This window comes from Arthrobacter sp. TmtSoilC77 (assembly GCF_059739415.1).
This window is the reverse complement of the sequence record NZ_AP046050.1, coordinates 2,696,670-3,158,042: the sequence shown is the minus strand read 5'-3', so window position 1 is coordinate 3,158,042 and position 461,373 is coordinate 2,696,670. Positions and strand designations below refer to the sequence as shown.

Here is a 461,373-nt window from a genome sequence, read left to right as displayed (position 1 = left end):
CAAGTATTTTCGGTAAGCACCGATTTGCCAGCTCCTGGTGGATCCTGCTCGTAGGCCTTCTTGCGGGCGGAGCGGTCGCCGCCGTGTCATGGTTTGTCGGTACTGAGGGCCTCCTGGGCATAAACCAGGACTGGGACATTCCGTGGCACGCAAACATGATCCGGCTTATATCGGTGAATCATGAATGGGATCCCGCCATAGCGGGCAACTTCGCCTACTACGACACCACTATTTCTGATGCCCCCATCAGGAGCTACCCGATTGCGTTCCACGCCGTGCTCGCGCTGTTCTGGCCAATGAGTGCTGTCAGCATCCCGGTGTTCCTGAATGTTTTCGTCCTGGTGATGATGGCTGTTCAGTTGCCCCTGAGCGCCATGGCGTTAACCATGATCCTCACACGCCGGCCGGTTGCCGTCGCCGCCGCGGCTGCAGTCTCGGGATGGTTCACGGTCTACCCGTACGACTTACTGTGGCGTGGCCCGTTGATTCCATTTTTCGCCGGCATGCTGTTGGTGGGTCCCTTCGTCTTCCTGGCAGTCAAAGGTGCCTTGGAGCGGCAAAAGTTCTGGGTCCTGGGCATTGCCTTCGGCGCAGTGGGCCTTATTGCCGTGCACCCCTCCCTGGCATTCGTAGTACTGCCGGTCCTGTTCTTCTGGCTGCTCTCCGCACTGATACGGCGCAGGGGCAGGATCCTGGGCATCACTGTCTATCTGGCGGTGTCAGGGGTTCTGGCGGCGATCATCGGCCTGCCTATCATTGCCCAGATGCTCAAGGAATCCGAGCGCGTTTCCAAGATGATGTGGGCACCGGATACTGATCGCAACGGTGCCATTCAGAACATTGTTTTCCTGAACCATGGCTCCATGGCAATGCCGATCCTGACCACGCTCGTTGCCCTTGGCTGCCTTGCTGTTGCCTTCAGGATCCGCATGTGGTGGTACTTCGGTCCCGTCCTGGCTTTTGCATTTCTGTCGGTATACACCATGGGCAGCGAGAGCCCCCGTTTCCTGAACCTGACAGCACCTTTCTACGACGATCAATGGCGCATTTTCGGCATCCTTGTCATGCTGCTCGTGCCGCTTGCGGGCTTGGGCGTTGCCCAGTCAGGCGAGGCAATCGAGTGGGCTGTCCGGCGGTTCCGCAATCGACGGACAGGATCCCATGAATCCGGGAACAAGGACGGGCGCAGGCCGAACCACGTCATCACGGCCGCGGCCGCCGTCGCCGTTTTGTTGGTATGCGGGGTTGGCGCGATCCCATACTTCAAGCAAAATGCCCAACGCATCAACATCAATACAAAGATTGATGGCCCCACCCTCAGTTCGTCCGAAGTGGACCTGCTGAGCAAAATTGACCAATACGTTCCCCAGGACGCCACAGTGCTCAATGACTCCTGCGATGGCTCCGTATGGATGTATGCACTCGGGAACCGAATGCCCATGATCCGGCACTTCGAAATACTTCCTACGAACCGCCAGCTGCTTGTCCTTCAAAAGCTCCCTGAGTTGGCGACGGATCCCGACGCACGGGCAGCCGCCTCAGAGCTTGGCATCGAATGGGTGTACATAGCCGACGGCCGGATCCGGGCCTGGGATGAGCCCAAGGCGGGTTTGACCCATCCTGATTCCATCCCTTACTTGAAGCTTGTTGTGCGTGATGGAAACGCAGCCCTGTACCAGATCGATTGGTCCCAGTTACCGGGGGGCAAACAAGCCTTCGACGCCGCTTCCAAGGACCGCGTGCAGCTTGACGGAGTCCCGGGAATCCTCGAGAACCGGAAACCCGATGGCATCGCCCCGCTTGGAAGGATCTGCTAACCAATGAAGGCATTCATCAAAAAGTTCCTCTCGTCCAGTTTGTTCAGATTCCTCGTGGTGGGCGGTCTGAGCTTCATTGTGGATCTTGGTCTGCTGGCGCTCTGCTTCCAAGTGTTTGGTTGGCCCCTTTGGTTGGCCACGGGCGCAGGATTCTGGGGTAGTTTCTTCTTCAACTACTTCCTGCAGCGCCACTTTGCCTTCGGGGGAGGCGGAACGGCTCTGGGTGGAGTGCTGCGGTACTCCGGGCTCCTGGCCTTCAACACCGTGGCGGTCATGGGAATCGTGGAGCTCTTCCAGTTCCTGGGTGCCGGATATGTTGCCGGTAAAGTGGTTGCGACGATTGTGACCATGGGATGGAACTACTTCATCTACAAGCACTGGATCTTCCCGCAAAAGAAGCAACCGAAGAGCGCCAGCGGACAGACAGATGGCGCGTCCGGCACTGACGCGCCAGCACAGAAATTCACACCTAACAGCAGCGAAGGATAATCGATGTATCGAGGCGTTCGAATTGCCGCGGTAGTACCGGCCTATAAAGAAGAGAACCACATCGCACAGGTGATCGAAACGATGCCTGATTTCGTCGATGACATTGTCATTGTTGATGACTGCAGCCCGGACGACACGTCCGGGGCTGCCCTTCGGGCGGATGACGGCAGGGTCACCTTGATTCGGCATGAGGTCAACCAAGGTGTGGGTGGCGCCGTCCTGACGGCGCATAAAGCGGCAATGGAGCTGGGCTCCGACATCAACGTCGTGATGGCCGGCGATGCCCAGATGGATCCGGAGTACCTGCCCCAGCTGCTCGATCCCGTGGTGGATGGTTACGGCTTTGCCAAGGCCAACCGCTTCTTTTCAGGTGAGTCTTTTGCCGGTATGCCTGGCTACCGCATCTTTGGCAACATCGTTTTGTCGTTCATGACCAAACTAGCCTCGGGTTACTGGCACATCTTCGACCCCCAGAATGGCTACACGGCGATCCGGACGGAAGTTCTTCGCCGCCTGCCAATGAATAAGGTGGCCGCACGCTACAGCTTTGAAAACGATCTCCTGATTCACCTGAATATCCTCGATGTACCGATTGTGGATGTCCCGATTCCTGCTGTTTACGGCAATGAGGTTTCCAGCATCAAGCTCCGGAAGGTGATCCCCGAGCTGCTGGCCATGCTCTTTGGCGGCTTCTGGCGCCGTGTTTGGTGGAAGTACATGGTTTGGTCCTTCTCAGCCGTGGCTCTTCTGTTGATCGCAGGCATCGCACTTATCGTCATGGGCCTCGTGGCTGGGATATGGGTTCTCGCCGCAAGCGTAGGATCTCCTACCGCAGGATCGGTGATGTTGGCTGTGGTGCCCTTTGTTCTGGGAGTTCAGATGCTGCTGGTATCCCTCCAGCTGGACATACAGGCAAGTCCAAACAGACCAACGATGCATCCCATGAAGGAACGTACGTAGGGAATTCCTGCAACAAAAGGGGGAGGGTCAGGACGCTTGGCGTCCTGGCCCTCCCTTCTCTTTCCTGCCGGGGTCACGTCTGTGCTGCTAGGGGAGCGACGTGAACCCTCCCCAGCCCCATCCGACCTGGCTCCGGGAGAGCCATCCTGATGTTCCGTTGCCGGGGTACAGGAAGAGGTTGCCACCGGAGTCGCGTGCAAGAACATCGTTCTTGCCGTCTCCGTTGAAGTCGCCGGGGCCCAGGATCGCAGTCATCCCGCCCCAGCCGCTTCCCACCTGGACCCTGCTCAGCCAACCGCCTGCACCGTTGCCTGGATAGAGCCATAGGATTCCCGACGTGTCCCTGGCCAGGACATCAGTCCTGGTGTCGCCGTTGAAATCGCCGGTACTCAGGATGGCCGTCATGGAGTTCCAGCCGGTGCCAATCTGGGCGCTGGATGCAAAGCCACCAGTACCGGTTCCGCGGTAGAGCCATAGGACACCAGCCGAATCCCGCGCCAACACATCGGCCTTGCCATCGCCACTGAAGTCCCCTGGCGCGAGGATGAGCGTCATGCCCGCCCAAGCCGTGCCGGCCTGTACCCTGGGCTGGAGCCCGCCGGTCCCGTTTCCGGGATAGAGCCAGAGGACGCCATTGGTATCGCGTGCCAGGACGTCGCTTCGTCCATCACCGTTGAAGTCCTTGGTGGGAACGATCGCGTTCAGCGTGTTCCAACCAGTTCCCATCGAACGTTGCGCCAGCCAACCACCACTGCCATTACCCGGGTAAAGCCATAGCGTGCCGCCATTGTCCCGTGCCACGACATCGTTCTTTGCGTCACCGGTGTAGTCCTTCCATGTGTTGGCCGGTGGTGCCGTCACGGTGTAGGCCTGGCTGATGATTGCCGAACTGTTGTTGGACGGATCCACTGCGAAGTACTTCAGGGTCATCGCGGCTGTCAGCGTGATGGCTGTGGAGTACTTGTTGGCAGTTGTGGCAGTCGGAGTGGTGCCGTTGGTTGTGAAGTATATGCTCGATCCCGCTTCATTCACAGTGAGGGTGATCTGCTGGTTCACCGGGTAACTGCCGCCGGGTGGAGTCGCGGTGACCACCGGTGGGGTGGTGTCCAAGACCGTGTAGGCGTTGGTGGTGACTGCAGAAGAATTTCCATATGCGTCCACAGCAAGGGCCTTGACGGTGGTGTTTGCTGTGAGCGCAAAGGGGCTCGAGTATGCTTTCGTGCTTCCTGTAACTGCGGTAGCGGGCGTCGTGCCATCCGTTGTGTAGAGGATGCTTCCAGGTTCGCTGGAAGTCATGGTGACAAGCTGGCCAGAAGCGTATGCTCCGGCGGCGGGCGTAACCGTCAGAACCGGGGCAGTGTTGTCAAGGACGTACGTCTGCGTCGCTACCGTTGATGAGTTGCCCGCTGTGTCGCGTGCGAAGTACTTCAACGTCATTGAGGACGTCAACGGTATCGGTGCGGAGTAGACAGGACTGGACGTTGTAGGCGTCGTGCCGTCTGTGGTCACGTAGATGGTGGCTGCTTCGTTCGCCGTGAGGCTTATGGTCTTGTTTGCCCCGTACGTTCCTCCGACGGGATCGACAGAGACCACAGGTGGCGTGGTGTCCGCAGCGAAGACAGTGACATTCCTGGTTGCTGTGGAAGTGTTTCCTGCATTGTCCCGCGCTTCCACGACGAATGTGAAAGTGCCACCGGGTACGTTGGTGTACGACTTTGGCGATGTGCACGCCGTGAAGGCGTTTGCGCCCAGCTTGCACCTGAATCCGGCAACATCCGTGGACGTCGAGGCAAAGACGAACGACGGCGAGGTGCCGACTGTTGCGCCTTCTGCAGGAGAACTGATGGACACCTGTGGTGCGGTCAAATCCGTGGTGACACTCACCGATGCCACAGTGCTGATATTGCCTGCCATGTCTGTCGCCCGAACCCGAAGGACGTGCTGGCCCTCGGTGCTGAGGTTGAAGACGTACCCGTTACTGCAGGCTGTGAAAGTCGTCGTGGAATCGACCGAGCAGGACAGGACAGTGCCCGTCTCCGAGGTCACGCCAAGGACGGGCGCACCATTGACCGTTGCTCCAGCCGCGGGTGAGGTGATCACGGGAGCGGCGGGCGCGGTCAGATCAACCGTGAATGCCCGGGACACGGGAAGCCCTGACGGTGCCGCACGAACGGAGAATGTGTAGGCACCGTTGGTCAGAGCGGTGGCAGGCGTAAACGTGCCACCCGTGCACACTTGCCAGACCGGTGTTGCAGTGCTCAATTGGAGACTGCATTCAAGGGCGCCGCCCGGAGGCGTTGAGGCCACTGTGAAAGTAGGAGTGGAGTCGTTGGTGAAGGCCGGGTTGGCTGCCTGGGTTCCGTCTGCCGCCGTCGGGCCGCTCACGATTGAAGGTACGACTCCACCGAGGGTGAGCAATCGTCCCTGCTGGGTTGGCTTGGCAGGATCCAGCTGACCCGGGTCTTCCATGAGCAGGAGCTTGCCGTTGCGCATTGACAGACCACCAATTTTGCTGAAACCGAGGGCCCATTGGTTGTCGACGGCGTTGGTAGCCAGGTCAATACGCGAAACTGTGTCCTTGCCGGCGTCGGCAGTAGTGGTTCCAATACCCGTTCCCGTGTACAGGACCTTTGGTGCCTCCCGGTCGTAGTAGATGGCCGTCGGCTTGCCGACGTTGTAGACCGGCGCTGGTACGAAGTTCGTCAGCTCCGCGTCCTCGGGTGCCGTGAACATGGTCAGTCCTGACGTTTCAGCGACGTAAACCACGACTCTGCCCGCGCTGTTGCGGTACGTGGCAGCAAGGCCCAAGGAGCTTGAGCCAACCGAGGCGATGGATTCGATGCTCGGATGCAGGGCCGTTGGATCCGCGATCTTCACAATCGAGCGGGCATTGCCAAACGACAAATAGATGTTGCCATCGGGGCCGTCACTGACGGCATTCGGACGGAGGTCTCCGTCGAAAATGGTCAGTTGGCTGTCATAGTCGAAGATGCCTGTGCCGGGCTTCCAAACCGCGCGGACTACCTCGGAACTTCCGACGGCGGCATCCGGAATGAACGCGATTTCGTCGCCCGAGCCGCGATTGGCGGGAGACGGATCAATCATGGCAGGAGCTCCGGCCAACGCGGGCCCCTTTTTATGGCCAGTCAGGGTGCCCCCGAGGCAGGTAGCTGATTCGAGGCCGCCTGGTGTAGCGCCCGCAGCTTCGGTCACCCGGCAGAATCCGGCACGCGCGTCCGAGACCCAGATCCTTCCGGCCGGGTCCACCACCGAACCAGCGGCCTTTGTGAGTCCCACGGCGATGGTTTGGCGGGCTTGGTCCGCGTTGGCGGGCCCTGCTGTGAATACACCTGTGAGCGCTGCCGAAGCCAGGCAAGCCGAAGCGATCAATGCGGTGAGTTTATGGCGATGCCATCGGCCAACTATCCCGCTGAGCGCGGAGGGATGGGAGTTTCCATGAGATGTTCTGGAGCTACCGGCGAACGCAAGACACGCCAAACCAAGCTGAAGAACACTGCGATTGCGCGTGTCCACCGAGGGATCCCCACTTCATTCGGATGCTCCCCAGCTCCGCATGCATTGGTTATTCGCCCCACGCCGTTTCCGGCTGCGTCTACGTACATCTTCCCCCAATTTTCACATTTGTCACTAGGTACTTTTTGATGTGGGACGTTTTTTCTTCACCGTCGCCTTTCCCGACGTCTCGACCGCACATGCCTTGACCGCAAATACACTGCCCCGCACGATTGAGGTGGAGGTCAGAATGCGCAGACTGTTTCCGATGGTGGTGCCGCTGGTGATGCTGTTGGTCGCCTGTACTCCATCGCCCCAACCACCCCCGGGAACTGGTACGTCGTCTACAACAACAGCCACCGCAACCACCAGCGCGACGGCGGAGCCCAGCCAGTCGCCGTCGACGGTTCCCAGTAGTGGCACCACAGGTGACGGCGAGCCCTTGGGCGACGGTGATGAACCTGGCCGCTACGCCTATCGATGCACGAGCCTTGACGCCTCCCCGGAAGTCCAGTTGTCGAGTCTCGCCGAGGTCTGGGCTGCCACCAACTACACGCGGATGGGCTCCTGCGAAGTTACTTACACAGGACCGCAGCCATTCGAGCCAACTCCCCGGGAGGCAGAAGCAATTTCGACGGCGGCACCCCAGGGAGCGGGCGACGATGACGGACTTGCAGTGATGTTGGACGTCCTCCGCCTCTGTACGCGGGTCAGTGATGAAAGCGGGCCGGGCGGTTTTGAGGAAGCCGGGCACGGGACGTTGCTTGCAGCGGCCTCACTCTGCCCGGACGCGCCGCAGGGCAAAATCATCGCAGCGTGGGCCGATGGCACACGGATGGCTGATGGCAGCCACGCTGTTGGAGATTCGGTGCAACCCGGCAAATATCAAGTCGTCAAGCAAGGCCCGTCCGCAGCAGATTGCAGGTGGTCCGTAACGGACGCGCGCGGTGCCATTGCCGCCGAGGGAGGACCTCCAGCAGCGGGCGAAGGCGTCGATCTTGCTGCCGGCCAAAACTTTACTAGTGACAAATGCGGAATTTGGGGGAAGATGTACTAAGACGCAGCCGGAGACGGCTTGGGGCGAATAACCAATGCATGCGGAGCTGGGGAGCATCCGAATGAAGTGGGGATCCCTCGGTGGACATGCGCAGGCGCAGTGTTCTTCAGTTCGGCGTGGCAGCTATTGCCTTGGCCGGTTGCTCAGGAACCAATGTAGATACTTCCCAACCAGCCGCACTTGATATGGCGCCTGTGATCGCGAACGACGACAAAATCCGCCGGGAACGTCCGGAACCCCTGACCCGCTACCAGTTCACGTGTACGGCGGCCGATGGCAGCCTCATAGGCAAGTTCTCGAGCCTGGACGAAGTCTGGGCATCCACCCGGTATATGCACGTCACTGACTGCCAGGTCGACTATGTCGGAAAAGGGCCACATATCCTGACTGCGGAGGAGACAGCCGCAGTCAATGCCGCCCTTGCAGCGGGTGCCGCTCCCGGGGATGCCTCTGCTCTCTGTCTGCGCATCATCAAAGCCTGTACCCGGACCAACCCCAGGACACTCGCAGCCTCGCTGGGCGCATATGGGGTTCCTGTTGTGAAAGGTGCCCTGACGCTTGCGCCGCTGGCGCCGCAGGCGGCTGTGCTCACCAAGTGGCTTAAGTCGGAAGTGCCCGGATAGCCGCATAGTCGCCTGGTGCGCAATCAACTTGAAAGTAAAAGGCGCGGACCCCTTGGGGGCCGCGCCTTTATGGTGTCAGTCGCTTCAGGCAAGCAAAGTATTCATCGCATTGATAAGGGTCGTTTCCACGCCATTCGTACCGGCCTTGAAATGGGCAAGGTGCCCATAGACGGTCATTGAACCACCAGCAATTCCCGGGTAATCCGGCTCCCAGCCACCCTCATAGCTGCCGAGTGGCATGTTGGGCGGAAAAAATTCATTGCTTGGTATGTAGCAGCAGGATTCATTGGCATATCCGCCGACGATGATGCCATTGGTTCCGCCGTTGCGATTCCGGAAATACGCCCCATATCCACTGACGAGCTCGCCGCCGATCATGGCGATCTTCAGCTGGGGGCTTCCGTTGAACTTCCACACTTGGAACGGGGAGGGCACGGCGGTCTTGTAGCTATTGCTGTCGATGCGTCCGATCATTACCTGCGCGTGACGCTGGTACCACTGCGGCTGGCCATCGGGGTTCCCCAAACGGGCCACATAGGCGGCACGCACGGCGGCCAGGTTGCTGGCGGTTGCTGTGATGTCCAATGGAAGCTGCACCTCCTGGTACCGCGTCACCATCGGGCCGCTGAGTGCCCGGCCGGCCGACTGCATGTTTGAATTGACCGTGGCGCCGAGGGCGTCTCCATGCTGGTCCCTGAGCTCCCAGCTCCGGACTCCGCCCGGGTCCTGGTCCCCGGCGGGTCCCTGCACAAACATGGCAAAACAATTCGGGTTACGGTTCTCGATGTAATTGCAGGCACCTGCTGCGAAATCTCCGTCAAACAGCGTGCGCAAACCTGCACTGATGGGGTGGCAGCCGTAGCTGAAAATCACAGCTGCAGGTGTGCCGTTGCCGCGCCTGGCCACGAGAATGGGAACGGCCGTTTCTGTATAGGGAAGCCCCACCCTATTCCCGGAAAAATTCTGGGTTGAGACTTTGTAGTCGAAGGTCACCGCAATTTGGTCGGCATCCAGGGCTTCCTGGGCAAGATTCACGACAACGTCTTCCAGGTCGTCACTGTATGAGCGGATCAAACCCAAATCTGCCAGTCCATAGGCCATGAAGGGATGCAAAGTGTCGATCAGTGCGGGACCGTTATGCGTGTGAGTCGCTTGGATCAGGATGTCGCTGCTGGACCAACCCGCGAGTTGAATGATCCTGTCGCGGATCCGTTGATGCATGGCCCGAGGCAGCGCCAGAACGTCCAACGAGATGATGATGTGGGGATGCGTGTCTTCCCAGATGAGGATTGCCCGGGCATAGAGGGGCTCGAACGGCGAACTGCTGGTGGCCTCGCGTCCGCCATCGGTGGTGCCATATCCGGCCATATACGGATTGGTGCTCAGCGAAGGCGTAATGTCAGCGCTTGCAGTTCCAACTCGAAACGCCATAAAAGATCACTCCTTGATTGTGCGCAATGGGTGATCCTTGCCTGCCCCCAAACAAAGTCCATATCCCGAAAGCGCTGAACAGCCAATACGTGAGACCACCTTCATTAGACCATGTGATCCAGCAATTTAGGCCGCTCCCAGGCGATATTTATCGCCGTCGGAACCCCGCAGTCCGCCGGGAACAACGGAGGGCCCGTTCGTGGAAGATTTCCACGAAAGGGCCCCCGGAAGTGGACTTTCTGCGTACTATTTTGCCGCTGGTGCCAGAATCGTCAAGGAATTCCAGCCTGTGCCGATCCGTGTTGGTGTTCCCCACGTACTGTTCGAACCCACAGGGTAGTACCGCAGCTCGCCTATGGTGGTCCGGGCGATGACACCGCTGGAGCCGGCTCCGGCAAATCCGCGGATGGCACCGAAACCAGTGATGACGTTCCAGCCTGTTCCGACCACCGCTGCAGCTTCCTGCACGAAATTGCCGGTGCCGTTGGAACGGTACAGTTTCAGATCGCCAGCTGCGTTTTTCGCCAGGAGATCGGCATTGGAGTCTTTGTCAAAGTCCATTTGAACTATGTCCAAGCCAGTCCAACCGACTCCGATGGCGATACCGGTGGACACCGTCTTTCCGGTGGGGTTGCTGAAGTAGTACAGGCGACCCGTGGAGTCGTACCCTACGATTCCGGGATGTGCATCGGCCTTTTTCCATGTCCCAACGCTGAGCGTCCAGTCCTTCCAGCTACTGCCGAGAGCGATGGGAGCCCCAAAACCGCTGCCTGTCCTGCCCGGGTAGACGTTTAGCCGGCCGTCTGACCACTGCGCCACGATGTCCAGGGCGCCGTCTCCGTTCCAATCCGTGACGAACCCGGCCTTCAGGCCGGCCCACCCTGTTCCGATGAGGTCCTCCGGCAGAAGCGCAGTGGTACCAGTGCCGGGATAGCGGTAGAGGTTGGCATCGGTACGGACCGCGACCACATCCTCCTGGTCGATGCCCAGTGTTGTCTCAACATCCAGTGGAGCGTCGCTGATCCGGACCGCGTCATCCCAGCCCAGTCCGATGAGGCTCCGGTCGCCCCACGAACCCGCGACGGCCGGGTAATAGTAGAGGTCACCATTGGCGGTGCGGGCATGGAGTCCCTGGGAGCCGGCGCCGCTGAAGCCGATCGCTGAACTGACCGACGTCATGCCATTCCATCCGGAACCGATCACCTGGGCGGCCTGGTTGAGGAAGCTGCCCAAGCCATTCGAACGATACAGGCGAAGGGTGCCGTCAGAGGTGCGCGTGACGACGTCCTGACTACCGTCGCCATCGAAGTCGATCTGGTTCAACTGGTGGCCGCTGAAGCCTGTCCCAATTAAGGCGCCACCCCCAAGCGCTCCACCTCCTGTGTTGGGGTACCGGTACAGATTGCCCAGATAGTCCTGTCCAATTACGCCCGGATAGGCATCTTTGGAGTTCCACCAACCCACTGTCAGGGACATCTCCTGCCAGCCGGAGCCGACTTGGATGGGAGCATAGAAGCTGCCGCCGGGAGCACCCCGGAAGACTTTCAATGTTCCGTCGGACCACTGGGAAAGGATGTCCTGGACGCCGTCCTGGTTCCAGTCGACGACGTACAGCGATTTTGCGCCGGTCCACCCCGAACCGATGGCAAATGGACCAGTTATCCGGCCACTTCCATCGGCCGGAAATACATCGAGCCTGCCGGTTGAGCTTGTAGCCAGGAGATCGGCACCGGACTTGATGGATGGGTTGGAGGGGGCTGAGGCGCCGCGGGCGAACGTTCTCAGCTGATCGTAGCTGCCGTTGAAGATGTTGGAATCACCTTCGAACGGCCCGGTGCTGCTGTACTGCCACATGGTGTAGTTGCCCCAGCTGGCGGGCAAGGATCCAGGAGAGTTCGTGGGGTTGTTCCAGTACGAGGCGATCCAGAGCGGGTAACTCCCGAACGTAGAGTTTCCTACACACGTATTCCACCAGTCAGTCGTGCTGTAAATGACGGGAAAGCGCCCCGTGAGGGCTTTGACTGTATTGCCGAAATCGGCAGCCCACTGGCCAAGCTGTGCTTTGGACATGTTGTAGCACGTGTTGCCGAAGTAGAAGCCATTGATGGTCCGTCCGGCGTAGGGGTTGTATTCGATGTCCAGGACAGGAGGAAGTGTGTAACCGTCCGCTGTCCATCCGCCGCCATTTGCCACGAAGTATCTCGCTTGGTCCGCACCCGAAGACCAGTTGGGGATGGCGAAATGATAGGCGCCGCGAACCATGCCGGCGTTGCGGGAGCCGTTGTATTGCTGTGCATAGTTTTCGTTCAGGTAATAGTTGCCCTCGGAGGCCTTTACGTAAGCCCAGCGGGATCCTTCGTTCCATTGGCTCTGCCAGTCGACGTTGCCCTGGTGCGCGCTGACGTCCTGTCCTTGGATACCGATGGTTGGCCTCCAGTGACCTGGATCGGCGTCCATCGGCACCACCTGTCCCACTGTGCGTGCGCCGGCAGGCCCGGAATTTCCGTTGCCTTGCTTTGCCGCCATGACCCTGGGGGAGCGCTGCCCCATTTCTGCCCCGCCAGCCGGAATTGCGGCGCGCATTGCCGCCTTCATGGTCTCGGCGTCCGGAGCATTGCCAGGCATTGCTTTGGCGGTTGGCAGCGCAGCTGGATCGTCCACAGCGGGGCCCACGGCCGGCTGTGGAGCAACAGCAGGTGAAGGTTCGACGGCGCTGGGCGTCTGCGGCTGGTTGGTCACCGTCGGGGCGCTGTTCGAGGGGCCCCCGGAACCGGATGGAACGAGCGAGCCCGCTGCGGGCGGCGTCTGCGCAGCGATGGGCGCGGGAGCAGGGCGCGGGCCGGAGTCCTCCGCCCATGCAGGAATGCCGGGAAAAGTCCCCGCAAGGACGACCAGGCAAATGGCGATTCCAGTCCTTGCAAACGGCATGCGGCGGACCGACTCTACGGGGGTTCTTGTCATATCCAATTCCGGCCCTGTGCCGCGGCTCAGCGGCGCATGGTGTGGCTTGCTGACAAGCTCCGGGGCGGGCGCCTGCGCATGGGACCAAAGGCCAGCTCCTAACGGGCTTTACCCTAACATTCCGAAACTGGAGTGACTAGTGGTACAGGCGATACTGAAGGGACTCTTGTTCCAATAGTTATCCACAACCGCCTAAGCAGGACTTGGCGCCTGGGAGTGGCTCCCATAGCGTAGGTCATTCGAGATACGCCTCTCGGATACGGACGCGAAGGTTTTGGGGGAAATATGGAGGCCGTTGGGATTGTAGAGGGTGAGGTCCGCGAACTTATCAGACGCCGCGGCTTGGACCCCTTCGAACAAACCGCGGAAGTCCGACGCCTGGTTGAGGACGCGGTCAACGATTATGACGAAAGGGCTCTCCTTGGACCGCTTCCGCCATTGGGACGTCTGGACACCGCCCGCAGGCACGTCTTTGACGCCGTAGCGGGATTTGGTCCGTTGCAGCCCTTCCTGGATGATCCTGGAATTGAGGAAATCTGGATCAACGCGCCGCACGAAATCTATGTCGCGCGTAATGGAGAGTCCGAGCTGACGGGAATCACCCTGACCGGGCAGCAAATCCGGGACCTCGTCGAACGGATGCTCAAGAGTTCGGGGCGGCGGCTGGACCTGTCGTCGCCGTTCGTGGATGCGGCCCTGCCGGACGGGTCACGGTTGCATGTCGCCATTCCTGACGTGACCAGGAAGCACTGGGCTGTCAACATCAGAAAGTTCATCGCCAGGGCGAACCGGCTTGAACATCTCGTCGAGTTGGGAAGCCTCACACCCCAATCTGCCAGGTTCCTTGGTGCAGCCGTTGCAAGCGGACTCAACATCCTCGTCTCCGGTGCCACCCAGGCAGGGAAGACCACCATGTTGAACTGCCTTTCAGCAAGCATTGGCTCACGTGAGCGCGTTGTAACCGTTGAAGAGATCTTTGAATTGCAGCTCCCTCTGCGTGACGTCGTGGGTCTCCAATGCAGGCAACCGAACCTGGAAGGTCACGGAGAAATTCCACTGCGAAGGCTCGTTAAGGAAGCCCTTCGCATGAGGCCTGACCGCCTGGTGGTTGGCGAAGTCCGCGAAGCCGAAAGCCTGGACATGCTGATCGCGTTGAATTCCGGCCTTCCCGGCATGTGCACGGTCCATGCAAATTCGGCCCATGACGCCGTCACCAAGATTTGCACCCTGCCTCTACTGGCAGGGGCGAACATTTCCAGCGCGTTCGTCCTGCCCACAGTTGCCTCGTGCATTGACCTGGTGGTGCATTGTGCCCGGCAGGCCAATGGGCACAGGCAGGTCACCGAAATCCTGTCGTTGGGACGCCGTGTGGAAAACGGGGTCATCGAATCCTCGGTGGTGTTCCGCATGCTTGAAGGGCAGTTGCGGCCCAAAGCCAACTCCATGCCGGCGGTCGAAAAGTTTGCCGTGGCTGGTTTCGATGTGGCCGCGCTGCTGGAGCTGAACTGATGGCCCCGCTATTGGGGATCCTTTGCGGCGGTGGAGCCTTACTTATCTGGTGGTCCACCTGGGAGCATCCGCCAGAGGCCCGGGCCAGGGAACCCCGTCCACGACGGCTGGAACTTCTCTTGCTCTCGGCAGGCATAGAAAAGGTCACTAGTGCCGGCCTCCTTCTCAGTTGCGCTGGATGCGGAGTCATCGCCATGCTCCTGTTCTTCGTTGTGACGGCGTCATTGCCCGTCTGCCTTTGTTTCGGAATCTTTGGCGCATGGATCCCTTTTGGACTCGTGCGTCGGCGGGCGCGGAAACGCCGTGCCACCCTGCGCCAGCTGTGGCCCGATGTTGTTGACCATCTCCGATCCGCCATTCGCGCCGGACTGGCTTTGCCGGAGGCCTTGATCCAGCTTGGACACAACGGGCCGGACGAACTGCGGAGCCTGTTCCTGGATTTTGGTGCCGACTATAGGTCGGGCGGGCAGTTCGATGCGGCGGTAAACAAACTCAAGGACCGCCTGGCAGATCCGGTGGCTGACCGGATCATCGAGGCACTTCGCATGACCCGTGAAGTGGGCGGCTCCGACCTCGGGCGCATGTTGGGTACGTTGGCCGGATTTCTTCGGGAAAGCGCCCGGACGCGCAGCGAACTCGAGGCCAGGCAATCGTGGACGGTCAATGGTGCCAGGCTAGCTGTCGCAGCGCCTTGGATAGTCTTGGTGGTCATGGCCGGGAGACCTGAAGCCATGCTTGCCTACAACTCCGGAATCGGGGCTGTTGTGCTGCTCGGCGGTCTTCTTGTCTCGGTTTTGTGTTACACAGTCATGCTGCGCATTGGGGCATTACCCGAAGATGAGCGGGTCCTGCGATGAGCACCTCCACTGCCACCGCCACACTCCTCGGACTACTCCTGGGCGCAGGGACATGGTTGATCCTGGTGCGGCTTCCATTCATGCGTGGCCGGACATTCGCAGAGCGCATCCACCCGCAGCTTAAGTTGCAGAACCTGGAGTCGCGCCTTCTTCGGGCGCCTACGCATAATCTGACACCCTTTGGACCATTGGAACGCATTCTCCGCCCCGTTATCCAGGACGGAATTGGCTACTTGTCCCGCTTTAACAGTGGCGGCCCAGCTTTGCGAAAGAGACTCGCTCGAGCCGGGTCCGCGAAAAGCGTGTTGGATTTCCGGGCGGAGCAACTGGTGTGGGCTTCAGGCGGCTTCCTGCTTGCCGTGATCGGCGTAGGGCTGGGTGCTGCCTCCGGACGATTCAGCCCGCTTCCCTCCTTGGTGTCGGTAATCGGGGCTGCCTTTTGTGGATACGTTCTCCGCGATTTCGTGCTCGGCCAAAAGATCAAGCGCCGCGAATCGGTGATCCTCGCGGAATTTCCCAGCCTTGGCGAACTCATGGCACTGGCAGTCGCCGCCGGAGAGAGCGCAGTTGGTGCGATGGACAGGATCTCCCGTACCTCCACCGGCGAGCTCGCCAAGGAATTCAGTGCGGTTCTGGCCGATACGAGATCGGGAAAGTCACTGGTACAAGCACTCCAGGCGTTCTCTTCCCGAACAGAACTGCCGCCCCTCGTCCGATTCGTTGACGGATTAGTGGTGGCCGTGGAGCGGGGGACTCCTTTGGCCGATGTACTTCGGGCACAAGCTGCCGATGTCCGCGACGCTGCGAAGCGGGAATTGATGGAATCAGCCGGTCGAAAAGAAATCGGCATGATGGTGCCTCTGGTATTCGGAGTCCTTCCACTAACGGTCATTTTCGCAGCGTTTCCGGCACTTGCCGCCTTGCAGTTGAGCCTTTGACGGGACAACGCGGGCGCCTTGACCAACTAGTTCCATCCACTTATCGCTCATTGCCAGCAATACCAACACACATTGGGGAAAAATCATGAAGAAGTATGGACGATCGTTTTCTGCCGGTAACACGACGAGTTGGCCCTTTTTCTCGTGGACCGTCGCTGTGATGGCGCGTAATGCGGCGTCAGGGCTGGAACACCGTGAGCGCGGGGACGTTCCCGGGTGGGTGATGATCACATTAATGTCCGCAATATTGGTCGCGGGGCTCCTGGCGATTGCATCGCCAGCATTGGCCGACCTCTTCACGCAGGCCATGGCCAAGGTGGGCAGCTAGGAGATGGGGCAGGCGTGTTCCCCCAGGCACCTTCACGCGCTCTGCCTGCCCTGCACATTACGACGTGCCTGTGCACCTAAAAGTGCGGAACGAGGTTCCGCCGTTATCGATTTCGTGATGATTGCTGCCCTGTTGACGTTGCTGTTCATGGCGATCATTCAACTCACGCTCGTCCTTCATGTCCGAAACACGATTATTGATGCCGCCGCGTCCGGAGCGCGATATGGAACCCTTGCGGATCGAACGGCAACGGATGCCCAGGCGAGGACGTCCGAACTGATCGAGACGGCGCTTAATGGAGATTTCGCGGCTGATGTGACCACCGCTGAAAGGAATCTGGATGGAATCCGGGCATTGGAAGTGACCGTGAGGGCGCCTATGCCAGTCGTGGGGCTTATCGGACCGCGTGGAGTCATGGAGGTTACCGGACATGCTGCCCTTCCAAACTGATGTCCCGGCTGCGGTTCCGTTTCCTGCTTCTGAAGGGAATCGTTGCAGGCACCGGCTGAACAAGGCTTGGCAGTTGGCGTTCGGACCATATCAAGAGATATCTACGGCGGGTACCGACGTCGAAAGGCAACGTGGCAGTGCCATCGTGGAGTTTACGTTCCTGGCACTGCTGCTCATGGTCCCGGTTGTCTATTTCCTGGTAACCGTGGGCCAGATCCAAGGCGGATCCTTCGCAGTGGTGGGTGCGGCGGATCAGGCGGCCAAGGTCTTTGTTTCCCAAACTGAACCCGCCCTCGCGAGGGCCAGCGCAGAACAGAGCGTCCTCGTGGCGTTGAAGGACTACGGCTACCCGGCGCAAGCCGCCAAAATGGAGATCACGTGCGACCAGGCAGACTGCCTTTCGGCAGGTGCGGCAGTGACAGTTTGGGTTCGACTGACTGTCCCTTTGCCCATGGTTCCGTTTGGCGACTCGCTCCATCTGGACGCTGCCGTGCTCAATGCCTCTGCCACGCAAGTCGTGGGCCGCTTTAAGTGAATCGTCAACGCGAAGAGCGGCCATAAAGATGGCGATGGGGCGGATATCGTGCAAAGAGGAAGAGGGCCAGATGACCGTGCTGATCGTGGGGTTCGTACTTCTGGCACTCCTGTTGGCCGCTGCGGTGATGGCTACTTCGGCGATTTACCTGGAGCACAAAAAACTTCTGTCCTTGGCTGATGGCGCAGCACTTGCTGCTGCAGACTCCTACGTGGTGGGTGACATCGAAGGAAGCATCGCGCCCTCGGCCCCGCTCGTGGACGAGCGGGTGCTGGGCGCGGTTAGTAAGTACCTGGGAGACAGCGAAGCCTTCTCCATGCACGATCACTTGGAAGTTTCTCCTGAAACCGGCAGTTCACCCGGTGGTACAGCGGTGGTGGTCTTAAAAGCCATCGCCCATCCGCCCTTGGTCACCTTCCTGCTGCCTGAGGGAATCCCCGTTGAAGCAAGATCAAGTGCCAGATCCCGGCTGACCCAATAGCGACATGACGCAATCATAGGGACGTAATGACGGGACCCAGTCGGGGGAGTGCGGCTGATAGCGTACGCTGGAAAGACCATGGCTGAGATTGATTTTCCCGCAGAAATCCGCGCGCTTCGCGCCACTTACAGTTCCATCGAGAACGTCACCGATGTTGATGCCTTGAAGGCAGAAATCGCCGAATTGAGTGAGCAGGCTGGCGCGCCGGACCTTTGGGATGACCCCGCATCGGCGCAGGTTGTGACGTCGCGCTTGTCCCACCGGCAAGCCGAAGTGGAGCGCCTGTCCAAACTGGCCTCCCGGATAGACGACCTCGAAGTACTGGTGGAGCTCGGCCAGGACGAGGGCGACGAAGCCTCAATGGCCGAGGCCGCCAAAGAGCTTGATTCGATTCGCAAAGCCCTCGCCGAGCTCGAAATCGTCACCCTGTTGTCCGGCGAGTACGACGAACGGGAAGCCGTAGTGACCATCAGGGCAGGAGCAGGTGGTGTTGACGCTGCCGATTTCGCCGAGATGCTGATGCGTATGTACCTGCGGTGGGCGGAGCGTCACGGTTACCCCACTACCGTGATGGACACTTCCTATGCTGAAGAAGCAGGCCTGAAGTCCGCCACGTTCGAAGTCAAGGCGCCGTACGCATTCGGCACCCTGAGTGTCGAGGCGGGCACACACAGACTGGTCCGTATCAGCCCCTTTGACAACCAGGGCCGCCGGCAGACTTCGTTCGCCGCAGTCGAGGTCATCCCGTTGATTGAACAGACCGACTCGATCGAGATTCCGGACAACGAGATCCGCGTAGACGTCTTCAGGTCTTCAGGACCTGGAGGCCAGTCCGTCAATACGACCGACTCCGCCGTTCGCCTGACACACATTCCCACGGGCATCGTAGTGTCAATGCAAAATGAGAAGTCGCAGCTTCAAAACCGGGCAGCTGCCTTGCGTGTGCTCCAGTCGCGGTTGCTGCTTGTTAAGAAGGAACAGCAGGACGCCGAAAAGAAAGCCTTGGCCGGCGATGTCAAGGCGTCCTGGGGAGACCAGATGCGTTCCTATGTTCTCAATCCGTACCAGATGGTCAAGGATCTGCGCACGGAACACGAAGTAGGCAACACTTCGGCTGTCCTGGACGGCGACATCGATGACTTCATCGACGCCGGTATCCGTTGGCGCACCGGCAACCGTAACGCTGCCAGCTAGGGCCTCAGTCCGCGTACCGGGGCGTCCGATTCCACGACACGCCCCCGAAACCCCCGGAATCCCGGCTGCTGCGTGCGTATAGTCGAGTGGCCGGTGCTCTCACTTCCCCCATCGAAAGCCCGCGCTCCGGCTGTTGGACTGGGCGAGTACGTCATGTCCGGCGGGGTTCTAAAGGGCCATGATCAGATTTGAGAATGTCACCAAGGTCTACGAGCAGAATGCCCGACCGGCGCTCGATTCTGTCAGCCTTGAGATCAACCGTGGTGAATTCACCTTCCTGGTGGGCGCCTCAGGGTCAGGAAAATCCACCTTCCTGAGATTGATCCTCAAGGAAGACAAAGCATCCTCAGGTTCGGTTTACGTTGCCGGCCAGAACGTGGCCAATATTTCGAGCTGGCGGGTGCCCAAGCTTCGCCGGGGCATCGGTGTGGTCTTCCAGGATTTCCGTCTTCTCCCGCAGAAGAATGTCTTCGCGAACGTTGCGTTTGCCATGCAGGTCATCGGCAAAAGCCGCTCCATCATCCGGGAGACGGTTCCTGAGGTATTGAAGACCGTTGGCCTTGAGGGCAAGGAAAAGCGGATGCCCCACGAACTTTCAGGTGGCGAGCAGCAGCGCGTTGCGATTGCCCGCGCCGTCGTCAACCGCCCGGGCATTCTCCTTGCTGACGAACCTACGGGAAACCTTGACCCCATTACGTCCATGGGAATCATGGGAGTCCTGGACAAAATCAACCAGAACGGCACCACTGTGGTCATGGCTACCCACGACGACGACATCGTTAACGAAATGCGCCGCCGCGTGGTGGAACTCAAGAATGGCAAGGTCATCCGCGACGAAGCGAAGGCACTGTACACGTCCATGATTCCGGTTGTCGGTGAATCGCGGCGGCTGAAGGACGCCAGTGGCGAGGAACTAAACCGCGCGCAGGGGGCACAGCTGTGAGGCTCCTTTTCATCCTCGGGGAAATCGGCAGCGGCCTGCGCCGCAACCTGTCCATGGTGATCTCGGTCGTCTTGGTGACCTTTGTTTCCCTGACATTTGTTGGCGCAGCGGGAATGCTCCAGATGCAGATCAACCAGATGAAGGGCTACTGGTACGACAAAGTCCAGGTTGCTGTCTTCCTCTGCAACGATGGCTCGACGGCGGTTGGTTGCGCCTCTGGGCCTGCCACCAAGGAACAGCAGGACAATCTGCAGGCAATGTTGGAGTCTCCGGCAGTCAAGCAGTACATCAACGACTTCCAATTTGAATCCCAAGCCGAGGCCTACAAACACTTCAAGGAGCAGTTCTCCAATTCGCCCATCGTTGATTCTGTATCTGAGGACCAGTTGCCGGCCTCGTTCCGTATCAACATGAAGAACCCCGAGAAGTACCAGATCATCAGCGAAACATTTTCCTCGCAACCCGGCGTTGAGACGGTCAGTGACCAGCGCCAGGTACTGGAGCGGATTTTCTCCTGGATGAACGGCGCTTCTGTGGCCGCCATGGGTGTGGCCGCAGTGATGATCTTCTGCGCGGTGCTTCTGATAACCACGACGATCCGCCTCTCGGCGTTCAGCCGGCGCAGGGAGACGGGGATCATGCGCTTGGTGGGCGCCTCGAAGACAGTCATCCAGTTGCCGTTCATCCTGGAGGGTGTGATCGCCGCTGTTGTCGGCGCCTTGCTGGCTTCCGTGACGCTGTGGCTGATGGCACACTTCTGGCTCAACGGTGATCTGTCCAGGCAATTCCTTAACACTCCCTTCATCTCATCGACGCAGGTCCTGGTGATCGCACCGGTGCTGATTGCGCTCGGCGGTGGCCTGGCCGGGATATCCTCCTTGTTGACCCTCCGGCGTTACTTGAAGGTTTAGTGATGAAGGACGGGCGGCTGCGAATAACTCTGCTGACAAGCGAAAAGGACTCATGATGACCACGTTGGACCAGAACTCGCTGCGTCGGCGCCTTGCGTCCGGACAAGCCAGGATTCTTGGTGGCGTCCTCGCCCTGGGCCTCGCGGTCAGCCTCCTGTCCGGTGTACCTACGGCCCATGCGGACAGCCTGGACGACCAGCAAGCTGCACTCGAGGCCGAATCGGCGCGCGTCCAGGCGTCCCTGGAGTTTGTGGACTCGAAGATCGCCAAGGCCGCGGGCGATCTGGTCATCTACCAAGGTCGACTCCCGGGCGCCCAGCAGGCACTTCTCGAAGCGCAGGGCCGCGTGGCCAGTGCCGTCAAGGAGGTCGAGGCATTGGCGGCCCGGGTGGAGCTCGCCCAACAGAACAAGGCCAAAATCACTGAGCAGCTTGAGAGCGACAAGCAGAAGATCACCGATACCAGGAAACTGATCGGCCAAATCGCCTCACAGGCCTATAAATCCGGTGGCGTGCCCACCAACATCGCCCTGCTCTTCGGATCGAACGAGTCCGGCAGCCTGACAGACTCAATGGACCTCGCTGATCAGGCAATGCGCAGCCAGAACGCAGCAATGACCAAGCTGACGCAACAGAATGCCACCAACGTAAACTCCCAGGCCCGTCTGGCCGCCGTCGAGGCTGAGATCCAGGACCTGAAGGCCAAAGCCGACGCCGCGCTAGAGCGGGAGAAGGCTGCGCGCGACGAGGCTGCCAGCAAGAAAGCCGAAGTCGACAAGCTTATCGAGGACACCACCCGCCTGAATGGGCAACTACAGGCCGCCAAGCCTGGCATTGAAGCCGATCTTGCCCGGGTGAAGGCCGAACAGGATTCTGTTGCAGCCGAAATCGTCGAGAGGGACCGCAAGCTTCGGGAGGCGTGGGAGGCCGAGCAGCGTCGGCTCGCCGCGGAGGCTGCTGCTGCTGCGGCCGCCGCAGCAGCAGCGCAAGGAAGGCCGGCACCTCCCGAGCAACCGTATGTTCCGCCGGTGGGTTCGCCTTCCGCCTTTGGTTTGCGGCACCCCTTCGCCAGCTACGTACCCATCACCTCAGGATTCGGCTGGCGCGCAACTCCGCCCGGAACCATCGATTTCTACGGCACGGGTGGTTACATGCACACCGGCATCGACTTCGGCGCAGCCTGCGGTACTCCTGTTTATGCTGCAGCTGCCGGTACTGTCTTCAACTCTGGTTGGAACTCGGCGGACGGCGGTGGATGGCGCGTGAAGCTGTCCCACGGTGTGGTGCAGGGCAACTCCCTGACGACCATTTACTACCACAACAGCAGCATTGTGGTGGCCAATGGGCAGCAAGTATCGCAGGGACAACTCATTGCGTACTCGGGCAGCACAGGTAACTCGACGGGGTGCCACGCACACTTCGAAACCTGGTTGAACGGCGCCGCAGTGGATCCGATGACCCTCCTCTAGGAGCCGGTCCCTGCATCAGGAGCCAGGGCTTGCGGGCTCTGGCGTACACTAGTTGAAATCCGCATCTAACAAGGAGTTCTACCGTGCCCAAGGAAAGTGGCCGTAAGGTAGTGGCCACCAATCGGAAGGCCCGGCATAACTACCATGTCCTGGATACCTATGAGGCCGGCATTGCGCTGATGGGTACCGAAGTGAAATCCCTCCGTGAAGGCCACGCCTCCATGGTGGACGGCTTTTGTACCTTTTACAACGACGAACTGTGGATGGAGGGCATCCACATCCCTGAGTATCACCAGGGGAGCTGGACCAACCACGCCGCGCGCCGCCGTCGTAAGCTTTTGCTTCACCGTGAAGAACTGGACAAGATCTCCCAGAAGATCCGCGAGTCCGGCTTCACCGTGGTGCCGTTGCAGCTTTACTTCCTGGACGGCCGGGCAAAGGTTGAAATAGCCATAGCACGAGGTAAAAAGGACTACGACAAGCGCCAAACGCTTCGTGAGCAGCAGGATAAGCGTGAATCGTTGCGCGAACTGCGGGAGCGCAACCGCCGCTAGGTTCGGATACCGGTGCCCGCCCTGGGATGGTGTCGCGGGAATGATCTTCCGCGTGAATGCGTTATGATGGATAGTCCGGTAGGGATTTGATCGCCTGATGAATGACTTGCCGGTTTGGTAACAAAATATGGGGATGATCGGTTTCGACGATGTTAGTCGCGACAGGTGAAGCGGGCCGAGGATGCAGAATTATCTCGTAAACGCTGTCTGCAAACCAATAAGTGCCGAATCTAAGCGCACTGACTTCGCTCTCGCTGCCTAAGCAGTAAGACAGTCCGTCAGCCCGGGGTTGCTATCGCCCCGGTTCCTGGCGTCATTTAGATAGCCACTGCTGTTTGCCTTCGTCATTGAGGTAAACGGGACTTTTAGATGACTGGGCCCGGATCAGCCACCTGTTTGCAGGATGGCTGGGGCCGAGAAAATCCGACGCAAACTGCGCCCGGAGAAGCCCTGACAAAACGACATCGGACGGGGGTTCAATTCCCCCCATCTCCACCGGAAAGCCCTCGGATCCTAGTGATCCGGGGGCTTTTTCTCTGTCCGAACAAGATGCCCTCCGAACAAGATGCCCTGGCCGTTCACCCACGGCGTAGGGGAACGAGGACTAGCCGGCCTGTCCTGGCCGTTGTACAGGGTAAGCACCGCGGTAGCAGGAGGCATGTGATGAGTACCGAGCCAGAGTTTGAAATTCCGGATGACGGCCGGGATTCAGAAGCGCCTACGGAGCAGGATGACGACGCGGCCTTGGACGCGTACTCGCAGATCGTCATCCGGGTTGCGGAGTCTGTCACGCCTCATGTCGCCGCTATCGAGATGACGAGTGCGCGCCGGAACGGGCAGCTGCGTGTGGGCAGCGGATCGGCCGTGGTCTTTACCGGTGACGGGTACATGCTCACCAATGCCCATGTCGTGGCCGGTATCCAGTCCGGAAGAGCGGTGTTTGCGAATGGCAAGCAGACTGATGTGGAGCTCGTGGGGGCGGATCCGTTGTCTGACCTGGCGGTGGTACGAGGTCTCAAACCCACTCCGCCACCTGCCATTCTGGGTAACGCCGATTCGTTGAGGGTTGGCCAGCTGGTGATCGCGGTGGGCAATCCGCTGGGTCTTGCCGGATCAGTGACTGCCGGCGTGGTCAGCGGGCTGGGACGATCCATCCCCGTCCGTGCAGGCGAGCACCGGCGTGTGATCGAGGATGTCATACAGACTGACGCGGCCCTAAACCCGGGCAACTCGGGTGGCGCCCTGGCCGACACCCGGGGCCGCATCGTGGGCATCAACACGGCCATTGCTGGTCTGGGCCTTGGACTCGCCGTACCTATTAATAGGACGACCCAACGGATTATCGCCTCCCTGCTCAAGGATGGGAGGGTGCGCCGGGCCTACCTGGGTTTGGTGAGTACGCCTATCCCGCTTGATGCCAGTGCGGTGGTGCGGACTGGCCAAAAGGAGGGCCTCCGTGTGGTGGAGGTCATCGCGGCCTCGCCTGCGGAGTTAGCGGGGCTCCAGCCAGGGGACCTGGTGCTTCGGGCCCAGGGCAGGGCTGTCTCCAGTGCAGAGAGTCTGCAGAAGTTGCTGTTTGCTGAGGCCATAGGCGAACCGTTCCCCTTAACCGTGCTGCGGGACGGCAAAACGGTACAGCTGATAGCCGTTCCCTCGGAGATGAGCCAGCAATGACGAGCCAGCAACAATGAGGCGATGCTAGGCCTGGTCCTCGCGGACGTCCACCACGCCAACAAAGCGGCTGCCGACTCCTTCATATTCGCTGCGCACGTCACCCAGGAACAGTTCCGGCAGTTCACTGTTCTTATGGTGCCCGCAAAAGACGAACGAGAAATCGGGCCACCACTTTTTGGGCCGTACCGCTTCTGAATACCCACACACTGCGCAGGTCAGGTGGACCCAAACAGGCCGTTTGCCCGTGCGGTTGGCACGTGACTGGACCAGCCAGGCCGGTGGATTGTCCTGGAGACTCCGTAGTTCCGCTTCTGAGAGCCGTGAAGGGATGCCGTGGCGCTGTGCCATTTCCATGGAGATATCTAGGGCCAATGCTGCGTCACGTCTACTAATCACTGTTTAACGATACGGGACTTCGCCCTGGCGGAATGCCGCGTAGGCTGTGCACATGACGGATGCTGTGGCTTTGCTGCCGAGAACGCCGCTTCAAAAACGGGTGCTCATTGTGGCAATTGTGGCTTCTTTTATCGCCATCCTGGATGGTTTCGTGGTGAACCTGGCCCTCCCGGCCATTGGACGTGAACTTGGCGGTGGCCTGGTCATCCAGCAATGGGTGGTGGATGCCTATCTATTGACCCTCGGGGCGCTCATCCTCGTGGCTGGTTCACTATCGGACCACTTTGGCCGGGCACGGATCCTCGAATGGGGGCTGGCGGGCTTTGCCCTGACGTCGGTGATGTGCGGCCTGGCCTGGAACGGGGAAGTCCTGGTGGTGTCCCGCGCACTTCAAGGGATTGCCGGCGCGCTCCTGGTGCCCAGCTCATTGGCCATGATCATTACGTCCTTCTCAGGACCTTCCCAGTCCAAAGCGATTGGCCAATGGTCGGGCTGGACGAGTGCTGCCGCAATCGTCGGTCCGCTGATTGGCGGCGTCTCGGTGGACATGTTGTCGTGGCGTGTGATCTTCTTCATCAACGTCATTCCCGCCGTCGCGATTTGGCCTCTGCTCGCGGGGCTTCGGGCGTCGGACGCGGCCAGGGACAAGAGCAAGGGAATCGACTACCTCGGCGCTGTCCTGGCCATGATCGGACTAGGTGGTCCCGTCTACGCCTTCATAGAACAGGGCCGGATGGGATGGATGAGCGTCCAGGTGTGGCTGCCGCTCCTGGCCGGTGTGGCGGCGATGGTGTTGTTCCTGGTCCACGAGGCAAGGACCAGGGAGCCCATGTTGCCGTTGAGGCTCTTTGCCATAAGGAACTTTGGGTGGGGCAACCTTGCCACGCTCGCGATTTACGGTGGGATATCGCTGGGATTCTTCGTCCTGGGTATCTATCTCCAGCAGGTTGGAGGGATGGGGGCTACCATCGCGGGAATTGCTTTGCTCCCGGCGACCGTCATCCTGATGCTGACGGCGTCCTACTTCGGTGGGCTGGCAGGAAAATATGGTCCGCGATGGTTCATGACCGTGGGGCCGCTGCTATGCGCTGTGGGCTTTCTGATGTCCCTCTCCGTCCAGGAGCCACTGAACTACTGGACCCAGGTGCTTCCGGGGCAGATCGTCTTTGGCGTGGGACTCACCACTCTCGTCGCGCCACTCACCGCAGCGATTCTGGGAGCGGTGCCCCAGGAAGAGGCCGGGATTGGTTCGGCCGTCAACAACGCCGTGGCCCGTATTGCAGGCCTCATCTGCATTGCCTTTGCCGGCCTGATCGTTGGTCCGGTGTTCACACGGCAAGGTTTGTACAATGCCTTGATTGTCACCGCGGCATTGTTCGTCATCGGGGCGGTGGCGTCCGCCGTCGGGATCCGCAACCCACAGCCCGAAGCGGCAGCTACCGTTGACAGCGCCACGGATACTGCGTCCGACGACGGCGGCTCGGCCAGCCAGCGTAGCTAGCCCAGGCAGCGCATCGGGTCAGCGCGCGGGAAGCACGCAGCCTTCGTGGACTTCGGCGCTTTGGACCCAAAGTGCCGCTGTAACTTCATCCGCGAGATCGAATTCGCGCCGTTGGGCTCCGCTGCCGATCCGAACCACCAGGGCTCCGCCGAATGGTTTGCGTCCCACCACCTCCACAGGAGCGTCCAAGGTGATCTCTTCCGACGCGAGATACCGAAGAAGATCAGGATTTTCGTCGCTGATCCGAGTGATGCGGCCTGAGTGGCCTTCGTCCAACTCGATCATGCGGTACGCGTGAGGGAGCTCCACGGATCCGTCAGCCGAGGGAATGGGGTCACCGTGAGGATCCCGCAGGGGGTGGCCAAGCTTGGCGGCCATGCGCTCGATGAACGTATCGGACACCGCGTGTTCCAACATCTCAGCTTCATCGTGGACTTCATCCCAGCTGTAACCGAGTTCATCCACGAGGTATGTCTCAATGAGGCGGTGGCGCCGGACCATGGACAGCGCCAGCCGCATACCCTCCGGAGTCAGCCTGATGGCGCTGTAGGGTTGGTGGTCCACCAATCCCTGGTCCTTGAGCTTGCGGACCATTTCAGACACCGAGGAATTGGCAACGCCAAGCCGCAGGGCAAGCTGCGAGGACGTAATTGGTTTGTCCTGCCACTCCGTATAGGAGTAGATGACCTTGACGTAGTCCTCGATCGAGGAGGAGGGCGTACTGGTCTTCACACACCAAGCCTACCGTGGCGGGGCGCCGTGGATCTTGCGGGCCCGCCAGGTAGTCGTCACGTACGGCAATCCCAGTCGTTGGCCAGGGGCATGGCCGAGATGATCGTAGAGGTACCACGCCAGGTTGCCCATGACCTTTGCGCGGGTGGCTTCATTGGCGCGGAGGTAGTAGCTGCGCGATTTCGTGAGCTCCATGATGTCCTCCGGAGACACGGCGTCCTCCCAGCTGGTGAGATGGCTCTCCAAGTCCGTGAATTCCGGTCCGATAACTGGCCGGAAGCCGGGCTTGTGCACATCTCCGGCGTGCATGATGCGTGATAGCCGATGGACCCAGGGCACAGAGGTGTCCAGTTGGTTCCATACCAGGCCAAGAACTCCGTGGGGGCGAAGGATGCGGGCGATCTCCGTGCTGGCCTTGAGCGGGTCACACCAGTGCCAGGCCTGGGCAACGCTGACGACGTCGAATACTGAGTCCGCCAACCCTGTTGCCTCGGCCGTACCCTCCAACGCCTGAACGCAGGGATAGGACTTTCGAAGTTGCTCCAGCATGTCTGTGGAAGGATCGACGGCGGCCACCTGCAGGCCGCGTTCCACGAGCAGTGCCGTGAATTTTCCTGTGCCTGCACCAATATCCGCGGCGGACTTCGCTCCAGGAGGAAGAAGCCAAACCACTGAGTCTGTGGGATAGCCGGGCCGAACTCGATCGTAGTGTTCGCCGCCGTCCTGGAAGCTCTGGCCCAGTTCGTGGCGGCGCGTGGCATGCAGCTTGGGACCACCTGGCCTGGCAGCGCTGCCGGAAACACTTCCGCCGGAAACACTACGGGAAGGCACGGCCACGCACAGACTCCTTTACCGCGAACGCCGGTTACCCTACGAATTTACCGCACAGTACGTGTACATCGGCAACCGTGCTGTTTCAGTCAATAGTGCTGTGTCAGTCAATGGTGCAGGGTGCAGCCCCTGCGGTGCCGGGCGTGTTTGGTGCCCACTCCGGGTAGCTGCGGTGGTCGTTGGCCGGCACCCAGCGGCCTTCGTCCACTACATAGTCCCAGCCGAGACCCGTGCGCTTGAGTTCCTCGATACCAGCCAGCAGCCGTGTGGCATCCTCCAGGCGGGAGCCCACGCCGAAGCTGGCTCGCAGTGAGCCGGACGGCAGGCCCAGCCGCTTGAGGAGGGGATGGGCGCAGAAGCGGCCGTCACGAAGTCCTACACCGTGTTCGGCGGCGAGGTATGCGGCGACCAGTCCGGCGTCGAATCCTTCCACCGAGAAATTAACCACGCCGATGGTGTCCTCGGAGTCGCTGAAGATCCGGTGGACCGTCACACCGTCGATTGCTTCAAGTCCCTGTACGAGGTAGGAGCGGATTCCAGCTTCATGGGCATGCCAGGCATCCTGATCCAAGCCGGCGAGCACCTGCGTCGCGCGGGCCAATGTTGCCGCACCGAGGACGTTGGGGGAGCCGCCCTCGTGGCGGGCGGGACCTGAGGCCCAGCTGACCGAGTCCAGGCGCGCCTCACGAACAGCGCCTCCGCCGGCAAGGTGGGGAGTACCGGCGTCGAGCCAGTCGGGGCGGCCCACAACGACGCCGGCGCCGAACGGCGCATAGAGCTTATGGCCGGAGAACACGATGTAGTCGACGTCTGCGGCGGCGATGTTGATGCGGCGGTGGGGGGCAAGCTGCGCGGCGTCCACCACAATCCTGGCACCGTATTCGTGTGCAAGTGCTGCGAGTTCGGCGATCGGCAGGATTTCACCGGTCACGTTCGAGGCACCGGTGACCGCCAGCAGAGATACGCCGCCTTGGCTGAGTTCCTCGCGGAGCTTGGCCAAGGTAGCGGTCAGTGTCGAAGCAGCTACGACACTGCGGTGGGGGACGCCCTGCCAGGGAAGGAGATTGGCATGGTGCTCGATGTCCAGGTAAAGGACCTCGCCCGTTGGCTTTCCGTCGAGTTGCGGGAGGCAGCCCGCCAGCAGGTTCAGCGAGTCCGTGGTGTTCCGGGTGAAGATGACGGAATCATCCGGACGGCCGCCGACGAATTCACGGACGATGTCGCGGGAGTTCTCGTAGACCGAGGTGCTGATCTGGGAAGCGTAGCCCGCGCCGCGGTGGACACTGGCGTAGTAGGGGAGGATCTCGTTGAGATACGCAGAAACGATGGTCAACGCGGGAGCGGATGCTCCGTAGTCGAGGTTGGCGTAGCGGACGTGGCCACCCTGGATCAGGGGAGCTTGCAGCTCCGCGCCTGTGACGGCGGCCAGGGGCCTGCCCGCAGCGGCTTCGTGCGCTGCTTCTTCGACCGCAAGGGACGGCAGAACGGTGGAGTTGAACGTAGCAGTGCTCATGGGACCTCACTCAAGAGGGACCCCCTATGGGGATCCGCGCTTGCCGTATCCGTTCCGGACCGGCCAGGTCGTCACCCGGGGCACCCCACCGCGAATGGAGGGTTGCCGGCCAGCAAACCGGGGTTTAGCGCTGGCACTCGTGACCTGTAAAGAGGTTAGGCCACGCATCTGGCCTGCTCCAAAGTCGCTTCGCTTTGTTAAGCAGATTGTTACGAAGGGTCCGGAATCCCGGTTTTGGGCGAAGAAAAGACGGCGGATGCCCCGAAAAGGAGGCTTCCGCCGTCGAAAATTCTATGCTCAGCCGGTTGGCCTGTTGGTCCGCCGGGTCAGAGGAGGTCATCCAATGCGGGGTTTAGCCGCTTGAGGACCTCCGAATGGAGGATGGAGTTGGTGGCCAGGGCGTTGCCGCCGAAGGGGCCGTCCTCGCCTTCCAATGAGGTGAAGCGGCCGCCGGCTTCCGTCACGATGGGAACCAGTGCTGCCATGTCGTAAAGATTCAGCTCTGGCTCGCAGGCGATGTCAACAGCCCCCTCGGCTACCAGGCAATAGGACCAAAAGTCGCCATAGGCGCGCGTGCGCCAGATGTCTTCCGTCAACCCCAGGAACTCGTCCAGATTGCCGCGTTCCTTCCAGCCGGAGAGGCTGGAATATGACATTGAAGCATCGGCCAACCGCGAAACGTTGGACACCCTGAGCCGGGTGGCTGATGCCAGGGAGCGGCCCATGTAGGCGCCCATGTCCTTTGCTGCCCACCAACGCTTGCCCAGCGCCGGGGCGCTGACAACTCCAACGACGGGCTCGCCTTCGTCAACGAGCGCGATCAGGGTAGCCCACACGGGAACGCCCCGAACAAAGTTCTTGGTGCCGTCGATGGGGTCGATGATCCAACGCCGGGAGCCGTGGCCGCTGCTGCCGAACTCCTCGCCGAGGACGGCGTCACGGGGGCGCGAGCGTGACAATTGGCCGCGGATGGCTTCTTCCGCAGCCTTGTCGGCATCCGTCACGGGCGTGAGGTCAGGCTTGGTCTCGACCTGCAGATCCAAGGCCTTGAAGCGGTCCATGGTTTGGGCGTCCACGGAATCCGCCAGCACGTGGGCCAGTCGCAGGTCGTCGTTGTAGCTGGAAACGGGTTGGGTCATGCCACCAAACTATCGTGAAACGTTCCCTGCAGTTGGATCGCCTTGCGCCGACACTTAGTTGACCGTACCCAATTCCTTGGTCTCTTTCGCTTCCATACGCGGGTCCGCGCCCAGCAGCCGCCGGAGCGAAGACAAACGGGCCACTCCGGAAGGACCCGCGTGTCCCTCGTTCACCCAGGCATCAAGTCCGCAATTGATGGCGCCGGCATCGTGCTTGCAACCGCGTTCACAAGCTTCTGTGCCCGGTTCCAGGTCGGGGAAGGAATGCAGGATGCGGTCGGGGTCCACGTGCGCCAGTCCGAAGGAGCGGATACCGGGGGTATCGATGATCCAGCTACCCGGTGGGGCGTCTGCCAGCTTCAGGGCCAACGCCGAGGACGACGTGTGCCGGCCCCGCCCGGTGACGGCGTTGACACCACCGGTAGCCCGTTCGGCTCCCGTCAGGGCATTGACCATGGTGGACTTCCCGACGCCCGAATGGCCCAGCATGACAGTCACTTTTCCATCAAGGTGTGCCCGCAATTCGGCAACGGCGCGGCTGTCCAGCCTCGCGGACAGTCCGTCGTCGGAGCGGGCGTCAATACCGGACGCTTCATCATCTGCCGTACGGCTGATGATGATCGGAAAGTCCAGGCTGAGATAGTTGGATAACAGCTCCGCAGGATCCTTGACATCTGCTTTGGTGACAAGCAGCAGCGGCTCGATCCCGGCGTCGTAGGCTGCAACCAAAGCACGGTCAATAAAGCCCGTCCGGGGCTCCGGATTGGCCGCGGCGACCACCACCACAAGTTGGTCTGCGTTGGCCACCACCACTCTTTCGATGGGGTCGGTATCATCAGCGCTGCGCCGCAGCAGCGTCTTGCGCTCCTCTATGCGGACCAGCCGCGCGAGGGTATCCGGCTCTCCCGATACATCCCCCACCAAGGCGACGAAATCGCCGGGGACGACGGGGTTTCGTCGCAGTTCACGCGCGCGTGCAGCGATGATAATACGTTCATCGGAGGAGTCTTCTCCAACGATGGCGGTGTAGCGCCCGCGGTCCACCGTGATGATCCGGCCAATGACCGCGTCATCATGACTGGGGCGGTCTTTGGTGCGGGGCCTTGATCCTTTTTTGTTCGGACGGATCCGGACGTCGGATTCGTCCCAGGAGCGTGCGTCGCGGCCCATGGTCAGTTGCTGGCCTCACTGGTGACGGTTTCGTCCTCGCCCGTGCCCTGCTGCAGCATGGCCTCCCACATCTGCGGAAATTCGGGCACCGTCTTGGAGGTGGTAGCGATATCCTCCACCTGGACGCCCTCAACGGCGAGCCCCAAAATAGCGCCGGCCGTAGCCATGCGGTGGTCGGCGTAGCTGTGTACGACCCCGGGGTGCAGAGTGGCCGGGCGGATTATCAGGCCGTCAGCTGTTTCTTCTGCGTCTCCGCCGAGCCGATTGATTTCAGCGGCCAGCGCGGCGAGCCGATCGGTTTCATGGCCACGGAGGTGCGCGATGCCGGTCAGCCGTGAAGGGCCTGTGGCCAGTGCGCACAGCGCAGCGACCGTGGGCGCGAGCTCACTGGTTTCGTCGAAGTCGGCGCCTTTGATTTCCGGGCCGCCCTTAACCGTGAGAGTGCCGTTTTCGAGTGTCACCGTGGCACCCATCTCAACCAGGATGGACCGCCAAAGATCACCCACCTGGGTGGTCTGGGTGGGCCAGTTGGGGATCCGGACGGTTCCGCGGGTTGCCAGGGCTGCGGCAAGGAACGGGCCGGCGTTGGAAAGGTCCTGTTCGATCCGCTGGTCGAAGGCGTGGATGGGGCCAGGCGCGACCCGCCAGTGGTTGGGTACCGAATCGTCCACCTTGACGCCCACTCCGCGAAGGACGGAAACGGTCATATTGATGTGGTCCAGGCTGGGGACAGGCTTGCCAACGTGTTCCAGGTGCAGGCCTTCGGTGAATCTGGCGCCTACAAGCAGCAAGGCCGAAACGAACTGGGACGATGCGCTGGCATCGATCACCAGGTGGCCGCCCCGAACCTCGCCAGTGCCATCCACAGAGAAGGGAAGGGCCGACGGCGTCCTTCCGCCTTCGGTGGCGACAGGAACTCCGAGGGCGAGCAGCGCTTCGATGATGGTTCCCATGGGCCGCTTACGGGCATGGGGATCGCCGTCGAACGTGGTTGGACCATTGCGTAGCGCAGCTAAAGGTGGAACGAAGCGCATAACCGTACCGGCAAGGCCGCAATCGATGGCAGTCTCCGCACCCGAAGCCGAAGGATCCATGGGCGTGATCTCAAGGTCCGGTCCATAATCACCGTCGCCGGGTACCTCGGTGACGGTGGCACCCAGTTGCCTGAGCGCCTGAATCATAAGGACGGAATCGCGGGAGTGAAGGGGGGCCCGCAGGCGGGAAGGGCCGTCGGCCAATGCTGCGAGGACCAGGAAACGGTTTGTGAGCGATTTTGAGCCCGGCACCGTGACTGTGGCATCCACTGGCCTGGTGGCGTAGGGAGCTGCCCAGAGGGGCAGGGTGTCGACGGAGTTTGAACCCGTGTTTGCTGCGGTGGTACCTGTCATGCTTCCTTATGCTCCAACTGCGTTGTCTACGGCCTTGCGTACTGCTTTGTCTGCCCGCTTGAGCTGCTTGCCCGTGACCTTCCTGGCGTCGGCAGCCAGGTGCTCGGCCCGCCATGCAAGGCTGGGGCGGCCTTCAGTATCGACAGAGGCCAGCAAAACCCCGCCCGTCAGGGAAATGTTCTTCAGGAGTTGGGCCCGTCGTGCGCTGCGGCCGTCCTTGGTGCTGATGTCGGCTGAGCGCCACTCCACATAGGAGTTCAGCGCGGACGTCAACGCCAGAACGGTTGCCGCGAAGCGGGAGAATTTGCCAAGTCCAAGCAGTGCGCCGGCCCCCAGCTGCGCGCCACCGATGACCCGGGCCAGGACCTTCTCGTCGGTTGGGAAGGGCAATGACTCCGCGGCGCGGCGCAGGACCGGTGACAGTTGCCTGGCAGTGTCGTCCGCGTTCTTGAGCTTGTCCAGACCTGCGATGACGAAGCTGGACGCGAGCATCGGCCGGGCGAGAAAACGGATAACAGACATGTCTTGCCTCCTGGATGGCTTGTCACGATGGTTCATGACGTTATTCACTAAGTGCTGTGTTCAAGGGGTGCAGTCTGCTCTAGTCTTGCATCTTTGCGGAATATTTACCCAGCTGCTGCCGTTGTGAACAACAAGCACGGTGAAGGCCGGGCCGCGGCATGGTGTTGCCGCTTCGCTGAACGGAGTTGGTTTTTTGACCTTGGTTAAGGACCGCGTGGGTCTGCTGGAGGCTGGCTATCCTGCACAGCGGGATTCCCGGAAGCTGACAGTAGACTTGGCAACGATGAGCACCATTGAACCGGCCGCAGCGGCCATGTACGAAGCAGCCGATCCGTCCCCGGAGGACGGCGCAGGAGACGCATCGGCACGGGCCGACGTCGATGTCGCGACGGAAACTCCCGAACAGCGGCGGGAGCGATTCGAGCGCGACGCCATGCAGTACGTGGACCAGCTGTATTCAGCGGCGATGAGGATGGCAAGGAATCCCTCCGATGCCGAGGACCTCGTCCAAGAGGCTTACACCAAGGCGTTTTCGGCTTTTCACCAGTACAAGCCGGGGACCAACCTCAAGGCCTGGCTGTACCGGATCCTGACGAATACCTACATCAACCTCTATCGGAAGCGGCAGCGTGAACCGCTGCAGTCCAACTCGGACACGATTGAGGATTGGCAGCTGGCAAAGGCCGAGTCGCACACCTCTTCCGGGTTGCGCTCGGCAGAGGCTGAAGCCTTGGACCACCTGCCGGATTCCGATGTCAAGAGCGCGTTGCAGGCCATCCCGGAGGAATTCCGGTTGGCTGTGTACTTCGCCGACGTCGAAGGATATGCCTACAAGCAGATTTCCGAGATCATGAACACCCCGATCGGCACAGTCATGTCGCGGTTGCACCGCGGCCGGAAGATGCTGCGGGACATGCTGGCGGATTACGCCGCAGAACGGGGCTTCAAGGCCCACACCGAAGACCAGGCCGCGGCCGGGAGCAACAATCAGGAGAAAGAGCAATGAGCGACTGCCAGGGATTGGGCGATTGCGACGACACACGGATGCAGAGGATCTATGAGTACCTCGACGGCGCATTGACCCGCGAGGACCTCACAGAGATCAAGCAGCACTTGGACACCTGCGAGGAATGTGCTGAGCAGTATGACCTTGAGTGCCTTATCCGCACCATGGTCAAGCGTTCGTGCACGGAATCCGCGCCAGAGAACCTCAAGAACTCAATACTTGACCGGATCCACTCCATCAAGCCGGTGGAGGCCTGATCCAACGCCGCTGATCCGTCGCCGCTGACAAGAATGGGCCGGGTCAAGGCCCCGCAAACGCCAAGGGCCCCGGAAACCGTATGGTTTCCGGGGCCCTCGCTGTTAAGCCTTGACGCTAAGCCGATGGCTTAGGTGTTGGGACGCTTGCCGTGGTTCGCGCCGCCGCGCTTACGGTCACGACGCTTACGTGCACGCTTGCTCATAGCTGGCCTCCTTCAATGATTGATACTCAATAGAGCTGCCCTCCAGTTTCGCACATCCGGACGTTCGCTCGCGAACCGGGTGGAGCATTGTCAGCTCCGCAGCGAATTCCTGATTGAGATGCGTGCTTGGTCCAGCACTGCACGCACCGTCTCAAGGGTTACGGGATTGAGCGGGTGGGAGGCGCTGTGTTGACGCAACTCCACGCGGATGTCATCGCGGAATGATTGGACCAGGAGCTCGGCCTCTTTAAGTATTCTGTGGCCTTCAGGGGAAAAGCCCGCCGTCCTGCTTTGGAAGGTGGCGGCCGTCGCAGTGCTGCGCGCGGCCTCCGCAGTAGCGGCGAGATCTGCCTTCAGCCCACGCATGTTGGATCTGATGTCTTCCCGAAGGTTGTCGGCCAGCCGCCGCACGGAGGCTGAGATATTATCCTCGACGTCGGCAAGTTCCTGCCGCCGTCGGTTCAGTTCCGCCAGCCCTGCTTCCGTGACGAAGTACTTGGTGCGGCGGCCCTCAGTCTCGGTAGCTACCAGGCCTTCCTCCTCCAGTTTCCCCAGACGGGGATAGATCGTCCCGGCGCTGGGGGAGTAGGTGCCGCCGAACCGGTCACCCAAGGCCTTGATCAGCTCGTATCCGTGCTTGGGTCCTGACTCAAGCAATGCCAGGAGGTATAAGCGCAGGGCGCCATGCGCAAAAACAGGAGGCATCAGAGACCCGCTTCCCCAGGCACCGGCTGGTCATTTCCCGATGCCGGCGCTGTGCCGTGCATGATGTAGGTCTTGCCGGAGACAGTATTGGTCCGCACCAGCATGAGCCTCTCATCCGGACCGACGATGGTCTGCACCTTGCTTCCCGGCTGGGCATACATCTGGTCATCAATGATGACGGTGCCGCTGGCGGACTTGGCAACGATGTCCAGGCCAACATCGTGCGGCAGCCGGATGGTCAGGTCCCCTGACACCGAATTGGCTCCGAGGTCGTTCGTGTAGTCGTGGAGGTCAAAGCTGAGGTCACCGCTAACTGTGCTTGCCCTGACGTTCTTGAACCTGCCCGAGGCGGTGACTTCACCTGAAACGCTCTTGGCCGTCAGGACGCCGTCGTGGTTTCTGGCGATGACTTCGCCGCTGACGGTGTTGACGTGCAACTCACCGCTGGTCCCGTCGGCCATGACGGAACCCGAAACTGTGTTGAGCCGGATCCGCCCCTCGACGCCGGAGACCATGCCATCGCCGTTGACTGTTCCCGCTTCGACGTCCACTCCGCGCGGAAGCGCGATCCCAACCACTACCGAGTTGGTGCTGGTGTTGTTGACGGTACCCATCAGGTTGCGGAACCAACCTTGTGGTCCTTGGAGCTGGTGGCGTACCTCCAGGCGACCGTTCACCAGCGTGATGGTCAGGGGGTCGCCGCTGATTTCGCTGACCTCGATCCGGACGAAAGGTTCGTCGTGGCTGACGACGTCGAACCTTCCCTTGACTATTCCAAGCTTGAGCGAGTGGACATCGTCCACATCGATGGTTTGTGGGCCCGTCACGGTCCAAAGCTCGTCAGACATGATCCCTCCAAATTGCGATATATCGCGTTGATAAAAACACGATATATCGCGAATGGGGGGAATGCAATGGTCTAACGGGAGGGCTACTCCGGCTGGGCGATGTTAAGCCACTGGAACCAGCCGCGGTGAAGCACGAGCCACGCGATCAATCCGTAGCCGGCCTGTCCTGGTGTCCCGCCATTGGCTGCGAGGTCCGTCCTCCACTGCTCGTGGTTCAGCAAGGGAGAGAAAGTGTCAACGTAGTGGTGGTTGCGGCGGGTGGTGACATCGGCAAATGCTGTATTCAAATCGGCCAGGCGTTTGTTGCGCGCCGGATCAAGAGTGGGTGGGAGGGCCCACCACGAACACCTCAACGCCACTGTGCGAGGCACCATCAAGAATGTTGGCCAGGTTCAACCGGCTGCGCGCCGTGGAAAGCCCGAACTCCAGGTCACGGCCGGAGAGTCCTATGACCAGCCGGTTCTCGTGCGAGTCGCTGAAACGGCGGCCCGCCTCGTCCTGCCACCGTGACGCTAGTCCTTCGGTGCCTTCCATGGGGCAGGGGAGTGAGAAGCTTTCCACCACGACGGTGTCCTGGGGCGTACGGGCCAGCACCCTTCCGAGCCAACCCAAGGCGCGGGGGTCACCCAGGCCGGCGAGCAATTCATCTCCTACAGCCGCGATACGCAGCTTCCTGTCTTCCACGGTTACCTCTTCACACTCGTTACGGTCCTTGCACGGCTTTTGGATCCGGGGCCGGCTTGATGAACCGGGTACCTGTCCCATTAAACAGAACTGCCCGGCCGGAAGTGCATTGACAGCACCTCCGGCCGGGCAGTTTCCTGGCTACTTGCGTTCGAACGCCTGCTTGATCAAGGCATCCTGCTCAGCAGCGTGGCGCTTCATGGAGCCCGCGGCGGTGGACGCAGATGCCGGACGCGACACGAGGCGGAGCTTGCGATCCAGCTCCGGTGCCAGGTTCAGGCCCATGAAAGGCCACGGACCCTGGTTGGCCGGCTCGTCCTGGGCCCAGACGATATCAGCGTTCGGGTACTTGGCGAGCTCTGCATCAATCTCTGCCTTCGGCAGCGGGTACAGCTGTTCCACGCGGATAATCGCAGTCGAGGTGTCTCCGGACTTCTGGCGGTTGGACAGGAGGTCATAGTACAAGCGACCGGAAACCAGGATGACCCGGTCCACGTTGGCAGCCTCTACTTCGGGATCACTGATGACCGGCCTGAAGCCGCCCGTGGTGAAGTCTTCGACGGCGGACGCGGCGCCCTTGAGACGCAGCAACTGCTTCGGCGTGAAGATAATCAACGGCTTGCGGGGACGGCTGTAGGCCTGGCGGCGCAGCAGGTGGAAGTGCGACGCTGCCGTGGTGGGGTTGGCCACGATCATGTTGTCCTCGGCACAGAGCTGCAGGAACCGCTCGATGCGTGCGGATGAGTGGTCAGGCCCCTGGCCTTCGTAGCCGTGCGGCAGCATCAGGACGAGCGAGGAACGCTGGCCCCACTTTTGCTCAGCGGAGGAAATGAACTCATCAATGATGGTCTGGGCGCCGTTGACGAAGTCACCGAACTGGGCTTCCCACAGCACCAGGGCGTCGGGACGCTCCACCGAGTATCCATATTCAAAGCCCATGGCCGCATATTCGGACAACAGCGAGTCATAGATCCACAGTTTGGCCTGGTTGTCCGAGAGGTTGCCCAGGGGCAGCCATTCGTTGCCATTGGCGCGATCGTGGAAGACTGCGTGACGCTGCACGAAGGTACCGCGGCGTGAGTCCTGGCCGGCCAGGCGAACGGGCACGCCCTCCATGATCAGCGAGCCGAAGGCCGCGATCTCGCCAAAGCCCCAGTCAATACCACCTTCACGGGACATTTGCTCACGCTTCTCCAGCAGCTGCTTGAGCTTGGAGTGAACCGTGAAGCCCTCCGGGATCTCCAGGTGGGCCTTGCCGATGCGGGCAAGGGTCTCGGGGGAGATGGCGGTGGAAGCCGGCGAGTTGGTTCCGAAGTCCGCCTGCTGGGCAATTGGACGCTCGATGTCCGAGACAGCAGCAGAGTCAGCCGTAATGATCGGGATGGGGGACGTCTGCGCCGCATGCGTCTCAGCAAAGACCCGCTCAAGGCGTTCCTGGTAGTCACGGAGCAGTTGCTCGGCTTCTTCCTCGGTGATATCGCCACGGCCGATCAGCGATTCCGTATACAGCTTGCGTACCGAGCGCTTGGCCTCGATCAGGTTGTACATCAGGGGCTGCGTCATCGAGGGGTCGTCGCCCTCGTTGTGACCACGGCGGCGGTAGCACACCATGTCGATGACAACGTCCTTGTGGAAGCGCTGGCGGAACTCGTAGGCGAGCTGCGCAACGCGCACCACGGCTTCGGGGTCGTCGCCATTCACGTGGAACACGGGGGCCTGGATCATCTTGGCAACATCCGTGGAGTACGTCGATGAGCGCGAAGAGGACGGCGCCGTGGTGAAGCCAACCTGGTTGTTCACGATCACGTGGATGGTGCCACCCGTGCGGTAACCGCGCAGCTGGGAAAGGTTGAGGGTTTCAGCAACAACACCCTGGCCTGCGAATGCAGCGTCACCGTGAACCATGATGGGCAGGACCGGGAAGGACTCGCCTTGGTCCAGGCGGTCCTGCTTGGCGCGGACGATGCCCTCGAGCACGGAGTCGACTGCCTCGAGGTGGGACGGGTTGGCAGCGAGGTAGACCTTTGTCTGCTTGCCGTTGTCCGAGGTAAAGGTGCCTTCAGTTCCGAGGTGGTACTTCACATCGCCGGACCCCTGGACGGAGCGCGGGTCCTGCGTGCCTTCGAATTCACGGAACACCTGGGCGTAGGTCTTGCCTGCGATGTTGGTGAGCACGTTCAGGCGGCCACGGTGGGCCATGCCGATCGCGACTTCGTCCAGGCCGTCGTCGGCAGCGTCCGAGATGACAGCGTCAAGGAGCGGAATAAGCGACTCGCCGCCTTCGAGGGAGAAGCGCTTCTGCCCGACGAACTTGGTCTGCAGGAAGGTCTCGAAAGCCTCGGCTGCGTTCAGCTTGGAAACGATGCGCAGCTGCTCTTCGCGGCTCGGCTTGGAGTAAGGGTGCTCCAACTGGTCCTGGAACCACTTACGCTCGGCCGGCTCCTGGATGTGCATGTATTCGATGCCCGTGGTGCGGCAGTAGGCATCCCGGAGAACACCCAGGATGTCGCGGAACTTCAGCTGCGGCTTGCCGCCGAAGCCACCCGTAGGCCATTCGCGGTCCAGGTCCCAGAGCGTAAGGCCGTAGGTCAGGACGTCAAGGTCCGGGTGCTTGCGCTGTACGTATTCCAGGGGATCCGTGTCCGCCATGAGGTGGCCACGCACACGGTAGGAGTGGATGAGCTGCTGGATGCGTGCAACCTTGTTGATCTCATCTGCAGGGTCAACCTGAAGGTCAGGGCTCCAGCGGACGGGCTCGTAGGGGATGCGGAGGGCTTCAAAGATTTCGTCGTAGAAGTTCTGCGCACCAAGGAGGAGCTGGTGGACCAGCTTCAGGAACTCTCCGCTGCCTGCGCCCTGGATCACGCGGTGGTCGTAGGTGGAGGTCAGCGTGAGGATCTTGCTGATGGCGTTCTGGGCGATGATCTTCTCGCTGGCACCCTGGAACTCAGCCGGGTAGTCAAGGGCGCCGACGCCGATGATGGCCGCCTGTCCCTTGGACAGACGCGGCACTGAGTGAACGGTGCCAATGCCGCCCGGGTTGGTCAGGGAGACCGTGGTGCCGGCGTGGTCGTCAGCCGTGAGCTTGCCGTTGCGGGCTCGCTTGATGAGGTCCTCATAGGTGTGCCAGAACTCTGCAAAGTCCATGGTCTCGGCCTTCTTGATGTTGGGAACCATCAGGAGGCGGGTGCCATCGGGCTTGGGCATGTCAATGGCGATGCCGAAGTTGACGTGGGCAGGCTGGACGGCGCTCGGCTTGCCATCAATTTCGTCATAGTAGACGTTCATCGACGGGAACTGGGAGAGCGCGCGGACTACTGCGTAGCCGATGAGGTGCGTGAAGGACACCTTGCCGCCGCGGGCACGTGCAAGGTTGGAGTTGATGACGACGCGGTTGTCGATCAGCAGCTTGGCAGGAACTGCGCGGACGCTCGTGGCGGTAGGCACTTCAAGGCTGGTCACCATGTTGGTAGCGATGGCCTTGGCCGGTCCGCGGAGGACGGAAACGACGTCTTCTTCAGGAGCGGTGGGCGCCTTGGTGCTCTTGGGCAGCTGGGCAGGAATCGGTTGTGCGGCGTTGCCGCCGACGGGCTTCTTTGCTCCGTCCTTGGCAACTGTAGCCGGGGCTTTCTTCGCCGGAGCCGCAACCGCCGCTTCACCGGAAGCAGCCGCGGCAGGGGTGGTCGCAGGGGCAGCCTCTGGAGCAGCCGGCGCCGGTGCCGGTGCAGCCTCAGCCGCAGCTACGACGGGAAGTACTTGGGTGGGGGGATTGGCAGCGGCTGGGGCTGCGGAGGTTCCGTTGGAAGAAGTGCCGTCACCGGTATCGAAGGATTCGAAGAGCGGCCACCACTTGGCGTCGACCGAATTCTTGTCCTGCTGGTACCGCTCGTACAGTTCGTCAACGAGCCACTCGTTTCCGCCAAATTCCTCTGGTAGACGGTGGCTGGGCTGCTCTGGCACTTGAAATACGCCTCTTCCATGAGTTTTGATTTCCCGCTGGCCAAGGTTGCTTTTCCGCAACGATGCACCAGGGTCCGGGTCCCGCGAACTCAGACCTTTGTCAGTCTAGTTAGGATCGTTGGTTAACTGCCAATAGTGGTGACCTAAATCATGTTGAAGCCGACGTAATGCCGAGGCACTGGATTTTCCTTCAAGCGCGTGGGCACTGCATGGGCCCGCGGGACCTGCCCTGTAGACTGAAACCCTTATGGACAGTAAATCTAGGTGCCGGCCTGGGAACTGTCGGGGGAGCCGATCAGGCAACTCCGCACAGCGCGCCCCTCGAGCCGGCAACACCCGTTCACATGCCCATCACGCGCCGGCCTTCCGAGCCGGTGGCGCCACGGACCATGCGTCTGCGGCCCCCGATCAGCCTCCGCCGGGGCGAATCTCCCCCTTCAGCGGAACTTCCAAACTGCAAGCGCCTGCCCTTGGAGGGATGCGCTAAGTGGAATGGGTCCTTCTCCTAGCCGGCTTTGCCCTGATTCTTGGCACCGGCTTCTTTGTAGCAGTTGAATTTTCCTTGGTCGCCCTGGACCAGGCAAGCGTTCAGCGCGCAGTCGACAACGGCGACCACGCCGCAGCTCCGCTCCTGAAATGCTTGAAGTCCCTGTCCACCCAGCTTTCCAGCTGCCAACTTGGCATTACGATGACCACCCTCCTGACAGGTTTCGTCATGGAGCCATCTGTGGGACAGCTGCTTGTGGCTCCTCTGGGCCTGCTTGGCCTCAGCCTGGAAGTCGCACACTCCATAGCCCTGGTTGTAGCGATGGCGTTCGCCACCCTGTTGTCGATGCTCCTGGGCGAGCTGGTGCCCAAGAACATGGCCATCGCCCTGGCATTCCCGCTGGGCAAGAGGCTTGCCCGTGCGCAGCTCATTTTCACTGCCGTCTTCAAGCCGGCGATCGTGGTGCTCAATGGCTTCTCCAATAAGGTGCTGAACCTGTTTGGACTGGAAGCGAAAGAGGAAATCTCGGGAGCCCGCACTCCGGCCGAGCTGGCTTCCCTCGTCCGGCGCTCTGCTGAGCTGGGCACGCTCGATGCCGGCACCGCAAACTTCGTGGCGCGAACCCTGAATTTCTCGGGACGCACTGCAGCGGACGTCATGACGCCGCGCATCCGGATGGAAACGATTGATGCCGACCAGCCGGTGAGCGACATCCTCGATGCCGCGCGGCGGACCGGATACTCCCGTTTCCCGGTGATTGGTGATTCGGCCGACGACATCCGCGGCGTGGTCCATATCAAGAAAGCAGTGGCCGTGCCTGCAGATCGTCGGGCGAAGCTTCAGGCCGGGGCGATCATGACGGACGTACTTCGTGTTCCTGAGACCATCCACCTGGATGCCCTCCTCTCCGAACTGCGCGAAGGAAACCTGCAACTGGCCGTCGTTCTTGATGAATATGGTGGCACCGCCGGGATTGCAACCCTCGAGGACCTGGTTGAGGAGATCGTTGGGGAGGTCTCGGACGAACACGACAGGGTCCGCCCCGGACTTTTGCAGAGCGCATCCGGCGACTGGTACTTCCCTGGCCTCCTGAGGCCGGATGAGGTGTCCGAACAAATCCCCAACCTGAGTGTTCCTGATGAGCCTGCCTACGAAACTGTGGGCGGTTATGTGATGAGCAAGCTTGGGCGTATTGCGAAGGTGGGTGATGTGGTGCAGGCCGGTGGCGGCACGCTGACCGTGACCCGCATGGACGGTCGGAGAATTGACCGGATCTGCTTCCACCACATTGAAGAAGATGAAGCGACGCTTGAGGACACGCAGAATGACCGCCACGAAGCAGGTGCCGTATGAGTGACTGGGCAGGAATTGCCTGGCTCGTGGTTCTTTTGATCGGCAATGCTTTTTTCGTGGGTGCGGAATTCGCGGTCATGTCCGCACGCCGCAGCCAGATTGAGCCTCTGGCGCAGGCTGGGTCGAAGCGGGCTCAAACTACGTTGCAGGCCATGGAAAGTGTGTCCTTGATGCTGGCCTGCGCGCAGTTGGGCATCACCGTGTGCTCGCTCTTGATTCTTCAGGTTGCCGAGCCGGCTATCCACCACTTGTTGGCGGAGCCGCTTGAGATGGTTGGCGTCCCGATGGAGCTGGCAGATGTCATCGCCTTTGCCATTGCACTCCTCTTTGTCACGTTCCTGCACGTGACGTTCGGAGAGATGGTCCCCAAGAACATCTCGGTGTCCGTAGCGGACAAGGCGGCACTGCTGTTGGCGCCGCCGCTGGTGTTTATCAGCCGCGTGGTCAAACCGGTGATCTGGACCCTCAACTGGCTTGCGAACCACATCCTCCGATTGATGAAGATCGAACCCAAGGACGAAGTGTCATCGTCATTCACCCTTGAGGAAGTCCAGTCGATTGTGCAGGAATCCACACGGCATGGCCTGGTGGACGATGACGCCGGCTTGCTCAGCGGTGCCCTGGAGTTCTCTGAACACACGGCCTCGCACATCATGGTTCCGTTGGACAAGCTGGTGGTCCTGAGGACAGCGTCGACTCCCGTTGAGTTGGAGAAGGCGGTCAGCCGTACCGGCTTCTCGCGTTTTCCCATGGTGGACGACGACGGCGAACTCGCCGGATACCTGCACGTCAAGGACATCCTCTCCATACCTGAGGAGGGTCGCCGCCATCCGATTGCCGAGGGGCGTATCCGTTCCCTGGCGAACCTCTCGCCGGAGGATGAGATTGAACAGGCGATGTCTGTGATGCAGCGGACCGGCTCGCATCTGGCCCGTGTAGTGGGACCGGGTGGCGCTACACAGGGCGTGTTGTTCCTTGAGGATGTGATCGAGCAGTTGGTGGGCGAGATCCGCGATGCTACCCAAGCGACGGGGATCCGCCGTCTGGGTGGTCCGCAGACCCAGCAATAGCGGGAAATTGTGGCTGGCGCCGACCCGGTTGGTCGATGCCAGCCCTAAATAGGAATCATTCCCATTTAGGGCTAGACTGAAACCACCTAGTAAATGTTTTTGATTCTCATTTGAGTAGATCCGAGGTTTCCGTGCGTCGTTCTGTCGCCCGCATGTCAATGGCCGCTTCAGCCGGCCTCGCCGCCCTGTTGCTTTCATCCTGTGCCGGCAGCGCCGGGGCAGGAGCCCCGTCTTCGTCGTCAGGCGCCATTGAAGTGGTGACCTCCACGAATGTTTACGGAGCCGTCGTGAAGGCCATTGGCGGGGACAAGGTCAACGTGAACGCGATCATCACCAAGACGAGCCAGGACCCGCATTCCTACGAAGCCAGTGCGCAAGACAAGCTGGTCATCTCCAAAGCCAAGCTCGTGGTTGAGAACGGCGGAGGCTATGACGAATTCCTCCACAAAATTGCCGATGAGACCAACGTCGGCCACGAAAATATGATCAGCGCCGTTGAGGTCTCAGGGTTGGCTCCGGAAGAGGAAAGCCACAGCGAAGCGGCGTCCTCCGAAGAGGGCCACAACCATGACCACGGTGAGTTCAACGAGCACGTCTGGTACAGCCTGGACACGATGGGCAAATTCGCTGACGCTGTGGCCAGCAAGCTCAGCAGCCTGGACGCTGCATCTGCTTCGACCTTCACCGCCAACGCCAGCACGTTCAAGGCGAAGCTGACAGAGCTCAACGGGAAGCTTGCAGCCCTGAAGGAAGGCAACGACCACACTCCTGTGGCGATCACTGAACCCGTTCCTTTGTACCTGCTGGCAGCGGCCGGGCTGGAGAACAAGACTCCGGAGGCTTACAGTGCAGCGATTGAAGAAGGAACCGATGTCCCGGCGTCTGTCCTGAAGGAAACGACGGACCTGATGGGCTCCGGCGGTGTCCGGCTGCTGGCGTACAACGAACAGACGGAAGGGCCGCAGACCGAATCCGTAAAGCGGGCTGCCGAGACTGCGGGCGTGCCCGTAGTGAACTTCACCGAAACCTTGCCGGAAGGCAAGGACTACGTGCAGTGGATGACCGACAACGTGGAATCCATCACGGCAGCGCTCAAGAAGTAGATTTCCTGACATCCCATTGCGGTGGGGGCCCCGTCGGCGTCCTAAGATATTCAGGATGGCTGCGGGGCCCTCTGTCTCTCACCAGCACAGAATCCTGCACCAGCACAGGCGCCACTCCAAGGTGCCACCACTAGTTGCGTTCCCCAGCAACGCATGAATCGAGGACAACTTTTGACACCCGTAGTGAGCCTCCGCGGAGCGAGCCTTCAGTTCGGCAAGAGGACACTCTGGCGCGATCTTGATCTCGACATTCATCCGGGGGAGTTCTTTGCCGTCCTCGGGCCCAACGGAAGCGGCAAGACCAGCTTCCTGAAGGTCCTCCTGGGGCTTCAGGAACTGAAGTCAGGAACGGTTGCGTTGGGCGGACATCCGGTGGAGCGGGGCAGCAAACGGATCGGTTACATTCCCCAACAAAAGTCCTTTGCGCCGGATACGCCTTTGCGTGCGCGCGACCTGGTAGGGCTGGGCATTGACGGCCACCGGTGGGGTATGCGGCTGGCTTCAAGGAAAGTAAACCAGCGGATAGATGAACTGCTGGAGCTGGTGGGAGCCTCGGACTATGCGAAAGTGCCCGTGGGGCAGTTGTCAGGTGGAGAGCAACAACGGCTTCGTGTGGCCCAGGCCCTGGCCACGGAACCCCAGGTACTCCTTTGCGATGAACCGTTGCTGTCTTTGGACCTGCATCATCAGCAGGGCGTCAGTTCACTCATCAACGAACAATGCCACGCCCGGAACAGTGCCGTCGTTTTCGTAACCCACGAAATCAATCCTGTGATCGACTACGTTGATCGGGTGCTCTACCTGGCCGGCGGCCATTTCCGCGTCGGGACGCCACAGGAAGTCATGACCACCGAAGTTTTGTCCGAGCTTTACAACAGCCACGTGGAAGTTATCCATACCAACGGAAGGATCGTCGTCGTCGGGCTTCCGGACGCGACCACGCACTTCCACGACGACGCGCACGCCGCGGCTGGGCAGGAGTTCTAAATGGACCTCAACGGAATCCTGCAGACCATCTTCAACTTCGAGAACTATGGCGAATTGTTGGCACTGGTTCAAAACTCCATTTGGGCCGGGGCTGTCCTGGGACTTCTAGGCGGACTCGTCGGCACGTTCGTGATGAAGCGGGACTTGGCGTTCGCCGTCCATGGCATCTCTGAGCTGTCCTTTGCGGGTGCCGCTTTTGCCCTGCTGATCGGTGCCGATATCATTTTCGGCTCGCTGATCGGCTCAGTGGCTGCGGCACTGCTGCTGGGACTCATGGGTGTCAGGGCCCGGGACAAGAACTCGATCATCGGTGTGATCATGCCGTTCGGGCTTGGCCTGGGCATCTTGTTCCTTGCCCTGTACGAGGGCCGCGCCGCAAACAAATTCGGACTGCTCACAGGCCAGATCGTTTCCGTGGATACAGTCCAGCTCCAGGCACTCGCGGGAACGGCTGTCCTGGTGATGATTGCCCTCGGGGCAATCTGGCGCCCGCTCAGTTTTGCCAGCGTGGACCCTGAAATGGCTGAAGCCCGCGGTGTTCCCGTTCGGGGCCTGGCGATCGGCTTCATGGTGCTGCTGGGGGTCAGTGTGGCTTTGTCCATCCAGATTGTCGGCGCACTACTGGTTTTGGCGCTGCTTATCACACCGGCCGCTGCCGCACTGCGGGTTACCACGTCACCACGCCTGGTGGTGCTTTTGAGCGTTGTGTTCGCGACCGCCGCTACTGTCGGTGGAATTCTGCTTGCCCTTGGCAGCCGGATACCGATCAGCCCCTATGTCACCACGTTGTCATTCCTTATTTACGTGGTGTGCCGCGTGATCGGGCGGGTGCGGGCCAACCGTGGCCTCAATGGCCGCGTCTCACGGGAGCAGCCTGCCGGCGCCCTTTAGAGCTTTCCGGCGGCCTTCCTGGCAGTGCATTCAGGGCACAGTCCAAAGATTTCCACGGTGTGCGCCACCTCGGTGAAACCATGCTCAGCGGCTGTTCGGGCCGCCCAGGTCTCAACCGCCGGGGCTTCAACTTCCACAGCCTTGCCACAGTTCCTGCAGAGCAAATGGTGATGGTGTCCAGTGACGGTGCAGCGGCGGTATACGGCTTCGCCCTCCCCGTTGCGCAGGACATCAATGAGTCCGTCGTCGGCAAGTGACTGCAAGATGCGGTAGGCAGTGGCGAGGGAGACTGAGATGCCCTTGTTCTGCAGGAGGCGGTACAGTTCCTGGGTGCTGACGAAGTCGTCCAATTCATCCAGCGCCGCGCTAACGGCCAGGCGCTGCTTGGTGACGCGCTGCTCCTTGACGCCTGTCACCACCGGCGAGGCTGGGCCGCTCGTGACGGAATTGGTGCCTTGTGGCATTGAAAGACTCACTTCCCTGGAAACGCTGGCAAACCCCAATTTTACCAGTAGGGGAGGCTTGGAAACTGTCGGCGGCCGCCCCTAGGCTGTCACCATGAAGCTCACCAAGTTCACGCATGCCTGTATCCGGCTGGAGAAGGACCGGCGGGTCCTGGTCATCGATCCCGGCACGTTCTCCGAGTCCGAAGAAGCGTTGGCAGGTGCGCACGCTGTCCTTGTAACGCATGAGCACAACGACCATATTGATCGGCCGGCCGTGCTGGCGGCCCTGCGCAGCAACTCTTCGCTTGAGGTCTATGCGCCCGCAGGTGTTGCAAAGTCCCTCACTGAGGCCGCAGAGGGCGACGCAACTGGATCCGACGCCGGATCGGACACCGTGGCCAAGCGGATCCATATCGTCGAACCGGGATCCGGTTTCGAGGCTGCGGGGTTCCAGGTGCGAACCTTCGGTGGCCAGCATGCCGTCATCCATGCCCAGATTCCCGTGGTGTCCAACATCGGTTACCTGGTGGATGGGAACGTCTTCCACCCGGGTGACTCATTCGTGGTTCCGGATGGAATCAACGTCCAGACGCTTCTGGTGCCCATCCATGCGCCATGGTCCAAAGTGGGGGAAGTGGTGGACTTTGTCATCTCGGTGCGCGCGCCCAAAGCGTTTCCTGTCCATGATGGCCTGCTTAACGAGCTGGGCCGGGGGATCGTGGAAGGCCACGTCACCCGCATCGGTGCCCGCTACGGAACCGCCTACACGCGACTCGCACCCCTGGAGTCAGTAGAGGTTTAGCCGGTCCACGTCCCGGTTTCGTGGAATTGGTCAAGGACCGCTTCGTACGGCGCGGGGTCCAGCCCTTTGCTGGCCAGCCAAGCGGCGTCGTTATAGCTGCCCGCGTAGCGATCGCCGCCGTCGCACATGAGCGAGACGATGCTTCCCTTCCGCCCTTCCGAGACCATCCGGGCCACGAGTTGCCAGACGCCCCAAAGATTGGTTCCCGTGGAGGGTCCTGCATGCAATCCAGTGAGCTTGTGCAGGTGCCGCATGGCTGCCACAGAGGCTGCGTCCGGGACCTGGATCATGTGATCGATGACAGCCGGGACGAAGCTCGGCTCCGCGCGGGGACGGCCGATGCCTTCGATCCGGGACGGCAATCCCGTGGCGGCGGCAGCATTCCCATCCCGCCAGGCCGGGTAAAAAGCAGAGTTCTCCGGGTCCACCACGGCAAGGCAGGTGCTGTGCCTGTTGTACCGCAGGTAGCGACCTATGGTTGCGCTTGTGCCGCCGGTTCCTGCGCCCACCACAATCCACTCGGGAACCGGATGCTCTTCGAGGGAGAGCTGCTGGAAGATTGATTCGGCGATGTTGTTGTTGCCCCTCCAGTCCGTGGCGCGCTCGGCGAAGGTGAATTGGTCCATGTAGTAGCCGCCGGACGTTTTCGCTGTCTCCTCCGCCACGGCGTATACCTCTGAAGCGTGGTCCACAAGGAGGCAGGCGCCCCCGAATTCCTCGATGAGGGCGATCTTTTCCGGGCTGGTGGTCTTGGTCATGACAGCGATGAACGGCAGGCCAATGAGCCTGGCGAAGTACGCTTCGGAGACCGCCGTGCTGCCACTGGAGGCTTCCACGATAGTGGTGCCCTCCGTGATCCAGCCATTAACCAGGCCGTAGAGGAACAGAGAACGGGCCAGGCGATGTTTGAGGCTGCCTGATCGGTGTGTCGACTCATCCTTGAGGTAGAGCTGGACTCCCCAATGTTCGGGCAGTGGGACTGCGTAGAGGTGCGTATCTGCCGAACGATTGTTCTCAGCTTCGATCTTGCGGATGGCCTCGCTGGCCCAAGCCCTGTCCTGAATGCACGAATTGCTCACCGGACAAGCGTACCGGCGGGGTATGGAAGGCAAGACTAGGCTGGAAGAGTGGCATGGGTAGCAGAGCACCCACGCAGGCTTAGCTGAAGGAGAGCAGATGACCATTCTGATGGACGCGTCCGAAGTACACCGGCGGCTCGCGGCGGGGGAGCACACCGTGCTCCTGGACGTGCGTTGGGTCCTGGGCAGGACGGATGGGCACAGCCAATACTTGGAAGGCCATCTGCCAGGAGCGGTTTTCGTGGACCTGCCCAGTGAACTCGCGGACCACGCACAGCCTGCCCTGGGGCGGCATCCCCTTCCCTCTATTGATCGCTTCCAGCTTGCCGCGCGGCGCTGGGGGATCAACGATGGCGACACCGTGGTCGCCTACGACAACAGCGGCAGTATGGCCGCTGCCCGCGCTTGGTGGATGCTGAGGAATGCAGGCGTGGAAACCGTCTACCTGCTCGACGGCGGACTGGCGGCCTGGCGCGCGGCAGGTCACCCTCTGGAGGCAGGCGAGGTGACGCCCGCCGTCGGGAATGTCACTCTGAACGACGGCAGAATGCCCACGATCACCGAGGAGGAAGCTGCACACTGGCATGAGCAGGGCGTACTGCTGGATGCACGCGCCGGGGAGCGTTACAGGGGCGAAATCGAGCCGATCGACCCCCGCGCCGGACATATTCCTGGCGCGGTCAGCGCACCGACCACCGAGAACCTCACTGCGGAAGGCAAGTTCCTCCCAGCGGAGGAACTGCGCCGGCGCTTCACTGGCTTGGGAGCCGATGGTCCGGGCAACGTCGCCGTCTATTGCGGCTCCGGCGTCACGGCTGCGCACCAGATTGCCGCCCTGGAAATTGCCGGATACACCGCGGCGCTCTTCCCGGGGTCGTTCTCGCAATGGTCGAACAATGCCGCAAATCGCGTGGCCGTTGGCAGTGAACCGTTCGAGGACGAATATGTAGGGGACGCAGGGGATTCGCCTGGCCCGCACGGCCAAAGTGGCACGAGCACCGCTGCCCGGAGTAGCGTCGGATCATGACCCCTGGACGTCCCGTGCCCCCGCCCCTGGCGAAGCCAATTCCATTGGATACAGCTAAGCCAATTCCCGTGGAGACAGTGAAGCCTGCTTATTCGCAGTCGTCGGAACCGGCAGGATCCACGCTAGTGGCCGCGTTTGGCGCCACTTCCCCGGACAGTGGGTTGGTACCTCTGACGGTCGCGCGCCGTGCGCCCAAGGAAGACGATGTGGAGATCGCGATCGATTTTTGCGGTCTTTGCCACTCGGATGTTCATGCAACACGTGGGGAATGGCGTTTGCCGCATTATCCTCTTGTTCCAGGCCATGAAATCGTCGGCCGGGTAACGCGGGTGGGTGCTGCCGTGCAGAATTTCGCACCTGGCGACCGCGTCGGCGTTGGCTGCCTGGTGGATTCCTGCCGCGAGTGCGGGAGCTGCTTGGAGGGACTGGAGCAGTATTGCGAGCGGGGCAATGTTGGCACCTACGGAGTTGCGGACCCACGCAATGGCGGAGCAATAACCCAAGGAGGATATTCGACGTCGGTTGTGGTTGACCGTCGCTTCGTGCTGCGTATCCCTGAAGCCCTGGACGCAGCGGCTGCCGCCCCGCTCTTGTGCGCCGGGATCACCACGTATTCGCCGTTGAGGTATTTCGAGGTTGAAGAGGGGGATTCGGTGGGAGTAGTGGGGCTGGGCGGCTTGGGCCACATGGCCGTCAAGATCGCCAAGGCCATGGGCGCTGAGGTCACGGTGTTCACCACCTCTGAAGCGAAGTTCGGCGCCGCCCGGGATTTGGGAGCGGACCACGTGGTGTTATCCAAGGACGCTGAGGCCATGGCGGGTGCCAACCGCAGCATCGATGTCATCATTGACACCGTTGCCGCACCGCACGATCTCAACCCCTACTTCCGCACGCTGCGGCTTGATGGGGCGCTCTTCCAGCTTGGGCTCCCTGCCGATGACATGCCGCCTGTCAGCCCGGGGCTCCTCATACGCCGACGCCTGGCCTATGCAGGTTCACTGATTGGCGGGATCGGCGAAACCCAGGAAATGCTTGATTTCTGCGCCGCGCATGGAGTTGCCAGCGACATTGAGGTCGTCGGGGCCGAACAACTCAATGAGGCCTATGACCGTATGGTGGCCGGCGACGTGAAGTACCGATTTGTATTGGACACCGCAACACTTCAGGAACCGTCAGAAAGGGCAGATGCATGAGCACGCTGTTCACCAGGATCATCAACGGGGAAATCCCGGGCCGTTTCGTGTGGAAGGACGAGGACGTTGTGGCTTTCCTGACAATCGCTCCGATCACGCCGGGCCACACACTGGTGGTACCTCGTGAGGAAGTGGATTCATGGACGCATGCCAGCCCGGAGCTTTTGGCCAAGGTCATGGATGTTGCCCAGAGGATCGGAAAGGTCCAGGAAGATCTTTTCAGCGCCAAGCGCGTGGGTGTCCTGATGGAAGGCTTCGAGGTGGACCACTTGCACGTGCACATCTGGCCCGCCTACTCGATGGCGGACTTTGAGGTACACAACGTGGACCACAATCCGGATCCTGCCGTCATGGATGCCACGGCTGTGAAGCTCCGCGCGGCCTTGCGGGCTGCCGGCCACGAGAGCTTCGTCCCCGAGGACTAAGCCTTCCAGACAAGTTAAACCGGCGGTGCTGAATCAGCACCGCCGGTTGTTTTTAAGCCGGACCTAGGCTGGCGCCAAGGCCTGGTTAAGCGCCGTTCGGATGCGTTTCTCGGAGACGGAGTAAGCCGTGCCCAACTCGACGGCGAAGAGGCTTACGCGCAGCTCCTCGATCATCCAGCGCACGCGGGTTAATTCCGAGCCTGCCCTGCGTCCGGGGAGCAACGCGGACACGGCGTCGTCGTAGTCATCCTCCAGTGCCTGGACGATGGCCATATTCAGTCCATCGCGCTGCACGTTGCCGGGAAGCTTCTCCAGCCGCTTCTCGATCGCCTGCAGGTACCGCGGAAGCTGGCTCAGCTGCGCGTAGCCCGTCTGTGCCACAAAGCCCGGAAAGACCAACTGTTCCAGCTGGCTTTTTATGTCATTGAGGGCGCTGATGAGCGGCAGGCTGGCACTGGCCTTCAGCTGCTTCTGGATCCGGCGAGTGCTCGCCAGGATGCGTTCGACGACGGCCGTCACCGTAAATACGGTATCGATCAGCTCAGCGCGGACTACTTCATACAACGCATCGAAGGCTTCCTTATCCCACGGCAGGGCCTCCGGCGTCAGCTTGTCGATGGCAGCGAGGGCGCAGTCAGCGATCAGGGCACTGACGGAGCCGTGCGGATTTTGGCTGAAGGTCAGCTTTTCGGTATTGCTGAGGTGCTCCAGCACGTACCGGTCCGGGGCAGGGATTCGAAGAGCCAGGAGCCGGATCACCCCGCCACGCATGGCCGCTTCCTGTTCCTGGCGGGTTTGGAAGACGCGGAAGGCTACAGAGGTACCCTCATCCACGATCGCAGGGAAGCCGGTGACGGCATGGCCCTTGACTGTTCGGGTTACTTGGCGTTGCACGGTCCCGAAGTCCCATTCAGTGATGCCACTGCGTTCGGCCACCGCTCCCTGGGCGGGTTGGGCGCCGGGGTGCGTGCCAGGATGCGCATCAGGACTGCTGACGGTCCCGGCCGCGGAACCGGCGGTCTTGCCGTTTGAGGCGCCGGGCGCTCCGGCTCTTGTGCCAGCCTTGCCGGGTGCCGTCGTCGCTGGTGTAGCACCGAGCGATTCGGCGATTGCCCGACGTGTGGCCGGGGCCAGTTTTTCCTGTAGTTGGGCAAGGTCCTTGCCTTCGTCGAGGACCTTGCCCTTGCTGTCCACCACCTTAAAGCTCACGCGAAGGTGGGGAGGCACTGCTTCCCAGTTCCATGATCCCGGTGGGATGACGTGTCCGCGGAGCCGGCGAAGAACCAGTTCCAGGGAGGGCTCAAGCTCGTCAGTGGCGGGATTGAAGTCTCTTTCCAAGGCCTCCGTAGCCTGCCGGGCGACGTCAGGGGCAGGCACAAAGTTCTTCCGAACCTGCTTGGGGAGGGATTTGATAAGCGCCGTGATCAGTTCTACGCGTTGTCCCGGGATCTGCCACCGGAACGGTGCGTCGTCGAGTTGGTTCAGGAACAACACCGGAACTTCGGCGGTGACACCGTCCGAAGGATTCGGAGCAGACCCAGGAGCCACAGGATGGAACTCGTAGCTCAGTGGAAGTTCGAAGCCCTTGTGCAGCCACGTTTTGGGGTAGGCGGAATCATCGAGGGCCTCGGCGTCCTCGCTCATCAACAGCGACTGGTCGAAGTCCAGCAGCCCAGGATCTGCTTGGCGTGCCTCCTTCCACCACTTATCGAAATGCCGTTCGGACACGACGTCCTGGCCCACTCTGGTGTCATAGAACTCGAACAGGGTTTGGTCATCCACCAGGAGGTCCCGCCGGCGCATCCTGGTTTCAAGCTCCTCGATCTCCTGCAGGAGCGCGCGGTTGCGGTGGAAGAACTTGTGATGGGTCTTCCACTCGCCTTCCACCAGTGCGTGACGGATGAAGAGTTCCCGGGACAATTCCGGATCGATGCGGCCATAGTTGACCCGACGGTTCGGGATGATGGGCACCCCGTACAGCGTGACCTTCTCGTGGGCCATGACGGCCCCTTGCCGGGAAGACCAATGCGGCTCGCTGTAGGAGCGCTTCACGAGGTCCGGGGCTACTTGCTCCACCCACAGGGGATCGAACCTGGCAGCGACCCGTGCCCATAAGCGGCTGGTTTCCACCAGCTCGGCGGCCATGACGAATGCAGGCGATTTCTTGAACAGGGCAGAACCGGGGAAGATCGCGAAGCGGCTGCCGCGGGCGCCGGCGTATTCGCGCTTGCGCTCATCAAGGAGGCCGATGTGGCTCAGCAACCCTGACAACAGGCTGATGTGGATTCCCTCATGGTTGCCTACGGGATCAGCTTCACGCCTATTGTCCAGTGTGATACCCAAGGGCTTGGCAAGTTGGCGGAGTTGCGTAAAAAGGTCCTGCCACTCACGGACGCGAAGATAGTTGATGAATTCGTTGCGGCACAGCCGGCGAAACTGCGTTGAGGACAGCTCGCGTTGCTTTTCCTGAATGTAGTTCCAAAGGTTAAGGAAACCGGTGAAGTCCGAGTTCTCATCGCGGAACCGCGCATGCTTCTCAGCAGCGAGTTGCTGCTTGTCGGTCGGCCGTTCGCGGGGATCCTGGATGGTAAGCGCTGCTGCCAGAATCATCACTTCGCGGACACAACCGCGTTTGCCGGCTTCGACAATCATGCGGCCGAGCCTGGGATCCACCGGCAGCTGGGCCAGTTTCTGCCCGACGGCGGTCAGGCCACTGCCGCTTCGACGGTTGCCGCGGGGATCCTTGGGCCCTGGGCTGCTCGAAGTTGCCGGGCTGAGGGCGCCTAGCTCGCGAAGGAGGGTGACGCCGTCGTTAATCGCGCGTGAATCAGGCGGTTCGACGAACGGGAAGTTCTCAACATCCTTGGGACCACGGGCAACGCCCATGGCCGTCATCTGCAGAATGACGGCGGCAAGGTTGGTCCGCAGGATTTCAGGGTCCGTGAACTGCGGGCGGGACTCAAAGTCTTCTTCGGAGTAAAGACGGATGGCAATACCCTCGGAGACGCGTCCGCAACGCCCGGACCGCTGGTTGGCCGAGGCCTGGGACACACGTTCTATGGGGAGGCGCTGGACCTTGGTCCGGTGCGAGTACCGCGAGATGCGGGCCGTGCCGGTGTCGATCACATACTTGATGCCCGGGACAGTCAGCGAGGTTTCCGCCACGTTGGTGGCGAGGATGATGCGCCGCTTTCCACCGGGATTGAAGACCCGATGCTGCTCCTGCAGGCTCAGCCTGGCAAAGAGGGGCAGGACTTCCGTGCCTGCCAGGCGCCGGTTGCTCTGGATGCGGCCATTGATGGCCTCGGCGGCGTCGCGGATCTCGCGCTCGCCGGAGAAGAAGACAAGGATATCGCCCGGCGCTTCCTTGGCCAGTTCATCCACGGCGTCACAGACGGCATCCAGTGGGTCCCGGTCCTCTTCCAGCTCGTCGTCGGAGCTGTCCTCGTCCGCACCGGCAGGCTGTGACAAGGGCCGATACCGGATCTCCACCGGGTAGGTGCGGCCGGAAACCTCGATGATGGGTGCGGGGGATTCCTCCGTGCCGAAGTGCTTGGCGAAGCGTTCAGGATCGATGGTGGCCGAGGTGATGATAATTTTCAGGTCGGGGCGCTGGGGGAGGACACGCTTCAGGTAGCCCAGGATGAAGTCGATGTTGAGGCTGCGTTCGTGGGCCTCGTCAATGATGATGGTGCTGTATTTGCGCAGGAGTTTGTCCCGTTGGATCTCTGCCAGGAGGATGCCATCGGTCATGAGTTTGATCTTGGTCGATGCACTGACCTCGCCAGTGAACCGGACCTGGAAGCCAACTTCCTGGCCGATCTCGACGTCCAGCTCGGACGCGATGCGCTCTGCTACTGTCCTGGCCGCCAGTCGTCGCGGCTGCGTGTGGCCGATCAGGCCTTTGTCGCCCAGGCCCAGTTCCAAGCACATTTTGGGGATCTGGGTAGTTTTGCCCGAGCCGGTTTCGCCGGCAATGATGGTCACCTGGTTTGCGGCGATCGCCGCCATCAGATCCTCGCGGCGCTCGGATACCGGCAGCTCAGCGGGGTAGGAAATATGAAGTGTCATGGCTGCTGCCAGTCTACTGTGGCTTCCTGTCAACGTCCGCTGTCGCTGTCACATGTCGGGCAGGCCCGGCTGCCGCGCCGCTGTCCTTAAAGGCCGCGGTGGAAGCGGGTCGCATAGAGACGCCCGTCGTTCGGGATCCTGGTGAATTCCCTGAAGGACGGGCGTCGGATGGACAGATCTGGCTCGATGATTCCAGTGGGCTGGGGGGCGGCTAGTAGATGCGGGGGTTCCAGTAGGGAGTACTTGGAGCGTCGAAGGCGCTCCAGGGTTCCTTGGAGTTGATGGGTGGGTTGTGGCCGCGTCCGTCCTTGAGAAGGGCGGTAACGGTGGCTGCGACGGCGGTGATGAGGACGATGAAGAGGATGATTCCGAAGATTTCCATGGCTTCAGTCTTCTCTTGGCGGCACCCAAGAAACAGTGGCAGAAATGCCCCATTTCGACAATTTTCTGCCACACTGGAGATATGTTGAAGTCAGTAGCCGTGATCGTTGTCCCCAACTTCTCGATCTTCGAGTTCGGTACGGCCTTTGAGGTCTTCGGAATCGATAGATCCGACCGTGGCGCAGGCGTACCTGCCTTCGACTTCAGGGTGTGCGCGCCGGAACCGGGGGACATCCGAATGAAGTCCGGCCTCTCCTTGCACGTCAACCTTGGACTGGAGGCTGCTGCTGATGCGGACCTTGTCATCATGGCGCCTTTCGGAAGGGACCAGGAGGTCCCCGTATCTGTCCTGGATGCGCTGCGGGCGGCCCACGCCCGCGGCGCGTGGGTGATGTCCATCTGCTCCGGCGCATACGCCTTGGCACGGGCCGGCCTGCTGGACGGCCGGCGATGCACCACCCATTGGCACTACTCGCAGGACCTGGCGAGTCGATACCCCGCAGTGGTAGTGGATGAGAATGTCCTCTATGTACAGGATGGAACCATCATTACCAGCGCAGGGACCGCCGCCGGAATCGATGCCTGCCTCCATCTTGTCCGTGTGGAGTTGGGAGCAAACGTAGCTGCCGCGATTGCGCGCGACATGGTGGTCCCACCCCATCGCGACGGCGGCCAAGCCCAGTTCATAGACCGGCCCATGCCCCGCTGTGGTTCAGCGCCCATGGAGGAACTCCTGCGGTGGATGGTTGAACACCTCGACGAAGAACACAGTGTCAACGAATTGGCTGCCCGGCTGCATATGTCGCCCAGAACATTCGCACGCCGCTTCAGGGCGGAAACAGGGACAACACCCGCGGCGTGGTTGAATTCCCAGCGGGTGCTCCGCGCCCAGGAACTGCTGGAGTCCACGGAGCTCAACATCGATGAGATCGCGCGCGAAGCAGGGTTCGGGCATTCCGTTTTGCTGCGCCACCACTTCACCAAGGTGCTGGATACGAGCCCGCAGAGCTACCGGAGGGCCTTCCGCGGGCAATTGGCCGAGGCGATTTAGCGGCGGACCCCCAGGCGGCCGCGGGGGCCGCGGGACTCCGAACCTTCAGCCTTGGCACACTCCACAAGTTCCTGCCAAGGCCCAGTGACTGCGCTCTCGGGTAGTGTCGCCCGCCGTTGGCCTGCCCTGATGGAGTACGTGAACCGATCTGGTTCGTCCAGAGTCCTGGCTTCGCTTTTGGCTTCGTCCCAGGGGCAAGCCTCAACGATCGGCATCCAGCGCTCTTTGTCATCATCCGACACTGCCTCCACGCTCCAGACGCGCGTCATCGCGGCTATGCCCCCGCTGCGCTGGACGGTGATTTTCATGACCGGCTACTTCTCGTTTTGACGAACTGGCGGAAAGCCAACGACGGCGGGACTGCCCGGGGCCGGACGGTCCCGCCGGCTGGTCTAAACCTTGACCTTCACAGTCTCCCACGCCTTCAGGACGGCGTCATGCTCTACTGAGCCGACGCCAAAAAGTTCTTCCGCAGTAGCCGCAGTCGCCTTGGCGAACTTGCCAAAGGTGCAGGCTGGCGGCAGGGACCCGCTGGTGAGTGTCCCGTACCAGATCTGCCCTGGCACACCCCATGCATTGCCGCCCAACTCTGTGGCAACAAGGTAGAAAGCCCTGTTGGGGATGCCCGAATTGATGTGTACTCCACCGTTGTCGGCACTGGTCCGAACGTATGTGTCCATCGAGTCAGGCTGCGGGTCCTTGCCCAGGATGTCGTCGTCGTAGGCGGTGCCCGGGGCCTTCATCGAGCGCAAGGCCGCACCTTGGACTTTGTCGGTAAAAAGACCCTCGCCGATCAGCCAGCTGGCTTGCTCCGTGGTTTCCTTCTTCAGGTACTGCTCCACGAGTACACCGAAGACATCTGACATGGACTCGTTCAGGGCACCTGCCTGGTTGCGGTAATTGAGCCCTGCCGTAAATTGCGTGACCCCGTGGGCCAGTTCGTGGCCGATGACGCTCACTGACTTGGTGAAGCGTTGGAAAATCTCCCCGTCGCCATCCCCAAAGACCATCTGATTGCCATCCCAAAAGGCATTGTCGTACAGGTTGCCGTAGTGAACGGTAGCGTCCAGGGCCAGGCCGGCGCCATCGACGGAATCCCGGCCGAAGATCTCTGCATAGAGTCGGTGGGTGCTGCCCAAACCGTCATAGGCCTCATCGGTAGCGGCGTCCCCAACAGGCGCAGCGCCCTCCTTGCGGACTACCCGGCCGGGCAGGTTTTCCGACGTGTCGGCATCGTAGATGGTGCGCTTTGGCGGGCCGGGCTGTGCCGCCACTGCACTGGGCGGAGTAGAGGGTGCCGGGGCGGCACGAACAGCCTGGAGGTCCTTGATGTGCAGGAGTGATTCCTTTGCGGCCCGGGCAACAGCCCAAAGCCGTGGCTCGCTCTGGGCGGCAATCCTTCGAAGCATGTAAGGCGGAACGATTGAACAAATCACAGCAACCCCTTTTGGCTCTTGGCGACTGGCAACTGTGATCAGCCTAGGAGCGGGGGCTGACAATTTTGGCGAGTTCGCCCGGCAAGCCCTGAACTGATAGCGGCGACCCGGGTTGCGGCCCGGAGGCCGAGCTGGGTCTGGGGGCGAGCTGGGGCCGCGAGCTGGAACGCGAAAATACCCCGCCAGTTGGACTGGCGGGGTATTTGTATGTGCCCTCGATAGGATTCGAACCTACGGCCTTCTGCTCCGGAGGCAGACGCTCTATCCCCTGAGCTACGAGGGCATCCGGGGTTCCCTCCGTTGCCGGTGGGACGTCCTAGAGCTTAGCAGCCACCTGGCCCCAAAAGAAAACGCGGCCATGATCTTTAGCGCCCTGCACGCTGCGGCGCTGCGGTACCCATAGTTCAGTACCCGGCAAACGAGTCAACGTGTACGCGCCGCGCCCCTGCACCGTGCGCAGCGGCCCGCAGGGAATCCACGCTCGCCGGGGAACCGGAGACATATACCTCGCGGGCCCCGATGTCCGGTACCAGCTCCTTCAGGCGCTGTGCGTCGATCCTGGAGGTTCCGGCGTCGTGCATGAAATCCGGGGGAGTAGAGCCGTCCGCGAGCCGGGCGACCACCTTTGCCCCGGACGCCTCCAATTGCTCACAGGCGGCGAGTTCATCGCGGCCTTGGGCAAGGTAGAGGACCACCGTGTCGCGGGCTGCGTCGTCGGACGCAAGGTGGGAAAGGAAAGGCGTGATGCCAATACCTGCGGCAATCAGCAGGACCGGCTTGGCGGCGTCGTGCGGGAGCAGGAAGTCTCCGCCAACCGCTGTGGCGGAAATCATGTCACCGGGCTTTAGCGCCAGCAACGTCTTCTTCGCGGTGGACAGGGGCCCGGCCGTTCCAACGCCGAAGGTCACTTCCGGAGCACCCGGGGGGCTGGTGATGCTGAAGACCCGGCGTCGGCCCTTGCCGTCGGACCCCGAATGCGGAAGGTTCAGCTCCATGAATTGCCCGGCCGCATAGCGGACAGGGCGCCGTGGCTCGAAGCGGAACTCCCTGGTCCCCGGTGTCAGGGCCCGGGAACCCTTGAATGTCAGTTCCACGCGGCCCCGTTGGCCCAGGAAAAAGGCGATCAGGTTCCCCACCAGAAGCGCGAGTTCAGGCGAATTGGCCACGAAGCCCAGATTGTACGGAACCGCAAAGACAACGCCGACGACGCCGGCAAGTGCCAATTGCTGCCAACGGCGTGGGGGGAGAGTGAGGGGCTCAGTAAGCATGAAGCCGACGAAAAAAAGCAAGGGGCGCTGGGCCAACGGCTGCCACAGGGCCTGGCCGAAGGTCATGCCGCGGCCCAGCAATTCGACACAGACGATGCTGGTGGCCACCAGCAGGAAAACTGTTGCCATCAGCATTTTCCGTGTGCGGTACAGGACCGCCAGGACACCAGGAACAAGGAGCCACAACATGGCAGGCGTTGCGGCCCACCAGGTGGCTATGTTCAGTCCGGTCAAGCCCGTGATGAAAGCCCCCGCAGCCGCTGGGTTGAAAATGTGGCGCCCACGGAAAGCCAAAGCATATTTCGAAGCGCTGGCCAGGACACAAGCCAGTGCGACACCCAGCATGTCAGTGGCGACGAACGTGGGCCAGAACAGGAAGTACAGGAGCAAGCCGGTAATGAGTGAAGACTCCGAATGGGGCGTGGTCCGGAAAAGCAAGGCCAGCAGGCGATTCGATCCATAGGTGAGCCCAAGGCACACGCACAGGTGAACCAGCATCTGCGGCAGGCCGAACGTCAGCCACCCCAAGACGTTCAGGAGCAGGCTGTAGGCCACCAGGACCCCGAGAACCCACAAAATCAGGCGGTACATGGTGAAGCGGCCCAACCAGGTGTCCAAACGCGACTTCATGGCATTCATGTGAACAGTCTCCCCTCAAAACCAGCCGAAAATGTGGCACTCCCATTCGAAAACACCCGTAGCCAGGAAAAATCGAACTCAGCCTCAAGCGCGGCGGGTTCCACCATGAAGAGTGCCGTGGCCAAGGCATCTGCGACCATCGCGCTCGCGGCCATGGTCCAGGTGGCCACGGTCGTTTCGATGGGTTGCCCTGTGATTCCATCCAGTACATGGTGCAGCCCGTCGCCCCACGCCCGGCGGTTGGACGCGGAGGCGCAGAGGGAGGAATTGTCCAATTCCACGGTGCCGATCGCCTGCTTCGGGTTATAAGGATGCTCCAAGGCCACAGTGACGGGCAGGCTTCCGGAATGCAGCATGTCGCCGCTGCCATCCACCAGGAAGTCCACGTAGCCAGCTGAACGGAGGACTTCGCCGAGCAGGTCCACGAGCTGTCCCTTTCCTGCGGCGCCAACATCCAATACCAGCGGAACCTTGCCCGAAACCGTGGTTCCCGACCATTCCAGGACGTCTTCCCACCTGGCAGCACCTTCAGGGGCGCCTGAAGGAACCAAGGTGTAGCCGGCACTATATCCAAGACGGTTCAAGCTACTGCCGATCAGGGGTGTCATGGAGCCGCCACTGATCCGGTACAGCGCCTCGTAGACGTTGCGGAGGGCCACAGAGTGCCCGGGCAAGGAAATGCTGCCGGGACCGCGCTGCAGAGCGGACACCAGGGAGTCCTGCCTGAACCGTGAATAGGTATGGTCGTAATCCGCTACCGTCGCAAGCAGTTGGCGCTGCACTTCCGGCTCAAGCATCGACGACGACGAAATCTCCCAGTGCGTACCGATCCCCTCGAAGCTAAAGCGGCTCCAACCCGGATGCGGCATGGCTGCTACTTTGCCTGGGACTTGATCTGCTCCACGGCATCGTTGAAGCCGCCTGAGGTCAAAGAAGAACCGGCAACCTTGGAAACGTTGAGGTCGTCGATGTCTTTGCCAACGATCTGCGCCGCGATACCGCTGGCGAACTCGCCCTGGAACTTCCTGGTATTGGGGTTGGAGGGGTGGACGGTAATATTCACTGCCTCCACCTTGTCCCCGGCCAGCTTGAGCTGAACCCCAACAGTCTCCTGGCCGTTCGGCGATGTATATGTTCCATCGGCGCTGTACGTGCCGTCCTTGTACGTGGAGTCACCGTTTCCAGCCGAACCAGAGGAAGAAGGACTGGTGGTCGAAGCCTGGCCACCATTCTGGGTAGCCGGAGTCTGGGTTGACGGGGCTTCCGTTGTGGGGGCACAGGCAGCTGCCGTCCCGATAATGGATACGCTGGCGAACCCGACGTAGAGGCTCTTGCGGAGTGGCGTAGTCATGTTCTGCTCGTTTCAACTGGACAAGATGTGATCAACATGCGGTCAACGGGATGGTGTCGGTCTGTGGATGAGCCTTAAAGCCACCTCTTACGTCTTCACAACGTTGAAATCAGCGTAATGGTTCAGTCTGTGAGCGCCGCCAGCAGTTTATGTATAGGTGCTGTGTCCAAGATTGCTGTGTCCAAGATATCCACATAAACGAGCCTTAATTCCACGAGTTTGCGGGCCCCCGGTAGGCTGGATGGGTGACTCCCGAAGAACTCTCTGCTGCCATATCCACCTGCCTTAAGGACGCCGTTGCTGCCGGCGAAATCGCCTTGGCGGAATCCGCTGTCCCCGGAGACGTCCGGGTGGAGCGACCCAAGAACAGGGACCACGGAGACTGGGCCACCAACATTGCCCTCCAATTGGCTAAGCAGGCCGGCACGAATCCGCGCGAGTTCGCGGGAATCCTCAGCCATCGCCTCCAGGGAATCGCCGGCGTGACCGGAGTCGAAATCGCAGGTCCCGGCTTCCTGAACATCACCGTTGATGCTGCTACGGCAGGCGCGCTTGCCAAGGCAATCGTTGAGGCGGGTTCCACCTACGGGACCAACCAGGCGCTCGCAGGACATGTTGTGAACATGGAATTCGTTTCGGCCAACCCCACGGGACCCCTTCATATTGGCCACACCCGGTGGGCCGCCCTGGGCGACGCGATCGCACGCGTGCTGCGGGCCTCGGGAGCCGACGTCACCGCCGAGTACTACATCAATGACGCCGGTTCGCAGATGAACGTCTTCGCCAACTCAGTCCTTTCCCGGCTCCACGGCCGGGGCGTCCCCGAGGGCGGCTATCCCGGTGACTACATTCGCGAACTCGGCGATGAAGTACTCAAGGCGCACCCGGATATCCGTGAACTCACAGACGAGGCTGCCCTGCCGGTCATTCGTGCTGCTGCCTACGAGGCACAGATGGCGGATATCAAAGCAACGCTGGCAGATTTCGGCGTGGAATTCGACGTCTTCTTCTCCGAGAAGGAACTGCACGACGCCGGTGCCATTGAATCTGCCGTTGCCCGGCTCCGCGAACAGGGCCACGTCTTCGACGACGGCGGCGCCGTTTGGCTGCGCACCACCGACTTCGGCGATGACAAAGACCGCGTCATGATCCGCGCCAATGGCGAACCGACATATTTCGCCGCCGATGCCGCGTACTACCTCTCCAAGAAGGACCGCGGTTTCACCGAGAAGATTTACCTTCTTGGAGCCGACCACCACGGCTATATCAATCGCCTCAAGGCGATTGCAGCGTGCGCTGGCGACGACCCCGAAGTAAACATTGAGGTCCTCATTGGACAGTTGGTGTCCGTCAACGGCGCCAAGTTGTCCAAGCGCGCGGGCAACATTATTGAGCTCAAGGACCTCATTTCCTGGTTGGGCAAGGACGCAGTGCGCTACTCCCTTGCCCGGTTCCCTGCCGACTCGCCGCTGACACTGGACCCGGAACTGCTCAAGAAGAACAGCAACGAAAACCCCGTGTTCTACGTGCAGTACGCCCATGCCCGCTCCAGGGGAACCGCGCGCAATGCCGCCGAGGCCGGGGTGGACCGGTCCGTATTCGACGCATCGCTGCTGGATCATGCCACGGAGAACGAGCTTCTCTCCTATTTGGGGAGCTACCCGTCAATCGTGGCCAAAGCAGCCGAGCTCCGCGAACCGCACCGCGTTGCCCGCCATCTTGAGGTCATCGCCGGTGCCTACCACCGCTGGTACGATGCCTGCCGTGTCTCCCCGCAGGGCGAGGAACCGGTACTGGACGTGAACCGGACCCGTCTGTGGCTGAACGACGCCACCAGCCAGGTGCTGGCCAACGGACTCGGACTGCTAGGCGTTTCCGCGCCGGAACGGATGTAAGGCCATGACCACAAACACCGCACCAGATTCACCCCAGGCCTCTCCGCTTGCTCCTGAATGGCTGGCTGTCCCGGAGGACCTTAACGTCCTCCAGGCACCTATGTGGGCAGCCGGTGTGGAGAAGAACGACGCCGGTGAGGTCACCATTGACGGGATTTCAGTCAGCGACCTCAAGGCGCAATTTGGCACGCCACTCTTTGTGATGAGCGAATCCGACTTCCGTGCGCGTGCCCGTGCTTTCAAGGACGCCTTCGACGACGCTTTCGCTGACATCTGCGGGGGAGTGGATGTCTACTACGCGGGAAAATCCTTCCTGTGTACGGCTGTGGCACAGTGGGTAGCTGAGGAAGGCCTTCGCCTGGACACCTGTTCCGGGGGCGAACTGGCTGTTGCCGCCCGCGCCGGAATCCCGGGGGCCAATTTGGGCCTGCACGGCAACAACAAATCCGACGCCGAGATAAACCGGGCGCTGGACATGAAGGTCGGCCGCATGGTGGTGGACAGCCTCGATGAATTGGAACGCGTAGCCAAGATTGCTTCCAGCCGCGGCGAAACCGCCAAGGTCATGCTGCGCCTCACGCCAGGGGTCCACGCCCACACCCACGAATTCATCGCCACAGCGCACGAAGACCAGAAGTTTGGCCTCTCCATGGCTGAGGACTCCACTGAGGAAGCCGGCCTGTCCGCAGCTGAGGAAGCCGTTGCCGCCGCGACGTCGTACCCGAGTGTGGAGCTCCTGGGGTTGCACTGCCACATCGGTTCCCAGATCTTCGAGGCGGACGGATTCGCGCTGGCCGCGGAAAAACTCCTCGGCTTTCAGGCAGCGATGCAGGCCAAATACTCCGTCGTCCTGCCGGAACTGGACCTCGGGGGCGGCTACGGTATCGCCTATACGCCAGAGGACACTCCCCGCCCTGCAGCTGAAATCGCGCAGGCCATGGCCGCCGTCGTGCGCTCAAAGTGCGCGGAACTCGGTATCGAGGCGCCCCGCGTTTCCATCGAACCCGGACGCGCGATCGTCGGGAGCACCACATTCACTTTGTATGAGGTAGGAACGCTTAAAACTGTTCGCGTGGACGTTCCGGGCACCGAAACAGGCCTTGGGAACGTTACGTATCCGCGTCGGTATGTGTCGGTGGACGGCGGAATGAGCGACAACGCCCGTCCGGTGCTTTACGACGCGGATTATTCGGCGATTTTGGCGTCCCGCGACTCCGATGCAGCTCCGCAACTGTCCCGCGTAGTGGGCAAACATTGCGAGAGCGGCGACATAGTTGTTAGAGATGTATATCTGCCCGCGGATGTGGCAGCCGGTGATTTGCTCGCAGTACCGGGTACCGGCGCCTATTGCTGGGCCCTCTCCAGCAACTACAACTACCTGGCCCGGCCTGGCGTTGTCGCTGTGCGCGACGGAGCCGCCAGGCTCATTGTCCGCGGGGAAACCGAAGAAGATCTCTTGAACCGCGACATGGGAGTGGCGAATGTCTGAAGTGCGAACCCTGAAGGTGGCCCTGCTGGGCTGTGGCAATGTAGGGGCCCAGGTCGCGCGCATTCTTATTGACGACGCCGAGGCACTGGCCGCCCGCAGTGGCGCCCGCCTCGAGCTGTCCGGTATTGCCGTGCGCAACCTCGACTCGCCGCGCGACGTCGAACTGCCGCGTGAACTCTTTACCACGGACGCCGAGACCCTCGTCAAGGACGCGGACCTCGTGATCGAGCTCGTGGGCGGCATCGAACCCGCGCGTACGCTCATCGTCACCGCCATCCAGAATGGCGCCTGCGTTGTCACAGGCAACAAGGCGCTGCTCGCGCAAGATGGCCCCACTCTCTACGAAGAGGCTGACAAGGCCGGCGTTCAGCTGTCCTACGAAGCTGCGGTTGCCGGTGCTATTCCCATCCTGCGCCCGATCCGCGACAGCCTCTCCGGCGATCGCATTACGAGGGTTCTCGGGATCGTGAACGGGACCACCAACTTCATCCTTGACCAGATGGACAGCACTGGCGCACAGTTTGCGGACGCCCTTGCCGAAGCCCAGCGGCTCGGTTATGCCGAAGCAGATCCCACTGCCGACGTCGAGGGCCATGACGCAGCCGCCAAGGCAGCGATCCTGGCGTCGTTGTCCTTCCATACAAGGTTCTCCCTGGACGACGTCTACTGCGAAGGGATCACCAAGGTCAGCGCTGCGGACATCGCTTCGGCCAAGGAAGCCGGCTTCGTCATCAAGCTTTTGGCCATCGCTGAGAAAATCGAAGCCTCAGGGAACGGCAGTGGAATTTCGGTGCGCGTGCACCCCACCCTCCTGCCGCGCGAACACCCGTTGGCAGCAGTCCGTGGCGCATTCAACGCAGTCTTCATCGAAGCCGAAAACGCTGGAGAACTGATGTTCTACGGCCAGGGTGCCGGGGGGACTCCCACTGCCTCTGCTGTGTTGGGCGACCTCGTCTCCGCTGCCCGGCGGTTGGTCCTTGGCGGCCCCGGCCGCACGGAAACAACTACCGGTCATGTTCCGGCGCTGTCCATTGATGCCTCCACTACGAGTTACTACATCGGTCTGGATGTGGCTGACCAGGCAGGTGTGCTGGCTCGCATCGCCCACATTTTTGCGGAGAACGGCGTATCCATCGAGATCATGCGTCAAACGATCCACCGCGATGCCGCCTCGAATGTTGAGTCGGCTGAGCTGAAAATCGTGACGCACCGTGCATCCGAAGCTGCACTCGCAGCAACCGTCGAGGCCGTCAAGGGCCTTGACGTCATCAATTCTGTGACATCCGTACTGCGGGTAGAAGGGGTCTAAGTGGCTCACCAATGGCGCGGAGTAATCCGCGAATACGCTGATCGTTTGCCTGTAACGGAAGCCACGAAGGTCATCACCCTCGGGGAGGGCGGCACCCCGCTCGTCCACGCACAGAAGCTTTCCGAGCTGACCGGCTCGCAGGTGTACCTGAAGGTCGAAGGCATGAACCCCACGGGTTCCTTCAAGGACCGGGGCATGACCATGGCTATGACGGCAGCCGTCGAAGCCGGCGCCAAGGCTGTTGTATGTGCTTCGACCGGCAACACCTCGGCATCGGCCGCGGCTTACGCAACGGCCGCAGGCCTCAAGTGCGCTGTGCTGGTCCCCGAAGGCAAGATCTCCATGGGCAAGCTCAGCCAGGCAATCGCGCACGGCGCCACGCTGCTGCAGGTGGACGGCAACTTCGACAACTGCCTGGACATCGCCCGCAAGCTGGGCGAGTCCTACCCGGTCTTCCTGGTGAACTCGGTCAACCCTGCCCGTATCCAGGGCCAGAAGACCGGTGCCTTCGAAGTTGTGGACTCCCTGGGCGATGCCCCGGATATCCACGTTCTGCCCGTGGGCAATGCCGGCAACATCACTGCCTACTGGAAGGGATACAAGGAGTACGCCGCTCCCTTCGAGACCGCCAACGGCACACTGCCGGCCGTCTCCAGCAAGACACCCATCATGTGGGGTTTCCAGGCTGCGGGTGCAGCGCCGTTCGTTGCAGGGCACCCGATCACTGAACCGGACACCATTGCCACTGCCATCCGCATCGGCAACCCGGCATCATGGGACACGGCTGTCGCCGCCCGTGACGAATCCGGTGGCCTGATTGAAGCTGTCACGGATGAGGAAATCCTGGACGCCCACCGTTGGCTCTCTTCCAAGGAAGGCGTCTTCGTCGAGCCCGGCTCGGCTGCCGGCGTGGCAGGCCTGATCAAGAAACACGCTGCTGGTGAGGTTCCGTCCGGCAAGACCATCGTCATCACCGTTACCGGCCACGGACTGAAGGACCCCCAGTGGGCCCTCCGCACGGAGGACGGTAGCGATGTCCAGCCGGTCAAGGTGTCCAACGACGTCGTAACCGTTGCCGCGGAACTGGGACTGGAAGAAAAATAAGAGTGGAACAAACGCAGCCCACCGCGACCGATCGTAGACTCGTCGCGGCAGGCCAGCGGCTGACCGTCAAGGTCCCCGGTACGAGTGCCAACCTGGGTCCCGGCTACGACAGCCTCGGCTTGGCCCTTTCAATTTATGACACCTTGACGGTGGAAACGCTCACCACCGGAGAGCTCGAGTTCGAGCTCTCCGGTGAGGGCGCCGATACCCTTCCGCGCGACTCCAGCCACTTGGTGGTGCGTGCGATCGACCTTGCCTTGGAACGTTTGGGTTTCCGGCACTCCGGGCTAAGGATCACTGCTGACAACGTCAATCCGCATGGACGCGGGCTCGGTTCCTCAGCTTCCGCAGTTGTAGCCGCCGTTACTGCCGCCAATTCCTTGGTTCCAGAAGAGGCGCAGCAGGATCTTGACTGGATCCTGCAGCTGACCAGCGAAATGGAAGGCCACCCGGACAACGTCGCCCCCGCCATTTTCGGCGGGCTGGCGCTGTCATGGCAGGACAGCGAGCAGTACAGCAGTACGCGTGCTGAAGTGGCCCAATCCGTGGTTCCCGTGGTGGCGGTTCCGGATTATGAACTCTCCACCGAAACCGCCCGCGGACTTTTGCCCGCGTCGGTGGGCCACCATGCTGCGGCGATGAACTCCGGACGTGCAGCGTTGCTGATCCACGCGTTGACCACGCAGCCGGAATTCCTGCTGCCCGGTACCGAAGACTACCTGCACCAGAGCTACCGTGCCGAAGCGATGCGGCCCAGCGCGGACCTACTTGCGGCACTGCGGACGGCCGGTCACGCTGCCGTGGTTTCCGGTGCCGGTCCTACTGTCATGGTCCTGGCCAACGGCCCCGGCGAAGCGGCAACCGTTGTCGAATTCATCGAGGCGTTTACTGCCACCAACACACCCAACGTCGGTTGGCGCGTGATGACGCTGGCTGTGGACGTTGAAGGTGCTAGAGTGGAAGTGCACCGGCGGTAAAGCCGCGGGCAGTTCCCTGATTTTGGATTTCGGCGGTTTCGCTGTTCCTTTCGTCAACTGTGCCAACGTCTGGCGGTGCCGTCTCCTTCCGGCCTGTCTCAGGTGCCGCAGAACTCTCTCTGTTCCCTGAATATTCAGTCGGCTGTCCGGGCAACTGGGTTCAGTGAAGACGATCAGTATCCGGCCCTGTTGGCCACAATCCATCAGGCACGGCCGAAATCACCGGCTGCAGATCTGAACTGCAGCCCAGAACAAATCATCGCGTCCAGCTCTCGCTCTGGACGCCGTCGAGGGGGAAGGATCCTTCGTGACAGAAACCACTGAGCTGGCTTCAGCTGTGGACACAACAACTTCTGCTGCTGAGTCGTCAACAGCAGCAACCACCAAGAGCAGCGGCCTTGCAGGCCTTAAGCTCGCCCAGCTCCAGGCTCTTGCCAGCCAGCTGGGGATTTCCGGTGGGTCCCGTATGCGTAAGGGGGACTTGGTTACAGCCATTTCCGCCCATCGTGCAGGGACTTCTACCGCCAAGGCCCCGGCCAAGGCGTCGACGAAGGCTGCCACCGCGCCCAAGGCAGCCCCGGCTGCCGAGGCCAAGGTTGCGGAGAAGAGCGCTCCTGCCGCTGAAGTGGGCACGGAAGCGCCGGCCCAGGAAGCCCCTCGTGGACGTGGACGTGGCCGTAGCCGCCGCGCCACCAGCGATGGCGTCGTTGCCGCGGCAGAGGCCGCTGCACCTGCTGAAGCGCCGGCCGCGCCGGTGTCAGAGCCCGAGGCAGCACCGGAAGGCAGCGAAGCCGCCACCGAGCGTCGCCAGCCCCGCACCCGTAACCGTCGTCGCACCGAGACTGCTGCAGCTCCGGACGAAACTGCAGAAGCCCCGGCCGCCGAGCAGCATCCCGAGCGCACGGAACAGCGTGCTGACCAGCGTGGCGAGCGGACCGAACAGCGCGAACAGCGCGCCGAGCGGACCGAACAGCGCGAACAGCGCGCCGAGCGGACCGAACAGCGCGAACAGCGCGCCGAGCGTACTGACCAGCGTGAACAGCGTGCCGAACGTACGGAACAGCGCGAACAGGCCGACTCTGGCGATCAGTCGCGTGAACGTCGTGACTCCCGCGGCCGCCGCGAGGACACCAACGACCTCGAAGATACGGGCAATCGCCGCAACCGCAGGAACCGCCGTGATCGCAACGATCAGAACGAGCGCAGCGACCGTCGTGGCGGTCAGGAGAGCCGGGACGGCAACACCCGCAGCGACCGCTTCCGCGACCGCAACGAACGCCGTCGCGGCCGTGCGCAGGGCCCGGATGTTGATGACATCGAGGTTACCGAAGACGACGTCCTGCTCCCCGTAGCAGGCATCCTGGACGTCCTGGAGAACTACGCATTCATCCGGACTTCCGGCTACCTCCCCGGCGCGAACGACGTCTACGTTTCGCTGGCACAGGTCAAGAAGTACAACCTCCGCAAGGGAGACGCCGTCGTGGGCGCCATCCGTGCGCCACGCGAAGGTGAAGACCGCAACCAGCAGTCCTCGCGCCAGAAGTTCAACGCCCTCGTTCGTGTTACTTCGGTCAACGGCAAGACTCCTGAAGAGCTCAAGGACCGCGTCGAGTTCGCCAAACTCGTGCCGCTGTACCCGTCCGAGCGCCTGCGCCTGGAAACCGACCCCAAGAAGATCGGTCCGCGTGTCATCGACCTCGTGGCTCCGATCGGCAAGGGCCAGCGTGGCCTGATCGTCTCCCCGCCCAAGGCCGGAAAGACGCTCATCCTGCAGTCCATTGCGAACGCGATCACCACCAACAATCCTGAGGTCCACCTCATGATGGTGTTGGTTGACGAACGTCCCGAAGAAGTCACGGACATGCAGCGCACCGTCAAGGGTGAGGTCATTGCCTCCACCTTCGACCGTCCCGCAGATGACCACACCACGGTTGCCGAGCTCTCTATCGAACGCGCCAAGCGCCTCGTTGAAATGGGCATGGATGTGGTGGTCCTCCTGGACTCCATGACCCGCCTGGGCCGCGCCTACAACCTGGCAGCACCGGCCTCCGGCCGTATCCTGTCCGGTGGTGTGGACTCCGCAGCGCTCTACCCGCCGAAGCGCTTCTTCGGTGCTGCCCGCAACATCGAAAACGGTGGCTCGCTGACCATCCTGGCAACGGCTCTGGTCGAGACCGGCTCCAAGATGGACGAAGTTATCTTCGAGGAGTTCAAGGGCACCGGCAACATGGAGCTCCGCCTGTCCCGCCAGCTGGCAGACAAGCGAATCTTCCCGGCCGTGGACGTCAACGCGTCCGGCACGCGTCGCGAAGAGAACCTGCTCTCACCGGAAGAAGTCAAGATCATGTGGAAGCTGCGCCGGGTCCTTTCAGGCCTTGAGCAGCAGCAGAGCCTTGAGCTGCTGACGAACAAGATCCGGGAGACGCAAAGCAACGTCGAGTTCCTCATGCAGGTTCAGAAGACGACGCTTGGAGCGAAGTCGGACAACGACAAATAGCTGCCTACTGAGCCGCTGATTCTGCTGCCCCCGCCCCTACGCGTGGTGGCCACGTCCTTACGGACTTGGCCACCACGCTCCGGCAGGCCCGAAGCCACTCCCGGGGCAGCAGAATCGGCGGCTCGTTCCGTTCCCGGCCCACCTTCCCTGGCCGGCATATTTTGAGCGGTCTTTGTTTAAACGGAGATCCTTGGCTCGTCACCACGAGTGCTCAGCACGGCGTGTGTTGGCACAGCCGACGAGGGCTGTACGTAGCCCCTCATCGCAGTTATTAGACTTGTTGAAGTCGAAAGAGGTTTGAAAATGTTTGAGTCCGTTCAGGGATTGCTTGATGAACATGCTGCTATCCAGGCGCAGTTGAGTGATCCTGCTGTTTATGCCGATCAGTCTGCGGCCCGGAAACTGGGGCGGCGTTCTGCCCAGCTCCAGGGCATTGTGGAGGCGTACAACAAGTGGCGCGGAATCAATGACGACCTCGAGGCGGCCAAGGAAATGGCTGCCGAGGATCCCGATTTCGCCGCAGAGGTGGAGGTGCTGCAGGAGCAGATTCCTGCTGCCCAGGAGAAGTTGCGCCGTTTGCTGATTCCCCGTGATCCTGACGATGCCCGCAACGTCATCCTTGAGGTCAAGGGTGGCGAAGGCGGCGACGAAGCTGCGTTGTTCGCCGGTGACCTTCTGCGTATGTACATGCGTTACGCCGAGTCCCGGGGTTGGAAGACCGAGATGATATCCGCCACGGAGTCTGACCTGGGTGGGTACAAGGACGTGTCCGTGGCCATCAAGGGCAACTCGAACGACCCCGCGGAGGGCGTCTTTGCGCGGTTGAAGTTCGAGGGCGGCGTGCACCGGGTACAGCGGGTTCCGGTTACAGAGTCGCAGGGCCGTATCCACACGTCCGCAGCCGGTGTCCTGGTGCTTCCGGAAGTGGATGAACCCGAAGAACTGGAAATCAACCAGAACGACCTCAAGATCGACGTCTACCGTTCCTCCGGTCCCGGCGGCCAGTCCGTCAACACCACCGACTCCGCAGTTCGCATCACCCACTTGCCTACGGGCATCGTGGTGGCCATGCAGAACGAAAAGTCGCAGTTGCAGAACCGTGAAGCCGGTATGCGCGTGCTTCGTGCCCGGCTCCTGGCCCACCAGCAGGAACAGATCGACGCCGCCAACTCCGAACAGCGCAAGTCGCAGATCCGTACGATGGACCGCTCGGAGCGCATCCGCACCTACAACTTCCCGGAAAACCGGATCGCGGACCACCGCACCGGGTATAAGGCCTACAACCTCGACGCCGTGATGAATGGTGATCTGGAACCGGTCATCCAGTCGGCGATTGAAGCCGACGAGCAGTCGCGCCTGGACGCCCTGGGCGAATAGCAGAGCACCGCCAGCTCCCGATTTCCAGCTGTCAGGGCATAGATATGACGATTTTCCCAGGCCAGAGCCTCGCGGACGCCGTTCGCGAGGCCACTGCGGTTTTATCCGACGCCGGAGTCCCCACCCCGCGCGTCGATGCCGAACTTCTTGCGGAGCACCTGTTGGGCGTGGGGCTGGGCCGGTTGCGGGCAATGCTCCTGGGCGATTCGCCCGCACCTGAAGGCTACGCCGAACTGGTGGCTGAGCGTGCCGGGCGCGTCCCGCTTCAGCACATCACCGGCGTCGCGTATTTCCGCCACCTTGAGCTGCGGGTGGGCCCTGGCGTATTCATCCCCAGGCCCGAAACGGAATCCGTTGTCCAGCTTGTCATCGACCACGTGGCCGGAATGTCCCACCCCAAGATCGTGGACCTCGGAACCGGTTCCGGAGCCATTGCCGGTTCAATCGCCCAGGAGGTTCCAGGGGCTGAAGTCCATGCCGTGGAGTTCAGCACTTTTGCCCATGCCTGGGCCAGCAGGAACCTTGAACCGCTGGGCGTCCACCTGGTCCAGGGTGATCTTAGGGATGCCTTGCCCGAACACAACGGCTCCTTTGACGTGGTGGTGTCCAATCCTCCGTACATCCCTGCCGAAGCCATCCCGAACGAGCCGGAAGTTGCGCTGCATGATCCGCCCGAAGCACTGTACGGCGGGGGAGCGGATGGCATGGAACTCCCGACGGCGGCAGCGGCTACCGCGGGCCGCCTCCTGAAAGCCGGCGGTTACTTCGTGATGGAACACGCAGAAGTCCAGGCGGATTGGATCAGCGGCATGTTGCGTCGAGCGGGACGTTGGCAGGACATCACGACGCACTTTGACCTCAATGGCAAGGAACGTGCCACGAGTGCGGTGCTGGCAAACAAGGCTCCTGATGAGTGAAAGAATAGCGCTGTGACCACAACCTACAATTGCACTTCCGATGACCAGCGGGCTGAAGGACTTCAGCACGCGCAGCGTGCCATCAGCGAAAAGAAGTGCATCGTGCTGCCGACGGACACCGTGTACGGCATTGCAGCTGACGCCTTTTCCCCCTTGGCCGTGACAATGTTGTTGGCTTCCAAGGGCCGTAGCCGGCAAATGCCCCCTCCGGTCCTGATTCCGCGCATCAATGCCCTGGACGGACTCGCGAGCGATGTATCCGCCAACGCCAGGGCCTTGGCGCAGGCGTTCTGGCCCGGTGGATTGACGCTCATCCTCCACGCCCAGCCGTCTTTGGATTGGGACCTGGGTGATACCAAGGGCACGGTGGCCCTGCGGATGCCCGACGACGAACTCGCACTGGAGCTCCTGGGCCTTACCGGCCCGCTGGCTGTGTCATCGGCCAACCGCACGGGCCAGGAAGCAGCACAGACCGCCTCAGAGGCGCGGCTCCAGCTCGCAGATTCCGTGGAAGTTTACCTTGAAGGCGGCTTCCGGCCCGTGAAGGGTACTGCTGCACTGCCTTCCACCATCGTGGATGCGACCTCCGAACCCTTCCGGGTGGTACGTCAGGGCGCCATCTCCCTGGAACGCTTGCGTGAAGTTGTTCCTTCCGTCCTCGCCGTTGACGAGCCTGTATCTTATGTTGCTCCGGCGGCAGAAACCGCGGCAGCAGCACAGGAAAAACCCGTCTCCGAAGCGGCCACGGCGCAGGACGCACCTGTCGAAGTAACGGAAGCACCCGTCGTCGAGGATCCGGCGCCTGCTGTATCAGCATCGGCACCCGACGCCCCACGTGAAGCCAAACCCGAATGATTCCGGAACGCCAGCGCGTCCCCGTCCTTGACGTAGACGCGACTCCGCTGCGCGTCAATGAATTGATCGATGCACTGGACGGACTCATCTCCACCGGAACCACCCGCATTGTGCTCGGACACAACCTTCACAGCATTACGCTGTTCCACTCGTGCGCAGATTTCCGTTCACTTTACGATCAAAGCTCGATCGTCCTCCTCGACGGCGCCCCGGTAGCTATGCTTTGGGGCTTGGCCCACAAACGGCAACTGAAGCCACTGGGACAAGGCCCCATGGCCTACCGGCTTGGATCCATGGACTGGATCCCGGCTCTTGGGGGAGTGAAGGGGTTGGAACGGGTGGCCGTGATCGGCGCCGGACGGGCGGCAAATACGCAGGCGGTGGCCCGGCTGCGCACCATCATTCCTGATGCGACGGTAGATGGAATGCCCGGCGAAGAATGGGACGAGGCCTTGGAAATGGCTGTCGTGGAATGGTTGGACCGCTTCCGTCCCCAACTGGTGCTGCTGGGCCTTGGCATGCCGCTCCAGGAGACGGTGCTGCATCGGCGACTCACTCAGTTTCCGCCCGCTGTGTATTGTGCCGTTGGCGGTGCCATTGAACAGGTGGCCGGCGTCCAGAAGCTCGCGCCGCGTTGGCTCGGGCGCCTTGGGCTCGAATGGGCGTGGCGCCTGGTTCTCCATCCGGGCCGTGTTGCCTACAGAGTTTTCGTTGAACCGTGGAAGTTGGCGGGCCTGTTGATTCGGCGCCACTTCCAGCCATCCCAGACCAAAGGCAAGTAAATGACGTCCAAACCCGTTGTGGTCGCCGTTGTGGTGACCTATAACCGGCGTGAACTCCTTGAGACCACCTTGGCCGGCATCACCGCCGGGACCGAGGTGCCGGACGCCGTCGTCGTCGTGGACAACGCCTCCACAGACGAAACTGCGGAGTTCCTCAGGGCCTATCGGGGCCCTGTGCCCACGGACGTTGTTACGCTCAACGCCAACGTGGGCGGCGCCGGGGGATTTGTTGTGGGCATGGAGCGCGCAGTCCTGGACCACGGCGCTGACCACGTCTGGATCATGGACGACGACACCGAACCGCAGCCCGGCGCACTTCGCGAGGCGCTGGATGTGTCTGAGGCTTATGAACAGGAAACCGGGGAAGCTCCCGCGTTCATCGCCAGCCGGGTGGTGTGGACGGATGGTCGCGACCACCCAATGAACCGCATGCGTCCACGCATCGGTGCCAGCGAGGCGGCGCGCAGCACCGCTGCCCGGCTAGGAGCGGTTCAGATCCGCAGCGCATCCTTCGTCTCTGTCCTGATTCGCGCTGACGAGATCCGGCGTCACGGACTGCCCATTGCCGATTACTTCATCTGGAACGATGACCTCGAATACACGGCCAGGGTTTCGCGCCGGGGAACTGCCCTCGCTACCAATGCGTCGGTTGCCAGCCATCACACCAAAGTGTTTGGAGATGCAGGGGCGGACCCCGGCCCCCGGTTCTACTACGAAGTTCGTAACAAGCTCTGGGTCTACACGAGATCCAACGCCCTGGCTCCTTGGGAAAAGGTCCTCTTTACGGGAGCTTCGCTACGCAATTGGGCCAAGACCATTGCTGCGTCGTCAAACCGCAAAATACTGCTTGATGGCTTGTTCAAGGGCCTGCGCCATAGTTTGAAGGCGCCCCGGTCCAACGCCGAAGTGCTCAAGGGGATCTACGCCCTGCGTAACGTCCAGGAGCCTGCCAGGTAGAAGCCGGCCGCGTGGCTACAGCACATCAGCTGTAGTCTTGCGGCTGCGTCACGCCGGTGGCCACGACCATTGGCATTAGTATCGTGACTAGAGTCCACAGAAATCCCAGCATCATTTGGCACAGCCGGTGCAGGCATGGCGACGGAGTAGTTCCATTTATCGACAGACAGAAATCCACACCTTGACCTGCCCGGAACTACACGGCTTTCCAGCGATGCACCGGCTGCATACGTTGGTCCGTGCAGCTGATTCCGGCATTGTGCTGCTTTCCGGAGCCGCGTCATGATTATGTACCTGCTGATGGCGCTCACGGCTGCCTTGGTGTCCTATGCCGGCACGTGGGGAGCCCGCGTACTCGGGAACAAATTACGGCTTTACCGTCCCATCCGCAGCAGGGACATGCACTCCGCACTCATCTCAAAACTGGGCGGGCTTGGCATCTTTGCAGGCTTTTTTGTTGCCCTTGTGGTGGCTAGCAACTCGTTCTTCGTGAAGGACATATTCAGGCATAACGATGCTCCGTGGGGCATCTTGGCCGGAGCAGTCGTGATTGTCGCAGTGGGGGTCGCGGACGACATCCTCGATATCCGCTGGTGGATCAAGCTCCTGGGGCAGGCAGCAGCGGCTTTCATCGTCGCCATTTGGGGTGTGAGGATGTCCGTGGTTCCGTTCATCCCCGAACCGATCCTGATTGAATCCGAGCTCGTCCAGATTGTCCTGACAGCAGGGCTGATTGTTACCACCATGAACGCCGTCAACTTCATTGATGGGTTGGATGGATTGGCTGCAGGTGTAGCCACCATAGGCGGCGGCGCCTTCTTCCTCACTGCGTACTGGGTTCATCGGAACAACCCATCCACTGACAATTCAGACCTTGCGACACTCCTGATGGCGATCCTGGTGGGCGGCTGCATAGGATTCCTGCCGCACAACTGGTTTCCAGCCAAGATCTTCATGGGGGACTCCGGTGCCATGCTCATCGGTCTCCTCATGGCTTCAGCCGGCGTAGTGGCAACGGGGCAAATCGGATCCGGGCTCTATGACCGGGCCAACGGCATCCCGACGATCATCCCGATCCTCCTGCCGTTCGCCGTGCTGTCCCTACCGCTCCTGGATTTCGGAATGGCCGTGGTTCGCAGGACCGCTCGGGGACAGTCTCCTTGGTCCGCAGACCGTGGGCACCTCCACCACAAGCTGGTGGACCTCGGCTACTCGCACCGCACCGCCGTCGTCATGCTTTATGTCTGGACGTGCATCCTGGCGTTCGGCGGGGTGGCGTTCGCAGTGTTCCCGTGGCAGATTGTGTTGATCGTGGTGGTTGTTGCTGCTCTCGTCATGGCCGCTGTTACCGCATGGCCGTACTTCACGCGGAATACCGCGGGCCCGGGGGAGCGCTCATGACTTCCGGTTATGGTCACAGTTCTATCTCATGTAGAATTCTTTCTGCGGACAGTCACTCGCCCGTAACCCCACTTTGAGAATATGGCACCCGTGCCACGAGGATTGGTATCCCCATGACATCCAACGCCGATTCCGGACGCCCGTCCGGTAAACGTGCTGTTGGAGTTTCCAGGGAAACCTCCAACCTGTGGCTGCGCTTGCTGCTCTTGAGCTCCGCTGCTGCTCTGGCCGGATTGCTCGTGACGAGTATCGTCGCAGCGTTCATGAATGGTGGCCAAGGTGCGCTTTCAGCAGCATTCGGTGCCGCGCTGGTCATGCTCTTCTTTGCTATCAGCCTTCTGATCGGTCATTTCGTTGGCCGCAATAATCCTTCCGGCGCCGTCGGCCTGTTCGTGGCGACGTACTTCGTAAAAGTCGTCGGCTTTGCCGTGATCCTCTTTGTGATCGGTACTCCCGCCTGGTTGCACGGCCGATGGTTCGTGATCGGCGCAGTCGTGGCTGTCATCCTTTGGCAGTCTGCAGAGATTTATGGTTTCAGCAAAGCCCGCCTCCAGATCTACAACGATCCTGCGGATGGGAAGGGTGGCACGGATGTCTCTGCGTAAGCGCAAGTCCCAGCTGTCAAGCCACACTCCGTCGCAAGGTTCGGCCAACGATTCTGCCGACGCCGGAAACGATGGTGGATACAACGCCGGCATCGCCGTCTTCAGCTACATCGTTGGCGGGATCATTGTCTGGAGTTTGATAGGCTGGGGTCTGGATAATCTGTGGGGGACCCGCTGGATTGTGCTCCTTGGCGCTCTGCTGGGAGCCGCAGGAGGGTTCTATCTTTCCCATATGCACGGCCTCACCAGGCAAAGCTCTTCTTCTGGCGAGAGCAACGCAGACAGCGGTCCGTCCACGGACGGGGACAGTAATGCCAAATAATTTCACACGGAATATGGATGCGTCGAGCGCGTCCGGCTTCCAACCAATGCCCAATGATGGACACAGCAGAGAGGAAACGCGTTGATCGCGCTTGCGCTCCCCGCCCAGGATTCGGGGTCATTCACCCCACCCGGAATCGACGAAATGCACCTGCCGGCAATCCTGCCTTGGGGTGCGCACGATGGCTTCTCCAAGCAGATGCTGCTGGTGATCCTTTCGGTCGTCATTATCGCTACATTCTTCATCCTCGCTGCACGTAAGCAGCAGCTGGTTCCCGGCAAGCTGCAGTTCGCAGGCGAAATGGCCTATGGCTTCGTCCGCAACAGCATCGCCAAGGACATCATCGGCGGCAAGGACTTCATCAAGTACGTCCCGCTGTTGTTCAGCTTGTTCTTCTTCATTCTGGTGAACAACATCTACGGCGCCATCCCGCTGATCCAGCTCCCGAGCTTCTCGCACGTTGGCGGCGCCTATGTGCTGGCCGGCATCGTGTACTTCACCTGGATTGCCATCGGCATCAAGAAGAACGGGCTGAAGTATTTCAAGCTCGCAACCGTTCCGTCCGGTGTGCCGTGGTACATCCTGCCGATCGTTGTTCCGATCGAAATCATCTCCAACTTCCTGGTCCGCCCCGTTACGCACAGCCTCCGTCTGTTCGCGACCATGCTGGCCGGCCACCTGATCGTCATGCTCGCCGGTTCCGGTATTGAGTTCCTGATCATGCAGGAGAACGTCCTTTTGAAGGGCACGTCGGTTCTCGTCCTTGTTGGCGCTATCGCCATGTACATGCTCGAGGCCCTCATCATGGCCCTGCAGGCCTACGTGTTCACGCTGCTGACCGCGATCTACATTGAAGGCGCCCTGCACGCCGACAGCCACTAGGCTCAAAAACTTCCCCTTGAGGGGATTGAAGTAAACCAAACAACCTGCCACATGGGTGGCATCTTGAAAGGAAAAAAATGGAAGGCAATCTCAACCTCGTAGGTTACGGTCTGTCCGCAATCGGCGGTGGTATCGGTGTGGGTCTCGTATTCGCGGCTTACATCAACGGTGTTGCTCGTCAGCCGGAAGCTCAGCGCGTGCTGCAGCCGATCGCATTCCTTGGTCTGGCACTGACCGAAGCTCTTGCCATCCTCGGCCTCGTCTTCGCTTTCGTTCTCTAGTCTTCGACTTTCGAACAAAGCGAATTCCGCAACCGAGTAGATAGGACGGGTGAAATATGAATCAGCTGATCATCTCAGCCGCCACTGAAGGCGAAGAGGCCGCTAACCCTCTCGTTCCCAATGTTTGGGAAATGGGCGTCGTCCTCGTCGGCTTTGCTGTCCTCCTGTACATCGTGGTCAAGTTCATTGTCCCGATGTTCGAGAAGACCTTCGCAGAGCGCGCCGAAGCGATTGAAGGTGGCATCGCAAAGGCAGAAAAGGCACAGGCCGAAGCTTCTGCAGCTCTTGAAGAGTACAAGCAGCAGCTCACCGACGCCCGCGCCGAAGCCAACCGGATCCGCGAAGAAGCACGCGCTGAAGGCGCCCAGATCCTCGCGGACCTCAAGGCCAAGGCTGCTGCCGAGTCTGCCCGCATCACAGAGCAGGCACACGCTGCCATTGAGTCCGAGCGCCAGGCAGCCGTTGTCTCGCTTCGCTCAGAGGTTGGCACTTTGGCTACCACGTTGGCTGGCCGCATCGTTGGTGAAGCACTCACTGATGATGAGCGTGCCGCACGCGTTGTGGACCGCTTCCTGGCAGATCTGGAGACCCAGAACGCAGGTGCAGCTAAGTAATGGCAGGTATATCGAGCGAATCGCTGACCACGGCGCTGGCGCAGTTGGAAGCCAAGCTTCCTTTTGCCTCGCTGCAGTTGGCAAAGGACCTCTTCGGAATCCTGGGAACGGTGGACAGCTCGGCTGGCTTGCGCCGCGCCCTGACTGACCCGTCCCGTAGTGGAGACGAGAAGTCGGCGCTGGTCAAGCAGCTGGTTAGCGGAAAAGTCTCCGCTGATGCTGCTGAAATCGCGGGCGGACTGGCTGGCTTGCGCTGGGCATCTGCACGCGATATCGGCGATGCACTCGAGACTCTTGCCGCCACGGTTGTCATTGCCGTAGCTGAAAACAAGTCGGCCGTTTCTGCCTCTGGTATTACGGGGCTGGAAGAGCTGGAAAACGATCTGTTTGCTTTCAACCAGGCCGTCGCTTCCAGCCACGAAGTACAACGTGCTCTGTCTGAGCCGCAGGCATCCGCCGCGGCCAAGGTGGTCCTGGCCGAGAAACTTGTTCCTGGCAGCAGCGAGGAAGCAAAGGTTCTCATTGGCCAGGCCGTAACTCAGCCGCGCGGTGTCAAGCCGAGCAAGCTCGTCGAGTCCTTCGCCAAGCTTGCAGCCAAGCGTCAGCAGCGCTGGATTGCAACTGTCAGCGTTACCCGTCCGTTGACGGAAACGCAGGCCAGCCGTCTGCAGGCCGGGCTGAATGCCCTGTACGGCCGCGAGCTGAAGGTCAACGTCAATGTTGACCCCCGCCTGATTGGTGGAATCCGGGTTCAGGTGGGTGATGAAGTGCTTGACGCTTCTGTTATCGGCCGCCTGACCGACCTCCGCCGTCAGCTCGCTGTCTAGCGAAGACAAAGCACAACTTAACTGATATAAAACCCGGTCATCGTGAGCAACGATGATCACGAAAACAGGAGAGCAGGGACTGCAGATGGCCGAATTGACCATCAACGCCGACGACGTCCGTAATGCGTTGAACGAGTTCGCGGCGTCCTACGAACCCGGAAACGCAGAGCGCGTAGAGGTTGGTCGTGTGACCACCGCAAGTGACGGCATCGCCCGTGTTGAGGGTCTTCCCTCGGTCATGGCGAACGAGCTGCTTCGCTTCGAAGATGGCACGCTGGGCCTCGCCCAGAACCTTGACGTCCGCGAGATCGGTGTCATTATCCTCGGTGACTTCACCGGTATCGAAGAAGGCCAGGAAGTTCACCGCACCGGTGAGATCCTGTCCGTTCCGGTTGGCGATGCCTTCCTCGGTCGCGTTGTCGACCCGCTGGGCCAGCCGATCGACGACCTCGGCGAGATCAAGGCCGAGACCACCCGTGCACTGGAACTCCAGGCTCCGGGCGTCACCGAGCGCAAGTCGGTTCACGAGCCGATGCAGACTGGCCTCAAGGCTATCGACGCCATGATTCCGATCGGCCGCGGCCAGCGTCAGCTGATCATTGGTGACCGCCAGACCGGCAAGACCGCAATCGCTGTGGACACCATCATCAACCAGAAGGCCAACTGGGCTTCCGGCGATGTTACCAAGCAGGTACGTTGCGTCTACGTTGGTGTTGGCCAGAAGGCTTCCACCATTGCCGCAGTACGCCAGACCCTGGAGGACCACGGCGCGCTGGAGTACACCACCATCGTGGCCTCCCCGGCCTCGGACCCCGCCGGATTCAAGTACCTGGCACCGTATGCAGGCTCGGCCATCGGCCAGCACTGGATGTACGGTGGCAAGCACGTTCTGGTGATCTTCGATGACCTGTCCAAGCAGGCTGAAGCCTACCGCGCCGTGTCGCTGCTGCTGCGTCGTCCGCCGGGACGCGAAGCTTACCCCGGTGACGTCTTCTACTTGCACTCCCGCTTGCTGGAGCGTTGCGCAAAGCTCTCCGACGAGCTCGGCGCAGGTTCGATGACCGGTCTTCCGATCGTCGAAACCAAGGCAAACGACGTTTCCGCCTACATCCCCACCAACGTGATCTCCATCACGGATGGTCAGATCTTCCTCCAGTCGGACCTCTTCAACGCCAACCAGCGCCCTGCTGTTGACGTTGGTGTGTCCGTCTCCCGCGTTGGTGGCGCTGCCCAGGTCAAGTCCATGAAGAAGGTCTCCGGTACCTTGAAGCTGGACCTGGCCCAGTACCGCGACATGCAGGCATTCGCCATGTTCGCCTCTGACCTGGATGCGGCTTCCCGCCAGCAGCTGACCCGTGGCGCACGCCTGATGGAACTGCTCAAGCAGGGCCAGTACTCACCGTTCCCGGTTGAGGACCAGGTTGTTTCCATCTGGGCCGGCACCAACGGCTACCTGGACGACGTCCCGGTTGAAGACATCAGCCGCTTCGAGTCCGAGTTCCTGGAGCACCTGAAGCACAAGTCCTCCATCCTCACCACGCTGGCTCAGACCAACGTCCTGGATGACGACACCGCCGCAGCCTTGAAGGAAGCAATCGTTTCCTTCAAGAAGGGCTTCTTCGGTGAAGGCGACGACCGTCTGGTTGGCGCCGGCCACGAAGAGCACGAAGCGATTTCCGGCGGCGACGTCGACCAGGAAAAGATCGTCAAGCAGAAGCGCTAGTTTCGATGACCTGTTCTGCCGGGGTCCTCAAGGGCCCCGGCAGGGCAGTACGTCGGGAACTTAGGAAAGGATAAGTATGGGAGCCCAGATTCGGGTCTACCGTCAGAAGATCAGCTCGACGACGTCGATGCGCAAGATCTTCAAGGCGATGGAACTGATCGCTACCTCGCGCATCGGTAAGGCCCGCGCCCGCGTAGCAGCTTCACTGCCTTACGCGAACGCGATTACCCGTGCCGTTTCTGCTGTCGCAAGTCAGAGCGAAATCGACCACCCGCTGACCACTGAGCCGGAGCAGATCCGCCGTGCCGCAGTCCTGATTATCACTTCAGACCGTGGCCTTGCAGGATCCTACTCCGCGAGTGTGCTGAAGCAGGCTGAAGGTCTCACCGAGCTTCTTCACGCAGAAGGCAAGGAAGTCAAGGCGTACCTGGTGGGCCGCAAGGCGCAGGCGTACTTCGATTTCCGCAACCGTGACTACGCCCGCAATTGGACTGGCGGCACGGATGCACCGGAATTCGAAACCGCACAGGAAGTCGGAGCTGCACTCCTCGAAGACTTCGCCACCGACTACGAAGAAGGTGGCGTGGACGAAATCCACGTCGTATACACCCGCTTCAAGTCCATGGTGACGCAGGAGCCGACGGTTATCCGTTTGCTTCCTCTGGAAGTCGTCGAAGAAGAAGCCGCTTCGGAGTCCGACCTGCTGCCGTTGTACGAGTTCGAACCGGAAACGGAGCAGGTCCTTGATGCCCTGCTTCCGCGTTACATCGAATCCCGTATCTTTGCAGCCATGCTGCAGGCCGCAGCTTCCGAGCTCGCAGCCCGCCAGCGTGCCATGAAGTCGGCCGGTGACAACGCTACGGAACTGATCAAGAAGTACACGCGCCTTCGCAACACGGCCCGCCAGGCCGAGATTACGCAGGAGCTTTCCGAAATCGTGGCCGGCGCCGACGCCCTCGCGTCCTAGCCGGTAACGGATTCGGCTCGAAGCCGCACCTGCACCAAACAGATAAACTTAACCCCACGCCATCTACTGAGTGAAGTGAGAGAGATGACTGCCACTGCTACCGAACACGTAGCAACGGCCGGTGCCACCGGCCGCATTGCCCGTGTTATTGGTCCGGTTGTCGACGTCGAATTCCCGGCTGACGCAATCCCCTCGATTTACAACGCTCTGACCACTGAGATCACACTCAATGGCCAGACCAAGACCATCACGTTCGAGACCTCCCAGCACCTGGGTGACAACCTCGTCCGCGCCATCTCCCTGCAGGCTACCGACGGACTCGTCCGCGGTACCACCGTGCAGGACTCGGGTGCTCCGATCTCCGTGCCCGTCGGCGACGGCGTCAAGGGCCACATCTTCAACGTCCTCGGCAAGCCGCTGGACGTCGAAGAATCCGAGATCAAGGCTGACGCCTACTGGCCGATCCACCGCAAGGCTCCGGCCTTCGCTTCCCTCGAGGGCTCCACGGAGATGCTCGAGACCGGCATCAAGGTCATCGACCTCCTCACCCCGTACATCAAGGGTGGAAAGATCGGCCTGTTCGGTGGCGCCGGTGTTGGCAAGACCGTTCTGATCCAGGAAATGATCACCCGTGTTGCCCGCAACTTCGGTGGTACTTCCGTATTCGCCGGTGTTGGCGAGCGTACCCGTGAAGGTAACGACCTCTGGGTTGAAATGGAAGAGGCCGGCGTTCTCAAGGACACCGCCCTTGTCTTCGGCCAGATGGATGAGCCGCCGGGAACGCGTCTGCGCGTGGCCCTGTCCGCACTGACCATGGCGGAGTACTTCCGCGATGTTCAGAACCAGGACGTGTTGCTCTTCATTGACAACATCTTCCGCTTCACGCAGGCAGGTTCGGAAGTTTCCACGCTGCTTGGCCGTATGCCGTCCGCTGTGGGTTACCAGCCGAACCTTGCTGACGAGATGGGCCTCCTCCAGGAGCGCATCACGTCCACCAAGGGCCACTCCATCACGTCGATGCAGGCTATTTACGTGCCTGCTGATGACTACACCGACCCGGCTCCGGCAACGACCTTCGCACACCTCGACGCGACCACGGAACTTTCCCGTGAAATCGCCTCCCGTGGTCTGTACCCGGCCGTTGACCCGCTGACGTCGACTTCCCGCATCCTGGACCCCCAGTACATCGGCAAGGACCACTACAACACGGCTGTCCGTGTCAAGCAGATCCTGCAGAAGAACAAGGAACTCCAGGACATCATCGCCATCCTCGGCGTTGACGAACTGTCTGAAGAAGACAAGATCGTCGTGTCGCGTGCACGCCGTATCCAGCAGTTCCTGTCCCAGAACACCTACACCGCCAAGCAGTTCACCGGCGTTGAAGGCTCCACCGTGTCCATCAAGGACACCGTGGAAGGCTTCACCGCTATCTGCGACGGCGAGCTGGACCACATCGCAGAGCAGGCGTTCTTCAACGTCGGTGGCCTGGATGACGTCGAGCGCAACTGGGCCAAGATCCAGGAACAGACCAAGTAGTATGGCTGAGCTCGAGGTTGAGATTGTCGCAGCGGACCACTTTGTGTGGTCCGGCGCGGCCAAGATGGTGAAGGCCCGCACCAGCGATGGTGAAATCGGAATCCTGCCGGGCCACTCGCCCCTCCTGGCCATCCTGGCCGAGGGTGAGCTGGCAATCCAGCCGGTTTCCGGTGACCGTATTGCGGTAGTTGTTGACGGTGGTTTCTTCTCCGTCGACAACGATCGTGTGGTCATTGTTGCTGACAACGCCCAACTGGGCGAAGCGGCTACAGCGGGGATCCGATAGCACGACCTTGATGGACGATTCCCTTATTCCGTTCATCGCCCTGGCAACGGCGTTTGCGTTGCTGATTTTTTCACTGTGCCTTTTTGGGGTGCGCCGCTTCAATCTGCGGCGCGCCCTGGGCACGGTCGACGCCTCCATTTGCACGGCTGGAAACAGCTGGCAGATGGGGGTTTGTCGTTATCAGGACAATGAACTTGAGTGGTTCCGCTTGATGTCCCTGAGCGTGATCCCAAAACACAGATATAAACGCAGTTCGTTGGAGCTGCTTGGCCGGCGTCAACCCACTGAGGATGAGCTCGTCAAGGTGCAGCCCGGCGTCGTCGTGGTTGAACTCCAATATGAAGGTAAGAAGTTCATGCTTGCCATGAACTTCGATGCCTATGCCGGTCTTTCTTCCTGGCTCGAGGCCGGACCTGTCATCGGCGTCGGAACCTGGCGTTAGGCCCCATGGATTTTCTTCTGGACGTCAGCCTTGTTGATGGACCATTCCTGTGGTTGAGCATTATCGGCGGTGTGGTGGGAGCTGCGTACCTTCTATGGAGGCGTCAGCGTTCCTGGCCACTGGCCGTCGCGGCCTGCGTGGCGGGTGGCGTCGGCGTTGTGGCGCTGGCCCACTGGGTCCTGGTTGATCTGCTGGCCATCTTCTCGGAAAACCTTCCCTTTGAGACCCTGGCGTGGTCGGTTCCGGCTGTCGCGGCCGCTCTGCTGTTTGCGACGCGATTTCCCCGTGCCACGTGGAAAAGTCGTGCCCGCGGCCTGGTCGCGATGCTGGGCGTGGTTCTCTTGAGTGTTGTCCAGGTCAATGCCTACTTCGGACTGAACAACACGGTGGCTGACCTTCTAGGTACTGCCGTCGCCCGTATCCAGCCCTTGGAGGGCAGCCTTCAACGCGCTCCGGACAGCAAGCCTGGACCTGCGCCGTCGGTTTGGAGAGCTCCCGAGTCAATGCCGCGGGGCGGCATCCTTCGAAAGGCCCAAATCCCGGGAAACATATCGGGCTTCACAGCACGGGAGGCCTACATCTACCTGCCTCCGGCCTATCAAACCGCAGCACGGCCAAGCTTGCCTGTGCTGGTGCTTTTTTCAGGCCAACCCGGGGGCCCCGCCGACTGGTTAACAGGGGGCCAACTCCGTGCGCAACTGGACAGGTTTGCTGACGCCCATGGCGGGATCGCCCCCGTCGCGGTCGTGGTGGACCCAAACGGCTCGGCAAGCGCCAACACGTTATGCATGGACAGCCGCATCGCGCAGGCTGACACCTATCTCTCCCAGGACGTACCTGCCTGGATCAGCTCCACCTTGGATGTATCAAACGATCACCGGCTGTGGGCAGTGGGTGGCTTTTCGTATGGCGGTACGTGCGCGGTACAGATGGGGACAAAGCATCCGGAATTGTTTACTTCGGTAGTGGGTTTTTCCGCTGAGCGGGAGCCATCGCTGGCGAAGGACCGGAACAAGACCATCGCAGACTCGTTCGACGGCGACGTGGCCGCTTTCGAGTCAAGGACCCCTTTGTTTTTGATGCAACAGCGGGATTACGCGGGCAGCGGCCTGTACTTGGCAGCGGGCGCCACGGATACCGAGTTCACAGACTATATGCACGTTCTTGCCGACGCTGGAACGGCAGCGGGATTTAGCGTCCAAGCACACTCAATCCAGCACGCCGGCCACTCGTGGGATGCTGTGGTCCGGGGTATGCCTGATGCGCTGGATTTCTTGTCTTCCCTTTGGGGAATAGTCCAGTGAGCCTTGCCCTGAAGGGCGTCGTGCAGCCCGTCTTGAGGCAAGCCGCCAAACATCTCCGTGCTACTCCCTTCACCACGCTCGTGCTTGCGCTGTTCGTGGCCGTGTCCGTTGTGTCCGGCAGCATCCTTGGGGGTCCTGCGGAATCGTTGCTGCCTGTGGCGGGCGTGACCCTGGCTGGGCTGCGGTCGGGGGAGTGGTGGTCTATCTGGACGTCATTGTTCTTTACGACCAACCTGCTGGCGTTTGTCACTGCTGCGCTCATGATCCTGTTCCTGTTGGGGCTTGCAGAGCGGCGATTCGGCTTCTTCCGGACGGCCGGGGTCTTCCTGGGCAGCCAGTTTGCATGCGTTGCGGCATTCCTCCTGGTCACCCAGGTGGCGAGGTACATGGATGATGGTTGGATCTCCAGGATGGTGGATACCCGGCTGATAGGACCCTACGGTGCCTTGATCGCCACAGCGCTTGCCGCCAGCGCCATGTTGCCAACGCTTTGGCAACGACGATTGAGGACCGTGGTCCTCTCCTTGTCCCTGCTGCTCGTGCTGTACATCGGGCACGCCGAGACCTTGATGGGGCTTGTGGGAGCTTTGTTGGGCCTGGGGGCTGCGTGGTGGACCCAGAGCAGTCAAGGGCACCTTCACCTGCACCGCTCCACAGGCCGTGAAGTGCGGAACCTGCTGGCCCTCACCATGGCCATTTTCGCTGCCGGCCCCATACTGACCGCTGCAGCCAAGAGCCCTTCGGGACCTCTGGCCTTGCTGCGGGATGTCATCCTTAACCCGCTCCCCACTCTGAGCCAACTGGAAAGCAATTGCGGCGGCACCATTGACGTGGCTTGCCTCGAGCTGAGCCGTCAGGGCTATACGGGCCCCTTTGGCCTGGCACTTGCGGTTGTGCCCGTGGTCTTGTTGCTGATCTGTGCCGACGGCATGCGGCGTGGGCGGCGCCTGGCGTTGGGGATAGCGATCGGTGTCCAGTTGGTGGTAGTGGCCCTTTCGACTGTCTACTTGAGCCTTTTTGCGGGCATTCCAATGCCCCCGGGACGTCAAGCGGCGATGTTGAACCCGGCAGTTGTGCATCTGATCCCCTTGGTCCTGGTTCCGCTTACCCTGGCGGTCCTGTTGTTTGCTTATCGTGGACACTTCAGGGTCGAATCCTCTGCCCGTTTGCGGCGGCGCGTCTTTTGGCTGGTTGGCCTCACAGGTGCGTCCCTGGCGCTTGCATACACTGCCGTATGGCTGGCTTCGGGCGGCATGACGCGCGACGGCGGCTTGCTGGGTTTGGGTGCAGAGCTCGCCCGGCAGTACCTGCCGGTTCCGTTGCCCAGCGTGTACCGCAAGGTCTTTGCTGAGCGCGACGCTTTTGAAGTCTTTCTGTTCTCCTACTCCGGGACCGTCTTCTGGCTTGTGGCGTTGATTGGAGTCTGGATACTCCTCATCCGAGGCCATCATGCTGCCGGCTTGGACCATCAAGGGCGGGACCGTGCACGCGAGCTGGTGAAAGCCGGTGGTGATTCGTTGTCGTGGATGGCGCTCTGGGAGCCGAACAAATATTGGTTCAATCCTGGCGGTACGGGGGCAGTGGCATACCAGCAGCACGGCCATGTCGCCCTGACCTTGGCAGGTCCCGTGGGCCCGGGGGAGCACCATGTAGAGACTGCTGGAGGATTCCTTGATTTCTGTTCCCAGCATGCCCTGATACCTTGCCTCTACTCATGTACAGATGAGTTGTGGCCCATGCTTCAGGCCCGCGGCTTTCGAAGGGTTGCTGTCGCGCAGGAAACCCGGTTGAGGATCAGGGGTTTGGAGTTCCGCGGCAAGGAATGGCAGAACGTCAGGACGTCCCTCAACCGGGCAGCAAAGATGGGGATCACTGCCACATGGGGCCGGTACGACGGTTTGCCCCATGCGCTGCGTGCACAAGTGGGCGAGGTGTCTGAAGAGTGGGCTGCACAAAAACGCGTACCTGAAATGGGATTTACGTTGGGCGGCCTGGATGAACTTGAGGACCCTGACGTGTTGTGCTGCGTCGCCACTGATGCTGAAGGTTTCGTTTATGGCGTCACCAGCTGGCTTCCTGTCTACCGGAACGGCAGTGTTGTCAGTTGGACCCTGGACTTCATGCGTCGCCGCGGCGATGCCTTCCCGGGAGTGATGGAATTCCTGATTGCCTCCGCCATCCTCCATCTCAGGGAGTCGGTGGAAGTTATCTCGCTCTCCGGTTCGCCCTTGGCGCGGGAGAAGGACGAGATTGATCAGCAGGCCGAGGGACTTGCCGGCATGTTGGACTTGGTTGGCCAGGCCCTGGAACCCGTCTATGGGTTCCGTTCCCTTGCTTCCTTTAAGTCACGGTTCCAACCCGATTACCGAACTTTGTATATGTATTACCAGGAGCCGTTGCACCTGCCCGCAATAGGCAGGGCGCTGAGCCGCGCATACCTTCCGGGATTGTCCGTGCGGCAATCTGCCAGACTGCTGCGGACACTGGTTGCTTGAATTCACGACGTCTTTTCTCTGAGGCCGTTTAGCATTTCTTCACGCTTTGTAACAAGGGTTGTTGAAATATCAGACATTTCATCCGACATTCCGGCTGTTAAACACGTTGATCCCGACTGGAAAGCCGGGACCAACGTGTTTGTTGAAACTCCAACAAACAAAACCAACAGCTAAGACTAGACGACCGTAACGCCGGTTGCCTGGGGGCCCTTGGCGCCCTGACCGATCTCGAACTGAACGCGCTGGTTCTCATCGAGGGTCTTGAAGCCACCGGTCTGGATCTCGGAGTAGTGAACGAAAACATCCCCATCCGAGTCATCCGGGGTGATGAAGCCGAAGCCCTTTTCAGCGTTGAACCACTTGACGGTTCCCAGTGCCATGTATTTCTCCTCATTATGGAACAGCAGTCCGATACACCTCGTACCGGCCCTTGTTACTCCGCGAGAAGATCCGGATTCCGTCCAGGCTTGGCCTGTCCGGTTTCGCAGGAGCTTCACGCTCGCAACTCGTCTTGCGAGCATGAAAACCACCTACACAAAGACTGCTACAACACTTTCATGTGGCGTGCCGGAGGTCAACGGTCTTTAAGGCAATTCGGGAAAATTTTCGGTAAAAAGAAGGTAACGCGGACAACCGCAATTCGCCGCGATCTGATTGTCCTAAGCCAACCACTGTCCGTTACGCATGACCGCAGTAAGGCCGAGTTCCTGATCGGTAGTAACAACGTCAGCGCGAAGGCCGCGTCGCAATCCACCCACCTCGTCAGAGAGTCCAAGAATGGCTGCAGGCACTGCGGTCGCTGAGCAGATGGCGTCCGGAAGGGCGACGCCGGCGGCCACCGTCTTGCGGACCACTTCCAGGAGGGTGGCCGTGCCCCCTGCGATGGAGCCGGTGGAATCCAGGGTTGCCACGCCATTGCTGACGGTCACCGGCGATGGTCCAAGCATGTAGTTTCCGTCCGAAAGCCCAGCAGCGGCCATCGAATCAGTCACCAGGAGAATGTTGGCGGCACCCACCAACTGAAAAACGGTGGCCACGGTACTGGGGTCCAGATGGGTGTCGTCGGCGATGAGTTCCACCACCGCCTTTCCCGCCTGGGCGGCCCGCAAGCAGGCAGCAACAGGGCCTGGCGCGCGGTGATGCATGGGTGGCATCCCGTTGAAAAGGTGCGTCACTGTCGGTAGCGAGCTGACGCCGTCGAACCCTGCCGATTCCAGTCCTTCGCGGGCCGCAGCCAACGATGCAGCGGCAGTGGCGTCGTCACAATCCGTGTGTCCCAACGAGGGCGTCACGCCGTGGAAGGTCATTAAGTCCACCAGGGCAGCGGCCCCGGGCAATTCCGGGGCATACGTCATTGTGGCAAGTTTGCCGGCGGCAGCGCCCACGAGTTCGTTCATGAGGTCCAGGTCCGGCTCCAGCAGGTAATCCGGGTTCTGGGCGCCGCATCGTGCATGGGAGAGGAAAGGACCCTCCAAATGGATGCCGGCCACCAGACCTTCGTCGACGAGCTTCACGTAGAGTTCGATCCCGCGAAGGAGGTCCTCCCGGGGCGCCGTAACCATGCTTGCGAGGAAAGTTGTGGTGCCGGAGCGGTGCAGGAACTCTACTGCTTTACGGGCCGATGCCTCCTCTCCGCCTGGGAAGTCACCGCCATTTCCGCCATGGCAGTGGACGTCCACCAAGCCAGGGAAGATGAAGTGGCCGCTGGGCGCACCAATGCGTATGGCGTGCCCGAATCCTTCAAACGCGTCCGCGTCAAAGCCGTCCGCCGGCCCTGCGTAGGCGATGCGGTCGCCGTCGATGGCCAGGAGGCCGTCTTCCACCACCACACCGTCACTTACGAGCGTTCCCGTGAGGATTTGGTGGCTGGGCGCGGAAGAATGGACGAAATGGTCTGCGGCAGTCATGACTCTGATTCTAGTGGTCTGCGGCACACTCGCTAGAAGAGGCGGGATTCGCTGTCGTCCACACCGCGCATGGCGTCATAGTCCAGCGTTATGCAGTCGATTCCGCGGTCGTTGGCCAGGACTTTGGCCTGGGGCTTGATCTGCTGGGCTGCAAAAATCCCACGGACGGGCGCCAGCAGTGGATCCCGGTTCAACAGCTCCAGGTACCGGGTAAGCTGCTCGACGCCGTCGATGTCGCCGCGCCGCTTCAGCTCAATCGCCACCGTTGCGCCGGTTGCGTCCCGGGCAAGGATGTCTACGGGTCCGATCGCGGTGAAGTATTCCCGCCGGATGAGTGAGTAACCGGTTCCGAGCGTTTCGATCTGTTCTGCCAGGAGGCGTTGCAGGTCAGCTTCCACGCCGTCCTTGATCAGTCCGGGATCGACACCCAGATCATGTGAGGTGTCATGCAGTTGCTCGTAGATGTTGATGATGAGCCGGTCATCGGTCTTGGCCGACTGCACGGTCCACTGCTCAACGACGCCCTCTTCCACTTCGGTTTCCTCGGGGGATGTTACGCGCAGCGTGGCCGGTGGGCTCATCCAGTTCAACGGCTTGTACGAGCCGCCGTCGGAGTGCACCAGCACCGAGCCGTCGGCCTTGACCAGCAGGAGCCTGGTGGCGAGTGGGAGGTGGGCCTTGAGACGGCCAACATAATCAACAGAACAACGGGCTATGACGAGTCGCACCCGCCTTACCTTACCCGGTGGCGGCCGGTCGCTGGGGCAGAATGGAATCATGCCCCGTTCCAACCGCCCTCGTCGCAACGCCGCCAGCACACGTTCGAACAAACCCGCCGGCAAGTGGGCAGACGAGGCCCCGGAACTGGACCTGGAACGGGCAAGGGCGGGGATTGCGCGCAGGGAAAGCGCCCCCGATGGTGACTGGATGGTACGCACCATGACGGCGCGGAAGGCGGAGAAGCAGTACATCTGCCCGGGCTGCTCGACAGCCATCCTCCCCGGTATCGCCCATTTGGTGGTGTGGTCTGACAACCACCTTTTTGGCGAAGCCGCCGGGTTGGCCGAGCGCAGGCATTGGCACACCAACTGCTGGACGTCACGAACCTACCGGTACCGCTGACCAGGTCCCGCCGATTCCCTTAGGCTTGGGAGCATGACTTTCGACCCCGCCTCGTTCGTTTTCACTGCGCAGGATGCTCCCTCGGCGATCCGGGCCTCCACCGTCCTTCCCGCACGTCGGGAGAATGTGGAATTCACCACCGACGACGGAAAACTCCTGCTGGGGGAGCTCGCCGTGCCGGAGTCGGGGGAAATCACCGCAACGTTGATCACCCTTCATCCGCTGCCGACCCATGGCGGCTTCATGGACTCGCATGTCTACCGCAAGGCTTCCTACCGGCTTCCGGCGCTGGCAGGGGTGGCGGTCCTGAGGTTCAATACCCGCGGCACACACTCGCCGCGCGGTACCAGCCAGGGGCAGTTTGAAGAGGGCATCGGTGAGCGTTACGACGTCGAAGCCGCCGTCCGTTTCGCCGTTGAGCGTGGCCTGCCGAACCGGTGGTTGGTGGGTTGGTCGTTCGGGACGGAACTGGCACTGATGTACGGCGCAGTCGAACCTGTGGCGTCACAGATCGAGGGCGCGGTCCTCCTGTCTCCGCCACTCCACCGGGCAACGGACGTCCACCTCAAGGAGTGGGCAGCCTCGGGAAAGCCGCTGACCGTGTTGGTTCCGGAACACGACGATTACCTTCGACCCGCGGAGGCAGCCCAGCGCTTCAGCCTGATACCGCAGGCGCGGCTGGTGGGCGTCGACGGTGCCAAGCACCTGTGGGTGGGGGAGAAGTACGCGGCGCGCGTCCTGGACGAAATCGTCGACGACGTCACTCCGGCAGGTGCCGGTGTGAACGGTCTGCCACGTGAGTGGGCGGGCCCGGTCGCCAACGCGGGATGAGCAGGCCAACGCGGGATGATTAGGCCAGCGCGGGATGATTAGGCCAGCGCGGGACGACTAGGCCAGCGCGGGACGACTGGACGGGGAAATTCAGTGTCTGTCCTGGCGCATGATGAAGACTTCCTTGATCAGCAGCATGATGGCCGCCGCTGTCGGAATGGCAATCAACGCTCCCAGGACACCCAGCAGGCTTCCGCCGGCGATGACTGAGATCACGGCGACGGCACCCGGAACGGCCACAGCCCGCTGCATGATGCGCGGCGAGATGAAGTAGGCCTCGAACTGCAGGTAGGCAAAGTAGGCGATCGCATAGATAACGGCCGTTTGCCATCCGGCTGTCAGCGCCACGAGGATAACCACAACTGCGGCGATCATGCCGCCAACCAGCGGGATGAAGGCCAACAGGGCCACCACGAAGGCAAGCAGGACGCTGAAGGGAATGCCGAGGATGCTCATGACGATGAAGGCAAAGAATGCGTTCAGCAGGGCAACGCAGGCCTGGCCAATCACGTAGTTGCCCACTGAATCGGTAATCGCTTCCGAAAGTGCCTCGACACGGGGGCGGCGCGACCTCGGCGCCAGGCGGTAGGCCCATTTCTTCATGGACGGCAGGGCAGCCAGGAAGTACAGGCTAAGCACCAGGACAATCAGCGTGCCGAACAATCCGTTGGCCACGGTGGAACCGAAGCCCACCACGCCGCCGAAGATGCCACCCATGGCTTCGGGATCCTTGACGAACTTATCCAGTTCGGTAGTGATGCGGTCGCGAATGCCGAACTGGCTGTCCACGGTCCGGAAGAAATCAGAGTCGAGGAAGCCCCGTATCCACTCGGGCGCTTGCCGGACGATCTCGGAAACCTGTTCCACGATGGTGGGAATCAACGTTGCGAAGAACCCGGCAACCGCAAGGACCAGGACGGAGACAGATATCAGGATGCCGCCAGGGCGCGGCACCTTTCGGGTCTCAAGCCATCGGACTACCGGATCCAGCCCGAGGGCGATGAAGAGCGCGGCAACGATCCATAGGATCAGCTGGGTAGTATTGCTCGCGATGTAAAAGACCAGCAGGGCCACGCCGACCCCCGCGGTGCCCATGAAGCCCACATATAACGGGTGCTGGGAGGACATGCGGGGACCGGGAGCGCCGAAGTCATTTTCTTCGTCGGCCTTGATGCCTTCCGCTGCAACAACGGCCTCGTCCTCGGGAGGCATCTCGAACCTGACCCGGGTGCGGGCTCCCGGGATGGGTTGCCTCAGCTTGCGGGCTATCGCGGCCAGGCGTCCGGTGCGGACCGGAACAGTAGCGGAGGTCCCATCCGCGGGGGCATCCACCACAGTTGACCCTGACTCATCGATGGGACGGGGCTCCAAGTGGTCTTTCACGCGGTTCTGCTGCCTTTTCTACGTTGTTTGCACTTTTTGTCTACGTTATTAGCCAAATGCGGTGGTGACGCTGCGATTTCAGGCGCTGGTCGCCTGGATATCATGATCATCGCCACACTATCAGGAGCCCGGAATCCGGCCTTGGCGGCGCCGTTGCAGGGAACCAGGCGTCCCCGGCGGGATGGGCCGATCTGACTCTTTGATAACAAAACGGTTACCCTTGAAGTTCAACGACCGCTGATGATAGGTGATCCTGTGCGTTTGAAGACTGCAGCCTTGCTGGTGCTGCTGGGCCTGCTGACGATGCTGGCCGGCATTGGCCAGCTAACCTTCTGGGCCCCCGCCGAGACCGTGACGGCCTCGGTTCCCAGTGACACAAAAGCTGCCCCGCTGACCGTGATCGACCAAAAGTTGATCGCCCTCCATGACGGGCCGGTGAAGATCAAGATCCAGGGTGAAGGCAACTTCATCGTTGCCACGGGCCGCCCGGACGACGTCGAAGCCTGGGTGGGCAAAACTGCCCACAACACTCTGACGGGAGTCTCCCAGGACCAGAAGTCCCTTGAGGTTGCCTCCACTGACGGGGAAGCAACTGCTCCCTCTCCTGTAGGTTCGGATCTGTGGGTTAACACAGAAGACGCCAGCGGAGAACTGGACTACACCTGGAATCCTCCTGCTGGAGGCGAGTGGTCCCTCCTGGTAGCCAGCGACGGAACCAAGCCTGCGCCGTCGTCAATCTCGATGACCTTCCCCAACAACGCAACCACGCCTTGGGCCGTGCCGCTCATCGTGCTTGGCATTATCATCATGCTTGCCGGAGTAGCCCTCCCGTTCGTTTCCAAAGCCATCAGCAACCGCCGCAAGGGCGATGAGCACCGTAAGGGTGATGACTTCGGTGGACCGCGTGGTGGCGGGGAAACCACCACCCTGCCCGTCCAGGCGCCGCCCGGCAAGGCTGACGGTCGCCGCGGCGCTGGAGCAGAAGGCTCAAGCCTGCGCGTTACTGCCGTTGCCGCTGCACTCGCAACCGCGCTTGTGGGAAGTTCGGCGATCGCTGCCCAGGCAACGTCCACGCCCAAGCCCACCAACTCTTCTTCCGCTTCGACGGAAGGTGACGCGGCACCTGTAATGCTCGAATCCCAACTGCAGCGCATCCTGGAGCAGGTTGCCAGCACTGTGGACGCAGCGGATGCCGCCAAGGATGCGGCCAAGCTCGCGCCGCGCGTGGACAAGATGGAACTCCAGGTCCGCACCCAGAACTACAAGATACGCTCCACGGTGTCTGCTTACGAGCCCCGGATGCCGGTTCGTGCCACCAAGCTCCAGAGCAGCGTCATCAGTACCAAGCGCGACTGGCCGCGTACGGTCTTTGCCCTGACCCAGGGTGAGGGCAACGTCGTGCCCCAGGTCCTGACGTTGGTCCAGCTCTCACCGCGGGAAAACTACAAGCTCTGGGGCAGCGCTCCGTTGCAGCCGGGCACCAACTTCCCGTCGTTCCCCGTTCCCCGTGACGGAACCGCTCCTGCCGCTGCTGATGACAAGACCGGATTGGCTTACAGCGGAAACGAAGCCTTGGGAATCCTTGGCGAGATGCTGACAACTCCTGACTCACCCAACAGGAGCAAGCTCGCTGATGGTCAGTCCTCGCCGTACATCGCCGGTGCCCTTGCCTACCAGGCGGACACCGTGAAGAACGGAACCAGTGCCAACTTCAAGTTCTCCCATACACCGGTGAACAACCAGACCGTGGTGCTGCGCACGGCAGATGGCGGCGCCCTGGTGGTCGGGCGCCTGGACTTCGCTTTTGAAGGAACACCGAAGGCGGCAGGGGACAAACTGATTCTCGAGGACGACTCCGCTGTTTTCGCCGGCGGCAAGGAAACCACCACAGGTATGGTCCTGAACTTCGCCGAATCGGTGGCCGTTTACATTCCGCCGGCAGGTTCTGCTGATCCCATGAAGCTCGTAGCCGCTACCCGCGGACTCGTGGGAGCCAGCTTCAAGTAGGACATGCCCATGGCAAGGCAGCGGCTAGAGTGGACGGTATGAGTTCGCCCGGATACCGACCCACTCCAGCCGCTGCCAGCCAGCTGAACCTGCGCGGCGCCGTCGACCTCTCGTCGTTGCGCCGGCCCGCCGCCCCGCCCCAGTCGCCGCCTGCAGGCGCGCCAACCGATTCCGCCAGCCCGGAATCGGGGGCACCCAGCGGAGCCGAATCGGGACGTGCACCCCTTCGCGTGGACGCTACCGAAACCAATTTCCAGGATCTGGTGCAGTTGTCCGCCCAGATACCTGTCCTCTTCCTTCTCTGGTCTCGCTATGCCGCCGAATCTCCGGCTGTCCTCGACGCAGCCCAGCGCGTCGTCGAAAGCTATGGCGGACGCTTGGTTCTTGCTGCCGCTGACGTTGATGCGTTCCCTCAACTCGCACAGGCCTTCCAGGTCCAGGCAGTGCCCACGGCTGTTGCCGTCGTCAAAGGGCAGCCCGTGCCGTTGTTCCAGGGTCCTGCCGATGACGAGCAGATCCGCAGCCTCGTTGATGAACTGCTCAAGGTTGCAGCCGCCAACGGCGTGACCGGAAGCATCGGTGATGCTGCGCCGGAGGGCGAAGCGGAACCAGCACCGCTGCCTCCCCTCCATCAAGCAGCCATGGATGCAATCGAGGCCGGAGACTACGCCGGAGCGGCGGCTGCCTATAAGCAAGCACTGTTGGAAATGCCCGCCGACGCAGACGCCAAGGCAGGCTTGGCGCAGGTGGAGCTGATGGCCCGGCTTGAGAAGATCTCAGCTGCCGAAGCTGAAAACCTCCGGGAACTGGCAGCACAGGAGCCCGACAATGTGCAGGCCCAGCTGGGCGTGGCCGACCTCGACATCTCCGGTGGGCACATCGAGGATGGATTCAACCGCATCATTGCATTCATCGGCCGGAATTTCGGTCCCGAGCGCGAGACCGCCCGCCTACGCCTGCTTGAACTTTTCGAAGTAGTGGGCACGTCGGATGAGCGGGTGGCCAAAGCCCGTCAAGGACTTGCGAGGGTTCTGTTCTAGTGCCCTCGGCGCTGTTTACGCCCCTGCAGCTGCGTTCGCTCGACATTGCGCATCGTGGGTGGGTTTCACCTATGTGCCAGTACAGTTGCACCCCGGAAACGGGTGAAGGCATACCCAACGACTGGCACTTGATGCACCTGGGATCCTTTGCGGCCGGTGGTGCTGCGTTGATCCTGAGTGAAGCTGCTGCGGTGAATGCCTCAGGCCGGATCAGCCCCAGGGACGCTGGACTGTACTCCGATGAGCAGGCTGCCGGCTGGGAGCGGATTGTCCACTTCGTTCACCAGCACGGCGCCGTCGACTGCAAGATCGGTGCCCAGCTCGCGCACGCCGGGCGTAAGGCGTCGACGTACTGGCCGTTTTCAGACCGGACTGGTTCCGTTCCAGCTTCCGACGGCGGCTGGGTCACTTTTGGTCCTACCCAACAGCCCTACGACGGTTATGCGGCGCCGGAAGCCATGAGCGAAGAAGACATCCAGGGAGTTATTGCCGACTTTGCAGCTGCGGCCGCCCGGGCTGTGGCCGTAGGTTTTGACACCGTGGAAATCCATGGCGCACACGGGTATCTGCTTCACCAGTTCCAAAGCCCCCTTATCAACACCCGTACTGATAAGTGGGGTGGCACTGAGAATGGGCGGAACCGGTTGATGCTCGCGGTCGTAGACGCCGTGCGAGAGGTCATTCCGGATTCCATGCCATTGTTGTTGCGGATTTCCGCAACTGATTGGGCGGAAGGGGGAGTGGATGTCGATGCCTCCGTCCGCCTTGCCAAGGCCGCGTCCGAACTCGGTGTCGACCTCGTGGACGTCTCCAGTGGCGGGGCGGTCGCCGATCAACAAATCCGGCCCGCTCCCGCTTACCAGGCTGGATTCGCCGAACAGGTAAAACGCGACGCCGGTATACCCACCGGCGCAGTGGGCCTGCTCACAAGTGCCACCCAGGCCGAGGATATCGTGGCGAACGGGCGTGCCGATGCGGTCTTCATGGCACGGGCAGCGTTGCGCGATCCGCACTGGTGGCTCAGGGCCGCTTATGAGCTCGGACACGAAATTTCCTGGGTTCCGCAGTACCGCAGAGCCATACCCCGCCACGGCTTCTAGCACGTCCCGACACCACTGTAAGCCGGGGCTAGGCTGGAGCCATGACGGAACCGCGCCATGAACCACCCTCCCAGCCATCCCAGCTTCGCCGGCCTGCACCGCAGGATTCCGCGGTTGAACCCGGACTGTCAGCAGACCCGCACAGGGACCTGCCGGTATCGGCTCTGTCCATCCGCGGCCTGGCCAAGCGGTTCGGCGGAAAGATTGCTGTCGATGGCCTGAGCCTGGAGGTTCCAGTGGGTTCCTTCTATGGAATGGTGGGTCCGAACGGTGCCGGCAAGACCACCACATTGTCTATGGCCACTGGGCTGCTGCGGCCGGACTTTGGCACGGCGTTGGTCCATGGTGTGGACGTTTGGGCCCGGCCGCTGGAGGCCAAGAAGCTCATGGGTGTGTTGCCCGATGGTGTCCGTTTGTTTGACCGGCTGACCGGGGAACAGCTGGTCACTTACGCGGGCCTGCTCCGTGGCATGGACCGGGACGTGGTTCGTCCCCGGGTGACCGAACTGTTGGCCGCCTTGGACCTTGAAGCCGATGCCGGATCCTTGGTGGTTGATTACTCGGCAGGTATGACCAAGAAGATTGCGTTGGCTTCGGCGCTGATCCATGCTCCGCGGCTGCTCGTATTGGACGAGCCCTTTGAATCGGTGGATCCGGTGTCGGCGGCAAACATCAGGGGCATCCTTGAGAGCTACGTATCTTCCGGAGGTACGGTCATCGTCTCCAGCCACGTCATGGACCTCGTGCAGCGCATGTGCAGCCATGTGGCAGTTGTGGCATCAGGACGTGTCCTCGCGGCGGGGTCCGTGGATGAAGTCCGGAACGGTTCCACGCTGGAGGAACGTTTTGTGCAGTTGGTAGGCGGCGGGCACCGGACGGAGGGACTGGAGTGGTTGCGCACCTTCTAAGCCTTAAATGGCGGTTGCTCCTGAACGGCTTCAAGCGCAGCCCCGCGCAGCTCATCGGAATGGGCATCGGGCTGTTGTATGCGCTGGGAATTGTGGCCCTGTTGATTGGAGCCTTGATTGCCTTGCGTTGGGCGGACGCTGAAATCGCCCGGACCGTGGTGGTCTTGGGCGGTGCTGCGGCAATGCTGGGCTGGGCAGTGGTTCCCCTTCTAGCATCCGCAGCCGACATGACGCTGGATCCCGCGCGGTTCACCACATCTGCGATCCCACCCCGCCAGCTTCTCACCGGCCTTGCTTTGGCGGGTTTCATCGGGATTCCGGGCCTTGCCACAGCCCTTGTCGCGCTGGCCACTGTTGGCACGTGGTGGCGCAGTTTTCCATCCGTGGCGGGTGCGTTGCTGGGCGCGATTTTGGGAGCCTTGACCTGCGTGGTGTTGTCCAAAGTGGTGACGACTGCGACTGCCGGCCTGGCATCGTCCCGCCGTTTCAAGGACGTCAGCAGCATCGTCTTTTTCATCCCGCTCATGCTGATGGGTCCCATCATCGTGGGTATCGTCGACGGAGTTCGCGGCACGGCGGATTATCTCCCTGGGCTTGCCCGTACAGTATCTTGGACCCCTCTTGGCGCGGCCTGGTCCATGGGCGGTGACCTCGAGGCTGGCGACGTTGCTTCCGCCGGACTGAAGCTTTTCATTGCTGCTGCAACCCTGTCCGGATTGCTGCTGTGCTGGCACCTGCTGCTGCAACACGCTTTGGTGACGCCGCCGTACGCCGGAGGTTCCGCCAAGAAGGGCGGCAAGCGTGGGCTGTTCGATGTACTGCCAGGTACACCGGCTGGCGCGGTTGCTGCCCGCGCCTTGATTTATTGGATGAAAGACCCTCGATACGCGGGCTCGCTGGTGGTCGTTCCACTGTTTCCGGTGATTTTCTTCTTCAGCGGGAGCCAAAGCGGTGATTACGGAATGCTCATGCTCCTTGGGCCGCTGACGGCGTTTGTCATGGCGTGGTCCATCTGCGCTGATGTTTCCTATGACAACACCGCCTTTGCCCTTCACCTGGCAGCAGGTGTCAGGGGTGTGGATGACCGCCTGGGCCGTGCCATTGCGTGCTTGACCATTGCCCTGCCTCTTGTGCTTCTCTTTTCCATAGGTCCGTTCTTCTTCACCGGTTCCTGGGCGTGGGCTCCGAACGTGGTGGGACTGTCGCTGGGCACGTTGTTCACCGGCTTGGGTTTATCCTCGGTGATCTCTGCGCGATACAACATCGCTGTGCCCTTGCCCGGTGACAGCCCGTTCAAGAAGCCACCTGGCAACGTTGCCCAGACGCTGGCCGTGCAGATGATAGGCATGGGTGTCCTGGTTCTTTTGCTCCTGCCGCAGCTTGCGCTGGTGGGGGCCCAACTGTTTACCGGCAGCGTGGTCCCCGGCTGGATTAACCTTGGGGTGGGTCCACTTTTGGGTATTGGCCTGTTCATTGTCGGAGTGCGCCTGGGCGGTAAATGGTTGGATGCACGGGGCCCGGAGATGTTCGCCCAGGTCAGTGTGAACCGCTGACGCCGTAACAACCATGGCAAGCTCATGGGACATGGGATAACCTCGTGTCAATACCGCGCAATTCCTACACAAGAAAGGCAGTGACGATGGAAGTTGTCATTCTCCCTGGCACCAAACAGATTGGCGCACTGGCGGCAGATGCCATCGAAGCCCTTGTGCGCCGCAAGCCGAACGCGGTCCTGGGTTTGGCCACGGGCTCCTCTCCGCTGCCGATCTACGACGAATTGGCCCGGCGCTACGAAGCCGGGAGCGTGGACTTCAGTGAGGCACATGGATTCGCGCTTGATGAGTACGTTGGACTTGAAGCAGGTCATCCTGAGTCGTACCGCGAGGTGATCCGGCGCGAGTTCACCAACCGGGTAAACATCAAGCCTGAGAATGTGCATGGCCCCGATGGTGCCGCCGAGGACCTGGAAGCAGCCTGCCAGGCCTACGAGGATGCAATTAAGGATGCCGGCGGCGTGGACCTCCAGATCCTGGGCGTCGGCACGGACGGCCACATCGGATTCAATGAACCCGGTTCATCGCTGGCGTCCCGCACCCGGATCAAAACGCTGATCGAGCAGACCCGCAAGGACAACGCACGCTTTTTCAACAGCATCGACGACGTCCCGCACCACGTGGTCACCCAGGGGTTGGGCACCATCATGGATGCCCGCCACGTCATCCTGGTGGCTACGGGTGCGCAAAAAGCCCAGGCAGTGCGGGATTTCGTCGAAGGTCCGGTAGCCGCAATCTGCGCTGCATCCGTCCTTCAGATGCATCCCCACGCCACAATATTGGTGGACGAGGCCGCGGCGTCGTCGCTGAAGCTGGCCGATTACTACCGCCACACCTATGACAACAAGCCGGAGTGGCAGGGTCTGTAGACGGTAAGATGGATGCCATGACTACGCTTCCTCCGGATCCATTCGAAAACGACCCCATGCGCGAGCTTTCCGGAGCCGGAACGTCCACATCCACCATTGAGCGCGAGGAAACGCGCCAGGAAGTGGAGCCCGGCGACCGCGAGCGGTTCGCGCACTATGTGCGCAAGGAAAAGATCATGGAGTCGGCAATGACCGGCGAGCCCGTCATTGCCCTCTGCGGCAAAGTCTGGACGCCGGGGCGCGATCCCCAGAAGTTCCCGGTCTGCCCGGAGTGCAAGGAGATCTATGAGGGCCTCCGTCCCGGCAATGACGGTGGAGACAGCGGCCCGGGCAACTCCAAGTAGTGGGTAGGGAGAGAACACAGGCCCCTTCCCGTAGTGACCGCAATGCGGTCCGTTGCCGCGTGCCCGGAGAACCGGGGCTAATTTTCGCTGCCATCAGGCCGGGGGAGTCCGCATGACAGAAACATTATTTGGTGGTCCATCCCTGCCTCCGGCGTACCCGGAACGCGCCGCATGGGGTACAGCGCCCAAGCTGCGTGCCTGGCAGCAGGAAGCCCTGGACCTCTACATGGCCAGGCATCCAAAGGATTTCCTGGCCGTGGCTACGCCTGGCGCCGGTAAAACTACCTTCGCCTTGCGCATTGCCACCACGCTGCTGGATAGCGGCGTAGTTAACAGGATCACCATCGTGGCTCCCACGGATCACCTGAAGCGGCAGTGGGCTGACGCCGCTGCCCGGGTGGGCGTCGCCATTGACCCCAACTTCAAGAATTCCGATGGCCAGCATGGCCGTGGATTCGTTGGCGTCGCTGTGACGTATGCCCAGGTGGCGAGCAAGCCGATGCTGCACCGTGCCAAGACAGAAGCCGCCCGGACGCTGGTCATCCTGGACGAAATCCACCACGGTGGAGAGGCCCTGTCCTGGGGAGACGGCTTGCGCGAGGCCTTTGACCCAGCGGCAAGGCGCCTTTCACTGACCGGTACGCCGTTCCGTTCCGATACCTCACCCATCCCGTTCGTGGAATACGCCGAGGACCGCGACGGCATTCGCCGCTCCAAAGCCGATTACACGTATGGCTACGGCAATGCCCTCCGGGACCACGTGGTGCGTCCCGTGCTTTTCATGGCCTACTCGGGCCAGATGCGCTGGCGGACCAGTGCGGGTGACGAAATGGCCGCCTCCCTTGGGGAAGCGGCTGTCACCAAGGACATCACGTCACAGGCCTGGCGGACGGCGTTGAACCCGACCGGCGAATGGATTCCGGCTGTCCTTGCCGCCGCGGATAAACGCCTTGGCGAAGTTCGCCGGACGGTCCCGGACGCCGGTGGGCTGGTTATCGCCACGGACCACGACGACGCCCGTGCCTACGCAGGGCAGCTTAAGAAGATCACCGGGCAGTCGCCCACGGTAATTCTCTCTGACGACTCCAAGGCTTCCAGCAAGATCGAGGAATTCTCCGCGGGAGACAAGCGGTGGATGGTCGCCGTCCGGATGGTGTCCGAAGGCGTGGACGTTCCCCGCCTCTCGGTGGGCGTCTACGCCACGTCCACCTCGACGCCGCTGTTTTTTGCCCAGGCCGTAGGCCGTTTTGTGCGTGCCCGCAAAAGGGGCGAGACGGCGTCGGTCTTCCTGCCCTCGGTGCCACCCCTGATGGTGCTGGCCAATACCATGGAGGCCGAGCGCGATCACGCCCTTGACCGCCCGGAAAAGGATGAGGACGGACTCTTCAGCCCTGAAGAGAACCTCATGGCCGAGGCCAACCGCGAGGACAAGGCCTCGGACGAGCTCACCAAGGGCAAGTTCGAAGCCCTCGATTCGCAGGCTTCCTTTGACCGCGTCCTTTTCGACGGCGGTGAATTCGGTACGGGAGCGGACATCGGCTCCGATGAGGAGTTGGACTTCCTCGGCATTCCGGGGCTTCTCGACGCCGAGCAGGTAGGGACGTTGCTGCGTCAGCGGCAGCACGAACAGCAATCGCGCAAAAAGCGCCAGTCGCCTTTGGCTGCCGCAGCTTCTCCGGCCGTACCCGACCACCGCATGCTCATGGACTTGCGCAACGAACTGGCCAAGAACGTAGCCGCGTGGTCCGCTCGGACAGGTACACCGCACGGAGTAGTGCACACGAAACTGCGCGAACTATGCGGTGGACCTGCTGTAGCCCAGGCGAACGAGGAACAACTTCAGGCGCGGTTGCGTAAGTTGCAGGATTGGTTCATCGGGCGAAAGTAGCCGGACCTGGCGGCGTTAAACCCAGCTGCGTTAAACCTGGCTGCGTTCAACCTCGACGCCGGCGGCTTCCATTTCGTCGAAGGTTTCGGTGAGGTCCCCGGCGATTCCCGCTGTCAGGTCCGCAATGACCGTAGTGGCATATCCGGCCTGTACGGCGTCAAGGGCCGTTGCCTTGACGCAGTAGTCCGTGGCGATGCCTACGACTACCACCTCTTCGACGTCGTGGCTTTGCAGCCAGTCATCGAGGCCGATGGCATCTTCATCCAGGACCTCGGAGACGACGGACCCGGCCTTGAGATCCCCGGAAGGGACGTCGTCTTCCGGGGCAAGGACGCCTTCAAAGCCGGAGTAGGCCGCTGTGTACTGTCCTTTACGGAAGTAAGCCTGGATGTATTCCGGGTCCAGGTCCTCGTGGAGTTCAGCTCCTTTGGTCCGGGCCCGGCAGTGCGGCGGCCAGGAATCCACCATGTCCGGCTCATCGGAGAAATGGCTGCCCGGTTCGATGTGCCAATCCTGGGTGGCCACGATGTGGTCAAAATGCTGCTGGTTCGCATCCACGTACTCGGTGATGGCGCCGGCAACTGCGGCGCCTCCTTCGACGGCGAGGCTACCGCCTTCGCAGAAGTCGTTCTGGACATCGACGATGATCAGGGCCCTGGACATCAATTCTCCTCGTAGATGGTGGGGATGGCGGCCTCACCGCGCTGCAGGCGGTTCACTACGGCGGGCAATTCGGCCATGCTGGCGGCGTGCCGTTCTTTGGCGCGGATCACGCCTTCGGGGCCAGTCCAGCCGGGCAGGAGTTCACCATTCTTGATGAACTGGTGCAACAATGAACGGTCGTTTCCGTCGTCTTCCGGCCGGCGACCTATTCCAACGATCTCCTGCGTGGCCCTTCCGTGTTCGTTGAGTTTGCGCAGGGCGTACTTGCGTCCACCTACGCTGGCCTTGTTCTTGGCCGCTTTCGCAACGGAGATGAACTCGCCGGCGTCGTTTGTCCTGCTCACCAGTTTGTACACCATGCTGGCGGTGGGAGCGCCGGAGCCCGTGACCAAGGACGTGCCAACCCCGTAGGAGTCCACGGGGGCGGACTGGAGGGCGGCTATGGCGAATTCGTCCAGGTCCGAGGTAACTACTATCCGGGTGTTCACGTTTCCAAGGTCATCCAACAGTTGCCGGACGCACTGCGCCTGGGCAATCAGGTCGCCCGAGTCCAAGCGGACGGCGCCCAGTTTGTCCCCGGCCAGTTCGACGGCGGTGCGCACCGCTGTCTCGACGTCGTACGTATCTACCAGCAGCGAGGTTCCCGGGCCGAATGCGGCAATCTGTGCCTCGAAGGCCTCGCGTTCGGTGTCGTGGAGGAGCGTGAAGGAGTGCGCCGCGGTGCCAACGGTTTTGATGCCGTAGCGTCGTCCGGCCTCAAGGTTGGAGGTGCTGGCGAAGCCGGCGATTACTGCAGCGCGGGCAGCCGCCGTCGCGGATTCTTCCTGGGTGCGCCGGGAACCCATTTCGATGCATGGCCGGCTGCCGGCCGCTGACGTCATCCTTGATGCGGCAGAGGCGATGGCGCTGTCGTGGTTCAGGACGGAGAGGATGTAGGTTTCCAGGATGCAGGCTTCGGCGAACGTGGACTCAACGATGAGGATGGGGGAGTTGGGGAAGTAGGCGTCGCCTTCCGCGTAGCCCCAGATGTCTCCAGTGAATTTGTAGTTGGCCAGGTAGTCCAGTGTCTCCTGGTTGACCACCTTGTTCCGCTCAAGGAATGCGAGCTCGGCTTCACCAAAGCTGAAGTCGGCAATTCCTTCCAGGAGGCGGCCGGTTCCCCCTACAACGCCGTAGCGGCGACCGTCGGGCAGGCGCCGGGCGAACGCTTCAAACACTGAGCGGCGATGGGCAGCCCCCGAGTGCAGGGCGGCCTGGAGCATCGTCAACTCGTAGTGGTCGGTGTACAAGGAAGTGGCGGGATGGTCCCAAGACGTGGCTCTACTCACGAATTCACTCTAGTGCGAGCCGCCATAGAATGGACAGATGACCCCTAGCGTTGCATTTGGCACGGACATTGATGAGCGGACGGAAGCTGTAGAACAGACGTCCACCGATGTCCTGACTGCCCCGGACATCCCTTGGAATTTGGTGATCTGGAATGATCCCGTCAACCTCATGAGTTACGTCAGCTATGTGTTCCAGAGTTACTTCGGCTACTCCGAGTCCAAAGCACACAAGCTCATGATGGAAGTCCACAGGAAGGGCCGCTCCATCGTGGCGCATGGCAGCAAGGAACAGGTTGAGCAGCACGCAGTAGCCATGCACGGCTTTGGACTGTGGGCCACCGTGGAGAAAGCGGCAAGCGGAAACGAAGCACCCGGGAAGGGCGGCCGCCAGCGTGGCTAAGGCATTCAAATACGGACTCAAGGGAATCACCGGCTACCTTGAGCCTGCCGAACGGGATCTACTACGCGGGCTCCTGGACGACGTCATCTCGATGCTGGAGTCCGATGCCCGGGAGAACGAGGACCCGCTGGCCGCCTTGATCGGCTTGGACATGGACGTGAAGCAACCGAGCGACCGCGCCTTGCTGCGGCTTTTGCCGAATGTCATGAAGGACGACGACGGCGGCTCGCTTGAGTTCCGCCAATTGACCGAACGCTCCGTGCGGGAAAACAAGATTGGCGCGTTGAAGGCCACAGCGATGGGCCTGGACAAGGATGATCTTGTCCTGACCCTGGACGACGCAACGCGCTGGTCCATGGCCTTGAATGATGTTCGCCTGGTTTTGGCCGAACGCCTGGACATCCGCGATGAGGCGGACGCCGAGCATATCCACAGCATGCAGGACTGGAGCCAGGCGGAGGACGTGGAGAGTTACCTGGCGTTGGTCTACAACTTCACCACCTGGCTCCAGGAGTCTCTGGTGCAATCGATGATGTCGGCCAGGCAGGCAAAATCCTGATCCGGGAGGTCATCACCGGGCCTGCCTATGTGACACACCAGACACGAGGCGGAGGCCATAGGTAATGGCCGCAACACAGGGGAAGCCTTATTCTCGAATAATCATGACTTCAGCATCTGGCAGTTCAACGGGCGACAGTTCAAAGGGCGACGATTCAACAGGCGCCGGATCATCAGGCGCCGGATCATTAGACGCCACAGGGGTCGCGGTTGCTGCCTCGCCCGCTGACCTGGTGGTCCCCAATGAGCTCATGGGGTCCCGTCCGATTGGTGTCTTTGATTCCGGCGTGGGTGGGTTGACGGTAGCCCGCTCCATCATCGATCAACTCCCCAACGAATCGATACTGTACGTGGGGGACACCGCCAATGGACCCTATGGGCCCCTGCCCATCGCCGAGGTCCGGGCCAACGCACTGGGTGTGATGGACGAGCTCGTGGATTCGGGTGTGAAGCTGCTGACCATTGCCTGCAACTCTGCTTCGGCCGCAGTTCTCCGGGATGCGCGTGAACGCTATACCGCGCGATATGGGATCCCTGTTATTGAGGTCATCCAACCCGCTGTGCGTAGAGCGGTCGCGGCCACCCGTTCCGGCAGGATCGGCGTCATTGGGACCTCCGCCACCGTGGGCTCGCGCGCCTATGAGGACACGTTCGCGGCAGCCCCCGATCTTGCCATTACCTCTGTGGCTTGTCCGGCTTTCGTGAGCTTCGTTGAAGCCGGCGTCACCACGGGAGCGGACCTTCTGGCAGCGGCGAATGAGTATCTGGAGCCGCTGAAACGCGCTAGTGTGGACACCGTGGTGCTTGGATGCACGCACTACCCCCTCTTGACCGGGGTGATCTCTTTCGTCATGGGCGAGGACGTGACCCTGGTGTCCAGTGCGGAGGAAACTGCAAAGGACGTCTACCGCGCTTTGACCACCCACGGTATCCAGCGAACCGATGCAAGTGCCCCCAGCCATGAGTTCATTGCAACGGGGGATGCTGTCCAATTTGAAACGTTGGCCCGACGGTTCCTCGGCCCCGAGGTCTTGTCCGTCAAGCACGTCGACCACGTGGCTGCGCAATACCCCACCGGAAGCCTGGCGCGCATCACGCCGGAAATGCTGGAAGCGGCCAGGAGCGGCGCGGGACTGTCGCGTCGCTCCTACTTCGTGCAACCGGAAAGGGGACCCAGCCCCGGTTCCAGCGCAACCTTGGGACGTGGCCTGTGAAACTGACCATCGTGGGCTGTACTGGTTCATTTCCGGGTCCCGGCTCGCCGGCGTCGTGCTATCTGGTGACTGCGCATGACGGTGAGCGGGAATGGAAGATCGTGATGGACCTTGGGAGCGGAGCGTTGGGTGCCATCCAGCGTTACACGGATCTTGAGGACATCGACGCCATATTCCTCACGCACCTGCACCCGGACCATTGCATGGACTTGTGTGGCCTCCACGTAGCGGTCCGGTGGAAGCCCGGCGGTTGGGGGCGGGACCGGATTCCCGTGTGGGGGCCGGCAGCAACTGCGGACAGGATGGCAACTGCCTATGGGCTGGACCTGGATCCCGGCATGCATGAGGAGTTCGACTTTACCAATTGGGCCGAACAGAAGCCCGTCACTGTTGGTCCTTTCACGGTGACGCCTTACGGCGTCAACCATCCCGTGGAAGAGGCTTATGCATTGCGTGTGACGGCAACGGAACCAGGCAAGGACGGAACGCCCGTAACCCGCGTACTGACATATTCGGGGGACACCGATTCGTGCCAGGGGCTGGAAGAGGCGGCCAGTGGCGCTGATTTGTTCCTGTGCGAGGCCGCGTTCGAGGAAGGCCGCGATGACGGCATCAAGGATGTGCATCTAACGGGTAAGCGTGCCGGGGAGGCCGCCATGAACGCCGGCGCCAAACGTTTGCTTCTGACCCACATTCCGGTGTGGACTTCGCAGACCAAGGTAATGTCCGAGGCCAAGCCGGTGTTTGCCGGGGACGTTGCTGTTGCCGTCGCCGGGGTCCACTACACGATCTAGCCCCTCCGGATGGTGCCCTGTACGCCTGGGCGGCGTCGGGCGTTGTCCCATCGTCGCTAAGCTTGAAGCATGACTTCTGAAGCTACAGCCACACCCGTTATCCGCGCCGACGGCCGGACCCCCGATCAACTGCGTCCTATCAGCATTACCCGCGGCTGGTCCAAGCAGGCCGAGGGCTCGGCGCTCATCGAGTTCGGAAACACCCGGGTACTGTGCACGGCTTCCCTGACCGAAGGCGTTCCACGCTGGCTTAAGGGCGAGGGCCGCGGCTGGGTTACCGCCGAATACGCCATGCTGCCACGGGCAACGAACACCCGATCCGACCGCGAGTCCGTGAAGGGCAAGATCGGCGGACGCACGCACGAGATCTCCCGCCTCATTGGCCGTTCGCTGCGCTCCATCATCGATACCAAAGCCCTGGGCGAGAACACGATCGTCCTTGACTGCGATGTCCTGCAAGCCGATGGCGGTACCCGCACCGCGGCCATCACCGGCGCCTATGTGGCGCTTGCCGAAGCGATTCGGTTTGCCCGCGAAAACAAGCTCATCGCCCGTAATGCCGAGCCGCTGGTGGACACGATTGCTGCCGTTTCCGTGGGCATCATCGATGGCGTGCCGATGCTGGACCTGCCGTACGTCGAGGATGTCCGGGCCGAAACGGACATGAACGTGGTGGTCACTGGATCCGGCAAGTTCGTGGAGGTCCAGGGAACGGCCGAGGGCGCTCCGTTCGACCGCGATGAGCTCAACGCCCTGTTGGACCTCGCCCTGATCGGCACGGGCCAGCTTGCGGCTATCCAGCGCGAGACGCTGGCGGAAGCTCCGTGACCGGCGACTCCGCCTCCGGTGCTCCGCGGCTGGTTCTGGCAACGCACAACCTTGGCAAGTTAAAGGAACTCCGGGAGCTGCTTCGCGGCCAGGTTCCAGGGCTCGACGTCGATACCCAAGTGGTGGATGCAGCTGCCGTTGGTGCACCGGACGTTGCGGAAACCGGGGTCACCTTTGCTGAGAACTCACTCCTGAAGGCGCGTGCCGTGGCTGAGGCAACGGGTTTGGTGGCCATCGCGGATGACTCGGGGCTTGCCGTTGATGTCCTGGGCGGAGCGCCAGGCATCTTCTCCGCCCGGTGGTCGGGAAAGCACGGGGACGACGCAGCGAACCTGCGCTTGCTGCTCGCGCAACTCTCCGATGTGCCGGACACCTTCCGCGGGGCAGCTTTTGTGTGCGCGGCCGCCCTGGCAGTGCCCGGAGCAGATGGAATTACGCACGAAACCGTTGAGTACGGGCAGCTCGAAGGCACGCTGCTGCGCGAGCCACGTGGTGAGGGTGGGTTCGGGTATGACCCCGTGCTCCAGCCCGCGGGGATGGACCGCAGCTGTGCGGAGCTGACATCCGAGGAAAAGAACGCCATCAGCCATCGAGGCCAGGCTTTCCGGGCTTTGCTCCCCGCGATCGTTGCAGCGCTCTCGGGTGTTCATTCCAGCTAACAATTCCAACCAACACTGGAAACCGGCTTTTTGGAAGTCCAGGTTTAGCCATACAGGAGAAGGCACCCCGCTTTTGCGTCGGTGCCTTCTCCTGTATGGCTAAAAAGTGCGACGGGGCCTACTTCTCCCGGTGCTTTCCGCCTTCGTGCTCCTCGATGAATTCCTCCACGGGGTTGCTGCCTTCCGTGGCAGCTTTGCGCTTGGCGACGACGCCGCGGCTTACCTCGATGATGATGGGAATAACCGAGATCAGGACAATGACGATGAAGATGATGTCCAGGTTGCTGCTGACCCACGGAACCCGGTCGCCCAAAAGGTACCCAAGCAAGGTGACACCGCCGCCCCAGAGGGCGGCGCCAATGACGTTGAAGAGGAAGAATTTGCGTTTGTCCATCTGGGCCACGCCGACGATCACCGGTACGAACGTACGGATGATGGGGACGAACCGGGCCAGAATCAGGGCTTTGCCGCCGTGCTTCTCAAAGAAAGCGTGGGCGCTTTCGACGTTTTCCTTCTTGAAAAGCCTGGAGTCGGGGCGGTTGAAGATTGCAGGGCCGGCCTTTGAGCCAATGAGGTAGCCGGTCTGGTTGCCAATGATCGCCGAAACGATAATGAGGGCGGCCAAGGCCCAGATATTGAACTTGATGGTGTCTGTGGCTACAAGGAGGCCTGCGGTGAACAGCATGGAATCGCCGGGCAGGAAGAAGCCCACCAGCAGACCGGTTTCAGCGAAGACAATGCCGCATACCAGCAGTACTACCCACGGGGCCAAGGCTGGATCAGCCAGGAAGACCTGGGGGTTAAGCCAGTCCGGCAGGAACGAGGCCATGGGTGGACGCACTGGTCCCGCGCCCCCGAAAGTGGATACGGCTAAGTCGTTCATCGCAGTAAAGATCACCTATCAAGCCTACTGGACGGCCGTCGTCGTAACCCTCACCACAATGCGGCCCGGAAACGCCGCCCCGCCGCGGAAACCGGCAAGAACGCACCCTTTCGGCCTGTAACCTTGTCCAGTGGCATTGGACTTTACGGCGATCGACTTTGAAACAGCCAACGGCTTCAGGGGGTCGCCGTGTTCGGTCGGCCTCAGCAAAGTCCGCGGCGGTGTGGTGGTGGAGGAAGCCTCCTGGCTCATGCGCCCGCCGGAGAACCATGACCACTTCGAGTTTCACAACACCCGCATCCACGGCATCCGTGCCGAAGACGTTGCCGGCCGTCCCAGGTTCGGGGACCTCTTCCCTGAAATCGGTGCCTTCATCGGCAACGACGTCCTTGCAGCACACAACGCAGCCTTTGATCTGGGCGTTATCCGATCCGGCTTGGAGGTCTCCGGACTTGCAGGCCCGGCCTACGAGTACGTTTGCACCGTGATGCTGTCCCGCCGCTGCTACTCGTTGGTGTCCAACTCGCTGCCGTACGCAGCGGAGGAAGCCGGAGTACCCCTGGTCAACCACCACGATGCCGCCGAGGACGCACGCGCCTGCGCAGGAATCCTGGTGGACATCGCCCGCCGTAACAACGCCAACAGCATCGCGGAACTCTATCTTTCGCTGGGCCTCACGTTGCCCAGGCAACCTGCCTTCGATCCCATGAATGGCCTCTCCAAGCCCACCCTTGCCGCGCTCGCGGGCAGGAAGGCAAATAGTCCCGCGGAGCAAACCCTGGACGGCGCCCTGAACGGTCCCGGACGTGCATGGTCCGCATGGCCCGAGGAGGGCCCTAATCCGTTGCCGAATCCCGCAGCCGAACCGGGACATCCGCTGTTCGGCCAGACGGTGGTCTTCACCGGCGACCTCATCATGACCCGTCCCGAGGCCAAGTCCCGGGCTGCGGAGATGGGTGCACGCCCCGAAAGCAGGGTGACCGCCCGCACCACTGTGCTTGTGGTGGGCGACGGATTCGTGGCCGGGGACCTGCGCGCCGGGCGGCTGACGGGCAAGGCCAAGCGTGTCTTGGAACTTCACGCGAAAGGCCAGCAGATCGAGGTGGTCTCGGAAGGCGAGTTCCTGCAAATGGTGGGCGGAAACTAACGCCTGCGTCCGGTGGGAAGCTAATCAGCCTGTGGTGACGGCGAGCAGCCGGTCCGCCATGCCACGAATGACCTCTGTGCCTTCCAGCGCCCCGAGCCATTCGGCAGGAAGGCAGGCGTCGCCGTAGTAGGCGCCCAAAATGTTTCCGGCGATGGAACCGGTGGAATCGCTGTCGCCACTGTGGTTGATGGCCACCGCGATGGCTTGGCGGAAGTGCTCAGTGGGCTCGCTGCCTTGGGTGGAGAGAACCGCATAAAGCCCGACGGCGAGTGCCTCCTCGGCGACCCAGCCCTCACCCAGCGCTGTGACCAGCTTTTCAGGACTGAGGGGAGCGGGCTCCGAGGACAACCTCAATGCCGCTTCCAATCGCCCGGGCAGTTCGGGCGCTTTGGTGGGCACGCCGTTGACGTAGTCCAAGGCGCCAATAGCTGCGGTGCGGACGTCACTGCCCGCCACAATATTCTGGATCATCAAGCTGAAGGCAGCCGCGCTCAACCGCGCTGACGGGTGTCCGTGCGTCAACGATGCAGCATCTGAACTGAGTTTGTACACGGCTTCACGGGAGATATGGGGCACGAGTCCAAACGGTGCAGAACGCATGACTGTGCCACACCCCTTGGAATCGGGGTTAACCGGCCTGGCCACGGTGCCCATTTCTCCTGAAGCCAAACCGCTGAGGCAGGTGTTTCCCGGGGCCCGACGACGCCGGAGTACTTCCTGGCCGTCTATCCACCGGGGTTGCGGAACCGGGGCAGAAGGGGAAACGGCAACGTCCTGGGTTGCCAGCCAGCGAAGGTAGGCAAGCCAAAGGCAGGCGATCTCATCTGCCGCCACCCCATCATTGGCCCATTCGAGGGCGTCGACCAGGCCGTCCACCGTGTATAGCGTCATCTGCGTGTCGTCCGAAAACTCGCCCATGGCGTCGAGCTGGTCAAACGACGTGAGCCCGGCGGAACCGTAACGGGCACGAATGGCATCAAGGCGGTCGAACTCCACTGCGTAGCCAAGGGAATCACCCAGGGCCCCTCCCAGCAGTGTCCCGTGGACGCGGGATTCAAACGACGGGGTGGCGGGGGAGGACGCTTCAAAACTCATGCCATCAACTTACCGCGCCCTGCTGTATCCGATGGGGTAAGCAGTTGATGTGGACGGCCGCTGATATGGTTGGGAGGCTGCCCAGCACTAGGAAAACTTGGAGAGATGACGTGCGTGAACCGGCTTGGCGACGGACAGGCAAGACACCTGACTACAGGTTCTCCTTGGCGAACGAACGGACCTTCCTTGCGTGGATCCGGACGTCGTTGGCGTTGCTCGCCGGGGCCATTGCCATCGATCAACTGGCTCCCAATATTGCCCCCCAGCCAGTCAGGATCGTCCTCTGTGTGCTCCTGTCCCTGATCGGCGCCGCCCTGGCCGCACTGTCATACCGCAGGTGGGGGCAAATGGAAGCTGCGATGCGCAACGATGAAGCCTTGCCGTTCTCCTGGGTCATGCTGCTCATGACGATCGTGGTGGCCGTGGCGGCATTCGCTTTCGCCGTGTTGATTTTGGTGGCGCGATGACCGGGGTTTGTACGATGACCGGGTTTGCGCGATGACGAGGTTTCTAGGATGACGAGGTTTGTAGGATGACGAGGCCCGCACGTTGAGCATGGACCTCCGTGATCCCGGTCTACAGCCGGAACGGACCACGCTGGCCTGGCGGCGAACCCTCATTTCGCTGGTGGTGGTGGATCTGTTCATCTGGCGCAGTTGGCTTACCTCCGAGCCCTCAACGGGCCATCTCATTCCGGGCCTTCCCGGGCTGGATTACCAAGGTATCTGCGCCCTCATGGCTGCTGCCGCCACCGTTGTCCTGGCTTCTGTGGTGTGGGTCCGATCACGCCAGCTTCATGCTGGAACCGAGGCAGCTTCGGCACGGCTCATCTTTGTCAGCACCCTGGCCGTGATAGGGCTCGGCCTAACTGCGATCGCGGCCATTGCCTTGGGCGGCTAAGCTCGGATCGGTAGTCAGCCGGGACCCAGCAACCGTCCAGACTCAACTGGCAGGATGCTCAAGGGCTTTGCCCCGCGTCCACACCACCAACCGTAAGGAATCATTCGACATGACCTCTCCTGTGCAAGCCACGACCGGCCACGAACCGGGGCTGTTCGCGCGGCTGTCCGCTGAAGCCGTCGGTTCGATGTTTGTTGTGCTCGTGGCAGTGGGCGTGTCGATCTTCTCGAATCCTTCATCAGCGCCCCTGCCCGCCGCACTTGCGACCGGCCTGACGGTGACGGTGGCCATGCTGGCCTTCGGTCATGTTTCCGGCGGTCACTTCAATCCAATAATCACTCTGGGCAACCTGATCGCCGGCCGCGTCCGGGCGCTGGCAGCTGTTGCCTACCTTGCGGCGCAGATCATCGGCAGCGTGATCGGCGCCGCTTTGGCCTACGTTGTGGTTCTGACGGTTCCGGTCCTGACGGATGCGCGGGCTGCCTTCGGCTCTGTGGCGGCCGGTTATGGAGAGCATGCTGCTGCCCAAACCCAGATGGCAGGGGTTTTGATCGTTGAAGTTGTTGGCTCCGCCTTGCTGGTTGCGGTGTTCCTTGGAGCGACGGCCGGACGCCGTGCCTTTCCTGCCGTGGCCCCCTTTGCCGTGGGCCTTTGCGTCGCTGTGTTGTTGCAGTTTGGCCAGGTCCTTGGCAACCTTCCGTTTAATCCCGCACGCGCAACTGCACTGGCTTTCTTCAGCCCGTCATGGGCCGTCGAAGGATTGTGGCTCTTCTGGGTAGCCCCACTGATGGGCGCCGCGCTGGCCGGACTCGCTTTCCGTGGCTTTGGCTACGCCTCCTCCGCCACCACCCCTGAAGATGACACGGCGTCAGCGACGGCCGGAACCATCGAGGGCGAGCACCTGGACGCCGATGACAATGACGATTTCCAGGCAGAGGCAGAGGCAGAGGCAGAGGCAGCGGCAGAGGCAGCGGCAGTGGAGACCGGGACCGTCCGGAAAGAAGCTGCCGCAGATGACGCGCGCGACTTCTTTGACGGCAAGAAGGGCTAGGAGACTGACAGGATCGACGCCGGACGGCCTGTCTGCGCTTTTTTGTCGGTGCCCACAGTTAGCTTGAAAATATGCGGTTACTCCATACCTCCGATTGGCATCTCGGCCGGTCATTCCACGGCGTTGGCATGCTTGAAGCCCAGCGCGGTTTTGTGGACCAGCTCGTGTCCTTCGTGGAAGCGAAGTCTGTAGACGTTGTCCTCATTGCGGGTGACGTCTATGATCGCGCCCTGCCTGGACTGGATGTCGTCAAACTTCTCGACGACGCCTTGGTGCGCATTACCCAAGCCGGGGCCACCGTAGTGCTCACCAGCGGCAACCACGATTCCGCCATTCGGCTCGGATTCGCGTCACGCTTGCTCGAACGCGGCGGCGTTCACCTCAGGACAAGGGTCGAGGACCTGGATGTTCCCGTGCTTGTTCCCTTCGGAAAAGATGGGGAGAGCAGCGCGACACTTGCTGTCTATGGGATTCCCTATTTGGAACCGCGGCTCGTCGCGGAGCGGCTGGAGGTGGAGACCGCGAGTCATTTCGAGGTCACCCGTGAAGCAACCGAGCGGATTCGGCGCGACCTCCAGGACCGCCGTGCATCGGGCGCAGTGCATCCGGTGGTCCTTGCACACACTTTTGCCAGCGGAGGTATCACTTCGGACAGTGAACGGGACTTGAGCATCGGAGGGCTGGGCGCCGTGCCGTTGGATCTCTTCGAGGACTTTGCGTACGCGGCACTCGGCCACCTGCACGGCAGGCAGGAACTGGCCCCGAATGTCCGCTACTCCGGCTCCCCACTGGCGTATTCGTTCTCCGAAGCCAAACATTGCAAGGGGGCGTGGTTGGTGGACATCGATGCCGATGGAAGCGTTGCTGTCCAGGAAGTACTTTGGGAAGCTGCCAAGAGCCTGGCCGTGTTGAGGGGCAAGCTGAACGATCTCCTTGAATCCAGCGAGCACTCCTGGGCCGAAGCTGCCTATTGCCAAATCACGCTCACGGATGCCGAACGGCCCGTCCAGGCAATGGAGCAGCTCCGAACCCGCTTCCCTGACACCTTGGTCCTGTCCTTTGAACCCGAGGGTGCCGGGACCAAAGAAAAAGCCAGCTACAGCAGCAGGCTGGCAGCAGCCCAGGACGACCTCGAGGTCTGCTGCGGATTCCTGGAACACGTTCGGGAACGCAGTCCTGGATCTGCGGAAGAAGCTGCCCTGCGCGCCGCCCTTGAGGCCGTGCGGCTGGAGGAGGCTGAACTGTGAGAATCCATCGACTCGAAATTGAGGCTTTCGGGCCTTTTGCGACTTCGCAACACATTGATTTCGACCAACTCAGTGCCCAGGGTTTGTTTCTGCTCAACGGCGCCACCGGGGCCGGCAAGACCAGCATCCTGGACGCCATCTGTTTCGCCCTCTATGGTTCCGTTCCGGGTGCACGCCAGGAAGGTAAGCGCCTTCGCAGCGATCATGCAGCGCCGGGTGCTGAACCGCGTGTCGTGTGCGAATTCTCCGCGCGGGGCAGGCGTTTCGAAGTCAGCCGTTCCCCGGCATGGGAACGCCCCAGCGCGCGGGGCCGGAACGGCTTCACCACCCAACAAGCCAAGACCCTGCTGCGGGAGTGGGTTTCCGGAGTCTGGGAGGAAAAATCTTCGCGGAATGACGAAGTCGGCGCCGAGCTTTCCGAGCTTTTGGGTATGGACCGGGACCAGTTCACGCGCGTTGTGATGCTTCCCCAAGGTGACTTTGCGGCTTTCCTGCGCTCCAAAGCCAACGATCGGCTCGAGCTCCTCCAGAAGCTCTTTGGGACGCAGCGCTTCGAGTCCGTGGAGAAGCACATTGCGCGGCAGGCGGCCGAAGCTTCGCGCGCCGTGCAGGACAATGCGGCCGAACTGAAGATGCTGCTTGACAGGGCAGCCGCAGAACGGGAACAGCTTGGCCTTGCCGATGCGCCGGCAAATGTGGAGACGGCTGTCGAGGCGCCAGAGGCATGGTTCGCGGTCTTGGAGATGGAGCTGCTGGAAGAAGCCGGGCGACGTAAAGACGAGGCCACTGCGGCTGATGCACGGGCCGTACGGCTTGCGGAACAACTTCAGGAGGACCAGGAGAAGGCCCAACGGCATGCCAGGCTCGCTGCTGGAATGCAGCGGCGTGTTCTGCATGAATTAGCTGCAGCGCGGGCACTGGAGAACAAGGAAAAGCTGGGAGGACATCGTCGTGCGGCCGTCCTTGGGGGACAACTGGACGCCGTGGAGGCCACGGAACGTAAGTTCCGTTCGGCCTTGGAGGAGAGGGACAGCTCCCGGGAGCAGCTTGAATCCAAAGGTTTGGATGCTGCACATCCTGTTGCTGCGCTTGAGACAGTAAAGACCACCCTCGCCGTCCTCGAAGCCCGGCTTCCAGATGAACGGCGCATGGAAGAGGTGGCCACGCGGCTCGCAGCCAAGCGACAAGAACACTCAAGCCACCTGGCGGCCGCCCAGGCAGCAGCAGAGTCCCTGCAACACCTTCGAGCCGAGGAAGCGGCGGTGAAGACGGGGATGGAAGCACTGGAACCCTCGGCTGCACGGATCGAAGACCTGGAACGGGAGGCGGCCGCTGCGGCCGAACTGGTGTCGGTTGTGTCCCGTCATGAAGCTGCCGCCGCCGGGTTGCAGGACGTCACTGAGCGCCACGCCCGTGCCCGCAACAAAACGCAGGACCTCAGGCAAGCATGGCTTGACATGAGGGAGGCGCGCTTGGCCAATGCGGCCGGTGAACTCGCGGCAGCCCTTGTGCCTGGACAGCCTTGCGCCGTTTGTGGCAGCAACGAGCATCCGAATCCCGCGGCCGCAGCTCGTTCTGCACTTTCCATCGCCCAGGAAGAGGAAGAAGCCAGCAAACTATTTGAAGCCAGCGAGAAAGCTCTGGGACGCATCGCGGAGGAGGTATCAAGAGCCGCGCAGCTGCTGGCGGGCCTGGCTGCCCAGGGTGGCTCCGCAGATCCAGAGGAATCAGCCGCCCGCTTGGTCGCATCCGAAGCTGCGGCGACCGAAGCCCGAAAGGCCTCTGTCGCGTTGGAGAAGCTCCGCAAAGAGCATGAGGGTCTCATCAAACGCATGACCCTCCTGCAAGAGGAACATGCCGCTTCAACGAATGCCGCAGTGCAAGCAAGCTCTGCTGTCGAGTTACTCCAGGAACAGTATCTTGCGCTTGAAAACGAGCTGGCCGGCCTGGGACAGGGCTTCGCCAGCCTTCGTGAGAGGGCAGAAGCTCTCACCTCCCAGGGTTTGTTGCTTCAGGCTGCCGTAGATGCCGCGAACGAACTCGAACGTGCCGCAGCTGCGCGCCTGGAGGCGCTTGCTGCCTTGGAACGGGCACTGCCCGGGTCCGGTTTTTCATCGGTCGAGGATGTGCGTCGCCAGCTCATGCCACCGTCGGATGTTGTGGCATTGGAGAACGCACTCGCGGATTTCGAGGCCGAAGCTGCCCGGCTGGATGAGCTGTTTGCCGCCGAGGAACTCGTCATGGCAGCGAAGGAAGTCAGCATCGGCGAGCTTCCCCTGCCGGAGGACGAGCTCAGCGTCGCCAGGACTGGGGCTGCCCGTGCCATGGACGCGGCAAAGGCACTTGCGCTTTCCGCGGGGCTCGCACATAAAGCAGTCCAGTCTGTGCAGAGGATCCGCGCCGAGTATCAAAAGCTGGCCGAGGCGGGGAGGGAACCGCGCGAGCATGCCATCTTGTTGGGTGGGCTTGCAGACACCCTTCGTGGCGCAGGGGATAACAGTTACCGCATGAGCTTGAACAGCTATGTCCTGGCTGCCCGGCTGGAGCAGGTGGCCATCGCAGCTTCGGAGAGGCTGGTTGCCATGAGCGATGGCCGCTACACGTTGCAACACACCGACGCCCGGGCGGCACGCAACCAGAAATCAGGTCTCGGACTGGAAGTGGTGGATGAATGGACGGGCCAGCGTCGTGACACATCCACGCTCTCAGGCGGAGAATCCTTCATGGCCTCCTTGTCATTGGCCCTGGGCCTGGCTGACGTTGTACAGCAGGAGGCCGGTGGAGTGGATATTGAGACGCTCTTCGTCGATGAAGGGTTCGGAAGCCTGGACGAGCAAGCATTGGAACAGGTCATGGACGCCTTGGAGGGGCTGCGCGACGGCGGCAGGGTTGTCGGGCTGGTCAGCCATGTCGCAGAAATGAAGCAACGCATCAGCAGTCAGCTGCACGTGATCAAGGGCAGGCATGGTTCCTCGGTGGTTGTTGCCGAAGAAATGCCTGCCTGAGCCCGGATCCTATAGACTTGATCCGTTACACCGGGTTGCGCGCATCGGGAGGAGGGACGATGCGCAGACTTTAGCGAACCCGGAACAATGGAAAAATCTTCTTTGGCTTCCAAGCCACTGCCTTCACATCAGACCCCAACGCCGTCCACCAACCGGTCCCGCCTGCCCGGAAGGTTCGCGCGGCTGCCTGAGCTCGCAGGGCCGGGGTTCCTGCCTCTCGGCCTCTTCGCAAGACTTCCGTTGGCAATGCTCACCGTGGGTACATTGACCTTGGTAACAGCGGTGAGTCATTCCTACGCAATTGGCGGCATGGCTGCCGGAGCAGTGGGTATCGGGTCAGCAGTGGGAGCTCCCGTCCTCGGGTCGTTGGCCGATCGTGCCGGCCAGCGCATCGTTTTGCTCGTTGCGGCAGTTGTTAACACTCTGGCCGTCCTCGGCCTTCTTGCCGCCGCCTATATGACCCCAACTTCTGCCTCCGTGCTGGACGCTGCGGGCGTGCTAGTGGCAGGTTTCCTGGCCGGGGCGAGCTGCCCGCAGGTCGGCCCCATGGCCCGTGTTCGCTGGATGGCGCTGACCACCCGGAACCTGTCATCGGTCCGCATGGCCACTGTTTCCACGAAGGATGCTCCTGCAGCAGGAGCGGGAGTGCCGGCGAACGGAGGCCGGAGCGTGGCGGCCAGCCGTGCCGATCTGGACACGGCACTTTCCTACGAGGGCACTGCTGACGAGATTACGTTCGTGCTCGGACCTGCCCTGGTTGGAATTCTGGCCAGCCTCATTGCTCCTTGGCTGCCTTTGGCGTTGGCAGCGCTCATGACCATCACCCTTGTACCCGCCTTCGCCGTCCACCCCAGCCAAAATGCCGTGGTGCCGGCACCCCGTAAGGCTGCTGCCGCCGTCGTGGGTAATTCCCGTGAACGTGCAGCAAAGCGAGGGGGTCGCCGGGCGGGCGCGGTTGTGGCTGTGCCGGTTGTGGCAATGGTGTGCATGGGCACGTTTTTTGGTGCTACGCAGAATGCCCTGAGCGCCTTTTCTGCCCAGTACGCTACGGCGGAAATTGCCGGCCTCCTGTACTCCGTCATGGGCTTGAGCTCAGCCGTGGCGGCGCTGTCCGTTGCGTTCTGGCCGCAGCGTTTCAGCCTTGCCGCCCGATGGGTAGCAGCTGCCTTGGCGATGTCCTTGTTCGCACTGTTGTTGCTGGTTCCTGCAGGCATTTGGCCCATGGTGTTCGTGCTGCTTTTGCTGGGCATCCCGGTGGGACCAGTCATGGTCACGGTGTTCAGCATCGGTGGCGTGGTTGCCCCGGCCGGCCGGATGGCCACGGTGATGACGGCCCTTGCCAGTGGGATCGTGGCCGGTACCGCGCTTGGTTCCTACCTTGCCGGGCAGTTGGCGCAGGCGCAGGGGCCTGGTGCAGCCTTCGTCGTGTCCATGGCTGCCGCAGCGGGCTTGTTCGTGCTTGGAGTTCTGACTTACCTGGTCATGAAGCGTCAGCCTCAGTCGTAGTCCAGTGCTCCGGCGAGGGAGCGGGCCATTAGCTCCACAAGGCGCATTGACCGTTCTTCGTCGGGGTCGGCCAGATGCTGCATGCTGATGCCGTCTATACCGGAGATGAAGAGGCGGGTGACGTCCTCAAGATTGTGGGGGACTGGCTCGCCGGCGGCATCTGCCGCGCCCCGGAACAGTTTCAGGGTTGAACTGACCCAGCCGTCGTACATGGAGCGGTTCATCAGCAGGGCCTGGGGCTGGTCATCGGCCTCGACGCGGAATCGCCGGAGCAAAAGCTCGAAGGTGGTCACCTGCTCATGCGGATTCTCCAGCATGCGCGTCCAGATTCGCCGGGCGTGGGCTCCGATCATATGGCGCAGGCCCAATCCGGGATCAGCCACTGGTTCCAATGCCTTCGCATAATCGCGGCTGAGGAAGTTGTAGACCTCTTCCAGAAGCTCGTCCTTGCTACGGAAACAGTAGTGGAGTGCCGCAAGCGGCGCGTCGGCTTCACTGGCGATCCGGCGCGTTGTAGCCGAGGCGAGCCCATCCTGGGCAATGACCCGTGCCGCAGCCTCAACAAACTGCAGCCGCCTTGCTTCGGCGGGAACCCTGGCCATCCGCGCCCCTTCCTGTCCTTAGTCATATCCGTGATCAGGCACGCTGATCATCGGTCTCATCGATCCTAGGCGTTCTGCGCCCGGGCTGGCTCCTGGCAATGCCGTGGAGCCTTTGGAAAGACCCCTGAAAAGAATTTTACCGGAAAACCTAGTCAAGTGACCCAGTCAGACGACATACTTCTTTCTAGAACGTTGTTGTCTGCATCACATGGGATGCAATGACCTGAGGAGAACCGATGCAAGAACTTGCCGATCTGGTGATCGTCAATGCCTCGGTCCACACGATGGACCCGGCAAAACCGGACCGGATGTCAGACGCCCTGGCCATCAGGGATGGACGCATTCTGGCACTCGGAGGCACGGACACTGCGAGGGCGGTTGGGCCCGGCACCGTGGTTGTGGATGCCGCCGGAGGCGCTCTCATTCCCGCAATCAATGACGCCCACCTGCATTTCGTTTCGGCGGCAATGGCCGCATTTGGCTACGTGCGGCTGGATCCATCAATCGCACCGGATTGGGCGGCCGTGGTGGACATCATCAACAGGGCGCCAGCAGGGGAGGACGGCTGGGTTCGTGCGCATGGTTGGGACGAGGCGCTGCTCGGACCAGCAAGCGGATATTTGCTGGATTGCCGCCCCGGTACACCGGTGGTTGCGTTCGACCGCACAGGCCATCAACTTCTCGCCAATAGTGAAGCGCTGCGTCGGGCGGGCATCACTGCTGCTACGGCAGACATCGACGGTGGCACAGTGGTGCGGGCCGGCGATGGCAGCCCAACTGGCCTTCTCCAGGACGGCGCCATGCAACTGGTTTCAAAGATGATGCCACCGGTGCCGAACGCGACGCTTCGCCCTGCGCTGCTGCAATTGCAGGAACAGTTGCACTCGCTGGGCATTACGTCGCTGACAGATCCGGGTTTGGGCCCTGCCAGTGCCGGACTAATGGACGGTGCGGGCTCGACGGCGGCACTTGAGTTACTCGGCGACCTCGCCGCAGCTGGTGAACTGACACTAAGGATCAATGTCCTGATGCTGTTCGCGGGGACCGGGGGAGCCGATGCGAAGGCCATCGACGAGGGCCTGCGAAGCGGACTGGCCAACACCTACGTGAACAGGGGCATCGATCCGGAGCAGCTGCGGATTGCCGGCGTCAAGATTTTCGCCGACGGCATTCCGCGCAGTGGTACCGCGTGGATGAGCGAACCATATGGAAACGCCTGCACGCATGGCCACCTGGTGATCCAAGGTGCCGATGACGCCCACAGAGTTGCCGAACTCCACCGGATACTTCGGCTTATCAACGACGCGGGACTGCAGGCAGGAGTCCATGCAACGGGCGACGCCGCCACATCCGCGGCCGTGGAAGCGATTGTGGCGGCGGCCGATGGAACCGCTGAAGCCGGCTCCAAAGTGGCAGGAAATCGCCACTACATCATCCATGGCGCCTTCACGGATACCGAAACCCTGGCCACCATGGCTTCCCACCACATCGGCTACAGCACCAACCCGCTGATCCGCGAGGAAGCCGGGGACATGATGCGCCAGGTACTGGGCGAGGAACGGTTCTCCCGCCACCAGCCTCTGCATTCCGCTCTGGAGGCCGGCGTGCACTTCAACCTGGCCTCCGACGCTCCCGTAACCAGTCCCGACTGGCGCCGGACTGTGGCGGCTGCTGTTCGTCGTGCCACCCGCTCCACGCCAGGCAACCCCGGCGATCCTGAACGGATCACCGGACTCCAAGCGCTCACTGCCATGACCATAGGCGCAGCTTGGCAAGACCACGCAGAACATTTCAAAGGAGCACTGATACCGGGAATGGCCGCAGATCTTTGCCTGCTGTCAAACCCTTGGCCGGATGACGAGGAGATCGAGAAGCTCCTCGACGCCGAGGTCAGGCTCACCCTGAGCGGTGGCCGCATAGTCCACCAATCCAACAGCTAGAACAAAACCCCTCCGTTCCAACCATTTCGCGATTCAAGGAGCACCACATGCGACGCAGTTTTCCTTTGGCACTGGCCGCAGTCCTGTCCATGGCACTTGCTGCCTGCGGCGGCGGGTCAGGCCCGGCTTCCACCCCGGCCGCTGACGGGACCACCACACTGAAGGTGGGTACCATCGGTATCGGATCCGATGCCGCGATCCAGCTCGCCATCAACAAGGGCTACTTCAAGGAACAGGGTCTCAACGTCGAGACTTCCGTTATTGCCAACCCTCCCGCCGGTATTGCAGCTGCCCAGAGCGGCCAGATCGATCTCACCTATACACCCTCCATCCCGCTGCTGAATGCGCTGAGCCAGAACGTGCCACTGAAGATCATCGCTGCTGCTGATGGCTATAAAGACGGCGCAGGGAAATCCAGCGACCTCAACAGGGTCGATGACACAGGGCTCCTGGTCCAGCAGGCATCGTCGATCTCCCGGCCAAAAGACCTCGAAGGCAAGAGCGTCAGCGTCCCGGCCCGCAAGGCACAACTGGAAGTCACCGTCAGCAAGCTCGTCAAGGACGACGGCGGCGATCCCGCGAAGGTGAACTGGATGGTCCTGGACCCTTCATCGGCCCTTCAATCCCTGAACTCGGGACGCGTCGATGCAGCGTCGCTCGTTGCACCTTTCACGTCGAAGGCGATGTCCGAGGGCAACAGGCTGCTGGCATCGCCGGGCGTCGAATTCTTTGAACAGGGCGCAATCGGCCTCTGGGTTTCGGGTGCCAACACCGTGAAATCCAAGGAGAAGGCCTTGCAGGGTTTCAAGGCAGCTATCTATAAGGCCAATGCCTACGCCAATGGCCACATCGAAGAGGCACAGCAACTCAGCGCCGAGATCACCAAGACACCGCTGGACGTCGTCAAATCAGGAGCAGTGAACTACTGGCCTGAGGACGTCCGCACGGAGGACATTGAAAGGGCCAACAAGAACCTTGCGGACCTCGGTTTCCTGAGTGCACCCGTGAAGCTGCCGGGCGATCTTGTCTTCGGAAAGTAGGCGCGAACCGAACATGGGAGGCTCATTATGAAAGGGTCCATCCGCCCATTGACCTTCAGTGCGCTGGGCATTGCGGCAGCGCTGGTCATCTGGCAGGTCCTTGCCGAGGCAAAGGTGGCAGGAAATGCCCTGCCGCCAGCCACCACTGTTTTCAGCACCCTGGCAACCATCCTGGGGACGGCTACGTTCTGGTCCTCGTTGGGAGCCACGATCGGGATCGCCCTGCTCGCGCTGGCTTTGTCCGCGGTGGCAGGCGTCATCCTGGGCCTGCTTGTCGGGACTTTTGAGACCGTCAGGTTCGCTACCTTGGCGGTGCTGGAGTTCCTGAAGCCCGTTCCGCCCATCGTCATTCTTCCCTTGGCGGTGCTGGTACTGGGCCCAACCGGAGAGATGTCCTTGTTCCTGGTGGTGTTCGGCTGCCTCCTCCCGATCGTCATGCAGACTGTCGACGGAGTCCAGAGCACCGATCCCGTTGCCAGGGACACTGCCCGCTCCTACGGCATGCGCGAGCCCGAAATCCTGGCCCGCGTGGTCCTGCCCAGCGCCATGCCTTACATCGGAACCGCCATGCGGGTTGCTGCCCCGGCCGCCTTGGTGGTCACTGTGGTAGCGGGTCTGCTCGGCGGTGGCCCGGGCCTGGGCCAAAGCATTTACCAAGCCCAGGCGGCCGGTGATTACGCCAGCCTCTACGGCCTGGTGATCGTCCTGGGCGTTCTGGGCCTCCTGTTCCAAGGTGCCACGCGGCTGGCCGAGCGCCGTGTCCTGCACTGGCATGAGTCCTACCGTGAAGTGGTGCCGTGATGAGAAACCCCACAATGAGAAATTGGTTGATCGGCGCCGGAGCGCCCGTGCTGTTGTTGGTGGCTTGGTGGTTCCTGTCCGAGAGCTCCCTTGACCCCTTCTTCCCGCCGTTGCGCACCATCGTTGGCCGGTTCCAGGAGCTCTGGCTCTTTGAGCACTTCCAGTCAGATGTGCTGCTGAGCCTGGGAAACCTGTTCCTGGGATTTGCCATCGCAGCCTTTGCGGGGATTGCCATCGGGTTCGTGACGGCTCTTGTTCCCCCGGTTCGCTGGATGGTGGATCCGTTGATCCACTTCCTTCGGGGAATACCGCCGGTTGCCCTGGTGCCGATCTTTATTTCCCTCATTGGATTCGGCACCCAGATGCGCGTGACCAGCATCGCGCTGGCGGCGCTGTTCCCAACGATGATCGCCACCGTGGACGGTATCCGTGGGGTGGGCAACGACCTCATGGATGTGGCGAGGGTCTATAGGCTGACCCGGAAGGAGCGCGTCCTGAACGTCCTGCTTCCCGCGGCCGCGCCGCAAATCTTCTCCGGCTTGCAGGTCAGCCTGCAGGTTGCCTTCATCGTGATGATCGCCAGCGAGATGCTGGGCAGTTCCCAAGGCATTGGAGCCATGACGCTGCTCGCGCAGCAGAGCTTCATGACAGCGGACATGTGGGCCGGGATCCTGCTCCTGGGCGTCATCGGATTCCTTGTCAATGTCCTCTTCAGCCTGCTCAGGCGCAAGGTCCTCTCCTGGTACATCGGCTCACGGCGCATGGCGCGTGCAGCATGAGCATCCGACAGGCCCCGAGCCTTTCCACCCGAAACAGAAAGTCCGCCATGGCACAGCAACCAGAAACCCGCATCAACGCGACCACTCCACGGTTGGACGTGGCTCACCTGGCCAAGAGCTACGGGAGTGGCGAAAAATCCCATGCAGTCATCGAAGACCTTACTTTCACCGTGGATGCCGGCGAGGTTGTCTGCATCGTCGGTCCCTCCGGCGTCGGAAAGACGACCCTCCTGAAATGCCTGGCCGGGCTTCATCCGGCCAGCAGCGGACGGGCGGCTATCGATGGCCGTACCATCAGTGGCCCACCGCCGGAAATGGCGCTGGTTTTCCAGGACTACAACCGTTCGCTCATGCCGTGGCTGACGGTCAGGAAGAACCTCGTTCTTCCTTTGCGGCACCTCAAGTTGCCCGCAGCGGAACTGAAAGAACGCTGCGACAGCGCACTGGCCGCCGTCGGGCTTTCCCACGCCGACAACCAATACCCGTGGCAGTTATCCGGCGGCATGCAGCAGCGTGTGGCGATTGCCCGTGCCCTCGCATACCGGCCGGAGATCCTTATCATGGACGAGCCCTTCGCTTCGGTGGACGCACAGACACGCTTCGACCTCGAAGACCTGTGCCTGAAGATCAGGAAGGACTTCAACATGACCATTCTGGTGGTGACCCATGACATCGACGAGGCCGTCTATCTGGCAGACCGCGTTGTGGTCCTGGGCTCCAAGCCGGCCCGCGTCCTGAAGATCGTCGACGTCGACCTGCCGGCTCCGCGCGACCAGATCACCACGCGCTCGCTTCCGGAGTTCGCACGCCAGCGCACGGAAGTGCTGTCCCTCATCAAGAGGCCGGTATGACGCGGGAGCGCGGCAGTGCCGCCAAGGGCAGGCCCAACGTCCTGTTCTTCATCGCGGACCAATTGCGGGCCGACCACTTGGGCTTCGGTGGCAATCATGTCGTCCGGACGCCCAACCTTGATGCGCTCGCAGCCCGGAGCGTGGTATTCGAGAATGCGACGGTGGCGAACCCTACCTGCATGCCCAACAGGGCCAGCTTGATGACTGGCCGGTGGCCTTCGTCGCACGGGACGCGCTGCAATGGAATCACGTTGGATCCGTTGACGCAGACTGTTCCCGGATCTTTGGCAGCCGGCGGTTACCGCACTGTGGGAGTAGGAAAACTGCACCACCAAAACATGGGGTGGGAGTTTGAGCCGCACCAGGCCAAGGAGATCCGGAGTACCGATCCGATGCTCCTGGATCCAACAGTTGGTGACGCCCGCCGGCCCGGCTACGCTCCCGGTTGGGATCAGTGGGAGAACCGGGAGGCGCACGATAAACGCTTCATCGGGCTCCCTGCCGACTACTACGGCTACCAACACGTGGACCTCGTCATTGGTCATGGGGACCGGCCCGGAGGCCACTATGTCCATTGGGCCAGGGAACGTGGCGTCGACCCCGAAACGCTGGGAGGTGCAGGCAACTCCGCCAGCCGGTATGGCGGATGGGACCAGGTGTACCAGACAGCCATTCCCCCTGAAGTGCATCCCACCAGCTATGTGGGCGAGAAGGCAATCGAGCATCTGAAGGACGCGGCGGGCCAGGACCAGCCCTTCTTCATGTTTGTCTCCTTCCCTGATCCCCACCACCCCTTTTCACCCCCGGCAGGCTACTCGGACCTCTACGATCCTGGTGCGTTGCCCCTGCCGCTGGGATTCGACCAGGATCACTCGGCGTCTCCGGCGCATATCCAGGCAATGATGGAACACCGGGGCCATCCGAACCCGGACCCCACCATGACCTGGGCAGCAACGGAGGAACAATACAAGCATGCGGCGGCGGCACAATACGGCCTGATCACCATGATGGACGAGCACATCGGCCGAGTCCTGGACGAGCTTGATCGCCAAGGCCTGGCCGAGGACACCATCATCGTTTTCACCAGTGACCACGGAGACTTGTTTGGCGACCACGGCCTCATGCTCAAGCATTTTGTCCACTACCGTGCGGTGACGAATGTTCCCTTGATCGTGCACGTTCCGGGCATCCCGGCGGCCCGCACCCAGGCCCTCGTTTCCAGTGCCGACCTGGCGCCAACCTTGCTCGAGCTCACCGGCTCGACGCCCTACCGGGGTATCCAGGGCCGTTCCCTGGTTCCTCTGCTGCAAGGATCTGCGCAGAGGCACCGGGATGCTTTGCTGGTGGAGGAAGAGCAGCCATTCGGACTCGATGGACTCCCCGGGCCGGTGAGGATGCGGACGGTCATCACAGCAGAGGGCAGGCTGACGCTTTACTTCGGTACCGACGTCGCCGAACTGTACGATCACCGCACAGACCCCGGCGAACTGCTCAACCGGGCCGGTGATCCTGCCTTCGCCGGGTTGGAGGGGCGCCTGCTGCGGGCAATGCTGAACGAGATGGCTGCCGTGGCAGATGAAGGCACAGCTCCGACGGCGGCAGCCTAGTCATTTGCCCGGCATGCCACCGTTAGTGGCTGTTGCGGTAGCCGGTGGGGGAATTGCCGAACGCAGCCCGGAAGATCCGGCTGAAGTGGGCTGCGTCAGTGAATCCCCACCGCGCCGCAATCGCCGTGACCGGTCGGTCTGCCAAAACAGGGTCCAGGAGGTCGCGCCTGCAGCGTTCGAGCCTGCGCTGCCGGATGGATGAGGCCACGGTGGTGCCGATCTCCTGGAAAAGATCGTGCAAGTGCCTGGTGGAGATGTAGTGGGCGGCGGCTATGGTTCCCGGGGAAAGTTCGGGGTCACCCAGATTGGCCTCGATGTAGTCGTGGATCCGGCCCAGAAGGAGGAGGTGGGGATCGCGGCCGGTCTCGATGAGCTGGTCCAGTTCGCCGTTGAACAGGGTAGTGACGAGATCCAGTGCGTTGTGGACCAAGCGGAGGCCATTGGCCCCTGAAAGGGCTTCGAGGTTATCGGCAAGCCTGACGAGGAAGGGGCTGATGAGCTCGCCAAGGCCTTCATTCCCAGGTATCCGGAGGGCGGTTACGTGGCCCATGGCTTCGGCGGGCAAGTCAAGGAGGACGTGCGGGAACATCAGCACCAAAGTGCGGAAGTCGTCGTCGAACGTTAGTTGGTAAGGGCGGGAGGTGTCATAGATGGCGAGGTCCCCGGGACCGAGCACGGCTTCGCGTTCGTCCTGAACCAGGCGGCCAGAGCCGGAGAGTTGGATGCTGAGCTTGAAGAACCGTCCGGTGGACTTGGCGATCAGCTCAGGCGTTCGCAGGACCGTATGGGGACCAGCCGTAACTTCGACCACGGAAATTTGCCCCAGGACCCTGGCCCGCATGGTCCCGTGGAAGTGGTTGTCTTTGGGATGTTCAGGGCCTTTGGCCAGTAATGGCACGAAGGATGCTGAGATGGCCCGGCTCCATTCCTGGAATGAATCCGCCACCACTGTGTGCACGGTTGCGGGGCCGGTCTCAGCCGCGACGGTCATCAAATTCCCTTTCAATGCCCGCCGTACCTGATGGCGCCGGTACTGAATGCCACCAGCGCGGACGTGAGCTTGCCCACGATTCTACACCGGGGGACTTTACGAGGGCTGTGCTTGCGTGCACTGACAAACACCTTGCCGTGTGAGACAAGTCACGCGGTGCCTTGGCGGAGGAAGATTGCGGAATGACCCACACCGTGCCGCGCAATCTCCGTCCGGCACCGAGGCAGGAGCACAACCAATGAGCGTGGATAACCCCGTTAAGCGCAAGATCGCCGGGCCCGCAGACACCAAGAGGCGTCTGGGCGTCCCGGCCGTGACCTTCATGATTATTGCGGCCTCCGCGCCGCTGACCGTCCTTGCGGGCGGGGTGACCACCACCTTCGCTGTCACCGGGGTGACAGGAGTCCCGCTTTCGTTCCTGATCCTCGGCGGGATCCTGGCACTGTTCGCAGTAGGGTACGCGGCCATGAGCCGTTATGTCACCAACGCCGGCGCCTTCTACGCCTACATTGCCCAAGGCATTTCAAGGCCGGCCGGTGTGGGAGCCTCGCTGGTCGCCTTGATGGCCTACAACCTTATGCAGGTAGGCATCTATGGGCTCTTCGGCTTCACCGTCTCCTCACTGCTCTCGGCAAGGCTGGGCATCAGCGTTCCCTGGTGGATCCCAGTGCTGGTCTGCATCGCAATTGTCGGCTGGCTGGGAGTTAACCGGGTGGATCTCTCGGCAAAAGTGCTGGGCGTCCTGGTGGCCCTGGAATTCCTGGTGGTCATCGCCTATGACGTCATCTGCCTTGCCGTGGCACCTGAAGGAGTGTCTGCAGGCTCGTTCAGCCCCGAAAGCCTGTTCGTCCCCGGCATCGGCGCAGTCCTTTCCTTCGGAATCGCCGCCTTCATGGGCTTTGAATCGGCGGCCATCTATGGCGAAGAGTCAAAAGATCCCCAGCGAACCGTTGCCCGTGCTACCTTCGCAGCGGTTGCCATCATCGCCCTCTTCTATGCCGCCTCCGCTTGGGCAATGACCGTCGGTGCAGGCCCATCTGCAGTCATTGAAACAGCCACCAACAGTGGCCCGGACATGATCTTCGCCTTCCTGGGCACCAACGGAGGCGTGCTGTTGAGTGATATCGCGCAGATCCTGTTCGTGACCAGCCTTTTCGCCGCCTTGGTCAGCTTCCACAACGCAGTGGCGCGATACTTCTTCTCGCTGGGCCGGGAGCGCGTCATCCCACCGTTCTTCGCAGCAGTCCGCACAGGGAGTGGCGCACCCTTTGCGGGGTCGCTGGCGCAAACGGTGATTGCCGTCGTCGTGACTGTTGCCTTCGCCATCGCGGGATCAGGTTCTGAACTTGGTGAACTGTATCCCGTGCTGACCATGTTCACCTGGCTGACAAACAGCGGTGCCATGGGGCTGGTCCTGCTCATGACCGTAGTGTCCGCCGCAGTGATTGGCTTCTTCCGCCGGAACCGGCATGGTGCCAGCCTGTGGGTGCGGGTTGTTGCGCCCGGCCTTGGCTTTGTTTTCCTGGCGGTAGTGTTTGTGCTCATCCTTGCCAACTTCAACGTCCTTCTCGGCCAGACGGAATCGACGGCGGCAACATTCGTCCTGCCGCTGGTAGTGCTTCTGCCGGGCCTGGTGGGAATCGCGTGGGGGCTGCGCCTGCGGCGCTCGCAGCCCGGACTCTATGCCCGGATCGGCCACGGCTCCGAAGACTGAGACTGTTTCGAAGACTGAGACTGTTCCGTACGCGGAAGCACCGCACGAAAGAAAGCCCCGGCGGGTGACCAGTTCAATCTGGTGCCGGGGCTTTCTTTCGTGTCTTGTTGCTGTGATTGATTCGAGCCGGGCCAGCTACACCGAAGGGTCAAGCTCCGGGCTGTGGTGGGTGATGCTGATCAACCGGCCGCGGGCGCCGAACGTGAAATGCACAGGCTTGGTGCCAGCCTCATCCCAGCCGAAAAGGCTGCCATGTGAGCGGATTGCTTTGGGGCTCCGATGATCGGCTATGGTCACGGAGCCGCACGGGATGACCTTTTCGCGCCAGGTAAAGACGAAAATTCCGGGCCGGATTTCGAAGACGGTATTGGAATCGGTGTCTGCGAGGCCCCGCTCCGGTCCGGCGAGGCACTGCCAGGTGTACCAGGTAGGGCTGAGGTAGATGTGTTCGTAGGCGTGGGCATCGCTGTACACCCATTCGACGCGCCGCCCGATCAGGCCTGTGCTCTCCGCGATGGGTGTTCCATTGGCGCTGAAACCTTCGAGGGTGCCGGGGCGGAAATCGTGCTGGACTGCCGTTGAGCCGGGGGATGCGTGTCCCAGAAGAGCGCCGACGTAGAGCGCGCGTCCGTTGGCGAGGTCCAGGATCAAGGAAACGGCGAGGCCTTCCTCCACAGGACTGTGCCATTGGGCGTAGTAGAGCTCATCGGCTACGAGGAAGGCCTCGTAGGATGCCGTCCCGCTGTTTCCGGCCGCAGCCCATTGGACTTCTTCGTCATCAAAGCTGAACGTCATGGGCACGCCATCGCTGCGGACGGCAAATTCCCGTCCCGCCAGGTCCTGGACGGTGGGGGCTTTGTTGGCATCGAAGCCGGGCGCCAAACCGTCCAGGGGCAGCCAGCTGGAGGTATCAAGAAGATTCAGGCTCATGGGTTCCTTCTCAGTGCTCGACGAAACGAAGGACAGGAAAATTCCTGCCCTTCTTCGAGTATTGGGTTCCCGCGGCTGTGGGTCTTGTGCTGTGGGGCAGGGCACTTGACCCAGAAGGAATGCCTGGCCTGCGGAGGAGGGGTTCAGGCCAACTGGCTCTCGATGCGCATGGCGCTGGCAGCCAACTCCTTACCCACGGCGTCGGCGTCCTGGTCGAGGCGGATATAGACGACGGCGATTGCGGCCGGCCGTCCGCCCGGGACGTGGATGGGAGCGGCGATTGATGACAACCCGGCGATCACTTCATCGTGGCTGGTGGCGTAGCCGATGCGTCGGGCTTCGTGCGCCTCGGGGCGGTAGGGGATACCTGCTCCTACCTGACGCCAACGGTCCTCGGTCATGGTCGATTGGATGGCGATGCCGGGTGCGCCAATACCTATAGGGTGGCGGCTTCCGGGATGCTGGGCGAGTGCGGCGCCTGAATGCCGGGGTTCCACGGTGACCAGCGTGACGCATTCCTGGTGGTCCCAAACTGCCAGGAAAGCGGTCATGTGCAGGGTATTCGCCAGCTGGGTGAGCTCTGGAAGGGCAGCTGTTTGCAGGTTGCTGGAGACCCCACGTGCCAGGACGGCCAGTCCGGGGCCGGGCTGGACGCGGCCTGAATCGTCCCTGATCAACAGCGAGTGGTCTTCCAACGTCCGGAGGATGCGGTAGGCAACAGAACGGTGCACTCCCAGGGCTTCGGCGAGTTCAGCAATGCTAAGCGGGCGTTCGGCTTCGGCAAGGATCTCCAGTGCACGGATTCCCCGTGAGAGGGTTTGCGACGGCGGCGCCTGGGTTGCTGCTTCCTGCGGACTTTTGACGTCGCTGCGGGGACTCATGCAAACCATCCTATGTTGGCGGGTGACGGCATGCGGCGGTCAACTCTTGTGTTGCACACCTCATCAAGATATCGTTCCATATACGAATTGACTATTCAACTATAGAACAATTGTGTTCTTGAGCAGCATTTTTCCCGTTGTGGCGGGATAAAGGCTGTGCGCTGGGTCACGGTATGTAGTAGTCTTTCCTAACTGACCGTTCTGTCGGTTAATGCCAGCCATGCACCGACCAGTCACTCTCACCCCTGGAGTTCCAATGACCGCAACTTCCACTGTCGACTCTGCGTCGGGCCCAAGCAGTAAGCGCGAAGAGCGCCGGGTCCTGGCAGGGACTTTGGTCGGCACCACCATTGAGTGGTACGACTTCTTCATCTTTGCCCAGCTCACGGCAACGCTGTTGTCGCCGCTGTTCCTGACTCCCCTGGAAAAATCGAACCCCGGAGTGGCGCAAATTCTGTCCTTCGCCACCATCGGCATCAGCTTTCTCTTCCGGCCATTGGGGGCATTCGTTGCCGGACACCTCGGCGACAGGCTGGGACGCAAGGCAGTCCTGGTCATGACGCTTGTCATGATGGGGGCGGCGACGGCCCTGATCGGCGTGCTGCCCACCTACGGAACAATCGGGCTTTGGGCCCCGATTCTGCTGATCACCCTTCGGGTGGTCCAGGGCTTCTCGGCCGGTGGTGAGTGGGGCGGCGCCGCCCTGATGGCTGTAGAGCATGCTCCGATCAGCAAGCGCGGACTTTTCGGTGCTTACCCGCAGATCGGCGTGCCCATCGGCATGATCCTGGCAACCGGCCTCCTGTTCTTCCTGCAGTCGGGCATGTCAAAGGAAGACTTTGCAGCCTGGGGTTGGCGCGTGCCGTTCCTGCTTTCCGTGGTTCTGATCGTGGTGGGCTACCTCATTCGCCGCGCAGTCGGGGAAAGCCCGGTCTTCAAGGAAATCGCGCAGCGCAAGGCCGAAAGCAAGGCGCCCCTGAGCGAGCTGTTCCGGAATAACAAGAAGGAGGTCATCCTCGCGGCACTGATCTTCATCGCCAACAATGCCGCAGGCTACCTGTTGATCGCCTTCTTTATCTCCTACGCCACCAAGGCGCTGAAGATGCCGGCGCCCCAGGTCCTCCTGGCCACCACGGTTGCCTCCTTCGGGTGGCTCATCTTCACCATGGTGGGAGGCTGGCTTTCGGACAAGATTGGCCGCGTAAAGACGTTCCTGCTCGGTTACGGCCTGGTGTTCGCATGGATGATCCCCATGTTCGCTTTGATCGATTCCAAGGACATCCTGCTCTACGGAATAGCTTTGTTCGTCCTCACCATCGGGCTTGGCTTGTCCTATGGGCCGATGTCAGCCATGTACGCCGAGATGTTCCCTGCCCACGTCCGCTACTCGGGAATCTCCATCGGCTACGCCTTGGGCGCCATTCTCGGCGGGGCCTTCGCCCCTTTGATTGCCCAGGCTTTGTTGGACGCCACCAAGTGGTCCGGATCAGTGGGCCTGTACATCATGGGCCTCTGCATCGTCTCAGCCGTGGGAGTAATTCTGGCCAAGGAGACCAAGGGCCGCCCCCTCGGCTTCAGTGTTCATCACTAGGCCAGCAACAGATCCAATCCCAGCAACAGATCCAATCCCAGCAACACAGTGATTTTCCGGGCGGGCGCGGTTGTAAAACCGGGCCCGCCCGGGGCGTTAAGCAGCTATTTCGCCCTTGGGGCCTCTGCACCTTCCAGCTGCTCCACGACGTCGTGATCCGTCAACTGTTCAAAACGCTCATAAAAGGCCCCAACAGCATGGAATTTGCCCGGCGTGTGCAGTGCCATCACGAAGTCGCACACCCGTGCCAAGGATGTTGCGGCTTCCAGCGAGGCCACGGGAACGGCGGCGACCACTGTGCGGGCACCTGATGCCCGCACAGCCTCCACGGCAGCACGCATGGTGGCGCCGGTAGCCAGGCCATCGTCCACCAGAATGACGGTCTTACCTCGAAGGTCGTTTTCGATTCCAGGGTATTGCCGTGCGCGCCGAAGTAGTTCGGCGCGTTCATGTGCCTCTACTGCATCCAACGCGGCCTGGCTGATGCCATGGGCCAGGACATGTTCCTTCAGCGGCTTATTGACGATGCGGACGACGTCGCCCTGGCACCACGCAAGTGCGCCGTAGGCAGTCTCCTCGCGTCCCGGTATCCCCAGTTTGCGGACCAGGATGGTACCGAAGGGCAGGTACAAGGCGGAGGCGGCCGCCACGGCCAGGGGGACACCTCCGCGGGCCAGGCCAAGGACGATCGTGTCTGGCCGTTCCCTGAACTGGGGGAGTCCTTCGGCCAGGCGCCGGCCGGCTTCCGCCCGGTCCTTGAAACGCATGCCCATTTGCCCCACTTCCACGTAATTTGGCTTCTTCCAGCCTACCGTTCAAAGCTTGCCGGGTGAGGCATCCGCTGGAAGCATGGGCTTGTGAACAAGCCCATTGGATATTGGATCAAAAGGCTCGACGCCGCGCTGGAACTCCAGCTTGATGCCACTCTGGCCCGGGTCAAGCTGAGCCGGCGGCAGTGGCAGGCCCTGGGCACTTTGGCAGAGGGAACGGTCCGTCCTGATGAGCTGGATGATATCCTGCGCCCGTTCTGGGGCAATGACGCGCGCCTGCGGGAGCGGGAGCTTGCCTCGTTGGTGGGCAGGGGCATGATCACGATGATTGATGACCGCCTGGCGCTCAGCGAGCTCGGCCGCGAAAAATACCACGAGGCCCTCCGCTATGTGGAAGCCGCCCGCCAGGACCTTTCCATGGGCATAGGAATCGATGAATATGCCATGGCGTTGAGCGTCCTGGAACGAATGAGCCTTAACGCGGAGCGGTTGAGCCGTTAGCGCCGGCCAGCGCGATCGCTACCCGCCCAGGATCAATACCCGCCCAGGATCACTACACGCCCAGGAACTCGATGGCCGCGTCCTTGAAAGCCCGGCTGGTGATCACGTTGGTGTGCGTGCGTCCCGGGACCACCAGGGTCTCCACCATGGCACCGCGCTTGCCGGCAATGGACGCAAGCTCAGGCATGGTGGCCGCGCGATCGTCTTTCTCGCCGGCAACCAAGAGAATGGGCACGTGCGGGGCGGCTTCGGCAGGATCGAAGGGCTCACCCTTGATGGCTTCGATCAGCGAAAGCATGGCGAACAGGTCATTGCTCGGCAGCAACTGAGCCATCTTCAGCAACCCCGCAGTGGACTGGTCCTCAATAGGTGTGCCATCGGCCAGGTGCCGCTGGGCGGCGGCGAGGTCGAAGGCTGCCAGGGGATCCGCTGAACTCGGTCCGCCCAGGACGATCCGGTGAACCAGGTCAGGCTGTGTCGCGGCGAACTCCCACGCCAGCCGGGATCCCAACGAGTAACCCACGATGTCCAGTCCCGTGGAAGGATCGCCGTCGCGCAGGGGCCGCGCGCCGGCGTCGGTCACGATCTGCAGGAGGTCGGCGCGGATCCGGCTGGGGGTGTACGAATCCAGGTCCTCGGGGGAATGGCTTTGGCCGTGACCGGGAAGATCCACGGTGATGACCCGACGGCCGGCTTCCTGCAGCGTGGTGATCCAGTCACTGTCCGCCCAGTTGAGCTTGCTGGATGAGGAGAAACCGTGGATCAACAGGACGGGTCGTAGTCCGGCATCGGTGGCTGGTTCATGCACTTCAACGAACAATTCGGGGTCGGTGCCCTCAACTGTGTGCCTGTGCTGTTCCACGGTGTGCCTGCCGGTCATCATGTCAGTCCTCATCGAGTACGGCGCTCAGGCGGACCCGGCGCTTGGGTGCTTCGTCCTTTGGAACAGTGCCCACGATCCCGGCGGTGTCATCCGGTACCTCGAACACGATCAGCGGTTCGCCGACGTTGATGGTGTCACCGGGCGCCCCGTGAATACGCACCACTTTACCTGCCTGGGGGCTGGGCAATTCGAGGGCCGACTTGCTTGTTTCGAGCTCGACGAGGGGTTGGTTGCGTTCCACCTGTTGGCCCGGTGAGACCAGCCAGTCCAGCACGGTTGCCTCGATGAGGCCTTCGCCCAGATCGGGGAGCGGGAAGGAAATTTCAGCCACGGCGGTACTCCAGTACGCGTTGGATCCCAAAGAGGATGCGGTCGATGTTCGGAATGTATTCGTCTTCGAGATCACCGGAGGGGTAGGGGACGTCGAAGCCGGTCACGCGCTCCACCGGAGCCTTCAGCGTGTCGAAGCAACGCTGCGTGATGAGTTGGGCGACCTCGGCACCAAGGCCTGAGGTCAGGGGCGCTTCATGGACGACGACGGCGCGTCGCGTCTTACCGACGGACGTCGCCAGGGCTTCGGCGTCGATCGGCTTCAGCCAGCGCAGGTCCAGGACCTCGACGTCGATGCCGTCCTCGGCAGCAAGTTCGGCAACCTGGAGGCAGCGGGCCACCATGGCACCCCATGCGACGAGGGTCAGGTGTCGGCCTTCCCGAACCACGCGGGCTCCGGTGGGACTGCCGCCGTCGGACGCCTCTGTGCCGGGAGTCGCAGAGGTGACGTCCACCGGACCTTTCTGCCAGTAGCGGGACTTGGGCTCCATGAAGATGACGGGATCCGGCCGAGTGGCTGCGTACTTGAGGAGGTGATAGGCGTCGTGCGGGTTGGAGGGAGAAACCACTTTCAGCCCGGGAACGTGCGCAAAGAGTGCTTCGAGGCTTTCGCCGTGGTGTTCGGGGGCGCGGATTCCGCCGAAGCTGGGAACCCTGAGCGTGATGGGCATCGGGAGCGTGCCGCGGCTGCGGTAGTTCATGCGCGCGATCTGGCAGATGATCTGGTTGATGGCCGGGTAGGCGAAGCCGTCGAACTGGACTTCCGGGATGGGGTGGAAGCCGGCCATGGCCAGGCCCACCGACATGCCCAGGATGCCGGACTCGGCCAGTGGAGTGTCAAAGACGCGCTCCTCGCCGTGCTTGGCCTGCAGGCCATCGGTGATGCGGAAGACGCCGCCGAGGCGGCCGCAGTCTTCACCGAAGATGACAGTTTTGGGATAGTCGGCCAGGATTTCGTCCAGTGCGCGGTTGAGGGCCTGCTGCATGGACATCTGCAGAACGGGCGCAGCCGTGTCAGTCGCGGTCCCCGGCGCTTCTGTGATCGTCTCAGACATGTTCGGACTCCTTGCGCCACGCTGTGGCCTGGGATTGAAGGGTGGGTGTTGGTTCCTGGAAGACCAGGCTGAACATTTCGGCTCCCGGTCGTGGGCCAAGGGCCTCGATACCTGAACGAATGGCTTCCTCTTCCTCCTCGGCTCTCCGTTGTGCTTCGGCGAAAAACGCTGCATCCGCTACTCCGTCAGCGAGCAGGCGCTGCCGGAACCGCTCAAGGGGATCCTCGCCCGCGCCGAGCCGTTCCTCATCCAGGGTGCGGTAACGTCCGGGGTCGTCCGCCGTGGAGTGGGGCCCGCGGCGGTAGGTCATCGCTTCAATGACAACCGGCCCGTGACCCGCGCGGCAATGGGCGAAAGCCGAACGGGTGGCCTCGAAGACTGCGACGACGTCGTTGCCGTCCACCTGCAGCGAAGGAATTCCGTATCCAGCCGCGCGCGCAGCGACTGAGCCGCCGGCAACCTGGCGCTCCGTGGGGACGGAGATCGCCCAGCCGTTGTTCTGGATGAAGAAGACCACTGGCGCCTTCATCACAGCGGCAAAGTTCATGGCCTCGTGGACATCGCCCTGGGAGGATGCTCCATCGCCGAAGTACGTCATGGCAACGCCGCGTTCGCCGTCGGGCTTTCCGGAAAGGGTTTGGCCGTGGGCCCAGCCGACAGCATGCAATACGGATCCCGCCACTACAGCCTGGATGGGAGCGAAGCGGGAATCCAGCGGGTTGTACATTCCGCCATGCCACGTGGCTTTGTGCGTGGACATGTAGCCCACCATGTCCAGGCCCATTGCCCGGGCCACGCCCATCTCGCGATATGTGGGGAACACGAAGTCCATGGTCCGGTCAACGGCGTATCCGCTGCCTACCTGCGCGGCTTCCTGGCCCAGCTGGGGCGCATAGCCGGGGATGATGCCCTGGCGCTGCCAGGCGACGGCTGCTGTGTCCAGGTGGCGGACGGAAGCCATCAGGGCGTAGAGCTCACGGAGCTGTTCGTGCGTGAGCGGCGCCGCATCCTCATCGACGGCGGCGAGCAGGTGTTTGGTAGTCATGGCTGTGACCCTAGTCACCGCTAGCGGGTGTGCGCAATCAGCTCAGTTTCAAGGAAACACTTTGTACAATTTGGATACGCAAAGAGGTCCTGCGCAAAACAAATTGCGCAGGACCTCTTGGTTTCAATAGGCAGGTGGCTACTTGATGTGCACGGGCTGCTTACCGGCCTTCGCCTTGGCGTTGAGGAAGCATCCGGCGGCGATAACCAGGATCAGGATGAACGTACCGATCAGCTGGCCGGCGCTCTCAGGGTTGGCAAAACCCACCACGAGGATGATGCCCAGCAGGACGATCCCCACGACCGTAAGCACCGGGAAGCCCTTCATGCGCAGCGGCAGCTCGGTTCCTGCGCGGTCGGCCCTGCGGCGCAGGATGAACTGGGAGACCAGGGCAGTGCCCCACACCACCAGGCATGTGGATCCCACGAGGTTCAGGAGCGCAGGCAGTACGTGCTCGGGGAAGAGCAATTCCAGGACGGTCGCGATGAAGCCGAACGCAACGGAAATCCCGACGGCGGCCACCGGCACCTTGGAGCCGCTCAGCTTGGACAGGAAACCAGGAGCCTCGCCGCGCTCGGACAGGGAGAAGATCATCCTTGAAGCGCCGTAGAGGTTGGCGTTCAGGGCTGACAACAGTGCGACGACAGCGACGAGCGTGATCGCAGCGCCCGCTCCCGGGATACCGGCGAGGTCCAGTACGCCGGCGAACGGGGACTTCAGGCCGTCGGAGCCAACGGGAAGAGCCGCTGCGATGACGAAAACCGAGCCGATGTAGAAGACCAGGATGCGCCAAACCACCGTCCGGATGGCCTTGCCGACGCTGTGCGCGGGGTTCTCTGTTTCAGCAGCGGCGACGCTGACGATTTCCGTTCCGCCGAAGGCGAAGATCACTACGAACAAGGCAGCTGCGATTCCGCCGATTCCGTTGGGGGCGAAGTCTCCGAAGGCCGAGAGGCCCGGCGAGGCAACGTTGGGCAACCAGCCGAACAGCAGGGCTGCCCCGATGAGGAGGAAGATGACGATTGCCGCGACTTTCAGGATCGCGAACCAGAATTCGAACTCGCCAAAATTGCGTACGCCCACGAGGTTGATGCCGGTGAACGCCACCATGAACACCAGTGCGAGCACCCACACCGGGATCACTGGCCAGACGGTAAAGAGCAGGCCTGCCGCGCCAAGGGCTTCGGCTGCGATGACCACCACCAGTTGCAGCCACCAGAGCCAGCCAATGGTGCCGCCGGCGGTCTTGCCCATGGCTTTTTCGGCGTAGACGGAGAATGCTCCGCTGTTGGGGTTTGCGGCAGCCATCTCGCCCAGGGCCCACATGACCAGGATGATCAGGGTACCCGCTACGAGGTAGGAGATCAGGACCGCCGGTCCGGCGGCCTGGATGCCTGCGCCGGAGCCGAGGAAGAGGCCTGCTCCGATGGCGCTTCCGAGCCCCATCATGGTGAGTTGGCGTGGCTTAAGTGAATGGCCAAGGCCGGATGTTGGCGCAGGAGCCGCGATGGACTTCGTTGTCATACGTGTCTACCTTCTATGGATTTCATACTTGGTGTAGCGAGCCGGCCTCTTGGGCTGAGCAAGCTGGGCGTCGACGACGCAGCAAGAGCCGTGGAATAATTCTCGCAGTTTGTAAGATACATCACTTTTTGCTGTGGCGATGTGATGGGTAAGAATCCCCGGGGACAGGAACTTTGATGCTGGTCGATGCGCTTGATGCAAAAATTGTACGTTTCTTCACTGATTCGCCGAGGTCTTCCGTCTTGGAGGCCTCCCGTGTGCTGAGGGTTGCCAGGGCTACGGTGCAATCCCGGATTGACCGAATGATCGAGAACGGAGTGATCGGCTCCTGGGTTCCGCAGCCGGATCCTGCCAACTTCGGCTTTCCCGTGGTGGCATTCTGTTCGGTCACCATCACCCAGGAGATCGGTCACGACGCCATTATCCAGAGCCTGAGCGCCATCCCGGAGATCATCGAAGTGCACACCGTGACAGGCAATTCGGACCTCATGGTGCGTATCGCGGCCCGTTCCAATCCGGACATGCAACGCGTGTTGGATGCCATGATCGCCACTAAATCCGTGGTCCGTTGTTCGTCCGTCATTGTGCTCAACAGCCACATCCAGGGCCGGACCCTGCCGCTGATGGAAGCCGCCGCCAAGTCAGTGTGACGCAAAGCATTTTGCCTAGAGGCTGCGGAGTCGTACCATTAGTTCTAGTCATAGTGACTTTAACTAAGGTTCCAGTGCATGGAGGACGATCTCCAGGCGGCGACAAAGCGAGGTGAACGCCGTGAATCCGATATCAGCCAACGTTGCTGAACGCCGCCTGGCGCCGCCGTCGTTGGCCATTTCGACGGTGATTTTCGCCCTCCGTCCCAGCGAAAAGTCCGGCCGTCCCACGCTGTGGCTTCCGCTGGTCCGTAGGATCCGCGAGCCCTACAAGGACATGTGGGCGCTGCCGGGCGGTCCTTTGGCGCACGACGAGTCCCTTCAGGACGCGGCATCGCGCAACCTCCGGGAGACAACGGGCCTGGCGCCGCAATATCTTGAGCAGCTCTACGCTTTCGGCGGCCTGCACCGATCACCCAGCCAGCGGGTCGTCTCGATCGTCTACTGGGCCCTGGTCCAGCCGACCGAAGCCGCCCTCGCGGACGAATCGGAAAACGTGCGGTGGTTCCGGGCAGACAGGCTCGGCGAACTCGCCTTCGACCACAACGCGATCGTGGACTACGCACTCTGGCGGCTCCGCAACAAAATGGCCTACGGTTCCATCGCCTACCACCTGCTGGGAGAGTTCTTCACGCTCGCGCAGGTCCGCGAAGTCTACGAGGCCGTCCTGGACCGTCAACTGGACCCGGCGAACTTTCGCCGGCACATCAAAGCCACACCGGAAATTGAAGAAACCGGTGAATACCTGCAAGGCGGAAAACACCGTCCGCCACGCCTCTACCGCTTCACCGGCACGCCCGGCCTCGGGCCAGATAACAGGAGTACACCATGAGCAGCGTCAACACTGCCGTCCAGCTGATCACGCGGGAGGAAGCCGAGAAGGGGCTTTCCGCCGCCGGATCCACCTGCAGCCCGGCCCTGGCCAAAGGCCCCTGGGAGTATGACCTTGCCGAGGCACTTGCCGGTGCCCCCGCCTACGGACCAGGAGCCTCCAGCAGCGACGTCGCTCCCAAGGAAACGCCGCGCCAGGGACAGCTCCCGGACGAGTACAAACGGGCAACGGATGCCGAACTGGATGCCCGGATCCGCGCTGCCAAAAAGACGCTCGGGGACCGCGCCGTGATCCTGGGCCACTTCTACCAGCGTGACGAAGTGATTCAGTACGCCGACTTCGTGGGTGACTCTTTCCAGCTGGCCAACGCTGCGCTGACAAAGCCCGACGCCGAAGCCATCATCTTCTGCGGCGTCCACTTCATGGCGGAGACTGCGGACATCCTGTCCACGCCGGAACAGGCCGTCATCCTGCCGAACCTCGCGGCTGGCTGCTCCATGGCGGACATGGCTGATGAGGACTCGGTAGAGGAATGCTGGGAACAGCTCGAAGAAATCTTCGGCACGGACACTGATGCCCAGGGCCGCGTTCCGGTCATCCCCGTCACCTACATGAACTCCTCCGCTGCGCTGAAGGCCTTCTGTGGCCGCAACGGCGGAATTGTCTGCACGTCCTCCAACGCCAAAGTTGTCCTGGAATGGGCCTTCGAACGTGGGCAGCGCGTCCTGTTCTTCCCCGACCAGCACCTGGGCCGCAACACGGCAAAGGCCCTCGGCGTCCCGCTCGAGCAGATGCCCATGTGGAACCCGCGCAAGGAACTGGGTGGCAACGACGAACAGACGCTGCTGGACGCCCGCGTGATCCTCTGGCACGGCTTCTGCTCGGTCCACAAGCGCTTCAACGTAGGCCAGATCGAGAAGGCCCGCGTCGATTTCCCCGGCGTGAACGTAATCGTGCACCCCGAGTGCCCCATGGAGGTCGTGGATGCCGCGGACTCCGCCGGTTCCACCGACTTCATCAAGAAGGCCATCGCTGCCGCCACCGAACCCACCACGTTCGCCATCGGTACGGAAATCAACATGGTGAACCGGCTCGCTGCGGAAAACCCACAGCACACGATCTTCTGCCTGGACCCCGTGATCTGCCCCTGCTCCACCATGTACCGCATCCACCCCGGCTACCTCGCATGGGTGCTGGAGGAACTCGTCGAAGGACGCATCGTCAACCGCATCACCGTGGATGACGCCGTGCAGGAAAACGCCAAAATTGCGCTGGAGCGCATGCTGGCCGCCAAGCCCGCCTAACCCGCTACCCACGCCGGTCTACCGGACGATCCGAATCGAGCCTCACATGACCTCAGGAAGCGTTGCTGAAGGGCCCACGCCCAAGCGGCTGATCGTCGTCGGAAGCGGCATCGCGGGGCTATATTCAGCCTTGCTGGCCGCCGAAGCCGGAGCCGAAGTGGTGCTGCTGACCAAGGGTGCGCTCGCGGACAGCAACACCTACTACGCCCAGGGCGGGATCTCCGCCGTGTTGGACGAGCCAGCTCCCGGTGACACGGTGGCTGCGCACATCGCCGACACCCTCAAGGCAGGGGCAGGCCACTGCAACGAAGAGGCGGTGCGGGTGTTGTGCACTGAGGCGCGGTTGGACATCGCGGGACTGGGACGGTTCGGCGTGCAGTTCGACCTCGACGACGACGGCGACCCCGCCTTGGGCCTCGAGGCCGCCCACTCAGCTCCGCGCATCCTGCACGCCGGCGGCGACGCAACCGGTGCCGGGGTGGCCGCAGCGCTGATCCGCGCCGTGCTGGATGCACAGGCGGCTGGACGGATCACGGTGATCGGACACGCGCAGGTCACCTCGCTTTCGCTGGATGGCGCCCGCGTTATGGGGTGCAGCTTCATCCACGACGGGCAAGAGCTCGGCCTCCAGGCAGACGCCGTACTCCTGGCCACCGGAGGAGCAGGCCAACTGTTTGCGCAGACCACAAATCCCTCCGTGGCCACCGCCGACGGCCTTGCGCTCGCATGGCGTGCCGGAGGCGCCGTTGCAGACCTTGAGTTCTTCCAGTTCCACCCAACATGCATGGTGATACCGGCCGAGGCCAGGGAGGCAGACGGGAACAACGAACCCCTGCTGATCTCCGAAGCAGTGCGGGGGGAAGGGGCCATCCTGGTCGATGCCGGTGGACACCGGTTCATGCCCGGCTATCACCCTGATGCGGAACTCGCGCCCAGGGACGTCGTCTCCCGCAGCATCGCCCTTCACCTGGCCCAACTCGGCGACCCCAACGGCCACGTGTTCCTCGACGCCACCGTGATCGAAGAACAGCGTGGCCAGGGCTTCCTGGCCACGCGCTTCCCCACCCTCAGCAAGCGGACCCGCCAAGCCGGTGTCGACTGGACCCGGCAACTTGTCCCCGTAGCACCCGCGGCCCACTACTGGATGGGTGGTGTGGTGACCGACCTCTACGGCCGCACATCTGTGCCGGGCTTGCTCGCCGCGGGCGAGGTTGCCTGCACCGGAGTCCAAGGCGCCAACAGGCTGGCCAGTAACTCTTTGCTCGAAGGGCTCGTGTTCGGGCGGCGTGCTGTTGAAGCGTTCTTGGGGTCGACTAACGGAGTCCCTCTGCGTGCTAACTCGGCCGCGGGCGGCCTCGCTTTTACGCACGCTGCCGGGTCCCCGCCAGCCGACCAAGAAGACGCCGGCTCCCACGCGACAACGGCGCTGTCGGGGCCTCCGGCCTCGCCTGTCACTTCGGTTTTCGAAATGGATGCTATCCCGGTTCCTATTTCTTGGGAGTTTGAGTCTTTGCCGGGTCCGGGTGCTCGTGAGACGTCCTTTGGGCACGCGGGGGTGTTTTCGCGGCAGGCACTTCGCCGGCTGATGACTGCCAAGGCCGGCGTGCTGCGTACCGGTGGGTTGCTGGCAGAGGCCGCTAGAGTTTTGGGTTCCTGGGAGGGCGAAGTTGTTCCCCTGGAGGTGCCTGATTCCCTTGATCCCCGGGAGCATGAGGACTCCAACTTGCTCCTGGCGGCACAGTTGCTCGTCCATGCGGCCCGGGAGCGGCGGGAATCGCTGGGGGCGCACTACCGCAGTGACGGCGTCAAGGAACCAGCCGCCGTCGAGGATTTTGACAAGCGTTACACCATGAGCCGGAAAGCGAGCCTCGTCAATGACTGACCTGACCTCCATGACCAACCTGACCCTCCCCGCAGCACCTGTACGGGACATCCTGGAGCGGGCCTTCGCGGAGGACGCACCCAGCGGCGACATCACCTCGCAACTGCTGATCCCCGCCGGCGCGCGTGCCACGGCGGTCCTGAACGCCCGCGTCCCGGGCGTCTTCAGCGGTGGAACGGTCTTCCGCGACGCCATGAAGCTCGTTGACCCGGACACCGAAGTGGAATTGCTGCTCGCCGACGGTGAAGCGTTCGACGCCGGAACCCACCTCGCGCGGGTCACCGGCAGTGCACGATCGGTATTGTTGGCAGAACGCGTCGGACTCAACCTGGTGCAGCGCATGAGCGCCATTGCCACCAAGACCGCAGAATTCGTCAGGTTGGTTGAAGGAACGCGCGCCCGGATCACGGACACCCGTAAAACCACGCCCGGTTTGCGTGTCCTGGAACGCTATGCCGTGCGCTGCGGCGGGGGAGCGAACCATCGCTACAGCCTCTCGGATGCCGTCCTGGCAAAGGACAACCACTTGGCTGTCATGACCGGAGGAGACTCCGCGAAACTCACTGAACTGCTCGCAGCCGCCAAAGCCCAGCTGGGACACACAACTCACTTTGAAGTTGAAGTTGACCGGGCAGACCAGATCGAACCCGTCCTGGCCGCGGGAGTGGACACCATCATGCTGGACAACTTTTCCATCGATGAACTCCGGGCAGGCGTCAAACAGGTAGACGGACGGGCAAACGTGGAAGCCAGCGGAAACGTCAACCTCAACACAGTGGCAGAGATCGCCGAGACAGGCGTGGATGTCATCTCGATCGGCGGGCTGACGCACAGTGTTTCGGCACTGGACCTCGGGCTGGACATTGAGCTGCGGACTGATGCAGAGCCGAAAGCAGTCTGACTTCCATGATCTTCCTGGACGCTGCAGCCACCACGCCGGTCCGGCGCGAAGTACTCGAAGCCATGTGGCCGTACCTCAGTGGCGGGTTTGGCAACCCATCCAGCCATCACAGCCTGGGTGAAGCGGCCGCCACTGCGCTCGCAGAGGCGAGGTCCGCCGTCGCGAAGGTGCTTAATTGCCGCGCGGGCGAGGTGACCTTCACCTCGGGCGGCACGGAGGCTGACAACCTGGCTGTCAAGGGAATCGCACTGGCCCGGCATGCAGCCGATCCCTCGCTGAAACGGGTAGTGATAAGCGCAATCGAGCATCCTGCCGTGGAGGAGTCCGCCCGCTACCTCGAACGCGTGCATGGCTTCACGGTGGACGTGGTGCCGGTGGACACGGACGGACTCGTCTCAGTGGACGCGCTCCGGGCCGTCCTCCGGCCGGAGACAGCCTTGGTGAGCATCATGTATGCGAACAACGAGATCGGTACGGTCCAGCCCGTCGCGGACCTCGCTGCCGCAGCCCACGGGATGGGCATCCCCTTCCACACTGATGCCGTCCAAGCGGCCGGCTGGCTGAGCGTGGACGTCAAGGCCCTGGGCGTGGATGCGCTGAGCCTTTCCGGCCACAAGCTGGGCGCGCCCAAGGGATCCGGTGTCCTGTTCACGAAGGGGCGGATGCGCGTGGAGCCGTTGGTTCATGGGGGAGGCCAGGAGCGGGGAAAGAGATCCGGAACGGAGAATGTAGCCGGGGCCGTGGCATTGTCCACGGCACTGACGTTGAGCCTACGCGAGCAGCCGGAGTTGGCGGCCCGGGTTTCAGAGCTGAGGGAGCGGTTCGTCGCGCAGGTCCTCCAAACCGTCCCGGGCGCCATACTGACAGGGCATCGAAGCCGGAGGCTGCCATCGATCGCCTCGTTCTGCTTCCCTGGAACCAGCGGCGAATCAGTCCTGCTTGAGCTGGAACGCCTTGGCGTGGTTTGCTCCAGTGGTTCCGCCTGCGCGGCGGGATCGGACGCCCCGTCGCCAGTACTCTTGGCGTTGGGCATGGTCCCGGAGATAGCACAAACAGCCGTGCGCTTCAGCTTTCCCTCAACTGTTACCGAAGCCGAACTCGAGCAAGCTGCCGGAGCCGTGGAAACCGCCGTCGGGCGTGTCCGGAACCTGGCAACACCGCAACCGGGCTAGTTACACGTGGCGGGCGCGGCGGAAAATCCAATGCCTCAAGAGCGTGAACCGGACGCCTGTGGCAACGAAGCCGGAGAGCGTCGTGGTCCAGAGTTCTTCGCTGACAGCAGCCTCGGGATGGACGAGATGCAGGATGCCCAGGCTCCCTCCAGTGATGACCAAGGCAATGCCTATGACGATCAACCCATGCATGTGGTCCTGGCCGCGTTTCCTGCTGCCGCTGATCTTGAAGGTCAGCCTGCGGTTGAGCGCTGTGTTCATGATCGAGGTCACGATCAACGCCACGGCGTTGGCGAGCTGGGGGTCAATCCAGGGACGCAGCAGCGCGTAGAGGGCAAGCGAACTTGCTGTGCAGAGAATTCCGACGCCGGTGAATCGAAGCAGTTGCCGCACCACGGGGTACTTGAGAAGGCCGCGATGCCTCTTCCTGGGGGCTTTTGTAAGGGAGGCGGGCGCAGTTCGGTGGCGTCTGCGGCTGTCTCCATGAGGTTAAGCCTGACACACTATGCGGGCACACCCTCCCAGGAAGCGGTGGTGACGGGGTTGGCGAGCTCCCCAATTCCTTCCACCCGGCACACCACGGTGTCACCTGGCTGAATGCGCGCGCATTCGGCGGGGAAGCCAGTCAGGACCAGGTCGCCGGGGTGGATGGTCATGAACGAGGTCAGATAGACCATGATTTCGTCCACTTTCCAGCCGAGGTCCGCCGAGCTTGCGGTTTTGAGCGCGGTGCCATTGTGGACGATCCCGATGGAAAGATCTGCGGCGTCGAGGTCGGTGACGATCCACGGACCTGCAGGCGTAAAGGTGTCCTGGCTCTTCGCGCTGATCCAGAGTTCATCGGTCTTTTGGAGGTCGCGTGCGGAGACATCGTTCCCGATGGTGTAGCCGAGGATTGCCGACCCCGCCGTTTCCAGCGTCAGGCCCCGCGCTGTACGTCCGACGACGACCGTCAGTTCGGCTTCCGGGTCAACATGACCAACGTTCGAACTCAGCTGGATCGCTTCGCCGGGGCCGATCACGCTGGAGGCGGCCTTGTGAAATGCCTGTGGTTGAAGGTCCCTGCCAGCCTGCCCGGTGTTGTGGGCCATGCCAAAGACGTTGGCCGGCACTGAGGGTGCGAGGAAAGTGAAAGAACCCTCGTTCACCCCCGTCCCCGGTTCCCAACCGAGCCGCGTGGGGCTACTCGCGTTTGCCCGTGATGCCTCGAAGGGCGAATCGATAACAATCCAGTTCGTCCCCGCTTCGGATTCGAAGTCATGGGCGTCGTTGGCAACGAAGAATTGCTCGTTGGGATCCTGTGAATCCAAGGGGCGGACGCGGGCGATGCGACGGGGAAGGCGGAAAGTCATGATGACATCCTACGTCCTGCAATCTGTTGTGGGGCCCGCTTTACGCCCTAAGACCAGGCGCAGACGTGGCCCGCAACGGGTCAGGCAAGCTGCGCCGATCCGAAAGCGACGCTGAAACGGTCACACCAGAGCACCACCGATGACAGGCCTGAGACGTCCACTCCGGATGGGATGACGTAGTTCTGGTTGCCGTGCGTGGCCTTGATGGGGCCGAGGTCCACATACCGACCCGAGCGGTACTTGTACCAATCGCCTCCTGCTTCAAGGCTGCTAAGCCAGACCTTGACGTCCGGCCCGTCGCTGCTGGCCAGGTTTTCCAACCTCAGCACACGGGAGCCATCGGGCAGTTCCAGGAGCTGTGCAGTACCGGAAGTCTGATGCTCCTGGGATTGGAAATTGCCGAAGCCCAGCACCACAGGTTCCGTCTTGACTGCTGGCGTGGAGGCAGAGGTGTTGGGGGCAGGGGAGCCACTGCCCTGTGCGTCGGAAGTCAGTGCATCGGAAGTCAGTGCATCGGACGTCGGTGCATTAGAAGGAGACGCCGATGTTGATGAAGGAGGATCCCAAGGCAGGGCCTCGTTCACGCTGCTGCTCGTAAACAGCCGCCAGGGCTGGAACAGCGCGGCCCCAACGATGACCAGGACCACGACCGCCACGCCCACCACGGTGGCAAGGCCCCTGTGGCCACGGATCATCCGCCCAATTCTGTTCATGCTCCAAGGCTAGGCTTTTACGGTCCGGCCCACAGTTCCCAAAACTTACGGTTCCGTGACGCTGACCCCGTCCTTCCCAGGCGCTGCAGTGTCGGCCCGCACGGCGGCTGGCTTCGGGAGGCGTTAGCCTTCTCCCAAATACAGTTCACCCACTGGTACCTCCGCTGCGAGCCGGTTGGCCGGTCCGGCAAGGGGGCACGCCCAGGCTTCGTTATAGGCGCAGGACGGGTTGTAGGCGAAGTTTAAGTCCACGATGAACTCCTGCCGTTCATCGATCCGGCGGACACCGTGGTAAGCGCCCTTCACGGTGTCCAAAAGGTATCTTCCGGCGCCGTAGCTTCCACCCTCTTTGCCGGCAGTAGCGTCGCGCAAAGGCACGAAGATGCCGCCCCCATAGCTTCGCAGCCGCCAAACGGCCAGGGACCCGAGCCCTGGCAACTCAAAGGTTCCAATCCTCACAAACGGAACTACGCCGTCGGTCCCTGTCTGAACATTCATTTCCTGTCCCGTTCCCTCCGGCGACAGCGGAACGTACATCCGGAAGGCGGGATCGTAGTCGGCCGTACGCAGCCCGGAGAAGGATGCTTTCATCTCTGCTGTCAGGGCGGATGCGGGATGGGTAGCAAACATCCGGTCCCGCTCCTGGCGCCAATAGTTGTGTGCATCGAACGGATCCGTAGCCGCCAGCTGCCGCACTTGGTCATAGAGGGCGAAGGTCCGAAGCCGCCAGTCCGCAACGTCAACGGCGGACATGGCGGGCATGTTGTCCTCGAATGCGTCGTGCTGATCGGGAGCCATGTCTTCAGCCTAGTACGCCGTCAAATCCCGTGTCGGGCCTTCCCCGCCGATAAGCTGTGCGCATGAACGGCACTCCCCACCCGAACGGCATGACGGCGAAGCTTCGGTTCGGCGCATTGGTACTGGGTGCTGTCCTGCTGACAACTACCGCGGCCTGTTCCACTGAAAACAAGGGGCCACAGGTTTCCCAGACCTCCGGCTCCCATCCCAATGGTTCAGAGTCAGGCCTCCCGTCCCAAGGCTCCGGGTCGAAAAGCACGACGCCGCCAGGAGACGCCGTCTCCAACCCGCCGTCCGCGACACCCGGCTCAAGTGCTGCAACCAGCTCTGACCCGAGCCCGGCAGCCACGGCGTTGACCTGGAAGACCTACACGGATCCCGCCAAAAAAATCAGCTTCGAACTCCCCGGCGATTGGATTGCCCAGTCGGTCACGGCTCAATCCGGCTCATTGCCCGGTGCCCTGAAGGTCGAAGTCAAAGATGGCGGGGGCCGATACATCGCGACCCTGCAGACAGGTCTGCCTCCTGCAGGTCCAATCTCTTGCCCCGCGGGCCAAAGCCATCCCTACGTTGTTATCAGCAGTGTGCCGCTGGATGTTCCGCACTCCGATGGTCCGGACACCATTGATCCCCACGTCGTTTTCCGCGTGATCCAGGGCTACAAATTCTTCGGATCCTATGGCATCACCAACATGGTGGCTGGCGCCGACGGGCATGCCTGCGAACTGAGGAACCGTGTTCAGGGGCCTGCCGGCAAGGGCGACTACTCTTTCGGGGATGTCACGGCGGTCCATGCCTTCGCCGCCGATGAAAAAGTAGCCCCCGCAAAGACTTTTGACACCTTGGACCTGGCCGCGAAGTACGTCGCCCACGATTCTGAATTCGCGAACGTCCAACGGATGCTACTGTCTCTGAAGGTCAATCTGTAGTCCTGCGGTTGGCTGATCCACACAACGGCGACATCGGGGGCTGTCCCGCCGCAACCCACCCCGGAGATCAATGGAACGCAACGTTGCTGCCAAGCTCGTTTTCAAGACTGTAGCCAACACGAAAGTGGCCATGGCCATCGCCGTGGCCAACAATCCGGGGTACGAGTCAGTGACGGAAACACTCTCCATCACTCTGGATGGGAACGAGATTCCTTTCGCTGAACTCAGCGACCATCACGGGGGCCGCTTCCAATATATGGAATTCGCGGAGCCCAGCGAAGTGACGGTTGACTATCAGGCAACGGTCCATGGCTTCGCAGAATGCGACACACCCTCTCCGATGGAACTCATCCGGTACGTCCGGCCGAGCCGCTACGCCGAATCTGATCGGTTGCTGCCCACCTCTTACGCCGAGTTCGGCAGCCTTGGCGGGGCCGAACTGCTCCACGCTGTCCGCGATTGGGTCAACGGAGAGCTGCGGTACGTCAGTGGGTCCTCACGAGGAACCGACGGGGCGGTGGAGACGCTTCTCCACCGCCGGGGTGTATGCCGTGACTTCGCCCATCTGGCCATCGCCCTGTTGAGGTCCAAGGATGTTCCCGCCCGCCTCGCGGCTGTGTACGCGCCTGGTCTGAGCCCCATGGACTTCCACGCTGTGGCAGAGGCCTACATCGAGAATGAATGGCACATCATCGATCCCACGGGGCTGGCGCCCCGCGGGTCCATGCTTCGCATTACGGCAGGACGGGATTCTTCAGACACAGCCTTCTTGTCCACTGTAGGTGGCAGCCTGTCGCTGAAGACCCTCAAAGTCAGCGCATCAGTCAACGGTGAGCTCCCAATGGAGGATCCACGGCAGCTCATCCGCCTGCGCTGAGATAACCTGCGCTGAAATTAACCTGCGCGGGATGGCGGAGGGTGGCAGGCTTACCCGTGCGTCCCCTGGTGTCCTGCCACCGAGGCCCGCAGCTTCTCCGTCAGCCGCAACAGCTCGCGCTGCTCCTCCACAGTCAGCGCCGGCCCCACGAGTTGCGCAATATCACGCACGTGTTCCCGGCCAATTGCTTTTTGCAGCTCGCTGCCTGATTCGGTCAGGGACAGCAGCACTCCACGGCCGTCGTCGGGCGCTGTTGTCCGTTCCACCAAACCGCGCTTCTCCAGACGGTCCACCAAACGGCTCAGGCTGGACTGGCTCAGCAGCACTTTGTCATTGATCTCGTTCAACCGCAGCTGGCCCGAAGGGCATCGCGAGAGCGTGAACAGGACGTCGTACTCCTTGACGGGCAGCGATTTGAACGCCGGACCTGATTGAAGTTTCCGCATCACCGCCACCTGGGAGCGGAACAGCGACTCCCAGGTCTCGGCGGCGAGGCGAACGGCGGATGACGCCGAAGGGCTGGACATCAGGCCTCCTGACCCGGGGCTCCAGCTGGAGCAGACTCGTTGACGCTGGCCTCCATGGCGGCAGCAACGCGGGAAGCATGCGTCGGCGCGTCCGGCACGTTGGCCGGCTTCGAGGCAGCATATTCCTTGCGGAGCACGGGAAGGACTTCCTCGCCGAAGAGGTCAAGCTGCTCCAGTACGGTCTTCAGGGGCAAACCTGCATGATCGATCAGGAACAACTGCCGCTGGTAGTCGCCAAAGAACTCACGGAAGGTGAGCGTCTTCTCGATGACTTCCTGCGGACTGCCCACGGTCAGGGGAGTCTGTGAGGTGAAGTCCTCCAAGGAAGGGCCGTGGCCGTACACCGGTGCGTTGTCGAAGTACGGACGGAACTCCTTGACGGCGTCCTGGGAATTCTTCCTCATGAAGAACTGGCCGCCCAATCCCACGATTGCCTGGTCGGCCGTGCCGTACCCATAGTGCTCGTAGCGCTCGCGGTAGAGGCCGATCAACTGCTGGTAGTGCTCCTTGGGCCAGAAGATGTTGTTGGCGAAGAAGCCGTCGCCATAGTAGGCAGCTACTTCGGCGATCTGCGGCGTGCGGATTGATCCGTGCCACACGAAGGGGGCAACGCCGTCCAAGGGGCGCGGTGTGGACGTGAAGTTCTGCAGTGGTGTGCGGAACTTGCCCGACCAATTGACCGTATCCTCATCCCACAACTTGCGGAGCAGGCTGTAGTTTTCGATCGCGAGCTCGATCCCGTCCTGGATGTTCTTTCCGAACCAGGGGTATACAGGAGCTGTGTTCCCGCGCCCAAGCACCAGATCTACCCGGCCATCGGAGAGATGCTGCAGCATCGCGAAGTCCTCGGCGATCTTGACCGGGTCATTCGTGGTGATCAGGGTTGTGGCCGTGGACAAGGTAATGCGCTCGGTCTGGGCTGCGATGTAGGCCAGGGTGGTGGTGGGGGAGGATGAGAAGAAGGGCCGGTTGTGGTGCTCGCCAATGGCATAGACATCCATGCCGATTTCTTCAACCTTTTTGGCGATGGCAACCGAGGCCTTGATGCGTTCGTTCTCCGTGGGCGTGCGGCCCGTGGTGGGGTCAGTGGTGATGTCACTGACGCTGAATACGCCGATCTGCATGATGTGCCTTTCTCCCTGCCCGTGGTCCCGGGCTCTGTAAACAGTGTATCCCAAACTAGATGCATTTGCATGTATCACTGCCTGTAACAGGACAGGGCCGGGAATTGTTCCCGGCCCTGTTGGCTGTGATGCGGCGCTACTCCGCGGGGTTGTTTGCCGCCCGGCGTCCCGTAACGCGGGGCACCATTCCAGTGGTCCAATCGGCGAAGTCGTCTTTGCCGTTCCCGCCGTTTCCAGGACCGGGTGTGACTTCGGGACGGTGTTGCAATTGCTTCAGGAGTTGTTTTTTCTCCCGGCGTCCCTCCACCAGCTTGTAAAGGACGGGGACCAGGATGAGTGTTAGCGCCGTCGAGGACACCAGGCCACCGATCACGACGATTGCCAGCGGCTGCGAAATGAAACCACCGCCACCAGTGAGGCCCAGGGCCATCGGAGTCAGCGCGAACACCGTCGCCAACGCCGTCATCAGGATGGGACGCAGGCGCTGACGGGCACCGAGGGTAATGGCATCAGCCACGTTCATGCCCGGCGTGCCGTTGTGTGGTTTGCGGTACTGGTTGATGAGGTCGATCAGCACGATTGCGTTGGTGACCACGATGCCAACAAGCATCAGCATGCCAATCAGCGATGGCAACCCCAGCGGAACGCCCGTAGCCAACAGCAAGCCCACAGCGCCTGTCGCGGCGAAGGGGACAGAAACCAGGAGGATCAGCGGCTGCACCAACGATTTGAAGGCAGCCACCATGATCACGTAGACGATCGCGATCGCGGCCAGGAGAGCCAGGCCAAGTTGCCGGAAGGACTCTGCCTGCTGCGTCGTGGCACCACCGATCGCGGCAGTGACGCCGGCAGGCAAGTCAACGGACGCCAACCGCTTCTGAACCTCCGTGCTGACGCTGCCAAGGTTGGACCCCGACGGCGTCACCGTCACCTTCGCGGTCCGCTGGCCGTTGCTGCTGGTGATGGACACCGGCGTATCGACTTGTTCCACGGTCGCGATACTTTCCAGCGCCACAGGACCACGCGGCGTCGGAAGTGGCAGTGCGCGTACCGCCACGATGCTGGTAAAGCGCGTTCCCTTTCCAATCTGGACGGGGTAGTCGTTGGTCTCGATGCGTACCGTACCTGCCGGAACCGGGCTGACGGTCGACGCCAGGAAAGCCCCCACCTGCTCCTCCGTCAGACCGGCGGCCACTGCCTTCGCACGATCCACGCGCACTTGGACCACGGACTGGTTCGCGGCGAGGTTGGTAGACACCTCGGTGCTGCCGGGTACGTCCTGCATCGCCTTGACCATGGTGTCACTTGCAGATTGGAGATCAGCGGAATTGGCGGCCTTGATGGTGATGTCCACCGTCGATGATGTGCCAAATCCGCCCTGCTGGGAACCCACACTGATCTTGCCCGCTGCACCCTGGAGCTTGGAGCGGACATCATCCTGAAGCTTCTTCTGGTTCGCTTTCTCGTCCGTAACGATCGTGAAGGTCGAGTTGGAGGAGCCCGTTGACGTTAGCGCGGCGAAGCCCGACTGGGCGTTACCGGACGTCACCTGGACGTCCTTGATGCCCTCCATGCCCCGGAGCATATCCTCCACCTTGGTGGCTTCAGCGCTGGTGGCCTCCAGGCTCGTTCCTGCGGGAAGGACCTGGCGCACTGTCATGCTGTTCTCGCCGGATCTCCCCAGCAGGTCCGTGGCAAGCAGCGGCGATACCGCGACCGTCGCCACCAGCACCAAGGCCGCCGCGGACAAAGTAAGGACGGGGTGCTTCTGGGTCTTCGCGAGGATAGGCAAGTAACCCCGCTGGAGCCGGCTGCGCTGCTCGGCCTCCCGGGCCTTCGCAGCAGCCTCGTTGCGCGTGATTGATGCTTCGGCATCCTGGCGGGGCGAAGGAAGGAACCAGTAAGCCAGGACTGGAACGATCGTGAGGGAAACCAGCAGGGATGACAACAGGGCGATGGTTACCGTCAGGGCAAAGGGCCGGAACAACTCGCCCGCGAGGTCGCCCACGAAGGCGATGGGCAGGAAGACAGCCACTGTGGTCAGGGTGGACGCAGTGATAGCGCCGGCAACTTCCCGGATGGAGGTCAGGATGGCGGCCAGCTTGTGCTCGCCATAACTTAAGTGCCGCTTGATGTTCTCGATCACCACGATCGAATCATCAACCACACGGCCAATGGCGATGGTAAGCGCACCGAGAGTAAGGATGTTCAACGAGTAGCCCGTGGCGGAAATGCCGATGAACGTAATTAAGAGGGAAAGCGGGATCGACACTGCGGTAACCAGCGTGGACCGCACGGACATGAGGAAGACAAGGATGACAGCGACGGCAAATCCCAGGCCAAGGAGCCCTTCGGTGGTGAGGTCCTTGATGGACTTCTCTATGAAGGGAGCCTGGTCGAAGACTGGCGTGAAGGCAGCGTTGTTCCCCAACTCTGCTTCCATCGGCGCAAGTGCGTCCCGCACCGCGTGCGAAATCGCCACAGTGTCGCCTTCGGGCTTCTTGGTGACTGACAGCGCCAGCGTTGGCTTGCCATTCGTGCGCGTGATGGACGTGGCGGCATCGTCCTCGATGCTGACATCAGCCACTGTTCCGATGGTGGCGGAATCCTTGGCGCCGGATATCGGCAAGCCCTTAATGACGTCAAGGGAATCAACCGGGCTGCCCAGCTGCAGTGACAGGGTTTTGCCCTGGTCCTCTAGGGTGCCCACAGGAACCAGAGCGCCGTTGTTCTTCAGTGCGCTGCTGATCGACTGGATGGACGCACCCTTCGCCGCAAGGTCGGCAGGGCGGGGCTGGATCAGGATGTGCTGCTTGGAGCCGCCAGTCAGATCGGCGCCGCGTACGCCGTCGATTTTTTGCAGTCGGGGAACGCTCAAGCGCTGGAGGTCGGCATTGAGTTCGCTGAGTGGTTTGTCAGAGGAGACAGCCAGGAACACGATCGGAAAGTCACTGATGTTGCCGGCAATGGATTGAGGTTCGACGTCGGCCGGAAGCACGCGTTTGGCGTTGGATATCGCGCGGTCGATCTGGTTCCGTGCACGGTCAAGGTTGGAGCCGTACGTGAACACCATGGTGATCTGCGAAACACCATTGCGGGATGTGGCGGTAGTGGACTCAAGTCCCTCGACGCTGTTCAGGGCCGTCTCAAGGGGCCTGCTCAGCTGCTTGTCCACCACTTCGGGAGAAGCGCCCGGCATGGAGGTAATGACGGTGATCTGCGGGAACTCGATCGACGGAATAAGTTCCTGCTTGAGCGAGCCCATGGTGATCACGCCGAACACCGCCGCAAACACGGTGATCAGCGCGATCAGGGCACGGTTTCCCAGGGACAACGTGGCCAGGCGGAACATTGCATAGTCTCCTGAGATCTACGGAATAATTCGGCTGACGGGAACCCGGCCGCAGCCCCGGCCGGCCTAGCTCTGAAGGGCGTTGGCTACTTCCAGTTGCAGCGACCGTGCAGTGCTTGCCTCAAGCTCGGCGGCAAGCTCCGGGTTCTCGTTAAGCTTCACGCCATAGCCCGGCATCATGTCCTTGAGCTTGGACTGCCAACCCTTGAAGTTCTTGGGGAACGTCTTCTGCAGCAGCTCAATCATGATCGGAACAGCCGTGGAAGCTCCCGGAGACGCACCCAGAAGGGCGCCGATTGAACCATCGCGGGACGCGATGACTTCAGTACCGAACTGCAGTATGCCGCCCTTTTGCGGGTGCTTCTTGATGATCTGGACGCGCTGGCCTGCAGTGATCAGCTCCCAATCAGCGCCAACGGCCTCGGGATAGTACTCACGCAAGGACTCCACCTTCGCCTCGTGGCGCTTGGCTACCTCTTTGATGAGGTAAGCAGTGAGGTCCATATTGTCCTTGGCCACCGCCAGCATCGGAATGATATTCCCCGGGCGGATGGACAGCGGGAGGTCCAGGTAGCTGGAGGTCTTCAGGAAGTTCGTGGAGAAACCAGCGTACGGCCCAAAGAGGAGTGAACGCTTGCCCTCAACAAACCGGGTATCCAGGTGGGGGACGGACATGGGTGGGGCGCCAACGGACGCCTGGCCATATACCTTGGCGCTGTGCTGGGAGGTGATGGACTCGTCCGTGCAGCGGAAGAACTGGCCGGAGACGGGGAATCCGCCATAGCCTTTGCTTTCCGGGATGCCCGAGGCTTGAAGCAGGTGCAGTGCGCCACCACCGGCGCCCACGAAGACGAACTTGGCGTGGATGCGGCCGTGCTCACCAGATTTGGGGTGTTTGAGGGAAAGATCCCAACCGCCGCCTGATGCACGATGGATGTTGGTGACGTCGTGGCCAAAGTTGACCTCAGCCCCGGTGGCCCGCAGGTAGCCGGTCAGTTCACGGGTCAGGGCGCCGAAATCGACGTCGGTGCCTTCCGCCGCGCGGGTGGCTGCAACGCGCTGCTTGCGGTCCCGGCCCTTGACGATCAGGGGTGCCCACTTGGCGATCTTGTCCTGGTCCTCGGTGTATTCCATGCTGCGGAACAGCGTGTTGGGCTTGAGGGCCTCGTACCGGGTCTTCAGGAAGTTCGCGTGATCGTCGCCGATGACGAAGCTCATGTGCGGAACAGTGTTGATGAAGCCCTTGGGGGAGCCAATGACATTGCTGTCCACTAGATGGGACCAGAACTGGCGCGAAAGTTGGAACTGCTCATTGATGTGGATGGCCTTGGAAGGATCCACGGAGCCGTCTTTGGCCGCGGGGGAGTAGTTAAGCTCACACAGCGCAGCATGTCCGGTGCCGGCGTTGTTCCATGGTCCGGAGCTTTCGAGTCCCGCTTCTTCGAGTCGTTCAAAGAGGGAGATGGTCCAGGTGGGTTCGAGTTGCTTGATGAACGCACCAAGGGTGGCACTCATGATTCCGCCGCCAATAAGGACGACGTCGGCATGTTGAGTCTTGGAAATGAAGGTCACGATCAATCTCCGTTAGCGGCGGCACTGGCTGTCACAGAATATCCCCGGGCAGACGCAATACTGAAATTACAGGGAATCGTCAAGGCTTTAAGCGGACGTTTGTGAAAACTTCGTTGAGGACAGGTGAAGCGGGATAGCTTTCCACCTTGTCGGACAGGGCAAGCGCAGAGATGGGGAATGCTATGGGCACGGCCGGTACGGAGGCCGCTATCTCGGCGTTGATGGACTGGTACTGGGTATTGCGCTCATCGCCATCGGGCAGGGCGCGGGCCCGCTCGATCTTGTGGAAAACTTCCGAATCCGTATATCCGAACTCACCCCTGGCCTCTCCGAAAAGCGGGCCCAGGAAGTTGTCAGCGTCCGCATAGGAGCCATTCCAGCCCAGGAGGTGCAGGGCGTGATCGCCAGGGGACTGCACCTTTTGGAGATAGCCATCCTCCCAGTCCACGGGAACCGGCTTGATATTGATGCCTACGGCGACGAGCTGGCGGCTGATCTCGGCGTAGATCTTCTCCGGGGTGGGCATGTAGGCCCGTGTGGCGTTGAGCGGATAGTAGAACTTCAGTTCCTCGCCTTTGTACCCGGCCTTCTCCAGCAGCTCCTTCGCCTTCTCCGGGTTGTATCCCAGCGACGGGGCATTGTTGTTGAAACCGCTGAGCTTCGGGGGAACAAATTGAGAAGCTTGTGCCGTGTTGTCTATGAAGAACCTGCGGATGAGCGATTCCTTGTCAATAGCCATCTCGATGGCTTGGCGGACTTCCAGCTTGTCCAAGGGTGCAACCGCCTGGTTCATGCCGAGGTACATCACCGAGAACGGGTCACGCTGGATGATCTGGACACCCTTTTTGACCAGTTGATCAAAGGTTCCGGATGTCACCAGATCGTAGGCGTCGATCTTGCCGTCCAGGAGCGCTTGCTGGCGCGTTTCGGCGTGGTCGTAAGGAATGAAGTTGATTACGGCGATTTGGCCCCTGTTGCCCCAGTAGCCCTTATAGCTGGTCAACGTGATCTTGTGTTCGTCCCAGGCAGTGAATGCGTAAGGGCCTGTCCCCACCGGATGGCTGGCGTAGGCGGACATCGCCTGGCCATTTTGCGCCTTGTCCAGGACGTTGGCCTTCTGTCCTTCCAAAGCGGCGGGGGAGGATATGGCAAAGGCGGGAAGCGTCAGGGCCTGCAGGAAACCTGTAAAGGGCCGGGTGAGGTTGATCTGGACGTTGCTGGCGGAAACAACCTTGCAGTCCTTGAAGATCGAAAACACGGGCTCGTCCGAATAGGCCTTGAAGACGCCTTGGAATGAGATCCCGGGCGCTTGCTTCCTCAGGTCGGCGGGAAACGTAAACCAGCGGTTGAAGTTGGCGCAAACGGCAGCGGCATCAAACGGCGTTCCATCATGGAAGGTTACTTTTTCACGCAGCTTGAAGTCGTAGCTCAGCCCGTTGTTGCTGTCTTTCCATTCCGTGGCGAGGAGGGCAGTAGTCTGCCCCGTGGTGCCGTCGACGCCTACAAGTCCCTCAAGGACCTGGCGGGTCACGCGGTATGACTCCGAATCTGCTGTCATTGCAGGGTCGAGGCCCAACGGCATGGATGCCGTACCGAAATTAAACGTAGCCGTCGGCTCCGCAGCTGCCGTGCTGCTTGCCGATGACGACGCTGCAGGCCCAGGCGTTCCGGTACATGATGCCAGTCCCAAAATCACGAGGACTGCCGTGAACAGTATTCCCAGCCGCCGTATCTTGCTGCTTGCCACTCTTGTCCCCTCAAGCCGGTCGGAAGTGCTGTGGCCGGCTTCGGCCAGACCGCATTCCAGTCTAGTTGAACGCCCCCGGTGCCGGTTCAGGCGTGTTGCGGGCATGGTCCCCGTCTGCTTGAGGAAAGAACACCCCCGGTCCGAATGAAATGTTCAGCGAACCGGGGGCGTTTCAGAATCCGTGGTTCTTCACCACTGTGTTGCTGTCGTGTTGCTCCAACTGCTGTGTTGTTACCTCTGCTGTGCGCAAGGGGGGACTTGAACCCCCACGCCCGAAGGCACAGGAACCTAAATCCTGCGTGTCTGCCAATTTCACCACTCGCGCTGGCTGGCCACTGGACTGCCCTGTGGGCTGACCGGAGCCTTCTTCCGGCCTCCAGTGTACCCGCTACTTGTCGAGTTTGAGGTCGCGGCGAAGCTTGGCGACGTGCCCTGTGGCTCTGACGTTGTACTGGGCCAGCTGGACCTTTCCGTCCGGATCCACCACGATCGTGGAACGGATGAGGCCCATGTAGGTGCGGCCATAATTCTTTTTCTCGCCCCAGGCGCCGTAGGCATCGGCCACCGAATGCTCTGCGTCCGAGAGTATGCGGAACGTCAGCTGTTCTTCCCCCGCAAACTTGGCCAGTGCTTTCACCGGATCTGGAGAGACTCCCACTACTTCATAACCCGAAGTCTGGAGGGACGCGAGGTTGTCCCGGAAATCACAGGCCTCCTTGGTGCAGCCGGGGGTGGATGCTGCCGGATAAAAGTAGACAATGACTTTCCGTCCACGGAAGTCGGAAAGACTGACGTTGTTGCCATCTTGGTCTTGAAGAGTGAAGTCCGGGGCTACATCACCGGGAATAAGACGTTCCGCCATAATTTGCTCCTTGCTAACGTTCGCGACTCCCCAGCTTAGTGGCCGGAAGCAACGGCGACAGCTTCCACACGCATATACTGGCGGCATGCCAGATATGGAGAGATGGCCCACCACGCGATTGCTTTCAACAGCTGCGCGACTCGTGGAAATCTCATGGAATGAAAAATTGAAGAACATCGGACTGACGCATGCCGGCGTGATCGCCATGGAAGTCCTTGCTGCGAAAGGGCCCATTACGCAGGCTGCTTTGGCTGAAGTTGCCAGGGTCAAGGCGCAGACCATGGGCACTACTCTTGCACGGCTTGAGCTGCACGGGCATGTCAGCCGCCAGCGCAGCGACTCGGATCGCCGCAGCCACGTTGTGACGCTCACGGACGCCGGTTCTGCAGCTTTGGCCGAAGCTGTGCGGCTTGAGCAGGACGTGCTGGCCCTGGTTGAGGTCGACACCGCCAGGCTGCGCGACGAACTCAAGATCGTCGTCCGTGGCCTCGCCGGAATACCCGCGCTTGACCGTTCGGTGGGGGACGCCAACCCGCCGGTTTGAACCCGACCCGCCCGAACGTGACCAGGTCAAGCTGACTCATTCCCCTGAGCCACGCCGGTAAGGAATTTCCCGGCATGGGAAAGCAGGAAAAGCCAAAGCAGGAAAGGCTCCGGATCGTAGCAACGATCCGGAGCCCTTCCTATTCTGTGCACCCCCCGGGACTCGAACCCGGAACCCATTGATTAAGAGTCAATTGCTCTGCCAGTTGAGCTAGAGGTGCAGCTATTGTTTCGGTCAAAACGAAGGAGTCATATTCTCCGTGACGTCCGCAACGACAGATAACTCTACACCACTTTTTGAGGGCTGCTAACCAGAATTACCCCGGCGTGATGCATTCCACGAAGAGTGGTGTTCCAGCACAACAAAGCAACGAAAAAAGGCCTTGGAGTGAATATCACTCCAAGGCCTTCCCTTGGTGCACCCCCCGGGACTCGAACCCGGAACCCATTGATTAAGAGTCAATTGCTCTGCCAGTTGAGCTAGAGGTGCAGCTGTTGATTTCGACCATACCCGGGGGCTTTTGTTCCCTCGGCGATCTCCGCAACGACATGTAACTCTACACGACTTCGGCGGATGAGGGAAATCGGCGGCGCCGGGCGTTGTAGGTTCACGAAGACGCCCTCAAAATCAGCGCAAAATCAGGGTTTCTGTTGTTGCTGAGGACCCACAAGCTCCCGTCGGGAGCCTTGGCGACATCCCTTAGCCGACCATACTGCCCTGTGAAGTAAGCCACAGGTGAACCCGCATTGTCGCCGTTGAGCGGGATGGCCCAAAGCCGTTGGCCGCGAAGGGCGCCCGTGTAGGCCACGCCGTCGGCAATTTCCAATCCGCTGGGCGACGCGTCAGCGGTTGAAGGCCAAACAACTTTGGCATCAATGAACCCGCTGCGGCCCGGGGCTCCCGTCACTGTGGGCCAGCCATAGTTGCCGCCAGGGGTAATCAGGTTCAGTTCGTCGTCCACGTCCGGACCAAACTCACTGGCCCATAACCTCCCCTCACTGTCCCATGCCAAACCCTGCACGTTCCGGTGTCCGTAGCTATAGACGGGGTTGTCTCCGAACGGGTTGCCCGGAGCAGGGTGTCCGTCGACAGTCAGCCGGAGGATCTTCCCGCCCAAGGCGTTTGTATCCTGGGGTTGTTCCCGGCGCTGCGAATCGCCGGTGCCCACATAGAGGAATCCGTCAGGGCCAAAACGGATCCGGCCGCCGTTGTGGGTTGAAGCCTTTGATATGCCTGAAAAGACCACGTCAGGGTCGCCGAGCCTCAAAGTGCCTCCCGGCTCTTCCGACAAGCGCATTCTGGCGATCCGGTTGTCCGTGGCTGACGTGAAATAGGCGTAAAGCCAGCGGTCACTGGCGAATGCGGGAGACAGGGCGAGGCCTAGAAGCCCACCTTCGCCACCAGGATCGACGCCGGCAACCTCACCGATGGTCGTTGTCCTGCCGTCACGAATGCTTTTGACCTGGGCCGAATCGCGTTCTGACACGATGGCTGTGCCGTCCGGCAGGAAGACGACGGACCACGGCAGCTGCAGGCCGGCGTCGAGCTTTTGCTGTACCTCCAATTTTGGTGGAAAAGCAGGTGGCACCAACCCGGAGGTGGAGCCCGTCCCGGGCGACACGGGGACACTGGAACTGATGGAGCCGTCAGGGGTGGCCGCGGAACCTGGCGACGTCGGACTACCCGTGCAAGCCGCCAGCAGGGCCGCCAGTAAAAAAGCGGCCGGAAACAGCACTGCGGCCCGGGTGGGCACCAACGGGCAGAAACCGTTGGCGGGTTGGTCGCCAGCATTTACTGCATATCTGCCCATATCGCTCTCCCACGAACGATTCCCGGAAGTGAGTCCGGTTACCTGCGGAGCACTCAGTGCCTGTTCCGTTCAGTGCCTGTGCCCTTAAGCGACTGTTCCGCTCAGTGCCTGTTCCGCGGAGGAGGGCGGAACCCGGCCGCTTCCGCATGCGCGGCGGATTCGAACCACACATCCGCGGTTGCTTCGGCGTAGCCGGCGGTATCTTCATCGTGATAGGTCATCGTTGTAGCGTTGGCCTTCACCGGGTAGCCCTCGGGGCCAGTGCCGTCTGACGCCGCTCCTGCAGAGCCAACCCCGTAGGGATGCTCGGCGGCGAGATGGCCCGTTGTTGCCGTTGAATCGTCGTCGTCGGTTTCAGCAGCCGCGGTTTCCGCTCCCGCCAGCGTGGCCGAGTGTTGATCCGTGTATTCGTGATGGTGGACCACTGCGCCGCTTGCATCCGTCCACGAGGATTCCCACTCAGCCTTATCGGCTGCGTTGGCGTCTGCGGCGTTGGCAGCTGACCCGTCCACCTTGGGCACGTCGTCGGAGCGCGTCACATCATCCGCGGTTACTCCCTCAGGGGATGCGGAAACGGGGGATTCAGAAACGGATGGTTCGGAAACTGCCGGCTCAGGGGCTACAGGCACAGAAACTGCGGGCTCGTCCGCCCTGGGTACAGATGCCGGCGTTCCGGCAGCCTCCCAGTCATCGACATCCCCGGCAGTGACCTGTGCATCCGTGTCCACCACTGGTTCATCGACTACTGGCTCGTCGAGCTCAGGCGTTTCAACGACAGGTTCGTCCACCGTCTGTCCGGCGTGGGCTTCGGATTCGACGCGCGATTCCATACTGGATTCGACGGGGCCGCTGCCCTCAGCCGCTGCCTTCCCCATATTCGTGACCCCAGCCAGGCCCGCCACGCCAGCCACCGCCGCTGCTGTATCGGGCATCGACATCGTGTCGCTGGGTTCCATTGCGGCGGGTGGGGCAGTGCCTGGCCGTCCGGGAGCCCCGGTTCCAGAGGCAGCGGTTCCAGAGGCAGCGGTTCCAGAGGCAGTGCCCAATGCTGCAGTTGAGGAATTCCTGGCGTTGTTGCGGCTCAGGAGCCACCAAACAATCGCAACGATCAGCACAATAACAATGACCCAAATCAACCAGTCCATGGTGAGGCCCTTCTGCTCACAGGGTGCAGTTAGTGGTATTTCCGACGTTACGTGGCTGCAAATGGGGTGTCCAGCGTTTAGGGGCCTTCCAGCCTCGGTTGTGATGCAGTTGGCGACTTCACGGAAATGGCCGGTTTTCCGCCGGCGGCGAGGAAATATTCTTCTCTTCGTGCTTAATCCGGGTCGAATACGTCGTGGGCCGCTTCCGCTGACACATAGACTTTGGACCATGAGCGACGCCACCCGAATTGCGACAGATACCAAACCGGACATCAAGCCCCGCAGCAGGGTCGTAACCGACGGAATTCACGCCGCACCCGCGCGTGGCATGTTCCGTGCTGTGGGGATGGGGGATGACGACTTCGCCAAACCGCAAATTGGTGTCGCCAGCTCATGGAATGAAATAACCCCCTGCAACCTTTCCCTCAACCGTCTTGCGCAGGGCGCCAAGGAAGGCGTCCACGCCGGTGGTGGATTCCCTATGCAGTTCGGCACCATCTCCGTCTCGGACGGTATTTCCATGGGTCACGAGGGCATGCACTTCTCGCTCGTTTCCCGTGAGGTCATTGCAGACTCCGTCGAAACCGTCATGCAGGCCGAGCGCATTGATGGCTCGGTTCTCCTGGCTGGTTGCGACAAGTCCCTTCCCGGCATGCTCATGGCTGCTGCCCGGCTGGACCTCGCCTCCGTCTTCCTCTATGCCGGATCGATCATGCCCGGATGGGTCAAGCTCGAGGACGGCTCGGAGAAGGAAGTCACGCTTATTGATGCCTTCGAGGCTGTCGGCGCCTGTGCAGCAGGCAAGATGAGCATGGAGGACCTCACCCGCATCGAAAAGGCCATTTGTCCCGGCGAAGGCGCCTGTGGCGGTATGTACACGGCCAATACGATGGCATGCATTGGCGAGGCGCTGGGCATGTCCCTCCCGGGTTCGGCCGCCCCGCCATCGGCAGACCGCCGTCGCGATGACTTTGCACGCAAGTCCGGCGAAGCCGTGGTGAACCTGCTTCGCCTGGGAATCACTGCACGCGACATCATGACCAAGAAGGCGTTCGAAAATGCCATCGCCGTCACCATGGCGTTCGGCGGATCCACCAACGCAGTCCTGCACTTGCTCGCCATTGCCCGCGAAGCCGAGGTTGAACTGACCCTGGATGACTTCAACCGCATCGGCGATAAGATCCCGCACCTCGGGGACCTAAAGCCTTTCGGCCGCTATGTCATGACTGATGTGGACAAGATCGGCGGCGTGCCGGTCATCATGAAAGCGCTTCTCGACGCCGGGCTGCTGCACGGTGACTGCCTTACGGTTACGGGCAAGACGCTCGCCGAGAACCTCGCCTCGATCAACCCGCCGGACCTTGACGGCAAGATCCTTCGGGCACTGGACAACCCCATCCACAAGACCGGTGGGATCACCATCCTGCACGGCACCATGGCTCCGGAAGGGGCTGTGGTGAAGAGCGCCGGCTTCGACGCCGACGTCTTTGAGGGCACGGCACGCGTTTTCGAGCGCGAGCAAGGGGCCCTTAACGCACTGGACAACGGTGAGATCCACAAGGGCGACGTCGTGGTCATCCGCTATGAAGGCCCCAAGGGTGGTCCGGGCATGCGCGAAATGCTTGCGATCACCGGTGCCATCAAGGGCGCCGGACTGGGCAAGGATGTGCTGCTGCTGACCGATGGCCGCTTCTCCGGCGGTACCACCGGTTTGTGCATTGGCCACGTTGCGCCTGAAGCGGTCGACGGCGGTCCCATCGCCTTCGTCCAGGACGGCGACCGCATTCGTGTTGACATTGCGGCACGTTCATTCGACCTCCTGGTGGACGAGGCGGAGCTTGAAGCCCGCAAGGTTGGCTGGGAGCCCCTGCCGGCGAAGTTCACGAAGGGCGTTTTGGCCAAGTATGCAAAGCTGGTCCACAGCGCGTCCACGGGAGCTTACTGCGGCTGATGCCTGTACCGGACTCCCGGCCCTTTGGCGGGGGAGTCCGGTAGGCGGACACCACTGTCCATATGGTGAGATACGATGGTGGTCAATTGACACGTATCTCACTTAGAGGGAACACTGAACGCATGATCTCATTCGTTACCGTCGGCGTCGTCGTACTTACCAAGCGCGTGGCTTAGCCCGACTGGTAACGAACTGTCACGCGCAACCCCTCGAAAAGCCGGAAGGCTGAGGGGTTTTTTTATTCCCCGAAGCAAGACCCATCAATCGAAGATCCACTAAGGAAGAGTCCGATGAGCAAAGGATCGCCGATCAGCCCCTCGCTGATGGCTGCAAAGTCCGCTGGAGCCCCAAAGGCTCCGGATAAGGTCGACCGTACGGCTGAGGCCGTCGTCGTCGACACTGCTGCACCTCTCTCTCCTGTACTTGGGCCGAACAACGTTGTACCCCCAACGGTGATGACCGGCTCGCAAGCAATTGTCCGTTCGCTCGAAGAACTCGGCGTGGACGATATTTTCGGTTTGCCCGGTGGCGCGATCCTGCCCACCTACGACCCCTTGATGGCCTCCAGCATGAATCACATCCTGGTCCGTCACGAACAGGGAGCCGGCCACGCCGCGCAAGGCTACGCCATGGTTACCGGACGGGTTGGCGTTTGCATCGCCACCTCGGGACCCGGTGCCACAAACCTCGTTACCGCCATCATGGACGCCCACATGGATTCCGTGCCGATGGTGGCCATCACCGGCCAGGTTTCCAGCGGAGTCATCGGCACCGATGCCTTCCAGGAAGCGGACATCGTGGGTATCACCATGCCCATCACCAAGCACTCGTTCCTGGTGACCGACCCCAACGACATCCCGCATGTCATGGCAGAAGCTTTCCACCTCGCGTCCACGGGCCGCCCGGGACCCGTCCTGGTTGACATTGCCAAGGACGCCCAGGTAGGCCAGATGACTTTCTCCTGGCCGCCGAAAGTTGACTTGCCGGGCTATCGTCCTGTGGTCCGCGGCCACAGCAAGCAAGTTCGCGAAGCTGCCAAGCTGATCGCTGCCTCCAGCAAGCCTGTTCTCTACGTGGGTGGCGGTGTGGTCAAGGGACACGCCTCTGCAGAACTCATGGAGCTGGCGTTGGCAACCGGAGCGCCGGTAGTCACCACGCTGATGGCCCGCGGCGCCTTCCCTGACTCGCATCCACTCCATGTTGGAATGCCGGGCATGCACGGCTCCGTATCTGCTGTCACCGCCCTGCAGCAGGCAGACCTCCTCATTACCCTCGGTGCCCGGTTCGATGACCGCGTTACAGGTGTGCTGAAGACGTTCGCTCCCTTCGCCAAGGTGATCCACGCGGATATCGATCCCGCGGAAATCTCCAAGAACCGGACGGCCGATGTCCCGATTGTCGGTTCGGTGAAGGAGATCATTCCGGAACTGACCGAGGCCGTGAAGACGCAGTTCGAGCAAAGCGGTGCACCGGACCTGGATGCATGGTGGGCGTTCCTGGGCAACCTGCGCGACACCTACCCCCTGGGCTGGACTGAACCCGAGGACGGACTGACGGCACCGCAGCGCGTGATCAAGCGCATCGGCGAGCTCACAGGTCCGGAGGGTATCTACGTGGCCGGCGTCGGCCAGCACCAGATGTGGGCTGCGCAGTTCATCAAGTACGAGCGCCCCCACGCCTGGCTGAACTCCGGTGGAGCCGGAACCATGGGATACTCGGTTCCGGCAGCCATGGGTGCCAAGGTTGGTGAGCCGGACCGCGTGGTCTGGGCCATTGACGGCGACGGCTGCTTCCAGATGACCAATCAGGAACTGGCCACCTGCGCCATCAACAACATCCCGATCAAGGTCGCCATTATCAACAACTCCTCGCTGGGCATGGTCCGCCAATGGCAGACACTGTTCTACGAAGGCCGTTACTCGAACACGGATCTGAACACCGGCCACGACACCGTCCGCATTCCGGACTTCGTCAAGCTGGCGGACGCCTATGGTTGTGCCGCACTGCGTTGTGAGCGGGACGAAGACATCGATGCCACCATCCAGAAGGCACTTGAAATCAACGACCGCCCGGTCGTGATCGACTTTGTCGTCAGCCCCAACTCGATGGTCTGGCCGATGGTGCCGGCAGGTGTCAGCAATGACCAGATCCAGGTTGCCCGCAATATGACCCCGGAATGGGAAGAGGAGGACTAGGCATGAGCCGCCACACACTGTCCGTTCTGGTCGAAGACAAGCCCGGCGTGCTGACCCGCGTAGCCAGCCTCTTCGCCCGGCGCGCGTTCAACATCAATTCACTGGCTGTGGGACCCACCGAGGTTCCCGGAATGTCCCGCATGACGGTCGTCGTCGATGCCGACGGCGACCTCATCGAGCAGGTCACCAAGCAGCTCAACAAGTTGATCAACGTGATTAAGATCGTTGAGCTGACTTCCGAATCTTCCGTACAACGCGACCACATCCTGGTCAAGGTACGTGCGGATGCCGCGACACGCCTGCAGGTAACCCAAGCTGCAGACCTGTTCCGTGCCGCCGTCGTCGACGTGTCTACAGACTCGTTGGTGATCGAGGCAACCGGTACCCCCGAGAAGCTCGCTGCACTGCTCTCAGTGCTCGAGCCGTTCGGCATCCGTGAAATCGTGCAGTCCGGCACCCTGGCCGTTGGACGGGGATCCCGCTCCATGAGTGACAGGGCGCTCCGCTCCGCGTAGGAAACAGGCATAGGCCGCGTTAGCATGCCATGCCGAGCGTTGCGTCCAGTACCGCAGCACCACATCAATATCCAGAAACCACTCAAGAGGAGTTACGCAAGTGACTGAAATGTTCTACGACGACGACGCAGACCTGTCGATCATCCAGGGCCGCAAGGTTGCCATCGTCGGCTACGGTTCCCAGGGCCACGCGCACGCACTGAACCTGCGCGATTCCGGCGTCGAGGTTGTTATCGCGCTGAAGGAAGGGTCGAAGTCGACCGCCAAGGCAGAAGACGCCGGCTTCACTGTCAAGAACGTTGCCGACGCCGCTGAATGGGCAGACGTCATCATGATCCTCGCGCCGGACCAGCACCAGCGCTCGATCTACAACGACTCCATCAAGGACAAGCTGACCGAAGGCAAGGCACTCGCCTTCGCCCACGGCTTCAACATCCGCTTCGGCTACATCGAGCCCCCTGCAGGCGTTGACGTCATCCTGGTCGCTCCGAAGGCTCCGGGTCACACCGTGCGCCGCGAGTTCGAAGCCGGCCGTGGCATCCCGGACATCATCGCTGTTGAGCAGGACGCATCCGGTTCCGCTTGGGAGCTGGCCAAGTCCTACGCCAAGGCCATCGGTGGCACCCGCGCCGGTGTCATCAAGACCACCTTCACCGAAGAGACCGAAACCGACCTCTTCGGCGAGCAGTCGGTCCTTTGTGGCGGCGTTTCCCAGCTGGTCCAGTACGGCTTCGAAACCCTCACCGAAGCCGGCTACCAGCCGCAGATCGCCTACTTCGAGGTCCTTCACGAGCTCAAGCTCATCGTTGACCTCATGTGGGAAGGTGGCATCGCCAAGCAGCGCTGGAGCGTCTCCGATACCGCAGAGTACGGCGACTACGTTTCCGGCCCCCGCGTGATCACTCCCGAGGTGAAGGAAAACATGAAGGCTGTCCTCGCGGACATCCAGAGCGGCGCCTTCGCCAAGCGCTTCATCGAGGACCAGGACAACGGTGCCGTCGAGTTCAAGGAACTGCGTGCCAAGGCAGAGCAGCACCCGATCGAAGAGGTTGGCCGCGAACTGCGTTCCCTGTTCTCCTGGCAGCAGCAGGACCAGGACTACGTCGAAGGCTCCGCAGCCCGCTGATCCTTTGCCCAGTGCCCTGGGCACTGGAAGCGACGCCCGTCCGGCGAACAAAGCCGGGCGGGCGTCGCTGTTTTGCAGCCGCTCCTCCCAACACAGCGTCCTGTGAATTTCTTCACAACAACCTCAACCGGGCCGTAACATCGTTCACCGGCACCGGAATCCCTGTCCAGGTTCGATATTCTGGGCTGGTCCCGGCGTCGTGTCCGGGCCCGGCGCATCCGCTCCTTGTCCAGTACTGTCCCAAAGTTGTCCAAAGTAAGGTGCCACCCCGTGTCAGCCACCAAACCCGTCGTCCTCCTCGCTGAGGAACTTTCACCCGCCACCGTCGAGGCATTGGGTCCGGACTTTGAAATCCGCCAAACCGACGGCGCCGACCGTTCCCAGCTGCTGTCCGCCATCGCCGACGTCGACGCAATCCTGGTTCGCTCGGCTACCCAGGTTGATGCCGAAGCCATTGCCGCGGCGAAGAACCTTAAGGTCATCGCCCGGGCCGGCGTGGGACTGGACAACGTGGACATCAAGTCCGCAACGCAGGCCGGTGTCATGGTCGTCAACGCACCGACGTCCAACATCGTTTCAGCAGCCGAGTTGACGGTCGGCCACATCCTGAGCCTTGCCCGCCACATTCCCCAGGCTAGCTCCGCGCTGAAGAACGGTGAGTGGAAGCGCTCCAAGTACACGGGCATCGAACTCTTCGAGAAGAAGATCGGCATTATCGGCCTGGGCCGTATCGGCGCCCTTGTCGCAGCCCGCCTTCAGGGATTCGAAACGGAGATCCTGGCGTACGACCCCTACATCACCGCCGCTCGCGCCGCACAGCTCGGGGTCAAGCTGGTCACCCTTGATGAACTCCTGGAAAACTCCGACTTCATCACCATCCACATGCCCAAGACGCCCGAGACGGTGGGCATGCTCGGCGCCGACGCCTTCCGCAAGATGAAGGAAACGGCCTACGTCATCAACGTGGCCCGTGGCGGCCTGGTGGATGAGGAAGCACTCTACATCGCGCTGAAGGAAGGCCAGATTGCCGGTGCCGGCGTGGATGTCTTCGTCAAGGAACCCAGCACGGATCTGCCTTTCTTCGAACTGGACAACGTGGTCGTTACCCCGCACCTCGGCGCATCCACTGACGAAGCCCAGGAAAAGGCCGGCGTCTCGGTGGCCAAGTCCGTACGCCTTGCCCTCGCCGGCGAGCTCGTGCCCGATGCCGTGAACGTCGCAGGCGGTGTGATCGCTCCGGACATCCGTCCGGGCATCCCGCTGATCGAAAAGCTCGGCCGGATCTTCACGGCGCTGACCCATGCGTCGCTGACCCAGATCGACGTCGAGGTTGCCGGCGAGATTGCTGCGCTGGACGTCAAGGTGCTTGAGCTGGCTGCCCTGAAGGGCGTCTTCGCCGATGTCGTCACGGAGCAGGTCTCCTACGTCAACGCCCCTGTCATCGCAGAGCAGCGCGGAATCAATACGCGTCTGATCACCACACCGGACGCCGAGGACTACCGCAACGTCCTCACGATCCGCGGTGCGCTCAGCGACGGTTCCCAGATCTCCGTTGCCGGTACGCTGACGGGACCCAAGCAAGTTGAGAAGCTGGTTGGCGTCAACGGCTACGACGTGGAAATCCCCATCAGTGAGCACTTGGTGGTGGTGGCCTACGCGGACCGTCCCGGTGTCATTGGCACCATCGGCCACATCCTGGGCATGAACAACATCAACATCGGCGGCATGCAGGTTGCACGCCAGACCGAGGGAGGCCAGGTGCTTGCGCTCCTGACCATCGACAGCTCTGTTCCGCAGCAGGTCCTGGAAGCCATCAAGGCGGGCATTGGCGCCGATATGGTCCGCGAGGTGGACCTGGAGGACTAGGACTGCTCCTCATCAGCCAACTTCGCGTGCCGGGGACACACCACTGACACGCAACGGTGGCCGGTCTGCTTACAATGGCTTGGTCCGGGATTCGGACCCGGCAGCAGGCCGGCCACTACTTTTTGCACATAGAGCCCGGGATTCCTTTGTGTTTTTCAAAGATTCACGGAGCATGTGTGCGCGCCCGCAATCAAGGTCTCAGGGAGCCCAATGAACGCCGTCCAAAGGTTCATCAGAAGCCGTGTGCTGCTGCTGACCGCGGCCATTTTGATCGTCGCGATGTGCTTGTCCGTCCTAGTCCAGAGCCAGTCACAGGCCGCTCTGAACAGGACTGTGGATGAGAACTCGCGGGGACTCTACGACATCCTGGTCCAGGCAAAGCCGGACCCCTCACAGGACGGGGACGGCGGTGCACTGATCCAGCCGGAAATCGCCAATGGGCAGGGCGGCATCAGCTTTGAGCAGCTCGAGAAAATCCGCACCATGGGCCAGACGGCGGTCGCTGCTCCCATCAGCCTCGTTTCGCGGGTTTCGCAGAACCTCGAGGCTCCGCGCCTCAATGCCATGGACTACCTTGGGTACAACGCCGGCCTTGCCGGTGGCATAACTGCAGGGGACCCCTCGGCCATGGATTCCAGCAAGTGGCCAGCAGCTGAATCCGTTTTGTCCGACACGCCCAAGAAGTACCGGCTGACGGCCTCCGCCACCAGCTCCGATGGCGTCAACCAGCAAACCCTTTTCAAGACGAGCGCCGAAGGGACCCTGGGCAAGGGCCGTCTGATCCAGGAACAGGCTGCCGGTGGTTCGAATGTCCGGATCGCAGGTCCGGACGGCGAGACCGGAATTAAGTTCCCCGCTCCGGCACTCGGCTCGGAGCACAACCTCTTCAATCTTTCGGTGGCACTTCCATTGGCGCCGGAGGTGACTGAGTCCGTCGTCGCCGTCGACCCTGCCTCAGAGAGGGCGTTGTTGGGCTCCGCAGGTGATTTCCTTGCACCCTTGGAAAAGGCTCCGCCAGCGGACGCGCGCAATGCGGGCGCTATTGGCCGCCATTTCGAAAGTCTCTTCACCAGCGGCCTTAGCATGGACCAGCTTGAAGAAGGACCTGATTTCCTTGGTGTGAAGCTCAAGTACTGGGCTCCCCTGATGACGCAGTACCAGCAGGCAAAGCGCGACGGACTGCTGACCGACGATTCCCAGGCCATTCCGCTGATTGTTCGCTCGGGGACGTCCCTGGACCTGAAGTACTCGGTCAAGATCGAGGAAATAGACAACAACGGCAAAGTGGTCAACGAAGTCGGCACTGTAACGCGGTCCTTGGACAAGGACTACCTGCCGTTCGTTTCCAAAGCCCCGTTTGCCCTTGAATGGCCGGGTTCAACTGACCACAGCCAGCTCCTGGGCAGTACTGCCTCCTTCAGCCAGGGGCTTTACAACCCGGCCACATGGAGTACTGCTTTCGCTGCAGCCCCGAAGTACAAGGAGGGCGACGAAGCCTCCAATGGTGCTTCGGACAAGACAGCAACGCCGGGGGACTGGGTGACAGTCAACCGCCTTCCTGAAAAGTCGTCCTTTGGCGCAGCCGTAGACCAGACCCAGCGCAAGCCTGTGGACGAGCGCTCCTACCGGGAAGACCTGGAAACCGGAAAAAAGCCCGCCACTCCCATGCCGATGGTGTACGGCACGTTTAATCCGGCAGACGTTCAGGCCGCAGCCGGTGACGTTAACAAGCTCCCATTGGGCGGCTATGACCCAGCTCCGATGACACTGAGCAAGGATGCCGAGGGCAAAGACGCCGATGACACTGTCCTGAAGCCATCACTGAGCGCCACAGGTCTGGTCAGCCAGTCGGCCGGCGCCATCACTGACTATTACGGCCTGGCCGCAGCCCGTGGCTATGACACCAACGCCGACGTCATCGACGCCATCCGCGTCCGCGCCAACGCCACTGGAACGTGGAAGCAGGCGCAGCCGGAGGTCGAAAAGCTGGCCGCCCAGATCCGTGAACTGGGCCTTGAAGCGACCGTGGTGGCAGGTTCCGCCCGCGAAGACGCCAATATCTTCGTCCCCGGATACAGCAAGGACGACGCCGGCAAGGAGTCACCGCTGGGCACAGTCCAGCAGTCGTGGGTTCGGCAGGATGCCGCTGACGCCGTTTCGGGTTCGCTGACAGGCACAAACATCACCCTCCTCTTCCTGACGCTTCTGGGCGCCACGCTACTGACTGGTGCCTCGACCGTCAGCTACATCCGGCAGCGCCGGAGCGAAGCAGGCATCCTGAGGGCAATGGGCTGGACGCAGAAGCGCGTCAGGTCCTGGGTGCTGGAAGAGTTTGCCGTGGGCGCGGCTGCCTTGGCCGCCGCGGGGATCATTTTGAGCCTGCTCAGTTGGAACCTTGCCACTGTGATTGTCTCGGTGACCATGCTCATCATCTACAGTGGCGCTGCCTTGCTGGCTGCCCAGCAGTTGCGCCACCGCGTGGTGGTAGACCAGGAACCCCAGCATGATGAACGCCTCGTCACTGTTGATTCGCCCCTGACGTTCGCCAACAGGCAGCTCACCACCAACCGGTTCAATTCTGTCTCGCTGGCCGTGGCTGTGGGCGTTTTCGGTGCCGCAGTGGGGGCCTTGATCGCACTGTTGATCGACATCCCCCGGGCAGCAGGTGCCAGTGCTTTGAGTGGGCTGGCGGCCGCGAGCATTGCTTTGCCAAGCGTGATCCTCGCCGTGTTTGGTGTGGTTGTGGGTCTGCTGCTCACACTCGTGACCGGGCGGTTCGAGCTCCACGCCAAGCGCGAGTATCTGGGCACTTTGCGTGCCATGGGCTGGAACCCGGACATGCTGGGCCAGGTCCGCTTCTTTGAAAATGCACTTGTCGGCACCGTGGCGCTTCCCTTGGGCGTCCTTGGTGCCCTTGGACTGGGGCTGCTCCTTGCTCCGTACGCAGCACTCTGGGCCGGGCTGGCCGGACTGCTGGCCGTAATTTGCTGGATTCCGATTGCAACGAAAGTAGTCAAATGACTGACAACCTCAACCCCGAGCTGACGGCGACCCCGGAATCCACGGACGAGTCGCTGCAGACCCGCGCCAACACCATTGTCCGGGCGTCCGACCACGCGACACCCTTGGAGCTTAGCCGCGTCACCATCCACTACGGCGGAGACAAGGGCGGCGCCGAGGAAGTCGACGTCGTGGATGACTTCAACCTGACCCTGCACGCAGGCGAGATGCACTGCATCGCCGGCCGAAGCGGCTCGGGCAAGACCAGTATCCTGACCGTCAGCGCCGGACTGACCCTGCCGACGTCGGGCACCGTGTTTTGGGAAGGCCAGTCCCTGGCGTCAATGGGCGACGACGAGATCGCCGACAGGCGCCGTGCCTTGATTGGCTACGTCGATCAGGGCGGCGCCTTGATCGACGGCATGAGTGCCCTCGAGAACGTGCTGCTGCCCGCCGTGCCTGATGGAGAAGTGGAACAGCGCACGGAGATGGCCAAGGACCTCCTGGACCTGGTGGGCCTCGGACGCCGCATGCGGCACCGTCCCGCCCAACTGTCCGGCGGTGAGCGCCAGCGTGTGGCAATCGCGAGGGCCCTGATCCTGGGAACCCGCGTACTGGTGGTGGATGAGCCCACCGCCAGCTTGGACCGTGCTGCAGCCAACCGCATCATCGGCATCCTGAAGGACACAACCAACGATGGCATCGCTGTGCTCGTGGCTTCACACGACCACGAACTGGTCCGGCTCAGCGATACGCTGACCGAACTGAACTAGTCCGCAAGACTGCTCCTTCGCCGGGATATCCGGCACAGACCGGACCGGCCGTCATTTGCGGCCGGTTCAGTCATTCCATCCGAAAAAAAGGTAACTTCTTAGAGTGACGTCTGCAGAGAAATCCCCGTTCTACATCACCACGGCCATCAGCTACCCCAATGGCGTGCCTCATATCGGACACGCCTACGAGGTCATCGCGACTGATGCCATGGCGCGGTTCAAGCGCCTCGACGGCCATGAGGTGTTCTTCATGACCGGCACGGACGAGCACGGGCTCAAGATGCAGCAGTCGGCCGAGAAGGAAGGCATTACTGCCAAGCAGCTCGCGGATCGCAACTCGGCGGCGTTCAAGCAGATGAGCCAGGACCTGGGAATCTCCCATGACCGTTTCATCCGCACCACGGACCCGGACCATTACACGGCGTCGCAAGCCATCTGGAAGAAGATGGAAGCGAACGGTGACATCTACTTGTCCAAGTACGAGGGCTGGTACTCGGTCCGCGACGAAGCGTACTACGTCGAGGACGACACCGTTGTGAAGGAAGACGGCCTCCGGTACTCGAAGGAGACGGACACCCTCGTCACCTGGACTGCCGAGGAGAGCTACTTCTTCCGCTTGTCCGCTTACCAGGAGAAACTCCTGGCCCTCTATGAGGCCCAGCCTGAGTTTGGTGCGCCGCAGTCCCGGTTCAACGAGGTCATCAGTTTTGTGAAGCGTGGGCTTGAGGATCTCTCCATCAGCCGCACTACCTTTGACTGGGGTGTCCCTGTTCCGGGCGATGAGAAGCACGTCATGTACGTCTGGGTGGATGCCTTGACCAATTACCTGACCGGTGCCGGGTACCCGGACGTGGAGTCCGAGTCCTTCAGGAAGTTCTGGCCAGCCGATGTCCACGTCATCGGCAAGGACATTTCCCGTTTCCATGCGATCTACTGGCCGGCCTTCCTCATGAGCGCAGGCCTGGCATTGCCCAAGCGCGTCATGATCCACGGCTTCCTGACCAACAACGGCGTGAAGATGTCCAAGTCCCTGGGCAATGTCGTCGCCCCCCAGGACTTCGTGGCGCAGTACGGGCTGGACCAGTGCCGCTTCTTCTTCCTCCGGGAAGTCCCGTTTGGTGCCGATGGCAGCTACAACCACGAGGCTATCGTGGGCCGCATGAATTCGGACCTGGCCAACAACTTCGGCAATCTTGCCCAGCGTTCGTTGTCCATGGTCGCGAAGAACTGTGAGGGCAAGGTTCCTGTCCCCGGAGAGTTCACGGCTGAGGACAATGCCTTGCTTGCCAAGGCCGGAGAATTGCTGGCTACCGCCCGGGGCGCCTTTGACAAGCAGGAGTTCAGCCGGGCCCTGGAGGCTATCTGGACAGTGCTTGGCGACACCAACGCCTACTTCGCCGAGCAGGCCCCGTGGGTGCTGCGGAAGACCGACGTCGAGCGGATGAATACCGTGCTTTACGTCACCCTGGAAGTTGTCCGCATCGTGGCGATCCTCGCCCAGCCGGTGATGCCTTCCTCGTCCGCGAAGCTTCTTGAGGTGCTCGGACAGCCCGAAGGCGAAGCCAGGCAGTTTGCTGCCATCGCAACGCCGATCGTCGCGGGAACTGAACTTCCCGCTCCGACGCCGATCTTCCCCCGCTACGAGGAACCAGCCGAGGCATAACGTTCTCTCACATAACAGCCATTAACGAGAATTGCTCTCTCACTTCCTCCCACTCGGTTGAGGGAAGTGAGAGAGCAATTCTCGTATGGCGTGATGATGTGAGAGAAGAATTAGGCCGTGGCCAGACCCTCCACAGGCGACAGTCGTGCTGCCCGATGGGCGGGAATCACGGAGGCCAGCAAACCAGCCACTACAGCGACGCCGAACACGGCCAGCAGTTGCAGCCACGGTACGGCGGGAACCACATCTGCGACGCCGCCAAGGGTAGCTTGCGCTCCCAGCCAGCCGTAGACAATGCCGATGCCCGCACCGAGGACTGCGGCCACGCCAGCTACGAGGACTGCCTCGATCGCGAGCATTCCCCGGAGTTGGCCCTTCGTCTGGCCCAGTGCCCTCAGCAAGGAGTTCTCCCGCGTTCGCTCAAGTACGGATAGCGACAACGTGTTCGCCACGCCGATGAGTGCAATCACCACTGCCACCCCCAGCAAGCCTGTGACCACCAGCAACAGGACATCGATGATGCTGTTGAAAGTCACGCGCTCGATGGCCGCGCCGCTAACAGTGCGCTCGTGCACGCCGAGGGCGGAGGCAATCTCCTTCTGAATGGCCTGAACCTGTTCGCTGGACACAGAGGCGGCGAGCTTCACCCACACCATGCCTGGCGTTTCCGGGAGGGCACCCGCTGTGATGCTCGAGCTTTCCACGAAGGCCGGGATGTGGCGGGTCCGCAGGACTTTCGCGTCGAGAGACGCTGTGCCGGCCGCCGTCGTGATGGTCGCGCGACCTCCAGCGGAGTCCTCGGGCAGGTAGACCGTGCCTGGGCCCGGCTTCAGGTTGTTGTCGCGGAGGATGGAGGCAGCATCGGCCGACGAGAGCGAATAGACGGTCCTCCCTCCGTCGGGCGTGGACTCGGCGAGGGTCCCAACGGCCGGTAGGAGGACCGCATTGCTGACCCCGTCGAGTGTCTTGATACGCGAGATGGCTTCTGCTGGATCGGCTGAACTGTCTACCGCGGTCATGGCAGCGAGATCCACAGGGTAGTTCTCGGCCAGCGTTGCATTGAACGCTTGCCGTGACGTTGCGGCCCCGGTCATCATCAGCGAAACCAGCGTTACGCCGATCAGCAAGGCAGCGGCAGTCGCCGAGGTACGTGCCGGGTTGCGCGTCGCGTTGACGGCGGCGAGCTTGCCGGGCACCCCTGCGGGGGCGGCCAAACGGCCGGCGAAGGCCACCACTGTGGGAATGAACAATGAGGAGCAGAGCAGAATCCCGACGAAGGAAACCGCGCCGCCAAGCAAAGCAACCAGCAATGAGACCGTGGTGCTGCCGAAAATCAACAGTGATACGCCGCCGATCAGGGCAATCAGGCCCAGCGCCAGCCGCACTTTTCCTCGACGGTTGCCAACAGTCGCGTCTTCGCCGGGCCTCAGCGCAGCCAGTGGAGCGACCGATGTAGCCGCCTTGGCGGGGACGAGGGCCGCGACGACGGTCAGCAGGGTTCCGGCGACCAGCCCGGCGATGATTGCCGACGGCGGTATGGCCAGAGTGGCGAACGCTTGCTCTGGTTGTGTCTTGGCCCAGGCGACCAGCCCGGTCATCAGGCCCATCGCAGCCAGGACACCCAGAATCGATGAGACGAAGCCAACCACGAGGGCCTCCAGCATGACGGAGCCGCGGATCTGCGAGCGGCCTGCACCCAGGCAACGTAGCAACGCCAATTCGCGGGTCCGCTGTGCCACCAGCACGGAGAAGGTGTTCGCCACCACCAAAGTGGAGACGAGGATGGCCACGCCGGCGAAGGCGAGCAGGACGATGGTCAGTTGGTCCTGACCGGCGCTGAGCATGGCGACCGTGGAGGTGACCTTCTCCTGGGCCGTTTCCAGGACAGGCGCGTCGGCACCTGCGGCTTCCATGCGGTGTGCGATGTACTCCTTCGCTGCGGGGACGTCTTCGCCGGGTTGCAGGATGAACTGCAGTCCCGAATATCCTGCTCCGGCATCCTGCACCGCGTCCAGGACAGACTCCGAAGCGACAAGCTGGGCCGCCGAGGACGAGAACGGATCGTTCGTAGCTTGAATCAGGCCGGTAACTGTCACCTTGGCAGTCTTGACGGATCCTCCACCGTGCAGCTCGAGCGTACTTCCAACCGTGAGTCCGAGATGCTCTGCTGTCTTGACGTCGATCACGGCTTCGAAGGGTTGCGACGGCATGGAACCTGAGGACAAGGTCGCGCCCTCCAAGGGTGAGGGCTCCGTATTTCGGAGCCGTCCTACCTGCTCACCGCCACCGGCCACGAACGTCACGTAAGTGGAGCGTTCGGCGTAGTGGTCCTTGACTGCGGGCGCGGACCTCGCGGCATCCACCGCTGCCTGGCTGAAGGCCTCGCCGTTCTTGGATGTAGCAATAAGATCCGCGTTACGGTAGGCCTCGCCGATACTCGCGCCAAGCGAAGCATTGGTGCTCGCGCCCACCATCAGCGTGGCGGAGAGGAACGCAACGGACAGCATCACGGCGAGCCCGATTGCGACGAATCGTCTGAAGTGCGTCGTCAATTGGGAGAGAGCTACGCGCAGCATGCCTTAAGCCCCCAGCTTGCCGAGAGCCGTCAAAACTGATTCGGCTGTGGGCTTCTGGATCTCGCCCACCAGACCGCCGTCGCTCATCAGCACCACGCGGTCGGCAAAGCTTGCGGCGACGGGGTCATGGGTCACCATGATGATGGTCTGCCCCATCTCCTGGCTGCTGCGACGCAGGAGCGCAAGCACTTCGCCGCCGGCTTTGGAGTCCAAGTTGCCGGTGGGCTCGTCACCAAACACGACGTCGGGACGCGTCAGTAGGGCTCGGGCTACGGCGACACGCTGCTGCTGTCCGCCTGACAACTCGTGGGGTCTGTGCTTCAACCGGTCCTAAAACCCGAGGGTGTTGACTACGGTATCCAGCCACCCGGCGTCGGCGGTTGTTCCCGCTAAAGCGAGCGGCAGCGTGATGTTCTGCTCCGCTGTCAGTGTGGGCACCAGATTGAAGGCCTGGAACACGAAGCCAATGCGCTCGCGTCGAAGGGTGGTGAGTTGGCGGTCGTTGAGCCCGGTGAGCTCCGTGCCGCCCAGGACGATCCGTCCGGAGTCCGCCGTATCAAGGCCGGCGAGGCAATGCATGAGCGTGGATTTGCCCGATCCTGAAGGTCCCATGATTGCCGTGAATTTGCCTGCGTCGAAGCCCACCGATACCTCGTTCAGGGCCATGACACGGGTATCGCCGCGTCCATAGGCCTTTGTCAGCGCGAAAGCTTCAACGGCCGTGCGTGGCCTGGCTGCATCGGCTTCAGCGGGGCGACCGTTACCTGCTGGGTGGGGGAGAGGCGTGAAAGTTGTCATATTTTCACGGTATGTGCCGGGGATGCGCCGCTGGATCCGGCCACGGACCCATTCCGGGCAAGTCCAGCTCATACCGTGGTCTGAGGCAGGTGATCACGTGGTGGGGCGGAGCTAGCTTCCTGGGGCGACCACGCCTGTCTCGTAGGCGATGACCACCACCTGCACACGGTCCCGCGCTCCCAGCTTGGCCAGGATATGGCCCACGTGGGTCTTCACGGTTGCCTCGGAAAGGAACAGTCCTGCGGCGATCTCCGGATTCGACTGCCCCTGGGCGATCAGCTGGAAAACCTCGCGTTCACGGGCAGTGAGGCGTTCGACCGCGGCGGCGTGTCCGCTTTGTTCCGGCGTCTGCTTTCTGAGCAGGGGAGCCACATGCTCCAGCAATCTCCGAGTGGTGGATGGGGCGATGACGGCGTCGCCACGGTAGACCGTTCGGATGGCCTCCAGCAGTTCCTCTGGCGGAGCGTCCTTGAGCAGGAACCCGCTGGCGCCGGCCTGGATTGCAGCCAGGGCATATTCGTCGAGGTCGAAGGTGGTGAGGACCACGATTTTGACCTCCGCCCGCTGGGAGCCCGAGGGCTGGGTGGCCGCCTGTTCCAAAATGCGTCTCGTGGCTTCGATGCCGTCCATACCTGGCATGCGGACATCCATGAGGACGACATCTGCTGTGACTGCGTTAAGAGCCTGGATTGCCTCGATTCCGTTGCCTGCCTCTGCCACCACCTGAAGATCGGGTTGGGAATTAATCAGCATGCCGAACCCCGAGCGGACCAACTGTTGGTCATCGACGAGCGCCACCCGGATGGGTGCGGCGAGTGCAGGCATGGCTTAGGCCTCCGAATAGGGAATGAAAGCGGACACACGGAAACCGCCGCCTGGCAAGGGGCCTGCGGTCAAGGAACCATCGTAGAGGGAGATGCGCTCGTTCATGCCCCGCAGCCCGTTTCCCCCACCTGCGGCGGGCGGATCAGCTGCGGCGCCCCGACCGTCGTCGACGATGTTCAGCTCTAGACCGCGACTCTGCCACGTGAGCGTCACGCTCGCTCCGGCGTGGGGTCCTGCGTGCTTCATGATGTTGGTGAGTGCTTCCTGGATGATCCGGTAGGCAGTGAGTTCGGCTCCGGCAGGAAGCGCCCGGCGAGGCATGCCAAGCTCTTCGAAGGAGATCTGCAGCCTTGCTGCGCGGAAACCCAGCAGAAGTTCATCGAGATCGGAAAGCCCCGGTTGGGGCCTTGTCGGTGCTGCCTCATCCGAGCGCAGCACGCCGAGCAGCCTTCGCATCTCACCGAGGGAGTCCCGGCCCGTGGCGGCGATGGTGGCCAGCGCTTCGGTGGCCAGTTCCGGCTTGGCGGCGGCAGCGTACCGGGCACCATCGGCCTGGGTGATGATGACGGACAGAGAATGCGCCACGATGTCGTGCATTTCCCGGGCGATGTGGGAGCGTTCATCAGCTGCGGCCAGCTGGCGCTCCTGTTGCTGTTCGATTTCAAGGCGTCGGGTCCGGTCCTCAAGGGCCTGGAGTTGGAGCCGTCGAACGCGGGTAAGATCGCCGAGCGTCCAACTGACCAGCACCAGCATCCAGATAAGGACTGTGTAGAGGGCCCCAATGGTAAGGCCCATGATGCCGGACTCAGCGGGGCTCGAGTATTCGCGCGTAGTGAGCATGACGCCGCCCAGCAAGCCAAGCAAGAGGACCGTCCGGCTTGCCCATGCCGGCCCGTAGGCGGCCGTAGCGTAGATGACCAGCGGAACTGCAATTTGGCCAGCCACCGGTTCCGCGCCTACGGCCCACTGGATCAGGCACACCAAAACCACGACGGCGGCAGCCACCACGGGACGTGTCCTTCGCCATGCCAGGGGCAACAGCAGGCCGCAGGAGAAGAAAAACAGCAAGGGGCGGTCGGCCATGAGATAGACAGGTCCGAACAAGAGGACCAGCAGGCACGTTGCCGCCATATCTACCTTGAAGCGGTTGATCCGGAACCATTCGTATATCGCGTGCCTTCTATCCACGATACGACTCTATGTGCTGGGTTTGGGCCCGGGCGTCATGCCCTGGTCTGATTCGTGCTGGTGGCCTGTTCGAGGAGTGAGACGATTTTGACCAACATGTGGATTGCTTGGCTAGATAGACCTATGAGTGCATCGTCCATCAATCTCGCTGTCATCCCCGGTGACGGCATTGGCCCCGAGGTCATCGCCGAAGCCATCAAGGTCCTGGAAAAGGCTGTCGCCGCCGATGGCGTTGCCCTTGAGCAGACCCACTACAAGCTCGGTGCGCAGCACTGGCTTGAGACGGGCGAGACCCTTCCGGACGAGGTCCTTGCAGACCTCCGTACCCGCGATGCCATCCTCTTCGGTGCTGTTGGCGCCGCACCCGGCGACACCCGTATTCCTTCGGGCATCATCGAACGCGAGATGCTGCTCAAGCTCCGCTTCAGCCTGGACCACTACGTGAACCTGCGTCCGTCACGCCTCTACGGAACGGTTGGCAGCCCGCTGGCCAACCCCGGCACCATCGACTTCATTGTGGTGCGCGAAGGCACGGAAGGTCCCTATGTGGGCAACGGTGGAACGCTGCGCGGCGGAACTCCGCACGAAGTTGCCACCGAAGTCTCCCTTAACACTGCCCATGGCGTGGAGCGCGTGGTGCGGGATGCATTCCGCCGCGCCAGCGAACGTCCGCGCAAGCACGTCACCCTCGTCCACAAGCACAACGTCCTGGTCTTCGCCGGACACTTGTGGAAGCGCACCGTTGAAGCAGTGGCCAGCGAATTCCCCGAGGTCACGCACGACTACCTTCACATCGATGCTGCAACCATCTTCATGGTCACTGACCCCTCACGCTTCGATGTCATCGTCACTGACAACCTTTTCGGCGACATCCTGACCGACCTCGCAGCTGCCGTTACGGGCGGCATCGGCTTGGCGGCATCGGGCAACATCAACATGGACCGCACAGCACCGTCCATGTTCGAACCCGTCCACGGCTCAGCACCGGATATCGCCGGACAGCAGAAAGCCGATCCCACCGCGGCCATCCTCTCCGCAGTGCTCCTCCTGGACCACCTTGGCTACACCACGGCGGCCCGCAAGATCGAGGCGGCAGTGGTCGCCGACGTCGAAAGCCGCACCGGCGAGCCGCGCTCTACTGCGGCGATCGGCGATGCCATTGCGGCGGCACTTTAGGCCCATTTCTCAGGCGTAAGCTTGTCTTGAATTATTTACCTGCTTCCTTGGTCCACCGCTGAACCGCTTCCTCCGGGACCCGTTTCGCGCTACCAGGTAGCTGACTGTGGAGGAAACATGACTCAGACTGCCCACGGCGTCGAATTCAGCCAGCAGCTTTCGGAAACCCCGAAATCTGCTGAGGAGCGTGCAGCCGTCCTGGCGAACCCAGGCTTTGGCGATTACTTCACCGACCACACCGCCGTCGTTGACTACAAAGTCGACGCCGATGGAAATGGCGGTTGGCAGAACGCCCGGATCGAGCCCTACGGACCAATCTCGCTGGATCCTTCGGCCGCAGTCCTGCACTACGGCCAGGAGATCTTTGAAGGCCTGAAGGCATACCGCCATGCTGACGGTTCGGTGTGGACCTTCCGCCCCGAAGCGAACGCCGCGCGGCTGAACAAATCGGCCCGCCGGCTGGCCCTCCCGGAACTGCCCGAGGAATACTTCCTGGGTGCTATCCGCGAGCTCGTGCAGGCGGATAAGGAATGGGTGCCTTCCGGCGACGGTGAAGCTCTGTACTTGCGCCCCTTCATGATCGCCACCGAGGCCTTCCTCGGTGTGCGGGCCGCCCGAGAGGTATCCTTCCGCGTCATTGCCTCTCCCGCCGGTAACTACTTCGGTGGCGAACTGAAGCCCGTTTCCATCTGGATTTCCCGTGAATATGCACGCGCGGGCCGCGGGGGAACAGGTGCAGCCAAGTGCGGTGGCAACTACGCCGCCTCCCTCATCGCGCAGCAGGAAGCCGAAGCGAACGGTTGCAAGCAGGTACTTTTCCTGGACCAATTCAACGACGACGCCGTGGAAGAACTCGGCGGCATGAACGTCTTCTTCGTCATGAAGGACGGCTCGCTCGTTACCCCCGCACTGACCGGGACCATCCTGGAAGGTGTCACCCGTTCGTCCGTAATCCAGGTTGCCAAGGACATGGGCCGCGAGGTTTCCGAGCGAAAGATCACCCTCGACGAATGGCGCGAGGGAGTTGCTTCAGGCGAAATCGCTGAAGTCTTCGCTTGCGGTACGGCGGCAGTGATCACCCCGATCGGTGTCCTCAAGGACGCCACGGAATTCATCGGATCCGAGGACGCCAAGGCAGGCGAAACCACCATGGCCATCCGCCGGCAACTCCTGGGAATCCAGACCGGTACCGTCGAGGACACCCACGGCTGGCTGACCCGCCTGGTTTAGTCCAGGACGCAACTGAAGCGAACGACGGCGGCCCTTCTGTTTGGTGACAAACGGAAGGGCCGCCGTTGCCATGCCCCCGATGTTCTCTCACATCCTGACCGTTTGGGCGGAATGTTCTCTCACATCCTGACCGTTTGGCGGGAATGTTCTCTCACATCCTGACCGTTTGGCGGGAATGTTCTCTCACATCATGACCGTTTGGCGGGAATGATTTCTCACACGCGGAGTGGTTGGTTGACGTCAACGGTGAGCCCCGCCGTCGAAGTCCAAATGAGCGAGGATCGGTGGAAACGGGACAGGATGTGAGCGAGGATCGGTGGAAACGGGACAGGATGTGAGCGAGGATCGGTGGAAACGGGGCAGGATGTGAGCGAGGATCGGTGGAAACGGGACAGGATGTGAGCGAGCATCGGAAGTGGTGCAAGATGGGACGGTGACTTCAGAATCCATGGGGACTTCCAGCGACTCACCTTCCGGCGATTACACCTCTGCGCTGCAGCAGAGCAGCACCTTCACCCGCTTCCGGCTGGCACCAAACCCGGGCCCGATGAGCCTGGATGGCACCAACTCCTACGTCATCAGCGCGGGGGATTCGGGCCATGTTGCCGTCGTGGATCCCGGTCCGGAAGACGAGGGGCACCTGGCTGAGCTGGCAGCGGCCGGGGTGGTGGACGTCGTGCTTATTACGCACCGGCACGCTGACCACACTGCAGCGTCCGCCAGGTTCCATGAACTGACAGGCGCTCCCGTCAGGGCTGCTGCCGCGGAGTACTGCCACGGTGGCGAGCCTCTCGTGGACGGCGAAGTGCTCCATGCCGGCGGCGTGGAGATCCGTGTCCTGGCAACCCCGGGCCACACGTCGGATTCCTTGTGCTTCCACCTCCCCGAGGACGGTCCCACAGGCTCCGTTCTAACGGGTGACACCATCCTGGGCCGTGGCACCACGGTGCTGGACTACCCCGATGGCCGCTTGGGCGATTACCTTGCCAGTCTGGACAGGCTCGAGTCCCTGGGCCCGGCTACGCTCCTTCCCGCCCACGGACCTGTGCTTGAAGCCCTGGATGTGAAATGCCGCGAGTACCGCGAACATCGCCAGCAGCGGCTCGACCAGATCAGGGCTGCGTTGGCACAGCTCGGCCAGGATGCGCCGATCGCCGCAGTCACTGATGCGGTGTATCCCGACGTCGACCCTTCAGTCAGGTGGGCAGCTGAGACGTCGGTCGCAGCGCAATTGGACTACCTTCGCGGTTAGCGGGCAAACGTCCATGCGCCGGAAGGTAGGCTTGAGCCCATGCGTATCGCCCGGTTTGTAGTTGATTCTGATCCCCTTTATGGCGTTGTTGAAGGCGAGCCCGGTAGTGAGGAAATCACTGTCATCAACGGCGACCCCTTCTTCAATGGCGTCGAACGTACCCACGTGAAGCACAAGCTTGAGGATGTGCGGCTCCTTGCCCCGATCATTCCGCGCAGTAAGGTGATCGGCGTTGGGCGTAACTTTGCCGAGCATGCTGCTGAGCTGGGCAACGAGGTTCCGCAGCATCCATTGCTCTTCCTTAAGCCGAACACCTCCGTCATCGGGCCAAACGATCCGATCATCCTCCCGGAGTTCTCTGACGAAGTCTCCTTCGAAGCGGAGCTTTGCGTCATCATCGGCCGTATTTGCAAGGACGTCCCCGAGGAACGCGCCGACGACGTCATTTTTGGTTACACCTGTGGAAACGACCTCACGGCCCGTGACGTGCAGAAGACCGACCTCCAGTGGGCCCGCGCCAAGGGCTTTGACACCTCCGCTCCGCTCGGCCCGTGGATCGAAACTGAACTTGATCCGGACGACCTCTCCATCCAGGGCCGGCTCAATGGTGAACTTCGTCAGGACGGCAGCACCAACCAGATGATTCGCGGCGTGCGCGAGCTCGTCTCGATCGTCTCCCAGGCCTTTACGCTCCTTCCGGGCGATGTCATCATGACCGGGACGCCTGCCGGCGTGGGCCTGGTCAATGAGGGCGACCGCTTCGAAGTGGAGATTGAAGGCATCGGGCGCTTGTCCAACCCCGTGGTTCGCCGCTAGCGGCCGCACCAGAGCATAGGGCCCGACGACGGCACGCGGCTTTCGTACGAAAGGCGCGTACCGTCGTCGAGCCTTTCCGGCGGGGAACCGGGCCGATATCAAGCGGTAAAGTTGAAGCACTATGACTACTGCTTCTGCGTCCAACGCTGCCTCCAGCGCCATCCCTGCCGTCAACGCCGAGACTCCAGTCCGCGTCCGCTTCTGCCCGTCGCCTACGGGAACGCCGCACGTTGGCCTGATCCGCACCGCCCTGTTCAACTGGGCCTATGCGCGCCATACCGGTGGCAAGTTGATATTCCGCATTGAGGACACTGACTCTGCCCGCGACAGCGAGGAGAGCTACCATCAGCTGCTGGATGCGCTGAAGTGGCTCGGCATCGACTGGGATGAGGGCGTCGAGGTTGGCGGCCCACATGAGCCATACCGCCAGTCACAGCGTGGAGGTATCTACCAGGACGTCATCGCCAAGCTCAAGGCCGGGGGACATGTCTACGAGTCATACTCCACGCCGGAAGAGATCGAAGCCCGCCACAGGGCGGCCGGCCGCGACCCCAAACTGGGCTATGACGGCTTCGACCGCCACCTGACCGAGGAACAGCTTGCCCAGTTCAAGGCCGAAGGCCGGGAAGCCGTGCTGCGCCTTCGCATGCCGGATGAGGATCTGACCTTCAAGGACCTCGTCCGCGGGGAAATCACGTTCAAGGCCGGTTCCGTGCCTGACTTCGCGGTTGTGCGTGCCAATGGTGCTCCGCTGTACACGCTGGTGAACCCGGTGGACGATGCCCTCATGGGCATCACGCACGTCCTTCGCGGGGAGGACCTCCTGAGCTCCACGCCCCGGCAGATCGCACTGTACCGGGCTCTCTACGCCATCGGCGTGGCGGAGTACATGCCGGAATTCGGTCACCTGCCCTACGTCATGGGCCAGGGAAACAAGAAGCTTTCCAAACGGGATCCGGAATCCAGCCTCTTCCTGCACCGCGAGCGTGGCTTCATCCCTGAGGGCCTGCTCAACTACCTTTCCCTGCTGGGCTGGTCGCTGAGCGCGGACGAGGACATCTTCACGGTGGAGCAGCTTGTTGCCAACTTCGACATCCACGATGTCCTGGGTAACCCTGCGCGCTTCGATCTGAAGAAAGCCGAGGCCATCAACGGGACCCATGTGCGCCTGCTCGAGCCGGAGGATTTCAAGCAACGGCTCGTCCCGTACCTCCGGGCTGCAGGTTTCGTGGGGGAGATCCTTACCGCCCGGCAGGAGGAGATCCTCGCCGAGGCGGCTCCGCTGGTTCAGGAACGTATTACCCTGTTGGGCGAAGCCCCTGAAATGTTGGCCTTCCTCTTCAAGGCGGACGACGCGATCGATGTTGCCGATGACGCCCGCAAGGGGCTCCCGGAGAACCTGCAGGAAGTGCTTGACGCGGCACTTGCTGCGTTGGAGCCCATAGAGGATTGGACCGCTGAGAACATTCAGACGGCACTTAAACAGGCTTTGGTCGAGGATCTGGGCATTAAGCCCCGAGCTGCCTTTGGGCCGGTGCGCACCGCTATTTCAGGCCGACGTATTTCTCCGCCGCTTTTCGAGTCAATGGTGATCCTGGGTAAGGATTCTTCATTGGCCCGCGTTCGCGCGTTCCGGGGCTAAGCGGCAACGGTCATGGCTATTGAAAGCTCCTTCGGAACTATCCGCGGTGTTCTGTTCGACATCGATGACACCTTGGTGGACCTTGAGTACGCCATGACAACGGCCCTGCGTGATGTTAGCGAGCATCTCCTGCCCGGCCTTGACCAGGCCGGGTGGGTGAAGTTCGGCCGCATCTTCACGCATGAAACAACGCATTTCTATGACCGCTACCTTGCTGGCGAACTGACCTTCAATGAGCAGCGCCTTTTGAGGGGCCGGGCGGCCCTGGGCCACTTTGGGGTGGAGCTCGGAGACGGTGAGGAATCGCAGTCGTGGGTTGCTGAGTACCATCAGCGGCAGACGGCATACGTGCGCGCTTTCGACGACGTAGCTGGTGTGCTGGATGCGCTCGACGCTGCGGACATTCCCTACGGTGCCGTCAGCAACAACGTTCATGACTACCAACGGGCCAAGTTGGATGGCGCGGGCCTGTCCAGGATCAAGATCCTCGTAGGAACGGATACGGTGGGCGTGCCGAAGCCGCATCCTGCCATTTACCTGGAGGGCGTGCGGCTTCTGGGGACAGAACCAGGCGAGACTCTCTACGTTGGGGACAACCGGCTTCTTGATGCTGACGGCGCAACTGCGGCCGGCCTGATTGGCGTGTGGCTCAACAGGACCGGGGAAGAAGTCGAAGAGTTCGCCGGGCGTCAGGTGGATTCGTTGTCGAGACTGCTGATGAGGGCACCTTCTGCGGCCTGACATCCGTGTGATGCAGGTAACGGCTTCGCGATTTGTGCAGGTGGCAAGACTCCGGTAGAGTCATTACTCGTGCTGAGGGGCACGGAGGGAAAAGCCAAGGGAAACCACGGCGACGAACTCCGGTCCGAAAGTCACTTTGGGATATGGTGTAATTGGCAACACTACGGTTTCTGGTACCGTCATTCTAGGTTCGAGTCCTGGTATCCCAGCTCTGAAATTCCGCGCTATTGCAGCGGAAAATCAGAATTCCAGATCGCTTCGCCGATTTGGAAGAGAGCTGAAAGTATGAAATACTCATTCAGCTTGTTCGCCGGAAACGGTGACAAAAAAGTGCAAGGCCCCATCGTATAGCGGCCTAGTACGCCGCCCTCTCACGGCGGTAACGCGGGTTCGAATCCCGCTGGGGTCACAAACAATTCCCCCGGAACTTTGGTTCCGGGGGAATTTTTGGTTCAAGCGCATTTGTGGTCATGAGCCGGCATTCCGGGGTGGCGCCCCGACATTCCCGCGCTCCTTATAACCCGCGGACAGTCTTTGGGCTGGCATGATGATGCTGTGACCGCACATGAAGAGCCGCCAAGAGCAGGGACCAGCCCTGTCGCCAATAAAGCACAGGCTGATGCTGTCAACACCCTTGAAGCGGCCCGCAACGAACTGGCCGGCATCACCTTGCCACTCGCCCTGCCCGACGCCGAAGCAGGTCGGCGCTTGATCAGGGAGACCCTCGCGCAGCTCGACGACTACGTGATTCCCCGGTACCGCAGCCTGGACGCGCCGCTGTTGGCCGTCGTCGGAGGTTCCACTGGCGCCGGTAAATCGACGCTGGTTAATGCGCTGGTAGGCTACCCGGTCACCCGTGCCGGAGCTATTAGACCGACAACGCGCCAGCCGATCCTCCTCCACCATCCGCAGGATGGCGAGTGGTTTGAGGGCCAGCGCATACTTCCCAACCTGGAGCGAATCAGGGGTAGCGTCCCTGCAGAACCGTTGCCTGCAAATCAAGCCGGGGTCGCATCGGATGCCCAGGCAATCACGTCCCTGGTGCTCGTGGGTTCCGATCATGTACCCCCGGGCGTGGCGATTCTGGATGCGCCGGACGTCGACTCCATTGCCGATAACAATCGCAGGCTGGCAGGTCAGCTCCTCGCCGCAGCGGACCTTTGGGTGTTCGTCACCACGGCAAACAGATACGCCGACGCCGTCCCGTGGCGCCTGCTCCTGGATGCGGCTTCACGGGACATCACGGTCGCCGTGGTGCTGGACCGCGTGCCACCGGCAGCGGAGGAAGAGGTCAGGACGGACCTGAAGGCGATGTTGGATCGTCAGGGCCTGGCTGCTGCAGAACTCTTTGTGGTGCACGAAAGTGGTTTGGATGATTTGGGAATGCTGCCGCCCGAAACTGTTAGTGGGCTGAGACTTTGGCTTGCCGGCCTTGCCGCTGACGCTGCCGGACGAATGGACGTTGCAAGGCGTACGCTCAACGGAGCCATCAAAGCGGTGAGCGCCCGGTTTGAAGCTATTGCAGCTGCGGCTGCGGCCCAGGATGCTGCGGCCCATGAGCTGCGCTCCGTCTGCGTTCACGAATACGACGACGCCCTACGGCGGATACTGGACGCGACCAAGGACGGCGCGCTGCTCCGCGGCGAAGTGCTGGCACGATGGCAGGATTTTGTGGGAACGGGTGAATTCTTCCGGGCTTTGGAGCAGAACATCGGGCGCATGCGGGACCGGATCGGAGCATTCTTCAGGGGTGAACCTGCGCCGGCCGTAAAAGTCGAAACGGCGATCGAAACGGGCCTGCAAGCGGTGATTCTCGATGAGGCCGCCAATGCCGCAGAAAACGTCGACAGGCGCTGGCGCTCGGATGCGGCAGGCCGTCAACTCCTGGGTGCCGCAGATCTTTCAGGAACCAGTCCTGGCTTTGACGCGAAGGCCGCTGCCGCCATCCGCTCCTGGCAGGAAGGACTCATGGAACTGATCCGCACCCAAGGTCAGGAAAAGCGCACGCAGGCCCGTTGGCTCTCCTTCGGCGTGAACGGTCTTGGCGCAGCACTGATGGTGGTGGTTTTCTCCATGACTGCCGGTTTGACCGGATTGGAGATAGGCATTGCCGGGGGAACGGCTGTGGTGGGGCAGAAGCTCCTTGAAGCTGTCTTCGGTGAGGATGCCGTCCGTCGGCTTGCCCAGCAGGCCAGGGCCGATCTTCACACGTCCTGCCAACGCCTCCTCGAGGAAGAGCGGAACAGGTTCCTCAGCAGGCTGGAGGCCACTGGTTTGGAGCCTGGCACCGTTCATGGCGATATGGACCTCGCCCGCCATGCCAAGGCACTCCGTCGCCTGGCAGGGGCGGCATGAGCCGGCACAGCCAAATCCGGGAATCGTCCCAACTCCAGCGGCGGCTCGAAGCGCTCAACACAGCACGGGAACTGGCCGAGGGAGTGCTGCCCGAGCAGGATCTGCAATCCGTGTATGAGGTCCTTGAGCGGGCAACTTCCAGGCGCTCGTTGTCGGCAGGACACACGGTGGTGGGTTTCTTCGGGGCCACAGGAAGTGGCAAGTCTTCCTTGTTCAATGCCGTTTCCAGCAGCAATCTGGCAACCGCGGCGGCCCGTCGACCAACGACGTCCGCGCCGTTGGCGGGAATTTGGGGCGAGGAAGGAAGCGGGCCGCTGCTGGACTGGCTCGGAGTGCAGGAGCGCCACAGCCTGCCTGGGCTCCCAGGCCTGGCCACTGCGGAGAGCGGCCTGATCCTGCTGGACCTTCCCGACTTTGACTCAACGAAAGTGGAGAACCGGGAGGTAGTCCAGCGCATGGTCGGGATGGTGGATGTCCTGGTCTGGGTACTGGACCCGCAGAAGTATGCAGATGCCGCCGTGCACAACGACTTCCTGCGCCCGATGGCCTCCCATGGAGCAGTCACACTTGTTGTCCTGAACCAAATAGACAAGCTCAATGACGCGGACACCGCTGATGTGCTTCATTCCCTGAAAGGAATCCTGGAGCGCGACGGTCTGGCGGACGTTCGCGTCCTGGGCGCCTCGGCACTGTCCGGCGAAGGCATCGACGCCGTCCGTGGTGCCATCCGGGATGTCGTGATCCAGCGGGAGGCAACCACAAAACGCCTGGCTGCCGATGTCTCCAAGGCTGCAGCCGAACTGTCCCTGGCTTCGGGTGCAGGCGAGGCCCGCGGCATCAAGGCAAGCACCAAGGCCAAGCTCGCCAATGAATTGTCGTCGGCGGCCAACGTACCTGTGGTGGTTGATGCGGTAGCGCGATCATTCAAGAGGGAATCGGCGCGGAGGACGGGATGGCCCGTGACGCGATGGTTGCTGCGCTTCCGGCCGGATCCCCTGAGGAGGCTGAATCTGGGCAGGCAGGACACCAGGCCCGAGCTCAACCGGACTTCCTTGCCGGTAGCCGGCGCACCCGAACGTGCGAGGACAGATGCAGCCGTGCGTGATTTTGTGGATGAGGCTTCTGACGGCGCTCCTGGCCCCTGGCGGGCGTCCATCCGTGGTGTGGCCAGGGAAGGCCGCGAGCAACTGCCGGATGCCCTCGACCAAGCCATCGCCGGGACGGATCTCAAAACGTCAAGACGTCCCTTCTGGTGGTTGTTGTTCAACTCACTCCAATGGATCGCGCTTCTCCTGGCAGTTGGTGGCCTTGGATGGCTTGGGGTCCTGGCAGCGCTCGGCTATTTCCAAATGCCCGTTCCGGAGGTGCCGAGGACCGAGGGATGGCCTTGGCCCACGTTGATGGTGGCCTGTGGTGTGGTTCTGGGGATCGTTCTGGCCATCTTCGGCAGAATCATCGGCGGCTGGGCCGCGCGCGTGCGCGCCAAAGGCGTGGCCAAGAGACTGAAAGCGGCAATAGCAGGCGTAGCTGAGCGGCGCATCGTGGAGCCGGTGGAGGTGGAGATTGCCCGTTTGGGTGCCTTCAATGCGGCCTTGAAAGCCGCGCGTAAAGGATAGGGATACCTCTAGAGAGCGGCCGCAGCGTCCTTGACTTTGATCAAGGTCCGAAGGTTCCGCGTTGTGGTGCTGGCCTTGTACCGCGGCTTGGCGGAGAGTTTGCTGAAGGGACTGGCCAAGGTTCCTCCGGCGGGTGCCAACCATGCGGAAGCTTCCGGTCCAAGCCGCACCTGTTCCACGCCACCAAGGGCCTCTCCGGCCTCAAAGAGTTCGTCAAGCATGGCTTTATCGGACGTGAGCGTGATGTAGCTGTGCGTGGCCTTGTCGTCGGCAGGGTACGGGCAGGCATCCACGAGTTCGGCTACCCGCGAAGCAGTGAGGACAACAACCCAGGCGTCGTAGCCGAAGGATTCACGCAGGCACTTTTCGAACTGGACCTTGACATCCTTGATGCTCAAATCACTCTTCAGGACAACGTTTCCACTCGCCAGCAGCGTCTTGACGTCAGAGAATGGGTAGCCCTTAAGTGCTGATTTCAGTTCGGCCATCTTGATGTTGATCCCGCTGACGTTGATGCCCCTAAGGAATACTGCGTAGGTGGTCAAGGACGTCCCCCTTCAATAACGGCAGGTCTAGTCGTTGTTCTTGCGCAAAGCCTCTGTCAGTACCCGGGCGGCATTGCAGACGACCTCGGCGTGCAATCGTCCAGGCTGGCGCGTGAGGCGCTCAATCGGACCGGAAATGGAAACCGCGGCAATGACCCTTCCGGAGGGTCCACGGACCGGAGCGGAAACCGAGGCGACCCCTGGCTCGCGTTCGCCCAGGCTCTGACCCCAGCCCCGGCGTCGTACTCCTGCCAGGACGGTGGGCGTAAAGCGGGCGTTCTGCAATCCTTCCAGCAGGCGGTCGTGATCTTCCCACGCGAGGAGGACCTGTGCGGCCGAGCCGGCTTTCATGGACAGCTGGGTTCCCACCGGAATGGTATCGCGCAGCCCGATCGGACGCTCCGCTGAGGCAACGCATACGCGCCAATCGCCCTGCCTGCGGAAAATCTGGGCGCTCTCGCCGGTAGCGTCCCGCAGCTGGATGAGTACCGGCCCGGCAGAGGCGATGAGCCGGTCTTCGCCAGCCGCGGATGCGAGCTCCACCAGGCGACTGCCCAGAACGAAGCGTCCCTGGATGTCGCGACTGACCAGCCGGTGGTGGACCAAGGCCAGCGCGAGCCGGTGAACGGTGGGCCGGGCGAGGCCCGTGGCCGCTACAAGTTGCGCAAGTGTCGTTGGCCCGGCCTCGAGGGCATCGAGTACTTGAGCCGCTTTATCAATGACCCCGACTCCACTAGAATTGTCCATGTAATGATATTGCCGTCTCAATATCTGAGATGCAAGTTGTTTCACTGGCCTATTTTGCAACCGTGCTGCTTCAGTGGTTGGAAGAGTTCAGTGGTTCGAAGAACAGTTCAGTGGATGAAGAACATCCAACTTCAGTGAAGGGAGCAAGGCCGTGGGAAAGACACTGGCCGAGAAAGTCTGGGACGCGCACGTAGTGCGCAAGGGTGAAGGCGAAGGAGCCAATGCCCAGCCCGACCTTCTTTTCATTGACTTGCACCTGGTCCACGAGGTGACGTCACCGCAGGCTTTCGAGGGGTTGCGCCTTGCCGGCCGCGAGCTGCGACGCACCGACCTCACCATTGCCACGGAGGACCACAACACTCCCACACTGGACATCGACAAGCCCATCGCGGACCTCACCAGCCGCACGCAGATTGAAACGCTGCGCGCCAACTGCAAGGAATTCGGCGTCCGCCTGCACTCGCTCGGCGATAAGGAGCAGGGCATCGTGCACGTCGTGGGTCCGCAGCTGGGCCTGACCCAGCCGGGCATGACCGTGGTGTGTGGCGACTCGCACACCTCCACGCACGGCGCCTTCGGTGCACTTGCCATGGGCATCGGAACCTCTGAAGTCGAACACGTCATGGCAACCCAGACGCTGTCCTTGAAGCCGTTCAAGACCATGGCTATCAACGTCGAGGGGACGCTGCGCCCGGGAGTTACCGCCAAGGACATCATCCTGGCCGTCATCGCCAAGATCGGTACCGGCGGAGGCCAGGGCTACGTCCTGGAATACCGCGGCTCTGCCATCCGGGCCCTGTCGATGGATGCCCGGATGACCATCTGCAACATGTCCATCGAAGCCGGCGCGCGTGCCGGAATGGTGGCTCCGGACCAGATCACCTACGACTACATGCAGGGCCGTCCGCATGCGCCAGAAGGCGCCGACTGGGACGCCGCCGTCGAGTACTGGAACACGCTGCACACTGACGCCGACGCGACGTTCGACGTCGAAGTGGACCTCGATGCGAACACCCTCGAGCCGTTCGTCACCTGGGGCACCAACCCCGGCCAGGGCGTTTCGCTGTCAGCCAAGGTTCCGTCCCCGGAGGACTTCGGCGACGAGAACGCCAAGGCTGCCGCCGAGCGCGCGCTGCAGTACATGGGCCTTGAGGCGGGCACCCCCATGAAAGACATCCGCGTGGATACCGTCTTCCTGGGCTCCTGCACCAATTCCCGCATCGAGGACCTTCGTGCTGCCGCCGACATCATCCGCGGCCGTGAGAAGGACCCGGATATCCGGATGCTCGTGGTGCCGGGTTCGGCCCGTGTCCGGCTCGAAGCCGAAGCCGAGGGCCTGGATAAAGTCTTCAAGGATTTCGGTGCCGAGTGGCGCTTCGCCGGTTGCTCGATGTGCCTGGGTATGAACCCGGACCAACTGGAGCCGGGGGAGCGCTGCGCCTCGACGTCCAACCGCAACTTTGAGGGCCGCCAGGGCAAGGGCGGCCGTACGCACCTTGTCTCTCCCGTGGTGGCTGCCGCGACAGCCGTCCGCGGAACGCTGAGCTCGCCGTCGGACCTTGAGCCGGCTTCTGCAGGCACATTGACCGGAACCGCAGTCTAGGAGGATCCCATGGAAGCATTCACCACCCACACCGGCATCGGTGTTCCGCTGCGCCAGAGCAATGTGGATACCGACCAAATCATTCCGGCGGTCTACCTCAAGCGCATCACGCGCACCGGCTTCGAAGACGCCCTCTTCGCCGCCTGGCGCAAGGACGAGTCGTTCATCCTCAACCAGGCCCCGTTCAAGGCCGGCTCCGTGCTGGTGGCCGGCCCGGACTTTGGGACGGGTTCCTCACGTGAGCACGCTGTCTGGGCATTGAAGGACTACGGCTTCAAAACTGTGCTGTCCTCACGGTTCGCCGATATTTTCCGCGGCAACTCAGGCAAGCAGGGACTGCTGGCAGCCCAGGTGGCACAGGATGACATCGAACTCATCTGGAAGATCCTGGAGAACGCTCCCGGCACTGAGGTCAAGGTGGACCTGGTCTCCAAGACGGTGGAATGCGGCAACGTCGTGGCTCCGTTCGAGATCGACGACTACACGCGGTGGCGGCTCCTGGAAGGGCTCGACGACATCGGCCTCACCCTCCAGCACGAAGAAGACATCACCGCCTACGAGGCCACAAGGCCCTCGTTCAAGCCGAAGACACTTCCGGCGAAAAGCTGACGAATTCCCCGGCGGCTGAATGCTGCGGAACGAGGACCGGTGGGCCCCCAGGGTGGGCTCACCGGTCTTTTTTTCGGAGGATTGGTGGATACAGGATCTGCCCGGCACGGGGCAGCTCCATTTCGGTTAGGTAACCCGAGCTTCTATGCTTAGCTGGAGCCTTTGTAAGTATGGGGGGCGAGTAGTCGTGAGGAAACCGGTATAGATGAGTAGTGTTCTGACAATCCGCGGTGGCGTCCCGTTGACAGGGCGGGTGACCGTTCGCGGTGCCAAGAACCTTGTGCCCAAGGCCATGGTGGCGGCGTTGCTGGGCAGCGAACCATCAGTGCTTCGGAACGTGCCGGAAATCAAGGACGTGGAGGTTGTTACCAGCCTGCTGAAGCTCCACGGGGTGACTGTGGTCAAGGACCCCGATACGGGTGATCTGACACTGAATCCGAAGGATGCCAAAACGGCATCCAGCACCGCCATTGACGCGCATGCCGGCGATTCACGCATCCCGATCCTGCTGTGCGGCCCCCTGATCCATGCGATCGGAGAGGCTTTCATTCCGGACCTTGGCGGCTGCAAGATTGGCGACCGTCCTATCGACTACCATCTGAACGTCCTGCGCCAGTTTGGCGCCGTTGTGGAAAAGCGCCCGGGCGGCATCCACATCTCCGCACCCAACGGACTGCACGGCGCCAAGATCTCCCTTCCCTATCCATCAGTGGGCGCAACCGAGCAGGTGTTGCTGAGCGCTACGCGCGCGGAAGGAATCACGGAACTCAGCGGGGCTGCGACCGAACCGGAGATCATAGATCTCATCGCCGTGCTGCAGAAAATGGGCGCCATCATCAGTGTCCAGACTGACCGGACCATCCGCATCGAGGGTGTCAAGGACCTTGGTGGCTACAACCACCGGGCGCTTCCGGACCGGAACGAGACTGCGTCCTGGGCCTCGGCCGCGTTGGTTACGCGTGGCGACATTTTTGTTGAAGGTGCTTCACAGCGGGACATGATGACCTTCCTAAACACCTACCGCAAGGTGGGGGGCGGCATGGACATTGGTGATGACGGCATCCGTTTTTACCACCCCGGAGGCAAGCTTTCCCCGCTGGTCCTGGAGACGGATGTGCACCCAGGCTTCATGACTGACTGGCAGCAGCCCCTGGTGGTGGCTTTGACCCAGGCGGAGGGCGTGTCGATTGTGCATGAGACGGTCTATGAGAACCGTTTCGGCTTCACCGATGCCCTGGCCCGGATGGGTGCAAACATCCAGGTCCACCGTGAGTGCCTTGGCAGTGTTCCCTGCCGCTTCGGCCAGAGGAACTTCCTGCATTCCGCAGTGATCTCCGGTCCTACGCCGCTGCGGGGGACCGAGATTGACATCCCCGATCTTCGTGGCGGCTTCAGCCACCTCATTGCAGCTTTGGCCGCGACCGGCACCTCCAGGGTCACAGGCATCGATATCATCAACCGTGGATACGAGCGCTTTACGGAGAAGCTCGCTGGCCTGGGCGCCGATTTCGACATCATCACCACCAAGTAGCGGGGGACCCTTTGAAGGAATCGGCCAAGAGCCGGGCTACGTTCATGCTCCTGGCGGGCATTGCGCGTCCGTTGATGAACCTCCTGATGGGCAAGAAGTGGGAGGGCACCGGGAAGCTCCCCGCGGGCGGCTTCATCGCAGCACCGAACCACTGCACCGAAATTGATCCCGTCGTGATCGGGCACATGCTCTACAACCAGAAGCGTCCTCCGCATTTCCTCGCGAAGGCAGGCCTCTTCAAAGCACCTGTGCTGGGAGCCTTGCTGCGGGCGACGAACCAGATTCCGGTTGAACGCTCGACGGCGGGTGCCAACCGCTCGCTGCAAATCGCCAAAGAGGTGGTGGACGCCGGAGGTGCCATCATTATCTACCCCGAGGGAACCCTGACCCGGGACCCTGACCTGTGGCCGATGAAGGGCCACACTGGCGCTGCCCGCCTGGCATTGCAGACAGGTGCACCGGTTGTTCCGATGGCCCACTGGGGCGCCCATGAGGTTTTCCCCCGATATGCCAAGCGTTTCCACGTCTTCCCTCGAAAGACCGTCAGGGTTCTCGTAGGTGAGCCCGTGGACCTGAGCGCTTTCGCGGACCGGCCCATGGACCGGGCCACGCTGTCCGAAGCTACAGACGTCATCATGGAGGCGGTAACCGAGCTCCTGGCAACCCTGCGGGGTGAGGAGCCGCCCGCCGAACGCTGGGATCCGGCCGTTCATAAGCAGGCCAAACATGGCCGGTTCGTGGAGCGTGGTTCAAATACTGCACGCGGCGCAGCGCCTGAAAAGGCTGCAGAACCCGCTGGCAACGATGCATCTCTTGAGAATCCGGAACAGGAGGGCAGCAAATGACGGTTATTGAAAGCCGTGTCCCTGCTCCGGATACCGTAGCTGTACTTGGCGCAGGTTCGTGGGGAACTACGTTCGCCAAGATCCTCGCGGATGCTGCTGCCACTACCGGGGTGGAGCGGAGGATCCGGATTTGGGGGCGGCGCGCAGGGGTGGTTGATCAGATCAATGCTGATCACCGCAATGAGCAGTACTTGAAGGACATCGAACTTCCCCACGCAGTCACCGCATCCACGGATGTTGCAGAGGTCCTGCAGGATGCCGGTCTCGTGGTCCTTGCCGTGCCGGCCCAATCGCTGCGGCCCCAGTTGGGGGAATGGAAGCGCCTGCTCGCCCCGGACGCAATTGTCGTATCGCTGATGAAGGGCCTCGAGCTGGGGACTGACGCACGCATGAGCGAGGTCATCGCCCAGGAGCTAGGCATCCCGGAATCACGTGTGGTGGTGGTCTCCGGACCCAACCTCGCCATGGAGATTGCCAGGGAACAACCCACTGCGTCTGTAGTTGCCTGCAGTGACGCCAATACCGCCGCCGCAATCGCGCTCTGCTGCACCGCACCGTACTTCCGTCCTTATACCAGCACCGATGTTGTGGGCGTGGAGATCGGCGGGATCGTCAAGAATGTGATTGCCCTTGCTGTAGGTATTTGCGAGGGACGCCAAATGGGTGACAACACCAAAGCGTCAGTCATCACGCGAGGCCTCGCTGAGACGTCCCGGCTTGCCTTGGCGCTGGGTGGAGAGGCCCACACCATGGCGGGTCTCGCGGGGCTCGGCGACCTCGTTGCAACGTGCTCCTCTGCCCTCTCCAGGAATCACACAGCTGGAAGGCTACTGGGCGAGGGGCTGAGCCTCGAGCAGGTGGCTGAACAGATGACGCAAACCGCTGAAGGTATTAAGTCCGGCCCTGCAGTGTATGAATTGGCTGGCAAACTGAATGTCGAAATGCCCATTACGGCCGCCGTTGTGGCGGTGCTTGAAGGCAAAATGTCCGTTGATGACCTGGGGCCGCGATTGCTGGCCCGGGCCCTGAAGTCCGAAGGCGACTACTGATTGTGACTGAAGAATCCACCCCCGTGACCGGCCGTCGACCCCGTGTGGCGGTCCTTTTCGGCGGACGTTCCAGCGAACACGCTGTTAGTTGCGTGACGGCGGCAGGCGTCATGGGTGCCATTGATAAGAGCAAGTACGACGTCGTGCCCATTGGTATTGCCAAGTCCGGACAGTGGGTCCTTGCATCGGGGGACACCAGCCAGTGGTCCCTGAGCTCGTCCGCTCTTCCTGAGGTATCGCCGTCGGACCGGACCGTCACCTTGGCAGAGGTGGGCGGCGAGCACCAGCTCATCGTGACCGCGCCAAATGCCATACCCGAGGAACTCGGCTCCGTGGACGTCGTCTTTCCTTTGCTCCATGGCCCTTGGGGCGAGGATGGAACCGTCCAGGGCCTCCTGGAGCTATCCGACACACGTTACGTTGGTGCCGGCGTGCTTGCCTCGGCAGTAGGCATGGACAAGCACTTCATGAAAGTAGTTTTCGAAGCCGCTGGACTGACGGTGGGGCCTTATATCGCCGTCACGGACCGCGAGTGGCTCACGGACGCCGAGGCTGTCCGCAAGCGCGTGGACAAGCTCGGTTTCCCGGTCTTCGTCAAGCCTGCCCGTGCCGGCTCCTCCATGGGAATTTCCAAGGTGGATTCTTTGGAGGGCTTGGACGCTGCCATCGAGGAAGCCCGCCGCCACGACCTGAAATTGGTCATTGAAGCCGGCATTGCGGGGCGTGAAATCGAGTGCGCTGTGCTGCAGGGCAGGGGTACCGATGCGCCCCGTACCTCCATGCCCGGCGAAATTGCGGTGGCTCCCGGCGAACACCAGTTCTATGACTTCGCTGCCAAATATGTCGAAGATGGTGCTGCCGCGTTGAGTTGCCCGGCCGATATGCCGGACGAGGCCATTGCGCGCGTCCGGGAATTGGCCGCTGCCGCCTTCGATGCCGTGGGCGCGGAAGGACTGAGCCGGGTGGACTTCTTCTACACGCCCGCGGGTGAGCTCATTATTAACGAAATCAACACCATGCCCGGCTTCACTCCGAAGAGCATGTACCCGCAGATGTGGGCGGCTTCAGGTTTGCCTTATCCGGAGCTGATCGATGAACTCATCCATCTGGCCCTGACCCGCAAAACGGGCCTGCGTTAACCCAAGCCGGCAGCGGCTGGTGTCGGTAGGCAGGACCGGCGCCAGCTGCCCTTTAGCCGGTTGAGCCCCCGCTATTTGGCGGTCGGGAGGTTCTGCAGGTCTTCCTGGCCCACGCAATGGCGCGTTGCTTTGATCTTCCCGGCAGCGGCTGCGAGTTCGGTGAGGACTGTGGCCGAGCTGATGTTGGCGGCTTCCAATTTGACCGGATCGACGAGGATTTCCGTTGCCGGTTCGCGTCCAAAGGTGGTCAGGGTATAGACGCCATCGCCTTCTTTGATCACCCAGTCGATGTCATTTACGCTGACGCAACGGTCAGTGGTTGGTCCAGGGACGTTGACACCGCAGCGCAGGATGATCTGGGAGGGATCGCCCCACGCAGCAGTGGCCTGGCTGTTGGTCTTGCGGAGTGCGGCATCGCCGATCTTGTCCGGGAGCGCCACCATCATCGGGGCGCAGGCCGGATTGGCGGCGTCGGTTGCCGCCGTGACGTCCACAGTGGGGGCGCAGGCTGAAACTGCGAGCACGGACGCTGCGGCCAAGCTGAAGGCCACGGCAGTCCGCGGAAGGGTCTTTCGGTGCATCATTCAAGCCTATCCCGCCCACGCAGCCGCCTGGCGTGAGGTTGGTGCACCCGTTACGAGGGTCACATTGCCGATGGTGCGCCCGGCGCAGGCTCCGGCGATATTTTGTCGGTGTCCCGCGATAGCGTAGAGCCGTGCCCCCAAAACAGCCATCCGAAGTTCAGCCATCCGAAGAATGTCCAACAGTCGCAGATCTGTCGGAGTCCGAGCTCCTTGCCCTGATCTTCCCCCGACTCAACAGCAGCCCCAGCGTCCTGCTGGGTCCCGGCGACGACGCCGCCCTGGTTGCCGCCACAGACGGCCGCACACTGATTTCCATCGATACCCAGACCCAGGACCAGGACTTCAGGCTGGAGTGGAACAACGGCTATCGAACCACAGGATACGACGTCGGATGGAAGTCCGCGGCACAGAACCTTAGCGATATCAACGCCATGGGCGGAACGGCCACCTCGCTGGTGGTGAGCCTGACCATGCCGCCGGCCACACCAGTTCAATGGGTGAAGGACTTCGCAGACGGCCTCACCGCTGGAATCATCGGGCTGGGAGTTCCTGATTGCTCCGTCGCAGGAGGAGACCTCGGCCGTGGCCGGGAGATTGCGGTGACTGTCGCCGTCGTCGGTACTTTGGCTGGAGAGGATCCCGTATTGCGTTCCGGGGCAAAGCCGGGAGATGTCGTGGCAGTGGCAGGTACCCTTGGGCGTGCTGCCGCAGGTCTGGCGCTGTTGGAAAGCGATGTCACCCTAACAGACCTCTCGGCTGGGCAGCGTGCCCTGTTGGATAGCCAATGCCGGCCCTTGCCGCCGTTGGCTGCCGGGCCGCTTGCCGCACGTTCGGGCGTAACAGCAATGATGGACATTTCAGATGGTCTGCTGCGCGACGGCGGCCGGCTCGCCGCGGCAAGCAACGTCATCCTGGACTTTGACGCTGTTGCGTTGAAGGCCCATGCAGTTCCACTGGAACCAGCTGCCGCCTTGCTGGGCGTGGATGCCATGCCATGGGTGCTGGGCGGGGGAGAGGACCACGGGCTGCTGGCTACCTTCCCAGCCGGAATTCAGCTGCCGGAGGGCTTTACTGCGATAGGCTCAGTTCAGGCCGTTGCCCAGTCTCAAGGCACCGGCGTCCGGATTGCCGGACAAGCTGCTGACACCGTGGGATGGGATCATTTTGCAGACTAAGATCGCCGCGAATGCGCACGCCATGAAACGTTGGCTCGGCAAGACAGAGGTGGTCCTGGGCAACCATAGCGACCGCCTGAACGCGATCAACATCTTTCCCGTCGCAGACGGCGATACCGGGACCAACCTTTACCTGACGGCGCGCGCAGCTGTGGCCGCGGTGGCCGGCACCGCTTCGGACGCTGTAGAGACCGGCAACGACGTCGGTGCTGTGCTGTCACGCGCTGGTCAGGCCGCCATGGAACAGGCAAGGGGTAACTCCGGCACCCTTTTTGCTGTTTTCCTGTGCGCTGCGGCGGAGCCGCTTTCCGGAAAAGCGCGCCTGAGTGCGCCGCTGCTGGCCACAGCCCTTAACAGGGCCCAGATCCGGGCTTGGTCGGCCTTGAGCGAACCAGTGTCCGGAACCATGCTGTCCGTCCTTGAAGCAGCGGCCCATGCAGCCCAGGCGGCGGATTCTTCCCAGAACGGCGATGACAGCAACCACGCGCTGGGCGTTGCCTTGGATGCAGTGGTGGAAGCCGCCTTCCAGGCCGTTGTACGCACAGAGGACGAACTCCCACCCCTGCAGGCGGCGCACGTGGTGGACGCCGGCGGTGTAGGTATGTTGCTGGTGCTGGACTGTCTCCGCTCCGCAGTGCTCGGCGAAGAACTGCAGGATGAGCTCCTCGATGGCCTCCACGGCTACCAGCTGCAGGATCCGCACATCCACCAGCAGATGCCGGCCGACGACGGCGTGGAAGTCATGTGTACCATCAGCCTTTCGCCCTTGGACGCGGCCGTGCTGCGCCAACGCCTGGATGAGATGGGTGATTCCGTCATCATGAGCCAGGTTGGCACTACGGGTCATCCAGACGACGACGAATCCACCGCTGAGGCCAGTTATCGTTGGCGTGTGCATGTCCACGTACCTGATCCCGCGCCAGCCGTGGCGCTCATCAGGTCTCTGGGGGAGCCAACGGAAATTGCCGTCAGCCAGCTTGCCCTGCCCCGGGATTTTGAAGACGGGTCCCGGGATTTTGAAGACGGGTCCCGGGATTTTGAAGCAACACAAACTGCAGAACCCAACAGCATCCCGGGCCAGTCACGGCATGAATACTGAGCTGGAACTGCCCCTGGAACGCAGGATCGGCAAGCGCTCGGCGTCCGTCATTGACAAGCACCTTGGCCTCAAGACGACCGGCGCGCTGCTTAACTACTTTCCGCGCAGGTACTTGAGCAGGGGCGAACTTACTCCCATCAGTAATCTTCCCCTGGACGAGGAAGTCACGCTGATTGCGCGGGTCCTGTCCAACAGCACACGTCAGATGCGTGCCCGAAGAGGTTCCATTACGGACGTCGTGGTGACTGATGAAGCCGGTGGAAGCCACGTTCCTGGCACCTTGAAAGTCAGTTTTTTCAATGGGTTCCGGGCCAAGGCGGAACTCCTTCCGGGCCGCCGTGCAATGTTTTCCGGCAAGGTGACCCGGTATGGGGGCGCCTTGGGGCTGACCAACCCGGACTTCCTGTTGCTGGATGAGGATCCGGATGCTGACGGCTCCATTGACCCTGAAAAGTTGGCAGCGATGCCTATCCCTGTCTATCCCGCAACGGCAAAGCTGACAAGCTGGTCCATTCACAAGGTGATTACGGCGTTGCTGCAAACCCTTGACCTCGATGCCTTGGCGGATCCCCTCCCGGAGTCCATTGTCAGCAGGGACGGACTGCTGAGCGTGGCTGATGCTTATCGCCTGATCCATTCGCCTGAGACTGCCAGAGACTGGCAGCGGGCGCAGGAACGGTTCCGCTACCAGGAGGCGCTGGTGCTGCAGGCGGCTTTGGCGCGACGACGTGCCCAGCTTGCTGCAGAGGAAGCCACTGCCCGGCGTCCAGTCAGCGGCGGCCTGCTGGAAGAGTTCGACCGGAACCTGCCCTTCACGCTCACTGCCGGCCAGACAGCGGTGGGAAAGACGCTTTCAGAAGAACTTGGCCAGGACACCCCCATGAATCGACTCCTGCAGGGTGAGGTCGGCTCGGGCAAGACTATTGTGGCGCTGCGGGCGATGCTGCAGGTGGTTGACGCGGGAGGGCAGGCGGCGCTCCTGGCGCCCACGGAAGTTTTGGCTGCGCAGCATTTCGAGTCCATCCGCAGGACCCTGGGGCCGCTGGCCCGCGATCACCTTTTTGGCGGTACCGGGATGCTCGGAGCCGGCATCGGTGATGAGGCCGGGCGGGCTGGTGTCCAGGTGACCCTGCTGACCGGGTCCATGCCAACGGCGGCGCGAAAACAGGCCATGCTCGATGCCGCTTCAGGAAACGCAGGCATCGTGATCGGAACCCACGCTCTGTTGAGCGACAAAACCAGTTTTCAGGACCTCGGCTTGATCGTGGTGGACGAGCAGCACCGCTTCGGCGTGGAGCAACGTGACGCATTGCGTGCCAAGGCCCAACGTCCGCCGCATCTGCTGGTTATGACTGCCACGCCTATTCCCCGCACAGTGGCGATGACCGTGTTCGGCGATCTTGAAACCTCCATCCTCGATGAACTTCCCGCTGGGCGGGCGCCTATTTCCACCCATGTTGTGGGGCTTGCCGAGAACCCGGGCTGGGCGGATCGAATCTGGAAACGGTCACGGGAAGAAGTCGACGCCGGTCATCAGGTCTACGTTGTATGTCCCAAGATCGGCTCGGACGACGACGGGGACTTCAGCCCGGGGGAAGCGGAACCAAGCGACGCCGAACTCTCGGACGAAGGTCCGGCCCGCGAGCTCGCTTCGGTGACAGCCGTCGTCGAAAGCCTGGTGCAGGAGCCGTCTTTGGCCGGGGTGCCCGTGGCGCCCCTCCATGGTCGTCAGGACCCGCTGCTAAAAACCGAAACCATGGCTTCGTTCGCAGCAAACCAGACCAAAGTGCTGGTCTCCACCACGGTTATCGAGGTGGGTGTCGATGTTCACAATGCCACCCTGATGGTCATCCTGGACGCCGATCGTTTTGGTATTTCCCAACTCCACCAGCTTCGCGGCCGGGTTGGCCGTGGCGGTCTGCCGGGGACGTGCCTGCTGGTCACTACTTTGGAGCCGGGGCACCCGAGCCGTCGAAGACTGGATGCCGTGGCGTCCACCACCGACGGGTTCGAGCTCTCCCAGGAGGACCTGAAACTCCGCCGTGAGGGCGATATCCTTGGCGCCTCACAATCAGGTGGGCGGTCCACGCTTAAGCTGCTGCGTGTCCTGGAGCACGAAGACTTGATTGCCCGTGCACGCTCGGACGCACAGGCCCTTGTTGGCCAGGACCCGGCCCTGCGTCACCAGCCGGTCCTGGCCGCGACCATTGATGAATACTTGAACCCTGAAAAGGAGGCGTTCCTTGAACGCGGTTAGAGAATCCCCGGGTACGCGCAGTGCTAAACGGTCGGGCACCGGCAATGGAGAGGCGCTGTGAGCCGGATCATTGCCGGAGTTGCTGGTGGGAATCCGCTTACGAGCGTGCCCGGGACCGCAACGCGGCCCACTACGGACCGTGTTAAGGAAGCACTGTTTTCCCGGCTCGAGTCTTTGGCTGTCATCGATGATTCCCGGGTGTTGGATCTCTATGCCGGTTCCGGAGCCCTGGGTGTGGAAAGCGCCAGCCGGGGCGCCCGCAGCGTGGACCTGGTGGAATTCGATGCCAAGGCCAGTGATGCCTGCCAACGCAACGCGGATTTGGTCAACCAAATCCTGGGCGGCAAGAAAGTTTCAGTCCATCGGTCCAAGGTGGAGTCTTTCCTGGAGCGCGCCACAGCACGCGATGTGTGGGACCTGGTGTTCCTGGATCCGCCATATCCGCTGGACGAACCAGCGTTGAGTGCCGTGCTGGCCAAGCTGTCGCCCCACTTGGATGAAGGGGCGGTCGTGGTGGTGGAGAGGTCGTCCAGGAGTGCCGAACCGGACTGGCCTGAAGCGCTGGAATGTTTCGCTGACAAGAAGTACGGCGAGACCAAGCTGTGGTTCGCTGAACCCTCCTAGCCTGAAATTCTGTCCAGGTCCACGCCATGGAGGACTGTTGCCGGGTGTGGGCCGCGCGAGAGTAGCGCGCTGGTCCACGCTGCCGGCCATGGCGTTCGGGTGCCCACAAGGATGATGTTGCCGGGGTAGCGCCCCGCGAACATTCCCGTCTCGGCAAATGCGATAACGTCCGCCATGGCTTGCCGGAGGGCTTTTACCTGGCTTCGCACCAGGGTTAGCGCCGGTTCGTCGCCGACGTTCACGATCAGTACGCCGTCTGGCCGCAAGCGGGCAGCGGCCTCTTCGTAGAACTCCCTGCACGCGATGTGGGCTGGTGCTTCCGGCCCGGAGAAGATATCAAGGATGACGACGTCGAACTCCACGTTGGCGGGAAGTTCGGCCAGCGCCTCGCGTGCGTCGCCTATATGGGTGTACAGCCGCGTGCCCGCCGGCATGGGCAGCTTTTGCAGGACGAAGTCCAGCAATTCGCGTTCGAGTTCCACCGCATACTGGTCTGAACCTGGACGCGTTGCCTGGATGTATCGGGCCAAAGTCAGGGCGCCGGCGCCGAGGTGGAGCACGGAGAGTGGCTCTCCAGGCTCTGCGGCCAGATCCACCACATGAGCGATCCGGCGAAGATATTCGTAGAAGATCTCCGCGGGGTTGGCCACGTTCACGTGGGATTGTTCAGCACCACCGATGCTGAGGATGTAACTGCCTTCAATGAGCGTATCGGCATCAACAGTGGCGTGCTGCCCTGTGGTCCGCAGGAAACGCGTGGCGTGATGGCGGCCGGAGTCGTTGCGATTCAGAGCAGGTCCTTAAGTGCGGACAATCGTTCGGCCGCTTCTTCCAGGACGCTGGTTTTCTTGCAGAAGGCGAAACGCAACAGGCTGCGGGTTCGCTGCGCTCCTTCAGGGTGGCAAAAAACAGGAACCGGGATCGCGGCGACACCTACCAGGCCTGGCAACCGGCGTGCCAGGTCCACGGAGTCCTTGATGCCCAGTGGTTCTGTGTCGACGTTGACGAAGTACGTACCGCGTGGCGTGAAGACGTTGAATCCTGCAGCGCGAAGGCCCTCAGAGAGGATGTCGCGTTTGTGGCGAAGCGTTTCGGCTATCCCGGTGTAGAACGTGTCGGGAAGGGCAAGTCCCACCGCGATGGCGCTTTGGAACGGCGTGCCCGAGCTGTATGTCAGGAACTGTTTGACGGTGCGGACGGCGGCAACCAGGTCCTGGGGGCCGCTAAGCCAGCCGATTTTCCACCCGGTGAAGGAGAAGGTCTTTCCTGCAGAGGAGATTGTGAGGGTCCGTTCCGCAGCCCCAGGCAAGGAAGCGACTGGAATATGTGTTACGCCGAAGGTGAGGTGCTCGTAGACTTCGTCGCTGACAATGATGGCGTCGTACTTGATGGCCAGCTCAACCACCTTTTCCAGGACCTCCTGGGGGAAAACGGCGCCGGTGGGATTGTGCGGGTTGTTCAGGAGCACCACCCTGGTCCGGCTGCTGAAGGCCTCTTCCAGCCTGGCGGGGTCCGGAAGGAAATCCGGGGCCGCCAGGGGAGCGGTGACATGTTGTGCCCCCGCCAATCCGATGATGGCTCCATAGGAGTCATAGAACGGTTCGAAGGTGAGGACTTCGTCACCGGGCTGGACGAAAGCCAAAAGCGACGCCGCTATGGCTTCGGTGGCGCCGGTAGTGATGATGATTTCCGTTTGCGGGTCTGGAGTGAGTCCATAGAACCGGAGTTGGTGTTCCGCGACAGCTTCGCGCAACTCCGTGGTGCCCTTGCCGGGTGCGTATTGGTTGGCTCCTGCGGCGATGGCTGCCTGCGCTGCGGCTTTGATCTCCGTGGGCCCGTCCTCGTCGGGGAAGCCCTGTCCGAGGTTGATGGCGCCGGAGGATATTGCCAAGGTGGTCATCTCCTCGAAGATGGTCACTCCGAGGTTTCCGTCAGGCGAAAGCAGGTTGGCGCCGGTGGCGGCCCGCTGCCACGGCGCGGAGGCCTGGCCCGGTGTATGGAGCGGTAAAGTCCTGCCTGCTGATGACATGTCAGCCATGGTATCCCGGCGAAGCTATGGGGTAGGTTCGTGTCATGAGACGTGCGGTATGCCCTGGATCCTTTGACCCTATCCACAACGGACATCTCGAAGTCATCGCGCGGGCAGCGGGCCTGTTTGACGAAGTCATCGTGGCCGTGTCCACCAATTACGCCAAGAAGTACCGCTTCAGCCTCGAAGACCGGATGGAGATGGCCCGCGAGACGCTGGCATCCTTGCGAGGCATTATCGTTGAGCCGATGGGGGAGGGGCTGTTGGCCGAGTACTGCCGCCATCGGGGTGTTTCGGCAATCGTGAAAGGCCTGCGCTCGTCCTCGGACTTTGACTACGAATTGCCGATGGCCACCATGAACCGTCAGCTGACCGGCGTCGAAACCGTCTTCCTGCCGGCAGAAGCGCACTATGTCCACCTTTCGTCCACCTTGATCAAAGAGGTCAACGTATTGGGCGGTGACATTTCGGATTTCGTACCGAAATCTGTGTTGAAGCGGCTCCTCGCTGGCGAGTCTGGAACGTAACCCTCCCGCAAGGGGGTAGTCTTGATAGGTACCTCGCAGCTTCTTGCGGTGGATCCCAGCTGAAACCGTGGCGTTCTTTGCGCGCCCGGCACCGGTTTGAGTCCTCAGGCTTGATCAGGCTAAGATGGTACGTCGGTCATATGTTCTACAGGAGTTCTCATTAAGCGAGATGCAAGTTCGCCCTTGGCGCTGGTAGTCAAGGACCTTGGACGCAGTCCAGGAACCATGCGGACACTCAACGAACATGTACCTGCGCCAAGTGACCTTGGTGTGGCGCTCATTGGCGTGAAGGAAGGCTCGGATGTCGAGTTGGATCTCCGCCTTGAGGCCGTACACGAAGGAATTCTGGTATCAGGATCCGTAATCGTCGAAGTAACCGGCGAATGCGGTCGATGCCTGGATCCCCTTGCGTATGACCTTGAAGTCAATGTGCAAGAACTTTTCTTCTATGAAGGCGTCGAGCTTTCTGACGAAGAAGACGATGAAGAGCAACGTCGAGTCGAGCACGATCTGATCGATCTTGAGCCGGTGTTGCGGGACGCAGTTGTCACTATGCTGCCGTTCCAGCCGGTGTGCCGGGAAGACTGCCAGGGCCTTTGCTCCGAATGTGGAGCACGCCTGGAAGACGAGCCGGGGCACCACCACGAGGTCATTGACCCTCGCTGGGCTGCCCTAGCTGATCTGGCTAAGACTGACCGGCAAACTGATTAGTAAGTGTTGGACTAAGAGAGAAATGAGATAGCCGTGGCTGTTCCCAAGCGGAAAATGTCTCGCGCAAACACACGCGCCCGCCGTGCCCAGTGGAAGGCAACTGCCCCCAACTTGGTCAAGACCATCGAAAACGGTCAGGTTACTTACAGCCTGCCGCACCAGGCAAAGGTCGTCACTGACTCTGCCGGCACCGCGCTGTTCCTTGAATACAAGGGCCGCAAGGTAGCAGACGCCTAATCTGCCCCATAGGCTGACAAAGGATGTCTTCAACTGAAGAGCTTCTGAAGCGTCTCGGTGTCTCCATTGACACCGAGACGCTTCGTCTTGCTCTGACACATCGCTCATACGCGTATGAGAACGGTGGGATTCCCACCAATGAGCGTCTCGAGTTCCTCGGCGACTCCATTCTGGGGTTCTCCGTGACCGATTCGCTCTACCGCGAGAACCCCGCGCTGCCTGAAGGCGAGCTCGCAAAGCGGCGATCCGCCGTAGTGAGCACGCGTGCCCTCGCTGGAATCGGTCGCGAGCTTGGCGTGGGCGAGTTCATTTACCTCGGGCAGGGCGAGAAGCTCACCGACGGCAAGAACAAGGCCTCGATCCTCGCGGATACGATGGAAGCGCTCATTGGTGCGACGTACCTCTCCAACGACATCGAAACGGCACGCCAGCTGGTGATGCGCCTTGTGGGCCCGCTCCTGAAGGACGCCGGCGCCCTTGGAGCGGGTACCGACTGGAAGACGAGCATCCAGGAACTGACCGCCAGCCGCCAACTCGGAGCAATCCACTATGCGGTGGAAGGCTCGGGCCCGGATCATGCGCGTACGTTCGAGGCCGTCCTGAACATTGGTGGGACTCCTTATGGCCGCGGCGCCGGCCATTCAAAGAAGGAAGCCGAGCAGGAGGCTGCCGCCGATGCCTGGCGTGCCCTGACTGCCCTGGACCAAGCTCCTGCCGGACCCGCTTCCGCCTGAAGCCGAGTCCACAGACCCAATGCCTGAACTTCCCGAAGTAGAAGTGGTTCGCCGTGGCCTGGCCCGCTGGGTCCGGGGCCGGACGATCACCGGGGTTGACGTCCTTGACTCCCGCTCCATCCGCCGGCATGCCCTTGGCACAGACGATTTCATCGGCAATCTTGAGCATGCCACGGTGATGGACGTCGTCCGCCGCGGTAAGTTTCTTTGGATGCCGCTCGCCATGGACAGCCTGGGTTCCGTTGGCAGCACCCTGCCCAAGGTAGCGCTCATGGCTCATCTGGGGATGAGCGGACAATTGCTCATGCAGGACCCCCATGTCCCTGACGAGAAGCATCTCAAAGTCAGAATCTCCCTTAGCCCGGTGGAGGGCATGCCGGAGCAACTGCGATTTGTGGACCAGCGCATTTTCGGTGGCCTGTTCGTGACGTCTCTGGTGCCAACTCCCGACGGCGGCCCTGGAGGCTTGGGCGAAACGCCGTTGCCTGAGATCGCTGATGAAGCCTCCCACATTGCCCGGGACCCGCTGGACCCTTACTTTTCCTTCGAGGCGTTCTACCGGAAAGTCAAAAGCCGAAAGACAGGCCTGAAGCGGGCCTTGCTGGACCAGTCGGTCATTTCCGGGATTGGCAACATCTACGCGGATGAGGCCCTCTGGCGCGCGCGCCTCCATTACGCCCGGCCTACCGACACGTTGCGCCGAAGCGATGCTGCCCGGCTTGTGCAGGCTGTGGAAGACGTCATGAACGCGGCACTGGCGGCCGGAGGCACGAGTTTTGATTCTTTGTACGTGAATGTCAATGGCGATTCGGGATACTTCGCCCGATCGCTCAATGCCTACGGACGTGCGGGTGAGTTGTGCAGCCGTTGCGAAGCAGCAGGCCTGCACAGCATCATCAAACGTGAGCAATTCATGAACCGCTCTTCCTACACGTGTCCGGTTTGCCAGCCACGACCACGAAACGGGCGTTGGTAGGGCCAAAACTGTTCCGGAATCCGGATCGCAATGGCAGACTGTCCCCATGAAAAGCTTGGCGGTTCGGATCGCCATCGCACTGGTTTTCAACGCCATCACATTGTGGGTGGCGTCAGTTCTTCCCGGGGTCCGTTTGGGAGCCGGGTTTCTTTGGGCCGTCGTGGTGTTCACGGCGGCCACGCTTTTGGTCAAGCCGTTGATCCTGGCCTTTTTCCATCACCGTCACGTCCAGCGGGCCGAGCGGCGTACGTGGCTGGTCACCAAGGTCCTGACGGTGCTGGCCGGGCTGCTGGCCACTTTCGCCATCCTTGTGGTGACAAGCATCTTTTCCAATGGGTTCACCATCAACGGCATCTTCGGCTGGATCGCGGCGACAGTGGTGATCTGGCTGGCATCCTTCATTTACGATTTCGTCGACGACGGGCTGGAGGCCAAGGCCCATGAGCTCCTTGGCGGCGCGGCAAGTCCGGGCAAACCATGATGGCGCGGCGACTGGTGATTGCGGGCATCTGCCTCGCAGTGCTGATTGCCGCCGTAGCTCTCGTGCTGGACCAGATGGCTTCGAAACCCGGACCTGTTACGGCCCAAAGCCCGGCATCCTCGAGCTCTGGTGCGAACCCCTCGAACGGCTCGGCTTCCGGCAGCGCCAGTGCACCTCCCTCGGGCAGTCCGACGTCGGGCAGTTCCGCAAGTGGCCCGGCGGACGGTGGAGGCGACGGCGGAACAACAGCCAAGCCACTCGAGGTCCTGCCCCCGGTCACATCCACACCCACCGGGCTGCCGGAGCCGTCTGCACCGGCCCCACTTATCACTGGCCCGCTCCCGAAACCCGGCACAGCGAAGGGCTCACTGGTGGAGGGCTGGCCGAGCAGCGTTGTGGCCATGCCGGCCGGGACCACAGTGGGCTCCACCAGCATCTCAACCTCCGGCAACGTCCTGCAGTTGACTGCCGACGGAATCGTGGGCACCCCGCAAGAAGACGTTCTGGCCGCCTTCCGCCAATCCTTGGTCCCTCAAGGCTTCTGGTCCGAGGATGCGCCCGCGCCGGATGGAGCCGTCGCCGCGAGGTTCGTGCGTGGCACGGACACAGTGACGGTGTCGGTTTCGGTGACCGGAACCGGCGTTTCACGCTTCCAGCTTTTGGGCAGCCTGCACACGACGGCGGACTAGGGGCACGCATGTACATCTCACTTTCGGATCGCAGCGGTGGCAAACGGGAAAAGCCCCGCGGAGCCACGACGGCACTATCCAGCGAGGTGCCGTTTCGTTTGTCTCCGGTCATCCTGTGGCTAGGCCTTGTCAGCATGGTGACGGACGTGTCGTCCGAGTCCGTGACGGCAATCCTCCCGCTGTATGTGACAGGATTTCTGGGCCTGTCAACCATCGCTTTCGGATTCATTGACGGCATTAACCAAGGCGCGAGTGCAATTGTCAGGATCGCGGCGGGTTGGGCATCGGACCGCAGCGGACACCCGAAACGGATCGCATTGGCCGGCTATGGGTTGTCCATGCTCGCCAGGATAGGTTTCCTGTTTGCAGGAGGGTTCTGGGCCATTGCAGCCATTGTGACCGGGGACAGGATCGGCAAAGGCATTCGCACGGCTCCACGTGATGCGCTGATCACTGTTTCAGCGCAACCGGAACACTTGGCCCGTTCCTTTGGCGTGCACAGGATGTTGGACAACATTGGAGCGGCCGCAGGGCCAATGATTGCCTTCCTCGTGTTGCTGTTGATCCCCAATGGGTTCAGCACCGTTTTTGTGGTGTCGTTGGCCTTTGCGGTCATCGGCGTAGCAGTTCTCGGTCTGGTGGTGCCGGACCTTCGGGCGGATGGGCTAAAAGGGATTGAAGCGAACAGCGGTGCCGAACAAACAGCCGGCTCCCGGAAGAAAGGCCCCCGGCTCTTCGCGTTCTCGTGGAGCCACTTGCGGGAGCCGGGCCTGGGCAAGCTATTGATTTCTGCGGGTCTCCTTGGGTTGCTGACCATTGGTGATGGTTTCATCTACCTTGTTTTGCAGGATCGGGATTCCTTTGCAGTGCAGTGGTTTCCGTTGCTTTTCGTCGGCACCAACATTGTGTTCCTGGCGTTTGCGATTCCGCTGGGGCGGCTGGCCGACCGGGTGGGCAGGGTACCGGTCTTCGTGGGAGGCCACGTCGCGCTGCTTGCCTGCTACTTCCTGGCGGCGGCGCCTTTCGGTGGAATATGGAGCACCGTGGGCTGCCTGATCCTTCTTGGCGGGTTCTACGCAGCCACTGACGGTGTGCTGGCGGCACTGGCCAGCCAGTTGACTCCATCGGGGAAGCTGGCTACAGGCATCGCCTCTGCACAGACAATGGTTGCGCTGAGCAGGATGACAGCCTCGGCCGGTTTTGGCGTTCTCTGGTACGCAGTAGGAGCCTCCACAGCCATGGTTGCGGCCGGAGCGTTGTTGGCATGCGCCGTGGTGGCGGTCGTCTTCATCCTTCCTGGGGCAAGGCCAAAGCTGGGCAGCGAATGAGCACTACCTTCACTGGCGGGAGGCTGCGGTGGGCCATCCTCCTTGCGGTAACGGCGGTGGTGCTCGCTGCGGCGGGTATTTATGCGGTTGGCGCCTACCAGCGGTTTGAGCAGAGCCGCACTGCCGCGCCGTCCGTAGGGGTCACTGCAGGCCAGCCGTTGCCGGATGTTCCGTTCGTCCTTTTTCGGAACACGGCAGGCGGACAGGGGTACGGTAATGCCGCTACCGTAGCGTTGTCCTCGCCTGACGGAACGCGCGCGGTGAGCGAACAGGCCTGCGACAGGGTCTACGGAACCGTGTCCACGGTAATTTGCCTCAAAACGAACCGTGGCCTCGTAACCGCCTTCGAAGCCGCCGTCCTGGATCGTGACTGGCAACAGCAACGGGCATGGCCTGTGCCGGGGATACCGAGCCGCACGCGGATCAGTGCGGACGGCTCCATGATTGCAACCACTGTCTTCGTCACAGGCCATTCATATGCGACTGCAGGGTTCTCCACCGCTACTGAAATCAACTTCACTGCGGGTGGTTCAGGTGGTTCGGGGAACCTGGAGGACTTCGCACTGATAGTCAACGGCGAGCGCTTGCAGGCCACGGACAGAAACATTTGGGGGGTTACCTTTGCACCTGGGCAAAGCGACGTCTTCTACGCCACTGCGGCTTCCTCCGGGCGTATCTGGCTTGTTCGTGGCAGTTTGTCGGCCAAGACCCTGACTGCGGTCCACGATAACGTCGAGTGCCCGTCCATCTCACCGGATGGCACACGGATTGCCTACAAGAAGAACGACGCCGGGCCGTTGACTGCGCACTGGAAAGTCGCACTGCTTGACTTGGCTACGGGACGGGAAACTGTTCTTTCGGAGAAGCGAAGCGTGGATGACCAAATCGAATGGTTGGACAACCAAAACCTGCTTTACGGATTGGCCGACGAAAATATCCCAGGTGACAGCAATATCTGGAAGCTGGGGACGGATCCGGCGTCACAGCCCAGCCTGTTTATCCCCCATGCGTGGTCGCCCAGCGTAGTTCGATAAACCCAGCGTAGTTCGATAAACCCAGCGTAGTTCGATAAACCCAGCGTAGTTCGATAAACCCAGCGTAGTTCGATAAAGACGTAGCCCGCTGAAGGGCTGCGCTGGGTTGATGCTTAAATGCCGACGTCCGGCCCTGGAGTTCAAGGGGGCCGGACGCCGGCAGATCGGGGCGGGCTTAGCGCATCAGCAGATCCTCAGCAGATTCCAAGGAGGCCGCTCGCCTGGGCTCAGGCCGGAGGGGTCGTAGTGGTGGAGTAGACCACGTCCACAAAGTAGTTCGTGGCATTCCAGGAACTGCTTGGCATTGCTCCAGAGGCACCATAGCGGTACAGGCCGTTGTCCGGTCCGGAAGCCGTGAAGACGCCACTGGTCCACGTTTGGTTGAAGAAGCCGGTGGTGTAGGAGTATCTGCCATTGGGTGCCCGGTAGGACACCACGTATCTCTGACCGGCCACCAGCGCAACTGGTGTGGACAGTGTGGCTGTTTGCCATCCAGTAGCCGTCTCGTTGACGAAGGTCACTTGTGCCAGGCGGGTGCCGGACGCGTTCCACAGCGACCCAACATGGGTCCCGGTATTCCCGGTGCCTTTATAGAAACGAATGCCTGTCACGTTGCCTGCCTGGGAAACGGTGAATGCGGTCCCCAGTTCCACCGCTTTCGTTTCCGAGGCCGAGGCCACTTGCGGTAGCAGCGACCCAAAGATGGTGGACTGTTGCACGGTGGGGCTGGCTGTAGTGAACTGCCAGCTGGTCGGCGGCAGGGTTTGACCCTGTTGCGAAACCACGTTCGTCACGCTGACGGATACCGACGCGCTGCTGGGCAGGGCCGTGGTCGGCGTAAACGTCACCGTCCGGCTGTCTGCGGACAACGCGGTGGTGCCCGCTACGGATGCGCCATTGGCAGTCAATGCCATCGACGCTCCGGACCGGATAGCCGAGGACAGCGTTATCGAGGGTTTGACGTCGGTGGGGATGCCCGTAGCGCCAGGTGCCGGCACCTGGGCCGTGACCGTCAGTGGGGGTTCGGGCACCGTGAGCACCAGGTCCACCAGATAACTTGCTGTGGAAGGCACGTTCGGGAAATCGCTACTGTAAGAGAACGCTCCTGCGTCTGAAGTGGTTCGCAGGGGTCCACTGGTGAGACCTTCACCGAAGCCGTTGGCCGTGTAGGAGTACTTGCCGGTCGGCGACTTGTAGGCCACCACATATTCAGTGTCAGCGGCAATATTGACTGGTTGGCTGAAGGTTGCCGTCTGCCAACCCATGCTCGACTCGTTGGTAAACGTGACCGATGCAAGGAGCTGTCCGGCACCGGAGTAGAGCGAACCCGTATGCGTCCCGGTGTTTCCAGCGGACTTGTAGAAGCGGATGCCCGTGACCTGTCCTGTTGTGTCACTGGAGAAGCGGACGCCCAGCGTCAGCGGTGCACCATCGTCAACCTCGGCAGTCGTCGGCGTGACGCTGTCCTGGTACAGGGTGCAGGGGCACGAGCCCGGTATGCGCGGAGCTGGAACTGTGGTGAAGGTCCAGGTGCCTCCGGTCAATTGCTGCCCGGAGGCAGACGATGTCGCAGCCAGAGTGGCCGTGTATGACGTACCAGTGGCGAGAGGCGAGGCAGGGGTGAATGTCACCTGGCGCGTTGTTTGGTCATAGCTTGTTGTTCCAGCTACGGCGGCGCCACTGGCGGTTTTCACTCCGAGCGTGACGCTTGACGGTGTGGCTGCTTCGGACAGTACGGCGCTGACCTTGCTGTCCAGCGGGACACTGGACGCGCCAGGCAAAGGCGACTGTGCGCTTGCCGTGAAGGCAGGCGGTGGAATCATGGCCACGACGTCAACCAGGTAGCTGGCGGTTGAACGGGAAGCCGGGAAGCCTCCGCTGTACGTGTAGGCACCAGCATCCGAGTCTGTGCGCAAAGGTCCAACACTCATGCCTGAACCGAAGCCGTTGGTGGTTGCGGAGTACGTGCCCGTCAGGGACGTGTAGGACACAATATAGTCCGTGTTGGCAGCGATCTGGACAGGCTGGCCGAAGATCGCTGTTTGCCATCCGGAAGCACTCTCATTGGCGAAAGTGACTGTCGCCAGCTGTTGTCCGGACGCGGTGTACAGCGCCCCGTTGTGGGTGCCGGTGTTGCCGGCCGACTTGTAGAACCTGACGCCCGTGACTTCGCCGGCCCTGATGCTGGAGAAACGCACGCCAAGAGTTAGTGGAACTCCGTCCCGGATCTCGGCAATGCCGGGTGTAACGCTGTCATCGAAGAGACTGCACGGGCAATCCCCGGCGACCGGCAAGGTTGCCGCCGTTGTGAAGGACCAGGTTCCACCGGCAGTTACTGATCCGCCGATCGAATCGGTCCCTGTCAGGGTTGCCGTGTACGTCGTGCTGAAGGCCAAGGCAGATGACGGCGTGAACGTCGCCCTACGCGTGGCGGAGTCGTAAGCCGTGGTGCCCGCCACGGTGCCGGAGGAGGACTTCAACGTCAGCTGGACGCTGGATGCAGTAACCGGTTTGGAGAACACGGCACTGACTTTGGTATTGACGGAAACGCTGGAGGAGGACGGGTAAGGCGTTTGTCCGGAAACCGTCATCGGCGTGGTGTCAACCGTGCTGAAAAGGGCGTCAACGAAGTAGTGGCCGCCGTTGTGGCTGGCGATCGGGAATCCCGAACCGCTGTAGACGCCCGCAGGCTGGGCACCGAAGCCGCCGGCAACTGTCAACGGCGCATCCGTCCAGCCACTGTAGGCCCATTGGTATTCCTTGCTGGCATAGTGGCCGTTCGGGGCCCAGTAAGAAACCGTGTAAGTTTGCCCGGCTGCCACAGGGACGGCCTGGCTGAAGAGGACCTGCTGCCAACCGGACGTTGTTTCGTTGCTGAAAGTGGCCGTGGCCAGGCGCTCGCCTGAGCCGCTCCAGAGCGAGCCGATGTGCGTGCCTGTATTGGCCTGGCTCTTGTAGAACCTCACGCCCGTGACGAAACCATCCACAGTTGGCGAGAACCGCAGTCCCAGTTCATAGGCCCCGGCGTCGCCTGAGTCCTGGATGGCAGGGACAGTCTGGCCGAAGACGCTGTAGGGGCCGGTAATGGTGAGGTTCCGGGTGGAAGCGGCACCAATGTTGGCGCTGTCATCGATGGCCCGGACCTGGACAGTGGCCGCTGAGAGGCCTTTCTGGATGTAGGTGTAGGTCCAGTTCTGCTTGCCTTGGGCCGGGTGCCACGTAGTGCCACCGTCCGTTGACACCTCGACGCCGGCCACGACGCCGCCGCTGTCTGAGGCAGTACCGGAAACGGTAACGCTTGTTCCGTGGGCAATGGAGGCAGCGTTGGCGGGTGCGGCAATGGAGACGGTTGGCCCGGTTCGATCCGTGCTGGCCGTTGCGGCGACGATGCCCGCTGCCCGTGTGGCGGGTTGGGCACCCATGTCTGCCAGCAGGTTCGCTTGGGCCTGCCGCATCCGGGGATCGGCCGCTGCGCCATCGCCGTCGTGTTCCTGGTCCAGGCCCCAGGTCCACTGGACGCTGCCGGCAGAGAACACCAAGGCACCGCTGGGGGCACGGTAGAGAGTCAGATGATGTGTGGTGCGGCCCGGCTTAACGGTATTGCCGAAGTCCTGCAGGTACTGGTCAACGTTCCCAACCGTGGTGGACAGCTGGATGAGGCCCGCTGGCCGGAAGCCATTGTCCAGGTCCTCGTTGGACTCATATCCGATGGTGTGGGGGGCCAAAGCCGCCGAGGAACCTGCCGGCAGCGACGTCAGGGATGTATTACGCCACAGCCTCGTCTTCCCTTCCTCGGCCGAGACGGTCACGGGCAGGTCAGTGTAGTTGGACATGTATAGAGTTCCGGTAAGCCCGTTCTCCGGTAAGCCCGCGCCAGCGCTTTGCGAAGCAAACCGCGGGTCACGCCACGTGCCGGTCCACTGGGTACTGGGGTCGCTCTTGGTGTTGGCCCACGTCTCCTTGTAGCAGGTCAAAGTGCGGCCGGCGCCCCCATCAACCGTGGACGCCTCGAAACGCGTGTGCCAGTACATCTCATTGCCGGAGAGGAACTGCAGGTTTACGCCCGCGTCCCTGGCTGCGGTGACGGCAGCGCGTTGCGGGCCGGACCAGTATTCATCATGGCCCACCGACAGGAAGACCTTGTGATTAAGCAACTGGGCGCCGCTGCGGTCCGTATCCAAGCCACTTATGTAGCTGACGTCGTAGCCATTCTGTTCCAGGAAGCGAACCATCGGATACTCGTTGGCGAAGTAGAAGTCCCGTCCGCCAATCCCGCCACGGGTGTCCATGGGACGGTTGTAACTGAGTTTGTACGCCCTGCCGTTGGCCGCGCCCTGGTAGAAGTTGGAGCCGCCGTAACCGTTGTACGCCTGCCATGTTGTGTCGGAGGTCTGGAAGACGACGTCGGAATGGTTGCCATCGTTTCGGACAATGAACGTGATGTGGCTCTGGTCTCCGTTGTCAGGCCGCGTCAGGAGAGCAATGTAAATGCCCGAGACAGCCGTCGAGGGAACCTGCCAGGTCGCTGAAACAGCCCAGTTGCCACAGTCATAGAGTTCGGTAGTCAGGTCACTGATGCACTGGGGCTGGTTCTGCCGCAGTACCGACGGCGTCACGTTGGCGATCTTCCGGGCTCCATCACCCCCGTACCAACCTGTGCGATAGATGGCAATGGTGTAGTTGGCGGCGTTCGTATCGATCTTGAACTTGATTGGCTGCCCGGCGTTGACACTGATCTCCGTGGAAAATCCCTGTATCCCGGCGTCGCCCGCCCCGGCAATGTCCCACTCCGATGGGGGACTTCCGGGTTTGGAGTTTTCACACACCACAGGATTCATCCCGGGGTCGCAAGGGCCCGCTGCGACGGCCGCCGGTGCAGTTAGAGGCAGCAAAGCTGCAACCATGGCAATCACCAAAGGCAAGAGGAAGCCTTTGAGGACTTGCTGTGGTCGGGTAGCTGAAGGACCGGTCATCAGAACTCCTGGAGTGGTACGCCAATTGCGAATATGGGTCCGCGTCTAGCGCACGGTCCCTGCTTGCCGCTCCCCAGCCAGGGTCAAACCAAGATCTTCAGTTATGGAATACGGGTTCTGCACTTGGCTGATCGTTTCCGAATATCTGGACCGTATCCAGCCTTAACCCGAGGGACCTTCAGGTCAAAGCCGGATCACCGGAGCGAATCCGCCAAGTAACCCTTGGCAGGAGTGTAGGGGCGCGGCATCCCTGCCGCAAGGCTTTCCCGTTACAGATCCATGGATTTCGGCCAAACGGCAGTAGATTTAGGGAGATACAGCCGCCCCCGAGGGCTGACAACAGACCATCCAGGAGAACCGAACCGCCTTGCATTTGAAAAGTCTGACTGTCCGCGGATTCAAGTCGTTTGCGTCGGCCACGACGTTCGACTTCGAGCCCGGCGTCACCGCAGTCGTCGGTCCCAACGGTTCGGGCAAGTCCAACGTCGTGGATGCCTTGGCCTGGGTCATGGGGGAGCAAGGCGCCAAGACACTGCGCGGCGGCAAGATGGAAGATGTCATCTTTGCCGGCACGTCCGGCAGGCCTCCTTTGGGACGCGCCCACGTTTCCCTGACCATCGACAACGCGGACAACGCGCTTCCCATTGAGTACAGCGAAGTCACGATTTCCCGCACACTTTTCCGGACCGGAGGCTCCGAATACGCCATCAACGGTGCGCCCTGCCGGCTCCTGGACATCCAGGAGCTTTTGTCCGATTCCGGACTGGGACGCGAGATGCACGTGATAGTCGGCCAAGGCCAGTTGGACCGCGTACTACACGCGACACCTGAAGACCGCCGCGGTTTCATCGAGGAAGCCTCAGGTATCCTCAAGCACCGGCGCCGCAAGGAAAAAACCGTCCGTAAGCTCGAAGCCATGCAGGCCAACCTGGCCCGTCTTGGCGACCTCACCGCAGAGATCCGACGCCAGCTGACACCCTTGGGCAAGCAGGCAGAAATCGCCCGGCGTGCACAAACAGTCCAGTTCGATGTCAGGGACGCCCGCGCCCGGCTCCTCGCCGACGACCTCGTAGCGCTGACATCGAGCCTGGAGCAGGACGTCGCAGACGAAGCCGCCCTCAAGGAACGCCGCCAGGTGGTCGAGGCAGAACTGGGCCACGGCCGGCAACGCCAAGCCGCATTGGAACAGCAGGCAGCGGAAGCAACCCCCCGGCTCAACGCAGCGCGGGACAACTGGTACCAGCTGTCGGCGGGCCGTGAGCGGCTCCGCTCGCTGGGTTCCCTGGCAGCCGAACGTCGCCGGCTGCTGGGCTCCTCGGAACCTGTACCGGACTCCGGCCGGGACCCCGAACAGCTGGAGCGCCAGGCGGCGAAGGTCCGCGGGGAACAAGCGGCCTTGGAACACGACATCCTCGCCAAGCAGGCCGCCCTCCTGGAAGCAACAGTGGCGAAGGACTCTGCTGAGGCGCTCGCAGCCGCCGAGGACAAACGGCTGACGGCCATGCTAAGGGCAGCTGCCGACCGTCGTGAAGGTCTGGCCAGGCTCGCAGGCCAGGTCGCGGCCGCACGCTCCAGGGCAGAAGCGGCGGAGGCCGAGCGCGGCCGGATCCGCGAATCACTGGCTGCGGGCAACGAGCGACGCCGCCACGCGCAGAGCGAATTCGCTGCACTCGAATCGCAGGTTGCAGGGGTTGAAGATGGCGAAGAGAGCCTGGACGCCGAGTACGAGAATGCCACTGAGGCTCTGGACTCCGTGCTGGCGGAGATCGAAGAGCTGAAGTCCGCGGAACGGGAAGCACTCCGTCAGCGGGATGCCCTGACCGCGCGCCGCGATGCACTTCTTTTGGGACTGAACCGCAAGGACGGCTCGGAGCGTCTGCTCACTGGCGATGTCCAGGGGATCCTCGGGCCGCTGGCCGGGATGCTGGCCATTGAGCCCGGTTATGAGGCCGCGATAGCAGCCGCGTTGGGCTCGGCATCGGACGCGCTCGTGGTAGGGGACTCCACTGTCGCCGTCGCCGCGATCCAACTGTTGAAAGAGGACGACGCCGGCAGGGCCGCGTTGCTCTTGGCCAACGCCGACCGTGGGGCTGGCGAAGCAGCATCCCCCGTGGAGCTGCCGGGTGGCAGCAGATGGGCAGTGGACGTCCTCAAGGTCACCGAACCAGCTGCCCAGGGTGCCTTGGCCCTGCTGGCCGGGACCGCCGTCGTCGACGATCCGGCAGGGGCGGCAGCGCTGATTGGTGAACACCCGGAACTCAAGGTGGTCACCCGTACAGGCGACGTCTTCACCGCGCTGACCGCCCAGGGCGGTTCAGCCACGGCGCCCTCCCTGCTGGAGATCCAGGCAGCAGTGGACGACGCCGTGGCCGGCCTCCAGGAGGTTACGGCACGGTTGGAGCGTGGACGGTTCGCCCTGGCCGGGGCCGAAGCCCGTCGCGCCGAAGCCCAGGACCGGGCGGATGCGGCCTTGGAAAGGCTGCATGAATCCGATGCACGCCTTGCTGCCGTAGCAGAGCGCCTGGGCCACTTGAACTCCCTTCTTCGCAGCGCGGTGGGTGAAAGCGAACGCCTGGAGGCATCACTGGCGCGTGCCGAAGCGAACATTGCAGAAGCCCGGTTGGACCTTGAAGTCGCGGCTGAGCGGCTCGCCGCCGCCCAGGAAGCTCCGGACGAGGAACCCTCCACGGATCGGCGGGACGAACTCGCTGCACAGGCGCGCTTGGCCCGTTCCAACGAAATGGAAGCCCGGCTTGCCCTCCGTACGGCAGAAGAACAAGTAGGCGCTGTCGCTGGCCGGGCGGCCTCACTGGAACGCGCAGCGGCTACGGAGCGGCGGGCCCGTGAAGAGGCGGCCCGGCGGGCGCAAAGGCGGCGCGCCCAGGCCCAACGTGCTGGTGCAGTGGTGTCGGCCGTTGAGCAGGCGCTTCGCTTCATCGATATATCAGTGGATCTCGCCGGCCATGAACGCGACCTTGCCGAGCAAGCGCGCGAGCAACTGGAGAAGGAACTCTCGGGCGTGCGTTCCGGAAACGATTCGCTGGCAAAGGAACTCGCCGAACTTACCGACTCTGTGCACAAGGACGAGATGGCAAGGACCCAACAGCGTCTTCGAATCGAGGCGTTGGAGGCCCGTTCCATCGAGGAACTCGGACTATCGGCTGAACAGCTCGTTGCAGATTACGGACCCGATCAACCTGTCCCACAGCCGGCTGCCGCAACCACGGACAAATGGGCGGAACTCCGTGCGCCGGTGGACGAAACGGGTGCACCGCTCGTGGAGGGAATTCCCTTCGACCGGGCTGAGCAGGAGAAGAGGCTCAAAAAGGCTGAACGGGAACTGGCGGCACTGGGGAAGGTCAACCCCCTGGCCCTGGAAGAGTTTGCCGCGCTTGAGGAGCGCCACCAGTTCCTCAGTTCGCAACTGGAGGACCTCAAGTCCAGCCGTAAGGACTTGCTGGACATCATCAAGGAAGTGGATAACCGCGTACAGCAGGTCTTCACCGAAGCCTTTGCCGATACCTCTGCACAGTTTGACCGCGTCTTCGCACGGCTCTTCCCAGGAGGCGAGGGCAGGCTGGTCCTGACGGATCCAAACGACATGTTGACCACTGGCATCGAGGTGGAAGCCAGGCCGGCAGGCAAGAAGATCAAGAGGTTGTCCCTGCTCTCCGGCGGCGAACGGTCACTGACCGCTGTGGCACTGCTGGTGGCGATCTTTAAAGCCCGGCCGTCGCCGTTTTACGTCATGGACGAAGTGGAAGCGGCCTTGGACGACACCAACCTTGGCCGGCTTATCACGATCTTCGAAGAGCTTCGGGAGTCCAGTCAGTTGATCGTCATCACGCACCAGAAGCGCACCATGGAAGTGGCCGACGCCCTCTACGGCGTCACGATGCGTGGCGACGGGGTGTCCACCGTCATCAGCCAACGGCTCGGTGCCGGGGCATAGCTTTATGAGAAGGTAGGGGAGTGAACGATTTCCTACCCATAATTCTGTCCATTGTCGCTGCGCTCGTCGTGGTCGGCGGGCTGGTGCCGGTACTGATGAAGGCCCGGAAGTCCGGTGCCAACTACCCTGGAACGCGGGACGCCAATGACCCTGTTAAGTCATCGGCTGCAGGCAGCGGAACCCTTGTGGAGGATCGGCCGGATGCCGTAACAGCACCCCCTGCCCCTACCTTCGACGAAAGAGTCGAAGGTGCTGATGTACCGGATGATGCAGCCGGGTTGGAGACCATCGCTGTAGAGACGCCGGCGCCTGTGGAAGGCCGCCTGACCCGCCTTCGCGCCCGTTTGGTGAAATCGAACAATATTCTGGGCAAGGGTCTGCTGGCTCTGCTGTCCGGGGACAAAATCGACGAGAACGTGTGGGACGAGGTTGAGGAGACCCTGCTCTTGGCCGACCTCGGCACCGAGCCCACCATGCAGTTGGTCGATGCCCTCCGGGAACGCGTTAAAGTGCTGGGCACCCGCAGTCCGGAGGATGTCAAAGCCATGCTCCGCGAAGAACTCATCAAGCTCGTGGATCCCACGATGGACCGTTCCCTCAACGTCGAGCGCAAGGGTGACCGACCCGCCGTCGTGCTTGTTGTTGGTGTCAACGGCGTGGGCAAGACCACTACCGTCGGCAAACTGGCGCGCGTGCTCGTGGCCGAGGACAAGGACGTGCTGCTTGGTGCAGCGGACACTTTCCGCGCCGCAGCTGCTGAGCAATTGGCCACGTGGGGCCAGCGTGTAGGCGTACCCACCGTCAAGTCCGACATCGACGGCGCCGACCCCGCCTCGGTTGCCTACGAAGCCGTCAAAGCGGGCATCGACCAGGAGGTGGACGTCGTCATGGTGGATACAGCTGGCCGCCTGCAGAACAAGACCGGCCTCATGGACGAACTCGGCAAGGTCAAGCGCGTGATCGAGAAACTGGCTGAAGTGGACGAGGTCCTGCTGGTCCTTGACGCCACCACTGGTCAGAACGGCCTGAACCAGGCACGGGTTTTTGCCGAGGTGGTCAACATCACAGGTATTGTGCTGACCAAATTGGATGGCACGGCCAAGGGCGGCATTGTGGTCGCCATCCAGAAGTCGCTGGGTGTGCCTGTCAAGCTCATCGGTCTCGGCGAAGGTCCGGACGACCTCGCGCCGTTCGAAGCGGAGGGCTTTGTGGACGCCCTGCTTAACTAGTTCCCGTTCAACCAAAGTCTCCACGCTGGCTGGCCGGCAGCGGTGGTCCTCAGTGAGGGCAATCGCTGCCTGCCGGTCAGTTTTTGCTTTTAAGGGGTTCCCGCGCCACCAGCCACGCAGCGGCGGTGAGCAGCAGAACTCCGCCGGTGACAGCGAAGGCGAGCCCGTAGCCGAAGCGGTCGGCGAGGATCCCGGCTACGACGGGGCCGATGATGGCACCGGTGTCTGCGGCCATCTGGAAGACCGCCAGTACTTTGCCGCCGGAGCGTCCCCGGCCAATGACATCAGCGACAGCAGCCTGCTGCGCCGGGCCCAGCAAGCCGGAACCAAAGCCCGCCACAGCGGAAGCCGCGAAAAATGCGGGAAGGTCTGTGGTTAATCCGATGACACCGGTGGCGAGGCCAGTGATGACAAGACCCGGAACGAGCAGGGGCTTCCTGCCCCACGCATCGGCGAGTCGCCCGGAGAAGGTCAAAGCGGTGGCGTTGCCCACGGCAAAGACGGCCAATGCCCACGCCGCCGTCTCAGGCCGCGACTGAAGCGCCGCGACGGCAAAGAGCGGGATGGTAGCCATCCGGACGCCAAAGGTGACCCAACCATTTCCGAAGCTGGAAAAGACAGCCGCCCGGTACGCTGAGTCGGCCAGCGCCTCCTTCAATGTCATGGGCGGAGAGGGGGTGGCATCCTGACCGGGGTTACCCTCGCCGCTAAGCATGGTGCGGACAACCAGCGCCGCAAGGAGCAAAGCTCCCGCATAGGCAAGGAACGGTACCCGAAGCCCGAAGCCTGCCAGGAGGCCACCGACAACCGGCCCCAGGACGCTGCCTATCAGAAAGGCCGATGCGTACGCACCTGATACGCGTCCCCTGCGTTCCGGCGGTGCCAGACGGATGAGCAGCCCCATGGCGGCGACTGTGAACATTACGGAACCCGCACCCCCAAGGCCCCGGAAAATCAGCAGCTGCCAGTAATTCTGGGCGAACGCACAGGCGGCAGTGGAAACGGCAACGATCAAGAGGCCGGATACGTACACGTTCCGCTCACCGAAGCGTCCGATGAGTGAGCCCCCCGCCGGGGCGAAAACCAATCGCATGAAAGCGAAGATGCTGACAATGACGGCGGCGGCGGTGGCGCCAACGTCGAAGGTGGTGGCGAATTGGGGGAGCACCGGCGCTACAAGCCCGAAGCCCAGCGCAATTAGGAACGCTGCCGCCAACATCACCTTGATGTCGCGGGGCAGCGGTTCCTTCTCCCGCCGGATCCTTGGATCTTCAACGGATCTGGGCGACTCAGTCATGCGGTGCGGGTCCTTCAATTCTGGGTATTTGCGGGGAAGTGTGACGCATGAAACATATCCGTAACAACGGTGATATGCACCATTTACGTTGGGGAGGTTGTTGTAACGAGCCCGCAATGTAAAACCTGCGCAGGCGAAACACGGCGGCACAAAAATCTTAAGCAGGACGCAAAACGGCGTCAGGACGGCGGTTGAACCGCAGATCTAGCAAGAGAGGAACGTGCACCATGGAACTTACCGCAGGTCACGTATGGGTCATGGTGGCGGCGGCACTCGTGCTGTTCATGACTCCCGGTTTGGCATTCTTCTACGGCGGCATGACCCGCGCCAAGGCAGCCCTGAACATGATGATGATGAGCTTCATCTCCATCGGCATCGTGGGTGTGGTCTGGGTGCTGTGGGGCGCATCGATGAGCTCAGGCGAAGGCTTCATGGAGATCGTGGGCAATCCGTTTGCCACCTTCGGCCTTGAAGGTATCACCACACCCGATGGTTTGATCAAGGTCGGCTACGCGGCCACCTTCGCCATCATCACGGTAGCCCTTATCAGCGGCGCCATCGCAGACCGCGCCAAGTTCGGCGCCTGGAGCCTGTTCGTTCCCGTTTGGGTCACCCTGGTCTACTGCCCGCTTGCCTACATGGTCTGGGGCGGCGGCCTGTTCGGCCCCGAAGGCGCGATCGGCAAGGCCCTTGGCCCGGCCATCGACTTCGCAGGCGGCACCGTGGTGCACATCAACGCCGGTGTTGCAGCACTCGTCCTCGTTCTGATCATCGGTAACCGCCGCGGCTTCGGCAAGGACCCGAACCACCGCCCGCACAACATCCCGTTCGTCATGCTCGGTGCAGCCATCCTCTGGTTCGGTTGGTTCGGCTTCAACGGCGGTGCGGCAGCCACTGCTGAGCAGGCCGGCCTGATCTGGATCAACACTCTGGCGGCCCCCGCCGCAGCCATGATCGCCTGGCTCGTCACCGAACGCATCCGCGATGGCCACCCGACCTCATTGGGTGCAGCTTCCGGTGTGGTCGCCGGCCTGGTTGCCATCACTCCCGCTTGCGCCAATGTCAGCCCGGTGGGTGCCCTTGGACTCGGTGTTGTAGCCGGTGTCGCTTCAGCCCTGGCAGTCGGCCTGAAGTTCCGCTGGGGCTTCGATGACTCCCTGGATGTTGTCGGCGTCCACCTCGTGTCGGGCATCATCGGCACCGTGGCTCTTGGTTTCATCGCCCTTCCTGTCGACGGCGTTGGCGGTGGCCTCTTCTACGGTGGCGGCATGACGCAGATGTGGGCACAGCTCGCAGCTGCCGGCGTCGCAATTGCCTTCTCGGCAATCATGACGGCCATCATTGCCTTCGCAATCCACAAGACCATGGGCTTCCGGGTCTCCACCGAGCAGGAGAGCGTGGGTGTCGACCTCAGCCTCCACGCCGAGACTGCCTACGAATTCGGCGTCGGTGGCCACGGCGGAAGCTTCCAGCCGCTGCACGACCTCGTTACGGGCAAGTCTGAAGAGAAAGCTGCCGCCGAAGGCAAGGAGAGTGTCCAGGCATGAAGCTCATTACAGCGATCGTCCGCCCGGAAAAGCTCGAAGCAGTCCGGGAAGGCCTGGAAGCGTACGGGGTCCAGGGTTTGACGGTCAGCGCGGCAAGCGGCTACGGCCGGCAGCGCGGCTACACCGAGGTGTACCGCGGCGCCGAGTACAACGTGGACCTGCTGCCCAAGATCCGCATCGAGGTTCTTGCCACGGACGAGCAGGCAGATGACATCCTGGATGTCCTCATCGCCAGCTCCAACACAGGACGTGCCGGAGACGGCAAGGTCTGGACCGTGGATGTTTACGAAGCAGTTCGGGTTCGGACCGGTGAGCGCGGCTCAGCCGCCATCTAGGTCCTGAAACCAGGTTCATACACAAGGCGGGCCGGGTACCAGTAAAGGTACCCGGCCCGCCTTCTGCGTCCCCGGCCTGCTGAAGCAACGCGGGGTCACTTACGGCCCGTGGTGAGGCCATTTATGGGCCCTAAGTGACCCCGCGTTGCGTTAAGGCGCGACGGCGGTAGGCCAGTCCGCGGGTCCGGCGCTACCGGCGTCGTATTCATCCAACGGGACGGTGTCCCGCTCCCATGCCCGGAGGACCGGCTCTATGATTCGCCAGCAATCCTCGGCGGTGTCGCCCCGGACTGAAAGCAGGGGATCGCCGGTGACGATGCCCTCAAGGACTTCGCCGTATGGCAGCATGCCCGGCTCGTTGAGCTCGGTCACGAGGCTGGCGCGGTCCAAGGTGAAGATGTCCCCGGGGCCGTTCACATCGACGTCGAGTTGGAGGACATCCGGACCGAATCCAATCCGCAGCTGGTTGGGGGAGTCCACGCCGGAGAACCCCGTGGGCAGGTGCGGTACGGGACGGAAAGTGATCACCGCTTCCTTCCGCCGGCGCCCTATGGCTTTGCCGGAACGCAAAAGGAAGGGAACGCCCTTCCAGCGCCAGTTATCGATGTCCACCCGCACCTCGGCAAGCGTCTCGGTATTGCGGGCAGGATCAACGCCTTCCTCGGCGGTGTAGTCCGGCACTGTGCGTTCGCCGAGGGTTCCTGCCGCATAGCGTGCCCGCCGGGTTGACTCGCGGTAGGGGGCCTTGACGCTGCTGGCCCTCAAGACCGTGGCCACGGCATCACGGAGATCACGTTCATCGATGCTGGCTGGTGCATCGATCGCGATAAACGCCATGATGTGCAGCAAATGGCTTTGGATCATGTCACGCAAGGCACCAGCGCCGTCGTAGTAGCGGGCCCGTCCTTCAAGTGCCAGGTCCTCGTCGAAGACGATTTCCACCTTTTCAATGTGGTCGCGGTTCCACACTGGCTCAAGGAACCGGTTGGCAAAGCGCAAGCCAAGAATGTTCAGGACTGTGGCCTTGCCCAGGAAGTGGTCAACGCGGTGGATGTGGTCCTCCGGGACCAGCGTGGCCAGCGTTTGGTTGAGTTCGCGTGCAGATTCACTGCCCGAGCCGAAGGGCTTTTCCAACACCAGGCGCGTGCCGGCTGGCAATTGCCCGCGCCGCAGGACCTCGCATGCCTTCTGGCTAACGTGGGGCGGCAGGGCGAAGTAGATGGCGATGGGTCCCTCCAAGCGTGCCAGGAGGTCTGCCAGCGGGCCGTCGACCGTGACGTCCAACTGGTGGTACTCGGTGGATTCGGCCACGTTTGCCAAGGCATTACGCCCGCCCGCATCGGCTGCCTTTGACGCAGCCGCAAATGCGCCATTGACCCTCTCCTGCCATTGTTCCGGCGACCAGGGGTCCGACCCCGCGCCCACCAGCCGCAAACCGGGCGCCCTGCCCGTGGCGATAAGCCCTGCAAGTCCGGGGAGGAGCAGCCTTCCCGTAAGGTCCCCGGATGCACCGAGGATGAGCAACGTTTTCACAGTTGTTTTGCTGGTCACTGTGCCAGCATGCCATCTTGCAGGTGCGACTTGGTACCCTAGATAGTCGAGTCCCCTGATTGGCGCAGATTTGTTGGGGTTGAGGCAAATTTGTTGGGGCAGGATTAAGTCAAGACTCTGGCGTGCCGCATTGGCCGCCAATCGCAGACCATCGAAAGAAGTGCACGGCGCGTGTTCAATTCACTCTCTGACCGGTTGACAGCAACCTTCAAGAACCTCCGTGGCAAGGGCCGCCTCTCCGAGGCTGATGTCGACGCCACCGTCCGGGAGATCCGCCGCGCCCTGTTGGACGCGGATGTTGCCGTTTCGGTGGTCCGCGAATTTACCTCGCGGATCCGCGAGCGGGCTCTGGGTGCTGAGGTGTCGGGTGCGCTGAACCCGAGCCAGCAGATCGTCAAGATTGTCAACGAGGAACTCGTGGAGATCCTCGGCGGTGAAACCCGGCGTATCCGGATGGCCAAGACCGGCCCCACGATCATCATGCTTGCCGGCCTCCAGGGTGCCGGTAAGACCACCCTTGCCGGCAAGCTCGCCAAGTGGCTGAAGGCCCAAGGCCACAGCCCCATCCTTGTAGCTTGCGACCTCCAACGGCCCAACGCCGTGACGCAGCTCCAGGTTGTCGGCCAGCGGGCAGGCGTTCCTGTCTTTGCGCCTCACCCCGGAGCCACCTCGGAGTTGGAGCACCCGGCCGGTGACCCGGTGGCGGTTGCCAGCGCCGGTGTGGCGGAAGCACGCCAGAAGCTGCACGACGTCGTGATCGTTGACACCGCCGGACGCCTTGGCGTCGACGCCGAGATGATGGATCAGGCACGCCGGATCCGCCAGGCGATCATCCCGAACGAAGTGCTCTTCGTGATCGACTCCATGATCGGCCAGGATGCCGTCAACACGGCCATGGCGTTCGACAACGGCGTTAACTTCACCGGCATCGTGTTGTCCAAGCTCGACGGCGATGCCCGCGGTGGTGCCGCACTTTCGGTTGCGTCCGTCACGGGTAAGCCGGTCATGTTCGCGTCCACCGGTGAAGGTCTGGACGACTTCGAGCTCTTCCACCCGGATCGTATGGCTTCGCGCATCCTGGACATGGGTGACGTCCTGACCTTGATCGAACAGGCTGAAAAGGCCTGGGACAAGGACGAAGCTGCCCGGATGGCGAAGAAGTTCGCCGACCAGGAAGACTTCACCCTGGACGATTTCCTGGCCCAGATGCAGCAGATCCGCAATATGGGTTCCATGAAGAAGATGCTCATGATGATGCCGGGTGCCCAAAACATCCGCCAGCAACTGGAGAACTTCGACGAACGCGAAATCGATCGCGTCGAAGCGATCGTCAGGTCCATGACGCCGCACGAGCGCGTGGCTCCCAAAATCATCAACGGCTCCCGCCGGGCCCGCATAGCAAAGGGTTCAGGTGTGCACGTCTCCGAGGTCAACGGCCTCCTGGAGCGCTTCGCCCAGGCCCAGAAAATGATGAAGAAGATGGCCCAGGGCGGCATGCCGGGCATGCCGGGCATGCCTGGAATGGGTGGCCCCGGTGGCGGCCGCAAGGGTGCCAAGAACGCTCCCAAGAAGAAGGCGCGCTCCGGCAACCCGGCAAAGGCAGCCCAGGAACTCCGGGAGGCCGAAGCCAAACGTGCCAACGCGGCCTCGGCAGCTCCTACAGGAGCGGCGTTCGGTCAGGGCGCTGCGGACTTCGATCCGTCCACGCTGAACCTCCCCAAGGGCTTCGAGAAGTTCCTGGGCAAGTAACCCGGAACCTCCGACTCAACACTGTGACAGTTGGCGCCGTTATGAATGCACATAACGGCGCCAACTGTTTTTGGGCGGCGATGTCAGGGCTCTGGACTAGGGTGAATCCATGCACAAGCAGCGCGTAGTCTTCGTCCACGGACTGGGGAGCTTTGGCGCCTCGGCATGGCCCAGGCAGCACGGCATGGCCCTGTCATATGACGCACTTTTCCTCCGCCGGCACGGCTTCGATCCAGTCGCTGAACCCCTGGAATCGGACGTCGCTGCGGATATCGGCATCGTCGTTGCTTCGCTGGAGGATGCCGGGGGCGGGCACGTCGTGGCGCATGAGCAAGGTGCAATCTCTGCCATGCTCGCAGCAGTTGAACGCCCGGACCTGGTGCACTCCCTGACACTGGTTGAACCGGCCTGTTTATCCTTGACCGCCGAACTGCCTGCCACCACATTCCATCGTTCGCTCATGGAGCCGTTGTTTGACGTGCGGAACCAGGTTGAGGATGCCGACTACGAACGCGAGTACTTCAGGCGTGCATTTTCGGCCGAAGCCAGCGGGCTGGACACGCCCGAAGCCCGCCGTTCCGCACGTCGCCTCCGGCTTCAGGCGCCTCCTTGGGAGGCGCCCCTTCACATCGTTCCCGGCGTGCCTACCCTCGTCCTTACGGGCGGGTGGGAACCCCTGTACGAAGAAATCGCCGGGTACCTGGAGGACACCGGTGCCCTCCGCCGCGTAGCAGCTGGAGGGCACCGGCCCCAGGACTCGGTTGATGGAGACCGGATTATCCGCTCATTTGTGGCCGATGTTGTCCGGACGAGGTCAGTTAAGGTTTCCTGACGCTCCGGCCGCGTGGGTAGAGGGAAGCTGCAGCTCAGGCAGGTACACCTTGCCACCTGAAGCCAGGAATTCTTCGCTCTTTTCCCGCATGCCGTCGTATATCCCCGCAATAGCTGCCTGCGCGTCGGCCGAACCGAACTCGTCCCTGATGTCCTGGCTGATACGCATCGAGCAGAATTTGGGTCCGCACATCGAGCAGAAGTGCGCGGTCTTCGCCGGTTCCGCTGGCAGTGTTTCGTCGTGGAATGCCTCGGCGGTGACCGGGTCCAGGGACAGTGCGAACTGGTCCCGCCAACGGAACTCGAACCTGGCCTTGGACAGAGCATCGTCGCGTTCGTTGGCGCCCGGGTGTCCCTTGGCGAGGTCCGCCGCGTGCGCTGCGATCTTGTACGTGATCACACCGGTCTTGACATCGTCCTTGTTTGGCAGCCCCAGGTGCTCCTTGGGAGTTACGTAGCAGAGCATGGCGGTGCCGTAGCGGGCGATTTCTGTGGCACCGATTGCCGAGGTGATGTGGTCATAGCCGGGAGCAACGTCCGTGACAAGCGGTCCCAAGGTATAGAAGGGGGCACCTTTGCAGAGTTCCTGTTGGCGCTCCACATTCTCGCGGACCAAGTGGAAGGGAATATGCCCGGGTCCTTCAACCATTACCTGGACATCAAATTCCCATGCCCGCTGGGTCAGTTCGGCGAGCGTGTCCAACTCGGCGAACTGTGCGGCGTCATTGGCATCTGCCGTGGCGCCCGGGCGCAGCCCGTCACCGAGGGAGAAGGCGACATCGTACTTGGCGAAGATTTCGCACAGCTCATCGAAGTGCGTGTAGAGGAAGTTTTCCTGGTGGTGCGCCAGGCACCAACCCGCCATGATCGAACCGCCGCGGGACACGATGCCGGTGACGCGGTTGGCTGTCAGCGGCACGTACCGAAGCAGCACGCCGGCGTGGATGGTCATGTAGTCCACACCCTGCTCGCACTGCTCGATCACAGTGTCGCGGAAGATCTCCCACGTGAGTTTATTGGCCTCGCCGTTGACCTTTTCCAGGGCCTGGTAGATCGGGACAGTTCCGATGGGCACGGGGGAGTTGCGGATGATCCACTCACGCGTGGTGTGGATGTCATCGCCGGTGGACAGGTCCATAACGGTGTCGGCACCCCATTGGGTGGCCCACTGCAGCTTGTCTACCTCTTCGGCAATGGAGCTCGTGACGGCGGAGTTGCCGATGTTGGCATTGATCTTGACCAGGAATGCCTTGCCGATGATCATCGGCTCGGATTCCGGGTGGTTGATGTTGTTGGGAATGATGGCCCGGCCTGCGGCGACTTCACTCCTGACGAGTTCAACATCGCAGTTCTCACGCAACGCCACGAACTGCATTTCAGGCGTGATGATGCCCTTCCTGGCGTAGTGCATCTGGGTGACGGTCTTGCCTTCGACGGCGCGGCGGGGCACCGGCTGCGCGCCCTTCCACTCTGCCGACGCTGCGCCTCGGCGGACGGCCGATTTGCCGTCGTCGAGCAGGTTCCGTTCGCGGCCGGAGTAGGCTTCCGTGTCGCCCCGGCCCTCAATCCATGCGGCCCGGAAGGGCTCCAGGCCCACTACGGGATCACTGCCGGGCCCCGCGGTCCGGTACACCTGCAGCGGAGCGTTTGCCTCCCCGTTGGGGGACGGTTCAAGCGCGATTTCCGTGACGGGGACGCGAATGCCGTTGGCGGGGTCTTCCAGCCAGGCCAGCGAATGGGACTTCAGCGACTGCGTGACGGTTTCAGCCGCCTTTTCGCTGCTGTTGGCCTGGTTTTCGGCAGGGCTGTGCTGTGTTTCGGTGGTGCTCAAAGGATTACTCACTTCCTTCGCCGGCATTACCCGGACAGGTTCAACGGTCGCAGACTGCTTCAGTCCGATCTCAGCCCCTGCAGGGGCCCCCGTGTGGTCGTAGACGAAGCTACCACAGCTCCGATCCGGGGCCCAGTCATGATCCAAACGCAGACCCGTCGGTAAACCTGTGTCATGCAGGGCAGATTAGGCTTTTGCCATGGCCAACATCATCGAATTCACCGGTCCTGTGCTTGTTGCAGGAGACGACCAACGGCACGGGCTGTGGTCCGTTGATGGCAACCTGACGTTCGAACGTCCCGTTGCCGCACCCGATTCCATACTGGAGGGATGGGTCCTCCCTGGGTTTGTGGACGCCCATTGCCACATTGGACTTGGCGTCGGCGGGGCAGTTGATGAGCAGACAACCCTTGCCCAGGCCCAAGCCGACCTGAAATCCGGCACGTTGTTGATCCGTGACGCCGGCTCGCCAAGCGATACACGCTGGGTTCAGCGGCGGGAGGATCTCCCGAGGCTGCTTCGTGCCGGGCGCCACATCGCCCGGAGCCGGCGTTACCTGCGTGGATTGGGTCACGAAGTGGAGCCCGGCGAACTCGTGGAGACAGTCCGCAAGGAAGCCCGGGATGGGGACGGTTGGGTGAAACTCGTGGGCGACTGGATCGATCGCGGTGCCGGCGACCTCGCGGTTTCCTTCCCTCGGAACGTGGTGCGGGATGCGATTTCTGCCGCCCACGACGAAGGGGCCAGCGTGACGGCCCACTGCTTCGCTGAAGACACTATTGATGACATGCTCGACGCCGGGATTGACTGCATTGAGCACGCCACCGGCCTTTTGCCCCGGCACATTCCCCGTCTGGTGGAGCAGTCTGTCCCGATTGTTCCTACGTTGGTAAACATCGCGACTTTTCCGGATATCGCCGTCCAGGCCGCACCTAAGTTTCCAGTCTACGCCGAGCACATGACCCGGCTCTGGGAGCGACGCCGTGAACGGGTGCTCGAGGCCTTTGAAGCCGGTGTTCGCATCTACGCGGGAACGGATGCAGGGAGCGTGATCAAGCACGGCAGGATCGCTGATGAAATGCAGGAGCTTTACGACGCCGGCCTGCCAGCCACTGCCGTACTGGACGCCGCCACGTGGGGCGCACGGGAGTGGCTGGGAGCCGAGGCCATCAGCGAAGGGGCAAGTGCCGACGTCGTGCTGTGCCGGGATGATCCCAGGGAGAACCTCGCAACTGTGGCAAGCCTGAACCATGTAGTCCTTCGCGGGAAAGTGGTCTACTAGGAATAAATTGAAGCTTCAAGTGATTTAGATAGGTAGAACGTGCCGAAGGGCGGCCACCTATGAACCGGGAGCTTCACATGACGACGACATCCAACCAGGATCTCCTTCCTGCCGAACTCACGATGGGCACGGTCATGCTCAAGGTCGGCGATATGAAGGTCATGAGTGACTACTATCAGCGGGCCTTGGGCTTGGAGATCGTGGCCGAGCAGGATGGCGGGCTGTACCTGGGACGACTGGGCAAGCCTGTAGTCCACCTCGCTCCCGCGGCCGGCCTGCAGATTCCAGGCCGTGGGGAAGCGGGACTTTTCCATACCGCCATTCTGTTCCAGGACCAGCCTTCCCTGGCAGCCACCATCGCCACGGCGGCACAGTATGAACCGCGCGCCTTTGTGGGCAGCGCCGACCATTTGGTGAGTGAAGCGTTCTACTTCACCGATCCGGAGGGTAACGGTATCGAGCTCTACTACGACAAGCCGCGCGATGTCTGGCAGTGGGATGGCAGGAATGTGGTGATGGACAATGTTGCCTTGCCGCCGCAGCGTTTCCTCCAGCAGCACTTGAGCGAGGCTGCCGTGACTGGCCAGCGGGAAGCCGCTGCCGGCGTCGGGCACGTGCACCTTCAGGTAGGTGACGTGCAGACCGCCCAGGATTTTTATGTGGACACGCTGGGTTTTGAGAGGACAGCGGGCTGGCATGGGCAGGCATTGTTTGTTTCTGCGGGCGGCTACCACCACCATATGGCGATGAACGTATGGAACAGCCGTGGGGCCGGGCCCCGCAGGGATACGCTGGGCCTGGGCGAAGTCCTGATCGAGGTTCCATCTGCCGAGGATGTCGCCGCACTGGCTGACCGGCTGAAAGTTGCGTCCGTGGCGAACCACCATACGGGCCTGGAGTTGCAGTTCGAAGACCCCTGGCGCAACACGCTGCGCGTGGCAGTTCGCTAAGCAACCTCCCACTGCCTTTTCGAGGGCAGGGGCCGGGACTGCACTAGGCTGGGTCTTGACGGTATTCGCCCCCGGGCCCTTGCCGCCGCCCCGTCAGCACGAACGAATGAGAGCACTCTCCATGGGCTTTGCCGAAATTTTTGTAGCCACCCACGATGAAGCCCTCAAGAGGGCGGCTGCCCTGGACCGGGGCGCCGACGTTACCGGCCCCGCCGTCAGGATTGATGGCATCACCGACTTTGAGGTCGAGCAACTGGGTGACCTTGCCGGCAAAGCCGTTCATGCTGCCGGCGCAGACTACGAACTGGCGTTGGTGGACGTCACCAGCGACGCACTCCTTGGTGTTCCAGAGGCGATGGTGAGGGCACTTGCCGAGCTGCTGACGTACGAAAGCGAAGGCGACGGGAACGTTCTTGACGACGTCGCTGCGGCGTGGGCAGCGCAGGAAGACATGCCTTTTGGCGCGGACGAATCGCGTCAGTACGTGCAGCAGTTGGCCTCCTTGGCTACTGACGTGGAAAAAGCGGAGCGGTCAGGGCTCTACGTCTGGTCTGTCTGACCGTTGGGGCCGGGAGTGGCGAAAGTCGTAATTACTTCCCGCATCTGGCACAATGGTCAGGTACTTGATTGGCGCGGCCCCTCTCTCCGTGCCCAAATCTTGTCCTTTCGAACCCCCAAGTATGGCCCGCCCCACGGGTGCAGAACGTCGGGTTCAACCCCGTTTCAGAAACAGGAGTGACCACAAAAGTGGCCGTAAAGATTCGCCTTAAGCGCTTCGGTAAGATGCGCGCACCGTACTACCGCATTGTCGTCATGGATGCCCGCGCCAAGCGCGATGGCCGTGCCATTGAAGAAATCGGCAAGTACCACCCCACCGAAGAGCCGTCGTACATCGAAGTCGCTTCCGAGCGCGCCCAGTACTGGCTTTCCGTTGGCGCCCAGCCGACCGAGCAGGTTGCCGCGATCCTTAAGATCACCGGTGACTGGCAGAAGTTCAAGGGCCTGCCGGGCCAGGAAGGCATCCTGAAGACCAAAGCTCCGAAGGAAGCCTTCGTAGCCCCGGAGAAGGGTTCCGTCATCATTCCGGAAGCCATCACCAAGAAGGCCAAGAAGGACGAAGCCGAAGCTCCGGCCGAGGCTGAAGCAGAGACCACCGAGGCTGAGTAAATTGCTGGCAGAAGCGCTCGAGCACTTGGTCCGTGGGATCGTTGACAGCCCTGAGGATGTCAAGGTCAGTGCCAGGAACAACCGCCGCGGGGAATCCCTTGAGGTGCGTGTTCACCAGGAGGACCTCGGACGGGTGATCGGCCGTCAGGGACGTACCGCACGCGCATTGCGCACTGTGGTTGCAGCCCTGGCAGGTGGCGAGCAGGTCAGGGTCGACGTCGTCGACACCGATCGTCGCCGGTAACGCGCTCAGCAATACTTGTCTTAGATCCGGCCCCTTCACCGAATATGGTGGAGGGGCCGGATTGCTTTATCGATCATTTCACTTCCGCTGCTGCCCGGCAGCGCGGGCACAACGAGAATTCAGAGGAACCCATGCAGCTCCAGGTGGCCCGGATCGGCAAACCCCATGGCATACGCGGCGAGGTGACGGTGCAAGTGCTCACCGACGCCCCCTCCGAGCGCTTCGTCGCTGGAACCGAATTCGTCGTCGAGCCGGCCTCTGCGGGCCCGCTGACCATCCGAAGCGCCAGATGGAACAAAGACATCCTCCTGCTGGGCTTCGAAGAGATTGCAGATCGCAACGCCGCCGAGGCCATCCGTGGTGCGAAGCTTTTCATCGAAACCGAAGAACTCGATGACGAAGACGACGAAGGCTGGTATGAGCACGAACTCGTAGGGTTGGAGGCGCGGGTTGGCTCACAGGTTGTGGGCAAAGTTGCCGCTCTGACCACACTGCCGGTCCAGGACCTGTTGACCATTAAGACGGAGGAAGGGAAGGAAATCCTGGTTCCCTTCGTCGATGAGATCGTGCCTGAGGTCAACATCGAGGACGGCTTCATTCTCATCACACCGCCTGCTGGTCTCTTCGAAATCAACGATGACACGGCCGGGGAGTCCAGGGACGGCGCCGGGGATGATGCCTGAATGAGGATCGATGTCGTCAGCATCTTCCCGGAGTACCTTGCCCCGCTTGAACTTTCGCTGATAGGCAAGGCACGCCAGGATGGGCTCCTGGAACTTAACGTCCACGACCTCCGGACGTTCACCACTGACAAGCACCGGACCGTGGACGACACTCCTTACGGGGGCGGCGCCGGCATGGTGATGAAGCCCGAGCCGTGGGCGCAGGCGCTCGAGTCGGTCGCCGCGGTTCGTGAGGGCACCAAGCCTGTGCTGATCGTGCCTTCGCCGGCAGGGGAAAGGTTCACCCAGGCCCTTGCCTATGAGCTCGCCGAAGAGGAACAGCTGGTCTTTGCCTGCGGGCGGTACGAGGGAATTGACGAGCGCGTCATCGACTGGGCCCACGAGCACTTCACAGTGCGGCCTGTCAGCCTTGGCGACTACGTACTCAATGGCGGCGAAGTTGCTGTCCTGGCCATGGTGGAAGCCATCGGTCGTTTGCTTCCAGGCGTGGTGGGCAATCCCGAATCGCTCGTTGAGGAATCCCACTCGGACGGCCTGCTGGAGTATCCGGTGTATACCAAGCCGTCCTCATGGCGGGACCACGAAGTGCCTCCGGTCCTGCTCAGCGGCAATCACGGAAAAATCGCGCAGTGGCGGCGTCACGAACAGTTCCGTCGCACTGCCGAGCGCCGTCCGGACCTCCTTGACCACTTCGACGCCGGTCAGTTGAGTCGTGCGGACCGCAACGCACTCGCGGACCTGGGTTACGACGTCGTGGATGGTCGCCTGCGCCGCCGCACGGAAAGCAGTGCGACATAGCGGACCCGCTGCCTGCCCCCGGGCATTGCGAGTCAGCATAGTTGGCCCGATGCCGGGGCATGTGGCAGAATTAACCCTTGTGTCTGCTGGGCCAGCACCTGCCACAGGGGGAGCGAAGCCAACAGCCGGACAACCCGGTGCCGCCAATCAGTGGCGGAATCGGACACTAAGAAACTTCGGCGGAGATTTCCGGTGGCTTTGTGCCGCGGGCTTGTCCGCCGTAACCCAAAGTGGATGACCTGTGGCGTTCACCAGGAGTGGATTAATGCATATCCTCGATAGCGTAGATGCAGCCTCGCTGCGTAACGATGTTCCCGAGTTCCGCGCGGGTGACACCCTCAAGGTTCACGTCAACATCATCGAAGGCAAGAACTCCCGTGTCCAGGTATTCCAGGGCTTCGTCCTGGGCCGCCAGGGTGACGGCGTTCGTGAAACCTTCACCGTGCGCAAGGTTTCCTTCGGCGTCGGCGTAGAGCGTACCTTCCCGGTACACTCCCCGATCATCGACAAGATCGAGGTCGTCACCAAGGGTGACGTCCGTCGTGCCAAGCTTTACTACATGCGCGCACTGCGCGGTAAGGCTGCGAAGATCAAGGAAAAGCGCGACTTCGCGAAGTAAGTCCACGACTTACGCAACGGGTCCAGGATCCGTGCCCGGTTTGTTCCGGAGCAATCCGCAACGCAACAGGGATACGAGTCATGGACACATCAGAACGCCAGCCCCGGAAACAGGGCTGGCGTTTTGTTTTGCTGGCATTGGTCCTTGCCGTCGCAATCAGTGGCCTGGTCCGCTCTTTGTGGATCGACGTCTACTACATTCCTTCCGAGTCCATGGAGCCGTTGCTGGGCACGGGGGACAGGATCCTGGTTTCGCGGACGGCGTTCACCGCCGGGCCCATCCAGCGTGGAGACGTGGTTGTCTTTGATGGGCGTGGGTCGTTCGCCCCGCTCAGCAGCGGTAAGGGTCCCCTTGTTGATGCGGCTGCTGCAGCAAGCCAGTGGTTCGGGCTCACGGGAAGCGACACCACATATGTGAAGCGGGTTATTGGGGTTCCGGGTGACCACGTTCAGTGCTGCTCCCCCGACGGCCGCCTCACAGTGAACGGTCAGGTACTTGAGGAACCCTATGTTTATCCCGGAGACGAACCCAGCAAACAGAAGTTCGACGTCGTAGTCCCCGAGGGCCGGCTCTGGCTGATGGGCGACCACCGATCCCGCTCTGCTGATTCCCGCGGACTGCTGGGAGCGCCCGGTGGGGGAATGGTCCCGCTTGACCGGGTGATCGGCAGACCGGTCCAGATTATCTGGCCCCTTGATAGATTTGCAGAGGTGCCTCGCTCCGCGCAGGCCGAACCATCAAAGAACGGACAATAAATGCCGGACAAAGTTCCCGAGAATCCCGAGCGGCACGACGACGACGCGCGGCTCTCGGACGGAACGGCTGGCGTGGCCGGAGTGGCTGAGCCCAGCCCGGTCGCTGACGCTGCTGACGATACCGGCAACGAATCCGAAGAGGGCGAAAAGCCTCACAGGAACCCTGTCCTTGGATGGCTGAAGGAAATCGTCACGGTCGTGGCCATTGCCGTAGTGCTCTCCTTCCTTATCAAGACCTTCCTTTTCCGTGCGTTCTACATTCCTTCTGAATCCATGGAAAGCACCTTGGACGTGAATGACCGCATCTTCATCAATCTGCTGGTGCCGGAGCCCTTCGCCTTGGAACGGGGCGACGTCGTGGTTTTCAAGGATTCGCAAGGTTGGCTGCCCGCAGTTCTGAAGAAACCGGCGGGACCCCTTGATTGGGTAGGCGACACTTTGGAATTCGTCGGGTTGGCAGCCGACGACAATGAGCAGCACCTGGTCAAGCGCGTGATTGGGCTTCCGGGCGATCATGTTTCCTGCTGTGACGCGCAGGGTCGGGTCAGCATCAATGGCAAGCCAGTGGACGAAACATACATCAATCCCGCGGAAGTGCCCCAGCCCAACCCGTTTGACATCGTCGTTCCAGAGGGCAAAGTCTGGGTGATGGGAGACAACCGCAACCACTCGGCCGATTCCCGGGCGCACCAGGAAGTCAATGGTGGTTTCATTAATATCGAGGACGTTGAAGGCAAGGCCACGGTCATCGCCTGGCCCGTCAACCGGTGGACGGTGCTGGACAATTACCCGGATGTCTTCAAGAACGTTCCCGCGGCCACGTCAGGAAAGTAACGGCCATGGGAAGCACCCGGCTGAAAACCAAGACACCGACCGACGTTCCAACCCTGGACGTCGAGCGTTCCTTCCTGTCTCCCCGGGTTCGACTGCTGGCAGGTGTGGACGAGGTTGGCAGGGGAGCCCTGGCTGGCCCCGTGAGTGTGGGAATCGCAGTGGTCAATCTTCAGGACCACGCCCTTCTGGCCGATGTCAGGGACAGCAAATTGCTCAAGCCCGAGGATCGCGACAGGTTGGAGCCTTTGGTCCGTGACTGGGCTGTAGCGTCCGCAGTTGGACATGCGTCCGCCCGCGAAATCGATGAGGTGGGTATCATAGCTGCCCTGCGCCTGGCGGGAACGCGGGCGTGGTGTGAGATTCTGGCCCGTGGCATCACGCCCGACGTCGTGTTGTTGGACGGCAGCCACAACTGGCTTTCTCCGGAAGTTCAAGCTTCACTGTTCGACACCGCACCCACAGGACCCTGGTGTGAAGCTCCGGTCCACACGAAGGTAAAGGCAGACATGAGCTGTCTCAGCGTGGCTGCTGCCAGTGTTTTGGCAAAAGTAGCTCGCGATCGGATCATGGTTGATCTCCACTCTGAAGTACCGGCGTACGGCTGGAACGAAAACAAGGGTTACGCCACCGCAGCCCATCGCGAAGTGATCAGGCTGCAGGGTCCCAGTGCCTATCACCGGACAAGCTGGAACCTCACCGGGCCGGACGTTGTCTGACTGCTTGCTTGGCAGCGTGTGTCCTGCTGATGGCGTCCGGTGCGCGGCAGATGGTGCAAGATGGAACTATGAGCGCCGAGGACCTTGAGAACTATGAAACCGACATGGAGCTGCAGCTCTACCGTGAATACCGGGACGTTGTCGGTTTGTTCAGCTACGTTGTCGAAACTGAGCGGCGTTTCTACCTTGCCAACCATGTTGATTTGCAAGCCCGCAGCGCAGACGGCGAAGTCTATTTCGATCTAACCCTGCAGGATGCGTGGGTTTGGGATGTTTATCGTTCAGCCCGCTTCGTGAAAAATGTCCGGGTAATAACGTTCAAGGACGTCAACGTCGAGGAACTTCCACGCAATGAAGACCTTGCGTTGCCCAAGGATGGCGGCCTGGGAGATCTGGGCGATCTCGGGAATTAGCCCCGCTTCCGCATAACTCTTCCTCCACAAGACGGTGATGTGACGGGTTTACCCACATAGCGCCGGGACTGTCTGTCACCGACCGCTGCCAGCGTGAAAGCTGGGTAGCGGAGGTGGTGCTCATGAGGGCAAAAGACATTCTTGGCCGTAACGGCGAGGCTTTGGCCGCAGGATTCCTGGAAGGCCAGGGCATGCGGATCGTCGATCGAAATTGGCGGTGCGCCGACGGTGAAATCGACATCGTGGCGTTGGAGGGCGACACCCTGGTGGTCGCGGAGGTAAAGACCCGCAGCAGCCTGGATTACGGACATCCGTTTGAAGCCGTGGGTCCAGCCAAGCTGGCACGCCTGCACCGGCTCGCGTCATCGTGGTGCCGGGAGCATGAACTGAATGCTCCGCAAAGACGTGTGGACGTGGTGTCGGTCATCCATGACGGCATCGGAGACCCCCAGCTGGAACACCTGAGGGGTGTTGGCTGATGGGGGTCGGACGCAGCTACTGCATTGCCCTCGTTGGCCTCAACGGCTACATCGTCGAGGTAGAAGCCGACATCGGCCAGACGCTTCCCGCTTTCGTGATCCTGGGCCTCCCGGATGCCGCATTAAACGAAGCCAAAGAACGAATACGCTCCGCGGCACAGAACTCGGGAATTCCTCTGAGCCGGAGGAAGATCACCGCCAATCTCATTCCAGCATCCTTGCCCAAACGTGGTTCGGGCTTTGACCTCGCCATCACCATGGCTGTTCTCCGTGCTGCGGAGGACATTCGTTCGATCGATGGAACAGTCTTCATTGCCGAGCTCGGTTTGGACGGCCGGCTTCGGCCGGTGAGGGGCATCCTCCCGGCCGTGATGGCTGCCGTCCAGGCGGGGTATCCGGAGATTGTCGTAGCAGAAGCAAACGTCGCGGAGGCAACTTTGGTGCCGGGGGCTCGCGTCAGGGGATACCGGACTCTTGCCCGGCTGGCGTACGACTTCGGTGCGGACCCCAAGGAACTCGCCCTGGACTACGACCCGCCCGGTGCTGATCCCGGGGATGAAAATGATGACGCGGAGGGCATCGTGCCCGATCTTTCCGACGTTTCGGGGCAATCGGAGGCCCGGCGCGCCCTGGAAGTCGCAGCGGCAGGTAGCCACCATATGCTCCTGACCGGTCCACCGGGTGCCGGTAAGACGATGCTCGCAGAGCGTTTGCCAGGACTCTTGCCGGACCTGGCGGACAAGGCGGCAATGGAGGTTACTGCCATCCACTCCCTGGCGGCGGTCCGCTCATCAACCGGAACATTGCTCCGGAGGCCGCCGTTTGAGAATCCCCACCACAGTGCTACTTCAGCTGCCATCATCGGCGGAGGCTCGGGGCTTCCCCGTCCGGGCGCTGCCTCGAGGGCACACCGTGGGGTCCTCTTCCTGGACGAGGCTCCCGAGTATGAACGACGCGTCCTGGATGCCCTGCGGCAACCCTTGGAGAGCGGCGAGCTGGTCATTCACCGTTCGGCGGGAACGGCAGCTTACCCCGCTCGGTTTCAACTGGTACTGGCAGCCAATCCTTGCCCCTGCGGCAAAGCCTCGGGCAAGGGGATGGACTGTACCTGCACCGCAATAATGCGGCGGCGGTACTTCGGCCGAATATCTGGTCCTCTCCTGGACCGCGTCGACATACAACTCCAAGTGGAACGCGTGTCCCTTGCCGATTTTGGACAAGCAGGTACCGAAGAGCGAACGGACGCCGTTGCAGGACGGGTACTGGCTGCGAGGCTGAGGCAGGCCGAGCGCCTGGGGGCGTTCGGCATTGAGACCAATTCCCAAGTACCGGGACGCACCCTTCGTGGGGAACTGAGGCTGGCACAGGGCACCACCCGCATCCTGGACACGGCCTTGGAGCGAGGCATTCTCACTGCCCGGGGATACGACCGCGTCCTTCGCTTGGCGTGGACGCTGGCAGACCTGGACCATAGCAGGGTTCCCACTGCAGACCACATCGGACAAGCTCTCGGCCTCCGGCAAGCAACGGCGACGACATGAAGGACAACGTGACGAAGGACGAACTGGCAACGGAACGCACAAGCGCAGTCGTGTTGGGGAAACAGGAAAAGGAAAGGCTTGCACGGGCAGCACTGGCGCGTCTGATGGAACCACAGGATTCCGTGGGGCTCGCCTTGGTTCATGCTGTTGGAGCTGTTGACGCGCTGGGTATCGCGACCGGCGAACTCGCTGTCGGCCCACGCCTGGAACAGGAAATTTCCACCTTACTGACCGAAAGCGGAGGCCCGGCTTCCTGGCCGGGGCTCACGGCCAGCAAGCGACGGTGGGCTCCACGTGTTCCGGACCTTGCACCGGACCGTGACCTGGAGACGATGAAGAGGCTCGGTGGCCGCCTGATCGTTCCCGGCGACGAGCTATGGCCAGGGCAATTGTCGGACCTCGGCCTTCAGGAGCCTTTGTGCCTGTGGTGGCGCGGACACGAGCAACCCCTTCCCTCAACCCGGCAGACCATCGCGCTGGTGGGGTCCAGGGACAGCACCAGCTACGGAGCATCTGTGACGGGGGACCTTGCCTACGGCTTGGCCCAACGTGGATACTGCGTAGTTTCCGGTGGAGCCTATGGCATTGACGCCCACGCCCACCGTGGGGCCCTCCGTGGCGGGGTCGCAAACGTACCGACCATTGCAGTCATGGCTGGGGGAGTGGACCGCTTCTATCCTTCCGGGAACGAGGATCTGCTTCGTGCTGTGGCCAACCAAGGAGCGGTGATTTCCGAGGTGCCACCCGGATCTGCCCCTACAAGGTACCGGTTCCTGCAGCGAAACCGCCTCATCGCTGCGCTGGCGGCTGTCACGGTGGTGGTGGAAGCACGATGGCGCTCAGGCGCACTGAACACGGCCCATCACGCCGAGAGCATAGGGCGGGTAGTGGCAACTGTCCCGGGATCCATTCACAGCGCGAATTCGGCTGGGTGCCACAGGCTGCTCCGCGATGGCGGGGCGATCTGTGTGACGGACGTTGGAGAAATCGCTGAATTGGCCGGTCGGAACGGTGAGGTGATCGGCTCCGAGAAGGATTCGCCTGCCGCGCCTCATGATGGCCTGTCCTTGGAAGACCTGATTCTCCTGGACGCCTTACCGCTTCGATCGGCAAGTTCCGTGGAGAAACTCACAATAGTTGCCGGCCTCAGCCCGGACACTGTTCGCGCGGGCTTGGGGCGATTGGGACTGCTGGGACTCGCGTCCTCGGAACGGGGGGCCTGGAAGCGCACCAAGAATGCGTAGGGCGGACAAGTAGCGAAGCATGTTGATACGCAGCGACGGTCCATGTTGCTGGCAAAGTTGGAAGGGTGGACGCAGAATTATTGCCGGCATCGCTCAAGAGCGCAGCGGAGGGATTCGAACGCTACCTACGCGGTGAACGCGCGAGGTCGGCACATACTGTCCGCGCCTATCTGGCAGATGTGCACAGCCTTCTCGGATTCGCGGTCCAGGAGGGAATACGCGATCTCGATGAATTGGAGTTGGGTTCTCTGCGCCGATGGTTGGGCGCACAAAGCGAAGCCGGCATGGCCCGGTCCACCCTCGCCCGCCGGGCTGCCACGGCCAGGTCGTTCACGAAGTGGGCTTTGAGGGAGGAACTCATCGCCACGGATCCAGCCATTCGGCTGCAGGCTCCTAAACGCGTGAAATCGTTGCCTGGAGTCCTGCAGCAGCAGCAAATTCTCAGGGTCGTGGATAGCCTTGACGCTGCCGCGGCGGATGGAGGTCCTCTGGCCATCCGGGATCGAGCGATGGTGGAGTTGCTGTACGCAACCGGCGTGCGGGTTGGGGAGCTTGCCGGGCTGGACATCGATGACATGGATCCGGATAGACGGACCCTCCGCGTCATTGGCAAGGGAAACAAGGAGCGTACCGTTCCTTTCGGAGTTCCAGCTGCCCTTGCCATCGACGACTGGCTTCGCCGGGGACGCCCGGCGCTGGTGACTGCCACGAGCGGGCCGGCTCTGTTCCTGGGCGTGAGAGGAAACCGCGTTGACCCACGCCAAGTCCGTGCGGTTGTAGCCGTCCTGCTGGAGGCACTTGGCGACACGGCTGCAACGGGGCCCCACGCCTTGAGGCATAGTGCCGCGACCCATCTGCTGGATGGTGGGGCGGATCTTCGCGCCGTGCAGGAAATTCTTGGTCACAGTAGCCTCGCCACAACCCAGATATACACCCACGTTTCCGTGGACAGGCTTCGGAAGAGCTACCAGCAGGCACATCCCCGGGCCTGAACATAACGCCCAAAGAGTCGCACTGGCGGAAAAGGGAAGGGTACGGCAAAATGAAAGCACCACCGCCGAACCTTCAATTTAGGGTTGAGGGTTCGTTTCGTGTCACAATCTAAGAGTCTTAGCTAATTGAATAGCCTGCAGGGTCCATAAGAATGACAGGGCCGGGCAGCAACAGAAAGACATCCGCTGCAGAGGTCGTTGGGGAAGACGTACCTACAGCTATGGAGGATGGAATGTCTGTTGCAACAACCCGCGGTGTCCTTTTCGTGCACTCGGCCCCTACGGCGTTGTGCCCGCACGTTGAGTGGGCCATCGGATCGGTCGTGGACAAGCGGACCGATCTTGAGTGGACCCCTCAGCCAGCTGCGCCCGGAATGTTCCGTGCCGAACTGTCCTGGACAGGTGCGCCCGGCACGGGTGCCCAGTTGGCGTCTGCTCTTCGGGGCTGGGCACATCTGCGGTACGAGGTGACTGAAGAACCCAGCCAAGGCGTGGACGGGGCCCGCTGGTCGCACACTCCGGAATTGGGGATCTTCCATGCTGTCACGGATGTGCACGGCAACATCATGGTCAGCGAGGATCGCATCCGCTATGCCTATGAGTCAGGAGCGGGAGATCCGTCGGCCGTTTACCATGAGTTGTCGTTGGCCCTCGGCGAAGCCTGGGACGAGGAACTGGAGCCCTTCCGCCACGCCGCTGAGGGCGCCCCGGTCCGGTGGCTGCACCAGGTCGGGTAGCAGCAACGCCTGACCGCCACAACATTCCCATAGCAACAGAGAAGGGCCCACCTGATGGTGGGCCCTTCTCGTTAATTCACCTCACGGCATCCGGCGGACGCAGCTCCTAGACGTTGCGGACGGCGATGACAGCGTTGTGTCCGCCAAATCCGAACGAGTTGCTCAGCGCGACGATGTCGCCCGAAGGCAGGTCACGGGCGGAGGTTACGACGTCGAGGGGGATCTCGGGATCCTGGTTCTCAAGGTTGATGGTGACAGGTGCCTTGCGCTCATAGACGGCCAGCACAGTGAGGACAGCCTCCACAGCCCCGGAGGCGCCCAGGAGGTGCCCCATCTGGGATTTGGTGGCAGAGACCGCCACGTTGTCCACGTGGGTCCCCAAGGCGGCACGGAGGGCCGTGTACTCGGGCTTGTCGCCAACCGGTGTGGAGGTGGCGTGGGCATTGACGTGGACTACGTCTTCAGCCTGGATCCTGCCGTCAAACATTGCGGCCTTGAGTGCGCGGGTGGCGCCGAGACCTTCGGGGTCAGGAGCTGTGATGTGGTAGGCGTCAGCTGTGACCGAGGTTCCGGCAAGCTCAGCATAGATGCGGGCGCCGCGGGCGATCGCGTGCTCTTCTGCTTCAAGTACCAGGGCGCCGGCACCCTCACCCATGACAAAGCCGTCACGGTCGACGTCGTACGGACGGGAGGCGCGCTCGGGATCGTCATTGCGGCGTGAGAGTGCCTGCATGGACGAGAAAGCCGCCAAGGGCATGGGGTGAATGGCGGCTTCCGCCCCACCGCACATGACCACATCGGCCTTGCCCGAGCGGATCAGGTCCAAGCCAAGGTGCAGGGCCTCGGTACCGGATGCGCAAGCAGAAACCGGAGTGTGGGCTCCGGCGCGGGCGCCGAGGTCAAGGCTGACGGCAGCGGCTACGCCGTTGGGCATAAGCATGGGAACGGTCATTGGCAGGACCCTACGGGGGCCCTTGTCCCTGAGGGTGTCCCATGCATCAAGGAGCGTCCATACGCCGCCGATACCCGTGGCAAAGGCCACCGCCAGGCGGTCGTGGTCGATGTCTTCGATGCCAGCGTCAGCCCATGCCTCCCGGGCAGCGATGACACCAAACTGCGTGGATGGGTCCATGCGCTTGGCTTCCACCCGGCTCAGGACTTCCAGGGCCGGCGTCGAGCACCGGGCAGCAAAGTGGACGGGGAGGTCGTACTTGGCCACCCACTCGTCTTCGAGCGTGCGGGCCCCTGAGACCCCTTTCAGCGCGTTCTGCCACATTGTGGGGACGTCGCCGCCGATGGGAGTGGTGGCCCCCAGACCGGTTATGACTACTTTGCGTGCCATGCGATCACTCTCTGTCGGATCAGCCATCCCGTCTGCGGTTTTTGCAGGGGACGGCAGGAAAAACTTTGGGCGTTACTGCGGCTGTGCCGGGCACAGGGTCAACCACCCCGGCCCGGCACAGCAGGTACCAGGCTTAGGCCTGGGCGTTTGCGATGAAGCTGACGGCGTCGCCGACGGTCTTGAGGTTCTTGACCTCTTCGTCCGGGATGCGTACGCCGAACTTCTCTTCGGCGTTCACGACGATGGTCATCATGGAGATGGAGTCGATGTCCAGGTCCTCGGTGAAGGACTTGTCCAGCTCGACGGCTTCGGTAGCCAGGCCCGTTTCTTCGTTGACGATTTCAGCCAGGCCGGCCAGGATTTCTTCGTTGCTAGCCATTGTTGGCTCCTTTTCTTGTTGTGCCGGCTATGCCGGAAAGGGGGCAAACCGCGGTTACGGTTTGGGTTTGTAAGTCATATTCAGTTGGCTGGAGGCCGCGGGGCCTGTCCAGGTCTATGGCAGGACGACTACCTGGGCACCGAATACCAATCCAGCGCCGAAGCCGATCTGCAATGCCAATCCACCGCTGAGTCCAGGGTTCTCCTGAAGCAGGCGGTGCGTGGCCAGCGGGATGGAAGCGGCTGACGTATTGCCGGCTTGGGCGATGTCGCGGCCAATGAGGACTGTCTCGGGAAGCTTCAGCTTCTTCACCATCTCATCGATGATGCGCATGTTCGCCTGGTGGGGAACAAACGCGGCGAGGTCGCTGGCTTCGATCCCGGCAGCGTCCAACGCTTGCTGGGCCACCTTGGCCATTTCCCACACGGCCCACCGGAAAACAGTCTGGCCGTCCTGACGCAGCGTAGGCCAAACATCCTGCGTTGCAGAGATGATTGCGAGGTCATCTGTTTCGTCCGAGTGGCGGGCGGATTCACCCAGCTTCTTGACGTCTTCCAAAGAGTGGGTCATTCCGATCGCGTCCCACTTGCTGCCATCCGAGCCCCATACTGAAGGTCCGATGCCGGGAGTGTCGGAGGGGCCCACCACTACTGCGCCGGCACCGTCGCCGAGCAGGAATGAGATGGTGCGTTCGTGGTTGTCGATGACGTCCGAGAGTTTCTCGGCGCCAACCACCAAAACATATTCGGCAGAACCGGAGCGCACCAGCGCGTCCGCCTGGGCAACGCCGTAGCAGTACCCTGCACAGGCGGCGGAGATGTCGAAGGCGGGTGCCGGCGTCGCGCCCAAACGCTCCGTAAGGGCAGCGGCGGCTGACGGTGTTGCGTACGGGTGCGTCACGGTGGAGACGATGACTGCACCCAGCTGGGAAGGTTCGATCCCGGCCTGCTGGATGGCCTCGCGGGCGGCACCTTCGGCCATGTCGATGACGCTGACATCGGCAGCTGCGCGGTGGCGGGTGATGATGCCGGTGCGCTGACGGATCCATTCATCCGAGGAATCGATCCACTGGCAGACGTCGTCGTTGGTGACGATGACATCGGGACGGTATGCGCCGATGCCCAGGATGCGGGCGTTCTCGTTGACCGTAGCTTTCTTGAGTACGGGAGTGCTCACGCCTGTCCCTCCAGTTCAGCGAAAAGTGCCAGCGCCGCAGACAAATCGTCCGGGGTTTTGACAGCAACTGTCTTGACTCCGGGCATTCCACGCTTGGCCAAACCAGCAAGGGTCCCGGCGGGAGCCAGTTCGATCACACCGGTGACTCCGCGGGCGGAGAGGTTCTCCATGCACTGGTCCCATCGGACGGGCCGGGACACTTGTGCAATCATGCTGTCGACGGCGGCAGTACCCGCCGTTACTTCCTTGCCGTCGTAGTTGGACAGAAGGGGGACCGTCGGATCCTGCGGGGACAAGGAAGGCTTCAGGGCTTCCAGCGCGCTGACGGCGGGAGCCATGTGCGAGGTGTGGAAGGCGCCGGCAACCTTCAGGGGAATGACGCGCGCCTTGGCCGGCGGGTTGTCAGCCAAAGCCTTGAGCTGCTCGAACGTTCCTGCGGCCACTGTCTGGCCGGCTCCGTTCACATTGGCGGGAGTGGCGCCCGACGCCTCGATGGCGGCGAGGACCTCCGCGGGGTCACCACCGACCACTGCACTCATGCCCGTGGGGGTTACCGCTGCTGCGGCAGCCATACTGTTGGCCCGCTCGCGGACGAAAGTCATGGCTTCCTTCTCAGTGAGGACGCCGGCAAGGGCTGAAGCCGTGATTTCACCGACGGAGTGCCCTGCAAGCACAACGGGAAGTGTGTTGAGTTCGACGTCGAACAAAGACCTGGCTGCCACCAAGCCCGCGGCCACGATCAGGGGTTGGGCCACTGCGGTGTCTTTGATGGTTTCTTCATCGGACGTGGTTCCGTGGGCCTTGAGGTCGATGCCTGCGATCTCGCTCAGGGTGGCCAATTGGCCTTCGACGGAGGGGAGTTCCAGCCAAGGGGCCAAAAATCCAGGGGTCTGGGAGCCCTGTCCAGGGCAGACGATTGCAAGCACGTATCCAGCTTTCCAAATTGCCACGTGATCCACTGGTGTTTTCGTACACCAAGCTCACTGGGTCAGTTTGTAGGAAGTCTACAACGGTTCAGTTCTGTGAACGCGATGCGTGACGCTCGGGGGCGGCTTTGGGCTGGGCCGAAAGCCGGCCCACCACCAGGGCAGTTTGAAGTACGAAGGCTTCCCTTGGGAGGAGCGGATCCCAGCCTGTCACATCGCAGACACGCTTCAAACGGTAGCGCACAGTGTTGGCATGGACGAACAATTCACGCGCTGTGGCCTCCAATGAATGTCCCAGCTCGAGGTAGGTTCCCAAGGTTTCCACCAAGCCGTTCGAGGCTGCCAGCAGCGGGCGGTAAATATTCTTGATGAGGGACCGCCGGGCCGCATCATCCCCGGAAACAACGCGTTCCGGGAGGAGATCGTCCGCTGCGACAGGTCGAGGCGCCGAGGGCCACGCGCGGGCTGCGGTAAGGCCGGCGAAGGCGGCCTGGGCCGACGTACTGGCCTCCAGTAACGAGCCGGCCTCGGGCCCGTACACGACGGCGCCCGGCGCAAACAGTTCACTGAGCTTCAAGTACGCCGTATCGCGGTCCTGGACCCCGCCGAGGATGAGGATGAGGCGGTCACCCTGGATTCCTACGAGCGCGTCTTCTGCGAAACGGCCGGCAGTCCGGCGTAAATCGCTGACGTAGCTGGCGCTGGGCTCCGATGGCGAGTTGCCCACCATGACGGTGAAGCGCTCCTGCGCCTTCCAACCCAGGGCGGCGATCCTTGACCGCAATGCATCTGTGTTCTCGCCCCGCAGGATTGCGTCCACAATCAGCGCCTCAAGCCGGGTATCCCAGGATCCCCGTGATTCCGCCGCGCGGGCGTAGACATCCGCGGCCGCGAACGCCACTTCCCGGGAGTAGCGGAGCACCGCCTCGCGGAGCGAAGGCTGGTCCGATTCAGGAGCGATCACAGGAACCTGGTCCTCGACGACCTCCACTACGATCCGGATCAACTGCAGGGCCTTCTGCAGGCTGATGGAGCGGGTCAGTTCCGTGGGTGCATTGCCGAAGACGTCGGTCAGGATCCACGACGGCGAACTGGGGCGCTCGTACCAGGTCACGAAAGCGGCAATGCCATTTTGGGCCACGAGCCCCAAAGCGGAGCGTTCATCAGAGCTCAGTCGACTGTACCAAGGCAGCGATTTCTCAAGCTGCCGCATGGTGCTGGTGGACAATTGCCCCACATTTGCACGGAGCTGCCGCAGGGTCTCCGCCTTTTCCGGCGACAATGCCTGGGTTGCTGCTTTGCGCTTTGTAGTGATTTTGCTGGGCTCTGCCATGGAACGAGCATACGGTGCATCACGGGCAAGCTCCATTTGTGCGAAGGCTACAACTTATGTTGTCGCTGGTCACGTCATGTTGAGCGCAGAAAAGCCTTTGTTAAACGCCCGACGGCGGCCCCCACCTTCCGATGGAAGCCGCCGTCGCGGGTACTGCCTGAGTTCGTACAACCTGGACTGGTGCCCTGGTTTTCCGGGTTCCTTCTTAGGCGTCGCCGCCTGCTCCGCCGGTGGTGCCGGCGTTCACATCCAGGAGCCGGTACTTATCGATCGCCTTTTCCAGGGCACCTTCTTCGACTTCACCCTTGGCGGCGAGGAGTTGGAGGGTTTTGGCGACGATGGAGTGGGTGTCGTTTTTGAAGTAGCGGCGGGCGGCTTGGCGGGTGTCGGAGAAGCCGAAGCCGTCTGCTCCGAGGGAGGCGAAGTCGTTGGGGATGAATTGGCGGATTTGGTCGGGGACGGCTTTCATGTAGTCGGACACGGCGATGACGGGTCCGGTGGTGCCGGCGAGTTGTTCGGTGATGAACGGGGTGCGGGCGGGTTGGCCGGGGTTGAGGAAGGCGTGTTCTTCGGCGGCGAGTCCGTCGCGTCGGAGTTCGTTCCAGGACGTCACGGACCAGACTTCGGCGGCGACGCCCCAGTCCTGGGCGAGGATCCGGGCGGCTTCCAGGGCCCAGGGTACGGACACGCCGGAGGCGAGGATGTTCGCGGTGGGCCGGTTGGTACCTGTGTTGGCGGCGCCATTGGTGTTTTCCGGGGCGGGGGCGAGGCGGTAGATGCCCTTGAGCAGGCCGTTGATGTCCAGGTTTTCCGGTTCGGCGGGTTGGGTGATGGGTTCGTTGTAGACGGTGAGGTAGTACATCACGTTTTTGTCGGATGCTGTGCCGGTGCCGTCGTTGTTGGGGCCGTACATTTCTTCGAGGCCGTGGCGGATGATGTGGCCGATTTCGTAGCCGTAGGCGGGGTCGTAGGTTTTCACGGCGGGGTTGGTGGAGGCCAGGAGGGGGGAGTGCCCGTCGGCGTGTTGGAGTCCTTCGCCGGTGAGGGTGGTTCGTCCTGCGGTGGCGCCGATGATGAAGCCGCGGGTCATTTGGTCCGCGGCGGCCCAGAAGGAATCTCCGGTGCGTTGGAAGCCGAACATGGAGTAGAAGACGTAGATCGGGACCAGGGGTTCGCCGTGGGTGGCGTACGCGGTGCCGGCGGCGGTGAATGCTGCGACGGCGCCGGCTTCGTTGATGCCGGGGTGGATCAGTTGCCCGGCGGGGGATTCCTTGTAGGCCAGGACGAGGTCCCGGTCCACGGAGAGGTAGTTCTGGCCCTTGGGGTTGTAGATTTTCGCGGTCGGGAAGAACGCGTCCATGCCGAAGGTGCGTGATTCGTCCGGGACGACGGGCACGAACCGGGCCCCGAAGTTCTTGTCCCGCATGAGGTCTTTCAGGAGCCGGACGAAGGCCATGGTGGTCGCGGCTTGTTGTTTGCCGGAGCCGCGTTTGGCGACCTCGTAGGACTTGGCTTCGGGCAGGGTCACGGGGGTGTGGGTGCGGCGGCGTTCGGGGACGAAACCGCCCAGTTCTGCCCGGCGTTCCATGAGGTATTTGATTTCCGGGGCGTCCATGCCGGGGTGGTAGTACGGGGGCCGGTAGAGGTCCGCGTCGAGCTGGTCATCGCTGATGGGGATGCGCAGGTGGTCACGGAAGGCCTTCAGGTCCTCCATGGTCAGCTTCTTCATCTGGTGGGTCGCGTTGCGGCCTTCGAAGTGCGGGCCCAGGCCGTAGCCCTTGACGGTTTTGGCCAGGATCACGGTGGGTTTGCCCTTGAACTCGACCGCTGCCTTGTACGCGGCGTAGACCTTGCGGTAATCGTGCCCGCCGCGTTTGAGGCCCCAGATCTGGTCATCGGTCAGGTCAGCGACCAGGTCCTTGGTCTGCGGGGACTTGCCGAAGAAGTGGTCCCGGACGAACCCGCCGGACTCGGCCTTGTAGGTCTGGTAGTCACCATCGGGGGTTTCGTTCATGATTTTCACCAACGCCCCGTCCTGGTCCGCTTCCAGCAGCGAGTCCCATTCCCGGCCCCAGACGACCTTGATCACGTTCCAGCCCGCACCGCGGAAGAACGCCTCCAACTCCTGCATGATCTTGCCGTTGCCCCGGACCGGCCCGTCCAGGCGCTGGAGGTTGCAGTTGATCACGAAGTTCAGGTTGTCCAGGTTCTCGTTCGCCGCGAGCTGGAGCAGGCCGCGGGATTCGGGCTCGTCCATTTCCCCGTCGCCCAGGAACGCCCAGACCTGCTGGTCGGAGGTGTCCTTGATGCCGCGGTTATGCAGGTACCGGTTGGACTGGGCCTGGTAGATCGCGTTCATCGGCCCGATACCCATCGACACGGTGGGGAATTCCCAGAAGTCCGGCATCAGGCGCGGGTGCGGGTACGAGGACAGGGCATGGCCCTCACGGGACTTTTCCTGGCGGAACCCGTCCAGGTCCTCCTCCGAGAGCCGGCCTTCCATGAACGCCCTGGCGTACATGCCCGGGGACGCGTGTCCCTGGAAGAACACCTGGTCCCCGCCCGAGGGGTGGTCCTTGCCGCGGAAGAAATGGTTGAACCCGACCTCGTACAGGGTCGCCGCGCCGGCATAGGTGGAAATATGCCCGCCCACCCCGATATCGGCCCGCTGCGCACGATGGACCATGACCGCGGCGTTCCACCGCATGTACGCACGGTACCGGCGCTCGAACTCCTCGTTCCCCGGGAATTCTGCTTCCTGATCCACCGGGATCGTGTTCACATAATCAGTGGTCGTCACCATCGGCACACCCACCGACCGGGCACCGGCACGCTGCAACAACGAACGCATAATGTACTGGGCACGCTCCGTGCCCTGCTCCGCGATCAACGCATCAAGGGACTCAATCCACTCCGCGGTCTCTTCCGGATCACGATCAGGCAGCTGGGCAGTCAACCCGCTGAGGATGTGTGAGGTCTCTTCTCCTGCAGCCACGTCCAACCTTCCTTTAGGCGCATGCATCGGCGCCTCAGGTCTGGCAGGGTAACTGCCCGTCATGAACGCGTCGTGTGCGACATCTCGGTTTCAACAGCCCGGTCGGATGCGCCGGGCAGGTCTTGTGAGCGCATGGCTGCCCAGTAGAATTCCTCGGGGCGATCGCCCTGCAGCCAAAGCGCTCATGGCCACTCTAGCTTTGACAGCGCTGGGATGCGTAGCCGTGGGGCCTCAGGGGCGTTGTATGTCACATCCTGGTGCTCTCCGTGACGGATGCCACGTGATTGTCACAGCTTCGAAACACCCCAGGTAGTGCGGAATATGCGTCATCGCAGGGACAATGGCTTGAAGCACACGCCCAAAGGGTGTTGGCTGTTAGTAATGGAAGTCACTTCAAAAGGAGGAAACGTGAGCGAGGCCGACGCCGCCACATCGGTAAATGTGGCGGAAAGATTGGGTTTCAAAGACGGGGATCTGATTCAGGAACGCGGCTACGACGACGACGTCGATTTCGACTTGCGTGACGACATTGAAGATGTCACGGGCTCTGAGCTGTTGGATGAAGATGATCATGACGTCGTAGACGCTGTTATTTGCTGGTGGCGGGACGGCGATGGTGACCTGGTCGATGCTCTGATGGATTCGCTCACCACCTTGAAAGAGGGCGGCGTGGTGTGGGTTCTGACCCCCAAATCCGGCCGCGACAACTACGTCTCTCCCGCGGACATCCAGGACGCAGCGCCCACTTCGGGGCTGCACCTGACCACTTCTGCCGGGGTATCCAAGGACTGGAGCGCCACCCGTTTGGTGCCGAAGAAGAACAAGTGACGGAAGTCCAGCAAGCGCCGGCCCCCGCACTTGTTCCCGGGATCGGAGAGGTGGCGCCGGACTTTGAACTGCTGAATCAATATGGCGAGCCGGTCCGTTTGTCGGATTTCAGGGGTCGCAACGTTGTGGTGGTGTTCTATCCGTTCGCTTTCTCTGGCATCTGCACGGGAGAACTGTGTGAGATTCGCGACAATATCGCTGCTTTCGAAGACTCGAACGCCACCGTCCTTGCGATCTCCGTAGACAGCAAATTTGCTTTGCGCGCATATGCGGAGCAGGAACGCTATGAGTTCGATCTTTTGGCTGATTTCTGGCCACATGGAGCTGTTGCGCAGGCTTACGGTGTCTTTGATACCCGCAGCGGGATGGCCCTTAGGGGAACGTTCATCATTGATGCCGAAGGATTGATCCGGTACGTGGTGGTCAATCCGCGGGGACAGGCCAGGGACCTCGCAGGCTACCGCCAGGCGCTCTCTGAATTGAGAGTGCAGCAGGGGTGAACCACGTGCGGCCCGGTGTTGGTATGACCGGCTTCGCCAGCATGGAACCGGCTACCGCTGCCACCTTGGGGGCCGGGGAAGAGGCGGCGTTGAAGGAGGTCCTGGACATTCTTGGGGGCAGGCGGCTGGCCATGCTCACCGGCGCCGGACTCAGCACCGATTCGGGTATTCCGGACTACCGGGGACCTGGATCAGCGCCACGGAGCCCCATGACGTATCAGGAATTCATCGGCAGTGCTGCCAATCGACGGCGGTATTGGGCCCGGAACCATATCGGCTGGTCCCACTTGCGGCATGCTGATCCAAATGCCGGCCACGCCGCCGTCGCCCTCATGGAACGGCGGGGCCTGCTGACCGGCCTCATCACCCAAAATGTCGACCGGCTCCACGAGGACGCCGGAAGCACCAACGTTGTGGATCTGCATGGGCGGTTCGATCAGGTGATCTGCCTTGAGAACGGACACGTTTTTTCCAGAAAGCTGCTCGCCGCAATTCTTGAGGAGCTGAATCCGGGGTTCGTAGAAGCCGCGCTCGAGGCAGGCGTGGTGGAGATGGCCCCGGACGCTGATGCCACCGTGGAAGATCCCGAGCTCATTAAGTCATTCGTGGTGGCAGTTTGTCCTGTCTGCGGCGGAACGCTGAAGCCTGACTTCGTCTACTTTGGCGAAAATGTTCCCAAAACCCGGGTCGAACGGGCGTATTCCATGGTGGACGCCGGCGAAGCTCTCCTGGTCGCCGGCTCCTCGCTCACCGTGATGAGTGGGTTGAGGTTCGTTCGCCATGCTGCGAAGGCAGGCAAACCTGTGGTCATCATCAACAGGGGATCCACGCGAGGTGACGAATTTGCCGCCCTGAAACTTGAGGTAGGAGTGAGCGGAGCATTGGATTATCTTGCGCGGAATTTGCCCGACATTTCTGCAGCGAGGGACTCGATTGGTGTTTCGCCCGAATGATCATGTAGAGTCATTGTTCGTTGGTTGAAGCGCTAAGGCACTGAAACTGAACTTTGGGTCCTTAGCTCAGCTGGTAGAGCGCCACGTTTACACCGTGGATGTCATCGGTTCGATCCCGGTAGGACCCACCAAACAGCCCCGCCATCCTGGACCGCAACGGTCGGGATGGCGGGGTTTTTCTTTCCCCAAAAGCGGCTCACGAAAAAAGTCAGTGCCCACGCCTACTGTCTGGCTTATGGAACAGGTATACATCCGCAGTGCAGGGGGCGGCGAGGCAACTACGGTAGTCCGGGGCGGCCGGGAGTGGCAGATTGCGGAAGAACCATTCCGATGGTTCGAGAGGGTGCCGTGGTGGGAGAGTTCCAAGCGAATGCCCCGGGGGCAGGGCCGCGTGGATGTTGAGGTCTTGCAAGTCCAAGTGCGGCTGGGAAGCAACGCGATGTCCAGCCTGGCAACCTGGGAACTGGTGCGGGACGGAAGTGGTGGCGGCTGGTACCTGCGTGGCGAAGAACGCGTGGCTGCCTAGGATTCCCACCGGGAAATGGATGAGCTCTCCACCACGACTATTGGGGGATGCCGCGGTGGAGAGCTCGAAAATGAATATACAGCGAACTTTTCCGTTTGAAAAGTAAAGCCCTCGTTAAGGCCTTGTGTGTCGATAAAGCCCCCATTGCTCCCGACAGGACCGCAAGCAATCACACTATGATGGGTAGTGTTCAGCTGATTGAACACCCGGTTGGACGAGATGTCCGGTTTGAGATGACGAAGGAGAATCATGGCCGATTCCCGCATTACCCGCTCCGAAGGACTGGGCGCATCATCGCCAGCTCCTGCGGTGACCCGCGCAGCGGCCGTTCTGGAAGCATTGGCAGAATCGCCATCGGGCCGCCTCACCCTGAGTGATCTGTCCAGGGAGTTGGGAATCCCTAAATCTTCCACGTCCAATCTGCTGCTGGCACTGGAAGAAGCACGGCTTATTACCAGGCAGGGCGCGGACTTTGGCTTGGGGCGAAAGCTCGTGGAGCTGGGCGCAGCGTACTTGAGCCGTTTGGATGAAGTGCAGGAGTTCTACAAGTACTGTGAACAAGCACCCACCCTGTCTGGAGAAACTGTCCGCATCGCCATGTTGGACGGGGACCACGTCATATACCTGGCGCGCTATGAGGGTCATCCTGCAGTTCGGCTGACCTCGAACATCGGCGACAAGATGCCGGTCTCCCTTTGCAGTGTAGGAAAGGCGCTCCTGGCGCAATTGCATGATCACGACATCGATGCCATGTTCCCGGATGGCATGGAACTTCCGGTCATGACGCCGAACTCGCTGCGCACGGCCGAGGAACTGAAGGCTCAAATCACCACGATCCGCAAGCAGGGTTTTGCCTTCGAGGACGAAGAATCCACGGTAGGCGTGGTGTGCCTTGCCGTTCCCGTGCCCACCCATGGGGCGCATGGTCCCAGCCTGGGGCTTTCTGTTACTGCGCTGAAGGCTACTTATTCAGAGGAGCAGGGTGCGCTCATGGTCAAGGAACTCAAGGAGCTGGCCCGCTCCCTGGGGAATCCGATGGGTTGATGCAGTGCCGCACGTCACAATCATCGGATTTTGAATAAATCTTATTTTAATCTTGGCACCTAGTTCAACAAGCTGTACGCTGTTCACCATAGTGATCTTGGCGGTGATGCCATCACTATCTCGTCGGGCCAACGGGGGCCTGGGGTGATTTTGAGGGAGTGCTTGTGACAACTCGTACTGATGCAAAGCTCGCAGCTGAGGCTGACGATGCAGTGGTTGAGCCGGAACAGCTTCGCAGGGCGACGCTGGCCAGCTCCGTGGGTTCTGCCCTGGAGTACTACGATTTCTACATTTATGGCCTGGCCTCGGCCTTGATCTTTGGGCCTTTGTTCTTTAAGCCTTTGGGTGAGAGCGGGGCTTTGATCGCATCCTTTGCCACCTATGGCGTGGGATTTGCGGCCAGACCGTTCGGCGGTATTTTCTTCGGATTCATCGGAGACAGATTTGGCCGCAAAATGGTCCTCTTGCTGACAATCGGCATGATGGGACTCGCAAGCTTTGCCATCGGCCTGCTCCCCACCTTCGAGCAGGCCGGAATGCTCGGCGCTGTACTCCTGGTGACATTGCGAATCATCCAGGGTTTGGGGGCCGGAGCGGAACAGGCCGGAGCCACAACCCTGATATCGGAAGTGGCGCCGCCGAAGCGCCGGGGGTACTTCGCGTCGCTGCCATTCGTTGGCATTCAGCTCGGCACGCTCCTGGGCGCCGGAACTTTCGCGCTGTTGCAGTTGGCGGACAAGGCTGCTTTCGAGTCGTGGCTCTGGAGGGTGCCATTCCTTGCCAGCTTTGTCCTGATCATTGTTGCTGTCTTCATTCGCCTGAGGTTGAAGGAAACCCCGGTATTTCAGGAACTGGAGAAGCATAAGAATGTGGTCAAGAACCCTGTGGGCCAACTTTGGAAGCATTCCAGAAGGAACGTGCTGGTGGGTATAGGCCTCCGTATGGGGGAGAATGGCAATTCTTCCATCTATTCGGCTCTGCTGATCTCCTTCATGTCGGTCAAGGAAGGTGTCTTCCCTGGGGACAAATTCATTGGTCCTGTGGGGCTTCTGATTGCCGCTGGATTCGCAGCCGTCATGGTGGTGACGTTCGGAGCACTGTCTGACCGCTTTGGCCGCGTCCGGGTTTACCGTTATGGTGCGTTGTTCCAGGCGATATTTGCCATCCCGGCCTTCTATCTGGTGACTCTCGGAAACGTGACCCTCGTGTGGGCAGTCATGGTGGTTGGTATAGCGCTTGGTGTCCAGTCCATGCTGGGCCCGCAGTGCCCGCTGCTACCTGAACTGTTTGGTTCCCAGTACCGCTTCACCGGAGTTGCGCTCAGCCGGGAAATCTCTGCAGTGCTGGCAGGCGGCCTTGTGCCCCTGCTCGGCGCCATTCTCCTGGCGGCTACGCATAACTCCTGGGTTGTTCTCGCGGTCTACTCGCTCGTTTTGGCCCTGATTTCGTTCATCACGACATTCTTTACGCCTGAAACAGCAGGACGGGACCTTCTTGCCCTTGAGGACGCGAAGTAGCGGACCGCCATTTGCCAAGCATTGGCGCAAAAAAGGCTCCGACCCCCTTGGGGTCGGAGCCTTTCGCGTCAGAGCTTGCCGGGTTTAGTAGAAGTGGACCGGATCCACCAGGTGGGGAAGGTCGCCACCGTCCATGAATGTACGGAGGTTGCTGCAAAAACGCTCTGCGATAAGGCGGTTTTCGGCAGAGCTCAGTGCAGACGTGTGCGGTGATACCAGCACCTTGGGGTGGTTCCACAGGGGGCTGTCCTGCGGTAGCGGCTCGATGGCAAAGACGTCCAGGCAGGCATAGGCAACTTGACCACTGTTGAGGGCCTCAAGAAGGGCGTCCTCGTCCACTACTGTGCCGCGGCCGACGTTGACGAACACGCTGCCCGGCTTCATTGCGGAGAAGATGTCAGTGCTGAACAGCTTCTCTGTGTAGGGAGTGCCGGGAAGTGTGTTCACTACGGCGTCGGCGTCGGCAACGAGGCCCGCGAGGCCGTCATTGTTGGTGACTTCGTCGATGCCCTCAATGGCCTCCACGTTGCGTTTGGTGCCGCTGACCTTCATTCCCAGAGCGCGGGCGATACGTGCCGTTTCCATGCCGATCTCGCCAAGCCCTGCAATGACTACCTTGGATCCGTTGGCCAACTTGGTGGGTGTCCGCAACTGGGGCCAAACCTTGGCCGCTTGGTCCTGGGCCATTTCGGCGCTGCGCTTGAAGCCGTTGAGGATGCCAAAGGCGGAGAATTCCGCGAGTGGCAAGGCGTGGACTCCGGCTGAAGTAGTGACGCGGAATTTTCGAAGCGTCTCGGTATCCAGTCCGGAAGCCTTGACGGCTCCGCCGGCCCCGGCGGCCATGGCGTGAATCCATTGAAGGTGGGGATTGCTCTGGGCAATCCGGGCAAGGCCGGCCGGGCTTTCGTTGGGGAAGCCGTACAGGACCTGAGCCTGGTTGAGCATGGCCCAGTAGCGTTCTTCCTGCTCCGGCGTCCGCTTGAAGTCCGGGTCTCCGCTGTGGTCGGCAGGGTAGCGCTCGGGTGGAAGGAGGTCGGGTTCGTACAGAACGGTTACGGAAGGATCTACGGCGCGGATACGCTCCACATGCTCAGCTTCGAGCGGTACAGCGATCGCGATGGTAAGTTCATCAGTCGTCATAGTGTTCATCATACTGAATGGAGGCTAGGATATTGAACAGATTGCGTTTTGATGCACACAAAGAAGTGAGGTTCTTCACGACATGACCAGCAAACGTGTGGGTTTCGTAGGCTTGGGGCTCATGGGGGCTCCCATGGCTGCCAACATCGCTAAAGCAGGATGGCTCGTCAGGGCATGGAACCGTTCCGACACTGTCTTCCAAGGCCTCGCGGGCATCAGCCGCGTAGACACCCTTGCCGAACTCCGTGACGAACCAACAATCATTTTCATGCTTCCCGATTTGCCTTTGATCGAGGCCGCGGCAGAAGGCTTGCTTGATGCATGGCGCACCGAAGCGCCCCAGCCGGGCACCGCCGTCGTCGTGATGAGCAGTGTGTCGCCGACGGCGGTCCAGGAGTTCGGCGAAACCGTGCGCGAGGCCACCGGCGGAAACGCGGTGGTGGTTGACGCGCCTGTCAGCGGCGGCACTACCGGCGCCGGGAACGGAACCCTGGCCATTATGGCAGGGGCGTCCGAAACAGACTTTGAACGGCTTCAGCCACTCTTTGAAACCATGGGGACAACAGTCCGCCGGATGGGTCCACTGGGATCAGGCTCGCTCGCCAAGGCCTGCAACCAGCTGATCGTCGGGACTACGACGGCGGCACTTGCCGAGGCTGCTGAACTTGCCGAGCGCTCCGGAATGGATGTGGCTGCCCTGTATGAGGTCCTCGCGGGAGGCTTGGCGGCAAGCCGGGTGTTGGAGATCGTCGGGCCACGTTTGGCGGCGAAGGACTACACGCCCACGGGACCCGCCAAGTTCATGCACAAGGATTTGGCCTTCGTGGTCCAAAGCGCCGGGAGTGTGGGCTCCCCGGTACCCATGGCCTCTGCGGCAATCCAGCTCTACGGGGAACTCAAGCGCCAAGGACTTGGCGATCAGGACCTCGCCGTTGTTCGCCAAGCAATAGCGAATCTTGCCATGTCTTCGGCTGCCAACTAAATGCCGGCCCCAAACAAGAAACCTGTCCAGACAAGAAGGAATGCAACAGAAACATGAGTGGACTATTTGACCTGAGCGGGCGAATCGCCTTGGTCACCGGATCCAGCCGGGGGATCGGCAATGCCCTTGCCCGCGGCCTGGCTGATGCTGGTGCGACGGTGGTGCTGAACGGCATCAATCCGGAACGGCTGGCCAAGGCGCACGATGCCATGGCTGCAGACTATCCCGACGGACGGGTCTTCAGCCGGGCGTTCGATGTCACAGATGCCGCCTCGGCCGCTGAAGGCGTGCAATGGATCGAGGCCAATGTTGGCCCGTTGGAGATCCTGGTGAACAACGCCGGCATCCAGCACCGCGTTCCCATGCTTGACCTCGATGTCAAGGACTGGGACCGGGTCATCACCACGGACCTGACCAGCGCCTTCCTGGTGGGCCGGGAGGCTGCGCGGCACATGATCCCGCGGGGCCAAGGAAAGATCATCAATATCTGCTCAGTTCAAACAGACCTTGCCCGTCCCACGATCGCCCCCTACGTCGCCGCCAAGGGCGGGCTGCGTAACCTGACGCGTGCGATGACTGCTGAGTGGGCCGCTTCGGGGCTGCAGATCAACGGCATCGCCCCCGGCTACATCCACACTGAGATGACACAGAACCTGGTGGATGATGAGGCGTTTAATTCCTGGATCCTGGGCCGGACACCGGCCAACCGGTGGGGAACCGTGGCCGACCTCGCCGGACCTGTTGTGTGGCTTGCGTCGCAAGCGTCCAACTTTGTTAACGGCCAGACGATCTTCGTCGATGGTGGAATGACGGTGGTGGTCTGATGGGCAGCACACTCCCGGCCTCCGGCCCTGCCGTCGTAGCCCACGGCAAGGGTGACCTACGGATCGAAGATATCCCGCTGGCCAGGCCCGCGGCCAACGAATCGCTCGTCGAAATTGCGTACGGCGGCATCTGCGGTTCGGACCTGCACTACTGGCTCCACGGCGCGGCGGGGGAATCGATTCTGAAGGCCCCGATGGTCCTGGGCCATGAAATCGTTGGCGTCGTCATCGAGCAGGCAGCCGATGGCAGCGGCCCTGGCCCAGGAACGCCCGTGGCGGTGCATCCGGCAACCCCGGCCCCGGGCGAGGTCCGCTATCCGCAGGACCGGCCCAACCTTTCCCCGGGTTGCACGTACCTGGGCAGCGCGGCACGCTACCCGCACACCGACGGGGCCTTCAGCCGCTACGCCACCCTTCCCTCGCGGATGCTGCGTGCCCTGCCGGACACCCTGGATCTGAGGACCGCGGCGTTGGTGGAGCCTGCCAGCGTGGCCTGGCATGCCGTCGCCCGGGCCGGTGACGTCGCGGGGAAGACGGCCCTCGTGATCGGCAGTGGTCCCATCGGCGCCTTGACGGTCGCCGTCCTGAAGCGGGCCGGCGCGGCCAGGATTGTCGCCGTCGACATGCATGACAAGCCGCTGGAGATCGCCAAAGCCGTCGGTGCCGATGCGGTCCTGAGGGGTGACGAAGCGGACGCCATCGCGGCGGTGGACGCCGACGTCGTCATTGAGTCCTCAGGCAGCCACCACGGCCTGGCCTCGGCCATCAAGGGAGCAACCCGCGGCGGGAAAGTGGTCATGGTGGGGCTGCTGCCCTCGGGCCCGCAACCGGTCTTCATCTCCCTGGCCATCACCCGCGAACTGGAACTGCTGGGATCCTTCCGCTTCAACAACGAAATCGATGACGTCATTGCGGCGTTGGCGGACGGCTCGCTGTTTGTGGACCCCGTGATTACGCACGAGTTCGACCTCGCACACGGACTTGAGGCATTCGAAGTAGCCAGGAACTCAGCCCGGTCAGGCAAGGTCCTGCTGAACTTCCAGGATTAGTTTTTCGCCACGGGTACGAAGACGCGGGGCTGGTCGTTCCAGCTGGGGGCCAGCTCCGCGATCGTTTGGCGCATTATTTTTCCGGCCGCATCCCTGGCCTGCTGTCCGTCGCCGGCGTCGATGGCGTGTGCGACGTCAATATGCCACTGCAGCGCCTGCTTCTGGGGGTGTTCCGGCATGAGGCCGTGCACTGTGCGTCCCGTCAGGGTCTCTGTCACCTGGCCAATCAGGTTGGCAAACATCTCGTTTCCCGAGCCGGAGAGGACCAGTGCATGGAACCGGATATCGAGGTCAAGGAACCGTGCCATGTCTCCGGCGTCGCCGGCTTCCTTCATGGCCAGCGAAATATCCACGAGTTCCCGGCGAAGGGTTTCCGGAGCGTTTCCGGCTGCGAGTTCCGCAGCAACAGGCTCGACGGCGGAACGCAGCTCAGCGAGCGACCTCAGTTGGGCGCCACGGCCCTCCCCGGCCAAGCGCCAGCGAATGACCAACGGATCAAAGGGATTCCAGCGATGGGCCGGGAGGACGCGGATTCCGACACGCTTGATGGTTTCCACCAGGCCCAGCGACTGCAGGACGCGGACGGCCTCCCGGACCACCGAGCGCGAAACGTTGAGCTCGTCTTCCAAATGTTCGGCCAGCATGACGTGGCCAGTGGGAAGGGCGCCGCCCACAATCCGGGTTCCCAGATGCTCTACGGCGCGGTGGTGGAGGCTGGTTGACATAGACGTAAGCATAGTGCGGGGAACGCATTCCGCGTGCCGTCCGATGCCGCTTGGCGCCGCTCGGAAGTCCCGCACATCATAGACTGTTTATGACGCGGCGCCGTTCCAAAACGTGGGCGCCGCTTTCCTGCTCATGGCTTAAATACGTATGGTTTATTACAGCCCCTGGTTATGAAATCGCTTCCTGCTGTCCGCAGGACTGTTTGTACACGATCGAATTGGAGTTTTGATGTCAGCACACATCGGTGTCACCGGCCTCGCGGTGATGGGCGCCAACCTGGCCCGCAACCTGGCCCGCAACGGCTTCACTGTGGCTCTCCACAACCGCTCCGTGGAAAAGACCGACGCCCTGCTGGAAAAGCACGGCACGGACGGCGACTTCATCCGCACTGAAACGCTGCAGGAACTCGTCGACTCCCTCGAAAAGCCCCGCCGTGTCCTGATCATGGTCAAGGCGGGCGCTCCCGTGGACAACGTCATCGAGCAGCTGGAACCGCTGCTCGAGGCCGGCGACATCATCATCGATGCCGGTAACTCGCACTACGAGGACACCCGCCGCCGCGAAGCCGCGCTGGCCAAGAAGGACCTGCACTTCGTTGGCGTCGGTGTTTCCGGTGGCGAAGAGGGCGCATTGAACGGTCCCTCCATCATGCCCGGTGGCTCCAGGGAGTCCTATGACGCCCTCGGCCCGCTGCTGGAGAAGATTGCCGCAAAGGTCGACGGCGAGCCGTGCTGCGCTTGGATCGGCACCGACGGTGCCGGCCACTTCGTCAAGATGGTCCACAACGGCATCGAATACGCCGACATGCAGGTCATCGGTGAAGCATTCGATCTCCTCCGCTCCGGCGCCGGCATTGAGCCCGCCGAGCAGGCCAGGATCTTCGCTGACTGGAACAAGGGCGATCTGTCCTCCTTCTTGATCGAAATCTCGGCCGAGGTTCTGGGCCACGTCGACGCCAAGACCGGCAAGCCGTTCGTTGATGTCGTCGTGGATGCTGCAGGCCAGAAGGGAACCGGACGCTGGACGGTCATCTCCGCACTGGAACTCGGCTCCCCGGTCTCCGGCATTGCCGAGTCCGTTTTCGCCCGCGCATTGTCCTCGCAGGCCGAGCAGCGCAAGCTCGGCCAGGAACTGCTGGCCGGCGAAGAGGCTTCCGTGGAGATCCCCGCGACGTTCGTTGAGGACGTCCGTCAGGCGCTGTACGCCTCCAAGCTGGTTTCCTACGCCCAGGGCCTGGACATGCTGACCTCCGCCGCGAAGGAGTACGGCTGGGACCTCAAGCTGGACGAAATCGCCTCGCTCTGGCGCGCAGGCTGCATCATCCGCGCAGAACTCCTCAAGGACATCACCAAGGCCTACGCTGCCGAGGAGAAGCCTGCCAACCTCCTGTTCGCGCCGGCTTTCACCAAGGCCATCGCTGAGGCCCTCCCGGCCTGGCGCCGCGTTGTAGCCACCGCTGTCCAGCTGGGCATTCCGGTTCCGGTCTTCTCCTCCTCGCTGGCCTACTACGACGGCCTGCGCCGCAAGCGCGTTGCTGCTGCCCTGATCCAGGGCCAGCGCGACCTCTTCGGTGCGCACACCTATGGCCGCGTTGATGCCGAAGGTACGTTCCACACCCTGTGGGGCGAAGACAAGTCCGAAATCTCGGCCGTCGACACCCACTAAGGTTCCGCAGCAAGGCCGGTTCTTCCCCGATACGCTGGGAGGAGCCGGCCTTTGCCATGCCGGAAGAGGTACTGGGCCATCGTGGCGAGTGCCACGAGCCAAGGAGCCAGAGCCATGACCGAGCGCATCGCTTTTGTCACAGGGGCATCTACCGGCATTGGTTTTGAGACGGCGCGCGCCCTGAGGTCCGAAGGGTTCATTGTCTACGCCGGTGCGCGCAGGGTGGAGAAGATGCATCCCCTTCAGGCGCAGGGAATCACCGTCATGCACCTGGACGTCACAGTAGAAGAGTCCATGGCCTCAGCTGTGGCGCTTGTTGAAGCTGCACACGGGCACATAGATGTCCTGGTGAACAACGCAGGGTACGGCTCCTACGGCTCCCTCGAGGAGGTTCCCCTGGCAGAAGGCAGACGCCAGTTCGAGGTGAACGTGATGGGTTTGGCGAGGATGACGCAACTCGTTATTCCCAGGATGCGGCATGCGGGTTCTGGCCGGATCATCAACGTCTCGTCCATCGGCGGAAAGATTTATGAGCCCCTGGGCGCTTGGTACCACGGGACCAAGTTCGCAGTGGAGGGGATGAGTGATTCTTTGCGGCTCGAGTTGAAACCGCACGGCATCGACGTCGTACTCATCGAGCCCGCCGGAACGGACACCGAATGGGGCACCATTGCCGGGGAAGGCCTCTTATCCGCATCCGGCAAGGGTCCATACAAGGGGCAGGCCCACGTCATGGCAGCAGCCTTGGCCTCAACATCCGGACAGCTGATATCCACGCCTCCGAGGGTAGTGGCCAAGGCAATAGTTCGCGCGTCAACGGCAAAACGCCCCAAGACCCGCTACCCGGTGGGTAGGGGAGCCTGGAGCGTCCTGGCCTTGCGCAGGGTTCTTCCTGACCGCGTGTTTGACGCCGTGCTGTGGAACTCCTACAAGAGGTTTACCGGCTAGCTCAAACTAGATCCGGTATTCGATGTAGTACTCAGCCGGGTCAACCGCCGGTTTGGTTTCGGATTTCGCGTCGCGGTGCCGCCACGTCGCTGGAATGCCGGTGATGATCGACTCCGGGGGAGCGTTCTTCACCACGACGGCGTTCGCACCAATTGCGCTGTCTGCGCCGATGGTGATGGGTCCCAGGACCTTGGCGCCGGCGCCGATGGTCACCCGATCCCCGATGGTGGGGTGGCGCTTGACCTTGGCAAGGGATCGGCCACCCAGCGTCACACCGTGATAGATCATCACGTCTTCGCCGATTTCGGCCGTTTCGCCGATGACGACACCCATACCGTGGTCGATGAAGAAGCGCCGGCCGATGGTTGCGCCGGGATGGATTTCGATGCCCGTCAGGAACCTCGCCAACTGTGAAATCAGTCGGGCAGGAAAGCGAAGGGCCGGGTTTTGCCAGAGCTTGTGGGTCACGCGGTGTGCCCAGATGGCATGCAGGCCGGAGTAGGCGAAAAAGTTCTCAAAAGAACCTCGAGCCGCCGGGTCATGCGACCGGGCGGCGTCGAGGTCTTCCTTAAGCCTTGCGAAGAAGCTCACAAAGACCTTTCTACAGGAAATGAATGCTTGCGGGCGAAGTGTTAGCCGCGGATGTCGTCAAAGAGGACAGTGGAGATGTAACGCTCCCCGAAGTCCGGCACGATCACGACGATCAGCTTGCCCTTGTTCTCCGGACGCTTGGCGACTTCCAGTGCACCCCATACCGCGGCACCGCCGGAAATACCGGCCAGGACGCCTTCCTTGGAACCAAGGGCGCGGGCGGTGGCAACGGAGTCTTCAAGGGTCGCATCGAGAACTTCGTCGTAGACGTTGGTGTCCAGGACCTCCGGGACGAAGTTGGCGCCCAGACCCTGGATCTTGTGGGGACCCGGGCTGCCGCCATTAAGGATGGGGGAGTCCTTGGGCTCGACTGCAATGATCTGGACTTCGGGCTTGCGCTCCTTGAGGACCTGTCCGACGCCGGTCACGGTACCGCCGGTACCGACGCCGCCAACAAAGATGTCTACTTCGCCGTCGGTGTCCGCCCAGATTTCCTCGGCAGTGGTGTTGCGGTGGATCTCCGGGTTGGCCGGGTTGGCGAACTGCTGCGCCCAGATGGAATTCTCCGTGTTGGCAACAATCTCCTGGGCCTTTTCAACAGCGCCGCGCATGCCTTCGGAACCGGGAGTCAGTACGATCTCTGCACCGTAAGCGCGAAGCATGACACGACGTTCGGTGGACATGGTCTCAGGCATGGTCAGGATGACCTTGTAGCCGCGTGCGGCACCAACAAGGGCCAGAGCGATTCCGGTGTTGCCGGAGGTGCCCTCGACAATTGTTCCGCCCGGCTTCAGGGCACCGGACTTTTCGGCGGCGTCAATGATGGCCACACCGATGCGGTCCTTCACGCTGTTGGCCGGGTTGTAGAACTCAAGCTTGACCGCAACGGTGGCCTCAAGGCCTTCGGTCAGCCGGTTCAAACGGACCAGCGGAGTGCGGCCGACCAGCTGGGTGACGTCGTCGTAGATCCTTGCCATGAAGATTATGCCTATCTCTGAAGAGGGAATGCTGAGGTCAGCCTAACCAGCAGGATCGAAACCCTGCTAAGCAGTTAGCCATGCAGAGTAATATTTCCGCGCTTTGGCCAGTTTTGGATTGATGATGACCTGGCAGTAACCCTGGTACGGGAATTTGGCGTAGTAGTTCTGATGGACTTCCTCTGCCTCATAGAACTCGGGTAGCCGGCTCACTTCCGTCACAATCGGATCGGCCCAAAGTGCTTGCGCGCGCTCGATGGCTTCTTCGAAGAGGATCTTTTCCTCCGTCGTGGTGTAGAACATCGACGAACGGTATTGGGTACCTGTGTCGTAGCCCTGCCGGTTCAACGTGGTGGGGTCATGCAGCGCGAAGAACATGTCAAGAATGACCTCCTCCGGCACCACGGTCTCGTCGAATGTCACCGCAACTACCTCTGCATGACCGGTCATTCCCGAGCAGACGTCGTAGTAGTCAGGGTTTCGGACATGGCCACCCGTATAGCCCGAGACCACGGAACTGACGCCGCGGGTTTTCTGGTACACGGCATCAAGGCACCAGAAGCATCCACCACCAAGTACAAAAGTTTTCATGATCTCTTCAATGGATTGGAGGGGCTGATGATTCCCGCAATACCTTACGGGACAATAACGCCACCGGGAACGCCACCGGGAACGCCACCGGGAACGCCACTGGGTACGTCACTGGGCAGGCGCGGCAGCAACCAAGACTGCCCTATCGGGCCCAGTAGGTAAGAATAAGAGTATGGAAGCAGTAGACACCGCCATTTCCGATGCGGATTCCGGCGACGACGCCGGGACAGTGGAAGCAAGCGGGGACCCGACCCTTGGCCAGGTGTTGCTTGCTGTTGAGGAACTCTGGCCGGAATCCTTGGCTGAGGATTGGGATGAGGTAGGCCTCGTGGTGGGGCGCCCCACCGCGCCGATCACCAAAATCCTGTTTGCCGTGGATCCCACCCTGGCCGTCATCGACGAGGCCATTGAGTGGGGTGCAGGACTCCTCATTACGCATCATCCGTTGTTGCTCAAAGGCGTGAACTCCGTCGCGGCCACGTCCGCGAAGGGATTGGCCGTGCACCGTCTTATCGAGGCGGGCACCGGACTCCTGACCGTCCACACGAACGGTGACTCCGCCGTCGGGGGCGTATCGGACGTGTTGGCGGACGCCTTTGGCCTGGAAAATGTTGCCCCACTGACCCCTGCCGCCAATGGCTTGCCCGAGGAAGGCATTGGCCGGGTTGGAGATCTTCCTGAGCTCATGACCTTGGGTGATTTCGCTGCCCGCGTCTTTGGGATGCTCCCCGCAGTGGCCGGAGGGGTCCGCGTGGCTGGCGACAAGGACGGTCTGCTGCGGCGCGTCGCCGTCTGCGGTGGCGCCGGGGACAGCTTGTTCGATGCCGTCAGGGCCAGCAACGCAGATGTGTATGTGACAGCAGACATGCGGCACCATCCGGCGTCGGAGGCGCGGGAAGGTACCGTCAACGGCCGTCCGTACCTCATTGACGTATCGCACTTTGCCAGTGAATGGCTGTGGCTGCCCGTAGCCGCGGAAGCGCTCGGCAACGTACTGGCTGATCAGGGCTACGACGTCGAGATCCGTGTGAGCAGCACCAACAGCGATCCCTGGGACTTCATACTCACTCCCGGCGGGGACTAGAGTCTAGAAGATACGGACAGTCCCAATAAAAAGGGGCCCGTCCATCCGGAACTGATCCCCAGGCCCGGAAGTAACAAGCGGAGGTAAGCGTGGCGAAAGCAGCACCGGCAGAACAATTGAAATTGCTTGAACTGCAGGGACTGGACGCCAGGCTCAAGTCGTTGGCAGGCCGCCGGAAGGTGCTGGAAACAGATCCCCGGATAGCTGACCTGCAGGATGCACTCAACGTTGCCAATGGTGAGTTGGGCGCGGCCAAGATGGCCGTACACGACGCCGAAGCCGAACTGCGTCGTTCGGAAGCTGACGTGGAACAGGTCGCATCCCGCATCGAACGGGACGAAGCCAGGCTCAATAGCGGAACCGGCCTCTCCAAGGACCTCGTAGCGCTCCAAAGTGATATTGCGTCCCTTAATAAGCGCCGCTCCGACCTTGAAGATGTTGAGCTTGAAATCCTGGAACGTTTGGACACCCTGCGGGAGCGCCAGGCCGCGCAACAGGCCATCGTGGACGACATCCAGGGTTCATTTGCCGGCATCCGCGCCGAACTGGATGAGGCGATTGCTGAGATCGCGGCCGAGGAAACCGTGGTCCGTGGGCAGCGTGCCGCTTTCGCGGAGGCCCTCGACGCCGGAATGCTTGCAGTCTATGAGAAGACCATAGCCAAGCGCGGCGTCGGTGCCGCCAGGCTCTTCCACGGTAAATCGGAAGGTTCAGGGATGATGCTCAGCCCCGGCGACCTCGCTGAAGTCAAGGCTGCGGCTGACGACGACATCGTCTTTTGCCCTGATTCCGGATGCATCCTGGTCCGTTCGGCCGAGTGGAACTGACCTAGCCGAGCGGAACTGACCTAACTGCCCAGAATGATATTGAGGGCATGCGGCTTGCGGGCCGTCCCGGGAACAAGTTCCGCTGCCCAGACTTCCTTGGCGGCCTTCAGCAGTTGATCGGGCGTGGCAGCGGCCTTGCCGCGCCTGGTCAGCAGATGCCTGGCAAACTCGCCACGGGTGTGTTTGGCGAAGTGGCTGACCACCGTGCGCTTGCCGTTTGCCTCGTTGAATACATTCACCGTGACGGTCTGCGCTGCCGGGGGAGCCCACGCAGCTGCATACGTGCTGGAACGGCAATCAACCAGCAGCTCTCCTTCAGCCCGTTTGGCGAGGGCCGCATTCAGGTTCGGCTTCCAGAAGGAGGCGAGGCGTCCGACGTCGGGCAGTGCGGTTCCCATGGACAGCCGGTAAGCCGGCACCTGGTCACCAAAACCGATAACGCCCCACAGTGCCGAAACCACCAAAATCGTTTCGGTTGCCTTGCGTCGTTGGGCCGGCGTCATGGACTTGAAGCCGAGCGCGTCATACAGGACTCCTGAGTAGACCTGATGGGCCGGGGCCGCCGGTTCCGCGTGCAGCCGGGTATTACGTTCGACGTCGTCCTTCAGCGAGGCACCTACGCCCAGCAGTGCCAGCGCGTCCTCGTGGGCGCTGACGGTGCCCAACGATTCCAGGACCTTCGCGCGGTACGGGTTCAGCTCCGGAAAGCTGAGCGACTCCCATTCGACGGCGGGACCTTTGACGGCGGGGGTCTTGCCTTCGGAAGGCGGCAGCAGAATCAGCACCAGACGATATTACCGGGGACCGGGGCAACCCTCGACGCCGGTAGACTGTACGGCGGATGGGTTGACCAGGCGGTCGCGCGTCACGCAAGTGGCTCGAGGAACGTCCGGGCTCCGCAGAGCAGGGTGGTGGGTAACGCCCACTCGGGGTAACCCGCAGGCCAGTGCCACAGAAAACAGACCGCCTGCGCGTGCTGATGCTTGCATCAACATGCGGCAGGTAAGGGTGAAACGGTGGTGTAAGAGACCACCAGCTCCCTGGGTGACCGGGGAGGCTAGGTAAACCCCACCCGGAGCAAGGCCAGACAGGGCACGTTTGAGGGCTGCTCGCCCGAGTGTCCGGGTAGGCTGCTGGAGGGCGCCGGCAACGGCGTTCGTAGATGGATGGCCGCCACTCCTTTGCCGGCAACGGCAAGGGATGACAGAACCCGGCGTATCGGTCAACCCATCCACATATTTGCCACTGAGGTCCCAGGCATGTGATGTCCATTGTGACTGCCATGTGAGTGATTTCACGCCCCCGGGCGCCCAAGAGGGCGCCCTTCCGCCTTAGACTTGTTATGAACGTAGATGTTCTGCCGCCGGGACTGCGTTCGCAGCCGGCGGTCTTTTCTTTGCAATCGTTCAAGGCGCTGTGGGTGGACCGAAGCCCGTCCAGTGCTCGTGCCGCAGGATTACTCCGGGCGGCCGCCATCTGCATACGAGGACGTATGTGGTTGACCCAAGGAAGGTAGTTCTGTGAGCCAGACGTCAGATTCTTGTCTTGATAAGTGGATGGGCCGGGAGGCTCTCGCCGAGGCCATGATTCCGGTGATCGGCCGGTTGTACCGGGAAAACAACGTGGTCACGAGCATCCACGGCCGGAGCCTGATCAACAAGTCGACCATGAACATCCTGAAGGCCCACCGCTTTGCGCGCCGGATGAGCAACACCGAGCTCCTGCTCGAAGAAACCGCACCCCTGTTGAACGCTCTTGCCGAGCTGGAACTCGGTGCGGCTGCAATCGACATTGCCCGTCTCACGGAGAAGTTCCGCGTCGAGGGCCACGGCACCTCGTTGGATGACTTCCTGCGGGCCGAGCTCGCGGAAATCGTCGGAAAGCGTGGCGCTGATGACCGCACCAGCACCGACGTCGTGCTGTACGGCTTTGGGCGCATCGGCCGCCTCCTGGCCCGCATCCTGATTGAAAAGGCCGGTGGCGGGCATGGCCTGCGGCTGCGTGCCATCGTTGTCCGCAAGGGCGCCGAGAACGACCTCGTCAAGCGTGCCAGCCTCCTGCGCCGCGACTCCGTACATGGTTCCTTTGAGGGAACTATCCGCGTGGACGAAGAAGCAAACACCATCACCGCCAACGGCGTTCAGGTCCAGGTCATCTACTCCGACAACCCCGCAACCGTGGACTACACCGCCTACGGCATCAAGGATGCCCTCGTAGTGGACAACACCGGGCGTTGGCGCGATGCGGAAGGCCTGTCCCAGCACCTGCAAAGCAAGGGTGTTTCGCGCGTCCTGCTGACGGCTCCGGGCAAGGGCGACCTGAAGAACATCGTCCACGGAATCAACCAGTCCGACATTTCCGATGACGACAAGATCGTCACGGCCGCGTCGTGCACGACCAACGCCATTACCCCGGTACTGAAGGCCATCAACGACAAATTCGGTATCATCCACGGCCACGTTGAGACGGTGCACTCGTTCACGAACGACCAAAACCTGATCGACAACTTCCACAAGGGAGATCGCCGCGGCCGCTCGGCAGCACTGAACATGGTCATCACGGAGACAGGGGCAGCCAAGGCTGTTGCCAAGGCGCTTCCGGAACTTCAGGGCAAGCTCACCGGTAACGCCATCCGCGTACCTACCCCGGATGTTTCCATGGCGATCCTGAACCTCAACCTCGCCAAGGGCACCACACGCGATGAGGTCAACGACTACCTCCGCGAAATGTCGCTGCACTCACCGTTGCGCAAGCAGATCGACTACATCGACTCCCCGGACGTTGTCTCCACCGACTTCGTTGGGTCCCGCCGCGCAGGCATCGTTGATGGTCTGGCCACTATTTCCAATGACAAGAACCTCGTGCTCTACGTTTGGTACGACAACGAATTCGGCTACTCCTGCCAGGTTGTCCGTGTCATGGAGGAAATGGCCGGCGTCAACCCGCCGTCCTTCCCTGCCCGCGACATCGTGGCGCCTATTGCAGTGCTTGAGGCAGCGAACGCCTAAGCCGGGAAGTATTCACGGGTTTCCCGGCTGTGTTACTGGTATCAGCCGGGAAACCTGACCAAAATGGGTTCATGGAAAATGAATCGACTTTGGAACACGAGACAACGCTGGAACATGCGCTGGATGTAGCACGGGCCAACCACAAGCAGGCACAGAAACTGCTGGACCAGGCCATCGCAGCAAACGCGGCGGGGGACGTCAGCGACGAACGCGTCCAGCAATTGCGTACGCTGCTGGAGGTGGCTGCCGAAGACCTCCAACGCGTTATGCGTGAGCAGTAACCCGGGGAAGTTCCCCATCACTGCAGTGTGACTTCTCCTACACACTGTGGATATCGGCTCTGACTGTCGGTGCCGTGTCCTACGCTCATAGGACACGACCCACCCCGACTGGACGGAGCCCCTTGAGTATCACCTGGTCTGCCTACAAACGCGCGCGCAGACGATCACGCCAGGCGTGGGCCATTCTAGGATTGGCAGCCGTAACCCTCGCGGCAGGACTGTCCTGGTTCTTCACCACCGGCCAGTTCGATGCAGCCGGGCCATGGGTGTCCGGTCCCAGTGAAGCGCCGGTATTTAATCCCGCATGGATGAAACCCATTACCGGCATCGAGGCCGTTCCCGCGGAGAAGGCAAGCGCGGCACTCGCACAGCTGGAAGTTAAAGGACGCGCATCCCAGGAAGACTATGAGCGAACCGCATTCGGCCAGGCGTGGCTGGACGCCGATCGAAACGGATGCGATACCAGGAACGACATCCTGCGCAGGGACCTGTCGTCCGTGGAGTTCACCAGTGGTTCCTCATGCAGGGTTGCCACCGGAGAGTTTCAGGAACCCTACACGGGCGCCCACGTAACCTTCCGTCGGGGCCAGGACACCAGCGCTGAAGTTCAGATTGATCACATTGTCGCCCTGGCCGACGCATGGCAGAAGGGTGCCAAGCAGTTAACGCTGCAGCAACGCCAAAGGCTGGCAAATGATCCGTTGAACCTGATTGCGGCTGATGGGCCGGAGAACGTGAAGAAGGGCGCCGGCGACGCGGCCACGTGGCTCCCTCCGAACAAGAACTTCCGGTGTCACTACGTAGCGCGCCAGATCTCCGTCAAGGCAGCGTACAAGCTGTGGGTCACGCAGTCGGAGAAGGATGCCATGATGCGCGTCCTGTCTTCTTGCCCGGATCAGCAGACCATCTACAGCGCCAGGTGACCGTGCCCCAGTTGCCAGGTACCGCCGTCGTCGATTCTCTCCAGGACTATGCGCTGGAGCGAAGTCTCCCGGGGTAGTTTGTCCAGGTTCCCGAGCCCCCGCTGCCTAAACGTGAAGTACACGGCATCAGTGGGGGCATCGGTGCACCGATCCAGGGTGAAGCGGCGGGCGAAGGATGCGATGTTGCTGTCAGGAAGCCGCGCAACCAGATAAGGATCCAGCATCCAGGACTCGCACGTGGCCACAGTGGCCGGTTTGTCCGGGAAATAGTGGGGAAAGAACCAGCGAGCCTCGTTAAAGCTGGCGTCGACCAGCGCAGGGGAGAGGCCGCCGTCTTCGGGAATATGGACACCCAGGATCCAATCGGATGCGTACGCCACGTTGCCCCCTGGGCCGTCGTCACGCCGGCTCCGGATCAAATGGAATTGCAACCGGCCGAGGCGGAACAGATTCCCTGCCATGTGCAACGTCAGCCAGCTCCAGGTGTCCAGGCCGAAATGTCCATGGACGCGGCGGTTGATGCGCAGCTGGAGCCCTACGTCGGCCAACGTGGCTGCTGAGACGTCAGTGCTGATACCCAGTTCCAGATGGTATGCGTGGACTCTGGGTGCGAAGCGGAGCAGTGCCTCGATCCAGACGCTCTCGACGGGCTGGCCGGGCCAAATCCGGTCGGGAGAAATACTGTCGGCCGGAAAAGTGCCAAGCCGCTCCTGCAGAAGCTCCAATGCTTCCAGGACGTGGCCACTGGGGGCTCTGTCCAGGAGCGAGGCGCATTCCACGGCGTCCTCGCCGGCAATGTCCAAGAGCTCGAACAATGCTGCATGGGGTGCCTGGCTCATCGAATCAGTGTCCGAACGGGTCAGGGTCGACGCCAGGCATCCATGTCAATCCGGGAACGCCCCAACCGTTCTTCTTGGCCTGCTTCATTGCCTTCCTGGCATATCGGTCCACAAGGCGGTTGACGTAAAGCTTGCCGTCCAAATGGTCGTACTCGTGCTGCATGACTCGAGCGAACCAGCCCGTGGCTTCGAAGTCCACAGGATTCCCGTCACCATCAAAGCCTTGGACGCGGGCCCATTCGGCACGCTGCAGAGGGTAGTGCTCTCCGGGGAAGGACAGGCAGCCCTCAATGTGCTCTTCCGGGTCCGGGAGGGCGCCTGAGACCTTTGAGAGGGTCAACACGGGATTGACCAGAACGCCTTGATCAGGGGCGTCGTCGTTCGCGTACTTATACACAAAGATGCGCTTCCCGACTCCTACCTGGGGTGCGGCGAGGCCTACTCCGTTCGCGGCTTCATTGGTTTCAAACATGTCCGCGATGAGTTTCCGGAGATCGTCATCGAATACTTCGACTTCACTTGCCCGACGATGCAAAACGGGTTCGCCCCAAATGGTCACAGGGAGGACGGTCATCTCAGCTCTTCCTTGGTTGATCGCTGTGTTCCGGAAGCAACCCATGCGACTGCAGCCGGGCCAAAACAAAACAAAGGCCGCACCGGATAACCGGTGCGGCCTTTGTGGAAACCGGCTTTTTGAGCCAATCTCGGCGGGGTGAGCGACGGGGGTTGAACCCGCGACCTCCTGGACCACAACCAGGCGCTCTGCCAACTGAGCTACGCCCACCATGTGCCTTTTTCGGTAACTCCGTATGACCGGCATTCCGTGAAGGCAACGACAAATAGCTTACCTGCTGTTTTGGGGTGAAAAGTCCACTTTTGCCGGTTTCGACGAAAAAACCTTCAAAAATGGCGCAGATCACATAGTTTCCGTTGAGCCCAGAGTCTCGGCAGTAGCCGTGATGTCCTTGGAGATGCGCTGCGCGGTAGCCGTGTCAGGCCCAGGGGCGGGCACAAAAACGGCCTGCCTGTAGTAACGGAGCTCGTCGATGGAATCCTTGATGTCCCCCAGTGCGCGATGTCCGCCATGCTTGGCCGGCGACTGGAAGTAGGCCCGCGGGAACCAGCGGCGCGAGAGTTCCTTGATGGTGCTGACATCGATGACGCGGTAGTGGAGGTGCTCCACAATGTTCGGCATGTCCCTGGCCAGGAACATCCTGTCCGTGCCCACGGAGTTGCCTCCGAGTGGGGCCTTGCGGGGGTCCGGAACCCACTTCTCGATGTACTCAAGCACCTGCGCCTCGGCCTCGGCCATCGTCTTGCCGTGGGGGAGTTCGTCAAGGAGCTTGGAGCGGGTGTGCATGTCTCGAACGAAGTCGTTCATTTGCTCCAGCGCTGCGTCGTCGGGCTTGATGACGACGTCCACGCCATCGCCCAGGATGTTGAGCTCGGAGTCCGTCACGAGCGCCGCAACCTCGATCAGGGCGTCGTTCTTGAGGTCCAGGCCGGTCATTTCGCAGTCAATCCAGACGATGCGTTCATTAGTAATAGGCACGCGCCTAGCCTATCCTTCAGGCGGTTCCAAGTGCTCCGATGGTAGGATTTTTTGAGCACGGCAGTGTCCTTTCTTCCTGTCGTGGACAGCCCCCAGAGATTCAGATTTCTGTCCCGGAACGCAACGGGCAAACGATTGGATGAAGACCACATGACGGTGCCTGTACCCGCCGCCCAGAAGGCAGGGAAAGAAGCGCCGCCTGCGGTTGCTGCTGCCATCGAAGTGGATAACGCCAGGTCCCCGCTGATCGCCGGTTTCATTGGCTCGATGTTCCTTGTCTTCGGCTCGCTGGGCGTTGGCTGGCTCGCACCAGTGTCTGAACTTCGACGGCTTCCGCTTTTCATCTGGATGCGTACCGAAGGTGTTGGTGTCGCGCTTTCCATCGTCCTGCTGGCTGTCGGTGGCATGCTGCTTGTCCGGGCTTGGCTGCGCCTGGGGCAGCGTGTCCGGGTCTGGGGACTCCAAGCCCGCAAGGCCACTTTGCAGGCCGTGGTGGCCTGGGGACTGCCCATGATGTTCACTGTCCCGCTTTTCAGCAGGGACGTCTACGCTTACATCGGCCAAGGCAGACTCATGGTTGAGGGAATGAATCCCTACGAGAATGGGATTTCCGCCCTCCCGAACTACTTCCAATTGGGTGCGGACAAGATGTGGACGGAAGCTCCCGTTCCGTACGGTCAGTTCTTCCTTTGGATCGAACAATTTGTTGTTTGGGTGACCAATGTCCAACCTGAGGCCTGCATCATGCTGTTCAGGTTGGTGGCAGTTGCGGGCGTCATACTTTGCATCATCTACGTGCCCAAGCTGGCAGAGCTCCACGGCGTCAATCCACACCGTGCACTATGGTTGACAGCCGCCAACCCTCTCTTTCTCACCAACTTCATTGCCAGTGTCCACAACGACGCTCTCATGATTGGGCTGGCCCTGGCTGGTCTGTACTACTGCGCCACCCGCCGGGTGGTGCTGGGCTTGGTGCTGGTGACACTCTCCATTTCGGTCAAGCCAATTACGGTGGTCTTCCTGCCATTTATCGGCTTGCTCTGGGCGGGTAAGGGTGCGTCATGGCCGCGCAAGATCCTTTTCTGGTTCCTGACAGCCGTCCTGACCTTTGGCCTCCTGTACGCCATGAGCCTGGTCAACGGGTTTGGGTTTGGATGGGTGAAGGGCCTCTCTGCCCCCGGGAGCGTCTGGATCTGGTATGCACCCATCGGTTTGATCGGCCTGGTTGTCGCCTCGATCTTCAACGTTTTTGGCCTCGATGGCTGGGGCATGGCCAAGTGGGTCTACGACGCCGGCAAGGTGCTCATGGTGGGGGCCATCGCCTGGCAGGTGTTCCGGGGAGAGCACGACCGCCTGATGCGCCGGCTCACGTTGGCCTTTGCGGCGATTGTCCTGCTGGCACCCATGATCCAGTCATGGTATGTGGTGTGGCTGATTCCGCTGTTTGCTGTAACCGGCATCCGCAACGACTGGCAGGTGAAGGCTGTCTACTTCGTGGTGTCGTTCTTCATGGTCTATGCCATCTCGGACCAACTGGATGTGTTCCCCTATCTTCAGAGCGAGGATCTCGGCCTCGCCCTGACCCTGGCGCGGAACGCGGCGGCCATCATCGCTCTTCTGTTTGCCGTTTACCTGATCTTCGTGGATCCGAAGACAAAGAGCCTTTTCCGCAAACGCGACGAACCAGGCCTGCGTCCGATCATCTAAGATTGCGCGGCGCTCAAGGAGAGGGTAGAAGCCGTACTGCCTCGCGTGTGGAGAGCGGGCTGAGGGCCGGGGCATTCTCTGCGGCGAATGCCCTGACCCACTCGGGGTTCGTCTTGCTGTACTCCCGCAAGGCCCAGCCGATGGCCTTGCGGATGAAGAACTCTTTGTCGGCAAGGTTGGGCTTAATAACAGCCGCCAGCAGTCCAGGGTCCGTCCGCGTCTTGGCCGCCAATTGAGCAGTGATGGACGCCCTCCGGATCCACATATCCTCGTCCGTGGACCACTGCAGCAAAAGCGGCGTCATGGTGGACCTATGGGCAAGGAGGAGGGCACAGAGACGATGGGCCACTCCGTCGACAAGGTCCCACCAGGCGCCGGTGCGGATTATTTCCTCATAGACGGGAAGCATGGCAAGGTCTTCCTTGACCATCGGCAAGCCTGTCAATTCAATGGCTGCATACCGTTCTTCGCGGGCTTGGGCATTCCGCCACAAATCACGGACGGCCTCGCGCAGGCTGACGGGTGAAGAGATGGGAAACTGCTTGGCGGCAGCCTTGGCGATCCTGCGCACCTCAGGCACCCGGATACCCCACGACGGCATGTCCGACTTCATATACGCCTGGGCTCCCCGGGCACGCTCAGCATCCCCGGCGGTTCGAAGCTTTGAGCGGATGGCCTCAAGCAGGTCCTTGTTCTCCATTCCTCAACTGTATGACCGCGCGTTCTGGGAAGTATCCAACCCGGAAGTCCACTTTGCTCTCCACCCTATGCAGACGAGCTGCCCCACGTAGAGTGGGACCAAGAGCCAGCCGGCCCCACGATGACCCCCCAGCAGTGAACCATCCCGCCCGGCATTAGTGGAGGAAACCCATGTCCATGGTGAAGACACCGGATCAGGTCTCGATGATGCGCGAGGCCGGGAGGGTGGTGGCCAACGCCTTGGCGGCGGTCAAGGAGCATGCTGACGTAGGTGTTTCCCTCAAGGAATTGGATGAGGTTGCCAGCAGCCTGATTTCCGACGCCGGGGCCAAGCCGGCCTTCCTTGATTACCACCCCCGGTGGGCAGCTGTCCCGTTTCCCGGGGTGATCTGTGCCAGTGTCAATGACGCGGTGGTGCATGGAATCCCAAATGGCTACGTCCTCCAGGACGGGGACCTCCTCAGTGTGGATTGCGGTGCCTTCCTTGAAGGCTGGTGTGGAGATGCTGCCATCAGCTTCATCGTGGGGACGGCAGATCCGGTGGACCAGGCGCTGATCGATGCAACGGACGCTGCACTCGCCCGGGGTATCGAAGCTGCCCGTGGGGGCAACAAGATGGGCGACCTCGCCTATGCGATAGGCGGCGAGGCCAAGCGTGCTGGATACGGATTATTGGCCGATCATGGCGGCCACGGTATCGGCCGGACAATGCACGCCGAGCCGCCCGTCCCCAACATCGGCAGACCGGGCAGGGGTATCAAACTTCAAGAGGGGTTGGTCATTGCCATCGAACCAATGCTCATCCTGGGCGGCAAGGATGACTACTATCATGATGAAGACGAGTGGACTCTGCGTTCAGCCAGCGGAAACAAGGCCGCCCATAGTGAGCACACCGTCGCTGTCACAGCTGATGGACCAATGATCCTCACGCTGCCGTAGCTGCCGCGATGACAGCTGGCTAAGCGGGCTGCCCGTGGAGGCGAACCACGGCGCGCCCGGGAAGGGGAGTTGAAACCACCGAGAACCCGCCTTCAATGAACAGCGAAACTGTGCCGTGATACAAGTCGGACGGCCCGGCCTTTGGACGAAGGCTGGTATCGACGGGGTATGCTTCAAGGGTCGTAGCCCCGTTATTGAATGCGTGGTCAACGGCTGCCCGGAGTAACGTCGCTGCAACACCTGAGCGCCGATGGCTCGGTGAAACCACAAAGCAGCTCACCGACCAAAGGGTCCCAACGTCAACGGGCGGGAGGTCTGCCGCCCGAAGAAGCTGCGACCGTGTCTATGCGGGGATAGTTTGCCCGCGGTTCCACAGCGCACCAGCCCACCGCCTGACCACCCCGGAATGCCAGCACCCCCGGCTCAGGATCCTCGTTGAAACGTGCCCGCAGGAGTTCCTTGAGTTCGCTGGGTGCCGCAGACCTGAACTCCTTGCCGGGGAGCGCGAACCAGCGGCACCAGCACCGGGACGGCTCGCCCTTGACCCCGAACAATTCCTCCACGGCCTCCCAGGATGCCGGAGCTGTCTCCAACCGGGGAGCTGCTGCGTCGAATGCCATGGACCCAGAATATTCTCCAGTGCGGGGCTGGTCCCACCAGTTTCATCGCGTTCCCCGATGCGAAGTTCAAGCCCCGGCACCCACCAACTCACCTGTAGTGGTGTTTACCACCATCGGACCGGCACCGTCAGGATCATCGACGTCGACGGTTTCCGTCTCGTCCTCCGGGGGCGCTTGTTCGTTGTCGCCGGCCTCCCACTCAATCCCCGGATCTCCAGGCTTCCCGGCTGCCTCGCCGGACGGGTTCGAGTCAGCGGAAGCCGACGTCCCGTTCATCCGGGTGAAGTTCGCAGAACCCCACATGAGATCGTGCCCGACCGATTCTGCGTCGATTTCTGCCACGTGGTAGATCCTGCCCTCGTGTTCCCACTGCCTCAGGCGTAGCTTTCCGATGACGATGACGCGTTGCCCCTTCTTCACACTGCAGCCGACGTGCCCGGCCAAGTAGCGAAAGGATTGCACCGTGTACCAGTTGGTGTTGCCGTCCACCCATGTATTGCTGGTGCGGTCGTAGCGCCGTTCAGTTGTCCCAAGGCGAAATGAAGCAGTGGACGTTCCGCGTGTAGTGGTGGAGCTCTTGACTTCCGAGGCTACAAAGCCGCGAAGAGTAATGGTGTCGTTCATGGTGGTCCTTCTCGATATAGGAAAGTGCCCGTCCGGCCCTCTTAGCCTCATCCATGCAAACCAGGCAGGGGAGTACGGTCTTGGCCTATGTGAATAAGTCCGGCTCGTAAGGTTGTTGTGGAGGAAAAGTGTCGGTGGGCGTGGGCTGGCAGGCCGCGGTCCGAATGCACTGTAAACTCTTTGTGGCGCCAGCGGCGTAGGCTTGTATTGGCGCTTGTGCGCCCCAGTAGCTCAGGGGATAGAGCAGCGGCCTTCTAATCCGCCGGTCGGGGGTTCGATTCCCTCCTGGGGCACAAGAAATCCCCCGGAACCTGCAGGGTTCCGGGGGATTGATTCTTTAACTGCGTGGCTCGTTGGGCTGTGACTCGAGAAATTCCTTGAGATTCTGAAGAACAATGCGCCACGTCGCTGCGGAATGCTCCACTTCTTCTTCGCTCTTGTTGTTGCCTTGCGTAATGGTTACGGATGTTCCTTCGTCCGCATCGGCCAGGCGATATTCCACCGTGTGGTAGTTTTCGGGGGAATCGGGAAGTCCCGATGAAGGACTGTAGTGCGTGGTTTTCAGGAGCTGCAAGGGTTCGAAGGCCAGGATGGTGCCCTTGTCCTCGTATGCCTTGCCGTTGTACTCGCCGGAGTAGGTGATGGGATCCTCTACCCGCCAGGTCGTTTCGACATTGGTTCCGAGGAAGTATTCCTTGATGAGGCCAGGATCCGTCAGGGCCTCCCATACCTGCTCGCGCGGGACCGCTACGGTGATCGACGCCTCGGCGTTGGGGATATTTGCTTCCATGGGCTTCTCCTTCCCGCGGCCGCCGATTCCGGCGCGCCACCACCTGGCCCACGCTACGCCCGCGGGACGTCCATGGGAATGGCAGAATGGCTATGTGATGAGCAGGGGAACAAGGGTGGAGCAGCCGGGCCGTGAAAGCAACTTTCAGCTGAACGGTAAGGCTGTCGGGACCTTTCTGGTCATTATTGCTGCGCTGGCACTGTCAGCATGTACCGCGCCGTCGCCCGAAAGGCCCATGGCCGGCATCACCTCTTCAAGTCCGGCCGCGCAACAGCCCGGCAGCGGAACGAGTATGGACCCTGCTGTAGTGGCCACGAGCACGACTGTGGAGGCAACGCTGAAAAAGATCGTGGCCGCCAGCCCCAAGCCGGATACGGAATCCGTTCGGGCAGCCTTGGTTTCGGCAGGCATTCCCAAAGCCAACGTGGAAGTGTCCGTCAGCCGGACGCCCACAGGTCTTGATGTCGATGCGTTGGAAGCTGCGGCGCTGGCAGGCGATAGTTGTGTCATGGGCCAGATCCGGGACGGAGGCGTCGTGATGAGCGTGCTGCCAGTACTTGCCACGGGGAAATGCTTCGTGGGCAGCGTTCGCTAGCAGCACTGCCTGGAGCTGAGGGCAGTGTTCGACAACACCGAATGTGAGATCTGTCCGCCTACCCACTAGATTTAAGGGCATGGCGGAATTCATTTACACGATGACCAAGGCTCGCAAGGCCGTTGGCGACAAACTTATTTTGGACGATGTCAGCATGTCGTTCTACCCTGGCGCAAAGATTGGCGTCGTGGGCCCGAATGGTGCTGGCAAGTCCACCATCCTGAAGATCATGGCCGGGCTGGACACCCCTTCAAACGGCGAGGCCCGCCTGAGCCCCGGTTACACCGTGGGCATCCTCTTGCAGGAACCGCCGCTGAATGAGGAAAAGACCGTCCTTGGCAACGTCCAAGAAGGCGTTGGCGAGATCTACGGCAAGATCCAGCGTTTCAACGAGATCTCCGAAGAGATGGCGAACCCGGATGCGGACTACGACACTCTCCTGGATGAGATGGGAAAGCTGCAGGAAGCCATTGACGCTGCCGATGCCTGGGATATCGATTCCCAGCTCGAACAGGCCATGGACGCATTGCGCTGCCCGCCCGCTGATTCCGATGTCACGGTCCTCTCTGGTGGTGAACGCCGCCGCGTAGCGCTGTGCAAGCTTCTCCTCCAGAAGCCGGACCTCCTGCTCCTTGACGAGCCCACCAACCACTTGGACGCCGAGAGCGTCCTTTGGCTCGAGCAGCACCTCTCCCAGTACCCCGGTGCGGTCCTTGCCGTGACCCACGACCGCTACTTCCTGGACCACGTGGCTGAGTGGATCGCAGAAGTCGACCGCGGCCACCTCTACCCGTACGAGGGTAACTACTCCACCTACCTGGAGAAGAAGAAGGCCCGCCTTGAGGTCCAGGGCAAGAAGGACGCAAAGCTGTCCAAGCGCCTCACCGAAGAACTTGAATGGGTGCGCTCCAATGCCAAGGGCCGCCAGACCAAGTCCAAGGCCCGTTTGGCCCGCTATGAAGAAATGGCTGCGGAGGCCGAGCGCACCCGCAAGTTGGACTTCGAAGAGATCCAGATTCCGCCGGGTCCGCGCCTGGGCTCGGTAGTGATCGAGGCCAAGAACCTGAAGAAGGGGTTCGACGACCGCGTCCTGATCGAAGACCTCTCCTTCTCGTTGCCCCGCAACGGCATCGTTGGCGTTATTGGACCCAACGGTGTGGGTAAGTCCACCTTGTTCAAGACCATCGTCGGCATGGAGCCCCTGGATGACGGTGAGCTCAAGATCGGCGAGTCCGTAAAGATCTCCTACGTGGACCAGTCCCGTGGCGGCATCGATCCCAATAAGTCTCTCTGGGAAGTTGTTTCCGAAGGCCATGACTACATCCAGGTCGGCCAGGTGGAAATGCCTTCGCGTGCCTACGTTTCGGCGTTCGGCTTCAAGGGCCCGGACCAGCAAAAGAAGGCTGGCGTCCTCTCCGGTGGTGAGCGTAACCGTCTTAACCTTGCGTTGACGCTTAAGCAGGGTGGCAACCTTTTGCTCCTCGACGAGCCCACCAACGACCTCGACGTCGAAACCCTGAGCAGCCTGGAAAATGCCCTGCTCGAGTTCCCGGGCTGTGCCGTGGTGGTCTCCCACGACCGTTGGTTCCTGGACAGGGTAGCAACCCACATCCTCGCCTATGAAGGTGACGACGAGAACCCGTCCAAGTGGTATTGGTTCGAAGGTAACTTCGACTCCTATGAGGAGAACAAGGTGGAGCGCCTCGGCGCTGATGCGGCCAAGCCGCACCGTGTGACGCACCGCCGTCTGACCCGCGACTAACGGGTAGTCACAGGCACAAAATGAGGCCGGTCCCAACAGGGACCGGCCTCATTGCTATGGAATCCTGACCATGCCCTCCTGTGCCACGGTCGCAACGTGCAGGCCTTCGCGGTTGAATATCCGCCCGGTAGCCAAGCCGCGGGCCCCTTGCGCGCTGGGGGACTCCTGAACGTACAGCATCCACTCGTCCACCCGGACCGGCCGGTGCCACCACATGGCGTGATCGAGGCTGGCGACGCTCATGCCTGGCGTCATCCAGGCGAGGCCGTGTTTGCGGAGGACGGGTTCCAACAGAGTGTAGTCGCTGGCGTACGCCAGGGCGGCCAGGTGCAGTTTGGGGTCGTCGGGCAAGGGGCCCATCGTCTTCATCCAGACGGCGTTGGTGGCCACGTGCTCGCTTGGCGGTGACACGTAAAGTGCGGGGTCGATGTGACGGACGTCGAACGGCCGCTCCGAGGACATATGCCGTGCCAACGGGTGGTCGAATTGAGCCAGCAACTCAGCCGTACTGGGCAACGACTCGGGGTCCGGCATGCCTTCGGGCATTGTCGCTTGATGATCCAGGCCTTCATCTTCAACCTGGAACGAGGCAATCATGGAAAGGATCGGCACACCGTCCTGATAAGCATGAACGCGCCGTGCCGAGAAGGACCGACCGTCACGCAGCCGTTCCACACCGAACGTGATGGGCTTATTGGCGTCGCCGGGCCGCAGGAAATAGCCGTGCATGGAGTGCGCCACCCGGTCAGGTTCCACGGTTCGCATGCCAGCCATCATGGATTGGGCCAGGACCTGGCCGCCGAAGACACGATGCCGGGGCTGTTTTTGGGAAGGTCCAAGGAAAATGTCCTCATTGGTCCGGGCTCCGTCGAAGTCACCAAGGTCCAACAGGCCAATGAGGACTTCCGTCGGATCTTCTGCGGGTGCCTCAACCTTGAGGCCGGCGTTCGTGTCTGTCATGGTTCGACTCTAGACGGCGCCCGGACCCCTCTCAACCGCGGACATGCCGGTAGAGTCGATGCTGTGACAGACCTCTTGACCCAGTCCTTCCGCTTTGCCGATCCGCGCGACCTCGTTGACCTGCGGACCTACGTCACGCGTGCCAAGAGCATCGATGACGGCGCCATCCGCCTGCAGGCCGCAGGCCAGGTATTGGCCGCGTACGTGTGTGTACTCAGGCCACGCATCCTGGGTGAATCAACTCCCACAATCCTTGGGTTACGGACAATGGCGCTTGCAGAACCTGCCCAGGCCGATGTCACTGTGACGCTCGCCTCCGTCATGGACCGTCTTGCCCGCTCGGGTGCCGACGACGTCGAGTTGCCCATTCCGCCGTCGACGGTTTCGGAGTCATGGGCCGGCGTCGGCGCGCCCAGGAGCGGTTGGGCAGTCCTGGGGACGGTGCTCGACGCCGATCTGAAGTCAGCCGCGGAAGCCGGCATTGCCGAGGTGGCTGGCGTTGTGCCCACTGCCGCTGGCGCTGCCGTTGTGAATACGGCCCGGGCCGCCGTGTGGGGAAGGGAACTCCCCGGACTCAGTGACCTGCCTGCGGGTGCAGCCTTTGCTGCCTTCGCCCTGGGATTCCTGGGCGGGGGCGAGCAGCAGTTGTTCCGCAACGGACGCTGGTTCCGCTTAAGTGGTCCTCGTGGCCATGTCCTGGTTCGCACGGGCGCAGGCTTGGGTCCCGGGTTCTAGGCCCAGCCGACCTCAGACGGCCGGGGGGCTGTTCACCATGGTCAGGGCAGCGCGTTCCATGTAGTCCCAAAGGGTTCCCTCGTGAAGAGGCGACAACCCCAGCGAGTCCACTGCTGTCCGCATATGGAAGAGCCAGCGGTCCTTCGCTTCGGGCGTGACGCGGAACGGCATGTGGCGCATCCGCAGGCGTGGATGGCCGCGCTCCTCGCTGTAAGTAGTGGGACCGCCCCAATACTGCTCCAGGAACATGAGGAAACGCCGTTTGGCCGGTTCCAAGTCCTCTTCGGGGTACATGGGCCGCAGGAGCGGATCCTGCGCAACGCCGTCGTAGAAGACGTCGATCAGCTTCACGAAAGTATCGTGCCCGCCCACGGCCGAATAAAAGCTGTCCGTGTAGGCAGGCTGGCTGAAGGGATCGTTCTGCATCAGCTGGCGTCGCTGACCAGCCTGGGGGTTCGTTTCACTCACTGGCCTTCTCCTCAGCCTTCTTGGCAGCATCATTGTCGTCGGTTTCCGGCGACTCCAGCGGAACGTAGTCTCCCTGCGAGCGGTTGCCCACGCGCAGGATTTCGCCGTTTCGCAAATACCAGATGGCTCCGTCCTCAGCGCGGACCCGCGTAATGCGCAGGCCCACTGATTCAACGGTACCAATCACTTCGCTGGTAACGATCACATCGCCTATTCCATACTGGTCTTCGATGGTGATGAAGATCCCGGCGAGGAAGTCACGGATCAGCTGCTGTGCACCGAAGCCGATGGCGACACCCAGTATTCCCACGCTTGTCAGCAGGGGCGCGACGTCCACGTTCATGAACTTGAGGACGTAGATGATCACGATCACCACAACCACGACGCTCACAAGGCTTGTCAGCAAAGTGCCGATGGTTTCGGCGCGCTGTGACCGGCGTTCGTGATCCAGTGCGCGGATTGCCGGTTGCACCCATTTGAAGTGGGGCTTCTTGAAGAAGGAGCTGCCGGCGGATACCCGCCGTGTGATGCGCAGGATGATGAACCGCGCCACGATCCACACCAGCAGGCCCACGCCTAAAGTGATGAGGATCGACACGAAGTCTATTTTCTCCGGTTCAATGGTGATGGTTTCCGCCAAGGGGATGGAGGTCAAGGTGGAATAACTCCTTGTCGTCGGCCCGTGTTCGCCGGGCGCGGAACACTCTGTCCACTTCCAACCCTATCGCCGTAGCGTGACGGTATGCGCATCCTGGTCCTTGGCGGTACCGCCTTCCTGTCATCTGAAATCGCAAAGCAGGCGCTTGCCTTGGGGCACGACGTCACGTGTCTTGCCCGTGGCACCCAGGCGAACCCGCCCGACGGCGTGGCCTGGGTCCGTGGCGACCGCGCCTTGGGTAGTGCAGCCTATGGGGACGTGAACAGCCGCTGGGATGCGGTTGTCGAGGTTTCCAGGGATCCTGTTCAAGCGCTGGATGCCCTTGAAGCGTTGGGACCGCATGCGGGCCATTGGACCTTCGTGTCCAGTTGCTCGGTGTATGCGGAGCATTCGGTTCCTGGCGCTGACGAGAACGCGGCGCTTCTTCAACCGTTGCCTGAAGGACAATCAGGCACTCCGGAAACCTATGGTGAATCGAAGTCTGCGATCGAGCACATGACGCTCGCTTTGGTTGGGCACAAAGCCCACATTGTGCGGGCCGGGTTGATCGGAGGGCCAGGGGACGGCTCCGACCGCTACGGTTATTGGCCTGCGCGCTTTGCAGCCAATACCGAGCCGGTTCTCGTGCCGGACATTCCCGATGACGCCACCCAGATCATCGACGTCCGTGACCTCGCCGGTTGGATCATCCAAGGGGCAGGGATGGGCCTGACGGGCACTTACAACGCGTTGGGTGATGTAGTTCCGTTCAGTGAGTACATTTCGGAATCCAGCCGCGCGGCGCTGGGCCAGGAGAGTCAGCCCGGCACGGAGCCGAGGCTGCCATCGAGCGAAACTGTCCAGGCCGACGAAGACTGGCTGGTCGGGCAAGGCGTCGAGTACTGGTCCGGGCCGGACTCACTTCCTCTCTGGTTGCCAGCGGACCACGACGGTTTCCAATCGCGAAGCAATCAAGCAGCGAAGGCGCTCGGGATGACGTTGCGCCCGTGGCAGGAGACCCTCCGGGACGCTCTGGACTATGAGCGAAGCCTGGGCTTGGAAAGGGAGCGCAAGGCAGGCTTAAGCCGTGAAACCGAACGCAGGCTGGTAAGACTCCTGCGGAAGCAACAGAGCTAAGGGGGCTTACAGCGTCAGGCCGCTGCCGCCGTCGTGATTGGCTCGTGCAACACCGGGAAGTTGACGCTGCGGGCTATGAAACAGACCTGATTGGCTTCGTGGTGAAGTTGCGCCATCAAGGCCGAATGAGCAGGATCCGCGATAGTGACGTGCGGCTTCAGAGTCACGCTCTCGAATTGACCGCTGCCGTCACGGTTTAGCTTCATGGTGCCCTCGGCGTTGTCCTCGTAGCCGGTAACAACAACCCCATGTTTTACCGCCACGTGCAGGAAGGAGAGCATGTGGCATTGCGACAGGGCAGCAAGCAGGAGTTGCTCGGGGTTGTAGCGCGTGCGGTCGCCGTGGAACGTTGGATCTGCGGAACCTTTGAGGATGGGCAGCCCGGGAATTTCTATGTCATGATCCCGCGAGTACCCTCTGTAGCTTTCCGTACCCGCGCCCAGATTTCCAGTCCAGCGGACGGTCAATGCATAGTGGTGTTCGTTGAGGCCCATGCGGACAGTTTAGCCATCTGCCAAACAGCGCCGGCACAGGCCCCAACGGACTGCTTAGGCGTCCACGTCCACGTCCACGTCCGCTGCCCGGGCACGGAGCGCCCGCGCCACGGCGTCCCGGTTTTCCAGCATCATGCGGCGCAGGGCGGCACTCTCCTCAGGAAGAGCTGCAAGGAATTCGTCCGTCCGGTCCACCGTGGCCTGGGTTGTGAGCTGCGCCGGGTACAGGCCCACGACGATCTGCTGGGCCAACGCGTGCGTGCGTTCTTTGACAATCCCGGGGACCGCTTCAAAATATTTCTCAGCGTAGGGCTCCAGCAGGGTGGTGTCCGGCACCCGCATGAAGCCGGCCACTGCCGAGGCTTGCAGGGCGTTGGAGAGTTCGCCCTTGACCACGATGGAATCCCACGCTGCAGCTTTGGCCTCCGCCGTGGGAATAGCGGCCTTGGCCTGTGCCGCTGCATTTTGGCCGGTGGAGGTGTTGTCGCGGGCGAGTTCGTGGTCGATGCGCTCCTGGCCCTGCCTGCCGCCGGCCACCAAAGCGGTTAGCAGTTCCCAGCGCATGTCCTGGTCAACGGTGAGGCCCTCAAGAGTGTCGGTCCCGTCCAGCAGTGCCTGGATACGGTCCAGCTGATCTGCGCTGCGTGCAAGTTGCGCATAGGACTTCACGAACTGCAACTGCGCATCCGAGCCGGCTTCCACCGCCGACGCGAGCTCCCACAGCTTATCGGCGGCAGCGATCGTTGCCTCCAGTTTGTGCCCGGCCGCCACATAGTAGGTCAGCGTCGTGGCAAGCTGCCGCAGCTGAACGAGGATCACAGAGGAGTCTGTTTCCTCTGCGATGTTCGCCAGTATCAGTTCGACGTAGCCGCGCGCAGGACTTTCTCCGTCCCGTGCCGCATCCCATGCGGAGCCCCAGACCAGTGTGCGGGGCAAGCTGGCGGCAAAATCCTTGAGATGCGCTTTCGCTGTGGCCAGCGAGTGGGCGTCCAGTCGTACTTTGGCGTAGGCGAGATCATCATCATTGAGCAGGATGAGGTCCGGGCGTGTGAGGCCTGCCAAGGCGGGGACTTCGGTCCGGGGACCCTCGACGTCGAGCTCCTCGCGGTGCGTCCGCTCCAGCTTGCCCTCTTCGGTGAGGTTGTAGAAGCCCACCGCGAGGCGATGGGGACGAAGCGTTGGTTGTTCGTCGATCGCGGACTGCAGGATGTTGAACGCGGTGATGGTGCCGTCCTGCTCCACGTCCACCTCGGGAGCCAGGGTGTTCACGCCGGCGGTTTCGAGCCAGAGCTTGCCCCATACGTCCAGGTCACGGCCGCTTGCGGCTTCAAGTTCCACCATGAGGTCAGCCAGTTCGGTATTCTTCCAAGCGTGCTTGGCGAAGTACGTGCGCACCCCTGACATGAACTGTTCCGGTCCAACCCAGGCAACCAACTGCCGCAGCACGGAGGCGCCCTTGGCGTAGGTGATGCCGTCGAAATTGACCTCTACGTCTTCCAGGTTGTTGATTTCCGCGAAGATCGGGTGCGTGGTGGGCAGTTGATCCTGGCGGTATGCCCACGATTTCTCAACGGAGGCGAAGGTTGTCCAAGCCCTGTCGAAGGCCGTGTTTTCCACAGCGGCCAGGTGGGACATGTACTCGGCGAAGGACTCGTTGAGCCAGAGGTCGTTCCACCAGCGCATGGTCACCAGGTCCCCGAACCACATGTGCGCGAGTTCGTGCAGGACCGTGATGGCCCGGCGCTCGATCTGTGCGCCGGCGACCTTGCCGCGGAAAATGTAGCCTTCCAGGATTGTCACCGCGCCGGCGTTTTCCATCGCACCGGCATTGAATTCGGGGACGAACAGCTGATCGTACTTTTCAAACGGGTACGGGCAGCCAAACTGTGCCTCGAAGAATTCAAAGCCCTGGCGGGTCAGTTCGAAGATGTTGTCCGCATCCAGGTACTGCATCAAGGATTTGCGCGCGAAGACGCCTAGCGGAATGACCCTGCCGTCCGAACTTGCCACCTCGGAACGGACGGACTGGTATGGTCCGGCTATCAGGGCGGTGACATACGAGGACAGACGCGGAGTGGGAGCGAATTCCCACACGGACCTGGCTCCACCGTCCTCGCCTGCATCAGTTTCACCCGGTACCGGGGTGGCGGAGTTGGAGACGACGTCCCAGTGTGAGGGAGCAGTGACGCGGAACGTGAAGCTGGCCTTCAGGTCCGGCTGCTCGAAGACAGCGAACATCCGCCGGGAATCCGGAACCTCGAACTGGGTGTAGAGGTAGACCTCCCCATCCACCGGATCCACGAAACGATGGAGGCCCTCACCTGTGTTCATGTAGCGCGCATCGGCGACGACTATGAGTTCATTCTCCTCGGCAAGGTTTGGAAGTTGGATGCGGACGCCATCGGATACCTCGGCGGGATCCAGTTCGGTGCCGTTCAGGGTAACGCTGTAAACGCTCTCGGTCACGGCGTCGATAAACGTCGAGGCTCCAGCCTTTGCCGAAAACTTCACCACGGTGGTGGATCCGAACACCGTGGCGCCCTTGGTCAGATCCAGGGTGACGTTGTAGGACTCGACATTGAGTATTTCAGCGCGCTGCGCGGCTTCGTCGCGCGTCAGGTTAAGGCCTGGCAAGTGGTGCCTCCAGAGGTTGGGATGTCCGGCCGGGGCAGGTCCGGTCGATGGTGTGAAGCCATTCTTTCACTCCAAGCGCTGATGGCAAGGAGGTGCCCCCACAGTGTCGCCGGCACGGAGTAGCGTTGGAGCATGGGAACGTTCAGGGAGTCTCTTGATATCCGCGCACTCAGGTTTGCACTCGCCTTTCCGTTGCTGCTGGCCATAGGTTTCGTTGTGTGCGCACAGATGGTGCGAAACGATCTTCCTGATCCGGTAGCAGTTATGTGGAACGCCGACGGCGGCAGTGCCTTTGCTCCTTTCGGCGCCTATGTAACCGGCGGCGCAGCCCTGATCACCTTTTTCGGCTGGGTCGCGTTCCTCCAGGCCGTGCCGCTGTCCCGGCCGGTGGTCATGCGCAGGGTCATGATGGGCCTTGGCCTCATGGTGAGCCTCTTCGTGACAACAGTGCTGGCTGCCGGATTGGTAGGGCAATCGGGGCTGGGGGACGCCCGCGCTTCCCACGTTGATCCGATCGTCCTCGCCATGGGCAGTGGAGCGGCGGTGTCGTTGGGAGTCGTTCTCATGTTCGCTTTCAAACCCGATCCCCGGTGGACGCGGGAGGACGACGAAGCCCTTGAAGCCGCACGCCTGTACGTCACAGACCCGGACCTCGCGCGGGATACGCTGCGCATGTGGGTCCATGCCCGCAGTTCAGTTTTCATCATGATCATCGTGTCCACGCTGTTTCCAGCCGCGCTGATCGCGATAGCCGTCCCATGGCTGGGAGCCTTGTTGGCCGCGGCGGCGTTGGTTGGTGCCGGCTTCCTCTTCGCCCGCGTCCGGGCGGACAGGGGAGGGCTGCAGGTCTTCGCAGGAGGCATCGTGCCGGTCCTGACCGTTCCCGCCGTCGACATCGCGGCAGCAGCTCCGGCTGAAGTGAAAGCGGCAGACTTTGGCGGATGGGGTTGGCGGCATCATGACGATGCAACGGCGATGCTGGTCAGCAGCGGACCGGCCGTCGTCGTAAGGAAACTTAATGGAGGCAGGGTTGCGCTCAGTGCAGGGACTCCGGCAACAGCGGACGAACTCGCCGGCATCCTGAACCGGGCTGCCGAGCGGGCCCACCACGGCGGGCAGCCCCAGCAACCCGGGGCGCGGTAACCTAGGTAGCGCATCCCACACCGCCGCGCCCGGCAAGTGCCGTACCGGCGCGCCAGAAAGAATGGACTTCCTGTGACTACACCCCGCGTCCACATCGCCACCGACCACGCCGGCATGGAACTCAGCGCCCACCTGGTCAGCCACCTCACCGCAAAGGGTTATGAGGTTGTGGACCACGGACCCAGGGAATATGACGCTCTGGATGACTACCCGTCCTTCTGCATCAACGCAGGAGTTGCAGTGGTGGCTGACCAGCAAGCAGGCGTGCATGCGCTGGGCATCGTCCTGGGTGGTTCGGGCAATGGTGAACAAATTGCCGCCAACAAGGTCAAGGGTGTGCGTGCCGCGCTGGCCTGGAATCTCTCTACGGCCAAGCTCGCCCGCGAGCACAACGACGCCAACGTAGTGGCCGTTGGTGGCCGCCAGCATACGGTGGAAGAAGCAACCGAACTCATTGAGGCCTTCCTCCAGGAACCTTTCAGCAATGACGAGCGCCACATCCGCCGTATCGGCAAGATTGCGGCTTACGAGACCACCGGCGAGATCGTCGAGTAGTGCCTGAGGGGCACTCCGTCCATAGGCTGGCCCGCCAATTCCAGGACGTGTTTGGCGGCCGGCGTTTGGAGGTTTCGAGTCCGCAGGGCCGATTCACGGCCGGTGCGGAGCTTCTGAGCGGACATGTGATGGTTGAATCTGTTGCGCACGGAAAGCAGCTGTTCCTGAGGTTCGACCACGATCTTTTCCTCCACGTTCACCTTGGTCTTTATGGTGCCTGGAGCTTTGGCGGCGATAGCTCCTTCTCGGGAGCCTCCAGCATTGGCGCGCCCCGCCGGATCGGTGAGCGCGAGACTGCCTCATCCGGTACTGATGGGGAGTCCGGTGCCGGGGTGGAATACGCAGGGCCTCCCGCCCCGGTGGGTGCCGTCCGCGCCCGCCTGGTGTCGGACAACGGCTGGGCCGATCTTCGTGGAGCCACCACTTGCGCCGCTGTCACGTCCCATGAAGCAGAAGCTGTACTGGGCCGCCTGGGCCCCGATCCGCTGCGTAACCGGCCGGGGGACCGGGACGAGTTCATCCGCCGGTTGCGACGCCGCAAGACGGCCGTGGCCTTGCTGTTGATGGACCAATCGGTGCTGGCGGGGGTCGGAAATATTTACCGCGCCGAGGTCCTCTTTCGTCAGGCGGTGGATCCATGGACTCCTGGGAACATGATTGATGCTGCGACGGCCGGCAAGTTGTGGGATGACGCCGTCCTTGCCATGTCCGACGGCGTACGCGACGGCCGGATTGTCACCACGCCGCCAGCGCTATGGAGCGGTAACGGCACTTCAGCGCCCGACGCCGATGCCCACTTTGTCTATAAGCGCGAAGGGCAGCCCTGCCGCGCTTGCGGGACGCTGGTAGGCATGGCCGAAATCGGCGCCCGCAAACTGTATTGGTGCCCTGGCTGCCAGTTGTAACGGCGCCTGCCAGTTGTAACAGCGCTTTCCTGTTGTAACAACGATTGCGGATTCGTAACAACAAAAAAGCCCCAATCCGAAGATTGGGGCTTTTTACTGGAGGGGACGACGGGAATCGAACCCGCGTAATCAGTTTGGAAGACTGAGGCTTTACCATTAAGCTACGTCCCCGGGCGGGTATCCTGCTGGATCCTTGTATGGATCTCCTGCTCAGGACATCTTCCCGGTGGCTGTTGAAGCCGGGTACAACTAAACCTAATTCCGGCGGCGGTGTCAAATGTGCATTCCGGGCCCGCTTGCCCGTAGACTGTCCTGTGCATTCGGGGTGTAGCTCAGCTTGGCTAGAGCGCCTGCTTTGGGAGCAGGAAGTCGCAGGTTCAAATCCTGTCACCCCGACTCTGTGTTTCGTGTCCGCCTCAGGGATGCGGCAGAACCCCATACCCACAAATTCAGGAGTACTTAGACTGTGAAGAGCGCTGTCGAGAACCTCACCCCCACGCGGGTCAAGCTCAACGTTGAGGTTCCCTTTGAGGAACTGAAGCCGAGCATCGATGCCGCTTACAAGACTGTTGCTTCGCAGATCCAGGTCCCCGGATTCCGCAAGGGCAAGGTTCCTTCCAAGCTGATCGACCAGCGCGTTGGCCGTGGCTATGTCCTGGAAACCGCCATCAACGATGGCCTCAACGGCTGGTACCAGGCTGCTGTCCAGGAAACGGGTGTTCGTCCCCTGAGCCGTCCTGAAGTTGAGATCACCGAGGTTCCGGACCCGTCCGCAACCGATGGCGAGCTTAAGTTCCAGGTGGAGATTGATGTTCGCCCCGAGATCGAGCTGCCGGACTATGCAGGCATCAAGGTTGAGGTTGCTGCGGCTGAATCCTCCGCTGAAGACGTCGACAAGGCCTTGGATGAACTGCGTGGCCGCTTCGGCACGCTGAAGTCCGTGGAGCGTCCCGCCAAGAACGAGGACTTCCTCACGATCGACATCACCGCCACGATCGACGGCGAAGAAATCGACTCGGCCTCCGGCTTGTCCTACCAGGTTGGCGCCGGCACCATGCTTGAGGGCCTGGACGAGGCCGTGACCGGTCTGTCCGCAGACGAAGAAGCCATCTTCGACACCACGCTCGTTGGCGGCGACCACGCCGGCGAGGCAGCCCAGGTGAAGGTTGTTGTCAAGGCCGTCAAGGAGCGCGAGCTTCCTGAAGCCAACGACGACTTCGCACAGCTGGCTTCGGAATTCGACACCCTTGCTGAGCTCCGCGAGGACCTCGCCAAGCAGGCTGCCGATTCCAAGGTTGTCGGACAGGGCGTTGAGGCCCGCGACAAGGTCCTGGACAAGCTCGTAGAGCTCGTCGAGGTCCCCGTTCCGGCTTCGGTTGTCGAAGAGCAGATTGAGGCTCACTTCAACCCGGAGAACGCCCACGGCGAAGGTGACCACGACACCGAGGAGCACCGCGCCGAGGTCAAGGCAAACACTGAGCGCGCCTTCCAGAACGAGGTCATCCTTGACGCCATTGCGGACAAGGAAGAAGTTGACGTCAGCCAGAACGAGCTGATCGACTACATCGTCAGCACCGCAAGCCAGTACGGTATGGATCCCAACCAGTTCGCCCAGATCATCGATCAGAGCGGCCAGGTCCCCATGATGGTTTCTGAAGTACGCCGCCGCAAGGCACTGGCCGTTGTGCTGGGCCAGGCCGAGGTCGTTGACTCCGAAGGCAACAAGGTTGACCTGAGCGATTTTGTCCGCCCTGCGGGCGAAGTTGCTGCTGATGAGGCAGCAACCGCCGAAGCCGGCGAGGAAGCGGATGTTGTCGCCAGCGATGACCCCGCAGCCGTGAAGTTCTAGTCAATAGCGCATCAACCGACCCCGGATCAGTGATCCGGGGTCGGTTTGTTTTAAGCCCTGAACGGACAAGCCCGCATACAATCAGCGTGCTGGATCTGCGGGCCCGCTCCAATCGTGCGCCGTCAGCGAACAGCGCGATTCCGGCGAACAAATCGTCCCTGAAAACGGTTAGTGTCCAAGTAGTGAAGTTCAGTGAGGTCACTGGCACCAGCGAGAGGTAAGTACTTATGTCACAGCAATCAGAGGCTCCCCGGATGGCAACTGTCGATCCCGCAGCCCAGGACAACTACATCTACAACCGCCTGCTGAAAGAGCGCATCATCTGGCTTGGCTCTGAAGTCCGTGACGAGAACGCCAACGCCATCTGCTCCCAGCTGCTCCTCCTCTCGGCTGAAGACCCCGAGAAGGACATCTACCTTTACATCAACTCACCCGGTGGCTCGGTGACCGCCGGCATGGCCATCTATGACACCATGCAGTTCATCCCCAACGATGTTGTCACTGTTGCCACCGGCCTGGCTGCCTCCATGGGGCAGTTCCTGCTCTCTTCCGGAACCAAGGGGAAGCGTTACGCCACCCCCAACGCCCGTATTCTCATGCACCAGCCGTCCGGTGGTATCGGCGGCACTGCTTCGGATATCAAAATCCAGGCTGAGCTCATCCTGCACATGAAGAAGGTCATGGCGGAACTCACCGCAGAACAGACCGGCCAGACTGTGGAGACCATCCTCAAGGACAACGACCGCGACAAGTGGTTCACGGCCACGGAGGCTCTGGAGTACGGCTTCTTCGACAAGATCTCGGCTCACGCAGGCTCGGTAGCTGGTGGCGGTGGAACGGCCAACCAGTCGAACTCCGAGCCAGGCTCCGAAAACTAACCGGCACCAAAGAACCACTGAAACCCAGGAGTAATGACATGAACTACAACTTCGGATGGTCTGCCGGTAATCTTCCAACCAGCCGCTACGTCCTGCCCCAGTTCGAAGAGCGCACACCGTACGGCTTCAAGCGCCAGGATCCGTACACCAAGCTGTTCGAGGACCGCATCATCTTCCTCGGCGTCCAGGTTGACGACGCTTCTGCCGATGACATCATGGCCCAGCTGCTTGTTCTTGAGTCCACGGATCCGGACCGCGACATCACGTTGTACATCAACTCGCCAGGTGGATCGTTCACGGCCATGACGGCGATCTATGACACCATGCAGTACATTCGTCCGGAGATCCAGACGGTATGCCTGGGCCAGGCAGCCAGCGCGGCTGCTGTCCTGCTTGCAGCGGGAACCCCCGGCAAGCGGCTGGCACTGCCGAACGCACGCGTGCTGATCCACCAGCCGGCGTTGTCCGGCGGCCAGGGCGGCCAGGCATCCGACCTCGAGATCCAGGCTGCTGAAGTCATGCGCATGCGTACATGGCTTGAGGACACGCTGGCACACCACTCGGGCCGTACCTCCGAGCAGGTCAACAATGACATCGAGCGCGACAAGATCCTGACCGCGGCCGAGGCCATGAGCTACGGTCTGATCGACCAGGTCCTGGACTCCCGCAAGATCAAGCCCCAGGCAATCGCCAGGTAGCATACGGAAAACGACGCCGGTGCGGTTCGCGAAATATGGACCGCACCGGCGTTCTGTTTCCACCCAAGCAGCCCATTGTGACCTAGAGTGGATGTTGTCACGGTGGTGCCAACCCCGGCCAGGCTGCACACTTGAGTACGGCACGGAGCCGCATCACCCGCATGTAACGAAGGGATTCCCACATGGCTCGGATTGGCGAGAGCACGGACCTGCTGAAGTGTTCTTTCTGCGGAAAGAGCCAGAAGCAGGTACGGAAGCTGATTGCCGGGCCCGGTGTGTACATCTGCGATGAGTGCATCGAGCTTTGCAACGAGATCATCGAAGAAGAACTTGCGGAAGTTTCGGACCTTGGCAGTTTTGAACTCCCCAAGCCCCGGGAGATCTTCGATTTCCTGCAGGAATACGTCATCGGCCAGGAGCCTGCCAAACGGTCGTTGGCAGTTGCCGTCTACAACCACTACAAGCGGATCCAGGCTGGTCATGCTCCCAAGGCCGGGAGCCTTGGTGAGGGTCCGCATCACGAGGATGTGGAGATCGCCAAATCCAACATCCTGCTGATCGGTCCAACTGGCTGTGGCAAGACGTATCTGGCGCAAACGCTCGCCCGCAGGCTCAATGTCCCGTTCGCTGTGGCCGATGCAACCGCACTCACGGAGGCTGGCTATGTGGGCGAGGATGTCGAAAACATACTGCTCAAGCTCATCCAGGCCGCTGATTACGACGTCAAGAAAGCCGAACAAGGCATCATTTACATTGACGAGATCGACAAAATCTCCCGCAAGAGCGAGAACCCCTCGATCACCCGGGACGTGTCGGGCGAGGGAGTCCAGCAGGCCCTGCTGAAGATCCTCGAAGGCACAGTAGCCTCCGTCCCGCCGCAGGGTGGACGTAAGCATCCGCACCAGGAATTCATCCAGATCGACACCACCAACGTGCTCTTCATCGTGGCAGGTGCATTTGCCGGCCTTGAGGACATCATTGGTTCGCGGTCAGGGCGCAAGGGCATCGGCTTTGGAGCGCCACTGAACGAAGTCCGGGACAACGTGGACACTTACGGTGAAGTCATGCCGGAAGACCTGCTGAAGTTCGGACTCATTCCGGAGTTCATTGGCCGCCTGCCAGTGATCACCACCGTCTCCAATCTGGACCGTCCTGCGTTGATCCAGATCCTTTCCACGCCCAAGAATGCCCTGGTGAAGCAATACCAGAAGATGTTCCAGCTGGACGGTGTAGACCTGCAATTCGACGACGATGCCTTGGATGCCATCGCTGACCAGGCTCTTGAACGTGGAACCGGCGCACGTGGCCTGAGGGCCATCATGGAAGAAGTGTTGCTGCCCGTCATGTTTGATCTGCCAAGCAGGGATGACATCGCAACTGTCGTCATCACCGCTGATGTGGTGGACAACAAGGCCCAGCCCACCATGATTGGCCACGACGTCGTAGCGAAGCGCCGGAATAAGTCGGCCTAGCCACCCGTTGGCCTAGTAAGCGGCGGTTTCATTCATTCCGCGTCGCTTGATGCCCGCTTTTTACTCTTCCAAGGAGTTTCCCTGTGCCTGAAATGAACGTGCCTGAACTGACTGTGCCTGAACAGAGCCTGCCCGAACAGAACCTGCCAGAGCAGCCCGTCAATAAAGCCGATTTCTGGTTCGATCCTGTTTGCCCCTTCGCATGGATCACATCGCGCTGGATCGGCGAGGTGGAGCAAGTGCGGGGAATTGAGACCGAATGGCACGTCATGAGCTTGTCCGTCCTCAATGAGGGCCGTGACCTTCCCGGGGATTACAGGGCGATGATGGACGACAGCTGGGGTCCTGTCCGCGTGATCATTGCTGCCCAGGAGCTCCATGGCAGCAGGTACATCAAACCCTTGTACGACGCCATGGGGGAACAGTTCCACCACGAAGGCAACAAGGACCGTAGTTCCGTGATCCAGAAAGCGCTGGCAGAAGTAGGCCTTCCTGCTGAGCTGGCCCGCTTCGCGGACTCAGGGGAGTACGACACCGAATTGCGGGCCAGCCACGAGGCCGGCATCTCCCTGGTGGGCCAGGATGTGGGAACGCCCGTGGTGGCTGTAAATGGCACGGCCTTCTTCGGCCCGGTCCTCACCCGGATTCCGAGGGGCGAAGAAGCGGGGCAACTTTGGGATGCCACGGTAACCCTTGCCGGCTACCCGCACTTCTTCGAAATCAAGCGCAGCCGCACGGAAAGCCCTGAATTCAACTAGGAAAGCCCGAGTTCAACCAGGAAGCCCAGGGTCCGGCCCGGCGAATACACGGCACTACTTCAGGAAGCGCGACGTACGCCGGTCCGCGAGGATCTTTCCGTGGGTTTGGCAGGTAGCACAGTACTGAAGTGACGTGTCTGCGAACGACACTTCACGTACAGTGTCGCCACAAACAGGGCAGGGCAGCCCGGTCCTGGCATGGACCCTGAAATTGCTTCGCTTGGTGTCCTTCAGCTCGTTGGAAGGCTTTCCAGCTGCCGCGTTCACGGCACCCACCAGAACCTCCTGCATGGCAACATAGAGCCGCCGTACTGTTTCGCCGTCGAGCGTCTTCGCGATGGCGAAGGGGGAGACTTTGGCGGCGTGCAGAATCTCATCGCTGTAGGCGTTGCCAATCCCTGCGATGATGCTTTGGCTGCGGAGAAGTCCCTTGATCTGTTGGGAACTTGTCTTAAGGATTGCTGCCAGGGCATTTTCGTCGAAGTCGGGGCTGAGCGGTTCCGGACCCAGGGTTGCGATCCCGGGAACATCCAAGGGATCCCTTACCACGTAGATGGCCAGGCTCTTCTTGGTGCCGGCTTCAGTGAGGTCCAGTCCTATGTGGGCGTCGTCGGCCTGCCGGTGCAGCAGTAGCCTGGCCGCTATGTTGCTCTTGCCCATGCGCAGCCCGGCTGTTGATGGATGCTCCGTATAGCGGACCCACCCGGCCTTTGCGAGGTGGAAAACGAAAAACAGGCCGTCGGCATCGAGGCTGATGAACTTGCCGAAGCGCTGCGTGCCCTGGATGGTGCGGCCTTCGAGGGTGCTGTAGGGCGGATCAGCGGTCTTCAAGGCGGCGATGGAGTTGATGCGGACGCTGGTCAGCACAGCTCCATGGAGCTGGGTGTCCAGATACGTGCACAGGCCGTGCACTTCGGGAAGTTCCGGCATGTCCATACTCTGCCATAGCTTTACCCGGGCTGCAGGATAGCTGCACGAAAAAGCCCCGGCAGAACTACAGGATTGTAGTTCTGCCGGGGCTCTTGTGCATGGTCACTGGCGGGACCACAATGGTTCTTACCCACTTCGAAAGAAGAGGGACACGGAAACCAAAGATTCAGTGATATGCAACCAACGCAGCCTTTGGCAAAGTTGGAAGCAAGCTACCAGTGACGAGGTAGTAAGACCTGAAATTCCGAGGATTCCGCCAGACTGTCAAGCCGTCACCAGACAGCCGAAAAGTCGAAGCCCCACCAACGGCAAAACGCTGATGGGGCTTCCCCTTTGCCCAAATTTCCGGAATTTGCCGGAAGGCTCTTAGGACGCTGGCGTTTCCTCTGCCGGTGCGAGGACGACGTCGCTGACCGTCAGCTCACCCTCACCGGACTGAAGTGCGATCTCCTGGGCGTTCGCGGCTGCCTTCAGGTCCCCGAGTCCGGCCTTGAGCTGCGCAACAAGCATTTCATTGGCCGTGATGGACGCCGAGAGTACTGCGGTGCGCTGCTTCACTTTTGCCTCGGACTTGGCCTTGCGGATGCCACTGAGTGCTACGCCAACAGTGCCAAGCATGGTGGTGTCGCCATCGGCGATTTCCAGTTCGGCAGGCCATTGGGCGCGGTGAACCGAGCCGGTGCGCCACCAGCTCCACACCTCTTCGGTGGCGAACGGCAGGAACGGCGCGAAAAGGCGCAGCAAGGAGTCCAGGGTGGTGGCCAGCGCAGCCAGTACGGATGCTTGCTCCGACTCCCCGGCCGCACCGTAGGCGCGGTCCTTGATCAGCTCGACGTAGTCGTCGGTGAACTGCCAGAAGAATGACTCAGTGATTTGCAGTGCCCGGGCGTAGTCGTAGTTTTCGAAAGCCTTGGTGGACTGCGCAACAACGTCCGACAACTGGGCGAGCAGTGCCCGGTCCAGTGGATTGGTCAGCACGGAAAGATCGCTGGACACCACGGAGTTTTCGGTGGCGCCAAGGTTCAACACGAACTTGGATGCGTTGAGTAGCTTGATGGCCAACCGACGGCCGATCTTCATCTGCGCAATCTCGTAGGCCGTGTCCGCACCGAGCTTGGCCGAGGCTGCCCAGTAGCGGACGGCGTCCGAGCCGAACTCGTTCAGGACGTCCGTGGGGACAACCACGTTGCCCTTGGACTTGGACATCTTTTTGCGGTCCGGGTCAAGGATCCACCCTGAAATAGCTGCGTGCTTCCACGGCGCGCTCTTCTGCAGGGCGTCGGCGCGGACAGCGGAGGAGAACAGCCATGTGCGGATGATGTCGTGACCCTGGGGGCGGAGGTCGAACGGGTAGACCTTGGAGAACAGTTCCTCGTCACGGCTCCAGCCACCCACGATCTGGGGGGTCAGGGAAGACGTGGCCCAGGTGTCCAGGACGTCGGCGTCACCTGTGAAGCCGTTGGCCTGGTCACGCTGCGCTTCCTCGAAGCCAGGGGCTGCATCTGCGGCGGGATCCACGGGGAGCATGTCATCCGATGGCAGGATGGGGTGGTCGTAGTCCGGGTTGCCCTGGGCATCCAGGGGGTACCAGACGGGAATGGGCACGCCGAAGAAGCGTTGGCGTGATACGAGCCAGTCGCCGTTCAGGCCCGCGATCCAGTTCTCATAGCGCGAGCGCATGAAAGAAGGGTGGAAGTTGATTTCCTGGCCGCGGCCGATCAACCGTTCGCGGCGTTCTTCATCTCGTCCACCGTTGCGGATGTACCACTGGCGTGAGGTCACCACCTCAAGGGGCTTGTCGCCCTTTTCGAAGAAGTTCACGGGGTGGGTGATCTTCTTCGGTTCGCCGTTTAGCAGGCCTGCCGCCGTGAGGAGCTCTACAACTGCTTCCTTGGCGGAGAAGGCCGTCTTGCCGGCGATCGCGGCGTAGGCTTCCTTGCCGGCGTCGGTAGTGATCCATTCCGGGGTTTCGGCAATGATGCGGCCATCGCGGCCCATGATGGCGCGTGTGGGCAGCTGCAGCTCGCGCCACCACGTGACGTCTGTCAGGTCACCAAAGGTGCAGACCATCGCGATGCCGGAGCCCTTGTCCGCTTTGGCGAGCGGGTGGGCCTTTACCTCAAGCTCAACGTCGAAGAGCGGCGACTTCACGGTCTTGCCGAACAGCGGCTGGTACCGTTCGTCGTCGGGGTTTGCTACCAGCGCGGCGCAAGCGGCGAGCAGTTCCGGACGGGTGGTCTCGATGAAGATCTTTTCGCCGTCTTCGGTGAAGAAGGGGTAGCGGTAGTAGGCGCCCGCAACTTCGCGGTCCTCAAGCTCAGCCTGGGCTACAGCGGTACGGAACGTGACGTCCCACAACGTGGGGGCCTCGGCCATGTAGGCGTCGCCCGCTGCAAGGTTGGCAAGGAAGGCACGCTGGGATACCGCACGGGAGGTGTCGTCGATGGTGCGGTAGGTCAGGTCCCAGTCCACGGACAGGCCGAGGGTCTGGAAGAGGTTCTCGAAGACTTTTTCGTCCTCGACAGCGAGTTCCTCGCACAGCTCGATGAAGTTCTGCCGGGAAACGACGTCGAAATCGCGCTGGTTCTTGGCCGGCTGTGCTGGAGGACGGTAGTCGGCGTTGTAGGGGATGGCGGGATCGCAGCGCACACCGTAGTAGTTCTGGACGCGACGCTCAGTGGGCAGGCCGTTGTCGTCCCAACCCATGGGGTAGAAGACATTCTTTCCGGTCATGCGCATGTAGCGGGCCTGGACGTCCGTCTGCGTGAAGGAGAACATGTGGCCCACGTGGAGGGAACCCGAGGCGGTCGGCGGGGGAGTGTCGATCGAGTAGACCTGCTCCCGGGTGGTGTCCGGGTTGAACTTGTAGGTTCCTTCGTCCAGCCAGCGCTGCGTCAGGGCAGCCTCAAGGCCTTCAAGGGCCGGCTTGTCGGGAACGTTGATGGGGGCGGTGGCGGGCGTGTCTGTACCCTGCGTTGATTCAGCCATGTGTCAATTGTTCCATGGTCCGCCGCAGCGCCTTGCCGTAGCATGCCGTCATGGCCGGCCATCGGGACGCTTTCGTCCTCAAACGCATCTACGAGGACCCCGCTGACGACGACGGTGCCCGGGTTTTAGTTGACAGGCTATGGCCGCGCGGGGTGTCCAAGGAGAAGGCCCACTTGGATTTGTGGCTGAAGGAAGTCGCGCCATCGCCAACCTTGCGGACCGAATTTGCACACATGCAGGAGCGGTTCACCGATTTCCGGCGGCAGTACGAGGCTGAACTGGAAAGCAATGCTGCAGTTCAGACTTTGCTGGAGTTGGCGAGGTCCCATCCTCGGGTCACCTTGCTCTATGCCGCCAGGGATCCAGAGGTGAACCATGCCGTGGTATTACGTGAATTCCTGCTCGGCCGGGCAGATGCTTGAGGCCTGCGGATAGTGTGGTGCCATGACTTTGGCAGCACACACGGTTCATCCAGTTCAGAACAAGACAGCAGTAGTAACCGGCGCGAGCACGGGCATCGGCGAGGCAACGGTGCGGGCGTTGGCCTCCACAGGCTGGAAGGTCTTTGCGGTGGCCCGCAGGGCCGAGCGCTTGGGCGCGCTGGGCGCCGAAACCGGCGCCATTCCATTTGCGGCCGATATCACCAGCGACGACGACGTCGCAGCCCTTTTGCAGGCCGTTTCCAAAGCCGGGGGAGCCGATACCCTCATCAACATCGCCGGCGGTGCCCGTGGCGCGGACACGATCGCGAATGCCGATACTGAGGATTGGGAGTGGATGTACCAGGTCAACGTCCTGGGCACCATGAAGATCACCAGGGCATTCCTTCCGATGCTGAGGGAGGACGGGGAAGGAACTGTACTCAACCTCACATCCACCGCCGGACTGGCCGCTTACGAAGGCGGCGCAGGATACAACGCCGCAAAGTTTGCCCAGCACGCCATGACCAACGCCCTAAGGCTGGAAGAAGTGGGTCACAACATCCGTGTCATCGAGGTAGCGCCGGGCCTGGTCCACACTGAGGAATTTGCCCTTAACCGGCTGGGTGACAAGGACGCTGCCGCCAAGGTCTACGCCGGAGTCGAAAAGCCCCTAACGGCCGAGGACGTGGCCGACGTCGTCAAGTACGCAGTCTCGCTGCCGCACCACATCAACCTGGACCAGATCGTGGTGCGCCCGGTGGCGCAGGCGGCCAACCACAAGCTCATCCGCAAGGAAGGCTGAAGCGAGACACGCCTTCCAACCGGCTAACCGGCCGGGATAACCAGGGTTGCCACCATGGCCGCATGGTCAGAACCGGAAACCTGGTGGACCGCGTAGCCACCGCTGCCGATTCGGGGCGACGTAACCATGTGATCGATCACGATCCCAGGAAGGGGTGGTCCCTCCATCGGCCAGGTGGGGGAGAACCGTCCGCCTGAGGCTGTTCCGACGTCGACGAGCTTTTTCCCGTCCTGTCCGCCGCCCATGGCGGGGTCAAGCACGGCACGGAACTCGGCATGATCGTAGGTGGAGTTGTAGTCACCCATCAGCAGGTGATGTCCCGGACGGGAGGCCTGACGGGCAACCTTGACAAGGTCGCTGCGCCACTGCTGGATCCGCTCGTCAACCGGGGGCAGTGCATGAACGTTGGTGAGGTTCAACGTCGCCTTGGAAACGTTGCCCGCATCCGTGACGAGGACCCGCGTAACGTCCATCCGGAATGGCGTATCGGGCAGCAGCCCCTCCGGTTGCAGAGGGAAAACGGAATACACGGCGCCACCGGAAGCGTCGTCGTTGGGTTCACTCAGGAGGTTCGGCAGTATTGACTCCAGGCCTTCGGAGCGTAAGCGGTCTTCCAGCCCTTGCGTATGCTCCTGAAGGGTCAAGAGTTGAACACCGTTGTCCCGGACCAACTTCACGATGGCACGTGCGTCAGCCTCACCGTATTCAGTGTTGAGGCTCATCACCTTCAGGGAAACAGTGGCGGTCCCCGCAGGAACTGCTTCTGCCCTTCCGGTGTCCAGCGGAAACAGCCAGAACAATTGGAGAGCCAACAGGGCTGCCGTCGTGATGAGGACCCACAGGCGGCGCCCAACCACTGCAAGGACCATCGCCAGCGCCGATGGCAGCACCATCCACGGGGTGAACGACAACAGTTGAACCACCACCAGCGGCCACTCCGTGGGGACCGCCCTGAACAGGGACATTCCCGCCACAGGCAACACCAAGAGCAGAGCCAGGACCGACCACGCGGGGGATGCCTGGTGGCCCAGCCAGCGTTTTACCGGGCCCGCGGCCGGAAGGACAAGGGCGGGGTTGGTCATGGGGTCGAGTCTATGCACCCGACGGCATCCAGCTGGTCCACCCGAAGGATGATCCTGCGAGTGGAGCACGGGGCTCTCCTGCCGCTAGACTTGGGAGACAAGCGTTGACCCGGCCATCACCGGTGAGCTTCCGGAAGAACATCCCTGAACGCCCAAGTGGAGCAATCCAAGCGGCGGCCAGGGCCCAGTAGAACCGGACGGGTAAGCCCGTCACAGCAGTAATGAGAGGCCGGAACCGGCCGTTGCCCCCACCCGGGGCGCCATGGTTCCGGTAAGTGAGGTGGTACCGCGGCAACAGCAAACACTGAAGCCGTCCTCGCATCCTGACAGTCAACCAGCTATCACAGGATATGAGATGACCCACTACCCCAAGGCCTCAGCGACTCCTTCAGGCACGCAGGGCGTGTCCGCTTCCGTGAAGTTCCCGGAAATCGAAGAGCGCATCCTCAAGTACTGGGATGAAGACGGCACCTTCCAGGCAAGCATCGACCAGCGCGAAGCAGGCAAAGACGGCAGCAACGAGTTCGTCTTCTACGACGGCCCTCCCTTCGCCAACGGCCTCCCTCACTACGGGCACCTCCTCACTGGCTACGCCAAGGACCTCGTGGGCCGCTACCAGACCCAGCGCGGCAAGCGCGTGGAGCGCCGCTTCGGCTGGGACACCCACGGCCTTCCAGCCGAGCTCGAAGCCATGAAGCAACTGGGCATGACGGACAAGACCCAGATCGAAGCCATGGGCATCGACAAATTCAACGACGCCTGCCGCGCCTCCGTCATGAAGTACGCCAACGAATGGAAGGCCTACGTCACACGCCAGGCCCGTTGGGTGGACTTCGACAACGACTACAAGACGCTCAACGTCGAGTACATGGAGTCGGTGCTGTGGGCCTTCAAGCAACTGCACGAAAAAGGACTGACGTACAACGGGTACCGCGTCCTTCCGTACTGCTGGAAGGACGAGACGCCACTGTCCAACCACGAGCTCCGCATGGACGACGACGTCTACAAGAACCGTCAGGACCAGACCGTCACGGTAACGTTCCCCATCAAGGCGGGGGAGTCCGAACTCTCCAAGGCCCTCGAAGGCGTCCAGGCGCTCGCCTGGACCACAACGCCCTGGACGCTGCCCACCAACCTGGCGCTCGCCGTCGGGCCTGAAATCCCCTATGCGGTCCTGCCCGCCGGTCCGAACGGCGTCAAGGCTGCTTCGGCGGAAGCCCCGGTCACGGGCAGCTTCCTTCTGGCCGCCGACCTCGTGGGGACCTACGCCAAGGATTTGGGGTACGACGACGCAGCTGCCGCAGCTGCCGCCGTCGTCTCAACCCATACAGGCGCCGAGTTGGCGGGCCTTGAGTACGAGCCACTGTGGAACGACTTTGCCGATGCCGAGAAGTACGGCACCCGGAACGCGTGGCGCTTCCTTGTGGCGGACTACGTCACCACCACAGACGGTACGGGAATCGTGCACCAGGCTCCGGCCTATGGTGAGGATGACCAGAAGGTCTGTGAGGATGCCGGCATCCCCGTTGTCCTGTCCGTGGACGAGGGCGCGAAATTCCTGCCGTTGTTTGCCCATGGCGAGCTCGCATCGATCGTGGGACTGCAGGTCTTTGAGGCGAACAAGCCCATCACCCAGGTGCTGCGCGCTGATGGCCGCCTGGTCCGCCAGGCCAGCTACGAGCACAGCTACCCGCACTGCTGGCGCTGCCGGAACCCGCTGATCTACCGTGCTGTGTCCTCCTGGTACGTCGAGGTCACCAAGTTCAAGGACCGCATGTCCGAGCTGAACCAGGAGATCAACTGGATCCCGGGCAATGTCAAGGATGGCCAGTTCGGCAAATGGCTGGACAACGCCCGCGACTGGTCCATCAGCCGTAACCGCTACTGGGGTTCGCCGATTCCCGTGTGGCAGTCCAATGATCCCGAGTACCCGCGTACGGACGTTTACGGCTCGCTGGCTGACATCGAGGCGGACTTCGGCCGTCTGCCGGTCAACAACGAAGGGCAAGTGGACCTGCACCGCCCGTTCATCGATGAATTGACCCGTCCCAACCCTGACGACCCCACAGGCAAGTCCACCATGCGCCGCGTCGAAGATGTCCTGGACGTCTGGTTCGACTCCGGTTCCATGCCCTACGGCCAGGTGCACTACCCGTTCCAGAACGAGGAATGGTTCGACACCCACAACCCTGCGGACTTCATCGTGGAGTACATCGGCCAGACCCGCGGCTGGTTCTACATGCTCCACATCCTGTCTACGGCGCTGTTCGACCGTCCCGCTTTCCGCAACGTCATCAGCCATGGCATCGTGTTGGGCTCCGACGGCCAAAAAATGTCCAAGAGCCTGCGCAACTACCCGGACGTTTCCGAGGTCCTGGACCGTGACGGCTCGGATGCCATGCGGTGGTTCCTGATGTCCAGCCCGATCCTTCGCGGTGGCAACCTGGTGGTCACCGAGCAGGGCATCCGCGACGGCGTCCGCCAGGTCATCCTGCCGCTCTGGAACGTGTACAGCTTCTTCACGCTCTACACCAACGCCGCGAACTCCGGTTCCGGCTATGAAGCGAAGCTGCGCTACGACGGCTACTCCGACACGTTGGACCAGTATTTGATGGCCAACACCGGGGACCTCGTCCGCAGCCTGACCGAAAGCCTGGATTCTTACGACATCTCCGGGGCCTGCGATGAACTCCGCAGCTACCTGGACATGCTCACCAACTGGTATGTCCGCCGCAGCCGCCAGCGCTTCTTTGACGAGAACGTGGACGCCTTCGACGCCCTCTACACCGCTTTGGAAGCCGTATGCCGCGTGTCAGCGTCCTTGCTGCCGCTCGTGACGGAAGAGATCTGGCGCGGGCTGACGGGGGGCCGTTCCGTGCACCTCGCCGATTGGCCCGACGCTTCACTGTTCCCGGCCAATCCAGGGCTCGTGGAGGCCATGGACCGCGTGCAGCAGATCTGCTCCAGCGGATCGAGCCTGCGCAAGGCGGCGAACCTGCGGGTCCGCCTGCCGCTGCAGGAACTGACTGTCGTGGCACCCGGGGCAGATGCGCTGGGAGGCTTCGCCGCCGTCGTCGCCGATGAACTGAACCTTCGCTCCGTCCGCTTGCTGGACGCTGCTTCGGCTTCACCGGAGGAATTCGGCATCGAGCAGAAACTGGTGGTGAACGCCCGGGCTGCTGGTCCGCGCCTTGGCAAAAACGTGCAGCAGGCCATCAAGGGGTCCAAGTCCGGCGACTGGTCCGTGACCGATTCCGGCGTCGTGGTGGCCGGGGGACTCGAGCTTGAGCCGCAGGAGTACACCCTGGAGACCGTCGTGGCAGAAGCGGCCGACGGCGGGTCTTCCGCAGCTGCCGTACTGCCCGGTGGCGGCTTCGTGGTCCTGAACACCGAAGTCACGCCGGAACTGGCTGCCGAGGGCCTGGCACGCGACATGGTCCGCGCCATCCAGCAGGCACGCAAGGATGCTGGGCTGAACGTGAGCGACCGCATCCGAACTTCCGTCGAAGCGCAGCAGGACGTCGTTGACGCCCTCCAGGCCAATGCTGAGCTCGTCAAGACCGAAACCCTGACCCTGGAACTGGAAGTTCTGCTTTCCAGCGCCGAGGAACCGCAGGTCACCGTAGCAAAGGCAGGGGTCTGACCAATGACTGACGAATTCTCGGTAGAGAGCGTCTACGCCGAACTCCTGGGCCGCGCGCCGGAGAACAAAATGGAACCGCGGTTGGCTCCGCTCTTCCGGGCCATGGACGTGCTGGGTGAGCCCAACAAGGCTTTCCCGATCATCCACATCACGGGTACCAACGGTAAGACGTCCACTGCGCGGATGATCGAGGCCGGGCTCCGTGCCCACGGCCTCAGCACAGGCCGTTACACCAGCCCGCACCTTTCCAAGGTCACCGAGCGCATCAGCATAGATGGTGAGCCGGTATCGGATGCGACATTTGTTCGGATCTGGGATGAAATCCGTCCGTACCTGGAAATCGTTGACAACGAGCTCCTTGCCGACAACCAGCCGCGGCTGACGTACTTCGAATGCGTCACGATCCTCGGGTTCGCCATCTTCGCCGACCAGCCCGTGGATGTGGCGGTCTTTGAGGTGGGACTGGGCGGCATCACTGACGCCACCAATGTCGGAGACGGCCAGGTTTCCGTCATCACGCCGATTTCCCTGGACCACACGGACCTGCTGGGCGATACGACCGAGGACATCGCCTACGAGAAAGCCGGCATCATCAAGCCGGGCGGCTTCCTGGTAAGCGCCGCCCAGCCCGTGGATGCGGCGCAGGTGCTCTTGGAAAAGGCCCGGGAAGTAGACGTACCGTTCCGCTTTGAAGGCGTCGAGTTCGGCGTCGAGTCGCGCAGCGTCGCCGTGGGTGGCCAGGTCCTTACTGTCCAAGGCCTCGCAGGCCGCTACGAAGACCTCCTTCTTCCCTTGCATGGTGCCCATCAGGCAGAGAACGCCGCCGTGGCGGTTGCTGCATTGGAAGCCTTCTTCGGTGGAGGAGAAAAAGAGCTGGACATCGACGTCCTGAAGGAAGCCTTCGGCAATGTGACGTCACCTGGCCGACTGGAAGTGGTGCGGACCGCCCCCACGATCGTGGTGGATGCTGCCCACAACCCGGAAGGGATCCGTGTTTCTGCCGAGGCAATCCACGAGGCCTTCAGCTTCAGCAAGCTGGTGGTCGTCGTTGGAGTCTTGCGGGAGAAGGACGCTGAGGAGATCCTGAAGACACTCAAGGAACAACTTGGCGATCTTGCCGATGAATTCTGCTTCACCCAGTCCAACTCACTCAGGGCTGTCCCTGCAGCGGAACTGGCCGAACTCGCCGTCGATCTTGGCTTTGGCGAGGACAACGTCCACATCGCTGAGAAGCTCGATGACGCACTGGAGTGGGCCGTTGAACGGGCCGAGTCCAACGATGACCTTGCCGGCGGCGTGCTGGTCACCGGCTCCATCACCCTGGTGGCTGAGGCACGCATCCTGCTTGGAAAGGAAGGTGCCTGACAGTGGCAAGGCTGACCAAGGCCCAGCGTGAATGGCGGCCGGGCATGCCCAGGAAGCGTCGATCCACCAAGGTAATGTTCGCTTCCACGGTGCTGCTGCTTGAAGCCTTTGTGGCCTTCTTCGGCACCTTGGTGGTTTTCGGGCTAAGGCGCGGGGAAGTTGCTCCTGGAATCATCCTGGGTGTGGGAATCGCGCTGAGCGTAGTGCTTGTCCTCACATGTGCGGTGTTGTCCAAGCCCTGGGGAATCGGCCTTGGCTGGGGGCTGCAGCTCCTCCTGATCCTAACGGGGATTGCAGAGCCCATGATGTTCATCGTTGGCGTCCTCTTCGCCATCTGCTGGTGGTACGGAATCCGGACGGGGATGAGGATCGACCGTGAAGTGGCACAACGCGACCGGGAGCAGGCCGAATGGGACGCCACGCACCGTGACGAGGCTGGTTCGTAAAACCCCGTAAACTGGCTGGGAAACCCACCCACCAACCACATTGGAGCAACTGTGAGCATTGAACGGACCCTTGTCCTGATCAAGCCCGACGGCGTGGCCCGCAACCTCAGCGGAAGCATCCTCGCCCGGATCGAAGCCAAGGGTTACGCCTTGGCCGAGCTGAAGAAGGTCAACGCGACCCGCGAACTGCTGGAGCAGCACTACGAGGAACACGTGGGCAAGCCGTTCTACGAGCCCCTGGTTGAGTTCATGCTCAGCGGCCCGGTCATCGCAGCTGTCTTTGAAGGCCACCGCGTCATCGAAGGCTTCCGCTCCCTGGCAGGAACCACGGACCCCACCACCGCTGCTCCGGGCACCATCCGGGGCGACTTCGGCCGTGACTGGGGCCTGACAGTCCAGCAGAACCTGGTTCACGGCTCGGACTCCGTTGACTCCGCCGAGCGTGAGATCAAGATTTGGTTCGCCGGCTAGGTACCCCTCGCCGAAGTGACACTTAAGGCCAATGTTCATCACGAACATTGGCCTTAAGTGTCATTTCGCGAAGAGTTTAGTAACCCGACGTGCCTGCGAAGACGTGGATGAAGGCGAAGAAGATCGTGGCAATGACGGCCACATAAAGCAACGCCACGATGATCCAGCCGGAGTCACCCAAAACCTTGGCCAGTGCCGGTGGGGCCTTGATGACGCCATGGGAGATATTGCGGATGGTCACCCATACGAACATCGGGATCATCACGGCCCACACCACCATGCAGAACGGGCACAGCACGTTGATGACGTACAGGGCCTGCGACCACAGCCACACCACAAAGGCGAACCCCAGGGTTACGCCGGCCTGCAAGCCCAGCCAGTACGCGCGTGAATACTTCGCCCCGGCCAGGAGGCCCATGGCAGTGGTGATGATCACCGCAAAGGCGACGATGCCGATGAACATGTTGGGGAACCCGAAGACCGAACTTTGCGGTGTTTGCATCACCGCGCCACAGGAAACCCAGGGATTCACATCGCAGAGCGTGATGTGGTTGGGGTCTTTGAGTACTTCCAGCTTCTCAAGGACCAACGCCCCGGAAGCCAGCCAGCCGATGACGCCGGTGATCAGCAGGAGCCAGGCGAACGGCTTGTCGCGGACTGCTTTAGGCAGCAAACCTGCCTTGGTGGACGTATCCTCCATGGGGGTGGAGGCTTGGTTGGCCAGGTTTTCCCTGGCGGTGCTTGGCATCGCGGACGCAATCCTTTTCAACAAGTGACCCGGCCGGGCCGGGAACGGTTCTTGTCAGGATTGTAACGCCGGAGACTGGATGCAGCCTCCAGCCAGCACCAGCACTTTCCACACTGTGCGACACAGCCCCCTACCCTTCGAATGTGCGGGGGTGTGAGAGAATGAACATGGCTGGAAGCCGATCCACATTCGGAATCCGGTCCGGTGACTTGTTCCCAAGACCGCCAGTATGAGCAGGGCCTGCCCGGATCACGTGATCCTCGGTAAGCCCGCCATGACAATGGACGGCACCTGGTTGTGGCAGCAGAACAACGGGTTTCAGAGCAAAGCTACCGGCCTTCCAGGGCTGCCGCACCCCAATGATGGTGCGAACCGGAAGGAATACTACCGACTTCTGTCAACGCCTGAGGGTTTTGACAAATATTTGCCCCACTGGGCGCCGGATGTGGCGGCGTCGCTGGGGCAGGAGTGTTGCCACATATGGATAATGACCAGGTTGTAGCCGTTAATGAAGAGGCAGCTCCCGCGGAAACTGCGGAAGCGCCCAAAAAGACCACCCGGACACGGCGCAAGGCTGCGCCCAAAGCAGTGGAAACAGCCAGCGCTGAGGAAGCCACCGGTACTGAACAAGCCACCGGCACTGAACCGACCGAAGCGGCTGTGAAGGCGCCGGCGCGCCGTACCCGTGCGCGCAAGACAACGGTGCCTGCCGAGCCCCTCCCGGGTTTTGATGATCAGGCCGGAGTAGCGTCCCAGCCGGAAACCGATGCCGAACCTGCCCCCGAAAAGCCGGTCCGCCGTCGTCGGACTACCAAGCCCAAGGACGTTGAGGCAACGGTCAGCGCGGAGGCGCCAGCCCCCGAAGCGTCTTCCGCCGTGGAAGCCGTTGAAGAAATCACGACGCCGGATGCGGGGTCCCAGCCTGCGCCGGCTACCCAGGGCGACCTTCCCGTGGAGGGCGACGTTCCCGCCGAGGAAGAGGCCGAAGCTGCCGAGGAGTCCGCCCCCGGTTCAACGTCGTTGTTCCTGGAACCTGTCTCCATTACGTCGATGATCTTCCAGGCCCCTGATCTGAGCACCGTTGCCCGCCACGCCGTAGAAGAAAAGGCCGAAGAGTCTGAAGCAGAAACTCCGGAAGCCGGGTCAACTGACGAGCTGGAGGATTCCAGCAGCCGTCGTCGTCGCCGTAGCCGTGGCCGGCGTGGCCGCCGCGGGACTGAACGCGATGAGACCGATTCCGAGGACGGCGCTGAGGCTGAGGATGAAGAAGATGCTCCGGTAGCGGAAACGCTCGAAGAGGGCGTCACGTCGCGTCGTCGTCGGCGTCGCCGCCGGGGTGATCAGGACCTTGAACTGACTGGCGGCTCGGACGATGACCCGCCCAACACGGTGACCCGTGTCCGCGCGCCCCGCCCGATCACTGAGACGGCCCCGTCAAACCGGGTTACCAGTGTTAAGGGTTCCACCAGGCTAGAGGCCAAGAAGCAGCGCCGCCGCGAGTCCCGCGAGACCGGACGCCGCCGCCAGGTGATCACAGAGGCTGAGTTCCTTGCCCGCCGTGAGTCCGTGGATCGCCAGATGATCGTCCGCCAGCGCGACGATAGAATCCAGATTGCGGTCCTTGAAGACGGCGTGTTGGCCGAGCACTTTGTGTCCAAGACCCAGCAGGATTCGCTGATCGGCAACGTGTACCTGGGCAAGGTCCAGAATGTTCTGCCGTCCATGGAAGCTGCCTTCGTGGACATCGGACGCGGGCGCAACGCCGTTCTTTACGCCGGCGAAGTCAATTGGGACGCCGTCAATCTCGAGGGACAGCCGCGCCGGATCGAGAATGCCCTCAAGTCCGGTGATTCTGTCCTGGTGCAGGTGACCAAGGATCCTGTTGGCCACAAGGGCGCGCGCCTCACAAGCCAGATTTCCCTTCCGGGCCGCTACCTTGTGTACGTGCCTGGCGGTTCCATGACCGGCATCTCGCGCAAACTGCCCGACGTCGAACGCAACCGCCTCAAGCGCATCCTCAAGGATCGTTTGCCTGAGAACGCCGGCGTCATCGTGCGCACAGCCGCTGAAGGTGCCTCCGAGGAAGAACTGACGCACGACATCAACCGTTTGCGCGCCCAGTGGGAAGGCATTGAAGGCCAGGCGTCCTCCACCAAGGTGCTGGCACCCGAACTGCTCTACGGCGAACCTGACCTCACTATCAAGGTGGTCCGGGATGTCTTCAACGAGGACTTCTCCAAGCTGATTGTGTCCGGCGACGACGCGTGGGACACCATTGAGGCTTACGTCACCTATGTTGCTCCCGATTTGGTGGGCCGCCTTGAAAAGTGGACCAAGGACCAGGACATTTTTGCGGCCTGGCGGATCGACGAACAGATCCACAAGGCCCTGGAGCGTAAGGTCTTCCTGCCGTCCGGCGGTTCGCTTGTCATCGACCGCACCGAGGCCATGACCGTCGTGGACGTCAACACAGGTAAGTTCACCGGCAGCGGTGGAAACCTTGAAGAAACCGTCACCAAGAACAACCTTGAAGCGGCCGAGGAAGTAGTTCGCCAGCTGCGCCTGCGCGATATCGGCGGCATCATTGTCATCGACTTCATCGACATGGTCCTTGAATCCAACCGTGACCTGGTACTCCGCCGATTGGTGGAATGCCTGGGCCGTGACCGCACCAAGCATCAAGTGGCTGAGGTGACGTCGCTTGGCCTGGTGCAGATGACACGCAAGCGCATGGGCACAGGCCTGCTTGAAGTGTTCGGTGAGCAGTGCGAGCACTGCGCCGGACGCGGCGTCGTCACCCATGATGAGCCCGTGGAACACCGACGCGCCAACGTAGTTGCCGCCGAGCACCACCGTCCACACACAGAACCGCAGCAGCCTGCTGCCCGGAATGAACGCAAGCGTCGCCGTGGGAAAGGTGGGGGAGCGGTAGCCGAGGAACCAGTCTCCACCCACAGCACCGCTGCCGCCCCGGTAGCTGCGCCAAGTGGCAAGGAGTCGGTTGACCCCGTTCGCCAGGCGAAGGCCGAGGCGACCAGGGCGGCTCTTGCCACCATCGCCGCTGCAGCGCATGCCGCGCACTTGCACGACGACGAAGTTCACCGCGCGGAGGAACTGGCACGCGCAGCCGGTCAGCATCACGACACGGCTGAATCCGTGTCTGATACGGCAACCGGCGATGCCGGGGGAGCGGCCGCAGCTGATGCCGCCAGCCATGAAGCAGCGGTTCGGGAGGCACGGTCCACGCCCGTTTTGCGCTTCGGCGGCGAAGAAGTGGCGCTTCCATTCGTGGAGCACCATGAGGAACCGTCTGCGGGCAAGCCGGCCATGAGCCTGGACCTGCTGGCGGAGGCGTTCTCGCACCTCGGTGCTGCACCGGCTGCCGAGGAAAACACTGTGGATACGGTTTCCGGACCTGCCACGGCTTCCGAAACTTCCGCTGCCTCCGCTGCCACTACCTCCGCTGCAAGTGCTGCGGCCACCGACGGTCAGAACGATCGTTCTTCGCGTTCGCGTGGAAGTCGAGGCCGAAGGAACCGTAGCGCGAGCAGGGCACAGGGTGCCGCAAACGAAACCAGCGTGGAGCACCACGAGGTAACTGCCGCAGCCGCGGGTGGAACGGCCCACGAGGCCAAAGCGCCGGCAGCGGAAGAGCCTGCCAAAAAGAAGGCAGCTGACGAGCCCATCATCCTCGGCGTAGGAGTTCCAGCTTCGGAGTTGTAAGCACGTCAGCACTGATGACGTGTTGAAAGAGTCCCGCAATATCCGATGTCGTCGGATACTGCGGGACTCTTTTGTCGCCGGCAGTCACATCCATGCACCCAAGCAGGCCGGTTCCCGGACCGCTGGACTTCCCGGCTACGCTAGGAAACTGACACGGGGTGCCGGGCGCTGGGCCTGGCTGAGATCCAGACCCGTTGAACCTGTCCGGTTAGCACCGGCGAAGGGATGTCCATCATGGCTTCATTGTCCAGTTCCCCTGTCTACCCCCTTGACCCCGCCGGTAGCGTTGGCGGACCCGTGGCTGCCCGGCAACATCCGCGGGTGCTTAGCATTGCCGGTTCGGATCCGTCCGGAGGCGCAGGGATCCAGGCAGACCTGAAGAGCATTGCTGCGCACGGTGGTTACGGAATGGCTGCCATCACGGCGCTCACGGCACAGAACACCCTTGGAGTCAGTGCAGTCCATGTTCCGCCCGTGGAGTTCCTGCGCCAGCAACTGGACGCCATCAGCAGCGATATTGAGATTGATGCCGTCAAGATCGGGATGTTGGGTGACGCGTCCGTCATCCACGAAGTCCGCAGCTGGCTCGAAGACGTGCGTCCCGCCGTCGTGGTCCTTGACCCGGTGATGGTGGCCACCAGCGGCGACCGGCTTCTGCGTGGGAACGCCGAAGCCGCGCTTCGCAGCCTCCTGCCTTTGGCGGATCTCGTTACCCCCAACCTTCCCGAACTGGCTATGTTGCTGGGGGAGCCTGACGCCCCGGACTGGGCCACTGCCCTTGACCAAGGCAAGCGTCTGGCTGCCGAATGTGGAACGACCGTCCTGGTGAAGGGTGGCCATTTGGCAGGAGCGGAATGTCCTGATGCCTTGGTCAATACGAGCGGCTTGCTGCGGCAGGACGTTATCGAGGTGGCCGGTCCCCGCGTGGATACCCGGAACAGCCACGGAACGGGCTGTTCGCTCTCCTCGGCATTGGCCACGGTGCAGGCCCGCAGAGGTGACTGGGAAGCGTCACTGCGGGAGGTTAAGCCGTGGCTGCTGCAGGCCCTTTCTGCGGCCGACGGGCTCGACGTGGGCAGGGGCAGCGGGCCGATCCAGCACTTTCACCATCTGGAGCCAACACGGAATCCTGCTGGCCGGTCCGGCGATTTTGCCGCGCGACTTTGGGCGGAAGCCACGCCGGAGTTGGACGCAATCTACGGCCTGGCGTTCATCCAGGGCCTGCAGTCGGGGAGGCTCTCTGAGCCCGAGTTCAACTACTACCTTGCCCAGGACGCCATCTACCTCAACGGCTATTCCCGGGTTCTGGCCCGCGCCGGTGCCCTTGCCCCCACTGAGGAAGAGCAGCTCTTCTGGGCCAAGGCGTCACAGACCTGCCTTGAGGTCGAGTCCGAGCTTCATCGGAACTGGCTGAGCACGCGCCCGGCTCCGACGCAGACCGGACCCGTGACCAAGTCGTACGTGGACCACCTCCTGGCCACTTCCGCGTCCGGCAGTTACGCTGTGTTGCTCGCAGCAATCCTGCCCTGTTACTGGCTGTACGCGGAGGTAGGCCGGCAACTCCACGCGGCCTACGTGGATGCAGGCGCACCCGGCGACCACCCGTACGCCGACTGGTTGAAGACCTACGCCGACGAGGAGTTTGCTGCCGCAACCCGCAAAGCGATCGACCTTACGGACGCAGCCGCCCTCAAGGCCTCTGCGCAGGAACGCGAGGCCATGGTTGAGGCCTTTACACACTCTTGCCGCTACGAGACGGCCTTCTTTGATGCGCCAAGGCTCTTCGCCTGAGTTCGATTTCCGTGGTTTCTGCATAGCCGATCGACGAAACTCCCGCGCGTCGCCAGCCAGATCGCAGCATTCCCGCCCAAACCCTGTAGGCTGTATGGGCACGGTGCCGGGAGAGTCCGTTACAACTGGTGATGCAAGTCACCCGATAGCCTCCGGACCCGGCCTCATTTGCAGCTGAAGGTCAAACTAGCGTAATCTTGATCTTCGGTGCTTACGCCAACACTTGGGTTATGCCCCTTGGAATTGTTCATGGGATGACTCGCGGGCTTCGATCTGAAGTCCACGGCGTTGAGGCACAGCGCGAACCAAGCCTGATTCCGGTTCAAGGTTCCGCACGCAAATTTAGTAAGAAACGTCGAGAGAAGTGAGTACCCAAGTGGTGTACGCGATTGTCCGCGCAGGCGGCCGCCAAGAAAAAGTTTCCGTTGGAGACTACGTAACGCTTAACCGCGTCCCCGGTGGAGCCGGCAGCACGCTTGAGCTGCCCGCCTTGCTCCTGGTTGACGGCGACAAGGTCACGTCCGCTGCTGCGGACCTGGCCAAGGTCAAGGTCACGGCTGAGATCCTTGAGGACCTTCGCGGTCCCAAGATCGTCATCCAGAAGTTCAAGAACAAGACCGGCTACAAGAAGCGCCAGGGTCACCGTCAGGAACTGACCAAGATCAAGATCACGAGCATCAAGTAACTTTCGTTACTCTGTTCAGATTTTCAGTTTCCCCAGAAATTTAGAGGCAGGCATTTCACATGGCACACAAAAAAGGCGCGAGCTCCACTCGCAACGGTCGTGACTCCAACGCACAGCGCCTCGGCGTCAAGCGTTTCGGTGGCCAGGTAGTTTCCGCAGGCGAGATCATCGTTCGCCAGCGCGGAACCCACTTCCACCCCGGTGCAGGCGTCGGCCGCGGTGGCGACGACACCCTGTTCGCACTCGAGGCCGGTGCGGTTGAGTTTGGTACTCGCCGCGGACGTCGCGTAGTGAACATCGTTGCTGCTGCAGCTGCAGAGTAACAACAAGTTCTGAACCGGTGGAGCGGGCCAAACGGCCCGCTCCACCGTTCTTTTAACCGCATTACAATCGATTAGGGCGCCCATGGCGCTCTGGTTTATGCAACAGCGCTGGCAACAGCAAGAGGAGATTCACGTGGCGAGCTTTGTAGACCGGGTAGTCCTGCACGTATCCGGCGGAACCGGCGGCCACGGCTGTGTCTCTGTCAAGCGGGAAAAGTTCAAGCCTCTCGGTGGACCCGACGGCGGCAATGGCGGCAACGGCGGAGACGTCATCCTTAGGGTGTCGGCGCAGACCACCACCTTGCTTGACTACCACCACGCCCCCCACCGCCACGCCACCAACGGTGGCCCTGGCATGGGTGATTGGCGTGGCGGCAAGAACGGCGAAACCTTGATCCTCCCCGTGCCGGACGGCACCGTGGTGAAGACGAAGGACGGCGAGGTCCTCGCTGACCTCGTGGGCGAAGGCACGGAGTATGTTGCCGCGGCAGGTGGCCAGGGCGGTCTCGGAAACGCCTCACTGTCCTCGCAGAAGCGGCGCGCGCCCGGCTTCGCGCTACTGGGCATTGAAGGCGAATCCAGCGACATCGTCCTGGAACTGAAGTCCATCGCCGACATCGCGCTGGTCGGATTCCCCTCCGCTGGAAAATCCAGCCTCATTGCGGCCATGTCCGCTGCCCGGCCAAAGATTGCCGACTACCCCTTCACCACCCTCATTCCCAACCTTGGCGTCGTCCAGGCCGGCGACATCCGGTTCACCATCGCCGATGTGCCCGGCCTGATCGAAGGCGCCAGCGAGGGCAAGGGCCTTGGCCACAACTTCCTGCGCCACGTTGAACGCTGCGCGGCCCTGGTTCACGTCCTGGACTGCGGAACCCTGGAATCGGACCGTGATCCACTCTCCGATCTGGCCATCATTGAGGCGGAACTGGAGAAGTACGCCGTGGACATGAGCTACGCCGGCGTAGACGGCGAAGTAGTGCCGTTGAACGAGCGTCCCAAGCTTGTTGTCCTGAACAAAGTGGATCTTCCGGATGGCAAGGACATGGCGGAGTTCGTTCGTCCGGACCTCGAAGCACGCGGCTACCGTGTGTTCGAAGTCTCGGCAACCAGCCACGAGGGCCTGCGCCAGCTAGGCTTCGCAATGGCGGAGATCGTCAAGGCTGCGCGGGATGCCGTAGAGACTGCCCCTCCCAAGGTTGCCCCGCCCATCCTTCGTCCGCGCGCCGTCAACGAGAGCGGATTCCGGATCCGCCGCGAGGAAAAGAACCTCGAGCCGCTGTTCCGCGTGTTGGGCGAGAAGCCTGTCCGCTGGGTCAAGCAGACCGACTTCACCAACGAGGAAGCCATTGGCTACCTGGCCGATCGCCTGGCCAAGCTGGGCGTCGAGACGGAGCTCTTCAAGGTTGGAGCGAAGCCCGGCGATACGGTGGTCATCGGCGAGGAAGATGGCGTGGTCTTCGACTGGGAGCCCACCATGATGGCAGGCGCCGAGCTCCTGGCGACTCCCCGTGGTACCGATATCCGCGTCGCGGACATCGGCGACCGTCCCACACGTTCGCAAAAGCGCGATGAACAGCTTGAGCGCCGGGAAGCGAAGGCTGCCGCCCGTGCTGAACTCGAAGCCGAGCGCAAGGCTGGCATCTGGACTGAGTCCGTCAGCCGTCGTCGTGCCCAGCCCGTAACGGAAGGCCACCTGGATACCGGTGATGACGACTAGGACTGTCGAAATTCCGGACGCAGAGGTTCTTGAGCGCCAGGCCCTGGCCACCGCCAAGAGGATTGTTGTCAAAGTGGGCTCGTCCTCGCTGACCAGTATCAAGGGCGGCATTTCCGAGAAATCGCTGACTTCGCTGGTTAATGCGCTGGCTGACAAGCGAAATGCCGGTACTGAAATCATCCTGGTTTCTTCGGGCGCCATCGCGGCAGGTCTTGCCCCGCTGGGGCTCGCCAAGCGCCCGAAGGACCTCGCTACCCAACAGGCTGCGGCAAGCGTGGGGCAGGGCCTGTTGATGGCGCGCTATACGCAAGCTTTCAGCGCGCACGGCGTCACGGTCAGCCAGGTCCTGCTGACAGCTGACGACCTCATGCGCCGGACGCAACACACCAATGCTTTCCGTGCCCTGGACCGCCTGCTGAACCTCGGTGTCGTTCCCGTCGTCAATGAGAACGACACCGTGGCAACCCATGAGATCCGTTTTGGGGACAACGATCGCCTCGCAGCCCTGGTGGCACACCTGGTGCGCGCCGACGCACTCGTGCTGCTCTCCGACGTCGATGCCCTGTACGACGGTCCACCCTCGCACGGCGCCAAGCGCATCCCCTTGGTTCGTGGTCCGCAGGACCTCCAGGACGTGACCATTGGCAAGGCAGGCAAAGCCGGTGTAGGTACCGGCGGCATGATGACCAAAGTGGAAGCGGCGTCCATTGCTGCCGGGTCAGGGATCCACGCGCTAGTGACTTCGACGCCCAATGCTGCAGCTGCCTTGGCAGGGGAGGACGTAGGAACGTGGTTCGCCGTCAACGGCAGCCGCAAGCCCGTCCGGCTCCTGTGGCTGGCTCACCTGGCAACGGTTCACGGGCGCTTGATGCTCGACGACGGCGCGGTGAAGGCAGTGCGCGACCGGCATAGGTCACTCCTGCCCGCGGGGATATCGGACGTATCCGGGGACTTCGAAGCCGGCGACCCCGTTGAAATGGTGGCTTTGGATGGAACAGTGATTGCCCGCGGCCTGGTGAACTATTCCTCGGAGGAGCTTCCCCGCATGCTTGGACGCTCCACCCAGGAACTCGGCCAGGCAATGGGCCGCGGATACGACCGCGAAGTTGTTCATGTTGACGACCTCGTACTCCTTTAGGCTGCGCCCTCATCTAAACTTGGAGCATGACTGAAGCGCTGACCCCTGACGCCCCTGTGATTTCCGACGTTTCCGGTGCCGCCGGCCAGACGCCGGAGAACCCTGTGGCAGGTGGCGCTCCGTTGTCGCCGGAAGATGTCCAGGCTGCCGTCCATGCCATTGCCGACCGCTCCCGCAAGGCCGCACGCCGTATGGGTCAAGCCAACCGCGCGTGGAAGGACCGCGCCTTGCGCGCTATTGGTGCGGCCCTTCAGGAGCGCCGGAAGCACGTGCTGGAAGCAAACGCCAAGGATGTTGCCGCAGGGCGTGCCAACGGCACATCGGCCGCTCTCCTTGACCGGCTGACACTGACACCTGCCCGCATCGATGGGCTGGTTGCTGCTTTGGAGAACCTGGCTGGCCTGCCGGACCCCGTAGGCAACGTGGTCCGTGGCCAGACGCTGCCCAACGGCTTGCGCCTGCGCCAGGTCAACGTCCCCATGGGCGTCGTTGCTGCTATTTATGAAGCCCGCCCCAATGTCACGGTGGATATTGCCGGACTCGCGCTTAAGAGCGGCAATGCCGTCATCCTGCGGGGTGGTTCCGCTGCAGCGAACACCAATGAGGCCCTGGTGCAGATCCTTCGGGAAGCCCTGGACTCTGTTGGCCTGCCTGCCGATGCTGTGCAGACCGTGGACCAGTACGGCCGCGAGGGCGCCAACGTGCTCATGCGTGCCCGTGGCCGCGTTGACGTCCTGATTCCCCGCGGTGGACGGGACCTTATCCAGACTGTCGTGACCAACTCTGCCGTGCCTGTTATTGAAACGGGTGAAGGCAATGTGCATATCTTCATCGACGAATCGGCCAATGAAGAGATGGCGGTTGACATTCTTTTGAATGCCAAGACCCAGCGTCCCAGCGTCTGCAACACCGTAGAGACCCTTCTTGTACACTCGGGCTCCACCGTGCTGCCTGCCGTTGCCGCTGCACTTCGCTCTGCCGGAGTCACCCTCCACGTCGATGAGCGGATTGCTGCCGCTTTGGGCAAGGACGTTGAAACCGTTCCGGCCGACGACGACGATTGGGCCACCGAGTACATGGACCTGGACCTTGCCGTTGCCATGGTGGACAACCTCGATGATGCCGTCAATCACATCCGCAAGTGGACCACCGGGCACACCGAAGCGATCCTGACGAACAACCTGGCCAACGCCGAGAGATTCATTGCTGAAATCGACTCGGCTGCCGTCATCGTCAACGCCTCCACGCGTTTCACCGACGGCGGTGAGCTCGGCCTCGGAGCAGAAGTGGGTATTTCCACCCAAAAGCTGCACGCCCGTGGGCCCATGGGTCTGACCGAACTCACCACCACCAAGTGGATCGTGCAGGGCGAAGGCCAGATCCGCAGTTAGCTACGCGGTAACATAGAACAGAAGTCCGGAACGGCGGGGAGTCCCGCCGTCGAAAATCCTTGAGAACCAACTAGGGGAGAAGATGCTGTTTCAGCAGATCGCCACGTCCATAGCAGCCCAAACAGAAGGCGGCCACGAAGCGCCTGCCCCGCTCTGGGCCGAGCCGTGGGTCTTCGGAGTCAGCATGTTTGCCCTCCTGCTGGTTTTGATGTTCGTTGCCCTCTCCTACACCAACCTCGGCAACCGTCACGAGGCTGTGGAAGAGCACTCGGATCCGCACCGCCAGCACCCGAACAAGCACACCCACAAGCAGGGCCACTAACATTATCGCCGCAACTCCGCGCGGGGAGTCGGAGCGCAGGCTCCGGCTGGGCGTGATGGGTGGAACTTTTGATCCCATCCATCACGGCCACCTTGTGGCTGCAAGTGAGGTTGCCGCCAAGTTCGATCTCGACGAAGTCGTTTTCGTGCCTACTGGCCAACCTTGGCAGAAGTCCAGCAAGCAGGTCAGCAAACCCGAGCACCGTTATTTGATGACCGTGATCGCCACGGCCTCAAACCCGAGGTTCACGGTGAGCCGGGTCGATGTTGACCGTCCCGGACCCACTTACACCATCGACACCCTGCGCGATCTAAGGGCCCAGCGACCCGACGCTGATTTGTTCTTCATCACTGGCGCTGACGCCTTGGCCCAGATTCTGTCCTGGAAGGACGTTGACGAACTCTGGTCTTTGGCGCACTTCGTTGGTGTAACGCGCCCTGGCCACGAACTGGACGGCATGGGCAGGGAAGACGTCAGCCTCCTGGAAGTTCCAGCCATGGCGATCTCCTCAACGGATTGCCGGACACGCGTAGGTGCCGGGAACCCCGTTTGGTACCTCGTGCCCGATGGCGTGGTGCAGTACATCGCCAAGTATGGTCTGTACGCCCCGCACTCCGGGACTGCGCGGCCAGGGACAGGGGAGCTGGCCCCCGCATTATCCGGATCAGACGACCAAGCACGTACTGAATGAGTTTTGAATGAGCAGCCAGGAACAGCGACCCATCCGCAGCAGGCGTGAGCTTCGCCGCGCCCGCGAAGAGAACCAAGAGCCGCAGGCAGAAGCTACACCACACAAAGTAGTAGACGCCGCGGAGAATGCTGTAACTGGCCGGAATCGTCGGGCGGCGGATGCTCCCGTAGATGCAGTGGGTACCACCGCGCAGCAGCGGTCCTCCCAGATCCGCGCCCGCGACCGCGCAGCTTTGCGCACCATCAAAGAGCTTGCGGACAAGGAAGAGCAGCTCTCCGGCGGTGGACCACCAACACGTCGCCAGCTTCGACTGCAGCAACTCCAGCAAGAAGTGGCCACGTCTGCGAACCCCATCGTCCCCATGCCGGGCGGGAAGCCAACGGACAAACCAGCCGGCCATCCCGTGGATACCAAGGCCGCCGCTGAGGGTTCCGATGGGGTTCCGGCACCCAACACTGGTACTGCCGAATCTGAAATGTCTGTAGAGCAGGCACTTGCGGTCCGTGAACTGATCGCTGCCCAGGTCCAGAATCAAACCGCCAAGCTTGAGCACATTGCCGAGCAGGATCCCCTGGCTGTCGATCCTGAGGTCCTCGCCCAGCAGATTGCCCTCGCCGAACGAGCTGCAGTGCTGAACAAGCGGGCAGCGGCCAAACAGAGGCTTGCCGAACAGAACCAGGCTGAAGCCAAGGCCCCGGCAGCGGGCGTGTCCGAGGGGAAGAAGTCGTCGGGAGTCTCAGTGGGCCCCTCCACTGCCAACAATCTCGCCATGGTCACGCCGCTGGAGTTCGTCAAGGTGCCCGGCATTGAACGTCCGGTCATGAAGCGCCCCAGTACCACTTTCGTGCCTCTCGTGACCTCGTCGGGTCCCACTCTTGATGCCGGCAAAGCGCCGGCGAACGGAAAGGGCACGCGTGGCCGTTCGGGTGTTCTCGCCCGTGCCGAAGCTGTGGCAAGGAACGCCCGGAAGCGGCCGGCCGCCGTCGACGAACAGCTTGAAGAAACACAGCGTCCGCCGATTTCTGCCAGCGCGGCCTATGGACTGGACCCCCTGGACGCCAATACGGCCGGCCTGGCGCGGGCCCAGCGCAACAGGTTGCTGCAGTTCGGCGTCCTGGCGTTGGGTGTTGTCGCGCTCATCGTCGGCATCATCATGATTACCAGCGGCTAATTCCGCTAGAACCCGGCTAACGCCATTTACAGGCCAACGGCCACAACAAGGAGTCCCCGTGTCTGCACATGAACAATCCATTACCCTCGCCCGTCACGCCGCGCGTGCGGCGGCTGACAAGCTTGCTGAGGACATCGTTGCGCTTGACGTCAGCGAGCGGCTCGCCCTGACTGATGTCTTCCTGATTGCCTCTGCGCCCACTGAGCGCCAGGTCAATGCCATCGTTGACGGCATCGAGGAAGAGCTGATGAAGCAGGACCTTCGCCCGGTGCGGCGTGAAGGCCGTTCCGAAGGCCGTTGGGTGCTCTTGGACTACGCCGACATCGTCATCCACGTCCAGCACGCAGAGGACCGCGTTTTCTACGCCTTGGAGCGCCTTTGGAAGGACTGCCCCGTAGTTGACCTTGAACTGGGGGATGACGCCTCGGCAAAGGCTGCGCCAGCAGGGGAATCAGAGCTCTAAACATGGGCCGGCATCCGAATATGCCCGATTTGGAATTTTCGGAAACGCTGTTCTAAGATATTTGAGTTGCTTCGGCGCGGATGGCTGGAAAGTCGATCGTGGAGCAGCAAGAATATGGGGCTGTGGCGCAGCTGGTAGCGCACCTGCATGGCATGCAGGGGGTCAGGGGTTCGAGTCCCCTCAGCTCCACTCTTAAGGTTCTGCCCTTCTTCGGGATGAAGAAGGGCAGGGCCTTTTTTGTGTGGTTCGGCCTAGCTGCCAGCGCCGGCTTCGATTGCCGGCAGCATGAATTCCCACATCTCGTCAATGCGGCGAAGTACGTCCGTGCGGGCAGTCAGGACGTTGGACACCATCTGGACTCCGGTGAAGGAGGCAACCAGATAGCGGGCAAAGGCGGCGGGCTCCAGCGTGGGCCGGACAGCCCCTTCGGTTTGGGCTTGGCGGAGCAGTTGCTCCACTGTTTCTATCCAGTCCTGGTAGGGGCCCGAAATATCGGCATCAAAGGCGGAGGCTTCGAACGTCAGGCGGATCCCGCCTTGGACAATCGCTTCGTCAAGCAGCTGCCGGCCGAACATCCGGCACAGTCCAATGATCTTGTCCAGGGCAGTCATGTTTGAGCCCACGATGCCCGCACCCGCCGCGAGGACCAATGCATGCTGCTCCTGGATGACGGCCAAAGCCAGCTCCCGCTTGGACGTGAAGTGGAAGTAGAGCGCCCCTTTGGTGACTCCGGCACGCTTGGTGATGTCGCTCAGGCTTGCATTGCCGTACCCGACCTCCGCGAAGACATGGGCGGCGCCTTCAATAACGGAAAGGCGGGTGTCTTTCGCGCGTTGCTGCATGGGCGGTGGGGGAGCCTCTCACTTGTTTCACTGTGGGACGGCCAGTAGAACGCGCCGCCGGACCCCACAACGCTACCACCGTCCATACGTTAGGGCCCGTAAAACCGACTGAACGGTTTGGTTTATTCTTTCGGTGATTCTAGACTTCAAGAGGAGTCGCGCCGGGCCTTGGCCCAAGGGACTCCGCGTGGCCGTTTGGGGGGAGGTGCGGTGGAGCGATCCAGCGCACCCCGGCTGCGGGGGAGTGCAGGGCAGAAATGCCCGCTCATCGCCGTGAGGCGTATCACGCTCCCGTGATTTCGCTTCTCGGGGGATTGTGGTTAGTATTGACGAGTTGCTTCGGCGGGAAGGGAAATCTTCCTGAAGAAATCAACAAGATCCGGGGCTGTGGCGCAGCTGGTAGCGCACCTGCATGGCATGCAGGGGGTCAGGGGTTCGAGTCCCCTCAGCTCCACTTCGGATAAAAGACCCCGCTCGGGTGAGCGGGGTCTTTTGCTTTCTGGTCCCGTGGCGGGATTCGTGGGTTGGCGGGACGGATTCCTATTCCTGGCGGACGCCGAACTCGGCTGCACTGAGGAATTCGATGCCTTGGAAGGGCTGATCGCCCACCACCCGGGCATGGTGTCCCGGTGGGATCGAATAGGAGTCACCGCCGGAAATACTAACCTGGGCGCCATCGTTGGTTTCCACCTCGAGGGAGCCGGAGACGCAGAAACCTACATGGCTCAATTGGCAGGATTCGGTTCCGACTACGGGTTTGATGCAGTCGTCCCAAGTCCAGCCGGGTTCAAAGGTGGTCCGGCCGATTGTGTATTCTCCGACGGTGACGACTTCCACCTTCGTCTTGTCCGGGGTGCGCGTTTCGTCGGGGGAGTTGTGTGATTTCACTTGGAGTTGCGTGACAACATTGACACTCATGGTTCGCTCTCAGGAAGGGAGCCGGTTAAGTGTGGTCCCGGGGCCTGGCTCGTCGGTTGGGCGGGACCGGTGCCTGCCGTCGGACGGGTTTGGGTTCGCAATCCGTCGCGACAACAGGTGCTTGGCATGCTGCATCATCCACATTCCTCCGAACGCACCATGAAGTCGAGACACTAAAGCGAACGAATTTTAGGAAAGTGGGAACGCGATGGTGGCCGAACTGGAACTGGAGCCGTTGTTCGGCGGGCTGCGCAGGTTCCCCGATGTCGAGGCGGACAACCTCCAGGCATACGACGCCACGGATCGCCTCCTCCTTGAAACCGCCGTGGACTATCTCCGGCCGGAAACAAGGATGGCTGTCATTGGCGACCGGTACGGTGCCCTGACACTGGGCGCTTTGGTGGGAAACGGCGTCGGGCATGTCCGCGTCAACCAGGACCTCTACACCGGAAGGCTGGCGCTCCAGCACAACGCGGAAGCAGCCGGCCTGCAAGGTCTGTTCAGCACCCATGAATTGGGCAAGGAGCTCCTGGCGGGCGCGAACCTGGTGCTGATGCAGTTGCCGAAATCTCTGGCGGAGCTGGAGGAAAACGCCGACGCCGTTGCCCGCTATGCGGCGCCGGATGCCGTATTGCTCGCAGGAGGCCGCGTCAAGCACATGTCCTTGGGTATGAACGGGGTGCTTGAGCGCTATTTCTCCTCCGTGCAACCGCAGCTTGCGCGCCGGAAATCAAGGGTGCTGGTGGCAAGCAATCCCAAACCGGTGTCCACCGACCCTCCCTACCCGGTGGTGGAACAGCTACCGGAACTGGGGATCACGGTCTGCGCTCATGGTGCTGCTTTTTCAGGTGCGCGCCTTGACATCGGAACCCGCTACCTCCTGACCTTCCTGGACCGTATGCCGGAAGCTCGACGCGTGGTGGATCTGGGGTGTGGGACAGGCATTCTTGCCACGATGTTTGCACGGCACCAGCCCACAGCGGGCGTGGTGGCCACTGATCAATCCGCGGCGGCTGTGGCATCAGCAATGGCCACGGCAGCAGCCAATGGGCTGGGTGACCGGGTTTCCGTGATCCACGACGACGCCATGTCCACGTTTGATCCAGGCAGTGCGGATCTTGTCCTGCTGAATCCACCGTTCCACCTGGGAGCAAGCGTGCATGCCGGCGCTGCCCTGAAGATGTTCCAAGCGGCCGCGCGCGTTCTCGCGCCCGGCGGTGAACTGTGGACTGTGTACAACAGCCATCTGCAATACCGACCTGCCCTTGAGCGCCTCATAGGTCCCACTGTGGAGGAAGGCCGGAACCCGAAGTTCACGGTGACGCGGAGTCGTCGTGGATGAGCGGACCGTCGCTCTCACATAGAATTTAGTGTCATCGTTACCAAGCCCTGACTCCGGTGCCTGCGTGTGCGCATACCCCTGTGAGCGTGGGTATCGTACGATTCAGACAAAGACGAAGTACCATGATGTTTTTTCAAAAATGACTTAGGGGAATCAGTGACTGAGATCCGGCAGCCCACACCGAGGCGCGGAACGAATCTACCCCGCATGGGTGACTTCAATCTGACGGTCATTCTCGAGGCGATCCGGAGGTCCCCGGGCGGCCTCAGCCGTGTTGAACTGGCACAGATTGTTGGCCTGTCCCCCCAGACCATTTCCAATATTTCCCGTCGCCTGCTTGACCAGCACCTGATTGTGGAAGCAGGCAAGGAGGGGACAGGCCCAGGCAAGCCACGGACCATCCTGCGGCTGAACCCATCGGGAATGTATGCGGTGGGCGTCCACCTTGACCCTGCAGTCATCACGTTCGTTGTCCTGGACCTCCTGGGCGATGTCGTCAGGCATTCGCGGATGGCCACTCCCGGTGGTGACCCGGCGGCAGTGATCGCGAGCATCGCCCAGCAGATCAAGGTCCTCATTGAGGAATCGGGCGTGGATGCATCCAAGATTGCCGGGCTCGGCGTTGCCGTCCCGGGCCCGATCGACCTCGACGAAGGTTCCGTTGTGGAGCCGCCGCTGTTGACTCGATGGAACCGCGTGCGTATCCGTGAGGCCCTCACGGAGGCCACCGGCCTGGAGACGCTGGTGGACAAGGACGTAACGAGCGCCGCAGTGGCCGAAACCTGGGCCGGCGGTGCCAGCGGTGCCGGCAGTTTCGTCTTCATGTACATGGGCACCGGTATTGGTTGCGGCATTGTCCTGAACGATGAAGTGGTCCGTGGAACGTCCGGTAACGCGGGCGAGATCGGCCATATCATCGTTGATCCGATGGGGCCCCAGTGTGACTGCGGCCTCCGTGGTTGTGTGAAATCCTCGTGTATCCCGCAGGTCCTGGTGGCCGAGGCGGAGGCGGCCGGTGTGCTTGACAGCCATGGCGAGGATGCAGATGGGCCGCAGGTGCAGGAACGTTACGCCTTGTTGTGCGACAAAGCCGACGCCGGCGATGAAAAAGCCATTGCCATCCTTGATAAGTCAGCCACCCTCGTGGCCCGTGCTGTCTCGGTGGTGACCAACACCCTTGACGTGGAACGCGTTGTGTTCGGCGGTCCTTTCTGGGGGCGGATGTCAAAGTACTTCCTGGAGCGTGTCCCGGCCCTCATCGCTGAAAACAGTGCGGCCCGCATGATCCACGTTATTGAAGTTGTGGGTTCCGGGGTAGGCGAGGATGTCGGCGCTATTGGTGCGGCGTGCCTCGTCCTGGAGCACACACTGGCACCACGCGCCCAACGGCTACTGCTGGAGGGCTAACTACTCAGCCACGTTGACTCGATTGGAGCAAAATGCGCCGCCCCATGAGGTTTGCCACCGTCCTACCCGTCGTAGCCGCTCTTCTCGCTGCAACAGCTTGTTCCTCGACGCCGCCAACTGCCGAGAACAAGACCTTGAAGATCGTCTACCAGAAATCTGACTCCTTTACGGCACTGGATGCTGTGATGCAGGACGCCAAAAAGGAATTCGAGGCAGCCAATTCGTCGGTGACGGTCAATCTCGAACCGATCCAAGCCAACGACGACGACTACGGCACCAAGCTCGCCCTCGCCCAGCGCTCCCCGGACACCGCGCCGGATGTCTTCTATGAGGACACGTTCAAGGTGCGTTCCGACGTCGACGCTGGTTACCTCCTCAAGCTGGACAGCTATCTTGAAAAGTGGGACGACTGGTCCAAGTTCAACGAAGCGGCCAAAGCAGCGGGTCGGGCCGATGACGGAAGTATCTACGCTGTGCCCCTGGGCACTGACACTCGTGCCATCTGGTACAACAAGGCGGTGCTGCAGAAGGCCGGAATTCAAGTTCCCTGGCAGCCCAAAACGTGGGAAGACATCCTGTCCACGGCACGTGCCATCAAAGCCTCAGATCCAACCGTGATTCCCTTCAACATGTACGCCGGCAAGGGTACCGGCGAGGGCACTGTCATGCAGAGTTTCTACGAACTCCTCTACGGGACAGACAGCACTCTGTACGACGAAAAGGAAAAGAAATGGGTGGTGGGCTCCCAGGGTTTTACTGACTCGCTGGCCTTCCTGAAGACCCTCTACGACGAAAAACTTGCAGTGAGCCCGGCCGAAGCCCTCGACGCAAATGTCTGGAAGAAGGTCTTTGGCGAGTGGTTCCCGCAGGGCAAACTCGCTGCAACCGTGGAAGGTTCGTATACGCCGTCGTTCTGGCAAAAGGGCGGGGCCTATGAGTGGGCAGGCTATGAGCAGGACATGGGTGTGGCCATGTTCCCCACGAGGAACGGACAGGAACCGGGCGGCGTCAGCATGTCCGGTGGGTGGACCCTTGCAGTTGGTGCCAAGAGCAAGAACGCTGAGCTTGCGTTCAAGTTCCTCGCCACCGCGCTGAACAAGAAGAATGCCTTGGCCTTTGACGTTAACAACTCCCAGATAGCGGTGCGAACGGATGTTGCATCGGAATCGAGCTACCTTTCGGCGAATCCGTTCGTGAAGGATGTCTCGGAGTTGGTGAAGGTGACGCATTACCGCCCGGCAACCGCAGATTACCCGAGGATCTCGACGGCGGTCCAGGTCGCCACCGAGTCTGTCATCACTGGAAAGCAAAGCCCCGAAGATGCCGCAGCGGAGTATGACGCCACGGTGCGCAAGCTCGTTGGTGATGACAAGGTCCTGGAGAGATGACATCAAAGAAATGACAGCAGGGAAATGACGATTCGCCGCTACCTGCGGCTGCTGCCGGTTGTTCCGTCCGTTCTCCTGCTCCTGCTGTTCCTGCTTGCCCCGGTGGTTTGGTCCTTCTACGCGTCGTTCACCAATGCCGCTCTTTCAGGCCGGGCGGCCCGGGATCCACAGTGGGTGGGGCTTGAGAACTACGTGCGGATGTTCAGCGATGACTCGTTTCCACTGGCGGCATGGCTGACTGTTGTTTTCGTCGCAGCCTCGGCCGTGCTCGGCCAGAATGTGCTCGGCCTGCTCATCGCGCTGCTCATGACGCGCTCACGCAGGGCAGTTTCCTCGTGGGTGGGAACAGTGGTGGTAGCGGCCTGGGTACTCCCCGAGATTGTGGCTGCCTTCGCGGCCTATGCCTACTTCAACCGTGACGGCACACTGAATCAGATGCTTGCTTTCTTTGGCGGGCAGGGGCCGGACTGGCTGTACACGTTCCCGCTGGTCGCGATTATCCTTGCGAACACGTGGCGGGGAACGGCCTTCTCCATGCTGGTGTACAGGGCCGCCCTCGCGGACGTGCCACAGGACGTCTCGGAAGCTGCCTTGATGGATGGTGCGCAAGGCTGGCAGCGCCTGGCATTCATTACGTTGCCACTGATCAGGAGCAGCATCGCCACAAACCTGATGCTGATTACCCTGCAGACGTTGGCCGTGTTCACTCTTATTTGGGTGATGACGGCCGGCGGCCCGGCCAATGCCAGTACTACCCTGCCGGTGTTGGCCTACCAAGAGGCCTTCAAATTCGGGGATATTGGCTATGGCACGGCCGTTGCTTCGGTATTGATTGTTTTGGGAGTAGTCTTCGGCGCCGTCTACGTCCGGCTGCTCAGGGAGCAGAAGCCGTGATGTCCAGGCCGCGGTTTGCGGCAGATATCGCTCTGGCCGTGATCGGTTTCTGCTTTGTGGCGCCATTGTTGTGGTTGCTGCTGGCCGCCGTCGATCCTCAGGCCGGTTATCAGACCGCGCTGCCGTCAGCGCCGTCGATGGAGAATTTCGGCGCGGTGCTCACACCGGAACTGTCGTACCAGCCCCTGGCCAACAGTTTCCTTCTTTCAGCGGGAACAGCAGCGGTCAACCTGGTGGCAGCCGTCCTTGCCGCATATCCGTTGTCCCGCTACCAGTCCAGGTTCAACAAGCCGTTCATGTACTCGGTGCTGTTCGGGACGTCCTTGCCCGTGACGGCCATCATGGTGCCCGTCTATGGTTTGTTCGTCCAGCTCCAGTTGCTCGATTCCATGGTGGCAACCATATTCTTCATGGCTACAACCACCCTGCCGATGGCCATCTGGATGATGAAGAACTTCATGGACTCCGTTCCCTTGGAACTGGAGGAGGCGGCGTGGATGGACGGTGCCTCAAGCATGACGGCCTTGCGCGCGGTGGTGCTGCCTCTCATGAGGCATGGCTTGGGCGTAGTGTTCATCTTCGTCTTCATACAGGCATGGGGAAACTTCTTCGTCCCGTTCATCCTGTTGCTTTCCACGGCGAAGCAACCAGCCGCGGTGTCCATCTTCAGCTTCTTTGGCCAGCACGGTGCCATAGCTTATGGACAGCTCGCGGCGTTTTCCATCCTGTACTCAGTGCCGGTGCTGTTGCTATACGTGCTGGTATCCCGGAGCGTGGGCAGCTCTTTCGCGTTGTCCGGCTCCGTGAAGGGCTAGTCGATGTCTTCGACTATTTCACCGTAGGGTATCGACTCGTCCAGATGAGCCTGGTGTCCGGTGGGCCCTGTGTTGTAGGTGATCCGGACTCCGTGCCTCTGGTCTGCCGCGGACTGCAGCAGAACTGGACGAACGGCGTCGATGACACGCTGGCTTTGGCCGTTGAGATACTGCTCATAGCGGGCTGGTAGCTGATGCATGGCAAAAGAATAGACCCCTGAAGTCCACATGGGGAGGGCTCTCCATTGCGGGCTTGTTCACGGAAGGCTTGGATAGAGTGGATTCACGCCAGCGAGGGGACCACAGGTGCTTCAGAACACAGCCGCGACCGGAACCGATGCACCGGACGGGATCGATGCACAAGATTTGGCCCGCGCACAGCAGCTCGTCGGCAGCATTAGCCGCAGCTTTGAGACCAAGGTGGTGGGCCAGTCGAGGCTGCAGGAAACGCTGCTGATCGGCCTCCTGACCGGGGGACATGTCCTTTTGGAGAGCGTTCCGGGCCTGGCCAAGACCACAGCGGCGCAAGCTCTTGCGGACTCCGTGAGTGCGGATTTTCGCCGGATCCAATGCACTCCGGACCTGTTGCCCAGTGACATCGCCGGCACCCAGATATTTGATGCGGCCAAAGGCACGTTCGTCACCCAACTGGGACCCGTTCACGCGAACATTGTGCTGCTTGACGAGATCAACCGTTCCAGCGCCAAAACGCAGAGCGCCATGCTGGAGGCGATGCAGGAACGGCAAACGTCCATCGGTGGCGAGTCCTATGCTCTGCCCGAGCCTTTCCTCGTGCTGGCAACGCAAAACCCGATTGAGCAGGAGGGAACCTACCGCCTTCCGGAAGCACAGATGGATCGCTTCATGCTCAAGGACGTCCTGGACTATCCGAGCCCGGCGGAGGAAGCCGAAGTCATCAGGCGCATGGATGCCGGGGTGTTCAGCACAGCGCAGAAGCCACCCGCAGCCGCTTCCCTTGACGCCATTGTCCAGGTGCAGGAACTCGTCAGGAGGGTTTACGTTGATCCTGCCGTCGTCCAGTACATCGTTGGCCTGGCCTATGTGACCCGTCATGCCTCCCAGTACCTGGAGCCCCGATTGGCAAACCTCGTCGAGTTCGGTGCAAGTCCGCGCGCGAGCATTGCCTTCAGTCAGGCGGCGAGGGCATTGGCACTCCTTAGCGGGCGCGACCACGTCATTCCCGAGGACGTCAAGAAACTGGCCCACAGGATCCTGCGCCACAGAATAGTGCTCGGGTTCGACGCCGTGGTTGAAGGGACCCCGGTGGAAACCATCATTGACGCAGTGCTCATGTCAGTGCAGACGCCGTAACGGACACCGAATGCCGAGCCTCCTCCGACGCGTGAAGTCGAAGATGTTCATCTTCGCCCATCGCAGGACCCTCACCATGTTGGATGGCGAATACGGTTCTGTCTTCAAGGGCCGCAGCCTGGACTTCGACGAATTGCGCTCATACGTACCCGGCGACGAAGTCAGGGACATCGATTGGAAAGCCACTGCCCGCCACGGATCACCCCTGGTGAAACGCTATGTGGCCGTCCGCCGTCATTCGGTGCTGTTGCTCGTGGACACGGGACGGAACATGGCAGCCCACGCAGCCTCGGGTGAATCCAAAAAAGACATTGCCGTTGACGCTGCCGGAGTACTGGGCTTTCTCGCCTGCAGGCATGGGGACGACGTCGGACTCCTGCACGGCTCGGCCGCCACTTCCCGCTACCTCCCGCCCCAATGCGGTGAAGAGCACCTGGAGCGGTTGCTCCGGGAAGTGGATGCCGGCATTTCCCTGGATGGGCAGGCGAGCGCTATCACTGAGCAACTCGACTACGCGCTGAGGTTCCTGAAGGGCCGACTGCTCATTGCCGTTCTCGCTGATGAGTTTATGCCCGACGCCCGCACCGAAATGCTGCTCCGGCGCCTGAGGGCCCGGCACGAAGTCCTCTGGCTCACTATCCTCGACGCCCGCATGGCCGCGGAACCGGGGCAACCGGCGTCTACGCAAGAGGCCAGCATCGACGTCGGGAACGGCCTGCGGATCCCTGCGGCGGTGGCGCGGAACAGCGTTGTTCGCGCCGCCTATGCCAGCGCAATGCGGAAACGAAGGGAGGAGCGCAGCGTCTTCTTCCGCAGGCTTGGCATTGCTGAGCAGCCGGTTGGCGCCACCGTCGATGTCCTCCCGGCGGTGTTCGCGCTCCTGGAGAAGCACCGCTCGGGTGCGAAGTCCGCCAAGGGCAGCAACCGTGCAGGATAACGCCGGCTTCTATGCACCCCTTCAATATCAGCAGCTGTGGCTATGGCTGGGCTTGGTGCTCCTGCTGCTCGTAGCGTGCTGGTACGGATGGATCCTGTGGCCCGACCACAAGGCAACACCAAAAACACCTGTAGGCGGGCACAGGACGCCTCACGATCTGGAAGCGCTGCGGGCAACCTGCCTCTCAGCAATAGATACCCTCGAAAGAGAAGCCGACGCCGGCCGCCTCCCCGGGCGGGACGCCCACCAGCGGCTCAGCCTCCTCGTGCGCGAATTCGCGGGTGCGGCCACAGGCCTTCCGGCCACCTCCATGACACTGGAAGAATTACGCCGCAACGGACTGGATCAGGTCGCCGTGGGTATCGCCCTGATCTACCCCAACGAATTCGCGCCAGTGGCCTTGCAATCCGTTCGGGACTCCGCCAGGACCGCACGCCAGGTGGTACAGGCGTGGAACTGACCTTCTGGTGGATTCTTCCCCTCGCTGCCCTGGCACTGCTGATAGCCGCCCGGCTGTTGATCCGGCGTCGGCGGCAAATGGGCAGACCAGTGGCACACGGCGAGCGCCTCACGGACCTTCCCGAGTACCAAAGAGCGCTGCGGCGGTACAAGGCCACGTTGGTCCTCGCCATGGCCTTGGGTGCGTTGTTTCTGGCGGCCACAGCCACAGCCGCGGCAAGACCTGCCCAGCGCACCACGGAGCAGCCCGACATCCGGAACCGGGACATCGTCCTCTGCCTGGATGTTTCAGGATCCATGACCAGTACGGACGCTGCCATCGCCAAAGTGTTCCAGGAACTCGCCCGGGAATTCGATGGCGAGCGCATCGGCATGGTCATCTTCGATAGCAGCAGCGTCCAACTGTTCCCGCTGACAGACGACTACGACTACGCCGCCGAACAGCTCACCGCAGCCCGGAAGGCACTGGACAGCGGGGCAGGATCCTTCTTCGATGGGACATGGAACGGTGGAGGATCCTCCCTGATCGGCGATGGCCTGGCATCCTGCGTGCAAAGCTTCCCGGACATTGAACCAGGGTCGGGGTCAGATCCGGGGGCAGGGTCAGGGCCGGCATCCACGTCCGGCAACGCCAAGCGCTCGCGGTCTGTTGTGCTGGCCACCGACAACTTCCTCTCCGGGGACCCCATCTTCACCCTGCAGCAGGCCGGGGAGCTGGCCCGGAGCAAGAACGTCAAGGTTTATGCCCTGAACCCCTCGGACTTTGACTACGCCGGCGACTTTGACTACGGAGATCAAGCAGATCAGCCAGGCGGCCAACTCAAGGCGGTTGCCGAAGGAACCGGGGGCAGCTACTTCGCCCTGGACAGTCCCGACGCGGTGCCCGGGATAGTGCAGAAAGTGCAGGAGACCGAAGCCAGCAGCTACCGGGCCGCGCCCCTGGTTGCCGTGAGCGATAGCCCGGCGCTGCCGCTTGGGGTCGCGCTGCTGGCAGGTGCCGGAATGGTGATCCTGGGATGGAGGCTGGACCAGTGACTCTTCTGCCAATTGTTCCGTGGGCGCTCCTCGCTGCCATGGGGGTCGCCGTCGTCGCCCTCACCCTGTGGGCCATCATTCGCGGGCCGGGACGCGGCAGCACAGTACGCGGCAGCACGGGACCAAAAGGGTCGGTGCGGCCGGCGGCCGTCCGGGGCGCCGCCGTCGTGCTTCTGGTCCTTGCCGCACTGCGACCGGGTTGGCCCGGCAGCGAAGTGAGGACCGCCGTCGCGGACGTGGACGTCTTCTTCGTTGTCGATACCAGTACCAGCATGGCAGCGGAGGACTACAACGGCGCAGGAACCCGCTTGTCAGGGGCGACGGGCGACATGATGGCGATAGCCAGGGAACTAGCGGGAGCCAGGTTTTCCCTCATCACTTTCGACAACAAGGCGACCGTCCGCATGCCGTTGAGCCAGGACGCCACAGCGCTGCAAACCGCCGTGACAATACTGCAGCCGCAAAACCCGCGGTACGCCAACGGCAGCAGCATTACGGGCGCGGGAGCGTTGCTCAAGGAAAGGCTCGCGGCCGCCCGGGAGCAGCACCCAGGACGTCCGGCATTGGTCTTCTACGCCGGGGACGGCGAGAACACGGCCGCCGAGGCGCCAGTGCCGCTGGCGGTGGATGAGAGCAGCGTCAGTGGGGGAGCCGTGCTGGGTTACGGCACAGGGCAGGGTGGCCGGATGAAGGACCCCTCGGACACTGAAACCGGGTACCTGCAGGACAAGGGCTCAGGCCAGGACGCGGTGTCCAGGATCGACGAAGGGCAACTGAAAAACATCGCAAGCCAACTCAATGTCCCATATGTCCACCGGACCGGGAACCAACCCACGTCCGACATGCTTGCCAAAGCCCAGCCCGGCGCCCTCACGCCCACCAACGACGATGGACCCGGCCGCGTGGAACTTTACTGGCTCCTGGCGCTCGCCGGATTCCTGCTGGCCCTTCACGAACCCGTTCGTCATCTCATCGCGCTGAGGGAAGTGCGGAGCTTGCCCTCGAGGGCCAAGGAGCCACTGGCATGAAGAATGCTCGACGCCGGAGACGCCGCCTCGCGCTGTGGTCCGCTCCGCCGGCCCTGCTGGCGCTCGCCGTGGCGGCGAAGCTCCTCAGCGTGGGTGCCTTGGGCGGGGACGCCGCACATGCCTTCGAAACGGCCGACCAGGACCGTGCGGCCAGAGCCGCGTCCTGGCTGCATGTGGCGAACCTGGTGGAGCCGCACAAAGCCTTCTTCGCATCAGGCGACGCCCACGTTTTGGCCGGCCACTTCACGGCGGCACGGAAGGACTTCGAGGCTGCGTTGGATGCCGGCGCCGGCGAGGACGAATGCCAAGTGCGGGTCAATCTGGTGTTGAGTGTCGAGAAACTGGGCGATGCTGCCCTGTCGGCAGGCAATCAGCAGATGGCAGCCACGTTGTTTCGTGAAGCGCTGGACCTCATCGATTCCTCACCTAGCCAGTGTGCGCAGGAGGGACCCGGAAATTCGTCCGGAGAGGGGAGGGCTTTGGACTCAGCGGCCGATCGTCTCAAAGCCAAGATAGCTGCGGACTCGGACGGAAGGGCCGGGGGGAAGCCAGCCAAGGACACGCCGCCTGACCAACAGCAGGAGCAACTGCAGAAGCTGGGACAGAGCGCGCAACAGGCCCAACGGGAGCGGGCAGAAGGGCAGCAACGTGAGGAGTACCTGCGGGGCCCCGGGAATGAGTCCGGCCTAGACAAGCCCTGGTGAGCCATTCAGCGAACAAAGTTCACAAACCCTTCTTCATGGATCGTAAAACTGCGTCTTAATTCGGTGGCAAAGTTGAACCGCTCGCTGCCCACGACCTAGAGTCGTAAACAAGTTACCGTGGTAACGTGTCAGCGATCCTCCGTTGGATCCGCCCCGCAAGGGCGGTGAGGAGGGTGTGGGTGCCCCCATGTGGGCCTGACATTTGCACACGGAAAGCTTCATTCCAGGCGTACCAGTCGCGGCTGCGTCCTGCTGGAGTTTCTTCGTGTATCCCAAACTAAATTCATCGACCATGCAATCAATGGTTCCCTTGGATCCATTGGGTGATGTTCGATGACGAACAGCCAAGGACGCAAATGTCGCCGCCAAGCCTTATTGACGTACATCCCAACCTCGCTGGAACGGCGCCCGTGGCACTTTCCTACGAGCTGTTTCCCCCTCGCTCCCCGGCGGCCGCAGAAACCCTGTGGACCACTATCCGTGAACTCGAAGCCACCGAGCCGGACTACGTCTCGGTGACGTACGGTGCCAGTGGATCCAACGGGGATACTGCCGTTGACCTCATCAACCGCCTCCTGCTCGAGACCACGCTCCGGCCCTTGGCCCACCTGACGTGTGTGGGCAACACACCGCTTGAATTGGCGGAGATCATTGGTGAACTACTGGACCGCGGCGTCCGTGGCATCCTCGCACTCCGCGGGGATCTGCCCAAGGACGGAAGCCAGCCTGCCAGTGGCTCACTCCGGTATGCCCAGGATCTGATCGAACTGATCCGCCGCGTGGAGCAGCGTCGTTCAGCACTTCTTTGTGCCGGCAAGATCGCTGTCGGAGTGGCCGCGTACCCCACCAGGCATCCTGAATCGCCAAGTGTGGGGCACGACGTCGAAGTTCTCCTGGCCAAGCAGCGTTCCGGCGCAGACTTCGCGATCACGCAGGTCTTCTTCCACGCGAACGAATACTCGGACCTGGTTGCGCGTGCACGCCGGGCCGGGGTCACCATCCCGATCATCCCTGGTGTCATGCCGCTCACCAGCATCCGGCGCCTGAAGCGCCTCGGCGAACTGGCCGGCGTTGACCCTTCCGTGGAACTCATTGAGCGCCTCGCTGCCATCGACACTGAAGCAGAGCGTCGCCGAATCGGCGTCGCTGCCACCGTGGATCTTGCCAATGCAGCACTGGATGCCGGTGCACCGGGCATTCACTTGTACACCTTCAATGAGCACGCGGACGCCCTTGACGTGCTGGACAAGCTGGCGCTGCCCCGGCCATCCCGGCCGGCTGGCCCCGTAAGCACCATGGCACTCCGCCAGGAATACGCAAGCTAAAAACACCTGGCGACGGCGGCCGGTCACCGAAAGGCAACCGGCCGCCGTCGGGCGTTTAAGCTTCAGCCTTCACGACTCCCAAAGGATTTCGTCATCCACCACGCCATCTTCATCGGCGGCCACTACCAGCAGCTCATCCGTGAAGTGCGAGCCGAGGGTGAAGTCCAGGACAAAATAGCGCTCGGGCTGGCCAGGGTAGATGGCCACATGACCCAGTTTGAGGGCTTTGAGGAAGACGTCGTTCGTGAGCTGGGACTTGTCCCTGACCCCGAAAACCGATTCGAGCTGCTCTTCCTTGAGCTGTGAGCTATGGAAATGCAGGAACTGTTGCGGATTGGTGCCGTCCTGGTCCAGCTCATCGGCGATCATCTCCCGGACCTGGTCAACCAGCTCCGGCAGGAAGCGCAAGCGGTAGTCCACCTTGTGCATGGCGGCCTCGTCGAAATGGTCATGCGCCGTGACGTTCAGGTCCAGCTCAAGCTGATTGCCGCCGAGTTCGTGTTTGGTCACGAAGCAATGTTCACGCCCGTGATTGAGCTCGATCTCCCCAAAATGTGTGCTTGCTACCTTGCCCATGTGATCAATCTAACCCCAACATCGGGCCGGTTCCAGCAATTGGGGAGAATTCACCTCCGACGCTGCGAACCCTTGACAGGCGCTGATTTCAGAGGATGCAAACCGCTCTTTTCGGAGGTGCCACGGAGGGTGTCGGCCAGGAGCTGCGTAAACAGTTGCACTTGAGCTGTTCGCTTTTCATTGATGAGCAGCGCGAACACGTTTCGCGCCAGCCGGATGTCCGGAACGTCAAGGACCACGACGCCGGGTGGCCGGTTGCGCAGCGCCAGTTCCGGTACCAGCGAAGCACCCAGGCCGGCCGCGGTCATCTCCAGGCTGGCATGGAAATCGTCACTGTAAGCCACGACGCGGGGATGCAGGTTGCAGCTGGCAAACAAACGTTCGATTACCAGGGCGTCGCTGGTGCCCGGGTGATGGACGATCCATGGCATGTCCGAGAGGTGTGCGGCCTCAATCTCGGCATCCTCGCGGATTTTCCATGAAGCGGGCAGCACCACCCGGAAGTCGTCGTCGCCGATCCATTGGCGCTCCAGGGAATGTGGCCAGGCCAATCCTGACTGTCCCACCTGGTACACGAGGGCGACGTCCAATTCTCCGCCGCTGCGCAGTCCCTGGATGGTCTGTGCCGGCTCAGCGACTGATACGCGCAGCTCGATGCCCAGCCCGTTCCACCGCTCATTCCGCAGGATGTCCGGCAGCACATACGTGGCAAGGCTGGGGAAGATGCCCAGCCGCAATTCCTGTGCCGGCGCATCGCTGGTCCTTGATGCGGCGGCCATGAGCGCTTCGACGTCAGTGAGCACCTTGGATGCGTGCCGGGTCATGGTGACGGCGGCCTCGGTGGGAATCACGCTCCTCGCCGAACGCTGGAACAGTTCGACGCCGGTATCCCGTTCCAGCGCGGCCATCTGTTGGGAAACGGCGGAGGCTGTATAGCCAAGCTGCGCCGCTGCGGCCGCGAAGGAACCCAGCCGGGTGACCTCCAACAGGGTCCGGAGATGGAGAAGGTTGACCATCAGCTGTCCTTTTGCTCGATTCTTCCTGCCAACACAGGGGAGTGGGCTCCCTTGAAGCATCAGGGACACCGTACTCTGCGTTTGACCATCAGCAAATCTGGCTGTTCGAGCTGTGTTCGCCACGCCACATTTTCAAAGTGTCACGACACGCCGGAACCCGGCGACACGCTGGAGATTAAATGTGGCTAAGTAGTCCACAGGGTGTGGATTTCATCTCTCACTTTGGCGGAATCACGGACATTTTGAGGCACCTGCCCTGTGGACGAGCGGTGGATTGAATGACATACTTGTAATACATCATCTTGGGGTCCCGGCGAGGCGCTTGCACTACATGTAGTATCGGTTTACGGATTGAGCGGGAAACCAGCACAAGACTAAATAAGCGTGTTGGCTGCCACAGCAGCCTGCGGGCCGGTATCGGATTCAGTATTCAGTTCCGGTTGAGCCCGCCAGATACGAAGAGCGACAGACTTCAACTAAGGGGACAGGGATCATGACCGTTACGGTTTACACGAAGCCGGCCTGTGTTCAGTGCAACGCAACTTACCGGGCACTCGACAAGAAGGGCATTGCCTACCAGAGTGTCGACATCTCCCAGGATGCCGAGGCGCTCGAACGCCTCAAGGCGCTGGGTTACATGCAGGCTCCCGTCGTCGTGACCGAGCAGGACCATTGGTCTGGTTTCCGCCCGGACAAGATCGAGGAACTGGCCCAGGCCGTTTCCTCCGTGGCCTAAGTTTCCTTTCGGACTTCGCCACCACAGCAAGCAAGAATTCCTATGTAGTCGAGGTGACTCCCATGGCACCGCTGGCAACGGCATCCGTGCGCAGTGACACGGACACTGTGACCACGAGGAGTCACCTCATCTACTTTTCCTCGACATCTGAGAACACCAAGCGCTTTGTCCGGAAATTGGGCAGGGATGCAGCGCGCATCCCGCTTTATGCGCACGATGCCCCGCTTCAAGCACTTGAACCCTTTGTCCTTGTCCTGCCGACTTACGGCGGGACAAACGGCGAAGGTTCAGTGCCCAAGCAGGTCATCAGGTTTCTCAACAACCCACGGAACAGGGAACTGATCCGTGGTGTTATCGGTGCAGGAAACACCAACTTCGCGGACAACTATTGCGCAGCGGGAGACATCATCGCCGCCAAGTGCAACGTGCCGCATCTCTACAGGTTTGAACTCATGGGGACGCCGGAAGACGTCGATCGGGTCAATCAAGGATTGGAAAAGTTTTGGACACTACTGTCGCAGAAACAGAAGTAACCGGGGGCGCTGTGGAAACGGCCAAGAAGCCACTGCCGGAGGCCTATAAGGGCCTGGGCTATCACGAGCTCAACGCCATGCTGAACCTGTATGGCCCCAACGGCGAGATCCAGTTTGAAGCCGATCGTGAAGCCGCGCACCAGTACTTCCTGCAGCACGTGAACAACAACACCGTGTTCTTCCACGACCTGGAAGAAAAGCTCGACTACCTGGTGAAGAACCAGTACTACGAGCGCGAAACACTGGACCAGTACACGATGAACTTCATCCGTGAACTCTTCAACCGTGCCTACAAAAAGAAGTTCCGCTTCGAGACCTTCCTTGGCGCCTTCAAGTTCTACACGTCCTACACGCTGAAGACGTTTGACGGCAAGCGCTTCCTTGAGCGCTACGAAGACCGCGTCTGCATGGTTGCCCTGCACCTTGCCCGCGGCAACGAAGAACTTGCCAGCCGCCTTGTTGACGAAATCATCGACGGCCGTTTCCAGCCGGCAACCCCCACCTTCCTGAATGCAGGCAAGGCCCAGCGCGGCGAGCTTGTCTCCTGCTTCCTGCTCCGTATCGAAGACAACATGGAGTCGATTGCCCGCGCCATCAACTCCGCGCTGCAACTCTCCAAGCGCGGTGGCGGTGTGGCCCTTTCGCTCACCAACATCCGTGAGCACGGCGCCCCGATCAAGCAGATCGAAAACCAGTCCTCCGGCGTCATCCCCGTGATGAAGCTCCTCGAAGACAGCTTCTCCTACGCCAACCAGCTTGGTGCCCGCCAGGGTGCAGGTGCCGTGTACCTGCACGCACACCACCCGGACATCTACCGCTTCCTGGACACCAAGCGCGAGAACGCCGACGAGAAGATCCGCATCAAGACGCTCTCCCTGGGTGTCGTGATCCCGGACATCACGTTCGAGCTCGCCAAGAAGAACGAGGACATGTACCTCTTCTCGCCGTACGACGTCGAGCGCGTCTACGGCGTCCCCTTCTCCGACATTTCCGTCACGGAGAAGTACTACGAGATGGTTGACGATTCCCGGATCAAGAAGACCAAGATCAGTGCCCGTGAGTTCTTCCAAACCCTCGCGGAGATCCAGTTCGAGTCCGGCTACCCGTACATCATGTTCGAGGACACCGTGAACCGGGCCAACCCGATCGACGGCAAGATCACCATGAGCAACCTGTGCTCGGAGATCCTGCAGGTTTCCTCGCCGTCCATTTACGCGGAAGACCTGAGCTACCAGACCGTGGGCAAGGACATTTCCTGCAACCTCGGTTCCATGAACATCGCCAAGACCATGGATTCGCCGGACTTCGGTCTCTCGATCGAGACGTCCATCCGCGCCCTCAGCGCAGTGTCCGACATGTCCTACATCAACTCGGTGCCGTCGATTGCCCAGGGTAATGCCCAGAGCCACGCGATTGGCCTTGGCCAGATGAACCTCCACGGCTACCTCGCCCGCGAGCACGTCCACTACGGTTCCGAAGAGGGCCTGGACTTCACTAACATCTACTTCTACACGGTGCTGTTCCACGCCCTCCGCGCGTCCAACAAGCTGGCCATTGAGACCGGCCAGAAGTTCGGTGGCTTCGAGAAGTCGACGTACGCTTCCGGCGAGTTCTTCGACAAGTACACGGAGCAGGAATGGGTTCCGGCAACGGAGCGCGTCCGCGAGCTCTTCGCAGGCCACCACATTCCCACCCAGGACGACTGGCGTGAGCTGAAGGCTTCCGTCATGGAGCACGGCATCTACAACCAGAACCTCCAGGCCGTGCCGCCCACCGGTTCCATCAGCTACATCAACAACTCGACGTCGTCGATCCACCCGGTGGCCGCCAAGATCGAAATCCGCAAGGAAGGCAAGATCGGCCGCGTCTACTACCCGGCTCCGTACCTGACCAACGACAACCTGGAGTACTACCAGGATGCCTACGAAATCGGCTACGAGAAGATCATCGACACCTACGCCGCGGCCACCCAGCACGTGGACCAGGGCCTGTCCCTGACGCTGTTCTTCAAGGACACCGCCACTACGCGTGATATCAACAAGGCGCAGATCTACGCATGGCGCAAGGGCATCAAGACCCTCTACTACATCCGTCTCCGCCAGATGGCCCTGGAAGGGACTGAGGTGGAGGGCTGCGTAAGTTGCGCGCTCTAATCGGCAGTCGCCGCACTCAAAACTAAAGATTACGACGGCGGGTTTGCACCCGCCGTCGTACGCTTACCTTAAAGAACCCAACGCTAAAGGGGATGAAATGACCGAAAAGGTCAAGCTGCTTAGCCACGTCGAAGCAATCAACTGGAACAAGATCCAGGACGACAAGGACGTGGAAGTCTGGAACCGACTGGTCAACAACTTCTGGCTGCCGGAGAAAGTGCCGCTGTCCAACGACGTCCAGTCGTGGCACACGCTGACGCCGGAAGAGCAGCAGCTCACCATGCGCGTTTTCACTGGTCTGACCCTTCTGGACACCATCCAGGGAACCGTGGGTGCCGTGTCGTTGATCCCGGATGCCCTGACGCCGCACGAAGAGGCCGTGTACACCAACATCGCCTTTATGGAGTCGGTGCACGCGAAGTCCTACTCGTCCATCTTCTCCACGCTGTGCTCCACCAAGGAGATTGACGACGCCTTCCGCTGGTCGGTCGAAAACGAGAACCTTCAGAAGAAGGCGCAGATCGTCATGGACTACTACCAGGGCGACGATCCCCTGAAGCGCAAGGTGGCCTCCACACTGCTGGAGAGCTTCCTGTTCTACTCGGGCTTCTACCTGCCCATGTACTGGTCCTCACGTGCCAAGCTCACGAACACGGCCGACCTCATTCGCCTCATCATCCGTGACGAAGCCGTGCACGGTTACTACATCGGCTACAAGTTCCAGAAGGGCTTGGAGAAGGCTTCCGAGGCCCGCAAGCAGGAAATCAAGGACTACACGTTCGAGCTTCTCTTCGAGCTGTACGAAAACGAAGTCCAGTACACGCACGACCTCTATGACGGCGTCGGCCTGGCCGAGGACGTCAAGAAGTTCCTGCACTACAACGCCAACAAGGCCCTCATGAACCTCGGCTACGAGGCCATGTTCCCGGCCTCCGTCACCGACGTGAACCCGGCCATCCTGTCGGCACTTTCCCCGAACGCCGACGAGAACCACGACTTCTTCTCCGGCTCTGGCTCCTCCTACGTTATTGGCAAAGCTGTCAACACTGAGGACGAGGACTGGGAGTTCTAAGACTGTTCAGTTCCCCGTAGGTGCAAAGCCCCTTATGCTGTTCAAGCGTGAGTTGACGACTTAGTTGGCGGAACTGACTGGATAGTTTGGCGCCGCGACATACAGCTAGGCACAGTGCCAACTATCCTGTCTGGCAGGGCTGACGTGAGATCGGAAGCTACTTGGCGGTTTGTGAACTAGTTGGCGATCGGGTCTGTGAGAGTCCATGCCTCTTGAAGGTGTTCCGAGGGCGCATTGGGATCTCCTCCGGTGGGCCCAGTGATTGATCTTTTCAGTAGCCGACCCCGGGTCCAGACCCGGGGTCGGCTACTGAAATTGAGTAGGAGTTGGCCGCCATGACAAACGCAAATGCTGATCGACGCCCGCGTTTCCGCTTCTTAAAGCGTAAGGACCGGACTTTGTCGGCACCTGCTTCTTCGCATTATGCCGTGCCGGAAAATGTGCCAGCAGAACTCGTGCCGGTGGGCGAAGAGCTTTCCCGCGTTGAAGAGAATGCTCGGTGGTCTTCCCAAACACAATTTGAACAGGGCAAATACTGGCGCGGATGCAACCTCGTCATTGGAATTCCTTCCGGCGCTCTAGGTGTCATCGCGGGTGGTGCGGGAATCAGCCAGTCCTGGCCAGTTGAATGGGTAGGGTGGGCCACTCTTGTTGCTGCACTCCTCAGCGTTACAGCGACGGTTTTGACCGCCGAGCGTCGCGCACAACGAGCGCATTCCTGCGCGAACGATTTCCTTGATGTTCAGGAAGATGCTCGTCGAGTGTTGCTTGTCGACCTAGCCACGATGGAGTTCAGTGCAGCTCGTGACGAGCTCCGTGCCCTCACAGCCAGATACTCCGAGATCCGTCATAACGCAGACGCCCCTGCCACGCGTTTTTATAAGACTGCTGGTCGCAACATTCGCGCCGGCGGACAGTCCCATGCCATCGACAGGGCCAAGGAGTCCGAACTCACTATTAGGGAGAACTAGACTTGCCCGAACTTGCTACAGCCTTTCAGACTGCTCAGTCCAATGTAGAACCCAACGACGAGGACTGGGATAACGCCCCAGCGGCACACGACGAGGTCGGGCGGATACTCGTTAATGATGACGACCTTTCGGAATGGGGTATTGCCCCAATCCTCATCGGTTCCTACGGACGCAGGGTATCCATACGGCGCGTGTTTGACGTGGATATGTTCTGTCGCTTGGAAGAGTATCCGGCTGGACTCGCCGCGTCCGATGTCATCGACAAGGTCTATGAGGTCCTTGTCGAGGAGTACGGTGCTGAGAACGTAACAAAATACGATCGCTCGGTTACTGTGCTCATGCCTGCGTTGGACGGGTTGTTCGTGGACATCGTCCCGGCCCGCCCGGCAGGCGCTACGTGGGAGATCCCCACTCGGGACGGTGGCTGGATTGAAACCAACCCCATCAAGATGACTGAACTGAAGGAAGACAGGAACGCCGAGTACGGCGAAATGTACGTCCCCTGCGTCAAGCTTTTGCGTCAGGCTCGCCGTACCTTGATGGGTAGGACCAAGCTTGGCGGATTCACCGTCGAAATGGCCCTCTATACGGCTTGCGATGAGGGACTCGTTACCGGGGATACCATGGGCGAATTCTTCGCCTCAGCCATGGAAGGCGTAGCGGAAATCTTCCGTCGTGTCGCTGACGAGGGCTTCGAGTTGCCAGACCCATCCAGGGAAGGGGAGGTGTTGGAATTCGACGAGGAAGCCGATTTTGGCAAGGCCCGCGATAAGTTCACGTCCGCAGCCCGTGATGCACGAGCAGCATACGACATGGACGAAGACGAAGCCGGCAAGGCAGCGCTTCTTTTGCAGGGAATTTTGGGATCTAATGACGACTTCACCAACGTATTTCCGATGCCTGCCGGCTACGACAAGGACGGCAACAAGCGGAACTATGCCGCAGGGAGCGTGGCCGGCAACCACAAAACAACAGCAGGAGACCTACGATTCGGCTGAGTGAAAACCATGCAGAGTGGCGCGACTACATTGCATACGTCCGCGAGAGCTATACGGACAGTCTCGTTCGTCGCGGGTTGCGTTTGCCCTGCAAAGTGTCCATCGGAGAAACCAAGAACGTTGTTCTTGAGCATCCAAACTTTTCGGTGGTGCTCCCTGAGGCGTTCCCCTATTTTCCTCCGAGAGTAACCACTGGCCTGATCCGCCCAAGGTCGTGGCACCAGGAAGCCGACGGGGGTCTCTGCCTCTATCCGAGCCGTGACCGGGAACGGCTCCCATGGCTCGATCCCGACGAATTTCTTGGACGCGTCGAGCAATGGTTTGAGAAAAGCAGGCAAGGCTGGCCAGACGATCCACCGGCGCTTGACCTCGAGGCGTACCTCGAACTGCCAGCCGACCCGAGGCTGGTAGTTCACGATGAATTGGCCCCTTTGGTTGGCGGCTATGTTACCTTCCGGAGGGACGGTGACAAGCTGCTGCATCTTCTTCGCCCGGGAAAGGCGGCAAAGAAGAGAGACCGCGAAATCACGGGCTTCGTGGGCAGCGTCGGGGAGTTAGCTGCGCCGCCTCAAGACTGGGAAGACTTGTTCAACCGGCTCGACCAAGAAGCTGTACTGCGGCAAGAAATTGCGCGCGGGCGACTCGAAGTCCTGCTCATCCGCTATCAACGGTCAGATCAGACAGGTGTCGTCGCCATAACCTTCCCCACTTCCAACCGTGACCCTTGGCTTGCGCCATCTGCCGGTCTCGACCGTCCGACGATGAGCCACCGGTCCGGTCCGGCTAGCAGTGAGCTCGGCAGTAAACACGTCTACATCGTTGGCTCCGGCGCCCTTGGATCTCATATTTGCGACGGTCTATCGCGGGCGGGAATCGGACATCTCACGATTCGAGATCCGGATCATATGACGCCGGGCAACATGACACGGCATTTTGTCACGGACTTAACTCTGTGCGGTGTAAACAAGGCATCCGCGGTTAAGACCGTACTCACCGACCGCCCCTACAACAGATCGCGAATCGTCGACGTCCAAAACGGCGTTAAGACACCGGGCGAGGCTCTGGAGTTGCTTGCGGGGAACCACCTTGTTGTGGACGCAACAGCCGATGGTGCCGCTACAGCCATGCTCGAAGAGGCTGCAAAATTCACCGGAATTCGATTTTTCACGGCGTGCCTGCAGAACGACGGCAGGACACAGCGTATAGATCTGGTTCCGCCCCTTGACGGGGCACAGCCGTTGGCGGCGACCAAAATGCTCCCGACGCTAGGGCCTGAGATATTTGAAGCAGGTTGTGGTGAGCCTGTATCGCCTACGCCACCATACGCGGTTGCAGAAGCCGCAGGCATGGCGGTGCGGCACATTATTGGTTACTTGATCGGCGAACCAGTATCAGCGGCAGGAGAAGTCAGGGAAATATAATGAAGCCAGCGCCACCAGACCTACGGCTAAGCGAGCAAGCGAGCGGCAGCCTTCACGCGGCAGCCCGCGGTTCCCGACGTCGTGAGCACGGTGGCATCCTTGTCGGATACAGGGAGGCGGGTGGCCTCGTAGTCGAGGATGCTCTGACTGTTACTGACGAGTCCGCGACACATGGGGGATACCTTCGCCGTGCCAAGACAGCCCAAGCGGTGTTGGCAACATATTTGAGCCATCAAGTAGATCCGATGATCGGGTACGTCGGTGAGTGGCACACCCATCCTTTACCTGTGCCTCCTAGTGCAGCGGATCACGCATCCATGGCGCTTATGGCGATACGAAACACGGAGCAGATTGGATTGCTGGTGGCAGCCTTGGATCACAACCTGAGAACTGTGTCCTACTACGCTCTTGCAACAGAACCAGGCCGTACATCCCGGCGTCGGACTCTTTACCGTAAGGCGAGGGTCGTCCTTTGCTGAGACTCAGAGACTTCATGCTTTACATTCCAAGGCGAACCGAGCTGGGCCTGTTGGCGATTCCATGATTGCCGGAGGCCGCAGCGACGGACAGGGAAAGCTCTTCAGGCGTGGCGGGCAGATTCCCAAGCCATTCCCATTCTGCGGGGAAGAACCAGGGCAGCGTACTGCGGCAAGCCGACTGCGGGCGGGATTGGGCCTAATGCCTTTGATCAGAGATACGTGCGTGGGCGCCGCCAAACGATAGGCCTGGACCAAATGTGCGTCCTACAGTTGGACAGGAAACGGCATTGGTGGGCAAACATGCGCGTTGGGTCGTCAAGCCATTCTCACCGGCAGCGGGACCACAGCCTAGAGCGATGGTGCGGTGCCGATGTCCTCACGGCGGCTGCATTAAGCTGATACAGGCTGCTGCGGGTGCGCAGGGGGAGCAACCGAATACAGGAGTATCACTTGACCATCACGAGAACCACCGAAACTGAGCTAAACGTTGCGCCGGGTTCGAATGGTCCGTGTCCGGGACGAGGACTGGCTCGTCACTGGCGTCGAGAAGTCGGTCGACGGCGCCCTCATAAGGGTGCAGGGCCTCAGCGAACTCGTTCGGGACACCACTGCCGCCTTCTACTCCGCACTGGACACCGTAGAAGTCGTGGACCCGGCTAAGTCTAGGGTTGTAGCGGATGACACTCCCAACTACCGCCGGGCCCGCCTGTTCTTGGAGACCACGCTTCGCAAGACGCCGACACCCCAGTCGGCGGAGTACCTGACTGTTTCCACACGGATGCTGTCGCGGAACCTCAAGTACCAGCAGATCGCCGTCGCGAAGGCCCTGGACACCAAGAACATCCGCCCGCGCATCCTGATCGCAGACGCCGTCGGCCTGGGTAAGACCCTCGACATTGGCATGATCCTCAGCGAGCTGGTCAAGCGCGGCCGCGGTGAACGAATCCTCATCGTCACCCCGCGCCACGTGCTGGAGAAGATGCAGCACGAGCTTTGGTGCCGCTTCGCCCTGCCGTTCGTCCGTCTCGACTCCGCCGGCATCCAGAAGATCCGGCAGAAACTCTCGGCCACCCCAACCCCTTCACCTATTACAAGCGCGCCATCATATCCATGGATACGCTCAAAAGCCCCCGCTACCGGGCCCAGCTAGGCAAGCTGCACTGGAACGCGGTGGTAATTGACGAGGCCCACAACGTCACCAACACCCAAGCAATGAACAACGAGGTCGCCCGGGTACTCGCGCCCAACACCGAGGCCCTCATCCTGGCCTCCGCTACCCCGCATACGGACGCAACGAGTCATTCGCGGAAATCCTGCGCCTGCTGGACCCCACCGCCGTCCGCCCGGACGGCACCTTCGACCCAAAACACGTAGAGAACCTCATCATCCGCCGGCACCGGCACAGCCCCGAGGTCGCCCAGGAAGTCGGCGCGGAACGCCGTTGCCGAGGAGCTTTCGGACGTCTGGCTCTACCCAGAGGGCAAACCCGCCCCCTATTCGGGTCAGAACGGTGCGTTGTTCTCCTGGATCCTTGCCAAGGCCTTTCTATCCAGCCCTGCCGCGCTTCTCGAAACCGTCACCGAGCGCCTGAAGAAGCTCAACGCCGATTCGCCCCCCGAGGCCAAGGAAACCGAAGCCCTCAAACGCCTCGGCAAGCTCACCGAAGCCGCCAACACCGGCGAATCGGCCAAGTAGACCGAGCTTGTCAGCTACCTCAAGAAAATCGGCGTAGGCAAGCGCTCCCCCATGCGGGCTGTGGTCTTCGCCGAGCGCGTCGCCACGCTCAAATGGCTGCAGGAGTCACTGCCCAAAGCCCTCAGAGTCAAACCGGAAAACGTCGGCCTCCTGCACGGCGGCCTCAGCGACGTCGAACGGCAAAGCATCGTGGAACAGTTCAAGCGCGGCAACACCCCGCTGCGGGTCCTGATCACCGGCGACGTCGCGTCCGAAGGCGTGAACCTCCACGCCGAATGCCACCACCTGATCCACTTCGACATCCCCTGGAGCCTCATCCGGATCGAACAGCGGAACGGCCGCATCGACAGGTTCGGCCAGCGCCAGAAACCGCAGATCACCACCCTGCTCCTAAACCCGCACAACACCCGTTTCTCCGGCAACATCAAGGTCCTCACGCGCCTGATGGAACGCGAGTACGAGGCCCACACGGTCCTCAACGACGTCGCCTCCCTGATGGGGCAGTACAGCGTCAAGCAGGAGGAAGACGCCATCCGCGACGTCCTGCTCGGCAAGAAGAACTTCGAAGACGTTGTCGGAGAGCCCGACGCCGATCCGGACTCAGGCGACCTCTGGGCCTTCCTCGACTTCGAGGCCCTAAAAAGCGACGGGGAAACCGAGACCATCCCGGTCGAGAAGCCGCTCGGTCTCTACTCCACGGACTTGGAATTCCTAGACGAAGCCCTCAACGAGGCCTTCGGTGATGCGCACAAGCTCCTCGGATGGACCGTCCACGCCGGCCACGGCCTCGCCGAGCTCAACCCGCCCGTCGACCTCCAGCACCGCCTGGGCTACCTCCCGCAGGAATACCTGTCCGAGCGGCGCGTCACCGAGCGACTCAAACTTGCCACGACCGTCGACGCGGGCACCCGGGAGCTCAACCGCGCCCGCGAATCCGATGACATGAGCTGGCCCGAAGCCCACTACCTAGGCCCGCTGCACCCCGTCCTGGACTGGGCCAGCGACCGGGCCCTGTCCTCGATGTCCCGCAGCGAAGTCCTTGTGGTCCGCGGCGATGTAGACGCCGCCCAGGTTCTGCTCATGGGAACGTTGATGAACCGCCGCGGGCAGGTTGTCTCCAAAGCCTTCATCGCGGTGGACTTCCCCAACCCCTCCAACCCGACGTTCTGTCTCTCCGAACCCCTCGAGGACCTGGGCGAGCACTTGAGCAGCATCGGCGTCGACGCCAAGGCGACCAACCCCGGACCGGTCAAGGTGAATGGGCTGCAGGCCCTGCTGCCGCAGGCAGTGGAGAGCTCCCGGCAGACCATGCAGCTGACCTTTGAAGCAGCCGCCAACTCTGCCAATCAGCGGCTACAGGGTTGGAAGGACCGGGCCACGGGCTGGACACAGCTGTCCTTCGACTTCGCGCAGCGGGCGGATGTGAAAAAGCAACGCGAGCGTGTCTGCGGGGAGCAGCGCATCGCGGAGTCGCTCGCCCCGGCCCAAAGCCTGGTCCGCCCCTCCTGATCGTCGTTCCCCGCGCAACTCCTGTCGCCGTCCCGAAAGGTGCTGACCAGTAATGCCGTCCTTTGATTCAATCGTTGTAGGCGAAGACTGGATTAGCGAACACTTCTTCACCACGGACTCCATCAAGGGATCCTTCCAGGCCGAGGTCGCCAAACTCCGCAAGAACTGGGACGAGGAAGGCAAACAAGGCCACTCAACCACCCCGACCCGCCTCGCTGAGGTCCGCGGACGCCTTCAGATCCTGCTTGCCGGGGTCTCGGAAGACCCGGCGGGTGCGTCCGATGCCTACGCCCTGCTGCGCGGTGCCCTAGGCTTTAAGGGCGCGACGGCGGCCGTCACCTTCGAGCGCGGCGGCACCGAAACGCTCGTCCCCGGCGTGTGGGCCACGGGGAACTCCGAGGTCCTATTCGTCGAGGCCGCCCCGGCGGACTCCCTGGAAGACGTGCTGTCCACGGTGCTTCCCCTCGGGCGGGTTCTTGTGGACGGCAAAGAGCCATTCCCAGCGCTGACGGTGGCAAAGGTGGTGTCCGAGGCGCGTCTGTCGGATAAGGCACCTAAATTTGTGGTGATCACGGCCGGCCGGTGGCAGGTGCTGACCGAACAGGAACGGCGATGCGGATTTGCTAGCGATCGCTCTCCTGAATGCCGGACGTCAGCCGCTGCCTTCGTACTACGGTCTAAAGAAATTGGTCCCGGAAATCAATGAGCGCCTGAGTCACCCGGCTCTCAACGGTACACTGGCAAAAGCCGATGGGGAGGCGATCGATGCAATTGTCGATTTCTTCAACATCGTCAATGAGTGCCGGGTTCCGTGCGTCAGGCTTACCACCTTGACGAAGGTCCTCCATCGTAAGAGACCTCACATGCTGCCCCTTTTCGATCTGAACATCAGGAGGTGCTACGTCTACCGGGGCGACTCACCGCCGCTGGCCCACTTCGAAATGAGCGAGTCCCGTGAATTCATCGAGGCCTGGGTAATTTCCGTGAGGAAGGACTTGGCAAATGGAGGTGAGATTTGGGAGGACTTCGCGAAGTTGGCTCCTGGACCTCAAAACAGTTCGCTGAGGGCGATGGACATCGTTGGCTGGGAACTCGGAAAACGGCCCAGAGACTACTTCACGACTTGGGTGCCGGGAAAACTTCGCGAACAGAACCAGTTTCACGCTAAGGAGACCGAGTGAGTAGCGAGACGCCACGGTGGTCGGGACGAGACGACGGTCTGTATACCGGGAGGTTCCCGCTTGCGGTCGAGGGTTACCCGATGCGGCGAGTCGAGGAATTGCTTCCCGGCGTCACTACGGTGACACCGCACGCACGCTATTACTCTTTGCACGCTTACGTGGCGACGGCGGTGTCCGCGCACAAGGATCTGAACCCGGTGGATACCTTGCGGCGCTGCGAGGTCGTTTTTGGGGCCATCTCCATCCTGCACGCTCGACGGTTTCCCGAACAGCATCGTGGCATGTCGCAGGCCCACGGCCATGACATCATTTCGGCTTCGATGCGGGACGGCGAACTAAATGTCACAGCGCTTGCCGCGTCCGGTTCATATGCCCAAGCGTCGCGAGGATTTCTAGGACCCTACCTGGCCAGTGAGCGTCTGCTCGGACTGATTACTTCAGGGGGCGAGTTGATGTCTCCCGGGCCTAAGTCAGATGAACGAGGACTGAAGCTCGCGTTCGAGGGCCTCCTCGACCTCGCCAAAATGGACTCCATCCCCTGCAGCATCCTGGAGGGGTACTCAAGCCTTTGCCTTTGCGGTCAGCACGCACTTGAACGCAGTTGGTTGAGGTCAATCATGTTCCCACCCCAGCTCCTGGGGGACGTCGCCACCCATAGCCGCCGGACACAGACGGCCCTCATGCTCTGCCGGCTCATAGAAATGTATGAGCCCGATAATTTGTCACTGGAACTGAGCCGAAAGCTCATCGCTGACTCAAGAACTTACGGCGACGATCAACTGAGGCATTTGGAGATTCTTCCTGCATGGCGGGGGGTTGTCCTGAGGCGCTGGTATACGTGGGCTTGGCGGGACCTATGGCGCTGGCTTGTCAACGAGCAGATGACGGGAGCTGTGCCCATCGCTCAACTGCAAAGTGCACTATCGGAGCACTTACCGGACCAGAAGCTCTCAATTTTTCGTAAAGAACTTCCCGAGGGCGTGGAAAAAGGCCGGCTGGTCGATGCGGAGTATGATCCGGCAATTGGCTCGCTGAAAACCGGGCCGAGAAACCTGGCGTGGCTCATGATCGGAGCCGGCCGTGTCGGTCAGCTCTCCGATCGCGTGGCACCATATTTCGAAAGCATCGAACGCGAACGACGGAACTACGAACTGACCCCCTCATGGTTGAGGGACTTTCTGAACCAGCGGAGCGATCACTCAGTGCGCGACGTCGCACGCGAGCTCACCGGGGTGCTCCTTGCCCGGTCCCAACGCGTCGCAATGAGCAAGTCATCCTTCACCAACGGGCGATGGCGGGTTCCGACCAGGCTGACAGTGCGGGACGGCTATGCCTTCCGGGAATCCAATGAAGGAGGGGGCCCGGTGTCCCTGCGGTGGGATCAACTTACCCAAGTCATGAGTGGTCTTGGCATGGTCAGGCGTGTCGCTGGTGACACAAGGGGAGCGGCTGAGCGCTGGGCCCTTGTACGGAACGGCCGCGACCAGTGAGCGCGGTGGCAGCCCCGCTGAACGTACCGGCACTATTCCATGAAATGGAGGCGAGCCGTGACTGGGATGCCGAAGAAGCGCTTTTTCTGACTTTCAACGCGGACGTCGCGTTCCTGGAACGAGGCGTCCTGGGCCTGTGCCAGTCAATGGGGGCGCGGGTCACAGTCATTGCGGATGCCGGGATGTGGCGCCCCGATCCGCTTGCCATGAAAGGCGCGGGCACCCAGTACCTCGTTGGCCTCGCGTCGCATAGTGGCGCTTTTCACCCGAAACTAACTCTCCTGGTGGGAGTCGACCGGGTGTTAGCGCTGATTGGGTCAGGGAATTTGACGATGGGAGGGTGGCAGCACAACTCGGAATTGTGGAATGTGCTACGCGCCGAGGACGGGCAGGCACCGCAGGCCCTTTTCGACTTAGCTGAGTGGCTTGAACTACTGCCTGACACTGTGCGTCTCGCGTCGGACCATGCTGCCGCCCTGAACAGGGTCGCTGCCCGGCTGCGCGCCACGCTGGAACGCTTCGCTCCCATTGATGACGGAGCGCAACTGATCACCAACCTTGACCGATCTTTCCTGTCACAGCTGCCAGGTGGACCGGTCGATGAGTTGACGTTGTACGCGCCCTTCATTGACGAACACGCGCGCGCGGTCAGGGCACTGGTAGAACACTTCCCGACCCCAAAGCTCACCCTTGTTGTCCAACCTGGTTTGACCGTGGTCGAACCCCAGGCCTTGGCTAGGGTCCTGAGGGGACAGACAGGCCTGACCGTAGTCGCCGATACTTCACGTCGGTACCGCCATGCAAAATTGGTGGAATGGCGTCGGGGACCACACCGCCAGGTGCTGACAGGCAGCGCCAATCTTTCGGCCGCAGCCATGCTCAACACGGCAAGTCGTGGTGGAAACGTGGAGCTCGGGATCCGCACAAACATTGACGAACCGTTATGGCCCGAGCCCGGGGTTGACCCGAACCATCGTGTTCAGCTGGAGAGCATTACAGATATTCCGGCGCTACGGATCGGGACTCTAGCTCCAGAGACAACCGGGCTCGCTGTGCCCCAGCTACTTAGCGCGGTGCTCGCCGGCAATGAACTAAAAATCGAGCTAGCCTATCCGGTCCCGTTCACCGTCGAGCTCGAATACACTAACAACCCGCTCAATGACTCTTGGAATCGTCTCGGCACGATGGTCGCCGGGCACAGTACTGCTTCATTTCCGGCAGACCAGTTGGGAGACAGTGCGCTGCTGAGACTCAACTGGGCGGGTGACGACGAAACGATCCTGGCTCGAGGCCCGGCCGTGCCTGCTTCCGTGCCGGAACGGCTCAGAACGAGACCGGGCGCGGGGCGCGCAGCCGGTGGCCCGCGGATCAAGTCGCGCGACGATCTTCTTGGAGCCGATCTCCGCTATCTAGACGCATTCGCAAGCCAGCTCACAAAAATCCACGAAGATGTCACCGCGCTCAAGACCCCGTCCACCCGCAGCAGTGGCACCTCCACAGCATCGGGAGCAGCACGCAACGCCGAATTTGAAGAGGAACCAGCCGCGTGGCTGTGGGAAGTTGAGCAAACTGCGCAGCACCTTCACGGCCCCGTCTTTTCGGGCTTCGCCCTCGGCCTCCCAACACCGGTGCAGTCAACCGGCTGGGAGAACTTCGATTCGAGCGAAACCGGTGACCTCGACGCCGATGCCGCCGTGTACGGTGATGACCAGATCGCACCGCCCACTGACGACCCCGAGCCCGTTGAGCCATTGATGCATGTAGCCGACCCAGACAGGATCAAGAAAGCCAGGCGCGACCGGGTCAGGGCGTTTGCCACGATGCCCGGCCGACTGAGCACAGTCTCCTACCTCGGCCTCGCGCGCCTCGCGCTGTGTTTCTACTGCGCAGGGGACTGGAAAGAAAACGACCCCGAACCCATAGGGCTCGTCACCTCGTTCCTGAGCAAGGCTCTGGACCAGGCGCATACTTCCGGCATGGGCGACGAGGCGAAAGCACTGGCCGCCGTCGCTCTGACCTGCGTGCGGCGCAGAGTCGATCACACGGCAACCTCGCCGGCCACCCAGGAGGCGAAAAGGCTGCATGATAGGTGCAGAGACCTCGATCCGGGTGCTGTCCCGCTTCCACTTGTGGCCGAATACACCCAATGCCTGTCCGCGCCCGGCGGCCGACCCCTGGAAACCGCTGATGTCTATGATGAGCTCCAGACCTTCTCCGAACACCCTCTGCTGGACGCCGCCATGCTGGCGGCGGAGGGCCATGGATACGACGCAGAAGTGCTGGGGCCGAATAGCCTGCAGATCTCGGTCAGGTCGAGGGACCCACTCCAGGGCGCATTGAAAATATTGGCCGCGTCTAAAGTCCCCCTCGGGGTGGTATCGCTGTCACAGACGACGGGAAAATCGGCCATCGCGTTGTGGTCCGATCCTGACTTGTACTGCATCGAAATCGACGACCGAGACCGCTGGGTTCATTACCGATCCACGCACGCGTTGAACGTGATTCTTGCAGCAATCCAGTCATCTGAAGGCAGACGGTTCAGAGTCGACCACGGACCCTTTAACCAAGCCATCCCCGAAGCGAAGCTACTAGCGGAGCGCCTTGGCGTCCAGATGCCCAGAAAGGCCGGAGTGCCTCCGGGTGTCTGCCCCGCCTGCTATATGGTCCTCACGCCCGCGGGTATTTGTGCGACGTGTGAGGCGTAGTCACTGATACTGATGCGTGGGTACATGCGGCAGCGGACTAGGACGGCCTTAGAGGTCTAGCGCCTCCCAGACGGTCCCGGCCAGGGGACATTCCGAGGGAGCCTGACAAGGTCAGAGCCCCGTGCAGCCGGTTGCCTCACGAAGATGACGGTCACCGACATGGCGACGAGCCGGCACCCGAGGCCGACGGGGTCATAGACCGGGGATGGCCGTAAATTACTGGGACTCGCTTGTGACCCACGCAACTCACGGGCGCCGCCCAATGCCAAGATTCCAAAACACTAGTTCTCCCGTGGGGCGTGGAAGGAGTGTGACTCCGAGGCATTGCTAAGGTCGGTCCATGAACATGATTCCCAGCATCCCGCCACCAGTACAGAATCCGATCAAGTGGAAGCTACTGGAAGCTGTCGCCGCGACCGACTCGACGAACTACGCAGACCTTGTCGTAAAGGCTCCTTACGAGACCGATCGCAACTTCGCCGCGCACTATGCCTTTGCCGCCAAGCGATTGGCGGGCACCTTTGGCGGCAAGCCGCAGGATGACATGATCCTCCTCCCATTTCTTACGCTGTATCGACAGGCATACGAGCTGGCTCTTAAGTCCTGTCTGGCTGATTTTGCCCGTTGGCGGCGGAAGTGGGTCGACGGAGGAAACCCAGATCTTGAATCCTCAGTAGTCCAAGACCGCATCCGCAATGTCCACGGCCATAACTTTCATAGGCTGTCCAGAGAACTGCGGGAACACTATGATGCCCTTGATCTTGGTGAGGAGTTCCCCACAGATCTCGCGGCGTTGATCGAGACATGGCACCTTACGGATAAACCTGGCACCAGCTTTAGGTACTCGACGGTCAATCAGCCTACGGAGACGGCGCGCATCGATTTTCCGGTCCTGGCCGAAATGCTGGATAACGGCCTTCGGGAGCTATGGGCTGTCGAGGACTGGGTGGACGACCGTATGAGCGCGATTCCCGAGCCTTGAGTAATCTGGGAGCCGTCACGGAGCCTAACAGCTCTGGAAACCGAGCCGCAGGCTCCAAAGCGGGCGCCAGCATTACTCAATCCAGCAGGTCTTGGTGGGCGCCGATCCCTCCGGAACGATTCGACTGCGCAGTCTAGCTCCGTTTTGATTTGCGTGGGCGCGCTCCAGGGCAGTCCTGACATACCCTTCCCCGCGACCGGGCGTTCAGCGTGTCCTGCGTGGAGTGGCCGTTAGGACATAGCCACCACACCAGTTGGTTCAGATAGGGGCGGACGTCGTGGGGTGTCAGTTCGCCGTTCAGGGTTGGGTGCCACTGCGACGCCAATTCCGGGAAGCGCGCCGCGAGCGATGTTTCTGCCCGGCGGCGTGACTTCGGGCATTCCTGACAGACCATCCCCTTGGCCCGGTCCTTCACCTTGTCCTGGGTGGCGTGACCCTCGGCGCATAGCCACCAGACGGTCAGGCCTGAGTGTGGCAACACGTCCTCCGGCGTAAGCTGACCGTTGAGTGTGGGGTGCCATTGGCCGGCCAAGTTGGGGCGGATGACGGCAAGCGATGTCGCCGGGGTGACGTAGCGCCCCGAGCACTGCCCGCAGCCCGTCCCGTCAGTCGTTCTTTGCACAATGGGCGTCAGGTACGCGTGGCCGGCGGGGCACAGCCACCATGCCGGTTTCCCTGAGTGCGCCATCACCTGGGCTGGAGTTAAATCTCCGTTCAACTGCGGGTGCCACTCGCCCGCCACCGCAGGGAACTTGTCGGCCAGCGACAGCTCCCCGTACTCTCGGAGCCGTAGGGCAGCAATGATCTGTCTTGCTTCAGTTTCCGCGACGGCAACACCGTTGAGGATGTATCTCCGTGCAGACTCTGCCGCCTCGTTCTCGATAAGACCACCTTCCAGCATCTCTTCGAGTGCTGCCGACGCGACGTCGTGGCCTGTAGGCGCGCGCCGCACCAGCGCGTCCTGTGGCGAAAGAGCCTCCAGCGGGTGCTCGCGTACCCGTATGACGCTGTATCCAAGCTCCTGTAGCTGGTCGGTCTTCTCCCGGTCCCTGTCTTCCTTGCCTTTGTGCCAGTACGAGCCGTCGAATTCGATTGCGATGGTGCCGACAATGACATCCACCCGAATCTTCACCCCGCCGGCTGTTGCGATCCTCCAGTCGTGCTGGACCGGAGCCAGGTGCTCGCCGAGGACAGCCTTGAGTTCTGCGTACAAGCCGATCTCGAGCTCGGACAGGCCCACCAGCTTGCACTTCTCGCAGGCGGCACCGCAGGACCGCTTGAACACCATCGCCCGCCACTCGTGGCCGCTGCTGCACAGCCACCACACGTTACTTCTGGCCCCCGACGTCACCTGGCCGGGTGTGACGTCACCGTTCCTCGTCGGATGCCACTCCTTGGCCAGATCGGGAAAGCGCGTGGCGAGATCGTTGCCGTAGCCGACCTTCTGGTTCGCGCAGTAGGGGCACCCGGAGCGGATCTTGTTGGTGCGGTTCGCCACCACAGCTTCCCATGGATGGCCACATGCACCCAGCCACCATGCTTTCGAATTGGAGCGAGGCGCGACCTGGTCGGGGGTCCGGTCGCCGTTCAAATAGGGGTGCCAGGTGGCCGCGACCTCCGGGAACTGGCTCGCCAAATCGTTGCCGTAGCCAACTTTGCGGTTCCCGCAATACGGGCACCCGCAGCCAATAGTGCGGCTATGGATGGTCGCTTCCCAAGGATGACCGCAGACGCCAAGCCACCAGACTTTCTGCGACGATCCCGCTGACACTGCGTCAGGTGTGAGATCCCCGTTTAACGTGGGATGCCACTCGTTGGCCAGCCCGGGAAAGGATTGGTCAAGACTGATCTCGGGGGCTGAACGTCGCTTCCTCCCGGCCAGTTCCACATGGCCGTTCTTCATGAAGCGTTGGTAGTGCTTGCGACACATGCCCCGGTTTAGAACTTCTGCCGGGCCACAGCCCTCTACACTGCAGTACTTTTCCACTGTTCTCCATCCTTGGAAGGCCTGCCACGGCGCTTTCCCGTCGCGATCGACGCGTTCGCTGATGGTGAGCGTAGCGCAACTTTTTGGTTAAGAAAAGTCACAAAGTATATATACATTGGAAAATCACGTGTACAATTCGCACCCAAGTTACGATGCGCAACCCAAGTTGAGACAACAAAGGGCTCGCCAATTAGGTCTGCCTACATTCACTACGTTGGGTGACACGGTGATGATGATGCGTGCGAGCAGCAGCGCCGATGGGCTTTGACGCACCCGTTGTGAAAGGCCCGAGACGATGATTGCGGGGATGGAAGGACCGCGGCACGGGCCACCCTTGAAGCGCCATGAAGAAAGAGCGCGGCATGGACGTGATGGCCAGGTTGACACCGACGGCACCGGCTGAGCCGGTGATAACTTCGTCGGTCGTAGTCGCTGAGCCGCCGGAACCTCAGCCCACACCCGACGAGGCGCCCGCGTTCGTCTACAACCCCGGAAAGCTGACGGAGCCCCGCCGGCTGTCCGTCAACTTTCAGGACGCGACCAAGATCGGATACCTGGACCTAGCCACGATGGCAGCCGTTCCCGCGTCTTCGGCCGCCGGACTACTCAAACCTGACCCTATGATCAGCGAGTTCGAAACGAAAGTGTATCTGTGGGTATCATCGGGACCACAGCGGTTCCGGCGGAAATCGACAGCACCGGTGCAGTCCGCGTTGCGGACGTACAGAAAAAGGTAGAGCGTGAACAGTCAGTCTCCCGGCGAGAACGAAAGCAAAAGCCTCACTCTTAGGCTTGTCCTTCCCGTGGCACATCACCTGATGGAAGGGGCAGGCAAGCTGAACGGGGCAACGCAGAGCATGCTCCTGCTGGGCGCCAAGAAGCTCGCCGTCGACGGGTCCGGCGTGAGGATCTCCAAGCACTGGGGCATCGCCGCTGAGAACGCGGCAAGGGCCTGGTGGGGGAACGGTCCGCTGCGCAACGGCGGGCGCGGAATCCAGGGCGGAAACGCCAAGCTTGAGCTGATCGGGAACATCGTCGCCGTCACCGCTCTTGCCGCAGTCGTCGTTCCCCCGCTGGTTCTCGACATACAGACCGCATTGGCGAAAAGGGCTCTCAAGAACACCTGTGAGGGCTGCCACGAAGCACTTCCCAGTACCCCGGTTGAAGGGGAGCCCGACGGTAGGACCGCCTGCCCCCACTGCGGAAACGGAAGCGCCGACTAGGCTCGCCAACTAGGTCGGTGAGCTGACCTGGGCAGTAGTTCACCAAAACCGCAGAATCACGGTGGTCCGCATCTGGCGCTTTTCGCCAGGTAACCATGAGTCTCACAACTGTTCAGTTCCCCGTAGGTGCAAAGCCCCTTATGCTGTTCAAGCGTGAGGGGCTTTGCAGTTGACGACGGAGAGGCAAGTGCTCATCCGGGGCGGGGACTTCGAGGCAGTTGCCCGGGCCGCGCTCGTTCATAGCCTGGCAATGAAGGCGCGGCGGAGCGGTAGCTGTGTCCGGTGGGCGTGGTCACCTTCAGCGTGTGTCTCTCCGCGGGTTCCGGTCGCACGCTCCACCCTGGGTTTTCCTTGGTGTGGTTACATTGTTCGCAGAGCCCGGCCCCGTTATTCAGTATGGTTTTACCGCCTTCGGCCCACGGCAGAATGTGGTCGTAATGACGAATGGGCGCGTCGCAGTATGGCGTGCGGCAGGTGTGGTCGCGGGTTTCGATGAACCGTCTCATGCCCGTGGGGAAGAAACGTGCCCTCGAGTCAGAGGCAAGGAGTTCGCCTGTGCTTGGTGCCGTGAAGAGTCGACGCAGCCAGATGCTGAAGTCTTGGTCCGTGTTGCTGTCACCACTGGTTAGGAGCTCCCTGGCCCATTCAGCGGGAACGATGCCATAGCCAGAAAGCCTTGCGGGTTCGCTATCACCTTGTAGCAAGGTGCGGTCGGTCATGACCAGTTGAAGGTCGATCCCAGAGAACCCTGCAGGCGAACCCGTGACGCGTTCGACGAGCGTGTCCGTCATGACCTGTCCCCGGGAACGGGCGTCACCGCTTGAGCGGGCAGAATCGGCGTGCCGGGTGAGCGCTGCGTAGGCAGCGACACCTTGGGCGACGGGGAGCAATGCGGTGAGGTAGGTCATCGTGTCCGGGGCCGGGCGCAGGCTGACATGCCGTTCGGATATAGCGTGTGCTGCACGTTTCGTGACGGAGCGGGGATCGCGCCGATAGGCAGCGGCCTTCGCGGCGGCAATGATCGCTTTGTCCCCGGCGCCGTCGAAAGTTCCGGTGTCAGGGGCGAGTTCGTCGTCGACCGCACACCGGTCCTCCGAAGACAGGCACGCGGTTTCCTTTACGAGGAGTGTGGCGCGCCACTCATTGAGCATTCCCGACTCCAGCGCGGCCATGGTGCGCGGCATCTCGATGACCAATGCCTTGGCCAGCCCCAGCAGCCGGGACCCCTTATTCGGAGACTCCCGCCGGGCAAGGGCAACCTGGGTTGATACGCCTTGGCCTCGATCAGCAGCCGGAACGCCCGCTGCCGCCTGTTCTTCACGCTGAGCCAAGTCAAAGGCGACAGCGATTTTCGCCTGCAGACTCGAGATCGCAGACTTCATATCCTCAAGGGTTCGGAGCTGATTAATCAGGTCACCGCTGACGCTGCCTGCATGAGCACGTGCAGGCAGCGAGGCGACCGCGTGGGTGGCTTGTATCTGCTGACTCCGGCTCATATTTTCACTATGTCAGCAGCCACCGACATTTTTAGCGCCGGGAACTTTGGCAGCAGATCCGAGGCGACTGGGCACAACTTGCTGATAGTCGTCCCGCTCGATCCACAACGATCGAGCGGGACGAGCCTCATCTGTTATCCCATCGCCTTGCGCCTCCGAGCTGAGCGCTCAATGCCACGGATGATTAGTTCTCCTGCAATTCCGAAGCCAACAGCAGCAGTCAGGGCACCGTTCCGATCAGAGCTTCTGGCAAGGTAGCTGTTTTGGGATGCTTGGACTTCAGCAAGGTCGTTCGCATACCAGCCGTTGACGACAGACTGCTGCGGCGCTCCCTTCGTTTCCCCGTTATTCACTTCGTTCTTGATGGCGGCTGAACTGAGCTGGGACCGCCACTCTGAGGGACTGCCGGAATCGATCAGGTTTGGGTTGTTACCAAACCAAGCGAGCAGCAGAAGCAGGGCGGTCACAACCCCAAGCAGGATGCGTGCGAAGTTCGGGCCTCCAAGAGCGGCCACGAGGGCTTTTAGTTTTGGCCTTCGGCGTACTTGGTTGAATTGTGGAGCGTGCTCCGGTGTTGGCGGCAAGGCTTGCGACGCGGTGCCGTCGGTTGTTTCAGATGTCATTATTTCCCCATTTTCATATTGTTATCAGAGCTGCCGCCTGGTCGCGGCAACCCTTTACCCAGGGCCTGTCCCATCACGCTGCGGAAGGCGGAGTGCAGGTCCGCCCGCACCTCGAGACGGGCAGCCCACCACGCTAACACTGAAGGGGAAACCCAGGTGGTCTTTGTGGCGGCGGGTTTTTGTGTCGGCGAGATGTACGGGCAGAGAGGTTGCATGGCAATGGTGGAGGCCGCCGTCGAAACCAGGCCAATACCCGGCAGCGAGCCATGTGAACCTCCCCACCCTTGCCCGCGTCTTTCCAGCAGAGGAAGATACTGCCCAACTTCGGGAGGACGTCATGGTTCAGCTTGAGAAGTTTGAAAAGTACTTGATCGAAGAGTTCTACGACGATTACCGCTCGGGCGACATGTCCCACGGGACTTTCACCAGGCGCGTGGCGTTCATCATGGGAAGTATGACCGCGGCTGCGGCGGCTATGACTCTGGTGGGCTGTACACCGGACGAGGTGCCAAAGACCGGGGACCCGATGCCCAAAGCTACGGCTTCAGCAGGTTCGGGAAACACTACAGCGGTTCCCAACGCCAAGAGTCCGCTGACGGTGCCGGAAGGGGCCGGGGGCTTGCAAACAGAAACGGTGAAGTTCGATTCCAGCGGCACCGACGTCAGCGCCTATCTGGCCCGGCCCGAGGGCAGCAAGCCGGCTCCGGCCGTCCTGGTCTGTCACGAAAACCGTGGCCTCACGCCCCACATCCAGGATGTCGCCCGGCGCTTCGCCAAAGGAGGCTACGCAGCTTTGGCGCTGGACCTCCTCAGCAGGGAGGGTGGCACTGCATCGATGGATCCGGATGCTGTCCCGGGTGCCCTCACCAAGGCCGGAGCCCAGCGGCACGTGGGGGACTTCCAGGCAGCATTTGAGTATCTGAACGGCCAGGACTTCGTGGAAAAAGGCCGAATTGCCATGGTCGGCTTCTGTTTTGGCGGTGGCATCACCTGGCAGGCGGCCACGGAGATCCCTGGACTCAAGGCAACGTCAGCGTTTTACGGCCCGGCCCCCGACCTTGCGAAGGTCCACACCATCAAACCCGCCGTTTTCGGTGTCTACGCTGAAAAAGACGCGCGGATCACCGGTTCCATGCCGCAGTTGAAGACTGCCTTGGATGCGGCACAGGTCAAGCACCAACTCAAGGTGTACCCGGGCGTCGACCATGCATTCCATAACGACACAAGCGACCGGTACAACGCGGCCCAGGCTACGGCGGCCTGGAACGACACGTTGGCCTGGTTCAGGGAAAACGTCTGAGCCTAATCCGGCAGGATACGGGCTTGGCTTGCCAGCTCGGCTTCCAACGTTTCGATACTGGGCAGGCTGGCGACAAATTCGTCGGGCAATGACTCGGCAAGGGACGTCCGCCACTCCGCGATCCCCACCGGAGCGCTGAATCCACGCAGGGCGTACTCGGCCACCACGCTGTTCTTCTCCTTGCATAGCAGCAGGCCGATGGTTGGTTTGTCGTCGGGGTGGGCCATGAGATCGTCAACGGCTGCCATGTACATGCCCAGCTGGCCCAGGAACCCGGGTTCGAATTTCACGGCCTTTAGCTCGATGACCATGTAGCAGCGCAATTTCAAATGGTAGAAGAGCAGGTCCGCAAAGAATTCGTCGCCGGCGATCTCCAATCGGACCTGTTCACCAACGAATGCGAAGCCTTGACCCAGCTCGAGCAGGAATTTCTCCACATGCTTCACCAATTCCACCTCCAGATCCCGTTCCGTGTGCCGGTCAGTCATGGCCAGGAAATCAAAGACGTAAGGATCTTTGGTGGCCTGCTGGGCGAGGTCTGAATCGGCAGCAATCATAGTGGTCTTGAAATTGGTGATGGCTTGCCCTGAACGCTCGTGCAAGCGGGTCTCGATCTGATGCGTCAGGACGTTGCGCGACCAACCATGCTGGGCAGCTGCCGCTGCGTACCAGAGGCGGGTGGCGGCGTCGTCGAGCTTTTCCAAAAGCGCGATCTGGTGGTACCACGGCAATGTTGCAAGCGGCGCTTGCAACATTGGAAACTCGGGCCAAGCCTGGGCAAAGCTCTTCATGTACCGCAGGTTCCTGGGGGAGAAGCCCTTCGCTTCGGGGAAGCGCGTTCGGATGTCAGCGGACAATCGGGTGACCACTTTAGCGCCCCAGCCCTCCTGCGATTCGCGCTCGGCAAGTTGCCTGCCGATGCTCCAGTACGAATTGAGCAGTTCGCTGTTCGCAGCCGCCAGTGCGCGCGTGCGGCCTGTCCGGACTTCTTGCGCGACAGTGTTGAGCAGCGCGGGATACCAGTCGGGCATCGACGTCGCGGCGGGGACTCCCGGGAACGACGCTGTGGCCTCGGTAGCGAGCTCTTGCGAAGGCATAATCTCTCCTGTCGATTGCTGTTGCCCCCACCCTAGAAGGAGGCACTGACAGAATGGACGCGTGAGTGAAGCTGGTGAATTTGTGGACTTCACGCTGCAGCGTGAATCGTCGTGGGAGAAGGCCATGGAAGCCCGGGAGCGCCTGGGCGGAATGAAGGTCTACGGGGCATCGGTTGGTGCAGTGCGAGGAACGGTCCGGGACGTCCTGAAGCGGCACAAGAATCTGGGCCATGACGACATCACGGCCCTGAGTTCGGAACTGTGGGATGAGCCGGTCTTTGAACGCAGGCTCGCTGCGGTTGTCCTGTTGCAAACCAAAGTGGGGCTCCTGGTCAATACGGACCTGACCCGCATAGAGGGCTTCATTCGGCAGGCCGGCACGGAGGAACTGGCTGATCCTTTGGCGGTGGACGTGGTCAAACCCCTGCTTGCCAGGCTCGAAGGACAGGCAAAGGAACGCGCTGAACGAGTTTTGGAACGCTGGTCGCGTGACACGGATCCGTGGCTCCGCCGTGCCGCGCAACTAGCCAAGGACAACCCGACCCCTTGATAAGGCCCGGCCACCGGCTTACCGTTTTCATCAACACATGCCAGGCGCCAATTCCGTGAATTGAGAGGCAGGTTGTTCGATGAAATCGCTGTGGTTGGACAGGGAATCCAGCTTCACGTCCGATGCAATCCCCGATGAAAAGCACTTCGACACAATAGTGGCGGGCGCAGGGCTCACAGGAATGGTGACGGCTCTGCTGTTGTCCAGATCGGGCCAGCGTGTGGCAGTTTTGGAAGCGCGCACCCTCGGCGCCGTTACCACCGGCAACACCACGGGTAAACTCAGCCTCCTGCAGGGAGGGGCACTCTCGGCGCTGCGTGGCCAGTACTCACTGAAAGTAGTGCAAGCCTACGTGGAAGCGAACCGCACTGGTCAGGCATGGCTGATGCGGTATATGGAAGAGCAGGGCATCGCGTTCCAGCGCCGGACGGCAGTCACCTTCGCAACCACCGACGACGGCGGCCAGCGCCTGCGCAAGGAGGCTGCCGTTTCCCGCGACGCTGGTTTGGACGTGCACTTCAGCCGCGACCCCGGGCTGCCCTTCCCGGTGGTTGAGGCACTGGAACTCGATGACCAGGCGCAGATCCACCCCATGGAAGTCCTGGAGGTCCTGGCAAGGGATATCCGGGAGCACGGCGGAATAATTGTTGAGGGTGTCCAGGTGCAGAATGTGGGTTCCGACCTTCCCGTGGAAGTATCTACGCGAAAAGGGGCCTTCACCGCGGACACGGTCGTCGTTGCTACTGGCACGCCGATCCTGGACCGCGGACTTTATTTCGCCAAGCTCGAACCCAACCGGTCATACGCTGCCGCTCTTCGGCTTCCAGGTGAAACCCCGCCACCGAGCGGAATGTACCTGAGTATCGATCCACCTACACGTTCCCAACGCACTCATCCGACGCCGGAGGGTGAGTTGTTGTTGGTAGGTGGCTACGGGCATACCGGCGGCCGGGCGGTCTCACCCAAGGCGCACCTGGATGACCTTCTCGCCTGGGCCAAGCAGCATTATCCGGGCGCGGAGGTCACCCATACGTGGTCTGCCCAGGACTACCGGCCAACCAACCTCGTTCCCTTCTTCGGCAAGATGCCCCGGGGCCACGGCCGGATCTTCTTCGGAACCGGCTACAACAAGTGGGGCATGAGCAACGGAGTAGCTGCCGCGTTGTCCATTACTTCGGACATTCTTGGCGGCCAGTCTGATTGGGCCACGGTCATACACCACCGCGTTACGTCGCCCCAGGGCGCGTTGGAAGCCGTTCGCCTCAATGCCAGCGTCGCCAAACGGTTGGTCGAGGACAAAGCCAAGGTCAGGAGCAATCCGGAAATCACGGACCAGACCCGACCCCCGGAGGGGAGTGGCGTCGTCGGGCTTTACAAGGGTGAACCGGCAGCTGTGTCCACCGTTGATGGCAATGTCTGTATGGTGTCGGCGAGCTGCGCCCACTTGGGAGGCCTGCTGAGCTGGAACGACGCCGAGAAATCCTGGGATTGCCCCTTGCACGGCTCAAGGTTCGCTCCCGACGGCAAGTATTTGGAAGGCCCTGCGACGCATAACCTGCAGAAGTCGCCACTAAAGAAGAAGGACTAGTTAAGCCAGCCGTTCGACGCGCCGCCGGGCCTGGTCCGCGGCGCGTCGTTGCTGTGCCGCGGCCCGGACGGCCAGCTTTTTGTGCGACTCAGCGGCTTCGGCGTCCCGGGTGATGCCGATCAGCTCGGCTTCGAGGGAAGCCAAACGCTTTTTGGCGTCGGTGATCTGCGCCTCGACCTCCGAGCGCCTGTCCGCGAATTCATTGACAGCGTCCCAAGCCTTCGAAGCAGCGTTTTCGGCCTCCAGGGCTTCCTGTTCGGCTGCCTCAAACTCGGTGCGGGCTTCTTCCAACGCGGCCTGGCGCTTTTGGGCCCGGCGTTCGGCCAGGGATGTTGCGGCTTCCTCGGGTGCTTTCTCTTTCGGCTGCGGCTCTTGATGCTTCTTGCCCTGTCGTGCCGGCCTGGTTCCCGCGGGCAGCTTCACCTTTGGCGGTTCGCCCACACCCGCCATTTCGTCGGGATTTGTTGCAGCGACGGCATCTGTCAGGTCCACGGACTCGAAACCGCTGCCGCTTAGCCCGCGCACCAGCCGGCCGGTCGCCACCGCGGCTGCGGCGCCGGCGTCGGCCATTGCGGCCCGAAGCGTTTGCTCCACGTCGGCAGCGCCGGCAGCGCTGAGCGGTGCTCCCAGCCGGCTCGCCAGCTCCTTTGCCGCCTGCACGGCCAAGCTCAGTTGACCCTGTCGCTGCTGGCCGAGTTCACGGAAGGCTTCAGCGTCTCCCTCCTCTTGTGCTGCACGGAGGGAAGCGCCAAAACGCACGACGCCGTCAATCACCTCGGGTTGGTGGACGGCAAGCATGTTGATGCCCCAGGCGCCGGCGGTGGGCTTTGGCAAGCTGCCGATCTCCTTGGCGAGGTCCTTCCCACCTGCTTCCTTTGCCTGCCGTGCCAAGGCTGTCCGCTCCGCAGTGAATTCACGCGGAAGCACGGCGTACAACTGTTGGGCGGCATCGCGAAGATCCATGACTTCATCCTAGGTGCGCTTGTGCCGACCCTGGCCCGTGGCGCCGGGCACTTGCCCGCGGGACCTGGTCATGGAGCCTGCGGCGCTTAGGGTAGCCTAAGTCACGTGGACCAGATCATGAGCTTGCCCTTTGGCGTCGCGCTTGCGGCGCTCTTCGCGATTGTCATGATCCGCGTCAATGTCACGTACTGGCTGGGTCGAGGGGCAGTTGCCGGCTTCGCACACACCCGCTTCGGGGCGTCGCTCCAACAGCCGTCGCTCCAACAGTCCAAGGCAGCCCGGGCCCAAGCCTTCATACAGCGTTGGGGTCCGTACGCCGTCGTGCTGTCCTTCCTGACCATCGGCCTGCAGACCGCCGTTAATCTGGCAGCCGGCGCAGCGCGGATGCCGTTGCGCCGCTATCTCCCCGCTGCTATCGGGGGTTCCATCATCTGGGCGTTGCTGTACGCAACCATCGGACTGGCCGCCCTTGAGGCGTGGCTTGCGGTAGCTGCGACGTCGCCGGCTGGTGCCGGGCTCTCGGTGCTGGCTGTGCTCGCCGTGATCGTGTGGGTGGTGGTTGCCCGGCGGCGTCGGTCGGCTGCCAAATCAGCGGATACAGTGGTCTGAGTTCTACTGCTGGATTGGCGAAAGGCTCGCGTTGACAACCTCATTACCGGAACTGGCGGAGGGCAACTTCTACTACGAATCGTTGGGTGGGGGCCGGTACCGCTCCACGATTCATGCCCAGGGTGCCTGGAATCCGCACGAACAACACATGGCCCCGGCCTCCGGCATCATGGCTGACGCCCTCCTGAGGCATGAGCCCCGGGACGACGTCCGTATGGCGCGGATCAGCTACGAGATTCTCGGGCTGATCCCCGGCGGCGAGTTCCAGGTAACCACCTCAACCTTGCGGCCGGGACGAACGATTGAACTCATCCAAGCTGAGCTTTCCGCCGGCGGGCGTGTCGCCATCCGTGCCGCGGCGTGGCGCATGATCACCAGCGATACCAGCGCCGTGGCGGCGTTCGAAGACGAGGCCATGCCCGCCCCGGACGAATGCAAGTTGTGGGATGGTGCCAGCGTATGGCCCGGCGGCTACATCCGGTCCCTGGAAATGCGTATCGCCGAAGGCCATCGGCCAGGTTCGGGCAAGGTGTGGATCCGGACCATGCACCCTTTGACTGACAAGGAAGACAGCAGCGATCTTGCCCGGCTCATGGGCTTGGTCGACACCGCCAATGGCATCGCCGCACGGGTCCCCCCAGGGGAGAACAGCTACATCTTCCCCAACGTGGACCTCCAGATCCACATGTATCGTGCGCCCTCGGGAGAGTGGCTCGGGCTGGACAACAAAGTCTCCTTCGGGGCAGATGGCATCGGCCTGACGTCCAGCGTGCTCCATGACATCAACGGACCTTTCGGCAGGGCCGAGCAAATCCTGACGCTGAGGAAAAGCTGATGAGCGAAGCACGGAACAAAGCCGACGGCGGCCTCACGGAGCGCTCCGAGCTCACCGTCTACCGCCAAGAGGAATCCCTCGGTGCTGCCGGGGATCTTGATTTTGCGTTGGAGCTGCTGAAGCGGGCCCGCAGCGGGCAACTGGGTCCCTCCCTTCGCTTGTACCGCCCGCAGCCCACCGTTGCCTTTGGCCAGCGCGATGCGAACCTGCCCGGCTTCACCGCCGCCGAGGATGCGTGCCGGAAGCTCGGCTTCGAGCCCCTCGTGCGGAAAGCCGGTGGACGTGCGGCGGCTTATCACCAAGGCACTTTGGTGATTGATCACATAGAGCCGCACCCTGACGCGATCGTCCGTGCGAAAGCCCGCTTCGCGGAGTTCGGTGAGTTGCTGGCAGGTGCCCTTCGCAGCGTCGGCGTCCAGGCCGCCGTCGGGGAGATCCCGGGGGAGTACTGCCCCGGGGAGTTCAGCGTTCACGGGGAGGATGCGGAGTTTCCCGCCCATCGGATCAAGCTGATAGGGACTGCGCAGCGGGTGGTTTCCGGGGGTTGGTTGTTCAGCTCCGTGATTGTGGTGGAGAACTCCGGTCCGATCCGGGACGTACTGACGGCGAGCTACGCTGCACTTGGCCTCGATTGGGATCCGGCCACCGCCGGTGCTGCAAATGACCTGCTGCCCCACTTGGACGTCAAAACGGTGGAGGACGCCGTGGTTGACGCTTACCGCAGCTACGCACACGTGGTGGACGGCGACTTCAGGAGTCTCTTGGCGTAGGTGGCTTTCACCGCCATTGAGCAGGCTGGGGGCCGGGTTTACGCTGAGGGAATCAGGAACCCAACCACACGAAACCTGGTGGAATGATGGGCCGCAGGAAGCACCCAATTCAGGATACCGACGTCGACTTGAGCGTCAGCGAACCAAAGAGGTCGGCCGCCGGCTTGCCCAGCCTCAGCGAAACCCTTCCCCACGCGATGGCCTATATGGGCCCTTCCCGCGCATGGAAGACACTTACAGCTGTCAACCAAAAAGACGGTTTCGACTGCATGAGCTGTGCTTGGCCTGATCCGCCGGAACGCAAGGCTGCCGAATTCTGTGAAAACGGCGCCAAGGCTATCGGGTGGGAGGCGGAGCCGCTGAGGATCCCCACGGAGTTTTGGGCCGGAAACCCGCTGAGTTCCCTGGAGTCCCGTTCCGAGTATTGGCTGGGCCAACAGGGCCGGCTGGTGGAACCGGTGTATAAGGCAGCAGGCTCGGACCACTACGCGCCCGTCAGCTGGGAACGGGCCTTGGACATCATTGCAAACGGGTTGAACGCCCTCGACGATCCGGATGAGGCCACTTTTTACACCAGTGGACGCACCAGTAATGAGGCAGCGTTCCTGTACCAGCTTTTCGTCAGGGCTTTCGGGACCAATAACCTTCCGGATTGTTCAAACATGTGCCACGAGTCAACGGGCCTTGCCCTGGGCGAGACCATTGGGGTGGGCAAATCGGCCATCACGTATACGGACTTCGCGAAGTCGGACCTGATCATCATCATGGGGCAGAACCCGGGGACCTGCCATCCGCGGATGCTGACGGCACTGGAGGAGGCCAAACTCGCGGGTGCGTCCATTGTGGCTGTTAATCCGCTGCCTGAGGCTGGCCTGATCAACTTCCGGAACCCACAGCGTGTTCGAGGCCTCGTGGGGAAGGGAACTGACCTGGCTGACCAGTTCCTGCAGATCAGGCTCGCCGGGGATATGGCGCTGCTTCAGGCTGTTTCCAAGCGCGTCCTGGATGCTGAACGGGCTGCGCCGGGTTCGGTGCTGGACCGCACGTTCATCGATGAGCATTGCCAGGGGTTTGTTGGGTTCGCTGCCCACCTCGCAACTTTGCAGGAGCAGGACGTTCTTGCCGCCACCGGTCTGACCAGCGCAGAAATCGATGAACTCGCTGCACGGTACATCCACGCGGAGAGGGTGATCATTACGTGGGCAATGGGACTGACCCAGCATAAGAAGGCGGTGCCCACCATCAAGGAGATCATTAATCTTCTTCTACTGCGTGGCAACATTGGCAAACCGGGGGCCGGACCTTCGCCAATCCGTGGACACAGCAATGTGCAGGGTGACCGGACCATGGGCATTTGGGAGAAGATGCCGCCGCGGTTCCTTGACGCCGTGCAGGATGAGTTTGGCTTTGACCCGCCGCGGAAGGCCGGTGTTGATTCGGTGGACAGTATCCGTGGAATGCGTGATGGCAGGATCAAGGTCCTCATCGCGCTGGGAGGGAACCTGGTGCATGCGATCTCGGACACCGTGGTCGCTGAGGAGGCTGTGCGTCGGACCAGGCTTTCGGTCCAGATTTCCACCAAGTTGAATCGCTCACATGTGGTGGTTGGCGAGCAGGCCCTGATCCTTCCGACCCTTGGCCGCACCGAAATCGACAAGCAGGACGGGATGGAGCAGTTTGTCACCGTTGAGGACACTGTGTGTGCCGTGCACCGCTCCGCAGGGACGCTGGAACCCATTGCTCCGGACGTTCTGTCCGAGGTGGCGATTGTCACCCGCATGGCCGAGGCGGTTCTTGACCACAAGGTGCCTGTGGATTGGGCGGGCCTCAGGCGTAATTACGACACCATCCGGGACCACATTTCCCATGTGGTGCCTGGATTTGATGACTTCAATACCCGTATCCGCGAGCGCGACGGTTTTGTCCTTCCGCATGGTCCCAGGGATTCGCGGACGTTCCCCACGGCAACGGGGAAAGCCATGTTTTCCGTCAATGACCTGGAAACCATTGAAGTACCGCCGGGGAGACTGCTCCTTCAGACTGTGCGGTCCCATGACCAGTTCAATACGACCACTTACTCCATGAATGATCGTTACCGTGGCATCAAGAAGGGCCGCATGGTCTTGTTGGTGAACCCTGGGGATCTGGCGGGGTTGGGTTTCCAGGACGGCGACTATGTGGATGTGCACAGCGAAGCCGACGACGGCGTTGACCGTGTGCTGCGCCAGTTGCGTTTAGTGGCGTACCCCAGTGCCAGGGGCTGCGCGACTGCCTACTATCCGGAGGCGAATGTGTTGGTGCCGCTGGATTCAACAGCGGAAGGCAGCAATACGCCGGCGTCGAAGTCTGTGATTATTCGTCTTGAACCGGCTGCCGCCCCGATTTTCGAGGCGGCGGCCAGACAGCGGAAGTGAATGCCTTAGGCTGCGAGGCGGTTTTCTACTTCGGAGGCAGAAGGGTTGGTTGCTGCGGTTCCGTCCGGGAAGAGGACGGTGGGGACGGTGCGGTTGCCTCCGTTGAGCTGCTCGACGAGTTCGGCCGTGCCATCTACTTCTTCGATGTTGATCTCGGTGTAGCCGATGCCCTTGGCGTCGAGCTGCTTCTTCAGGCGGTTGCAGTAGCCGCACCAGGTGGTCGAGAACATGGTGATGGTGCCGGAGTCGGGAGTGAAGTCCACAGAGCTCTCCTCGGTATTGGTCGTTTCCACGGGTGATTCGTTGGTATCAACCGTAACCCGCAGCCCAATAATTCCCGTGAGGCCGGGATTCGGGGTTACGTCACATTCCGGGCTGGTGTGTGCTTGGGCGACACGGCAGACTGTTCCCATGTGTGGACGTTATGTAATGGCCCGTGCCGTGGGGGATCTGCTGGCTGACTTTGATGCCGAACTTGAAAACGAGATCGCCCTGGAAAAATCGTGGAATGTGGCTCCAACGGATGCTGTTCCGATTGTGCTGGAAAGGCTCGTGGACGATGGATTAAAGCGGCAGTTGCATGTTGCGCGTTGGGGATTGGTGCCCTCGTGGGCGAAAGATCCCAAAGGCGGCGCCCGCCTGATCAATGCCCGCAGTGAGACCCTCCTGGAGAAGCCGTCCTTCCGAAAGGCTGCTGCGGCAAGGCGGTGCGCTGTTCCTGCCGATGGCTATTACGAGTGGAAGAAGGGCGAGGGGAAGTCAAAGCAGCCGTACTACGTGCATCCGGCGGATGGCGGGGGCGTGGTGTTTGCCGGGTTGTATGAATGGTGGCGGGACCAGTCAGCCTCTGATGATGATCCGGCCCGTTGGCTGCTGTCCATGTCGATTCTCACGGCGGACACCCCGACGGCCGAGTCGGCCATGACCCGGCGGAGTGCCTCGGTGTTCGACGAGCTGACTGCCCTGCATGACCGCGTTCCACTGCCCATGAGCAAGGACACGATGGAAGCCTGGTTGAATCCGCGCGAAGATGATGCTGCCGGCCTTGTGGATCTGGTGCGGTCAAAGGCGCACGACGCCGCTGCCAGCTGGACGCTCGACGCGGTGGGTGCCGCCGTCGGCAATGTCCGCAACAACGGACCGGAACTCATTGAGCCGGTGGAGGGCCTTTTCTAGCTGGAGCTGTTCCCCTGGCTAGAGCTGTTCTTGCAGCTAGAGCGCTTCCGTGACCGGAACGCCGGCCTGGAATTCGCGGCCGTCCGCTTCGCTGAAGGCCGTCATGACGTGGCCTTTACTGAGTCCATGGATGGCGGACATCGGGAAGTTTCCGGTGATCACGTTCCCGGAGTGTTCCACGCCCTTGATGTCGTAGTTTTCCTCGGCACTGAGTGAGTGGTTGAAGGAGTAGAACGAGATCGCTTCTCCATTCATGAACTCAATGCCCAGCCTGCGTTGGGAGGAATAGTCCTCGCTGGCAGCAACAAGGCCCACGACATAAGCGCCGGAGCCCGGTATGTTGCCTTCGATTTCGAATCTCGCAACGAGGTTGTCATCTGCGGCGGAGATACTGACCTGCTTCAGGAGTGCGTCATTGGTGCTCATGCCACAATCCTGCTCTGTGGACCCGCCCGCGTCCACCCCTTTGCTTCATCCCTCCAAGAGTCGCCGGACGTTGGCTGCCACTGTGGTTTGGTCCATCGCCTGGCCGCGGCGTGCTGTCAGGAGGTGCATGGCCAATCCGTCGCCGTAGTCCGATACGGCTTCTGCACGGGCCCTTGGGTCGGTAATGCCCATGGAATCGAGCATCTGTTCAAGAGCTGAAAGCATCCGCTCGTGCCCGGCGGCCACCACCTCGGGTTGGTCCAGGGCAAAGGTGAACCGTGCGCGGGTCAGGTCAGAGTGATTGTTTGCGAGCCGGAGCAGTGCTCCCGCGAGCTGTTCCGCCAAGGCGGCTACCGACGTCGGGACCCCTGATCCACCTTGCTGCTGCAGCAGGAGCGAATCCCGTTCTTCAACGCGGTCGACGGCGGCAGCTACCAACGCGGCACGGTTGCGGAAGTAATTGGAGGTCGTTCCGACGGCCACGCCGGCTTCGGCGTCAACGGCGCGGTGGGTCAGTCCCTTGAGACCTTTGGCGGCCACCACGGCGAGGGCCGCGTCGGCAAGATCGGTTCGTCTGTCCGGCATGGCGAAAGTCTAGTCTTTAACCTCACAATTACTACAAATGTAGTAGTACATTGGCACCATGAAAAAGGTGGAAATCGTCGGTGGTGGAATAGCAGGCCTCGCCCTTGCGGGAACTCTTGATCCCAGTCAGTTTCATGTCACTGTGCACGAACAGCGGACCGGCCTCCCGGCAGTAGGAACAACCCTGGCCATGTGGCCCGAAGCCCAGAAGGCCCTGGCCTCATTGGGGATCCTTGATGCCGTCCGGGAAAACAGCCCCACCATCACGGGTGGCGCGCTCCGAAGTGCCACAGGGATGCCGTGGCTGAGTGTGGAGGGGCAGAACCTTGTGGGAGTCGCCCGCCACACGCTCCTGCGGCTCCTGGACTCCGCCGTGCCCCCGACGGTCCAGAGACGCAACGGAAAAGTGGATGAGGTTCCAGGCGACGCGTACCTCGTAGTGGCGGCAGACGGAGTGCACAGCATCGTAAGGCGTTCCGTCTGGGGCCAGGGGTGTGCAGCAAAGCTGACCCCCTACCTCGCCGTTCGAGGCGTCATCGCCGAAGAGCCGGGCAGCGAAACCATCGGTGAGTACTGGGGCAGCGGGGACCTCTTTGGCATAGGCCCATCAAGCGGGGGAACCAACTGGTATGCGTCCTTCCGCTCCGGGATGGGACCCGAGCGAATTGACGTCGGCGAAGCCCTGGCAGTGGCGCGCCGCCGCTACGCCGGGCACTCGGAAAGTATCCAGCATGTCCTGCAAGCAGCGACGCCCGAAACATCATTGGCACAACGCATATGGATCACCCCGCCGCTAAGGCGCTATTCCCGGGACAACGTAGTCCTCATCGGCGACGCGGCCCACGCCATGGCACCCAACCTCGGGCGGGGCGCTTGTGAGTCGCTGATAGACGCCGTCGCCTTGGGCAAGCTCGTCAACACCCTGCCACTGGACCAGGCCCTTGGCGCCTACAACCGTCAACGCGTTCTTCGGACCCAGCAATACCGCATCGGTTCATCCTTGATGATGCGCGTGGCGCTCGCAGAAGGTGCCCAACCCCTGCGCGACAAGATGCTCGACCTTGCTGCGAAGCGAAAGTCCAAGGCGCCCCGAAGGAGCAAAACTTCCCAGTAGGTTTTGTCGGAGGGGCAACGTAAACTGGATACATTCGAACATACATTCGAACAGTAATTGCTCACAGGCAAGGAGTGTGGATATGGGACTTTTCAGTGAGTCCGTGGACGTCATCTGCACGGATACAGGCCAGCCGCAGGAAATCCAGTGGAAAGGAACCCGCTACGTCGTTACCAACGAACCCCTCAGATGGTATGAACGACGCCAATGGTGGGTAGAAGAAAGCCGGGCACCACTGGGAAGCGGCGCAGGCTTGGTGGATCACGAAATCTGGCGGGTCCAACTCCAGACCCCGCAGGACGAAAGGCAAACCCGCAAAACCATCACCCTTGACCTCGTCCGCCATCTTGCCAGCGGCCGCTGGCGGCTCCTGCGTATCCACGACGCCGCACCGGCCCAGGCAGTCGAACCAGACGAAGCCGCCTGAACCTTGAGCTTTACACACCTGCACGTCTCCACAGCCTTCAGCGCCCACTATGGTGTCTCCTGGCCGGACGAACTTGCCCAGTCAGCCGCAGCAGACGGCGCAACAGCGCTCGCCTGTACTGACCGGGACGGCCTATACGGCACCATCAAACACCTCAAAGCATGCATGGACGCCGGTATCGACCCCATCATCGGCGTGGACCTGGCCATATTCGACGACGACGGCGACCACCGCACCCAAGTAGCGGGCCGCGTCGTCGTACTCGCCCACGGCAACAACAACGGCGCCGGCTACCGGGCACTCTGCCGACTCGTCTCAGATGCCCATGCCCGCACCTCCGGCAAAGCCGGGGGAGTAGTGCCCGTCGCCGTAACAAGGGCAGAACTCGCATCACGCACACTGGACCCAAAAACCCTCAAACCCGTGCTAACCGTCCTCATAGGACCGGACTCCGATGTAGGCCGGGCCATGGGAGGGCGGAAATATCTTCGCCCCCGGACACTCTTCAAACAATGGATCGACGCCATGCCGCCCGGGACAATCGTCGCCGAAGCCGTATCCCACCTCAGCGCCCCTGGAGAGCCCCTCAGCACATCCCACGCAGTGCGCATGCTCAAACTCGCCCTTGAATACAACATCCCCGCCATCCTCAGCAACGCCGTCCGCTACTGCGCCCAGGACGGCGCCCCCACCGCAGACGTCCTGGACTCTGCACGCACACTAAAATCCCTCCCCGAACTCTCCGCAGCCCCACTGCTCCAACCCACAGGCCATCTCCAACCAACCGGCCAGCTCCAACCAACCGGGCAGGGTTGGTTGAAAAACGCCCAACAAATGCTCCAACTCGGCAAGGAAATCATGGGCGCCGCAGGCCAAGGAGCAGCAGGGCTGAACAAGCTGCTCTCCAACACAGAAGCGCTCGCCGACAAATGCCGTATCGATCCCGTCCTGGACATGGGATGGAAAAAGCCCGTTGTTCCCGAAGCTTCCATCATCGGCATCGACCAGGACCCCATGCTGGAACTCACCCAACGATGTGAGGCAGGAATCACCCGGCGCTTCCCCGGCATCAACGGCAATGCGGAAATACAGATGCGCTCGCGGTTGCAGCATGAGCTGGGGATCATCGACAAACTCGGCTTTGCCTCCTACTTCCTCACTGTTGCGGAAGTATCCAGAATGATCATCGAGATGGGCGTCCGTGTTGCTGCCAGAGGTTCCGGAGCCTCCAGCCTGGTCAACTATCTGATCGACATCAGCCAAGTGGATCCCATCCGGCATGACCTCATTTTCGAACGGTTCCTCTCGGGTCGCCGATCCACCCTTCCCGATATTGACATCGACGTCGAAAGCGCCGAACGGCACAACGTCTACCGGAAGATCTTCGAGCGCTTCGGAGCCGAACGGGTGACCCTGATGAGTATGCAGAACGGGTACAGGGCCCGTGGTGCTGTCCGCGATGCCGGCATGGCTCTTGGCATGGATGATGGTGAAATCGGCGAAATTGCCAAGCAGTTGTGGCGGTTCTCCGCGCGCAAATTCAGGGAGGCATTGGTTGAAAAGCCTGAACTCCGGGAATTTGCCGGACGGGTGGAGGCCGGCCGTGAAGGGCCCGTGGGCATGGAGGAAAACCAGCAGTTGGACCTGTTGGTGGATCTCACTGAAAGGTTGGACCGCCTTCCCCGGCACATTTCCATGCACCCGTGCGGGGTGATCCTGGGAGACGCCACGCTCCTGGACAGGACACCGGTGCAGCCCAGCGGTTTGGGGCTGCCCATGAGCCAGTTCGACAAACACGACATGGATCCCATGGGAATGCTCAAACTGGATGTCCTGGGTGTGCGGATGCAAAGTGCCATGGCATTTGCGGTGCGGGAGGTTATCCGCCTGCACCCTTCCAAAGCGGAGGTAGTGGCGGCGGGCCACCATCCGGTGGAGCCGGGAAGCACAGGTCCGGACTATATTGCGGAGGACGGACTGATTGACCTCAATGCAGTGCCATTCGACGACGAGCCCACCTATGAGTTGATCCGCAGTACCCATACGTTGGGCTGCTTCCAGATTGAGTCTCCTGGCCAGCGTGAGCTGATTGGGAAGATGGCACCGCGGGAATTCAATGACCTCATTATCGATATTTCCTTGTTCCGGCCCGGGCCCATGAAGTCGGACATGGTCCGTCCGTTCCTTGAACACCGGCATGGCTTCGCGCCAGAGGTCTACCCGCATCCGGACCTTAAGCCCGTTTTGCAGGAAACCCATGGCGTTACGGTTTTCCATGAGCAGATCCTGAAGACCTTCCATGTCATGACAGGGTGTGGTTTGGACCGGGCAGACGAGTTTCGAAGGGCCTTGGGTGACGAGCTCCACGAACCTGAAGTAGAGAGGTATTTCCGTCGGGAAGCGATCCAGAGATACTCCCCGGAGGTCGTGGACAAAGTGTGGGGAACCCTCAAAGCCTTCGGCAGCTTTGGTTTCTGCAAAGCCCATGGAGCTGCCTTTGCTGTGCCTACCTATCAATCGGCATGGCTGAAGGCACACCACCCTGAAGCGTTCCTTGCAGGGCTGTGGGAACACGACCCCGGGATGTACCCCAAACGGCTGCTGGTTGCTGAGGCCCGCCGCCTGGGTATTCCCATCCTGCCCTTGGATATTAATCGCAGCCAGGCTGAATACAGGGTGGAAAGAATCCTGGAGGGCCAAAATTCCGGCAAGCTCGGCATCCGCTTGAGCCTGAACGGAATATATGGACTGTCCGGAGCGGAGCTGAAGCGGATCATAGCGGGTCAACCCTATGACTCCCTCGCGGACCTCAGGGCCAGGGCCAGGGTGAGCAAACCGAATATCAAGAGGCTCGCCCAACTCGGAGCCTTCGATGCCCTGCACCGGGATGCCGGCGGAACTACAAACCGTGCCGATCTGGTGCAGCACTTGCAAGCACTCCAGGGCAGTCCCTCCAAGAAGGCCAGCGGGGTCATTGAAGGGCAATTATCCCTACCACTTGGTGATGTGGAGTTGCGGAACCTTGCTGCTGGACTACCTGAGCCCAGCATGGTGGAGAACGTGCGGGCAGAGCTTGATCTCATGGCAGTGGATGTGAGTGAGCATCTGATGGAAAGCCATAGGCCTTTGCTGGACAAGCTTGGCGTCACTACGGCGGATAAACTCCTGGGTCTTCGCAACGGCACCGAGGTACTGGTTGCCGGCGTCCGGATCGCAACGCAGACACCTCCCATGCGGGGTGGGCGCCGCGTGGTGTTCATCAGCATCGACGACGGTACAGGCTGCGTGGATACTGTCTTCTTTCATGAAGCGCAGGAAGAATCGGGTCCACTCCTGTTCGGTACCCGGCTTCTGCTGATCCGCGGAACTACGCGAAGAACAGGACCCAAGGGAATCAGCCTCAGTGCCAGCAAAGCCTGGGACCTTGGCCGCCCCGAAACTTTGCCGTTCGCCGAAGTCCTGCCACCCGGCGTCGGGCTTGCGCCTGAATTCACTCATTCAGGGCCCCTTGAGGGTATCTCCAGGAACCTGGCCATCACGGGCCTCGGGAGCTGACCCGTGGCGTCGGCGCGCTGCTTTGGCCGCCTTCGTCCAAACAGATACGATTGACGATGGCTGGCTGTGGTCCCCGTACGCCACAAGCTACGAAGCCTTCACTATGAATAGGAGACACCCGTGTCAGATGCCCAACAGATCACCCTCATCGTCGATGGCGAAGAGACCAAGGTGACGGAAGGGACTACAGGCGCGGAACTCTTCTTCGAGCGCCGCGACGTCGTTGTTGCCCGCGTCAATGGTGTACTGAAGGATCTTGACCAGGTTCTCACCGAGGGTGCAGACGTCGAAGGTGTCACCATTGAATCCCCTGACGGACTCAACGTTCTCCGTCACTCCACCGCGCACGTTATGGCCCAGGCCGTCCAGCAGTTGCGGCCTGATGCCAAGCTTGGCATCGGTCCGTACATTACTGACGGCTTCTACTTCGACTTCGACGTCGCCGAGCCGTTCACCCCTGAAGACCTTCGCCAGCTGGAAAAGATGATGCAGAAGATCATCAACCAGAACCAGAAGTTCGTCCGCCGCGTGGTCACCGAAGAAGAAGCCCGCGAAGCCATGGCCGGCGAACCCTACAAGCTGGAGCTGTTGGGCAAGAAGAACGACGCCGCCGACGCCGGAGAAGGCGTGAACGTTGAAGTCGGTGCGGGCGACATCACTATCTACGACAATGTGGACCGCAAGAGCGGCGAAAGCGTCTGGTGCGACCTCTGCCGCGGACCGCACCTGCCCAACACCAAGATCATCTCCAACGCGTTCGCGCTGACGCGCTCATCCTCCGCATACTGGCTGGGCAACCAGAACAACCAGCAGCTTCAGCGAATCTACGGCACTGCATGGCCCACCAAGGAAGCCCTCAAGGCTTACCAGGAGCGCATCGCAGAGGCAGAGCGCCGCGACCACCGGAAGCTGGGTGTGGAGCTGGATCTGTTCTCGTTCCCGGACGAACTCGGATCGGGCCTTCCTGTGTTCCACCCCAAGGGCGGCATCATCCGCAAGGCCATGGAGGACTACTCCCGTCAGCGCCACGTGGACGCCGGCTATGAGTTTGTTTACACCCCGCACATCACCAAGGGACACCTTTACGAGGTCTCCGGCCACCTTGACTGGTACAAGGACGGCATGTTCCCCGCGATGCAGGTGGATGCCGAGCTCAACGCGGACGGCACTGTGCGCAAGCCCGCCCAGGATTACTACCTGAAGCCGATGAACTGCCCCATGCACAACCTCATCTTCCGCTCACGTGGCCGGTCCTACCGCGAGCTGCCGTTGCGCCTCTTCGAATTCGGCTCGGTGTACCGGTACGAGAAATCCGGTGTTGTCCACGGACTGACCCGCGTCCGTGGAATGACACAGGACGACGCCCACATCTACTGCACCCGCGAGCAGATGAAGGACGAACTCACCACCACACTGAACTTCGTCCTTGGCCTCCTCAAGGACTACGGCCTGGATGATTTCTACCTCGAACTCTCCACCAAGAACGAGGAAAAGTTCGTAGGTGACGACGCCGCCTGGGAGGAAGCCACCCGCACACTCGCCGAGGTTGCAGAGGCGTCAGGGCTGAACCTGGTACCGGACCCGGGTGGAGCAGCGTTCTATGGGCCGAAGATTTCCGTTCAGGCAAAGGACGCCCTGGGCAGGACCTGGCAGATGTCCACGATCCAATTGGACTTCAACCTGCCTGAACGCTTCGAGCTGGAGTACCAGGCAGCCGATGGAACACGTCAGCGTCCCGTCATGATTCACCGCGCCCTCTTCGGATCGGTGGAGCGCTTCATGGGCGTTCTTACCGAGCACTACGCCGGCGCCTTCCCCGCATGGCTGTCTCCCGTCCAAGTGGTTGGCATCCCTGTGGCCGAGGCATTCAACGACTACATGTTCGACGTCGTTGACCAGTTGAAAGCCGCAGGAATCCGTGCCGAGGTGGACATCTCTTCAGACCGTTTCCCGAAGAAGATCCGCACGGCCAGCAAAGACAAGGTACCGTTCGTCCTGATCGCCGGCGGTGAGGACGCCGAGGCAGGTGCTGTCTCGTTCCGCTTCCGTGATGGCAGCCAGGACAACGGCGTGCCCGTGGCAGAGGCGGTCCGCAGAATCGTGGACGCTGTCAAGAACCGCGAAAGCTGACGGAACGGACAATAGACGGTGCAGGAGAACACAGGCGCGGCAGCTGACCTTCCGGGCGACGCCGAAGTAACCGATGACTTCGGCTTGGCAGGTGTTCCGGACGCTTTTCAGCGCCTGTGGACTCCCCACCGCATGGCCTACATCAAAGGCGGACAGGACCAGTTCAAGAACAAGGACGACTGCCCGTTCTGTGTGGGACCCACCCGTAGCGATGAGGAGTCCCTCATCGTCTATCGTGGCAGGACCTGCTACGTCGTGCTCAACCTTTTCCCCTACAACCCGGGCCACCTGCTGATCTGCCCCTACCGCCATGTTCCGGACTACACGGACATCACGGTGGAAGAAACGGCGGAATTCTCCGAGCTCACCCAGACGGCCATGCGGGTGCTGCGGAAGGTTTCCAACCCCAGCGGCTTCAACCTCGGCATGAACCAGGGTGTCACCGGTGGAGCAGGAATCGCAGCGCACCTGCACCAGCACGTTGTGCCGCGCTGGGGCGGGGACGGAAACTTCTTCCCCATCATCGCCCAGACCAAGGCCATTACGCAGACACTCGACGAGGTCCGCAAACTGGTGGCCGAAGCCTGGCCGGGGGAGTCGAATGCTCAATAGGCATGCGCGTGGTTTCTTTACTTCCCTCTTCACCCCCCTGGCACGTTGGCTACTCAAGATTGGCGTATCTCCCGACGCAGTGACCGTGGCTGGCACAGCAGGGGTCATTCTCGGCGGACTGGTTCTGTATCCGTTGGGATACCTGTGGTGGGGTTCGGTGGCGGTGGCATTCTTCGCGTTCTCGGACGTCGTGGATGGCATTATGGCCCGCTTGCAAGGCAGAAGCGGCGGTTGGGGAAACTTCCTCGATTCCACCTTGGACCGGTTGGCGGACGGCGCCATCTTTGCGGGGCTGACCATCTGGTTCTTCACCAAAGGTGGGGATCCGGCAATTGGAACTGCCGCCGTCGTTTGCCTGGTACTGGGCATGGTGGTGTCCTATGCGCGGGCAAAGGCCGAATCACTGGGCTATCAAGCAAGCGTTGGCATTGCCGAGCGTGCCGAGCGTTTAGCTTCGGTGCTTCTCATCACCGGGCTTACGGGTCTTGGACTTCCAGCAGTGGTGCTCTTCGCGACCCTGATCCTTCTCGCGCTTGCCAGTGTGGTCACTATCGTCCAAAGAATGGCGACTGTCCGCAAGCAAGCGATGGCCGAGGCATAGGAAACTGGCATCTGACCAGAGTCCGTGAGTAGCAGTTGTGCAGGTGTCCTATAGCAGGCCCTCTTCTTGGCCGCGTATGCGGTAATGAATGTACTGCCACCCGGCAACGTGCGACTACTATTACTAGTACTTGGTCACCTTGACCTGAAAATCCGGTGTGCGCTGATTGCGGTCGTGTGGCTGCGTGAGCCACCGGCGAAAAGGTCGTTTATCTACCCATAGGGGTTTTTGTGTCTACACCAGATGTAAGCAACGAAGCCGGTTCGTCCGCGAACAGCGTCACGGGCAGCAGCCGCGTCAAGCGGGGCATGGCAGAGATGCTCAAGGGCGGCGTCATCATGGACGTCGTTAACGTCGAGCAGGCCCGTATCGCCGAGGACGCCGGTGCCGTCGCCGTCATGGCGCTCGAGCGCGTACCCGCCGACATCCGCGCCCAGGGTGGCGTGTCCCGCATGTCCGATCCCGACATGATCGATCAGATCATCGCCGCCGTGTCCATCCCGGTCATGGCCAAGGCCCGCATCGGCCACTTCGTCGAAGCCCAGGTCCTGCAGTCCCTCGGCGTGGACTACATCGACGAGTCCGAGGTCCTGACCCCGGCCGACTACATCAACCACATCGACAAGTGGAACTTCACCGTTCCCTTCGTCTGTGGTGCCACCAACCTTGGTGAGGCCCTGCGCCGCATCAACGAGGGCGCGGCGATGATCCGTTCCAAGGGCGAAGCCGGCACCGGCGATGTTTCCAACGCCACCGGGCACATGCGCAAGATCCGTTCCGAGATCGCCAAGCTCGCAGCCCTTCCCGAGGACGAGCTCTATGTCGCGGCCAAGGAACTGCAGGCCCCGTACGAACTGGTCAAGGAAATCGCTGCCACGGGCAAGCTTCCCGTTGTCCTGTTCACCGCCGGTGGCATCGCGACCCCGGCTGATGCTGCCATGATGATGCAGCTCGGCGCCGACGGCGTGTTCGTTGGCTCCGGCATCTTCAAGTCCGGCAACCCCGCCGAGCGCGCTGCCGCCGTCGTGAAGGCCACCACGTTCTACGACGACCCCGATGTCATTGCCAAGGTCTCCCGCGGCCTGGGCGAAGCCATGGTCGGCATCAACGTCGACGAAATCCCGCAGCCCCACCGCCTCGCAGAACGCGGCTGGTAAGCAGCAAAAGAAGTACGACGCCGGGTCGGTCACCTTAGTGAGGTGACCGGCCCGGCGTCGTTATTACTCCAGTCCCCGGCGCTTCAGGAGGGGTTCGAGCTCGGCATCGCGCCCACGGAACGTGCGGAAGGATTCCAGTGGATCCCGGCTGTTACCCGTCGATAACAGCTCGGATCTGAACCGCTCCCCGTTTGCACGGGTCAGGCCGCCGTTTTCCTTGAACCACTCAACGGTGTCCGCGTCCAGGACTTCGCTCCAGATGTAGGAGTAGTAGCCGGCAGCATACCCGGCGCCGGCAAAGATGTGCTGGAAGTAGCCGGTGCGGTACCGCGGCGGAATCAACGGGTGCGCGATACCGGCGTCGGCGAGGGCCTTGGCTTCAAAGGCAAGGACATCCGCAGGGACTTCTTCCGTGGAGAGCACATGCCATGCCACATCCAGCAACGCTGCTCCCAGGTATTCCGTGGTCGCGAATCCCTCACCCCACAGCAGGGATTCGTTGATTCTGTCCACGATCTCCTGTGGGAGCGCTTCGCCTGTGGCGTAGTGGCGGGCGTAGTTCTTCAGGACTTCCGGCCACATGATCCACATCTCGTTGACCTGCGACGGGTATTCCACGAAGTCCCGCGGCACGGACGTTCCGGAGAACCGGGGATAGGTCACGTCGGAGAACAGTCCGTGGAGCGCGTGGCCGAATTCATGGAATACCGTCCGGACCTCGTCCAGGGACAGGAGAGCAGGTTCGCCCGGCGCCGGCTTGGTGATGTTGAGGTTGTTGATCACCACGGCCTGCGAGCCAAGGAGACGGGACTGTTCCACGAGCGAGTTCATCCAGGCTCCTCCGCGCTTGGATTCCCGTGTGTAATAGTCGCCGAGGAAAAGACCCAGAGCGCTGCCGTCCTCGTTTTGCACCTCCCATACCCGGACGTCCTCGTGGTACCCTGCGAGGTCCGGCCTCTCATGGAACGTGATGCCATAGAGTTGGGTCGCTGCGAAGAAGACGCCGTCGGCCAAGACCGTTTCGAGCCTGAAGTAGGGCCTGATGGCCTGTTCATCCACTTGGTATTTTTCCCGCCGGACCTGCGCGGAATAGTAGGCCCAGTCCCAGGGCTCCAGCGAATGGCCAGCGGATTCGGCCAAAGCGAGGGCTTCGGCTTGGGCGTTGCGGAGCGCTGCAGGTGCCAGGCGGCCCAGCATTGCCTGCACTGCCTCGAAGTCCGGTGCCGTTTGCTGGTCCACCACGAGCTCCGCGAAGTTTCGAAAGCCCAGCAGGCTGGCTTTCTCCGCACGTAAACGGACTGTTGCCGTCACCAGATCGCGGACGTCCAGGCTTCCGCCGTCCGTGCCCCGCCCGAGTGAGGCTTCAAACAGCCGACGCCGGATGGCCTGGTTTTCGAGCGAGGCAAGGGCTGGTTGGTTGCTTGGCTGGATCAGGGTCAGGAGGTACTTGCCTTCGTGCCCCGCAGCCTTGGCGGCCCCGGCAGCGCCAGCGACGTCTTCGGGGGACATGCCGGCCAGGTCCGCTTCGTCGTCGAGGAGAATAGCGCTAGCCTTTATAGCCTCCTTGACGCGCTGGCCGAATTCGGTGCCCTGACGTGAGAGTTCGGCGTTGATTTCCCGAAGGCGGGCCTGGCCGTCGTCGTCGAGTTCAATGCCGGTCTTCCGAAACTCTTTGAGGTATTCCTGGACCAACCGCGCAGCCTCATCATCAAGGCCCGCGGTGTCAATGGCAGCGAAGCGTTCATACAAGCCACCGTTCATGTAGACGGCGTCTTGATGCGCGGCAAACCTGGGCGCGAAGGCCGTCTCCAACTCCCTGATGGCGTCCGATGCATCTGCCGAGACAAGCGTAAAGAACGCCGCCGCGGCCCGGTCCAGCAACCGCCCGGACCTTTCCATGGCCACAGCCGTGTTCTCGAAGGTCGCTGGTTTTGGGTTGGCCGCAATCTGCTGGATTTCACGGAGGTGTTCCTCCAGCCCCGCGTCGATGGCTTCGGCATAGTCCTCTGTGGTGATTGCTTCGAATGGTGGCAGGCCGAACGGCAGGGGGCTGGGACTCAAAAGCGGATTGGTCATGAAGGGACTCTTTCATTTAAGAATCGTGTCCTCAAGAGTGGCTCGCCGGAATCCCGCGCGTTTTGCGCCGTAGGATTGCCCGTATGGGGATCATCACAGCTGGCGGACGTCGCGCGGACCGGCGGCGTTACAGGCCCTCACGACGAACGGGCACCCTGCTGGTGGCCTCAGCAGTTGCGTTGTGCTTGAGCGCCTGTGGAGTAATTGCCGAGAACGATTCCCGGGAGAAGAGCAGCGCCGCTACCGCTCCCGTGGCTCCCACATCCACCCCAACGCCGACACCTACGCCCACCCCTGGCAAGGGACCCGCCTGTCCAGAGTTGCGCTGTACCTCCATCACGGTCACGGGCGACATGCTGATCCATACTCAGTTGTGGCAGCAGGCCCGGGCCGACGCCGCCGCAGGGCAGCCAGGGTACAACTTCGTCCCGCTCCTTGAAGGCCAGCGGCGCTACATCCGCAACAGCGATCTCGCCATTTGCCATCAGGAAACTCCTGTCGCCACTGCCGAAGGTCCGTTCTCCGCGTACCCGTCCTTCAACGTGCCGCCGCAGATCGTTGCCGCCTCCAAAAACGTGGGGTATCAAGCCTGCACTACGGCAAGCAACCACACCATTGACCGGGGGACTGAAGGGTTGCTCCGGACATTGGATGCCATGGATGCTGCCGGGCTCAAGCACACTGGTTCCTACAGGACTGAAGCTGCATCACAGGAAATCCTGATGCTCAAGACAGACGCCGCAACGGTAGCAGTCATCGTTGGCACCTACGGCCACAACGGTCAGATTCCGGAATACCCGTGGCTTGTGGACGAACTTGATCCCACCATCATGATTGCGAAAGCCACCAAAGCCCGTGCGCTTGGAGCCGACATCGTGCTCGGAGTCATGCACGCAGGTGACGAGTACGCCAGCGAGGCCAACGCCCAGCAACAGGAAGTCGCCCACGCATTGGTGGACAGTGGGCAATTCACCATGGTTTATGGACACCACACGCACTCGGTGCTGCCGATTGAAAACTACAAGGGCACGTGGATTGTCTATGGACTGGGTAATGGCGTGACGGAATTGTCGCCCTGGTATGTAGTCAACAACGAAGGACTGCTGGTCCGTGCGCAGTTCAGCCAAAACGCGGCGGGTGTTTGGGCTGCCTCGGATCTCGCGTGGGCGCCGTCGGTGATTGTCCGGGATCCCTACCGCTGGTGCTCAGTGGCCAGCGACGCACCGCAGGGAGTCTGCGCTTCCCCGGCTGCCGATGCAGAGACCCATCAGCGCACCCAAGCCGTGGTCGAGTCGATGGGCGCAGCAACAGCCGGCGCCCACGAGTTGCTCATTACCAAGGAAAAATAGCTTCTAGCGTGGTCGCCGGGCAGCATGCTCCCGCGCGAGGCGGGCGTAGTCGTCGTCGGGCGTTCCCGGCACGAAAGTGCCATATTTCCGTTCCGCGGCCGTGCGGATCAGGAAGTCGGCGATCGCCGGGTTCTTGGGCAGCAGCGAACCATGCAGGTAGCTGGCCACCACGTTGCGGTAGCGGGCGCCCTCGTGCCCGTCCTTGCTGTTGTTTCCAGCACCTTTGGTGACTGTCCCCAACGGTTGGACGCCGGGGCCCAGGGTGGTTTGTCCACTGTGGTTCTCGTAGCCCAGGACGTCCCCGAATTCGGAGGACTTGAGCGTGACATTGCCGATCAGCCGCTCATCCGTGCCGTGCGTTTCGACGTCGAGGATACCGATCCCGGGAATGACAGGTCCTGCGCTGGTCTTAAAGAACTTTCCGAAGAGCTGGTAGAGCCCGCAAATGACCAGCATCGGTGCGCCGCCATCCGCGAGATCCCGCAAATGATCGGCACGGGCCTGTAGATCATCCTGAATAACCAGCTGGCCGCTGTCCTGCCCGCCGCCGCCCACGATGATGTCAACGTCCCCGGGAAAGTCATCGCCTACGTTGTATTCAAGCAGCTCCGGCGTGTAGCCATGCCACTTGATGCGTTGCTGGAGGACCAGGGCATTGCCCCAGTCACCGTAAATATTCATGTCCCGCGGGTACAGCTGGAGGACGCGGATGGTTCCTTTGGTCGGCTGTGCTTCCGAGGTCATGAGACCACCTCAACTATGGTGATTTTGGCCAGTTCGCGACGGATCGCGAGCATGGCGGTGTACGTGCAGAAAATCCGCTTGGGCTTGCCTCGCGAGCCGTCGATAAATGCATGGAGCGCCGAGGTTATGTCGGTCTCGACTGTACCGAAGCGGACCTCGTCGTATTGCAATCGCAGGGCCATGTCGTAGGCGCGGACGCCGGTAAGGACCTCGACGCCATCTTCCCTGAGTGATTCGAAGTCAACGTCCCAGAGCCAGGACATATCCCTGCCATCTGCATAGTTGTCGTTGATGGCGATCATGGTGGCGTATCCACCGGCCGGGAAGGACTTCAGGCCGAGCCGGAAGCCACTGGGATTCTTGACCAGCACAAGCTCCAACGGCTGGCCGTCCACGGTGAGGCTTTCGCCGCGCCCGAAAGCAGGAGCCACGTCACCAAGTGCTTTGACCAGTCTGGGAGTGTCGACGGCTCCCGTACCCAGGATCGCCCTGGCCAGGGAGAGCGCGGCCGCCGCGTTGAAGATGTTGTAGACACCCCGCAGCTTCATGCTCGTGGTGACTGTTTCGCCGTCGAATTCAAAGTCAGCGTCCTGGGCACCCACACGGCGGAGTACGACGTCGGCAGCGGGGCCGTCAGCCACCTCACCCGCGGTGCCGGGCGCCGGCGTATTCGGGGACGACGGTCCGGTGGTGGCGGTGCGCATGTCGTCGTCGTTGGGGAACGTGCTGCGAAGTGATTCATCCAGCCCGAAGTAGCGGACGCTGGGACTGTGGACAGCCCCCGGAACGTTAAGGACGTTGGCAATGCGGGCCACCCGGGGGTCTTCACGGTTCAGCACCACGGTGTCTGTGGTCTTCAGTGCAATGTGTTCGAGCAAACGGGCCGTCTTGTCGATCTCGCCGAACCGGTCAAGTTGGTCCCGAAGGACGTTCAGCAAGAGGCTGAAACGCGGCGGCACCTTGTTCACGAAGTGCACGGCATGTGCTTCGTCGAGTTCGAGGATGGCGACGTCGGCGTCAAGGCGGCCACGCCAGTCAACTTCGCCGAGAAGGGAGGCGGCCACGCCCCGGGTGAAGTTACTGCCTGTGCGGTTGGTGAAGACCTTCAGGCCCTGGCTTTCCAGCAGTTCGACCACCATTTTGGTGGTCGTCGTTTTTCCGTTCGTGCCGCTGACAACAGCCACGCCATGGGGAAGGCTGGACAGCGTTCTCTGCATGAAACCGGGATCGATTTTTTCGACCACCAGGCCGGGGAAAGCAGAGCCGCCGCCCCGGAGCCGGGACAGTGTGCGGACCAGCTTGCCGAGGGGAACGCTGAAGGAAAACATGCTCTGTAATATATCCCAGTTAAGGCATGGAACTTGGCGTTGAGGCCCCTCCTGCTGGCACTCCCGCCTGTCCTCCGGGAGGAGATTGCCGGGCCGGGCCACTATGATGGTCCAATGACCAACCCCCTTTCCGACGCTTCATCACGCGTGGGTGCAGGACTCCGGATCGGCGTACTGGCCCTCCAAGGCGACTTCCGTGAGCACATCCACGCAGTGGAAGCCGCGGGCGCCACGGGTGTGGGCATCCGTCGCCCCGCAGAACTGGATGACGTTGACGGCCTCATCATCCCGGGTGGGGAATCCACCACGATCGACAAACTTTCCAGGATCTTTGAACTCGCGGACCCGCTACGGAAGCGCATCGCCGAAGGCCTTCCGGTGTACGGCTCTTGTGCAGGCATGATTCTGCTTGCCGACGAGATTGCCGATCCCGCTACTGATCTGGACGGAAACCCCCAGCAGACCTTCGGTGGACTGGACATCACAGTGCGCCGCAATGCCTTTGGGCGGCAGCGCGAGTCCTTTGAAACCGACCTCGATTTTAAAGGACTCGAGTTCAGCGCAGGCGAGTCCGGCGTGGATCCGGTGCACGCGGTCTTCATCCGTGGACCCTGGGTGGAACGGGTTGGCCCGGGAGTCGAAGTCCTGGCACAGGTTGATCCGGAGCATGCCAGCCACACCGCCACTTTGCACGGATTGGCTAGAATTGTTGCAGTGCGCTCCGGCCAGCTGTTGGCCACCTCTTTCCACCCGGAAGTCACAGGTGAGAAGCGCGTGCATGAACTCTTTATTCGAATGATCAGAGGAGAAGCGTAAAGCATGTCAGGCCACTCCAAATGGGCGACTACCAAGCACAAGAAAGCCATCATTGATAGCAGGCGTGCAAAGTCGTTCGCAAAGCTGATCAAGAACATCGAAGTTGCTGCGCGCATGGGCGGCCCGGACCTCGCCGGCAACCCAGGCCTGGAACTTGCGGTTACCAAGGCGAAGAAGACCTCGGTTCCGAACGACAACATCGACCGCGCCATCAAACGTGGTGCCGGCCTCACAGGCGAAGTGGTCGACTACACGGAAATCATGTACGAAGCCCGCGGCCCCCAGGGCTCGGCTCTGTTGATCGAGTGCTTGACCGACAACAAGAACCGTGCGGCTTCGGAGGTTCGACTCGCGATTTCCCGCAACGGTGGCACCATTGCAGATCCCGGCTCGGTCAGCTACTTGTTCACCCGCAAGGGCGTCGTCGTGCTGCCAAAGAATGGCCTGAGCGAGGACGACATCCTGATGGCCGTCCTGGACGCCGGCGCAGAGGAAGTCAAGGACAGCGGCGAGAACTGGGAAGTCCATTCCGAGCCCTCTGATCTGCAGGCCATCCGTGACGCCTTGAAGGAAGCCGGCATCGAGTACGAATCCGATGAAGCCGAATTCGTGCCCTCGATGCAGGTGGACCTCGATATTGATGGCGCCCGGAAATTCATGAAACTCGTGGACGCCCTCGAAGACCTGGATGACGTCCAGAACGTCTACAGCAACGCGGACTTCAGTGAGGAAGTGCAGGCTGCCCTTGACGCCGATTAGGCAGGCAGTACTCCTCTTTTGACAACAACCAGGAAGGCCCGGACTTGACTCTTCGCGTATTGGGAGTCGATCCGGGCCTCACCCGTTGCGGCATCGGCGTAGTGGATATCGAGCGGAACCGCCGGGCCACCATGGTGGCTGTTGGTGTGGTGGGGACGTCGGCTGAGTTGACGCTGGACAAGCGGCTTTTGGTCATCGCGCAGGCCATCGACGAGTGGCTGGACCTGCATGAGCCGGACGTAGTCGCCGTCGAGCGCGTTTTTTCGCAGATGAACGTCAGCACTGTGATGGGCGTGGCCCAGGCCTCGGGCGTTGTCATCGCCGCGGCCGCGCGCCGCGGGATTCCCGTCGCCTTGCACACGCCCTCCGAAGTCAAAGCGGCCGTGACCGGAAGTGGAACTGCGAATAAGGACGCGGTCACTAAATTGGTCACTAAAATCCTCCGGCTCGATGCCCCGCCCAAGCCCGCTGACGCCGCGGACGCGCTTGCCCTTGCCCTGACGCATGCCTGGCGGGCAGGCAGCGGAATGGGTGCGCCTCATGCTTCCGGCAAGGATTCGCTCACCCCCGCGCAACGTGCGTGGGCTGAAGCAGAAGCGAAAGCGCGCCGCGCACGCTGATTGTCGGTAGCCCTTGCTAGGGTATTCGTAGATATGTTCGGATAGTCCGCTAACCTCAGGAGCCGGGTCTTGATCAGTTTTCTCCGTGGAACAGTTGCCCACGTTGGCTTGTCGACCGCCGTGATCGACCTCAACGGTGCGGGAATGAGCGTCTTCGCAACGCCGCAGACCTTGAGCCACCTAAAAGTAGGCGCCGAGGCGAAGCTCTTCACTTCCATGATCGTCCGGGAGGATTCGCTCACGTTGTTCGGCTTCGCCGATGATGATGAGCGCGAGGTCTTCGATGTCCTGCTGAGTGTGAGTGGCGTCGGGCCACGGCTGGCTCTGGCCGTACTTGCGGTGCACGAGCCGGAAAGGATCCGCGTAGCTGCGCACACCGGCGATGGCAAAGCGTTCACCAAAGTCCCGGGCATTGGGCCCAAAGTCGCAGGCCGGATAGTCCTTGAACTGGCCGGAAAGCTGGTCCCGCACGGCACAGGCAGGGGCACAGCACCCGCAGTGATCAATACCGTGGAATGGAAGCCCCAGGTAGTGGCTGCCATGACCAGTCTGGGGTGGTCCGAGAAGGACGCCGCGGGAAGCATCGACAAAGCAATGGCCGATTCCCCCGAGCTTGCCGATGACGGTAACGTGGCGCAAATCCTGCGGGCCACATTGCGCTGGCTGGGGCAGGACGGCGCGCGCGCCGGAAACCGTGTAGGTACCCGTGGCTGAGCAATCGCTCGTTGCCGGGGGAGAGGAGCCCGAGGAGCGCGTCATTGAAGCCGCCCTCCGGCCCAAAAACCTGCATGATTTTGTCGGCCAGCACCGTGTTCGCAAGCAGCTTTCGCTGGTGCTTGAAGCTTCGCGGATGCGGGGCCGCAGCGCTGACCACGTACTGCTCTCCGGTCCTCCGGGCCTGGGCAAGACCACCCTTGCCATGATCATTGCCGCGGAGATGAACGCCCCACTGCGTATCAGCAGCGGACCAGCCATCCAGCATGCCGGAGATCTTGCAGCAATTCTTTCCTCGCTGTCCGAAGGGGAGGTGCTGTTCCTTGACGAAATCCACCGCATGTCCCGCCCGGCTGAAGAGATGCTCTACATGGCCATGGAAGACTTCCGTGTGGACATCGTGGTCGGCAAGGGGGCCGGCGCCACCGCCATTCCGCTTGAACTTCCACCCTTCACGCTCGTTGGTGCAACCACGCGCGCCGGGCTTCTGCCGGGCCCTTTGCGGGACCGGTTCGGATTTACCGGCCACCTGGAGTTCTACTCTGTGGCAGAACTCGAACTCGTGCTGCGCCGCTCGGCGGGATTGCTTGACCTGAAGGTCAACTCCGCCGGATTCACGGAGATTGCCGGACGCTCCCGCGGCACGCCACGTATTGCAAACCGCTTGCTTCGCCGCGTCCGCGACTGGGCCCTTGTGCACGGAATAGAACAGATCGAAGCGCGTTCGGCGTCGGCGGCCCTGGATATGTACGAGGTGGATGAACGGGGATTGGATCGCCTTGACCGTGCCGTCCTTGAGGCGTTGATTACCAAATTCAATGGCGGACCGGTGGGTCTTTCAACGCTGGCGATCGCCGTGGGTGAGGAGCCGGAGACTGTCGAAACCGTTGCCGAACCGTACTTGGTGCGCGAAGGACTGCTCGGGCGCACACCCCGTGGCCGTATCGCCATGGCATCCGCATGGACACACCTTGGTTATGCCGTACCGGCGGGCGTATTCGGCCAGGAGACACTTGCCTTGTTTGACGAGGATGAAAACCACGCCGAAAGCGTAGATACCATCGGTTAACACGCTGTATTCAGCTTTTCCCACTAGACTGGTATGACGCTCGGCACGTTCGAGTCCTTGATCCATGCGCCCGCTTCGCGGTGAAGCGCGTTGCTGTGCGGGGTTTACTCCCGGGCCGCAGGATCTGCCGGGGACGTTGCCGTGGACCAAAACGTAAGTAAAGAATGGAACTTCCCTGTGGATCCAATGACCATATTGCTGTTCGTCATGCTTGGACTCTTTGTCTTCATGATGTTCCGCCGCAACAAGAAGACCCAGCAGCAGCAGGCTGCGATGCAGTCCAAGTTCGCTCCGGGCGTCGATGTCATGACCAGCTTCGGTCTTTTCGGACGCATCGTGTCCATCGACGAAGCTGAGAACAAGGTTGTTATCGAGCTGTCTCCCGGAAACGAAGCTACGGTTCACCGCCAGGCCGTCACCAAGGTGATCGAAAAGGCTGAAGAGGAAGCCCCTGTCGTTCCGGACGACGCTTCTTCGCTGACCGTTGCTGATGAGACCCCGGCTGCGACTGAGACGCCGGACGAAACCATCGCGCGCCTCAACAAAGAGGACAAGAAGGACAACTAGCACCGTCAGTCGCGGCAACACCGCGCAAGGACACTTCTACGGCAGCCGAAAGCCGCCGGCAGACGCTTACCAGCGCCCGCCGGCGGCTGTCCGGCGATAAAAGGAAGATCGATAATGGCACGGACCGGCCCCAAAAACTCAGCCCGCAGGGTGCTGACTTGGCTTGGAGCAATATTCGTTGTACTCACCGCTGTCCTGGCTGGCGGAGTCATTTCCGGCCATGCAAGCTGGGCTCCCAAGCTTGCCTTGGACCTTGAGGGCGGCACCCAGATGATCCTGGCACCGCGGGTAGAGGGTTCCAGCGAGATCACCGAGGAACAACTCAACCAGGCAGTTGCCATCATCCGGCAGCGTGTAGACGGCTCCGGTGTTGCCGAAGCCGAGATCAGCACCCAGTCGGGGCGGAACGTGGTGGTGAGCCTCCCGGGAACTCCATCCAAGGAAACCCGTGACCTTATCCAGGCGTCGGCGGACATGAACTTCCGCCCGGTGATCGCTGCGGCTGATCCTGCGGCCATCCCTGTCGAATCCCGTACGCCGGATGACAAGCTGCCCAAGCCCACCGCAGAACCCACCAACGCGAGCGACACCAACTGGGTGACTCCGGAGGTCTACAAGGAATTCGAGGCGCTTGACTGCGTCAACCCTTCCACCGAGAAGCGGGACCGTTCCGATCCGGCGAAGCCGCTGGTGACTTGTGAACCGGCCACGGACAAGACTCCCGCCATCAAGTACATCCTTGGTCCGGTGGAGGTCAAAGGCCAGGACATCAGCTCCTCGTCCTTCTCACAGGTTCAGGGCGCACAAGGCTCGGTGACAAACTCCTGGGGCGTGAACATCACGTTCAACGCCGAGGCAACTGCCAAGTTCAAGGAAGTTACGGAGCGGCTAAACCAGTTCTACACCGCGTCCCTTGCCCAGGGCGGCAACGACCCCAAGGCACAATTCGCCATTGTCCTTGATGACAAGGTCATCTCAGCACCGAGGTCCCTTGCTGTCATCACTGACGGAAAACCGCAGATCACGGGTAACTTCACCCAGGCCTCTGCAAAGGCGCTGTCCGACCAACTCCGCTACGGCGCTTTGCCGATCTCCTTCGAGATCCAGTCCCAGGAACAGATCTCTGCCACGCTCGGTGGGGATCAGCTCCGGCTCGGCCTGCTGGCCGGCCTCATCGGCCTGTTGCTGGTGGTTGTGTACTCGCTGTTCCAGTACCGCGCCCTTGGCTTTGTCACGATCGCTTCCCTGGTTGTCGCCGGTGGCTTGACCTACCTCGCCATCGCCATTTTGGGTTGGACTGAAAACTACCGCCTTTCCCTGGCAGGTGTTGCCGGTCTGATCGTTGCCATCGGACAGACGGCGGACTCGTTCATCGTGTACTTCGAACGAATCCGCGATGAACTTCGTGAAGGCCGCGGGCTCGTGTCCGCCGTCGAGAATGGCTGGAAGCGCGCCAAGCGGACTGTGCTGGCTTCCAAGGCAGTGAACCTGCTGGCAGCGTTGGTCCTTTATTTCGTGGCTGTCGGCAATGTCCGTGGCTTCGCGTTCACTCTTGGCCTCACGGCTGTCGCTGACCTCATCGTGGTGTTCCTGTTCACGCACCCGATGCTGCAGGTCCTTGCCCGCACAAAGTTCTTTGGCGAAGGCCACAGGTTCTCCGGACTCTCACCTGACCGTCTGGGGGCTGTCCCGTTGTATCGGGGAGCCGGACGCCTCCGCACACCGTCCGAGAAGCCGGCCGTTGTCCGTGCACGCAATACAGGTGCCGCGGCTGAAGCAGAACGCCGCATGACCATCGCCGAACGGCGCCTCGCCGAGAAGGGCCAACTGACCGGTCCTTCCAACGGCACCAAGGAGGAGAAGTAATGACCACGAGCTTCGCAACCTTCGGCAACGAGCTTTACACGGGCAAGCGCTCCTACAACTTTGTTGATTCCAAGAAGATCTGGTTCATCATTGCTGCGGTCGCTGTGGCCCTCTCCATCCTGATCCCGGTTTTGAAGGGTGGCTTTAACCTCGGCATCGAGTTCCGGGGCGGTTCGGAGTTCACGGTCTCCAACGTGAAGACCACCGATGCAGGCCTGGGCGAAAAGGCTGTCCATGAAGTCGTATCCGGTGCCGTTCCCCGTGTTGCGAACGTGGCGGGCAACACCATGCGGATCCAGACGGATCAGCTGACCGATGACGAAACCAACCGCATCAAAGAGGGCCTGACCACCGCTTACGGTGTAACGGACAACGAAGTCACATCAAACTTCGTTGGCCCCACGTGGGGCCAGGATGTCACACGCCAGGCACTCATCGGGCTGGTCGTGTTCGTTGGCCTCGCAGCTGTCCTCATGGCTTTGTATTTCCGGACCTGGAAGATGTCACTCTCTGCCTTGGTGGGCATGCTGGTCACGATGTTCACCACAGCGGGCGTCTACGCCCTGAGTGATTTCGAGGTGACGCCGTCGGCCATCATCGGATTCCTGACAGTCCTGAGCTATTCGCTGTATGACACCGTGGTGGTCTTCGACAAGATCCGCGAGAACACAGCAGACATTTCCACTTCCACGCGCCGGACCTTCGGTGAAGAGGTCAACCTCGCGGTCAACCAAACCCTGGTCCGCTCCATCAACACCATGATGGTTGCCGTCCTTCCGGTTGCGGCGATCCTCTTCATCGGGGCCGGATTGCTGGGCGCAGGAACGCTGCGGGACCTTTCCCTGGCGCTGTTCGTCGGAATCCTCATCGGAACGGCAGCGACCATCTTCATCGCGGCACCGCTCTACGCCTGGCTGCGCCAAGGCGAGCCGGACCTCGTGAAGCAGGCCAAGAAGGTGGCCCACCGCAGGGCCGAGGCCACTGTTTAGGCTCTTTCCATCAGGCATTACGCGCTGGAAAAGGACCCCGCTTTACGGCGGGGTCCTTTCTCGTTGACTTGCCGGGGCGCGCGTCATGTGCTGTCCGGTTGCGGAAGCATTCGCCTGCGGGAATAGACTGGAAGAATTAAATAGGTCGTGAGGGGTACTTCTGTGGAAGAACGTGCGACGTCGGCACCACCGACGGGCGGGGAGGACAGTCACCACGGTGTGACGGTTCCGGCAACAAGCGTGGCTGGACGGACTGCTGGTACGGTTCCAGTCGATACTCCCGGCGTGCGTCCAACCTTTCCGGGCCGGCGGGAGCGCACGCGATCCAGGCTTGCGCGGTTGACCGGCCGGGGGATGGCGCCGTACTCGCCGATTCTGGAACCGCTCCTGCGAACGGTGCGGGCCAACAACCCCAAAGAAGACTTCGACCTCATTCAGCGCGCATTCGCGGTAGCAGAGCGCAGCCACCAGGGGCAGAAGCGCAAGAGTGGTGATCCGTACATCACCCACCCGGTGGCAGTAGCCACCATCCTTGCTGAACTCGGGATGACAGGGACCACCCTGGCCGCTGCGTTGCTCCACGACACCGTGGAGGACACCCCCTACACACTGAATGACCTCACCCGCGACTTCGGCCCGGAAGTTGCCATGCTTGTGGACGGCGTGACCAAACTGGACAAGGTCAGCTTCGGCGAAGCGGCCCAGTCGGAGACGGTCCGCAAGATGGTCGTGGCCATGGCCAAGGACATCCGTGTCCTGATGATCAAACTTGCCGATCGCCTCCACAATGCCCGTACGTGGCGGTTTGTTTCGGCAGAATCCTCGTCCCGTAAAGCCCGCGAAACGCTGGAGATCTTCGCTCCCCTTGCACACCGCCTGGGTATGAACACCATCAAGTGGGAGCTGGAGGATCTGTCCTTCGCGGCGCTCTACCCCAAGGTGTACGAAGAAATCGTCCGCATGGTGGGGGACCGCACACCCGAACGTGAGAAGAGCCTGAGCGTCATCCGCAACCAGATTGCCGATGATCTTCGGACTGCGCGGATCAAGGCGACCATTACCGGCCGGCCCAAGCACTACTACTCGATCTACCAGAAGATGATCGTCCGCGATAAGGACTTTGACGACATCAACGACCTCATGGGCGTTCGCGTCCTGGTTGATTCGGTGCGGGATTGTTACGCGGCACTTGGTACCCTGCACTCGCGATGGAACCCTCTCCCAGGGCGGTTCAAGGACTACATCGCCATGCCGAAGTTCAACATGTACCAGTCCCTTCACACCACGGTCATCGGCCCGGGTGGAAAGCCCGTGGAAATCCAGATCCGCACCCATGAGATGCACCGCCGGGCGGAGTACGGCGTCGCAGCCCACTGGAAATACAAGGACCAACCCAACCGTACTGCGGTGGGCCCGGGCAGCCCACGCGACGGCGATATGGGCTGGCTGCGGTCCTTGGTGGACTGGCAGCAGGAAACTTCGGACCCGGGCGAATTTCTTGATTCACTCAGGTACGAGATCAACGCACGGGAAGTCTTCGTCTTCACGCCCAAGGGCGAAGTCATGGCCTTGCCTGCTGGATCGACCCCGGTGGACTTCGCGTACGCGGTTCACACGGAAGTGGGGCACCGGACCATCGGAGCCCGCGTTAACGGCAAGCTTGTGCCGCTCAACAGCGAGCTGAACCATGGCGACTGGGTGGAGATCTTCACCTCCAAGGCCGAGGGGGCGGGTCCAAGCCAGGACTGGCAACACTTCGTCAAGTCGGCACGGGCCCGGAACAAGATCCGCCAGTGGTTCACCAAGGAACGCCGTGAGGAAGCGATTGACCGCGGCAAGGACATGCTGACGCGGGCAATGCGAAAGCAGAACCTCCCACTGCAGCGACTCATGACGCATGATGCGCTGTCTGCCGTCGCCGAGGACTTCCACTACGTAGACATCTCCGGTCTGTACGCAGGAGTGGGTGACGGGCACACGTCTGCCCAGTCCGTCATGGAGAAGCTCGTAGAGCATCTTGGTGGACACGAGACCCCGGATGAGGACCTTGACGAGGTCAGCATTCCTACGCAGGTAGCCAAGTCCAAGTTTTCCGATTCGGGTGTCATTGTTCGCGGCGTGGGAGACGTGTGGGTCAAACTGGCCCGATGCTGCACCCCTGTGCCCCCTGACCCCATTCTTGGATTTGTCACCCGCGGTTCCGGCGTGTCGGTCCATAGGACTGATTGCACCAACGTCTCCGGGTTGCGTGACCAGCCGGACAGGATCGTCGAGGTCGAGTGGGCACCAACACAGTCCAGCGTCTTCCTGGTGGAGATTCAGGTGGAAGCCTTGGACAGGAAGTCACTCCTGTCCGATGTCACGCGTGTCCTGTCTGAAAACCATGTGAACATCCTTGCGGCTTCGGTGCACACCTCGAGCGACCGGGTGGCGATCTCCAAATTTGCTTTCGAAATGGGTGACCCAAAGTATTTGCACCATGTTCTCAGCGCGGTGCGGCGTATTGACGGGGTCTTCGATGTGTACCGCACCACGGGTAACAGGCGCAGGAGCTAGTTCGGGGACACGAGCCGTGCGAGCGTAGCGAGCGCACGCTTCTTGTGGGGAACCCGCGGCGCTGCCTCCACGGCAAGGGTGAGCAAACGGACCCTGATGCCCAAATCGGGGTCGTCCAGGAGTCGCCGCAGTGCCGGCACGGCCTGGTCCGGCTCAACGTGCAGGGCAATGTCCGCTGCTGTTCGCAGGGGGCTGCTCACCAGCATGCCACCAACGCTTACAACGTCCAGTTGGCCAAGCCGGACCTCATGGAGGTTGCACCCCCGGGCGCTGCGCACGCTGGAGATACGATGCTTGGCATCCACCAGGAGTGATAGGCGCTCCGGAGGGCTCGCACATCCGTAGATCCAGGCCGCGGTAAGCCTGCCCGCCACCACCTTGGTGCGCATCCTGTCCGGGACAGTCAGGGCAGCTGCGCGGGCGCGGAGGCGGGGCGTGACTGCAACGCCGGGCGACGCATAGCTCCTGCCGTACAAGGGAAGCAGGATGCCATCCAGTGCCATGCCCTGCAATTCAGGCCAGGTGAAGATGCGGCTGGGTGCGTAGAGCTCGGCGAGCACGGGTTCTTGCAGTTGCGGGGCTGTGACGGGTGGGACCATTCATTGATCATTCCGTGTCCTGGCCGCAACAGTACAGGCCCTGCACCGGTCATGTGGATAACCGGTACAGGGCCTGCAGATAAACAGGGGCTCAACATGAACCCAAGGCTGCGTCAGGCGAGGTCGCTCGCTGAGCGCTGGATCTGGTCCAGCCACGCCTGACGTGCTTCAAGAGCTTCCCGCGCAGCCTTGATGCGGCGCTGGTCTCCGGCTTTTTCAGCTTTCTCCAGATCCTCCTTGAGCCCGGCAATCGCGGACTCAAGCTGCGACAAAGCGCTGTTGGTGCGGGCCTTGGTCTCCGGATTGCTCCGGCGCCACTTCTCCTCCTCAGCCTCGCGGACTGCGTCCTCCACCTTGCGAAGGCCGGCCTCGATGCGGCCCATGTCCGCCCTCGGGACCTTGCCGGCATCTTCCCAGCGGTCACGAATGGACTGCAGGGCCTTCTTGGTTGCGTTGAGATCGTTGATCGGCAGCAGCGCCTGGGCCTCAGCTACCAGCTGCTCCTTGACTGCAAGGTTGGCGGTGTACTCCTGGTCGATCTGGTCGTTCGCAGCCTGCCGATTGCTGAAGAACACATCCTGCGCGGCCCGGAAGCGGCCCCATAGGGCGTCGTCATCCTTGCGGCTGGCGCGCGGGGTGGCCTTCCACTGATCCATGAGCCTGCGGTATTCACCGGCGGCGTAACCCCAGTCAGTGGAAGAGGAAAGCGCCTCGGCCTCCGCGATCAACGCTTCCTTGGCTACCTTGGCCGCAGAATTGTTGCTGTCCAGCTGCGAGAAGTACGCGCGGCGATGGCGATCGAATACAGTGCGTGCCGAGCGGAAGCGCTTCCAAAGTGCGTCTTCATTGCTCCGGCCAAGACGGACACCGCTCTTCTGCGCAGCCTTCCACGTCTCGAAGAGTTCGTTCATCCGCGCACTGGACGTCTTCCATTGGATTTGCGCAGGATCCTGGCCAGCGATGGACTCCGCCTCTGCCACGATGGCTTCGCGCGCAGCAAGCTCGTTGGCGCGGACGGCTTCATGGGCCGCCTTCTCGGACTTTTCCAGCTCGGCGATCTGTTCGGACAGCGTGTCCAGGCGTGCTTCGGCCGAACGGATATCGCCCACCATGTTGCGCTCTGCGAGCTGCTCGCGGAGGTGGGTCACCGTCTTCTGCATGTCCGTTGCCGGGGCTTTGGATTCCACGCGGTGTTCCAGCAGGACTATCTGGGCAATGACGTCGTCGTACTTCCGGGCGAAGTAGCCCAGGGCTTCGTCAGGGCTGACACCGGGATACTGGCCAACGGCAATCTCTTCGCCATCCAAAGTGAGGAATACGTGGCCGTCACCTTCGGCGCGTCCCCACTTGGCTGCCTCTGCAAGCGAGGCGGCAGACACTGCAGGCGCAGCAGGAACGACGGCGGCAGGCGCCTTCGGGCGGGCCGCAAAGGCAGCAGGGGAAGGAGTGGGACGCGAATCGGCAGGCTTGGCTTCCTCCGCTGCGGGTGCCGCCTCAGCCGCTGGTGCTTCCTCCGCTGCGGGTGCCGCCTCAGCCGCTGGTGCTTCCTCCGCTGCGGGTGCAGGCGTTTCTTCTGTCGCAGGCGTTTCTTCAGCGGCAGGGGCCTCGGTTGCTGCCGGTGTTTCGTCGGCCGCAACTGCGGGAGTTTGTTCAGTCGCAGGTGCTGCTTCAGTGCCGTTCAGGCTGTTTGCCTCGACTGCGTCTTGGTTGGCCACTACTGCTGTTTCGTCGGATTTCTGACTGTCTGTCACCGCTAAAAGTCTTTCGCTTGGAGGGACTGCTAAGGTACTGCACCCCGGACCGGGGCCAAAGGCTGGTTACTTCAGAGAAAACGAGTCTATCGTGACAGGTGCCACAGGGGCGCCGTCGGTCGCGTTTTCGCCCGGTTTCAGGCCGGCCGCAGCGATTTTCGTGACCACGTCCAAACCGCTGGTGACTTTGCCGACCACTGTGTAACCACCGGCCGTGTCCGCAGGAATTGTCGTGTCCTTATACACAATGAAGAACTGATGACCGTTGCCGTAGGCGTTGTTTCCCGAACGGGCGACGGCGATTGTTCCAGCCCGGTATGTGTTGTCCGTTGGTGTGTTCTCCAGGGGACCCCAGCGGTAATTGGGATCATCTGCGCCGTCTTCGGACTTGGCTCCGCATTGCAGGAGGCCGAACGTGTCGGACGTTGTCAGGCGGTGGCAGAAGGCTCCGTTGTAGTAGCCGGCATCGGTGAGGGACTTGATGACGGCCGCCGCCTGGGGTGCAGCAGTTCCGTTCAGTTCCACTCCCACAACGCCGCTGTTCAGTGCGAGCTCACCGGTGAAGGTCTTACCGGCTGCGGTGTCCGGGCTGGGTATGTCTGCGCTGTTGGAGGCCGAAGGAGAGGCCGACGGAGAGTTCAGTCCGGCCTCTGCGGCGGCGAACTCTGCCTCAGTGGGGTTGGAACTGAAAACAGTCAGTTGCAGCACCACCGCGAGGATCACAGCCGCAGCGCCCGCGCCGATGGCAACAGTGTTGTCGCGTTTGCGCCGCTTGCCCTGTTCCTGCCGCAGGGCACGCTTGGCTTCCATCTGCCGGATACGGCGTCTCGCTTCGCGGTCATCCCGCGACCTTGTTGCCAAGAGTCCTCCTGATTGTGTCCACGTTCGCCGGCCGCCTGCAGGGACCGGGCATGCTGCATTAGATGTGCACGCGCGGAAAGCATAAACTGGCTGCCGCACATAGTTTATGCATGACCGGCTGGACGCCCGCCCCATAATCGCCGAAAAGGCCTTTAAAGCTGCGGTGCTCATTCCTGAGTCAGCTTTCATCGAGGAGATTTATCCACCATGGCACGTACCGCCTCCCTGTCCGGATTCCCCGAGTGGCTTCCCCAGGAGCGGTTGGTGGAGCTCCACGTGCTGGACACACTCCGGAAAACGTTCGAACTGCACGGTTTCTCCTCCATTGAAACGCGTGCCGTTGAAACGGTCGGCCAGTTGCTGCGGAAAGGCGAGATCGACAAAGAGGTCTATGGCCTGAGTCGCCTGCAGTACGACGAAGAAGATTCCCGGTCAACCACTACGGACAAGGCAGACAAAGCTGATCCGAATGCGCTTGCCCTGCACTTTGACCTCACTGTTCCCTTCGCACGCTACGTCGTGGAGAACGCGGGTTATCTGGCCTTCCCCTTCCGCCGCTACCAGATCCAGAAGGTCTGGCGTGGTGAGCGTCCGCAGGAAGGCCGTGCCCGCGAATTCACCCAGGCAGATATTGATGTGGTGGGCGATGGCGAGTTGCCGTTCCGCTACGACGTCGAAATTGCGCTGGTCATCGCCGGGGCCCTGAGCGCCCTCCCGATTCCGGACTTCCGCCTCCGGATCAACAACCGCAAGCTGGCTGAGGGCTTCTACCGCGGTATTGGCCTGACTGATACGGCCGGAGTCCTGCGGAGCATCGACAAACTCGAAAAGATTGGCGAAGGCAAAGTCGCTGAGCTGCTCAAGAGCGAGCTTGGCGCCTCGGATGAGCAGGCGGCACTGGCGCTCAAGCTTGCCACCATCCGCACCGAGGACACCTCGTTCGTGGAGCAGGTACGTGCCCTTGGGGTGACTGATGACCTTCTCGAGGAAGGCTTGAGCGAACTCCAGCAGGTCATTGAGGCCGCCGTCCAGCGCGCACCCGGCAAGGTGGTCGCAGACCTCAGTATCGCCCGGGGACTTGACTATTACACGGGAACCGTCGTCGAAACCGTCCTGGTAGGACACGAACAACTTGGCTCCATTTGCTCGGGCGGCCGGTACGACGCCCTGGCCAGCAAGGGAAACCGGAAGTTCCCGGGCGTCGGCCTGTCCATCGGCGTCACCCGCCTGGTCTCGCGGATCCTGAGCCAGGAGCTTGCAACGGCTACCCGTGCGGTGCCCACTGCTGTCCTGGTCGCTTTGAACAACGACGACAGTTGGTCCGCGGCACAGGACGTCGCGGCACAGCTTCGCGGCCGCGGTATTGCTACTGAAGTTGCCGCGAAAGCTGAAAAGTTCGGCAAGCAGATCAAGTTCGCGGATCGTCGCGGAATTCCGTTTGTTTGGTTCACTGACGATGACGGCAAGCACCAGGTCAAGGACATCCGGTCCGGCGTGCAGGTGGACGCGGACCCGGCCAGCTGGTCGCCGTCGGAGGAAGATCTGCACGTCCGTGTCATCACCGCCTGACCCAGGCCAGGTGATTCAGCCGCGGCCGGGGCGGGTAAACTCGGACGGGATCGTCTTTGCAATGATCCCTTGAAAATTCATGCTGAAAGGAATGCTGTGCTGCGCACACATGACCTCGGATCACTTCGCTCCGAGCACATTGGACAAACCGTTACCCTGGCCGGCTGGGTGGGCCGCCGCCGTGATCACGGTGGCGTTGCATTCGTTGACCTTCGTGACGCTTCCGGTGTCGCCCAGGTGGTTGTCCGTGAAGAAGAGGTCTTCCACGGCCTGCGGAACGAATACGTCCTGCAGGTGACGGGTACCGTCAACAAGCGTCCTGAAGGCAATGAAAACCCTGCGCTGGCTACCGGCGAGATCGAGGTCATTGCGGACAAGGTCATCATCCTGAATACCTCGGACCCCCTGCCGTTCCAGATCGACGAGCACGTCGAAGTGGGCGAAGAAGCGCGCCTTAAGCACCGCTACCTTGACCTTCGCCGCCCTGGCCCCGCACGGAACCTCCGCCTCCGCTCAGAGGCAAACCGCATTGCCCGCGAGTTGCTGCACCAGCGGGGCTACGTCGAGATTGAAACACCCACGTTGACGCGTTCGACGCCGGAAGGCGCCCGCGACTTCGTCGTCCCCGCCCGGCTTGCCCCGGGTTCCTGGTACGCGCTGCCGCAGTCGCCGCAGCTTTTCAAGCAGCTGCTCCAGGTGGGCGGATTCGAAAAGTACTACCAGATCGCCCGCTGCTACCGTGACGAAGACTTCCGCGCGGACCGCCAGCCCGAATTCACCCAGTTGGACATCGAGGCCAGCTTCGTTGACCAGGACGATGTCATCGAGCTCGGTGAAGCAATTGTGAAGGCCCTGTGGCAGCTGATCGACGTCGAGGTCCCCACGCCCATCCGGCGCATGACGTACCTGGACGCCATGGCAAAGTACGGTTCCGACAAGCCGGACCTGCGCTTCGGCCTGGAGCTGACCGAGTTGACGGAGTTCTTCAAGGACACCAACTTCGGCGTCTTCAAGGCACCTTATGTTGGCGCCGTCGTCATGCCAGGGGGTGCTTCGCAGGCGCGCCGTGCCTTGGATGCCTGGCAAGAATGGGCAAAGCAGCGTGGCGCAAAGGGACTGGCCTACGTTCTTTACAAGGAAGACGGCGAACTCGCCGGCCCCGTGGCCAAGAACCTCACCGACGAAGAGCGGGCCGGCCTGGCCGACGCCGTTGGTGCCAAGCCGGGTGACTGCATCTTCTTCGCCGCCGGCGAGAAGTCCGCATCACGGGCCCTCCTTGGCGCTGCACGTGTTGAAATTGGCCACCGCACTGGCCTGATCGATCCCAACGACTGGGCCTTCGTATGGATCGTGGACGCGCCGATGTTCGAGCCCGCTGCCGCTGCCGTTGCCTCCGGTGACGTCGCTGTGGGTGCCGGGCAGTGGACAGCCGTGCACCACGCCTTCACCTCTCCCAAGCCGGAGTTCCTTGACACCTTTGACAAGGATCCTGAGTCGGCTCTGTCCTACGCCTACGACATCGTGTGCAACGGCAACGAAATCGGTGGTGGCTCCATCCGTATCCATGAGCGCGAAGTCCAGGAACGCGTCTTCCAGCTCATGGGCCTGGACAAGGAGGACGCCCAGACCAAGTTCGGCTTCCTGTTGGAGGGCTTCAAGTACGGCGCGCCACCGCACGGCGGAATCGCACTGGGTTGGGACCGCGTAGTGGCTCTGCTCGCTGGTGTCGAGTCCATCCGCGACGTCATCGCCTTCCCGAAGACCGGCAACGGCTTTGACCCGCTGACTGCCGCTCCTGCCCCGATTACGGCACAGCAGCGGAAGGAAGCCGGCGTCGACTTCAAGCCGGAAACCAAGCCTGCGGCCAAGCCGGAGACCAAGTCCGAATAAGACGCTAGCCAAGGGCTCCCCACTCATGTGGGGGGCCCTTGGTGTTCCTGCAGATGAAAGGCGCCGGGTTGTTGGAACAAGCATTCTTGGAAACCCTCATGGATAAGGCGTGGCCGGCCGTGGAGCGCAATGACACGGGGGATTGGGTGCTTCGCGCGTCCTCCGGGGTCACGCAGAGGGCGAACTCCGTGTGGCCGAGGAACCTGCCTGGTGCGGCCGGAACTGCAGGTCTGGGCGGAACTGAAGACATAGCGCGGTCAGTCAGTTCGGCATCAGCCTGGTACAGGCAGCGGCGTCTCCCGCTCATTTTCCAGATATTCGATGACTCCCGTAGTGCAGGCCTTAACGCCGTCCTGGACGGGCAACGCTTCACCAGACAGTCCGAGACCCTGATTATGGTCCGGGGCATGGACGCCTTGGAGACCTTAAGTGCCGGGCCCAAGGGCGTAGAGGTCTCGGACACTCCCACCGATGAATGGCTTCGCTTGTGGTGGTCCGTGGATGGTCGCGGTGGCGAGGTGGAACTCGAGGTTGCCCGCACCATTCTTACCGGATGCAAGTCTCTGTACGCGCTGGTGAGGGACGACGACGGCGTACCGGCCGCCGTCGGACGCCTCGCCCTGGTGGACGGCTGGGGAGGCCTCTACGGCATGGCGACCTCGGTCACCCACCGCAGGCGGGGATACGGGACCATGGTCCTGACAGCGCTGCTGGAGCAGGGGGCGGCCCGCAATCTCCAAGGTTTTTGGCTGTTGGTCACTGCATCCAACCGCGGTGCCCAGGCGTTGTATTCGCGGGCCGGGTTCGTGGAACAAGGAAGCTATCTGTATCGGCAGGCTCCTTTGAGGCGGGCGCCGGGAGGCTGCTGAGCCGCAGTTACGGTGCTGGATCAGTCACCAGGATCCGGATGGAACAAGCATCCGAAGCAGCTTTTGCAAGCGCAGCAGTTTTGGGTTCCTGTACATCCAGGAAGGCAAGTTGGCTTCGGCTGGCCAGGGCCCGCAGGGAGGGTTGCGCCAGGACCAGGTCCACCAAGGCTCTGTCCCCGCCGGGAACAATGTACTCAACACGGTGGCCGGCGAAAATGCGCGCGGCCTGTTCCGCTGCGGAGTCCACCAATGCGTCCGCCTGGTTGGAGCGGCGCCGGGCATAACGTTGTTGGGATTGGCCACCTGCAGCCGTTCTGGACTGAACATAGCGGTTACCGCTTTTGGATTCCAGGACCTTGCTGCCGCTCGCCACGGCCACAGCGAAACCGCCCCGACGCACCAGCAGGATACCCAGACCACGTTCCTGGCCTGCAAGAGCGGCAAGCCGTTCGATGTCAGTGGCGCCACGGCCTGGACGTCCATCGACCGGCCAGGGTGCCTTCAGAAGGGCAGAAGCCCCGTCAGCGGCGCGGAGGAGGAGGCCGCCGTCGTCAGTCTCTTCAGTGAGTGGGCCATGGCTTCCGGCAAAGCGATCCACCCAACCCACCAGCCGTGATGCCGGCACGAGGGCCGTGCGGCTGGAGGCCCTCGGCGGCCGTTGTTGCGGGGCGGATGCGCGGCGGTCCACGTCGATGTCTCCTTTGTTGGAACTATGAGTAGCCTATCCATGTGGAAGATCTCTTTGGTGCCGGTGCAAACAACGACGACGAGTCGGAGGATCTGCCTGCCGCAGGGGTAGCCTCCGACGCCGCGTGGATGGCGTCCCAGCGGAGCCCGCTGGCAGTTCGGATGCGCCCCCGGACCTTGGATGACGTGGTGGGTCAACAGCACCTGTTGGGACACGGTTCCCCGCTTCGCCAGCTCGCCGCGGGCGCAGAAGCTGCCGGCCCGGCAGGGCCCAGTTCAGTCATTCTCTGGGGGCCTCCCGGAACCGGGAAAACGACGTTGGCACATGTCATCGCCCGCGGACCGGGGCGGAAGTTCGTGGAATTGTCTGCCATTACTGCCGGTGTGAAGGATGTTCGCCGGGTAATGGATGAGGCTTTGACCGCCCGGGACCTTTACAAGAAGACCACTGTCCTGTTCCTCGATGAAATCCACCGGTTCAACAAGGCGCAGCAGGACGCACTGTTGCCTGGCGTTGAAAACCGGTGGGTGGTCCTGGTGGCGGCCACCACGGAGAACCCGTCGTTCTCGGTGGTATCACCGCTGCTGTCCCGCTCGCTTCTGCTGACGCTGAAGCCACTGACGGATGACGACATTGCCGGTCTGTTGCAGCGGGCTGTTGCTGATGCCCGTGGCCTTGCCGGGCGTGTGGAACTCAGTCCCGAGGCTTTGGATCACTTGGTGCGGCTCTCCGGAGGTGACGCCCGAAGGGCCCTGACCGCCTTGGAAGCTGCGGCCGGCGTCGCGTTCGGAGACAGCAATGCCGTTTCAACCGTCGTCGAAGGGGAAGGCGGAACCGACGGGACCAGCGTCACGGACGGGACCAACGTCACCGACGACGGCGAACCGGGGCTTGCCGGCGACGGCGCCCCCGACGCGCCGGTGCTGGTGGAACTCAAGCACACCGAGCGTGCCCTGGACGCAGCTGCTGTTCGTTATGACAGGGCCGGCGACCAGCACTACGACGTCGCCAGTGCGTTCATCAAGTCCATCAGGGGCTCGGACGTTGATGCCTCCCTTCACTATCTGGCGCGGATGCTGGAGGCGGGGGAGGACCCGAGGTTCGTGGCGCGGCGCATCATCATCTCCGCGGCGGAAGACATCGGCATGGCCGATCCCACCGCTTTGCAAACAGCTGTGGCAGCGGCACAGGCGGTCCAGTTGATAGGGATGCCGGAAGGCCGGATTGTCCTGGCCGAAGCTGTTGTCCACCTTGCCACCGCTCCCAAGTCCAATGCGGCGTACATGGGCTTGAACAAGGCGGTTGCCGACGTCCGTGCCGGTTTCGGCGGCGGCATCCCCATGCATCTGCGGGACGCGCACTATCCAGGTGCCAAGCAATTGGGACATGGCAAGAGCTACAAGTACGCGCATGATGAACCGCACGGGGTGGCGACCCAGCAGTACCCGCCGGATGACCTCGTGGGAAAGGACTACTACGAGCCGACCAACAACGGCGCCGAACGCGATATAGCTGCCAGGCTGGAACGGCTCCGGAAGATCATCCGGGGACAGTAGCGTGGTAGGATAGTTGCTTGTCTGGCATGACCCGACGCACAATCCCTTTGAAGTTTCCTTCAATGGAGCTGTGCCGCGGGCCAGTAGCAAAAGGCAGCGGTTGGCCGATGCTCTCCCTGATGGAGGCCAGTAACACTGACACACCGCAGTAATTTGGAAGGACACAAGTGGCTAACAACACTCGTGCTCGCCGTACCGCACGCCTTTCGCGTGCACTCGGCATTGCTCTGACCCCCAAGGCCGCCAAGTACATGGAGCGCCGCCCGTACGGCCCCGGTGAGCACGGCCGTGCCCGCAAGAAGCAGGACTCCGACTACGCCGTACGTCTGCGCGAAAAGCAGCGTCTCCGCGCCCAGTACGGCATCCGCGAAGCCCAGATGACCCGTGCCTTCGAAGAAGCACGCCGCACCAAGGGCCTCACCGGTGAAAACCTGGTTGAGCTGCTCGAAATGCGTTTGGATGCCCTCGTACTGCGTGCAGGCTTCGCCCGCACCATCGCACAGGCCCGCCAGCTCGTTGTGCACCGCCACATCATGGTTGACGGCATCCGCGTGGACCGCCCGTCCTTCCGCGTTGGCGAAGGCCAGCTCATCCACGTTCACAGCCGCTCCGAGGTCATGGCTCCGTTCCAGGTCGCAGCTGCTGGTGCCCACGCCCTGAACAACGTGCCGGCATACCTGGACGTCAAGCTGGACGCCCTGCAGGCCCGCCTGGTTCGCCGCCCGAAGCGCTCCGAGGTCCCCGTGATCTGCGAAGAGCAGCTCGTCGTCGAATTCTACGCCCGCTAAATTCAAGCAGCGATTACAAAGAAAGCCCGTGGCACACGCCGCGGGCTTTCTTTGTAGGTAGGGTACTGACGTTTTTTCGATAGGGTACTGGGGAGGCCTTGGTCGAAGCCGGATACCGGCCGTGCCGGGCAGCGCAACAATCTAGGAGATGAATTCTATGTCTGGTGGCGACATCGCCGGCCTGATTGCGGCAGGAGTGTTCGCACTGCTGGTCCTGCTGTTGGCCGTGCCTATCCTGAAGCTCGGTGGCGTCTTTGACGAAGTGCGCACCACCATCCGATCCATCAGCGACGGGGCGACGCCCCTCATGGACGAAGTAACCGCAACGGTTTCCACTACCAACCAGCAACTGAAAAAAGTCGACGGCATCGCATCGAACGTGTCCGACGCATCGGCGAACATTTCCGCCCTGTCCTCGCTGGTGGCTGCGACTGTTGGTTCGCCGCTGATCAAGGTTGCAGCCTTCAGCTATGGTGTCCGTTCGGCCTTCGCGGGCCGTCGCGCTCCTTCCTCCGGCCGTCGCAGCCGCTGAACCAATTGGAGACCAGGAACACATGAAAAGAATCGTTTGGATGGGCATTGGGGTGGCGATTGGCATTATTGCCTTCCGCAAGGTCACCGAGGCCAAGGCCACTATCGGCCCGGATGGCTTGAACCGTGCAGTTGGGCGCCTTGCCGACGGCTTGTTCGATTTCGCGGATGCGGTGCGCTCAGGCATGCATGAACGCGAAGAGGACTTGAGGTCCGCGCTGGGCATTCAGAGTGCGGATATCAACACCAGCCCCGCCCGGCGCTAGCGAACACGGTTCGCCCCAGAGCCCACAACAAGGCAGAATGGAAAGCTGCGGAACGGCAACAGCCGGTGCCGCGCACAACGTGTGCAGTGAATTGAGAAGGGTAAGTAATCAGCTAATGAAGTCGCAGGAGATCACCAAACGCTGGGTGGACTTTTTTGTCAGCAAGGGCCACACCGCCGTTCCCTCCGCGTCGCTCGTTTCCAGCGACCCGTCACTTCTCTTTACTGTGGCAGGCATGGTGCCGTTCATTCCTTACTTGACGGCCCGCGAAGAGCCTCCCTACACACGCGCCACGAGCGTCCAGAAGTGTATCCGCACCGGCGACATCGAGGAAGTCGGCAAGACGGCACGGCACGGCACGTTCTTCCAGATGTGCGGCAACTTCTCCTTCGGGGACTACTTCAAGGAAGATGCCATCAAGTTCGCTTTCGAGCTGCTCACCAAGAGCGTTGACGACGGCGGCTATGGGCTTCCTGCCGAACGCCTCTGGGTGACGGTCTACGAGGAAGACGACGAAGCCCAGGAACTGTGGCTCAAGAACACGGGCATTCCGGCAGAACGCATCCAGCGCATGGGCAAGTCGGATAATTACTGGCACACGGGCCAGCCCGGTCCCGCAGGGCCCTGCTCGGAGATCTACTACGACCGCGGTCCCGAGTACGGTATTGAAGGCGGCCCGATTGCCGACGAAACGCGCTACATCGAAATCTGGAACCTCGTGTTCATGCAGTACCAGATCGAAAACGTGCGTTCCAAGGTGGACTTCGACATCGTGGGCGAACTGCCGAACAAGAACATTGACACCGGCCTGGGCATGGAACGCCTCGCGATGATCCTCCAGGGCGTCGAGAACATGTATGAGACGGACCAGGTCCGTCCTGTCATTGACAAGGCTGCAGAGCTGTCCGGCCGTGAATACACCTCTGCCGAGTCAGCAGATGACCCCCACCATACTGACGACGTCCGGATGCGTGTTGTTGCCGACCACATCCGCTCGGCCCTGATGCTTATTGCTGACGGAGTAGCACCTTCGAACGAAGGCCGTGGCTATGTCCTGCGCCGGCTGATCCGCCGGGCCGTCCGTGCGATGCGCCTGCTCGGTGTCGAGAAGGCTTGCCTGCCGGACCTTCTTCCTGCTTCCCGTGACGCCATGAAGGGTGTCTACCCGGTAGTGGAGACGGACTTTGCGCGCATCAGCCGTATCGCTTACGCCGAGGAAAAGGCGTTCCTGCGCACCATTGCCTCGGGTACAGCCCGCCTGGAGGATGCAGTGGCCGAATCGAAGGCTGCAGGGGTTCCCTTGTCCGGCGCCGATGCTTTTGCGCTGCATGACACCTACGGTTTCCCCATTGACCTCACCTTGGAAATGGCTGAAGAAGCCGGCCTTAAGGTTGACGAAGCCGGCTTCCGCTCGCTCATGCTTGAACAGCGTCAGCGCGCACAGGCAGATGCCAAGGGCAAGAAGGGCGGCCACGCCGATCTTACCGCCTACCAGGAGATGCTTGGCCAGGGCGAGACTACCTTTACCGGTTACGACGAGCTTGAGGGCGAGTCCAAGGTCCGCGGCATCGTCAGCGGCGGTCGGCGCGTGGCGCACGCTTCCACGGGCGACGAAATCGAAGTGGTCCTCAATGAGACGCCGTTCTATGCAGAAGCCGGTGGACAGTCGGCCGATACCGGCCTGATCACCGGCGACGGATTCGTCGTCGAGGTCCTGGACGTCCAGCGCCCGGTAAAGGGTCTGAGCGTCCATAAGGCAATCGTCCGGGAAGGTGAGATCGCCACCGATGCCCTGGTGCGCGCCGCCGTCGACCGTGAACGGCGCCACGCGGCCGAGCAGGCGCACACTGGCACGCACATTGTGCATGCCGCGCTGCACCAGATCCTGGGCCCGGAAGCTACCCAGCGTGGTTCCTACAACAAAGCCGGCTACCTCCGCTTCGACTTCGCCTGGGGTGAGGGCCTGAGCCCCGCCACGCGTTCGGAAATTGAAGAGGTTTCCAACATCGCCATCCGGAACAACTACCGGGTAGACACCAAGGTCATGGGCTTGGCCGAGGCCAAGGCCCTGGGCGCCATGGCCCTGTTCGGCGAGAACTACGGCAGTGAAGTACGCGTCGTGGAGATCGACGGCGCGTGGTCCCGCGAGCTTTGTGGTGGCACGCACGTGTCCAATACTTCCCTTATTGGCAGCCTTTCCCTGTTGGGTGAGCAGTCGGTTGGTTCCGGAAACCGCCGTGTGGAGGCCTTCGTGGGCTTGGACGCTTTCCGCCACCTGGCGGCCGAGCGGGCACTCGTTACGGAACTCACAGAACTGTTGAAGGTTCCCTCCGGCCAGCTCGCCGACCGCATCTCCAGCACCTTGAACAAGTTGAAGGCAACAGAGAAGGAACTCGACCGCCTTCGCAAGGAGCAGCTGGCTGCAGCGGCCGCCAACCTGGTGGGTACCGCCAAGGACGCCGCGGGTGTGCGGGTTGTAGCCCACGACGCCGGCCAGGTGGGTGGAGCAGACGATCTCCGGAACCTTGCCCTGGACCTCCGCAGCCGCTTGGGCTCCGAAGCCGCTACTGTGGCCGTTGCCGGTGTCAGCAACGACCGGCCCGTCATTTTGATCGCCACTAATGAGGCTGCCCGCGAAGCCGGCGTGAAGGCCGGAGCTTTGGTGCGCCTTGCCGCGGGCATCCTCGGTGGTGGTGGCGGCGGCAAGGACGATGTCGCCCAAGGCGGCGGCACCGACGCTGGGAAGGTCTCTGAGGCCCTCACAGCGGTGGTGGATGCGATAGCCAAGCGCTAACGGTGAATTCCAGTACGAACAGCGGCGTCTACCCCCAAGGCATCAAGCTGGGGGTAGACGTCGGCACCGTCAGGGTTGGGCTGGCCATTTGCGACCCCGACGAAATCCTGGCCACGCCTTTCAAGACAGTGGGCCGCGACGCCAAAAAGAACTCCGACGTTCGCGTGGTGGTTAAACAGGCTATGGAAATGCGGGCCGTACAGATTTTCGTGGGCCTTCCAAAGACCATGAAAGGGGAGGAACGAAGCTCCGCGCAGATGGCAACGGAGTACGCCGAACTGCTTGCGGGCGAGCTCGCCCGAACCGGTTTGGACGTTCCCGTGAACCTCGTGGATGAGCGTCTTTCCACTGTTACGGCGCACCGCAACCTGCACGAAGCTGGCATGAGCAGCAAGAACCACCGTAAAGTGGTTGATCAGGTTGCCGCTGCTGGAATACTTCAGCACGCGATCGACATGCAAAAAGCCAGAGGAACGGACGTTGGCCGCCGCGTAAATGCACCGGGGCCGTCCGATACATCCAGCAGTGCCCCAACGCTGCAGGCTTCCTCCGGCCCTGAACCAGATTCTTCTACGAGGGGACTGCAACTGTGAGCCCGGTCAACAACGACCCCTCCAGCGGAACCGCCAGCGGCGGCATGCCGCTGACCCGCAAGGAACTGCGGGCGCGGGAACGATTCCTCGCCACCCAGAACCAGAACGTCGTACCCGTTCCCGAAGCGACGCCGGGGGAAGCAGCGCCTTCGGCTGATGTCGAGCCTGAACTGCCCCGCCCGATCCCCGCGGTTCCCAAGCCAACTGCTGCGCCTGAAGCCCCTGCGCCTGAACCGGTTGCGCCTGAACAGGTTGCGCCCCAACCGGCTGAGTCTGAAACCCCGGCCCCGGAACCTGTGCGGGCGGCTGCTTCTCCGGAGGTCCCGCCAGTTCCGGATGCGTTGCCGACGGTTGCTCCTGCCGAACATGTGGAGCCCGTGCTTTCGGAAGAGGAGCACCATGACGATGCCCTTCCGGTCCCGGCTGTTGCACATGTCTATGCCGGTCATGCCAACGAGGCCCACGACACCTACGGCGTCCACGAAGGCTCGGTCCACGTGGATGATCATGCGTTTGAAGAGCATGCACCCCAGTACCATTACGAAGCCCACGAAGGGCACATGGAGCTTCACGACGAGCTTCATGACGAGCACCACCACCTCATCGCTCCGGTAGAAGTTACGGCGGCGTCCAAGGCCGCGGCCAAGAAGGCGCGGCGTCGCCGTCGGGTCCTTGCCTTGCTGATCACGCTGGGAGTCTTTGTTGCCGCCATCGCGATCGGGGCACAATTCCTCAAGCCCCTCCTTGGCATGGACAAAGTCACTGATTACCCCGGTCCCGGGACGGGCTCCGTCAGCATTACGGTCCCGGAAGGGGCCGGCCCCAAGGCTGTGGCAACCGCGCTGGTGGAAAACCACGTCGTGGCGGACGCCGATTCCTTCGTCAAGGAGTTCGTGACCGAGGGCGGCGAGCTCTCGCCGGGGGAATTCACCTTCCGTACCGAGATGAAAAACTCCGACGCCGTTGCTGTCCTCGTCAACAAAGACGCTTCCAAAGTGATCTACTTCGCCTTGAGCGCAGGTCTGCGGATCAACGAGTCGCTGGAGGCTATCTCCAAGGGCTCCGGCATCCCCATGGCACAGCTGAATGGCTTCAACCAGGCGCCCGGACAGTTCGGGGTGCCTGCGAAGGCCAAGAACCTGGAGGGCTTCCTCGCTCCCGGAGAGTATCGCTTCCCGCTGGGAACATCGGGTAAGGACATCATCCAGAAGTTGGTCTCCAGCACCCTTGATGAGCTCAAGGCCCAAGGAATTACGGATCCGGCCAAGCAGTACGACACCGTAACCATCGCCAGCATCGTCCAGGCGGAGGGCGGCCAGGCCGACTATGGGAACGTCGCTGGTGCGATCTACAACAGGCTCAAACCGAACAACACCGAGACCAACGGCCTTATCCAGTCCGATGCCACGGTGACTTATGGCCTGGGCAAGAAGTCCTTCCACCTCACGGACGAAGAGAAGGCCGATAAGTCCAACACCTACAACACGTACGCCAACCCAGGGCTGCCCGCCGGCCCGATCGGTTCTCCGGGCAAGACGGCGATCGACGCCGCAGCAAAGCCGACGCAGAACGATTACCTGTACTGGGTCACCATCAACCTGGACACCAAGGAGACCAAGTTCTCCAAGACACTGGCCGAACACAGCAGGTACGTTGAGCAATACAACGCATGGTGCCAGGCCAACGCCGGACGGTGCGTGTGAGTCGTCGCGCCGCTGTCCTCGGGCACCCGATCTCACATTCGAAGTCCCCGGCGATGCACACTGCCGCCTATGCCAAGCTCGGCGTGGACATCGAATACTCGGCAATCGACCTGACGGTCGATGGGCTTCCGGCCTTCATGGATTCCCTCCGCGGGGACCGATCATGGTGCGGGCTGTCGGTAACCATGCCCTTGAAGTCGGCCATGGTCAGGGAAGTTGACGAGGTCCGGGGCGCTGGCGCCCAGTTGGGCGTTATCAACACTGTGGCCTTTGAGTACGACGGCGGTTCGGCTCGCCGCATCGGTTACAACACCGATGTCGCGGGCATCGTGGAAGCAGTACGCTACGCGGGAATCTCTTCGGCACCACATGCTGCTGTCCTCGGCGGCGGAGGAACCTCCGCGGCTGCCATTGCTGCCGTACACGAGCTCGGGGCCGGGCACGTGGACGTTTTCGTCCGGGATGCCACGCGCGCCGTCGACGCCCAGGCCGCTGCGGCCGCCGTCGGAATTTCCCTGCGGCTCCGCCCCCTCAGTGAGGCGGCCACTGCCGTGGCCGGGTCCGGGCTGGTCATCTCCACCTTTCCACCGCGCGCGGCCGATGCGCTTGCGGTAGAGCTTGCTGCCCTGCCAGGAACAGGGGCAGGGGTTTTGCTGGACGTCGCTTATGACCCGTGGCCCAGCCGCCTCGCCGAGGTTTGGCACGGCCATGGGGGAGCGGTGGTTCCCGGGCTTGAAATGCTGATGTACCAAGCGGCGGAGCAGATCCGGCAGTTCAGTGGCTGTGACGTTGACGCCTCCGTCATAGATGTGATGTGCGACTCAGTTGGGCTTCCCCGGCGAGTGTTCTAGAGGCCTTACATGGCAGGATTGGTTATATGTTGCGTTGGTTGACTGCCGGTGAATCCCATGGTCCGGCTCTGATCGGAATTGTTGAAGGCGTGCCCGCCGGTGTTGAACTCACCAGCGGGCAAATCCGTGATGCCTTGGCGCGTCGTCGCCTGGGCTATGGACGTGGCGCCCGCATGAAGTTTGAGCAGGATGAAGTCACGATCCTCGGGGGTGTGCGCCACGGCATCACCCAGGGTGGTCCGGTCGCCATTCAGGTGGGCAACACCGAATGGCCAAAGTGGGAGCAGATTATGTCTGCTGATCCGGTGGACCCTGAAGTACTTGCCGACCAAGCCCGCAACGCACCTCTGACGCGCCCGCGTCCGGGGCACGCCGATTTCACCGGGATGCAGAAGTACGGCTTTGATGAAGCCCGTCCGGTCCTTGAGCGCGCAAGTGCGCGTGAAACCGCCACCCGTGTTGCTCTTGGTACCGTTGCCGCCCAGTTCCTTAAGCAACTGGGCGTGGAATTGGTAAGCCACACCGTTTCCATCGCCAGCGTCACCGTACCCGAGGGCAAGGCGTTGCCCCTGCCCAAGGACGTCATCGCCCTTGATGCAGATCCGCTGCGCTGCTTCGACCGCGAAACATCCGATGCAATGGTCGCCGAGGTGGATGCCGCCCACAAGGAAGGCGAGACCCTTGGCGGCGTGGTTGAGGTCCTTGCCTACGGACTTCCCCCTGGATTGGGCAGTTACGTCCACTGGGACCGCCGCCTTGATTCCCGCCTGGCCGCTGCGCTGATGGGTATCCAGGCCATCAAGGGCGTGGAGGTCGGTGACGGGTTCCTCACCGCTGCCCGCCGTGGTTCTGCAGCGCACGACGAAATCCTCAAGGATGAGAACGGCAGAATTATTCGTCAGACCAACCGTGCCGGCGGCATTGAGGGTGGAATGAGCATCGGCGAAGTTCTGCGCGTCCGCGCCGCCATGAAGCCTATTGCCACTGTTCCCCGCGCGTTGCGCACCATTGATGTCAGCACCGGGGAACCCGCCAAGGCGCACCACCAGCGTTCGGACGTTTGTGCAGTTCCGGCAGCGGGCGTTGTGGCCGAGGCCATGGTTGCCCTCGTCCTCGCAGAAGCCATTGCCGAGAAATTCGGAGGTGACTCTGTTGCCGAGACCACGCGTAACCTGCAGAGCTACCTGGACAACATTCCGGCAACCCTGGACTCGGTCGGCCGGTAGTGGGCCGCACTACCCAGGACGGCTGCGCTGGCCGTCCCGTTGTCCTGGTGGGTCCCATGGCAGTTGGCAAGTCTGCCATTGGCCAGCAACTGGCGCAGCAACTCGGCGTTCCCTTCGTGGACACCGACGCCGTGGTGGTCGCGGCGCACGGCAGCATCGCTGACATTTTCGCTGGTCGGGGAGAACACGCGTTCCGGGAAATCGAAGCCCGGGCAGTGGCGAAGGCCATCGAGGCTGCCAAGGAACAACCAGCAGTGATTTCGCTGGGTGGTGGAGCGGTCCTGGACTCGGGAACCCAGCAATTGCTGGGGGAGTGCACCGTGGTTTACCTGGAATGCGACGCCTCGACTGTTGCTGACCGGATCGCGCGAAACACCGGACGGCCTTTGCTGCAGGGCGACGCAATGTCCCGTTGGGAAGCTCTGTTTGCCACCAGGCGTCCAGTGTATGAGCGTCTCGCAGACATTGTCCTGGACGTCCGTTCGGGATCCGTGGCTGAAATCGGCCTCCGGTTGGAGGAACGGCTGCGCCAGCATGCAGCCTTGAAAGAGGAAGTTGAAAAGTGAGCAACGAAGCAACTGTCATCAAGGTGACCGGCCAATCAACCACGGAGAACTACGACGTCATCGTGGGCCGTGGACTCCTGCAATCCCTTCCCGCCAAACTTGGCGAGCGGGTTCGACGCGTGCTTGTCATTCACCCACGTGCCCTTCGCCTGACCGGGGACACCGTCCGCGATGAGCTCGAAGCTGCCGGCTTCACCGCGCTGACGGCCGAGATTCCGGATGCCGAAGAAGGCAAGCACATACAGGTTGCCGCTTTCTGCTGGCAGGTGCTGGGGCAGAACGATTTCACGCGCTCGGACGCTATTGTTGCCGTCGGTGGCGGGGCCGTGACCGACCTCGCCGGATTCGTTGCTGCCACCTGGCTTCGCGGAGTCAAAGTCATCCACATGCCCACCAGCTTGTTGGGCATGGTGGATGCCTCAGTTGGCGGGAAAACAGGTATCAACACTGCCGAAGGCAAGAACCTGGTGGGATCGTTCCATCCTCCGGCGGCTGTACTGGCGGATCTGGATACGCTCAAGACTTTGCCCAGGAATGAGCTGATTTCCGGAATGGCAGAGGTCATCAAGTGCGGCTTTATCGCCGATCCCGCGATCCTTGACCTCGTGGAAAAGAACACGGACGCCGTGATGGATCCGGAGTCGGACGTTGTCCGTGAACTCATCGAACGCGCCATTGCGGTCAAAGCCAACGTCGTCTCCCAGGACCTCAAGGAATCCGGGCTGCGCGAAATCCTGAACTACGGACACACGCTGGGCCATGCCATTGAACTCGTGGAACGGTACTCCTGGCGCCATGGTGCGGCCGTTTCGGTAGGCATGATGTTCGCTGCTGAACTGGCCCGAAGCGTTGGACGACTCTCCGACGCCGACGCCGACCGGCACCGCACCATCCTTGAGAGCCTTGGTTTGCCCATCACCTACCGCAAGGACCGTTGGCAAGGCCTGCTGGATGGCATGCGCCGGGATAAGAAGTCACGTGGCGACCTCCTGCGCTTTGTTGTCCTGGATGGCGTAGCCAAGCCCAGCATTCTGGACGTCCCCGATACGTCCCTGTTGTTTGCTGCCTACCAGGAGATTGCTTCATGATGACCACCCTCAGGGAAGGCGTCAGCGATTGGCCAACCGCAGGATTCCCGGGCGTCCGCACGAACCCGGACACCTTGCTGCCCGTCATCGTCAACGAAGACGCACTGGAATCTGCGCTGGCCGCTTCGGAAGATCCTGCCGACCGCATCATGGCGCTGCTGCTGGAAAACCAGCCAAAGGAAGCGGCGGAATTGCTCGCCGAAGCCCGCTACAAGGACCCGGAATCCTTCCGGTTGCGGATTTTTGAAGCTGAAGTCCACCGGGCCACCAACCGCCTGGACCGTGCCATCCAACTGTTCCGCCAGCTGCTGCAGGAAGTCCAGGGCACGTCCAAGGAAGCGATCGTCCACCAGTATTTGGGCAGGGCCTATTTCGTCAGCGGAAATGCTCTGGCAGCGTCCGAAGAGTTCGCCAAGGCCCTGGACCTGAGGGTTGCCAAGGCTGCCGATGCCGCGCTGATTTACTCCTCCGCGGTAGCGCTCCAACGGGCCAGGGACGTGCTGGAACTCGCGTCCTGATCCAGGCTGGAACCACCCGAAGCCAAGCCACTTCCCATTTGCCGGTAGAATGGTTCTTGGATTTTTGATAAATACGCGCTGGCACGCCTTTTGGCATGCTGGCTGGCATACCCGGCTGGAAGCTAGAAACCGTAGCTAGAACCAGTGAGAGAAACCAGAGGATACGAGTGGCAACCACAAACGACATCAAGAACGGAACCGTACTGAAGCTCGAGGGCCAGCTCTGGAACATCATTGAGTTCCAGCACGTCAAGCCGGGCAAAGGTGGCGCTTTCGTTCGCACCAAGATGCGCAACGTCATGTCCGGCAAGGTGGTTGACAAGACCTTCAACGCCGGCCTGAAGATCGAGACCGCTACGGTTGACCGCCGTGACTACCAGTACCTGTACCAGGATGGCGAAGACTTCGTCTTCATGGACACCCAGGACTACGACCAAATCACCGTTTCCGGTGCTACGGTCGGCGACGCCACAAACTTCATGCTCGAGAACCAGATGGTGAACATCGCCATCCACGAAGGCACGCCGCTGTACATCGAGCTGCCGCCGAGCGTCGTTCTCGAAATCACCTACACCGAGCCCGGCCTCCAGGGCGATCGCTCCTCGGCGGGCACCAAGCCGGCAACCGTGGAAACCGGCTACGAAATCCAGGTTCCGCTGTTCGTGGAGCAGGGCACCAAAGTCAAGGTTGACACCCGCGACGGCAGCTACCTGGGCCGGGTCAACGACTAGTGAGCGCACGCGGTAAAGCCCGTAGCAGGGCACTAGAAGTACTTTTCGAGGCGGAGCAGCGTTCCGTTTCGGCTTTTGACGCGCTCAAGGCGCGTCGGGAGAAAACGGATCTCGTCATTAACCCCTACACGATGGAAATCGTTGAGGGTGTCGTCTCCATGCAGCCGACTATCGACGAATTCCTGCAGACCTATGCCCAGGGCTGGACGCTTGAGCGGATGCCTTCGGTAGACCGCATCATCCTCCGCATTGGTGCCTGGGAACTCCTCTACAACGACGAAGTCCCGGACGGAGTGGCAGTCAGCGAAGCTGTGGCCCTCGCCAAGACAATGTCCACGGACGAATCACCGGCCTTCATCAACGGCTTGCTTGGCCGGCTCCAGAAGCTCAAGCCGTCACTGCTCGCCTAGGCGTCGCTGCAGCTTGTTCAGAAAGAGGACCCGCGTCCACAGGAAACTGTGGGGCGGGTCCTCTTCTTTGAGCGGGTCAATTCTTAGAGCGGGTCAGTTCTTAGAGCGGGTCAGGTCAGCACTGCCGCCCGGAGCGCCGGAATCCCGCGAAGATGGTCAAGTTCGTCCCGCTGATGAACGGGCACGTCACGGCCGCTGAGGATGCGTTGGCGCGTGAATGCCAAGGCCGTGGCGCCCTTGATGAACGCCCGCATCTGCGCGGCACGACCACGCGAGGCTGCCCAGCGAACCGCCTGCCGCCTTCCTTGGGAGGTCGCCAGCATTTCAACTTCGGCCGGGGTGAACCATCCGGCCCTGGCATATTCGAGAAGCCGCTGGCGCGTGAGTTTGCCTTCGGCAATGCGCAGGAAAATGATGCCCAGGGCCGCGATCAGGAAGATCGGCACCTGCACCACGAAGTAGTCCAGCAGGAAGTCCTGGCCCATGCTGTTCCACCGGTTATGCAGGAACATGGCCGGCAGGAGTCCGATGGCGAAGGCGAGCACTGCATAGCCGGAATGCCATCGACGGGCGGCGAATCCCATAATCAGGCCGGTTGTCCCCGTGAAAATGGCGTGGGCGAAGGGTGACATGACCCCGCGAAGGATGAAGATCCGGACAAGGTCCGTGCCGGGCTCCGATGAGGAGGCGATCTCACGGCCGAAGTAGAGGATGTTCTCGGTGAAGGCAAAGCCGGCCGCGATGGTAAAAGCAAAGACCACACCATCCACGGGACCATCGAAATACTTCCGGGCTCCAAGGATCAGAAGCAACAGGCCAAGCGATTTGGTGAATTCCTCCACGATGGGAGCCTGGACCGTGGCCATGAAATAAGTGAATGCTTCTTCGCTGGTGGTGGGAGCTGCCAAGGCGAAGAGGGGCTGGATCAACAATGTTCCGGCGATTGAGACTGCAGCTCCCCATGTGAAAGCGAACCAGAGCAGCCTGTTTGGTTCGGGCTCCCAACGGTCAATGAGCCGTACGGTCAGCAGTACCACCGACAACGGGACCAGGGAGGCGATGAACCCGATCACGAAGCCTGCGATTCCTGTATTGCCCAGAAGGAAGGGAACCACCAGGAGAAGGCTGCCGAAGACCAATATGGCGCCCGCCAGGAGCAGGGGGAGTGTACCCGGCGACCGGCGGGCCCGGGGTGCCGGTGGAGCCGGCCAGGCCTGCTGGGGAAGGCTGCCGGGGTTACCGGGCGCTGGTTGGTAGTTTCCGGGCTGTACGTGTCCGATCCATGTGGGATTGGCTCCCGGTTCCAGACAGGGCCGCGGGTAGGGTTGATGCCCGCCGGGGTGCCCAGGATGGTCGCTGCTCATGGCTTAGAGCCTATTGCAACGGACCGGATGTGAGCTTTAACTCACGCCTCGTCTGCGGCCCGGTGAGGCGGCCGGTTTTCGCTGTGGTAGTTTTGAAAGGCAAATATTCCTTTTTTAATTCCGTCCCGTGAGGCGGGGAAAGGGGAGACGAGCGAATGACTGAAGTCACTTCAGCGCAGGTACCGTCGCGGGTTGTTCTCAACCAAGCGGACATTGATCGCGCGCTGACTCGTATCGCCCATGAGATCCTCGAAGCCAACAAGGGTTCCCAGGATCTGGTTCTGTTGGGCATTCCCAGCCGCGGTTATCCCTTGGCCGTGCGGCTCGCCAACAAAATCGCTGCGGCTGACCCCGGCGTCAACGCGGAAACGATCGTCGGGCAACTGGACGTCACCATGTTCCGTGACGATCTTTCACACCAGCCCACCAGGCCGCCCCACCACACACGCCTGCCGCTGTCCGGTATCGACAACAAAGTTGTTGTCCTCATTGACGATGTCCTGTATTCCGGCCGCACCATCAGGGCAGCACTTGATGCCCTGGTGGACCTTGGCCGTCCCAGGATTGTCCGCCTGGCAGTCCTGGTAGACAGGGGCCATCGTGAGCTTCCCATCCGCGCGGACCATGTAGGCAAGAACCTGCCCACTTCTTCCGCAGAAAAGGTCCGCGTCCACCTCGAGGAAATCGACTCGGTGGACGGCGTTCCAGTCAATGAAGTAGTAATCGAGGCGGGCAAGTGAAGCACCTCCTCTCCACTGAGAACCTCAGCGCCGTGGACGCCATCCGCGTTCTGGACACCGCCGAAGAAATGTCGGCCGTGGGCGACCGCGAGGTCAAGAAGCTCCCTGCCCTCCGTGGCCGCACGGTAGTGAACCTCTTCTTCGAGGACTCCACCCGTACCCGGATCTCCTTCGAAGCCGCAGCAAAGCGCCTTTCAGCCGATGTCATCAACTTCGCGGCCAAGGGTTCCTCCGTGTCCAAGGGCGAGTCCCTCAAAGACACAGCCCAGACCCTGGCCGCCATGGGCGCGGATGCAGTGGTCATCCGTCATTGGGCTTCCGGCGCTCCGCACCGGCTTGCTGCAACGGACTGGATCGACGCCGCAGTGATCAACGCAGGCGATGGCACCCACGAACACCCCACGCAGGCGCTGTTGGACGCGTTCACCATGCGCCGGCACTGGTCCCGGCTCAACGGGACGAAATCCACCGGGGCGGACCTTCGAGGCATGCGTGTCGCGATCGTCGGAGATGTCCTGCATTCCCGCGTGGCCCGGTCGAACGTCTGGTTGTTGCGCACCCTGGGTGCCGAGGTCACGTTGGTTGCGCCACCCACACTGCTGCCGATCGGCGTCGAGCACTGGCCCTGCAAGGTCAGCTACAACCTGGACGAAACGCTCGAAGCGGGCGTCGACGCGATGATGATGCTGCGCGTCCAGGGTGAGCGCATGCATGCCTCGTTCTTCCCCTCTACCCGTGAGTACTCACGGCGCTGGGGCTTCGACGATGCCCGGCTTCGGGCACTGGATGACCTTGGCATGAAAGACACCATCATCATGCACCCCGGCCCCATGAACCGTGGCCTGGAAATTTCCTCGGCCGCCGCCGATTCGCCCCGCTCAACAGTGCTTGCACAGGTGCGGAACGGTGTTTCAGTGCGCATGGCCGCCCTCTACCTGCTGCTCTCCGGGGATTCCCGTGAAGCAACTGCCGCAACGGCAGCGAACACCCACGCTGTAAGCCAGTCCACCAAGGAGAGCAACTGATGGCCGAGAACACGTACCTGATCCGCGGGGCTGCCATTCTCGGCGGCGAAGCTGAAGACCTGCTGATCCGCGATGGCGTCATCGCAGCCAGGGGCAAGGATCTCCACGACGACGACGCCACAGTGATCGACGGCGAGGGCCTCATTGCCTTGCCTGGCATGGTGGACGTCCACACGCACTTGCGCGAACCCGGCCGCGAAGATGCTGAAACGGTCGAGACCGGCACTCGTGCCGCAGCCCTGGGTGGCTTCACGGCCGTCCACGCCATGGCCAACAGCAACCCCGTTGCTGACACGGCAGGTGTCGTCGAACAGGTCCACAGCCTTGGCCGCGCGTCGGGCTGGGTGGACGTACGACCCGTTGGCGCTGTCACGGTGGGCCTGGCCGGTGAACAACTTGCGGAACTGGGTGCCATGGCGGATTCCCGCGCCCAGGTGCGGATGTTCTCCGACGACGGCATCTGCGTGCACGATCCCGTGCTGATGCGCCGCGCGCTGGAGTACGTCAAAGCGTTCGACGGCGTGGTGGCCCAGCACGCGCAGGAACCCCGCCTTACCGCCGGGGCACAGATGAACGAAGGCGCCGTCTCGGCGGTGCTGGGTCTTGCCGGTTGGCCGGCGGTGGCAGAGGAAAGCATCATCGCCCGCGACGTCCTGCTCGCGCAGCATGTGGGTTCCCGCCTCCACGTCTGCCACGTCTCCACCGCCGGATCCGTTGAAATCGTCCGCTGGGCCAAAGCCCGGGGGATCAACGTCACAGCCGAGGTCACCCCCCACCACCTGCTCCTCACTGACGAACTGGTCCGCAGCTATGACCCCGTGTATAAGGTCAACCCGCCGCTGCGTACGGATGCCGACGTCCAGGCGCTCCGCGAAGGCCTCGCCGACGGCACGATCGACGTTGTGGGCACGGACCACGCACCGCACCCCAGCGAGCACAAGGAATGCGAGTGGGCGCAGGCGGCCATGGGCATGACCGGCCTGGAAACGGCACTGTCCGTGGTTCAGGAAACCATGATCGAAACCGGACTCATGACGTGGGCAGACTTCGCCCGGGTCACCTCCTTCACCCCGGCAGTTATTGGCCGCGTAGCGGACCAGGGCCGGCCGTTGGAGGAAGGCGAGCCCGCCAACGTCATCCTGGTGGACCCGGCTGCGCGCTGGACGGTTGACCCCCATAAAATGGCCACCATGGGCCGCAATTCACCGTTCAAGGGCAAAGAGCTGCCCGGATCCGTGGTCGCAACCTTCTTCAAGGGCCACCCCACGGTTCTCAACGGCAAGCTCAACACTCCGTACAGGTACGCCGGAAACTACCCAACCCCGGATGCCGCCGGGGCAGTCAGCGGTAGCTGATGAACAACCAGACACTCACCGTGCTCATCACGGTGCCGCTGATCATCCTCGTCCTGGTGATGATCTGGCTGGGGTGGAGGAACCGGCTCAGGCGGCAAGCCGACGTCGAACGCCTCCCCGAGGTGCCGCAGCAACTGACACCGGCCACGGCGGTAGCGGAGGGCCAGTACGTTGCCACTACCACCGCAGGTGACTGGCTGGACCGGATCGCAGTGCAGGGCCTTGGCATCCGCACCAACGCGGAACTGAGCATCCATGCTGAAGGCATCCTGTTCGACCGCCCAGGCGCCGCCCCGGTATTCATCCCACGCTCCGCAGTGGCTGACAGCCGCCAAGCCGCCGGCATGGCCGGGAAGTTCGTCGAAAAAGACGGACTCCTGGTTATCAGTTGGAAGCTGGGCGGCAAGGAACTGGATACCGGGTTCCGGACCAGGCATGCAGCCGACAAAGAGCTCCTCCTCGAAGCCATCCAAGAATTGATCTCCGCAGCCCCTCAGGCAGATGCCGATAGTGGAAAGTAATAAAGTGACGGACAGTAAAGCAGCCACCACACCCACCCCCTCAGCAGCAGTACTGGTGCTCGAAGACGGCCGCATGTTCCGCGGCCGTAGCTACGGCGCCCAGGGAACGGCCCTCGGTGAGGCCGTCTTCGCCACCGGAATGACCGGCTACCAGGAGACCATCACCGATCCCTCCTACGCCCGCCAGCTCGTGGTGCAGACTGCACCCCACATCGGCAACACGGGCGTCAACAGCGAAGACGCTGAGTCCCGCCGCATCTGGGTGGCCGGCTACATTGTGCGCGATGCCGCCCGCCGCCCCTCCAACTGGCGCTCGGAACGTTCTTTGGACTCCGAATTGGTAGAGCAAGGCATCGTGGGCATCCAGGGCGTCGATACGCGTGCCATCACCCGCCACCTCCGCGAGCACAAGACCATGCGCGCAGGCATCTTCTCGGGTGAGGCCGCACAGGCATCGGACAAGGAGCTCCTGAACGCCGTGCTGGCAAGCGCCCCCATGGAAGGCGCAGCGCTGGCTGAAGAGGTCTCCATTGACGAGGCTTACGTCGTGGAACCCAAGGACCACGGCTGGGAAGGCGAGCCCAGGTTCTCCATTGCCGCCGTCGACCTCGGCATCAAGGCCATGACCCCGGTCCGCTTCGCCGAACGCGGCGTGCGCGTGCATGTCCTTCCGGCGAAGTCCACCCTGGAAGACGTCAACGCGGTCAACCCGGACGGCTTCTTCATGTCCAACGGACCTGGCGACCCCGCTACGGCGGACCACCAGGTTTCCTTGCTGCGCTCGGTGCTGGACGAGAAACTCCCGTACTTTGGCATCTGCTTCGGGAACCAGATCCTGGGACGCGCCCTGGGCTTCGGCACCTACAAGCTCCGGTACGGCCACCGCGGCATCAACCAGCCGGTGATGGACCGCCGTACCGGAAAGGTTGAAATCACCTCGCAGAACCACGGCTTCGCCGTTGACGCGCCGTTGAACGGTGCCACTGTGGCACCGGAAGAGCGCTTCGGCCGCGTCGAAGTCAGCCACGTCTCCTTGAATGACGACGTCGTTGAAGGCCTTGCCTGCCTGGACATCCCGGCGTTCTCCGTCCAGTACCACCCTGAAGCCGCGGCTGGCCCGCACGATGCTGCCTACCTGTTCGACCGCTTTATCGACCTCATGGCCGATACCAAGTCCAAGGCCACAGACGCCAACTCCACCGAATCCAAGACTGAGGACAAGAAGTAATGCCAAAGCGTACAGATCTCAAGAGCGTCCTTGTCATCGGTTCCGGCCCCATCGTCATCGGCCAGGCAGCCGAGTTCGACTACTCCGGGACCCAGGCTCTCCGCGTCCTCAAGGAGGAAGGCCTCCGGGTCATCCTCGTAAACTCCAACCCCGCCACGATCATGACGGACCCCGAGTTCGCCGACGCCACCTACGTCGAGCCCATCACGCCCGAGGTTGTTGAGAAGATCATCGCCAAGGAGCGTCCGGACGCCATCCTGCCCACCCTGGGTGGCCAGACGGCCCTGAACACTGCCATTGCGTTGGACAAGAACGGTGTGCTGGAGAAGTACAACGTGGAACTCATTGGCGCAAACATTGCCGCCATTGAGCTCGGGGAAGACCGCGAGAAGTTCAAGGGCGTTGTTGAGCGCTGTGGCGCGGAGTCCGCGCGCAGCCACATCATCCACACCATGGAAGAGGCCTTCGCTGCTGCTGAGGACCTCGGCTATCCCATGGTGGTCCGGCCGTCCTTCACCATGGGTGGCTTGGGCTCAGGCCTGGCTTACAACGAGGACGACCTCCGCCGCATCGTCGGCCAGGGCCTCCAGTACAGCCCTACCACCGAGGTCCTGCTCGAAGAGAGCATTCTCGGTTGGAAGGAATACGAGCTTGAGATGATGCGCGACAAGAACGACAACGTCGTTGTTGTTTGCTCCATCGAAAACTTCGATCCCGTGGGCGTCCACACCGGTGACTCCATCACGGTTGCGCCGGCACTGACCCTCACGGACCGCGAGTACCAAAAGCTTCGGGACGTCTCCATCGCCGTTATCCGCGAAGTGGGCGTTGACACCGGTGGCTGCAACATCCAGTTCGCCATCGACCCCGCCACTGGCCGCGTAGTGGTTATCGAGATGAACCCGCGCGTATCCCGTTCCTCCGCGCTGGCTTCCAAGGCAACCGGCTTTGCCATTGCCAAGATCGCCACCAAGCTCTCCCTTGGTTACACCCTGGATGAGATCCCGAACGACATCACGCAGAAGACGCCGGCGTCGTTCGAACCGACCCTCGACTATGTAGTGGTCAAGGTTCCGCGTTTCGCTTTCGAGAAGTTCCCGGCAGCCGACAACACACTGACCACCACCATGAAGTCTGTTGGCGAAGCCATGGCCATGGGCCGCAACTTCACCGAAGCCCTGCAGAAGGCCCTTCGCTCACTGGAGCAGAAGGGATCGCAGCTGGACTTCAGCTCCGTGCCGGAGTATGAGGTTGCCGAGCTCATCGAGAAGGCCAAGCGTCCTACGACGGACCGCCTGCACCAGGTGCAGCGCGCCCTGCTGGGTGGCGCCACGGTGGAGGACCTCTTCGAAGCCACCAAGATCGATCCTTGGTTCCTGGACCAGCTGCAGCTCCTGAACGAGACCGCGCAGGAGATCCGCAAGGCCGGCGTCCTCACAGAGGAAATGCTGCGCAACGCCAAGCGCCACGGCTTCTCCGATGAGCAGATCGGTGCGTTGACGCACAACAATGAGGCAGTGGTCCGCGGCGTCCGCCAGGCCTTGGGCATTCGTCCGGTCTACAAGACGGTGGATACCTGTGCCGCTGAGTTTGCCGCTTACACCCCGTACCACTACTCGTCCTACGACGAAGAAGATGAAGTAGGCCTGCACGCCAAGCCCTCCGTCATCATCCTTGGCTCAGGGCCCAACCGCATTGGCCAGGGCATTGAGTTCGACTACTCCTGCGTCCACGCCTCCATGGCGCTGCGCAAGGCCGGCTACGAGACCGTCATGGTCAACTGCAACCCCGAGACTGTCTCCACGGACTACGACGTCTCCACGCGCCTTTACTTCGAGCCGCTGACCCTTGAGGACGTCCTCGAGGTCATCGCCGCTGAGGAGCGCACCGGTGGCGTCATGGGTGTCTTCGTCCAGCTCGGTGGCCAGACACCCCTGAAGCTCGCACAGCAGCTTGCCGACGCCGGCGTGCCCATCCTGGGCACCTCGCCTGAGGCGATTGACCTCGCAGAGCACCGGGGCGCCTTCGCCCGCGTCCTGGACGAGGCCGGCCTGACCTCCCCGAAGAACGGAACCGCCGTTTCCTTCGAGGACGCCAAGAAGATCGCCGACGAGATCGGCTATCCCGTGCTCGTCCGTCCGTCCTATGTCCTGGGCGGTCGCGGCATGGAAATCGTCTACGACGAAGCCAACCTTTCCCGGTACATCGCCAATGCCACGGAAATCACGCCGGATCACCCCGTCCTGATTGACCGCTTCCTGGAAGACGCGGTCGAAATCGACGTCGACGCCCTCTTCGATGGCACCGACATGTACCTGGGCGGCATCATGGAGCACATCGAAGAGGCGGGTATTCACTCCGGTGACTCCGCTTGTGTCCTTCCTCCGATCACACTCGGCAACAACGTGATCGAGCGCGTTCGCACCGCAACGCGGGCCATTGCCGAGGGTGTGGGCGTCCGTGGCCTCATCAACATCCAGTTCGCCCTGGCCTCGGACGTCCTGTACGTCCTTGAAGCCAACCCGCGTGCTTCGCGGACTGTGCCCTTCGTTTCCAAGGCAACCGGGGTGCAGATGGCCAAGGCTGCTGCCCTCATCGGTACTGGCGTCACCATCAACCAGCTGCGCAGTGCCTACAAGATGCTGCCGGAATCCGGTGACGGTTCCACGTTGCCCCTGGACGCACCGGTCGCTGTCAAGGAAGCTGTCCTGCCGTTCAGCCGCTTCCGTACGCCTGAGGGCAAGGTTGTCGACTCCCTGCTCGGCCCGGAAATGCGGTCCACGGGTGAAGTGATGGGCATCGACAAGCACTTCGATACCGCCTTCGCCAAGAGCCAGGCTGCCGCAAACAACGCGCTGCCCACCGAAGGCAAGATCTTCGTTTCCGTGGCCAACCGCGACAAGCGCTCGGTGATCATGGGCGTCAAGCGCCTCTCGGACCTCGGCTTCGAGATCGTCTCCACGGGTGGTACGGCTGACGTCCTGCGCCGCAACGGCATCCAGGCGACTCCGGTCCGCAAGGTGGCCGAGGGCAGCAGCGCCGAGGGTGAAGGTACCATCGCAGACCTCGTCATTGCCGGCGAGATCGACATGGTGTTCAACACCCCGTCCGGCGGGGAAGCCCGCAGTGACGGCTACGAGCTCAGGGCAGCGGCTACATCCATCGGCATTCCGTGCATCACCACCGTGGCTGAGTTCAACGCGGCCGTACAGGCAATAGAGGCACTGCGCACCTATGAATGGTCGGTCACCAGCCTTCAGGAGCACGCAGCCAACCTCAGCGAATCCCAGGCCGCCGTCAATGCCTGACATTGTTGGTGCCCACGAGGCCCGGAGTGCACAGCAGCCGGTCCGGGAGTCATTTGGCTCCCGGCTGGCTGCCGCAATGGCCGCCCGTGGCCCGCTGTGCGTTGGAATCGATCCCCATCCCCAGCTGTTGGCTGACTGGGGACTGAACGACGACGTCGCCGGGCTGGAGCGCTTTTCGCTCAGCGTTGTGGAGGCTGTGGCTTCCCTCGCTGCCGCGGTCAAGCCGCAAGTGGCGCTTTATGAGCGCCACGGCTCTGCGGGCATGGCTGTCCTGGAGCGGACGTTGGCCGCAGCTGCTGATGCGGGTGTGCTGAGCATCGCCGATGCCAAGCGCGGTGATATCGGGTCCACCATGGCTGCCTACGCAGATGCCTGGCTGCGTGACGGCTCGGCCCTGGCTGCGGACTCAGTGACCCTGAGTCCCTACCTGGGCTTCGAATCCTTGCGCCCGGCGTTGGACCTTGCTGCGCAAAACGGCAGGGGAGTCTTTGTGCTCGCCTTGACATCCAATCCGGAGGGAAAGTCTGTCCAGCACGTGGGCGGAAGCAATTCCGTCGCCCGCGGTATCGTCACTGCGGCCGCAGCCGAGAACCAGCGGTACGCGGGTGTCCTGGGCTCAGTGGGACTTGTTGTAGGCGCCACCATAGGTACGGCACTCGAGGATCTGGACATCGACCTCGGCCCGGTCCGCGGAGCTATCCTGGCGCCCGGGTTGGGGGCGCAGGGTGCTACACCCGCGGATCTCCGCTCGACCTTCGGCGCCGCCTATCCCACAGTGCTGGCCACGTCGAGCCGGGGCATCCTTGCCGCTGGTCCAACGAGCGCTGCGTTGCGGGCGGCTACCCAGGAGACGCTGGACGGCCTGCGGGCGGAATGATTCGCTGGCGCCTCATTGCGCAACCCGCCGCCTGCCGGTAGGTTCAGGATCAGTTTCGCGTGACGTGAATCACAAATCCGATCTGACAGGGGTTTGGCCGTGGGTCTGAAAGAGCTGACACCGCAGGAGCGTTCCGATGCTTTGGATAAGGCTGCAAAGGCGCGTGCTGTGCGGGCCGCAGCCAAAGAACGGCTCAAACGTGGTGAAGTGAGCATTGCTGAGCTGATCTCTTCAGGCACTACGGATGAAGCCATTGCGCGGATGCGGGTGGTGGAGCTCCTGGAGGCCCTCCCAGGCATAGGACCTGTACGTGCGGCCGGGATCATGGCGGACATAGGCATCGCCGCATCCCGGCGCATCAGGGGGTTGGGCATTCACCAGGCCCGGGCGCTGGTAGATTTTATGGATACCCAGCAAAGCGTTTGACGCATCTCCCCGAAGGAATCCGTGAGCAAGAAACCTGGACTGACTGTCCTCGCAGGCCCAACTGCTGTTGGCAAGGGAACCGTATCCACCTACATCAGGGACAACTATCCAGAGGTTTGGCTTTCCGTCTCCGCCACCACCCGCGCCGCGCGTCCAGGGGAGAAGGACGGGGTTCACTACTTCTTCAAGTCCGCCGAAGAGTTTGACTCCCTCGTGGCTGATGGCGAACTCCTGGAGTGGGCCGTGGTGCACGGCCAGAACCGGTACGGCACGCTCCGGAGCACCGTGAATGCTGCCATTGCGGAGGGGAAATCGGTGCTGCTCGAGATTGACCTTCAAGGTGCACGGCAGGTAAAGGCTGCTGTACCGGATGCCAAGTTCGTCTTCCTGGCACCGCCCAGTTGGGAAGAAATGGTGCGGCGGCTTGTGGGCCGCGGCACTGAATCTGCCGAGGAACAGCAGCGCAGGCTGGAAACCGCTAAACTGGAACTTGCTGCTGAACCGGAGTTTGACCACACCGTCATTAATGACGACGTTCGCCGGGCAGCGGACGAGCTTGTTTCACTCATGGGGCTAACCCCGCACGAGCGCTAAGCGCTTGCACTTGTAGGCCCGCTAGAATTTGGAGATTTCGTGTCCACGAACCTTGAAGGCATCATCAACCCGCCGATCGATTCGCTGCTTGAGGCTGCCGATTCCAAGTACGGCCTTGTGATCTTCGGCGCCAAGCGTGCCCGTCAGATCAACGCCTACTACGCCCAGCTGCACGAGGGCCTCTTCGAGTACGTCGGTCCCTTGGTAGACACCAAGCTGAACGAGAAGTCATTGTCGATCGCCCTCCGCGAGATCAACGAAGGCCTCCTGGTTTCCACGCCGATCGAGCCCGCAGAATAAAACAGACTGCCTGTTGACGGAGGTCACGTGCGCATAGTCCTCGGAGTCGGGGGAGGGATCGCAGCCTACAAGGTTGCATCGCTCCTCCGGCTTTTTACTGAAGCCGGACACCAGGTGACGGTGATCCCAACCGAAGCAGCCACCCGTTTCGTCGGTGTTGCCACGTGGGAGGCACTCTCCGGAAACCCGGTGAGCAACAGCGTCTTTGACGACGTCGAGAAGGTCAACCACGTCCGTCTGGGCCACGAGGCTGACTTGATCGTCGTTGCACCGGCCACTGCGGACCTCTTGGCCAAGGCAGCCACAGGCCAGGCCGGTGACCTCCTGACCAATACGCTCCTCATGGCTCACGGTCCGGTGCTGTTCGCTCCTGCAATGCACACGGAAATGTGGCAGCATGCTGCAACCCAGGCCAATGTGGAAACCTTGCGGAGTCGAGGGGTAACAGTCCTGGAACCTGCCAGCGGCCGCCTGACCGGCGCAGATTCGGGCCCCGGCCGCCTGCCCGAACCCGAAGCAATTTTCACGGCCGCCATGGCGTTGGCCGAGGCCGCCACGGAGGTGGATGCGCCCAAGGCCGTACCCGCGGCACACGCTTCCCTTGCTGGCCGAACAGTGACGATTTCGGCCGGTGGTACCAGGGAAGCGCTGGACCCGGTGCGTTTCCTGGGTAACCGGTCCTCGGGAAAGCAGGGTGCTGCCCTGGCCGCGGCTGCGTTGGCTGCCGGTGCCACCGTTCGTTTCCTTGCCGCGCATATGGACGTCGAGCCGCCCGCCGGCGTCGAGCTCGTCCGCGTTGAGTCCGCCCTGGAACTGCGTGATGCAGCGCTGAAAGCGGCCGTGGATTCCGACGTCGTCATCATGGCTGCCGCTGTGGCGGATTTCCGGCCGGCCGAGGTTTCGGACACCAAGATCAAGAAGGTCGACGGCGAGGACGCGCCGTTGGTGCGCCTGGTTCGGAACCCGGACATCCTGCATGAGCTGGTCGAACGGCGCAACGCTGAGGGTGGCCGCCAGTTGATCGTGGGCTTTGCGGCCGAAACTGGCGATGCCCAAGGTGATGTCCTGGAGCATGCCACCGCCAAACTCAAGCGCAAGGGCTGCGACCTCCTGGTGGTCAACCACGTCGGGGTAGGCCGTGTCTTCGGACAGGACGATAACTCGGTGGTGATCCTCTCCGGTCACGGCGCCGAACCGCAGTCCGCGTCCGGATCCAAGTTTGACGTCGCCGCGGCCGTTGTGGATCGGGTGGGCGCCGAATTGGCCAGGGTTTTTCCGGCCCGGTAATGTCCACGGGCGGTAGCTTCCGCCCCGAAATTCTTAGCATAGGGACACACGGCAGATGCCGCCGCCCCGCAACACAGTAAGGTGGTCGAGTGACTTTACCGCTGCACCATGAACATCATGGCACCCCGTCCAAGCTCCGGCTCTTCACGTCCGAGTCGGTCACTGAAGGGCATCCGGACAAGATCTGCGACCAAATCAGTGACGCGATCCTGGATGGGCTGCTGGCTGCTGATCCTGAATCCCGGGTGGCTGTCGAGACCATGGCCACCACCGGCCTGGTCCATGTGGCCGGTGAAGTAACCACTGACGCTTACGTCGAGATTCCGCAGATTGTCCGTGAGACCATTCTCGGCATCGGCTACGACTCTTCGGCCAACGGTTTCGACGGGGCCCGCTGTGGCGTTTCAGTGTCGATCGGACAGCAGTCCAACGACATCGCCGGTGGCGTCTTCAACTCGCTTGAGGCGCGTGAAGGCCGCCAGGAGGACGACTACGATCTCCAAGGCGCGGGCGATCAGGGGATCATGTTCGGTTATGCAAGCGATGAGACCGCTTCGTACATGCCGACGCCCATCTGGCTCGCCCACCGTTTGTCCGAGCGCCTTACCGAGGTCCGCAAGAGCGGCGAACTCGCATACCTCCGTCCGGATGGCAAGACGCAGGTCACGGTTGGGTATGACGGCGATCGCCCGGTTTCGGTTGAAACGGTGGTTATTTCCAGTCAACACGCCGAAGACGCGAGCCTGGAGCAACTGCGCGCCGACCTCGCGAGCCATGTCATCGATCCCGTTCTGGCGGCATCCAACCTTGACATCTCCCATGTAGCCAACATCCTGAACCCTGCAGGTGCCTTCGTCATCGGTGGCCCGGTTGGCGATGCCGGACTGACCGGTCGGAAGATCATTGTCGATACCTATGGCGGATTCTCCCGGCACGGTGGAGGCGCCTTCTCCGGCAAGGACCCGTCCAAGGTAGACCGTTCGGCCGCCTACGCCATGCGCTGGGTTGCCAAGAACGTGGTAGCCGCAGGTCTGGCCAAGCGCGCGGAGATCCAGATTGCCTACGCCATTGGCCAAGCCCGTCCGGTCGGCACGTACGTAGAAACCTTCGGCACGGAAACTGTTGACCCCGCCCGCATCAGCGAGGCCATCAATGAACTTTTCGATCTCCGTCCCCGAGCCATCATCGACGCCTTGGACCTCAAGCGTCCCATTTACACCAAGACGGCGGCTCACGGACACTTCGGGCGCGACGAGCCCGACTTCACTTGGGAGCGCCTGGACCGCGTGGCGGACCTGAAGGAATTCTTCAACGCCTGATCTCCTCGATGTTCGGCCGGTGCCGGCCGTGGGTTTACTGCTTTGTCGGTGGTCCATGATTGGCTGGAGCCAGAGAGATGCCCGCAGTGGGTTTCCCCTACTGCGGGCATCCGTCGTTTAGTCTGCGCGGGAACCCCGTGACAAAAAGTTGGAGGTAGAGAGCATGGCGGGAAATGAAGCCCAGCCCACCCTGCTTCAACCTTCTTTGCTTCAAGGGTTCCCTGACAAGTCTCCCGTCAGTGGACCCCCGTTGGCGGCGGTGAATCCCGTTGCCCGTGTGGTGCTGGAATCTTCCCTGCCACACCTGGACCGGCCGTTCGATTACAGCGTGCCCGCTGAACTCGCTGATTCTGCTGCTCCCGGCGTCCGGGTGAAAGTGAAGTTCAACGGCCAGGAGCTTAACGGCTTCGTGCTGGAACGCGTCGATGCTTCGGATGCCGGCCACCCGCTGACCCCACTTCACAAAGTAGTCTCCACGCTGTCCGTCCTGACGCCCCACATCGCGGAGTTGGCTGGAACGGTAGCCGCGCGCTACGCCGGAACCTTGAGCGATGTCCTGCGCACTGCTGTTCCCCCTCGCGTTGCCAAAGTTGAGAAGGAGCTACTCGCGGGGGACGCAGCACGGGAACCGGACCTTCCGTCTAATGCGCCGGATGCCACCGGCTGGGCTTCCTACTCCAACGGAGCCCCGTACCTCCACCACCTGGCCGGTGGCGGAGTGCCCAAGGCTGTCCTGACGGCGCTGCAGGGATTCGGCCCGGGGGGTTGGCCTTCGCTGGTTGCCGCGGCTGTTGGGGCAGTCCGGGCATCGGGCCGTGGTGCAGTGGTGGTGGTTCCCGATTACAGGGATCTTGAACAGCTGGAGGTGGCCCTGGCCAGGGTCCTGCCACCGGGTGACGTCGCGCGGTTGACGGCCGACGATGGCCAAACTCCCCGCTACCGGAGCTTCCTGCGAATCCTTCGTGGTGAGGCGCGTGTAGCCATTGGTACGAGATCCGCCGCCTATGCGCCGGTTCGGGAGTTGGGACTTGTGGTCTGTTGGGACGACGGCGATGACCTCCATATCGACCAGCGGGCTCCCTACGCACACACGCGGGAAGTACTGCTCCTGCGGGCCGAGCAGGAGAACGCAGCCTGCCTGATGGCATCCCATAGCCGCAGCACCGAACTCCAGCGCCTGGTTGACATGAAATGGGCTGTGCCGATCGAGGCGCCGCGAACGGTCATTCGTTCCACTGTTCCCCGCGTCCTGAACACAGCGGACAGCTTTGAACAGGAACGGGATCCTCTGGCCCGGATTGCACGTTTGCCCGGAGCGGCATGGCGTGCAGCCAAGGAGGGCCTCGAGCACGGCCCTGTGCTGGTGCAGGTTGCCCGTGCCGGCTACGCACCTTCTTTGGCTTGCGAAACATGTCGGGAGCTTGCCCGCTGCAACAACTGCCAAGGACCGCTGGCTATCTCCAGCAGTTCCGCCATGCCGCTTTGCCGCTGGTGTTCCACTCCGGCACCGCAGTGGCATTGCAACCATTGCAACGGCACACAGTTGCGCCGGGTTGCGGCGGGAGCCGTGCGAACGGCGGAGGAACTGGGCCGGGCTTTTCCTGGCCAGACGGTTATCACCTCATCCGGGGAAAACATCAAGGCCACGGTTCCTGATGCTCCGGCATTGGTCATTGCCACGGTCGGCGCGGAACCCGTGGCTCCCCAGGGGTACGCGGCCGCGCTGCTTCTGGATGGTAATTCATTGCTCCGCCGGGAAAACCTGCGGGCCGGCGAGGACACTGTTCGGCGGTGGTTCAACGCGGCGTCGCTGGTGAGACCCTCCAACCAGGGCGGGCTGGTAGTCATCACGGCAGATGACACAACCGCTACCGGGGCCCTGCTGCGCTGGGACGCACCGGGCTACGCGTCGCGTGAACTGGCACTCCGCAAAGAACTCCAGCTTCCCCCGGCAGTGCGGGTAGCTTCAGTGACCGGGCCAAGTGCCGACGTCGCGCATTTTTCCGATACCTTCGAGGCAAGCGTCAAGCTGAAGTCCGGTTCGAAGCTCCGCAGCGCCGGTCCGGCGCCACTTCAGGCAGACGTTCGCACCCTGTACTTCATTCCCTACGCAGACGCCGCAGACGTTACCCGTGCCATGCGTGCCGTCAAGGCAGCGAACGCGGCGAAACGCACAGCCGGGCCAGTCCAACTGCGGCTCGACGGCGTGGATGTTTTGTAGCCTTCAGCTGCTGGTTTCGGCGGGCACGCTAGCGCTTACGAAGCGCCAAGACCTCTTCTGCCGCAGCCAGCAACTGCCGGGCGGATTCGTCCCAGTTGAAGTCTCCAGCACGTTCCACGGACCTGCGGGAACGTTCCTGCCACAATGCGTCATCACCCAGCGCCGTGACAGCCGCAGCGAACTCCGAGGGTGAACCGGGGTCAACATAGCTGACCGCATCGGCGCCCACTTCCCGGAAAATTGGAATGTCGCTGGCGATAACGGGCGTACCCAGGGACATCGCCTCCACCAGGGGCAAGCCATATCCCTCGGCCCGCGACAAGCTGATGAGTGCAGTCGCCCTGGTCAAAAGCTCTTCATACTCGGCGTCTGTTACACCGTTGTGGAACAGGACCTTTGCCCCGTGGGGCACCATGGCCTCGAGTTCGGCCCGACGCTGGGGCGTAATCCGGCTGAGCAAGTGCAGTGTGTAATCCTGCAGGCCTGCCATTCCCCGAATCATGGTTTCCACGTTCTTGTAAGGCATGAACGAACCCATGTACAGCAGGGTCTTATCCGCTCCGGCCGAAGGATCGCGGGGAGTCTGGCCGGGCTGCGGGGCGTTGCCAACGATCCGTACGGGGCGGCGGGTCAAGGTGTACTTGGCCATTAAAGCCTCTGTGGTCCTGCTGATGGTTGCCACCACGTCAGCCCGGTTCAGCAGAAGGCGCTGCGGCCAGAACGCCTTGTGGTACAGCCTCCAGAGCAGGCGCACCGGAGCCGGAAGGAACCCCGGGGGAGCGGGGTGTTCGTAATAGATGAGATCGTGAAGCGTAAGGATCAGGCCATACTTCCGCCCCAAGGTTCCCATCGTTTGCATCGGGCACACCACGACGTCGGCCTTCAGAGGGTTGACTTTACGGGCCACGAACAGCTCGAGTGGGGACAGCGGGCTGTTGACCATCACGTAGGGCACGTCGGGAAGCAACGCCAGCTGGCGTTCGTCATTGATGAGCATGGTGACATCCGCAATTTTGGATGTTGCTGCAATGAGGCTTGAACCGTACCGGCTGATGCCATCGTGGTGGTCCGTCCTGGTGAAGCGGGCGTCGATGACAATTTTCACGCGGGGTGTTCCTCCAGGAATGTGCGGATGGCTGCAGCAGCCGGGGCCGGAGTCTCGTAGTGGATCAAATGCCCGACGTCGGGAATCACTTCCAGCGTGGCCTCCGGAAGGCGTTCCATCAGTTTGTGCTGGTTGGGCAGAGTGGCGATCTCGTCCTTTTCGCCCGCGATCAGCAGCACGGGGAGGCGCAACTCCCCGGCGACGTCGGCCACTGTTCCCGACACGGATGCCTTGAAGGATTCGAGCAGGCTCCTCCGGTCCGCGAATGCGCTGAAGTAGGCATCGTGCTGGCCATGTATGAAGCGACGCAGGTTTTTGTCTTTGGTCTTGGCCATGGTGATACTCATGACGCGGACAATGGCGCGGTTGCGCAGGAGGGCAAGGCCAAGGCGCCTTGGAAGCCTGGCAGACACCTGATAGTAAAACACCGCGAGCTTGGTCATGATCCCCTTGGGACCCTCCAAAGCGGGTGCAGCGATGGGGTTGATAAGGATCAATGGATAAATGGCGCCGGGATTCCGGGCCGCAAAATGGCTCGCGACGATGGAGCCGAAGGAATGGCCCAGCAGCACGGTCTTGGGGCCCAGGCCCAGCGCGGCCATGAAACCGGAGATGAAATGGCCGTAACGCTCAACCGTGTGTTCGTCGTCAAGGAAAGGATCCGAACTGCCAAACGCAGGGAGGTCAGGCATGATGATCCGCATGTCCGGAAGCAGGTCCGCTACACGGAGCAATCCGTGGTGGTCACCCCGAAAACCGTGAATGACCAAAATCGTGCGGGCATCCTGTGTGGGTTTGACGGGTTCGTACGTCCAATACGCCACATTGCTGCCATCGACGTCCACATCAGAGGCGATAGTGCGTCCCTGCAGGGATTTGCTGATGAATTCAAACGGGGCATCTGCGCCTTCCGGGGTTTGCGCGGTGTCCACTTTTTCCATTCGGCCGTTCCTAATTCACGTTGTCCGGGTGCGAGCCCGTGCGGTGGTGGCGTTCAAGCGCCGCCATGCCGTCCATGTCTGCTGCCTCGAGTTCGAAGTCGAAAACGGCAAAGTTCTCCTTGATCCGCCCCGCGGAACTTGCTTTCGGAATGACGAGGTTCCCAAGCTGGAGATGCCACCGGAGGATTATTTGGGCCGGTGTCCTGCCGTACTTGTGAGCCAAATCCGTAATCGCAGGATCGGCAAGGACCTGCCCACGGCCGAGGGGACTCCATGCTTCGGTTCGGATCCCGAGTTGTTCATGCAGTGTCCGCAGCCTGGGCTGCTGAAGCCAGGGGTGCAGCTCTATTTGATTAACGGCCGGGACCACTTCGGCTTTCTGCATGAGTTCTTCCAAGTGCCCGGGCTGGAAGTTCGAAACCCCAATGGCCCGGACTTTGCCTTCCCTGTACAGGGTTTCCATGGCTTTGTAGGTCTCCACGAACAGGCCTCGTCCGGCACACGGCCAGTGGATGAGGTAAAGATCCACGTAGTCCAGTCCGAGGTTGGCCATGGATGAATCGAAAGCCCGGAGCGTGGAGTCGTAACCGTGGTCGTCATTCCAGACCTTGGTGGTGACAAAGACGTCTTCCCGGGTCAGGGCATGCACGGATTCGCCGGAACCACCCGTGCCGAGATTTGCCTCATTGGCATCGCCGATTGCACCACCGATCGCGCGGCCTACGCCTACTTCGTTGCGATACATGGCGGCGGTATCGAACCGCCGATAGCCTTCGCCGAGGGCAGTGCTCACCAAAGCTTCAGCTCCTTTGGGCGGCACCTTATAGAGTCCGAATCCCAGGCGGTCCATCATCACGCCGTTGTTCAATGTCAGCCGGGCCGGGAATCTCATATCAACGACTCTACCCATTCCCCGGCCGAAAGCCTCAGGACTGGCCATTGAAACTCACCAGGCGTCGCGCCGAGGCTTCGTCGAGGATGAGGTCAGTGGCAAGTCCGGCTGCCAGGGCGCCCTGCAGGCCGTTGATTTTGGAGGCACCGGACACGACGCAAATCCGGCGTCGTACCTGCCGTAGCTGTTCATGGCTTGGACCAGTCGACCGCTCGTTCAGGGTAATGCCGTCAGATGATCCATCACTGCGGAAGAAGACCGTGGCTACGTCGCCCACCACGTCGTCGGCGGCCAACATGCTGAGGTCTTGTTCGTCGAGGTAGCCGCCGGCATACACATGGCTTGGATAGTCCGAATCAACGGATCCAACACCGAAAATGGCGATGCTCATGCGCGCCTGCAGATCCAGGATGCGTTGAACGCTGCGTTCATTCCACATGGCCGTCTTGGTGGCCGCGTGATCGAAAAACGCCGGCACGGGAAATTGTTCGACCCGCGCTCCGTAGGCGCTGCCGAAGCGCCGCATGATGTCGCTCGCGTAGGTGATGCCGGTTGTTTGCATGTTCCCGGCGCCGTTGAGTTGGACAACGATGGTGTCGTGCGTGACTTTCCGGGTCAGGTGCCGGCTTACAGCGCTGAGCGTTGCACCCCAGGCAATGCCGATGATGGCATTGGAATCCACCAGGGGTCCTATGGTCCGAGCTGCCTGCATGGCCACGCGGTCCAGCGTCTCAGCCTCGTTCAAGGTGTCAAGCACGGGCACTACGTGGACGTCCACCTTGAATTTCTCGCGAATCTGGCTCTCAAGCTCGGGGGCGGTATCAAACGGGCTGCGGATCTGGACCTGGACCAAGCCTGTTTCCCGGGCGGAAGACAAGAGCCTTGAAACAGTGGAGCGCGAGGTCCGCAACTCACGCGCAATGGCGTCCATGGTCAGGTCCTGCAGGTAGTACATCTGTGCGGCCCGGAGGGCATCCGAGTGACGTGAGCGTCCCATCTCATTTCCTTACTGCACGTTTGTGCATATAGCTTGACTCCATTTTCCACCTTCGCCAGATTAGTGGTGAAAGGTGCAGCGAACGTAACGCCGCGCACAAACCAAGCCCAAGGGAGCAGTTTTGGGACACAACAGGATTTCTACCTCCTCTGATGCGCATCGGCGTGAGTCTGTAACCGCCTTGCGGGAGCGGCCGTCGGCGAAGGTGCTGATTATCGGCGGGGGTATCAACGGCGTAGGGACCTTCCGTGACCTGGCCTTGCAGGGCATTGATGTTGCGCTTGTGGAGCGTGGTGACTACTGCCAGGGCGCAAGCGGTGCATCGTCGCACATGATCCATGGCGGCATCCGCTACTTGGAGAACGGTGAGTTCCGCCTTGTCAAGGAATCAGTGGTGGAGCGCAACCGCCTTCTTCGGATCGCCCCGCATTACGTCAAGCCGCTGCAGACCACCATTCCCATCTTCAGCACCTTCTCCGGCATCCTGTCCGCGCCCATTCGCTTCCTCACCCACAAACAGGGCAAACCGAACGAACGCGGCGCCTTCCTCATCAAGCTCGGCCTGAGCATGTACGACTTCTTCTCCCGTGACGGCGGCAGCGTCCCCCGGCACCAGTTCCGCGGCAAGGACAAGGCTTTGGCGGAGCTGCCCAAGCTGCACCCGGGAATCAAGTACACGGCAACCTACTTTGACGCGTCCGTCCACAACCCTGAGCGGCTCACCCTGGACGTGCTTCAGGATGGCGAGAAGGCCGGGCGCGGTGGTGGCCTGCCTGGCGGGACGGCCCGGGCCAGCAACTACGTCTCGCTGGTTTCCATGGGTACTGACGGAGTCCGGCTACGCGACGAATTGAGCGGCAAGGAGTTCGATTTCCAGGCAGACGTCATCGTCAACACCACCGGTGCGTGGGTGGACCTCACCAACCAGGCCATGGGAGCCGCCAGCCAGTTCATGGGCGGCACCAAGGGCTCGCACATTGTGCTGGACCACCCTGGGCTGCTGGCCGCCTGCAATGGCCGGGAGATCTTCTTCGAACACACGGACGGCCGCATCGTCCTTATTTACCCGATGGGGGACCGGGTGCTGGTGGGCACCACGGACGTCGACGCCGACATGTCAGAAGACGCCGTCTGTACCGAATCCGAAATCGACTACTTCTTCGACCTGATCGGCCACGTGTTCCCCACAATCAAGGTGGACCGCGACCAGATCGTCTACAGCTTCGCCGGAGTCCGTCCACTGCCGCGCCACGACGCAACCCAACCGGGATTTGTCTCAAGGGACTACAGGATCGAACGCAGCGTCCGCACCGGCGAAGGTGCCATGGCTACGCCAGGCGGCAAGGCCGCCGTCGTACTGAGCCTGGTAGGTGGCAAGTGGACTACTTTCCGGGCACTGGCCGAACACATGACCAACGACGTTCTTCGCGAACTTGGTCGGGAACGGAAAATTTCGACGGCGAAACTCGCCATCGGCGGCGGCGCTGGCTTCCCTGCCACGGAACAAGGTGAGCAGGAGTGGATCAAGAAGCACATGGGGCCCGGACTGGACGCGGACCGCGTGGCTGGACTCCTGACGCGGTATGGAACACGGGCAGAGACCGTCATCGATTACCTGAACGCAGGACACGACGCGCCGCTTCGTTCAACCCGGGAACTCAGTGTTCGCGAGTTGGCATTCATGGCCGAAAACGAGCAGGTCGGGCATCTGGTGGATGTCCTCATCCGACGTACGTCCCTCGCGTTCCGCGGCCTGGTGACCGGCGAGTTGCTGAACGAAATTGCTGCAGCATTGGCTGAACCGCTTGGGTGGGATGCCGCTGACCGTGAGGCAGAAGTGCGGCACGCCCAGGAAGTGCTGCGGCGGTTCCACAAGGTTGACGTGCACAGTCTCGTGGCTTGAGGCTGCCCACACAAAATGCTTGATCGTCCCACTGTGTGGCCAGGAAGCCAGACGACAGGGACGGCAAACGGGGTAGGTGAGCCCCTTGGGGGCTCACCACACCGGGATGGTTGCGGAAAACGGAACTGTCCCAACAGCCTCTTCAACCCGCGAGGAGGCTGACAACAGAAAAATGAGGAGTCAAAGATGTCTCTTGGAATAGTTTTCCTTTCCGAAGTATTCGGAACCATGATGCTGACCCTGCTGGGTTGTGGCGTCGTGGCCAACGTTGCGCTCAAAGGCACCAAGGGCAACAACGGTGGATTCTTGATGGTGACCTGGGGCTGGGGTATTGCGGTCTTCGCGGGCGTTTTCGTGGCCGCCAAGTCCGGTGCGCACCTGAACCCGGCTGTCACCTTGGGCCTGCTCGTCAAGGGAAGCAAGGAATACGCGCCCGATGTCAGCGTGGACTTCGCTTCCACCTTGACGTACTTCGGCGGCGAACTGCTGGGGGCATTCCTGGGCGCCGTTGTTTGCTGGCTCGCTTACAAGCAGCACTTCGATGAGGAGCCGCTGGCAGCAAACAAGCTGGGAACGTTCTCCACCGGGCCTGCCATCCGTTCAACCCCGTGGAACCTCATCACCGAAATCATTGGCACGTTCGTCCTGGTTTTCGTCATCCTGACTTTCGGCGGCACCCCCTCGGGCCTGGGCCCGTTGGCGGTAGCGCTGCTCGTGGTCGGTATCGGTGTGTCCATCGGTGGCCCCACCGGTTACGCCATCAACCCGGCACGTGACCTTGGACCCCGCATCGCGCACGCCATCCTCCCCATCAAGGGCAAGGGTTCCAGCGACTGGGCCTACTCCTGGATCCCTGTCGTTGGGCCCCTTGTCGGCGGTACGCTGGCAGGCCTCATGGCCAACATCGTTCCAGGGATCATGCCGTCCGTCGCCGGCTAGACACCCTTACGCGGCAATACGCCCTACCCGATCAATAATCGCCAATAACCACTGAGACAAGGACGTCACCATGAATCAATACGTCATCGCCATCGACCAAGGCACCACCAGCTCCCGCGCCATCGTCTTTGACCACTCCGGCAACATTGTGTCAACGGGACAGATGGAACATGAGCAGATCTTCCCGCAGGCAGGTTGGGTCGAGCACAACCCCGCCGAGATCTGGAACAACACCCGGGAGGTCATAGGTTCAGCGTTGTCGAAGGCGAACTTGACGCGGCACGATATTGCCGCCGTCGGAATCACCAACCAGCGTGAAACCGCCGTGGTCTGGGACAAGAACACGGGCGAGGCGGTTTACAACGCCATCGTCTGGCAGGACACACGGACCCAGCCCATTGTGGACGAGCTTGCCAGGGACGGTGGACCTGAACGGTTCAAACAGAAGGTTGGACTGCCCCTGGCTACCTACTTCTCCGGAACCAAGATCAAGTGGATCCTGGACAACGTCGACGGCGCCCGCGAACGCGCAGAAGCCGGCGACCTCTTGTTTGGGAACACCGACGCCTGGGTTCTCTGGAACCTGACAGGTGGAGTCGACGGCGGCGTGCACGTCACTGACGTAACCAACGCGTCCCGCACTATGTTCATGGACCTTGAAACGCTGCAATGGGACCAGGAAATTCTTGACGTCTTCGGCGTCCCGGCCTCCATGATGCCCGCCATCAAATCCTCCTCCGAGGTCTACGGACACGTCCACACCTCCCAGTTGCTGCGCGAAGTTCCCGTGGCCGGCATCCTGGGCGACCAGCAAGCCGCGACATTTGGTCAAGCCGCGTTCCAAGCCGGTGAAGCGAAAAACACCTACGGCACGGGTTGCTTCCTGATCTTCAACACCGGCGAGGAAATCGTCCACTCCAAGAACGGTCTGCTCACCACCCTGGGATACAAGCTCGGCGACGACAAGCCCCACTACGCCCTGGAAGGTTCCATCGCCGTCACCGGTTCCCTGATTCAGTGGCTGCGTGACAACCTCGGCATGATCAGCTCCGCACCCCAGGTGGAAGAACTCGCCGCCGCAGTCGAAGACAACGGTGGCGTGTACATCGTCCCCGCGTTCTCCGGATTGTTCGCTCCGTATTGGAGGGCTGACGCGCGAGGCGCGATCGTAGGCCTCACCCGCTTCGCCAACAAGGGCCACATTGCGCGTGCTGCGCTTGAAGCGACTGCGTTCCAGACCCGCGAGGTACTCGACGCCGTCAACGCGGACTCGGGTGTGCCCCTCACCGAACTGAAGGTCGACGGCGGCATGGTCGCCAACGAGGCACTCATGCAGTTCCAGGCCGACATCCTCGGCGTACCGGTAGTCCGCCCGAAGGTGGTTGAAACCACCGCCCTGGGCGCCGCGTACGCTGCAGGCCTGGCCGTCGGATTCTGGAAGGACCTGGGCGAACTCAGCGCCAACTGGGGCGAGGACAAGCGCTGGGAACCGCAGCTGCCTGCCGAAGAGCAGGAGCGTCAGCTGCGGCTCTGGAAGAAGGCCGTGACAAAGTCCATGGATTGGGTCGACGAGGACGTTAAGTAAGGCCAGGGACATGACGCCTTAGCTGTTAAGGGGGCCCCGCCCGCTACGCGGACGCCCGAAGCCGCTCCCGGGCCCCCTTAACAGCACGGCGTCATCAAGCCGGCCTTCTGTAAGCCGCTCCATGCACCCAGCCCATGGGTTTGGTGCGGTAAGGTGTTTGTATGCGTGCGATCCTTCTGCTTAGCTAGCCGCCCGGCAATCAACAGCCGAGCGGCCGCCCCTCCATTGTCGAGGGGCTTTTGTGTGTCCGGGGCTTTACCTGGAGCGCAGCAGGAGGCAAAACCGCCATCGAAGAACAGAAGAGGGCAGCAGTGAGCGTTCAGCCGGAGACAGAGACCGGAACAGCACAGACAGCCGCAGCTGGAGCGCCTGAAGAAGGCGTCTACAGCTTCGCCGCGATGGAAGCCAAGTGGCCGCAGGTCTGGGAAGACCTCAAGGTGTTCACTCCACTTGACGATGGTTCGCGGGAACGCCGCTACGTGCTGGACATGTTCCCCTACCCCTCAGGCGACCTCCACATGGGGCACGCCGAGGCGTTTGCCATGGGCGACGTCGTAGCGCGCTACCTGCGCCAGAAGGGCTACGACGTCCTGCACCCCATCGGTTGGGACTCGTTCGGCCTCCCCGCTGAGAACGCGGCAATTAAGCGCAACGCCCACCCCAGCGAGTGGACCTACGCCAACATCGACACCCAGGCTGCCTCGTTCAAACGCTACGCCATTTCGGCCGACTGGTCCCGGCGCCTGCATACGTCCGACCCCGAGTACTACCGGTGGACCCAGTGGCTGTTCAAGCGCTTCTACGAGCGTGGCTTGGCGTACCGCAAGGACTCGCCCGTCAACTGGTGCCCCAAGGACCTCACCGTCCTCGCGAACGAGCAAGTAGTCAACGGTGCCTGTGAGCGCTGTGGGACGGCAGTCACCAAGAAGTCCCTGAACCAGTGGTACTTCAAGATCACCGAGTACGCCGACCGCCTGCTCGAGGACATGGACCAGCTCCAGGGCCACTGGCCCGAGCGCGTGCTGGCCATGCAGCGGAACTGGATCGGCCGCTCCGAGGGCGCCCACGTCCGCTTTGTCATCGAGGGCACCCAGGACCGGGCAGAGCGCGAAGTCACCGTCTTCACCACCCGCCCGGACACCCTTTACGGCGCAACATTCTTCGTGGTTGCTGCGGATGCGCATTTGGCCCTGGACCTCGTCACACCTGAACAGCATGACGAACTCATGGCCTACCGGGAAAAGGTCAAGGCCCTCTCCGAGATCGAGCGCCAGTCCACCGAGCGCGAGAAAACCGGTGTCTTTACCGGACGCTACGCCATCAATCCGCTCAACGGTGAGAAGCTCCCTGTTTGGGCAGCCGACTACGTTCTGGCCGACTACGGCACTGGAGCCATCATGGCTGTTCCAGCGCACGACCAACGCGACCTCGATTTCGCCAAGGCGTTTGGCCTGCCCGTGCGCGCCGTACTGGATACAGGCGAGGAAGACCCCGCCGAGACCGGTGTTGCCACTGCGGGCGAAGGACAGCTCAAGAACTCCGGCGACTTGGATGGCCTGTCCAAGTCGGAGGCCATCCCGGCCGCCATCGGGATCCTGGAGAAGTTGGGAACCGGCGAGAAGTTCGTCAACTTCCGGCTCCGCGACTGGCTGCTCAGCCGCCAGCGCTTCTGGGGCACGCCCATCCCGATCATTCACTGCGCCGAATGCGGCGAAGTGCCCGTTCCCGACGACCAATTGCCCGTGAAGCTGCCCGAAGACCTGCGCGGAGAGGCGCTGGCGCCCAAGGGCACCTCACCGCTGGCCGCCGCCGTCGAATGGGTCAATGTCGAGTGCCCCAACTGCGGCAGGGCAGCGCAGCGCGACACGGACACCATGGATACGTTCGTGGACTCTTCCTGGTACTTCCTGCGGTTCGTCTCGCCCCACTACACCGAGGGCCCGTTTGATCCGGCGAAGATCAATGACTGGATGCCCGTGGGACAGTACGTGGGCGGCGTGGAGCACGCCATCCTGCATCTGCTCTACGCCCGGTTCTTTACCAAGGTCATCAAGGACATCGGCCTGATCGACGCCAGCGAGCCCTTCAGCGCGCTGCTCAACCAGGGCCAGGTGCTCAATGGCGGCAAGGCCATGAGCAAGTCCCTTGGCAATGGTGTGGACCTTGGCGAGCAGTTGGACAAGTTCGGCGTTGACGCCGTTCGCCTGACCATGGTCTTCGCCTCGCCCCCTGAGGACGATGTTGACTGGGCGGACGTCTCGCCGTCCGGTTCGGCCAAGTTCCTGGCCCGTGCCTGGCGCCTGGGCCAGGACGTCACCAGCGAACCCGGAACCGATGCCAGTGCCGGTGACCGCGCCTTGCGCACGGTGACCCACAAGACCATCGCTGATGCCGGTGAACTGTTGGACAACAACAAGTTCAACGTCGTAGTGGCACGGCTCATGGAGTTGGTCAACGCGACGCGTAAGACCATCGACTCCGGAGCGGGTGGAGCAGACCCCGCCGTGCGCGAGGCCGTTGAGGCCGTCGCTGTGATCCTGAGCCTTTTTGCCCCGTACACGGCAGAAGATCTCTGGAACACACTGGGACACCCTGCCTCCGTGGCCAATGCCGGCTGGCCAAAGCACGACGACGCCCTGCTCGTCCAGGACACCGTCACCGCCGTTGTGCAGGTCCAGGGCAAGGTCCGCGACAGGCTCGAAGTATCGCCGGACATCAGCGAGGACGAACTGCGCGAACTGGCACTCGCATCCGAAAATGTCCAGCGCGCCATGGACGGCCGTGGCATCCGCACCGTAATCGTGCGGGCGCCTAAACTGGTGAACATCGTCCCCGCCTAACCAGGCATCACGGACTTTGCGGCCGCCGGCATTTGTGCCGGCGGCCGGTCACCATTGTTGGAGGTTGCGTGCCCGAGCGAGAACCACCTGCCTGGATGTGGCTCAAGGAACGGCTGTCCCGCCTCCGGCAGCCCGCGCTCCCGGTTCCCATTGCCGATGAGGCGCTTCCCGCCGTAGTAAAGACCGCCGTGGTAACTGATTCGGCAGCCGCCCTGCCAGCGGACTGGGTGGCGGCCTTTGCCGCGGACGGGCGCCTGGCCGTCGTTCCCATGCCCGTCATGGTGGGAAGCGAAATCTACGGTGAGGGCGAAGACGACATCACCGAAACGTTGGCCGTTGCCTTGGCGTCGGGCGCATCCGTGAAGACATCCCGGCCCTCGCCCGGCCAGTTTGAACAGGCCTATCGTGCCGCGCAGAACCGCGGGTTCGAAGCCGTGGTGTCCATCCATATTTCCGCCGAATTGTCCGGAACCGCCGATGCCGCGCGTCTTGCTGCGGCACGGGTTGGTATCCCGGTGGAGGTACTGGACTCACGCACCGTCGGAATGGCGCAAGGCATGGGAGTGCAGAGCGCCGTGGTTGCTGCGGCCGCTGGCCTGCCCGCAGCTGAAGTCCGCGCTTTTGCGGAAAAGCGCATGGAACGTACCAAGGTCTACTTCTACGTTCCGAGCCTGGAGCAGCTCAGGCGTGGGGGACGCATTGGAGCCGCGGCATCGCTGCTGGGGACGGTGCTGGCCATCAAGCCAATACTTGCGGTCGACGGCGGCAGGATCGTTCCGTTGGAAAAGGTCCGCTCCGCTGTGCGCGCTGTAGCCCGGCTTGAGGAGATCGTGGCGGCCGATGTCGCTTCCAGACCTGCTGGTCAGCAACGGCTGGCGGTTCATCACTTTGGTAACCAGCTGGAGGCCGAAGCGTTGGCCGCACGCCTTCGGGACAAATGCCCGGACTGTCCTCCCGCCCAGATCAGTGCCCTCCCCGCAGTCCTCGCGGCGCACGCGGGTTTGGGTGTACTGGCGGTTATCGTGGGGGAGAGCAGCACACCCACGTGAGCTTTTCCACATAGCCCAAGAGGCCCAGTGCACTCCTTTCGCGCCCCTCGTAGGCTCGAATCATGCCACGCTGGAATCGGGATGGGTCCCCAGACGCCGCAGCACTGGCAGCCAGACGGCGGCTCGCCGCGGGACTGAACCCTCCGGATGATCCGGCTCCCTTGCTTGCCATGCCTCCGCTCGAAGAGCCCGCGCCGGAGGCTTCGGCTTCGGACCCCCTCCAAGGCCAAGAGACAATGGCGGCGCGGTTTCGGTGGCGAACGTCCTGGAGGGTTGCGGTTGCGGTGTCGGTAGTTGGTGCCGCCTGCGCGGCGTGGTTCCTTCTCCAGGCGGCCACCGGACAACCCACTACAGAGCCCCTGAGTCAGTCGGTACCGGTCGAGGGAAGCGTGACTGAACCTGACGGGCTGAATTCCAGTGGACCGACGCCGCCTCAAAACACGAAGATGCTGCTGGTCCATGTTGCCGGTGCGGTACAGAAACCCGGTGTCGTTTCGCTTGCAGAAGGAAGCCGGGTCTTTCAGGCGATCGATGCTGCAGGCGGGGCAACCGCCACTGCTGACCTAAATGGCCTTAATCTCGCGGAAGTAGTCACAGACGGGGCAAAGATCCATGTTCCGGCTGTGGGGGAGGCGTCCCAGCAGGAGACTTCCCAGGAGACAGGGAGCGGAAACGGCGCAGGTGGGCCGGCTGAGACCCAGGTCAGCCCGGGATCCGGAGGCGCCAAGGTAAACATCAACACTGCCTCCGTGGAAGAGCTCGGGACACTGCCCAGGGTTGGTCCCGTGATGGCCCAGCGCATCGTAGATTGGCGCAAGGAGCACGGAGCGTTTGCCTCGGTGGAAGAGTTGGATGCCATTGATGGCATCGGACCCAAGCTCATGGAGTCGCTCCAGGATTTGGTGACGGTGCAGGGTGGCTGAGGATTCACACGGAAATCCCTTGCTGAGGCGTCTGGATCTCCGTCTGGTCCCTGCCGTTCTTGTCACCTGGGCCGCGGCACTTGCCTGCGGTGTTCTCGCCGCTGCGTGGTCGGCGACTATAGGCGTAATCCTTGCCGGTGTTGCCAGCGCCTTGCTGCTCTCTTCGCGCCTGCGGGCAACGGGGACATCACGCGCCAGGACAGTTCCGGCCACTCTCGCCTTGGCCTGTGTGCTGGGTGCTGTGGCTGCTGGTCATTGTGCCTTGGCTGCCGGCAAGCGGGACCAAGGCCCCCTCGCCGCAGCCGTCGACGCCCACGCTGGCGTGGTCATCCAGGTCCGGGTCACTGGCAGCCCTTCAGAGGCGCCCCAACCCGGCCATTCCGGCGACACCCGATGGTCGGTTCCGGCCAGCCTGGTCGACCTTACCTCCGGAGGGAATGTCATTCGAGGTTCTGCCTCCCTTGTGGTCATTGGCGACGGTGCGTGGCGGGACGTACGCCCGGGACAGCACGTGCGAACAACGGGCACGCTGAAGGAGATCCGGCCCGGACAATCAGAAACGGCGATGCTGACAGCCACCACCGGACCAGTTGTGATGGGCTCTGCCTTCGACCTGCAAGACGTGGCCGCCCAGCTGCGCGGGCACTTACGCGATTCTGCAAGTTGGTTGCCTCCCGATGCTGCCGGTCTGCTGCCAGGAATGGTGACTGGCGACACCAGCGAGCTTTCGGAGAGCCTTGAAGCGGACATGAAGACAACCGGGATGGTCCACCTAACAGCTGTAAGCGGGACGAATTGCAGTTTAATCTTGGGCGGCTTCATCCTGGTTGCCAGAAGCCTGGGACTGGCTCGTCCGTTCGCTGCCGCTTTCGCAGGGTGTGGGCTTGCTGCGTTCGTAGTGCTGGTAGGGCCGGAGCCCAGCGTCCTGCGCGCGGCGCTCATGGGACTGGTCGGGATGGCTGCATTGACGGGCGGGCTGCGGGGAAGGCCGCTGACTTTCCTATGCTTGGCTACGGTTGTTCTTCTCCTGCTGGAT

Annotated in this window: 416 protein-coding genes, 13 tRNA genes, 2 other RNA genes, 2 pseudogenes and 3 riboswitches (2 of these 436 running past the window's edge); of the genes and pseudogenes, 304 read left to right on the top strand and 129 right to left on the bottom strand. The window is 61.8% G+C overall.

Features of this window, described 5'->3' with window-relative positions:
- The 3 genes in view from AC6I99_RS14545 to AC6I99_RS14535 are tightly spaced (at most 3 nt apart) and all read left to right on the top strand, a layout consistent with a single transcriptional unit that may run on beyond the window.
- On the top strand, nucleotides 1-1,817 hold the 3' portion of the coding sequence (locus AC6I99_RS14545) for a DUF6541 family protein (RefSeq protein ID WP_497961186.1). 298 nt of this gene lie to the left of the window's left edge; 1,817 of the gene's 2,115 nt are visible here — the last part of the coding sequence; its start codon lies beyond the left edge, outside the window; it ends in the stop codon at nucleotides 1,815-1,817.
- 3 nt (nucleotides 1,818-1,820) lie between these two features.
- A complete protein-coding gene (locus tag AC6I99_RS14540; RefSeq protein ID WP_224088056.1) occupies nucleotides 1,821-2,306 on the top strand; it encodes a GtrA family protein in 486 nt (161 codons plus the stop codon).
- A gap of 3 nt (nucleotides 2,307-2,309) precedes the next feature.
- Nucleotides 2,310-3,266: a glycosyltransferase family 2 protein gene (locus tag AC6I99_RS14535; protein WP_216924011.1), complete on the top strand. Its 957-nt coding sequence runs from the start codon at nucleotides 2,310-2,312 to the stop codon at nucleotides 3,264-3,266.
- Nucleotides 3,267-3,353: 87 nt separating this feature from the next.
- Here the strand turns inward: AC6I99_RS14535 and AC6I99_RS14530 are convergent, their stop codons facing one another.
- Nucleotides 3,354-6,656: a chitobiase/beta-hexosaminidase C-terminal domain-containing protein gene (locus tag AC6I99_RS14530; protein WP_497961185.1), complete on the bottom strand. Its 3,303-nt coding sequence runs from the start codon at nucleotides 6,654-6,656 to the stop codon at nucleotides 3,354-3,356.
- Between the two features lie 373 nt (nucleotides 6,657-7,029).
- Between AC6I99_RS14530 and AC6I99_RS14525 the strand changes: the two genes are divergently transcribed.
- Nucleotides 7,030-7,836 carry an Rv1352/Rv1906c domain-containing protein gene (locus tag AC6I99_RS14525; RefSeq protein WP_497961184.1) on the top strand — a complete coding sequence of 269 codons (807 nt, stop codon included), beginning with the start codon at nucleotides 7,030-7,032 and terminating at the stop codon, nucleotides 7,834-7,836.
- 86 nt (nucleotides 7,837-7,922) lie between these two features.
- Nucleotides 7,923-8,459, top strand: a complete 537-nt coding sequence (locus AC6I99_RS14520; protein ID WP_497961183.1) for a hypothetical protein — start codon at nucleotides 7,923-7,925, stop codon at nucleotides 8,457-8,459.
- 84 nt (nucleotides 8,460-8,543) lie between these two features.
- Here AC6I99_RS14520 and AC6I99_RS14515 read toward each other — a convergent pair whose 3' ends face one another.
- Both AC6I99_RS14515 and AC6I99_RS14510 read right to left on the bottom strand, forming a co-directional pair.
- On the bottom strand, nucleotides 8,544-9,890 hold the full coding sequence (locus AC6I99_RS14515) for a hypothetical protein (RefSeq protein WP_497961182.1): 1,347 nt from the start codon (nucleotides 9,888-9,890) through the stop codon (nucleotides 8,544-8,546).
- Between the two features lie 246 nt (nucleotides 9,891-10,136).
- On the bottom strand, nucleotides 10,137-12,851 hold the full coding sequence (locus AC6I99_RS14510; RefSeq protein ID WP_497961181.1) for a GH25 family lysozyme: 2,715 nt from the start codon (nucleotides 12,849-12,851) through the stop codon (nucleotides 10,137-10,139).
- A 285-nt stretch (nucleotides 12,852-13,136) separates the two neighbouring features.
- On the opposite strand from AC6I99_RS14510, the gene AC6I99_RS14505 reads away from it, so the two are divergent.
- The 13 genes from AC6I99_RS14505 (at nucleotide 13,137) to AC6I99_RS14445 (ending at nucleotide 24,693) form a co-directional block, all read left to right on the top strand.
- Nucleotides 13,137-14,360 (top strand): TadA family conjugal transfer-associated ATPase, encoded by a 1,224-nt coding sequence (locus tag AC6I99_RS14505; RefSeq protein ID WP_497961180.1) that lies wholly within the window; start codon nucleotides 13,137-13,139, stop codon nucleotides 14,358-14,360.
- On the top strand, nucleotides 14,360-15,217 hold the full coding sequence (locus AC6I99_RS14500; RefSeq protein WP_497961179.1) for a type II secretion system F family protein: 858 nt from the start codon (nucleotides 14,360-14,362) through the stop codon (nucleotides 15,215-15,217). The genes AC6I99_RS14505 and AC6I99_RS14500 overlap by 1 nt, the downstream gene beginning before the upstream one ends.
- Entirely contained in the window at nucleotides 15,214-16,155 is a 942-nt protein-coding gene (locus tag AC6I99_RS14495) for a type II secretion system F family protein (protein WP_497961178.1), read from the top strand. The genes AC6I99_RS14500 and AC6I99_RS14495 overlap by 4 nt, the downstream gene beginning before the upstream one ends.
- 373 nt (nucleotides 16,156-16,528) lie before the next feature.
- A complete protein-coding gene (locus AC6I99_RS14490; RefSeq protein WP_497961980.1) occupies nucleotides 16,529-16,933 on the top strand; it encodes a TadE family protein in 405 nt (134 codons plus the stop codon).
- 73 nt (nucleotides 16,934-17,006) lie between these two features.
- Nucleotides 17,007-17,468, top strand: coding sequence for a hypothetical protein (locus AC6I99_RS14485; protein WP_497961177.1), 462 nt, complete (start codon nucleotides 17,007-17,009; stop codon nucleotides 17,466-17,468).
- A 70-nt stretch (nucleotides 17,469-17,538) separates the two neighbouring features.
- Nucleotides 17,539-17,949, top strand: a complete 411-nt coding sequence (locus AC6I99_RS14480; RefSeq protein WP_497961176.1) for a pilus assembly protein TadG-related protein — start codon at nucleotides 17,539-17,541, stop codon at nucleotides 17,947-17,949.
- Between the two features lie 78 nt (nucleotides 17,950-18,027).
- On the top strand, nucleotides 18,028-19,143 hold the full coding sequence (gene prfB / locus AC6I99_RS14475) for a peptide chain release factor 2 (protein WP_224088033.1): 1,116 nt from the start codon (nucleotides 18,028-18,030) through the stop codon (nucleotides 19,141-19,143).
- Between the two features lie 178 nt (nucleotides 19,144-19,321).
- On the top strand, nucleotides 19,322-20,086 hold the full coding sequence (gene ftsE, locus AC6I99_RS14470; protein ID WP_216924001.1) for a cell division ATP-binding protein FtsE: 765 nt from the start codon (nucleotides 19,322-19,324) through the stop codon (nucleotides 20,084-20,086).
- On the top strand, nucleotides 20,083-20,997 hold the full coding sequence (gene ftsX / locus AC6I99_RS14465) for a permease-like cell division protein FtsX (protein WP_224164730.1): 915 nt from the start codon (nucleotides 20,083-20,085) through the stop codon (nucleotides 20,995-20,997). Before ftsE ends, ftsX begins: the two co-directional genes overlap by 4 nt.
- 55 nt (nucleotides 20,998-21,052) lie before the next feature.
- Nucleotides 21,053-22,465: a peptidoglycan DD-metalloendopeptidase family protein gene (locus tag AC6I99_RS14460; protein ID WP_309929134.1), complete on the top strand. Its 1,413-nt coding sequence runs from the start codon at nucleotides 21,053-21,055 to the stop codon at nucleotides 22,463-22,465.
- 83 nt (nucleotides 22,466-22,548) lie between these two features.
- Nucleotides 22,549-23,019 carry an SsrA-binding protein SmpB gene (smpB, locus tag AC6I99_RS14455; RefSeq protein ID WP_026540087.1) on the top strand — a complete coding sequence of 157 codons (471 nt, stop codon included), beginning with the start codon at nucleotides 22,549-22,551 and terminating at the stop codon, nucleotides 23,017-23,019.
- A gap of 129 nt (nucleotides 23,020-23,148) precedes the next feature.
- Nucleotides 23,149-23,517: a transfer-messenger RNA gene (gene ssrA, locus AC6I99_RS14450) on the top strand.
- 162 nt (nucleotides 23,518-23,679) lie between these two features.
- A complete protein-coding gene (locus AC6I99_RS14445; protein WP_396133533.1) occupies nucleotides 23,680-24,693 on the top strand; it encodes a S1C family serine protease in 1,014 nt (337 codons plus the stop codon).
- A gap of 24 nt (nucleotides 24,694-24,717) precedes the next feature.
- Here the strand turns inward: AC6I99_RS14445 and AC6I99_RS14440 are convergent, their stop codons facing one another.
- A complete protein-coding gene (locus AC6I99_RS14440; RefSeq protein ID WP_224091089.1) occupies nucleotides 24,718-25,047 on the bottom strand; it encodes a hypothetical protein in 330 nt (109 codons plus the stop codon).
- An 88-nt stretch (nucleotides 25,048-25,135) separates the two neighbouring features.
- Here AC6I99_RS14440 and AC6I99_RS14435 point away from each other — a divergent pair, with 88 nt between their 5' ends.
- Nucleotides 25,136-26,590, top strand: a complete 1,455-nt coding sequence (locus tag AC6I99_RS14435; protein ID WP_309928891.1) for an MFS transporter — start codon at nucleotides 25,136-25,138, stop codon at nucleotides 26,588-26,590.
- Between the two features lie 18 nt (nucleotides 26,591-26,608).
- On the opposite strand, the gene AC6I99_RS14430 is transcribed toward AC6I99_RS14435, so the two are convergent.
- The 7 genes from AC6I99_RS14430 to AC6I99_RS14400 all read right to left on the bottom strand — a co-directional run bounded on the left by AC6I99_RS14430 (nucleotide 26,609) and on the right by AC6I99_RS14400 (nucleotide 33,885).
- Nucleotides 26,609-27,322, bottom strand: coding sequence for a metal-dependent transcriptional regulator (locus AC6I99_RS14430; protein WP_224088030.1), 714 nt, complete (start codon nucleotides 27,320-27,322; stop codon nucleotides 26,609-26,611).
- A 9-nt stretch (nucleotides 27,323-27,331) separates the two neighbouring features.
- Nucleotides 27,332-28,153 (bottom strand): class I SAM-dependent methyltransferase, encoded by an 822-nt coding sequence (locus AC6I99_RS14425; RefSeq protein WP_497947029.1) that lies wholly within the window; start codon nucleotides 28,151-28,153, stop codon nucleotides 27,332-27,334.
- 103 nt (nucleotides 28,154-28,256) lie between these two features.
- Nucleotides 28,257-29,666: an aminotransferase class V-fold PLP-dependent enzyme gene (locus AC6I99_RS14420; RefSeq protein ID WP_309928895.1), complete on the bottom strand. Its 1,410-nt coding sequence runs from the start codon at nucleotides 29,664-29,666 to the stop codon at nucleotides 28,257-28,259.
- A gap of 31 nt (nucleotides 29,667-29,697) precedes the next feature.
- A riboswitch (SAM riboswitch) is annotated at nucleotides 29,698-29,811 on the bottom strand.
- Between the two features lie 181 nt (nucleotides 29,812-29,992).
- The gene (gene hisN / locus AC6I99_RS14415; protein WP_224088029.1) at nucleotides 29,993-30,805 is read right to left on the bottom strand and encodes a histidinol-phosphatase; all 813 of its coding nucleotides are present in this window, start codon (nucleotides 30,803-30,805) and stop codon (nucleotides 29,993-29,995) included.
- Between the two features lie 54 nt (nucleotides 30,806-30,859).
- Nucleotides 30,860-31,975 (bottom strand): ribosome small subunit-dependent GTPase A, encoded by a 1,116-nt coding sequence (rsgA, locus tag AC6I99_RS14410; RefSeq protein WP_497944818.1) that lies wholly within the window; start codon nucleotides 31,973-31,975, stop codon nucleotides 30,860-30,862.
- A gap of 2 nt (nucleotides 31,976-31,977) precedes the next feature.
- Nucleotides 31,978-33,363, bottom strand: a complete 1,386-nt coding sequence (aroA, locus tag AC6I99_RS14405; RefSeq protein ID WP_497944819.1) for a 3-phosphoshikimate 1-carboxyvinyltransferase — start codon at nucleotides 33,361-33,363, stop codon at nucleotides 31,978-31,980.
- 6 nt (nucleotides 33,364-33,369) lie between these two features.
- The gene (locus AC6I99_RS14400) at nucleotides 33,370-33,885 is read right to left on the bottom strand and encodes a DoxX family membrane protein (RefSeq protein WP_224088024.1); all 516 of its coding nucleotides are present in this window, start codon (nucleotides 33,883-33,885) and stop codon (nucleotides 33,370-33,372) included.
- A 193-nt stretch (nucleotides 33,886-34,078) separates the two neighbouring features.
- Between AC6I99_RS14400 and AC6I99_RS14395 the strand changes: the two genes are divergently transcribed.
- Together AC6I99_RS14395 and rsrA are read left to right on the top strand one after the other, a co-directional pair.
- Nucleotides 34,079-34,891: a sigma-70 family RNA polymerase sigma factor gene (locus tag AC6I99_RS14395; protein ID WP_275964554.1), complete on the top strand. Its 813-nt coding sequence runs from the start codon at nucleotides 34,079-34,081 to the stop codon at nucleotides 34,889-34,891.
- Entirely contained in the window at nucleotides 34,888-35,148 is a 261-nt protein-coding gene (gene rsrA, locus AC6I99_RS14390) for a mycothiol system anti-sigma-R factor (protein WP_216923992.1), read from the top strand. Before AC6I99_RS14395 ends, rsrA begins: the two co-directional genes overlap by 4 nt.
- Nucleotides 35,149-35,276: 128 nt before the next feature.
- On the opposite strand, the gene AC6I99_RS14385 is transcribed toward rsrA, so the two are convergent.
- From AC6I99_RS14385 to AC6I99_RS14365, 5 genes and pseudogenes are all read right to left on the bottom strand, one after another.
- On the bottom strand, nucleotides 35,277-35,351 hold the full coding sequence (locus AC6I99_RS14385) for a 50S ribosomal protein bL37 (RefSeq protein ID WP_369299106.1): 75 nt from the start codon (nucleotides 35,349-35,351) through the stop codon (nucleotides 35,277-35,279).
- 90 nt (nucleotides 35,352-35,441) lie between these two features.
- On the bottom strand, nucleotides 35,442-36,056 hold the full coding sequence (locus AC6I99_RS14380; RefSeq protein ID WP_497961175.1) for a PadR family transcriptional regulator: 615 nt from the start codon (nucleotides 36,054-36,056) through the stop codon (nucleotides 35,442-35,444).
- Nucleotides 36,056-36,904, bottom strand: coding sequence for a DUF4097 family beta strand repeat-containing protein (locus AC6I99_RS14375; protein WP_497961174.1), 849 nt, complete (start codon nucleotides 36,902-36,904; stop codon nucleotides 36,056-36,058). Before AC6I99_RS14375 ends, AC6I99_RS14380 begins: the two co-directional genes overlap by 1 nt.
- A gap of 83 nt (nucleotides 36,905-36,987) precedes the next feature.
- Nucleotides 36,988-37,588 (bottom strand): annotated as a pseudogene (locus AC6I99_RS14370) (GDSL-type esterase/lipase family protein).
- 141 nt (nucleotides 37,589-37,729) lie between these two features.
- Nucleotides 37,730-41,548, bottom strand: coding sequence for a multifunctional oxoglutarate decarboxylase/oxoglutarate dehydrogenase thiamine pyrophosphate-binding subunit/dihydrolipoyllysine-residue succinyltransferase subunit (locus tag AC6I99_RS14365; RefSeq protein WP_497961173.1), 3,819 nt, complete (start codon nucleotides 41,546-41,548; stop codon nucleotides 37,730-37,732).
- 487 nt (nucleotides 41,549-42,035) lie between these two features.
- On the opposite strand from AC6I99_RS14365, the gene AC6I99_RS14360 reads away from it, so the two are divergent.
- From AC6I99_RS14360 to AC6I99_RS14340, 5 genes are all read left to right on the top strand, one after another.
- Nucleotides 42,036-43,388, top strand: a complete 1,353-nt coding sequence (locus AC6I99_RS14360) for a hemolysin family protein (RefSeq protein WP_224164710.1) — start codon at nucleotides 42,036-42,038, stop codon at nucleotides 43,386-43,388.
- Nucleotides 43,385-44,458 carry a hemolysin family protein gene (locus tag AC6I99_RS14355; protein WP_224164709.1) on the top strand — a complete coding sequence of 358 codons (1,074 nt, stop codon included), beginning with the start codon at nucleotides 43,385-43,387 and terminating at the stop codon, nucleotides 44,456-44,458. The genes AC6I99_RS14360 and AC6I99_RS14355 overlap by 4 nt, the downstream gene beginning before the upstream one ends.
- A 131-nt stretch (nucleotides 44,459-44,589) precedes the next feature.
- Entirely contained in the window at nucleotides 44,590-45,561 is a 972-nt protein-coding gene (locus tag AC6I99_RS14350) for a metal ABC transporter solute-binding protein, Zn/Mn family (RefSeq protein ID WP_497961172.1), read from the top strand.
- Between the two features lie 153 nt (nucleotides 45,562-45,714).
- A complete protein-coding gene (locus AC6I99_RS14345; RefSeq protein WP_497961171.1) occupies nucleotides 45,715-46,548 on the top strand; it encodes a metal ABC transporter ATP-binding protein in 834 nt (277 codons plus the stop codon).
- Nucleotides 46,549-47,439: a metal ABC transporter permease gene (locus AC6I99_RS14340; RefSeq protein WP_497944825.1), complete on the top strand. Its 891-nt coding sequence runs from the start codon at nucleotides 46,549-46,551 to the stop codon at nucleotides 47,437-47,439.
- Here AC6I99_RS14340 and AC6I99_RS14335 read toward each other — a convergent pair.
- Entirely contained in the window at nucleotides 47,436-47,903 is a 468-nt protein-coding gene (locus AC6I99_RS14335) for a Fur family transcriptional regulator (RefSeq protein ID WP_224164705.1), read from the bottom strand. The genes AC6I99_RS14340 and AC6I99_RS14335 overlap by 4 nt on opposite strands.
- Before the next feature lie 94 nt (nucleotides 47,904-47,997).
- On the opposite strand from AC6I99_RS14335, the gene AC6I99_RS14330 reads away from it, so the two are divergent.
- Entirely contained in the window at nucleotides 47,998-48,687 is a 690-nt protein-coding gene (locus AC6I99_RS14330) for an MBL fold metallo-hydrolase (RefSeq protein WP_224164704.1), read from the top strand.
- Here AC6I99_RS14330 and cds1 read toward each other — a convergent pair.
- Nucleotides 48,684-49,766 carry an L-cysteine desulfhydrase Cds1 gene (gene cds1, locus AC6I99_RS14325; protein WP_497961170.1) on the bottom strand — a complete coding sequence of 361 codons (1,083 nt, stop codon included), beginning with the start codon at nucleotides 49,764-49,766 and terminating at the stop codon, nucleotides 48,684-48,686. The two genes, AC6I99_RS14330 and cds1, sit on opposite strands and share 4 nt — an antisense overlap.
- A 97-nt stretch (nucleotides 49,767-49,863) precedes the next feature.
- On the opposite strand from cds1, the gene AC6I99_RS14320 reads away from it, so the two are divergent.
- Genes AC6I99_RS14320 through AC6I99_RS14310 form a run of 3 tightly spaced genes read left to right on the top strand, consistent with a single transcriptional unit; the run spans nucleotide 49,864 to nucleotide 52,411 of the window.
- Nucleotides 49,864-50,793, top strand: coding sequence for a sulfurtransferase (locus AC6I99_RS14320; protein ID WP_497961169.1), 930 nt, complete (start codon nucleotides 49,864-49,866; stop codon nucleotides 50,791-50,793).
- A complete protein-coding gene (locus AC6I99_RS14315; protein ID WP_497961168.1) occupies nucleotides 50,790-51,986 on the top strand; it encodes an NAD(P)-dependent alcohol dehydrogenase in 1,197 nt (398 codons plus the stop codon). Before AC6I99_RS14320 ends, AC6I99_RS14315 begins: the two co-directional genes overlap by 4 nt.
- Nucleotides 51,983-52,411: an HIT family protein gene (locus tag AC6I99_RS14310; RefSeq protein WP_224088005.1), complete on the top strand. Its 429-nt coding sequence runs from the start codon at nucleotides 51,983-51,985 to the stop codon at nucleotides 52,409-52,411. The genes AC6I99_RS14315 and AC6I99_RS14310 overlap by 4 nt, the downstream gene beginning before the upstream one ends.
- A 63-nt stretch (nucleotides 52,412-52,474) precedes the next feature.
- Here the strand turns inward: AC6I99_RS14310 and hrpA are convergent, their stop codons facing one another.
- Together hrpA and AC6I99_RS14300 are read right to left on the bottom strand one after the other, a co-directional pair.
- The gene (hrpA, locus tag AC6I99_RS14305) at nucleotides 52,475-56,482 is read right to left on the bottom strand and encodes an ATP-dependent RNA helicase HrpA (protein WP_497961167.1); all 4,008 of its coding nucleotides are present in this window, start codon (nucleotides 56,480-56,482) and stop codon (nucleotides 52,475-52,477) included.
- A gap of 211 nt (nucleotides 56,483-56,693) precedes the next feature.
- Nucleotides 56,694-56,864 carry a hypothetical protein gene (locus tag AC6I99_RS14300; RefSeq protein WP_223946385.1) on the bottom strand — a complete coding sequence of 57 codons (171 nt, stop codon included), beginning with the start codon at nucleotides 56,862-56,864 and terminating at the stop codon, nucleotides 56,694-56,696.
- An 81-nt stretch (nucleotides 56,865-56,945) separates the two neighbouring features.
- Here AC6I99_RS14300 and AC6I99_RS14295 point away from each other — a divergent pair, with 81 nt between their 5' ends.
- On the top strand, nucleotides 56,946-57,914 hold the full coding sequence (locus tag AC6I99_RS14295; protein WP_497961166.1) for a GlxA family transcriptional regulator: 969 nt from the start codon (nucleotides 56,946-56,948) through the stop codon (nucleotides 57,912-57,914).
- Here the strand turns inward: AC6I99_RS14295 and AC6I99_RS14290 are convergent.
- The 6 genes from AC6I99_RS14290 to AC6I99_RS14265 form a co-directional block, all read right to left on the bottom strand.
- Nucleotides 57,911-58,222 (bottom strand): protealysin inhibitor emfourin, encoded by a 312-nt coding sequence (locus AC6I99_RS14290; RefSeq protein ID WP_497961165.1) that lies wholly within the window; start codon nucleotides 58,220-58,222, stop codon nucleotides 57,911-57,913. The genes AC6I99_RS14295 and AC6I99_RS14290 overlap by 4 nt on opposite strands.
- Nucleotides 58,223-58,306: 84 nt before the next feature.
- A complete protein-coding gene (locus AC6I99_RS14285) occupies nucleotides 58,307-59,323 on the bottom strand; it encodes a M4 family metallopeptidase (protein WP_497961977.1) in 1,017 nt (338 codons plus the stop codon).
- Between the two features lie 237 nt (nucleotides 59,324-59,560).
- Nucleotides 59,561-59,633, bottom strand: a tRNA-Arg gene (locus AC6I99_RS14280).
- Nucleotides 59,634-59,754: 121 nt separating this feature from the next.
- A complete protein-coding gene (locus tag AC6I99_RS14275; protein ID WP_497961164.1) occupies nucleotides 59,755-61,257 on the bottom strand; it encodes an FAD-dependent oxidoreductase in 1,503 nt (500 codons plus the stop codon).
- Complete coding sequence (locus tag AC6I99_RS14270; RefSeq protein WP_497961163.1) at nucleotides 61,254-62,126, bottom strand: FAD:protein FMN transferase; 873 nt, start codon at nucleotides 62,124-62,126, stop codon at nucleotides 61,254-61,256. Before AC6I99_RS14270 ends, AC6I99_RS14275 begins: the two co-directional genes overlap by 4 nt.
- Before the next feature lie 5 nt (nucleotides 62,127-62,131).
- Entirely contained in the window at nucleotides 62,132-62,608 is a 477-nt protein-coding gene (locus tag AC6I99_RS14265) for an FMN-binding protein (RefSeq protein WP_224087999.1), read from the bottom strand.
- Nucleotides 62,609-62,853: 245 nt separating this feature from the next.
- On the opposite strand from AC6I99_RS14265, the gene argS reads away from it, so the two are divergent.
- From argS to AC6I99_RS14140, 25 genes are all read left to right on the top strand, one after another.
- Nucleotides 62,854-64,503 carry an arginine--tRNA ligase gene (argS, locus tag AC6I99_RS14260; protein WP_497961162.1) on the top strand — a complete coding sequence of 550 codons (1,650 nt, stop codon included), beginning with the start codon at nucleotides 62,854-62,856 and terminating at the stop codon, nucleotides 64,501-64,503.
- Nucleotides 64,504-64,507: 4 nt separating this feature from the next.
- Nucleotides 64,508-65,992, top strand: a complete 1,485-nt coding sequence (gene lysA / locus AC6I99_RS14255; protein ID WP_497961161.1) for a diaminopimelate decarboxylase — start codon at nucleotides 64,508-64,510, stop codon at nucleotides 65,990-65,992.
- Nucleotides 65,985-67,301, top strand: a complete 1,317-nt coding sequence (locus tag AC6I99_RS14250; protein WP_497961160.1) for a homoserine dehydrogenase — start codon at nucleotides 65,985-65,987, stop codon at nucleotides 67,299-67,301. The genes lysA and AC6I99_RS14250 overlap by 8 nt, the downstream gene beginning before the upstream one ends.
- Entirely contained in the window at nucleotides 67,302-68,405 is a 1,104-nt protein-coding gene (gene thrC / locus AC6I99_RS14245; RefSeq protein ID WP_309928965.1) for a threonine synthase, read from the top strand.
- Between the two features lie 2 nt (nucleotides 68,406-68,407).
- Entirely contained in the window at nucleotides 68,408-69,382 is a 975-nt protein-coding gene (thrB, locus tag AC6I99_RS14240) for a homoserine kinase (protein WP_224164686.1), read from the top strand.
- Between the two features lie 307 nt (nucleotides 69,383-69,689).
- The gene (gene rho / locus AC6I99_RS14235) at nucleotides 69,690-71,879 is read left to right on the top strand and encodes a transcription termination factor Rho (protein WP_497961159.1); all 2,190 of its coding nucleotides are present in this window, start codon (nucleotides 69,690-69,692) and stop codon (nucleotides 71,877-71,879) included.
- A 303-nt stretch (nucleotides 71,880-72,182) separates the two neighbouring features.
- A complete protein-coding gene (gene prfA / locus AC6I99_RS14230; protein WP_497961158.1) occupies nucleotides 72,183-73,256 on the top strand; it encodes a peptide chain release factor 1 in 1,074 nt (357 codons plus the stop codon).
- A 44-nt stretch (nucleotides 73,257-73,300) separates the two neighbouring features.
- The gene (prmC, locus tag AC6I99_RS14225; protein ID WP_497961157.1) at nucleotides 73,301-74,173 is read left to right on the top strand and encodes a peptide chain release factor N(5)-glutamine methyltransferase; all 873 of its coding nucleotides are present in this window, start codon (nucleotides 73,301-73,303) and stop codon (nucleotides 74,171-74,173) included.
- A 12-nt stretch (nucleotides 74,174-74,185) separates the two neighbouring features.
- On the top strand, nucleotides 74,186-75,028 hold the full coding sequence (locus AC6I99_RS14220) for an L-threonylcarbamoyladenylate synthase (protein ID WP_497961156.1): 843 nt from the start codon (nucleotides 74,186-74,188) through the stop codon (nucleotides 75,026-75,028).
- Nucleotides 75,025-75,810 carry a WecB/TagA/CpsF family glycosyltransferase gene (locus AC6I99_RS14215; RefSeq protein WP_497961155.1) on the top strand — a complete coding sequence of 262 codons (786 nt, stop codon included), beginning with the start codon at nucleotides 75,025-75,027 and terminating at the stop codon, nucleotides 75,808-75,810. The genes AC6I99_RS14220 and AC6I99_RS14215 overlap by 4 nt, the downstream gene beginning before the upstream one ends.
- Nucleotides 75,811-76,767 carry a glycosyltransferase gene (locus AC6I99_RS14210; RefSeq protein ID WP_497961154.1) on the top strand — a complete coding sequence of 319 codons (957 nt, stop codon included), beginning with the start codon at nucleotides 75,811-75,813 and terminating at the stop codon, nucleotides 76,765-76,767.
- A gap of 282 nt (nucleotides 76,768-77,049) precedes the next feature.
- Nucleotides 77,050-78,168 carry an MraY family glycosyltransferase gene (locus AC6I99_RS14205; RefSeq protein ID WP_477515078.1) on the top strand — a complete coding sequence of 373 codons (1,119 nt, stop codon included), beginning with the start codon at nucleotides 77,050-77,052 and terminating at the stop codon, nucleotides 78,166-78,168.
- A gap of 113 nt (nucleotides 78,169-78,281) precedes the next feature.
- Complete coding sequence (locus AC6I99_RS14200; RefSeq protein WP_497961153.1) at nucleotides 78,282-78,773, top strand: Cg1360 family ATP-synthase-associated protein; 492 nt, start codon at nucleotides 78,282-78,284, stop codon at nucleotides 78,771-78,773.
- The gene (locus AC6I99_RS14195) at nucleotides 78,760-79,095 is read left to right on the top strand and encodes a hypothetical protein (RefSeq protein WP_224164676.1); all 336 of its coding nucleotides are present in this window, start codon (nucleotides 78,760-78,762) and stop codon (nucleotides 79,093-79,095) included. The genes AC6I99_RS14200 and AC6I99_RS14195 overlap by 14 nt, the downstream gene beginning before the upstream one ends.
- An 81-nt stretch (nucleotides 79,096-79,176) precedes the next feature.
- Nucleotides 79,177-79,977, top strand: a complete 801-nt coding sequence (atpB, locus tag AC6I99_RS14190; RefSeq protein ID WP_224164674.1) for a F0F1 ATP synthase subunit A — start codon at nucleotides 79,177-79,179, stop codon at nucleotides 79,975-79,977.
- Nucleotides 79,978-80,054: 77 nt separating this feature from the next.
- Complete coding sequence (gene atpE, locus AC6I99_RS14185) at nucleotides 80,055-80,258, top strand: ATP synthase F0 subunit C (protein WP_009356484.1); 204 nt, start codon at nucleotides 80,055-80,057, stop codon at nucleotides 80,256-80,258.
- A 56-nt stretch (nucleotides 80,259-80,314) separates the two neighbouring features.
- Nucleotides 80,315-80,872 (top strand): F0F1 ATP synthase subunit B, encoded by a 558-nt coding sequence (locus tag AC6I99_RS14180; RefSeq protein WP_224087986.1) that lies wholly within the window; start codon nucleotides 80,315-80,317, stop codon nucleotides 80,870-80,872.
- Complete coding sequence (locus AC6I99_RS14175) at nucleotides 80,872-81,699, top strand: F0F1 ATP synthase subunit delta (protein WP_224087985.1); 828 nt, start codon at nucleotides 80,872-80,874, stop codon at nucleotides 81,697-81,699. The genes AC6I99_RS14180 and AC6I99_RS14175 overlap by 1 nt, the downstream gene beginning before the upstream one ends.
- A gap of 85 nt (nucleotides 81,700-81,784) precedes the next feature.
- Nucleotides 81,785-83,422, top strand: coding sequence for a F0F1 ATP synthase subunit alpha (atpA, locus tag AC6I99_RS14170; protein WP_216924164.1), 1,638 nt, complete (start codon nucleotides 81,785-81,787; stop codon nucleotides 83,420-83,422).
- Nucleotides 83,423-83,498: 76 nt separating this feature from the next.
- The gene (locus AC6I99_RS14165; RefSeq protein ID WP_224087984.1) at nucleotides 83,499-84,389 is read left to right on the top strand and encodes a F0F1 ATP synthase subunit gamma; all 891 of its coding nucleotides are present in this window, start codon (nucleotides 83,499-83,501) and stop codon (nucleotides 84,387-84,389) included.
- An 84-nt stretch (nucleotides 84,390-84,473) separates the two neighbouring features.
- Nucleotides 84,474-85,925: a F0F1 ATP synthase subunit beta gene (gene atpD, locus AC6I99_RS14160; RefSeq protein ID WP_144649785.1), complete on the top strand. Its 1,452-nt coding sequence runs from the start codon at nucleotides 84,474-84,476 to the stop codon at nucleotides 85,923-85,925.
- A gap of 1 nt (nucleotide 85,926) precedes the next feature.
- Nucleotides 85,927-86,211: a F0F1 ATP synthase subunit epsilon gene (locus AC6I99_RS14155; RefSeq protein ID WP_216923952.1), complete on the top strand. Its 285-nt coding sequence runs from the start codon at nucleotides 85,927-85,929 to the stop codon at nucleotides 86,209-86,211.
- A gap of 10 nt (nucleotides 86,212-86,221) precedes the next feature.
- A complete protein-coding gene (locus AC6I99_RS14150) occupies nucleotides 86,222-86,653 on the top strand; it encodes a DUF2550 domain-containing protein (RefSeq protein WP_224091077.1) in 432 nt (143 codons plus the stop codon).
- Nucleotides 86,654-86,658: 5 nt separating this feature from the next.
- Nucleotides 86,659-87,957, top strand: a complete 1,299-nt coding sequence (locus tag AC6I99_RS14145; RefSeq protein WP_497961152.1) for an alpha/beta hydrolase — start codon at nucleotides 86,659-86,661, stop codon at nucleotides 87,955-87,957.
- The gene (locus AC6I99_RS14140) at nucleotides 87,939-90,452 is read left to right on the top strand and encodes a phosphatidylglycerol lysyltransferase domain-containing protein (protein WP_497961151.1); all 2,514 of its coding nucleotides are present in this window, start codon (nucleotides 87,939-87,941) and stop codon (nucleotides 90,450-90,452) included. Before AC6I99_RS14145 ends, AC6I99_RS14140 begins: the two co-directional genes overlap by 19 nt.
- 176 nt (nucleotides 90,453-90,628) lie before the next feature.
- Here the strand turns inward: AC6I99_RS14140 and AC6I99_RS14135 are convergent, their stop codons facing one another.
- From AC6I99_RS14135 to nucS, 3 genes are all read right to left on the bottom strand, one after another.
- Nucleotides 90,629-90,832 carry a cold-shock protein gene (locus AC6I99_RS14135; protein WP_018776337.1) on the bottom strand — a complete coding sequence of 68 codons (204 nt, stop codon included), beginning with the start codon at nucleotides 90,830-90,832 and terminating at the stop codon, nucleotides 90,629-90,631.
- A gap of 279 nt (nucleotides 90,833-91,111) precedes the next feature.
- Entirely contained in the window at nucleotides 91,112-92,359 is a 1,248-nt protein-coding gene (locus AC6I99_RS14130; RefSeq protein WP_497961150.1) for an N-acetylglucosamine-6-phosphate deacetylase, read from the bottom strand.
- 32 nt (nucleotides 92,360-92,391) lie between these two features.
- Complete coding sequence (gene nucS, locus AC6I99_RS14125) at nucleotides 92,392-93,087, bottom strand: endonuclease NucS (RefSeq protein ID WP_216923947.1); 696 nt, start codon at nucleotides 93,085-93,087, stop codon at nucleotides 92,392-92,394.
- A gap of 49 nt (nucleotides 93,088-93,136) precedes the next feature.
- On the opposite strand from nucS, the gene AC6I99_RS14120 reads away from it, so the two are divergent.
- A complete protein-coding gene (locus tag AC6I99_RS14120) occupies nucleotides 93,137-93,481 on the top strand; it encodes an Rv1322 family protein (protein ID WP_224090942.1) in 345 nt (114 codons plus the stop codon).
- Nucleotides 93,482-93,514: 33 nt separating this feature from the next.
- Nucleotides 93,515-94,312 (top strand): alpha/beta hydrolase, encoded by a 798-nt coding sequence (locus AC6I99_RS14115; protein ID WP_224164667.1) that lies wholly within the window; start codon nucleotides 93,515-93,517, stop codon nucleotides 94,310-94,312.
- Between the two features lie 90 nt (nucleotides 94,313-94,402).
- On the opposite strand, the gene AC6I99_RS14110 is transcribed toward AC6I99_RS14115, so the two are convergent.
- Nucleotides 94,403-95,695: an AI-2E family transporter gene (locus AC6I99_RS14110; RefSeq protein WP_224164666.1), complete on the bottom strand. Its 1,293-nt coding sequence runs from the start codon at nucleotides 95,693-95,695 to the stop codon at nucleotides 94,403-94,405.
- 240 nt (nucleotides 95,696-95,935) lie between these two features.
- On the opposite strand from AC6I99_RS14110, the gene AC6I99_RS14105 reads away from it, so the two are divergent.
- The 8 genes from AC6I99_RS14105 (at nucleotide 95,936) to AC6I99_RS14070 (ending at nucleotide 105,404) form a co-directional block, all read left to right on the top strand.
- Nucleotides 95,936-97,702 carry a DUF8094 domain-containing protein gene (locus AC6I99_RS14105; protein ID WP_224090940.1) on the top strand — a complete coding sequence of 589 codons (1,767 nt, stop codon included), beginning with the start codon at nucleotides 95,936-95,938 and terminating at the stop codon, nucleotides 97,700-97,702.
- A 38-nt stretch (nucleotides 97,703-97,740) separates the two neighbouring features.
- The gene (locus tag AC6I99_RS14100) at nucleotides 97,741-98,742 is read left to right on the top strand and encodes a co-chaperone YbbN (RefSeq protein WP_497961149.1); all 1,002 of its coding nucleotides are present in this window, start codon (nucleotides 97,741-97,743) and stop codon (nucleotides 98,740-98,742) included.
- On the top strand, nucleotides 98,742-99,842 hold the full coding sequence (locus AC6I99_RS14095; protein WP_497961148.1) for an NADH:flavin oxidoreductase/NADH oxidase: 1,101 nt from the start codon (nucleotides 98,742-98,744) through the stop codon (nucleotides 99,840-99,842). The genes AC6I99_RS14100 and AC6I99_RS14095 overlap by 1 nt, the downstream gene beginning before the upstream one ends.
- A gap of 41 nt (nucleotides 99,843-99,883) precedes the next feature.
- Nucleotides 99,884-100,750: an ABC transporter ATP-binding protein gene (locus AC6I99_RS14090; protein WP_497961147.1), complete on the top strand. Its 867-nt coding sequence runs from the start codon at nucleotides 99,884-99,886 to the stop codon at nucleotides 100,748-100,750.
- Complete coding sequence (locus AC6I99_RS14085; RefSeq protein WP_497961146.1) at nucleotides 100,732-102,303, top strand: transporter; 1,572 nt, start codon at nucleotides 100,732-100,734, stop codon at nucleotides 102,301-102,303. The genes AC6I99_RS14090 and AC6I99_RS14085 overlap by 19 nt, the downstream gene beginning before the upstream one ends.
- Before the next feature lie 86 nt (nucleotides 102,304-102,389).
- Nucleotides 102,390-103,172, top strand: coding sequence for a glucosamine-6-phosphate deaminase (gene nagB, locus AC6I99_RS14080; RefSeq protein ID WP_216923939.1), 783 nt, complete (start codon nucleotides 102,390-102,392; stop codon nucleotides 103,170-103,172).
- 8 nt (nucleotides 103,173-103,180) lie between these two features.
- Entirely contained in the window at nucleotides 103,181-103,516 is a 336-nt protein-coding gene (locus AC6I99_RS14075) for a DUF3039 domain-containing protein (protein WP_216923938.1), read from the top strand.
- Nucleotides 103,517-103,628: 112 nt separating this feature from the next.
- Nucleotides 103,629-105,404: a DEAD/DEAH box helicase gene (locus tag AC6I99_RS14070; protein ID WP_224090930.1), complete on the top strand. Its 1,776-nt coding sequence runs from the start codon at nucleotides 103,629-103,631 to the stop codon at nucleotides 105,402-105,404.
- A 30-nt stretch (nucleotides 105,405-105,434) separates the two neighbouring features.
- Here the strand turns inward: AC6I99_RS14070 and AC6I99_RS14065 are convergent, their stop codons facing one another.
- Together AC6I99_RS14065 and AC6I99_RS14060 are read right to left on the bottom strand one after the other, a co-directional pair.
- Complete coding sequence (locus AC6I99_RS14065; protein WP_224090928.1) at nucleotides 105,435-106,067, bottom strand: isochorismatase family protein; 633 nt, start codon at nucleotides 106,065-106,067, stop codon at nucleotides 105,435-105,437.
- Nucleotides 106,067-107,395, bottom strand: coding sequence for a nicotinate phosphoribosyltransferase (locus AC6I99_RS14060; protein ID WP_497961145.1), 1,329 nt, complete (start codon nucleotides 107,393-107,395; stop codon nucleotides 106,067-106,069). The genes AC6I99_RS14065 and AC6I99_RS14060 overlap by 1 nt, the downstream gene beginning before the upstream one ends.
- 37 nt (nucleotides 107,396-107,432) lie before the next feature.
- Here AC6I99_RS14060 and clpS point away from each other — a divergent pair, with 37 nt between their 5' ends.
- From clpS to rdgB, 6 genes are all read left to right on the top strand, one after another.
- Nucleotides 107,433-107,795 carry an ATP-dependent Clp protease adapter ClpS gene (gene clpS, locus AC6I99_RS14055; RefSeq protein WP_216923934.1) on the top strand — a complete coding sequence of 121 codons (363 nt, stop codon included), beginning with the start codon at nucleotides 107,433-107,435 and terminating at the stop codon, nucleotides 107,793-107,795.
- On the top strand, nucleotides 107,788-108,354 hold the full coding sequence (locus AC6I99_RS14050) for a DUF2017 domain-containing protein (RefSeq protein WP_497961144.1): 567 nt from the start codon (nucleotides 107,788-107,790) through the stop codon (nucleotides 108,352-108,354). The genes clpS and AC6I99_RS14050 overlap by 8 nt, the downstream gene beginning before the upstream one ends.
- 64 nt (nucleotides 108,355-108,418) lie before the next feature.
- On the top strand, nucleotides 108,419-109,567 hold the full coding sequence (murI, locus tag AC6I99_RS14045; protein WP_497961143.1) for a glutamate racemase: 1,149 nt from the start codon (nucleotides 108,419-108,421) through the stop codon (nucleotides 109,565-109,567).
- On the top strand, nucleotides 109,564-110,361 hold the full coding sequence (locus AC6I99_RS14040; RefSeq protein ID WP_224164650.1) for an MBL fold metallo-hydrolase: 798 nt from the start codon (nucleotides 109,564-109,566) through the stop codon (nucleotides 110,359-110,361). Before murI ends, AC6I99_RS14040 begins: the two co-directional genes overlap by 4 nt.
- 69 nt (nucleotides 110,362-110,430) lie before the next feature.
- Entirely contained in the window at nucleotides 110,431-111,189 is a 759-nt protein-coding gene (rph, locus tag AC6I99_RS14035) for a ribonuclease PH (protein ID WP_254186194.1), read from the top strand.
- Complete coding sequence (gene rdgB / locus AC6I99_RS14030; RefSeq protein WP_497961142.1) at nucleotides 111,186-111,848, top strand: RdgB/HAM1 family non-canonical purine NTP pyrophosphatase; 663 nt, start codon at nucleotides 111,186-111,188, stop codon at nucleotides 111,846-111,848. The genes rph and rdgB overlap by 4 nt, the downstream gene beginning before the upstream one ends.
- 118 nt (nucleotides 111,849-111,966) lie before the next feature.
- Here the strand turns inward: rdgB and AC6I99_RS14025 are convergent, their stop codons facing one another.
- Nucleotides 111,967-112,731 carry a DedA family protein gene (locus AC6I99_RS14025; RefSeq protein ID WP_497961976.1) on the bottom strand — a complete coding sequence of 255 codons (765 nt, stop codon included), beginning with the start codon at nucleotides 112,729-112,731 and terminating at the stop codon, nucleotides 111,967-111,969.
- Here AC6I99_RS14025 and AC6I99_RS14020 point away from each other — a divergent pair.
- Nucleotides 112,676-112,852, top strand: a complete 177-nt coding sequence (locus tag AC6I99_RS14020; protein WP_309929152.1) for a hypothetical protein — start codon at nucleotides 112,676-112,678, stop codon at nucleotides 112,850-112,852. The genes AC6I99_RS14025 and AC6I99_RS14020 overlap by 56 nt on opposite strands.
- Before the next feature lie 9 nt (nucleotides 112,853-112,861).
- Nucleotides 112,862-113,878 carry a 3'-5' exonuclease gene (locus AC6I99_RS14015; protein WP_224090915.1) on the top strand — a complete coding sequence of 339 codons (1,017 nt, stop codon included), beginning with the start codon at nucleotides 112,862-112,864 and terminating at the stop codon, nucleotides 113,876-113,878.
- A gap of 24 nt (nucleotides 113,879-113,902) precedes the next feature.
- Here AC6I99_RS14015 and AC6I99_RS14010 read toward each other — a convergent pair whose 3' ends face one another.
- A complete protein-coding gene (locus tag AC6I99_RS14010) occupies nucleotides 113,903-114,973 on the bottom strand; it encodes an ADP-ribosylglycohydrolase family protein (protein ID WP_497961141.1) in 1,071 nt (356 codons plus the stop codon).
- A gap of 110 nt (nucleotides 114,974-115,083) precedes the next feature.
- Here AC6I99_RS14010 and AC6I99_RS14005 point away from each other — a divergent pair, with 110 nt between their 5' ends.
- From AC6I99_RS14005 to AC6I99_RS13980, 6 genes are all read left to right on the top strand, one after another.
- On the top strand, nucleotides 115,084-115,440 hold the full coding sequence (locus tag AC6I99_RS14005) for a YidH family protein (RefSeq protein WP_497961140.1): 357 nt from the start codon (nucleotides 115,084-115,086) through the stop codon (nucleotides 115,438-115,440).
- Between the two features lie 88 nt (nucleotides 115,441-115,528).
- Nucleotides 115,529-115,873: a DUF202 domain-containing protein gene (locus AC6I99_RS14000; RefSeq protein WP_224091073.1), complete on the top strand. Its 345-nt coding sequence runs from the start codon at nucleotides 115,529-115,531 to the stop codon at nucleotides 115,871-115,873.
- A 109-nt stretch (nucleotides 115,874-115,982) separates the two neighbouring features.
- On the top strand, nucleotides 115,983-116,924 hold the full coding sequence (locus AC6I99_RS13995; protein WP_497961139.1) for an MIP/aquaporin family protein: 942 nt from the start codon (nucleotides 115,983-115,985) through the stop codon (nucleotides 116,922-116,924).
- Nucleotides 116,925-116,995: 71 nt separating this feature from the next.
- On the top strand, nucleotides 116,996-118,171 hold the full coding sequence (locus AC6I99_RS13990; RefSeq protein ID WP_497961138.1) for an exonuclease SbcCD subunit D: 1,176 nt from the start codon (nucleotides 116,996-116,998) through the stop codon (nucleotides 118,169-118,171).
- Complete coding sequence (locus tag AC6I99_RS13985; RefSeq protein ID WP_309929059.1) at nucleotides 118,168-121,176, top strand: AAA family ATPase; 3,009 nt, start codon at nucleotides 118,168-118,170, stop codon at nucleotides 121,174-121,176. The genes AC6I99_RS13990 and AC6I99_RS13985 overlap by 4 nt, the downstream gene beginning before the upstream one ends.
- An 87-nt stretch (nucleotides 121,177-121,263) precedes the next feature.
- Nucleotides 121,264-122,682, top strand: a complete 1,419-nt coding sequence (locus tag AC6I99_RS13980) for an MFS transporter (RefSeq protein WP_224164644.1) — start codon at nucleotides 121,264-121,266, stop codon at nucleotides 122,680-122,682.
- Here AC6I99_RS13980 and AC6I99_RS13975 read toward each other — a convergent pair.
- Nucleotides 122,673-123,284, bottom strand: a complete 612-nt coding sequence (locus AC6I99_RS13975; RefSeq protein ID WP_497961137.1) for a TetR/AcrR family transcriptional regulator — start codon at nucleotides 123,282-123,284, stop codon at nucleotides 122,673-122,675. The two genes, AC6I99_RS13980 and AC6I99_RS13975, sit on opposite strands and share 10 nt — an antisense overlap.
- Nucleotides 123,285-123,520: 236 nt before the next feature.
- On the opposite strand from AC6I99_RS13975, the gene AC6I99_RS13970 reads away from it, so the two are divergent.
- Genes AC6I99_RS13970 through AC6I99_RS13945 form a run of 6 tightly spaced genes read left to right on the top strand, consistent with a single transcriptional unit; the run spans nucleotide 123,521 to nucleotide 130,302 of the window.
- Nucleotides 123,521-125,224: an amidohydrolase gene (locus AC6I99_RS13970; protein WP_497961136.1), complete on the top strand. Its 1,704-nt coding sequence runs from the start codon at nucleotides 123,521-123,523 to the stop codon at nucleotides 125,222-125,224.
- Between the two features lie 47 nt (nucleotides 125,225-125,271).
- Nucleotides 125,272-126,264 carry an ABC transporter substrate-binding protein gene (locus AC6I99_RS13965; protein ID WP_497961135.1) on the top strand — a complete coding sequence of 331 codons (993 nt, stop codon included), beginning with the start codon at nucleotides 125,272-125,274 and terminating at the stop codon, nucleotides 126,262-126,264.
- Nucleotides 126,265-126,291: 27 nt separating this feature from the next.
- Nucleotides 126,292-127,065 carry an ABC transporter permease gene (locus tag AC6I99_RS13960; protein WP_224090898.1) on the top strand — a complete coding sequence of 258 codons (774 nt, stop codon included), beginning with the start codon at nucleotides 126,292-126,294 and terminating at the stop codon, nucleotides 127,063-127,065.
- Entirely contained in the window at nucleotides 127,065-127,844 is a 780-nt protein-coding gene (locus AC6I99_RS13955) for an ABC transporter permease (RefSeq protein WP_497944853.1), read from the top strand. The genes AC6I99_RS13960 and AC6I99_RS13955 overlap by 1 nt, the downstream gene beginning before the upstream one ends.
- Nucleotides 127,841-128,695, top strand: coding sequence for an ABC transporter ATP-binding protein (locus AC6I99_RS13950; protein WP_224090894.1), 855 nt, complete (start codon nucleotides 127,841-127,843; stop codon nucleotides 128,693-128,695). Before AC6I99_RS13955 ends, AC6I99_RS13950 begins: the two co-directional genes overlap by 4 nt.
- A complete protein-coding gene (locus AC6I99_RS13945; protein WP_497961134.1) occupies nucleotides 128,692-130,302 on the top strand; it encodes a sulfatase-like hydrolase/transferase in 1,611 nt (536 codons plus the stop codon). The genes AC6I99_RS13950 and AC6I99_RS13945 overlap by 4 nt, the downstream gene beginning before the upstream one ends.
- Before the next feature lie 22 nt (nucleotides 130,303-130,324).
- Here AC6I99_RS13945 and AC6I99_RS13940 read toward each other — a convergent pair whose 3' ends face one another.
- Complete coding sequence (locus tag AC6I99_RS13940; protein WP_224090890.1) at nucleotides 130,325-131,293, bottom strand: AraC-like ligand-binding domain-containing protein; 969 nt, start codon at nucleotides 131,291-131,293, stop codon at nucleotides 130,325-130,327.
- Nucleotides 131,294-131,531: 238 nt separating this feature from the next.
- On the opposite strand from AC6I99_RS13940, the gene AC6I99_RS13935 reads away from it, so the two are divergent.
- Nucleotides 131,532-133,007 carry an APC family permease gene (locus AC6I99_RS13935; RefSeq protein WP_497961133.1) on the top strand — a complete coding sequence of 492 codons (1,476 nt, stop codon included), beginning with the start codon at nucleotides 131,532-131,534 and terminating at the stop codon, nucleotides 133,005-133,007.
- Between the two features lie 135 nt (nucleotides 133,008-133,142).
- Here the strand turns inward: AC6I99_RS13935 and AC6I99_RS13930 are convergent, their stop codons facing one another.
- Both AC6I99_RS13930 and AC6I99_RS13925 read right to left on the bottom strand, forming a co-directional pair.
- Nucleotides 133,143-133,937 (bottom strand): MoaF C-terminal domain-containing protein, encoded by a 795-nt coding sequence (locus AC6I99_RS13930; protein WP_497961132.1) that lies wholly within the window; start codon nucleotides 133,935-133,937, stop codon nucleotides 133,143-133,145.
- A gap of 143 nt (nucleotides 133,938-134,080) precedes the next feature.
- Entirely contained in the window at nucleotides 134,081-134,827 is a 747-nt protein-coding gene (locus tag AC6I99_RS13925) for an IclR family transcriptional regulator (RefSeq protein WP_224164634.1), read from the bottom strand.
- Between the two features lie 247 nt (nucleotides 134,828-135,074).
- On the opposite strand from AC6I99_RS13925, the gene AC6I99_RS13920 reads away from it, so the two are divergent.
- The gene (locus AC6I99_RS13920) at nucleotides 135,075-136,409 is read left to right on the top strand and encodes an MFS transporter (protein ID WP_224090888.1); all 1,335 of its coding nucleotides are present in this window, start codon (nucleotides 135,075-135,077) and stop codon (nucleotides 136,407-136,409) included.
- A gap of 104 nt (nucleotides 136,410-136,513) precedes the next feature.
- Here the strand turns inward: AC6I99_RS13920 and AC6I99_RS13915 are convergent, their stop codons facing one another.
- A complete protein-coding gene (locus AC6I99_RS13915; protein ID WP_497961131.1) occupies nucleotides 136,514-137,197 on the bottom strand; it encodes a phosphoribosyltransferase in 684 nt (227 codons plus the stop codon).
- A gap of 69 nt (nucleotides 137,198-137,266) precedes the next feature.
- On the opposite strand from AC6I99_RS13915, the gene AC6I99_RS13910 reads away from it, so the two are divergent.
- The gene (locus AC6I99_RS13910; RefSeq protein WP_497961130.1) at nucleotides 137,267-137,680 is read left to right on the top strand and encodes a winged helix DNA-binding protein; all 414 of its coding nucleotides are present in this window, start codon (nucleotides 137,267-137,269) and stop codon (nucleotides 137,678-137,680) included.
- A gap of 52 nt (nucleotides 137,681-137,732) precedes the next feature.
- On the opposite strand, the gene AC6I99_RS13905 is transcribed toward AC6I99_RS13910, so the two are convergent.
- The 5 genes from AC6I99_RS13905 to AC6I99_RS13885 all read right to left on the bottom strand — a co-directional run bounded on the left by AC6I99_RS13905 (nucleotide 137,733) and on the right by AC6I99_RS13885 (nucleotide 142,517).
- Nucleotides 137,733-138,563, bottom strand: coding sequence for an alpha/beta fold hydrolase (locus AC6I99_RS13905; RefSeq protein WP_497961129.1), 831 nt, complete (start codon nucleotides 138,561-138,563; stop codon nucleotides 137,733-137,735).
- A 1-nt stretch (nucleotide 138,564) separates the two neighbouring features.
- The gene (locus tag AC6I99_RS13900) at nucleotides 138,565-138,894 is read right to left on the bottom strand and encodes a biotin/lipoyl-containing protein (RefSeq protein ID WP_224090878.1); all 330 of its coding nucleotides are present in this window, start codon (nucleotides 138,892-138,894) and stop codon (nucleotides 138,565-138,567) included.
- Complete coding sequence (locus AC6I99_RS13895) at nucleotides 138,887-139,948, bottom strand: alpha-ketoacid dehydrogenase subunit beta (protein WP_497961128.1); 1,062 nt, start codon at nucleotides 139,946-139,948, stop codon at nucleotides 138,887-138,889. The genes AC6I99_RS13900 and AC6I99_RS13895 overlap by 8 nt, the downstream gene beginning before the upstream one ends.
- Nucleotides 139,941-140,993 carry a thiamine pyrophosphate-dependent enzyme gene (locus AC6I99_RS13890; protein WP_497961127.1) on the bottom strand — a complete coding sequence of 351 codons (1,053 nt, stop codon included), beginning with the start codon at nucleotides 140,991-140,993 and terminating at the stop codon, nucleotides 139,941-139,943. The genes AC6I99_RS13895 and AC6I99_RS13890 overlap by 8 nt, the downstream gene beginning before the upstream one ends.
- A 138-nt stretch (nucleotides 140,994-141,131) precedes the next feature.
- Nucleotides 141,132-142,517 (bottom strand): amino acid permease, encoded by a 1,386-nt coding sequence (locus AC6I99_RS13885; RefSeq protein ID WP_497961126.1) that lies wholly within the window; start codon nucleotides 142,515-142,517, stop codon nucleotides 141,132-141,134.
- A 176-nt stretch (nucleotides 142,518-142,693) separates the two neighbouring features.
- Here AC6I99_RS13885 and AC6I99_RS13880 point away from each other — a divergent pair, with 176 nt between their 5' ends.
- The 6 genes from AC6I99_RS13880 (at nucleotide 142,694) to AC6I99_RS13855 (ending at nucleotide 149,258) form a co-directional block, all read left to right on the top strand.
- A complete protein-coding gene (locus tag AC6I99_RS13880; protein WP_216923913.1) occupies nucleotides 142,694-143,167 on the top strand; it encodes an Lrp/AsnC family transcriptional regulator in 474 nt (157 codons plus the stop codon).
- A gap of 112 nt (nucleotides 143,168-143,279) precedes the next feature.
- Nucleotides 143,280-143,999, top strand: coding sequence for an NUDIX hydrolase (locus AC6I99_RS13875; RefSeq protein ID WP_223933379.1), 720 nt, complete (start codon nucleotides 143,280-143,282; stop codon nucleotides 143,997-143,999).
- Entirely contained in the window at nucleotides 143,996-145,303 is a 1,308-nt protein-coding gene (nadA, locus tag AC6I99_RS13870) for a quinolinate synthase NadA (protein WP_309929106.1), read from the top strand. Before AC6I99_RS13875 ends, nadA begins: the two co-directional genes overlap by 4 nt.
- Before the next feature lie 46 nt (nucleotides 145,304-145,349).
- Nucleotides 145,350-147,185 carry an L-aspartate oxidase gene (locus AC6I99_RS13865; protein ID WP_497961125.1) on the top strand — a complete coding sequence of 612 codons (1,836 nt, stop codon included), beginning with the start codon at nucleotides 145,350-145,352 and terminating at the stop codon, nucleotides 147,183-147,185.
- Nucleotides 147,186-147,195: 10 nt separating this feature from the next.
- On the top strand, nucleotides 147,196-148,086 hold the full coding sequence (gene nadC / locus AC6I99_RS13860; protein WP_497961974.1) for a carboxylating nicotinate-nucleotide diphosphorylase: 891 nt from the start codon (nucleotides 147,196-147,198) through the stop codon (nucleotides 148,084-148,086).
- 5 nt (nucleotides 148,087-148,091) lie between these two features.
- Entirely contained in the window at nucleotides 148,092-149,258 is a 1,167-nt protein-coding gene (locus AC6I99_RS13855) for a cysteine desulfurase family protein (protein WP_224090870.1), read from the top strand.
- On the opposite strand, the gene AC6I99_RS13850 is transcribed toward AC6I99_RS13855, so the two are convergent.
- The 4 genes from AC6I99_RS13850 to AC6I99_RS13835 form a co-directional block, all read right to left on the bottom strand.
- Nucleotides 149,259-149,654 carry a GtrA family protein gene (locus tag AC6I99_RS13850; protein WP_497961124.1) on the bottom strand — a complete coding sequence of 132 codons (396 nt, stop codon included), beginning with the start codon at nucleotides 149,652-149,654 and terminating at the stop codon, nucleotides 149,259-149,261.
- Nucleotides 149,655-149,761: 107 nt separating this feature from the next.
- Nucleotides 149,762-150,610: a fumarylacetoacetate hydrolase family protein gene (locus tag AC6I99_RS13845; protein WP_497961123.1), complete on the bottom strand. Its 849-nt coding sequence runs from the start codon at nucleotides 150,608-150,610 to the stop codon at nucleotides 149,762-149,764.
- Nucleotides 150,611-150,690: 80 nt separating this feature from the next.
- A complete protein-coding gene (locus AC6I99_RS13840) occupies nucleotides 150,691-151,323 on the bottom strand; it encodes a DM13 domain-containing protein (protein ID WP_497961122.1) in 633 nt (210 codons plus the stop codon).
- Nucleotides 151,324-151,446: 123 nt separating this feature from the next.
- Complete coding sequence (locus tag AC6I99_RS13835) at nucleotides 151,447-152,121, bottom strand: DUF1684 domain-containing protein (protein WP_224090863.1); 675 nt, start codon at nucleotides 152,119-152,121, stop codon at nucleotides 151,447-151,449.
- Between the two features lie 62 nt (nucleotides 152,122-152,183).
- Between AC6I99_RS13835 and AC6I99_RS13830 the strand changes: the two genes are divergently transcribed.
- Together AC6I99_RS13830 and AC6I99_RS13825 are read left to right on the top strand one after the other, a co-directional pair.
- On the top strand, nucleotides 152,184-153,050 hold the full coding sequence (locus tag AC6I99_RS13830; RefSeq protein WP_497961121.1) for a hypothetical protein: 867 nt from the start codon (nucleotides 152,184-152,186) through the stop codon (nucleotides 153,048-153,050).
- 70 nt (nucleotides 153,051-153,120) lie between these two features.
- Nucleotides 153,121-153,927, top strand: a complete 807-nt coding sequence (locus tag AC6I99_RS13825; RefSeq protein ID WP_497961120.1) for a transglutaminase-like domain-containing protein — start codon at nucleotides 153,121-153,123, stop codon at nucleotides 153,925-153,927.
- A 50-nt stretch (nucleotides 153,928-153,977) separates the two neighbouring features.
- Here AC6I99_RS13825 and AC6I99_RS13820 read toward each other — a convergent pair whose 3' ends face one another.
- The 7 genes from AC6I99_RS13820 to bcp all read right to left on the bottom strand — a co-directional run bounded on the left by AC6I99_RS13820 (nucleotide 153,978) and on the right by bcp (nucleotide 163,111).
- The gene (locus AC6I99_RS13820; protein ID WP_497961119.1) at nucleotides 153,978-154,454 is read right to left on the bottom strand and encodes a MarR family winged helix-turn-helix transcriptional regulator; all 477 of its coding nucleotides are present in this window, start codon (nucleotides 154,452-154,454) and stop codon (nucleotides 153,978-153,980) included.
- On the bottom strand, nucleotides 154,454-155,578 hold the full coding sequence (locus tag AC6I99_RS13815; protein WP_497961118.1) for an LLM class flavin-dependent oxidoreductase: 1,125 nt from the start codon (nucleotides 155,576-155,578) through the stop codon (nucleotides 154,454-154,456). Before AC6I99_RS13815 ends, AC6I99_RS13820 begins: the two co-directional genes overlap by 1 nt.
- 136 nt (nucleotides 155,579-155,714) lie before the next feature.
- Entirely contained in the window at nucleotides 155,715-158,930 is a 3,216-nt protein-coding gene (locus tag AC6I99_RS13810) for an efflux RND transporter permease subunit (protein ID WP_497961117.1), read from the bottom strand.
- 66 nt (nucleotides 158,931-158,996) lie between these two features.
- Nucleotides 158,997-160,502: a malate:quinone oxidoreductase gene (locus AC6I99_RS13805; protein ID WP_224090858.1), complete on the bottom strand. Its 1,506-nt coding sequence runs from the start codon at nucleotides 160,500-160,502 to the stop codon at nucleotides 158,997-158,999.
- Between the two features lie 79 nt (nucleotides 160,503-160,581).
- Entirely contained in the window at nucleotides 160,582-162,249 is a 1,668-nt protein-coding gene (locus AC6I99_RS13800; protein WP_497961116.1) for an ABC transporter substrate-binding protein, read from the bottom strand.
- A 243-nt stretch (nucleotides 162,250-162,492) separates the two neighbouring features.
- Nucleotides 162,493-162,574, bottom strand: a tRNA-Leu gene (locus AC6I99_RS13795).
- A 63-nt stretch (nucleotides 162,575-162,637) separates the two neighbouring features.
- A complete protein-coding gene (bcp, locus tag AC6I99_RS13790) occupies nucleotides 162,638-163,111 on the bottom strand; it encodes a thioredoxin-dependent thiol peroxidase (protein WP_224090853.1) in 474 nt (157 codons plus the stop codon).
- An 85-nt stretch (nucleotides 163,112-163,196) separates the two neighbouring features.
- On the opposite strand from bcp, the gene AC6I99_RS13785 reads away from it, so the two are divergent.
- Nucleotides 163,197-163,655 (top strand): MarR family winged helix-turn-helix transcriptional regulator, encoded by a 459-nt coding sequence (locus tag AC6I99_RS13785; protein ID WP_224164613.1) that lies wholly within the window; start codon nucleotides 163,197-163,199, stop codon nucleotides 163,653-163,655.
- 147 nt (nucleotides 163,656-163,802) lie between these two features.
- On the opposite strand, the gene AC6I99_RS13780 is transcribed toward AC6I99_RS13785, so the two are convergent.
- The 4 genes from AC6I99_RS13780 to AC6I99_RS13765 form a co-directional block, all read right to left on the bottom strand.
- Nucleotides 163,803-163,875 (bottom strand) — tRNA-Lys (locus AC6I99_RS13780).
- A 193-nt stretch (nucleotides 163,876-164,068) separates the two neighbouring features.
- Nucleotides 164,069-164,144, bottom strand: a tRNA-Lys gene (locus AC6I99_RS13775).
- Between the two features lie 118 nt (nucleotides 164,145-164,262).
- A complete protein-coding gene (locus AC6I99_RS13770; protein ID WP_497961115.1) occupies nucleotides 164,263-165,465 on the bottom strand; it encodes a PQQ-dependent sugar dehydrogenase in 1,203 nt (400 codons plus the stop codon).
- 101 nt (nucleotides 165,466-165,566) lie between these two features.
- On the bottom strand, nucleotides 165,567-166,610 hold the full coding sequence (locus AC6I99_RS13765) for a sunset domain-containing protein (protein WP_497961114.1): 1,044 nt from the start codon (nucleotides 166,608-166,610) through the stop codon (nucleotides 165,567-165,569).
- A gap of 229 nt (nucleotides 166,611-166,839) precedes the next feature.
- Here AC6I99_RS13765 and ilvD point away from each other — a divergent pair, with 229 nt between their 5' ends.
- The 8 genes from ilvD to metG all read left to right on the top strand — a co-directional run bounded on the left by ilvD (nucleotide 166,840) and on the right by metG (nucleotide 179,699).
- Nucleotides 166,840-168,561 (top strand): dihydroxy-acid dehydratase, encoded by a 1,722-nt coding sequence (gene ilvD, locus AC6I99_RS13760; RefSeq protein ID WP_224090849.1) that lies wholly within the window; start codon nucleotides 166,840-166,842, stop codon nucleotides 168,559-168,561.
- Between the two features lie 290 nt (nucleotides 168,562-168,851).
- Nucleotides 168,852-170,756 carry an acetolactate synthase large subunit gene (locus AC6I99_RS13755; protein ID WP_224090848.1) on the top strand — a complete coding sequence of 635 codons (1,905 nt, stop codon included), beginning with the start codon at nucleotides 168,852-168,854 and terminating at the stop codon, nucleotides 170,754-170,756.
- 2 nt (nucleotides 170,757-170,758) lie between these two features.
- Entirely contained in the window at nucleotides 170,759-171,271 is a 513-nt protein-coding gene (gene ilvN / locus AC6I99_RS13750; protein WP_216923893.1) for an acetolactate synthase small subunit, read from the top strand.
- Nucleotides 171,272-171,371: 100 nt separating this feature from the next.
- The gene (gene ilvC, locus AC6I99_RS13745; RefSeq protein WP_263422257.1) at nucleotides 171,372-172,397 is read left to right on the top strand and encodes a ketol-acid reductoisomerase; all 1,026 of its coding nucleotides are present in this window, start codon (nucleotides 171,372-171,374) and stop codon (nucleotides 172,395-172,397) included.
- Nucleotides 172,398-172,667: 270 nt separating this feature from the next.
- Nucleotides 172,668-174,263 (top strand): phosphoglycerate dehydrogenase, encoded by a 1,596-nt coding sequence (serA, locus tag AC6I99_RS13740; RefSeq protein WP_216923891.1) that lies wholly within the window; start codon nucleotides 172,668-172,670, stop codon nucleotides 174,261-174,263.
- A gap of 210 nt (nucleotides 174,264-174,473) precedes the next feature.
- A complete protein-coding gene (locus AC6I99_RS13735; RefSeq protein WP_224090847.1) occupies nucleotides 174,474-177,284 on the top strand; it encodes an FtsX-like permease family protein in 2,811 nt (936 codons plus the stop codon).
- The gene (locus tag AC6I99_RS13730; RefSeq protein WP_224090846.1) at nucleotides 177,281-178,036 is read left to right on the top strand and encodes an ABC transporter ATP-binding protein; all 756 of its coding nucleotides are present in this window, start codon (nucleotides 177,281-177,283) and stop codon (nucleotides 178,034-178,036) included. The genes AC6I99_RS13735 and AC6I99_RS13730 overlap by 4 nt, the downstream gene beginning before the upstream one ends.
- A gap of 103 nt (nucleotides 178,037-178,139) precedes the next feature.
- Entirely contained in the window at nucleotides 178,140-179,699 is a 1,560-nt protein-coding gene (gene metG, locus AC6I99_RS13725) for a methionine--tRNA ligase (RefSeq protein WP_497944874.1), read from the top strand.
- 110 nt (nucleotides 179,700-179,809) lie between these two features.
- Here the strand turns inward: metG and AC6I99_RS13720 are convergent, their stop codons facing one another.
- The 4 genes and pseudogenes from AC6I99_RS13720 to AC6I99_RS13705 all read right to left on the bottom strand — a co-directional run bounded on the left by AC6I99_RS13720 (nucleotide 179,810) and on the right by AC6I99_RS13705 (nucleotide 185,086).
- Nucleotides 179,810-182,275 (bottom strand): ABC transporter permease, encoded by a 2,466-nt coding sequence (locus AC6I99_RS13720; RefSeq protein WP_497961113.1) that lies wholly within the window; start codon nucleotides 182,273-182,275, stop codon nucleotides 179,810-179,812.
- 3 nt (nucleotides 182,276-182,278) lie between these two features.
- Nucleotides 182,279-183,073 (bottom strand): annotated as a pseudogene (locus AC6I99_RS13715) (ABC transporter ATP-binding protein).
- Between the two features lie 111 nt (nucleotides 183,074-183,184).
- On the bottom strand, nucleotides 183,185-183,898 hold the full coding sequence (locus AC6I99_RS13710; RefSeq protein ID WP_224090843.1) for a response regulator: 714 nt from the start codon (nucleotides 183,896-183,898) through the stop codon (nucleotides 183,185-183,187).
- Nucleotides 183,899-183,901: 3 nt separating this feature from the next.
- Nucleotides 183,902-185,086: a sensor histidine kinase gene (locus tag AC6I99_RS13705; protein ID WP_497944876.1), complete on the bottom strand. Its 1,185-nt coding sequence runs from the start codon at nucleotides 185,084-185,086 to the stop codon at nucleotides 183,902-183,904.
- A 123-nt stretch (nucleotides 185,087-185,209) separates the two neighbouring features.
- Between AC6I99_RS13705 and AC6I99_RS13700 the strand changes: the two genes are divergently transcribed.
- The 10 genes from AC6I99_RS13700 to AC6I99_RS13655 all read left to right on the top strand — a co-directional run bounded on the left by AC6I99_RS13700 (nucleotide 185,210) and on the right by AC6I99_RS13655 (nucleotide 195,914).
- Nucleotides 185,210-186,262 carry a 3-isopropylmalate dehydrogenase gene (locus tag AC6I99_RS13700; protein ID WP_224090841.1) on the top strand — a complete coding sequence of 351 codons (1,053 nt, stop codon included), beginning with the start codon at nucleotides 185,210-185,212 and terminating at the stop codon, nucleotides 186,260-186,262.
- A gap of 117 nt (nucleotides 186,263-186,379) precedes the next feature.
- A complete protein-coding gene (locus AC6I99_RS13695) occupies nucleotides 186,380-187,492 on the top strand; it encodes a branched-chain amino acid aminotransferase (RefSeq protein WP_224164606.1) in 1,113 nt (370 codons plus the stop codon).
- 448 nt (nucleotides 187,493-187,940) lie between these two features.
- Nucleotides 187,941-188,744, top strand: a complete 804-nt coding sequence (locus tag AC6I99_RS13690; protein ID WP_497961972.1) for an MBL fold metallo-hydrolase — start codon at nucleotides 187,941-187,943, stop codon at nucleotides 188,742-188,744.
- Between the two features lie 39 nt (nucleotides 188,745-188,783).
- A complete protein-coding gene (locus AC6I99_RS13685; RefSeq protein ID WP_224090832.1) occupies nucleotides 188,784-189,560 on the top strand; it encodes a fumarylacetoacetate hydrolase family protein in 777 nt (258 codons plus the stop codon).
- 121 nt (nucleotides 189,561-189,681) lie between these two features.
- Entirely contained in the window at nucleotides 189,682-191,202 is a 1,521-nt protein-coding gene (gene gltX, locus AC6I99_RS13680; RefSeq protein WP_497961112.1) for a glutamate--tRNA ligase, read from the top strand.
- Nucleotides 191,203-191,214: 12 nt separating this feature from the next.
- Complete coding sequence (locus AC6I99_RS13675; protein WP_224164605.1) at nucleotides 191,215-191,943, top strand: HAD family hydrolase; 729 nt, start codon at nucleotides 191,215-191,217, stop codon at nucleotides 191,941-191,943.
- Between the two features lie 137 nt (nucleotides 191,944-192,080).
- Nucleotides 192,081-192,152: transfer RNA gene (locus AC6I99_RS13670), tRNA-Gln, on the top strand.
- Nucleotides 192,153-192,279: 127 nt separating this feature from the next.
- Nucleotides 192,280-192,352, top strand: a tRNA-Glu gene (locus AC6I99_RS13665).
- 146 nt (nucleotides 192,353-192,498) lie between these two features.
- Nucleotides 192,499-194,298 (top strand): dynamin family protein, encoded by a 1,800-nt coding sequence (locus AC6I99_RS13660; RefSeq protein WP_497961111.1) that lies wholly within the window; start codon nucleotides 192,499-192,501, stop codon nucleotides 194,296-194,298.
- Complete coding sequence (locus AC6I99_RS13655; RefSeq protein ID WP_497961110.1) at nucleotides 194,295-195,914, top strand: GTPase; 1,620 nt, start codon at nucleotides 194,295-194,297, stop codon at nucleotides 195,912-195,914. The genes AC6I99_RS13660 and AC6I99_RS13655 overlap by 4 nt, the downstream gene beginning before the upstream one ends.
- An 8-nt stretch (nucleotides 195,915-195,922) precedes the next feature.
- Here AC6I99_RS13655 and AC6I99_RS13650 read toward each other — a convergent pair whose 3' ends face one another.
- Both AC6I99_RS13650 and AC6I99_RS13645 read right to left on the bottom strand, forming a co-directional pair.
- On the bottom strand, nucleotides 195,923-196,459 hold the full coding sequence (locus AC6I99_RS13650; protein ID WP_224090826.1) for a DUF1697 domain-containing protein: 537 nt from the start codon (nucleotides 196,457-196,459) through the stop codon (nucleotides 195,923-195,925).
- 27 nt (nucleotides 196,460-196,486) lie between these two features.
- Nucleotides 196,487-197,206 (bottom strand): IclR family transcriptional regulator, encoded by a 720-nt coding sequence (locus tag AC6I99_RS13645; protein WP_014922101.1) that lies wholly within the window; start codon nucleotides 197,204-197,206, stop codon nucleotides 196,487-196,489.
- Between the two features lie 151 nt (nucleotides 197,207-197,357).
- Here AC6I99_RS13645 and leuC point away from each other — a divergent pair, with 151 nt between their 5' ends.
- From leuC to AC6I99_RS13615, 6 genes are all read left to right on the top strand, one after another.
- The gene (gene leuC, locus AC6I99_RS13640) at nucleotides 197,358-198,809 is read left to right on the top strand and encodes a 3-isopropylmalate dehydratase large subunit (RefSeq protein ID WP_497961109.1); all 1,452 of its coding nucleotides are present in this window, start codon (nucleotides 197,358-197,360) and stop codon (nucleotides 198,807-198,809) included.
- 9 nt (nucleotides 198,810-198,818) lie between these two features.
- Nucleotides 198,819-199,418 (top strand): 3-isopropylmalate dehydratase small subunit, encoded by a 600-nt coding sequence (leuD, locus tag AC6I99_RS13635; protein WP_224164601.1) that lies wholly within the window; start codon nucleotides 198,819-198,821, stop codon nucleotides 199,416-199,418.
- A gap of 205 nt (nucleotides 199,419-199,623) precedes the next feature.
- Complete coding sequence (gene murA / locus AC6I99_RS13630; protein ID WP_224090824.1) at nucleotides 199,624-200,949, top strand: UDP-N-acetylglucosamine 1-carboxyvinyltransferase; 1,326 nt, start codon at nucleotides 199,624-199,626, stop codon at nucleotides 200,947-200,949.
- Between the two features lie 11 nt (nucleotides 200,950-200,960).
- A complete protein-coding gene (locus tag AC6I99_RS13625; RefSeq protein ID WP_224090823.1) occupies nucleotides 200,961-201,794 on the top strand; it encodes a lysophospholipid acyltransferase family protein in 834 nt (277 codons plus the stop codon).
- Nucleotides 201,791-202,843 carry an NAD(P)H-dependent glycerol-3-phosphate dehydrogenase gene (locus tag AC6I99_RS13620; RefSeq protein WP_497961108.1) on the top strand — a complete coding sequence of 351 codons (1,053 nt, stop codon included), beginning with the start codon at nucleotides 201,791-201,793 and terminating at the stop codon, nucleotides 202,841-202,843. Before AC6I99_RS13625 ends, AC6I99_RS13620 begins: the two co-directional genes overlap by 4 nt.
- Nucleotides 202,843-203,982, top strand: coding sequence for a D-alanine--D-alanine ligase family protein (locus AC6I99_RS13615; protein WP_224091052.1), 1,140 nt, complete (start codon nucleotides 202,843-202,845; stop codon nucleotides 203,980-203,982). Before AC6I99_RS13620 ends, AC6I99_RS13615 begins: the two co-directional genes overlap by 1 nt.
- 71 nt (nucleotides 203,983-204,053) lie before the next feature.
- Here the strand turns inward: AC6I99_RS13615 and AC6I99_RS13610 are convergent, their stop codons facing one another.
- Nucleotides 204,054-204,563 (bottom strand): DUF3515 domain-containing protein, encoded by a 510-nt coding sequence (locus AC6I99_RS13610; protein ID WP_216923870.1) that lies wholly within the window; start codon nucleotides 204,561-204,563, stop codon nucleotides 204,054-204,056.
- A gap of 134 nt (nucleotides 204,564-204,697) precedes the next feature.
- Between AC6I99_RS13610 and thiL the strand changes: the two genes are divergently transcribed.
- Genes thiL through rsmD form a run of 4 tightly spaced genes read left to right on the top strand, consistent with a single transcriptional unit; the run spans nucleotide 204,698 to nucleotide 209,721 of the window.
- Complete coding sequence (gene thiL / locus AC6I99_RS13605; RefSeq protein ID WP_224090821.1) at nucleotides 204,698-205,741, top strand: thiamine-phosphate kinase; 1,044 nt, start codon at nucleotides 204,698-204,700, stop codon at nucleotides 205,739-205,741.
- Nucleotides 205,742-205,763: 22 nt separating this feature from the next.
- Nucleotides 205,764-206,840 carry a DAK2 domain-containing protein gene (locus AC6I99_RS13600; RefSeq protein ID WP_497961107.1) on the top strand — a complete coding sequence of 359 codons (1,077 nt, stop codon included), beginning with the start codon at nucleotides 205,764-205,766 and terminating at the stop codon, nucleotides 206,838-206,840.
- Entirely contained in the window at nucleotides 206,830-209,097 is a 2,268-nt protein-coding gene (locus tag AC6I99_RS13595; RefSeq protein ID WP_497961106.1) for an ATP-dependent DNA helicase RecG, read from the top strand. The genes AC6I99_RS13600 and AC6I99_RS13595 overlap by 11 nt, the downstream gene beginning before the upstream one ends.
- Nucleotides 209,098-209,154: 57 nt before the next feature.
- Complete coding sequence (gene rsmD / locus AC6I99_RS13590; RefSeq protein ID WP_224164595.1) at nucleotides 209,155-209,721, top strand: 16S rRNA (guanine(966)-N(2))-methyltransferase RsmD; 567 nt, start codon at nucleotides 209,155-209,157, stop codon at nucleotides 209,719-209,721.
- Here the strand turns inward: rsmD and AC6I99_RS13585 are convergent.
- Nucleotides 209,718-210,512, bottom strand: a complete 795-nt coding sequence (locus AC6I99_RS13585) for a spermidine synthase (protein WP_497947046.1) — start codon at nucleotides 210,510-210,512, stop codon at nucleotides 209,718-209,720. The two genes, rsmD and AC6I99_RS13585, sit on opposite strands and share 4 nt — an antisense overlap.
- Nucleotides 210,509-211,759, bottom strand: a complete 1,251-nt coding sequence (locus tag AC6I99_RS13580; RefSeq protein ID WP_497961105.1) for an aminotransferase class I/II-fold pyridoxal phosphate-dependent enzyme — start codon at nucleotides 211,757-211,759, stop codon at nucleotides 210,509-210,511. Before AC6I99_RS13580 ends, AC6I99_RS13585 begins: the two co-directional genes overlap by 4 nt.
- A 35-nt stretch (nucleotides 211,760-211,794) precedes the next feature.
- On the opposite strand from AC6I99_RS13580, the gene coaD reads away from it, so the two are divergent.
- The 9 genes from coaD to AC6I99_RS13535 all read left to right on the top strand — a co-directional run bounded on the left by coaD (nucleotide 211,795) and on the right by AC6I99_RS13535 (nucleotide 218,467).
- Nucleotides 211,795-212,277 (top strand): pantetheine-phosphate adenylyltransferase, encoded by a 483-nt coding sequence (gene coaD, locus AC6I99_RS13575; RefSeq protein WP_223933289.1) that lies wholly within the window; start codon nucleotides 211,795-211,797, stop codon nucleotides 212,275-212,277.
- A 183-nt stretch (nucleotides 212,278-212,460) separates the two neighbouring features.
- A complete protein-coding gene (locus AC6I99_RS13570) occupies nucleotides 212,461-212,988 on the top strand; it encodes a YceD family protein (RefSeq protein ID WP_224090813.1) in 528 nt (175 codons plus the stop codon).
- Nucleotides 212,989-213,021: 33 nt separating this feature from the next.
- Nucleotides 213,022-213,225 carry a 50S ribosomal protein L32 gene (gene rpmF, locus AC6I99_RS13565; protein WP_011775139.1) on the top strand — a complete coding sequence of 68 codons (204 nt, stop codon included), beginning with the start codon at nucleotides 213,022-213,024 and terminating at the stop codon, nucleotides 213,223-213,225.
- Between the two features lie 23 nt (nucleotides 213,226-213,248).
- Nucleotides 213,249-213,959, top strand: a complete 711-nt coding sequence (rnc, locus tag AC6I99_RS13560; protein WP_216923862.1) for a ribonuclease III — start codon at nucleotides 213,249-213,251, stop codon at nucleotides 213,957-213,959.
- A 19-nt stretch (nucleotides 213,960-213,978) separates the two neighbouring features.
- Nucleotides 213,979-214,935 carry a bifunctional DNA-formamidopyrimidine glycosylase/DNA-(apurinic or apyrimidinic site) lyase gene (gene mutM, locus AC6I99_RS13555; protein WP_497961104.1) on the top strand — a complete coding sequence of 319 codons (957 nt, stop codon included), beginning with the start codon at nucleotides 213,979-213,981 and terminating at the stop codon, nucleotides 214,933-214,935.
- A gap of 46 nt (nucleotides 214,936-214,981) precedes the next feature.
- On the top strand, nucleotides 214,982-215,416 hold the full coding sequence (locus AC6I99_RS13550) for a hypothetical protein (protein WP_224090809.1): 435 nt from the start codon (nucleotides 214,982-214,984) through the stop codon (nucleotides 215,414-215,416).
- On the top strand, nucleotides 215,413-216,105 hold the full coding sequence (locus AC6I99_RS13545; RefSeq protein ID WP_497961103.1) for a hypothetical protein: 693 nt from the start codon (nucleotides 215,413-215,415) through the stop codon (nucleotides 216,103-216,105). Before AC6I99_RS13550 ends, AC6I99_RS13545 begins: the two co-directional genes overlap by 4 nt.
- A gap of 8 nt (nucleotides 216,106-216,113) precedes the next feature.
- On the top strand, nucleotides 216,114-217,433 hold the full coding sequence (locus tag AC6I99_RS13540) for an MFS transporter (RefSeq protein ID WP_497961102.1): 1,320 nt from the start codon (nucleotides 216,114-216,116) through the stop codon (nucleotides 217,431-217,433).
- Entirely contained in the window at nucleotides 217,430-218,467 is a 1,038-nt protein-coding gene (locus AC6I99_RS13535; RefSeq protein ID WP_497961101.1) for a TolB family protein, read from the top strand. Before AC6I99_RS13540 ends, AC6I99_RS13535 begins: the two co-directional genes overlap by 4 nt.
- 227 nt (nucleotides 218,468-218,694) lie before the next feature.
- Here the strand turns inward: AC6I99_RS13535 and AC6I99_RS13530 are convergent, their stop codons facing one another.
- Nucleotides 218,695-223,440 (bottom strand): DUF4082 domain-containing protein, encoded by a 4,746-nt coding sequence (locus tag AC6I99_RS13530; protein WP_497961100.1) that lies wholly within the window; start codon nucleotides 223,438-223,440, stop codon nucleotides 218,695-218,697.
- Nucleotides 223,441-223,807: 367 nt separating this feature from the next.
- Here AC6I99_RS13530 and smc point away from each other — a divergent pair, with 367 nt between their 5' ends.
- Together smc and ftsY are read left to right on the top strand one after the other, a co-directional pair.
- Nucleotides 223,808-227,392: a chromosome segregation protein SMC gene (smc, locus tag AC6I99_RS13525; protein ID WP_497961099.1), complete on the top strand. Its 3,585-nt coding sequence runs from the start codon at nucleotides 223,808-223,810 to the stop codon at nucleotides 227,390-227,392.
- Between the two features lie 20 nt (nucleotides 227,393-227,412).
- A complete protein-coding gene (ftsY, locus tag AC6I99_RS13520) occupies nucleotides 227,413-228,621 on the top strand; it encodes a signal recognition particle-docking protein FtsY (protein ID WP_224090795.1) in 1,209 nt (402 codons plus the stop codon).
- 76 nt (nucleotides 228,622-228,697) lie between these two features.
- Here the strand turns inward: ftsY and AC6I99_RS13515 are convergent, their stop codons facing one another.
- Nucleotides 228,698-229,918 (bottom strand): MFS transporter, encoded by a 1,221-nt coding sequence (locus AC6I99_RS13515; protein WP_497944892.1) that lies wholly within the window; start codon nucleotides 229,916-229,918, stop codon nucleotides 228,698-228,700.
- A gap of 227 nt (nucleotides 229,919-230,145) precedes the next feature.
- Between AC6I99_RS13515 and AC6I99_RS13510 the strand changes: the two genes are divergently transcribed.
- Nucleotides 230,146-231,465 (top strand): ammonium transporter, encoded by a 1,320-nt coding sequence (locus AC6I99_RS13510; protein WP_224164585.1) that lies wholly within the window; start codon nucleotides 230,146-230,148, stop codon nucleotides 231,463-231,465.
- Nucleotides 231,462-231,800, top strand: a complete 339-nt coding sequence (locus tag AC6I99_RS13505; RefSeq protein WP_223933265.1) for a P-II family nitrogen regulator — start codon at nucleotides 231,462-231,464, stop codon at nucleotides 231,798-231,800. The genes AC6I99_RS13510 and AC6I99_RS13505 overlap by 4 nt, the downstream gene beginning before the upstream one ends.
- A gap of 150 nt (nucleotides 231,801-231,950) precedes the next feature.
- Here AC6I99_RS13505 and AC6I99_RS13500 read toward each other — a convergent pair whose 3' ends face one another.
- Nucleotides 231,951-233,351, bottom strand: coding sequence for a glucose-6-phosphate dehydrogenase (locus AC6I99_RS13500; RefSeq protein ID WP_497944893.1), 1,401 nt, complete (start codon nucleotides 233,349-233,351; stop codon nucleotides 231,951-231,953).
- Between the two features lie 171 nt (nucleotides 233,352-233,522).
- On the opposite strand from AC6I99_RS13500, the gene ffh reads away from it, so the two are divergent.
- Nucleotides 233,523-235,100, top strand: coding sequence for a signal recognition particle protein (gene ffh, locus AC6I99_RS13495; RefSeq protein ID WP_224164583.1), 1,578 nt, complete (start codon nucleotides 233,523-233,525; stop codon nucleotides 235,098-235,100).
- A gap of 109 nt (nucleotides 235,101-235,209) precedes the next feature.
- Entirely contained in the window at nucleotides 235,210-235,932 is a 723-nt protein-coding gene (locus tag AC6I99_RS13490) for an alpha/beta fold hydrolase (RefSeq protein WP_497944894.1), read from the top strand.
- On the opposite strand, the gene thiC is transcribed toward AC6I99_RS13490, so the two are convergent.
- Nucleotides 235,915-237,762 (bottom strand): phosphomethylpyrimidine synthase ThiC, encoded by a 1,848-nt coding sequence (gene thiC, locus AC6I99_RS13485; RefSeq protein WP_276573606.1) that lies wholly within the window; start codon nucleotides 237,760-237,762, stop codon nucleotides 235,915-235,917. The two genes, AC6I99_RS13490 and thiC, sit on opposite strands and share 18 nt — an antisense overlap.
- Nucleotides 237,758-237,865, bottom strand: a riboswitch (TPP riboswitch). Its footprint overlaps the gene before it by 5 nt.
- Before the next feature lie 96 nt (nucleotides 237,866-237,961).
- On the opposite strand from thiC, the gene AC6I99_RS13480 reads away from it, so the two are divergent.
- From AC6I99_RS13480 to AC6I99_RS13400, 17 genes are all read left to right on the top strand, one after another.
- The gene (locus AC6I99_RS13480; RefSeq protein WP_497944895.1) at nucleotides 237,962-239,044 is read left to right on the top strand and encodes an amidohydrolase family protein; all 1,083 of its coding nucleotides are present in this window, start codon (nucleotides 237,962-237,964) and stop codon (nucleotides 239,042-239,044) included.
- A gap of 77 nt (nucleotides 239,045-239,121) precedes the next feature.
- Nucleotides 239,122-239,994, top strand: a complete 873-nt coding sequence (locus AC6I99_RS13475) for a VOC family protein (RefSeq protein ID WP_497944896.1) — start codon at nucleotides 239,122-239,124, stop codon at nucleotides 239,992-239,994.
- Nucleotides 239,995-240,100: 106 nt separating this feature from the next.
- Complete coding sequence (locus AC6I99_RS13470) at nucleotides 240,101-240,553, top strand: hypothetical protein (RefSeq protein WP_309931313.1); 453 nt, start codon at nucleotides 240,101-240,103, stop codon at nucleotides 240,551-240,553.
- 188 nt (nucleotides 240,554-240,741) lie between these two features.
- Complete coding sequence (rpsP, locus tag AC6I99_RS13465) at nucleotides 240,742-241,161, top strand: 30S ribosomal protein S16 (RefSeq protein ID WP_497944897.1); 420 nt, start codon at nucleotides 240,742-240,744, stop codon at nucleotides 241,159-241,161.
- A gap of 1 nt (nucleotide 241,162) precedes the next feature.
- A complete protein-coding gene (locus AC6I99_RS13460) occupies nucleotides 241,163-241,405 on the top strand; it encodes an RNA-binding protein (protein ID WP_144659985.1) in 243 nt (80 codons plus the stop codon).
- Nucleotides 241,406-241,536: 131 nt separating this feature from the next.
- Nucleotides 241,537-242,088, top strand: coding sequence for a ribosome maturation factor RimM (gene rimM, locus AC6I99_RS13455; RefSeq protein WP_224090781.1), 552 nt, complete (start codon nucleotides 241,537-241,539; stop codon nucleotides 242,086-242,088).
- A complete protein-coding gene (gene trmD, locus AC6I99_RS13450) occupies nucleotides 242,089-242,886 on the top strand; it encodes a tRNA (guanosine(37)-N1)-methyltransferase TrmD (RefSeq protein WP_224090779.1) in 798 nt (265 codons plus the stop codon). It abuts the gene before it with no gap.
- A gap of 265 nt (nucleotides 242,887-243,151) precedes the next feature.
- Nucleotides 243,152-243,505: a 50S ribosomal protein L19 gene (gene rplS / locus AC6I99_RS13445; protein ID WP_014922079.1), complete on the top strand. Its 354-nt coding sequence runs from the start codon at nucleotides 243,152-243,154 to the stop codon at nucleotides 243,503-243,505.
- An 80-nt stretch (nucleotides 243,506-243,585) separates the two neighbouring features.
- Nucleotides 243,586-244,260, top strand: a complete 675-nt coding sequence (gene lepB / locus AC6I99_RS13440; RefSeq protein ID WP_224090770.1) for a signal peptidase I — start codon at nucleotides 243,586-243,588, stop codon at nucleotides 244,258-244,260.
- Nucleotides 244,261-245,094, top strand: coding sequence for a signal peptidase I (gene lepB / locus AC6I99_RS13435; protein ID WP_497944898.1), 834 nt, complete (start codon nucleotides 244,261-244,263; stop codon nucleotides 245,092-245,094).
- Between the two features lie 5 nt (nucleotides 245,095-245,099).
- On the top strand, nucleotides 245,100-245,810 hold the full coding sequence (gene rnhB, locus AC6I99_RS13430) for a ribonuclease HII (RefSeq protein ID WP_497944899.1): 711 nt from the start codon (nucleotides 245,100-245,102) through the stop codon (nucleotides 245,808-245,810).
- 68 nt (nucleotides 245,811-245,878) lie between these two features.
- A complete protein-coding gene (locus AC6I99_RS13425) occupies nucleotides 245,879-246,223 on the top strand; it encodes a DUF2469 domain-containing protein (RefSeq protein WP_216923842.1) in 345 nt (114 codons plus the stop codon).
- Nucleotides 246,224-246,336: 113 nt separating this feature from the next.
- Nucleotides 246,337-246,702, top strand: a complete 366-nt coding sequence (locus AC6I99_RS13420; protein WP_224090765.1) for a YraN family protein — start codon at nucleotides 246,337-246,339, stop codon at nucleotides 246,700-246,702.
- Nucleotides 246,702-248,243, top strand: a complete 1,542-nt coding sequence (locus tag AC6I99_RS13415; protein WP_224164576.1) for a YifB family Mg chelatase-like AAA ATPase — start codon at nucleotides 246,702-246,704, stop codon at nucleotides 248,241-248,243. Before AC6I99_RS13420 ends, AC6I99_RS13415 begins: the two co-directional genes overlap by 1 nt.
- Nucleotides 248,240-249,487, top strand: a complete 1,248-nt coding sequence (gene dprA, locus AC6I99_RS13410; RefSeq protein ID WP_396133572.1) for a DNA-processing protein DprA — start codon at nucleotides 248,240-248,242, stop codon at nucleotides 249,485-249,487. The genes AC6I99_RS13415 and dprA overlap by 4 nt, the downstream gene beginning before the upstream one ends.
- Nucleotides 249,488-249,552: 65 nt before the next feature.
- Complete coding sequence (locus tag AC6I99_RS13405) at nucleotides 249,553-250,479, top strand: tyrosine recombinase XerC (protein ID WP_497944900.1); 927 nt, start codon at nucleotides 249,553-249,555, stop codon at nucleotides 250,477-250,479.
- A gap of 233 nt (nucleotides 250,480-250,712) precedes the next feature.
- A complete protein-coding gene (locus AC6I99_RS13400; RefSeq protein WP_309931327.1) occupies nucleotides 250,713-251,216 on the top strand; it encodes a DUF3145 domain-containing protein in 504 nt (167 codons plus the stop codon).
- A gap of 106 nt (nucleotides 251,217-251,322) precedes the next feature.
- Here AC6I99_RS13400 and AC6I99_RS13395 read toward each other — a convergent pair whose 3' ends face one another.
- From AC6I99_RS13395 to aceE, 6 genes are all read right to left on the bottom strand, one after another.
- On the bottom strand, nucleotides 251,323-252,558 hold the full coding sequence (locus AC6I99_RS13395; protein ID WP_224164572.1) for a beta-ketoacyl-[acyl-carrier-protein] synthase family protein: 1,236 nt from the start codon (nucleotides 252,556-252,558) through the stop codon (nucleotides 251,323-251,325).
- 133 nt (nucleotides 252,559-252,691) lie between these two features.
- Nucleotides 252,692-252,937: an acyl carrier protein gene (locus AC6I99_RS13390; RefSeq protein WP_011692310.1), complete on the bottom strand. Its 246-nt coding sequence runs from the start codon at nucleotides 252,935-252,937 to the stop codon at nucleotides 252,692-252,694.
- 114 nt (nucleotides 252,938-253,051) lie between these two features.
- Nucleotides 253,052-254,113, bottom strand: coding sequence for a beta-ketoacyl-ACP synthase III (locus tag AC6I99_RS13385; protein ID WP_497944901.1), 1,062 nt, complete (start codon nucleotides 254,111-254,113; stop codon nucleotides 253,052-253,054).
- Nucleotides 254,110-255,039, bottom strand: coding sequence for an ACP S-malonyltransferase (locus AC6I99_RS13380; RefSeq protein WP_224090757.1), 930 nt, complete (start codon nucleotides 255,037-255,039; stop codon nucleotides 254,110-254,112). Before AC6I99_RS13380 ends, AC6I99_RS13385 begins: the two co-directional genes overlap by 4 nt.
- 88 nt (nucleotides 255,040-255,127) lie before the next feature.
- Complete coding sequence (locus AC6I99_RS13375) at nucleotides 255,128-256,372, bottom strand: PucR family transcriptional regulator (protein WP_224090756.1); 1,245 nt, start codon at nucleotides 256,370-256,372, stop codon at nucleotides 255,128-255,130.
- Nucleotides 256,373-256,577: 205 nt separating this feature from the next.
- Nucleotides 256,578-259,394, bottom strand: a complete 2,817-nt coding sequence (gene aceE, locus AC6I99_RS13370) for a pyruvate dehydrogenase (acetyl-transferring), homodimeric type (RefSeq protein WP_497961970.1) — start codon at nucleotides 259,392-259,394, stop codon at nucleotides 256,578-256,580.
- Between the two features lie 381 nt (nucleotides 259,395-259,775).
- On the opposite strand from aceE, the gene AC6I99_RS13365 reads away from it, so the two are divergent.
- The 7 genes from AC6I99_RS13365 (at nucleotide 259,776) to AC6I99_RS13335 (ending at nucleotide 264,735) form a co-directional block, all read left to right on the top strand.
- On the top strand, nucleotides 259,776-260,195 hold the full coding sequence (locus tag AC6I99_RS13365) for a DUF3052 domain-containing protein (protein WP_216925434.1): 420 nt from the start codon (nucleotides 259,776-259,778) through the stop codon (nucleotides 260,193-260,195).
- Nucleotides 260,192-260,695: a peroxiredoxin gene (locus AC6I99_RS13360; RefSeq protein ID WP_224090755.1), complete on the top strand. Its 504-nt coding sequence runs from the start codon at nucleotides 260,192-260,194 to the stop codon at nucleotides 260,693-260,695. Before AC6I99_RS13365 ends, AC6I99_RS13360 begins: the two co-directional genes overlap by 4 nt.
- Nucleotides 260,696-260,718: 23 nt before the next feature.
- On the top strand, nucleotides 260,719-261,648 hold the full coding sequence (locus AC6I99_RS13355; RefSeq protein WP_396133550.1) for an NAD-dependent protein deacetylase: 930 nt from the start codon (nucleotides 260,719-260,721) through the stop codon (nucleotides 261,646-261,648).
- A gap of 55 nt (nucleotides 261,649-261,703) precedes the next feature.
- Nucleotides 261,704-261,779, top strand: a tRNA-Val gene (locus AC6I99_RS13350).
- A gap of 104 nt (nucleotides 261,780-261,883) precedes the next feature.
- A complete protein-coding gene (locus AC6I99_RS13345; protein ID WP_224090754.1) occupies nucleotides 261,884-262,174 on the top strand; it encodes a hypothetical protein in 291 nt (96 codons plus the stop codon).
- A 249-nt stretch (nucleotides 262,175-262,423) separates the two neighbouring features.
- Nucleotides 262,424-263,218: an IclR family transcriptional regulator gene (locus tag AC6I99_RS13340; protein ID WP_224164567.1), complete on the top strand. Its 795-nt coding sequence runs from the start codon at nucleotides 262,424-262,426 to the stop codon at nucleotides 263,216-263,218.
- A 158-nt stretch (nucleotides 263,219-263,376) separates the two neighbouring features.
- Nucleotides 263,377-264,735 (top strand): MFS transporter, encoded by a 1,359-nt coding sequence (locus tag AC6I99_RS13335; RefSeq protein ID WP_224090751.1) that lies wholly within the window; start codon nucleotides 263,377-263,379, stop codon nucleotides 264,733-264,735.
- A gap of 84 nt (nucleotides 264,736-264,819) precedes the next feature.
- Here AC6I99_RS13335 and AC6I99_RS13330 read toward each other — a convergent pair whose 3' ends face one another.
- Nucleotides 264,820-265,887, bottom strand: a complete 1,068-nt coding sequence (locus AC6I99_RS13330; RefSeq protein WP_309929900.1) for a D-2-hydroxyacid dehydrogenase — start codon at nucleotides 265,885-265,887, stop codon at nucleotides 264,820-264,822.
- Between the two features lie 70 nt (nucleotides 265,888-265,957).
- On the opposite strand from AC6I99_RS13330, the gene AC6I99_RS13325 reads away from it, so the two are divergent.
- The 3 genes from AC6I99_RS13325 to AC6I99_RS13315 are packed head-to-tail and all read left to right on the top strand — an operon-like array spanning nucleotide 265,958 to nucleotide 268,730.
- A complete protein-coding gene (locus AC6I99_RS13325) occupies nucleotides 265,958-266,857 on the top strand; it encodes an NAD(P)-dependent oxidoreductase (RefSeq protein WP_224090749.1) in 900 nt (299 codons plus the stop codon).
- A gap of 53 nt (nucleotides 266,858-266,910) precedes the next feature.
- The gene (locus AC6I99_RS13320) at nucleotides 266,911-267,681 is read left to right on the top strand and encodes an SDR family oxidoreductase (RefSeq protein ID WP_224090748.1); all 771 of its coding nucleotides are present in this window, start codon (nucleotides 266,911-266,913) and stop codon (nucleotides 267,679-267,681) included.
- Nucleotides 267,681-268,730, top strand: a complete 1,050-nt coding sequence (locus tag AC6I99_RS13315) for an L-idonate 5-dehydrogenase (protein ID WP_224090747.1) — start codon at nucleotides 267,681-267,683, stop codon at nucleotides 268,728-268,730. The genes AC6I99_RS13320 and AC6I99_RS13315 overlap by 1 nt, the downstream gene beginning before the upstream one ends.
- On the opposite strand, the gene AC6I99_RS13310 is transcribed toward AC6I99_RS13315, so the two are convergent.
- Complete coding sequence (locus tag AC6I99_RS13310) at nucleotides 268,727-269,455, bottom strand: FadR/GntR family transcriptional regulator (RefSeq protein WP_224090746.1); 729 nt, start codon at nucleotides 269,453-269,455, stop codon at nucleotides 268,727-268,729. The genes AC6I99_RS13315 and AC6I99_RS13310 overlap by 4 nt on opposite strands.
- Before the next feature lie 229 nt (nucleotides 269,456-269,684).
- Between AC6I99_RS13310 and gnd the strand changes: the two genes are divergently transcribed.
- Together gnd and AC6I99_RS13300 are read left to right on the top strand one after the other, a co-directional pair.
- Nucleotides 269,685-271,121: an NADP-dependent phosphogluconate dehydrogenase gene (gnd, locus tag AC6I99_RS13305; protein WP_224164563.1), complete on the top strand. Its 1,437-nt coding sequence runs from the start codon at nucleotides 269,685-269,687 to the stop codon at nucleotides 271,119-271,121.
- 114 nt (nucleotides 271,122-271,235) lie between these two features.
- Complete coding sequence (locus AC6I99_RS13300; protein ID WP_224090744.1) at nucleotides 271,236-272,069, top strand: oxidoreductase; 834 nt, start codon at nucleotides 271,236-271,238, stop codon at nucleotides 272,067-272,069.
- A gap of 6 nt (nucleotides 272,070-272,075) precedes the next feature.
- On the opposite strand, the gene epsC is transcribed toward AC6I99_RS13300, so the two are convergent.
- The 3 genes from epsC to msrA all read right to left on the bottom strand — a co-directional run bounded on the left by epsC (nucleotide 272,076) and on the right by msrA (nucleotide 274,228).
- Entirely contained in the window at nucleotides 272,076-272,660 is a 585-nt protein-coding gene (epsC, locus tag AC6I99_RS13295) for a serine O-acetyltransferase EpsC (protein ID WP_223933212.1), read from the bottom strand.
- A gap of 41 nt (nucleotides 272,661-272,701) precedes the next feature.
- The gene (gene cysK / locus AC6I99_RS13290) at nucleotides 272,702-273,637 is read right to left on the bottom strand and encodes a cysteine synthase A (protein ID WP_224090742.1); all 936 of its coding nucleotides are present in this window, start codon (nucleotides 273,635-273,637) and stop codon (nucleotides 272,702-272,704) included.
- A 66-nt stretch (nucleotides 273,638-273,703) separates the two neighbouring features.
- Entirely contained in the window at nucleotides 273,704-274,228 is a 525-nt protein-coding gene (gene msrA / locus AC6I99_RS13285) for a peptide-methionine (S)-S-oxide reductase MsrA (RefSeq protein WP_224090740.1), read from the bottom strand.
- A 172-nt stretch (nucleotides 274,229-274,400) separates the two neighbouring features.
- On the opposite strand from msrA, the gene AC6I99_RS13280 reads away from it, so the two are divergent.
- The gene (locus tag AC6I99_RS13280) at nucleotides 274,401-275,312 is read left to right on the top strand and encodes a Nif3-like dinuclear metal center hexameric protein (RefSeq protein ID WP_224164562.1); all 912 of its coding nucleotides are present in this window, start codon (nucleotides 274,401-274,403) and stop codon (nucleotides 275,310-275,312) included.
- Nucleotides 275,313-275,401: 89 nt separating this feature from the next.
- Nucleotides 275,402-276,139 (top strand): zinc ribbon domain-containing protein, encoded by a 738-nt coding sequence (locus AC6I99_RS13275; RefSeq protein ID WP_224164561.1) that lies wholly within the window; start codon nucleotides 275,402-275,404, stop codon nucleotides 276,137-276,139.
- 20 nt (nucleotides 276,140-276,159) lie between these two features.
- Here AC6I99_RS13275 and AC6I99_RS13270 read toward each other — a convergent pair whose 3' ends face one another.
- Nucleotides 276,160-276,924, bottom strand: coding sequence for a YaaA family protein (locus tag AC6I99_RS13270; RefSeq protein ID WP_224164560.1), 765 nt, complete (start codon nucleotides 276,922-276,924; stop codon nucleotides 276,160-276,162).
- Nucleotides 276,925-276,981: 57 nt separating this feature from the next.
- Here AC6I99_RS13270 and rnpB point away from each other — a divergent pair.
- The 4 genes from rnpB to AC6I99_RS13250 all read left to right on the top strand — a co-directional run bounded on the left by rnpB (nucleotide 276,982) and on the right by AC6I99_RS13250 (nucleotide 280,351).
- Nucleotides 276,982-277,373, top strand: an RNA gene (rnpB, locus tag AC6I99_RS13265) — RNase P RNA component class A.
- 286 nt (nucleotides 277,374-277,659) lie between these two features.
- A complete protein-coding gene (locus AC6I99_RS13260) occupies nucleotides 277,660-279,147 on the top strand; it encodes a glyceraldehyde-3-phosphate dehydrogenase (protein WP_224090732.1) in 1,488 nt (495 codons plus the stop codon).
- Nucleotides 279,148-279,218: 71 nt separating this feature from the next.
- A complete protein-coding gene (locus AC6I99_RS13255; protein ID WP_224090731.1) occupies nucleotides 279,219-279,428 on the top strand; it encodes a hypothetical protein in 210 nt (69 codons plus the stop codon).
- A gap of 122 nt (nucleotides 279,429-279,550) precedes the next feature.
- A complete protein-coding gene (locus AC6I99_RS13250; protein ID WP_224164559.1) occupies nucleotides 279,551-280,351 on the top strand; it encodes an HNH endonuclease family protein in 801 nt (266 codons plus the stop codon).
- On the opposite strand, the gene AC6I99_RS13245 is transcribed toward AC6I99_RS13250, so the two are convergent.
- The 4 genes from AC6I99_RS13245 to orn form a co-directional block, all read right to left on the bottom strand.
- Entirely contained in the window at nucleotides 280,336-281,190 is an 855-nt protein-coding gene (locus AC6I99_RS13245) for an acyltransferase domain-containing protein (protein WP_224164558.1), read from the bottom strand. The genes AC6I99_RS13250 and AC6I99_RS13245 overlap by 16 nt on opposite strands.
- Nucleotides 281,191-281,194: 4 nt before the next feature.
- Nucleotides 281,195-281,764 carry a peptide deformylase gene (gene def / locus AC6I99_RS13240; RefSeq protein WP_224164557.1) on the bottom strand — a complete coding sequence of 190 codons (570 nt, stop codon included), beginning with the start codon at nucleotides 281,762-281,764 and terminating at the stop codon, nucleotides 281,195-281,197.
- Nucleotides 281,765-281,901: 137 nt separating this feature from the next.
- Nucleotides 281,902-281,974 (bottom strand) — tRNA-His (locus AC6I99_RS13235).
- A gap of 132 nt (nucleotides 281,975-282,106) precedes the next feature.
- Nucleotides 282,107-282,742, bottom strand: coding sequence for an oligoribonuclease (orn, locus tag AC6I99_RS13230; RefSeq protein ID WP_224090726.1), 636 nt, complete (start codon nucleotides 282,740-282,742; stop codon nucleotides 282,107-282,109).
- Between the two features lie 150 nt (nucleotides 282,743-282,892).
- Between orn and mptB the strand changes: the two genes are divergently transcribed.
- Nucleotides 282,893-284,449, top strand: a complete 1,557-nt coding sequence (gene mptB, locus AC6I99_RS13225; RefSeq protein WP_224164556.1) for a polyprenol phosphomannose-dependent alpha 1,6 mannosyltransferase MptB — start codon at nucleotides 282,893-282,895, stop codon at nucleotides 284,447-284,449.
- A 13-nt stretch (nucleotides 284,450-284,462) separates the two neighbouring features.
- On the opposite strand, the gene AC6I99_RS13220 is transcribed toward mptB, so the two are convergent.
- The gene (locus AC6I99_RS13220) at nucleotides 284,463-285,149 is read right to left on the bottom strand and encodes a DNA alkylation repair protein (RefSeq protein WP_224164555.1); all 687 of its coding nucleotides are present in this window, start codon (nucleotides 285,147-285,149) and stop codon (nucleotides 284,463-284,465) included.
- A gap of 170 nt (nucleotides 285,150-285,319) precedes the next feature.
- Between AC6I99_RS13220 and map the strand changes: the two genes are divergently transcribed.
- A complete protein-coding gene (map, locus tag AC6I99_RS13215; RefSeq protein ID WP_224164554.1) occupies nucleotides 285,320-286,087 on the top strand; it encodes a type I methionyl aminopeptidase in 768 nt (255 codons plus the stop codon).
- 19 nt (nucleotides 286,088-286,106) lie between these two features.
- Here map and AC6I99_RS13210 read toward each other — a convergent pair whose 3' ends face one another.
- The 3 genes from AC6I99_RS13210 to AC6I99_RS13200 all read right to left on the bottom strand — a co-directional run bounded on the left by AC6I99_RS13210 (nucleotide 286,107) and on the right by AC6I99_RS13200 (nucleotide 287,331).
- A complete protein-coding gene (locus tag AC6I99_RS13210) occupies nucleotides 286,107-286,355 on the bottom strand; it encodes a GNAT family N-acetyltransferase (protein WP_497961968.1) in 249 nt (82 codons plus the stop codon).
- 31 nt (nucleotides 286,356-286,386) lie between these two features.
- Nucleotides 286,387-286,707, bottom strand: coding sequence for a hypothetical protein (locus tag AC6I99_RS13205; RefSeq protein WP_497961098.1), 321 nt, complete (start codon nucleotides 286,705-286,707; stop codon nucleotides 286,387-286,389).
- Nucleotides 286,708-286,773: 66 nt separating this feature from the next.
- Nucleotides 286,774-287,331, bottom strand: coding sequence for a single-stranded DNA-binding protein (locus AC6I99_RS13200; protein ID WP_224164552.1), 558 nt, complete (start codon nucleotides 287,329-287,331; stop codon nucleotides 286,774-286,776).
- A gap of 220 nt (nucleotides 287,332-287,551) precedes the next feature.
- On the opposite strand from AC6I99_RS13200, the gene AC6I99_RS13195 reads away from it, so the two are divergent.
- A tRNA-Arg gene (locus tag AC6I99_RS13195) sits at nucleotides 287,552-287,624 on the top strand.
- A gap of 44 nt (nucleotides 287,625-287,668) precedes the next feature.
- Here the strand turns inward: AC6I99_RS13195 and AC6I99_RS13190 are convergent.
- Nucleotides 287,669-288,121 (bottom strand): SRPBCC family protein, encoded by a 453-nt coding sequence (locus tag AC6I99_RS13190; protein ID WP_224164551.1) that lies wholly within the window; start codon nucleotides 288,119-288,121, stop codon nucleotides 287,669-287,671.
- 97 nt (nucleotides 288,122-288,218) lie between these two features.
- Here AC6I99_RS13190 and AC6I99_RS13185 point away from each other — a divergent pair, with 97 nt between their 5' ends.
- Nucleotides 288,219-288,716: a DUF6993 domain-containing protein gene (locus AC6I99_RS13185; RefSeq protein WP_224164550.1), complete on the top strand. Its 498-nt coding sequence runs from the start codon at nucleotides 288,219-288,221 to the stop codon at nucleotides 288,714-288,716.
- A gap of 79 nt (nucleotides 288,717-288,795) precedes the next feature.
- Entirely contained in the window at nucleotides 288,796-290,478 is a 1,683-nt protein-coding gene (gene ettA, locus AC6I99_RS13180; protein ID WP_224164549.1) for an energy-dependent translational throttle protein EttA, read from the top strand.
- A 54-nt stretch (nucleotides 290,479-290,532) separates the two neighbouring features.
- Here ettA and AC6I99_RS13175 read toward each other — a convergent pair whose 3' ends face one another.
- Nucleotides 290,533-291,438, bottom strand: a complete 906-nt coding sequence (locus tag AC6I99_RS13175; RefSeq protein ID WP_309929869.1) for an acyl-CoA thioesterase — start codon at nucleotides 291,436-291,438, stop codon at nucleotides 290,533-290,535.
- Nucleotides 291,439-291,501: 63 nt separating this feature from the next.
- On the opposite strand from AC6I99_RS13175, the gene AC6I99_RS13170 reads away from it, so the two are divergent.
- Complete coding sequence (locus tag AC6I99_RS13170) at nucleotides 291,502-292,173, top strand: DUF8185 domain-containing protein (protein ID WP_224090715.1); 672 nt, start codon at nucleotides 291,502-291,504, stop codon at nucleotides 292,171-292,173.
- 12 nt (nucleotides 292,174-292,185) lie between these two features.
- Here AC6I99_RS13170 and AC6I99_RS13165 read toward each other — a convergent pair whose 3' ends face one another.
- Together AC6I99_RS13165 and AC6I99_RS13160 are read right to left on the bottom strand one after the other, a co-directional pair.
- The gene (locus tag AC6I99_RS13165) at nucleotides 292,186-292,599 is read right to left on the bottom strand and encodes a globin (RefSeq protein ID WP_497961967.1); all 414 of its coding nucleotides are present in this window, start codon (nucleotides 292,597-292,599) and stop codon (nucleotides 292,186-292,188) included.
- 34 nt (nucleotides 292,600-292,633) lie between these two features.
- A complete protein-coding gene (locus AC6I99_RS13160) occupies nucleotides 292,634-293,296 on the bottom strand; it encodes a mechanosensitive ion channel family protein (protein ID WP_309929868.1) in 663 nt (220 codons plus the stop codon).
- Nucleotides 293,297-293,383: 87 nt separating this feature from the next.
- Here AC6I99_RS13160 and AC6I99_RS13155 point away from each other — a divergent pair, with 87 nt between their 5' ends.
- A complete protein-coding gene (locus AC6I99_RS13155) occupies nucleotides 293,384-294,415 on the top strand; it encodes a Rossmann-fold NAD(P)-binding domain-containing protein (protein WP_497961097.1) in 1,032 nt (343 codons plus the stop codon).
- 14 nt (nucleotides 294,416-294,429) lie between these two features.
- Here the strand turns inward: AC6I99_RS13155 and AC6I99_RS13150 are convergent, their stop codons facing one another.
- Nucleotides 294,430-294,909 carry an OsmC family protein gene (locus AC6I99_RS13150; RefSeq protein ID WP_224090711.1) on the bottom strand — a complete coding sequence of 160 codons (480 nt, stop codon included), beginning with the start codon at nucleotides 294,907-294,909 and terminating at the stop codon, nucleotides 294,430-294,432.
- A 54-nt stretch (nucleotides 294,910-294,963) separates the two neighbouring features.
- Complete coding sequence (gene pepN, locus AC6I99_RS13145) at nucleotides 294,964-297,543, bottom strand: aminopeptidase N (protein ID WP_497961096.1); 2,580 nt, start codon at nucleotides 297,541-297,543, stop codon at nucleotides 294,964-294,966.
- Between the two features lie 132 nt (nucleotides 297,544-297,675).
- Between pepN and AC6I99_RS13140 the strand changes: the two genes are divergently transcribed.
- The 3 genes from AC6I99_RS13140 (at nucleotide 297,676) to AC6I99_RS13130 (ending at nucleotide 300,146) form a co-directional block, all read left to right on the top strand.
- Nucleotides 297,676-298,686 (top strand): hypothetical protein, encoded by a 1,011-nt coding sequence (locus AC6I99_RS13140; protein WP_224164543.1) that lies wholly within the window; start codon nucleotides 297,676-297,678, stop codon nucleotides 298,684-298,686.
- 72 nt (nucleotides 298,687-298,758) lie between these two features.
- Complete coding sequence (locus tag AC6I99_RS13135; protein ID WP_224164542.1) at nucleotides 298,759-299,241, top strand: ribose-5-phosphate isomerase; 483 nt, start codon at nucleotides 298,759-298,761, stop codon at nucleotides 299,239-299,241.
- Nucleotides 299,241-300,146 carry an Fpg/Nei family DNA glycosylase gene (locus AC6I99_RS13130; protein ID WP_497961095.1) on the top strand — a complete coding sequence of 302 codons (906 nt, stop codon included), beginning with the start codon at nucleotides 299,241-299,243 and terminating at the stop codon, nucleotides 300,144-300,146. The genes AC6I99_RS13135 and AC6I99_RS13130 overlap by 1 nt, the downstream gene beginning before the upstream one ends.
- A 97-nt stretch (nucleotides 300,147-300,243) precedes the next feature.
- Here the strand turns inward: AC6I99_RS13130 and AC6I99_RS13125 are convergent.
- Nucleotides 300,244-300,317, bottom strand: a tRNA-Gly gene (locus tag AC6I99_RS13125).
- A 150-nt stretch (nucleotides 300,318-300,467) separates the two neighbouring features.
- On the opposite strand from AC6I99_RS13125, the gene AC6I99_RS13120 reads away from it, so the two are divergent.
- The 6 genes from AC6I99_RS13120 (at nucleotide 300,468) to AC6I99_RS13095 (ending at nucleotide 305,801) form a co-directional block, all read left to right on the top strand.
- Nucleotides 300,468-300,542, top strand: a tRNA-Pro gene (locus AC6I99_RS13120).
- A 70-nt stretch (nucleotides 300,543-300,612) separates the two neighbouring features.
- On the top strand, nucleotides 300,613-301,995 hold the full coding sequence (gene tig, locus AC6I99_RS13115; RefSeq protein WP_497961094.1) for a trigger factor: 1,383 nt from the start codon (nucleotides 300,613-300,615) through the stop codon (nucleotides 301,993-301,995).
- A gap of 254 nt (nucleotides 301,996-302,249) precedes the next feature.
- Nucleotides 302,250-302,873: an ATP-dependent Clp protease proteolytic subunit gene (locus tag AC6I99_RS13110; RefSeq protein WP_275964122.1), complete on the top strand. Its 624-nt coding sequence runs from the start codon at nucleotides 302,250-302,252 to the stop codon at nucleotides 302,871-302,873.
- A 38-nt stretch (nucleotides 302,874-302,911) separates the two neighbouring features.
- On the top strand, nucleotides 302,912-303,571 hold the full coding sequence (locus tag AC6I99_RS13105; RefSeq protein ID WP_216925476.1) for an ATP-dependent Clp protease proteolytic subunit: 660 nt from the start codon (nucleotides 302,912-302,914) through the stop codon (nucleotides 303,569-303,571).
- A gap of 182 nt (nucleotides 303,572-303,753) precedes the next feature.
- Nucleotides 303,754-305,043: an ATP-dependent Clp protease ATP-binding subunit ClpX gene (gene clpX / locus AC6I99_RS13100; RefSeq protein WP_223933150.1), complete on the top strand. Its 1,290-nt coding sequence runs from the start codon at nucleotides 303,754-303,756 to the stop codon at nucleotides 305,041-305,043.
- A 113-nt stretch (nucleotides 305,044-305,156) separates the two neighbouring features.
- Nucleotides 305,157-305,801, top strand: coding sequence for a mycothiol-dependent nitroreductase Rv2466c family protein (locus AC6I99_RS13095; protein WP_275965568.1), 645 nt, complete (start codon nucleotides 305,157-305,159; stop codon nucleotides 305,799-305,801).
- 54 nt (nucleotides 305,802-305,855) lie between these two features.
- Here AC6I99_RS13095 and AC6I99_RS13090 read toward each other — a convergent pair whose 3' ends face one another.
- Together AC6I99_RS13090 and valS are read right to left on the bottom strand one after the other, a co-directional pair.
- Nucleotides 305,856-306,731 (bottom strand): Fpg/Nei family DNA glycosylase, encoded by an 876-nt coding sequence (locus tag AC6I99_RS13090; protein WP_497961093.1) that lies wholly within the window; start codon nucleotides 306,729-306,731, stop codon nucleotides 305,856-305,858.
- A gap of 366 nt (nucleotides 306,732-307,097) precedes the next feature.
- Nucleotides 307,098-309,719, bottom strand: coding sequence for a valine--tRNA ligase (gene valS / locus AC6I99_RS13085; protein WP_497961092.1), 2,622 nt, complete (start codon nucleotides 309,717-309,719; stop codon nucleotides 307,098-307,100).
- Nucleotides 309,720-309,769: 50 nt separating this feature from the next.
- On the opposite strand from valS, the gene AC6I99_RS13080 reads away from it, so the two are divergent.
- Together AC6I99_RS13080 and AC6I99_RS13075 are read left to right on the top strand one after the other, a co-directional pair.
- The gene (locus tag AC6I99_RS13080; protein ID WP_224164538.1) at nucleotides 309,770-310,141 is read left to right on the top strand and encodes a DUF488 domain-containing protein; all 372 of its coding nucleotides are present in this window, start codon (nucleotides 309,770-309,772) and stop codon (nucleotides 310,139-310,141) included.
- Nucleotides 310,142-310,163: 22 nt separating this feature from the next.
- On the top strand, nucleotides 310,164-310,943 hold the full coding sequence (locus AC6I99_RS13075) for an SDR family oxidoreductase (RefSeq protein ID WP_224164537.1): 780 nt from the start codon (nucleotides 310,164-310,166) through the stop codon (nucleotides 310,941-310,943).
- A 23-nt stretch (nucleotides 310,944-310,966) separates the two neighbouring features.
- Here the strand turns inward: AC6I99_RS13075 and AC6I99_RS13070 are convergent, their stop codons facing one another.
- A complete protein-coding gene (locus AC6I99_RS13070) occupies nucleotides 310,967-312,025 on the bottom strand; it encodes an endonuclease/exonuclease/phosphatase family protein (RefSeq protein WP_497961091.1) in 1,059 nt (352 codons plus the stop codon).
- Between the two features lie 355 nt (nucleotides 312,026-312,380).
- Here AC6I99_RS13070 and ileS point away from each other — a divergent pair, with 355 nt between their 5' ends.
- Genes ileS through ndk form a run of 4 tightly spaced genes read left to right on the top strand, consistent with a single transcriptional unit; the run spans nucleotide 312,381 to nucleotide 317,950 of the window.
- Nucleotides 312,381-315,668, top strand: a complete 3,288-nt coding sequence (gene ileS / locus AC6I99_RS13065) for an isoleucine--tRNA ligase (RefSeq protein ID WP_497961090.1) — start codon at nucleotides 312,381-312,383, stop codon at nucleotides 315,666-315,668.
- A 3-nt stretch (nucleotides 315,669-315,671) separates the two neighbouring features.
- The gene (locus tag AC6I99_RS13060; protein WP_224090686.1) at nucleotides 315,672-317,033 is read left to right on the top strand and encodes a bifunctional folylpolyglutamate synthase/dihydrofolate synthase; all 1,362 of its coding nucleotides are present in this window, start codon (nucleotides 315,672-315,674) and stop codon (nucleotides 317,031-317,033) included.
- Between the two features lie 2 nt (nucleotides 317,034-317,035).
- Nucleotides 317,036-317,479: a DUF4233 domain-containing protein gene (locus tag AC6I99_RS13055; RefSeq protein WP_224090684.1), complete on the top strand. Its 444-nt coding sequence runs from the start codon at nucleotides 317,036-317,038 to the stop codon at nucleotides 317,477-317,479.
- Between the two features lie 51 nt (nucleotides 317,480-317,530).
- Nucleotides 317,531-317,950: a nucleoside-diphosphate kinase gene (gene ndk, locus AC6I99_RS13050; protein WP_497961089.1), complete on the top strand. Its 420-nt coding sequence runs from the start codon at nucleotides 317,531-317,533 to the stop codon at nucleotides 317,948-317,950.
- Between the two features lie 76 nt (nucleotides 317,951-318,026).
- Here the strand turns inward: ndk and AC6I99_RS13045 are convergent, their stop codons facing one another.
- Nucleotides 318,027-318,650: a vitamin K epoxide reductase family protein gene (locus AC6I99_RS13045; protein WP_497961965.1), complete on the bottom strand. Its 624-nt coding sequence runs from the start codon at nucleotides 318,648-318,650 to the stop codon at nucleotides 318,027-318,029.
- A 528-nt stretch (nucleotides 318,651-319,178) separates the two neighbouring features.
- On the opposite strand from AC6I99_RS13045, the gene AC6I99_RS13040 reads away from it, so the two are divergent.
- The 12 genes from AC6I99_RS13040 (at nucleotide 319,179) to AC6I99_RS12985 (ending at nucleotide 332,305) form a co-directional block, all read left to right on the top strand.
- Nucleotides 319,179-322,421 (top strand): Rne/Rng family ribonuclease, encoded by a 3,243-nt coding sequence (locus AC6I99_RS13040; protein WP_497961088.1) that lies wholly within the window; start codon nucleotides 319,179-319,181, stop codon nucleotides 322,419-322,421.
- A 144-nt stretch (nucleotides 322,422-322,565) separates the two neighbouring features.
- Nucleotides 322,566-322,664: riboswitch (TPP riboswitch) on the top strand.
- Nucleotides 322,656-324,212: a bifunctional hydroxymethylpyrimidine kinase/phosphomethylpyrimidine kinase gene (locus AC6I99_RS13035; RefSeq protein ID WP_497961087.1), complete on the top strand. Its 1,557-nt coding sequence runs from the start codon at nucleotides 322,656-322,658 to the stop codon at nucleotides 324,210-324,212. (Overlaps the previous riboswitch by 9 nt.)
- A gap of 376 nt (nucleotides 324,213-324,588) precedes the next feature.
- On the top strand, nucleotides 324,589-324,897 hold the full coding sequence (gene rplU / locus AC6I99_RS13030) for a 50S ribosomal protein L21 (protein ID WP_207616561.1): 309 nt from the start codon (nucleotides 324,589-324,591) through the stop codon (nucleotides 324,895-324,897).
- A 59-nt stretch (nucleotides 324,898-324,956) separates the two neighbouring features.
- Nucleotides 324,957-325,220: a 50S ribosomal protein L27 gene (gene rpmA / locus AC6I99_RS13025; protein ID WP_021470683.1), complete on the top strand. Its 264-nt coding sequence runs from the start codon at nucleotides 324,957-324,959 to the stop codon at nucleotides 325,218-325,220.
- Nucleotides 325,221-325,353: 133 nt separating this feature from the next.
- A complete protein-coding gene (gene obgE, locus AC6I99_RS13020) occupies nucleotides 325,354-326,940 on the top strand; it encodes a GTPase ObgE (protein WP_309929838.1) in 1,587 nt (528 codons plus the stop codon).
- Complete coding sequence (proB, locus tag AC6I99_RS13015) at nucleotides 326,930-328,078, top strand: glutamate 5-kinase (protein WP_497961086.1); 1,149 nt, start codon at nucleotides 326,930-326,932, stop codon at nucleotides 328,076-328,078. Before obgE ends, proB begins: the two co-directional genes overlap by 11 nt.
- 26 nt (nucleotides 328,079-328,104) lie before the next feature.
- A complete protein-coding gene (locus tag AC6I99_RS13010) occupies nucleotides 328,105-329,469 on the top strand; it encodes a glutamate-5-semialdehyde dehydrogenase (protein WP_309929835.1) in 1,365 nt (454 codons plus the stop codon).
- Between the two features lie 82 nt (nucleotides 329,470-329,551).
- Nucleotides 329,552-329,791 (top strand): hypothetical protein, encoded by a 240-nt coding sequence (locus AC6I99_RS13005; protein ID WP_224090660.1) that lies wholly within the window; start codon nucleotides 329,552-329,554, stop codon nucleotides 329,789-329,791.
- Nucleotides 329,792-329,795: 4 nt separating this feature from the next.
- Nucleotides 329,796-330,482 carry a nicotinate-nucleotide adenylyltransferase gene (gene nadD, locus AC6I99_RS13000; protein WP_224091037.1) on the top strand — a complete coding sequence of 229 codons (687 nt, stop codon included), beginning with the start codon at nucleotides 329,796-329,798 and terminating at the stop codon, nucleotides 330,480-330,482.
- Nucleotides 330,483-330,489: 7 nt separating this feature from the next.
- The gene (locus AC6I99_RS12995) at nucleotides 330,490-331,653 is read left to right on the top strand and encodes a hypothetical protein (RefSeq protein WP_497961085.1); all 1,164 of its coding nucleotides are present in this window, start codon (nucleotides 330,490-330,492) and stop codon (nucleotides 331,651-331,653) included.
- 58 nt (nucleotides 331,654-331,711) lie between these two features.
- Entirely contained in the window at nucleotides 331,712-332,116 is a 405-nt protein-coding gene (gene rsfS, locus AC6I99_RS12990) for a ribosome silencing factor (protein ID WP_216925495.1), read from the top strand.
- A 116-nt stretch (nucleotides 332,117-332,232) separates the two neighbouring features.
- A tRNA-Ala gene (locus tag AC6I99_RS12985) sits at nucleotides 332,233-332,305 on the top strand.
- A gap of 62 nt (nucleotides 332,306-332,367) precedes the next feature.
- On the opposite strand, the gene AC6I99_RS12980 is transcribed toward AC6I99_RS12985, so the two are convergent.
- Entirely contained in the window at nucleotides 332,368-332,958 is a 591-nt protein-coding gene (locus tag AC6I99_RS12980; RefSeq protein WP_224164527.1) for a ScbR family autoregulator-binding transcription factor, read from the bottom strand.
- A 381-nt stretch (nucleotides 332,959-333,339) separates the two neighbouring features.
- On the opposite strand from AC6I99_RS12980, the gene AC6I99_RS12975 reads away from it, so the two are divergent.
- A tRNA-Ala gene (locus AC6I99_RS12975) sits at nucleotides 333,340-333,412 on the top strand.
- A gap of 86 nt (nucleotides 333,413-333,498) precedes the next feature.
- Here the strand turns inward: AC6I99_RS12975 and AC6I99_RS12970 are convergent.
- Complete coding sequence (locus AC6I99_RS12970; RefSeq protein WP_497961084.1) at nucleotides 333,499-333,846, bottom strand: cupin domain-containing protein; 348 nt, start codon at nucleotides 333,844-333,846, stop codon at nucleotides 333,499-333,501.
- A 241-nt stretch (nucleotides 333,847-334,087) separates the two neighbouring features.
- Here AC6I99_RS12970 and AC6I99_RS12965 point away from each other — a divergent pair, with 241 nt between their 5' ends.
- The 5 genes from AC6I99_RS12965 to AC6I99_RS12945 all read left to right on the top strand — a co-directional run bounded on the left by AC6I99_RS12965 (nucleotide 334,088) and on the right by AC6I99_RS12945 (nucleotide 339,722).
- On the top strand, nucleotides 334,088-335,218 hold the full coding sequence (locus AC6I99_RS12965) for a class I SAM-dependent methyltransferase (protein ID WP_497961964.1): 1,131 nt from the start codon (nucleotides 334,088-334,090) through the stop codon (nucleotides 335,216-335,218).
- Between the two features lie 207 nt (nucleotides 335,219-335,425).
- Nucleotides 335,426-336,625, top strand: a complete 1,200-nt coding sequence (locus tag AC6I99_RS12960; protein ID WP_497961083.1) for an ROK family transcriptional regulator — start codon at nucleotides 335,426-335,428, stop codon at nucleotides 336,623-336,625.
- Between the two features lie 32 nt (nucleotides 336,626-336,657).
- On the top strand, nucleotides 336,658-338,013 hold the full coding sequence (locus tag AC6I99_RS12955; RefSeq protein ID WP_497961082.1) for an extracellular solute-binding protein: 1,356 nt from the start codon (nucleotides 336,658-336,660) through the stop codon (nucleotides 338,011-338,013).
- Nucleotides 338,014-338,037: 24 nt separating this feature from the next.
- Nucleotides 338,038-338,907: a carbohydrate ABC transporter permease gene (locus tag AC6I99_RS12950; RefSeq protein WP_224090647.1), complete on the top strand. Its 870-nt coding sequence runs from the start codon at nucleotides 338,038-338,040 to the stop codon at nucleotides 338,905-338,907.
- Complete coding sequence (locus AC6I99_RS12945) at nucleotides 338,907-339,722, top strand: carbohydrate ABC transporter permease (RefSeq protein ID WP_497961962.1); 816 nt, start codon at nucleotides 338,907-338,909, stop codon at nucleotides 339,720-339,722. Before AC6I99_RS12950 ends, AC6I99_RS12945 begins: the two co-directional genes overlap by 1 nt.
- Here the strand turns inward: AC6I99_RS12945 and AC6I99_RS12940 are convergent.
- Nucleotides 339,719-339,922, bottom strand: coding sequence for a hypothetical protein (locus AC6I99_RS12940; protein WP_224090646.1), 204 nt, complete (start codon nucleotides 339,920-339,922; stop codon nucleotides 339,719-339,721). The two genes, AC6I99_RS12945 and AC6I99_RS12940, sit on opposite strands and share 4 nt — an antisense overlap.
- A gap of 106 nt (nucleotides 339,923-340,028) precedes the next feature.
- On the opposite strand from AC6I99_RS12940, the gene AC6I99_RS12935 reads away from it, so the two are divergent.
- From AC6I99_RS12935 to AC6I99_RS12905, 7 genes are all read left to right on the top strand, one after another.
- A complete protein-coding gene (locus AC6I99_RS12935) occupies nucleotides 340,029-341,054 on the top strand; it encodes an AAA family ATPase (protein ID WP_497961081.1) in 1,026 nt (341 codons plus the stop codon).
- Nucleotides 341,055-341,064: 10 nt separating this feature from the next.
- On the top strand, nucleotides 341,065-341,991 hold the full coding sequence (locus tag AC6I99_RS12930; RefSeq protein WP_497961080.1) for a DUF58 domain-containing protein: 927 nt from the start codon (nucleotides 341,065-341,067) through the stop codon (nucleotides 341,989-341,991).
- Complete coding sequence (locus AC6I99_RS12925) at nucleotides 341,981-342,451, top strand: hypothetical protein (RefSeq protein WP_309929821.1); 471 nt, start codon at nucleotides 341,981-341,983, stop codon at nucleotides 342,449-342,451. Before AC6I99_RS12930 ends, AC6I99_RS12925 begins: the two co-directional genes overlap by 11 nt.
- Nucleotides 342,442-343,485, top strand: a complete 1,044-nt coding sequence (locus tag AC6I99_RS12920) for a vWA domain-containing protein (RefSeq protein ID WP_497961079.1) — start codon at nucleotides 342,442-342,444, stop codon at nucleotides 343,483-343,485. Before AC6I99_RS12925 ends, AC6I99_RS12920 begins: the two co-directional genes overlap by 10 nt.
- Entirely contained in the window at nucleotides 343,482-344,513 is a 1,032-nt protein-coding gene (locus AC6I99_RS12915) for a vWA domain-containing protein (RefSeq protein WP_497961078.1), read from the top strand. Before AC6I99_RS12920 ends, AC6I99_RS12915 begins: the two co-directional genes overlap by 4 nt.
- The gene (locus tag AC6I99_RS12910) at nucleotides 344,510-345,217 is read left to right on the top strand and encodes a hypothetical protein (RefSeq protein WP_497961077.1); all 708 of its coding nucleotides are present in this window, start codon (nucleotides 344,510-344,512) and stop codon (nucleotides 345,215-345,217) included. The genes AC6I99_RS12915 and AC6I99_RS12910 overlap by 4 nt, the downstream gene beginning before the upstream one ends.
- A 356-nt stretch (nucleotides 345,218-345,573) precedes the next feature.
- The gene (locus AC6I99_RS12905; RefSeq protein ID WP_497961076.1) at nucleotides 345,574-346,542 is read left to right on the top strand and encodes a methylenetetrahydrofolate reductase; all 969 of its coding nucleotides are present in this window, start codon (nucleotides 345,574-345,576) and stop codon (nucleotides 346,540-346,542) included.
- Nucleotides 346,543-346,611: 69 nt separating this feature from the next.
- Here the strand turns inward: AC6I99_RS12905 and AC6I99_RS12900 are convergent, their stop codons facing one another.
- On the bottom strand, nucleotides 346,612-347,118 hold the full coding sequence (locus tag AC6I99_RS12900) for a DUF2004 domain-containing protein (protein ID WP_223933081.1): 507 nt from the start codon (nucleotides 347,116-347,118) through the stop codon (nucleotides 346,612-346,614).
- Nucleotides 347,119-347,168: 50 nt separating this feature from the next.
- A complete protein-coding gene (locus AC6I99_RS12895) occupies nucleotides 347,169-348,134 on the bottom strand; it encodes a LysR family transcriptional regulator (protein WP_224164514.1) in 966 nt (321 codons plus the stop codon).
- 493 nt (nucleotides 348,135-348,627) lie between these two features.
- Here AC6I99_RS12895 and nrdH point away from each other — a divergent pair, with 493 nt between their 5' ends.
- The 17 genes from nrdH to AC6I99_RS12810 all read left to right on the top strand — a co-directional run bounded on the left by nrdH (nucleotide 348,628) and on the right by AC6I99_RS12810 (nucleotide 366,059).
- Nucleotides 348,628-348,870, top strand: coding sequence for a glutaredoxin-like protein NrdH (nrdH, locus tag AC6I99_RS12890; protein ID WP_011775022.1), 243 nt, complete (start codon nucleotides 348,628-348,630; stop codon nucleotides 348,868-348,870).
- Between the two features lie 62 nt (nucleotides 348,871-348,932).
- Nucleotides 348,933-349,403, top strand: a complete 471-nt coding sequence (gene nrdI, locus AC6I99_RS12885; RefSeq protein ID WP_224164513.1) for a class Ib ribonucleoside-diphosphate reductase assembly flavoprotein NrdI — start codon at nucleotides 348,933-348,935, stop codon at nucleotides 349,401-349,403.
- Nucleotides 349,404-349,414: 11 nt separating this feature from the next.
- Nucleotides 349,415-351,556, top strand: coding sequence for a class 1b ribonucleoside-diphosphate reductase subunit alpha (gene nrdE / locus AC6I99_RS12880; RefSeq protein ID WP_309929919.1), 2,142 nt, complete (start codon nucleotides 349,415-349,417; stop codon nucleotides 351,554-351,556).
- 97 nt (nucleotides 351,557-351,653) lie between these two features.
- On the top strand, nucleotides 351,654-352,628 hold the full coding sequence (gene nrdF / locus AC6I99_RS12875) for a class 1b ribonucleoside-diphosphate reductase subunit beta (RefSeq protein ID WP_497961075.1): 975 nt from the start codon (nucleotides 351,654-351,656) through the stop codon (nucleotides 352,626-352,628).
- Nucleotides 352,629-352,963: 335 nt separating this feature from the next.
- Entirely contained in the window at nucleotides 352,964-353,599 is a 636-nt protein-coding gene (locus AC6I99_RS12870) for an SLATT domain-containing protein (protein ID WP_497961074.1), read from the top strand.
- A gap of 2 nt (nucleotides 353,600-353,601) precedes the next feature.
- The gene (locus AC6I99_RS12865) at nucleotides 353,602-354,597 is read left to right on the top strand and encodes an SMODS domain-containing nucleotidyltransferase (protein WP_497961073.1); all 996 of its coding nucleotides are present in this window, start codon (nucleotides 353,602-353,604) and stop codon (nucleotides 354,595-354,597) included.
- A 95-nt stretch (nucleotides 354,598-354,692) separates the two neighbouring features.
- Nucleotides 354,693-356,018, top strand: coding sequence for a ThiF family adenylyltransferase (locus AC6I99_RS12860; protein WP_497961072.1), 1,326 nt, complete (start codon nucleotides 354,693-354,695; stop codon nucleotides 356,016-356,018).
- A complete protein-coding gene (locus AC6I99_RS12855) occupies nucleotides 356,018-356,497 on the top strand; it encodes a Mov34/MPN/PAD-1 family protein (protein ID WP_497961071.1) in 480 nt (159 codons plus the stop codon). Before AC6I99_RS12860 ends, AC6I99_RS12855 begins: the two co-directional genes overlap by 1 nt.
- Before the next feature lie 502 nt (nucleotides 356,498-356,999).
- Complete coding sequence (locus tag AC6I99_RS12850; protein WP_497961070.1) at nucleotides 357,000-357,647, top strand: DEAD/DEAH box helicase family protein; 648 nt, start codon at nucleotides 357,000-357,002, stop codon at nucleotides 357,645-357,647.
- A complete protein-coding gene (locus AC6I99_RS12845; protein WP_497961069.1) occupies nucleotides 357,608-357,871 on the top strand; it encodes an SNF2-related protein in 264 nt (87 codons plus the stop codon). Before AC6I99_RS12850 ends, AC6I99_RS12845 begins: the two co-directional genes overlap by 40 nt.
- A gap of 141 nt (nucleotides 357,872-358,012) precedes the next feature.
- Nucleotides 358,013-358,192: a hypothetical protein gene (locus AC6I99_RS12840; protein ID WP_497961068.1), complete on the top strand. Its 180-nt coding sequence runs from the start codon at nucleotides 358,013-358,015 to the stop codon at nucleotides 358,190-358,192.
- Between the two features lie 51 nt (nucleotides 358,193-358,243).
- The gene (locus tag AC6I99_RS12835; protein WP_497961067.1) at nucleotides 358,244-359,701 is read left to right on the top strand and encodes a helicase-related protein; all 1,458 of its coding nucleotides are present in this window, start codon (nucleotides 358,244-358,246) and stop codon (nucleotides 359,699-359,701) included.
- A 52-nt stretch (nucleotides 359,702-359,753) separates the two neighbouring features.
- Nucleotides 359,754-360,407, top strand: a complete 654-nt coding sequence (locus tag AC6I99_RS12830; RefSeq protein ID WP_497961066.1) for a hypothetical protein — start codon at nucleotides 359,754-359,756, stop codon at nucleotides 360,405-360,407.
- A complete protein-coding gene (locus AC6I99_RS12825; RefSeq protein ID WP_497961065.1) occupies nucleotides 360,322-360,882 on the top strand; it encodes a DUF6308 family protein in 561 nt (186 codons plus the stop codon). The genes AC6I99_RS12830 and AC6I99_RS12825 overlap by 86 nt, the downstream gene beginning before the upstream one ends.
- Complete coding sequence (locus tag AC6I99_RS12820) at nucleotides 360,879-362,372, top strand: hypothetical protein (protein ID WP_497961064.1); 1,494 nt, start codon at nucleotides 360,879-360,881, stop codon at nucleotides 362,370-362,372. The genes AC6I99_RS12825 and AC6I99_RS12820 overlap by 4 nt, the downstream gene beginning before the upstream one ends.
- On the top strand, nucleotides 362,369-365,077 hold the full coding sequence (locus tag AC6I99_RS12815) for a hypothetical protein (RefSeq protein WP_497961063.1): 2,709 nt from the start codon (nucleotides 362,369-362,371) through the stop codon (nucleotides 365,075-365,077). Before AC6I99_RS12820 ends, AC6I99_RS12815 begins: the two co-directional genes overlap by 4 nt.
- Nucleotides 365,078-365,417: 340 nt before the next feature.
- Nucleotides 365,418-366,059, top strand: a complete 642-nt coding sequence (locus tag AC6I99_RS12810; protein WP_497961062.1) for a hypothetical protein — start codon at nucleotides 365,418-365,420, stop codon at nucleotides 366,057-366,059.
- 133 nt (nucleotides 366,060-366,192) lie between these two features.
- Here AC6I99_RS12810 and AC6I99_RS12805 read toward each other — a convergent pair whose 3' ends face one another.
- Complete coding sequence (locus tag AC6I99_RS12805) at nucleotides 366,193-367,962, bottom strand: zinc-ribbon domain-containing protein (RefSeq protein WP_497961061.1); 1,770 nt, start codon at nucleotides 367,960-367,962, stop codon at nucleotides 366,193-366,195.
- Nucleotides 367,963-368,390: 428 nt separating this feature from the next.
- Between AC6I99_RS12805 and AC6I99_RS12800 the strand changes: the two genes are divergently transcribed.
- Nucleotides 368,391-368,783: a hypothetical protein gene (locus tag AC6I99_RS12800; RefSeq protein WP_497961060.1), complete on the top strand. Its 393-nt coding sequence runs from the start codon at nucleotides 368,391-368,393 to the stop codon at nucleotides 368,781-368,783.
- A 66-nt stretch (nucleotides 368,784-368,849) separates the two neighbouring features.
- Entirely contained in the window at nucleotides 368,850-369,269 is a 420-nt protein-coding gene (locus tag AC6I99_RS12795; protein WP_497961059.1) for a hypothetical protein, read from the top strand.
- Nucleotides 369,270-369,460: 191 nt separating this feature from the next.
- Here AC6I99_RS12795 and AC6I99_RS12790 read toward each other — a convergent pair whose 3' ends face one another.
- The gene (locus AC6I99_RS12790; protein WP_497961058.1) at nucleotides 369,461-370,765 is read right to left on the bottom strand and encodes an HNH endonuclease; all 1,305 of its coding nucleotides are present in this window, start codon (nucleotides 370,763-370,765) and stop codon (nucleotides 369,461-369,463) included.
- 134 nt (nucleotides 370,766-370,899) lie between these two features.
- Nucleotides 370,900-371,388: a hypothetical protein gene (locus tag AC6I99_RS12785; RefSeq protein ID WP_497961057.1), complete on the bottom strand. Its 489-nt coding sequence runs from the start codon at nucleotides 371,386-371,388 to the stop codon at nucleotides 370,900-370,902.
- Between the two features lie 268 nt (nucleotides 371,389-371,656).
- Between AC6I99_RS12785 and AC6I99_RS12780 the strand changes: the two genes are divergently transcribed.
- Complete coding sequence (locus AC6I99_RS12780) at nucleotides 371,657-372,688, top strand: dienelactone hydrolase family protein (protein WP_497961056.1); 1,032 nt, start codon at nucleotides 371,657-371,659, stop codon at nucleotides 372,686-372,688.
- 2 nt (nucleotides 372,689-372,690) lie between these two features.
- On the opposite strand, the gene AC6I99_RS12775 is transcribed toward AC6I99_RS12780, so the two are convergent.
- Nucleotides 372,691-373,785: a PDDEXK nuclease domain-containing protein gene (locus AC6I99_RS12775; protein ID WP_224090632.1), complete on the bottom strand. Its 1,095-nt coding sequence runs from the start codon at nucleotides 373,783-373,785 to the stop codon at nucleotides 372,691-372,693.
- Nucleotides 373,786-373,846: 61 nt separating this feature from the next.
- Between AC6I99_RS12775 and AC6I99_RS12770 the strand changes: the two genes are divergently transcribed.
- A complete protein-coding gene (locus tag AC6I99_RS12770; protein WP_497961055.1) occupies nucleotides 373,847-374,335 on the top strand; it encodes a DNA alkylation repair protein in 489 nt (162 codons plus the stop codon).
- Nucleotides 374,336-374,414: 79 nt separating this feature from the next.
- Nucleotides 374,415-375,923 (top strand): FAD-dependent oxidoreductase, encoded by a 1,509-nt coding sequence (locus AC6I99_RS12765; protein WP_497961054.1) that lies wholly within the window; start codon nucleotides 374,415-374,417, stop codon nucleotides 375,921-375,923.
- On the opposite strand, the gene AC6I99_RS12760 is transcribed toward AC6I99_RS12765, so the two are convergent.
- Nucleotides 375,924-376,886: a hypothetical protein gene (locus AC6I99_RS12760; RefSeq protein ID WP_497961053.1), complete on the bottom strand. Its 963-nt coding sequence runs from the start codon at nucleotides 376,884-376,886 to the stop codon at nucleotides 375,924-375,926.
- A gap of 105 nt (nucleotides 376,887-376,991) precedes the next feature.
- Here AC6I99_RS12760 and AC6I99_RS12755 point away from each other — a divergent pair, with 105 nt between their 5' ends.
- From AC6I99_RS12755 to AC6I99_RS12740, 4 genes are all read left to right on the top strand, one after another.
- Complete coding sequence (locus AC6I99_RS12755; protein ID WP_346658909.1) at nucleotides 376,992-377,495, top strand: DedA family protein; 504 nt, start codon at nucleotides 376,992-376,994, stop codon at nucleotides 377,493-377,495.
- A 31-nt stretch (nucleotides 377,496-377,526) separates the two neighbouring features.
- Nucleotides 377,527-378,330, top strand: a complete 804-nt coding sequence (locus AC6I99_RS12750; RefSeq protein WP_497961052.1) for a thioesterase family protein — start codon at nucleotides 377,527-377,529, stop codon at nucleotides 378,328-378,330.
- Entirely contained in the window at nucleotides 378,330-379,100 is a 771-nt protein-coding gene (locus AC6I99_RS12745) for a lipoate--protein ligase family protein (protein WP_497961051.1), read from the top strand. Before AC6I99_RS12750 ends, AC6I99_RS12745 begins: the two co-directional genes overlap by 1 nt.
- 86 nt (nucleotides 379,101-379,186) lie before the next feature.
- Nucleotides 379,187-381,514: an FdhF/YdeP family oxidoreductase gene (locus AC6I99_RS12740; RefSeq protein WP_497961960.1), complete on the top strand. Its 2,328-nt coding sequence runs from the start codon at nucleotides 379,187-379,189 to the stop codon at nucleotides 381,512-381,514.
- Between the two features lie 5 nt (nucleotides 381,515-381,519).
- On the opposite strand, the gene AC6I99_RS12735 is transcribed toward AC6I99_RS12740, so the two are convergent.
- Complete coding sequence (locus AC6I99_RS12735) at nucleotides 381,520-381,777, bottom strand: mycoredoxin (RefSeq protein WP_017197512.1); 258 nt, start codon at nucleotides 381,775-381,777, stop codon at nucleotides 381,520-381,522.
- Between the two features lie 166 nt (nucleotides 381,778-381,943).
- On the opposite strand from AC6I99_RS12735, the gene AC6I99_RS12730 reads away from it, so the two are divergent.
- Nucleotides 381,944-382,690, top strand: coding sequence for an SOS response-associated peptidase (locus AC6I99_RS12730; RefSeq protein ID WP_309929914.1), 747 nt, complete (start codon nucleotides 381,944-381,946; stop codon nucleotides 382,688-382,690).
- 36 nt (nucleotides 382,691-382,726) lie between these two features.
- Here AC6I99_RS12730 and AC6I99_RS12725 read toward each other — a convergent pair whose 3' ends face one another.
- Both AC6I99_RS12725 and AC6I99_RS12720 read right to left on the bottom strand, forming a co-directional pair.
- Nucleotides 382,727-383,116, bottom strand: a complete 390-nt coding sequence (locus AC6I99_RS12725; protein ID WP_216925525.1) for a hypothetical protein — start codon at nucleotides 383,114-383,116, stop codon at nucleotides 382,727-382,729.
- Nucleotides 383,117-383,161: 45 nt separating this feature from the next.
- Entirely contained in the window at nucleotides 383,162-383,701 is a 540-nt protein-coding gene (locus AC6I99_RS12720; protein ID WP_497961050.1) for a TetR/AcrR family transcriptional regulator, read from the bottom strand.
- Nucleotides 383,702-383,759: 58 nt separating this feature from the next.
- Here AC6I99_RS12720 and AC6I99_RS12715 point away from each other — a divergent pair, with 58 nt between their 5' ends.
- The 7 genes from AC6I99_RS12715 (at nucleotide 383,760) to pdxS (ending at nucleotide 393,297) form a co-directional block, all read left to right on the top strand.
- Nucleotides 383,760-384,815: an FAD-dependent monooxygenase gene (locus AC6I99_RS12715; RefSeq protein WP_497961049.1), complete on the top strand. Its 1,056-nt coding sequence runs from the start codon at nucleotides 383,760-383,762 to the stop codon at nucleotides 384,813-384,815.
- A gap of 82 nt (nucleotides 384,816-384,897) precedes the next feature.
- Nucleotides 384,898-385,242, top strand: a complete 345-nt coding sequence (locus AC6I99_RS12710; protein WP_497961048.1) for a DUF6504 family protein — start codon at nucleotides 384,898-384,900, stop codon at nucleotides 385,240-385,242.
- A 3-nt stretch (nucleotides 385,243-385,245) separates the two neighbouring features.
- Nucleotides 385,246-388,797, top strand: a complete 3,552-nt coding sequence (locus tag AC6I99_RS12705; protein ID WP_497961047.1) for a DNA polymerase III subunit alpha — start codon at nucleotides 385,246-385,248, stop codon at nucleotides 388,795-388,797.
- Between the two features lie 120 nt (nucleotides 388,798-388,917).
- Complete coding sequence (gene thrS / locus AC6I99_RS12700) at nucleotides 388,918-390,927, top strand: threonine--tRNA ligase (RefSeq protein ID WP_224090594.1); 2,010 nt, start codon at nucleotides 388,918-388,920, stop codon at nucleotides 390,925-390,927.
- An 18-nt stretch (nucleotides 390,928-390,945) separates the two neighbouring features.
- Complete coding sequence (locus AC6I99_RS12695; protein WP_224090593.1) at nucleotides 390,946-391,539, top strand: HIT family protein; 594 nt, start codon at nucleotides 390,946-390,948, stop codon at nucleotides 391,537-391,539.
- Nucleotides 391,529-392,140 carry a phosphatidylinositol phosphate synthase gene (pgsA, locus tag AC6I99_RS12690; RefSeq protein WP_497961046.1) on the top strand — a complete coding sequence of 204 codons (612 nt, stop codon included), beginning with the start codon at nucleotides 391,529-391,531 and terminating at the stop codon, nucleotides 392,138-392,140. Before AC6I99_RS12695 ends, pgsA begins: the two co-directional genes overlap by 11 nt.
- A 230-nt stretch (nucleotides 392,141-392,370) precedes the next feature.
- Nucleotides 392,371-393,297, top strand: a complete 927-nt coding sequence (gene pdxS / locus AC6I99_RS12685) for a pyridoxal 5'-phosphate synthase lyase subunit PdxS (RefSeq protein ID WP_020608520.1) — start codon at nucleotides 392,371-392,373, stop codon at nucleotides 393,295-393,297.
- A 63-nt stretch (nucleotides 393,298-393,360) separates the two neighbouring features.
- Here pdxS and AC6I99_RS12680 read toward each other — a convergent pair whose 3' ends face one another.
- Together AC6I99_RS12680 and AC6I99_RS12675 are read right to left on the bottom strand one after the other, a co-directional pair.
- Entirely contained in the window at nucleotides 393,361-395,373 is a 2,013-nt protein-coding gene (locus tag AC6I99_RS12680) for a M3 family metallopeptidase (protein WP_497961045.1), read from the bottom strand.
- A 127-nt stretch (nucleotides 395,374-395,500) separates the two neighbouring features.
- On the bottom strand, nucleotides 395,501-395,728 hold the full coding sequence (locus AC6I99_RS12675; RefSeq protein WP_497961044.1) for a hypothetical protein: 228 nt from the start codon (nucleotides 395,726-395,728) through the stop codon (nucleotides 395,501-395,503).
- Here AC6I99_RS12675 and AC6I99_RS12670 point away from each other — a divergent pair.
- The gene (locus tag AC6I99_RS12670; protein ID WP_497961043.1) at nucleotides 395,727-396,722 is read left to right on the top strand and encodes a CapA family protein; all 996 of its coding nucleotides are present in this window, start codon (nucleotides 395,727-395,729) and stop codon (nucleotides 396,720-396,722) included. The genes AC6I99_RS12675 and AC6I99_RS12670 overlap by 2 nt on opposite strands.
- 3 nt (nucleotides 396,723-396,725) lie before the next feature.
- Here AC6I99_RS12670 and AC6I99_RS12665 read toward each other — a convergent pair whose 3' ends face one another.
- Both AC6I99_RS12665 and AC6I99_RS12660 read right to left on the bottom strand, forming a co-directional pair.
- Complete coding sequence (locus AC6I99_RS12665) at nucleotides 396,726-397,466, bottom strand: type 1 glutamine amidotransferase (RefSeq protein WP_224164489.1); 741 nt, start codon at nucleotides 397,464-397,466, stop codon at nucleotides 396,726-396,728.
- Nucleotides 397,463-398,794: a Mur ligase family protein gene (locus AC6I99_RS12660; protein WP_497961042.1), complete on the bottom strand. Its 1,332-nt coding sequence runs from the start codon at nucleotides 398,792-398,794 to the stop codon at nucleotides 397,463-397,465. Before AC6I99_RS12660 ends, AC6I99_RS12665 begins: the two co-directional genes overlap by 4 nt.
- 114 nt (nucleotides 398,795-398,908) lie before the next feature.
- On the opposite strand from AC6I99_RS12660, the gene pdxT reads away from it, so the two are divergent.
- The 9 genes from pdxT to AC6I99_RS12615 all read left to right on the top strand — a co-directional run bounded on the left by pdxT (nucleotide 398,909) and on the right by AC6I99_RS12615 (nucleotide 408,750).
- The gene (gene pdxT, locus AC6I99_RS12655) at nucleotides 398,909-399,610 is read left to right on the top strand and encodes a pyridoxal 5'-phosphate synthase glutaminase subunit PdxT (protein ID WP_216925537.1); all 702 of its coding nucleotides are present in this window, start codon (nucleotides 398,909-398,911) and stop codon (nucleotides 399,608-399,610) included.
- Nucleotides 399,611-399,613: 3 nt separating this feature from the next.
- Nucleotides 399,614-400,369, top strand: a complete 756-nt coding sequence (locus tag AC6I99_RS12650) for a YebC/PmpR family DNA-binding transcriptional regulator (protein WP_224090590.1) — start codon at nucleotides 399,614-399,616, stop codon at nucleotides 400,367-400,369.
- 44 nt (nucleotides 400,370-400,413) lie between these two features.
- On the top strand, nucleotides 400,414-400,989 hold the full coding sequence (gene ruvC / locus AC6I99_RS12645) for a crossover junction endodeoxyribonuclease RuvC (RefSeq protein WP_497944951.1): 576 nt from the start codon (nucleotides 400,414-400,416) through the stop codon (nucleotides 400,987-400,989).
- Nucleotides 400,990-401,058: 69 nt separating this feature from the next.
- Entirely contained in the window at nucleotides 401,059-401,703 is a 645-nt protein-coding gene (ruvA, locus tag AC6I99_RS12640; protein ID WP_224090589.1) for a Holliday junction branch migration protein RuvA, read from the top strand.
- On the top strand, nucleotides 401,696-402,772 hold the full coding sequence (ruvB, locus tag AC6I99_RS12635) for a Holliday junction branch migration DNA helicase RuvB (RefSeq protein ID WP_497961041.1): 1,077 nt from the start codon (nucleotides 401,696-401,698) through the stop codon (nucleotides 402,770-402,772). The genes ruvA and ruvB overlap by 8 nt, the downstream gene beginning before the upstream one ends.
- Before the next feature lie 186 nt (nucleotides 402,773-402,958).
- Nucleotides 402,959-403,339 carry a preprotein translocase subunit YajC gene (yajC, locus tag AC6I99_RS12630; protein ID WP_216925542.1) on the top strand — a complete coding sequence of 127 codons (381 nt, stop codon included), beginning with the start codon at nucleotides 402,959-402,961 and terminating at the stop codon, nucleotides 403,337-403,339.
- 114 nt (nucleotides 403,340-403,453) lie between these two features.
- The gene (gene secD, locus AC6I99_RS12625) at nucleotides 403,454-405,205 is read left to right on the top strand and encodes a protein translocase subunit SecD (protein WP_497961040.1); all 1,752 of its coding nucleotides are present in this window, start codon (nucleotides 403,454-403,456) and stop codon (nucleotides 405,203-405,205) included.
- Complete coding sequence (secF, locus tag AC6I99_RS12620; RefSeq protein ID WP_497961039.1) at nucleotides 405,205-406,194, top strand: protein translocase subunit SecF; 990 nt, start codon at nucleotides 405,205-405,207, stop codon at nucleotides 406,192-406,194. Before secD ends, secF begins: the two co-directional genes overlap by 1 nt.
- Nucleotides 406,195-406,356: 162 nt before the next feature.
- Complete coding sequence (locus AC6I99_RS12615) at nucleotides 406,357-408,750, top strand: RelA/SpoT family protein (RefSeq protein WP_216925652.1); 2,394 nt, start codon at nucleotides 406,357-406,359, stop codon at nucleotides 408,748-408,750.
- Here the strand turns inward: AC6I99_RS12615 and AC6I99_RS12610 are convergent.
- From AC6I99_RS12610 to AC6I99_RS12600, 3 genes are all read right to left on the bottom strand, one after another.
- Nucleotides 408,747-409,349 carry a hypothetical protein gene (locus tag AC6I99_RS12610; protein WP_497961038.1) on the bottom strand — a complete coding sequence of 201 codons (603 nt, stop codon included), beginning with the start codon at nucleotides 409,347-409,349 and terminating at the stop codon, nucleotides 408,747-408,749. The two genes, AC6I99_RS12615 and AC6I99_RS12610, sit on opposite strands and share 4 nt — an antisense overlap.
- A 113-nt stretch (nucleotides 409,350-409,462) precedes the next feature.
- Nucleotides 409,463-411,100, bottom strand: coding sequence for a DUF349 domain-containing protein (locus tag AC6I99_RS12605; RefSeq protein ID WP_497961037.1), 1,638 nt, complete (start codon nucleotides 411,098-411,100; stop codon nucleotides 409,463-409,465).
- Nucleotides 411,101-411,166: 66 nt separating this feature from the next.
- Nucleotides 411,167-411,961, bottom strand: a complete 795-nt coding sequence (locus tag AC6I99_RS12600) for a peptidylprolyl isomerase (RefSeq protein ID WP_497944954.1) — start codon at nucleotides 411,959-411,961, stop codon at nucleotides 411,167-411,169.
- A gap of 207 nt (nucleotides 411,962-412,168) precedes the next feature.
- On the opposite strand from AC6I99_RS12600, the gene hisS reads away from it, so the two are divergent.
- From hisS to AC6I99_RS12585, 3 genes are all read left to right on the top strand, one after another.
- A complete protein-coding gene (hisS, locus tag AC6I99_RS12595; RefSeq protein WP_497944955.1) occupies nucleotides 412,169-413,530 on the top strand; it encodes a histidine--tRNA ligase in 1,362 nt (453 codons plus the stop codon).
- A 96-nt stretch (nucleotides 413,531-413,626) separates the two neighbouring features.
- On the top strand, nucleotides 413,627-415,420 hold the full coding sequence (gene aspS, locus AC6I99_RS12590) for an aspartate--tRNA ligase (protein WP_224090574.1): 1,794 nt from the start codon (nucleotides 413,627-413,629) through the stop codon (nucleotides 415,418-415,420).
- A gap of 68 nt (nucleotides 415,421-415,488) precedes the next feature.
- Nucleotides 415,489-416,289, top strand: a complete 801-nt coding sequence (locus tag AC6I99_RS12585; RefSeq protein WP_497944956.1) for a GNAT family N-acetyltransferase — start codon at nucleotides 415,489-415,491, stop codon at nucleotides 416,287-416,289.
- A 7-nt stretch (nucleotides 416,290-416,296) separates the two neighbouring features.
- Here the strand turns inward: AC6I99_RS12585 and AC6I99_RS12580 are convergent, their stop codons facing one another.
- Entirely contained in the window at nucleotides 416,297-416,977 is a 681-nt protein-coding gene (locus AC6I99_RS12580; RefSeq protein ID WP_309929758.1) for an acVLRF1 family peptidyl-tRNA hydrolase, read from the bottom strand.
- A gap of 41 nt (nucleotides 416,978-417,018) precedes the next feature.
- Here AC6I99_RS12580 and AC6I99_RS12575 point away from each other — a divergent pair, with 41 nt between their 5' ends.
- The 14 genes from AC6I99_RS12575 to nusB all read left to right on the top strand — a co-directional run bounded on the left by AC6I99_RS12575 (nucleotide 417,019) and on the right by nusB (nucleotide 430,598).
- Entirely contained in the window at nucleotides 417,019-418,533 is a 1,515-nt protein-coding gene (locus tag AC6I99_RS12575) for a replication-associated recombination protein A (RefSeq protein ID WP_497944957.1), read from the top strand.
- 167 nt (nucleotides 418,534-418,700) lie between these two features.
- Entirely contained in the window at nucleotides 418,701-419,321 is a 621-nt protein-coding gene (gene rpsD / locus AC6I99_RS12570; RefSeq protein WP_216925553.1) for a 30S ribosomal protein S4, read from the top strand.
- Between the two features lie 157 nt (nucleotides 419,322-419,478).
- Nucleotides 419,479-419,853 carry a DUF948 domain-containing protein gene (locus AC6I99_RS12565; protein ID WP_216925653.1) on the top strand — a complete coding sequence of 125 codons (375 nt, stop codon included), beginning with the start codon at nucleotides 419,479-419,481 and terminating at the stop codon, nucleotides 419,851-419,853.
- Nucleotides 419,854-419,875: 22 nt separating this feature from the next.
- Complete coding sequence (locus AC6I99_RS12560) at nucleotides 419,876-420,118, top strand: DUF6167 family protein (RefSeq protein WP_224090568.1); 243 nt, start codon at nucleotides 419,876-419,878, stop codon at nucleotides 420,116-420,118.
- A 115-nt stretch (nucleotides 420,119-420,233) separates the two neighbouring features.
- Complete coding sequence (gene alaS / locus AC6I99_RS12555) at nucleotides 420,234-422,912, top strand: alanine--tRNA ligase (protein WP_497944958.1); 2,679 nt, start codon at nucleotides 420,234-420,236, stop codon at nucleotides 422,910-422,912.
- A 2-nt stretch (nucleotides 422,913-422,914) separates the two neighbouring features.
- Nucleotides 422,915-423,505: a Holliday junction resolvase RuvX gene (gene ruvX / locus AC6I99_RS12550; protein WP_224090564.1), complete on the top strand. Its 591-nt coding sequence runs from the start codon at nucleotides 422,915-422,917 to the stop codon at nucleotides 423,503-423,505.
- Entirely contained in the window at nucleotides 423,502-425,208 is a 1,707-nt protein-coding gene (gene mltG / locus AC6I99_RS12545) for an endolytic transglycosylase MltG (RefSeq protein WP_497944959.1), read from the top strand. Before ruvX ends, mltG begins: the two co-directional genes overlap by 4 nt.
- Nucleotides 425,205-426,059 carry a shikimate dehydrogenase family protein gene (locus AC6I99_RS12540; protein WP_497947070.1) on the top strand — a complete coding sequence of 285 codons (855 nt, stop codon included), beginning with the start codon at nucleotides 425,205-425,207 and terminating at the stop codon, nucleotides 426,057-426,059. Before mltG ends, AC6I99_RS12540 begins: the two co-directional genes overlap by 4 nt.
- Before the next feature lie 26 nt (nucleotides 426,060-426,085).
- Nucleotides 426,086-427,285, top strand: a complete 1,200-nt coding sequence (aroC, locus tag AC6I99_RS12535; protein ID WP_224090548.1) for a chorismate synthase — start codon at nucleotides 426,086-426,088, stop codon at nucleotides 427,283-427,285.
- The gene (locus AC6I99_RS12530) at nucleotides 427,285-427,851 is read left to right on the top strand and encodes a shikimate kinase (RefSeq protein ID WP_224090547.1); all 567 of its coding nucleotides are present in this window, start codon (nucleotides 427,285-427,287) and stop codon (nucleotides 427,849-427,851) included. The genes aroC and AC6I99_RS12530 overlap by 1 nt, the downstream gene beginning before the upstream one ends.
- Nucleotides 427,848-428,939, top strand: coding sequence for a 3-dehydroquinate synthase (aroB, locus tag AC6I99_RS12525; RefSeq protein WP_497944960.1), 1,092 nt, complete (start codon nucleotides 427,848-427,850; stop codon nucleotides 428,937-428,939). Before AC6I99_RS12530 ends, aroB begins: the two co-directional genes overlap by 4 nt.
- Nucleotides 428,936-429,457: a tetratricopeptide repeat protein gene (locus AC6I99_RS12520; RefSeq protein ID WP_224090545.1), complete on the top strand. Its 522-nt coding sequence runs from the start codon at nucleotides 428,936-428,938 to the stop codon at nucleotides 429,455-429,457. Before aroB ends, AC6I99_RS12520 begins: the two co-directional genes overlap by 4 nt.
- 167 nt (nucleotides 429,458-429,624) lie before the next feature.
- Nucleotides 429,625-430,188 carry an elongation factor P gene (gene efp, locus AC6I99_RS12515; RefSeq protein WP_011774957.1) on the top strand — a complete coding sequence of 188 codons (564 nt, stop codon included), beginning with the start codon at nucleotides 429,625-429,627 and terminating at the stop codon, nucleotides 430,186-430,188.
- Nucleotides 430,188-430,598 (top strand): transcription antitermination factor NusB, encoded by a 411-nt coding sequence (gene nusB / locus AC6I99_RS12510; protein ID WP_216925562.1) that lies wholly within the window; start codon nucleotides 430,188-430,190, stop codon nucleotides 430,596-430,598. Before efp ends, nusB begins: the two co-directional genes overlap by 1 nt.
- Before the next feature lie 110 nt (nucleotides 430,599-430,708).
- Here the strand turns inward: nusB and AC6I99_RS12505 are convergent, their stop codons facing one another.
- Nucleotides 430,709-431,962, bottom strand: a complete 1,254-nt coding sequence (locus AC6I99_RS12505; RefSeq protein WP_497944961.1) for a PrsW family intramembrane metalloprotease — start codon at nucleotides 431,960-431,962, stop codon at nucleotides 430,709-430,711.
- 155 nt (nucleotides 431,963-432,117) lie between these two features.
- On the opposite strand from AC6I99_RS12505, the gene pyrR reads away from it, so the two are divergent.
- The 13 genes from pyrR (at nucleotide 432,118) to AC6I99_RS12440 (ending at nucleotide 447,163) form a co-directional block, all read left to right on the top strand.
- Entirely contained in the window at nucleotides 432,118-432,702 is a 585-nt protein-coding gene (gene pyrR, locus AC6I99_RS12500) for a bifunctional pyr operon transcriptional regulator/uracil phosphoribosyltransferase PyrR (RefSeq protein ID WP_224164472.1), read from the top strand.
- Complete coding sequence (locus AC6I99_RS12495) at nucleotides 432,699-433,727, top strand: aspartate carbamoyltransferase catalytic subunit (protein WP_497944962.1); 1,029 nt, start codon at nucleotides 432,699-432,701, stop codon at nucleotides 433,725-433,727. Before pyrR ends, AC6I99_RS12495 begins: the two co-directional genes overlap by 4 nt.
- Nucleotides 433,727-435,082: a dihydroorotase gene (locus tag AC6I99_RS12490; protein WP_497944963.1), complete on the top strand. Its 1,356-nt coding sequence runs from the start codon at nucleotides 433,727-433,729 to the stop codon at nucleotides 435,080-435,082. The genes AC6I99_RS12495 and AC6I99_RS12490 overlap by 1 nt, the downstream gene beginning before the upstream one ends.
- On the top strand, nucleotides 435,082-435,603 hold the full coding sequence (locus tag AC6I99_RS12485; protein ID WP_497944964.1) for a PH-like domain-containing protein: 522 nt from the start codon (nucleotides 435,082-435,084) through the stop codon (nucleotides 435,601-435,603). Before AC6I99_RS12490 ends, AC6I99_RS12485 begins: the two co-directional genes overlap by 1 nt.
- Complete coding sequence (carA, locus tag AC6I99_RS12480) at nucleotides 435,584-436,831, top strand: glutamine-hydrolyzing carbamoyl-phosphate synthase small subunit (protein WP_497944965.1); 1,248 nt, start codon at nucleotides 435,584-435,586, stop codon at nucleotides 436,829-436,831. The genes AC6I99_RS12485 and carA overlap by 20 nt, the downstream gene beginning before the upstream one ends.
- Nucleotides 436,831-440,139 (top strand): carbamoyl-phosphate synthase large subunit, encoded by a 3,309-nt coding sequence (carB, locus tag AC6I99_RS12475; protein WP_497961036.1) that lies wholly within the window; start codon nucleotides 436,831-436,833, stop codon nucleotides 440,137-440,139. The genes carA and carB overlap by 1 nt, the downstream gene beginning before the upstream one ends.
- Nucleotides 440,132-441,016, top strand: coding sequence for an orotidine-5'-phosphate decarboxylase (gene pyrF, locus AC6I99_RS12470; RefSeq protein WP_497961035.1), 885 nt, complete (start codon nucleotides 440,132-440,134; stop codon nucleotides 441,014-441,016). The genes carB and pyrF overlap by 8 nt, the downstream gene beginning before the upstream one ends.
- Before the next feature lie 99 nt (nucleotides 441,017-441,115).
- Nucleotides 441,116-441,442 (top strand): integration host factor, actinobacterial type, encoded by a 327-nt coding sequence (mihF, locus tag AC6I99_RS12465; protein WP_224164465.1) that lies wholly within the window; start codon nucleotides 441,116-441,118, stop codon nucleotides 441,440-441,442.
- 21 nt (nucleotides 441,443-441,463) lie between these two features.
- Nucleotides 441,464-442,036, top strand: coding sequence for a guanylate kinase (gmk, locus tag AC6I99_RS12460; protein ID WP_224090532.1), 573 nt, complete (start codon nucleotides 441,464-441,466; stop codon nucleotides 442,034-442,036).
- 39 nt (nucleotides 442,037-442,075) lie between these two features.
- Nucleotides 442,076-442,336, top strand: a complete 261-nt coding sequence (gene rpoZ, locus AC6I99_RS12455; protein WP_017197559.1) for a DNA-directed RNA polymerase subunit omega — start codon at nucleotides 442,076-442,078, stop codon at nucleotides 442,334-442,336.
- Between the two features lie 27 nt (nucleotides 442,337-442,363).
- Nucleotides 442,364-443,623, top strand: coding sequence for a bifunctional phosphopantothenoylcysteine decarboxylase/phosphopantothenate--cysteine ligase CoaBC (coaBC, locus tag AC6I99_RS12450; RefSeq protein WP_497961034.1), 1,260 nt, complete (start codon nucleotides 442,364-442,366; stop codon nucleotides 443,621-443,623).
- Nucleotides 443,624-443,712: 89 nt separating this feature from the next.
- Nucleotides 443,713-444,942: a methionine adenosyltransferase gene (gene metK / locus AC6I99_RS12445; RefSeq protein ID WP_224090531.1), complete on the top strand. Its 1,230-nt coding sequence runs from the start codon at nucleotides 443,713-443,715 to the stop codon at nucleotides 444,940-444,942.
- Between the two features lie 163 nt (nucleotides 444,943-445,105).
- On the top strand, nucleotides 445,106-447,163 hold the full coding sequence (locus tag AC6I99_RS12440; RefSeq protein ID WP_497961033.1) for a primosomal protein N': 2,058 nt from the start codon (nucleotides 445,106-445,108) through the stop codon (nucleotides 447,161-447,163).
- Nucleotides 447,164-447,191: 28 nt separating this feature from the next.
- On the opposite strand, the gene AC6I99_RS12435 is transcribed toward AC6I99_RS12440, so the two are convergent.
- From AC6I99_RS12435 to AC6I99_RS12420, 4 genes are read right to left on the bottom strand one after another with little or no spacing between them, the layout of a single operon-like run.
- Nucleotides 447,192-448,268 carry a glycosyltransferase family 4 protein gene (locus AC6I99_RS12435; protein WP_497944969.1) on the bottom strand — a complete coding sequence of 359 codons (1,077 nt, stop codon included), beginning with the start codon at nucleotides 448,266-448,268 and terminating at the stop codon, nucleotides 447,192-447,194.
- Nucleotides 448,265-449,209 carry an alpha/beta fold hydrolase gene (locus AC6I99_RS12430; protein ID WP_224164461.1) on the bottom strand — a complete coding sequence of 315 codons (945 nt, stop codon included), beginning with the start codon at nucleotides 449,207-449,209 and terminating at the stop codon, nucleotides 448,265-448,267. Before AC6I99_RS12430 ends, AC6I99_RS12435 begins: the two co-directional genes overlap by 4 nt.
- Nucleotides 449,210-449,219: 10 nt before the next feature.
- Nucleotides 449,220-450,101: an aldo/keto reductase gene (locus tag AC6I99_RS12425; protein ID WP_224090527.1), complete on the bottom strand. Its 882-nt coding sequence runs from the start codon at nucleotides 450,099-450,101 to the stop codon at nucleotides 449,220-449,222.
- A gap of 34 nt (nucleotides 450,102-450,135) precedes the next feature.
- Nucleotides 450,136-451,098, bottom strand: coding sequence for a sugar-binding transcriptional regulator (locus AC6I99_RS12420; protein ID WP_224090525.1), 963 nt, complete (start codon nucleotides 451,096-451,098; stop codon nucleotides 450,136-450,138).
- A gap of 121 nt (nucleotides 451,099-451,219) precedes the next feature.
- Here AC6I99_RS12420 and AC6I99_RS12415 point away from each other — a divergent pair, with 121 nt between their 5' ends.
- The 7 genes from AC6I99_RS12415 to AC6I99_RS12385 form a co-directional block, all read left to right on the top strand.
- Nucleotides 451,220-453,001 (top strand): glycerol-3-phosphate dehydrogenase/oxidase, encoded by a 1,782-nt coding sequence (locus AC6I99_RS12415; RefSeq protein WP_497961032.1) that lies wholly within the window; start codon nucleotides 451,220-451,222, stop codon nucleotides 452,999-453,001.
- A 186-nt stretch (nucleotides 453,002-453,187) separates the two neighbouring features.
- Nucleotides 453,188-453,940, top strand: coding sequence for an MIP/aquaporin family protein (locus tag AC6I99_RS12410; RefSeq protein WP_224090521.1), 753 nt, complete (start codon nucleotides 453,188-453,190; stop codon nucleotides 453,938-453,940).
- Nucleotides 453,941-454,010: 70 nt separating this feature from the next.
- A complete protein-coding gene (glpK, locus tag AC6I99_RS12405) occupies nucleotides 454,011-455,525 on the top strand; it encodes a glycerol kinase GlpK (protein WP_497961031.1) in 1,515 nt (504 codons plus the stop codon).
- A 311-nt stretch (nucleotides 455,526-455,836) separates the two neighbouring features.
- Entirely contained in the window at nucleotides 455,837-458,365 is a 2,529-nt protein-coding gene (gene leuS / locus AC6I99_RS12400) for a leucine--tRNA ligase (protein WP_497961030.1), read from the top strand.
- A gap of 68 nt (nucleotides 458,366-458,433) precedes the next feature.
- Nucleotides 458,434-459,414, top strand: a complete 981-nt coding sequence (locus tag AC6I99_RS12395; protein ID WP_224090513.1) for a DegV family protein — start codon at nucleotides 458,434-458,436, stop codon at nucleotides 459,412-459,414.
- Between the two features lie 62 nt (nucleotides 459,415-459,476).
- Nucleotides 459,477-460,337, top strand: a complete 861-nt coding sequence (locus AC6I99_RS12390) for a helix-hairpin-helix domain-containing protein (RefSeq protein WP_497961029.1) — start codon at nucleotides 459,477-459,479, stop codon at nucleotides 460,335-460,337.
- Nucleotides 460,330-461,373, top strand: partial view of a ComEC/Rec2 family competence protein gene (locus AC6I99_RS12385; protein ID WP_497961028.1) — the 5' portion only. 825 nt of this gene lie beyond the right edge of the window; 1,044 of the gene's 1,869 nt are visible here — the first part of the coding sequence; it begins with the start codon at nucleotides 460,330-460,332; its stop codon lies beyond the right edge, outside the window. The genes AC6I99_RS12390 and AC6I99_RS12385 overlap by 8 nt, the downstream gene beginning before the upstream one ends.

Coding starts and splice junctions, on each gene's coding strand:
- AC6I99_RS13315 (WP_224090747.1), top strand. CDS start 267,681: ATGGGCAGCACACTCCCGGCCTCCGGCCCTGCCGTCGTAGCCCACGGC.
- AC6I99_RS14155 (WP_216923952.1), top strand. CDS start 85,927: ATGGCTGAGCTCGAGGTTGAGATTGTCGCAGCGGACCACTTTGTGTGG.
- AC6I99_RS14345 (WP_497961171.1), top strand. CDS start 45,715: ATGAATCGAGGACAACTTTTGACACCCGTAGTGAGCCTCCGCGGAGCG.
- AC6I99_RS14375 (WP_497961174.1), bottom strand. CDS start 36,904: ATGTCTGACGAGCTTTGGACCGTGACGGGCCCACAAACCATCGATGTG.
- AC6I99_RS14285 (WP_497961977.1), bottom strand. CDS start 59,323: ATGCTTCGAAGGATTGCCGCCCAGAGCGAGCCACGGCTTTGGGCTGTT.
- AC6I99_RS13980 (WP_224164644.1), top strand. CDS start 121,264: ATGGAAAAATCTTCTTTGGCTTCCAAGCCACTGCCTTCACATCAGACC.
- AC6I99_RS13470 (WP_309931313.1), top strand. CDS start 240,101: ATGAGAGCACTCTCCATGGGCTTTGCCGAAATTTTTGTAGCCACCCAC.
- rnhB (WP_497944899.1), top strand. CDS start 245,100: ATGGGAAGCACCCGGCTGAAAACCAAGACACCGACCGACGTTCCAACC.
- AC6I99_RS13040 (WP_497961088.1), top strand. CDS start 319,179: ATGGATAATGACCAGGTTGTAGCCGTTAATGAAGAGGCAGCTCCCGCG.
- lepB (WP_224090770.1), top strand. CDS start 243,586: ATGGACACATCAGAACGCCAGCCCCGGAAACAGGGCTGGCGTTTTGTT.
- AC6I99_RS13710 (WP_224090843.1), bottom strand. CDS start 183,898: ATGCCTGCACTCGCCGCACCCATCCGGGTGGCGCTCGTCGATGACCAA.
- AC6I99_RS12650 (WP_224090590.1), top strand. CDS start 399,614: ATGTCAGGCCACTCCAAATGGGCGACTACCAAGCACAAGAAAGCCATC.
- AC6I99_RS14400 (WP_224088024.1), bottom strand. CDS start 33,885: ATGTCTGTTATCCGTTTTCTCGCCCGGCCGATGCTCGCGTCCAGCTTC.
- trmD (WP_224090779.1), top strand. CDS start 242,089: ATGAGGATCGATGTCGTCAGCATCTTCCCGGAGTACCTTGCCCCGCTT.
- AC6I99_RS12765 (WP_497961054.1), top strand. CDS start 374,415: ATGAAATCGCTGTGGTTGGACAGGGAATCCAGCTTCACGTCCGATGCA.
- AC6I99_RS14165 (WP_224087984.1), top strand. CDS start 83,499: ATGGGAGCCCAGATTCGGGTCTACCGTCAGAAGATCAGCTCGACGACG.
- nadC (WP_497961974.1), top strand. CDS start 147,196: ATGACCAACCTGACCCTCCCCGCAGCACCTGTACGGGACATCCTGGAG.
- AC6I99_RS14540 (WP_224088056.1), top strand. CDS start 1,821: ATGAAGGCATTCATCAAAAAGTTCCTCTCGTCCAGTTTGTTCAGATTC.
- AC6I99_RS14075 (WP_216923938.1), top strand. CDS start 103,181: ATGGATGCCATGACTACGCTTCCTCCGGATCCATTCGAAAACGACCCC.
- ilvN (WP_216923893.1), top strand. CDS start 170,759: ATGAGCCGCCACACACTGTCCGTTCTGGTCGAAGACAAGCCCGGCGTG.
- pyrR (WP_224164472.1), top strand. CDS start 432,118: ATGACTGAAGTCACTTCAGCGCAGGTACCGTCGCGGGTTGTTCTCAAC.
- AC6I99_RS13300 (WP_224090744.1), top strand. CDS start 271,236: ATGACCGAGCGCATCGCTTTTGTCACAGGGGCATCTACCGGCATTGGT.
- AC6I99_RS12410 (WP_224090521.1), top strand. CDS start 453,188: ATGTCTCTTGGAATAGTTTTCCTTTCCGAAGTATTCGGAACCATGATG.
- AC6I99_RS14175 (WP_224087985.1), top strand. CDS start 80,872: ATGGCAGGTATATCGAGCGAATCGCTGACCACGGCGCTGGCGCAGTTG.
- AC6I99_RS14145 (WP_497961152.1), top strand. CDS start 86,659: ATGGATTTTCTTCTGGACGTCAGCCTTGTTGATGGACCATTCCTGTGG.
- AC6I99_RS14090 (WP_497961147.1), top strand. CDS start 99,884: ATGACGGAACCGCGCCATGAACCACCCTCCCAGCCATCCCAGCTTCGC.
- AC6I99_RS14480 (WP_497961176.1), top strand. CDS start 17,539: ATGACCGTGCTGATCGTGGGGTTCGTACTTCTGGCACTCCTGTTGGCC.
- AC6I99_RS12720 (WP_497961050.1), bottom strand. CDS start 383,701: ATGCCGGACAGACGAACCGATCTTGCCGACGCGGCCCTCGCCGTGGTG.
- AC6I99_RS13245 (WP_224164558.1), bottom strand. CDS start 281,190: ATGAGCCAGGCACCCCATGCAGCATTGTTCGAGCTCTTGGACATTGCC.
- AC6I99_RS12520 (WP_224090545.1), top strand. CDS start 428,936: ATGATGACCACCCTCAGGGAAGGCGTCAGCGATTGGCCAACCGCAGGA.
- AC6I99_RS14070 (WP_224090930.1), top strand. CDS start 103,629: ATGACAGAAACATTATTTGGTGGTCCATCCCTGCCTCCGGCGTACCCG.
- AC6I99_RS12560 (WP_224090568.1), top strand. CDS start 419,876: ATGAAAAGAATCGTTTGGATGGGCATTGGGGTGGCGATTGGCATTATT.
- AC6I99_RS14525 (WP_497961184.1), top strand. CDS start 7,030: ATGCGCAGACTGTTTCCGATGGTGGTGCCGCTGGTGATGCTGTTGGTC.
- rimM (WP_224090781.1), top strand. CDS start 241,537: ATGCAGCTCCAGGTGGCCCGGATCGGCAAACCCCATGGCATACGCGGC.
- proB (WP_497961086.1), top strand. CDS start 326,930: ATGACGACTAGGACTGTCGAAATTCCGGACGCAGAGGTTCTTGAGCGC.
- AC6I99_RS13005 (WP_224090660.1), top strand. CDS start 329,552: ATGCTGTTTCAGCAGATCGCCACGTCCATAGCAGCCCAAACAGAAGGC.
- lepB (WP_497944898.1), top strand. CDS start 244,261: ATGCCGGACAAAGTTCCCGAGAATCCCGAGCGGCACGACGACGACGCG.
- prfB (WP_224088033.1), top strand. CDS start 18,028: ATGGCTGAGATTGATTTTCCCGCAGAAATCCGCGCGCTTCGCGCCACT.
- alaS (WP_497944958.1), top strand. CDS start 420,234: ATGAAGTCGCAGGAGATCACCAAACGCTGGGTGGACTTTTTTGTCAGC.
- AC6I99_RS12845 (WP_497961069.1), top strand. CDS start 357,608: ATGGATACGCTCAAAAGCCCCCGCTACCGGGCCCAGCTAGGCAAGCTG.
- nadA (WP_309929106.1), top strand. CDS start 143,996: ATGAGCAGCGTCAACACTGCCGTCCAGCTGATCACGCGGGAGGAAGCC.
- AC6I99_RS14300 (WP_223946385.1), bottom strand. CDS start 56,864: ATGGAAATCTTCGGAATCATCCTCTTCATCGTCCTCATCACCGCCGTC.
- AC6I99_RS12785 (WP_497961057.1), bottom strand. CDS start 371,388: ATGACATCTGAAACAACCGACGGCACCGCGTCGCAAGCCTTGCCGCCA.
- AC6I99_RS12665 (WP_224164489.1), bottom strand. CDS start 397,466: ATGACCTCGGAAGCACAGCCGACCAAAGGAACCATCCGCGTCCTCCAG.
- AC6I99_RS13395 (WP_224164572.1), bottom strand. CDS start 252,558: ATGGCACGCAAAGTAGTCATAACCGGTCTGGGGGCCACCACTCCCATC.
- AC6I99_RS13550 (WP_224090809.1), top strand. CDS start 214,982: ATGAAAAGCTTGGCGGTTCGGATCGCCATCGCACTGGTTTTCAACGCC.
- AC6I99_RS14340 (WP_497944825.1), top strand. CDS start 46,549: ATGGACCTCAACGGAATCCTGCAGACCATCTTCAACTTCGAGAACTAT.
- gltX (WP_497961112.1), top strand. CDS start 189,682: ATGACTACTGCTTCTGCGTCCAACGCTGCCTCCAGCGCCATCCCTGCC.
- AC6I99_RS14115 (WP_224164667.1), top strand. CDS start 93,515: ATGACTTTCGACCCCGCCTCGTTCGTTTTCACTGCGCAGGATGCTCCC.
- AC6I99_RS12660 (WP_497961042.1), bottom strand. CDS start 398,794: ATGTTTTCCTTCAGCGTTCCCCTCGGCAAGCTGGTCCGCACACTGTCC.
- rsgA (WP_497944818.1), bottom strand. CDS start 31,975: ATGGGCCGCGACGCACGCTCCTGGGACGAATCCGACGTCCGGATCCGT.
- AC6I99_RS14495 (WP_497961178.1), top strand. CDS start 15,214: ATGAGCACCTCCACTGCCACCGCCACACTCCTCGGACTACTCCTGGGC.
- AC6I99_RS13935 (WP_497961133.1), top strand. CDS start 131,532: ATGAGCGTGGATAACCCCGTTAAGCGCAAGATCGCCGGGCCCGCAGAC.
- atpD (WP_144649785.1), top strand. CDS start 84,474: ATGACTGCCACTGCTACCGAACACGTAGCAACGGCCGGTGCCACCGGC.
- AC6I99_RS12930 (WP_497961080.1), top strand. CDS start 341,065: ATGCCGAGCCTCCTCCGACGCGTGAAGTCGAAGATGTTCATCTTCGCC.
- AC6I99_RS14330 (WP_224164704.1), top strand. CDS start 47,998: ATGAAGCTCACCAAGTTCACGCATGCCTGTATCCGGCTGGAGAAGGAC.
- rplS (WP_014922079.1), top strand. CDS start 243,152: ATGCATATCCTCGATAGCGTAGATGCAGCCTCGCTGCGTAACGATGTT.
- ileS (WP_497961090.1), top strand. CDS start 312,381: ATGACCCACTACCCCAAGGCCTCAGCGACTCCTTCAGGCACGCAGGGC.
- AC6I99_RS12980 (WP_224164527.1), bottom strand. CDS start 332,958: ATGCAGCAACGCGCGAAAGACACCCGCCTTTCCGTTATTGAAGGCGCC.
- AC6I99_RS14440 (WP_224091089.1), bottom strand. CDS start 25,047: ATGGAAATGGCACAGCGCCACGGCATCCCTTCACGGCTCTCAGAAGCG.
- AC6I99_RS13995 (WP_497961139.1), top strand. CDS start 115,983: ATGACCTCTCCTGTGCAAGCCACGACCGGCCACGAACCGGGGCTGTTC.
- AC6I99_RS13945 (WP_497961134.1), top strand. CDS start 128,692: ATGACGCGGGAGCGCGGCAGTGCCGCCAAGGGCAGGCCCAACGTCCTG.
- AC6I99_RS13330 (WP_309929900.1), bottom strand. CDS start 265,887: ATGATGAACACTATGACGACTGATGAACTTACCATCGCGATCGCTGTA.
- AC6I99_RS13355 (WP_396133550.1), top strand. CDS start 260,719: ATGACCGGCTTCGCCAGCATGGAACCGGCTACCGCTGCCACCTTGGGG.
- aroA (WP_497944819.1), bottom strand. CDS start 33,363: ATGACAGGTACCACCGCAGCAAACACGGGTTCAAACTCCGTCGACACC.
- AC6I99_RS12945 (WP_497961962.1), top strand. CDS start 338,907: ATGTCCAGGCCGCGGTTTGCGGCAGATATCGCTCTGGCCGTGATCGGT.
- AC6I99_RS13770 (WP_497961115.1), bottom strand. CDS start 165,465: ATGGGCAGATATGCAGTAAATGCTGGCGACCAACCCGCCAACGGTTTC.
- nrdH (WP_011775022.1), top strand. CDS start 348,628: ATGACCGTTACGGTTTACACGAAGCCGGCCTGTGTTCAGTGCAACGCA.
- AC6I99_RS13890 (WP_497961127.1), bottom strand. CDS start 140,993: ATGACTACCAAACACCTGCTCGCCGCCGTCGATGAGGATGCGGCGCCG.
- AC6I99_RS12715 (WP_497961049.1), top strand. CDS start 383,760: ATGAAAAAGGTGGAAATCGTCGGTGGTGGAATAGCAGGCCTCGCCCTT.
- AC6I99_RS14105 (WP_224090940.1), top strand. CDS start 95,936: ATGATAGGTGATCCTGTGCGTTTGAAGACTGCAGCCTTGCTGGTGCTG.
- AC6I99_RS13700 (WP_224090841.1), top strand. CDS start 185,210: ATGAGTGCATCGTCCATCAATCTCGCTGTCATCCCCGGTGACGGCATT.
- nagB (WP_216923939.1), top strand. CDS start 102,390: ATGGAAGTTGTCATTCTCCCTGGCACCAAACAGATTGGCGCACTGGCG.
- AC6I99_RS13185 (WP_224164550.1), top strand. CDS start 288,219: ATGAGCAGGGGAACAAGGGTGGAGCAGCCGGGCCGTGAAAGCAACTTT.
- AC6I99_RS14275 (WP_497961164.1), bottom strand. CDS start 61,257: ATGAATGCCATGAAGTCGCGTTTGGACACCTGGTTGGGCCGCTTCACC.
- AC6I99_RS12805 (WP_497961061.1), bottom strand. CDS start 367,962: ATGAAGAACGGCCATGTGGAACTGGCCGGGAGGAAGCGACGTTCAGCC.
- AC6I99_RS13580 (WP_497961105.1), bottom strand. CDS start 211,759: ATGGCTGACATGTCATCAGCAGGCAGGACTTTACCGCTCCATACACCG.
- AC6I99_RS14420 (WP_309928895.1), bottom strand. CDS start 29,666: ATGAGCACTGCTACGTTCAACTCCACCGTTCTGCCGTCCCTTGCGGTC.
- AC6I99_RS14500 (WP_497961179.1), top strand. CDS start 14,360: ATGGCCCCGCTATTGGGGATCCTTTGCGGCGGTGGAGCCTTACTTATC.
- AC6I99_RS13480 (WP_497944895.1), top strand. CDS start 237,962: ATGGCCAACATCATCGAATTCACCGGTCCTGTGCTTGTTGCAGGAGAC.
- AC6I99_RS12390 (WP_497961029.1), top strand. CDS start 459,477: ATGCCACGCTGGAATCGGGATGGGTCCCCAGACGCCGCAGCACTGGCA.
- bcp (WP_224090853.1), bottom strand. CDS start 163,111: ATGGCGGAACGTCTTATTCCCGGTGATGTAGCCCCGGACTTCACTCTT.
- AC6I99_RS13720 (WP_497961113.1), bottom strand. CDS start 182,275: ATGCTGCGCGTAGCTCTCTCCCAATTGACGACGCACTTCAGACGATTC.
- AC6I99_RS14150 (WP_224091077.1), top strand. CDS start 86,222: ATGGACGATTCCCTTATTCCGTTCATCGCCCTGGCAACGGCGTTTGCG.
- AC6I99_RS13970 (WP_497961136.1), top strand. CDS start 123,521: ATGCAAGAACTTGCCGATCTGGTGATCGTCAATGCCTCGGTCCACACG.
- AC6I99_RS13810 (WP_497961117.1), bottom strand. CDS start 158,930: ATGTTCCGCCTGGCCACGTTGTCCCTGGGAAACCGTGCCCTGATCGCG.
- AC6I99_RS13390 (WP_011692310.1), bottom strand. CDS start 252,937: ATGGCTAGCAACGAAGAAATCCTGGCCGGCCTGGCTGAAATCGTCAAC.
- AC6I99_RS12830 (WP_497961066.1), top strand. CDS start 359,754: ATGCCGTCCTTTGATTCAATCGTTGTAGGCGAAGACTGGATTAGCGAA.
- AC6I99_RS12485 (WP_497944964.1), top strand. CDS start 435,082: ATGAACAACCAGACACTCACCGTGCTCATCACGGTGCCGCTGATCATC.
- AC6I99_RS14380 (WP_497961175.1), bottom strand. CDS start 36,056: ATGCCTCCTGTTTTTGCGCATGGCGCCCTGCGCTTATACCTCCTGGCA.
- mutM (WP_497961104.1), top strand. CDS start 213,979: ATGCCTGAACTTCCCGAAGTAGAAGTGGTTCGCCGTGGCCTGGCCCGC.
- AC6I99_RS13110 (WP_275964122.1), top strand. CDS start 302,250: ATGGCAACTGTCGATCCCGCAGCCCAGGACAACTACATCTACAACCGC.
- AC6I99_RS14000 (WP_224091073.1), top strand. CDS start 115,529: ATGGACCTCCGTGATCCCGGTCTACAGCCGGAACGGACCACGCTGGCC.
- AC6I99_RS13415 (WP_224164576.1), top strand. CDS start 246,702: ATGGGGGTCGGACGCAGCTACTGCATTGCCCTCGTTGGCCTCAACGGC.
- prfA (WP_497961158.1), top strand. CDS start 72,183: ATGTTTGAGTCCGTTCAGGGATTGCTTGATGAACATGCTGCTATCCAG.
- clpS (WP_216923934.1), top strand. CDS start 107,433: ATGACCCCTAGCGTTGCATTTGGCACGGACATTGATGAGCGGACGGAA.
- AC6I99_RS13895 (WP_497961128.1), bottom strand. CDS start 139,948: ATGTCTGAGACGATCACAGAAGCGCCGGGGACCGCGACTGACACGGCT.
- AC6I99_RS13955 (WP_497944853.1), top strand. CDS start 127,065: ATGAGAAACCCCACAATGAGAAATTGGTTGATCGGCGCCGGAGCGCCC.
- AC6I99_RS13815 (WP_497961118.1), bottom strand. CDS start 155,578: ATGCAGATCGGCGTATTCAGCGTCAGTGACATCACCACTGACCCCACC.
- rnc (WP_216923862.1), top strand. CDS start 213,249: ATGTCTTCAACTGAAGAGCTTCTGAAGCGTCTCGGTGTCTCCATTGAC.
- cysK (WP_224090742.1), bottom strand. CDS start 273,637: ATGGCAAGGATCTACGACGACGTCACCCAGCTGGTCGGCCGCACTCCG.
- AC6I99_RS14120 (WP_224090942.1), top strand. CDS start 93,137: ATGCCCCGTTCCAACCGCCCTCGTCGCAACGCCGCCAGCACACGTTCG.
- AC6I99_RS13885 (WP_497961126.1), bottom strand. CDS start 142,517: ATGACAACGAAGTCCATCGCGGCTCCTGCGCCAACATCCGGCCTTGGC.
- AC6I99_RS14265 (WP_224087999.1), bottom strand. CDS start 62,608: ATGACTACGCCACTCCGCAAGAGCCTCTACGTCGGGTTCGCCAGCGTA.
- AC6I99_RS13090 (WP_497961093.1), bottom strand. CDS start 306,731: ATGCCGGAACTTCCCGAAGTGCACGGCCTGTGCACGTATCTGGACACC.
- AC6I99_RS12680 (WP_497961045.1), bottom strand. CDS start 395,373: ATGACCAATCCGCTTTTGAGTCCCAGCCCCCTGCCGTTCGGCCTGCCA.
- AC6I99_RS14270 (WP_497961163.1), bottom strand. CDS start 62,126: ATGCCGCATCCGGGTTGGAGCCGCTTTAGCTTCGAGGGGATCGGTACG.
- atpA (WP_216924164.1), top strand. CDS start 81,785: ATGGCCGAATTGACCATCAACGCCGACGACGTCCGTAATGCGTTGAAC.
- nrdI (WP_224164513.1), top strand. CDS start 348,933: ATGGCACCGCTGGCAACGGCATCCGTGCGCAGTGACACGGACACTGTG.
- AC6I99_RS12835 (WP_497961067.1), top strand. CDS start 358,244: ATGCGGGCTGTGGTCTTCGCCGAGCGCGTCGCCACGCTCAAATGGCTG.
- AC6I99_RS14520 (WP_497961183.1), top strand. CDS start 7,923: ATGCGCAGGCGCAGTGTTCTTCAGTTCGGCGTGGCAGCTATTGCCTTG.
- AC6I99_RS14320 (WP_497961169.1), top strand. CDS start 49,864: ATGACCATTCTGATGGACGCGTCCGAAGTACACCGGCGGCTCGCGGCG.
- AC6I99_RS13190 (WP_224164551.1), bottom strand. CDS start 288,121: ATGGAAGCAAATATCCCCAACGCCGAGGCGTCGATCACCGTAGCGGTC.
- AC6I99_RS13080 (WP_224164538.1), top strand. CDS start 309,770: ATGGCCGGCCATCGGGACGCTTTCGTCCTCAAACGCATCTACGAGGAC.
- AC6I99_RS12565 (WP_216925653.1), top strand. CDS start 419,479: ATGTCTGGTGGCGACATCGCCGGCCTGATTGCGGCAGGAGTGTTCGCA.
- AC6I99_RS13830 (WP_497961121.1), top strand. CDS start 152,184: ATGAACGGCACTCCCCACCCGAACGGCATGACGGCGAAGCTTCGGTTC.
- AC6I99_RS14215 (WP_497961155.1), top strand. CDS start 75,025: ATGATTCCGGAACGCCAGCGCGTCCCCGTCCTTGACGTAGACGCGACT.
- AC6I99_RS12440 (WP_497961033.1), top strand. CDS start 445,106: ATGGCGGGAAATGAAGCCCAGCCCACCCTGCTTCAACCTTCTTTGCTT.
- AC6I99_RS12775 (WP_224090632.1), bottom strand. CDS start 373,785: ATGCCTTCGCAAGAGCTCGCTACCGAGGCCACAGCGTCGTTCCCGGGA.
- mptB (WP_224164556.1), top strand. CDS start 282,893: ATGACGGTGCCTGTACCCGCCGCCCAGAAGGCAGGGAAAGAAGCGCCG.
- atpE (WP_009356484.1), top strand. CDS start 80,055: ATGGAAGGCAATCTCAACCTCGTAGGTTACGGTCTGTCCGCAATCGGC.
- AC6I99_RS13045 (WP_497961965.1), bottom strand. CDS start 318,650: ATGGAGGATACGTCCACCAAGGCAGGTTTGCTGCCTAAAGCAGTCCGC.
- AC6I99_RS13200 (WP_224164552.1), bottom strand. CDS start 287,331: ATGAACGACACCATTACTCTTCGCGGCTTTGTAGCCTCGGAAGTCAAG.
- AC6I99_RS14535 (WP_216924011.1), top strand. CDS start 2,310: ATGTATCGAGGCGTTCGAATTGCCGCGGTAGTACCGGCCTATAAAGAA.
- AC6I99_RS12895 (WP_224164514.1), bottom strand. CDS start 348,134: ATGGTCAACCTTCTCCATCTCCGGACCCTGTTGGAGGTCACCCGGCTG.
- AC6I99_RS13730 (WP_224090846.1), top strand. CDS start 177,281: ATGACTGACAACCTCAACCCCGAGCTGACGGCGACCCCGGAATCCACG.
- AC6I99_RS14505 (WP_497961180.1), top strand. CDS start 13,137: ATGGAGGCCGTTGGGATTGTAGAGGGTGAGGTCCGCGAACTTATCAGA.
- AC6I99_RS12420 (WP_224090525.1), bottom strand. CDS start 451,098: ATGGGACGCTCACGTCACTCGGATGCCCTCCGGGCCGCACAGATGTAC.
- AC6I99_RS13320 (WP_224090748.1), top strand. CDS start 266,911: ATGAGTGGACTATTTGACCTGAGCGGGCGAATCGCCTTGGTCACCGGA.
- AC6I99_RS13835 (WP_224090863.1), bottom strand. CDS start 152,121: ATGGCTCCCGATCAGCACGACGCATTCGAGGACAACATGCCCGCCATG.
- AC6I99_RS13035 (WP_497961087.1), top strand. CDS start 322,656: ATGGCTTCATTGTCCAGTTCCCCTGTCTACCCCCTTGACCCCGCCGGT.
- AC6I99_RS13975 (WP_497961137.1), bottom strand. CDS start 123,284: ATGGCCAGGGTTCCCGCCGAAGCAAGGCGGCTGCAGTTTGTTGAGGCT.
- rsrA (WP_216923992.1), top strand. CDS start 34,888: ATGAGCGACTGCCAGGGATTGGGCGATTGCGACGACACACGGATGCAG.
- AC6I99_RS14355 (WP_224164709.1), top strand. CDS start 43,385: ATGAGTGACTGGGCAGGAATTGCCTGGCTCGTGGTTCTTTTGATCGGC.
- AC6I99_RS14510 (WP_497961181.1), bottom strand. CDS start 12,851: ATGACAAGAACCCCCGTAGAGTCGGTCCGCCGCATGCCGTTTGCAAGG.
- AC6I99_RS13220 (WP_224164555.1), bottom strand. CDS start 285,149: ATGGAGAACAAGGACCTGCTTGAGGCCATCCGCTCAAAGCTTCGAACC.
- AC6I99_RS13905 (WP_497961129.1), bottom strand. CDS start 138,563: ATGATGACCGGCAGGCACACCGTGGAACAGCACAGGCACACAGTTGAG.
- AC6I99_RS13070 (WP_497961091.1), bottom strand. CDS start 312,025: ATGACCAACCCCGCCCTTGTCCTTCCGGCCGCGGGCCCGGTAAAACGC.
- AC6I99_RS13595 (WP_497961106.1), top strand. CDS start 206,830: ATGAATACTGAGCTGGAACTGCCCCTGGAACGCAGGATCGGCAAGCGC.
- carB (WP_497961036.1), top strand. CDS start 436,831: ATGCCAAAGCGTACAGATCTCAAGAGCGTCCTTGTCATCGGTTCCGGC.
- AC6I99_RS14295 (WP_497961166.1), top strand. CDS start 56,946: ATGTTGAAGTCAGTAGCCGTGATCGTTGTCCCCAACTTCTCGATCTTC.
- AC6I99_RS13820 (WP_497961119.1), bottom strand. CDS start 154,454: ATGTCCAGCCCTTCGGCGTCATCCGCCGTTCGCCTCGCCGCCGAGACC.
- AC6I99_RS13925 (WP_224164634.1), bottom strand. CDS start 134,827: ATGGTTTGCATGAGTCCCCGCAGCGACGTCAAAAGTCCGCAGGAAGCA.
- hisS (WP_497944955.1), top strand. CDS start 412,169: ATGGCACGTACCGCCTCCCTGTCCGGATTCCCCGAGTGGCTTCCCCAG.
- AC6I99_RS14200 (WP_497961153.1), top strand. CDS start 78,282: ATGACATCCAACGCCGATTCCGGACGCCCGTCCGGTAAACGTGCTGTT.
- glpK (WP_497961031.1), top strand. CDS start 454,011: ATGAATCAATACGTCATCGCCATCGACCAAGGCACCACCAGCTCCCGC.
- AC6I99_RS13685 (WP_224090832.1), top strand. CDS start 188,784: ATGCGTATCGCCCGGTTTGTAGTTGATTCTGATCCCCTTTATGGCGTT.
- AC6I99_RS14135 (WP_018776337.1), bottom strand. CDS start 90,832: ATGGCACTGGGAACCGTCAAGTGGTTCAACGCTGAAAAGGGCTTCGGC.
- pdxT (WP_216925537.1), top strand. CDS start 398,909: ATGACCAACCCCCTTTCCGACGCTTCATCACGCGTGGGTGCAGGACTC.
- ftsE (WP_216924001.1), top strand. CDS start 19,322: ATGATCAGATTTGAGAATGTCACCAAGGTCTACGAGCAGAATGCCCGA.
- carA (WP_497944965.1), top strand. CDS start 435,584: ATGCCGATAGTGGAAAGTAATAAAGTGACGGACAGTAAAGCAGCCACC.
- AC6I99_RS13375 (WP_224090756.1), bottom strand. CDS start 256,372: ATGGCAGAGCCCAGCAAAATCACTACAAAGCGCAAAGCAGCAACCCAG.
- AC6I99_RS13840 (WP_497961122.1), bottom strand. CDS start 151,323: ATGAACAGAATTGGGCGGATGATCCGTGGCCACAGGGGCCTTGCCACC.
- AC6I99_RS13645 (WP_014922101.1), bottom strand. CDS start 197,206: ATGGACAATTCTAGTGGAGTCGGGGTCATTGATAAAGCGGCTCAAGTA.
- AC6I99_RS12960 (WP_497961083.1), top strand. CDS start 335,426: ATGGGTGACTTCAATCTGACGGTCATTCTCGAGGCGATCCGGAGGTCC.
- AC6I99_RS13930 (WP_497961132.1), bottom strand. CDS start 133,937: ATGAGCCTGAATCTTCTTGATACCTCCAGCTGGCTGCCCCTGGACGGT.
- aroC (WP_224090548.1), top strand. CDS start 426,086: ATGTTGCGTTGGTTGACTGCCGGTGAATCCCATGGTCCGGCTCTGATC.
- AC6I99_RS14315 (WP_497961168.1), top strand. CDS start 50,790: ATGACCCCTGGACGTCCCGTGCCCCCGCCCCTGGCGAAGCCAATTCCA.
- AC6I99_RS12430 (WP_224164461.1), bottom strand. CDS start 449,209: ATGGAAAAAGTGGACACCGCGCAAACCCCGGAAGGCGCAGATGCCCCG.
- pgsA (WP_497961046.1), top strand. CDS start 391,529: ATGCTCAATAGGCATGCGCGTGGTTTCTTTACTTCCCTCTTCACCCCC.
- AC6I99_RS13280 (WP_224164562.1), top strand. CDS start 274,401: ATGGAAGCAGTAGACACCGCCATTTCCGATGCGGATTCCGGCGACGAC.
- AC6I99_RS12490 (WP_497944963.1), top strand. CDS start 433,727: ATGGCCGAGAACACGTACCTGATCCGCGGGGCTGCCATTCTCGGCGGC.
- nrdF (WP_497961075.1), top strand. CDS start 351,654: ATGACCGAAAAGGTCAAGCTGCTTAGCCACGTCGAAGCAATCAACTGG.
- AC6I99_RS13490 (WP_497944894.1), top strand. CDS start 235,210: ATGCACAAGCAGCGCGTAGTCTTCGTCCACGGACTGGGGAGCTTTGGC.
- AC6I99_RS12900 (WP_223933081.1), bottom strand. CDS start 347,118: ATGGGCAAGGTAGCAAGCACACATTTTGGGGAGATCGAGCTCAATCAC.
- AC6I99_RS14180 (WP_224087986.1), top strand. CDS start 80,315: ATGAATCAGCTGATCATCTCAGCCGCCACTGAAGGCGAAGAGGCCGCT.
- AC6I99_RS13510 (WP_224164585.1), top strand. CDS start 230,146: ATGGAACTTACCGCAGGTCACGTATGGGTCATGGTGGCGGCGGCACTC.
- AC6I99_RS13735 (WP_224090847.1), top strand. CDS start 174,474: ATGAACGCCGTCCAAAGGTTCATCAGAAGCCGTGTGCTGCTGCTGACC.
- AC6I99_RS12940 (WP_224090646.1), bottom strand. CDS start 339,922: ATGCATCAGCTACCAGCCCGCTATGAGCAGTATCTCAACGGCCAAAGC.
- AC6I99_RS13205 (WP_497961098.1), bottom strand. CDS start 286,707: ATGGCATTCGACGCAGCAGCTCCCCGGTTGGAGACAGCTCCGGCATCC.
- AC6I99_RS13755 (WP_224090848.1), top strand. CDS start 168,852: ATGAGCAAAGGATCGCCGATCAGCCCCTCGCTGATGGCTGCAAAGTCC.
- AC6I99_RS13785 (WP_224164613.1), top strand. CDS start 163,197: ATGCCAGATATGGAGAGATGGCCCACCACGCGATTGCTTTCAACAGCT.
- AC6I99_RS13865 (WP_497961125.1), top strand. CDS start 145,350: ATGACCTCAGGAAGCGTTGCTGAAGGGCCCACGCCCAAGCGGCTGATC.
- hisN (WP_224088029.1), bottom strand. CDS start 30,805: ATGACCCAACCCGTTTCCAGCTACAACGACGACCTGCGACTGGCCCAC.
- dprA (WP_396133572.1), top strand. CDS start 248,240: ATGAAGGACAACGTGACGAAGGACGAACTGGCAACGGAACGCACAAGC.
- AC6I99_RS13920 (WP_224090888.1), top strand. CDS start 135,075: ATGACCGCAACTTCCACTGTCGACTCTGCGTCGGGCCCAAGCAGTAAG.
- AC6I99_RS14210 (WP_497961154.1), top strand. CDS start 75,811: ATGACGTCCAAACCCGTTGTGGTCGCCGTTGTGGTGACCTATAACCGG.
- valS (WP_497961092.1), bottom strand. CDS start 309,719: ATGGCTGAATCAACGCAGGGTACAGACACGCCCGCCACCGCCCCCATC.
- AC6I99_RS13545 (WP_497961103.1), top strand. CDS start 215,413: ATGATGGCGCGGCGACTGGTGATTGCGGGCATCTGCCTCGCAGTGCTG.
- AC6I99_RS13540 (WP_497961102.1), top strand. CDS start 216,114: ATGTACATCTCACTTTCGGATCGCAGCGGTGGCAAACGGGAAAAGCCC.
- hrpA (WP_497961167.1), bottom strand. CDS start 56,482: ATGACACTTCATATTTCCTACCCCGCTGAGCTGCCGGTATCCGAGCGC.
- AC6I99_RS13695 (WP_224164606.1), top strand. CDS start 186,380: ATGACTCAGACTGCCCACGGCGTCGAATTCAGCCAGCAGCTTTCGGAA.
- AC6I99_RS12850 (WP_497961070.1), top strand. CDS start 357,000: ATGGTCCGTGTCCGGGACGAGGACTGGCTCGTCACTGGCGTCGAGAAG.
- AC6I99_RS13940 (WP_224090890.1), bottom strand. CDS start 131,293: ATGACCGTCGCGGCTGAGACCGGCCCCGCAACCGTGCACACAGTGGTG.
- AC6I99_RS13620 (WP_497961108.1), top strand. CDS start 201,791: ATGACGGTTATTGAAAGCCGTGTCCCTGCTCCGGATACCGTAGCTGTA.
- AC6I99_RS14130 (WP_497961150.1), bottom strand. CDS start 92,359: ATGACTGCCGCAGACCATTTCGTCCATTCTTCCGCGCCCAGCCACCAA.
- AC6I99_RS13150 (WP_224090711.1), bottom strand. CDS start 294,909: ATGGGCCTCAACGAACACCACTATGCATTGACCGTCCGCTGGACTGGA.
- AC6I99_RS12745 (WP_497961051.1), top strand. CDS start 378,330: ATGAGCGAAGCACGGAACAAAGCCGACGGCGGCCTCACGGAGCGCTCC.
- AC6I99_RS12995 (WP_497961085.1), top strand. CDS start 330,490: ATGAGCAGCCAGGAACAGCGACCCATCCGCAGCAGGCGTGAGCTTCGC.
- AC6I99_RS13530 (WP_497961100.1), bottom strand. CDS start 223,440: ATGACCGGTCCTTCAGCTACCCGACCACAGCAAGTCCTCAAAGGCTTC.
- AC6I99_RS13880 (WP_216923913.1), top strand. CDS start 142,694: ATGCTGGTCGATGCGCTTGATGCAAAAATTGTACGTTTCTTCACTGAT.
- AC6I99_RS12425 (WP_224090527.1), bottom strand. CDS start 450,101: ATGAGATTCCCGGCCCGGCTGACATTGAACAACGGCGTGATGATGGAC.
- AC6I99_RS12725 (WP_216925525.1), bottom strand. CDS start 383,116: ATGAGCACCAATGACGCACTCCTGAAGCAGGTCAGTATCTCCGCCGCA.
- AC6I99_RS12800 (WP_497961060.1), top strand. CDS start 368,391: ATGAAGAAAGAGCGCGGCATGGACGTGATGGCCAGGTTGACACCGACG.
- AC6I99_RS12855 (WP_497961071.1), top strand. CDS start 356,018: ATGAAGCCAGCGCCACCAGACCTACGGCTAAGCGAGCAAGCGAGCGGC.
- map (WP_224164554.1), top strand. CDS start 285,320: ATGTCCATGGTGAAGACACCGGATCAGGTCTCGATGATGCGCGAGGCC.
- AC6I99_RS14335 (WP_224164705.1), bottom strand. CDS start 47,903: ATGCCACAAGGCACCAATTCCGTCACGAGCGGCCCAGCCTCGCCGGTG.
- AC6I99_RS13075 (WP_224164537.1), top strand. CDS start 310,164: ATGACTTTGGCAGCACACACGGTTCATCCAGTTCAGAACAAGACAGCA.
- murI (WP_497961143.1), top strand. CDS start 108,419: ATGGCCGCAACACAGGGGAAGCCTTATTCTCGAATAATCATGACTTCA.
- AC6I99_RS13060 (WP_224090686.1), top strand. CDS start 315,672: ATGACTGACGAATTCTCGGTAGAGAGCGTCTACGCCGAACTCCTGGGC.
- AC6I99_RS14460 (WP_309929134.1), top strand. CDS start 21,053: ATGACCACGTTGGACCAGAACTCGCTGCGTCGGCGCCTTGCGTCCGGA.
- gnd (WP_224164563.1), top strand. CDS start 269,685: ATGTCAGCACACATCGGTGTCACCGGCCTCGCGGTGATGGGCGCCAAC.
- secF (WP_497961039.1), top strand. CDS start 405,205: ATGACCACGAGCTTCGCAACCTTCGGCAACGAGCTTTACACGGGCAAG.
- secD (WP_497961040.1), top strand. CDS start 403,454: ATGGCACGGACCGGCCCCAAAAACTCAGCCCGCAGGGTGCTGACTTGG.
- AC6I99_RS13165 (WP_497961967.1), bottom strand. CDS start 292,599: ATGCAGAACGATCCCTTCAGCCAGCCTGCCTACACGGACAGCTTTTAT.
- AC6I99_RS13155 (WP_497961097.1), top strand. CDS start 293,384: ATGCGCATCCTGGTCCTTGGCGGTACCGCCTTCCTGTCATCTGAAATC.
- AC6I99_RS13475 (WP_497944896.1), top strand. CDS start 239,122: ATGACGACGACATCCAACCAGGATCTCCTTCCTGCCGAACTCACGATG.
- AC6I99_RS13675 (WP_224164605.1), top strand. CDS start 191,215: ATGGCTATTGAAAGCTCCTTCGGAACTATCCGCGGTGTTCTGTTCGAC.
- AC6I99_RS13310 (WP_224090746.1), bottom strand. CDS start 269,455: ATGTCAACCAGCCTCCACCACCGCGCCGTAGAGCATCTGGGAACCCGG.
- AC6I99_RS13600 (WP_497961107.1), top strand. CDS start 205,764: ATGAAACGTTGGCTCGGCAAGACAGAGGTGGTCCTGGGCAACCATAGC.
- AC6I99_RS13175 (WP_309929869.1), bottom strand. CDS start 291,438: ATGACAGACACGAACGCCGGCCTCAAGGTTGAGGCACCCGCAGAAGAT.
- rph (WP_254186194.1), top strand. CDS start 110,431: ATGACTTCTGAAGCTACAGCCACACCCGTTATCCGCGCCGACGGCCGG.
- AC6I99_RS13505 (WP_223933265.1), top strand. CDS start 231,462: ATGAAGCTCATTACAGCGATCGTCCGCCCGGAAAAGCTCGAAGCAGTC.
- ilvD (WP_224090849.1), top strand. CDS start 166,840: ATGAGCGACGCCACCCGAATTGCGACAGATACCAAACCGGACATCAAG.
- AC6I99_RS14010 (WP_497961141.1), bottom strand. CDS start 114,973: ATGAGTTTTGAAGCGTCCTCCCCCGCCACCCCGTCGTTTGAATCCCGC.
- def (WP_224164557.1), bottom strand. CDS start 281,764: ATGACCGTCCTCCCTGTGACCATTTGGGGCGAACCCGTTTTGCATCGT.
- AC6I99_RS12760 (WP_497961053.1), bottom strand. CDS start 376,886: ATGGATCTTCGCGATGCCGCCCAACAGTTGTACGCCGTGCTTCCGCGT.
- leuD (WP_224164601.1), top strand. CDS start 198,819: ATGGAAGCATTCACCACCCACACCGGCATCGGTGTTCCGCTGCGCCAG.
- AC6I99_RS13425 (WP_216923842.1), top strand. CDS start 245,879: ATGAGCGCCGAGGACCTTGAGAACTATGAAACCGACATGGAGCTGCAG.
- AC6I99_RS13325 (WP_224090749.1), top strand. CDS start 265,958: ATGACCAGCAAACGTGTGGGTTTCGTAGGCTTGGGGCTCATGGGGGCT.
- AC6I99_RS13960 (WP_224090898.1), top strand. CDS start 126,292: ATGAAAGGGTCCATCCGCCCATTGACCTTCAGTGCGCTGGGCATTGCG.
- AC6I99_RS13965 (WP_497961135.1), top strand. CDS start 125,272: ATGCGACGCAGTTTTCCTTTGGCACTGGCCGCAGTCCTGTCCATGGCA.
- AC6I99_RS12870 (WP_497961074.1), top strand. CDS start 352,964: ATGACAAACGCAAATGCTGATCGACGCCCGCGTTTCCGCTTCTTAAAG.
- clpX (WP_223933150.1), top strand. CDS start 303,754: ATGGCTCGGATTGGCGAGAGCACGGACCTGCTGAAGTGTTCTTTCTGC.
- AC6I99_RS12910 (WP_497961077.1), top strand. CDS start 344,510: ATGAAGAATGCTCGACGCCGGAGACGCCGCCTCGCGCTGTGGTCCGCT.
- AC6I99_RS14205 (WP_477515078.1), top strand. CDS start 77,050: ATGATTATGTACCTGCTGATGGCGCTCACGGCTGCCTTGGTGTCCTAT.
- AC6I99_RS12610 (WP_497961038.1), bottom strand. CDS start 409,349: ATGGTCCCACCCGTCACAGCCCCGCAACTGCAAGAACCCGTGCTCGCC.
- AC6I99_RS12955 (WP_497961082.1), top strand. CDS start 336,658: ATGCGCCGCCCCATGAGGTTTGCCACCGTCCTACCCGTCGTAGCCGCT.
- ettA (WP_224164549.1), top strand. CDS start 288,796: ATGGCGGAATTCATTTACACGATGACCAAGGCTCGCAAGGCCGTTGGC.
- AC6I99_RS14020 (WP_309929152.1), top strand. CDS start 112,676: ATGGGTGGACGCACTGGTCCCGCGCCCCCGAAAGTGGATACGGCTAAG.
- AC6I99_RS13255 (WP_224090731.1), top strand. CDS start 279,219: ATGGAAAATGAATCGACTTTGGAACACGAGACAACGCTGGAACATGCG.
- AC6I99_RS12710 (WP_497961048.1), top strand. CDS start 384,898: ATGGGACTTTTCAGTGAGTCCGTGGACGTCATCTGCACGGATACAGGC.
- AC6I99_RS12810 (WP_497961062.1), top strand. CDS start 365,418: ATGAACATGATTCCCAGCATCCCGCCACCAGTACAGAATCCGATCAAG.
- AC6I99_RS13400 (WP_309931327.1), top strand. CDS start 250,713: ATGTCTGTTGCAACAACCCGCGGTGTCCTTTTCGTGCACTCGGCCCCT.
- AC6I99_RS12740 (WP_497961960.1), top strand. CDS start 379,187: ATGGGCCGCAGGAAGCACCCAATTCAGGATACCGACGTCGACTTGAGC.
- AC6I99_RS13765 (WP_497961114.1), bottom strand. CDS start 166,610: ATGGACTGGTTGATTTGGGTCATTGTTATTGTGCTGATCGTTGCGATT.
- msrA (WP_224090740.1), bottom strand. CDS start 274,228: ATGAAAACTTTTGTACTTGGTGGTGGATGCTTCTGGTGCCTTGATGCC.
- AC6I99_RS14310 (WP_224088005.1), top strand. CDS start 51,983: ATGAGCACGCTGTTCACCAGGATCATCAACGGGGAAATCCCGGGCCGT.
- AC6I99_RS14100 (WP_497961149.1), top strand. CDS start 97,741: ATGAGTTCGCCCGGATACCGACCCACTCCAGCCGCTGCCAGCCAGCTG.
- yajC (WP_216925542.1), top strand. CDS start 402,959: ATGACCATATTGCTGTTCGTCATGCTTGGACTCTTTGTCTTCATGATG.
- AC6I99_RS12905 (WP_497961076.1), top strand. CDS start 345,574: ATGTCGCCGCCAAGCCTTATTGACGTACATCCCAACCTCGCTGGAACG.
- AC6I99_RS12790 (WP_497961058.1), bottom strand. CDS start 370,765: ATGAGCCGGAGTCAGCAGATACAAGCCACCCACGCGGTCGCCTCGCTG.
- lysA (WP_497961161.1), top strand. CDS start 64,508: ATGACCACAAACACCGCACCAGATTCACCCCAGGCCTCTCCGCTTGCT.
- AC6I99_RS13010 (WP_309929835.1), top strand. CDS start 328,105: ATGACTGAAGCGCTGACCCCTGACGCCCCTGTGATTTCCGACGTTTCC.
- prmC (WP_497961157.1), top strand. CDS start 73,301: ATGACGATTTTCCCAGGCCAGAGCCTCGCGGACGCCGTTCGCGAGGCC.
- AC6I99_RS13855 (WP_224090870.1), top strand. CDS start 148,092: ATGATCTTCCTGGACGCTGCAGCCACCACGCCGGTCCGGCGCGAAGTA.
- AC6I99_RS14250 (WP_497961160.1), top strand. CDS start 65,985: ATGTCTGAAGTGCGAACCCTGAAGGTGGCCCTGCTGGGCTGTGGCAAT.
- AC6I99_RS13655 (WP_497961110.1), top strand. CDS start 194,295: ATGAGCCGGCACAGCCAAATCCGGGAATCGTCCCAACTCCAGCGGCGG.
- coaD (WP_223933289.1), top strand. CDS start 211,795: ATGAGACGTGCGGTATGCCCTGGATCCTTTGACCCTATCCACAACGGA.
- AC6I99_RS13140 (WP_224164543.1), top strand. CDS start 297,676: ATGGGAACGTTCAGGGAGTCTCTTGATATCCGCGCACTCAGGTTTGCA.
- AC6I99_RS13105 (WP_216925476.1), top strand. CDS start 302,912: ATGAACTACAACTTCGGATGGTCTGCCGGTAATCTTCCAACCAGCCGC.
- AC6I99_RS14195 (WP_224164676.1), top strand. CDS start 78,760: ATGTCTCTGCGTAAGCGCAAGTCCCAGCTGTCAAGCCACACTCCGTCG.
- AC6I99_RS13950 (WP_224090894.1), top strand. CDS start 127,841: ATGAGCATCCGACAGGCCCCGAGCCTTTCCACCCGAAACAGAAAGTCC.
- AC6I99_RS12730 (WP_309929914.1), top strand. CDS start 381,944: ATGGCCCGTGCCGTGGGGGATCTGCTGGCTGACTTTGATGCCGAACTT.
- AC6I99_RS12950 (WP_224090647.1), top strand. CDS start 338,038: ATGACGATTCGCCGCTACCTGCGGCTGCTGCCGGTTGTTCCGTCCGTT.
- AC6I99_RS13690 (WP_497961972.1), top strand. CDS start 187,941: ATGGGGACTTCCAGCGACTCACCTTCCGGCGATTACACCTCTGCGCTG.
- murA (WP_224090824.1), top strand. CDS start 199,624: ATGAGTAGTGTTCTGACAATCCGCGGTGGCGTCCCGTTGACAGGGCGG.
- AC6I99_RS13845 (WP_497961123.1), bottom strand. CDS start 150,610: ATGACTTTCCGCCTTCCCCGTCGCATCGCCCGCGTCCGCCCCTTGGAT.
- aceE (WP_497961970.1), bottom strand. CDS start 259,394: ATGCATGCGCCTAAAGGAAGGTTGGACGTGGCTGCAGGAGAAGAGACC.
- AC6I99_RS12675 (WP_497961044.1), bottom strand. CDS start 395,728: ATGTCGCCCGTGACCGTGATGGAGGTACAGCGCAACTCTGGACAGGCG.
- AC6I99_RS13340 (WP_224164567.1), top strand. CDS start 262,424: ATGGCCGATTCCCGCATTACCCGCTCCGAAGGACTGGGCGCATCATCG.
- AC6I99_RS14025 (WP_497961976.1), bottom strand. CDS start 112,731: ATGAACGACTTAGCCGTATCCACTTTCGGGGGCGCGGGACCAGTGCGT.
- AC6I99_RS14290 (WP_497961165.1), bottom strand. CDS start 58,222: ATGAAAATCACCGTCCAGCGCAGCGGGGGCATAGCCGCGATGACGCGC.
- AC6I99_RS13345 (WP_224090754.1), top strand. CDS start 261,884: ATGGAACAGGTATACATCCGCAGTGCAGGGGGCGGCGAGGCAACTACG.
- AC6I99_RS13535 (WP_497961101.1), top strand. CDS start 217,430: ATGAGCACTACCTTCACTGGCGGGAGGCTGCGGTGGGCCATCCTCCTT.
- pyrF (WP_497961035.1), top strand. CDS start 440,132: ATGCCTGACATTGTTGGTGCCCACGAGGCCCGGAGTGCACAGCAGCCG.
- rpmA (WP_021470683.1), top strand. CDS start 324,957: ATGGCACACAAAAAAGGCGCGAGCTCCACTCGCAACGGTCGTGACTCC.
- AC6I99_RS12505 (WP_497944961.1), bottom strand. CDS start 431,962: ATGAGCAGCGACCATCCTGGGCACCCCGGCGGGCATCAACCCTACCCG.
- AC6I99_RS12670 (WP_497961043.1), top strand. CDS start 395,727: ATGCTGATCCATACTCAGTTGTGGCAGCAGGCCCGGGCCGACGCCGCC.
- AC6I99_RS14065 (WP_224090928.1), bottom strand. CDS start 106,067: ATGTCCAGGGCCCTGATCATCGTCGATGTCCAGAACGACTTCTGCGAA.
- AC6I99_RS14515 (WP_497961182.1), bottom strand. CDS start 9,890: ATGGCGTTTCGAGTTGGAACTGCAAGCGCTGACATTACGCCTTCGCTG.
- AC6I99_RS13825 (WP_497961120.1), top strand. CDS start 153,121: ATGGAACGCAACGTTGCTGCCAAGCTCGTTTTCAAGACTGTAGCCAAC.
- AC6I99_RS13610 (WP_216923870.1), bottom strand. CDS start 204,563: ATGCACCGAAAGACCCTTCCGCGGACTGCCGTGGCCTTCAGCTTGGCC.
- AC6I99_RS13515 (WP_497944892.1), bottom strand. CDS start 229,918: ATGACTGAGTCGCCCAGATCCGTTGAAGATCCAAGGATCCGGCGGGAG.
- AC6I99_RS13990 (WP_497961138.1), top strand. CDS start 116,996: ATGCGGTTACTCCATACCTCCGATTGGCATCTCGGCCGGTCATTCCAC.